Source organism: Halioglobus maricola (genome assembly GCF_009388985.1).
In the GTDB taxonomy this organism is placed as follows: domain Bacteria; phylum Pseudomonadota; class Gammaproteobacteria; order Pseudomonadales; family Halieaceae; genus Halioglobus; species Halioglobus maricola.
The window spans coordinates 517,927-877,500 of record NZ_CP036422.1; the positions used below are offsets into that span (position 1 = coordinate 517,927).

The 359,574-nt window shown below is 57.2% G+C and carries 317 protein-coding genes and 10 tRNA genes (2 of these 327 cut by a window edge); 221 read left to right on the forward strand and 106 right to left on the reverse strand.

What is annotated here, in order from left to right:
- From EY643_RS02285 to EY643_RS02410, 26 genes are all read left to right on the forward strand, one after another.
- Nucleotides 1-326, forward strand: the 3' end of a protein-coding gene (locus EY643_RS02285) for an NAD(P)H-hydrate dehydratase (RefSeq protein ID WP_152660683.1). The gene continues 1,156 nt to the left of window position 1, outside the view; the window shows 326 of its 1,482 coding nt (coding positions 1,157-1,482); the start codon falls outside the window, past its left edge; the stop codon is at nucleotides 324-326.
- 7 nt (nucleotides 327-333) lie between these two features.
- Nucleotides 334-807 (forward strand): tRNA (adenosine(37)-N6)-threonylcarbamoyltransferase complex ATPase subunit type 1 TsaE, encoded by a 474-nt coding sequence (tsaE, locus tag EY643_RS02290; protein WP_240732800.1) that lies wholly within the window; start codon nucleotides 334-336, stop codon nucleotides 805-807.
- Between the two features lie 50 nt (nucleotides 808-857).
- Nucleotides 858-2,162, forward strand: a complete 1,305-nt coding sequence (locus EY643_RS02295; RefSeq protein WP_152660685.1) for an N-acetylmuramoyl-L-alanine amidase — start codon at nucleotides 858-860, stop codon at nucleotides 2,160-2,162.
- A 75-nt stretch (nucleotides 2,163-2,237) separates the two neighbouring features.
- Nucleotides 2,238-4,094 carry a DNA mismatch repair endonuclease MutL gene (mutL, locus tag EY643_RS02300; RefSeq protein WP_152660686.1) on the forward strand — a complete coding sequence of 619 codons (1,857 nt, stop codon included), beginning with the start codon at nucleotides 2,238-2,240 and terminating at the stop codon, nucleotides 4,092-4,094.
- Complete coding sequence (gene miaA / locus EY643_RS02305) at nucleotides 4,091-5,086, forward strand: tRNA (adenosine(37)-N6)-dimethylallyltransferase MiaA (protein ID WP_152660687.1); 996 nt, start codon at nucleotides 4,091-4,093, stop codon at nucleotides 5,084-5,086. Before mutL ends, miaA begins: the two co-directional genes overlap by 4 nt.
- Before the next feature lie 152 nt (nucleotides 5,087-5,238).
- Nucleotides 5,239-5,487: an RNA chaperone Hfq gene (gene hfq / locus EY643_RS02310; RefSeq protein ID WP_066052834.1), complete on the forward strand. Its 249-nt coding sequence runs from the start codon at nucleotides 5,239-5,241 to the stop codon at nucleotides 5,485-5,487.
- A 71-nt stretch (nucleotides 5,488-5,558) separates the two neighbouring features.
- On the forward strand, nucleotides 5,559-6,830 hold the full coding sequence (hflX, locus tag EY643_RS02315) for a ribosome rescue GTPase HflX (protein WP_152660688.1): 1,272 nt from the start codon (nucleotides 5,559-5,561) through the stop codon (nucleotides 6,828-6,830).
- Nucleotides 6,831-6,873: 43 nt separating this feature from the next.
- Nucleotides 6,874-8,043, forward strand: a complete 1,170-nt coding sequence (gene hflK / locus EY643_RS02320; RefSeq protein WP_152660689.1) for an FtsH protease activity modulator HflK — start codon at nucleotides 6,874-6,876, stop codon at nucleotides 8,041-8,043.
- Nucleotides 8,044-8,045: 2 nt separating this feature from the next.
- Nucleotides 8,046-8,921: a protease modulator HflC gene (gene hflC, locus EY643_RS02325; RefSeq protein WP_152660690.1), complete on the forward strand. Its 876-nt coding sequence runs from the start codon at nucleotides 8,046-8,048 to the stop codon at nucleotides 8,919-8,921.
- Nucleotides 8,922-9,060: 139 nt separating this feature from the next.
- Nucleotides 9,061-9,252: a DUF2065 domain-containing protein gene (locus EY643_RS02330; protein WP_152660691.1), complete on the forward strand. Its 192-nt coding sequence runs from the start codon at nucleotides 9,061-9,063 to the stop codon at nucleotides 9,250-9,252.
- A gap of 21 nt (nucleotides 9,253-9,273) precedes the next feature.
- A complete protein-coding gene (locus tag EY643_RS02335) occupies nucleotides 9,274-10,461 on the forward strand; it encodes an ATP phosphoribosyltransferase regulatory subunit (RefSeq protein WP_152660692.1) in 1,188 nt (395 codons plus the stop codon).
- Nucleotides 10,458-11,750 carry an adenylosuccinate synthase gene (locus EY643_RS02340; RefSeq protein WP_152660693.1) on the forward strand — a complete coding sequence of 431 codons (1,293 nt, stop codon included), beginning with the start codon at nucleotides 10,458-10,460 and terminating at the stop codon, nucleotides 11,748-11,750. The genes EY643_RS02335 and EY643_RS02340 overlap by 4 nt, the downstream gene beginning before the upstream one ends.
- Before the next feature lie 199 nt (nucleotides 11,751-11,949).
- Nucleotides 11,950-14,064: an LruC domain-containing protein gene (locus EY643_RS02345; protein ID WP_152660694.1), complete on the forward strand. Its 2,115-nt coding sequence runs from the start codon at nucleotides 11,950-11,952 to the stop codon at nucleotides 14,062-14,064.
- 5 nt (nucleotides 14,065-14,069) lie between these two features.
- Complete coding sequence (locus EY643_RS02350) at nucleotides 14,070-15,014, forward strand: hypothetical protein (RefSeq protein WP_152660695.1); 945 nt, start codon at nucleotides 14,070-14,072, stop codon at nucleotides 15,012-15,014.
- A gap of 82 nt (nucleotides 15,015-15,096) precedes the next feature.
- Nucleotides 15,097-19,311: a vWA domain-containing protein gene (locus tag EY643_RS02355; protein ID WP_152660696.1), complete on the forward strand. Its 4,215-nt coding sequence runs from the start codon at nucleotides 15,097-15,099 to the stop codon at nucleotides 19,309-19,311.
- A gap of 125 nt (nucleotides 19,312-19,436) precedes the next feature.
- On the forward strand, nucleotides 19,437-19,859 hold the full coding sequence (locus EY643_RS02360; RefSeq protein WP_152660697.1) for a hypothetical protein: 423 nt from the start codon (nucleotides 19,437-19,439) through the stop codon (nucleotides 19,857-19,859).
- Between the two features lie 132 nt (nucleotides 19,860-19,991).
- Nucleotides 19,992-24,056, forward strand: coding sequence for a GEVED domain-containing protein (locus tag EY643_RS02365; protein ID WP_152660698.1), 4,065 nt, complete (start codon nucleotides 19,992-19,994; stop codon nucleotides 24,054-24,056).
- 119 nt (nucleotides 24,057-24,175) lie between these two features.
- Complete coding sequence (locus EY643_RS02370; RefSeq protein WP_152660699.1) at nucleotides 24,176-27,226, forward strand: DUF11 domain-containing protein; 3,051 nt, start codon at nucleotides 24,176-24,178, stop codon at nucleotides 27,224-27,226.
- A 61-nt stretch (nucleotides 27,227-27,287) separates the two neighbouring features.
- Nucleotides 27,288-29,711, forward strand: coding sequence for a C25 family cysteine peptidase (locus EY643_RS02375; RefSeq protein WP_152660700.1), 2,424 nt, complete (start codon nucleotides 27,288-27,290; stop codon nucleotides 29,709-29,711).
- Nucleotides 29,712-29,724: 13 nt separating this feature from the next.
- The gene (locus tag EY643_RS02380) at nucleotides 29,725-29,919 is read left to right on the forward strand and encodes a hypothetical protein (protein WP_152660701.1); all 195 of its coding nucleotides are present in this window, start codon (nucleotides 29,725-29,727) and stop codon (nucleotides 29,917-29,919) included.
- Nucleotides 29,920-29,987: 68 nt separating this feature from the next.
- A complete protein-coding gene (locus tag EY643_RS02385) occupies nucleotides 29,988-30,839 on the forward strand; it encodes a hypothetical protein (protein WP_170287251.1) in 852 nt (283 codons plus the stop codon).
- Nucleotides 30,832-31,098, forward strand: coding sequence for a PqqD family protein (locus tag EY643_RS02390; protein ID WP_152660703.1), 267 nt, complete (start codon nucleotides 30,832-30,834; stop codon nucleotides 31,096-31,098). Before EY643_RS02385 ends, EY643_RS02390 begins: the two co-directional genes overlap by 8 nt.
- Nucleotides 31,098-32,120 carry a radical SAM/SPASM domain-containing protein gene (locus EY643_RS02395; RefSeq protein ID WP_152660704.1) on the forward strand — a complete coding sequence of 341 codons (1,023 nt, stop codon included), beginning with the start codon at nucleotides 31,098-31,100 and terminating at the stop codon, nucleotides 32,118-32,120. Before EY643_RS02390 ends, EY643_RS02395 begins: the two co-directional genes overlap by 1 nt.
- 403 nt (nucleotides 32,121-32,523) lie before the next feature.
- Nucleotides 32,524-32,979: a lasso peptide biosynthesis B2 protein gene (locus EY643_RS02400; protein ID WP_152660705.1), complete on the forward strand. Its 456-nt coding sequence runs from the start codon at nucleotides 32,524-32,526 to the stop codon at nucleotides 32,977-32,979.
- Nucleotides 32,980-32,995: 16 nt separating this feature from the next.
- Nucleotides 32,996-34,918: an asparagine synthase-related protein gene (locus EY643_RS02405; RefSeq protein WP_152660706.1), complete on the forward strand. Its 1,923-nt coding sequence runs from the start codon at nucleotides 32,996-32,998 to the stop codon at nucleotides 34,916-34,918.
- The gene (locus tag EY643_RS02410) at nucleotides 34,911-35,078 is read left to right on the forward strand and encodes a lasso RiPP family leader peptide-containing protein (protein WP_152660707.1); all 168 of its coding nucleotides are present in this window, start codon (nucleotides 34,911-34,913) and stop codon (nucleotides 35,076-35,078) included. The genes EY643_RS02405 and EY643_RS02410 overlap by 8 nt, the downstream gene beginning before the upstream one ends.
- A gap of 2 nt (nucleotides 35,079-35,080) precedes the next feature.
- Here EY643_RS02410 and EY643_RS02415 read toward each other — a convergent pair whose 3' ends face one another.
- On the reverse strand, nucleotides 35,081-36,235 hold the full coding sequence (locus EY643_RS02415) for a 50S ribosomal protein L11 methyltransferase (RefSeq protein WP_170287252.1): 1,155 nt from the start codon (nucleotides 36,233-36,235) through the stop codon (nucleotides 35,081-35,083).
- Nucleotides 36,232-37,884, reverse strand: coding sequence for an ABC transporter ATP-binding protein (locus tag EY643_RS02420; RefSeq protein WP_152660709.1), 1,653 nt, complete (start codon nucleotides 37,882-37,884; stop codon nucleotides 36,232-36,234). Before EY643_RS02420 ends, EY643_RS02415 begins: the two co-directional genes overlap by 4 nt.
- Before the next feature lie 53 nt (nucleotides 37,885-37,937).
- Between EY643_RS02420 and EY643_RS02425 the strand changes: the two genes are divergently transcribed.
- From EY643_RS02425 to EY643_RS02440, 4 genes are read left to right on the forward strand one after another with little or no spacing between them, the layout of a single operon-like run.
- Nucleotides 37,938-38,915 (forward strand): phosphoenolpyruvate carboxykinase (ATP), encoded by a 978-nt coding sequence (locus tag EY643_RS02425; RefSeq protein ID WP_152660710.1) that lies wholly within the window; start codon nucleotides 37,938-37,940, stop codon nucleotides 38,913-38,915.
- The gene (locus EY643_RS02430; RefSeq protein WP_152660711.1) at nucleotides 38,912-40,618 is read left to right on the forward strand and encodes an asparagine synthase-related protein; all 1,707 of its coding nucleotides are present in this window, start codon (nucleotides 38,912-38,914) and stop codon (nucleotides 40,616-40,618) included. Before EY643_RS02425 ends, EY643_RS02430 begins: the two co-directional genes overlap by 4 nt.
- Entirely contained in the window at nucleotides 40,615-42,276 is a 1,662-nt protein-coding gene (locus EY643_RS02435) for an asparagine synthetase B family protein (protein ID WP_152660712.1), read from the forward strand. The genes EY643_RS02430 and EY643_RS02435 overlap by 4 nt, the downstream gene beginning before the upstream one ends.
- A gap of 50 nt (nucleotides 42,277-42,326) precedes the next feature.
- On the forward strand, nucleotides 42,327-42,533 hold the full coding sequence (locus EY643_RS02440) for a hypothetical protein (protein WP_152660713.1): 207 nt from the start codon (nucleotides 42,327-42,329) through the stop codon (nucleotides 42,531-42,533).
- Here the strand turns inward: EY643_RS02440 and EY643_RS02445 are convergent.
- Nucleotides 42,520-43,050 carry an SET domain-containing protein gene (locus EY643_RS02445; RefSeq protein ID WP_152660714.1) on the reverse strand — a complete coding sequence of 177 codons (531 nt, stop codon included), beginning with the start codon at nucleotides 43,048-43,050 and terminating at the stop codon, nucleotides 42,520-42,522. The two genes, EY643_RS02440 and EY643_RS02445, sit on opposite strands and share 14 nt — an antisense overlap.
- A gap of 13 nt (nucleotides 43,051-43,063) precedes the next feature.
- Here EY643_RS02445 and EY643_RS02450 point away from each other — a divergent pair, with 13 nt between their 5' ends.
- From EY643_RS02450 to EY643_RS02540, 19 genes are all read left to right on the forward strand, one after another.
- The gene (locus EY643_RS02450; protein WP_152660715.1) at nucleotides 43,064-43,795 is read left to right on the forward strand and encodes a methyltransferase domain-containing protein; all 732 of its coding nucleotides are present in this window, start codon (nucleotides 43,064-43,066) and stop codon (nucleotides 43,793-43,795) included.
- 96 nt (nucleotides 43,796-43,891) lie between these two features.
- Nucleotides 43,892-44,377 (forward strand): hypothetical protein, encoded by a 486-nt coding sequence (locus EY643_RS02455; RefSeq protein ID WP_152660716.1) that lies wholly within the window; start codon nucleotides 43,892-43,894, stop codon nucleotides 44,375-44,377.
- 41 nt (nucleotides 44,378-44,418) lie between these two features.
- Nucleotides 44,419-45,792 carry an O-antigen ligase family protein gene (locus EY643_RS02460; protein ID WP_152660717.1) on the forward strand — a complete coding sequence of 458 codons (1,374 nt, stop codon included), beginning with the start codon at nucleotides 44,419-44,421 and terminating at the stop codon, nucleotides 45,790-45,792.
- A gap of 126 nt (nucleotides 45,793-45,918) precedes the next feature.
- Nucleotides 45,919-47,148, forward strand: a complete 1,230-nt coding sequence (locus tag EY643_RS02465) for an outer membrane beta-barrel protein (RefSeq protein ID WP_170287253.1) — start codon at nucleotides 45,919-45,921, stop codon at nucleotides 47,146-47,148.
- Nucleotides 47,148-47,504, forward strand: coding sequence for a hypothetical protein (locus EY643_RS02470; protein WP_152660719.1), 357 nt, complete (start codon nucleotides 47,148-47,150; stop codon nucleotides 47,502-47,504). The genes EY643_RS02465 and EY643_RS02470 overlap by 1 nt, the downstream gene beginning before the upstream one ends.
- A gap of 44 nt (nucleotides 47,505-47,548) precedes the next feature.
- The gene (locus tag EY643_RS02475) at nucleotides 47,549-48,106 is read left to right on the forward strand and encodes a polysaccharide biosynthesis/export family protein (protein ID WP_205743128.1); all 558 of its coding nucleotides are present in this window, start codon (nucleotides 47,549-47,551) and stop codon (nucleotides 48,104-48,106) included.
- On the forward strand, nucleotides 48,107-50,308 hold the full coding sequence (locus tag EY643_RS02480; protein WP_152660720.1) for a GumC family protein: 2,202 nt from the start codon (nucleotides 48,107-48,109) through the stop codon (nucleotides 50,306-50,308).
- Nucleotides 50,309-50,762: 454 nt separating this feature from the next.
- On the forward strand, nucleotides 50,763-51,593 hold the full coding sequence (locus EY643_RS02485; protein ID WP_152660721.1) for a class I SAM-dependent methyltransferase: 831 nt from the start codon (nucleotides 50,763-50,765) through the stop codon (nucleotides 51,591-51,593).
- Between the two features lie 918 nt (nucleotides 51,594-52,511).
- Complete coding sequence (locus EY643_RS02490; protein ID WP_170287254.1) at nucleotides 52,512-53,969, forward strand: lipopolysaccharide biosynthesis protein; 1,458 nt, start codon at nucleotides 52,512-52,514, stop codon at nucleotides 53,967-53,969.
- Nucleotides 53,962-54,522, forward strand: a complete 561-nt coding sequence (locus tag EY643_RS02495; RefSeq protein WP_152660723.1) for an acyltransferase — start codon at nucleotides 53,962-53,964, stop codon at nucleotides 54,520-54,522. Before EY643_RS02490 ends, EY643_RS02495 begins: the two co-directional genes overlap by 8 nt.
- A gap of 226 nt (nucleotides 54,523-54,748) precedes the next feature.
- Complete coding sequence (locus tag EY643_RS02500) at nucleotides 54,749-55,957, forward strand: glycosyltransferase family 4 protein (protein WP_152660724.1); 1,209 nt, start codon at nucleotides 54,749-54,751, stop codon at nucleotides 55,955-55,957.
- Nucleotides 55,958-56,106: 149 nt separating this feature from the next.
- Entirely contained in the window at nucleotides 56,107-57,234 is a 1,128-nt protein-coding gene (locus tag EY643_RS02505; protein WP_152660725.1) for a glycosyltransferase family 4 protein, read from the forward strand.
- On the forward strand, nucleotides 57,231-58,388 hold the full coding sequence (locus EY643_RS02510) for a glycosyltransferase family 4 protein (protein ID WP_170287255.1): 1,158 nt from the start codon (nucleotides 57,231-57,233) through the stop codon (nucleotides 58,386-58,388). Before EY643_RS02505 ends, EY643_RS02510 begins: the two co-directional genes overlap by 4 nt.
- 232 nt (nucleotides 58,389-58,620) lie before the next feature.
- Nucleotides 58,621-59,811 (forward strand): Gfo/Idh/MocA family protein, encoded by a 1,191-nt coding sequence (locus EY643_RS02515; RefSeq protein WP_152660727.1) that lies wholly within the window; start codon nucleotides 58,621-58,623, stop codon nucleotides 59,809-59,811.
- Between the two features lie 979 nt (nucleotides 59,812-60,790).
- A complete protein-coding gene (locus tag EY643_RS02520; protein WP_170287481.1) occupies nucleotides 60,791-61,132 on the forward strand; it encodes an acyltransferase in 342 nt (113 codons plus the stop codon).
- A 5-nt stretch (nucleotides 61,133-61,137) separates the two neighbouring features.
- Nucleotides 61,138-62,397, forward strand: coding sequence for an O-antigen ligase family protein (locus EY643_RS02525; RefSeq protein WP_152660729.1), 1,260 nt, complete (start codon nucleotides 61,138-61,140; stop codon nucleotides 62,395-62,397).
- Nucleotides 62,398-63,376: 979 nt separating this feature from the next.
- Nucleotides 63,377-65,524 (forward strand): bi-domain-containing oxidoreductase, encoded by a 2,148-nt coding sequence (locus EY643_RS02530; RefSeq protein WP_152660730.1) that lies wholly within the window; start codon nucleotides 63,377-63,379, stop codon nucleotides 65,522-65,524.
- Nucleotides 65,505-66,698 carry a delta-aminolevulinic acid dehydratase gene (locus EY643_RS02535; protein WP_152660731.1) on the forward strand — a complete coding sequence of 398 codons (1,194 nt, stop codon included), beginning with the start codon at nucleotides 65,505-65,507 and terminating at the stop codon, nucleotides 66,696-66,698. The genes EY643_RS02530 and EY643_RS02535 overlap by 20 nt, the downstream gene beginning before the upstream one ends.
- On the forward strand, nucleotides 66,695-67,396 hold the full coding sequence (locus EY643_RS02540) for a WecB/TagA/CpsF family glycosyltransferase (protein ID WP_152660732.1): 702 nt from the start codon (nucleotides 66,695-66,697) through the stop codon (nucleotides 67,394-67,396). The genes EY643_RS02535 and EY643_RS02540 overlap by 4 nt, the downstream gene beginning before the upstream one ends.
- Nucleotides 67,397-67,492: 96 nt before the next feature.
- On the opposite strand, the gene EY643_RS02545 is transcribed toward EY643_RS02540, so the two are convergent.
- The 5 genes from EY643_RS02545 to EY643_RS02565 all read right to left on the reverse strand — a co-directional run bounded on the left by EY643_RS02545 (nucleotide 67,493) and on the right by EY643_RS02565 (nucleotide 73,721).
- Complete coding sequence (locus EY643_RS02545; protein ID WP_152660733.1) at nucleotides 67,493-68,641, reverse strand: nucleotidyltransferase domain-containing protein; 1,149 nt, start codon at nucleotides 68,639-68,641, stop codon at nucleotides 67,493-67,495.
- Nucleotides 68,642-68,962: 321 nt separating this feature from the next.
- Entirely contained in the window at nucleotides 68,963-70,213 is a 1,251-nt protein-coding gene (wecC, locus tag EY643_RS02550; RefSeq protein ID WP_152660734.1) for a UDP-N-acetyl-D-mannosamine dehydrogenase, read from the reverse strand.
- Nucleotides 70,206-71,342: a non-hydrolyzing UDP-N-acetylglucosamine 2-epimerase gene (gene wecB, locus EY643_RS02555; protein ID WP_338035559.1), complete on the reverse strand. Its 1,137-nt coding sequence runs from the start codon at nucleotides 71,340-71,342 to the stop codon at nucleotides 70,206-70,208. The genes wecC and wecB overlap by 8 nt, the downstream gene beginning before the upstream one ends.
- A 278-nt stretch (nucleotides 71,343-71,620) precedes the next feature.
- Nucleotides 71,621-72,889, reverse strand: coding sequence for a Vi polysaccharide biosynthesis UDP-N-acetylglucosamine C-6 dehydrogenase TviB (gene tviB / locus EY643_RS02560; protein WP_152660735.1), 1,269 nt, complete (start codon nucleotides 72,887-72,889; stop codon nucleotides 71,621-71,623).
- Nucleotides 72,890-73,247: 358 nt separating this feature from the next.
- Entirely contained in the window at nucleotides 73,248-73,721 is a 474-nt protein-coding gene (locus tag EY643_RS02565; RefSeq protein ID WP_152660736.1) for a FecR family protein, read from the reverse strand.
- Nucleotides 73,722-74,034: 313 nt separating this feature from the next.
- On the opposite strand from EY643_RS02565, the gene EY643_RS02570 reads away from it, so the two are divergent.
- The 5 genes from EY643_RS02570 to EY643_RS02590 are packed head-to-tail and all read left to right on the forward strand — an operon-like array spanning nucleotide 74,035 to nucleotide 81,321.
- Nucleotides 74,035-74,775: a polysaccharide biosynthesis/export family protein gene (locus EY643_RS02570; protein ID WP_152660737.1), complete on the forward strand. Its 741-nt coding sequence runs from the start codon at nucleotides 74,035-74,037 to the stop codon at nucleotides 74,773-74,775.
- Nucleotides 74,776-74,827: 52 nt separating this feature from the next.
- Nucleotides 74,828-77,104 (forward strand): GumC family protein, encoded by a 2,277-nt coding sequence (locus tag EY643_RS02575; protein WP_152660738.1) that lies wholly within the window; start codon nucleotides 74,828-74,830, stop codon nucleotides 77,102-77,104.
- Nucleotides 77,082-78,542, forward strand: a complete 1,461-nt coding sequence (locus tag EY643_RS02580) for a J domain-containing protein (protein ID WP_152660739.1) — start codon at nucleotides 77,082-77,084, stop codon at nucleotides 78,540-78,542. The genes EY643_RS02575 and EY643_RS02580 overlap by 23 nt, the downstream gene beginning before the upstream one ends.
- Nucleotides 78,542-79,837, forward strand: a complete 1,296-nt coding sequence (locus tag EY643_RS02585; RefSeq protein WP_152660740.1) for a hypothetical protein — start codon at nucleotides 78,542-78,544, stop codon at nucleotides 79,835-79,837. The genes EY643_RS02580 and EY643_RS02585 overlap by 1 nt, the downstream gene beginning before the upstream one ends.
- Complete coding sequence (locus EY643_RS02590; protein ID WP_152660741.1) at nucleotides 79,834-81,321, forward strand: O-antigen ligase family protein; 1,488 nt, start codon at nucleotides 79,834-79,836, stop codon at nucleotides 81,319-81,321. Before EY643_RS02585 ends, EY643_RS02590 begins: the two co-directional genes overlap by 4 nt.
- On the opposite strand, the gene EY643_RS02595 is transcribed toward EY643_RS02590, so the two are convergent.
- From EY643_RS02595 to EY643_RS02615, 5 genes are all read right to left on the reverse strand, one after another.
- Entirely contained in the window at nucleotides 81,308-82,327 is a 1,020-nt protein-coding gene (locus EY643_RS02595) for an MraY family glycosyltransferase (RefSeq protein WP_152660742.1), read from the reverse strand. The genes EY643_RS02590 and EY643_RS02595 overlap by 14 nt on opposite strands.
- Before the next feature lie 129 nt (nucleotides 82,328-82,456).
- Complete coding sequence (locus EY643_RS02600) at nucleotides 82,457-83,137, reverse strand: SPOR domain-containing protein (protein ID WP_170287256.1); 681 nt, start codon at nucleotides 83,135-83,137, stop codon at nucleotides 82,457-82,459.
- A gap of 25 nt (nucleotides 83,138-83,162) precedes the next feature.
- Nucleotides 83,163-83,333, reverse strand: a complete 171-nt coding sequence (locus tag EY643_RS02605; protein ID WP_153239444.1) for a hypothetical protein — start codon at nucleotides 83,331-83,333, stop codon at nucleotides 83,163-83,165.
- Nucleotides 83,333-85,522, reverse strand: a complete 2,190-nt coding sequence (locus EY643_RS02610) for a zinc metalloprotease (RefSeq protein ID WP_152660744.1) — start codon at nucleotides 85,520-85,522, stop codon at nucleotides 83,333-83,335. Before EY643_RS02610 ends, EY643_RS02605 begins: the two co-directional genes overlap by 1 nt.
- Nucleotides 85,519-86,007: a hypothetical protein gene (locus tag EY643_RS02615; RefSeq protein WP_152660745.1), complete on the reverse strand. Its 489-nt coding sequence runs from the start codon at nucleotides 86,005-86,007 to the stop codon at nucleotides 85,519-85,521. The genes EY643_RS02610 and EY643_RS02615 overlap by 4 nt, the downstream gene beginning before the upstream one ends.
- A gap of 285 nt (nucleotides 86,008-86,292) precedes the next feature.
- On the opposite strand from EY643_RS02615, the gene EY643_RS02620 reads away from it, so the two are divergent.
- Nucleotides 86,293-87,111, forward strand: coding sequence for a tyrosine-protein phosphatase (locus EY643_RS02620; RefSeq protein ID WP_152660746.1), 819 nt, complete (start codon nucleotides 86,293-86,295; stop codon nucleotides 87,109-87,111).
- A 48-nt stretch (nucleotides 87,112-87,159) separates the two neighbouring features.
- Here EY643_RS02620 and gmd read toward each other — a convergent pair whose 3' ends face one another.
- Genes gmd through EY643_RS02635 form a run of 3 tightly spaced genes read right to left on the reverse strand, consistent with a single transcriptional unit; the run spans nucleotide 87,160 to nucleotide 90,284 of the window.
- Complete coding sequence (gene gmd / locus EY643_RS02625; RefSeq protein ID WP_152660747.1) at nucleotides 87,160-88,293, reverse strand: GDP-mannose 4,6-dehydratase; 1,134 nt, start codon at nucleotides 88,291-88,293, stop codon at nucleotides 87,160-87,162.
- A gap of 10 nt (nucleotides 88,294-88,303) precedes the next feature.
- Nucleotides 88,304-89,287, reverse strand: coding sequence for a GDP-L-fucose synthase (gene fcl / locus EY643_RS02630; protein ID WP_152660748.1), 984 nt, complete (start codon nucleotides 89,285-89,287; stop codon nucleotides 88,304-88,306).
- Complete coding sequence (locus tag EY643_RS02635) at nucleotides 89,277-90,284, reverse strand: NAD-dependent epimerase (protein ID WP_152660749.1); 1,008 nt, start codon at nucleotides 90,282-90,284, stop codon at nucleotides 89,277-89,279. The genes fcl and EY643_RS02635 overlap by 11 nt, the downstream gene beginning before the upstream one ends.
- Nucleotides 90,285-90,389: 105 nt before the next feature.
- Between EY643_RS02635 and galE the strand changes: the two genes are divergently transcribed.
- On the forward strand, nucleotides 90,390-91,409 hold the full coding sequence (gene galE / locus EY643_RS02640) for a UDP-glucose 4-epimerase GalE (protein WP_152660750.1): 1,020 nt from the start codon (nucleotides 90,390-90,392) through the stop codon (nucleotides 91,407-91,409).
- A 9-nt stretch (nucleotides 91,410-91,418) separates the two neighbouring features.
- Here the strand turns inward: galE and EY643_RS02645 are convergent, their stop codons facing one another.
- Entirely contained in the window at nucleotides 91,419-91,799 is a 381-nt protein-coding gene (locus tag EY643_RS02645; protein WP_170287257.1) for an MAPEG family protein, read from the reverse strand.
- 98 nt (nucleotides 91,800-91,897) lie between these two features.
- Between EY643_RS02645 and EY643_RS02650 the strand changes: the two genes are divergently transcribed.
- Nucleotides 91,898-92,641 carry a YdcF family protein gene (locus EY643_RS02650; RefSeq protein ID WP_205743129.1) on the forward strand — a complete coding sequence of 248 codons (744 nt, stop codon included), beginning with the start codon at nucleotides 91,898-91,900 and terminating at the stop codon, nucleotides 92,639-92,641.
- A 134-nt stretch (nucleotides 92,642-92,775) separates the two neighbouring features.
- Complete coding sequence (locus EY643_RS02655; RefSeq protein ID WP_152660752.1) at nucleotides 92,776-94,605, forward strand: sensor domain-containing diguanylate cyclase; 1,830 nt, start codon at nucleotides 92,776-92,778, stop codon at nucleotides 94,603-94,605.
- Between the two features lie 10 nt (nucleotides 94,606-94,615).
- Here EY643_RS02655 and EY643_RS19745 read toward each other — a convergent pair whose 3' ends face one another.
- From EY643_RS19745 to EY643_RS02675, 4 genes are all read right to left on the reverse strand, one after another.
- Entirely contained in the window at nucleotides 94,616-95,086 is a 471-nt protein-coding gene (locus EY643_RS19745) for a helix-turn-helix domain-containing protein (protein WP_240732801.1), read from the reverse strand.
- A gap of 127 nt (nucleotides 95,087-95,213) precedes the next feature.
- Nucleotides 95,214-97,175 carry a M48 family metallopeptidase gene (locus tag EY643_RS02665; protein ID WP_152660753.1) on the reverse strand — a complete coding sequence of 654 codons (1,962 nt, stop codon included), beginning with the start codon at nucleotides 97,173-97,175 and terminating at the stop codon, nucleotides 95,214-95,216.
- 24 nt (nucleotides 97,176-97,199) lie between these two features.
- Nucleotides 97,200-97,790 (reverse strand): LemA family protein, encoded by a 591-nt coding sequence (locus EY643_RS02670; RefSeq protein WP_152660754.1) that lies wholly within the window; start codon nucleotides 97,788-97,790, stop codon nucleotides 97,200-97,202.
- An 86-nt stretch (nucleotides 97,791-97,876) separates the two neighbouring features.
- Nucleotides 97,877-98,152, reverse strand: coding sequence for a PqqD family protein (locus EY643_RS02675; RefSeq protein WP_152660755.1), 276 nt, complete (start codon nucleotides 98,150-98,152; stop codon nucleotides 97,877-97,879).
- Nucleotides 98,153-98,266: 114 nt separating this feature from the next.
- Between EY643_RS02675 and EY643_RS02680 the strand changes: the two genes are divergently transcribed.
- Nucleotides 98,267-98,923, forward strand: coding sequence for a M15 family metallopeptidase (locus tag EY643_RS02680; RefSeq protein WP_205743130.1), 657 nt, complete (start codon nucleotides 98,267-98,269; stop codon nucleotides 98,921-98,923).
- A gap of 90 nt (nucleotides 98,924-99,013) precedes the next feature.
- Nucleotides 99,014-100,747: a tetratricopeptide repeat protein gene (locus EY643_RS02685; RefSeq protein WP_152660756.1), complete on the forward strand. Its 1,734-nt coding sequence runs from the start codon at nucleotides 99,014-99,016 to the stop codon at nucleotides 100,745-100,747.
- Here EY643_RS02685 and EY643_RS02690 read toward each other — a convergent pair.
- The gene (locus EY643_RS02690; protein ID WP_152660757.1) at nucleotides 100,744-101,853 is read right to left on the reverse strand and encodes a D-2-hydroxyacid dehydrogenase; all 1,110 of its coding nucleotides are present in this window, start codon (nucleotides 101,851-101,853) and stop codon (nucleotides 100,744-100,746) included. The genes EY643_RS02685 and EY643_RS02690 overlap by 4 nt on opposite strands.
- A gap of 150 nt (nucleotides 101,854-102,003) precedes the next feature.
- On the opposite strand from EY643_RS02690, the gene EY643_RS02695 reads away from it, so the two are divergent.
- Together EY643_RS02695 and EY643_RS02700 are read left to right on the forward strand one after the other, a co-directional pair.
- Complete coding sequence (locus EY643_RS02695; protein ID WP_170287259.1) at nucleotides 102,004-102,885, forward strand: DMT family transporter; 882 nt, start codon at nucleotides 102,004-102,006, stop codon at nucleotides 102,883-102,885.
- Between the two features lie 122 nt (nucleotides 102,886-103,007).
- Entirely contained in the window at nucleotides 103,008-104,675 is a 1,668-nt protein-coding gene (locus tag EY643_RS02700) for a hypothetical protein (protein ID WP_152660759.1), read from the forward strand.
- Between the two features lie 141 nt (nucleotides 104,676-104,816).
- Here the strand turns inward: EY643_RS02700 and EY643_RS02705 are convergent.
- Nucleotides 104,817-104,903 (reverse strand) — tRNA-Leu (locus tag EY643_RS02705).
- A gap of 156 nt (nucleotides 104,904-105,059) precedes the next feature.
- Between EY643_RS02705 and gdhA the strand changes: the two genes are divergently transcribed.
- The 7 genes from gdhA to rplI all read left to right on the forward strand — a co-directional run bounded on the left by gdhA (nucleotide 105,060) and on the right by rplI (nucleotide 111,865).
- Nucleotides 105,060-106,370, forward strand: coding sequence for an NADP-specific glutamate dehydrogenase (gene gdhA, locus EY643_RS02710; RefSeq protein ID WP_338035560.1), 1,311 nt, complete (start codon nucleotides 105,060-105,062; stop codon nucleotides 106,368-106,370).
- Between the two features lie 84 nt (nucleotides 106,371-106,454).
- Nucleotides 106,455-108,809 (forward strand): ribonuclease R, encoded by a 2,355-nt coding sequence (rnr, locus tag EY643_RS02715; RefSeq protein WP_152660760.1) that lies wholly within the window; start codon nucleotides 106,455-106,457, stop codon nucleotides 108,807-108,809.
- Nucleotides 108,810-108,819: 10 nt separating this feature from the next.
- Nucleotides 108,820-109,584: a 23S rRNA (guanosine(2251)-2'-O)-methyltransferase RlmB gene (rlmB, locus tag EY643_RS02720; protein WP_152660761.1), complete on the forward strand. Its 765-nt coding sequence runs from the start codon at nucleotides 108,820-108,822 to the stop codon at nucleotides 109,582-109,584.
- 143 nt (nucleotides 109,585-109,727) lie between these two features.
- Nucleotides 109,728-110,189 (forward strand): 30S ribosomal protein S6, encoded by a 462-nt coding sequence (rpsF, locus tag EY643_RS02725; protein ID WP_152660762.1) that lies wholly within the window; start codon nucleotides 109,728-109,730, stop codon nucleotides 110,187-110,189.
- A gap of 18 nt (nucleotides 110,190-110,207) precedes the next feature.
- Nucleotides 110,208-110,435, forward strand: a complete 228-nt coding sequence (rpsR, locus tag EY643_RS02730) for a 30S ribosomal protein S18 (protein WP_152660763.1) — start codon at nucleotides 110,208-110,210, stop codon at nucleotides 110,433-110,435.
- Between the two features lie 33 nt (nucleotides 110,436-110,468).
- Entirely contained in the window at nucleotides 110,469-111,368 is a 900-nt protein-coding gene (locus EY643_RS02735) for a hypothetical protein (RefSeq protein WP_152660764.1), read from the forward strand.
- 47 nt (nucleotides 111,369-111,415) lie between these two features.
- On the forward strand, nucleotides 111,416-111,865 hold the full coding sequence (gene rplI / locus EY643_RS02740; protein ID WP_152660765.1) for a 50S ribosomal protein L9: 450 nt from the start codon (nucleotides 111,416-111,418) through the stop codon (nucleotides 111,863-111,865).
- A gap of 97 nt (nucleotides 111,866-111,962) precedes the next feature.
- Here rplI and EY643_RS02745 read toward each other — a convergent pair whose 3' ends face one another.
- Nucleotides 111,963-113,099 carry a hypothetical protein gene (locus EY643_RS02745; RefSeq protein ID WP_152660766.1) on the reverse strand — a complete coding sequence of 379 codons (1,137 nt, stop codon included), beginning with the start codon at nucleotides 113,097-113,099 and terminating at the stop codon, nucleotides 111,963-111,965.
- Nucleotides 113,100-113,271: 172 nt separating this feature from the next.
- Between EY643_RS02745 and dnaB the strand changes: the two genes are divergently transcribed.
- Together dnaB and EY643_RS02755 are read left to right on the forward strand one after the other, a co-directional pair.
- A complete protein-coding gene (gene dnaB, locus EY643_RS02750; protein WP_152660767.1) occupies nucleotides 113,272-114,687 on the forward strand; it encodes a replicative DNA helicase in 1,416 nt (471 codons plus the stop codon).
- Nucleotides 114,688-114,787: 100 nt separating this feature from the next.
- Nucleotides 114,788-115,081: a GIY-YIG nuclease family protein gene (locus tag EY643_RS02755; protein ID WP_152660768.1), complete on the forward strand. Its 294-nt coding sequence runs from the start codon at nucleotides 114,788-114,790 to the stop codon at nucleotides 115,079-115,081.
- A gap of 17 nt (nucleotides 115,082-115,098) precedes the next feature.
- On the opposite strand, the gene EY643_RS02760 is transcribed toward EY643_RS02755, so the two are convergent.
- Nucleotides 115,099-115,767, reverse strand: coding sequence for a replication protein P (locus EY643_RS02760; RefSeq protein WP_170287260.1), 669 nt, complete (start codon nucleotides 115,765-115,767; stop codon nucleotides 115,099-115,101).
- Complete coding sequence (locus EY643_RS02765; RefSeq protein ID WP_152660769.1) at nucleotides 115,679-116,848, reverse strand: DnaT-like ssDNA-binding domain-containing protein; 1,170 nt, start codon at nucleotides 116,846-116,848, stop codon at nucleotides 115,679-115,681. Before EY643_RS02765 ends, EY643_RS02760 begins: the two co-directional genes overlap by 89 nt.
- A gap of 62 nt (nucleotides 116,849-116,910) precedes the next feature.
- On the opposite strand from EY643_RS02765, the gene radA reads away from it, so the two are divergent.
- Nucleotides 116,911-118,293, forward strand: a complete 1,383-nt coding sequence (gene radA / locus EY643_RS02770) for a DNA repair protein RadA (RefSeq protein ID WP_152660770.1) — start codon at nucleotides 116,911-116,913, stop codon at nucleotides 118,291-118,293.
- Between the two features lie 22 nt (nucleotides 118,294-118,315).
- Here radA and EY643_RS02775 read toward each other — a convergent pair whose 3' ends face one another.
- Nucleotides 118,316-118,675, reverse strand: a complete 360-nt coding sequence (locus EY643_RS02775; RefSeq protein ID WP_152660771.1) for a PilZ domain-containing protein — start codon at nucleotides 118,673-118,675, stop codon at nucleotides 118,316-118,318.
- A gap of 139 nt (nucleotides 118,676-118,814) precedes the next feature.
- Between EY643_RS02775 and EY643_RS02780 the strand changes: the two genes are divergently transcribed.
- A complete protein-coding gene (locus EY643_RS02780) occupies nucleotides 118,815-119,843 on the forward strand; it encodes a beta-propeller fold lactonase family protein (RefSeq protein ID WP_152660772.1) in 1,029 nt (342 codons plus the stop codon).
- A 9-nt stretch (nucleotides 119,844-119,852) separates the two neighbouring features.
- Here EY643_RS02780 and ettA read toward each other — a convergent pair whose 3' ends face one another.
- The 6 genes from ettA to EY643_RS02810 form a co-directional block, all read right to left on the reverse strand.
- On the reverse strand, nucleotides 119,853-121,517 hold the full coding sequence (gene ettA / locus EY643_RS02785) for an energy-dependent translational throttle protein EttA (protein ID WP_152660773.1): 1,665 nt from the start codon (nucleotides 121,515-121,517) through the stop codon (nucleotides 119,853-119,855).
- Nucleotides 121,518-121,568: 51 nt separating this feature from the next.
- Complete coding sequence (locus EY643_RS02790) at nucleotides 121,569-122,456, reverse strand: transglutaminase family protein (RefSeq protein WP_152660774.1); 888 nt, start codon at nucleotides 122,454-122,456, stop codon at nucleotides 121,569-121,571.
- Nucleotides 122,456-125,038, reverse strand: coding sequence for a circularly permuted type 2 ATP-grasp protein (locus EY643_RS02795; RefSeq protein ID WP_152660775.1), 2,583 nt, complete (start codon nucleotides 125,036-125,038; stop codon nucleotides 122,456-122,458). The genes EY643_RS02790 and EY643_RS02795 overlap by 1 nt, the downstream gene beginning before the upstream one ends.
- Nucleotides 125,039-125,108: 70 nt before the next feature.
- Complete coding sequence (locus EY643_RS02800; protein ID WP_152660776.1) at nucleotides 125,109-128,462, reverse strand: transglutaminase family protein; 3,354 nt, start codon at nucleotides 128,460-128,462, stop codon at nucleotides 125,109-125,111.
- Between the two features lie 28 nt (nucleotides 128,463-128,490).
- The gene (locus EY643_RS02805; RefSeq protein WP_152660777.1) at nucleotides 128,491-129,429 is read right to left on the reverse strand and encodes an alpha-E domain-containing protein; all 939 of its coding nucleotides are present in this window, start codon (nucleotides 129,427-129,429) and stop codon (nucleotides 128,491-128,493) included.
- On the reverse strand, nucleotides 129,426-130,874 hold the full coding sequence (locus tag EY643_RS02810; RefSeq protein WP_152660778.1) for a circularly permuted type 2 ATP-grasp protein: 1,449 nt from the start codon (nucleotides 130,872-130,874) through the stop codon (nucleotides 129,426-129,428). The genes EY643_RS02805 and EY643_RS02810 overlap by 4 nt, the downstream gene beginning before the upstream one ends.
- Nucleotides 130,875-131,082: 208 nt before the next feature.
- Here EY643_RS02810 and glyA point away from each other — a divergent pair, with 208 nt between their 5' ends.
- The 11 genes from glyA (at nucleotide 131,083) to ribA (ending at nucleotide 139,513) form a co-directional block, all read left to right on the forward strand.
- On the forward strand, nucleotides 131,083-132,345 hold the full coding sequence (gene glyA / locus EY643_RS02815) for a serine hydroxymethyltransferase (protein ID WP_152660779.1): 1,263 nt from the start codon (nucleotides 131,083-131,085) through the stop codon (nucleotides 132,343-132,345).
- 84 nt (nucleotides 132,346-132,429) lie between these two features.
- Nucleotides 132,430-132,903 carry a transcriptional regulator NrdR gene (nrdR, locus tag EY643_RS02820; RefSeq protein WP_152660780.1) on the forward strand — a complete coding sequence of 158 codons (474 nt, stop codon included), beginning with the start codon at nucleotides 132,430-132,432 and terminating at the stop codon, nucleotides 132,901-132,903.
- Between the two features lie 19 nt (nucleotides 132,904-132,922).
- Nucleotides 132,923-134,035: a bifunctional diaminohydroxyphosphoribosylaminopyrimidine deaminase/5-amino-6-(5-phosphoribosylamino)uracil reductase RibD gene (gene ribD / locus EY643_RS02825; RefSeq protein ID WP_152660781.1), complete on the forward strand. Its 1,113-nt coding sequence runs from the start codon at nucleotides 132,923-132,925 to the stop codon at nucleotides 134,033-134,035.
- 38 nt (nucleotides 134,036-134,073) lie between these two features.
- A complete protein-coding gene (locus tag EY643_RS02830) occupies nucleotides 134,074-134,733 on the forward strand; it encodes a riboflavin synthase (protein WP_152660782.1) in 660 nt (219 codons plus the stop codon).
- Nucleotides 134,733-135,839 (forward strand): 3,4-dihydroxy-2-butanone-4-phosphate synthase, encoded by a 1,107-nt coding sequence (gene ribB, locus EY643_RS02835; RefSeq protein WP_152660783.1) that lies wholly within the window; start codon nucleotides 134,733-134,735, stop codon nucleotides 135,837-135,839. The genes EY643_RS02830 and ribB overlap by 1 nt, the downstream gene beginning before the upstream one ends.
- Nucleotides 135,840-135,872: 33 nt before the next feature.
- Nucleotides 135,873-136,346 carry a 6,7-dimethyl-8-ribityllumazine synthase gene (gene ribH, locus EY643_RS02840; RefSeq protein ID WP_152660784.1) on the forward strand — a complete coding sequence of 158 codons (474 nt, stop codon included), beginning with the start codon at nucleotides 135,873-135,875 and terminating at the stop codon, nucleotides 136,344-136,346.
- Nucleotides 136,347-136,805: a transcription antitermination factor NusB gene (nusB, locus tag EY643_RS02845; protein ID WP_152660785.1), complete on the forward strand. Its 459-nt coding sequence runs from the start codon at nucleotides 136,347-136,349 to the stop codon at nucleotides 136,803-136,805.
- 14 nt (nucleotides 136,806-136,819) lie between these two features.
- The gene (thiL, locus tag EY643_RS02850; RefSeq protein WP_152660786.1) at nucleotides 136,820-137,734 is read left to right on the forward strand and encodes a thiamine-phosphate kinase; all 915 of its coding nucleotides are present in this window, start codon (nucleotides 136,820-136,822) and stop codon (nucleotides 137,732-137,734) included.
- A 3-nt stretch (nucleotides 137,735-137,737) separates the two neighbouring features.
- Entirely contained in the window at nucleotides 137,738-138,205 is a 468-nt protein-coding gene (locus tag EY643_RS02855; RefSeq protein ID WP_152660787.1) for a phosphatidylglycerophosphatase A family protein, read from the forward strand.
- Entirely contained in the window at nucleotides 138,202-138,852 is a 651-nt protein-coding gene (locus tag EY643_RS02860) for a retropepsin-like aspartic protease family protein (RefSeq protein WP_152660788.1), read from the forward strand. The genes EY643_RS02855 and EY643_RS02860 overlap by 4 nt, the downstream gene beginning before the upstream one ends.
- Nucleotides 138,853-138,916: 64 nt before the next feature.
- Nucleotides 138,917-139,513, forward strand: a complete 597-nt coding sequence (gene ribA, locus EY643_RS02865; RefSeq protein ID WP_152660789.1) for a GTP cyclohydrolase II — start codon at nucleotides 138,917-138,919, stop codon at nucleotides 139,511-139,513.
- On the opposite strand, the gene EY643_RS02870 is transcribed toward ribA, so the two are convergent.
- Together EY643_RS02870 and xseB are read right to left on the reverse strand one after the other, a co-directional pair.
- A complete protein-coding gene (locus EY643_RS02870) occupies nucleotides 139,510-140,385 on the reverse strand; it encodes a polyprenyl synthetase family protein (protein ID WP_152660790.1) in 876 nt (291 codons plus the stop codon). The genes ribA and EY643_RS02870 overlap by 4 nt on opposite strands.
- A gap of 51 nt (nucleotides 140,386-140,436) precedes the next feature.
- Nucleotides 140,437-140,655: an exodeoxyribonuclease VII small subunit gene (xseB, locus tag EY643_RS02875; protein ID WP_152660791.1), complete on the reverse strand. Its 219-nt coding sequence runs from the start codon at nucleotides 140,653-140,655 to the stop codon at nucleotides 140,437-140,439.
- Nucleotides 140,656-140,809: 154 nt separating this feature from the next.
- Between xseB and EY643_RS02880 the strand changes: the two genes are divergently transcribed.
- The 4 genes from EY643_RS02880 (at nucleotide 140,810) to EY643_RS02895 (ending at nucleotide 145,196) form a co-directional block, all read left to right on the forward strand.
- The gene (locus EY643_RS02880; RefSeq protein WP_152660792.1) at nucleotides 140,810-141,571 is read left to right on the forward strand and encodes a class I SAM-dependent methyltransferase; all 762 of its coding nucleotides are present in this window, start codon (nucleotides 140,810-140,812) and stop codon (nucleotides 141,569-141,571) included.
- Between the two features lie 95 nt (nucleotides 141,572-141,666).
- The gene (locus EY643_RS02885) at nucleotides 141,667-142,554 is read left to right on the forward strand and encodes a sulfotransferase domain-containing protein (protein ID WP_152660793.1); all 888 of its coding nucleotides are present in this window, start codon (nucleotides 141,667-141,669) and stop codon (nucleotides 142,552-142,554) included.
- A gap of 256 nt (nucleotides 142,555-142,810) precedes the next feature.
- Entirely contained in the window at nucleotides 142,811-144,217 is a 1,407-nt protein-coding gene (locus EY643_RS02890; protein WP_170287262.1) for an MOP flippase family protein, read from the forward strand.
- A 160-nt stretch (nucleotides 144,218-144,377) separates the two neighbouring features.
- The gene (locus EY643_RS02895) at nucleotides 144,378-145,196 is read left to right on the forward strand and encodes a hypothetical protein (protein ID WP_240732802.1); all 819 of its coding nucleotides are present in this window, start codon (nucleotides 144,378-144,380) and stop codon (nucleotides 145,194-145,196) included.
- A gap of 12 nt (nucleotides 145,197-145,208) precedes the next feature.
- Here EY643_RS02895 and EY643_RS02900 read toward each other — a convergent pair whose 3' ends face one another.
- On the reverse strand, nucleotides 145,209-146,225 hold the full coding sequence (locus tag EY643_RS02900) for a glycosyltransferase family 2 protein (RefSeq protein ID WP_152660796.1): 1,017 nt from the start codon (nucleotides 146,223-146,225) through the stop codon (nucleotides 145,209-145,211).
- 552 nt (nucleotides 146,226-146,777) lie between these two features.
- Here EY643_RS02900 and EY643_RS19750 point away from each other — a divergent pair.
- The 7 genes from EY643_RS19750 to EY643_RS02930 all read left to right on the forward strand — a co-directional run bounded on the left by EY643_RS19750 (nucleotide 146,778) and on the right by EY643_RS02930 (nucleotide 154,556).
- Entirely contained in the window at nucleotides 146,778-147,167 is a 390-nt protein-coding gene (locus EY643_RS19750) for a sulfotransferase domain-containing protein (RefSeq protein ID WP_240732803.1), read from the forward strand.
- Nucleotides 147,168-147,185: 18 nt separating this feature from the next.
- Nucleotides 147,186-148,382 carry a hypothetical protein gene (locus EY643_RS02910; RefSeq protein WP_152660798.1) on the forward strand — a complete coding sequence of 399 codons (1,197 nt, stop codon included), beginning with the start codon at nucleotides 147,186-147,188 and terminating at the stop codon, nucleotides 148,380-148,382.
- Between the two features lie 12 nt (nucleotides 148,383-148,394).
- On the forward strand, nucleotides 148,395-150,446 hold the full coding sequence (locus tag EY643_RS02915) for a hypothetical protein (protein WP_152660799.1): 2,052 nt from the start codon (nucleotides 148,395-148,397) through the stop codon (nucleotides 150,444-150,446).
- A 284-nt stretch (nucleotides 150,447-150,730) separates the two neighbouring features.
- Nucleotides 150,731-151,114 carry a hypothetical protein gene (locus EY643_RS19640; RefSeq protein ID WP_205743132.1) on the forward strand — a complete coding sequence of 128 codons (384 nt, stop codon included), beginning with the start codon at nucleotides 150,731-150,733 and terminating at the stop codon, nucleotides 151,112-151,114.
- A gap of 211 nt (nucleotides 151,115-151,325) precedes the next feature.
- A complete protein-coding gene (locus EY643_RS02920) occupies nucleotides 151,326-152,267 on the forward strand; it encodes a glycosyltransferase (RefSeq protein ID WP_152660800.1) in 942 nt (313 codons plus the stop codon).
- Between the two features lie 181 nt (nucleotides 152,268-152,448).
- Nucleotides 152,449-153,426 (forward strand): hypothetical protein, encoded by a 978-nt coding sequence (locus tag EY643_RS02925; RefSeq protein ID WP_205743133.1) that lies wholly within the window; start codon nucleotides 152,449-152,451, stop codon nucleotides 153,424-153,426.
- A 71-nt stretch (nucleotides 153,427-153,497) separates the two neighbouring features.
- On the forward strand, nucleotides 153,498-154,556 hold the full coding sequence (locus tag EY643_RS02930; RefSeq protein ID WP_170287264.1) for a glycosyltransferase: 1,059 nt from the start codon (nucleotides 153,498-153,500) through the stop codon (nucleotides 154,554-154,556).
- Here the strand turns inward: EY643_RS02930 and EY643_RS02935 are convergent.
- The 4 genes from EY643_RS02935 to EY643_RS02950 are packed head-to-tail and all read right to left on the reverse strand — an operon-like array spanning nucleotide 154,539 to nucleotide 159,191.
- Entirely contained in the window at nucleotides 154,539-155,693 is a 1,155-nt protein-coding gene (locus EY643_RS02935) for a glycosyltransferase family 4 protein (RefSeq protein ID WP_152660803.1), read from the reverse strand. The two genes, EY643_RS02930 and EY643_RS02935, sit on opposite strands and share 18 nt — an antisense overlap.
- 4 nt (nucleotides 155,694-155,697) lie before the next feature.
- Nucleotides 155,698-156,459: a class I SAM-dependent methyltransferase gene (locus tag EY643_RS02940; RefSeq protein ID WP_152660804.1), complete on the reverse strand. Its 762-nt coding sequence runs from the start codon at nucleotides 156,457-156,459 to the stop codon at nucleotides 155,698-155,700.
- 15 nt (nucleotides 156,460-156,474) lie between these two features.
- Nucleotides 156,475-158,424 carry a 1-deoxy-D-xylulose-5-phosphate synthase gene (gene dxs, locus EY643_RS02945; RefSeq protein ID WP_152660805.1) on the reverse strand — a complete coding sequence of 650 codons (1,950 nt, stop codon included), beginning with the start codon at nucleotides 158,422-158,424 and terminating at the stop codon, nucleotides 156,475-156,477.
- A gap of 44 nt (nucleotides 158,425-158,468) precedes the next feature.
- Nucleotides 158,469-159,191 (reverse strand): SGNH/GDSL hydrolase family protein, encoded by a 723-nt coding sequence (locus EY643_RS02950; protein ID WP_152660806.1) that lies wholly within the window; start codon nucleotides 159,189-159,191, stop codon nucleotides 158,469-158,471.
- Nucleotides 159,192-159,342: 151 nt separating this feature from the next.
- Here EY643_RS02950 and EY643_RS02955 point away from each other — a divergent pair, with 151 nt between their 5' ends.
- A complete protein-coding gene (locus tag EY643_RS02955; protein ID WP_152660807.1) occupies nucleotides 159,343-160,575 on the forward strand; it encodes a GGDEF domain-containing protein in 1,233 nt (410 codons plus the stop codon).
- Here EY643_RS02955 and EY643_RS02960 read toward each other — a convergent pair.
- Together EY643_RS02960 and yrfG are read right to left on the reverse strand one after the other, a co-directional pair.
- Nucleotides 160,572-160,967, reverse strand: coding sequence for an RNA-binding S4 domain-containing protein (locus EY643_RS02960; protein WP_152660808.1), 396 nt, complete (start codon nucleotides 160,965-160,967; stop codon nucleotides 160,572-160,574). The genes EY643_RS02955 and EY643_RS02960 overlap by 4 nt on opposite strands.
- Nucleotides 160,968-160,997: 30 nt before the next feature.
- Nucleotides 160,998-161,660, reverse strand: a complete 663-nt coding sequence (gene yrfG, locus EY643_RS02965; protein WP_152660809.1) for a GMP/IMP nucleotidase — start codon at nucleotides 161,658-161,660, stop codon at nucleotides 160,998-161,000.
- A 69-nt stretch (nucleotides 161,661-161,729) separates the two neighbouring features.
- Between yrfG and cysQ the strand changes: the two genes are divergently transcribed.
- The 3 genes from cysQ (at nucleotide 161,730) to EY643_RS02980 (ending at nucleotide 163,828) form a co-directional block, all read left to right on the forward strand.
- Nucleotides 161,730-162,557 (forward strand): 3'(2'),5'-bisphosphate nucleotidase CysQ, encoded by an 828-nt coding sequence (gene cysQ, locus EY643_RS02970; RefSeq protein ID WP_152660810.1) that lies wholly within the window; start codon nucleotides 161,730-161,732, stop codon nucleotides 162,555-162,557.
- 92 nt (nucleotides 162,558-162,649) lie between these two features.
- A complete protein-coding gene (locus EY643_RS02975; RefSeq protein ID WP_152660811.1) occupies nucleotides 162,650-162,901 on the forward strand; it encodes a YdcH family protein in 252 nt (83 codons plus the stop codon).
- Nucleotides 162,902-162,925: 24 nt separating this feature from the next.
- Nucleotides 162,926-163,828, forward strand: a complete 903-nt coding sequence (locus tag EY643_RS02980) for an MBL fold metallo-hydrolase (RefSeq protein WP_152660812.1) — start codon at nucleotides 162,926-162,928, stop codon at nucleotides 163,826-163,828.
- Here the strand turns inward: EY643_RS02980 and EY643_RS02985 are convergent.
- Together EY643_RS02985 and EY643_RS02990 are read right to left on the reverse strand one after the other, a co-directional pair.
- On the reverse strand, nucleotides 163,820-164,305 hold the full coding sequence (locus tag EY643_RS02985) for a methylated-DNA--[protein]-cysteine S-methyltransferase (protein ID WP_152660813.1): 486 nt from the start codon (nucleotides 164,303-164,305) through the stop codon (nucleotides 163,820-163,822). The genes EY643_RS02980 and EY643_RS02985 overlap by 9 nt on opposite strands.
- A complete protein-coding gene (locus EY643_RS02990) occupies nucleotides 164,302-165,714 on the reverse strand; it encodes a DNA-3-methyladenine glycosylase 2 family protein (RefSeq protein WP_152660814.1) in 1,413 nt (470 codons plus the stop codon). The genes EY643_RS02985 and EY643_RS02990 overlap by 4 nt, the downstream gene beginning before the upstream one ends.
- A gap of 121 nt (nucleotides 165,715-165,835) precedes the next feature.
- On the opposite strand from EY643_RS02990, the gene EY643_RS02995 reads away from it, so the two are divergent.
- On the forward strand, nucleotides 165,836-167,065 hold the full coding sequence (locus EY643_RS02995) for a sterol desaturase family protein (RefSeq protein ID WP_152660815.1): 1,230 nt from the start codon (nucleotides 165,836-165,838) through the stop codon (nucleotides 167,063-167,065).
- A gap of 8 nt (nucleotides 167,066-167,073) precedes the next feature.
- On the opposite strand, the gene EY643_RS03000 is transcribed toward EY643_RS02995, so the two are convergent.
- From EY643_RS03000 to EY643_RS03035, 8 genes are all read right to left on the reverse strand, one after another.
- Entirely contained in the window at nucleotides 167,074-167,607 is a 534-nt protein-coding gene (locus EY643_RS03000) for a YaeQ family protein (RefSeq protein WP_152660816.1), read from the reverse strand.
- A gap of 7 nt (nucleotides 167,608-167,614) precedes the next feature.
- Nucleotides 167,615-169,174, reverse strand: a complete 1,560-nt coding sequence (locus EY643_RS03005; protein WP_152660817.1) for a cation:proton antiporter family protein — start codon at nucleotides 169,172-169,174, stop codon at nucleotides 167,615-167,617.
- A gap of 4 nt (nucleotides 169,175-169,178) precedes the next feature.
- Nucleotides 169,179-169,526 (reverse strand): hypothetical protein, encoded by a 348-nt coding sequence (locus tag EY643_RS03010; protein WP_152660818.1) that lies wholly within the window; start codon nucleotides 169,524-169,526, stop codon nucleotides 169,179-169,181.
- 15 nt (nucleotides 169,527-169,541) lie between these two features.
- Nucleotides 169,542-170,441 carry a hydroxymethylglutaryl-CoA lyase gene (locus EY643_RS03015; RefSeq protein ID WP_152660819.1) on the reverse strand — a complete coding sequence of 300 codons (900 nt, stop codon included), beginning with the start codon at nucleotides 170,439-170,441 and terminating at the stop codon, nucleotides 169,542-169,544.
- A 3-nt stretch (nucleotides 170,442-170,444) separates the two neighbouring features.
- Nucleotides 170,445-172,439: an acetyl/propionyl/methylcrotonyl-CoA carboxylase subunit alpha gene (locus EY643_RS03020; protein ID WP_152660820.1), complete on the reverse strand. Its 1,995-nt coding sequence runs from the start codon at nucleotides 172,437-172,439 to the stop codon at nucleotides 170,445-170,447.
- Between the two features lie 83 nt (nucleotides 172,440-172,522).
- Nucleotides 172,523-174,130, reverse strand: a complete 1,608-nt coding sequence (locus EY643_RS03025; RefSeq protein ID WP_152660821.1) for a carboxyl transferase domain-containing protein — start codon at nucleotides 174,128-174,130, stop codon at nucleotides 172,523-172,525.
- Between the two features lie 15 nt (nucleotides 174,131-174,145).
- A complete protein-coding gene (locus tag EY643_RS03030) occupies nucleotides 174,146-175,315 on the reverse strand; it encodes an isovaleryl-CoA dehydrogenase (RefSeq protein WP_152660822.1) in 1,170 nt (389 codons plus the stop codon).
- Between the two features lie 33 nt (nucleotides 175,316-175,348).
- On the reverse strand, nucleotides 175,349-175,735 hold the full coding sequence (locus EY643_RS03035) for a MerR family transcriptional regulator (RefSeq protein WP_152660823.1): 387 nt from the start codon (nucleotides 175,733-175,735) through the stop codon (nucleotides 175,349-175,351).
- Nucleotides 175,736-175,876: 141 nt separating this feature from the next.
- Between EY643_RS03035 and birA the strand changes: the two genes are divergently transcribed.
- Complete coding sequence (gene birA / locus EY643_RS03040; RefSeq protein WP_152660824.1) at nucleotides 175,877-176,857, forward strand: bifunctional biotin--[acetyl-CoA-carboxylase] ligase/biotin operon repressor BirA; 981 nt, start codon at nucleotides 175,877-175,879, stop codon at nucleotides 176,855-176,857.
- Nucleotides 176,854-177,591 carry a type III pantothenate kinase gene (locus tag EY643_RS03045; protein WP_205743134.1) on the forward strand — a complete coding sequence of 246 codons (738 nt, stop codon included), beginning with the start codon at nucleotides 176,854-176,856 and terminating at the stop codon, nucleotides 177,589-177,591. Before birA ends, EY643_RS03045 begins: the two co-directional genes overlap by 4 nt.
- Here the strand turns inward: EY643_RS03045 and EY643_RS03050 are convergent.
- Genes EY643_RS03050 through EY643_RS03060 form a run of 3 tightly spaced genes read right to left on the reverse strand, consistent with a single transcriptional unit; the run spans nucleotide 177,566 to nucleotide 181,280 of the window.
- Nucleotides 177,566-179,533, reverse strand: a complete 1,968-nt coding sequence (locus EY643_RS03050) for an acyltransferase family protein (protein ID WP_152660825.1) — start codon at nucleotides 179,531-179,533, stop codon at nucleotides 177,566-177,568. The two genes, EY643_RS03045 and EY643_RS03050, sit on opposite strands and share 26 nt — an antisense overlap.
- A 2-nt stretch (nucleotides 179,534-179,535) precedes the next feature.
- Nucleotides 179,536-180,468, reverse strand: coding sequence for a hypothetical protein (locus EY643_RS03055; RefSeq protein ID WP_152660826.1), 933 nt, complete (start codon nucleotides 180,466-180,468; stop codon nucleotides 179,536-179,538).
- A gap of 17 nt (nucleotides 180,469-180,485) precedes the next feature.
- Entirely contained in the window at nucleotides 180,486-181,280 is a 795-nt protein-coding gene (locus EY643_RS03060) for a sulfotransferase family 2 domain-containing protein (RefSeq protein ID WP_152660827.1), read from the reverse strand.
- 211 nt (nucleotides 181,281-181,491) lie between these two features.
- Between EY643_RS03060 and EY643_RS03065 the strand changes: the two genes are divergently transcribed.
- Complete coding sequence (locus EY643_RS03065; RefSeq protein ID WP_152660828.1) at nucleotides 181,492-181,935, forward strand: hypothetical protein; 444 nt, start codon at nucleotides 181,492-181,494, stop codon at nucleotides 181,933-181,935.
- A gap of 296 nt (nucleotides 181,936-182,231) precedes the next feature.
- Entirely contained in the window at nucleotides 182,232-182,927 is a 696-nt protein-coding gene (locus EY643_RS03070) for an FkbM family methyltransferase (protein WP_152660829.1), read from the forward strand.
- Between the two features lie 160 nt (nucleotides 182,928-183,087).
- Here EY643_RS03070 and EY643_RS03075 read toward each other — a convergent pair whose 3' ends face one another.
- Entirely contained in the window at nucleotides 183,088-184,290 is a 1,203-nt protein-coding gene (locus tag EY643_RS03075) for a hypothetical protein (protein ID WP_205743135.1), read from the reverse strand.
- Nucleotides 184,291-184,518: 228 nt separating this feature from the next.
- Here EY643_RS03075 and EY643_RS03080 point away from each other — a divergent pair.
- The 15 genes from EY643_RS03080 to EY643_RS03150 all read left to right on the forward strand — a co-directional run bounded on the left by EY643_RS03080 (nucleotide 184,519) and on the right by EY643_RS03150 (nucleotide 199,558).
- Nucleotides 184,519-184,594: transfer RNA gene (locus EY643_RS03080), tRNA-Thr, on the forward strand.
- Nucleotides 184,595-184,769: 175 nt separating this feature from the next.
- Nucleotides 184,770-184,853, forward strand: a tRNA-Tyr gene (locus tag EY643_RS03085).
- A 72-nt stretch (nucleotides 184,854-184,925) separates the two neighbouring features.
- Nucleotides 184,926-184,999: transfer RNA gene (locus EY643_RS03090), tRNA-Gly, on the forward strand.
- Between the two features lie 16 nt (nucleotides 185,000-185,015).
- Nucleotides 185,016-185,091: transfer RNA gene (locus EY643_RS03095), tRNA-Thr, on the forward strand.
- Between the two features lie 85 nt (nucleotides 185,092-185,176).
- On the forward strand, nucleotides 185,177-186,400 hold the full coding sequence (tuf, locus tag EY643_RS03100) for an elongation factor Tu (protein ID WP_152660830.1): 1,224 nt from the start codon (nucleotides 185,177-185,179) through the stop codon (nucleotides 186,398-186,400).
- A gap of 101 nt (nucleotides 186,401-186,501) precedes the next feature.
- Nucleotides 186,502-186,577: transfer RNA gene (locus EY643_RS03105), tRNA-Trp, on the forward strand.
- Between the two features lie 108 nt (nucleotides 186,578-186,685).
- Nucleotides 186,686-187,048, forward strand: a complete 363-nt coding sequence (gene secE, locus EY643_RS03110) for a preprotein translocase subunit SecE (protein ID WP_084200953.1) — start codon at nucleotides 186,686-186,688, stop codon at nucleotides 187,046-187,048.
- Nucleotides 187,049-187,069: 21 nt separating this feature from the next.
- Nucleotides 187,070-187,603: a transcription termination/antitermination protein NusG gene (nusG, locus tag EY643_RS03115; protein ID WP_152660831.1), complete on the forward strand. Its 534-nt coding sequence runs from the start codon at nucleotides 187,070-187,072 to the stop codon at nucleotides 187,601-187,603.
- 103 nt (nucleotides 187,604-187,706) lie between these two features.
- Complete coding sequence (rplK, locus tag EY643_RS03120) at nucleotides 187,707-188,141, forward strand: 50S ribosomal protein L11 (protein ID WP_152660832.1); 435 nt, start codon at nucleotides 187,707-187,709, stop codon at nucleotides 188,139-188,141.
- A gap of 1 nt (nucleotide 188,142) precedes the next feature.
- On the forward strand, nucleotides 188,143-188,838 hold the full coding sequence (rplA, locus tag EY643_RS03125; protein ID WP_152660833.1) for a 50S ribosomal protein L1: 696 nt from the start codon (nucleotides 188,143-188,145) through the stop codon (nucleotides 188,836-188,838).
- 323 nt (nucleotides 188,839-189,161) lie between these two features.
- Nucleotides 189,162-189,692, forward strand: a complete 531-nt coding sequence (gene rplJ / locus EY643_RS03130; protein ID WP_152660834.1) for a 50S ribosomal protein L10 — start codon at nucleotides 189,162-189,164, stop codon at nucleotides 189,690-189,692.
- A gap of 44 nt (nucleotides 189,693-189,736) precedes the next feature.
- Nucleotides 189,737-190,111, forward strand: coding sequence for a 50S ribosomal protein L7/L12 (gene rplL / locus EY643_RS03135; protein ID WP_152660835.1), 375 nt, complete (start codon nucleotides 189,737-189,739; stop codon nucleotides 190,109-190,111).
- Nucleotides 190,112-190,231: 120 nt separating this feature from the next.
- A complete protein-coding gene (rpoB, locus tag EY643_RS03140; protein ID WP_152660836.1) occupies nucleotides 190,232-194,305 on the forward strand; it encodes a DNA-directed RNA polymerase subunit beta in 4,074 nt (1,357 codons plus the stop codon).
- A 32-nt stretch (nucleotides 194,306-194,337) separates the two neighbouring features.
- A complete protein-coding gene (rpoC, locus tag EY643_RS03145) occupies nucleotides 194,338-198,555 on the forward strand; it encodes a DNA-directed RNA polymerase subunit beta' (RefSeq protein WP_152660837.1) in 4,218 nt (1,405 codons plus the stop codon).
- Between the two features lie 250 nt (nucleotides 198,556-198,805).
- Entirely contained in the window at nucleotides 198,806-199,558 is a 753-nt protein-coding gene (locus EY643_RS03150; protein ID WP_152660838.1) for a hypothetical protein, read from the forward strand.
- Between the two features lie 58 nt (nucleotides 199,559-199,616).
- On the opposite strand, the gene fusA (EY643_RS03155) is transcribed toward EY643_RS03150, so the two are convergent.
- A complete protein-coding gene (gene fusA / locus EY643_RS03155) occupies nucleotides 199,617-201,701 on the reverse strand; it encodes an elongation factor G (protein WP_152660839.1) in 2,085 nt (694 codons plus the stop codon).
- A gap of 216 nt (nucleotides 201,702-201,917) precedes the next feature.
- On the opposite strand from fusA (EY643_RS03155), the gene EY643_RS03160 reads away from it, so the two are divergent.
- The 6 genes from EY643_RS03160 to tuf (EY643_RS03185) all read left to right on the forward strand — a co-directional run bounded on the left by EY643_RS03160 (nucleotide 201,918) and on the right by tuf (EY643_RS03185) (nucleotide 209,578).
- Nucleotides 201,918-204,242, forward strand: a complete 2,325-nt coding sequence (locus EY643_RS03160; RefSeq protein ID WP_152660840.1) for a TonB-dependent receptor — start codon at nucleotides 201,918-201,920, stop codon at nucleotides 204,240-204,242.
- Between the two features lie 66 nt (nucleotides 204,243-204,308).
- Nucleotides 204,309-204,989 (forward strand): Fe2+-dependent dioxygenase, encoded by a 681-nt coding sequence (locus tag EY643_RS03165; protein WP_152660841.1) that lies wholly within the window; start codon nucleotides 204,309-204,311, stop codon nucleotides 204,987-204,989.
- A 177-nt stretch (nucleotides 204,990-205,166) separates the two neighbouring features.
- Nucleotides 205,167-205,538: a 30S ribosomal protein S12 gene (rpsL, locus tag EY643_RS03170; protein WP_152660842.1), complete on the forward strand. Its 372-nt coding sequence runs from the start codon at nucleotides 205,167-205,169 to the stop codon at nucleotides 205,536-205,538.
- A 112-nt stretch (nucleotides 205,539-205,650) separates the two neighbouring features.
- Nucleotides 205,651-206,121 carry a 30S ribosomal protein S7 gene (gene rpsG / locus EY643_RS03175; protein ID WP_066050971.1) on the forward strand — a complete coding sequence of 157 codons (471 nt, stop codon included), beginning with the start codon at nucleotides 205,651-205,653 and terminating at the stop codon, nucleotides 206,119-206,121.
- A gap of 27 nt (nucleotides 206,122-206,148) precedes the next feature.
- Complete coding sequence (gene fusA, locus EY643_RS03180; protein WP_152660843.1) at nucleotides 206,149-208,254, forward strand: elongation factor G; 2,106 nt, start codon at nucleotides 206,149-206,151, stop codon at nucleotides 208,252-208,254.
- Between the two features lie 100 nt (nucleotides 208,255-208,354).
- Nucleotides 208,355-209,578 carry an elongation factor Tu gene (tuf, locus tag EY643_RS03185; protein WP_152660830.1) on the forward strand — a complete coding sequence of 408 codons (1,224 nt, stop codon included), beginning with the start codon at nucleotides 208,355-208,357 and terminating at the stop codon, nucleotides 209,576-209,578.
- Nucleotides 209,579-209,645: 67 nt separating this feature from the next.
- Here tuf (EY643_RS03185) and EY643_RS03190 read toward each other — a convergent pair whose 3' ends face one another.
- The 3 genes from EY643_RS03190 to EY643_RS03200 are packed head-to-tail and all read right to left on the reverse strand — an operon-like array spanning nucleotide 209,646 to nucleotide 212,774.
- Nucleotides 209,646-211,703, reverse strand: a complete 2,058-nt coding sequence (locus EY643_RS03190; protein WP_152660844.1) for a CHASE2 domain-containing protein — start codon at nucleotides 211,701-211,703, stop codon at nucleotides 209,646-209,648.
- 15 nt (nucleotides 211,704-211,718) lie between these two features.
- Nucleotides 211,719-212,330: an OmpA family protein gene (locus tag EY643_RS03195; RefSeq protein ID WP_152660845.1), complete on the reverse strand. Its 612-nt coding sequence runs from the start codon at nucleotides 212,328-212,330 to the stop codon at nucleotides 211,719-211,721.
- Between the two features lie 3 nt (nucleotides 212,331-212,333).
- A complete protein-coding gene (locus EY643_RS03200) occupies nucleotides 212,334-212,774 on the reverse strand; it encodes a FecR family protein (protein ID WP_205743136.1) in 441 nt (146 codons plus the stop codon).
- Between the two features lie 136 nt (nucleotides 212,775-212,910).
- On the opposite strand from EY643_RS03200, the gene EY643_RS03205 reads away from it, so the two are divergent.
- On the forward strand, nucleotides 212,911-214,281 hold the full coding sequence (locus EY643_RS03205; RefSeq protein ID WP_152660846.1) for a hypothetical protein: 1,371 nt from the start codon (nucleotides 212,911-212,913) through the stop codon (nucleotides 214,279-214,281).
- A gap of 18 nt (nucleotides 214,282-214,299) precedes the next feature.
- On the opposite strand, the gene EY643_RS03210 is transcribed toward EY643_RS03205, so the two are convergent.
- On the reverse strand, nucleotides 214,300-214,779 hold the full coding sequence (locus EY643_RS03210) for a glutathione peroxidase (RefSeq protein ID WP_152660847.1): 480 nt from the start codon (nucleotides 214,777-214,779) through the stop codon (nucleotides 214,300-214,302).
- A gap of 144 nt (nucleotides 214,780-214,923) precedes the next feature.
- Nucleotides 214,924-216,108: a fatty acid desaturase gene (locus tag EY643_RS03215; RefSeq protein WP_152660848.1), complete on the reverse strand. Its 1,185-nt coding sequence runs from the start codon at nucleotides 216,106-216,108 to the stop codon at nucleotides 214,924-214,926.
- A gap of 155 nt (nucleotides 216,109-216,263) precedes the next feature.
- On the opposite strand from EY643_RS03215, the gene EY643_RS03220 reads away from it, so the two are divergent.
- Nucleotides 216,264-217,658, forward strand: coding sequence for an MATE family efflux transporter (locus tag EY643_RS03220; RefSeq protein WP_205743137.1), 1,395 nt, complete (start codon nucleotides 216,264-216,266; stop codon nucleotides 217,656-217,658).
- An 8-nt stretch (nucleotides 217,659-217,666) separates the two neighbouring features.
- Here the strand turns inward: EY643_RS03220 and EY643_RS03225 are convergent, their stop codons facing one another.
- From EY643_RS03225 to EY643_RS03240, 4 genes are all read right to left on the reverse strand, one after another.
- Nucleotides 217,667-218,023 (reverse strand): DUF5329 family protein, encoded by a 357-nt coding sequence (locus tag EY643_RS03225; protein ID WP_152660849.1) that lies wholly within the window; start codon nucleotides 218,021-218,023, stop codon nucleotides 217,667-217,669.
- Entirely contained in the window at nucleotides 218,020-218,817 is a 798-nt protein-coding gene (locus EY643_RS03230; protein ID WP_170287265.1) for an endonuclease/exonuclease/phosphatase family protein, read from the reverse strand. The genes EY643_RS03225 and EY643_RS03230 overlap by 4 nt, the downstream gene beginning before the upstream one ends.
- Before the next feature lie 156 nt (nucleotides 218,818-218,973).
- Nucleotides 218,974-220,323, reverse strand: a complete 1,350-nt coding sequence (locus EY643_RS03235; protein ID WP_152660851.1) for a glutamine synthetase family protein — start codon at nucleotides 220,321-220,323, stop codon at nucleotides 218,974-218,976.
- A 110-nt stretch (nucleotides 220,324-220,433) separates the two neighbouring features.
- A complete protein-coding gene (locus tag EY643_RS03240) occupies nucleotides 220,434-221,279 on the reverse strand; it encodes a helix-turn-helix transcriptional regulator (RefSeq protein ID WP_152660852.1) in 846 nt (281 codons plus the stop codon).
- A 205-nt stretch (nucleotides 221,280-221,484) separates the two neighbouring features.
- Here EY643_RS03240 and EY643_RS03245 point away from each other — a divergent pair, with 205 nt between their 5' ends.
- Entirely contained in the window at nucleotides 221,485-222,531 is a 1,047-nt protein-coding gene (locus EY643_RS03245) for an AraC family transcriptional regulator (RefSeq protein ID WP_152660853.1), read from the forward strand.
- Here EY643_RS03245 and EY643_RS03250 read toward each other — a convergent pair.
- On the reverse strand, nucleotides 222,528-223,112 hold the full coding sequence (locus EY643_RS03250; RefSeq protein ID WP_152660854.1) for a lytic transglycosylase domain-containing protein: 585 nt from the start codon (nucleotides 223,110-223,112) through the stop codon (nucleotides 222,528-222,530). The genes EY643_RS03245 and EY643_RS03250 overlap by 4 nt on opposite strands.
- A gap of 6 nt (nucleotides 223,113-223,118) precedes the next feature.
- Nucleotides 223,119-224,831 (reverse strand): proline--tRNA ligase, encoded by a 1,713-nt coding sequence (locus EY643_RS03255; protein ID WP_152660855.1) that lies wholly within the window; start codon nucleotides 224,829-224,831, stop codon nucleotides 223,119-223,121.
- Nucleotides 224,832-225,119: 288 nt separating this feature from the next.
- Between EY643_RS03255 and EY643_RS03260 the strand changes: the two genes are divergently transcribed.
- From EY643_RS03260 to EY643_RS03335, 16 genes are all read left to right on the forward strand, one after another.
- The gene (locus EY643_RS03260) at nucleotides 225,120-225,569 is read left to right on the forward strand and encodes an HU family DNA-binding protein (protein ID WP_152660856.1); all 450 of its coding nucleotides are present in this window, start codon (nucleotides 225,120-225,122) and stop codon (nucleotides 225,567-225,569) included.
- 200 nt (nucleotides 225,570-225,769) lie between these two features.
- Nucleotides 225,770-226,063 (forward strand): FmdB family zinc ribbon protein, encoded by a 294-nt coding sequence (locus EY643_RS03265; protein ID WP_152660857.1) that lies wholly within the window; start codon nucleotides 225,770-225,772, stop codon nucleotides 226,061-226,063.
- 47 nt (nucleotides 226,064-226,110) lie between these two features.
- Nucleotides 226,111-227,889, forward strand: coding sequence for an aspartate--tRNA ligase (gene aspS, locus EY643_RS03270; RefSeq protein ID WP_152660858.1), 1,779 nt, complete (start codon nucleotides 226,111-226,113; stop codon nucleotides 227,887-227,889).
- A gap of 65 nt (nucleotides 227,890-227,954) precedes the next feature.
- Nucleotides 227,955-228,473, forward strand: coding sequence for a crossover junction endodeoxyribonuclease RuvC (ruvC, locus tag EY643_RS03275; RefSeq protein ID WP_152660859.1), 519 nt, complete (start codon nucleotides 227,955-227,957; stop codon nucleotides 228,471-228,473).
- Nucleotides 228,474-229,082 (forward strand): Holliday junction branch migration protein RuvA, encoded by a 609-nt coding sequence (gene ruvA, locus EY643_RS03280; protein WP_152660860.1) that lies wholly within the window; start codon nucleotides 228,474-228,476, stop codon nucleotides 229,080-229,082. It abuts the gene before it with no gap.
- Nucleotides 229,079-230,137, forward strand: a complete 1,059-nt coding sequence (gene ruvB, locus EY643_RS03285) for a Holliday junction branch migration DNA helicase RuvB (protein ID WP_152660861.1) — start codon at nucleotides 229,079-229,081, stop codon at nucleotides 230,135-230,137. The genes ruvA and ruvB overlap by 4 nt, the downstream gene beginning before the upstream one ends.
- Nucleotides 230,134-230,544 carry a tol-pal system-associated acyl-CoA thioesterase gene (ybgC, locus tag EY643_RS03290; protein WP_152660862.1) on the forward strand — a complete coding sequence of 137 codons (411 nt, stop codon included), beginning with the start codon at nucleotides 230,134-230,136 and terminating at the stop codon, nucleotides 230,542-230,544. Before ruvB ends, ybgC begins: the two co-directional genes overlap by 4 nt.
- Before the next feature lie 23 nt (nucleotides 230,545-230,567).
- Entirely contained in the window at nucleotides 230,568-231,272 is a 705-nt protein-coding gene (tolQ, locus tag EY643_RS03295) for a protein TolQ (RefSeq protein WP_152660863.1), read from the forward strand.
- Between the two features lie 36 nt (nucleotides 231,273-231,308).
- A complete protein-coding gene (gene tolR, locus EY643_RS03300) occupies nucleotides 231,309-231,698 on the forward strand; it encodes a protein TolR (RefSeq protein ID WP_153240879.1) in 390 nt (129 codons plus the stop codon).
- Nucleotides 231,695-232,465, forward strand: coding sequence for a cell envelope integrity protein TolA (tolA, locus tag EY643_RS03305; RefSeq protein ID WP_240732804.1), 771 nt, complete (start codon nucleotides 231,695-231,697; stop codon nucleotides 232,463-232,465). Before tolR ends, tolA begins: the two co-directional genes overlap by 4 nt.
- Entirely contained in the window at nucleotides 232,465-233,763 is a 1,299-nt protein-coding gene (gene tolB / locus EY643_RS03310; protein ID WP_205743138.1) for a Tol-Pal system beta propeller repeat protein TolB, read from the forward strand. The genes tolA and tolB overlap by 1 nt, the downstream gene beginning before the upstream one ends.
- A gap of 60 nt (nucleotides 233,764-233,823) precedes the next feature.
- Nucleotides 233,824-234,345, forward strand: a complete 522-nt coding sequence (gene pal / locus EY643_RS03315) for a peptidoglycan-associated lipoprotein Pal (protein WP_152660864.1) — start codon at nucleotides 233,824-233,826, stop codon at nucleotides 234,343-234,345.
- Between the two features lie 16 nt (nucleotides 234,346-234,361).
- On the forward strand, nucleotides 234,362-235,306 hold the full coding sequence (ybgF, locus tag EY643_RS03320; protein ID WP_240732805.1) for a tol-pal system protein YbgF: 945 nt from the start codon (nucleotides 234,362-234,364) through the stop codon (nucleotides 235,304-235,306).
- A gap of 31 nt (nucleotides 235,307-235,337) precedes the next feature.
- Nucleotides 235,338-236,027, forward strand: a complete 690-nt coding sequence (gene queE / locus EY643_RS03325; protein ID WP_152660866.1) for a 7-carboxy-7-deazaguanine synthase QueE — start codon at nucleotides 235,338-235,340, stop codon at nucleotides 236,025-236,027.
- A 4-nt stretch (nucleotides 236,028-236,031) separates the two neighbouring features.
- Nucleotides 236,032-236,709 (forward strand): 7-cyano-7-deazaguanine synthase QueC, encoded by a 678-nt coding sequence (gene queC, locus EY643_RS03330; protein ID WP_152660867.1) that lies wholly within the window; start codon nucleotides 236,032-236,034, stop codon nucleotides 236,707-236,709.
- A 109-nt stretch (nucleotides 236,710-236,818) separates the two neighbouring features.
- A tRNA-Lys gene (locus EY643_RS03335) sits at nucleotides 236,819-236,894 on the forward strand.
- Between the two features lie 60 nt (nucleotides 236,895-236,954).
- On the opposite strand, the gene EY643_RS03340 is transcribed toward EY643_RS03335, so the two are convergent.
- Nucleotides 236,955-237,539 (reverse strand): hypothetical protein, encoded by a 585-nt coding sequence (locus EY643_RS03340; protein ID WP_152660868.1) that lies wholly within the window; start codon nucleotides 237,537-237,539, stop codon nucleotides 236,955-236,957.
- Entirely contained in the window at nucleotides 237,536-237,904 is a 369-nt protein-coding gene (locus tag EY643_RS03345; RefSeq protein WP_152660869.1) for a hypothetical protein, read from the reverse strand. Before EY643_RS03345 ends, EY643_RS03340 begins: the two co-directional genes overlap by 4 nt.
- A 149-nt stretch (nucleotides 237,905-238,053) precedes the next feature.
- Here EY643_RS03345 and EY643_RS03350 point away from each other — a divergent pair, with 149 nt between their 5' ends.
- The 5 genes from EY643_RS03350 (at nucleotide 238,054) to EY643_RS03370 (ending at nucleotide 243,702) form a co-directional block, all read left to right on the forward strand.
- On the forward strand, nucleotides 238,054-238,773 hold the full coding sequence (locus EY643_RS03350; RefSeq protein ID WP_152660870.1) for a sulfotransferase family protein: 720 nt from the start codon (nucleotides 238,054-238,056) through the stop codon (nucleotides 238,771-238,773).
- A 7-nt stretch (nucleotides 238,774-238,780) separates the two neighbouring features.
- Nucleotides 238,781-239,815, forward strand: a complete 1,035-nt coding sequence (locus EY643_RS03355; RefSeq protein WP_152660871.1) for a glycosyltransferase family 2 protein — start codon at nucleotides 238,781-238,783, stop codon at nucleotides 239,813-239,815.
- Nucleotides 239,816-239,836: 21 nt separating this feature from the next.
- On the forward strand, nucleotides 239,837-240,649 hold the full coding sequence (locus tag EY643_RS03360; RefSeq protein ID WP_152660872.1) for a class I SAM-dependent methyltransferase: 813 nt from the start codon (nucleotides 239,837-239,839) through the stop codon (nucleotides 240,647-240,649).
- A gap of 30 nt (nucleotides 240,650-240,679) precedes the next feature.
- Nucleotides 240,680-242,581, forward strand: a complete 1,902-nt coding sequence (locus EY643_RS03365) for a sulfatase-like hydrolase/transferase (protein ID WP_152660873.1) — start codon at nucleotides 240,680-240,682, stop codon at nucleotides 242,579-242,581.
- Between the two features lie 74 nt (nucleotides 242,582-242,655).
- Nucleotides 242,656-243,702, forward strand: a complete 1,047-nt coding sequence (locus tag EY643_RS03370) for a phytanoyl-CoA dioxygenase family protein (RefSeq protein WP_152660874.1) — start codon at nucleotides 242,656-242,658, stop codon at nucleotides 243,700-243,702.
- Here the strand turns inward: EY643_RS03370 and EY643_RS03375 are convergent.
- Nucleotides 243,699-244,598 carry a glycosyltransferase family 2 protein gene (locus EY643_RS03375; RefSeq protein WP_152660875.1) on the reverse strand — a complete coding sequence of 300 codons (900 nt, stop codon included), beginning with the start codon at nucleotides 244,596-244,598 and terminating at the stop codon, nucleotides 243,699-243,701. The two genes, EY643_RS03370 and EY643_RS03375, sit on opposite strands and share 4 nt — an antisense overlap.
- Nucleotides 244,595-245,425 (reverse strand): sulfotransferase family protein, encoded by an 831-nt coding sequence (locus EY643_RS03380; RefSeq protein ID WP_152660876.1) that lies wholly within the window; start codon nucleotides 245,423-245,425, stop codon nucleotides 244,595-244,597. The genes EY643_RS03375 and EY643_RS03380 overlap by 4 nt, the downstream gene beginning before the upstream one ends.
- Nucleotides 245,426-245,559: 134 nt before the next feature.
- Between EY643_RS03380 and EY643_RS03385 the strand changes: the two genes are divergently transcribed.
- The 5 genes from EY643_RS03385 (at nucleotide 245,560) to EY643_RS03405 (ending at nucleotide 249,586) form a co-directional block, all read left to right on the forward strand.
- On the forward strand, nucleotides 245,560-246,144 hold the full coding sequence (locus tag EY643_RS03385) for a class I SAM-dependent methyltransferase (protein ID WP_152660877.1): 585 nt from the start codon (nucleotides 245,560-245,562) through the stop codon (nucleotides 246,142-246,144).
- Between the two features lie 72 nt (nucleotides 246,145-246,216).
- Nucleotides 246,217-247,344 carry an acyltransferase family protein gene (locus EY643_RS03390; RefSeq protein WP_152660878.1) on the forward strand — a complete coding sequence of 376 codons (1,128 nt, stop codon included), beginning with the start codon at nucleotides 246,217-246,219 and terminating at the stop codon, nucleotides 247,342-247,344.
- 28 nt (nucleotides 247,345-247,372) lie between these two features.
- The gene (locus EY643_RS03395) at nucleotides 247,373-247,891 is read left to right on the forward strand and encodes a peroxiredoxin (RefSeq protein ID WP_153240882.1); all 519 of its coding nucleotides are present in this window, start codon (nucleotides 247,373-247,375) and stop codon (nucleotides 247,889-247,891) included.
- A 105-nt stretch (nucleotides 247,892-247,996) separates the two neighbouring features.
- Nucleotides 247,997-248,647, forward strand: coding sequence for a PaaI family thioesterase (locus EY643_RS03400; RefSeq protein WP_170287266.1), 651 nt, complete (start codon nucleotides 247,997-247,999; stop codon nucleotides 248,645-248,647).
- A 15-nt stretch (nucleotides 248,648-248,662) separates the two neighbouring features.
- Nucleotides 248,663-249,586, forward strand: a complete 924-nt coding sequence (locus EY643_RS03405) for a cation diffusion facilitator family transporter (protein WP_240732806.1) — start codon at nucleotides 248,663-248,665, stop codon at nucleotides 249,584-249,586.
- 6 nt (nucleotides 249,587-249,592) lie between these two features.
- Here EY643_RS03405 and EY643_RS03410 read toward each other — a convergent pair whose 3' ends face one another.
- A complete protein-coding gene (locus EY643_RS03410) occupies nucleotides 249,593-251,674 on the reverse strand; it encodes a TonB-dependent receptor (protein ID WP_152660880.1) in 2,082 nt (693 codons plus the stop codon).
- A 228-nt stretch (nucleotides 251,675-251,902) separates the two neighbouring features.
- Between EY643_RS03410 and EY643_RS03415 the strand changes: the two genes are divergently transcribed.
- The gene (locus EY643_RS03415) at nucleotides 251,903-254,203 is read left to right on the forward strand and encodes a TonB-dependent receptor (protein ID WP_170287267.1); all 2,301 of its coding nucleotides are present in this window, start codon (nucleotides 251,903-251,905) and stop codon (nucleotides 254,201-254,203) included.
- Nucleotides 254,204-254,242: 39 nt separating this feature from the next.
- Here EY643_RS03415 and EY643_RS03420 read toward each other — a convergent pair whose 3' ends face one another.
- A complete protein-coding gene (locus EY643_RS03420; RefSeq protein WP_170287268.1) occupies nucleotides 254,243-255,265 on the reverse strand; it encodes a radical SAM protein in 1,023 nt (340 codons plus the stop codon).
- Between the two features lie 85 nt (nucleotides 255,266-255,350).
- On the opposite strand from EY643_RS03420, the gene EY643_RS03425 reads away from it, so the two are divergent.
- Nucleotides 255,351-255,614: an SEL1-like repeat protein gene (locus tag EY643_RS03425; RefSeq protein WP_152660883.1), complete on the forward strand. Its 264-nt coding sequence runs from the start codon at nucleotides 255,351-255,353 to the stop codon at nucleotides 255,612-255,614.
- Nucleotides 255,611-256,285, forward strand: coding sequence for a phytanoyl-CoA dioxygenase family protein (locus tag EY643_RS03430; protein ID WP_152660884.1), 675 nt, complete (start codon nucleotides 255,611-255,613; stop codon nucleotides 256,283-256,285). Before EY643_RS03425 ends, EY643_RS03430 begins: the two co-directional genes overlap by 4 nt.
- Nucleotides 256,286-256,288: 3 nt before the next feature.
- Here EY643_RS03430 and EY643_RS03435 read toward each other — a convergent pair whose 3' ends face one another.
- Nucleotides 256,289-257,434 carry an aromatic ring-hydroxylating oxygenase subunit alpha gene (locus tag EY643_RS03435; protein WP_152660885.1) on the reverse strand — a complete coding sequence of 382 codons (1,146 nt, stop codon included), beginning with the start codon at nucleotides 257,432-257,434 and terminating at the stop codon, nucleotides 256,289-256,291.
- A 102-nt stretch (nucleotides 257,435-257,536) separates the two neighbouring features.
- Between EY643_RS03435 and EY643_RS03440 the strand changes: the two genes are divergently transcribed.
- Nucleotides 257,537-258,703: an iron-containing alcohol dehydrogenase gene (locus EY643_RS03440; RefSeq protein WP_152660886.1), complete on the forward strand. Its 1,167-nt coding sequence runs from the start codon at nucleotides 257,537-257,539 to the stop codon at nucleotides 258,701-258,703.
- Complete coding sequence (locus tag EY643_RS03445) at nucleotides 258,700-259,134, forward strand: acyl-CoA thioesterase (RefSeq protein WP_152660887.1); 435 nt, start codon at nucleotides 258,700-258,702, stop codon at nucleotides 259,132-259,134. Before EY643_RS03440 ends, EY643_RS03445 begins: the two co-directional genes overlap by 4 nt.
- On the opposite strand, the gene EY643_RS03450 is transcribed toward EY643_RS03445, so the two are convergent.
- Both EY643_RS03450 and EY643_RS03455 read right to left on the reverse strand, forming a co-directional pair.
- Nucleotides 259,131-261,641: a M1 family metallopeptidase gene (locus EY643_RS03450; protein WP_152660888.1), complete on the reverse strand. Its 2,511-nt coding sequence runs from the start codon at nucleotides 261,639-261,641 to the stop codon at nucleotides 259,131-259,133. The two genes, EY643_RS03445 and EY643_RS03450, sit on opposite strands and share 4 nt — an antisense overlap.
- Nucleotides 261,641-262,450 (reverse strand): SDR family NAD(P)-dependent oxidoreductase, encoded by an 810-nt coding sequence (locus tag EY643_RS03455; protein ID WP_152660889.1) that lies wholly within the window; start codon nucleotides 262,448-262,450, stop codon nucleotides 261,641-261,643. Before EY643_RS03455 ends, EY643_RS03450 begins: the two co-directional genes overlap by 1 nt.
- 70 nt (nucleotides 262,451-262,520) lie before the next feature.
- Between EY643_RS03455 and ggt the strand changes: the two genes are divergently transcribed.
- The 4 genes from ggt to greA all read left to right on the forward strand — a co-directional run bounded on the left by ggt (nucleotide 262,521) and on the right by greA (nucleotide 269,234).
- Nucleotides 262,521-264,194, forward strand: coding sequence for a gamma-glutamyltransferase (gene ggt / locus EY643_RS03460; RefSeq protein WP_240732807.1), 1,674 nt, complete (start codon nucleotides 262,521-262,523; stop codon nucleotides 264,192-264,194).
- A 200-nt stretch (nucleotides 264,195-264,394) separates the two neighbouring features.
- Nucleotides 264,395-265,534: a glutamine-hydrolyzing carbamoyl-phosphate synthase small subunit gene (carA, locus tag EY643_RS03465; RefSeq protein ID WP_152660890.1), complete on the forward strand. Its 1,140-nt coding sequence runs from the start codon at nucleotides 264,395-264,397 to the stop codon at nucleotides 265,532-265,534.
- Nucleotides 265,535-265,539: 5 nt separating this feature from the next.
- Entirely contained in the window at nucleotides 265,540-268,758 is a 3,219-nt protein-coding gene (gene carB / locus EY643_RS03470; protein ID WP_152660891.1) for a carbamoyl-phosphate synthase large subunit, read from the forward strand.
- On the forward strand, nucleotides 268,758-269,234 hold the full coding sequence (greA, locus tag EY643_RS03475) for a transcription elongation factor GreA (RefSeq protein WP_152660892.1): 477 nt from the start codon (nucleotides 268,758-268,760) through the stop codon (nucleotides 269,232-269,234). Before carB ends, greA begins: the two co-directional genes overlap by 1 nt.
- Before the next feature lie 44 nt (nucleotides 269,235-269,278).
- Here the strand turns inward: greA and EY643_RS03480 are convergent, their stop codons facing one another.
- Nucleotides 269,279-269,851 (reverse strand): YSC84-related protein, encoded by a 573-nt coding sequence (locus tag EY643_RS03480; RefSeq protein WP_152660893.1) that lies wholly within the window; start codon nucleotides 269,849-269,851, stop codon nucleotides 269,279-269,281.
- A 153-nt stretch (nucleotides 269,852-270,004) separates the two neighbouring features.
- Between EY643_RS03480 and EY643_RS03485 the strand changes: the two genes are divergently transcribed.
- The 5 genes from EY643_RS03485 to EY643_RS03505 all read left to right on the forward strand — a co-directional run bounded on the left by EY643_RS03485 (nucleotide 270,005) and on the right by EY643_RS03505 (nucleotide 274,095).
- The gene (locus EY643_RS03485; RefSeq protein WP_240732808.1) at nucleotides 270,005-270,253 is read left to right on the forward strand and encodes a FeoA family protein; all 249 of its coding nucleotides are present in this window, start codon (nucleotides 270,005-270,007) and stop codon (nucleotides 270,251-270,253) included.
- A complete protein-coding gene (gene feoB, locus EY643_RS03490; RefSeq protein ID WP_152660894.1) occupies nucleotides 270,246-272,078 on the forward strand; it encodes a ferrous iron transporter B in 1,833 nt (610 codons plus the stop codon). Before EY643_RS03485 ends, feoB begins: the two co-directional genes overlap by 8 nt.
- Nucleotides 272,079-272,164: 86 nt before the next feature.
- A complete protein-coding gene (locus EY643_RS03495; protein ID WP_152660895.1) occupies nucleotides 272,165-272,842 on the forward strand; it encodes a spondin domain-containing protein in 678 nt (225 codons plus the stop codon).
- Between the two features lie 12 nt (nucleotides 272,843-272,854).
- The gene (locus EY643_RS03500; protein ID WP_205743139.1) at nucleotides 272,855-273,448 is read left to right on the forward strand and encodes a sigma-70 family RNA polymerase sigma factor; all 594 of its coding nucleotides are present in this window, start codon (nucleotides 272,855-272,857) and stop codon (nucleotides 273,446-273,448) included.
- A complete protein-coding gene (locus tag EY643_RS03505) occupies nucleotides 273,445-274,095 on the forward strand; it encodes an NrsF family protein (protein WP_152660897.1) in 651 nt (216 codons plus the stop codon). Before EY643_RS03500 ends, EY643_RS03505 begins: the two co-directional genes overlap by 4 nt.
- On the opposite strand, the gene EY643_RS03510 is transcribed toward EY643_RS03505, so the two are convergent.
- Together EY643_RS03510 and yhbY are read right to left on the reverse strand one after the other, a co-directional pair.
- Nucleotides 274,082-274,423 (reverse strand): hypothetical protein, encoded by a 342-nt coding sequence (locus tag EY643_RS03510; RefSeq protein ID WP_152660898.1) that lies wholly within the window; start codon nucleotides 274,421-274,423, stop codon nucleotides 274,082-274,084. The genes EY643_RS03505 and EY643_RS03510 overlap by 14 nt on opposite strands.
- A gap of 99 nt (nucleotides 274,424-274,522) precedes the next feature.
- Complete coding sequence (gene yhbY, locus EY643_RS03515) at nucleotides 274,523-274,834, reverse strand: ribosome assembly RNA-binding protein YhbY (RefSeq protein WP_152660899.1); 312 nt, start codon at nucleotides 274,832-274,834, stop codon at nucleotides 274,523-274,525.
- Nucleotides 274,835-274,928: 94 nt separating this feature from the next.
- Between yhbY and rlmE the strand changes: the two genes are divergently transcribed.
- The 17 genes from rlmE to EY643_RS03600 all read left to right on the forward strand — a co-directional run bounded on the left by rlmE (nucleotide 274,929) and on the right by EY643_RS03600 (nucleotide 293,148).
- Complete coding sequence (rlmE, locus tag EY643_RS03520) at nucleotides 274,929-275,555, forward strand: 23S rRNA (uridine(2552)-2'-O)-methyltransferase RlmE (protein ID WP_152660900.1); 627 nt, start codon at nucleotides 274,929-274,931, stop codon at nucleotides 275,553-275,555.
- Nucleotides 275,556-275,647: 92 nt separating this feature from the next.
- A complete protein-coding gene (ftsH, locus tag EY643_RS03525; RefSeq protein WP_153240886.1) occupies nucleotides 275,648-277,582 on the forward strand; it encodes an ATP-dependent zinc metalloprotease FtsH in 1,935 nt (644 codons plus the stop codon).
- A 12-nt stretch (nucleotides 277,583-277,594) separates the two neighbouring features.
- Complete coding sequence (gene folP / locus EY643_RS03530) at nucleotides 277,595-278,473, forward strand: dihydropteroate synthase (RefSeq protein WP_476729742.1); 879 nt, start codon at nucleotides 277,595-277,597, stop codon at nucleotides 278,471-278,473.
- The gene (glmM, locus tag EY643_RS03535; RefSeq protein ID WP_152660901.1) at nucleotides 278,466-279,812 is read left to right on the forward strand and encodes a phosphoglucosamine mutase; all 1,347 of its coding nucleotides are present in this window, start codon (nucleotides 278,466-278,468) and stop codon (nucleotides 279,810-279,812) included. Before folP ends, glmM begins: the two co-directional genes overlap by 8 nt.
- Before the next feature lie 65 nt (nucleotides 279,813-279,877).
- Nucleotides 279,878-280,618: a triose-phosphate isomerase gene (gene tpiA / locus EY643_RS03540; protein ID WP_152660902.1), complete on the forward strand. Its 741-nt coding sequence runs from the start codon at nucleotides 279,878-279,880 to the stop codon at nucleotides 280,616-280,618.
- Between the two features lie 46 nt (nucleotides 280,619-280,664).
- Nucleotides 280,665-281,057 (forward strand): preprotein translocase subunit SecG, encoded by a 393-nt coding sequence (gene secG, locus EY643_RS03545; RefSeq protein ID WP_152660903.1) that lies wholly within the window; start codon nucleotides 280,665-280,667, stop codon nucleotides 281,055-281,057.
- Between the two features lie 10 nt (nucleotides 281,058-281,067).
- Nucleotides 281,068-281,153 (forward strand) — tRNA-Leu (locus EY643_RS03550).
- Between the two features lie 112 nt (nucleotides 281,154-281,265).
- Entirely contained in the window at nucleotides 281,266-282,261 is a 996-nt protein-coding gene (locus tag EY643_RS03555) for an MDR family oxidoreductase (protein ID WP_152660904.1), read from the forward strand.
- Nucleotides 282,262-282,463: 202 nt separating this feature from the next.
- Nucleotides 282,464-282,540, forward strand: a tRNA-Met gene (locus EY643_RS03560).
- A gap of 116 nt (nucleotides 282,541-282,656) precedes the next feature.
- On the forward strand, nucleotides 282,657-283,112 hold the full coding sequence (rimP, locus tag EY643_RS03565) for a ribosome maturation factor RimP (RefSeq protein WP_152660905.1): 456 nt from the start codon (nucleotides 282,657-282,659) through the stop codon (nucleotides 283,110-283,112).
- 27 nt (nucleotides 283,113-283,139) lie between these two features.
- Nucleotides 283,140-284,633 (forward strand): transcription termination factor NusA, encoded by a 1,494-nt coding sequence (gene nusA, locus EY643_RS03570; protein ID WP_152660906.1) that lies wholly within the window; start codon nucleotides 283,140-283,142, stop codon nucleotides 284,631-284,633.
- A 47-nt stretch (nucleotides 284,634-284,680) separates the two neighbouring features.
- Nucleotides 284,681-287,392, forward strand: coding sequence for a translation initiation factor IF-2 (infB, locus tag EY643_RS03575; protein WP_152660907.1), 2,712 nt, complete (start codon nucleotides 284,681-284,683; stop codon nucleotides 287,390-287,392).
- Between the two features lie 16 nt (nucleotides 287,393-287,408).
- Complete coding sequence (gene rbfA, locus EY643_RS03580; protein ID WP_152660908.1) at nucleotides 287,409-287,804, forward strand: 30S ribosome-binding factor RbfA; 396 nt, start codon at nucleotides 287,409-287,411, stop codon at nucleotides 287,802-287,804.
- Between the two features lie 3 nt (nucleotides 287,805-287,807).
- On the forward strand, nucleotides 287,808-288,734 hold the full coding sequence (gene truB, locus EY643_RS03585; protein ID WP_152660909.1) for a tRNA pseudouridine(55) synthase TruB: 927 nt from the start codon (nucleotides 287,808-287,810) through the stop codon (nucleotides 288,732-288,734).
- A 99-nt stretch (nucleotides 288,735-288,833) separates the two neighbouring features.
- Nucleotides 288,834-289,103, forward strand: a complete 270-nt coding sequence (gene rpsO / locus EY643_RS03590) for a 30S ribosomal protein S15 (protein WP_152660910.1) — start codon at nucleotides 288,834-288,836, stop codon at nucleotides 289,101-289,103.
- Between the two features lie 61 nt (nucleotides 289,104-289,164).
- The gene (pnp, locus tag EY643_RS03595) at nucleotides 289,165-291,291 is read left to right on the forward strand and encodes a polyribonucleotide nucleotidyltransferase (RefSeq protein ID WP_152660911.1); all 2,127 of its coding nucleotides are present in this window, start codon (nucleotides 289,165-289,167) and stop codon (nucleotides 291,289-291,291) included.
- A gap of 123 nt (nucleotides 291,292-291,414) precedes the next feature.
- A complete protein-coding gene (locus EY643_RS03600) occupies nucleotides 291,415-293,148 on the forward strand; it encodes an O-linked N-acetylglucosamine transferase family protein (RefSeq protein ID WP_152660912.1) in 1,734 nt (577 codons plus the stop codon).
- Here the strand turns inward: EY643_RS03600 and acs are convergent.
- The 9 genes from acs to EY643_RS03645 form a co-directional block, all read right to left on the reverse strand.
- Nucleotides 293,141-295,072: an acetate--CoA ligase gene (acs, locus tag EY643_RS03605; protein ID WP_152660913.1), complete on the reverse strand. Its 1,932-nt coding sequence runs from the start codon at nucleotides 295,070-295,072 to the stop codon at nucleotides 293,141-293,143. The genes EY643_RS03600 and acs overlap by 8 nt on opposite strands.
- Before the next feature lie 189 nt (nucleotides 295,073-295,261).
- The gene (ychF, locus tag EY643_RS03610) at nucleotides 295,262-296,356 is read right to left on the reverse strand and encodes a redox-regulated ATPase YchF (RefSeq protein WP_152660914.1); all 1,095 of its coding nucleotides are present in this window, start codon (nucleotides 296,354-296,356) and stop codon (nucleotides 295,262-295,264) included.
- 25 nt (nucleotides 296,357-296,381) lie between these two features.
- Nucleotides 296,382-296,969, reverse strand: a complete 588-nt coding sequence (gene pth / locus EY643_RS03615; protein WP_152660915.1) for an aminoacyl-tRNA hydrolase — start codon at nucleotides 296,967-296,969, stop codon at nucleotides 296,382-296,384.
- A gap of 23 nt (nucleotides 296,970-296,992) precedes the next feature.
- Nucleotides 296,993-297,649 carry a 50S ribosomal protein L25/general stress protein Ctc gene (locus EY643_RS03620; protein WP_152660916.1) on the reverse strand — a complete coding sequence of 219 codons (657 nt, stop codon included), beginning with the start codon at nucleotides 297,647-297,649 and terminating at the stop codon, nucleotides 296,993-296,995.
- Nucleotides 297,650-297,719: 70 nt separating this feature from the next.
- The gene (locus tag EY643_RS03625) at nucleotides 297,720-298,652 is read right to left on the reverse strand and encodes a ribose-phosphate pyrophosphokinase (protein WP_153240888.1); all 933 of its coding nucleotides are present in this window, start codon (nucleotides 298,650-298,652) and stop codon (nucleotides 297,720-297,722) included.
- Between the two features lie 99 nt (nucleotides 298,653-298,751).
- A tRNA-Gln gene (locus EY643_RS03630) sits at nucleotides 298,752-298,826 on the reverse strand.
- 7 nt (nucleotides 298,827-298,833) lie between these two features.
- Nucleotides 298,834-299,670: a 4-(cytidine 5'-diphospho)-2-C-methyl-D-erythritol kinase gene (gene ispE, locus EY643_RS03635; RefSeq protein ID WP_152660917.1), complete on the reverse strand. Its 837-nt coding sequence runs from the start codon at nucleotides 299,668-299,670 to the stop codon at nucleotides 298,834-298,836.
- Nucleotides 299,663-300,259 carry a lipoprotein insertase outer membrane protein LolB gene (gene lolB / locus EY643_RS03640; RefSeq protein WP_152660918.1) on the reverse strand — a complete coding sequence of 199 codons (597 nt, stop codon included), beginning with the start codon at nucleotides 300,257-300,259 and terminating at the stop codon, nucleotides 299,663-299,665. Before lolB ends, ispE begins: the two co-directional genes overlap by 8 nt.
- Complete coding sequence (locus EY643_RS03645) at nucleotides 300,256-302,025, reverse strand: tetratricopeptide repeat protein (RefSeq protein ID WP_152660919.1); 1,770 nt, start codon at nucleotides 302,023-302,025, stop codon at nucleotides 300,256-300,258. Before EY643_RS03645 ends, lolB begins: the two co-directional genes overlap by 4 nt.
- Before the next feature lie 193 nt (nucleotides 302,026-302,218).
- On the opposite strand from EY643_RS03645, the gene hemA reads away from it, so the two are divergent.
- The 4 genes from hemA to EY643_RS03665 are packed head-to-tail and all read left to right on the forward strand — an operon-like array spanning nucleotide 302,219 to nucleotide 306,231.
- Nucleotides 302,219-303,574 carry a glutamyl-tRNA reductase gene (gene hemA / locus EY643_RS03650; protein WP_152660920.1) on the forward strand — a complete coding sequence of 452 codons (1,356 nt, stop codon included), beginning with the start codon at nucleotides 302,219-302,221 and terminating at the stop codon, nucleotides 303,572-303,574.
- A complete protein-coding gene (gene prfA / locus EY643_RS03655; RefSeq protein ID WP_152660921.1) occupies nucleotides 303,571-304,656 on the forward strand; it encodes a peptide chain release factor 1 in 1,086 nt (361 codons plus the stop codon). The genes hemA and prfA overlap by 4 nt, the downstream gene beginning before the upstream one ends.
- The gene (prmC, locus tag EY643_RS03660) at nucleotides 304,656-305,489 is read left to right on the forward strand and encodes a peptide chain release factor N(5)-glutamine methyltransferase (protein ID WP_152660922.1); all 834 of its coding nucleotides are present in this window, start codon (nucleotides 304,656-304,658) and stop codon (nucleotides 305,487-305,489) included. Before prfA ends, prmC begins: the two co-directional genes overlap by 1 nt.
- Nucleotides 305,479-306,231, forward strand: a complete 753-nt coding sequence (locus EY643_RS03665; protein ID WP_152660923.1) for a HesA/MoeB/ThiF family protein — start codon at nucleotides 305,479-305,481, stop codon at nucleotides 306,229-306,231. The genes prmC and EY643_RS03665 overlap by 11 nt, the downstream gene beginning before the upstream one ends.
- On the opposite strand, the gene EY643_RS03670 is transcribed toward EY643_RS03665, so the two are convergent.
- Entirely contained in the window at nucleotides 306,182-307,585 is a 1,404-nt protein-coding gene (locus tag EY643_RS03670; protein WP_240732809.1) for an MATE family efflux transporter, read from the reverse strand. The two genes, EY643_RS03665 and EY643_RS03670, sit on opposite strands and share 50 nt — an antisense overlap.
- Nucleotides 307,586-307,680: 95 nt before the next feature.
- Here EY643_RS03670 and EY643_RS03675 point away from each other — a divergent pair, with 95 nt between their 5' ends.
- Nucleotides 307,681-308,268: an HvfX family Cu-binding RiPP maturation protein gene (locus EY643_RS03675; protein WP_152660924.1), complete on the forward strand. Its 588-nt coding sequence runs from the start codon at nucleotides 307,681-307,683 to the stop codon at nucleotides 308,266-308,268.
- 327 nt (nucleotides 308,269-308,595) lie between these two features.
- Complete coding sequence (gene rhlB, locus EY643_RS03680) at nucleotides 308,596-309,768, forward strand: ATP-dependent RNA helicase RhlB (RefSeq protein WP_420841650.1); 1,173 nt, start codon at nucleotides 308,596-308,598, stop codon at nucleotides 309,766-309,768.
- A gap of 52 nt (nucleotides 309,769-309,820) precedes the next feature.
- Here the strand turns inward: rhlB and cysZ are convergent, their stop codons facing one another.
- Nucleotides 309,821-310,552, reverse strand: a complete 732-nt coding sequence (cysZ, locus tag EY643_RS03685; protein WP_152660925.1) for a sulfate transporter CysZ — start codon at nucleotides 310,550-310,552, stop codon at nucleotides 309,821-309,823.
- Nucleotides 310,549-310,752, reverse strand: a complete 204-nt coding sequence (locus EY643_RS03690; protein ID WP_152660926.1) for a cysteine-rich CWC family protein — start codon at nucleotides 310,750-310,752, stop codon at nucleotides 310,549-310,551. The genes cysZ and EY643_RS03690 overlap by 4 nt, the downstream gene beginning before the upstream one ends.
- Nucleotides 310,753-310,814: 62 nt before the next feature.
- Here EY643_RS03690 and smrA point away from each other — a divergent pair, with 62 nt between their 5' ends.
- A complete protein-coding gene (gene smrA / locus EY643_RS03695; RefSeq protein WP_152660927.1) occupies nucleotides 310,815-311,423 on the forward strand; it encodes a DNA endonuclease SmrA in 609 nt (202 codons plus the stop codon).
- Nucleotides 311,424-311,435: 12 nt separating this feature from the next.
- On the opposite strand, the gene nth is transcribed toward smrA, so the two are convergent.
- Genes nth through map form a run of 4 tightly spaced genes read right to left on the reverse strand, consistent with a single transcriptional unit; the run spans nucleotide 311,436 to nucleotide 316,759 of the window.
- Nucleotides 311,436-312,089, reverse strand: coding sequence for an endonuclease III (gene nth, locus EY643_RS03700; RefSeq protein ID WP_153240891.1), 654 nt, complete (start codon nucleotides 312,087-312,089; stop codon nucleotides 311,436-311,438).
- Nucleotides 312,090-312,097: 8 nt separating this feature from the next.
- On the reverse strand, nucleotides 312,098-313,288 hold the full coding sequence (gene dapC, locus EY643_RS03705; RefSeq protein WP_152660928.1) for a succinyldiaminopimelate transaminase: 1,191 nt from the start codon (nucleotides 313,286-313,288) through the stop codon (nucleotides 312,098-312,100).
- Between the two features lie 25 nt (nucleotides 313,289-313,313).
- Nucleotides 313,314-315,980, reverse strand: coding sequence for a [protein-PII] uridylyltransferase (gene glnD / locus EY643_RS03710; RefSeq protein WP_240732811.1), 2,667 nt, complete (start codon nucleotides 315,978-315,980; stop codon nucleotides 313,314-313,316).
- A gap of 8 nt (nucleotides 315,981-315,988) precedes the next feature.
- Nucleotides 315,989-316,759 (reverse strand): type I methionyl aminopeptidase, encoded by a 771-nt coding sequence (gene map / locus EY643_RS03715; RefSeq protein WP_152660929.1) that lies wholly within the window; start codon nucleotides 316,757-316,759, stop codon nucleotides 315,989-315,991.
- A 320-nt stretch (nucleotides 316,760-317,079) separates the two neighbouring features.
- Here map and rpsB point away from each other — a divergent pair, with 320 nt between their 5' ends.
- From rpsB to EY643_RS03810, 19 genes are all read left to right on the forward strand, one after another.
- Nucleotides 317,080-317,892, forward strand: coding sequence for a 30S ribosomal protein S2 (gene rpsB, locus EY643_RS03720; RefSeq protein ID WP_152660930.1), 813 nt, complete (start codon nucleotides 317,080-317,082; stop codon nucleotides 317,890-317,892).
- 121 nt (nucleotides 317,893-318,013) lie between these two features.
- The gene (tsf, locus tag EY643_RS03725) at nucleotides 318,014-318,871 is read left to right on the forward strand and encodes a translation elongation factor Ts (RefSeq protein ID WP_152660931.1); all 858 of its coding nucleotides are present in this window, start codon (nucleotides 318,014-318,016) and stop codon (nucleotides 318,869-318,871) included.
- A 141-nt stretch (nucleotides 318,872-319,012) separates the two neighbouring features.
- A complete protein-coding gene (locus tag EY643_RS03730; protein ID WP_240732812.1) occupies nucleotides 319,013-319,813 on the forward strand; it encodes a hypothetical protein in 801 nt (266 codons plus the stop codon).
- A gap of 171 nt (nucleotides 319,814-319,984) precedes the next feature.
- Nucleotides 319,985-321,508, forward strand: a complete 1,524-nt coding sequence (locus EY643_RS03735) for a fumarate hydratase (protein WP_152660932.1) — start codon at nucleotides 319,985-319,987, stop codon at nucleotides 321,506-321,508.
- A 10-nt stretch (nucleotides 321,509-321,518) separates the two neighbouring features.
- Nucleotides 321,519-322,961: an exodeoxyribonuclease I gene (gene sbcB, locus EY643_RS03740; protein ID WP_152660933.1), complete on the forward strand. Its 1,443-nt coding sequence runs from the start codon at nucleotides 321,519-321,521 to the stop codon at nucleotides 322,959-322,961.
- Nucleotides 322,962-323,047: 86 nt separating this feature from the next.
- A complete protein-coding gene (locus EY643_RS03745) occupies nucleotides 323,048-324,061 on the forward strand; it encodes an aspartate carbamoyltransferase (protein ID WP_153240894.1) in 1,014 nt (337 codons plus the stop codon).
- Complete coding sequence (locus tag EY643_RS03750; protein WP_152660934.1) at nucleotides 324,061-324,678, forward strand: NUDIX domain-containing protein; 618 nt, start codon at nucleotides 324,061-324,063, stop codon at nucleotides 324,676-324,678. Before EY643_RS03745 ends, EY643_RS03750 begins: the two co-directional genes overlap by 1 nt.
- A 9-nt stretch (nucleotides 324,679-324,687) precedes the next feature.
- Nucleotides 324,688-326,286 carry a murein biosynthesis integral membrane protein MurJ gene (gene murJ, locus EY643_RS03755; RefSeq protein WP_276612698.1) on the forward strand — a complete coding sequence of 533 codons (1,599 nt, stop codon included), beginning with the start codon at nucleotides 324,688-324,690 and terminating at the stop codon, nucleotides 326,284-326,286.
- 82 nt (nucleotides 326,287-326,368) lie between these two features.
- Complete coding sequence (gene ribF, locus EY643_RS03760) at nucleotides 326,369-327,307, forward strand: bifunctional riboflavin kinase/FAD synthetase (protein ID WP_152660935.1); 939 nt, start codon at nucleotides 326,369-326,371, stop codon at nucleotides 327,305-327,307.
- Nucleotides 327,308-327,317: 10 nt separating this feature from the next.
- Nucleotides 327,318-330,122, forward strand: a complete 2,805-nt coding sequence (gene ileS, locus EY643_RS03765) for an isoleucine--tRNA ligase (protein WP_152660936.1) — start codon at nucleotides 327,318-327,320, stop codon at nucleotides 330,120-330,122.
- Entirely contained in the window at nucleotides 330,100-330,600 is a 501-nt protein-coding gene (gene lspA / locus EY643_RS03770; RefSeq protein WP_240732813.1) for a signal peptidase II, read from the forward strand. The genes ileS and lspA overlap by 23 nt, the downstream gene beginning before the upstream one ends.
- A 35-nt stretch (nucleotides 330,601-330,635) precedes the next feature.
- Nucleotides 330,636-331,091: an FKBP-type peptidyl-prolyl cis-trans isomerase gene (locus EY643_RS03775; RefSeq protein ID WP_152660938.1), complete on the forward strand. Its 456-nt coding sequence runs from the start codon at nucleotides 330,636-330,638 to the stop codon at nucleotides 331,089-331,091.
- Nucleotides 331,091-332,041: a 4-hydroxy-3-methylbut-2-enyl diphosphate reductase gene (ispH, locus tag EY643_RS03780; protein WP_152660939.1), complete on the forward strand. Its 951-nt coding sequence runs from the start codon at nucleotides 331,091-331,093 to the stop codon at nucleotides 332,039-332,041. The genes EY643_RS03775 and ispH overlap by 1 nt, the downstream gene beginning before the upstream one ends.
- A 93-nt stretch (nucleotides 332,042-332,134) precedes the next feature.
- Nucleotides 332,135-332,671 carry a GspH/FimT family pseudopilin gene (locus tag EY643_RS03785; protein WP_170287270.1) on the forward strand — a complete coding sequence of 179 codons (537 nt, stop codon included), beginning with the start codon at nucleotides 332,135-332,137 and terminating at the stop codon, nucleotides 332,669-332,671.
- Nucleotides 332,668-333,087, forward strand: a complete 420-nt coding sequence (locus EY643_RS03790; RefSeq protein WP_152660941.1) for a type IV pilus modification PilV family protein — start codon at nucleotides 332,668-332,670, stop codon at nucleotides 333,085-333,087. Before EY643_RS03785 ends, EY643_RS03790 begins: the two co-directional genes overlap by 4 nt.
- Nucleotides 333,087-333,986 carry a PilW family protein gene (locus EY643_RS03795; protein ID WP_152660942.1) on the forward strand — a complete coding sequence of 300 codons (900 nt, stop codon included), beginning with the start codon at nucleotides 333,087-333,089 and terminating at the stop codon, nucleotides 333,984-333,986. Before EY643_RS03790 ends, EY643_RS03795 begins: the two co-directional genes overlap by 1 nt.
- Nucleotides 333,970-334,461: a hypothetical protein gene (locus EY643_RS03800; RefSeq protein WP_170287271.1), complete on the forward strand. Its 492-nt coding sequence runs from the start codon at nucleotides 333,970-333,972 to the stop codon at nucleotides 334,459-334,461. The genes EY643_RS03795 and EY643_RS03800 overlap by 17 nt, the downstream gene beginning before the upstream one ends.
- Complete coding sequence (locus tag EY643_RS03805; RefSeq protein WP_152660944.1) at nucleotides 334,461-336,761, forward strand: pilus assembly protein; 2,301 nt, start codon at nucleotides 334,461-334,463, stop codon at nucleotides 336,759-336,761. Before EY643_RS03800 ends, EY643_RS03805 begins: the two co-directional genes overlap by 1 nt.
- A complete protein-coding gene (locus EY643_RS03810) occupies nucleotides 336,758-337,195 on the forward strand; it encodes a type IV pilin protein (RefSeq protein ID WP_153240896.1) in 438 nt (145 codons plus the stop codon). The genes EY643_RS03805 and EY643_RS03810 overlap by 4 nt, the downstream gene beginning before the upstream one ends.
- A 20-nt stretch (nucleotides 337,196-337,215) precedes the next feature.
- On the opposite strand, the gene EY643_RS19645 is transcribed toward EY643_RS03810, so the two are convergent.
- Together EY643_RS19645 and EY643_RS19650 are read right to left on the reverse strand one after the other, a co-directional pair.
- The gene (locus EY643_RS19645) at nucleotides 337,216-338,601 is read right to left on the reverse strand and encodes a sigma-54-dependent transcriptional regulator (protein WP_205743140.1); all 1,386 of its coding nucleotides are present in this window, start codon (nucleotides 338,599-338,601) and stop codon (nucleotides 337,216-337,218) included.
- Nucleotides 338,602-340,221 carry a sensor histidine kinase gene (locus EY643_RS19650; RefSeq protein WP_240732814.1) on the reverse strand — a complete coding sequence of 540 codons (1,620 nt, stop codon included), beginning with the start codon at nucleotides 340,219-340,221 and terminating at the stop codon, nucleotides 338,602-338,604. It lies immediately after the preceding gene.
- 135 nt (nucleotides 340,222-340,356) lie between these two features.
- On the opposite strand from EY643_RS19650, the gene EY643_RS03820 reads away from it, so the two are divergent.
- Nucleotides 340,357-341,988, forward strand: coding sequence for an NAD+ synthase (locus EY643_RS03820; RefSeq protein ID WP_152660945.1), 1,632 nt, complete (start codon nucleotides 340,357-340,359; stop codon nucleotides 341,986-341,988).
- Here EY643_RS03820 and EY643_RS03825 read toward each other — a convergent pair.
- Nucleotides 341,985-342,851, reverse strand: coding sequence for an outer membrane protein assembly factor BamD (locus tag EY643_RS03825; RefSeq protein WP_240732883.1), 867 nt, complete (start codon nucleotides 342,849-342,851; stop codon nucleotides 341,985-341,987). The genes EY643_RS03820 and EY643_RS03825 overlap by 4 nt on opposite strands.
- A 101-nt stretch (nucleotides 342,852-342,952) precedes the next feature.
- Here EY643_RS03825 and rluD point away from each other — a divergent pair, with 101 nt between their 5' ends.
- The 3 genes from rluD (at nucleotide 342,953) to clpB (ending at nucleotide 347,317) form a co-directional block, all read left to right on the forward strand.
- Nucleotides 342,953-343,933, forward strand: a complete 981-nt coding sequence (rluD, locus tag EY643_RS03830) for a 23S rRNA pseudouridine(1911/1915/1917) synthase RluD (RefSeq protein WP_205743141.1) — start codon at nucleotides 342,953-342,955, stop codon at nucleotides 343,931-343,933.
- Complete coding sequence (gene pgeF / locus EY643_RS03835) at nucleotides 343,914-344,651, forward strand: peptidoglycan editing factor PgeF (RefSeq protein WP_205743142.1); 738 nt, start codon at nucleotides 343,914-343,916, stop codon at nucleotides 344,649-344,651. Before rluD ends, pgeF begins: the two co-directional genes overlap by 20 nt.
- Before the next feature lie 95 nt (nucleotides 344,652-344,746).
- Complete coding sequence (gene clpB / locus EY643_RS03840) at nucleotides 344,747-347,317, forward strand: ATP-dependent chaperone ClpB (RefSeq protein WP_152660948.1); 2,571 nt, start codon at nucleotides 344,747-344,749, stop codon at nucleotides 347,315-347,317.
- Between the two features lie 40 nt (nucleotides 347,318-347,357).
- On the opposite strand, the gene EY643_RS03845 is transcribed toward clpB, so the two are convergent.
- Nucleotides 347,358-347,813, reverse strand: a complete 456-nt coding sequence (locus EY643_RS03845) for a DUF4124 domain-containing protein (protein ID WP_205743143.1) — start codon at nucleotides 347,811-347,813, stop codon at nucleotides 347,358-347,360.
- 508 nt (nucleotides 347,814-348,321) lie between these two features.
- Between EY643_RS03845 and EY643_RS03850 the strand changes: the two genes are divergently transcribed.
- Both EY643_RS03850 and ilvN read left to right on the forward strand, forming a co-directional pair.
- Nucleotides 348,322-350,067: an acetolactate synthase 3 large subunit gene (locus tag EY643_RS03850; protein ID WP_152660950.1), complete on the forward strand. Its 1,746-nt coding sequence runs from the start codon at nucleotides 348,322-348,324 to the stop codon at nucleotides 350,065-350,067.
- Nucleotides 350,068-350,069: 2 nt separating this feature from the next.
- Nucleotides 350,070-350,561 carry an acetolactate synthase small subunit gene (ilvN, locus tag EY643_RS03855; protein ID WP_152660951.1) on the forward strand — a complete coding sequence of 164 codons (492 nt, stop codon included), beginning with the start codon at nucleotides 350,070-350,072 and terminating at the stop codon, nucleotides 350,559-350,561.
- Here ilvN and EY643_RS03860 read toward each other — a convergent pair.
- Nucleotides 350,551-351,354, reverse strand: coding sequence for a sterol desaturase family protein (locus EY643_RS03860; RefSeq protein WP_170287272.1), 804 nt, complete (start codon nucleotides 351,352-351,354; stop codon nucleotides 350,551-350,553). The genes ilvN and EY643_RS03860 overlap by 11 nt on opposite strands.
- A gap of 61 nt (nucleotides 351,355-351,415) precedes the next feature.
- Nucleotides 351,416-352,888, reverse strand: a complete 1,473-nt coding sequence (ilvC, locus tag EY643_RS03865) for a ketol-acid reductoisomerase (RefSeq protein ID WP_152660953.1) — start codon at nucleotides 352,886-352,888, stop codon at nucleotides 351,416-351,418.
- 148 nt (nucleotides 352,889-353,036) lie between these two features.
- On the opposite strand from ilvC, the gene ilvY reads away from it, so the two are divergent.
- Both ilvY and pssA read left to right on the forward strand, forming a co-directional pair.
- Nucleotides 353,037-353,942, forward strand: a complete 906-nt coding sequence (gene ilvY / locus EY643_RS03870) for an HTH-type transcriptional activator IlvY (protein ID WP_152660954.1) — start codon at nucleotides 353,037-353,039, stop codon at nucleotides 353,940-353,942.
- A gap of 68 nt (nucleotides 353,943-354,010) precedes the next feature.
- Nucleotides 354,011-354,856, forward strand: a complete 846-nt coding sequence (gene pssA, locus EY643_RS03875) for a CDP-diacylglycerol--serine O-phosphatidyltransferase (protein WP_152660955.1) — start codon at nucleotides 354,011-354,013, stop codon at nucleotides 354,854-354,856.
- A 110-nt stretch (nucleotides 354,857-354,966) separates the two neighbouring features.
- Here the strand turns inward: pssA and EY643_RS03880 are convergent, their stop codons facing one another.
- Together EY643_RS03880 and EY643_RS03885 are read right to left on the reverse strand one after the other, a co-directional pair.
- On the reverse strand, nucleotides 354,967-355,575 hold the full coding sequence (locus EY643_RS03880; RefSeq protein ID WP_152660956.1) for a hypothetical protein: 609 nt from the start codon (nucleotides 355,573-355,575) through the stop codon (nucleotides 354,967-354,969).
- A gap of 87 nt (nucleotides 355,576-355,662) precedes the next feature.
- Complete coding sequence (locus tag EY643_RS03885; RefSeq protein ID WP_152660957.1) at nucleotides 355,663-356,247, reverse strand: midcut-by-XrtH protein; 585 nt, start codon at nucleotides 356,245-356,247, stop codon at nucleotides 355,663-355,665.
- A 200-nt stretch (nucleotides 356,248-356,447) separates the two neighbouring features.
- Here EY643_RS03885 and msrP point away from each other — a divergent pair, with 200 nt between their 5' ends.
- Nucleotides 356,448-357,431: a protein-methionine-sulfoxide reductase catalytic subunit MsrP gene (gene msrP / locus EY643_RS03890; protein ID WP_152660958.1), complete on the forward strand. Its 984-nt coding sequence runs from the start codon at nucleotides 356,448-356,450 to the stop codon at nucleotides 357,429-357,431.
- Between the two features lie 149 nt (nucleotides 357,432-357,580).
- Here the strand turns inward: msrP and EY643_RS03895 are convergent, their stop codons facing one another.
- Together EY643_RS03895 and EY643_RS03900 are read right to left on the reverse strand one after the other, a co-directional pair.
- Complete coding sequence (locus EY643_RS03895; protein WP_152660959.1) at nucleotides 357,581-358,216, reverse strand: hypothetical protein; 636 nt, start codon at nucleotides 358,214-358,216, stop codon at nucleotides 357,581-357,583.
- A gap of 60 nt (nucleotides 358,217-358,276) precedes the next feature.
- Nucleotides 358,277-358,867, reverse strand: a complete 591-nt coding sequence (locus EY643_RS03900) for a hypothetical protein (RefSeq protein WP_152660960.1) — start codon at nucleotides 358,865-358,867, stop codon at nucleotides 358,277-358,279.
- Between the two features lie 220 nt (nucleotides 358,868-359,087).
- Here EY643_RS03900 and EY643_RS03905 point away from each other — a divergent pair, with 220 nt between their 5' ends.
- On the forward strand, nucleotides 359,088-359,574 hold the 5' portion of the coding sequence (locus tag EY643_RS03905; RefSeq protein WP_240732815.1) for a protein-methionine-sulfoxide reductase heme-binding subunit MsrQ. The gene runs 110 nt beyond the window's last position; the window shows 487 of its 597 coding nt (coding positions 1-487); it begins with the start codon at nucleotides 359,088-359,090; its stop codon lies off the right edge, out of view.

Genomic DNA, 359,574 nt, shown 5'->3' on the forward strand with positions numbered 1-359,574 from the left:
TACAGAGCGACCGCTTCGCAGCGGCCAGCGCCTTGCAGCACCAGTATGGTGGGGTCGTTGTCCTGAAAGGCAACGGCACGCTCATTGCTGGAGGGGGCGCGCAGCTGCTGTCCGACTACGGCAACCCGGGCATGGCCACTGGGGGTATGGGCGATGTACTCAGCGGTGTGATTGGTGCTTTGCTGGCGCAGGGCCTGGCGCTGACCGAGGCAGCGGCTCTGGGGGTTTGCCTGCACGGCGCTGCCGGTGATCTTGCCGCCGAGGATGGCCAGCGCGGCCTGGTGGCCACTGATCTCATTCCCTGGTTGCGGGAGTTACTCGAGTGAAGCAAGCGTGAAACCAGAACAGATAAAGCTGACCGCCAAAGACGAGCAGGCCATGGTGCAGTGTGGCCACTTGCTGGCTCGGGCGATCGAGCCGGGTACCGTGGTGCACCTTGTCGGCGACCTGGGTATGGGCAAAACGACCCTCAGTCGGGGGATCGTCCAGGCCCATGGCCACAAGGGTGCGGTAAAGAGCCCCACCTATACCATTGTCGAACCCTACGAGTTTGCGGAACTAAACCTGTACCATTTTGATCTATACAGGCTGGGTGATCCGGAAGAGCTTGAATTCATGGGTATCCGCGATTACTTCACCGACGACAGCATCTGTCTGGTGGAATGGCCGGAACGTGGCGACGGTGTTTTGCCCCCGGCAGATTTAGTGATTAACATAGAGCGCAAGGGTGCTGGCAGGGAGCTGCAGTTGCAGTCCGGCACCGACCAGGGGAACAGGGTGTTGGAGCGTTTGCGCTTGGCTTTGTGAACGCACTGTAAGCCAGTAGAAATAAGAAGCGCCTCAGGCGCGGGAGTGACATGAAAAGGGCGTGGATCGGGGCGATCCTGGGTTATCTGCTAGCGGCCACTGCAAACGCAGCGGACGTGAAAGACGTGCGCTTGTGGCGCGCGCCCGACCACACGCGCGTGGTATTCGACCTCACTGGCCCCGCCGAACACAAACTCATGGTGCTTTCCAATCCGAGCCGCATTGTGCTGGATGTTGAAAACACCCGGCTGCGCACCAGTTTTTCCGACCTTACACTCGACGACACACCCATTCGCCAGATCCGCTCCGGTGTTCGCGCCGGCGATGACCTGCGCGTGGTGCTGGATATCAGCACCGCGGTTGATCCGCGCAGCTTTACTCTCAAGGCAAATGACCAGGCCAGTGATCGCCTGGTGCTGGACCTTTACGACAAGGGCGCGAAAAGTGCCCGGGCGCCGGTCAAGAAGACCGTGAGCAGTGACAGCAAGCGCGATATCGTTATCGCCATCGACGCCGGCCACGGCGGTGAGGACCCGGGCGCTCTCGGCCCCGGTAAGCGCCGCGAGAAAGACATTGTGTTGGCCATCGCCAAGGACCTGAATGCGCTGTTCAAGGCCGACCGGGGATTTGCCCCCACCCTGATCCGCACCGGCGATTACTATGTGAGCCTGAAGGGCCGCCGTGACCTTGCGCGCAAGCGTCAGGCCGATCTGTTTGTGTCCATTCACGCCGACGCATTCACCCGCAAGGAGGCCAACGGCGCCTCGGTGTATGCGCTCTCCACCAGAGGTGCCACCAGTACCGCTGCCCGTTACCTGGCCCAACGCGAGAACGCCGCCGACCTCGTGGGCGGTGTGAGCCTGTCAGACAAAGACGACATGTTGGCCGGCGTGCTCGCCGACCTGTCCATGACCTCCACCCTGGACGCCAGCCTGCAGGTAGGCACCGAGGTGTTGGGGCATATGGACAACATAGCCAGGTTGCATAAGAAGAACGTCGAGCAAGCGGGCTTCGCCGTGCTGAAGTCGCCGGACATTCCCTCCATCCTGGTTGAGACCGGCTTCATCTCCAACCCGGGGGAAGCGAAAAAACTCGCCACTCGCAGCTACCAGAAAAAGATGGCGCGGGCGATTCACGCCGGCATCAAGAACTACCTGGTGGCGCACCCGCCGTCAGGCACACTGGTGGCATGGAACAAGGCCCAGGGCGGCACTGAGTACACCATCGCTCGCGGCGACACACTCTCAGCCATCGCCCAGCGCTTCAACATCTCACTGGCCTCACTGAAGACCGCCAATGGCATCGACGGCTCAAAAATCATGGTCGGCCAGAAGCTAACCATTCCCGCCACCTGAATTCGGTTTATAAATTGGGGTCAGGCCTCAATTTTCTGAGAGAATGATGCCCTGACTCCCCAGGATCCCCCGCGCATGTCCAAGATTCACCGCCTTTCCACTCGACTCGCCAACCAGATCGCCGCTGGCGAGGTCGTCGAGCGCCCGGCTTCTGTGGCCAAAGAGGTGCTGGAGAACAGTCTCGACGCCGGCGCCACGCGGGTGGATGTGGATGTTGAGGGTGGCGGCGTCAAGCTGATCCGCATCCGCGACAACGGCAGTGGCATGGCGCCGGCAGATTTGCCGCTGGCGATGGCGCGTCACGCCACCAGCAAGATTCTGTCACTGGAAGATCTCGAAGCCGTGGGTAGCCTTGGCTTTCGCGGCGAGGCCTTGGCAAGTATCGGCTCTGTTTCGCGCCTGACCCTGACCAGTAATGCCGAGGAAGAGGGCAGTGGCGGCAATAGCGCCTCCTGTGAGGGGCGTGAAATGGAGGTTCTGGTAAAGCCTGCGCCACATCCGCAGGGCACTACGGTTGAAGTGCGTGATCTGTTCTTCAATACGCCGGCCCGGCGTAAATTCCTGCGCACCGAGAAAACCGAATTCAATCACCTTGAAGAGGTGGTGAAGCGCCTGGCCCTGTCGCGCTTTGACGTGGCTTTCAGCCTGAGGCACAACGGCCGCACTATCCACCAGCTCAAGGCCGGTACCAGCCAGGCGGAACAGCAGCGGCGAGTAGCGACCGTGTGCGGGCCGGCCTTTATGGAGCAGGCAATCTACCTGGAGAACGAGGCTTTGGGCCTGAAGCTCTGGGGCTGGGTGGGCCTGCCCACGTTCTCCCGCAGCCAGGCGGATCTGCAGTACTTTTTCGTCAACGGCCGTGTGATTCGCGACCGGCTCATTGCCCATGCGGTGAAGCAGGCTTATCGCGATGTGCTCTACCACGGGCGCCATCCGGCATTTGTGCTCTACCTTGAGCTCGACCCGGCGCTGGTGGATGTGAACGTGCACCCGACCAAGCACGAGGTGCGTTTTCGCGATGGCCGCAGCGTGCACAACTTTATTTTCTCCAGCCTGCACCGGGCTCTGGCGGATGTGCGCCCGGCGGACCAGCTCCCGGACAATACCGTGGCCACCGGTGACGGTATGGCGATCAACACCGAGACCGGCGAGATAGCGACCCAGTCGGCGCTGACCTGGGGCGCTGAACGGGGGGGTGGGTCCAATGCAGCAGGTACCGGTGAGCCTCGCCCCATGGGCGCCGGCTTCTTTGGCGGTAGCGGTGTGGCCCCGGGTGCGGGCCAGGCCCAGATGTCTGCCTACCAGCAGCTGCATCCGACGCTTCCGGAGCAAAGTCGCGAGGAAGATGTGCCTCCGCTGGGTTATGCCCTGGCGCAGCTCAAGGGTATTTACATTCTCGCCGAGAACGCCGCCGGCCTGGTGCTGGTGGACATGCATGCTGCCCATGAACGCATTACCTATGAGCGCCTGAAAACCTCCCGCGATGAGGAAGGCATTCGCAGCCAGCCGCTGCTGGTGCCACAGCCGATTGCTGTGAGCCAGCGCGAGGTGGCGGTTGCCGCTGACAGCGCGGCCCTGTTCCAGCGCCTGGGTATGGCGGTGGACGTGGCCGGGGAGGAATCGCTGGTGATCCGTGAAATCCCGGTTAGCCTGCGCGACTCCGATGTGGAGCAACTCTTGCGCGACGTGCTCGCCGACCTGATTGAATACGGCAGTTCCGAACGGATCGAGGCACACATGGACGAGATACTCTCCACCATGGCCTGCCACGGCTCCGTGCGCGCCAATCGCCGTCTCACGGTGCCCGAAATGAACGCGTTGCTGCGCGATATGGAAGAGACCGAGCGCTCCGGCCAGTGCAACCACGGCCGTCCCACCTGGACCCAGATGGGGCTGGATGAGCTGGACAAGTTGTTCCTGCGGGGCCGATGAGCACATCACCCGTCAAACCACCCCTGATTTGTCTGATGGGGCCTACCGCCTCGGGCAAGACCGACCTTGCCATCGCACTTGCGCAGCAACTCAACTGCGAATTAGTGAGTGTTGACTCCGCGCTGGTCTACCGCGGGCTGGATATTGGCAGCGCCAAGCCGGACTACCCGCACCAGCTGGTGGACATTCGCGACCCGGCCCAGCCCTATTCTGCAGCGGACTTCGCCGCCGATGCCAATCGCCTCGCGGACGAGATCACCGCGCGCGGCAATATCCCGCTGTTTGTGGGCGGCACCATGCTTTATTTCAAGGCTTTCCTCGAGCCGATGGCGGAGATGCCGTCGGCAGACCCGGCTATTCGCGCCGCGATCGAAGCGGAAGCCGAGGCCCGGGGCTGGCCGCATATCCACGCGCAGTTGGCCGAGGTGGACCCGACCGCCGCCGCGCGCATTCACCCCAATCACTCCCAGCGGCTGGCGCGGGCGTTGGAGGTTTACCGGGCCACCGGTATATCAATGACTGAGCATCACGCCCAGGGCGATGCCGCCGCCCATAACCCCTTCGACCGCTATGACATCCGCCAGCTGGCGATTTGCCCCACTGAAAGAGCGGTTTTGCACCAGCGCATTGCCCTGCGTTTCGAGCTTATGATGAAGGCGGGGTTTGTGGAGGAGGTGCAGGGCTTGTATCGACGTGGCGATCTGCACGTGGACCTGCCCGCCGTGCGCGCCGTGGGCTATCGTCAACTTTGGCAACACCTGGACGGTGAGTGCAGCCTGGAGGACGCGCTGGAAAAAGGCGTCGCCGCCACCCGCCAACTGGCCAAACGCCAGCTCACCTGGCTGCGCAAATGGCCCGATCTTGCATGGATCTACACCGATAAGGACGGCAATCTGGAAAAATTTGCCTCGCCTCAGGAACCTTCCCGGAAAAATTGGGGTCTGACCCCAGTGGAGGCGGCCTTGAACTATTTGCGGGTTGCCCCCATGTAGAAATCCACGGATGCACTATAATGTGTGCAGTGGTACCGAGGGCCCGTAACCCTCGCTGGACGCCAAGGGGTACGTAAGTACGGCGCCGGTGCAGGCAGAAGGCCAGTTATTTATTTTTTTCGGCTCGATTTGAGCCTATGAGGAGAGTTCCCATGTCAAAAGGGCATACCCTACAAGACCCTTACCTGAATATTTTGCGTAAGGAGCGAGTTCCCGTCTCCATCTACCTGGTAAACGGCATCAAGCTGCAGGGCCAGATTGAGTCATTCGACCAGTTCGTCGTGTTGCTGAAGAACACAGTCAGCCAGATGGTATACAAGCACGCGATCTCCACTGTTGTTCCCAGCCGCGTGGTGCGTCTGCCCATGCAGCATCCGCCGGAAGAGGGCGGTGATAGTTAAGGATACCGGCCGCGGCTGCCATTGCAGCCGCAAGCTGATCTTTCGCTGCGGGGAAAATTCCCGAGGTAATTTTGTTTTTTGATCGACCCGAGTCCGGGGAGCGAGCTGTGCTCGTTCACCTGAACCTTGACAGCGAATCCGAGCGGGAAGACCCCCGCGAATTTGAAGAACTCGTGCTCTCAGCAGGAGGGGATCCGGCTGCCTACGTTATGGGCTCGCGCACCGCGCCCCATCCCGGCACCTTTGTCGGCTCAGGCAAGCTCGATGAAATTCGCGACGAGGTCGCCCTGCATGAGGCAGAGGTGGTGATGTTCAATCACAGCCTCAGCCCCAGCCAGGAGCGCAACCTGGAAGCCGAGCTGGAATGCCGGGTGCTGGACCGCACCGGCCTGATTCTCGCGATTTTCGCCCAGCGCGCCCGCACCCACGAGGGCAAGCTGCAAGTTGAGCTGGCCCAGTTGCGCCATATGAGCACAAGGCTGGTGCGCGGCTGGACTCACCTGGAGCGGCAGAAAGGCGGTATCGGCCTGCGCGGCCCGGGTGAAACCCAGCTGGAAACGGACCGTCGCCTGTTGCGGGTGCGGATCAAGTCGATTACCGGGCGGCTGGAAAAGGTGCGCAAGCAGCGCGACCAGGGCCGCCGTTCGCGTCGTCGTCAGGAAATCCCCACTGTCTCGTTGGTCGGGTACACCAACGCGGGCAAATCGACCCTGTTTAATTACATTACCCAGTCTGGCGTGTACGCCGCCGACCAGTTGTTTGCCACCCTTGACCCGACCCTGCGCCGGCTCGAGCTGGAAAACGTGGGCCCGGTCGTGCTGGCGGACACCGTGGGTTTTATCGCCCATCTGCCGCACAAGCTGGTGGAAGCATTTAAGGCGACGCTGGAGGAAACCCTCAACGCCGATTTGCTGCTGCACGTGATCGACGCTGCCAGCGGCGAGCGCGAGGACAATATCTTCCAGGTGCACGATGTGCTGCAGGAGATTGGCGCGGAAGAGATCCCGCGGCTGGAAGTTTTCAACAAACTCGATCTGCTGGAGCAGCAGCCGCGTATAGATCGCGATGCCGATGGCAAACCCGAGCGGGTCTGGCTGAGTGCCGTGACCGGTGCCGGTGTCGACCTGCTGCTGCAGGCGGTGAGCGAACTGGTGGGCCAGGACATGGTCAACGAAGCGCTGGATCTTGCCCCGGACCAGGGGCAGCTGCGGGCGGCGTTTTACGCCCTGGGCGCTGTGGAATCGGAAGATTATGCCGATGATGGCACTGCGCAGCTGCAGGTGAGACTGCCGCGCGCTGATTGGAATCGACTAATGAAGAAAGGCCCTGAGCCTTTGTTCTAAAATTTGATAGACTCACACCACTTTTTAACCAAGGAGTTTCAACATGGCCTGGAATGAACCGGGTGGCGGTAACAACAAGGGGCCTAACGACCCCTGGGGCAATGGCGACCAAGGGCCGCCGGACCTCGATGAAGCGCTGAAGAAGTTGCAGGAAAAACTGGGTGGCCTGTTTGGCGGCGGCGGTTCTTCCGGTGGCAGCTCAAAAGGTAGCGCTGGTTTCCCTATTGGCGTAGTGGTGGTTGTGGCCGTTGTCGGCCTGTTGGTGTGGGGCCTGATGGGCTTCTACCAGATCGATCAGCAGGAGCGCGCCGTGGTGCTGCGCTTCGGCAAGTACTACGACACCGTGCAGCCGGGCCTCCAGTGGAACCCGCCGGGCATCGACGTGGTGACCAAGGTCAACACGACCAAGGTTCGCGCCGCGACCCTCAGCGAGTCCATGCTCACCCAGGACGAGAATATCGTCGAGGTGAAACTCTCTGTGCAGTACGTGATCGACGACCCCACCAGTTTTGTCCTCAAGGTACGCGACCCTGAGCGCTCATTGCAGCATGCTGCACAGAGTGCCCTGCGCCACGTTGTCGGTGGCACCAGCATGGACCTCGTACTAACCGAGGGCCGCGCCCAGATCGGTATCGATGTGAAGCAGCGCCTGCAGGAATACCTGAACATCTACGAGACCGGCATTCTGGTCTCCGCGGTGAACGTTGACGACTCCAGACCGCCCAGCCAGGTCGAGGCCGCGTTTAACGACGTGATCAAGGCTCGCGAGGACGAGGAGCGGGTCAAGAACGAAGCTCAGGCCTACGCCAATGCAGTGGTGCCAGAGGCCCGCGGTCAGGCTCAGCGCCAGGTCGAGGAAGCGAGCGCCTACCGCGAACAGGTGATCGCCAATGCCGAGGGTGAGGCCGAGCGCTTTATCCAGCTGCTCACCGAATACGAGAAAGCGCCGGAAGTCACCCGCGAACGTCTGTACCTCGATGCGGTGCAGGGCGTGTATGCCAACACCAGCAAAGTGATGGTGGATGTAGAGGGCGGCAACAATATGATGTACCTGCCACTGGACAAGCTCGCCGAGCAGAGCAAGGTCCGCAGCACTTCGGGCAGTACAACGTTTGATTCCGCCACCTTGCGTGAGCTCACCAACCAGGTCACTGAGCAGCTGCGTCGCGACGCCGCGGCCAGTGGCAGTTCCAGCCGCAGAGGAGGGCGCTAATCATGTCTAATCGCAATTTAACCGTCATGATCCTGATTGCGCTTGTGGTCTTTGTCGGCAGCCGCTCAATCTATGTCATCAAGGAAACCGAACGGGGCGTGTTGCTCAAGTTTGGTGAAGTGGTCAATCCGAATATCCAACCCGGCCTGCACTTCAAGGTTCCCTTTGTGAACAACGTGCGCAAGTTTGATGGCCGCGTGCTGACTGTGGACTCCCAGCCCGAGCCCTTCTTCACCCAGGAGAAGAAAGCGCTGATTGTGGATTCATACGCCAAGTTCAAGGTGTCGGACACGCAGAAGTTCTACACCGCCACTAACGGCGAGGAAGCGCGCGCCATGGGCCTGCTGGCCCAGCGTATTAACGACGGCCTGCGTAACGAGGTGGCCGTGCGCACGATCCAGGAAGTGGTTTCCGGTGAGCGCGATCAGCTCATGCTGAGGCTCGCTGACAGCCTGCGCGACGTGGTCAACGCCGAGCTGGGTGTGGAGCTGGTCGATGTGCGGGTGAAGCAGATCGACCTGCCGCGCGACGTCTCTGAGTCTGTGTACCAGCGGATGAACGCCGAGCGTGAGAAGGAAGCCCGTGAGCACCGCGCCCAGGGCCAGGAACTGGCTGAGGGTATTCGCGCCGCCGCCGACCGCGAGGTCACGGTGATTGCAGCGAACGCTTACCGCGATGCCCAGCTAGTGCGAGGTGAAGGTGACGCTATAGCCACCAACACCTATGCCGAGGCCTTCAACCGTGACCCTGAGTTCTACTCGTTCACGCGTAGCCTCAAGGCCTATCAGGAAGCGTTCCAGGGCCAGGGCGACGTGCTGTTGCTGCAGCCCGATAGCGAGTTCTTCCGCTACCTGAAAGACTCCAGCGGCGGCAAGTAACGGCCGCTGGATTCACGTCCAAAGGGTATGATGCTGCCCCTCTGATGTGGTAGCATCCCGCAACCGTGGGATTCGTCGTTTGTGCCACAAGCGATGAAGCCACGGTTTTTTGTGTCTGGCGGTTTTGAAAGGGGGAAATGTGGATTTCTGGCAGGTTCTCCCGGTAGCGCTGGCACTGGTAATGATTATTGAGGGCGCGATGCCCTTCATCAGCCCCAATCGCTGGCGCAATATGCTGGCGATGGTGGCCCAGATGGAAGACCGCGTGATTCGCAACATCGGCCTCGGTAGCATGCTGCTGGGCGTGGTTTTGTTGTACGTATTTAACTAGGGTTTCAAGTTAGGGTTCCCGATGACATCCGTTGATCGCTGGCAGTTGCCAGACGGCATTGAGGAAGTACTTCCCGCCCAGGCTGCCACTGTGGAAAGCCTGCGCCGTCGTTTACTCGACCTGTTCCGCGCCTGGGGCTATGAACTGGTTATTCCGCCGCTGGTGGAATTTACCGATTCCCTGCTGATTGGCCTGGGTCACGACCTCGACCTGCTCACGTTTAAACTGACCGACCAGCTCTCCGGCCGGTCCATGGGCGTGCGGGCCGACATCACTCCGCAGGTGGCGCGTATCGACGCCCACAGCCTGGCGCCCGAGGGCGTGTCCCGCCTGTGCTACGCCGGCTCTACCCTGCACACCCGGCCCAAGTCGCTGATGGCATCGCGCTCGCCGATCCAGCTCGGCGCCGAGCTCTACGGCGACGACAGCCTCGCGGCAGATGTCGAAGTAATTCGGCTGATGCTGGCAACGCTGGATGCCGCTGAACTGCAGAGCACAATCACCCTGGACCTCGGCCACGTGGGTATCTTCGAGGCAGTGCTGGACAGTGCCCAGCTGGATGCCGGCCTGGAAGCGACCATTTTCGACTGCCTGCAACGCAAATCTGTCCCCGACCTCACCGCCGCGCTCGCCCGCGCCGAGATCGACGCGACCACGGCCGAACTGATTGTCGGCCTGGTCGACCTGCATGGCGACGACAGTGTGCTTGCCGACGCCCGCGAATTTTTTGCCGAGCGCGCTCCTCAGGCCCTGGCCGCCGTGGAGGCCCTGGCGGACGTGGCTACCGATATCCGCCGCCAGCGCCCGGACATCAGGATCTACTTCGACCTGGCAGAGCTGCGCGGCTACCACTATCACACGGGTATCGTGTTCGCCGCCTATGTGCCCGGCCACGGCCAGGCGCTCGCCAACGGCGGCCGCTACAACGATGTCGGCGAAGTGTTCGGCCGGGCTCGCCCCGCGACTGGCTTCGCCACCGATTTGAAAGCCCTGATGGGCCTGGCGGCCGCCGCGAGCGAGCCCAAAGGCGCTATCAGCATGCCCGACAGCGACGATCCTGAGCTGCTGGCACAGGCCGAGGCGCTGCGCGCTGCCGGCGAGATTGTGATCAATACCCTGGGTGGCGCGGTGGATGTGCGCTGTGACAGGGAGCTGACAGACCAGGATGGATCCTGGGAATTGAAACCACTCGAAAGAGCAACACCATGAGCAAAAACGTAGTAGTTCTCGGCACCCAGTGGGGCGATGAGGGTAAAGGTAAGATCGTCGACCTCCTGACTGATCAGGCCAGTGCCGTCGTGCGCTTCCAGGGCGGACACAACGCTGGCCACACGCTGGTTATTGACGGTGTGAAGACCGTTCTTCACCTGATCCCCTCCGGCATCCTGCGTGAACACGTGCAGTGCCTGATCGGCAACGGTGTGGTGCTGGCACCGGATGCGCTGCTCAAGGAAATGGCTGGCCTCGAAGAAGCCGGCGTGCCGGTGCGTGAGCGCCTCAAGATTTCCCCGGCCTGTCCGCTGATCCTGCCCTACCACGTGGCCCTGGATCAGGCGCGCGAGGCCAAGCGCGGCAATGAGAAGATCGGCACCACCGGGCGCGGTATCGGCCCCGCTTATGAAGACAAAGTCGCCCGCCGCGGCCTGCGCCTGGGCGACCTGCAGGATAAGGACCGTTTCGCGCGCAAGCTCAAGGACGTGATGGAGTATCACAACTTCGCCCTTGAGCACTATTACCGCGCCGAGCCGCTGTCCTACGAGAAAGTGCTGGCCGACACCCTCGCCATGGGCGAGGAGATCAAGCCGATGATCGCTGACGTGACCGCGATCCTGCACCAGTGCCGTGAGACCAATGCCAAGATCATGTTCGAGGGTGCCCAGGGCTCCCTGCTGGACATCGACCACGGCACCTATCCCTACGTGACCAGCTCCAACACCACCGCTGGTGGCACCGCCACCGGTTCCGGCTTCGGCCCGCTGTACCTGGACTATGTGCTGGGTATCACCAAGGCTTACACCACCCGTGTTGGCTCCGGCCCATTCCCCACCGAGCTGTTTGACGAGACCGGCGCTCACCTGGCGGAGAAAGGCCATGAGTTTGGCGCTACCACCGGCCGCCCGCGCCGCTGTGGCTGGTTCGACGCCGTTGCCCTGCGCAACGCGGTGAACATCAACTCGGTGAGTGGCCTGTGCCTGACCAAGCTGGACGTCATGGACGGCCTCGAGTCTATCCAGATCTGTGTGGGCTACGCCTGCGCGGACGGTAAGCCCGTGCCCAACCCCGTTGATTCAGACGACTACGAAGGCCTGCACCCAGTATACGAGGAGGTTCCCGGCTGGAGCGAGTCCACCCTGGGAGCCCAGAGCCTTGAAGCGTTGCCGCAGGCCGCGCGCGATTACATCCGTAAAATTGAGGAAGTTGTGGGCGCTCCTATCGACATTATTTCCACCGGGCCTGACCGGGTGGAGACGATTGTTCTGCGCCATCCCTTTGGCTGATTAGCCGCCCCTCGCTGTTGGGGAATCCTGGCCCGCACGGGTCGGTTCCCCATTTCAGTTGCAAATCGCGAAGCATTGATGGAATTTCCCGCCGCGTTCCCTCGCGGATCTGCGCCTAGCCCGCTGTTTTAGCGGCTTTCGGGGAATTGGCAAGCTACTTGCTGTACGACCGATACAATATCGGAAGAGCAGCAACAGCATGAAGATCGAGAACCACTGCGCAGCCTTGCTACTGGCGGTAGCGACGATTGTACCTGCGGGTAATGTCGCAGCATCTCCTTTCACCTCCTGCCCCGCGCAGGCTTTTTTAGTTCAGGGCAAGACGGCCGTGCTCTATGGCGTGGACCTGTCCACAGGCTATGTAGAGAAACTCGCCAACAACATCGGTACCAGCGATAAGTTCAATGGCGTCGGTTTCAACCTTGAAGATCGATACATCTACGGTTGGAGTTACGAGCATAAGACTGTGGCCCGTTTGACCGCTGACTACACGCTTGAGCCACTGCCACTAACGACATCCATTAACGACAATTTTTACGTGGGCGATGTGTCCGTCAGTGGCAGCCAGTACTATTTCTACAAACGCGGCAGCGGCGGTAGTCACGGCTTGTGGCGGGTGGATCTGGACCCCGCTTCAGACAATTACCTGACCCCCAAGCGCATTGTCGACGGCCGCACCCTGTCGCTGCAGATCTTCGACATGGCGTTTCACCCGGACAATGGCAAGTTGTATTCCGTTACGTCTGCCGGGGACCTCGTCGTGATCAACCCCAACAGCGGCGCGGTTGAATTTTTGGCCCGGCTCTCGGAGCGGGGTACCTTTGGTGCCGTGTATTTCGACGTCGACGGCAATCTCTACGCCAGCCGCAATACCGACGGCCAGGTGTTTCGCATATCGGTGGATAGCAGTGCACCGACTCTTGAGCCCTACGCCCAGGGCCCGAATTCATCGCAAAACGACGGTGCGCGCTGTGCACTTGCACCCGTCACGCCGTTGCCCTCCACCAAACTCGACTTTGGCGACGCGCCTGACAGCTACGGCACGTCCTTCGCGAAAAACGGCCCACGCCATCAACTCGAGGAGGGGGGGGTGATACTCGGTACGCGAATCGATAGTGAAGTGCAGCCGCCGTCCGCGCCAGAGTCTGACGATAGTGTGGGATCGGATGACGAGGACGGCGTCAGCTTTATTACCGACCTTGCCGCCGGCGAGACCGCGCTGATCTCGATAAAGGCTACCGGGGCAGGTTATGTGAACGCCTGGATCGACTACAACGACAACGGCAGCTTCGACACGAGTGAGAAAATTCTGGATGGCCGCTACATCAACAATGGCTCCCAGATCATTTCTTTTGACGTGCCCGCCGACATCTCAACCGGTGATACCTGGGCGCGTTTTCGCATTTCCAGTTCGCCGAGCCTACCCGCAGTTGGCGGGGCAGCCGATGGCGAAGTTGAAGATTACGAGGTGTCGCTGTTCGGCCGCCGGGTGACGACCAGCTACTACCCGGCGGCGAACTCGTCCGTCACTCTCGCGTATGAAGACCTCTGGCCGCGTCAGGGCGATTACGACATGAACGATCTCGTGCTTAGCTATCGCACCGAGCTGAATGCGGTCTCGCTGGACAACGATCCGGGTAGTCGCAGCATCGATTCGATTGTCATTTCTGGTGAAGTAGAGGCGATCGGCGCCTCGATCAAAAGTGGCTTTGCCGTGGAGATTCCGGGGTTGCCGCGCGCGGCTGTCGATCAGGCCAATATGTCGCTCAAGGTGGGCGGCGAGTATCAGCCAGATTCATTTCTTGAAGTTGGCGCGGGCAGCGAAAACGCGGTCTTTATTATCTACGAGAATGTTTTCCGCCATGTCACCAAGGGAGAGGGCTGCAAGTTCTATCGCACCGAGGACTTCTGTGGCGGTACATCGGCAAGTCGTTTCAAGCTGACGATTCCAGTGACGGGCGAGGTGTCGGCGGATATCGCAGATGACCTGCTGTTCAATCCGTTCATCTTTGGCGTTAACGCGCGCCGTACAGAAGTGCACCTGATGGGCCGCCCGCCCACCATCAAAGCCGAAGCCAGTGCGCTCGGCAGCTACGACGACGCGTCTAACCCATCCGCGGGCAAGTATTACCAGACATCCTCCGGCCTGCCCTGGGCGATTGTGATCGGCGGCCCCTGGGCACACACCGAGGAGGGTCATGACATTGTTCAGACCTACCCCTCCTTCGAAGCCTATGTGTCTAACGGCGGAGGCCAAAGCAGCGACTGGTTCCGTGCTGAAAATGCTATCGCTGAAAAACTTTTTCAGGAGTAGTGCAAATGAATATTGTGGAACGTAAACCTATCGATCTCGCGATCATTCTGTTGCTGCTGTGCGCGATCGGCGGCTGCATTGGCAGCCCACTGCCGCCAGGGGCGGTGGCCGGCCTGTACCGCTGGGACGACCGACAGAGTGCGGTGGCGACCCGTACAGGCCAGGTGCTTGAAGAACACGACGGCTACTTCAGCGGCGACTTTGACTTCGGTGATGTACTGGACAGCTATCCCGAATTGGCTGAGACGCCCGACCAGCCTTTGTTGATCAAGGCCTGTGAAGAAGAACTCTGTTACGCCGTAATCGTGTTCGGTGACTTCTTCCAGCTGAATGAAGAAGGGCGCGTCACCGGGTACGCGTCGATGAACAGCCTCACTACAGCGATGGCGAACCAGGTGATGGCGCTGCCGGCAGAGGAAGTGCTGGGCGCCCTGAATATTCTGGCCGGCAGACTCACTGCTGGCGGGGATGCAGACTATCAGGCGTTTCTGCGCCTGGACCCGGAACGCAAGCCCCAGCATGAGGCGCTGTTGCTAAACGATCGGGTATTCGCTGCGGCGCAGCGCCTGGTCGTAGAGGCGCCAGGATTTACCGTGGATAAATTACTGGGGGAGTCCCGCATCGCCACCGAGGACCTGCAGGTTCCCGACGGCTTTGTCTTTGACGATACCTATGTGCTGAGCGTAGATATTGATGTGTCTGCGGTACTCGATGAAAAAGCGTACCTCTCTATTTGCAGCGAATACAGCCAGACGGGTAGTGACTACGAGATCAATTTTGATGCCTGTCAGTTGAGTACACCCCTGGTGGGTGGCCGTTATGTGGGGGAGCTCAATCTCACGGGTTCGACCACCGAACTGCTGGTTGTCATCCTGCCACTGCAGTCGCCGGAGGACGCCCTTTACTATCCCTGGTCGCGGCAACAATCGGGTGATCGGTTGCGTATCTAGCACCGCGCTCGCTTCGCTAAGCTATTGACTTGGAAGTAAATCAAGGAAAAGATGGTGAAAAGCACAAGAAAATGGATGTCCCTTGTATCCCAGCATAAGGAAATTTGCTGCCCGCGCCACGTCTGCCACCCTTGCCGGCATCGTGGCCTTTTCACTGTCTCTCGTGGCCAGCCACGAGGGGCACGCCGTGCTGCGCAATACCGAAGACCCGATCGACAACCCCGACCTTGAGCAGGCTTGCGGTCTGAATGTGCTGATGATTCTCGATGAGTCCGGGTCCATCGGTGACAACGACGATAACGTGCGTACAGCCTTTAAAGCGTTTACTGCGGCGATCAAAAATACCAGTTCCTCGATGGCCGTGGCGGAATTTTCCAAGGTAGCGCGGCTTCCAAAGATCGGCGTCTTTAATCGCGGTGACTACATCACGGTCACAGACGATACCAAGGTATTTCTCGACAATTACGTTGATAACGATTACGACCCGGGCGGCAATACCAACTGGGAAGACGGCCTGCGCATGGGCCGGTTAGGTTCAGCGTTTGCACCACGTCCTTCTTTTGATGTGCCGCATCTCACGGTGTTTATCACCGACGGTGACCCCACTCAGGTGATTCGCAATGACCGGGTGACCGACGATGAGTACAACAACAAGGTGCCCCTGAGCGATAACGAAACTACCGGGTCTGATAAAAACCCGGCGGCTGATCGCGCGGTAGCCAATGCCAACAATTTGAAATCACAGGATTCGCACATTCTCGTCGTAGCCGTGGGCAATGGTGTGTCGTCGAATGCGTCGCTCGCGCGCATTCAGAAAATTTCAGGGCCCGATGTCCATCCCGATGGCGACCCCTTCGATATCACCACAGACGACGTTTATCGCGAACCAAATTTTGATGAGCTTGAGGACGCCCTGCGCGAAGCTGCGTTTCAACTCTGCTCTCCATCGGTGACGGTTGAGAAAATCGTCGACCTCACGCCAGACCCGGATTCGCTGGACGATGCTATTCCCGGCCCGCTGTGGCAGATCACCGGTGAAGTTGCCGCACCGGGTAGTGGCGAGTTCGCCTGGATCCTGCCAGTGAAAGAAGATCCAGCCCTGACCGACGCCAAGACCACGCTCACTGATGCGTCCGGTTTTGCGACTTTCCAGTGGCGGCCAGCGGATGAGGTTGACTCCTCCGGCTTCGTCGCCACTGAGGTGGTCCAGAGTGGTTTTACCAACGACGAGAGCAAAACCATCTGTACCTTCCGCACCCCTGACAGCCCCGACGCAGACTTGCCCCTGGACGATTCCGGTGAGGGTACGTTCACGATTACGGTACCGGAGCAGTCGATTGTCACCTGTAAGTTCTTCAATCTGGCGGATCCAGCGCCAGGCATCACCCTGGAAAAACTGACGGACGGGGTGGATGCAGATACCCGGACCGGCCCGGTAGTGCCCCGCGGCGACGTGGTCAACTGGAGCTATCAGGTAGCGAACACTGGCAACACAATACTCAGTGGCATCAGCATTGAAGATCTGGTGACAGAGCCTGTTGTATTCGATGGCCAGGTCCAGCCGGTTGATTGCCCCAAAACCACCCTGATTCAGGGTGAGAGCATGACCTGCACCGCCAGCGGCATCTCCGGCATGACGCCTGAGGGCGATTCTTTTACCGGCCAGTTTCGCAATGATGCCACGGTGAGAGCGACCGACAGCTACGGCACGCCCGTGTCTGCGACTGACCCCTCGCACTACTTCGAGGTGGAGCCCGGCATTAGCGTGGAGAAAAGCACTAACGGGGAAGATGCTGACCAACAGCCCGGCCCACTGGTCAGGGTAGGGCGGACCATCAACTGGCTGTATGAGGTGCGCAATACCGGTTCCGAGCCGCTGGCCAATATCGCGATCAGCGATGACCAGGGTGTGACTCTGAATTACCAGGGCGGTGACCTGGACGGTGACAATCTGCTGGATGTGACCGAAGTTTGGCTCTATTCGGGGCTTGGCATGGCAGTGGCCGGCCAGTACGCCAACCGCGCGATTGTCAGCGGCGAGGGCAGCTCAGAGACTGTGACCGACGAGGACCCCTCGCACTATTTTGGCCTGGACATGCAGATCGATATAGAGAAATCGACCAATGGCGAGGATGCCGACGTGGCGCCAGGCCCGACACTCGAGCGGGGAGCGCCCGTCAATTGGACCTACGCTGTGAGAAATGTGGGTAACTTTGCGATCGATAACTGGACGGTGGTTGATGATCAGTTGGGCGCGATCAACTGCCCCAGTGTTGTGCTGGTGCCCGGTGGCCCTGCCGCTATTTGTTCCGCCGTGGGTACCGCTAGTGCAGGCCAATATCGCAATGTGGCGGTAGCGACGGCACCGAACCCGGCGGGTGGCGCGCCGGCCACAGACTCAGACCCGTCTCACTACTTTGGCGCCTTGCCCGCCCTGACATTGGAAAAAGCCACCAATGGCCAGGATGCCGATACGCCGACTGGCCCCTTCATTGAGGTTGGCGGTCCTGTCAACTGGACCTATGTTGCGACCAATGCAGGCAACGTCGCCCTGCGCTTGCTAGCCGTGGTGGACTCCAAACTGCCTTTGGGAAGCGTGGATTGCCCGGACGATATCCTCGATCCGGCCGAATCAGTTGTCTGTACAGCCAGCGGTATTTCTGCCCCGGGCCAGTATTCCAACCTGGGATTGGCGTTGGCCGTGCCGGTCGTAGACGACCCGAATGACCCCAGAAACAGGGTCGGTGACTTCGACTTATCCCACTATTTCGGTGCCAGCCCCGGTATTGGTATCGAGAAATTTACCAACGGCATTGACGCCGATACGCCGGAGACCGCGGCGCGTATCCCCATTGGTGATGTGGTCGAGTGGGGCTATGTGGTATTCAACACCGGCAATGAGCCGCTGAGAGATGTGGTGGTCACTGACAACCAGGGCGAGATCCCGGTGTATGTGGAAGGTGATACCAACAATAACAACCAACTGGACCTCGATGAGCGTTGGTTGTTCGAGGCGCAGGGTACTGCAGGGGCCAGTCTCTACTCGAATATCGGCACCGCGCGGGGTACAGACAGCCTCGGAGCGGTGGTGACTGAGACGGACCCCTCGCACTATTTCGGTTACGAGAACGCCATCACCGTGGAAAAATCGACCAACGGAGAAGATGCTGATACCGCACCGGGGCCAAACCTGGCGATTAATGCAGCGGTAACCTGGGAGTACGTGGTAACCAATACCGGTGCTGCGGCTACCCCGCTGGTGCAGGTGCGGCTGGTAGACGACCAGCTCGGCGTAATCGCCGGGCCCGACAGTGGCGATGACAATAACAACGATGTGCTCGACCCGAATGAGGTGTGGATCTACACGGCAGTGGGAGTTGCCCAGCAGGGGCAGTACGCGAACGTCGCTACGATTACCGGTATTGGCCCCGCGCCCGAGAATGAAGAGCTCGAAGACACCGATCCCTCCCATTACTTCGGCGGTGACAGCTCCCCCGCGCTGGTGCTTGAAAAATACACCGACGGCGTGGATGCCGACGTGGCGCCTGGGCCATTGCTGGAAGTCGGCAATTCCGTGCTGTTCGTTTATGTGGCCGAAAATACCGGTGATGTGCCGTTGGAGCAGGTAGAAGTCACCGACGACCAGGGTGTGACCGTGCTCTGTGCAGGCGGGAATCCCATTCCCGAAATACCCGTGGGTGGCACGGGTTATTGTGTGGGCGCTGGCACTGTGACTGGTGGCCAGTACGCCAATATCGGCACAGCCGAGGGCACCGGTTTGTTGGGAACGGATGTGATCGCGACAGACCCCAGCCATCACTTTGGTTATGCCTCTCTGGGAGGGCGTGAAGACCCAGAGATTGATATCGAAAAAGCCACCAATGGCGCTGACGCGGACAATCCCCCTGGGCCGCTCCTTCTCCAGGGGTCCGCCGTGGACTTCACTTATGTCGTCACCAATACCGGCAACGTGCCGCTGGCCACGATAGAGCTCACCGACGATCAAGGTGTGGTTGTGGATTGCCCCTCGGGTAACCCGATCCCGCTGATGCTGCCGGGTGAGTCGGAAACCTGCACCGGAGACGCGCTGGTGACGCGAGGCAATTACCGCAACGTGGGCACGGCGTCTGGCGTGGGTACCGGTGTGCTGCCGCCCGTGGTCGAAGATACCGACCCCAGCCATCACAAGGGCCTTAATCGCAACGAGTTGTTCGGGGTGCCTGTGATGCCGCTGTTCTACCTGATCATGTCGGCACTGGCCCTGACCGCGCTCGTGGGTCACGTCCGCCGTAAATAAGCACTAGCTCCGGAGCGCGGCGATTGCCGCGCTGACGGGGCCGCACTGTTCAAAAATCACTCAAATTCATAAATACCCGTCTATACTCCTCGAACACCGATAAAAACGTTCGCGGGAGGTACAGGATGTACCAAGGAATACTGCTTGCAGTATTGATTGTGCTGATGGGCCTGTTGGCCGTCAGAATAGTTACGGCCTGGCGGGACGCCAGTGCGAGTAAGCCAGCACCACTGAGTAAACGCAAAACCCAGCAAGCCGCTTCGGTCCAGCCGTGGCACTCCATCTCCTGCGTGGGTGATTGCCCCGCGCTCAAGACCTATAAGGGCAAGCGCTTCCTGGTTAAGAATGCCCCTCCATTGCCGGTGCCCGGCTGTACCTCGGGACACTGTGAATGCCGCTACGTCCATTACGAAGATCGCCGCGACGAGTTGGACGACCGGCGCGGCCTCAATGGCCTGCGGGCAGAGCTTTTCTCCCAGTCGGGTAAAGGCGACCGCCGCGAGAAGCACCGCGGGCGCCGCCAGGATGATGAGTTGACGCTGCACTGACGGCGGGCCCTGCGCCTTGTATTTTAGGCATAGTCTGTGAACCTGTTCACCTTGTACTAGAGCACCGGGTTACCCCCTCTGCCTGATTCTGATAGTGTCGGGCGGACACGCAGCAACGACAGATTAGCGCCCATGCTAGTGACATCAATCCACGCTGGAACCCGCCGACTCAGCGGCGTAGTGCTGGCCCTGGCGGCTGCACTATCGAGCAGTCTCCATCTTCATGCCGCCGTTGAGGTGCGAGGCAGTGACGCCGCCTCAGTGGTTAGTGCAAATAGCGTAACGATCGGCGCTGTCGATATTGTTGCGGGCTTGAATCGCATGGCGCTGGTGGGCATTTCCCTGAATGCGAATGCTGGCGAGACCCTCAGTTCTGTCACCTACTCTCCTGGCGATGACAGCGATGACAGCGCTGACCAGCTTTTCAGCTGCAACATCGACGCCTATAGCAGTGATTCCAAGCTGCACCTCTATATCTGTTACCTACCCAGTCCTACCGTTGCCAGCAATGGTGAAATTTCGGCGGTGTTCAGCGCCAGCCTGGATAAGGGCGCTGTTGCTGGATACGTGGACCTGGCAGGTGTGGATCTGACTGACCCTATTGCGCCGACACCTCCCACAAATCAATGGGCCACAGCGGGTGATTCCATCCTGGCCACCGTGAACGTGGACGCAGTCCAGGCTGGCGGATTGGCCTTCAACGTGGTCGCGACCGAAAAAGATACAACGCCGGATGAAGGCGTTGATCAGGTTCGAATATGGCGCCAGCTGGCGGCTGGGTCCGTCGAGATTTCGGGCGGCGCCGCCTACCGCCCGAATGCCGGCGGAGCAGAGGCTGACCTCGATGTGAGCTGGCAGCTCAGCCCCCAGAAAAAATGGGCGATTCTGGGGGTCGCGCTTAATCCCGCGGCTGAAGTATTCGTGCCAGGTACGGACTATGGCGATGCAGCTGGCTATGGCGACGCGGGGCACCAGCAACGTGGTCTTCTGGAAACGCTGCGGGTCCCGGCAGTTACCGATGATTGGGAGCCAGTGGCGCTGCGTGCCGTCTATGACAGCCCGGTTGTGGTGTGCGCGCGGAATCTTGTCAGCGATGCAGATACGGAGGCGGTCGTCAGGGTCGATAATGTGACCGGAACCAGCTTCGATGTGCGCTTGCAGGTGCCCAGTGATCAGCTCGGCGCTACCGCCTCCGACGTATATTGCCTGGTAGCTGAGGAGGGCGACTACGATCTCACGTCTGTTGGCGGGCCAAAATTTGAAGCTCATACGGTGCTGTCGATCGAGACCAATGGTGCGGAAAACTTCTTTGGCTGGGATAGCGCCGACACCGAAGATGTTACGAGTGACCTCGCGCATTCCTATACAGCGCCGGTGGTCCTCGGGCAGGTGATGAGCTTCAACGAGTCGCGGCATAGTCAGTTCTGGGCGCACGATTGCAGCGACTACGTCAATCCTCCCGTTGGTGCCGGCGTCTGTGTAGGCAAGCACGTGGGCAAGGATACCGACACGACCGACCGAGGGGACGAGACGCTGGGTTATATCGTTTTCGAGAGTGCAGGCGACGTGGTCAATGACCGCAACTGGGTAGCGGCCGTTGGGGGTGCACAGGTGGCGGGTGTTGATAACAATCCTCCTTATAGTTACGGCCTGTCCAATAGTTTTGCTTCCGGTACGGTGACGCAGACAGGTATGCAGGGCGAACAGGGGGGAATTGCCGTTCTCTATGGCGGTGCGCCGCTTGCTGGTGCTGGCCTTGATTTGGCCATCGACGAAGACACCATAGTGGGCGATCGTATCCATACTCAGGAAAGGGTTGCATATTTTTTGATGCAGACCTCTGCGGGTATTCTGCTGCAGGAGCCTTATATGGGCTTCAATCCTGGTGATCTGGAAGATCCGCAATCGGATGTTGACGCTTTGGCAGACGACAACAATGACAGCTCCTTGCGGGGTGTCGGTAGTGATGAAGATGGTGTCATTTTTGGCGTTGATTATGGTGTGAGCAACACGTTGAACGCTACTGTGCGGGTCCACAATCCGACAAGTGGCCCAGTCAACCTCTGTGGTTGGATGGATGACCCCGCGTTGCCAGGAGCTTTCGAGCCTGCGGAGGGGCGCTGTATTTCGGCGCCGATGGGCTCAAGCGACCAAGTACTTAGCTGGGCCGGCGTGCCGGAAAACGGCAGTACCTATCTGCGATTTCGGGTGACCTCCGGGGCTTTGGATGAGAGCAGTTTTGAGGGCCTCCTGGTCGATGGTGAAGCGGAAGATTACTTGTATACCTTCACGCCACCGCCGTTGGATTACGGCGACGCGCCTGAGAGTTATGGAGACGCCTCGCATATAGTCGCCCCGCTTCTGGAAACGCTGTTACTGTCAGGCACTGACGACAGTTGGATGAATGTCGAACTGCGCGGGCGGTACACCGCGCCCGTGGTAGTGTGCACGCCGCACTTCCTGGAGGGTGAGGCAGAGCGCGTCGCACGCGTTAGAGCTGTGACCGGCAGCAGTTTCGAAATGCGTATGCAGCAGCCCCAGATACCGCTGGGCCCCGTGTTTGATGCCGCCTGGGATGCTAGCTGCCTGATTATTGAAAGCGGTGATCATGTCCTGCCTGACGGCCGCCGGGTACTTGCCGATACTGTCCTGTCCGGTTCCACCAATGGCAAATTTCTCACTGAGTACTGGGATGGGAGTGCCGGTGAAGACGTTGCACCCACGACGCCATTCACCCGCCCGGTGGTGCTTGGCCAGGTGATGACTGCAGCCAACGAGGCCTGGAGTGTATTCTGGGCCAACAATTGCAGCAATGCGCGTGTGGAGCCCGTCAGTGGATCCATTTGTGTCGGCAAACATATTGGCGAGGACTCGGGTGGACGCCTGGGTGAGACCCTCGGTTACGTCATTGTCGAAGCTGGCAGCGATGGGGATGGCGACGACGATAGCGGAGTGGGTAGCGCGGATGACAATGGTCACGCTTATGAGATTTTTCTGAGTGCAGAAAGTGTTGTAGGGGTTAACGTTTCACCGCCCTATGCCCACAATCTCGGCTCGTCGGAGCCGATGGTTACCGCAGTAGCGAGCATTAACGGTATGCGTGGCGTAGATGGAGGATCGCCGGTGCTCTTCGGCCCCAACCCCGTGGCGGGCAGTGCCGTGGGCCTGGCGGCACAGGAAGACACGATCAATGATACAGAGCGCAACCATATTGCCGAGCGAGTCGCCGGATGGGCCTTTGACGCCAATGATGCTTACTTGCTAAATGCTCCGTTTCTGGGGGTGCTGCCTCCGGACACGGAAGATGTTTACCAATTTGGCGCGCAGGCCACTGACGACGATCTCAACGACGCGGATGACGAGGATGGGGTTGTGTTCCAGATGGTGGGTCCGAGCGGCACAGTTCTCTCTGCCACCGTGACCGTATCTAACTTTGCCGCCGTGCCGGCTTACGTCTGTGGCTGGCTGGATGTGCCCGGTGGCGGCGGGGTGCTGGATGGGGTGTTTGACAGTTCAGACCTCGGTGCGGTGGATTGCCACGAAGTTGCCCCGGGGACTTTTCAAGGTGTCGAGAGCTTTAGCTGGAGCGGGCTGCCCGCCGGTATCTCTCAGACCTATGCCCGCTTCCGTATTTCTACCGACAGCCTCACGGCGGCCTCAGCGGTTGTCCGTGCCGCAGATGGTGAGGTAGAAGACTACTATATTCGGTTCGACACTACTGCCGTGACACTGGGGCAGGTGGGCTTGGCCTATACATCCGTTGATACTTACCTGCAACGCTTGGCTATTGCCAGTGCTGCTCAGGCCGAGGCGATTCTGCAGCGCTGGGACGAAGCCGTGGCAGCGGATCTGGAGGGTGCTAGTCGCGAGACTCTCGAGCAAGCGCTGACAGAATTTCTGGACCCGGATGGTGACGGTGATGTTGCAGTTTTCGGCTGGGAGACCCTCAGCGAGCGGGACACTATCGGTTTCTATGTGGAGCGCCGACCCGCGGCGTCTTCTGAACCATGGTATCGGGTGAACACCAGGATGCTGCCCGGCTTGATTACCGCTCCCATGGGTGGTGAGTACCTGCTGGCAGATCCGGGCGCCAGGCCAGGGCATAGTTATGACTATCGCCTCATCGAGCAGGAAGCGATGGGTGGTGAGCGTCACTACGGGCCATTTCGTCTCAATGCTGACGCTCCAGGCCACTGATTCTGTGACCTTGGTCACTAACCATCAAATAGTGGATACGGTATAATTCTTGAGCAGTTCCGTCCTTGGAAGGGAGGGTGCTGCATGTTTATATTGAAAATTAAACCGTAGAGGTCCTCATGCTTTTCCGCTTGCCTATCGTCGCGTTCACGCTCGGGTTCATTGTCCTGGGGAGTGTTGGTGCTAGCGCTTTCGAGTTTGACTGGGAAGATGAGGGGGGCTGGACGACAAATAACCTCGGCCCGGTACAGTTTACCAACGTCAATAATTCAGGCGTGACTATAACGGTTGAAATCACCGATGAGGACAGCCGTCTGCTAAATGGCACACCTTCAATACTAACCGTTGACGGCAATGATGAACTGAGACTATTCCCTAACTTTGAGAACAAAACCCAGAGTGTGACCGCCAGGTTCACTTTCTCAGAGCCGGTGGCGGTGGAAAATTTCATTGTTAAAGACGTCGACGGCGAAACCAATGAATGGTGGGATGCGGTCACTATCACCGGTTTTACGGAAGTAGAGCAGCTTGATACTGCGCTCACGGAGCTGGTTGTTGGTTCCCGGGTAGCCGAGCTGGATACCCATAACTTTGAGTCTGGTGTCAGTGGTGGCATCGACTATGCAGATACTCGCGGTTGGGTCACGGGTAACTTCAGTCGTCGGCTCGTCACTGCCATTGAAGTGAATTTTTATGCCGGTACAAACGCGGCGACTGACCCCGACGCGGGCGCAATCACAATTTCGGACTTCGAGTTCTTCCTCGAGCAGCCGCTGGAAGTAACCAAAACGACAGACGAGACTGGGCCGGTCTCTGCTGGCGACACTATCGACTACACGATTACTGTGAAAAATAACAGTGACCAGGACATGACGGCCCCGATCGTCGATGACTACAAGTTAGCCAGAATGACGTATGTCACCAACTCAACTACCGTCATGGGATTCGAGCTGGTTGATAGTGGGGGTGTGGTAGCTGAGGATGACTTTGACAGCGGCGTCTTCGACGGCGGTAGTGGTTGGACAGATGAGTGGCAATACGACGATCCGGATGGTAACGATCCGGATTCGGAGCGCATTACCATCGATAATGGCCGATTGCGTTTTGAGGGTGTGTCAGGCACTGATCCCACACTTAGCCGGATTATTCAAGCTGACCTCTCCGAGGCGACATCCGTCACCCTGAAATACAGTATCGATACCAGCGGTAATCTGGACAACGATGGCGACAATGATGACTTGTGGGTTCAGGCATCTGACGATGGCGGAGCAAATTGGACCAATGTGGCTACATACAGGGACGATGTTAGTAGTAATGAGGAAATAGACATTACCGCCTACGCGTCGGCCAATACGGCGATTCGTATCTATGTGCGGCGCTGGGTGTTCAACAATGCCAGGACCCAGTTTTTCTATATTGACAATCTCAGCGTGGAGGCTGTGATCCCGTCTGCTAACCCAGTTACCAAGACGAATGCAGACCTCGACGCTGGCGGCAATAATGCGCCTGCTGATGGAAATTTATTGAATTTGGTCACGGTCAACGATGATCTTTTGATTCCCGCAGGCCAGGAGCTTACAGTCACCTACTCCATGACGGTCGACGACCCCGCACCACTGGGTGTAGTTAACGCAGCGGGTGCCAGCTCGGCTAAATACACCGATGCGAGATTTGACACAGCTCTGGTCCCCGTCGCGTCAAGCTGTGAAAATCCTGGCGGAGGATTGCATTACATTGCCGATGGTCATGACGATGGTTGGTGGGACACGAAAACTGAATTCAGCAAGAAGTTTATTGATCTGGGAGAGCCCGGATCTACAGACGCTTCCACCGCTGGCTTCCGTTTCTTGGCGGTCACGATTCCCGCTGGCGCCATCGTCACTTCCGCTCTGTTTGAGGTCCAAGCCCAAAATAGTGCGAACAATGTAGGTTCGCGGGTCACTATCCGTGCCCACGACGTGCCTAACGCGCCCAAGTTTAACAACACACCACCAGCGGACGCTGACAGGACGGATGCAGAGGTTGACTGGGAAGTGACTACTGCGTGGAGCAATGGCACCCGCTACTCTCAGGACGTTACGTCAATCATCCAGGAATTGGTGGATGATACTGGCGCCGCCGGGCTCGACCAGGCCGCTGTCGCATTGCTGCTGGAGGGTATCGGCAACACTGTCAGTAAGGTCGAGGCCTTTGAGAACAGCCCATTGAGCGCGGCGACTTTGGAAATTGAATTCACCTGTGATTTTGACGGCAGCGATGCGCCTAACGATGGTACTACTTACTTCTACGGAGAGGCGACACATGCCTCGATTGGGTTTCCTCGTGCTTGGCTAGGGAGTGTTGAACCTGATACAGAAGACCCTGTCCTGACCTCCTTAGATGCCCTTGGAGACGACACTGATGGTGTTGATGACGAAGACGGTGTCGAATTCAGTTCCCCCGATGATTCCGAAGCAACTATTCGTGCCGCTGTTACGATGACTGCCCCAGATCCTGGTAAAGTCTGTGGATGGCTTGACACTAATTTAAATGGTTATTTTGAGCAGTCAGAGGGTCAGTGCTACTACAACGGCTCTACTGGCTCACAGGTGCTAGATTTCGATTGGCCTAATCTACCCACCACCGGTACGCTTACCACCTATGCCCGCTTCAGGATAATCCCCACCTTTGACGGCGAGGGGATGGATGAGAACGACTGGGCCGGCCGGCTCCTCGGTGGCGAGGTCGAGGACTACCAGATCACGTTTAACTTCGACCCCGACACCACGGCGGTCTCGATAGGCAGGGTAGACCTTGTAGCCGCCCCGGCGGAAGCTTTCCTAGACAGCCTGGGGCTCCAGCAGAGGCCTGACGCTGAACTTCAGGCCATGCTGCGCAGCTGGGATGAAGCCGCTGCTGACGCGCTGGCCCCTACTGACCGTGAGGCTCTGGAGGCCGCACTGTCCGCTTACCTGGATCCAGATGGTGATGGCCTGGTGGCGCTATTCCGCTGGGAGACCCTCCAGGAGCGCGGTACGATCGGGTTCTATGTTGAGCGACGCGATGAAGGCGGCACTTGGTTGCGCTTGAATGCGCAAATGTTGCCGGGTCTGATTACCGCCCCCATGGGGGGCAATACCAGTTTATCGATCCGGATGCGAAGGCCGGAACAAGTTATGAGTACCGGCTGATAGAAGTCGAATCCATGGGCGGTGAGAACCAATACGGCCCATTTGTTCTAGAGGTAAGCCAATGAACAAGTCACGAACCACTCTGACAACATTGTTAGTCGCCAGTTTGGGAGCGACATCGCTTGTTGCAACTTCCGCCCAGTCGTCGCCGCAGGGTGAAAACTGGAGCGATTGGCGGGCGATGTCCAGCGGCTATGTGGCGCGCAAGCGTCAGCCCCGTACTTTGCCTGAGCCAGCGCTGCAGGGAACCGCCCGTGCCGAAGCTGTGTCCAGGGGTGAGGCAAGGTTGGCGATTGCGCCAGGGACTCAGTCCAAAACGTTGGCGCCAGTATCTGTGAATACCCTGGATGCCATGCCTGCAGTAGGTGCATGGGCCTATACCGACAGTGATGCTCTGTTTCGTGTGAGTGAAGACAATCTGGCGGCTACCCTGGGAGTGCCGGTTTCCGAGGTTCAGGGCAGCCTGGAGAAGGGGCTGGTCAGGATTACGGTGGGCAACAAAGAGACCTCGCAGAGGGCTAACAAGGCAGTGTCCTGGCATCACGACGCTGACGCCGGTGAGGTACTGTTTGCCGGGCGTGGGTATGAAACGTTTTGGGCGGACAGCAATGCCTATAACATCAAGCAGACCAATTCTGCCCAAAAGGCCCGGCCGATGGCAGTCTTTGAGGGCGAGGGTCCTGGCGTCGGCGACGATTCGCCTATCTACGCGACTGTGAAGTTCGAAGAAGAGCCGGGCACTAATTTCCTGCTTCGGGTTATCCCCGATGAGCCCGATGCCGATTTCTGGTTCTGGGACTATGTGTCGGGTGGATACAAGCCCTCTCAGACGTTCAATCTTGATGTCCCCAGCCCTGCGTTCAGCGGTCCTGCGGAGATTCGTATCGGCCTGCGCGGCTACACAGATGTAGTGGATGGCGATGACCATGTGATCACTGCCACACTGAACACGGGTTATGAGATCGGCCAGATCAGCTTCGATGGGGTGGCCGGTGCGGAGTTGGTGGCCGAGTTTGATACATCAATTCTGGCTGCCGATGGCAACAATACTCTGGATATCACCATTCACGCGGCCGATGGCACCTACCCCATCACCCTGATCGACGATATCACCGTGAGCTATACGCGGTTGCCCGAGGCTGACAATGATCAACTCTGGTTGCGGGACGTAGACGGTGGCGTGCAGCGAGTAAGCGGGTTCTCTACTGAAGATGTGATCATCATCGAAAAGCCTGAGGCGACTGCGATTTTGCGTCGTGACTATTCGGTGGAAGAGTTGGGGCCGGGGAATTTCGCCGTTAGCTTCGAGGCAAAATCAGGTGTCGATTACCTGGTAGCGGCCCGAACCAGCGCGGCTACTCCGGGATTGGCGGCAGAGTATAACGGCAATCTCAGGAAACGCAGTAATGGCGCCGACTACCTGATTATTGCCCCCCGCGAGTTCGCCCAAACCGCGCACGCGCTGGCCGATTATCGAGGGAGTCAGAACCAGGTAAAAATCGCCTGGCTGGACGACGTCTACAAGAATTTCAGTGCCGGCCGCGCTGAACCAGTAGCGCTTGCAAAGTTCATGCGGCGTGTTCAATCTCACTGGCAATTCGCGCCCACCGATGTAGTACTGATCGGCAAGGGCACAGTAGATGCACTGGGTCGGCTCAATCTTGCGGTGCCGGATCATTTCATGCCCATCCGTCTGGGCGCTAACCCCCACGGTGCAACGGCATCAGATACGCGCCTGCTGGGGTACGCCGAAAATGCGCCTTTTGCAGTGGGGCGGCTGCCGATTATTCATGATGCCGAGGGCGTGAGCTACGTCGAGAAATTGGAAGCGCATGAATTGGCCGCGGCCAATCGTGCTGCGGAAGATCTGCCGAAGGCGTTGCTGGCGGCTGATAACCCTGATGATGGTGGTGATTTCCACCTGGACGTTGCCCAACGCGAAGAGCAGCTGGTGTATGACCTGGGTTTTGCGGCTGCCGATGTGCGGACGGTTCTACACCAGGGTGACGGCAACGATCTGGATGCAGACAACGATGATGTGGGGTCTGTGATGAACGACTCTGACAACTGGAACCTGGATTACGTTTCCTACAGCGGACATGGCTCTATTACGAATGCGGGAACTGTGAGCGAAGGTTTTCTCGATACCGCCGGTGCTACAAGCCTGACGAACAGTCGCTACCCGGTTTTCTCTGCGCTCACCTGCGCGGTGGGTGATGATACCTATCCCGATTTTCGCTCGGTCGCCGCCGGGCTTGTGCTGAACAGCAATGGTGGCGCTATTGCCGCGCTCGCGGCTACCGGTTTGTCCGTGAATGCTGACGCGCAGCTGATAGGGTCGTCCTTTGCCAGCAACTTGTTGATGTTTCCTTCATCGGTAGGTGTTGCATTGCGCGACGCCAAGTTTGAAACCGATGGCCTGATAGCGGACTATATGCAGCGAATGTACAGCATTGTGGGAGACACCCAGGCGGGTACTCCCTGAGGAAATAATTTCGATGAGTGATAAAACGTCTGATCAAGAGCCGCGTAAGTCATCGCAGGAACGTCGGCCATACACGGCGCCACGGATGGTCAGTATTGAAAACCTGGAGGCTGCTGCCAATGCCTGTAACCCGCCTGCCGGGGGGAAATCGACTTCCGGCGGTTGCGGCAACCCTGGCGACCCCTTTACCAAACCGCTAGGGTCCTGAGTATCTCCCATAAGCAGGAAAGTGGCCCTCGCCCTTGGGGTGAGTGCGAGGCTGTCCTTTCTCTGCCCATGCTTTCACTGCGCCTGAAAGGCATTAGCTCGGCCCAACGTGATGCGGTGCAGGAGCAGTATGGAGGCTTTATGCAGCAGCCAGCTACCAGCGGCACTCCGGTCGAGGTGGAGGCGTATCGCCTGCCGCAACCACTGAGCGAGCCCGTGACCCATTTTTCCCGTGATGGGCAGTACGCGCCGCGCCACCACTGGCAGGGGGCTCGCCTTGACAGTACCGGGTTTAATTTTGTTGCCAGCATGGATTTTTCCGCCAAACCGGCGGCCGGCAGCATCGGTGTGGCGCAGGAACCAGAGCTTCCCGATGTTGCGGTTCTCGATAATTGCCTCAGGCTAATCACTGTCCATGCGGCGCTGGACAACGGCGGCGCTGTTTTACATAGTGCAGGCCTGGAGCGAAATGGCCGTGCCTATCTGTTTTGCGGACGATCCGGCGTGGGCAAGACAACGCTGTGTCACAAGGCCGCACCCATGGGTTGTCAGGTGCTCAGCGACGATCTTAACCTCGTACTTCCCTCTGCACAGGGATTTGCAGCGCATGCAGTGCCGTTTACCGGTGAGTATGGGCGTACGCTCAATCATCTGGGATCCGGTGACCATTACCCATTGGCGGCTCTGGTGTTGCTGGAGCAGGGGGAAGAACTCAGCCTGGAGTCGGTGCCCCCGGCAGTCGCCGTTTCGCGCCTGTATGTCACCAGCCCGTTCGCCAATGAGCAGGCGCATCAGGCTGAAGCCCTGATGGCCGTGCTGGATAACATGGTGGACAGGGTGCCCGTGGTGAAAATGACCAGTTCCAGAGAGGCTGCTGCCGAGGATATTTTCAACGTGTTGGAGAGCTACTTGAATGACTGATTTGTATGGCCTGAGTCCAGCCGTGCGCTTCCGTGAGGTGGCTGGCGAAGGTGTAATGGTGCAGCTGGACAGTGGCCAGGTGGCCGTGGTCAATGAGCTTGGGCTGCGCATTCTTCAATTGTTGGACGAACCACAATCTGTGACGCAACTGGGCAAGGCGCTGTCCGCTGAGTACGAAGTCAGTCTGGAGCAGGCGGAACAGGACGCCCGAACCTATCTCGATACACTGCTCGCACAGGAACTGGTGGTGAACTGCTGATGGGCTCTTATTACCATCAACATGTGCAGCGGCGGGTGCGGGAACAACGCATTCTGCACGATGTCTCCCTGGAGCTGACTTACGGCTGCAACTTGGATTGCTTCTTTTGTTACAACGACAGAGAGAAGGTCGGCACTCCCCTGAGCCTGGCCCAATACGAGGCGCTGCTGGAAGATCTTGCTGAGATGCAGACCCTCTACTTGATGCTCACCGGTGGCGAGCCGATGATACACCCCCACTTCTTCGCGATTGGCGCCAAGGCGATGGAACAGGGTTTCGCGACGCGTGTGCGGACGAACGGCCATAGCCTCAGCCTGCGTCAGGCCCTGCGACTGTACGATGAAGTACGCCCCGTCTCAGTGGAAATCAGTCTCCACGGTGCCACTGCCGACGTTCACGATAGGCAAACACGCGTGCCCGGCAGCTTTAACCGCTTGTTGCTCAATCTCGATGCAGCACGGCGTGCAGGGCTCCGATGCCGCTTGGTGAGCACGCCCACCAGTTGGAATGAACACCAGATTGCTGAGATGTTTGCGCTGGCGGATAGTTTGGGCCTGGAGCTTCGTTTTCAGGGCCCGGTAGCGCCGCGCGACAATGGTGACACTGAGCCCATGCAGATTCAGCCGCAGGCGCAAACCTGGCAGACGGTGCGCCGTGAGCTGCGAAAGCGCGTCTCGCCGGACCTGATCGCGGTGGATTTAGGCGTTGGAGAGGGCGATGAATGCGCGACGGAGGAAGACGCTACCTGCAGTGTGGGTGTCAGCGGCGTGGATATCGATCCCTACGGTAATGTTCAGGCCTGCATGCACTTGCAGGCATCAGCAGGCAACCTGCACGATCAGGATATTCGCTCCATCTGGGAGACCTCACCCCTGTTTCTCGAAGCACGGGGCAGGGCGGTACAGGCCGCTAGCCAATTTCCCGATGGCCGGCGCGAACAGCACGGCGCTCCGTTGTTCTGTCTTGCGGTTGAAGAAAACGCCAACAAGGGATGCGGCGATTGCGCGAGTGGCTGCTCGTGACGCCGGGTGTTCACTCTGCACTGAGCAGTATTGCCGCCGAGGAATTCGTATCGGTTACGATTACCGGAGACTGCATGTCCCCTCGCATCCGACGCGGAGATCGCGTGCAGGTAAGGGCTAGCCGATTTTACTGGCCGGGCCAGGTGCTTGTCCTCAGAAACGGACAAGGGCGATACCTGGCGCATCGTTTGTGGTTGGTGTTTCGTCGCGGAGGCGAGTGGCGCTATATTACAAGAGGTGACCGGGCAGGCAGGCGGGACGCTTCTGTCACTCGGGATGCGATACTGGGCCGGGTCTTTCAGTCGCAATAGAGCCTGATGACGATGGCCATATCGAACAACAAGGCTGCGGCGATGATCCGCGAAACGTTAAGCACCGTGTCCGCCTGGGGGAGGAAGTTTTCATGAATTTGCTCGGCAGATTTCTCGCCTTGTCCGGTACTGATCGACGCTTATTTATTTGTGCCTGGTGCCTGCTGGGCTATTACAAACTAGCCATCACCCTGCGCCCGGTAATGAACCTCATCGGCCACCTGGAGCGGGTTGCCGGCACTGAACCCGCCCCCGAAGCTGATGCTTTTGAGCAGGATGAAGCTGCCAGAATCGGCCGCATGGTCGCACGCGCAGCCGCTCACACTCCCTGGCCCAGTCTGTGCCTGGTGCAAGTACTCACGACCCAGCGCCTGATGGCCAGCCGCAAGTTGCCCGGCCAGTTTACTTTTGGGGCCATGCTCTGCGGCGACAGGAGCGCTCCGGATAGAAAACTCGCTGCACACGCGTGGTTGCGCTGCGGTGACCTCGTTGTCTCGGGCGCGGGCGGCCACGAGAATTACGCCCCTACCTGGGCCTTCCGCTGGTAACCCTCCGGGCCGAAACATGAGCGGGATATTTGGTCTCGTATCTTCCGAAAACCTTCCGGGCATCCCAGGCAAGCTGACGCTGATGGCCGCGCAGCTGACTCACCGCGGGCCGGATGGCATACGCCACTGGCACCGGGGACCGGTGGGGTTTGGCCATGCGATGCTCGCCGCTACCCCCGAGGCGGTCAATGAGCAGTTGCCATTCTGGGCTGCCGATGCCGCGCTCGCCATTACAGCCGATGCCAGGCTGGACAATCGGGAAGAGCTCTTGCGAACACTCGCGCTGCCCGACCACTCGTTGCCAGACAGCCAGATAATTCTCCACGCTTACCTCCGCTGGGGCGAGGAATGCCCCGCCCACCTTTTAGGTGACTTTGCATTCGCCATCTGGGATGAATCGCAACAGCTGCTGTTTTTTGCCCGCGACCATATGGGTTGCAAACCCTTTTACTATGCATTGATTAATGGCGGCATGGTGTTTGGCTCTTCGGCACTAGCGGTGGCGGCGGTGCCGGATGTGGGCGCGTGCCTGAACGATGCTCGTGTTGCCGATTTTCTGGTACAGCATCTGGAGGGTGTGGATAAGACATGCAGTTTCTTTAACGAAGTGTCGCGGCTTCCTCCGGCTCACTGTGGGACATGGCGGTGCGGCCAAATGGCAATGCGTCGGTATTGGCAACTGACAGTAAAGCCGGAGCTGCAACTGGCTAGCGATGAAGAGTATCTGGAGGCTTTCGAAGAGGTTTGCACGGAGGCTGTACGCTGCCGCATGCGCAGCGCGCAGAAGCCATTCTTCACATTGAGTGGCGGTTTGGACTCTTCCACGATAGCCGCCCTCGCCAGGAACGTCGCGGGCCAGGAGCAAAGCTTGTCCATTGCGGTTGTCGCGGGCATTCGCGCAGAAACTGCTGGCTGCCTTGAGAGCGAATGTATCGAAGCCGTGATCGCTCAGGGAGGCTGCGAGCCAAGGTTTTTTGAGCTCGGGGAGCTTGAGCAGTGGGGGCTTGCGAGTGAGCTGTTCTTCCAAAACATGGAGGATCCCTTCGATCAGTACATGTCCACCTCTACCGTATCTGCACTGATTGCCGCGCAGGCCGGTTCGCGGGTGCTCCTCGATGGGATCGACGGCGACCTGGTTGCCGGACTTCCTCACAGCTATCCCGATGACTTACTTGCCGCGGGGCGCGTTTTCGAGGCCTGGCGGGAGACACGTGCACTGTGTAGCAATGCGTACATGGGAACTGCGAGCGCTGGCGGGATGTTTCTCAGAAGTCTGCTCAGGCCGCTGCTCCCAGCGCGACTGGTTGCCGATCGACGCAGGCGATTGCAACGCAGTCATCTCCGAGCGAGCTGTACTGATGCTATGCTGAGTGGCGACTTTGCCGAGCGCGTGGGCCTTGCTGCCAGGTTCGACACCCTGCAGGCGGGCCTGAACAGTGGAGAAGACGCGCCGCTGAATGAGCGCCAGCTGGCTACCCTTGAAGCGGCCTATCTCACGGCAGCTATTGAGCGCTATGAGCGTGCGGCGAGTTACTTCGGTGTGGAGGCTCGGCATCCGCTGTTGGATATCCGCGTGCAGGAATTCTGCCTGCGCCTGCCAGCCCGGTTAAAAATGCGCAGTGGCTGGACCAAGTATGGCTTGCGCCTGCTGGCCCAGAAGTATCTTCCGCCGCAGGTGGCGTGGCGCAGGGGTATTGGTATCGAACTGGGCTGGCCGATCAACCTTGAGCTTATGCAACGTTACTTTGCAAAGCACGGTGCCGATGTTGCGGTGGTAGTGGAACGCGTCCGGCCCTTCCTCGACCCGGCCATCGCAGAGGAAGCATTGGCTTTGCGCCCGGGGACACACGCGCAGGACTCTGATCTACTCGACAGGTGGTGGCGGTGGTATTCTATGGGCCGATTTCTCTCCAAAGTGAATGATGTGAGCCATGAGTAGTCATAATTGCGACAAGGGCGCTGCAGTAGAGGTTCTGAAGAAGCGTTACCGTAAGCCGGAGCTGAACAGTTTCGGTAAAGTGCGCGAGTTGACTCAGGGCGGCACCGGCTCTGTGGTGGAAATGGGCCAAATGATGGTGATCATGAGACAGATGCCCTAGGCTCAGCTCAGGTCTTCACACTGTTTCCGCACAAAATTTTCGGCGTCCCTCAGACTCGGGAACTGCCCGGTAAAGTTCTCCTGTAACATCCTGGCCAACTGGCCTGCGTTCAACTCGCCAGTCATGTTGGCCAGCAGCCACTGCAGTGCCTCGCCCCTGTTGTTGAGTGTCGGTTGGTAATTTTGCGATCGCTTCTGGATATCTGCGGGAGAGAACGGCCGCGAGAGAAAGGTACTCTGGCGCTGCGAGGGCGTTGCACCCGGGAGATTACATCGGGTTGACCATGTCCACTCTCCGAGTTCCGGCCGTTTCAGCTCCAGGCTGATGTTGTCGCCGCGCTTTACTTCGATGGGTTGGGCCAGAGGCATAAACGCAAGGCTCCAGTGAGTGGCAGGGGCCTGAGGGCCTGTCGATAGCCAGTCCTCGCCCATTCTAGCATCGAACCAACCCAGCCAGCCGTGACAGACGCCACCCTCTGTAATGACTGCATCCACCCTGGCATCACAGGCGGCTTCGGTCGCAGTGTAGAGATCAAGTTCTTCGAGAATTCGTTCGTTTGCTAGTGGCTTGGCCGCAAATGCGTCGGCCGCGTTGTAGTAGACGGTGTTGCGGGCGAATGCGCCGATCGGGCCAAAGTCTACGGGCGGCAGTTGCTTCTCCGTAAAATAGGCGCTTGCCTCATCCCAGCGTTTCACCTGTTTGTTGTACTCGTCAGGCGCGCTCACTGGTACTACCACCATGCGTGCCCTGTCGGGTATCAGCTTGCCGCCCGGGGCGAGGAATTTATCGCGCGCTCGAAAGAGGGATGGCAACAGATCTTCGGTGAGCAGGAAATTTCCGGTGAATACCGACAAGATGACATCCACCTCAATGTCCGGGTTTAGAGCCTCGCCGGTGGCCTCGTGGCAGGTCACTTGCTCCAGGCCGTTGTGCCTGGCGAGTTCTGCGGTCAGGTTTTCAGGAATCGCCGGCTCCACCAGATGAACCTCAGCCGCGCCCAGTTTGGCAGCCATCAGTCCCAGAATCCCAAGGCCCGCACCCAGGTCCATCACCCGGCTCTCTGAGGTGATGATGTTCTCCATGGCCTTGGCGTAGGCAGCATTGCGCACCCTGTCAAACACCATGGAGTGATGACCGACGATATCGGAATAGCTCATAACTTCTCCAGCCGCACCACCCGGTCGGCCAGCACCAGAGTGCTTTCGCGATGGGTAATCAATATCACTGTTTTGCCTTGCAACACCTCGGTGCATTCGCGGATAAATTCTGATTCGCCTTCCGGGTCGTACATGGAGGTGGCTTCATCGAGGATCAGGATGGGGGGATCTGTCAGCAGAGTGCGCGCCAGTGCCAGGCGCTGACGCTGGCCACCGGATAGACGCACGCCCTGGTCGCCAATCACGGTGTCGTAACCCTGGGGCAGGGCGGTAATGAAGTTGTGGGCGTTGGCCTTTATGGCCGCTGCTTCAATGGCTTGTTGGGAAGCTACCGGGCTGCCGTAGCCAATGTTGTCGGCCACGGTCGCGTTTAATAGCAGGGTGTGCTGTGCCACCAGGCCAATCTGCGTTCGCAGGCTTTTCAGGGAGACGGTGGAAAGATCGACTCCGTCGATTGAGATGGCTCCCGAATCCGGGTCTGCCATACGCATCATCAGGTGGGCGACGGTGGACTTGCCCGCGCCGTTGGCACCGATCAGCGCCAGGGTTTCCCCCGCTTCAACATGCAAGTTGAAGCCTCGCAGCACTGGCTTGCCGCCGGGGTATTGGAAGCCTACATCGGTGAAGCGGATTTCACCGCGTACGGCTGGCAAGTCCTGGGCGCCGCTGTCGTCGGGTTCGGGCTGCTCACCCAGGAAATCGAGGATACGCTCGGCAGCGCCGCGGGTGCGCTGTACCTGGCCGTACACATCTGCCAATCCGCGTAGCGGCGTGGTGAGCAGCACAGCGTAGAGCAGCAGGCTGACCAGCTGCGCCGCTTCCAGCTCGCCCGCGTTCACCTGGCTGTAGCCAAGCCATAACAGCAGCAGCAGGCCCAGACCTGTCATCAGGCTGACGGCCGGCCCCAGCAGCGACTCGATCAGCAGCTGTTTTTTACTCAGCCTCAGCAGTTGGGCGTTTTCGGATTGGAAGCGGTCCAGTTCTGTGGGCTCACGGGTGAAGCTCTTGATGGCCGGCAGCATCGCCAGGTGTTCGTCGATATAGGTGAACAGGTTGGAGTAGGCGTCTATCCAGGCGCGCGAGATTGGCCTCAGCCGCCGGCCGACAATTTTCATTAGCAGGAAGTAGGGCGGCAGCAGGATGATGGCCAGGCTTGCCACCAGCGGGTCGAGCACCAGCATCATGAGACAGGCGCCGCCCAGGGTGAGAAGCATGGGCAGTAGTTGTACCAGGGTGTCGGTGACAAACCCGCTGATGTATTCCGCATCGTTGCTAAGGATGGCCAGCAGGTCGCCCCGGCGGCGCTGCTGGTGGTAGCTCAGCGGGAGTGCCTGCAGGTGCTGGAACAGGCGCGAGCGCAGTTGTGCGGTCATGTTCTCTCCGGCAGAGCCAATGTAATACTGGGTAGCAAACCCGAGACCATTGCGCAGTACCAGCAATACCAGCCACAGCATCATTAAGTGGCCAGCGCTCCAATTTGTGGCGTCAGGAGTGAGCATGATGGCGGTGAGCTGGCCGGCAAGCCATGGTTGGGCCAGCATCAGCAGGCTGCTCGCGAGCAGTAACACAACTGACCACAGTAGTACCCGCCAGGGCGGCGTAAGGTAGCGAGTGAGCGAGCGAAAATTGTTGGCAGGGCGGTGATTCATCCCGCCATTGTAGCACCGCCTATTCCCCGGGGAGTGGTGCTACAATCGCGCCCATGTCTGCGCCCTACCACTACCGATTCTTCGATGCTGAACTGAGCAGTGAGATCGAACTTCCCGCCCTCGGCACACCGGCGGAGATACCGCAGGCTTCCAGTGAGAGTAAAGCGGTCGCTGTTCGATTGGCAGCGCCTGGACTGCTGCCGGAACAGAGTGTGGAGTGGTACCCGCTGCCAACTTTGGAAGATACGCCTGCTTTCTTGCGTGTCGGCACAGTGGGTGACCACTACCTTTTGCGCTGTGACAAGTATGTCGATTTCAGGATTGGCCCATCGCTTTCAGAGGTGGTGGTGCACCCGGCACCTGACCTGCCCGAACACACCTTGAGTCATCTATTGCTCGACCAGGCGCTGCCGGCCTTGTTCGGCCAGCGCGGGCGTCTGGTATTGCATGCCAGCGCTGTGCGCTGGCAGGACAGGGCGCTGGTGTTTGTGGGCGAATCCACCTGGGGGAAGTCTACCCTCGCTGCAAGTTACGGTGACGCGGGCGGCTACCTCGCGGATGATGCCGTACTCCTGCAGCCCGGTGCCGATGGGCAGGTGCTCGCTACTGCCAGCTATCCCGGCGCACGCCTGTGGCCCGAGTCCTTCGACGCGCTGCTGGGGGAAGACGCCAGGCACGAACAGTTTGCCCACTACGCCAACAAGCGCCGCCACACGCCCAGGCACCTGGAGCGAGAAGCGCCGTTACCCCTGGCCGGTATCTTCTTGATCAACGACCCCTATGAAGCGCCAGCTGAGCAGATATCCACCGCACCGCTGCGAGGCCAGGAAATGCTTCTGTTAATGCTGCGCCGCGCCTTCGCCCTGCACGCCACTGACCCTGCCTTGATGCAGGCCCTGCTGCAGCAGGCCGGATCTGTGGCCCGCAGCGGTGCGCCCGTGAGGGCGCTGAGCTATCCACGCCGGCATGAGTTACTTCCTGAGGTGCGCGAAAAAATCGCCGCGGAGATTGCTCAGGGGCCAATGGAATGAGCGCATTGCTCGCACACATGGCTCCCGATATCGAGCCGACGTGCGGCCCCGCGCAAATCGAGATAGAAGCCGGGAGTGGCCTTAAAATCGCCGCCACCGCGCGCCTTGATGTTGGCGGCCAGGTACTCTCCGGCACAGCCGCTGCGATGCATATTCTGCAGGCCTATCGCGAGCGCGGCCCCGATGCCCCCAGACACCTGCTCGGCGAATTCAGTTTTGCTATCTGGGACAACGCCAGGGGCATTTTCTTCTGTGCTCGCGACCACCTTGGCGTAAAACCGTTTTACTACACCGCGGCCCCCCGCTCCTTTGCCTGCGCCACTGATCAAACCGCATTGCTCGCCTTGCCCTGGGTGCAGCAGGACCTGAACGAAGCCCGCGTGGCTGACTTTCTTCACGGCTGGCTTGAGCGGCTGGACCAAACCAGTACCTTCTATCGCAGTGTTGCCCGCCTGCCCCCCGGCAGTTGGCTGAAAGTGACAGCCGATGGAAAGCTGCTCCAGCAGCGCTACTGGCAACTCGAACCCGGCGAGCCACTCGCGCTCCCGGACCAGGGTGCCTACAACGAAGCCTTGCTGGAATATTTTACCCGGGCTGTGGAGCGCCGCCTGGCGAACGAAGGTGACACCGGCGTCGCCCTCAGCGGAGGAGTGGACTCGGGTGCCATCGTCGCTGTGGCCCGCAACCTTGAGCATTTCCAGCATACGCAAAAACTGCACACATTCTCGGGGGTGGCCGAAGATGATCAACACTGCCAGGAAACGATGCGTCTGCGTGGAGTCGTCGCCCAGGGTGGTGTGACACCGCACTACCTGGCTCCCTCCCAGGCGCCGACCCTGAACGAGAATTGGCCACTGCAGCGCAAGACCTGCGAGCCCTTCGACGCGCATATGAATTTTTATGCCTTGTGTTGTCAGGCGGCCGCCGGCGCCAACGTGAGCATTATGCTCGACGGCGTGGACGACGTGATCATGGACAATGTGGATAGTTATCCTGCGTACCTGATCCGCTCCGGGCGTTGGCTTTGTGCCTGGCATGAAATCAGCGCACGCAGTGTGCTGACTGGCGGCGCTCAAACAAAAAGCTATCTGCTCAAGCGGCACCTGCGCGAGCAGCCTGGCATGCGTCAATTGCTGGCCTGGCGCAACCAGCGGGCCAGTAGAGCAGTTGATCCGGTGACTGCGGCCGTGCGCGGCACACTCATTAACCCAGATCTTGCCCGCCGAGTGGACTTGCCCGGCCGGCTGCAGGCCCTGGAGGCAACCTGGCCTGCTGGTTTGTCAGCGACGATGGCCGAGGCGAACTGCGCCGACATCAACCACCCTTTTCTGACGGTGGCGCTGGAGCGCTACCACCGTGTGGCGAGCAATTTTGGCATCGAACCGCGCCATCCCTGGTTGGACCGGGAACTGGTGGAGTGGGCGATCCGGCTGCCCTGGCAGCAGCGAAACCAGCACGGTTGGACCAAGTACCTTGTGCGCCAGGCCATGCAGGGCAAACTACCGTCTGAATCACTCACCCAGGTCGATAACGCGCACGTGGGGTGGGCCATTACCGAGGCACGCTACAAAAGCATGGCGCCGTACCTTGATGGTTCGCTGGATGACGTGGCATGGGCGATTGATGTTCCTCGCCTGAACGCCAGCAATGACCCTGAGTTGCGGTGGCGCGCCCTTGCTCTAATCCAGTGGTTGCGCCAGTGAACAGTGCACTGCTGGAGTTTCCCAGACAGGCACCTTCGACGGACACTGATGAGGCGCCGCAAGTCTACATGCAGGGCCGAATCGACAACGGGGTGGATGTACTTCAGGCCTACCAGCGCTTCGGCTTGGAATTCCCGAAGCATTTGCTGGGGGACTTTGCGATCGTGATTCACGACAGCGCCCGGCAGCGCGTGATCGCCGTGCGCGACCAGTTGGGTGTACAGCCCTTTTACTATCACCTTGGTTCGCAGCGGTTACTCTGCGCCCAGAGTGAGGGCGAACTATTGGCCCATCCAGACGTGACCAGGGCGATCAACGAAGCCGTGGTGGCTGAAACCCTGGACAATACAACGACCACCCTGACAGAAACCCTGTACCGCGACATCCAGCGCCTGCCACCCGGGCAACTGCTCGTGGTCACCCCGGATAGCCACCAGTTTCACATCTACTGGGAACTCCCGCTCTATGAGCCCTGGTCGCGTGCTACGCCCGAGCAAAGTCAGGATGAGTTCAACGACCTGTTGCAGCAAGCGGTTGCTGCCCGCATCTCGGGAGTAGAGCACATCGGTGCCAATCTCAGTGGTGGCCTCGACTCCACTGTGGTCGCTGCAGCGGCGCAGCAATGGCTTGACCAGCACCGCCCCGGAACCAAACTGAAAACCTACTCGTTGCTGATTGACAGTGCGTGGACCGAGCCCGAAGCGCCGCGTATTCAGAGTATGCTCAATCACTACCCCTTTGACGCGACCCTCAAGCGGTTTACGCAAGCCCCCGAACTTGACTGGGCAGCTAATGCTAAACGTAATCACAGCCTTCCGGACCACCCCATATTCACTACCCACGATCTCTATCTCGACCCATTGCGGGAGCATAAAACGCAGGTGTTGCTCACTGGTGAAGGGGGCGATGACTGGTTTTCTGGAGATGACTATCTATTCGCGACACTGTGGTCGCGGCCCGCGCAGGCCGTGAATGAGCTCCGTTACCAGGCGTCTGATTCCTGGCTCGATGGAGTGAAACTGCTCGCAGGCTCGTTGGGCTGGCCGCTGCTGCCTGGCGCAATGCGCAGGCACCAATTCGAGAAGCGCGCGCGGCCTGGCTATTCACCCTTTCTCGGCCATGCACTCATGCGCCGGACGGGGCTGGAAGAACGCTACAAAGAAATTGGCGCTTGCGGCCAAAGTCGCTCATTAGCGCGCAGTACCCGGGCTTATCAGTTGCATCCGGCCTCCCTTGCCGAGCGTTTCGAAATGGCGCATATGCATGGGGCTAACCGCGGTTACGAGCTGCGCTTTCCCCTGTCCGACCGGCGCCTGGTGGAGTTTGCGCTGCGTACACCGCCGGGACAGCTGCGCAGGGGGCCCTGCAATAAACTGCTGCTTCGAGGCAGCGGCCTGTTGCCCGAAAATGTCGCCCGTAGCCCGGCCAAAGGGGACTTTAGTGCCGCTATTCAGAGTGCGCTTAATCAGCCTGTGGTTCGAGACACGCTCAATAATCTTCGGATTGCAGAATTGGGTTGGGCCGATCAACGGGCTGTAACCGAAGCACTGCAAAAGATGGACAGAGGCGCGCCACAAGCAGGCATTCTTCGCTTACTGCGATGCCTTTGGTTGGTGTTTGCCGTAGAGATTTGGTACACCTGTTATATCAGAGAATAAGGCAGTACAATTTTCGCAAGGTAGTACGAACGCACAGCGCGGAGAAGTCAATGGACCAGCACGCAGACAAGGCAGAAAAACTAGCGCTCAACAGGCAGCGTCTCCCCTATCGCACTCCGAAAATTAACGAGTTCGGCCCCATCGCTGCCACAACTCTGGCGGGTAATGGGTCTATTGCTGATGGGGGCAATGCGAGTGAAGGGGCTCATGCCGGCGAAACCGCCAGCGTCAGTGGCTTCGATTCTACTTTTCCCTGAGGCTCAGCCGCATCATCCGTTGCCACCGCCGAATCCGGTAGCGCAGCTTTTCCCCTGAGCTGGCTTTTAGCGCCAATTCGCTGGCGTAGCTGGTGGAAGTCCGCCTCAGCAATGGCAGCAAAAAATCCTGATTAGAAACAATACGCCGGCAATGCTCGGCCCCGCAATCGCATTCAAACCACCAGAGTAGGCTCACTTCGGTAACCCCATAGTCGTAACAAATCTCTTCGCCCGTAACGATAGGGCGGGTCGACCACAAAGCACGATCTGACATAACAGTGTTCGGCGCGCAGCTATGGTTCATGCACCATTCCAGCGGTGAGCAGGGGCAAAACAGATCGATGTCGACCTGGCTGTGCAGCCCGTCATCATCCATGTTTGCCATAAGCTGTGCGAGCGACATCAGCCCCTGGTGCGGCCCTCGCCAGACCACTTCACCCGCTTCAATGGGCTCGCGCGCGAACAGGCCTGTACCGTGGATAGGGCTCTGAGAGGGTGCCAGTGAAGGGTGAAGCAAGTATCCTCCGGGTATGACTAAAAAGCGTTTCGCTAATATTAGCCGCGTCGGTGGTACTTTGCGCGAAATGATCGCGCATGGCCGCGTTGCTCTGGTGAACCGCTACTATGACTTTCGCCATGGTACCGATACCGCAGCACATCTTTACCTGAACGACTTTCAGGTGCCGGAGGAAGCGCTGGAACACGCGATCTGGTATGCGCCCATAGGCGAGAGTAGTTTGCGCCAGGCGTTGAGCGCCCTGCCAATTGACAGTAGCGAATATCAATTTATCGATATTGGATGCGGCAAGGGCAGGGCGCTACTGACCGCCAGTGAGTTTCCTTTCTCCACCATCACGGGGGTGGAGTTCGAGCCCGGGCTTGCGGCCATTGCTCGCAGAAATATCGAAAACGCGCGGATCAGGCATCAGCAGTGTCATCAGCTACAGGTGCTAACCGAAGATGCCCGGGACTATGCGATTCCCCACGCGGCCTGTATTTTTTTCCTGTACACCCCATTCACCGGCGAGTTGCTGAAACAGGTATTGCGCAACATTCGCGAGGCAGCGCTCAGCAGTGCCCAACCCATGGTCATCATGTTTCTGGACGATGTGGTACCGGGCAGCCTGGCGCCGCCGGTGCGTGAGTACCTTGCCCAATGGCCAGGCTGGGAAGCACTGCCAGCCCCTGATACGCGTGACTTGGGTCACCTCTACGCCCTGGATTGGGTCATTTTCCGCACTCAACAAGAGCCCCGAAAATGAGAAGTACGTCACCCACAGCCAACTGGACGCCCCCCACTGCACCCACGTAAAATCGGGGGTCATATAGTTGGGTTAAGACCCTCTCTGGAGAAGAGTATGTACAAGCAAGCTGCCGCCCTGATCGGCGCTGCCGCCCTGATGGCTGCCGCACACACTGCGAGCGCCCAGGGAAATACGATCAGCGAAGCTGACGCTATCGCCCTGGTGAAGCAAATGCAGGAAGACAGCGAACCCGGTTTCGAAATGGTAGGCGACCTGGTCGAAGACGGCTGGCCCGTGGCAGACGCTACCGCGCTGGTCGTGAGCCAGGCTGACCCGGCTTACCGCCGTGGTGCCACCATTTTTGGCATGTGCCTGGCCGGGCGCAACGAGGAAGACGCCGGTAGCGTCGGTAAAGCCGTGGAGGAAGCCCTGGGCGGCACTGACGAAACCGTGCAGTACGCCGTGAGCACCTTCGATTTCGATGACTGCGAACACTACCACTCCCTGCTCAACGACTACGGGGAATCACCCACCCAGGCGGGGCCACCCCAGGGACCGGGCTTTGGTCCAGGCTTTCCACCCGTTAGCCCCTCAAGCTGACTTCAGACCGCACAGGGGTAATATTCGCAGCGTTTCTTGCGGTGCTCGTATGGGCGCCCATCCCCTTTGCCAGTGCCCGCGTGTGGGGCGCCATGCTGCTCACCTGCCTCATCGCCATACTGTGTGCTGCGTGGGCGATCGCATCGCTCACCCATCGTGCCCGGCTTCAACAAGACGTCTGGAACATCGCTCGCTGGCCTCTGCTGGGCCTCTGCCTGGTGCAGCTCTGGGTGGCTTTGCAACTGGTGCACCTGCCCCGGGGCCTGCTGGCCATTCTTAGCCCCCAGGCCGATGCCTGGCATATTCTCGAGGGTGCCGCGCCCATCAGCCTGGATGTGGAGGCCACGATGCTCCATTTTCTCGAAGGGCTGACGGTGACTGGCGCCTTCTTTTTGGCCATAGCGCTGGTGAACACGCCGGGCCGCCTCCGCCTGCTACTCGGTGCTCTGGTACTTTCCGGAACCGCCCAGGCCGCCTATGGCGCGCTGATGGTGCTCACCGGCATGGAATACGGCTTTCTGGTGGAGAAGTACGCGGGGAAGGGGGCCGCCACGGGCACTTTCGTGAACCGCAATCATTTCGCGGGTTACCTGGTGATGTGTCTCGCAGCCGGCATCGGCCTGCTGCTGAGCCAGCTCAATCAGCGCTCGCCAAGTAGCTGGAGAGAGCGCATCCGGGGCTATCTGGAACTCATGCTCAGTGCCAAAATGCGCCTGCGGGTATACCTCGCCGTGATGGTCGTGGCGCTGGTGCTGAGCCGTTCGCGCATGGGCAACGCTGCGTTCTTTACCAGCCTGGGGGTGGCCGGCTGCCTGCTATTGTTGACCCAGAAGCGTTTCAGCTGGCGTATTCCCGCCTTCCTGGGGAGCCTGTTGGCGGTGGACATGATGATCCTGGGGCAGTGGTTTGGTCTCGATAAGGTCGTGGAACGGCTGGAGCAGACGGCACCGGATACCGAGGCTCGGGTGGAATACTTCGGCCCGGGTTTGGATTATGTGGGCACCTTTGCGGCAACCGGATCGGGCGGTGGTTCTTTCTACGGCATCTTTCCCTACTTCCAACCCGAGAATGTGAAAGGCTTCCTCGATCATGCTCACAATGACTACATCGAATTCACGGCTGAGCTCGGTTTTCCGGCGGCCCTGCTGCTGCTCGCGATTTTCCTCGCCAGTGCCTGGCAGGCCTGGCGTGCGCTGGCCTGCCGCCACTCCCGGCTGTATCAGGGCGCGGCTTTCGCGGTGCTGATGACCAGTTGCTGGGTGCTGATGCACTCGGCGGTGGACTTCAATTTGCAGATTCCTGCCAACAGCGTCACTTTTGCCGTGATGCTGGCCCTGGCCTGGGTGGCTCGCGCATTGCCCGTAAATGGTTCCCAGAACCGTGAACTGCGTCAAAGTGCCAATCAGATTCGCTAGGTAAACTCAAGAAATTACTTTAATATCCACGACATAGCTGTGCTTTCCTAAGACAGCAACCTTTTGACACGCGTGGAAGACATAAACGGAATGCTTGCATGTACAAGCACCGGCAGGGACGTTCGGGTGAAAAATAACCACCAGGGTCGGTGGAAGCAACCAAATGGGCAGCTCGCAGGGCTGGCTCTGGCGTTGGCCTGTGTTCAAACGGCGCATGCTGTAGATGCGCAATACTTCGAATTGGGCCCCGTCAAAGTAGAGCCTGTGGTGTCGGTAGACGCCGCATGGGTAGACAACGTGTACCGCGACGCTGAAGACGAGCAGGAATCCTGGGTGATCAAAACGGTTCCGCGTATAGACGCAAGAATCGAAAACGGCCCCAGCCAATACGCGTTCCGCTACGAGCTACAGGATTGGTACTACACAGACTCGCCCGAGGGCGAAGATGACGATTTCACCGGTCACTTGTTTCGCGGCGACATCGATCACCGCTTCAACCTGAAGAACCGGGTTGAGTTGTTCGGCCAGCATCACAAGGCGCATGAAGAGCGCGGCACCGGCCTCACCGAGGGCGGCAGCCTGAGCCGCTTTACCGACACCCCCGTGGAATACGATGAAGACCGCTATGGCGGCACGTATTTCTATGGTTCTGGTGAGGGCAAAGGGCGGCTGGAACTGGGCGCCGAGTGGCAGGAAACCGACTACACCAATTACGAGATATATACCGACGGCTTCGACTACGAGCAGGTGCTGTACCAGGGCGTGTTCTACTGGGACGTGCGCCCCCGTACCGCCCTGGTGTTTGATGCCAGTTACCTGGATGTGACTTACCTGGAGGAGCGCGATAGACGGGCTTCACTGGATAGCGATGAGATCCGCCTGCTTATGGGTGTCAGCTGGGAAGCCAGTGGCAAGACCCGCGGCGAGGTTAAAATTGGTGGCTACGAGCGTGAGTTTGAGGACCCCCGCAGGGACAAAGCCGATGGCTTTGCGTGGGACATCAAGTTTAACTACCGCCCCAAAACCTACTCTTCTTTCGACTTGACCGCGCGGCAGCTCTCTCACGAGACCAATGGCTTCGGCGACTATATCGAAACACAGGAATACACCTTCAACTGGCTGCGACTGTTCCGCCGAAACTGGCAGAGTAAGCTGGGCGTGTTGTTTGCCAACGACGATTACAGCGGCATCGAACGCGAAGACCAGCGCCTGCATATCGAGTGGACCCTGCAAAAGCCCGTTAAACGCTGGCTGGACCTGGGTGTAGGTTGGCGCTTCGAAGACCGTGAATCAGACGACGATAACTTCACGTACAACCGCCAGTCCTTGTTTGTCACGATGAAAGCCAGCTTGTAATGCCTGGCAAGGCCCCCAGATTCTTCTCGGTGGCCTTGCTGCTTGCAGCTGCAGGTGTCATTGCAGCCACGGCTCCGAAAATCCCATCCGATTTTAAATACACCGCCCTTGGCACTGAACTGAGCTTCTGGACCCGAGAGGGTTACCGCCCCACGCCTGACACGCGCAGGGCAACGGTGGCGGCGTCCATCGAGTTGGCGGAAGCGCACCCGCACCGCGCAACCTATCAGGCCCTGGCGGCCATGGCGCTTGCAGGCCAAGCCAGGCTGAGCTTCGACCCACAGGTGAGTAAAGCCGCGACTGAAGAATCCACCCGGTTTAGCCACCGAGCAAAGCAATTGCGCCCGAAGGGCTAACGCGCGAAAATGACTGCCATAGTCTTTTGGCCAGCCTGAACACGATGTTGCTCATTTCAGCAAAAATGAAAATCGCGCTCACCACCTTATTCATGTTTGCCGTGTCTGTGCTGTCTGGTGGGCCAATGGCGCTGGCGCAGGACGCCTATAAACTCTCCTCCGGTGACACCATATCCATTCATGTCTACGGCGAGCCCGACCTGACCTTCGACTCGGTGTTGATCGGCCAGAATGGCAGAATCTCTTATCCCTTTCTGGGTGAGCTGAAGGTAGCGGGGCAATCGACCGCCGAACTTGAGCAGCGTATCGAGAGCAACCTGCAGCCGGACTACCTGATAGACCCACGGGTATCCGTTTCCATGGTCAAATACCGCCTGTTCTTCGTCAATGGTGAGGTGAAGAACCCCGGCGGTGTGGATTTCCAGCCCGGCCTCACGCTGAGAAAAGCCGTGTCCCTGGCCGGCGGCTTTACCGAGCGGGCCAACCGTAAGAAGGTGTTGCTTATTCAGGAGGCCGACCCGAATCGCGAAGAGCAGGAGGTGGGCCTGGATTACAAGATCCAGCCCGGCGACATCATCACTGTGCAGGACACTTTTTTCTAGATGAACGGCCAGCAACCACAACCCGTTATGCCTGCGCAGCAAGCCGACGACGACTTCATAGACCTGGCCAAACTCCTGCACGCACTGCTGCGCTACAAATGGGGCATCATCGGCCTGGCGCTACTCAGTGCGCTGCTTACGGGCCTATATGTGCAAACCCTTGAGCCCACATACCGCGCCAGCGCCTCCATTGTATTGGAGGCTCAAGAGACCCAGGTGGTTAATGTAGACAACTACAACAGCTACAATTATCGCAACTACGACTACTTTCAAACCCAATTTGAGTTGCTGAAAAGCCAGGACATTGCCGAGCGTGTGGTGCGCCGGCTGAAGCTGCAAGACCACCCGTTCTTCAACCCGAAAGAAGAGAAAGAGCCCAGCTTCAATGTGAGGGCCGCCATCACATCCTTGCTACCAGCCAGGGAGCAGGCTGCTCCGGTGCAGCTAAGCGAGGCGGAAAAGGAAGAGCTTAAGATCCAGGGAATCACCGCCTATGTGGCCGGCGGGCTCAGTGTTCAGCCGGTGGATTACAGCTACATTGCTTACCTCACTTTTGAATCCTCCGACCCAAAGCTCGCGGCCCAGATCGTGAACACGATGGCCGAGGAATTTATTCAGGCTAACCTGGAAGTGCGCCTTGAAGGCACCGTGCAGGCCACAGGCTGGCTCACAGAGCGCCTTGACGCCTTGCAGCAAAACCTGAGTGATAGCGAACAAGCCTTGCATGACTTCCGCGAGCGGGAAGGCCTGGTACAGGTTCAGGGCACCACCAACCTGGGCGGCAATGAGCTACAGGCACTTTCCCAGCGCTTGGAGGATGCGCGTAGGGTGCGCATTGAAGCTGAGAACATCAAGGACAATGTGCAAGGCCTGCCCAATGCGAGTACGGATGAACTGATGACTGTGCCTGCGGTGCTGCAGCACGAGTTGATACGTGAGCTGAAGCGCACCCAGAGCCAGGCTGAGCGCAAGGTGGCGGAGCTTGGCAAGCGCTACGGCGCTAAACATCCGAAGATGATCGCCGCCCGGAGCGACCTGGACGCGGCAAATGACGACCTGGCCCGAGAGGTCAGAAAAATTGTTTCCGGAATCAGCCGTGAGTACGAGCTGGCCTTGCGCAATGAACAGCAACTTCAGGCCAACTGGGAGGCCCGCAAGGAGGAAATGCAAGACTTCAACCGCGTGGAATTTGAGCTGACGAAGCTGGAACGTGTGGTAGAGACTAACCGGCAGCTTTACGACATCTTCTTCAGCCGGATAAGAAACATGAGCGAAACCGGCGGCTTCGAAAAGCCCCACGCCCGCCTGGTGGACAGGGCACTGCCGCCGTCTGCACCGTTCAAACCCAACAAGCGCCTGAGCGTGATGCTCGCCCTGGTCCTGGGCGGTATGCTCGGCTGTGGTATCGCGATCTTGCTTGACCTGCTCGATAACACCGTAAAGTCACCGGACGATGTCGCCGACAAGCTGCGTGTGCCTTTGCTAGGTACGCTGCCCAAAGTCGATGTCGCCGAAGGTGGTTATATCGAGCACATCTGGCAAAAACAGAACAGCCATTTTGCAGAATCTATACGCAGCCTGCGTACGAGCATCTTACTGGCCAATGTAGACAGCCCCGCCCAAGTGATCGTGGTTACCAGCACCTTGCCGGGTGAGGGGAAGTCGACGATTTCACTCAACCTCGGGGCCGCCATCGGCCAGATGGAACATGTCTTGGTAATCGGCGCCGACCTGCGCCGCCCCAGCCTGGCGGCAAAGTGTGGGCTGGAGCCCAACCACAAGGGCCTGAGCCACTTTGTATCCGGCACAGAAGAGCTTGATGATTGCATTGAGTACCTCGAAGACATTGGTATCCACGTTATGCCGGCTGGCGTGATACCCCCCAATCCGCTGGAAATGATCAGCTCGAAACGGTTCATCGACGCGCTGCAGACCCTGCGCACCCGATTCGATCGGATTGTTCTGGATTCCGCCCCCGTGCAGGCGGTGAGTGATGCCCTGGTGCTCACCAGCTACGCTGATTCTGCCATCTACGTGGTAAAGGCTGACGCTACGGCTGCCGCCCAGGCCCAGCGAGGGCTGGCCAGCATGGTAGGGAGTAATGAACCACTGGCTGGCGTGGTGCTCAACCAGTTCGAAGCCAAACGAGCGGGCCGCTACTTTAGTAAAGACCGCTACTACCAGTACGGCGAGTATTATTAGGTAAGCAAGGAGTAGCTTTGTGAGTTTGGGTCAAGGTTTAGAAATGCTCCGTGATTCACGTCTTCCTCGGCATAGGTGGCGACAACTTACCAGGCATTATCACGCCTCTGCTATAGTCGCTTGCTTTCTCGCCGGTATAGGTAATAAAGAAAAACGGGTTTTTGCTTGTAGCAGGAACAGTGAGATTTCTAGGTTGTACAGTATCTGTGCTCCTTTCGATACGGCAGTAAATCGGCTTGTAGTAAAAATACAGATGTTGATGAGCTCGGTTTTCTAGATTAGTCAGAGCTTTCTCTTCTCGCGCTCGATTTTTCTTTCTGGCTAGGATTTCAGAGAATAGAAAACAATGCTGATCAGCCATTAGAATAGGGATGAAGATAGTCCAGCAGAGATTTAATGTGGGAAACTGGCATTTTCTTGCTTCTCCCGAATTCTTTAGCGTAGGAACACGTTTATGAAAGCTAGCTTTGAACATGATTTTGACAAGTATTTGGCCGGCGAAGAGCTATATGGTGATGATTTTTCTATAGAGAAAATACAAGAATGGTATGAAGCTGAAGAAGAAGGATATGCAGACAAAATACGCGAAAAGGGTAAGCCCCTAGATTCATCACAATATCTTTACAACAAATTGCAGACTAAACATTGTTATAACTATTTACCTAAGGACACTGTTCTTGATCATGTCCTAGGGTTTGGTAGCGCGCATGGATACGAGTTTGAACCAATTGCAGGAATGATCAAGGAACTATCGATTATTGAACCTTCTGGACTCTTTCCGACTAAAACGATATTTGGCATACCAGCGAATTATGTAAAACCTGAAGTTGAAGGTGATTTGCCATTTGAATCAGGCTCATTCGATTTAGTCACATGCTTCGGTGTATTACACCATATTCCAAACGTATCAAAAGTTCTTGAAGAAATGTCACGCTGTCTGAAAACAGGAGGGCATTTGGTGATAAGGGAGCCAATATGTAGTCAAGGCGATTGGAGAAAACCCAGGAAAGCTCTCACGCTAAATGAGCGCGGGATTCCACTGAATATATTCCGAGATATTATTTTGAAGTTGAATCTCACCACAGTTAATGAGCAAGTGATTGTATTTAGGCCTGTCGTTAAACTATGGCAAATCTTAGGTCTGGGACATCCATATACGTCTAACTTTGGGGTAGAGGTCGATAGGATTCTTAGTGATCTTTTTCTATGGAACAATAGATATCATCCTAAATCCTTTACTGAAAGGTTCACGCCAACTGCGGTAATGTATGTTCTAAAAAAGTGAATTGATGAAACATAGGAAGCGGCGCCTTTGTACAATGAATCTTTCAAGCTCTTCAGCTAGGAGCTAACATGTGCGTGTAGCCTAATATGAGCAATATATCCTGCTCCTGAGTGCTATATTCCTGACCTTTTGCAGAAAAGTAGATCGCAGAAATGCCCCTAATGCTATTGTTACGTAGGTTACATTCCCTTAACTGAGTTGATCAGTCCTATTGTTTGAACCCCCCTCTACAAGGGTTGTCCAAGGCATGCAGGAAATTTCGATGCGACGGTCACATTTGGGATCCAAAAATCGCTTTGATCACTCCTGCCGCGAGCTTTAGATGAATGTGCTGAGCAACAATAGTTGAGTACACCAAAGAAATTCAGAGTCTTTGTCTGTGCTCTAAACAGGGAACCACTGCCGGTAAGTCGACCCTTCTGGCGATACACTGAGTCCTGGCCATCGGGTATCGTCGATAGCGCGCTTGATTTCGGAAATTGCGTGTGCTGGCAATCACGATTGATCTTGGATTGCTGGCATCACGAACGAATCGAGAGGATGAGCGTATAGAACTCCAGCCAGGTTGCCCCCAACAGCAGCGCTGCGACACTCGCCATGAACTAGCCTCGATTGCGCCGACTAGAAGGGCAGGGGAGGACTGTTTCCAGATGGTCCATTACAAGTCATACATAAAGAAGCAGAACTTATATGTGGAATAATTCAACTGTGCTTTTCGATAGAGAATGCTGAATTTCTTAGTCAGCACAGCGTTGGTCTAGATGCAATATCTGTATAGCTGCTGGATCAAAATGGCATACAAAAATGGATGTCATGGTTCCTCTGGAATCGTGTGTCCAAAGAAGTATATGGTGGCCAAGAATAAGGTCGAAACAAACGCTAGATCGTGTTGCATATCAGGGGATCATATCCGTACTTATGAATGAGAGCCCAAAGAGAGAGTTTTTCCATGGTGTTCTATGGAATCTCACGGAGCGGATTGGAAATCAACTAATTCGTTTTTTTCTGGGCGTTGTCCTAGCCAGGTTGTTGATGCCAGAAGATTATGGAGTGCTCGCGTTAGCTGCTGTAGTCCTCGTGTTATCGGAGATACTTATTGATGGCGGCATGATGATGACTTTGATTCAGAGGCAAAATAATTCGCAGGCGGAATATTCCACTGTGTTCTGGTCAAAAGTTGTCGCATCTTGTTTCCTGTACATTGTTGTATATAACCTTGCTTCTGGGATATCGAGCTTTTATGAAGTCCCAGCCCTTGAACGAGTTCTCCAGTGTATGGCTCTAATTCTTGTGATTAGTTCTTTGAGTGCAGTGCACAAAATACAGCTTACAAATAGGCTGGATTTCAGAGGCCAAGCGAAAATAATCTTGATATCGACTTTAATAGGCGGCGGGCTAGGAATAGCCTTAGCAATTGAAGGATTTGGAGTTTGGTCGCTAGTTGTACAGAGTATTGTAATTCAGGTAATCCAAACTCTACTATTTTGGTACTACAATAGATGGTCACCATCGTTGATATACTCAGTAGGATTCATAAAGAGTACATTCGGCACAACCTTCTTCTTTTTTATGAATAATGTATTGTTTGTGATTTACGACAATTTGTACGTATTCTTTCTTGGGAAAATGCATTCGCCGGCAGTTCTAGGCCTTTATTCAAGAGCTAAACAATTTGAGCAGCTTCCAGAAAACACTGCCAATTCTGTAATTGTTAAAGTCCTTTTCCCTGTTTTAACAAGGAGTAAAGATAAGCCAGACGAGTTAAGGAAAAGCACGGGTAGCATTCTCTCATGGCTAGTATTTATTGTTACACCAACCTTGCTGCTTGTGGCGATCAATTCCGAGCAAATTATACGTATCCTGTTGACAGAGAAATGGATTGGAGCAAAGGAATACTTGGTGATCTTGTCGGTTGCTGGAATTCTAGTCCCTGTTAATAATGCATTGATTAATGTTTTGAATGTATTGGGCAAGCCGAGTATTTCGACTGTTGTATACATTCTAAGAATAGCGTTTCTTTTGGGTGTGGCCGTGCTTGCCGCTGGGGTGCCACCCGTCTATCTAGTATCTCTACTAATTCCTGAAAATATGATTGTTTTCCTAATTCTCTGCAGTATTTGCAAGAGAAAAATTGGGTTAGGTTTGAGTGATGCAGTCGGCGCTGTTGGAACTGGGTATCTAACAAACTTACTGTGTCTTCTCTTAGTAATTACAATTCCAGTGAAGAACATTGCGGACTCAGACGTAGGCCATATACTCATCACTACCTGTCTTTACATGGCTTTATATTTCACTATGCACCTTCTAATTAGATCTCCTCAAATAGTCTTTATGAGCTCCTGGATAAGAAAAAAGAAGGAGAGCCGTGGTGATTAGCACCCTATTTACAATATTTAGAAACCGAGTATTCAGACTAAAGGGTATGATCCTAAAAGCAGTATTCATAATGCTAGGCTGTAAAGTCGGTCGAGGATTGAAATGCAAGGGCTTTCCTATATTCCGCACCTTCCCTAGAAGTAATTTCTACATTGGTGACAATGTCAATATTGGCTATCGGATAACATTTGACGTTGCAAGCAGTGGAGAGCTGATCTTGCATGATAACGTCAATTTGACGCAAGACATCATTATCAGTGCGATTGAAAGAGTGGATATTGGAGATAAGGCACTCGTGGCTGAGCATGTAAGTATTCGTGATGGTGATCATCAGTTTTCTGCAAATGAAGAGATAGTACGACAACCATTGAGCGGCCAGGCGGTATCTATCGGCAATGATGTTTGGATTGGAGCTGGCGTGAGGGTGCTTAAGGGAAGTCGCGTTTCTAGTGGATGCGTTGTTGCATCAAACTCAGTCATTACTAAGAATGTTCAGATGGATGAGGGAGGTATCTATGCGGGTATTCCTGCAACGAAGATTGGAGAAAGATAATGCATCATGGATTATTCTGGGGCGAATAATGCGTTTTTGGATTCACTCAATGGCACATGGTCTGATTAGGCAAGTCAATTGACTGCTTTCTCTTGCACATTCGAGCAATGGATGCTCCATGCTATCTTCTGGTTTTTGAGAGGTTTCGTTGACCATGGAAAAAATAGATCGTTTTTTACCGGAACGCAGAAGGTAGAAGGTCCACTTCTTCTATCAGTTTAATCGCATGAAAATAGGTATAGTAACAACATGGTATGAAAGGGGGGCCTCTTATGTCTCCCTCCAGTATGCGCAGCAACTTTTCGAAGAGGGGCATGAGGTTCTAATCTATGCTCGGGGAGGATACGATTCGTCGTTTCATCCTGAATTTAGTGTGGAAGTTGATGAGGATTCTAGTCTTATTGTCCGTTCGGCCCTGAACATAAAGCAATACAAAATATGGTTGGAAAAAAACCGTATCACGCATGTGCTATTCAATGAGCAATTCTGGTGGAAACCTATTCTGCTAAGTAAAAGCATGGGGGTTGTTTGCGCAGCTTATATCGATTATTACACTAAAAATTCGATAGGACTATTCGACGTTTATGACTTGATATTCTGCAATACCAAGAGGCACTTCAGTGTCTTTGAGCATTTGAGCAGCGCTGTCTATGTTCCGTGGGGAACTAATGTGGATCTGTTCCAGCCTCCAGAATGTGAGCGTGAGGCGAAGGATCAAGTCGTCTTTTTCCATTCTGCAGGGTGGTCGCCATATAGAAAGGGGACGGATCTGCTTCTAGATGCTTTCTACGAAATAGATTCAGAGTACAAGTTGATCATTCATGCGCAATGCGATCTGGAAAAAGAGTTGCGGGAAAAGTCATCAAAGATTCAAAAGATGAAAAATCTGGGACGCCTAGAAATCATTAGTAAAACAGTAGGTGGGCCTGGTTTGTACCACCTAGGTGATGTTTATGTTTATCCCACTCGTTTGGAGGGTATAGGCTTGTCGATTGCTGAAGCGATGGCTTGCGGACTTCCTGTTATTGTTCCTGAAAATGCGCCTATGAATGAGTTTGTCTCGACTGGGAGTTGTCGAACAGTAGATGTCGAGCGATTCTTTTATCGAGAAGACGACTATTATTGGCCTATTTGTGAAGTGAAAGGTGGTTCTCTTATTAAGCAAATTGAGTTCTATATTTCGAATAAGGACAAATTGGAGAGTTTTTCTCGTGATGTAAGAGAGCACTCAGAGATATATTTGAACTGGGCCGAGAATGCTAAGAACCTGGGAGAATACTTTGATGACGCGGCTGTTCAGGAGGACTGTAGTCCTCAGCTTATAATAGAACTTGAGAGAAGTGACATGAAGAGCATGAAGCTTGGCTGGTTGTTCAGCTTATCGCCGGTTGTCTATCGGATTTTTGTTCGGCTGTTTAGGTCCCTTTTCAGATGAGAAAGTGAGTGCGAAATGCCACTAGAAGCATGTTTTCCCTGAAGTTATTGGATTCGGATACTTGGCAAACTATTCGATTCAATTCTTTGTATTCGGTGAATTTTTTCTCGAAATCAAATTTTCTATTCAAAAATGGGTTTCACTAAGCAATGAAAGCTGTCCACAAATGCGATACAGAGAGTGGAAAAGGAAAGAAAATACTATGGCTATCCCCTAGCTTTAACCACTACAAGTCAAGATTTCTAGATCAGTTAGCTAGGGAGAAAGAGATCTGCCTCACTGTTCTATCAGGAGCAGGCAGAGAGGGTATGGGGGACCTCGAGTTAGATAGGGATTGGGCCTACGATTACCAAAAGATTGATGTTACAAAGAGTAATTTTGGCAATAGTGCAGTAGTCCGAAGCAAATTAAGGTCAATGTTTAAGAAGTTTGATTGGGTACTAATTCCTGCCGAGAAAAAAAACACTGCTTTACTTTTTTATGCAGTTTTTCTGAGGGTTTTTCACCCAAAAACCAAACTGTTTTCGTATTGCCATCCGACGACTATTTCTAGAAATGGACGTGTTACCTTTTTGGATAATCTTGTAACAAATACCTATTTCAAACTATTGGATCGCACAGTCTTTTATACTCAAGACAGTTGTGAATGGGCAGTTAACAACAAAAAAATCTCGAGAGTGAAAGCTTATTGGGCAAACAATACAATCGACACGAATGAAGTGGCGCAGAGCTATTCTTTTCATTTCCCCCCGGAGAATAGGCGAGGTATTGTCTTTATAGGCCGAATTATTCCCTCAAAACGAATAGATTTGCTCTTGATCTACTATCACGAACTTAGAAAGTCTTTTCCAGAGCTCACATTGGATGTTATTGGCGATGGACCTGAGTCCCATATTCTAGAAAAGGCTGCGAGGAAGTGCGACAAAATTAGATTACATGGCTCTATTATAGACGAAAAAAGAATAGCTCCACTTATGTCCAATGCAACAATGGTCTTTGTTCCAGGGTTATCTGGTCTTTCTGTCAATCATGCTTTTGCATATGGCCGAGCATACTTCACCTTGAACGTTGTGAAGCATGCTCCAGAAATAGGGTATTTAGAGAACGGAGTGGAGGGCTATCAACTAGCAGGAGATTTCGAAAGCAATATTGGAGTATTGAAAGATTTTCTTTCTGATCGAGAGAAAATTAGGTCGTTCTCCATGAACGCGTTTAAAAAGAGTGAGACTTTGTCTGTAGACGCTTGGGTAAAACAGATTAAGAGATGTTTTCAGTGACAGCTCGACCAACTATTCTTTTTGTTGCTCCATATCCCCCTCCGTATTCTGGTCCAGAATCATCAGCTAAGATGTTTCTTGAGTCAGATATCACGAACTACTTTGATATAGTTTTTTTCAATACTAACTTTAGAAAATCTAACACAGAAAAAGGTAAGGCCAACTTAGGTGCTGTATTCATATTTTTCAAGTTTACTCTCGGATTAATTTTGAGGCTCATCCAGAACAATCCGAAAATTGTATACCATTATGTTACCGCTACATCATTAGGCTGGCTCTTTAAGGACATCTGGTTGATCGCGATTTCAAAGCTTTTCGGCAAAAAGGTTGTGCTGCATATGAGAGCAGGTCATTTCAACTCAAACTTTGAAAGAGCGAATTTTCTCGAAAGATTTGTTATTGCTAGGTTTGCTAGGATTTGTGATTTGGGTTTGGCGCAATCAATATCGCTTGAGCCTCAGTTCAAGCACCTACTTCCGTCACATAAGGTCAGTCACGTTCATAATATGATTGATTGTAGAAAATATTCTCGAACGGAACCTCTATCCACTAACCAAGTGGTATTTTTTATGGGACATCTTACGCAGGCAAAGGGATACACAGATATCCTGAAGGCAATGCCTTCCGTCATAGAGAAGTTCCCAAAAGTGAAATTTGTATTTGCGGGTACTAAGCTCGAAAAAGAAAGAAATGTTTTCAATAATTATGTTAATGGAGCCCCTATCCTATTTGAAAATACCAGGGAAATTGAAAGTGAAATAGTGCGATCACACCCGAATAACTATTGCTATCTAGGAGTTGTTGATGAAAGAAAGAAAATTCAACAACTTTTAAGTAGTAGTATATTTGTGTTGCCATCCTACTCAGAAGGCTTTTCTATGTCTGTATTGGAAGCTATGGCGGTTGGGCTGCCGATAGTGACAACGCCTGTAGGCGCTCTACAAGACATTATCACTAACGAGGATAGTGGACTTCTTGTTTCCCCAGGGAATATAGAGCAGCTGACGAGATCTCTTATACGTTTGCTTTCTGATCGAGAGTTGCGAGAAGAAATCGGCGAAAGAAATATGGAAAGTGTTAAGAAATTCTATTCTATGGATAAAGTAGCTATAGAGTATAAGGCCATTTTCGAGAAAGTTCTAGATCATGAATAGTCTTGTCTCATTCAGATCTATAGAGAGATCTTTCGACGAGGTTGTTTCCGTTAAACAATTAGAAATCGAAAGCACCATACTTCCAGAGTTTTCGAACAAAATCCGAAAAATGATATTTTTTTTTCTTCGCGAAGGTGCCGTAGAAACTCTAAAAAAGTATCGGTCTCTAAAATGGTATAATAGGCATTTGGAAAAATACTTGACTCTTATAGTGGTGAGGAAGGGTCTTGACTTGTACTACAATCTGTCCATTCAGTCTGATTCAAATCTCCAGCACTTCTTGATCAGCAATACTTTCTTCCCAGAGAACGAGTGTTTTAATCTTTCTACGAACTTAGCCGAGCTGAATGCAGATAGAGAGATTTTGGAAAAATTCAATCAGTTTACTCCGAGCGCCGCAGAGGAAGATTCCGTTTCTGTGTCTAATTTGGATTTACACACGTCATTTGTTGAGTTTGAAGAACAGGACTCTGGGCTTATAATCTATGGTCTTGGTGGTTATGCTTTCACTCATGTACTGCCGGGCCTTCAGGATTTAAAAAGGTTGGCATGCGTAGACTACAAGTATATGCGAGCAAGAGAGTTTAAGGAGAATCATGGCTTTAAGTACTTTTTTCAGACTCCCGATGAGACCGAAAATTTACTGCGGCAGACTAGATCCCCAGTAGTAGTGATCGCGACTTATCACTCAGATCATGCTCGTCTTGCAAAATGGGTATTTGAGAAAAACTCGAACGCAATTATCTTCATTGAAAAACCTCCGTGTGTAACCCTAGATGACCTCGAAATGCTCGAATATATATATAGGGCTGGTGCAAAGATAGAAGTAGGCTTTAATAGAAGATACGCTCCGATATACAGAAAAATTAAGAAAGTGGTAAGCGGGAAAAAGTTGTTCATTACTTTTTCGATTAAGGAGGTGCTTATAAAGCAGAATCATTGGTACAACTGGCCAAATCAAGGTACTAGATTGACCGGAAACTTGGTTCACTGGATCGATCTTGCTAATTATTGGATTGACGCCGAGCCCATCGACTTGGTCATGAATTTCTCAAATACTAGTCTTGATGATTTCACCTTATCTGTTTCTTATGATGATGGCTCACTTGTGAATATTACCTGCTCTGACAAAGGCAATTCTTTACGGGGCGTGCAAGAACTAGCTGAAATCAGGTTTGATAGTCAAACGATTCTAGTAGATGACAATTTGGGATATAGGCATATAAAGACTGATGGAAGAAATTTCAATCGGCGCATGCAATTCAGAAACAAGGGGCACTCGATTATGTATGAAGAATTTAACAAAAACATAAAGAGCGAAATTTTTAACTATAAGTTGGATGACTTGGTGCGTACAAGTAAAGTAACCGTAGCTGCAACGGAAATGCTTTTGAAGGGTTTACATCACAAAAAGATCGTGTGAAGTCTGCTTTCACAAATCCCCAGTCACAGGCCTTTTGTGACGTAGTCGAGTCATCATGGGTTTCTACCGAATTTCTTACGCCGGACCTTTGGTTGAGCAGCGGATGCTAAAAAAAGTTCTACATAGAGAAGCTAAGAGCGAGGATAGGCTTAATACCCAATTTTTATAGCATTAAGCGGTGCGGTTTCTGCTTGCTAGCGATTATTTTGCTCCGTAGAGATTTTCCTAGTTAGCGTCAGAGTTCATAGCGGTGAACTGATTATGTGTATACCACCAGAAAATGCCTCCAAGTCAGGAAATTGATTTTCAATTTCTCCTGCGCCACTACGGCTTATACTGATCAGCCTATAGATATGATCGAGTTTCTGTTCTGAAGGCTAACAATCAGATATCAGTGGGTTTTTCTGGATTGGCGCGACAATTCTCTCGAACTTGTCATTCAGAAAAGTAACCATGATAGAGATAAAAAAGAACCCTGGCGCTATATATCGAGGCGAAAAACACATTATTATGCATCTGTTCAACTGGCGGAAAGCAGACTAATTGCTTGAAACTCTTGGGGTAAATACTATGTGGCCCGAGGGGAAAGAATACTGGTGGCATCAGTAGGTGTGAGGTTTGGGAGTGTGCCGTGGGATAAGAGGCGCGAAGAGAACTGGCTCTAATGTTAACGTTTTTCCTTCGTAAGCGTCATTCAAGCATAATGGAAGAAGGTGGAGCGAATGAGCTTCCGAGATTTGCGGATGTCAAACTTAGTTGCTTTTGAAGCGGGGATTGGTCGAAGTCCTAGTGAAGTACTCGGTTCTAGAGATCAAGTTTTGGCTTAGTATAGAAAAAGATTAACTGAGACTACCAATGAAACGAGCGTGAGATAATGAGAAGCATTGTAAGGCAGAGCATTCACCATATCGGAAACTTTTTGAGATGCATTCGGTTGAAGTTCTTGAGAGCCTCAGGCGTTGAGATCGGAAAAAATACTATGATTAGTTTGGGCGCCAAAATTGATCTGCGTCGGGGGGCCATCTCTATAGGCGATAATTGCCTAATTACCCACGGTTGTTACGTTCTGTCTCACGACGGGGCGGCGCATGTTCTTGATGAAGCTGATGACGGTACTGGTTATGTGAAAGTAGGCAGCAATGTATTTATTGGTGTGAACTCTGTTGTAATGCGAAATGTAACGATAGGTGATCATGCTGTTATTGGTGCGGGGTCTGTTGTCAATAGAGATATACCACCTGGTGTGGTGGCAGCGGGCAACCCAATAAGAATCCTAAGCGAGCTTCCTAAGCCTTATAGTATTTTGCCCAAAAAGCACTAACTATTATGATTCTTTTTGTAGTTAGTGTTTTCTGCTTATTACTTATCTTTGCTGTCAGATACTCTAGTCCTTTCTATGCGTTTTTGTTGATTGTTGCTACAAAATCCATTGTTGACGCAACATGGCAGACTAGAGTGGGGCCGTTCTCTTTAACAAGTGTTGAAGGAATAATTCTTGTCATTCTGTATGTCTCCGCATATAGGACTAATGCTGTTAGCAAAGAGTGGAGGAAATTGGGCTTTTTGTTGTTCTTTTTGCTCTCCTTTTCCCTTGTTTTCAGCTTTTTTACAGAGCCAATGTCAGTTTTGGAAAGTCTTGTGCTCAACCTAAATATTTTATTAGGCTTCTTTCTGGTTCCAATGCTTGTCAATTCAAGAGAAAAGTTCAGGAAATTCCTGATTGCTATTCTAGTTGCGGGAATCTTCCCGATCGCAGTTAGTATCTATCAAAAATATACAGGGTTTTCTTGGTCTGAGCGATCGACGGCGGGGCTGGCTAGAATGGTAGGTGTTTATCATGATGCATTCCCGGTTCGCTTCTATGGCGAATTTACGTTGCTTGCAGGCTTAATGTACCTGCGATTTTTTGCAGTAAGACGCATCTATCAGAAGTGGCTTATTTATATTTTGATGCTAGGCGCTATATTTTCAATCTATCACATTTTCAGTAAAGCAGCCGTGGCTATTCTAGTGTCATGGTCAATGATTCTAATCATATTCTCGAAAAATAGAATTAGATTTTCCCTCTTATTGTTGTCTTTTGCCGTAATAGCACCCTTTTTGTTGGGCGATAGTATAGAACAAAACATACTTCAGCTATTCAGCAGAGAAATTCAGGTTAGGGAAGGTGTTCTTGACTCGAGATATGCTCTAGCGGGCAGAGGAACTATATGGGAGGCCTATTGGGATTTCTGGCTTCATGATCAGCACGCGTTTTTCCAAATCTTTGGTGATGGCATTTCTCGCCCAGCGCATAACGAATACTTTCGTATCTTGCTGCTGAGTGGAGTGTTCGGTTTATGTTTGTATGTTGTTTTTCTATTTAGAGTAGTGTCTGTAGTGCTTTCTTCAAACAAGAATTTCAAGCCCTATGTATTGATGTTGCTCGCGATGTATCTTGTCGATGCTATTGGTCTAACACCAGGAGAATACTATTTTTACAATATCTTAACTTGGGGATTTGTTGGCCTAATGTACCGCAATGACTCTGCTTTTAGTCGTAGTATGTTTCAAACACCTTATGGTACTTCGACGAAAAGATATTGATTATGCCAGCCAAAAAGATATTGCAGTGCATTTTCATGGGCCTTCAGTTTCAGAATTTGACGTTTATGTTTGATAAGTTTGGTTGAGAAACTAGGTCCGGAAGTTTTAATTATACTCATTTGTGCTTTTCTCCAATTTATTGATCTCATAGTGACCGGGGCCTATTGCTGCTAGAAGCCAAGTTGCTCACTATTTCAAAGATAGAGGGCGAAAGTTGAGATCGATATATCATGGCTTCGCAGCAATGCTCACAGACGGTGAAACTATGGTTAGCACGAGAAGTTGTAGTATTCTTCAAAGACTTATTCTGATGTGGTGATCCATGCGAAGAAGGGTCGGCAGACGTATTCAGGTCTACATATGCTGTTTATCCTTCATTCGCTGAATATTAGCCCTGGCGGCAATTCAGTCGAGCAACCTTCTAGAGTTGCCGGCGTTAGCAAGCGTTAAGCATTCGTCACCTGGGAACCGAGACGTATTCTATTTCAATTTGGTGAGCTACTACTTGCTATATGTTTTAGGGCAATATGCCCCAGACGTGCCTCGGAAAGAACATCTCAGTTTGCTTAGGCGTTTTGAAATGCCGCCTCGTGCAGGACTTGCGTCGGCAGCATCTTATCAGGAGACCCAAAAAAGGTGTCCGCTGACGTCGTGTTTTGATCACTGTACTTGACCATTTGGAGAAATTTTTCGATGGCAGCGCGCTGTGCCAAGTTGCACATGGTGTCCGCCTTCCTAATGCTTATTTAGCAGGTACGCTCGTTGTTGGACCCTTATTGCCGTGCATCTCCTTGGACTGAAGGTGTTTCACGCTAAATCTCGTTGGTTGACTACCTTTAGGCGGGCGGGTTGTCTGGTTCTATAGAGATCGGAAACTTGGAAGAATAAACTAATAAAGCGTTGAATCATTGAATTTTTTTTGAGTGTCATACCGGGTACTATTAGACGGATACAAATTCCAGCGATTATGGATTGACTCATGCAGCAACTCACTCAGAAGCTTGGTTCTGGCGAAATGGCTATTCAGGAGTTGCCCTTTCCACAGGTGGGGAAAGGGCAGGTCTTGGTACGCAACCATTATTCAATTATTAGTGGTGGCACCGAAGGCTCGACAGTTTCAGCTGCGCGAAAAAGCTTAATCGGAAAAGCCAAAGAGCGCCCGCAACAGGTTAAGCAGGTTTTCGATACTTTAAGGGCTCAGGGGCCGGTACAAACCTATCGGGCTGTAGTGAAAAAGCTCGATGCCTATTCCTCTTTGGGTTATAGCTCGGCAGGTAAAGTCATCGCAATAGGTGAGGGCGTTACAGAGTTTAAAATAGGCGACAAGGTTGCCTGTGCCGGTGCCGGATATGCTAACCATGCTGAAGTTGTGTCTGTGCCGGTAAACCTGTGCGTGAAGCTATCTGAATCGGCAGACTTAAAGCATGCGGCATATAACACCTTGGGCTCTATCGCAATGCAGGGTGTGCGCCAGGCCGATTTGCGTGTTGGAGAGACTTGTGTGGTTATAGGTCTTGGCCTACTTGGCTACATCTCTTCTTTGTTGCTAAAAGCTTCGGGTGTCAATGTGATTGGAATTGATATTGCGTTAGGTTCTGTCGAATTGGCGCTTCAGCATAAAATTGTTGATGAAGCGTACGTTAGAGATACTCCCTGCATTGAAACGAAAATACAGCAGGCAACCTCTGGAATTGGCGCCGATGCAGTCATTATTGCCGCCGCCACAGATAGCCTAGATCCAATCAATGTCGCCGGTGCCGTTGCTCGGAAGAAGGGAACTGTGGTAGTTCTGGGTGCAGTACCAACTGGCTTTGAACGAGACCCCTATTGGTATAGAAAAGAACTTGAGCTTAAAATGGCGTGCTCTTATGGTCCGGGTCGTTACGATTTTGAATATGAGGAAAAGGGTGTTGACTACCCTGTGGCTTATGTTCGGTGGACCGAAAAACGTAATATGGAAGCCTTTCAACGTTTGATCGAGAAAGGCCTTGTTGATCTTGAATACCTTACAACCCATGAATTCGACTTTGATGACGCGCCACAGGCATTTGATTTGGTCGCTAGTAAATCAGAGCATTTTGTTGGTATCGCACTAAAGTATGATGTTCATAAAGTCATTAGCCGAGAACCCGTCGTGGTTAATGAGGGGCCAACGCTAGGTAAAGTGTCAATATCCTTCATCGGAGTCGGTAGTTATGCCCAGAGTAACCTGCTACCTAATATTCCAGCGAGCCCAGATGTCGCTCGAATCGGTGTATTGGCGAATACTGGCGCAACATCTAAACGAGTAGCGGAGCGCTTCAAGTTCTCTTTTTGTTCCGATAGCGAGGCAGATCTTCTCTCTGAAAGAACCAATACATTGTTTATCGCCACTAGACACGACTCTCATGCTGAGTTCGTTATTAAGGGGCTCAAAGCCGACAAACACATTTTTGTAGAAAAGCCGCTCTGCCTAACCGAAGAAGAGCTTGAACAGATTACTACACTATATCTAGCTGGCGGCAGATCGCTTATGGTCGGCTTTAATCGGCGTTTTTCGCCGCTCACCAGCGATCTGAAAGAGAAAGTGGGAAGCGCCCCGATGGCTATGATTTACCGGGTAAATGCCGGGAGTGTTCCCAAAGATACTTGGATTCAGGATGTGGAATTGGGCGGAGGGCGTATCATTGGTGAAGCTTGCCATTTTATCGATCTGCTAACATTTATTTGTGGGAGTTTGCCCTCGACGATTTCAGCTATAGCTGTGCCGGATGCTCATGGACTGAACGACACTGTCACACTCTCGATTCAGTTTAAGAACGGCTCAACGGGCGTGATCGCCTATTTTTCCAATGGTTCTAGAGACTTAACCAAGGAGTACATTGAAGTATATTCTGGAGGTGTTACAGCGATTATTCAGGACTTCAAAGAGCTAAAGGTTTATGGGAATGGAAAACCATACAAGAATAAGTTGGTGAGCCAGAATAAAGGCCAGTCAGAAATGGTTGGGGCCTTTGTTAGTTCGTTACTCAGTAGTAGTGAATGTCCAATTTCTTATCAAGACATATATGCTGCTACCAAGGCTTCCTTCATGTCGCTTAGGTCGTTACAGAATGGAAGTATCCCTTATGACGTCCTCGCTTTATAAATCTTTTTCCTCATTGAAGCTATATTGCGAATCCGAGGCCTATAGAGGGTGGGACCCGTATGACGGACTCAATTCAAAAATTTTTCAAGCTACGCCCTTAAAACACTGGGATGTTGCACGCTTGATTCTAATTCAGGCTTTCAAGCGGAGCCCTATCAACTTTCGCACTATTTTTCTTGTCCCGAAGGAATACAACGCTAAAGGAATTGGACTGTTTCTAAATGGTTACTGCAATTTATACCGATTAGCAGAGAAAGGAGACGAAAGATTCGGCACAACGGAAGAGATTCTGTTGAAGATTGATGAGTTGGCGCAGTTGTTGCTGTCGTTGAGAACTCAGGGATATTCTGGTAATTGCTGGGGTTACAATTTTGATTGGCAAGCCAGGCGCTTGTTCCTGTTCCCAGCGTATACGCCAACTGTAGTTGCTACATGTTTTTGCGCGACCGCGTTGTTTGAAGCCTATGACGTCACCGGGAATCAGCGCTACCTTGAAGAGGCGCTAACTTCAGGTAGTTTTATTCTTAACGATTTAGGCCGTAGTGAGTGTGAGGGCGGCCTTATTTTTGCCTATAGCCCTCTAGAAGGTAATGATACGGTTTACAACGCATCTTTACTCGGAGCTAAATTGCTGAGTTACTGCTACCACTATTCAGGTGACGAAGAGTTTAGGGTCTTCGCAAAGAAAGCCGTTAATGCGGCATGCAAAGGTCAAGCGAAAGATGGTTCTTGGGTATACGGCTTACTGCCGGTGCAAAGCTGGATTGACAGTTTTCATACGGGCTATAACCTTGATGCTATAAGTGTATATGCAGATTACTGTGGCGATGATTCATATGCTGGGAACTTAAAGAAGGGGTTGGATTTTTATCTAGAAAACTTTTTTGAGGATGATGGTACGCCCAAGTATTATCACGACAAAACTTACCCCATAGATATTCATTGCCCTGGGCAGCTTTGGGTGACATTGAGTAAGCTTGGTGTTTGGCAGGAAAACAAGCGTTTGTCTGAAAAGACTTTCTCCTGGACAAAGGCCAATATGCAAGATAGAGATGGCTTTTTCTACTATCAACTGAAAAAGGGGCTAAGTTCGAAAATATCCTATATGCGCTGGAGTAACGCATTCATGTTTAATGCGTTAACTTACTATCTGCTAGAGAATACCCAACGATGAATCGCAAAAAGATAAACGGAGTAGAGATTTACGCACCACATTCAAGAGAAGAGTTAATAGATTTTGCTTTTGAGAATAAGAGTCTACTTGTCGCAGTTAACGCCGAAAAAATTCTTCACGCTACAGAAAATTCTCGCGATATTATAAATCGTAATGTTGGCTATCCGGATGGACTGGGTGCTGTTATGGGGCTCAAGCAACAGGGTGAGCGTGCTATCAAAATTCCAGGCTGCGAATTATGGCTGGATATTATTAAGTACCGTTACCAAGATAGTAGTTATTATCTGGTCGGTAGTAAGCAACCCGTCATTGAAAAAGCTGTAGACAAGCTTCAGCAAGAGTACCCTGGTATCAGTATTCTTAACTACCGCAACGGCTATATTGGTACTGAAGAGGAAAAACAGTCTCTTATGGATGACATTACACGCAAAAAGCCGGATGTGGTGTTTGTTGCTATGGGGTCACCAAAGCAAGAACTATTGATGGAAGAAATGAGCCGGCATCATCCAGCGGTTTATCAGGGACTTGGTGGTAGCTTTGACGTTTATACAAATAGCGTGCAGCGTGCTCCGGCCTGGTGGGTTGAGCATCATCTGGAGTGGTTTTACCGATTGCTGAAGGAGCCCTCAAGACTAAGGCGGCAGATACATTTGCTGCGGTTTTTACTTCTTTTGAAGCTGAATAAGTTTTCTCAGTGAAAACTCTATAGAATTCCCAATATAATTGATACTCCGTCATGAGAAATATTTGTGTGGAGTGGGAATTGAGTTCTGCATTAGCCACTTGGCCAGCATTCAAAATAGATAGTCTTTAGCCAACCTTAGCGGCCTTAGCAACCAGTACAGAAAGAATAGTTGCTTGGGTAGGATGATCATTTCTCTTTCATTGATGCCGGGTTTGAAGACGTATTCGAGGATCATTTTGCTCTTGAAGTAAGGGTTGTCTCTCAATGTGATTAGCTTGCCTACTTTAGCAATGCTGTCTAGAGTTCCGGGGCATTCATTGTTCAGCACAGATTCAATTAATACTGATATCGAAGTGAAATTTTGATTTTTGCAGACCCTTTCAATTTCCTGAGGCAAGGGAGTATCGAAGTATTCATGTGAAAGTGCTATGCCGAGAATAAATAACCTTTGTGCGCCTAGCGTTCTCGCTTTGCGCAAAATTTCGTTCCAGTTAATATCAGGATTTGAGCGTATATAGCGGTCCAAATCGACGATCCAAAGAAGCTTTTCCCAAAGATGTTTTGATCCGTGGAGCGAGTGATACAGCAATTGATTTTCTGGAGATAGAATAGAGACGTTATGGCCCTTTATATTTACTAACTCTGTATTTTTCCAAGGCTCAAACACCCGAGTAGGGAGGGCAAGCTTACGGAAAAAGTCCCAGTGAACTTCAACGACAAAGTTTTTCTTACCATGATAGAAAGGACAGTCATTGTTCATCTTAAACAAAACGTTCTTTGATTTGTACTTGTCGATGGGATAAAGAGGCTTGTATCCCCTGCTCGAAAGGATGTCGGAAAATGACTTGAAATCCTGACGTTCTATCAGAATGTCAAGGTCTGAGAACTGCCTGCTGCCGACATCTTGGTACGCCTTTATGGCCATAGCGGGACCTTTGAAGGGCAAAATCCGGATACTTCGATCAGCGCATAGTTTATGGATTTGAATCAACTCACCAGTTATACCAATGTTACTTACTACGATGCTCAGGTTGTATTCTTCGAGTTCAACCATTATCGGCTGACTTAATAGTTCAGTTGCATGATTAATTATGCAACGATGAAATTGTGGAAAGACTTGTTGAGATAAAACGAAGTTTATAAGTTTTCTAATGCTTTCATCATCTCTTTCTTGGATATCGTTTTTTAGTATTGATACATCATCTTCCGAAAGCTGAGTTTTGCAACAGTAGATAGCGAACTGTAGGTTGCTAAGCATAATTTTGAAGGAAGCTCAGAGTCTTTATTAGATTGCGATGATTCAAGTGATACTTTCTCTGTACGATTACGAACGAAATAGTTGGGCGCAATTTGAGTCGAAAGCACGAGGAAAATTTCCTACTCACTTAGGATGTACATACAATTCTATGAGAGGCAATTCTCGATTCTTCAACTGCTTGCCTGCTGTACATTTGGGACATGCTCATCCCTTATCATAGCCAAACAAATACTAACAATGATATTTTTTTGACATTGCGACTCTCAGTAATACTGATTGAATTATGCGCTTGGCCGTTAAGTGGTTACTGAAATGATATCCTCACAGAGAGTGATCCCATTGCCCTCGAGTGTCGAGAACTTTAACACTTGATAAGTCAAACAGCCCCGGGATAGCTCGGAACTGCTGGTGATCAACCAGCAGTACCAGAATATCGGCGGCGCGGATTGCAGTCTCAAGTTGTGCGAGTTGGACATTCGCGAAGTCGTTGAAACTGTCTGGCAATTCGGCGATGTGCGGCTCTACGACTGAAATTGTCGAGCCCCCTATGCCTGCTATATCCTGGCAGATAACCACGGCCGGGCTCTCGCGTAGGTCGTCTACGTTGGCTTTGAAGGTCAATCCCAGACACGTAATGTGTGGGTTCTCAATTTTAGCCACTGCATTTTTTACTCGCTCGATAATAAACCGAGGTTTACTGTCATTCACTTCTCTCGCTTGTCGGATTAACTTGGCCCGCGAGGGGTCGGCGTCGACTAGAAACCATGGATCTACAGCGATACAGTGCCCACCCACCCCCGGTCCTGGTTTGAGTATGTCAACCCGGGGGTGATGATTGGCCAATCGGATTAACTCCCACACGTTCACTCCCTGCTTCTCTGCAAGCATCGAGAGCTCGTTGGCGAAGGCTATGTTTACGTCGCGAAAGGCGTTCTCTGCTAGCTTGGCCATCTCGGCGGTTGAAGCGTCGGTAGCTAGGCAATCTCCGCGCACGAACTGTTGGTAAAGTTCGATGGTCTTCTCGGTGCAAGCAGGTGTTATGCCGCCGATGATTCGGTCGTTCTCTACCAACTCGGTCATAATACGCCCTGGGAGCACTCGCTCCGGGCAGTGCGCGATGTTGATATCCGGCTTCGCTGCATCTTCATGGGGTAATTTCAGGTCGTAGCGTTCTTCCGCGATCCACTCGGACACTCTTCGGGTTGTCCCCACTGGAGATGTAGATTCCAATATTACTAAATTGCCGGGTGAGAGGTGTATCGCGATGTTTCGAGCGGCGGTTTCAACGTAGGACAGGTCAGGCGTATTGTCGTTTTTGAATGGTGTAGGTACCGCGATGATAAATACATCTGCCGGACCTAGTTTGGTGTCTACCTGTAATGTGCCGGACTTGACGGCCGCGGCTACAGAGACGTCTAGGCTAGGTTCGACAATGTGGATTTTGCCCTGCTTCAGAGTGTTCACGACGTTCTGTGACACGTCCACGCCCAGCACATCGAATCCCCGTAGGGCCAATACGGTGGCTGTGGGCAGTCCGATGTAGCCCAGCCCTATTACGACTATCCTAGTCAAACATGCTCTCCTTGATACGGTTTACTATACGCTCGGCTGACTTGCCGTCGCCGTATGGGTTGTGTGCGTGGGCCATAGCCTGGTAATCTCTTTCGGAACTCAGAAGACGATTTACTTCGCTCACAATCTTTTCTTTCTCGGTGCCTACTAGCCGCACCGTGCCTTCATCTACAGCCTCTGGGCGCTCGGTGGAATCACGCATAACCAAGACGGGTTTGCCTAGGCTTGGGGCTTCTTCCTGAATGCCCCCAGAGTCGGTCAGGATGATATGGGCTCTATCCATAAGGCGCACGAATGGCAGGTAGTCTAGAGGTTCAATGAGCTGGATATTTTCGAGGCCACCCAGTGCTTGGTAGACTGGGCCTATGACGTTAGGATTCAAATGCACGGGGTAGATGACCCGGATGTTTGGATTGTCTGCCAGTTCAGCTAGTGCAGAACAGATGTTTAGAAAGCCTTCGCCAAAATTCTCCCGGCGGTGACCAGTGACGAGTATGAGTTTCTTGCTCTGCGGAACAACCGGGAGTTTGCTATCCAGCTCCCGTTGCAACTCGGGGTTGCCACGGATCCGGTGTACTACTGAAAGTAGGGCGTCGATCACGGTGTTGCCGGTGACCGTGATTGAATCGACTGGAATGTTCTCATCCAGCAGGTTCTGTCGGGAGAGCCTTGTGGGTGCGAAGTTCAATGCTGCGATGCGGCTGGTTATTTGCCGGTTGATCTCTTCAGGCCAGGGGGAATAAGTATTGTGGGTGCGTAATCCTGACTCCACATGGCCCACGGGAATTTTTTGATAGAAGGCCGCGAGGCTAGCGGCCATAGTGGTTGTGGTATCGCCGTGTACTAGCACTAGGTCGGGTTTTACCTCAGATAATACATTCTGCAGGTGGGTGACCACCCGTGCGGTTAGGTCAGCCAGGCTCTGGTTGTTGGTCATCAGGTCTAGATCGTAATCGGGGGTGATCTCAAATAGGTTTAGTACTTGGTCCAGCATTTCTCGCTGCTGGGCGGTGACACAGACAAGGCCAGTGATGGAAAATTCTCGTTCTATGGCTTTGACCACTGGTGCCATTTTGATTGCTTCTGGGCGTGTGCCAAAGATGGTTAGGATGACCGGCATCGGTTTCATGTTTTGTCTCTATTTAGATTTGTACAGTCTATATAATAGCTTATCGCCTGTTCCAGTCCCTTTGCGATATCGAGTGTGGGTAAGTAGTGCAGGTGTTGTTTTGGCATTGGCTAATACCCGATTGCAAAATGGACCACGCCAATATTAAGCTGATTCAACATTAGTAAGGCTTTATTGAGATTGGAACCAATTAGTCCGGCTGCGCCTGTGATTAGCCGTTTTGCAAGTGCAGCTGTTATTAGAGGTAGTGATTTTTGTATGACTGTATTGCTGCTCTTTTATAGCCTTAAATCGCTGGCTTGGTTCGGTAATATATTCTTTATGTCATAGAGCACGTGTTTTTCTTTGCCGTACGCGCGAATGTGTTTTGCACTCATCTTAGCAAATTGCCGGTGCGCTACAGCAATAATGATACCGTCATAGATTGCGTTTCTAGGCTCATCTATCACATTAATACGGTATTCATCCGCAGCTATTTTCGCATCTACCCAGGGATCAAAAACATCCACCGTGACGTTGTAGTCACCAAGCTCTTGGATGACATCTATCACGCGAGTATTCCTAAGATCCGGGCAGTTCTCTTTGAAGGTCAGTCCCATTATGAGAATTCGGGCGCCGTTCACCTGGATTTTTTGTTGGAGCATAGCTTTAATGAGCTGTGATGCGATGTATCCACCCATAGAGTCGTTGATGCGTCGGCCAGCCGAAATTATTTCCGGGTGATAGCCAATTTCTTGGGCTTTGTGGGTCAGGTAGTAGGGGTCCACTCCTATGCAATGTCCGCCAACTAATCCTGGTTTGAAGGGCAGAAAATTCCACTTGGAGCCAGCTGCCTTAAGAACGTGATCTGTCTCGATATTAAGTCGGTCGAATATCATGGCAAGTTCGTTCATCAGGGCAATGTTTACATCGCGCTGGGTATTTTCGATCACTTTGGCGGCCTCGGCCACTTTGATACTTTCGGCTTTGTGTGTGCCAGCTTCGATGATGGAGTTGTAGAGCTGGTCTACGAGGCCGGCAGTTTCTTCATTGGAGCCGGAAGTGACCTTAATGATAGAGGAAAGTCTGTGTTCCTTGTCGCCGGGGTTGATGCGCTCCGGGCTGTAGCCGACGTGGAAGTCACGCTTGAATTCAAAGTTGGATTCCCGCTCGAGAATTGGGACACAATAATCCTCAGTCGCGCCCGGGTACACCGTGGACTCGTAGATGACAACGTCGCCGCTTTTGAGCACTTTGCCCACGGTTTCGCTAGCTTTACCCAAAGGAGCGAGATCAGGGCGATTGTGTCGATCGATCGGTGTGGGGACTGTGACGATAAAGACGTTGGCAGCGCCTAGATCATTGGAATTGCTCGTAAAAGACAACTCGGATGCGCTGTTTAGCTCAGTACTATTCACTTCTAACGTTTTGTCTTGCCCCCTGCGCAGATCTGCAATGCGGTTTTCATTAATGTCGAAACCTATAGTTGTGTACTTTTTGCCGAATTCGACAGCAAGCGGTAGACCAACATAGCCCAAGCCGATAATGGCGATCTTGGGAGACTGCATGGAAGGTAATCCTTGAGTTAAATCCATTGGAACTTGCAGTGCGTTCTGCAGTGATCTGATAATACTAGCTGGATGATGAAGATTGAAGCCTCTACAGTGGTTAAGGGTTTTATTCGGGTCATGGGCTAAATATCAGCTTTCTGGGGCGGGGGGAGTCCCCTTATCGAACTCCAGTTCACCAGGTTAATTGCATTGTCACGTTCTGCTCTCGAGGAATCGGTTCGCCGTTTTGCGGCCTGCCACATGTGCCAAGGTTTGCAGGTTGCTGCTCAGATATTTCAGATCATCGATGTGAGGGAGCTAGACACTAGAAGGCCCGGGTTAACCGGGCCTTCTAGTTGAGCCTTGTTATCTTACCTCAGGGTGAGGCAGGATTACGATCACTGTCGTCGTCATCGTCCAATATCTTGTAAACGATGTAGCCTCCGACACCGGCAATACCGGCTATGCCTGCCCATTCAACGCCTGTGGGGCTTCCGTTAGTGGGGCTGCCGCCAGTGGAAGTGCCACCGCTACCTACCTGATTGTAGGTTCCGGCACTTGTGGCGGTGTTACAAGCGGCTGAGGTGCCAACGGTGACAATTTCGTTGGCGCGAATATTTTGCACGCAGCCATTGGCAAATTGAATCTGGGCGTTGCCGCCACGCATCACCATCAGGCGATCGCCAGTGTTGAGAGGCATGCTGTCCTGTGCGTCCACGTAAGCTTCGCCCTGATTGACCATAACGGGGGCTTGAACGGAGGCCAGAACAACACCGGTGTCAGCGGCGAGGCTGGTAGAGCTGGCGATGGCTAAGGCGCCTGCGAGCAGGCCAATATTGAAAGTCTTCATGGTAACTTTCCTTGTCAGAGGTTCACCGGCCTGCGGAGGGCCAGAGAGCAGAATGGCTCAACTAGTTACGACAGATAATATTAGTAGCGTTTATGGGATTCTTCAAGAAAACAGGGGCCTTGGTATGTGCAATTTGGTAGAAAACTATCAAATTTACCGATTTTGGGTCGTGAAAGGGCTCTATCAGGCCCGGTTTACGCCTCTGCAATGGTGTCAGTGAGTCGCATCGAGTTACCAAATCCATCTGAATTAGGTATCCTCTAGCCCATAGTTTTGCGCTGGCGCGCCAGTTCACAGGGATTTCGTGAGTCATATGGGTTGTAGTCGTTTTATCCTCGCCTTTTTGCTGTTTTGCACACTGGCTGCATGCAGCTCTAGTGGCGTCAAATCCTCCGGTGTCGATGGTCCCGCTAAAGTCGTGGGAGACAACACCGTGGAGTCCATGCCGGATCTCCCCGATGCGCCCGATACTATGGGCGCAGTTAGTTATCAACCCGAAAACGAATATCGGCTGGGGCCCACCGATGAGGTGGCTATTGAAGTGTTCCTGGTGGAAGAGCTTTCGGGTATCTATGTGGTCGATACTCGCGGTGAAATCAGTATGCCGCTGCTGGCGAATGTAAAGGTGTCTGGCAAGACCATCCCTGAAGTAGAGGTATTGTTGGAAACGCTATACGGCCATAGTTATCTGCAGAACCCACAAGTGAGCGTGACTGTGGTCGAGTATGCCAGTCAGCAGGTCACCGTGCTGGGGTCCATCAAGCAGCCCGGTATCTATCCCTTGAAAAAGCGAACTACCTTGCTGCAAGTGATGGCAATGGCGGGCGGCGTTACCCGCATTGCTGACCAGGAGGAGATTGTGCTGTTCCGCCAGGACCAGGACGGGGCGGTTTATGGCTACCTGGTGCAACTTGAACAAATCAAGTCAGGCATAAAGAAAGACCCCATCGTGCTCGCCAATGACCGTATTGTTGTGCCTGAGTCGGGCACGGCTACCTTTATGAAGAGCTTCTCACTGGGCGTGCCAGGTTTTGGCGGCTACAGGCAGTACTAACGTTAGGCACAAGCTGATCGAGTGAAAACAATTCAACCTTAAGGGCGGGCCATTGGCAGCACAAGATTCAAGTGAAGAACCCGTAGCGCCAGGCCATGAGCTGGCACTGGCGGATATGCAGAAACAGCTGGCGCGCTACGAGGCGGCCCTGTCTACCATATCCGAAGCCCAGCCCGAGGCAGACGACGATTTTATCGACTTGCGCGAGTTGTGGAACATGCTGCTGCGCCGGCGCTGGACCATCATTATCACTGCAGGCGTTATCCTCGTGGCCACCATGATTGTGACCGCGATGATGACGCCCATCTACCGGGCCACCACCGTGGTGCAAATCGAACGTGACTCAGGCAAGGTGCTCGATTTTGAGGGTGTCACGGCTGAAGAGTCGGCGTACTCGAGGGACTTTTACCAGACACAGTACGAGTTGCTGCAAAGTCGCACCCTCGCCCGCAGGGTGATTGACCAGTTGGGCATGCAGGACTCCCCCACCGAGGCGGCCGAGCCCAGTGCCCTTGTGGGGCTACTCTCCGATGTGAAATCACTTTTTGCGAGTGGAGAGCCGGCCCTGGAAGAGGCACTCCCGGCTAACCTGGAAGGGCGTTTCCTGAAAAACCTCACGGTGCAGCCCGTGAGCAACAGCCGCCTGGTGCGCCTGCATTACGACAGCCCCAATCGGGAGCAGGCCGCGCTCATCGTCAATACGATCTCCCAGGCTTATGTTGATATGAACCTGGAGCGGCGCTTTGAGGCTTCTACCTACGCCAAGAGTTTCCTGGAGGACCGGATCAAGCATGTGCGTGCTGACCTCGAAGACTCGGAACGCGCCCTGGTGGAGTACACCCAGGCCCGTGGCATCATCAACCAGGAGGATAAGCAGGCCATCCTCATGGAAAAGCTGAAGGAGATGAACCGAGCCCAGGTAGAGGCAGAATCCGAGCGTATTGAAGCAGAATCGCAGTACCAGGAGATGCTCACCGCGAGTGCGGATGGCCTCGCTGAGGCCTTGAACAGCCAGGTTATTCAGAGTCTGAAGGCAAACCGTACCCAGCTCCAGTCGCAGTACCAGGAGCAGCTGAAAATCTACAAACCTGAATACCCCAAGATGCAGCAGCTGCAAAACCAGATAGACCAGATAGATGCTGAAATTCTTATGGAAATCAGCAATATACGCGACGGCATTAAAATCAAGTACCAGGCCAAGTTGCGCGAAGAAGCCAAGCTGGACGAGAGCATTGCCGCCTACCGCGAGGAGATTCTAGACCTCAATGCGCGCAGCACCGACTTCCAGACCCTCAAGCGTGAAGTGGACACCAATCGTGAGTTATACGATGGCCTGCTACAGCGGATGAAAGAGGTGGGTGTAGCCGCCGGCGTCACCAACAACAATATCTCGGTGGTCGACAAAGCCGAAATCCCCCGCGGCAAGCACAAGCCCAAGACGCTGCTGAATATGGCGCTTGCACTAGTTTTGGGCACGTTTGCGGGCGCAGCGCTGGCCTTCCTGTTCGAAATGCTCGACGACACAGTGAAGGGCGCCAGCGATCTGGAAAAGCTTGTGAAAAAGCCGGTTCTGGGCATTATCCCCAGGCTCACGGGCAAAGATGCACCCAAAGGCGAGCAGGTCGCGCTGCATGGGTACCTGGAGCCCACCTCTGCCCTTGCAGAGGCACACCGCTCCATGCGGACCGCGTTGATGTTTTCAACTGCCGATGGTGCACCCAAGGTGTTGCACTTTACCAGTGCCGGGCCTGGTGAGGGCAAAACGACTACGGCCGTGAATACCGCCATTACGCTCGCCCAGACCGGCTCCCAGGTGCTGTTGATCGACGGCGACATGCGCAACCCGTCGCTGCACAAGGTATTTTCGCGCCCCAATGACAATGGCCTCACCAATTACCTCACCAGCGACGCCAAGCCGGGCAGGGTCACCCAGAGCACCGGTATCGATAGTTTGTTTGTGATGACATCGGGCCCGGTGCCGCCCAACCCTGCAGAGTTGTTGCACGGTTCGCGCATGCTCGACCTGGTGGCTCTGGGCAACCAACGCTTTGACTATGTCGTGATAGACGGGCCGCCGTTGCTGGGGCTGGCCGATGCGCTATTGCTGGCCGATGTTGCCCACGCCACGTTGTTTGTAGCCGCCGCGGGGGCTGCGCGCACCGGCAGCGTAGAGGCGGGGCTGAAGCGATTGCAGCATTCTCGCGCCAATGTCGTCGGTGCGGTGCTCACCAAGTTTGACCTCAATAAGGCCAGCTACGGCTACGGTGGCGATTACGGCTATTCCTACAGCTATAGCTATGGTGTAGATGACGAACGCAAGAGCGCCTGAGCCGCTGGTGATCCCCGAGCTGCTCTACCTGGCGCTCGATTTCTACCGCGATCCACGCCGTTTTGAGCATTTGCGTCAGCTGGGCGCGCCGTTGCCCTTCGGCATCGGCGAGTTGCTCGCGGCCCCCTCGCAATGCCTGGCTGCTGAACATTTGGCTGCCACGGCGGTCGCCCTCCATGCGAGTGAGCAGGAGTGTGTGGCCTGTGTCCCGTTTTTTATCAAGCAGTTGATGTTCGAGGCCCCGGGTGACTACTACCGCCTGCTGGGTGTTGAGCGCGATGCGCCGCAGGCGCAGGTGAAACAGCACTATTTTTACCTCATGCGGCTGTTTCATCCCGACCGCGATGTGCACAACGAGGGTTGGGATGACCTCTACGCTCCGCGTATCAATGAGGCCTATAACACCCTGCGCAACCCCGCGCGGCGCGCTAAATATGACGCGAGCCTGGTGCCGCTGGATGGCTTCAACCCCGGGCAGTTGGCCCAGGGCGCGGCGGTGCCCGTGCAGCCCGTGCCTGCAGGTACTGGGGCGGCCGCAACGCGCACTGCAGCGCAGGGCGTACTGCGCAGCCCCTGGTTGTATGCGGTGCTGGCAGGGCTGCTGGTGCTGCTTCTGTTTGGTGTGCTATTGAGCTCGAATCAAACTTCCCGGCTGACGGTGACTGAGGACAACTTGGCGAGTGCCGAGGTTCCCACAGACGAGTCCGCAGCCTCGGGAAAAGCGATCGCCGAAGAGTCACCGCCAGTCGCTGATGCCCCAGAGCCCCTGCGCGGCCGGCCCGCAGCCAGTGATCAGGATATTGAAGCGCTGGTGCGCGCCCGGGTAGATCAGGCCACCGTGGCGGTACTGGGGCGACCCAGGCCGAAGGTGAAGGTGCAGTCCGAACCAGAGCCTGTAGCTGAGCCCCAAGCTGAGCTTCAGGCGGTGGCAGAACCTGAACCGAAGCCTGAGCCAAAGCTAGAACCGAAGCCAGAACCTGAGCTAGAACCTGAGCCCGAACCTGAGTTTCAGGCGGTAGCTGAAGCTGAACCCATTCCAGAGCTAGAGCCAGAGCCCGCCCCCGAAGCACCGACCCAGATCACCACTGCGGATGTGGAGTCACTGTTGGCGCAGTTAACCAGCGCTTATGAGGAGGGCAACGCCTCGCGCTTTGCCCGCCTGTTCTCTGTCGATGCGCGAACCACAGACGCAAATGGCCGCACTGCCATCGAGAGCCTATACGCCGGCTTCTTCTCGCAAACAGCGGTGGATGCATTCCGGATAGATACACTGAAATGCAAGGGTGGCGATGCGGAAGAGCGAGATTGCCGGGCTTCGGTGAGTATTACTACTCAGCCCATAAGCGGTGGCGAACGCAGCGTGGTTGAAACGGATATACGCTTCGATTTCACTCGCGACGCCACAGGCGCATTGCAAATCACAAGGATGCGGTATTGATGACAAGCGTAACAGGGAACCATGGAACTACATTATGGCGAGCGGCATTGGTCGCCGCCGGCTTGTTGCTGGCATGGCAGGTGACCAGCCTGCACATGGCGAATTACTTCGCCGGCAAGGCGGCAGATGGTGAGCCTGCCGCGGCCGATAGCGCGCTGTGGTGGGACGCCAGTGAGCCCCGTGCATCGGAATTGAAAGCGCGGTTTGTGGAGCGGAATGCAGGGGATGAACTATCTCCTGCGGCTCTGGAAGAGATAAGCGCTCTGTTGCGCGTGGCCATCGCCAATGATCCAGCGCGGGGCAGCGCGGTGTCTCATCTTGCGCTGACACAGCAGGACCGCGGCGTTGGCCAGGCAGCACAGCTGGCAGCGTTGGCGGACAGCCTCGCCCCGGTAGAGCCGCGCAACCAGCGCAACCTGGCGCGTTTTGCGTTTGAAGCGGACGACCTGCAGGGCGCGGTGGTGCACACGGCGCGGGCGATGGTGGGTGCACCTGAATCGGCGAGCCGATTCTTCCCCCTCCTGATGGACGTGGCGGCTGCCCCGCAGGCGCGTGAGGTACTGATGGCGATCGCGCGCGATCCCACGCCGTTCCCCTGGTGGAACGCCTTTTTCGCGCATGTCGCGGGCAACGCCGAAGATCTGGACGCCCTGCGTGCGTTGGTCCAACTGCGTGAACAATCCGTGGCCCTGCCGCTGCAGGAGTATGAGCGCAACCTGTATATTAACCGCTTGCGCAAAGAGGGCCTGGTGGCGGAAGCCTATATGCACTGGGTCAACGGCTTGAGCAAGGCCCAGCTGAGCACGTTGGGCTATCTCTACGATGGCAGTTTCGAACAGCCCTTTGCCAATGATTCCGGGTTTGGCTGGGTCGCACGCCCACCCCGCAACAGCGGTATTCGGATCACCCGGGGCGACACCTACGGCGCCTCAGGCGACCAGGCGCTGCGCGTCTCGTTTCGCGGTAAGCGCGTGCGTTTCTCGCACCTGTACCAGCAGGTGTTTCTCCCCGCGGGTGATTTTATCTTGTCGGGCCAGGTGCGCCCGGATCAGCTTGAGGCGCGCCGTGGCCTGCAATGGCGTTTGTACTGCAGTGCAGGCAGCAGTGGCCTGCTGGGCGAGAGTGAGCTGATTGTGGGCACTGGCGATTGGCGCGAGTTTGAGTTTAGCGCCGCAGTGCCGCCAGAGTGCAGTGGCCAAATACTGAAGCTTTACTCGGCCGGTAACCGCGATGTAGACCACGAGCTAAAGGGCACGGTCTGGTTCGATGACATGCAGATCAGGGTGAGCAAATGAGCGCTGGTAACCAATCTGTGGGCCCGCTATCGCGCGCCTGTTTTCATACCCTGCTGGCGCTGATGCTGCTGGCCCCACTGTTCCGCTCTGGCAAAGTGCCCCTGGCGGTCATGGCTCTGGAGCTGCTTGCACTGCTGGGTTTGGCACTGGTGCTGTGGCAGGGGCCGCGTGGTGTTCAGCTGCGCCGTGTTGAGTGGACCATGATAGCGGCCCTGTTGCTGGTGCCTCTGTTGCAACTGGTGCCGATCCCCGGCCTTAGCCGTTTGAGTTTGCCGGGGCAGGCAGATTACTACACCGCCCTGCAACTGGTAGGCGACAGCAGCTGGACGACGTTGTCGATTTTGCCCCGTGAGACCTGGCTGGGTTGGTTGGTGTTGTTACTGCCGGTGGCCGTGTTTCTGCTGGCGCGCAGCGCCACCCAGAAGCAGCTGCGCACGGGTATTGCCCTGGTGCTGGCCATGGCAGCGGCGCAGGCCCTGCTGGGTTTGCTGCAGTACGGTGTAGGGCCGGGTTCGCCGTTCATGATTGGTATGGATGAATCGGGTGGCCTGTCCAAAGGCACCTGGCGCGGGCGCAACAGCTATGCCAACTTCCTTGATATGGCATTGATGATTTCGCTGGCGTTGTTTATGGCAACGCTCGGCCAGCACAAACGCGATCATCGCGAGCAGACACTGCGTCAGCGCCTGGTGTACTGGTCCACCCTCCAAGGGCATCAGGCGTTTTTGTACGGCGCGCTATCGGTGTTGCTGTTACTCGGCGTGATTTTCAGCCGTTCGCGCACGGGCATTGGCCTTTCTATTGTCGGTATTCTGCTGGCGGCCACGGTGTTTTCCCGGCGCATTGGCGGAGAGAACGTGTACGGCCTTGCCGGTACGGTGGCTTCCATTGTGGTTGCCTGCGGTATTGCTATTGGCCTGGGCCCGGTGTGGGAGCGCTTTAGCCAGACCGACCCGATGTCAGAAGGCCGCTGGACGATTTTTGCACACGTGCGCGAGGGTATCGCCCAGTTTTTCCCGCTAGGGGCCGGCAGCGGTACCTTCGAGCAGGTGTTTCCCGCGTTTCATGCTTTGAGTATGTCCTCGGTTACGATGAATCAGGCACATAACAGCTACCTGGAGTGGTTGTTCAATGCGGGCATATTTGGCGCGCTGCTGATACTGGCCGGGTTGGCCCTGTTTGTCGTTCGTTGGGTGACGGTGTGGAAGAAAGGCGCCTGGGGTGAGTTTCGTTACATACAGGTGGGCGCTGGCCTGGGTATGGTGCTCACGCTCATGCACGAGATGGTCGACTTTAATCTGTTTGTGCCGGCGAATCTGGTTTACTTCGCATTTCTCGCCGGGGTGTTCTTCTACCCCTATGAGGAACCTGCTGCTGCGCCTCGCAAGAAGCGCGAGTCTTCAGTAGCAGATGTGCAGCGCAGCCGGCAACTGCTGCAACCGGTGGCATCGGAGCAGGCGCACAACCCGTTTATGGATGATTGATTTTGCGGTCTGACCTGATGATGAAAGCGCAGTGCATCGCGAACACCAGGAAGTAACAGGCCAGGCTCAGGTATTCGGGTATGGCTTCCAGTGCCAGCCCCAGCGCTGCGGCGAGGCAACCGTACACCAGCATCACCAGAAGTGCCTGTCGCGCGCTCAGGCCCAGATCCTGCAGGGTGTGGTGCAGGTGCCAGCGGTCTGCCTCCATCAGTTTTTTCCCGTTCTTCAGGCGCCGCAGCATGGTGGCGAGCATGTCCATCAGTGGCACGGTTACCAGCCACAATGCCGTCACTGGCAGTATCACTGCATCTCCACCTTGCGAGAAAAACACCAGGCTGGCGGTCACCAGAAAACCCAGGGTGATACTGCCGCCGTCGCCAAGGAACATCTTAGGTAATACGCGGTTATTCGGGCCCAGGTTGAATAGCAGGAATACCGCTATCGGCACCAGCATCAGCAGCAGGAAACTTGTATGGGGATGGCCGGCGTTCAGTGCCAGCAGGTAGAGCACAGCCAGCGGCAGGGCAATCATGCTTGCCGCCAACCCATCGATGCCATCAATCATGTTGTACGCATTGGCAAGGCCGGCCACGGCCAGGGCAGTGAGTGGCACCGTGAGCAGCGCAAGGTCGATGTCGCCCATGGCCAGTAAGTTGCCGACATTGTGAATAGCGATGCCGCCGAAGGTGGCCAGTAGTGCGCCACAGCCGAACTGAATCAACAGTCGCAGGGTGGCGTTGATATGGCGAGAGTCATCAATTACGCCCACCAGAAACACGGCGGTGGCGATCAGCAGCATCTCCGGCGTATAGGGCGCAGTGCCCAGTACCAGGGTGCCGAACGCAATCGTCAGGAAAATAGCAATACCACCCGTGAGGGGCACCGCACCGTTATGAAGCTTGCGTGCATCTGGGCGGTCCACCAACCCCAGGCGGAAGCCGCAGCTAATGCAGATGCGCGAAATAATCAGTGCGGCAGCAAAGATGGTGAAAAACTGCGCTAGCAATGGGGTCCCTCCCGGTGAAATTCTGTCAGCGTCCTTCCACGGCGTCTGTGTAGGTTAGTTGATAGAAAACGCGGATGTAAAGTAGCGCAATACGCGGCGGCAAGGATAAATGTCTTCATATGGTGAGCTTTACTGCAGTGACTTCGTGGTGCGTACCCAGGGCTTCAGAGCAGTGGCCTCTGCTGAGAGGGTGCTTGCCGCTGCAGTCGCTTCCTGCTGGCTGCTGTAGGGGCCGATGACAAGACGATAGAGGCGGCGCTCATCCGCCGGCGACTGCACTACCCGATAAGGATGGATATCGGGGTTAAGGTTCCGGGTGGCGAACTCTTGCACGCTCTTCTCGGCCGAGGCGGCGATAAGCTGGATAAGCCAGGTGTCGGCCGGCTGCGCTGCCAGCCAGTTGATGGGTTGTGGTGGAGGGGCCTTTGTTTCGACCGGGCTGGCCGTTTCAGTGGGGCCCATTTCCGTTGACGAATTTATACCCGCCGCGACCAGGTCAGCCTCGGTGGCGCGGCCGTGCTCGTGCATCAGCGCCAGCGTGTAGCGCGCGGTTTCTGACCCATTGCGCGCAGCCAGGGTGTACCAGGTGATCGCCTCGCTGTCGTCCTGGGGGATGCCTTTGCCCTGGCGGTACACCTGGCCCAGATTGAGTTGGGCGGTGGCGTTTCCGTCAGCCGCCAGCGTTTTCCAGATAGCCACGGCGGTTAGCGTGTCGCCGCGTTCGAAAGCGTCGAAGGCCTGGTCCATGGTGTTGGCGTGGGCGATGCCGGCAGCCAGGGTGAGTGCGGCAATGAGTGGAGCACATCGCACTAAGTTCTGCCGCTGGTTGCTCATGTTAGCCGGGGGTGGGTGGCGGTGAGCCAATGTCGGCGAGGCTCGGAGGCGTGAACGAGAGCAGAGTGAGTGCGGGGGCTACGTAGGCCAGTTTTTTCCCGGCGCCTAGAAACGTGCGCCGAGAGAGCTTGCTGTTGTCTTTGGTTTTTTCTACAAGGGTGTCTTTTTTCATTACTTTCTTACTTTGAGTACAAATTCATTGAAGCCCGGTTCGGGGGTAAATGTGTAGTTAGCGCCGCGTTTAGCGACAGAGCCTTTCTGCTCGGGTCGCTTCAGGCGAAGCTTGTCGAGTATTTCAGGTGGGCCTTCGAAGTGCAGGGTCATCTCGCCGATGTCCGCCGTGGTGTATACCGAGAAGTTCCACTTGCCTTTGGGGCTCTCTTTCAAACGGCGGTAGTCGGACACAAAGCCCCATTCATCGCCTCCCCACTCGGGGTGAGGGAAAATCACGGCGAAGCTGGAAGCGGAGAAGGGGGCAGGTTGTTCCAGGTCGCGGTCGTCCTTGCGATTGAGGCTGCCTTCCATGCGCCCGAGGATGCTGCCACGCGTGATTTTGCCATTGGCCTCTGCACGAATCCGTACGAACCAGGACCCGTCGTCACCCATCTGATCAACGGTAGGGCGGCCATCGTTAATCGCTGCCGCGGGGGCCTCTTCGAAACTGCTCTTGGCTACCCTTGCAGCAGAGGTTCTTGTAGCAATTACTTCCGCTGGTGCTGATTCCGGAGAGGCTGAGCTGACGATATCTGGTATACGCAGTTTCATTCCTGCCTTGTATACCTTCACCCAGAAGCCCTGGTTGGGTTTGAGGTCGAGGTCGGAGGGTGTGTCTGGCTCAAGGCCGGGGATAGCGTCGGAATAGGTAACGTAATTGCTCGGCTCACTCGGGTCATAGACCCAGAATTGTTGGGCCATCTCCGTACTGTGGTCGACGGTGTCGGTGTATTTAACATCGGTGCCGTCGATAACCTGAACATCACTCCAGCTCACATTGTGGCGCAGAGTATGGCCTATCATATTCCAGCGCCCCGCCGGAGCGGCGTACAGGTCTATGTCGGGGGAAGCGGGATATTCACCAACCACCGTGAAGGATTCGCCCGGGTTGACGGTTTTGACCCAGTAGCTCCGGCCGTTTTCCAGGACGTCGTCGAGGGTGCCGTCATCTCCGATATCGCCATCTTCCTCCATCCGGCGGTAGGCGTCATTGCTCGGGTCGGATTCGTCCATGTCGCGGGTAAATACAGCCCAGTCAGTGCCATAAGTCCCGGTCATGTAGGGGCTCATAATATCGGCGACAGTGCGGCCATGGGAGATGCCCGTGGTGCAGCCCATGGATATCATTTGCCATTCGTCTTGCTCAAGGCTGATATAGTCAGTGCATGGAGACGACTCGTTGAAGAACCAGTTGAAGCCGCTGTTGAAGTAGACGTTGGCGGAGGCCAGACGCGCGGTTGAGCTTGTTAGCCACGCGCTGGAAGCACAGACCGCGAAGCCTGTTTGGCTATTGTCGAACGAAACGTTGATGTCGCAGCCGTCGGCTGCCGTAGAGTATTCCAGTTGAAGCGAATAGTCGTCAGCGGTGCCAGTGGTGCGGTCGTAACCCGTCATCGCAAACATCAGGGTGGCAACATCATCAGAGGCCAGCGCGCGCTGGGCTTCTCCTGAAAACGTGCCTTGCTGCATGATGGTTTCCGTGTTTGGTGTGTCGTACAGAAAGCCGACATCTCGGTCAGCATTAGCCACGAAATTGTCGCCGGCCGGAAGGTTCGCCACGTCGCGGGTATAGGTAGTGGCATCGATGGGGCCTGACGGCAATATGAACGGGTTATTGCTCCCTGTCAGAAACCAGTTCATGTTGATGTCATCGCCGCGCACATCATCTGCGCTGCCAATGACCCCGTCGGGGCCAGGGGCATAGTCCAGTATGGTATTTGTGCCCACCTGTGCCTTGGTGTAGTTCTGGTTGTTGCCCGCGAGGCCAGATTCCGAGGCCGCATTCACGTGGGCGAGGCCGACGCAATGGCCAAGTTCGTGCAAGGCAACCGATTCGAAGTCAACCTCGCCCAGCTGTACGTTGGGACCGGGGCGTTGCGAGTTGCCTACTGTCGACTTGAGCTGATTGAACGTAGCAATAGTGTTTTTTAGTGAGTTTTCCCACAGGTTTGGTGCCACTGCGCTATCCGGGTCCTGACACACTTTTACAGTGAGCACCCCATTGGCGTCTACATCACCAGGGTAACCTGAAGGGTAAGTTACGATATCTACACCATAGGTCTCGGCAAAGGTGTAGCCACCAGCGAGCGCTGTGGTAGCAGTGTTTGCGGCGGCCAGGGCAATGAGGAGGCTAAGTTTGCGGTTCACGGTTGCACCACCTCGAGCTCGTCAGAACTTGTGATTTCCTTGATGGCGTTGCGTAACGCTTCCATGTCGGCCAGTCCCTGTACTTGCGGGTAGGCCGCGCTTGAGAATTCCTTGTGCTTCCAGGTAATCGTTTCTTCCATCGAAGTGGCTGCGACATTCGCGCCAGCTTTGAACTTCTCAATATTCAGGTCCAGCGTTTCGATCATGCTGTCGGATCGGTATTGGGCGAAGCCTGTCGCCTCAGCCTCGGTTTGCAGGGCCTCATCCAGCCGGGCGGAGGCGACCGCGCCATCATTTCCCACCAGCTTTGAGGCGAGAGTCAGCAGTTGCTCCAGCTCCGCCTCAGAAAGCCAGAGTTCGTACTGCCCTGCCTTTTTCATGTATACCGGGAAGTGCACCAGCACGCGGCCATTGCTGTAAACGCGAATTCTCGGGGTTGGGTCGGCGTTGCCGAGCATAGCGGGGGTTTCGCTGTATGCCAGCACGACCTCGTCCGGGTCTGAGGAAAGTGTGAAGCTGGATTGGGCTTGAGTTTGAGCGCTGGCCGCGACCAGCGAGACAAAGATCGCTAAGAGGAGGGAAATTCCCTTGGTCCTCGTGCGGGTATTTGGGAAGTGCATTATCAACCTGACGATCTAGTTATAGTGCTCGATAGCCTACCATCTGGCGCGTTGAGTGGCAGCGAAAAATGCTGAATTTGCGAATTAGTCGATGTTGCGGATGACAGGGTGGTTCTCGTGCTAAATTAGAGTCTCAACTCGAGGCTATTTATGATTGATCTTCACTGCCACATGCTCCCTGCCATAGATGATGGTGCCCGGGATCTCGACATTGCCCTGCAAATGGCGCAGATGGCGGTGGACGACGGCATTTCGATGACCCTGTGTACGCCGCACATATATGAGGGATTATTCCCTAACACGCATGACGGTATTCGCGCCGGGTTGGAAAGTTTCCGCGCGGAACTGGCTACCGCGGGTATACCGTTGGAAATTGGTTATGGGGCGGATATCCAGATCGTGCCCGATCTGACTGAATCGCTGGGCAGTGGGCGCCTGCCCTCGCTGCACGGCTCGCGCTATTTCCTGTTCGAGCCGCCGCATCATGTGGCGCTGCCGCGCATGCCGGACCTGGTGCACTCGGCGCTGGTGTCGGGCTATGTGCCGTTAATTACTCACCCGGAACGCCTCACTTATATCGAGAATGATTACGATAAGTTTGTGGCTTGTGCCCGTTCAGGTGCGTGGATTCAGATTACCGGTGGGGCATTGCTGGGTCGCTTCGGGCCCCGGGTGAAGGGGATCACCGAGCGCTTTTTACGCGACGGCGTGGTGCATGTGATCGCCTCCGACGGCCATAACCTGAAAAACCGTACACCGGTGCTAAGCGAGGCCCGCGAGGCCGCGGCGGAAATTGTCGGCGAGGAAGAAGCCTGGCGCCTGGTGCGCGATAGGCCTGCAGCGGTGGTGGGTGATGTTGCGCCCCACGATGTGCCGCTGCCACCGGGCCTGGACCCGGATGTCGAGTGGCCGCCGGAGCAGCCGCGTGGGGGGTGGTTGAGCCGGTTGAAGGGCGCTTTGGGCGGCTAAACGTGATGTTGGCATTGATAATGGAGGGCTTTGCACTGTCCTCCAAGGTTATTCTCTAGCCTGGTTCACCTCATAGCCACTATCCAGCAGCAGGCGGTTTTTCCGTGCGGTATTGAGGTCGTTTTCCACCATCTCGATGATCATTTCATCCAGCGTGGTTCGGGGTTCCCAGCCCAGTTTCTCTTTTGCCAGTGCCGGGTCGCCGAGCAGGGTTTCCACCTCGGCAGGGCGGTAGTAGCGGGTATCAATCGCCACGAGCGTGTCACCCACTTTTACCGCGATATTCTTGTCGGCCTTGTCGCTGTCGATAGCGTCTACTAGCCCTTTCTCATTCGTGCCCTCGCCCTCAAAACGCAGGGTGATGCCCAGTTCGGCGGCGGCCTTGAGAATGAATTCGCGCACTGAGATCTGCCTGCCGGTGGCGATGACGAAATCAAGTGGTGCATCTTGCTGCAGCATCAACCACTGCATTTCCACATAGTCGCGGGCGTGGCCCCAGTCGCGCAGGGCGTTGATGTTGCCCATGTACAGGCACTGCTCCAGGCCCTGGCTGATGTTTGCCAGGCCACGGGTGATCTTGCGGCTCACAAAGGTTTCGCCGCGGCGCGGGCTCTCGTGGTTGAACAGCACACCGTTGCAGGCATACATGCCGTATGACTCGCGGTAGTTCACCGTAATCCAGTAGGCGTAAAGCTTGGCCACGCCGTAGGGGCTGCGCGGGTAGAACGGGGTTTTCTCGGTTTGCGGGGTTTCCTGCACCAGGCCGTAGAGTTCAGAGGTGCTGGCCTGATAGATGCGGGTCTTCTCGCTCAGGCCCAGCAGGCGCACTGCCTCAAGGATACGGAGGGTGCCAATACCATCTACGTCTGCCGTGTATTCCGGCTCTTCGAAACTCACGGCCACGTGTGACTGGGCGGCGAGGTTGTAGATTTCATCGGGCTGCACCTGCTGGATGATGCGGGTGATGTTGCTGGAATCGGTGAGGTCGCCGTAGTGGAGAATGAACTGCTGGTTCTCCGTTTGCGGGTCCTGGTAGATGTGGTCGATGCGCTCGGTGTTGAAGGAGCTGGCGCGGCGTTTGATGCCGTGCACTTCGTAGCCTTTTTCCAGCAGAAATTCTGCGAGGTACGAGCCGTCCTGGCCAGTGACGCCGGTAATCAACGCTTTTTTATGGGCGGGCATGAAATCTTCCTTAAGAGCGTGCTTGTTCAATGTTGTTCAGGTACCAGGCGTAGGCGTTTTCAAGGCCTGCCTGTAAGTCGTATTCGGGGGCCCAGCCCATGCGCTTTAGCTTGGCGTTGTCCATCAGCTTGCGCGGGGCGCCGTCGGGCTTGCTGGCGTCGAATTCAATGGTGCCTTTAAAACCAGTCACGGCAGCGATGGTGCTGGCCAGCTCGGCAATGGAGCAGTCAACACCTGTGCCTACATTAATATGGCTGAGGCGGGGCTCAGTCACATCGTCATACTCTACCTTGGGCAGGGTCATCACGTGAATGCTGGCGCGCGCCATGTCGTCCACGTGGAGAAACTCGCGCAGGGGCGTGCCGGTGCCCCAGATGGTAATGGTGGGAGCGTTCGCCGCGGTGGCCTCGTGAAAGCGCCGCAGCAGGGCCGGGATCACGTGGCTGTTCTCCGGGTGGAAGTTGTCGCCCGGGCCGTACAGGTTAGTGGGCATGACGCTGCGGTAATCGGTGCCGTGCTGGCGGTTGTAGCTCTCGCAGAGTTTGATGCCGGCAATCTTTGCCAGTGCATACGGTTCGTTGGTGGGTTCCAGCGTGCCGGTGAGGAGGGCCTCTTCGCTCATGGGTTGCTCGGCCAGGCGGGGGTAGATGCAGGAACTGCCCAGGAACAGGAGCTTCTGGACGCCCGCGGTATAGGCCTGGTGGATCACGTTGGCTTCGAGCATGAGGTTGTCGTAGATGAAATCTGCGGGGTAGGTGTCGTTGGCATGGATGCCGCCGACCCTGGCCGCGCACAGGTAGACCTCGTCGATGTTCTCGGTGGCGAAGAAATGGGCAACCGCTTGCTGGTTGGTGAGGTCCAGCTCGCTGCGGGTCGCGGTGACGATGTCTGTATCAGGGGCACCGGCCAGTTGGCGGACGATGGCGGAGCCCACCATGCCGCGGTGGCCTGCCACGAAAATCCGTTTTGCCGCGGGGGGTGCGTTATGCGTCATAAAACTCACGATACCAGCGAATGAAGTTGTCGATACCCTCACTGACCGGCGTGCTGGGGCGGTAGCCCACAGCAGTCTCGAGTGCGTCGATGTTGGCGGCAGTGGCCGGGACATCACCTGGCTGCATGGGCAGGAGTTCCAGCTCGGCTTTCATGCCTAAGGCGTTTTCGATGGCGCCGATATAGTCGAGCAGCTGTACCGGGTTGTTGTTGCCGATATTGAAGATACGGTAGGGCGCGCTGGACGTGCCTGGGTCAGGGTTGGCGCTGTCCCAGTCGGGGTTGGGGGTGGCTGTGCTGTCGGTGACACGCACCACGCCTTCCACAATGTCGTCGATGTAGGTGAAGTCACGCTGCATCTTGCCCTCGTTGAACACCTTGAGGGGTTCGCCGGCGAGAATGGCCCGAGTGAACAGGAACAGGGCCATGTCGGGCCGGCCCCAGGGGCCGTACACGGTGAAGAACCTAAGCCCGGTGGTGGGTAGGCCGAACAGGTGAGAGTAGGTGTGCGCCATCAGTTCGTTGGCTTTCTTGCTCGCGGCGTAGAGTGAGATCGGATGGTCGACGTTGTCGTGCACCGAGAACGGCATGGTGCTGTTAATGCCGTATACCGAGCTGGAGCTGGCGTAGACCAGGTGGCCAACGTCGTTGTGCCGGGAGCACTCCAGAATATTGGTGAAGCCCACGATATTGCTGTCTATGTAGGCCTGGGGGTTTTCCAGGGAGTAGCGCACGCCCGCCTGGGCCGCCAGGTTAATCACGGCATCGAAGCGGTGTTGCGCGAATAGCGTGTCGAGAGCGGCGCGGTCTTCGAGATTGGCCCTTACAAAGGTGAAGCCAGCCTGTTGCTCCAGAATGGCCAGGCGCGCCTGTTTAAGGCTCACCTCGTAGTAGTCATTGAGATTGTCCAGGCCGACTACCGTGTCGCCCCGGGCGAGCAGTTTCTGGCTCGTGTGGAAACCGATAAAGCCGGCGGCGCCGGTTACAAGGATGTGCATTCTTGTCCTGCAAATGAAGGGGGTGGTGGGAGGATAAGTGATTTCTCCAGTGGCTGCTATGTTAGGATGCGCCTATTCTTTTTTGCCCTGATCTGAGAAATTTTCATGACACAAACAGTTCTGGTGACCGGTGGCGCTGGTTATATCGGCAGCCATGCATGTGTGTGCCTGATCGAGGCCGGGTATTCCGTGGTCGTGCTGGATAACCTCTGTAACAGCAGCCGCGAGGCGGTTGCCCGGGTGCAGGAAATCACCGGTGCCGAGCTGCCGCTGGTTGAGGGCGATATCCGCGATTCGGGTTGTCTGGATGCGCTGTTTGCCCAGCATCGCATCGACGCCGTGATGCACTTCGCCGGTCTCAAAGCGGTGGGCGAGTCGGTCGAGAAGCCATTGGAATACTACGACAACAACGTCAATGGCACGCTGGTGTTGCTCGCGGCAATGGAGCGGGCGGGTGTCACGCGGATCATCTTTTCTTCATCGGCTACGGTGTATGGCGACCCGGCCTCGGTGCCGATCCGCGAAGATTTCCCCACCCAGGCCACGAATCCTTACGGCCGCTCCAAGCTAATGGTCGAGGAAATCCTGGCGGACTGGTCGCAGGCGAAGCCCGCCGTGAGTGTCGGCAATCTGCGCTACTTCAATCCGGTCGGTGCGCATGTGAGCGGCCGGATCGGTGAAGACCCCAGCGGCATTCCCAATAACCTGATGCCCTTCGTTGCCCAGGTGGCGGTGGGTCGTCGTGACAAACTGGCGGTCTTTGGTGATGACTACGCCACACCGGATGGCACCGGCGTGCGCGATTACATTCACGTGGTCGATCTGGCCGAGGGCCATGTTGCGGCCCTGAACTACGTGCTGGCAAAACCCGGCTTACTCACCGTGAACCTGGGTACCGGCAACGGCTCCTCGGTGCTGGATATGGTGCGCGCATTTGAGGCCGCCAGCGGCAGGCCCATCGCCTATGAAATCGTTGCCCGCAGGGCGGGTGATATCGCCGAGTGCTGGGCGGATCCGGCGCTGGCAGAGGAGCTGCTGGGCTGGAAAGCCAGCCGCAGCCTGGAAGCGATGTGTGCCGACACCTGGCGCTGGCAGGAGGGCAACCCGGCCGGTTACGGCAACTGAAGCGGTTTTTTAGAGCTGCCCGATCGCGCCCCATAGCGAGAGTACGATCATGGCCATATTGGCCAGGAAGCCAATACCCATGCCCGGGCCGCGAGACGCCGGGTCTTTCATATAGGCCTGGCGATAGATCAGCCGGCCAAGCATAAACACCACGCCCAGCCCTGCCGCCCACAGCGGGCTGAAGAAGTAGGCACAGACCCACATCGCCGGCAGTGTCACGGCCATCTGTTCGAGGGTGTTCATCTGCACCCTGAATGCGCGCTCAAACTTCTCGTCGCCTGAGGTCGCGGGGGCCACCACGGTGTCCTTGCCGCGAGCGAAGCCGCACAGCAGGGTGTAGGCGGTGTATTGGATCAACATCAACATCGTGACAATCGCGACATATTGCATGCTTTTTGCCTCTTGTTCTCTGAAATTTGCGGCTTAGTATTATATGGAACCGGTTTGCGTGTACAGGAGTTCCAGCTATCTCATTCACCCTCACCAAGTTGCTGTCATTGTTCGTGTTCCCGCTGAGCCAGGCCATTGTGCTCGTCCTGGCGGGCCTGCTGTGTATCAAATTCGCGTGGCATCGCACTGGCAAGGCCAGCATATTGCTGGGCATCACCTGGCTGTATGTCTGCTCCACCGGGCTGTTCGCTGATTGGCTCATGGGCAACCTCGAGGATGACTACCGGCCCAAGATCATGTCGGTTGTCCCCCGGGCCGGCGCCATCGTGGTGCTCGGCGGCGGCACCCGCGGCGATACCCACTGGAGTAGTTACGGTGACCTCAACCAGGCGGCCGATCGCCTGTTGCACGCGGTTGATCTCTACAAGTCCGGCAAGGCGCCCCTGGTGATTGTCAGCGGCGGAGCAGCGCCCGGAGACCGCTCCGAGGCAGACATCATGGAACAGATTCTGGTGGTGATGGGTGTCCCGGCGCGGGCCATTCTCAAGGAGAGCAACAGCCGTGATACGCATGAAAATGCCGTGTTCTCGGCGGTGCTGCTCAACGGCAAGAATATCGACAAGATTCATCTGGTGACATCGGCGTGGCATATGCGCCGGGCGGAGCCGCTGTTTACCCGCCAGGGCTTTGAGGTGATCCCGGCACCCACCGATTACCAGCGGCTGGTGGGCGCTCCGGCTGTGCCACCCTTTCTGCCCACAGTGGACGATCTGGCCCGCACGACCTCTGCCCTCAAAGAGTATGTTGGCTATCTCGTATACCGATATCGCGGCTGGCTCTAGTGCTCTTTTGCTAAAAAGTGCACATCCGTACCCCGGATTTGTGACGTATATCTAGCTTTGGCGCCCGTTTGCGCCCTGTGAGGGTGTAAAACTCCTATACTGGTGCCTCGCAAACCACGGGATTTAACACCGTAATGCCCAAGGTCAGAGCCTTGCCATCGTATGCCAGCACCCTGTTGCTGCGCTGCCTCGCCATCCTGCTATTTGCAGGGCAGGGGGCTGTTGTCCACGCGAATGACTCCATCGCGGCGCTGGTTGATGAAAACATGCTCCGCGATGGCCTCTCGCTCAAGGGAGAGTGGCGGTTTCAGCCAGGCGATGACCTGGCCTGGGCCAACCCTGCGCTGGACGATTCGTCGTGGCAGATCCGGCGGGTGCCGGGTCGCTGGTCCCGCGAGGGCTATCCCGAGCACAGGCACATGGGCTGGTACCGCCTGACACTGCAGCTCCAGCCGCAAATCATTGACACTGAGCACGTTGCCGATCTGGCGGTTCGCCTGGGCAATATACTCAGTGCGTACGAGGTGTTCGCCGGTGGCGAGTTGGTCGGCAAGATTGGTCGGCTGCCGCCGCTCGAGGAAGTTCTGTATGACCGCCAGCGGGTGTTTTCCATCCCCCAGACAGCCATTGATGAGCAGGGCCGCCTGGTACTTGCGCTGCGTGTCTGGGGCGGCCCGAACGGCATGGTTAACGCCTGGGGGGCCGGCCCTGCCTCGGGTAACTTCGAGCTGGGTCACCACTCACCGCTGATCCTCGAGGGTGTGGTTGGCGAATTACCGGGGCTGATCTTCTGTGCCCTTATCTTTGCCTTCGGTTGCTACCATCTCTATATCTACACCCTGAACAGGGGGTTGAGAACCTACCTCTGGTTCGGTCTTACCTCCCTCAATATAGCGCTCTACGGGCTGATGCTTACCCAGTGGAAATTCTTCTGGGATGTGCCGTTTGTGACATTGAAGAAAATCGAATTTGGCGCGATCTATTTTTTCCCGGCGCTTGGAATCCAGCTCGTCTGGTCGATATTGAAGCTGCCTATTTCGCCGGCGTTGAGGGTGTTGCAAGGCGCTTTCATTTTGCTGTCGATGGCCGTGGTGTCGGTGCCCGGGCATGAAATTCACTACAAAACACTCACCTTTGAGCAGACGCTGGCTCTTGGGCTGATGGCTTATGCGGCCTATGTCATCCTGCGTGAGACGCGAGCGGGTAGCCCCCACGCGCGCGGCGTGGCGGCGGGCACCCTGATATTCCTGGCGACCTGCCTGAACGATATTGCGATTGACCTGTTCCAGCTTGATACGCTGCGGCTTGCCCCCCTTGGGTTCGTTGCCATCCTGCTGTCCATGGCCATATCCATGGCCCGCAACTACACCTCCATGCACTCGAAGCTGGAAGAGCAGGTGGCTCAACGTACCGCCCAGTTGAGAGAGGCCAACCAGAAGCTGATGAAGGCTGCGAGTATCGACCATCTCACCGGCCTCCTGAACCGCCGGGGATTTACAGAAGAGGTAGCACTGGAGATATCGCGCGCTGTGCGCACCGGCAAAAGCTTTTCCCTGGTGCTGGCAGATGTCGACCACTTCAAACAGTTCAACGACAAGCATGGCCACGCCTGTGGCGATCACGTGCTGCGTCGTGTCGGCGTGCTGCTGGGTGAGCGCACCCGCGATGTCGATCGCGTTGCGCGCTGGGGCGGTGAGGAATTTATGCTGATGCTGCCCGAGACGGACTCAGAAGGCGCCGCCGTGCTCGCTGAGAAGCTTCGCGAGACCATCGCCGAGAACGTCTTCGAATTTGGTGGCCAACGCCTCAGCCTGACCATGACCTTTGGCGTGGCGGAGCATCGCCAGGGCGAAACGCTCGAGACCTGCGTCGCCCGTGCCGATACCGCGCTGTACCACGGTAAGGAGCGAGGGCGGAACAAGGTGATGATCGGCAATATCAAAGGCCTGACGCTGGTCGGTTGAGCCGGCGCGATTAATTGCCGTAGCGTTCCTTGTACTCACTATACGTCAGCCCGGTCCAACGCTGGAACGCGCGGTAAAAGCTGTTCACCTCCAGGTAACCCAATTCGTCCGCCAGGCATTTGCCGGGTCGCCAGCGTTCCCGCAACGACCGTTCACAGCGATACTGCCGCACCCGGTCCAGCAGGAACTGGTAGTTGGTCTGGTCCTGCCGCAGTCGCCTGCGCAAGGTCGTACCGCTCATGCCCAGCGCTTCGGCGACAGAGTCGGCACGCACGCGGGCGAGATTGCATTCCAGCAACATTTTTAACACCCGGTCAGTTGTGCGCCAGCGGGGCGCCGGTTTGATCGTGTCCGATGGAAGAAAGCCATCGTCAGTCTCCTGGCGTGGCACAGGGGCCAGCAGGGGGTTGCCGATGAGATCTTTTATTTCGGGCAGGCGGCTGGAGCCAGCCCCCGCCCGAGCGCTCAGAGAGTGTTCCATAGCCAAAACGTCCGTGTTGTGGGTTAGAAACTGTTGTGTAAGCCGCCAGTTCCTGACGGTAGAGATCAGCCTAGCATAGGCCACGGGCTTGGCCAGAGATTGACCGATATTGGTGATTTCCTGGCGACTAACCCTGCAGGTAGCCAGGCAGTGGGCAGTCCATGACGGCAGCCATCGCCGCCACTATCTCACGTTCTTCAGCGCTCACCGCACCGTCCGCGCCGGCGGCGAGGGTCATGGCCTTGAGCACCCGGGGTTTTAACAGGGGGTAGCAGCTGGCCAGTTCGTGCACCGCTTTGCTGAATGCCGCCACACTCATCTGCTCGCGCTCGAGGATAGCCAGTTGTTTGAGGCCCAGCGCGTCGGCACCCAGGCGGAATGCGGTTTGCTGGTCTGCGCTGTTTTCGTGGCCGCCTTCGTAAGCCAGTGTAGAAAGCACCACTCGCAGGTGATAGCGCACTTTCTCGAGTTTGCGGTAGCGCGGCGAGCTAGGTTTTACCTGGATGTATTCCGGGTCCAGGTAGTGCCTGGCCAATTGAAACAGGCACCATTCGTGGAGCTCGGTGCGGGTGTCGGCCTTGATCATCTGCAGCAGGTTGTTTTTCAGAACCCGGTATTGGCCTAGCGACATGGCCTTCAGGGCGGGCAGGCAAAGTTCGAGCAACGGCAACCGCCGGGGTGCTCCCAGCGCCTGCACCGCGGGATGTACAGTGTGGGTCAGTTCGGCCAGGCCCTGTACCCCGGAATCGGTCAGTAACGTCAGCTGGGCCTGGTAAATGGGTTCGGCATTGCTCGCCAGCAGGGCGCACACCAGCGCCTGCGCGCCGAGTGGTTCATGGCTGTGCCGCACCAGCGCCACAGGAATGCCCTCGCGCGTGGCAGTGTCTGCTTCGAAGTCCTCGACCTCATCGAACCAGGCATCTTCGAGGGTCTCTTCCTGCTCAGCTGCCTCGGCTGTTATTGCTGCCGACGCCATTGCCGCTGCGACAATACCCGCTCGGGCCAGGCCGGCCTCGGCCGCCGATGTGCCGGGGTTGGGGTAGACCTTCGGTTTGCGCTGGATGTACTCGCCGTTCCACTGCGGGTCCACCCGCCTGATGCGATCCTGCAGGGGAGGGTGGGTGGCGAACAGTTGCCACAGGTGATGCTCTACCTGGCCGAAGAATATGTGTGACATTTCCACCGCGCGCGCCGCGTGAACCAGGGTGCCGGGCACGTAGCCACCGATCACTTTGAGCGCGTCGGCGATACTGCTGTTGTCACGGGTGAACTGTACCGCGCTGGCGTCGGCCAGATATTCTTTCTGTCGGCTGATCGCCGCTTTGATAAACCCTGCCGCCAGACCCCCCAGCCAGCCGAGCACCCACAGCACCAACCCGAGCAGCGGCAGTGCAGCCGCGCCCTTGTTGTTGCCACGCGCGCCGGTGCGCACGCGATGGCTGCTGCGCAGCAGCATGTGGCCTACATCGCCGACGAAGGTAATGCCTTTGAGTATCGCCGCCAGGCGGATGTTGAGGCGCATGTCGCCGTTGAGAATGTGACTGAATTCATGGGCGATCACGCCCTGTAGTTCGCTGCGGGTCAGGTGATCGATGCAACCCCGGGTGACCGCCACAACCGCGTCCGCCGGCACGATGCCTGCGGCAAAGGCGTTGATGCCCCGCTCGTGTGGAAGCAAATAGACAGCGGGCACCGGCATATTCGCGGCCAGTGCCATTTCCTCTACGACATTCAGGCAGCGGCGCTCGGCCTTGTCGTCGGTCTGGGGCAGGATGCGCACGCCGCCCATGCTTTCGGCGACCACCTTGCCGCCGGTAGAGAGCTGGATCCACTTGAATAGAATCACCAGCGCAATGGTGGCCGTGACCGCCATGCCAATTGCGCCGAAGCGCTGCCAGCTGAAAAACGAGAGGAAGCCCTGTACACCCCCCTGGCTGCCCGAGTAGATACTGTAGTCCTGGCCAAAATAGAGAAAGGCGGACACGACCAGGTTGGTCAGGAAGATGAGCGCGAACACCGCGAGCAGGAACAAGCCCACCAGCATGCGGGTGTTGCGTCTGGCGATATCCTGTTGCTGGAAAAAGTCCACGGGGCAGGTGCGAGTCGAGCGGCCTTAGAACTCCACTTTCGGCGCGGCTTGAATCTGCGCAGTGTCGTCAAATTCCAGCAGCTGGGCATCTTCAGGATGGCCGAACCGGGCGGCGAAGAATACCGGCGGGAAACTCTGGCGATAAGTGTTGTAGCTCATGACTGCGTCGTTGAAACCCTGGCGGGCAAATGCAATGCGGTTCTCGGTAGTGGTGAGTTCCTCGGTCAGCTGCATCATGTTGTCGCTAGCCTTGAGGTCCGGGTAGGCTTCCATGGTTACGTTGAGCTTCCCAAGGGCTCCCTGCAATGCATTTTCCGCGCTGGCCAGTTTGCTGAGATCAGCGCCGCCCAGGTTGCCACCCTCCAGCGCTTTGAGCACCGCGGCGGCGTCATTGCGCGCGGTCACCACGGCGTCCAGCGTTTCCCGCTCGTGAGCAAGATAGCCCTTGGCCGTTTCCACCAGGTTCGGAATCAGGTCATAGCGGCGCTTGAGCTGCACCTCGATCTGGGCGAAAGCATTCTTGAAGCGGTTCTTCAGGGTCACCAGCTGGTTGTAGATGCTGATGATATAGATGACTGCCGCGAGCAGTACCAGCCAGAAAATGATGCTTCCCATGTTTCAGTCCTCGTGAGATACCCAATCAGTCTGCATCGATACTAGCATCGGCAGGCAGTAAATGCCTGCGCGGAAGATGCCAGCGTTCAGTCGCTCAACTGCACCAGGCCCATGTCCACCAACTGCTTGAACAGCTTTTCCATATCCTCTTCGAGCTGGTCCTCATCTACCTCGTACTCGGCCAGCATGCGATCGTAGATGTCCTGCAGCGTATTGGTTGACTCCGCCAGCTGCCAGATACGCGTGCCGACCTCATCGAGGCCGAAGTAGTTTTCACTCTTAAGGTCGAGAATCACCGTTTCACCGGATACTTCCTGGGAGATGGCATCGGCGGAGATGGAGACTTGCTGGGCGAGGTTCATGGGTAAATGTCCACGGGGTAAATTCAGTGCTCTAAGCCTGATAAAGTCACGCCGTGATTGCAAGCCTGTTTGGGCTGTGCAACATTCAGCCATGGATACATCCCGGAGCTTACCTTGAATAGATTCGCACTTTTGCTGGCCTTCTTCGCGGCCAACACCATGGCTGCAGAACCCGCGCTGGTTGATATTAAAGGCGTTGCCCCGGTGGTCAAGGTGGACGCGCGTTACGCTGGCAGCGACAATTTTGTGGGCGCGGTGGTCGACGGCTACCACAGCAACAAGTGCCTTCTTACCGAGCAGGCAGCTGCGGCCCTCGCTGCGGCTCAGCAGGAGTTTGCCGACTTCGGGTTGCAGCTGGTGATCTACGATTGTTTCCGGCCCCAGCGGGCCGTCGATCACTTCTTGCGCTGGACCCGTGATGAGGCCGATACTAAAACGCGCGCGCAATACTACCCCGGTATTCCCAAGTCAGAACTGGTTCCGCTGGGCTATATCGCCGAGCAGTCGGGTCACTCTCGCGGCAGCACGGTCGATCTCTCCCTGCAAACGGAGGCAGGGGATTTGCTCGACATGGGTTCCCCCTGGGATTTCTTTGATCCGCTGTCCAACACCGAGAACCCGTCGATCCCGGCGCAGGCAAAAGCGAACCGTCTGTTGTTGCGTGCGGTGATGGCGCAACACGGCTTTGCCAACTACCCGGCCGAGTGGTGGCACTTCACCCTCGTTGATGAACCCAATACCGATGAGTACTGGGATCAGCCGGTGCGGTGAGCCCATGGGCTTTTGCCCAATGTGAACCGGTGGTCTAGGCTCTTTGCATGAAATGGATATGAGCATTAGCTCTCGTCAAGGAAGGTCACCATGTTCAAAGCGCTCTCTACCGTCGTTCTGGCGGCAGCCGTCGTTGCCTGCAGCCAGGACCAGGCTCCCGGTGCCGACAGCACTGCTACCGCTCCCCCTGAAGCCTCCGCGCAACCGGCAGCCTCGCCGCCATTGACCGATGCCCAATTGATTGCGCGCGCTCAGGCGCCGCTATTGGCCGGCATGGGTGATCATCATTTCCCCATCAGCAGCAAAGTGGCTGGCGTGCAGCGTTACTTCGATCAGGGCATGGCCATGGCCGCCGGATTCAACCACGCCGAGGCGGTGCGGGCCTTCAAGGCCTCACAGCGGCTGGACCCGAATTGCGCCATGTGTTTCTGGGGCGAGGCCCTGGCCACGGGGCCCAACATTAACGTCACCAGCAAAGGCAAGGCGATCATGTCGCCCGAGGCGCGTCGCTCTGCCTATGCAGCGATTCAGCAGGCCGTGGCACTCAGTGCCAATATCCCCCAGCGTGAGCGCGACTATATCGAGGCCCAGGCTACTCGCTACGACGGCAACCCTGAGACTGATCGAGACGCACTGGACCTTGCCTATGCCAAAGCCATGCGCGAACTGGCGGCCGGGTATCCGGAGGACGACGATGCCCAGGCCCTGTTTGCCGAGGCGCTGATGAACACCATGCCCTGGGATTACTGGCTGGATGGCGAGAACCCCCGGCCTGATACCAAGGAAGTGATCGCCGCGCTGGAAACCGTCATGGCCCGCAGCCCCAAGCATCCGCTGGCACTGCATCTGTACATTCACGCGGTGGAAGCCTCATCCAACCCCGGCCGCGCCGAGCAAGCGGCCGATGACCTGGCCGACCTGGTGCCGGGCTCCGGTCATCTGGTGCATATGCCCTCACACATCTACTGGCGTATTGGCCGTTACTACGATGCCTCCGAGGCTAATGTTAAGGCGGCAAAGGTGGATGAAGACTACATTGCCCAATGCAATGCCCAGGGTTTCTATCCAGCGATGTACTACCCGCACAATATTCATTTTCTGTGGGCCTCTGCCAGCATGGAAGGTCGCAGCGAGGTGGCCATCGAAGCCGGCCGCAAGGTCGCGCGCAATGTGCGTCTGGAACAGATCAGGGAATTTCCGACCGTGGAATTTTTCCAGACCGTGCCGCTGCTGACCCTGGTGCGCTTTGCTCGCTGGGACGAGATTCTTGCCGAGCCTGAGCCGCCCGGTGAGCTGCCTTTTTCCAGGGCAATCTGGCACTACGCCCGATCAGTCGCCTACGCGCGCGGGGGTGAGAGTGAAAAGGCGCAAGACGAAATCGATGCGCTGGCACCACTGATGAAAACGGAGTCGGTCTGGTCGCTGGATGGTAATGACTACCCGGCGAGCCAGGTGTTGGCGATCGCTCATGCGCTTGCATTGGGCGAACTCGCCCAGGCCGGGGGTGAGCTTGACGCGGCCATTGGTTACTATCAGGCGGCGGTAGCCGCACAGGACGAATTGCCTTACACCGAGCCGCCTTTCTGGTACTACCCCACGCGGCAATCGCTGGGTCATGCCTTGCTCGCAAAGCAGGACTACGCGGCGGCGGAACAAGTGTATCGCGCCGATCTCAAGCAGTATCCGCGCAACGGCTGGTCCATGTATGGCCTGGCGTTAAGCCTGACGGCGCAGGAGCGGCAGGACGAAGCGGACGCGATATTGGTCCGCTTCGAAGGGGTGTGGCAGCGCGCCGATGTGGCGCTGGCGTCTTCGGTGCTCTAGTAACCGGCCTGGGTGTTCACCACATTCAGCAGCGCATCGCCTGCGACGTAGCGGCGCAGGTTCTCGATGGTGACGATACTCACACGCTTGATCGTGCCGGCGCCTGACGCCGACAGGTGGGGCGTGATGATCACATTGTCCATTTTCCAGAGCGGGTGATCGGCGGGCAGCGGCTCGGGGTCGGTCACGTCCAGGCCCGCGCCATAAATCTGACCGGATTCCAGTGCCGCCATCAGGGCGTCGGTATCGGTACTCTTGCCGCGTCCGATGGACAGGAACATGGCGCCAGGTTTGGCGGCGTCAAAAAATGCCTTGTTGAACAGGCCGGTGGTCGCCGGGGTGAGTGGCAAGGCGTTGACGATCACGTCGGCTTCGCCTGCGAGTTTGTGCAGTTCATCGCCGAGGCCGACATACTTCACGAAGTCCGGGCCAGTGCGGCTGGAGTTGCGGGTCGCTGTTATCTGCATACCGAGGGCGTGGCCACGGCGGGCAATTTCAGTGCCGATGCCACCGAGCCCAACCACTAACATGGTCTTGCCTTCGAGTTCGCCAAACGGCATGTTGCGCGCGGCGCCGCCCAGCCACTGGCCATCCTGTTGTGCGGCCACCAGCAGGGGCAGGTTGCGTGACAGTGCCAGCAGCATGGCGATGGTGTGCTCAGCGATCGCTGGACCCATGAGTCGTTTGCTGTTGCTCAGCACACGGTTGTCAAAGGCCTCCATCGGGCAGCGGTCGACGCCGGCTGACCAGTTGTGTACCCACAGGAGAGAATCGCTGGCCGCTTCAATGAGCTGCGGCCTGCAGATGCCGATGAGTGCATCGGCATCTGCCAATTCAGCACTGACGCTTTCGCCGGTGACAAACGTCAGAGGCACATCGCCAGCGGCGGCCAGCAGGGCGTCCTTGTAGCCCGGCACTGCCTGGACCAATTGCGCTGGCATCGCGACGACAATCTTTTTGGGCGCCCAGTTGGGATGGCTGCGAACTGGCGTTGGCCCCTCCCGCAGCGAGAGCTGCTCGATGAGCGCCTGTGCCTCGGGCGAAGGGCTGCCCAGAGTGGGTACTGAAATGAGAGCTGTGAAAATCAGGAGTAGAATGTTGCGCATGATAATTCCCTGATGCTTGAATTATTGTTAGCTTGTCCGAAAGGTGTGAGCATACATCATCACCCGCCTTATAGGTCCATAGGTATTCCTCTGTCTCCCACAACAAAACCTGCAGCACAGCGCAGTAACACCTTCCGCGCAGTTGCCTGGATGATGCTGGCGCTATTCTGCTTCTGCATGCTCGCGGTCGCGAGCAGAGAGCTGACCCGTGACATGGGCACGGTACAGATCCTGTTCTGGCGCAGCTTGCTGGGTGTAACGATGATGAGTGTGTTGCTTTACTCGCGGGGGCACTTGAATCGCACTGGCCTCAGGCCGGAATTGGCGCCATGGCACCTGTTGCGCAATGGCGCCCACTTTGCCGGGCAGTGTGCCTGGTTGCTCGCTATTGCGGCTCTGCCTCTGGCAGAAGTGTTTGCGCTTGAATTCACCACGCCGTTCTGGGCAGCACTACTGGCGGCGATATTTATGGGTGAGGCGATGAACCGGGGGCGCTGGGCGTCTGTGGTGCTCGGCCTGGTGGGGGTGTTGGTGATTCTGCGCCCAGGCACTGCTGCCATCAATCCCGCAAGTCTCATTATGCTGGCCGGTGCGGTGGGTTTTGGCATCAGTGTGATCGTCACGCGCAAGCTGACCCTGTTGCTGTACGGTACCCGTCACGCGTTCATGTTGGTGCTCTGGTATATGACGGCGATGCAGTGCCTGTTTGCACTGGTATTGCTGTTGCCCTCGCCCGGGCTCCCACCGGCGGATGCCTGGCCCTGGATGGTGGCGGCGGCCGTCGCAGCGCTGGTAGCGCACTACTGCCTAACCCGCGCTTTGTCCTATGCCGATGCAGCGATCGTGATGCCTATCGATTACCTGCGCCTGCCGCTGATTATGGTCACCGCCTGGTTGCTTTACGATGAGGCGGTGACCGTTTGGTTGGTTGCCGGGTCGGCGTTGATAGTTTGTGGTAATGCGATGGGGCTTTATATGGAGACTGTGCGCAAAAGAAGTGCTTCGACCGCGCCTGGAGAGCGCTTACGTTGATAGCGTTAAAGGTTCCATCTAAACGCCTTTTCTCAATTCAAGAATTGTCAGTGATATGAATATCGAGTAGTTTCTTGGTTTACAAAAGGTTCATAACACAAATAACTTTCGGGGTACGATCAATGAAACTCTATTCGCGTGTTAGCGCCTCCGCGTTGTTTCTATCTGCCAGTCTATGTGCAGCTACTGGCGCCCAGGCTCAGGCGCAGGCGTCGGCTGCATCGCTAGACCTGGCGGCATACGGGGGCGCGCTAAATAGGCAGACTGCCTCGCCAGTTCCCATTTCTCCTCGTCAGTTCCTGGTCGCGGCCAGAGGGCTGGACGGCAGCGCGGGCACTGCGGATGACCTCACCTTGCTCATCACGGTGAACGGCACCGATTCATTCAGAGTGGATACTTTGGCGACTCCTTATCTCAGTACCGGGGGCTCCAATTTTTCAGTGCGAGTTTCCTCCACGCTAGCAGTGATACAGTCCCGGGGGGCCGACGGCAATTGGGAGTCGGCCGACGACGCCCTGCATATTTTGCGCGGGCTTGGAACCATGAACAGTGTGACTACGTTTCCTCTTCCCGGTCAAAGGTCCGGCAGGGCGGGGCGGCCGGTCCCTCTGGGCTCAGACAGCGTAATTCTGAGCACCATCGGTGCGGACGAGGACGACACCACGGCCGATGACGAGTTGATTGTTGTGCGCGCCCTGAGCGGTATACCGAGTAGTCAGTCGATAGCGACTCCCTATCTATTCGATGATGGCACATCCGCACCAGTGTTGATGTCCGCTGATAGTCTGGTTGTGACTAATGCTGGCGCGGACGAGTTGGAGGGGACTGCAGATGATGGTGTGCATTACGTCACTAATCTTTTCGGTACGCCCGCCGTGACTAACGTGTCCGTGCCCTATATCTATAGCCTTAATCCAGGGACACCGGTTCCGGTGACCACGACCTCCTTTCTCGTTTCTTCAGTGGGGCCCGACGAAAGTGAAGAGACGGATGACGACGAATTGGTTTTGGTCGAGGGCCTTGGGGGTGCAGTTAGCAACACTGAATTTAGTGTACCGAATATTTTGGACTACGGCGGCGGCCGCTCTGCTGTGCTTTCCCCCACCTTGGCGGTGGTGTCAACTCAAGGGGCAGACGGCTCTGAAAGAGACGCCGATGACAGTGTCTGGGTTTTGAGCGACATTGGGGGCGCCAACACCCTGCAGGAAGTGATCATTGGGGGGCTCGATGAAGACGCCCAGGCAAGGTGCCAGCGAATAGGCGCTACGCAGTGCGCGCTGACGACCGGTGGGGCCGATTTCACTGGTCCCAGCCTGGATGACGAGGTTGTCGTAATCTCCGATATTGGGGGGACGAATGCCCTTACTCGTATCGTTGTCCCGGGATTGGAAGAGCGGATTATCAGTCGCGTCACCGTGGTCAACGCGGATACTCTGATGGTCGCCAGTGGCGGTGCGGATGGGGATGCGGGCACGGGAGATGACGATGTCATCTCTGTTATTACCGGCGTCATGTCTGGCGCGCCCGAGGTTACCGAGATTCCCTCCATCGGTTCTTTCGACAGTAGCTCGACTGCCCGGGCCCATGTGCCCACGCTTTTTCCTGGCAGCAGCATCGTCGCCTTCATATCAGCAGGGCCCGACGGTTCGCTTGGAACTGCTGACGATCTCTTTCGTGTGATAAGTCTGCCGGACACACGGCCCGTGCCAGTCGGGGGTCTATGGACCAGTCTAATGCTCATCGCATCGCTGCTCACACTGGGCCTTGGTTTCTTGCGACGCAGGCGTTAAGAAAGAATTTAGTGGCTGCGATCGCGACAGCCGATGTCATGTCTTTGGCAGAGTTCGCAGCATTTGCTGCTCGTGTTTGAGGTGACCCTGAGTACACGGGCATAAAAAAGGCCGGTCAAGTGACCGGCCTTTTTAAAGATATGGTGCCCAGGAGAGGACTTGAACCTCCACGCCCTTGCGAGCACTAGCACCTGAAGCTAGCGTGTCTACCAATTTCACCACCTGGGCAACAACGGTATGAGCTTACTACGAACTGTAGCTCTATTACAGTTGAGGGCGCGCACTTTACTGGCCCAAAAAGCCTTTGTCAACTACCTTGTCTAGTGTCCCCTGCGAATGAGATTTTACCCGATGATGTATGCCGATTTGTCCCTTGAGCGGTTCATGGAAGGCCTTAAAAAGCGCAATCCGGGTGAGTCGGAATTTCACCAGGCCGTGTTCGAAGTGGCCGCCTCGGTGATCCCTTATATCCAGGATAATCCCCGCTATCGTGACGCCGCAATTTTGCAGCGTATGACCGAGCCAGATCGCACGATTGTGTTCCGGGTGGTGTGGGAAGACGACGACGGCAACATTCGGGTCAATCGTGGCTATCGGGTGCAATTCAATAACGCCATCGGTCCTTACAAGGGTGGCCTGCGTTTCCATCCTTCAGTGAACCTGTCGATCCTCAAGTTCCTGGGTTTTGAGCAAACCTTCAAAAATAGCCTGACCACGCTGCCGATGGGTGCGGGTAAGGGCGGTGCAGATTTTAACCCCAAGGGTAAGTCCGACCGTGAAGTGATGCGCTTCTGCCAGTCATTCATGACCGAGCTGTGGACCCATATCGGCGCGGACGTGGATATCCCCGCTGGCGATATCGGGGTAGGTGCCCGCGAGATCAGCTATATGTTCGGGCAGTACAAGCGGCTGGCCAAGGAGTTTACCGGGGTGCTCACCGGCAAGGCGCTGGAGTTCGGCGGTAGCCTGATCCGGACGGAAGCCACCGGCTACGGCAATGCCTTTTTTATGCAGGAGATGCTGGCCCATCGCGGCGAGGGCATGAAAGACAAAACCTGTGTCGTGTCGGGCTCGGGCAATGTCGCTATTTATTGCGCTGAAAAGATTCGTCAGTTGGGAGGCAAGGTTGTCACCCTGTCTGATTCGTCCGGCTTCATCCATGACCCCAACGGCATCGATGAATCCAAGCTGGAGTGGGTGAAAGACCTGAAGGTGAAGCGCCGCGGGCGAATTTCTGAATACGCTGAGATGTTTGGCTGCGAGTTCCACGAGGGCAAGCCCTGGGGCGTGCCCTGTGACCTGGCCTTCCCCTGCGCCACCCAGAATGAGTTGTGCACCGAGGGCGTCAGCCAGTTGATTGCCAATGGCTGCATGGCTGTGTCGGAGGGAGCGAACATGCCGACCACTGTTGAGGCCATCGATATGCTGGCGGAGGCAGGCGTGATGTACGGCCCGGGCAAGGCTGCCAATGCTGGCGGTGTGGCAGTGTCCGGCCTGGAAATGACCCAGAACAGCATCCGCCTGGCCTGGACGGCAGAGGAGCTCGAGTCACGGCTGGAGCAGATTATGGTGGGTATCCACCGCCAGTGTGTGCAGTACGGCCAGGAAGGTGACCACGTGAACTATGTGAAAGGCGCCAATATCGCCGGCTTTCTCAAGGTCGCCGATGCGATGCTGGCCTACGGTGTGATCTAAAGATTCCAGACTCTCGACCGGTTACTCGCGTATACTTAGCCTATGACTGTCCGACTTTCCGGACCCACGAAACAGGCCCCCTGAATGCCAAAGAAAGGCAAGATCACTGACCCTCACGCCAAGCGAGAGGCCGCCAAATACGAAAACCCTATCGCCAGTCGCGAGGTTATCCTCGATGTGCTGCGCGATGCGAACAAGCCCCTGAACCATAACCAGCTGGCCAAGAAATTACAGCTGGCGAGTCACGAGGATGCGGAAGCCCTGCGCAAACGCCTGCGCGCGATGGAGCGCGACGGCCAAGTGATGTCCGACCGCAAGGGCGCCTATGGCCTGGTCGACAAGATGAACCTCATTCACTGCAAGGTGCAGGGCCATCGCGACGGCTACGGCTTTGCCATGCCGCTGGGCGAGGGCGACGACGTCTATCTCAGCGCCCGGCAGATGCATTTTGTGTTCGATGGCGATGAGGTGCTGGTGCTGATCACTGGCGAGGACCGCCGCGGTCGCCTCGAGGGCCGGGTGGTGGAAGTGTTGCAGCGCGGCGTGACCACTGTCGTGGGCCGCTACCAGGAAGAGAGCGGAATTGGTTTCGTGATTCCCGACAACGGCCGCCTCACGCACCAGTTTCTGATTCCGCCGAAGGAAAAGAGCGGCGCCAAGAATGGCCAGATCGTCTCCGCACTGATCACCGATTATCCCACCCGTCAGTTGGGCGCGAAGGCTTCCATCACTGAGATCCTGGGCGACCATATGGACCCGGGTCTGGAGATCGATGTTGCCATTCGCTCCCACGAGATTCCCTGGGAGTGGCCGGAAGCGGTGCAGCGCGAGGCGGCCAGCCTGGAAGACGAGCCCGCTGAAGAAGACAAGCGCAACCGCAAGGATCTGCGCAAGCTGCCTTTTGTCACTATCGACGGTGAAGATGCCCGCGACTTCGACGACGCGGTGTATTGCGAAAAGCGGCGTGGTGGTTGGCGCCTTTATGTGGCGATCGCCGATGTCTCGCATTATGTCCGCCCGGGCATGGCGCTGGATGAAGAGGCGGCCAATCGCGGCAACTCGGTGTACTTCCCCGAGCGAGTGGTGCCCATGCTGCCGGAAGCGCTGTCCAACGGCCTGTGCTCACTCAAGCCACAGGTGGACCGTCTGGCGATGGTTTGTGAGATGGAACTCAACCGCACCGGCAAGATGCTGCGCTACGAGTTCTATGAGGCGGTGATTCACTCTCACGCCCGGCTGACTTATACACAGGTGGGCGAGGTGCTTAACGAGGGCTGGCATGCTGATGTCGCACCCGAGCGCGTGCCCGACCTGCTCCTTCTGCAAGAGCTTTACAAGGTGTTGCGCGCCCAGCGCGATACGCGCGGCGCCATCGATTTCGACACGGTGGAAACCCGCATTATTTTCGACGAGCAGAAGAAGATCGAATCGATCGTGCCGGTAGTGCGCAACGATGCCCACAAACTGATTGAAGAGGCGATGCTCTGCGCCAATGTGGCCGCAGCGCGCTTTTTCGAGGCCAACCAGCTGCCGATTCTGTATCGGGTCCACGAGGGTCCCAGCGAAGAGCGGCTTGAGGGCTTGCGCGGTTTCCTCGGTGAACTGGGGCTGGACCTGCCCGGCGGCGCCAAACCGACGCCACTGGATTACCAGCACCTGCTGGAGCAGGTGGCCGAGCGCGACGATGTGCACGTGATCCAGACTATGTTGCTGCGCTCTCTCAGCCAGGCCCAGTACCAGCCCGAGAACGGTGGTCATTTCGGCCTGCACTATGACGCCTACGCGCACTTCACTTCGCCGATCCGCCGCTATCCGGATCTGCTTGTGCATCGTGGTATCCGCAGCCTGGTCCGTTCAGACAAGCCCGCCGAGGGTGTGTTCCGGGTAGCGGGCGCTGAGCCTATTCCCACCCGCCGTATCTTCCCCTACGACGATGCGGCCATGGCGGTCCACGGTGAGCAGTGTTCCATGACCGAGCGCCGCGCCGACGACGCCACCCGCGAGGTGAATGCCTGGCTCAAGTGTGAGTACCTGCAGGAGCATGTCGGGGATGAGTTCGATGGGGTTATCGCCGCGGTGACGAGTTTTGGCCTCTTTGTCGAGTTGGAGGACCTCTATATCGAGGGGCTGGTGCACGTCACCTCCCTGCCGGGCGATTACTACAACTTCGATAAGAGCCGCCAGCGCCTGCTCGGCGAGCGCAGCGGCCGAATGTTCAAGCTCGGGGGCAAGGTGCGGGTGCAGGTGGCCCGGGTCAACCTGGACGATCGCAAGATCGATCTGGAAATGATCGATACCAAGCCGTCGAAGAAAGACAAGGCCCCCAAGCAGGGCCGGGACCAGAAGCCCAGGGGCAAGAAGAAATCCGGCAGTTCACAGGGTAAGTCACAGAAGAAGCCCAAGGGCAAAGGCAAAACCGGCCTGCGCCGCCGCTACTAGACAGAGCACTATGCAATACATATACGGAATTCACGCTGTCGACAGCCTGTTGCGCAGAGCACCCAAGTCGGTCCAGCGCCTCTGGGTACAATCGGGTCGCGAAGACAAGCGCATTAACGCCCTGCTTGAGCTCGCCCAGAACCAGGGCGTCCCGGTTGCCCGCGAGACACGCAAGGACCTCGATGCGATGGTCAATGGCCGCCATCAGGGCGCGGTTGCCGAGACCCTGGATGACCCTGTGCACGGCGATGTCCAGCAGGCCAACCTCTGGCAGGAGGCCGATTTGCTGCGGATGGTGGAGAACAAGGCCGAGCCGGTGCTGATCCTGGTGCTGGACGGCGTTACCGACCCTCACAATCTCGGCGCCTGCATGCGCTCGGCGGATGCCGCCGGCGCCGACGCGGTGGTGGTGCCCAAAGACAAGTCCGCTGATCTCACGCCCACTGCGCGCAAGGTCGCGTGCGGCGCCGCTGAAGTCGTCCCGTTTGTGCGGGTCACCAATATCGCCCGTACCCTGGAAGCCCTGCAGGAGCGTGGGGTGTGGGTTTACGGCACCGCGGGTGAGGCCCAAAAAACGATATATGACAATGACTTAAGCGGATCTGCGGCGCTCGTGATGGGCGCTGAGGGGGCGGGGATGCGCCGCCTGACCCGGGAGCATTGCGATTTCCTGATCAAATTGCCCATGGCCGGTTCTGTCAGTAGCCTCAACGTCTCAGTGGCCACGGGTATCTGCCTGTTTGAGATTGTGCGGCAGCGCGGCGGGGAGGGGTAAAAATACCCACTTGCCCGGGCTGCTCAAACTCTATACAATCCGCGCCTCAAAATTTGCCCGGTGGCTTGTGCCGCCGATCCTCCTTGCTGCACCGCATTCCCTCGGGATTAGTTGGGCAGCATTAACCCGTAAGGAGCTACTGTATGCGTCATTACGAAATCGTATTTATGGTCCATCCGGACCAGTCTGAGCAAGTGCCCGGCATGATCGAGCGCTACTCCAACACCATCTCCAAGGACGGCGGCAGCGTTCACCGTCTGGAAGACTGGGGTCGTCGCCAACTGGCCTATCCCATCAACAAAATCCACAAGGCACACTACGTGCTGATGAACGTGGAAGCTTCCAACGAAGCGATGGAAGAGCTCACCACCACTTTCCGTTACAACGACGCTGTGATCCGTAACCTGGTGATCCGCCGCGACGAAGCCGTGACTGATGAGTCCCTCATCATGAAGGCTGAGAAAGAGTCTCGCGAGCGCAAGAGCCGTTACGAAGAGCGCAAGGCGGCTGAAGCAACTGCAGAAGCAACACCAGAAGCAGCTGCTGAAGAAACGCCTGCCGAGAAAGCAGCAGAGCCGGCGCCTGACGCCGCCTCCGAAGAGTAATAGAGAGGAGTATTAAAGATGGCCCGTTTTTTCCGTCGCCGTAAGTTCTGCCGTTTCACCGCCGAAGGCGTTAAAGAGATCGATTACAAGGATCTCGAGACCCTGAAAGCATACGTAAGTGAAACCGGCAAGATTGTCCCTAGCCGTATCACTGGCACCAAGGCCAAGTACCAGCGTCAGCTGGCGACTGCTGTGAAGCGCGCGCGCTTCCTCGCCTTGCTGTCCTACACGGATTCCCATAGCTAAGAATCCTGACCCCCGCGCCGGCAACGAGGCCTCATGAAGGCGATCGCTGAATTTGCCATGCGAGGGCGCTTCCAGGCGCTGCTGTTAACAGTAGGCGGCGCAGGGAGCATTCTGTTTTGTTGGATCAGTGCAGCGGTACTCGCACTGGTCACCCTGCGCAGAGGCGCAGGAATGGGGGCCCAGCTTTGGTTCTGGGCCCTGCTGCCTTCCGGCCTGGTGTGGTACACCACCGGAGACAGCGGTCCGCTGGCACTGCTCACAGGGACGTTAGTCCTGGCGCTAGTGCTGCGTGCCACGGTAAGTCTGCCCCTGGCGGTGCTTGCCAGTATTGTCACCGGCGCCTTTGCGGGCTTGTCTGTGCTGATACTGGGAGAGCACTACCTGGACCAGATGGTGGCCGTGTTCGGCGAGTTCCTCGCCCAGCTCGAGCAAAATCTGTCCCAGGGCGGCGAAGCGGTCGTGTTGCCGCGGCCCACCAACCTGCAGATCGCAGGTATGTTGGGCGCGGGAACGGCGATGTCCTCGGTATTGTGCCTGTTACTGGCGCGCTACTGGCAGGCAGCGCTGTACAACCCCGGCGGCTTCGGCGATGAGTTCAGGGCGATGCGGTATGCCCCGGGCGTCGCGACAGCGATGGCGCTGGTGGCCGTGGCGGTATCTGCGCTGGGCGTGGAATACCGGACCTGGGCAGTGATTGGAATGTTGCCGCTGAACTTTGCAGGCCTTGCACTGGTTCATGCGCGCGTCCGCTCTCGCGGACAGGGCTCGGGATGGCTGTTCGGCTTTTATGCCGCATGGATCATCTTCGACCCACTGAAACTGATGGTAGTTTTTGCCGCCATCGCTGACAGCTGGTTTGATTTTCGCCAGCGTTGGCCTGGGCTGAAGTCAGCCAAGCCAGGGCAAGACCTGGATCGCGGCGAAGACGATTAGAATTTTGATGTAGTGGGAGCACGCTCCCCAATAACGAGGAAAGTAAGATGGAAGTCATTTTGCTGGAAAAAATCGGCAACCTGGGTGGCCTTGGCGACAAGGTTGACGTTAAAGCAGGCTTTGGCCGTAACTACCTGATCCCCCAGGGCAAAGCTGTACCTGCCACTGAAGGTGCTGTAGCCCAGTTCGAAGCGCGTCGCGCGGAACTGGAAGCTGCCGCTGCTGAGACGCTGGCTGCCGCTGAGAAGCGCGCTGAAGCGATCAACGGCCTTGAGCTGGTGACTATCGCCGCTAACGCTGGTGAAGAAGGCAAGCTGTTCGGTTCTATCGGTACTCGCGACATCGCCGAGGCGGTTGCCGCTGCCGGCGTTGAAGTGGACAAGTCCGAAGTTCGCTTGCCAGAAGGCGCGCTGCGTGAACTGGGCGAGTTTGAAGTCGCTGTCCAGGTACACGGCGACGTTACTGCGATGGTTAACATCGCAGTCGTACCCGAGTAAGGATTGCACTGCTCCGCTGCGGCGGAGCACAGATCTTGAAATGCACCGGCTGCCCTGCGGTCGGTGCATTTTTTGTGCCTGGGATTTCTCCCCGGCGCTAGAATTTAGCCCTGATGCAGGCGATCTGCGCAGCGGCCACCTCTTCGATTTCCCAGGCGCGCATCAGCGTGGGCAGGTCAAAGCCCAGCTCCTCCTTGAGGATGGCCTGGGCATAATCTGCAAACAGCACAGAACCGTCTTCCAGCACCTGGTCAACGCCGTCGCGGCTCGTGGCGAGCGCCATTTTCTCTACGGCATCGCCGCGCTTCCAGTCGGGGGGTAAGTCCAACTCGAGTGCACCCTGGCGCGCGCGCACGGGATAGCCGCCAGGCAAGCCGAGCGGGGCGGGAACATGGAGTTTATGGACAGTGGGGCTGGGGTCCAGCAGCGCCAGCGCGTTGCGCGCCGCCAGAATGCCCGTGGTGGAGGAGAATGCGGCACCGGGCTCATAGCAATCATTGATCGCCCGGTTGAGCAGGGCGCGGCTGTCGCCGAACTGCGAGGTCACGTCCTCCCCTTCGTGGCTCACCCGGAGCAGAAAGGGCGCGTCGTTGGCATATCCCGGTTCCCGCGGTGCAACCCAGTGCACGTGGTGGGCGACGAGCTTCACGTTCAGTTGGGCCGGGGCGGCCATCAATTCGCGCGCTGCCAGACGATGTACCGCTGCGGCCATCAAGCCGACATTGCCGGCGCCGCAGGCGGGCCTGACCAGCGCTTCACTCTGGGCGCAGCCATTGATCACCGGGATAGTGATGTCGGGCAGGTTGCCGACCATCAGTTTTGCCTGCGGGCAGCGCGTGGCCATGGCCCGCGCGATGACCAATGGTGCCGCGACCTGGATCGGGGTGAAGGCGCCAAGGCCCGCCGCCGACAGTCGCGCGTAGTTGGGTAGGCGTTTGGTTGCATCCCAGGTGATAGGGATCGCGTAGTTGATCACCAGCTCGGGTTGTTCCTGTGCCAGCACAGCGCTTACCCGGTCGATGTCCAGTACGTTCACGCCGCCGTGATGGCTGAGCCTCGCGCGGCAATCAGGCACCGCCAGGCAGCTGTCGTTGAGTATGCGAGCGGCGATCTGGCCAAGCTGTTTGCCGTCGATCAGGTCGACAATGGCAATATCCAGGCCCGCCCGGGTCAGCTCCGCTGCCAGTTGCTGGCCGACGCGGCCTGCTCCGCCAAAGATGACTACTTTTGCCATTGCGTGGTTCCGGGCTGTGGGCTGATTCGCCCAGGGGTTGATAGGCAACACTATGGATCGGCTAATGGGTTCGCGCAAGCGATCAGCCGAGCAGTTTTACTTTCCGCGTGCAGCGAGTTCCTTTATTCTGTGCAGTCCACCGAGAAAAACCGAACAGGAATACATATTCGCGATGTCCGAACCGGACTTCCCAGACAACGTCTCCGAACTGCCCTACTCGCAAGACGGCGAGCTCGCGCGGATCAAGATGCAGCCCCACTCACTGGAGGCAGAGCAGTCTGTCATCGGCGGCCTGCTGCTGTCAGCAGACGGTTGGGACCTGGTAGCCGAAGAAGTAGCCGCCAGCGATTTTTATAAACCGGCGCACCGCGATATCTTCCGCGAGATCGCTGTGCTGGCCGACGCTGCCGAGCCGATCGATGTCATCACGGTAGCGGACAAACTCGAAGCCCGCGGACAGCTTGAAGGCGCCGGTGGCCTGCCCTATCTGGCGGAACTCGCCCAGAACACACCCAGCGCTTCCAATATTCGCGCCTATGCCCAGGTGGTGCGCGAACGCGCCAGCCTGCGCAAGCTCATTGAAGCCGCCCAGGAAATTGCTGATTCGGGCTTTAATCCCGACGGCCGCAATTCCCTTGAGCTGCTCGATGAAGCCGAGCGCATGATCATGCAGATCTCCGAGCAGGGCCCCAAATCCGGTGGCCCGCAGGACGTGAACCCACTGCTGCAGAAAGCGCTGGGGCGGATTGAGGAACTGTTCAATTCCGGCGGCGATATCACCGGCCTTACCTCGGGCTTCACCGATCTCGACGGCATGACCTCCGGTATGCAGCCCTCCGACCTGGTAATCGTTGCCGGCCGCCCGTCCATGGGTAAGACCAGTTTTGCGATGAACCTGGTAGAGAACGCGCTATTGGCCACGAAAAAGCCGATCCTGGTGTTCTCGATGGAGATGCCCGCCGACCAGCTGGTGATTCGTATGCTCTCGTCCATCGGCAAGATCAACCAGACCCGTATCCGCAACGGCAAGCTGGAGCAGGAGGATTGGCCCAAGCTCACCACCGCGGTGAACAAGCTCAAGGACATGCCCCTGTTTATCGATGACACGCCGGCGTTAACGCCCACCGAGGTGCGCAGCCGTGTGCGCAAGGTGGTGCGCGAGAACAACGGCGAGATCGGCATGATCATGATCGACTACCTGCAGCTGATGCAGGTGGCCGGTTCCTCCGAGGGCCGCACCGCGGAGATCTCGGAAATTTCCCGCAGCCTCAAGGCGATCGCCAAGGAATTCGAAGTACCCATGGTGGCGCTGTCCCAGCTCAACCGCTCGCTGGAGCAGCGGCCCAACAAGCGGCCGGTTAACTCCGACCTGCGTGAATCCGGCGCCATCGAGCAGGACGCGGACGTGATCATGTTTATTTATCGCGACGAGGTCTATAACGAGGATTCTCCGGATAAAGGTGTCGCCGAAATTATTATCGGCAAGCAGCGTAATGGCCCCATCGGTACCTGCCGGCTGGCATTTATCGGTGAGTTCACTCGCTTCGAGAATCTCGCCCACGGCTTTGGCGGTGGCGACGACTATTAACCTCTAAACCGCTCGCGTCACACCCAATTCGTTCCCCGGCCGCTGCCGGCCCCGGTCTTCCACTACTATCCCTTGCAGTTCCAGCCAGGGAGGGCAAGGGATGGCCAACAAAGCTGCGGTATACATTCTGGCGAGCCGCCACAACGGCAGCCTCTACATCGGGGTGACCCGCAATTTGATGAAACGTATCTGGCACCATCGCAATGTTGCGGCGGAGGGCTTCTCGACGCCCTGCACCCGGCATCGTCTGGTGTATTTTGAGTTCTTGCCCGATATGGGCGAGGCACTGCGCCGTGAGGCGCGGCTGAAAACCTGGCGGCGGCCGTGGACCGAGCGAATCATTCGCGAGCAAAACCCGGACTGGATGGACCTGTGGGATCAGGTCATTCAGTAGGGGCTATCTGCCCGGCTCTAGAGGCCGCTGCTTTCGCGCAGCTTGCGCAGCGCGTCTTTTTGCTCGTCGCGCGAGAGCGGTTCACCGGGATCTTGTTCCAGTGCTGCCGGCGCCGGGATTTCCAGCGACTCGCCGCGTAACACCGCGGAGCAGTAGCGCTGGTAGCGAGCTCTGAATACGGGCCAGGTCATGCGCTCCTCGTTGTTGGCGAGGAAGAACCAATCGCTGTCGCGGCCGGCGAGGTATACCGCCGGGTGGCTCCAGGCCTGGGCCGATTTGGGGGAGGGTGCCTGACAGGCTTCGATGTAAGCGTCGCGTGGGGCGGGCAGGCCGAATTCAACCAGGCCCGCCTGGCAGCACTCGATCATTTTATTCAGGGTGGGCAGGTACTCGCTATTCTCGATGGCGTGCTTGGCGCCCTTGAGAATCTGCTCCACCGGAAAATCCGCCAGCGATTCCAGCCACAATTTTTTCACCTGATTGAGCTGGCTGGCTTCTGCATAGGCGGCGAAATACTGGTTGTGGTAGTTCAGCCGGAACAGGGCGAAGACCTGGTTGATGGCCTCAACATGGCCCTCGTCCGGTAGCCTTTTGTGGTCAGCTTGCCCAGCTGGTGTCGGTGAGGTCGTCTTCGAGGCTTCGATCCCTCGTGCGACCTGTTGGATTAGATCCCTGCTGTCCGCCATGGCTTTGGTCCGTTTGCTGTAATTGGTGCTGCTTGGCCCAGTGATGTTTTACGTGCTGTAAAAATTTGCTGTTCCAGGAGGTGTGGGCCTGATTGGAGTCTTTCCAATATACGATAAATTCCGGCAGCAGTGTTTTCGCGAACTCCAGGTCGATATGAGACATACGCAAGATATCGAATACGTCCTCGCTGGGTTGCCAGTGATTGACGATGCGTTTGGGCTCCGTCGAGTGTTCCATGCCGGAGCTGTAGCGAGCCCACTGGATGCGAATATGCTGGATGAACTTGGAGTTCAGTTCTTTGGGCGCCGCCCCGCGCTCGCGCCAGTACAGGATAAATTCGGGGACCGCCTGATCGATAAAGTCGCGGTCGATACCCGAGCGGGCCATGATCTCGAGCGCGTCTTCGCTGGGTCGCCAGTCGCGGTCGAGGGCCTTGGGGGCTCGGACGTCAAACTCTGAGCTGTTGGCGTGGGGCTTCGACGGCGGCTGAGTGTGAGGATTGCTCTGCTGCTGGTGCCGCCAGTTGCTCAATACGTGCTGACGGAACTTGTTTTCCCAGGCGTGGCTGGTCTCGCCGCGCTCGCGCCAGTAAAAGATGAAATCTTCCAGTTGGTCCAGCGCAAACTGGCGGGGTATGTTGTGGTTCAGGCCGAGTATTTGCAGCAGGTCCTCGCTGGGAGACCAGTGCACGGGCAATAAGCCCGCACTGCGCCGTGTGGGCGGTGTTGGCTGCTGGACGGGCGCCGGCTGATGCGGGGCCGGGGCGTGCACTGGCTCATTGAGTGCAAACAGCAAGTGATCGGCGCTGTGCAGCGGCGGTGATTCGACCAGAATGACGCCCTTGTCGACCAGCGAACGGGTGATCCGGTGTAAATCTGTCGGGTTCCAGAAGGGCAGGCTGGCCTGCAACTGGTCTCGCGGAATATTCAGCCAGGCGTAGTTGTTACGCAGCTGGGATTCCCGATGCTCGAGCAGTAATTGCAGCTGCTGCAGCATAATGGCCTCTTCCAACCCGATCGTCGCCGCCAGGCCGGGCGAAAAGACCAGCTGGCGTTCGGGTACGAGGGAAGAATCGGACATCGTTTTTTCGGTTCGGCTAAATGGTTTGTTAGGATACCGCAGAACCTGAACCTGAGGCACCAATGGCCAAACAAAAAACAGCCTTCGTCTGCAACGAATGTGGCTCTGATTACGCCAAGTGGCAAGGCCAATGCGCCGATTGCGGCGAGTGGAACTCGATCACCGAGATCAAACTGGGGCCCGCCAAGGGGTCGGGCCGCGCTGGTGCGGGTCGCACCGCGAGCCGGGCGGGCTTCGCCGGCGCCCTGGCCAGCGCCCAGGTCCTTAAAGATATCGACCTCAACGACCTGCCCCGATTCAGCTCCGGCGCCGAGGAGTTCGACCGGGTGCTGGGCGGTGGCCTGGTGCCAGGCTCGGCGGTGCTGGTGGGTGGCCATCCGGGCGCGGGCAAGAGCACGCTCCTGCTGCAGACCATGTGCCACCTGGCGCAGAGCATGGAGGCGCTCTACATCACGGGCGAGGAATCTCTGCAGCAGGTGGCCATGCGGGCCAAGCGGCTTGGCCTGCCCACCGACAAGCTGCGGCTGATGTCCGAGACCAATGTCGAGACGCTGGTGGCCGCCGCCGAGGAATTCAAGCCGAAGGTGCTGGTGATTGACTCCATCCAGGTGGTGCACACCGCAGAGATCGCCTCGGCCCCGGGGAGTGTGTCGCAGGTACGTGAGTGCGCAGCCTACCTCACTCGTTTTGCCAAGCAGACCGGCACCGTGTTGTTTCTGGTGGGCCACGTCACCAAGGACGGCTCGCTGGCGGGCCCCAAGGTGCTTGAGCACATGATCGACTGCTCCATCCTGCTGGAGGGCACCCACGATTCCCGCTTCCGCACACTGCGGGGGCAGAAGAACCGCTTCGGCGCAGTGAATGAACTGGGCGTATTCGCCATGACCGAGCAGGGGATGCGCGAGGTCAAAAACCCGTCCGCTATTTTTCTCGACCGCGATAGTGAGCCATCCTCTGGCAGTGCGGTAATCGTTGTGTGGGAGGGCACGCGGCCGCTACTGGTGGAGATCCAGGCGCTGGTCGACGACAGCCAGCTGGGCCATCCGCGGCGCGTAGCGGTGGGCCTGGAGCAGAACCGTCTGGCCATGTTGTTGGCGGTGCTGCATCGCCACGGCGGCCTGCAGGTGGGTGATCAGGACGTCTTTGCCAACGTTGTCGGCGGGGTGAAAGTGCTGGAAACCAGTGCAGACCTGGCCTTGCTACTGGCGATCGTATCCAGCTACCGCGACCGACAGCTGCCGCGGGATATGGTGATCTTTGGTGAGGTGGGGCTGTCCGGGGAAATCCGCCCCGTGCCATCCGGCCAGGAGCGTCTGTCAGAGGCGGCCAAGCACGGCTTCAAGCGGGCGATTGTGCCAAAGGCAAACGCGCCCAAGGGTGAGATTCCCGGGATGCAGGTTGTTGCCGTCAGCAAGCTGTCTGAGGCGTTGGACGCCGTAGACTAGCGGTAAGACAAGCGCCTGAATACTAGTCCAGCCGGGTCAACTCTTCCTGCAGTGTGGTGATGTCCATGTGCTGTTCCAGCAGCGCTCGCAAGGGTTCTATGTTCTCGCGATCGACGTGCTGCATGGAGAAGCCCAGTCGTTCAGACTCAACGTGTTGCAGGTAGGCGTGAAGCTCAAGATCGGTACCGTCAGCCAGCTTGATCACCAGGGTGAAGGGCTCGTTGTACTGAGCGTCCCAGAGGTCGGGTTGGTCCGTGGAAACTCCGCTGAGGGAAATGTCGATGGTGCGCTGGGGCCACATGCTGCCCCCCTGATGTACTTCTACCGGTAGGTCGATCGCAACGCGGGTGAAAGTGCGTCGCTCGGTGCGAATGTCGCTCATGCTGTAACTCTTGTTATGCGGTTCGTAAGCGCACTATAGCGCCCTCCGGCGATGTGGCAAAGCCCCGTGCCTATCGCTGGACCTCGGCGGGGGTTTTAGGGTCGAATAGGGCGAGTCTACAACAATCCTGGAGTTGCCAATGCCCTTCTTGCCACGCCTGATTCTGCCGCTCGCGCTCGCGGCCACGCTCGTTGCTGGCCCCAGCTTGGCGCAGACCCTGTTGGTGGCCAACAAGAGCGAGGCCAGCGTCACGCTGTTTGAACTGCCGCAAGCGGAGGTAGTGGCCACGCTCGCCACTGGCGCCGGCCCGCACGAGGTTGGTGTGTCACCGGATGGCCGCCGGGCGATTGTCACCGACTATGGCACGGGCGCGGGTCCGGGCGACACCCTGACCATCATTGATATCCCCGAACGCAAGGTGTTGGGCACGCTACCGCTGCCGGCAGGCAGCATGCCCCACGGGGTGGAATGGCTCGACAACAGCCGGGCCGTTGTCACCGCTGAAGGCATAGCGAGTGTGCTGGTGGTGAACGTGGATGCCATGGCGCTTGAGAGCACGGTCGCGGTGGATCAGGACGTGGCCCATATGCTCGCCCTGGATGCCAGTGGCCAGCGGGTCTACACCGCCAATATCGGTTCGGGCACAGCCACCGCGGTCGATCTGGAACAGGGCAAGAAGCTTACCGACCTGGCTTCTGGCGCGGGCAGTGAAGGCATCGCCCTGGCCCGTGGCGGCGCGGAACTCTGGGTGACCAATCGAGCGGCGGACACGGTGTCGGTGTTTGCTACGGATAAGCTGACGCTGCTGGCGACTCTCCCGTTGCCCGGGTTCCCGATTCGTGCGGAGGCAGATGAAGCTCGGGGGCTGGTGTATGTCACAGTGCCTGCGGTCGATGCGCTGGTGGCTCTCGATGTGGCCAGCCGCAAGGAAGTGTGGCGCATCGATTTTGATATTCCGCCTGATCTCACCCGCAAGACCCTGTTTGGTGATCGTCTCCCGGGGAGCTCCATCCCGATTGGTGTGCAGCTTTCCGGGGACGGCGAGCGCCTGTTCGTGGCGCACACAAACTCCCATGTTGTCAGCGTCTGGGACGCTGCAACACAGGAGCGGGTGGGTCTGGTCAAGACCGGGCTGGAGCCCGATGGGATGGGGTGGTCACCCCTGTAGGGGTAGCGCTTACTTCAGCGCCCGGTACTTGATGCGATGGGGTTGATCCGCTGCGGCGCCCAGGCGCTTCTTGCGGTCTTCCTCGTAGTCGGTGAAGTTGCCCTCGTGGAACACCACGCCGCCATCGTCCTCGTAGGCGAGGATGTGGGTGGCGATCCGGTCCAGGAACCAGCGGTCGTGCGAGATCACCATGGCGGAACCGGGGAAGGCCAGCAGGGCCTCCTCGAGGGCGCGCAGGGTTTCTACGTCAAGGTCGTTGGTGGGCTCATCCAGCAATAGCACGTTGGCGCCCTGTTTGAGCAGCTTGGCCAGGTGCAGGCGGTTGCGCTCACCACCAGACAGGTCCTTCACAAATTTCTGTTGGTCTGAACCCTTGAAGTTAAAGCGCCCGCAATACGAGCGGGACTGCACTTCGTAGGTGCCGATACGGATGATGTCATTGCCGTCGGACAGTTCTTCCCACACGGTTTTGTTGCCCTGCAGGTCGTCCCGCGACTGCTCTACATAGCCGAGTTTGACGGTCTCACCCAGTTTCACTTCACCCGAATCCGGGGTTTCGTGGCCGGCCATGATATTGAACAGGGTCGATTTACCCATGCCGTTGGCGCCGATGATGCCGACGATGGAGCCGGGGGGAACCACAAAGCTGACGTCATCGAACAGCAGGCGGTCGCCGAAGCCTTTCTTGAGGTTGGTCACCTCGATCACGTTATCGCCCAGGCGTGGGCCGGGGGGGATGTAGATCTCGTTGGTTTCGTTGCGGGTCTGGAATTCCTGCGATTGCAATTCGTCAAAGCGGGCCAGGCGCGCCTTGCTTTTGGCCTGGCGGCCCTTGGGATTCTGGCGCACCCATTCCAGTTCGGCCTTAATCGCTTTCTGGTGGGACGCTTCCTGGCGAGCTTCCTGTTCCAGGCGCTGTTCTTTTGCCGCCAGCCAGTCGGAGTAGTTGCCTTCATAGGGGATGCCGCGGCCGCGGTCCAGTTCCAGAATCCAGCCGGCGGCGTTGTCGAGGAAGTAGCGGTCGTGGGTGATCGCCACCACGGTGCCGGGGAAGCTTTCAAGGAAGCGCTCCAGCCAGGCCACACTCTCTGCGTCCAGGTGGTTGGTGGGTTCGTCCAGCAGAATCATGTCGGGGTTCGACAGGAGCAGGCGGCACAGCGCTACCCTGCGGCGTTCGCCACCGGAGAGGTTGGTCACATCCGCGTCCCACGGCGGCAGGCGCAGGGCGTCGGCGGCCACTTCCAGGCGGTGGTCGAGGTTGTGCGCGTCAGTCGCCTGAATGATGTCTTCGAAGCGCGCCTGCGCCTTGGCAAGCGCATCGAAATCGGCGTCGGGCTCGGCGTAGTCGGCGTAGACTTTCTCCAGCCCGGCCAGTGCGTCGATGGCTTCCTGCACACCTTCCTCGACATTGCCGCGCACGTTCTTGGACGGGTCCAGCTGCGGCTCCTGCGGCAGGTAGCCGATCTTGAGGTCGGGCTGGGGGCGGGCCTCACCGATAATGTCGGTGTCGATGCCGGCCATAATTTTCAGCAGGGTGGATTTACCCGCGCCGTTCAATCCGAGGACACCAATTTTGGCGCCGGGGAAGAAGGACAGGGAGATATCCTTGAGGATTTCTTTCTTGGGCGGCACGATCTTGCCGACACGGTTCATGGTGTAAACGTATTGGGCCATGGGTGGGTAAATCTCTGGGAGGTTTTGAGACGGGGAATTCTAGCAGATTTTTTAGTCTTCGCTGACCCGGCTTACATCTACCGAAACGTCCAGCGCCGGCGCGCTGCCACCACCGAAAATCACGCCCTTCACCGGCGTGACATCGAGGAAGTCGCGGCCGTAGGCGGTGACGATGTGTTGAGTCTGGGCGGCGGTGTCATTGGTGGGGTCGAACTCCACCCAACCCTCGTCCGGGCAGAAGTAGGCAACCCAGGCGTGGGTGGCATCTGCGCCCACCAATTTCTCCTCACCCGGTGCCGGTAGCGTCTCGATGTAACCAGACACGTACTTGGCGGGAATACCCACGGCGCGCAGGCAGCCGACCTGCAGGTGGGCGAAGTCCTGGCAGACGCCGCGTTTGTGTTCCAGTACCTCGCTCAGGGGCGTGGCGATGGTGGAGAACTCCGGGTCGTAGGTAAAGTCGCTGAATATGCGGGTGGTCAGTTCAGCCACACAGGATTTCAGGGAACGGTCCGGTATGAAAGAGGGCTGGGCGTAATTCGTCAGTTCTTCAGTCGCGGCGATCATCGGCGAGTTCAGCAGGTACTCGCGCGCTTCCAACGCATGGTGCGAGCGGTTATTGCGCATGTAATGCAGCGCCTGGGCATAGGAGATGCCGAAGTCCAGATTGAGATCTGGCTGCGCCTCTGAAATCTGGATTTCACTTTCAGCGGTAATCACCAGTTCCTGGTGGGCCTTCTGGATCTCAAACTGGTAAGCGTGGTTGCCGAAGTAGTCGGTGCGGGAGCGGCTGACGGCCGGCGTGGGCGACACGGTCACCTTGCTGCTCAGGCAGCGCTGGCGGCGAGTATCTCGCGGCAGCACATTGGCCAGGTTGTAACAGGATGTCACCCGGGCCGGATAGCTGTAGCGCGTGGTGTGGCGAACCTTGTAACGCATCAGCTGTCACTCCGGGTGTTGGTAAACAGTTGCTGCGGCCCAGTGCGATGGTCGAAATGTTTGTCGCTGATAAAGCGGCTGAACTCTCGCAGCAGCCCGGCCAGCTGGGTCATCAGTGTCTCCACTTCCGGGCGGCGGGTACCGGATGTCTTTAACAAATGCGGCACCCGGGTTAGTTGCAGTACGGTCTTTGCTTCCAACAGGCAGCGGTTTTCCTCGTCCAGTTCGCCGCCGCTCTGGTCGGCATTTGGCAAATCTGTGAGGTGCTCCTGTAATCGCTCCATTTGGAACAGCAGTGAGCGCGGGTTGGTGCGGTCCAGCAGTACCAGCTCGGCTCCCAGTTCCAGTCCGCGATGTTGGCGTCCGCGCCGGCGGTAAGTAATCAGTACTTCCATGGAGGTGAGCATGGCGGTGAGCAGGGTCGCCTGCTCCATTTCACCACTCACTTCGCTCAGCAGGCCCTTGATGGTGGCGATGGTTTGCAGGGCGCGTTCGATGCGTTTGCCCATTTCCATAAAGCGCCAGCCCACGCCGCGGATCATGGATTCCTGGGTCAGGCCTGAAAGGCCGGCCAGCGACGTTACCAGCGGGTCCAGCGCCTCTTCGGGTGCCGAGGCCAGGCCACCGGCGAGGTCGGCGTCGAGGTTGTCCAGGGCGTCGCGCAGATCGTTGATGACCCGCAAGGTGTCGGTTGAAAGCAGCTCCTTGGATTCATCTGCTGCCAGCAACATGGAGTTGATGGTGGAACGCACACTGCCGACGCGGTTGCCGTCGCGGACAATGGCCAGCAGTTCCTCTTCCGGGTTGGCAAGCAGTTCGGGCGTGGCCTCGGTAAAGCCGGGGAGGGTGTACGTAATCTGGGACACCGTCTCGAGCAGAATGCGCTTGGCATCGCCACTGATGGGCTCTTCGCCGTTGAGCATGACGAATACGGTTCGCAACAGTCGCATCGAGGCTTCTGCGCGCTCGGCGTAGCGGCCCATCCAGTACAGGTTTTCAACTACCCGGCTGGGCAGGCTATCGACGGGCGTTTCCTGAGCCATGCGCAGGCTGTCAATGCTGGCCTGAGCGGCTGCATCGCGTTCGGGTTCAGAGGCAATCACCCAGGTGTCTTTGGAGGGGCTGCCCTCCTGCATGGAGATGAACTGGCCGTCGGTGGAAGTGCCGATGCGGGTCAGGCCGCCGGGCAGGACGGTGTAGGAGCTGTCTGTTGCGACGGCAAAGGTGCGCAGTATCGTGGGTCGCGGTTCCAGGTTGTAGCCGCTGAAGGCCGGGATAAATGACTTGTCGAGTTTCTCCTGGGCCACATAGTCGAACGGGCTGTGGTGGATGCGCGCCAGCAAGGCGGAGCGCTGCTCGTCGCTCAGGTCACCACCGAAAGCGCTGTTCTCGCCACTGCCGCGCCAGGCGTGTTTGATAATCAACTTATCGATGTTGCGGGTGATATGGGCGAGATCGGCTTCATCGCCGGCCCAATAGGTTTTCACCGTATCCAGGCGCAAGTCGCGGCCCAGCAGGAGCGTGGCAATACCCGGCAGGTATTTCAGCAAAATCGCATTTTCAAGTGCGCCACTGCCGAGCGGATTGCAGACCACGACCCGGCCGCTGCGGACGATTTCCAGCAGCCCAGGCACACCTAGTTGCGAATCCGGGCGCAGTTCCACTGGGTCGCAGTAGACATCGTCGACCCGGCGCAGCAGCACGTCGACTCGTTTTAAGCCGTCCAGGGATTTCATCCACAGGAAACCGTTGCGCACGACCAGGTCGCCGCTTTGCACCAGCGGGAAACCGAGATAGTTGGCGAGGTAGGCGTGCTCGAAATAGGTTTCGTTCTGCGCGCCGGGTGTCAGCAGCGCCACCCGCGGCAGATCGCCAGAGGGCGAGAGTGAGGTTAGTTTGTGGCGCAGCCGCTGGTAGAAGCTGGCGATGCGGTGCACATGGCTGTCGCGGTACAGGCTGGGGAAAACCCGCGACATCACTGTGCGGTTTTCCAGCACATAGCCCGAGCCTGAGGGCGCCTGGGTGCGGTCGGACAAGATACACATCGAGCCATCCGGCCGGCGCACCATGTCCACTGCGTGCATGATCAGCTCGTGATCACCGGGCAGCTGGATACCCTGGCAGGCGCGCAGGAAGCCACCATGGTTGAACAGTGCCTCCGGAGGGAGAGCGCCGTGGCGGATCAGGGTGCGTGGCCCATAGAGATCGCGCAGGATCAGGTTGAATAGCTCTGAGCGTTCCTGCAGGCCCGCTTCGATCTGGGACCAGTCGTCGCTGCTGATGACATAGGGAACCGGGTCCAGCTCCCAGCTGCCACTGGCACTGCCGGGTTTGCCGTATATGTTGTAGGTGGCGCCGTCGTCGCGGAGGATGCGGCGAGCCTTTTCCTCGCGATTGCGCATGACCTCGGGCCCGAGGTCGCGCACCGCACCCAGCAGGTAATCCCAGCCGGGCTTTAACGCGCCATCGGCGTCGCGGGTCTCATCCAGCAGACCGCCGGGCGCCGGGTAGTCCAGGGCCGAATGCAGGGTTTGTACCTGCGATTGGCCAGACTGGGGGCTGGGCGGTTGCTTGGAATTCATTGCGTGGCTTGTCCTGTTCGCCGGGGGCGAAAAATCGGCCGGTTAATATACGCAATCCCGCTGTCCGGGGCTAGCGCGGTGCGGGGCTGCGCATATCGAGAATATAGGGGTATTCGCCGGCGGGTTCCTCCGGTGGCGGCTCCATTGGGCGCGGCACCGAGTCGTTGGGGAAGAACTCGCGCAGCGCTGAAACCTCGGGCTGGGGAATGAACGGCCCCTGGGTGTGGCTGACGGTGTCGAAGCGATTGATGCGCCGCGACTCGGCCTCGAAGGCGTTGATCGGGAAGGAATCGTAGCTGCGCCCACCGGGGTGGGAGACATGGTAGCTGCAGCCCCCGAGGGAGCGGCCGTTCCAGGTGTCGATCAGATCGAACGTCAGTGGTACATGCACACCGATCATGGGGTGCAGTGCCGAGGGCGGCTGCCAGGCCCGGTAGCGCACACCGCCGACGTATTCGCCGTGTACACCTGTTGCGCGCATGGGTACCCGCCGGCCGTTACAGGCCACCACGTAGCGGCCATCGGTCATGCCGGTACAGCGGATCTGCAAGCGCTCCACGGACGAATCTACATAGCGTGAGGTGCCAAAGCTGGTGGTTTCCTCTCCCAGTACATGCCAGGGCTCCACTGCCCAGCGCAGTTCCAGTTCCACACCGTCGAGCATGACCCGGCCGTAGTGGGGGAAGCGGAATTCCTCGAACGGCAACAGCCAGTCGAGGTCGAAAGCGAAACCGTGTTCACGCAGGTCGTTGACCACGAACTTCATGTCTTCCCACAGATAATGGGGCAGCATGAAGCGGTCGTGCAGCTCCGTCCCCCAGCGCACCAGGCGGCCCTGGTAGGGCTTGTCCCAGAAACGCGCGACCAGGCAGCGCAATAGTAGTGCCTGCACCAGCGCCATGCGTGGATGAGGTGGCATTTCGAAACCGCGGAATTCAAGGATGCCCAGGCGCCCCGCGGGGCCCGCGGGCGAGTAGAGCTTGTCGATGCAGAACTCCGCCCGGTGGGTGTTGCCGGTCACGTCGATCAGCAGGTTGCGCAGCAGGCGATCCACCAGCCAGGGTTGGGGCACTTCCCCCTCGGTCATCTGGGCGAAAGCCACTTCCAGTTCATAGAGCATCTCATCGCGGCCTTCGTCGACACGCGGTGCCTGGGACGTGGGGCCGATGAACATGCCGGAAAACAGATAGCTGAGGCTGGGGTGGTGCTGCCAGAACGTGATCAGGCTGCGCAGCAGGTCCGGGCGGCGCAGCATTGGGCTGTCTGCAGGCGTGGCCCCGCCCAGGGTGATGTGATTGCCCCCGCCGGTGCCGGTGTGGCGCCCATCCAGCATGAACTTCTCGGTCGACAGGCGCGACTGGCGGGCCTCTTCGTAAAGTGAAGTCGTGGTGGCTACGAGCTCGTCCCAGTTGTTGGATGGATGAACATTGACCTCAATCACGCCCGGGTCGGGGGTGACCAGCAGTTTCTGCATGCGCGGGTCTTTCGGCGGCTCGTAGCCCTCGATCAATACCGGCATTTTCAGGGCACTGGCGGTTTCCTCCACCGCGGCTATCAGTTCGACGTAGTCTTCCAGGTATTCCAGTGGCGGCATGAATACGCACAGCCGGCCGTCGCGGGCCTCGATGCACATGGCGGTGCGCACCACCTGTTCGTACTCCGGTTCCTCCAGCGGCTCGTCGGCGTTTTCGCCAGCGCTCTCCTGGAAGGTCATGTCCTTGCGTGGGGTCAGCTCATCGCGTTTCTCGAACGGATCCCGCGGGTGCTGGTAGCTGTCGATTTTCTCCGCCAGCTCCGGCAGGTCGGCCAGCGGCAGCCGCAGGCCCATGGGCGAATCGCCCGGAATCAGGGTAATGCGCTCCCGTTTCATCGGCCACAGGCTGGAGTGCCAGGTTTTCTCGGCGATGGGCCAGCCAGTGTTGCGTTCCAGCGGCAGCACCAGGCCCGTTGGCACACTGAAACCGCGTTCGATCAGGCGCGCGAGGCGCCGGCGGTCCAGGTCGTTCTCGACCTTGTGTGACAGCACGTCGATGTTTTTGGGCAGGTTCTGCTCCTGCATCAGGTAGTAGAGCCCGTCCTCGTAGGCGGGCTGACTGCAGCCACGGGGCAGCCCGAGCAAGTCGCATAGCTTGCGGCCAAATTTGATCGCGTCCTTCGCGTCGCGCTGGTAATCCTTGTCGACCCGGGCCAGCAGGCTGTTGTCCTGCCACAGTGGCTCGCCGTCTTTGCGCCAGAAAACCCCGAGGGCCCAGCGCGGCACTTCTTCGCCCGGGTACCACTTGCCCTGGCCGTAGTGCAGCAGCCCCTGCGGTGCGAACTGGTCGCGCAGGCGCAGCAGCAGGGTTTTCGCCAGGCTCAGTTTGTCTGCGCCTAGCGCATCGGTGTTCCACTGTTCGGACTCCATGTCGTCGATCGACACGAAGGTGGGTTCACCGCCCATGGTCAGACGGACATCGTTGTTGTCGAACAGGACATCCACGGATTTGCCCAGGGCGAGAATGTGTTGCCACTGGTCCTCGGTATAGGGTTTGGTGACGCGAGGGTCTTCGAGCACCCGGGTGACCGTGTTGCTGAAATCAAACTCCACCTCGCACTCATCGGTTGCCCCGACAATAGGCGCGGCGGAAACCGGGTGTGGTGTGCAGGCGAGAGGAATATGCCCCTCGCTCGCGAACAGGCCCGAGGTTGGGTCCATGCCGACCCAGCCGGCGCCGGGCAGGAAGACCTCACACCAGGCGTGCAGGTCGGTGAAATCCTCTTCTGCACCGGAGGGGCCGTCCAGTGATTTTTCGTCCGGCTCGAGCTGCACCAGGTAGCCTGAAGCGAAGCGCGTGGCCAGGCCGAGGTGGCGCAGCAACTGGGCCAGAAGCCAGGCAGAATCGCGACAGGAGCCCTTGGCGAGTTTCAGGGTTTCTTCCGGAGTTTGTACCCCGGGCTCGAGGCGCACCAGATATTCGATCTTTTGTTCCAGGTCCTGATTCACCGCCACCAGAAAGTCGTTGATCGCGGTCTCTGATCGGTCGACCCCGGCTACCAGCTCATCGAACAGCGGGCCAAAGTCCTCTATTTCCAGGTAGGGTTGCAGCTCTTTTTTCAGCTGCTCTGGATACTCGAAGGGATAGTTCTCGGCATATTCTTCAACAAAGAAATCAAAGGGGTTGATCACCGTCATGTCGGCGATCACTTCCACATCCACTTCGAACTCGGTGCACTTCTCGGGGAATACCAGCCTGGCCAGGTAGTTGCCAAAGGCGTCCTGTTGCCAGTTGATGAAGTGCTCTTCCGGCTTGATGTTCAGGCTGTAGCTGTGGATCGGCGTGCGCGAGTGCGGCGCCGGGCGCAGGCGCACGGTGTGCGGCGACATGTTCACCGCCCGGTCAAATTTGTAGGACGTACGGTGGTTAATGGCTACACGGATAGTCATTGTTTAGTTACCGCTCCGGCGGTGAGTTTCAATCGGTTTCGCTGTGGAACCAGGTGCTGCTGATCTCGGCACCGAGCTCCAGCAGGTTTCCCTGGAATTTGTCGATGAATCTGTGCGTGTCGTGTCGGCCTGCCGAGTGCGGATCAAACCGTGCCAGGCTGCGCCTTGAACGGTCGATAATCTTGAGTGCCTGGCGGCTGTTCTGCAGTGGCGCCAGGTCCTCGCGAATACCGCCGAGGCAGAATTTAAGCGAGCGGGGTAGGCTGCCGTCGCGAAAGATGAAGTCTACCACTTCTGGCCGCTCCACCAGTGGGCCGATCGTGCGCCGGTAGGTTTCGTGGGCTGAAAGGGAGTCCAGCACGCTAGCCCATATAAGCGGATCCGCGGTGCTGGGGTTGCGCTCTTCGTTCATCAGTGACCCCACGCCGGCATCGAGCACGCGCGTGGTCATATCGGCCCGCTCCAGCAGGTTGCCGATACGGATAAACCGATAGCTGTGGTCACGGCATAGCGTGGTCATCATCAGGCCATTGATCATCTGGCAGCGGCCGATCACCTGCTCCAGGAAGCCGTGGCGGTTGCGTCGGCCGACACACTTGTCGGCGTTCTCCCGGGTGTAGAGATAGAGTTCGTTGACGTGTTCCCAGACTTCGGCGGGCAACACGTCGCGGGTGGTGCGCACGTTCTCCCGCGCAGCCTGCACAGCGCTGGCGATGCTGCCTGAGTTGTCCGGCTCGGCCATCAGGAAACGCAGCACATTGGTTTCGTTGGCCACCCGGTAGCGCTCGGCAAAAGCTGTGTCGGCGTTAAAGGTTTTCAGCAACACTTCCCAGCCCGGCTCCGAGCCCTCTGGAATGTCCATGATCATGTGGGTGTGGGAGCGCAGCAGCCGGGAAGTGTCTTCCGCCCGCTCCAGATAACGAGCCATCCAGTACAGGCGCTCCGCGACGCGAGAGAGTAATCTCATTTCGAGCCCTCCACGATCCAGGTGTCTTTGCTGCCGCCACCCTGGGAGGAGTTGACCACCAGCGAACCTTTCACCATGGCTACCCGGGTGAGGCCGCCGGGGGTAACCCAGGTGTCCTTGCCGGAAAGAATGAAGGGGCGCAGGTCCAGATGGCGCGGCTCTACGGTATTGCCGCAATAAGTGGGAGCGGTAGAGAGCGACAGGGTCGGCTGGGCGATATAGTTACGTGGGTTCTCCTCGATCAGCCTGGCGAACGTCTTGCGCTGTTTGGCGGTGGAGTGAGGGCCCACCATCAGGCCGTAGCCGCCGGATTCGTTGGCGGGCTTGACCACCAGTTTGTCGAGGTTGGCCAGCACGTAGTCGCGCTCTTTCTCGATCATGCAAAGGTAGGTTTTCACCGAGGCAATACTGGGCTCTTCCTTCAGGTAGTAGCGAATCATGTCGGGCACGAAAGCGTACACCACCTTGTCGTCGGCGACACCGGCGCCCGGGGCGTTGGCGATGGCTACGTTGCCTTTCTTCCAGGCGCGCATGATGCCCGGCACCCCCAGGATGGAGTTGGCGTCAAAGGCCTCCGGGTCGAGAAAGTCGTCGTCGATTCGGCGATAGACCACATCCACACGTTCGGGGCCGTCCACCGTGCGCATGTACAGCACGTCATTGTCGTCGACGAACAGGTCGGAGCCCTCGACGAGTTCCGCGCCCATGCCCCGTGCGAGGAAGGAGTGCTCGAAGTAGGCCGAGTTGTAGATGCCGGGAGTGAGCACCACGATGCAGGGGCGTTTGCGCTCCCTCGGGCTCAGTGAGGCCAGAGTGCGATACAGCTGGGCGGGGTAGTCATCCACCGGCTGGATGCTGTAGTTCTCAAACAGTTCGGGGAGTACGCGCTTGGTGATCTCCCGGTTCTCCAGCATGTAGGAGACTCCGGACGGTACCCGCAGGTTGTCCTCCAGCACGTAGAACTTGCCATCCTTGTCACGTACCAGATCGGTGCCGCAGACATGGGCCCATGCACCAAAACGGGGCGAGATGCCTGCGCATTGGGGCTTGTAATTGCCGGAGTCCAGAACGATTTCGGCTGGGACAATGCCGTCCTTGAGGATGCGTTGCTTGTTGTAAATGTCGTCAATAAAAGCGTTGAGGGCTCTGGTGCGCTGGGCAAGGCCCTGGCTCACTCTGCTCCAGTCACGGCCGCCAATCACCCGCGGGATGATGTCGAATGGCCAGGCTCGGTCGATGTTCTGGCCTTCGGAGTAGATAGTGAATGAGATACCCATGTCGCGGATCGCCAGTTCAGCGGCGTTGCGGCGCGCTTCCATCTCGTCGCGGCTGAGTTTCTGCAGGAGATTGACGGCCCTGCGGGCTGCCACTCGCGGTTTGCCAGCGTCAGTGATCAATTCGTCAAAAAATGGGCCGGTGTTGTAGGATTTCCAGCTCTTGTTCATGTGTCCCCGCAGTTATTGGTCTAGCCGAGGCATGCAAACGCCGCGCCACTCCTAAGGATATAGACGAAAGCTTTGCAAGGCGCAATTGGACCTTCATCTAAGCAGACCAATTTTTGGTCATACCTCCTTCTGTAACTGCGCCTTTTTCGTTAAAATGCGCGCCTTTCCAATCGGGGCCACCCCACCATATTTTTTGCGGGAGACACGCATGTTTGACAGCAACATGACCATTGAGGGTTTTGACGACGAGATCTTTGCCGCCATTGGTGAAGAGGAGCGCCGCCAGGAAGAGCACATCGAGCTGATTGCTTCTGAAAACTACACCAGCCCCCGGGTCATCGCGGCGCAGGGTACTGTGCTGACGAACAAGTACGCTGAAGGCTACCCAGGTAAGCGCTATTACGGTGGCTGTGAGTATGTCGACAAAGCTGAAGATCTCGCCATCGAGCGGGTCAAGGCCCTGTTTGGCGCCGACTACGCCAATGTGCAGCCGCACTCGGGTTCGCAAGCTAACTCCGCGGTATTCCTGGCCCTGGTTCAGCCCGGCGACACCATCCTCGGCATGAGTCTGGCCGACGGCGGACACCTGACACACGGTGCCAAGCCTAACTTCTCCGGTAAAAACTACAACGCCATTCAGTATGGACTGAATGCGGACACCGGTGAGGTGGATTACGACCAGGTAGAAGCCCTGGCGTTGGAGCATAAGCCAAAAATGATCATTGCCGGCTTCTCTGCCTACTCCCAGGTTATGGACTGGGCGCGGTTCCGCGAGATCGCGGATAAAGTCGGCGCCTACCTGATGGTCGATATGGCTCATGTGGCTGGCCTGATCGCCGCCGGCGTCTATCCCAACCCGGTGCCCTACGCCGACGTAGTCACATCTACCACGCACAAGACCCTGCGCGGCCCTCGCGGCGGCATCATCCTCGCCAAGGCCAACGAGGAGCTGGAAAAGAAATTCAACTCCGCTGTATTCCCCGGTGGCCAGGGCGGACCGCTGATGCACGTGATCGCGGCCAAGGCCGTATCCTTCAAGGAAGCCGCCAGCCCGGAGTTTGTGGAGTACCAGAAGCAGGTCGTGGTGAACGCCAAAGCCATGGCAGCAACCTTTATCGAGCGCGGCATTAATATTGTTTCCGGTGGCACCGAGAACCACCTGATGCTGGTGGATCTGATCGGCAAGGAGTACACCGGCAAGGACGCGGATGCCGCTCTGGGCGCAGCCAATATCACCGTGAACAAGAATGCGGTGCCCAACGACCCCCGTTCGCCCTTCATTACCTCCGGCCTGCGCGTGGGAACGCCTGCCATCACCACTCGCGGTTTTGGCGAGGAAGAAACCGTGCAGCTGACCCACTGGATGTGCGATGTACTGGAGTCGCTGGAAAACGGCAACTCCGAGCAGGTGATTGAGGACGTAAAAGGCAAGGTGCTGGAGATTTGTAGCCGGTTCCCGGTCTACAAGTAAGCGCTTTACCAGGGTGTGAAAAAGGCCGCTGAAGCGGCCTTTTTTATGTTAAAGTTCAGCCACTTAGCCACCGGGGGTTAACCCATGCACTGCCCATTTTGCGCCGCTGAAGACACCAAGGTTATCGACTCACGCCTCGTTGCCGAGGGGGACCAGGTGCGTCGCCGCCGCGAGTGCCTGAGCTGCGCTGAACGTTTCACCACCTATGAGGTGGCCGAGTTGGTGATGCCCCGGGTGATCAAGCAGGACGGCAGCCGCGAGCCGTTTAATGAAGACAAGCTGCGGGCAGGCTTTACCCGGGCTCTGGAAAAACGCCCGGTATCGGTGGAAGATATCGAGGCCGTGATCAACAAGATCAAGAATGCGCTGCGCGCCACTGGCGAACGCGAAGTGAAGTCGCTGGTGCTGGGCGAGTTGGTGATGGACAACCTGAAGAAGCTCGACAAAGTTGCCTATGTCCGCTTCGCGTCCGTCTACCGCAGTTTCGAAGACCTGTCAGAGTTCAAGGATGCCATCGAAGACCTGCAGGCAGAGCCCGGCGACGACAGCGCGGGCTGAATAAGCCCCTCTCTCTACTATGACCACTGAATTTGATACCCGCATGATGTCCCGCGCGCTGCGATTGGCGCGCAAGGGCCGTTACAGCGCCATGCCCAACCCCCATGTGGGTTGTGTGCTGGTGCGCGATGGGGAGATCGTCGGGGAAGGTTTTACCCAACCTGCCGGCGGCAACCATGCCGAGATCCAGGCGCTGGAGGCGGCGGGAAATGCGCAGGGCACCACAGCCTATGTCACCCTCGAGCCCTGTTCTCATCAGGGTAAAACCGGCCCCTGCGCAGATGCGCTGATCGCCGCAGGCGTCAGCCGGGTGGTCGTTGCCATGCAGGACCCGAACCCGATCGTCGGCGGCAATGGGCTGGAGAAATTGCTGGCTGCCGGGGTCGAGGTAGAGTGCGGCTTGTTGCAGGCCGAGGCGGAGGCGATGATCCCGGGTTTTATTGCCCGGATGCGCACTGGTCGCGGGCGTGTGCGGGCCAAGCTTGCCATGTCTGTGGACGGCCGCACAGCGATGGCGTCCGGCGAGAGTCAGTGGATCACCGGCCCAGAGGCGCGTGCTGATGTGCAGCGCCTGCGGGCTATGAGCTGCGCTATTGTGACCGGGGTAGGAACGGTGCTCGGCGACGACTGCTCCCTCACTGTGCGCGAGCAGGCGCTCAATTTACCGCCGGCCGAAGCCGCGCTGGCGGCGCGTCGCCAGCCTTTGCGTGTCGTGCTCGATTCGCAGCTGCGCACTCCGCCTGGGGCCAAAGTTCTCGACGGCAGTGCGCCGACATTGCTGTGCCATGACACGCAGGTTGAGCCCACCGCCGAACTGATTGCCGCGGGGGTGGACCGCCTGCCGCTGGATCGTGCCGGGAGTGGCCTGGACCTGCTTGCCATGCTCGACTTTTTGACCGCGCGGCAATCGAACGAAATTCTGGTAGAATCTGGCCCCCATTTGGCCGGGGCCATGCTCCAGCTGGGGCTGCTGGATGAATTGATCATCTATATGGCGCCCACCCTGATGGGCAGTAGCGCCATGCCACTCCTGCAATTACCGCTGGACCGAATGGCCCAGAAAGTGCCGCTGCTGATAGAAGACATTCGCGCGGTTGGCCGCGACTGGCGAATTACAGCCGTACCGGGCTGAACTCGCGGCCGCGCTCGTTACCAAACACAGGACACACCATGTTTACAGGCATTATCCAGGCCGTTGGCGAAGTCGCCGCCATGCAACCCTCCGGGGGGGATCTGCGCCTGCGCATCGATACCGGCAAACTGGACCTTGGCGATGTGCAGCTTGGCGACAGCATATGCACCAACGGCGCATGCCTCACTGTGATCGAGCTTCCCGGCGACGGTTATTGGGCTGACGTGTCGGTAGAGAGCCTCAATTTCACCACGCTGGGTGACTTGAAGCCCGGCTCCAAAGTGAACCTGGAGAAGGCCCTGACCCCGGCCAGCCGCCTCGGTGGCCATATTGTGAGTGGCCATGTGGACGGCGTGGGCGAAGTGGTGAGCCTGCATGAAGATGCGCGCTCGATCCGCTTTGTGCTGCGGGCCCCTGACGATCTGGCAAAGTACATTGCGCACAAGGGCAGTATCACTGTGGATGGCACCAGCCTGACGGTGAATGCCGTCAATGGCGCAGAATTTGACCTGAACATTATCCCCCAGACAATGGCGGAGACAGTGTTTGTTGATTACCAGCCTGGCACCCGGGTGAACCTGGAAGTGGATGTCATTGCCCGCTATCTGGAACGCCTGATGCAAGGGGAGGCCGCCGCCAAGCCTGGCGCTGGCACCCTGTCGATGTCGACCCTGGCTGAAAATGGATTCCTGAAATAATGCAAGTAAACACCGTAGACGAACTGATCTCAGACCTTCGCCAGGGCCGCATGATTGTGCTGCTCGACGACGATGCCGACAGCCATAACGAAGGCGTGGTGATGGTCGCTGCCGAGCACGTGGATGCAGATCAAGTGAACTTCATGGCGCGCAAGGCTCGTGGTCTTGTCTGCCTGACTCTCACCGAGGAACGCTGCCGTCAGCTGGACTTGCCGCCCATGGTAGACGACGCCATGGGTGAGAAGTCGAACTTCACCCTGTCGATCGAAGCGACAGTGGGCATCGATACCGGTATTTCTGCCGGCGACCGCGCGCGCACCGTACATGCTGCAGTAGCGCCTCATGCGGTGCCCTCGGACATTGTCCAGCCGGGCCACATCTTTCCCCTGGAAGCGGTGGCTGGCGGTGTCCTGACCCGCGCCGGACACACTGAGGCAGGATGTGATTACGCGCGCCTGGCCGGGCTATTACCCGCAGCGGTGATCGCCGATATTCTCACCGATGAAGGGACTCTGGCTGACGGCCCGGCGCTGGCGCAGTTTGCAGAACAGCACGGCCTGAAAATCGGCACCGTAGCCGACCTGATCCATTTTCGGATGGTCAACGAGCGCACTATTCGCAAGGTGCGCGAAGGCAAGGTGAATACCGCACACGGTGAATTCAATCTCGCCGCCTATCGCGACCAGACCACCAGTGACGTACACCTGGCGCTGTTCAAGGGAGATATTTCGGCTGCCGAACCCACCCTGGTGCGGGTCCATGTGCAGTCGGCCCTGCGCGATCTCGTGGGCAGTGAAATAGAAGGCCAGCCGAGCTGGAGCATGGGCCGCTGTATGCAGGCCGTTGCCGCTGCAGGCAAGGGCGTTATCGTCCTGCTCTCCAAGGACGAGGGCCCTGAGCAACTGCTGGATAGTGTCGACCTGGTGTTGGGCGGCGAGCGAAGCGCCCAGAACAGCGACGCAATTTACACAACGGTCGGCCTTGGCAGCCAGATCCTGCGCGATCTGGGTGTGGGAAAAATCCATTTGATGGGCGCGCCAATCAAGTACAATGCGCTCTCGGGTTTCGACCTTGAAGTGCTGGATTTTGTCAGCCCCGAAGGCTAATCGAAAGCTAATTGAAGGAACAGGGAAACCAAGATGAACGATATTAAAACCATAGAAGGCGATTTCACTGGCGGTAAAGGCGACTACACGATCGTGGTCGGGCGCTGGAACAGCTTCGTGGTAGAGCACCTGCTGGAAGGCGCGCTGGATTGCCTGCGCCGCCACGGTGTCAGCAAAAACCAGATCACCATTGTGCGCGCACCCGGCGCATTTGAAATTCCGCTAGTGTGCAAGCAGATCGCTGCCAAGGGCAAGACCGATGCCATCATCGCTCTCGGCGCGGTCATCCGCGGCGGTACGCCTCACTTCGAATATGTGGCGGGCGAATGCACCAAGGGCCTGGCCATGGTGAGCATGGAACATGCCGTGCCGGTCTCCTTCGGTGTTCTCACCGTGGACACCATCGAGCAGGCCGTTGAGCGTGCTGGCACCAAGGCTGGCAACAAGGGTGAAGAAGCCGCGATGTCTGCGATTGAGATGGTGAGCCTGATGGGTAAGCTCGACTAAATGAGCGCCAATACCTCAAAAGGGTCCCACAACACGCTGGCGGCCGAGCGCCGCAAGGCCCGTCACTATGCGATGCAGGGGCTGTACCAGTGGTACATGGCCAGTGCTCCGCTCAACGCGATCGAGGCAGAGTTTCGCGCCGACTACGATTTCTCCCATGTCGATCTGGAGTATTTCCAGGCGGTGCTGCACGGCGTGCCTACCTGCGTCGATGAGCTGGAAGAAATTTTCCAACCCCTGTTGGACCGCGGTATCGATGACCTCGACCCCATTGAGCGTACACTGCTGCGGATGGGCGTCTGGGAGCTGAAAGAGCGGATTGATGTGCCCTACAAGGTAGCGATCAACGAAGCCGTGGCCCTGGCCAAGAAGTTCGGCGCCAGCGAGAGCCACAAGTACATCAACGGCGTGCTGGATAAAGCCGCGCGCGAACTGCGCCAGGCCGAAACCAGCGCCTGAGCCCCCGGGCTTACATGCCTTCTACCGAATTTGACCTGATCTATCGCCACTTCGCCTCGCTGGGCGCGGGCCCGGCGGTTGATCTGTCGGTCGGCGACGACTGCGCCATTCTGAAACTCGAACCCGGCGAACGCCTGGTCACCTCGGTGGACACGATGGTGGAAGGGGTTCATTTCCTGCCGGACATGTTCCCGGAGATCATCGGTTTTCGTGCCGTCTCTACTGCAGCCTCTGACCTCGCGGCCATGGGCGCGCGACCCATAGGCATGACGATCGCCCTCACGCTACCTCAGGCCGACGACTTCTGGGTGCACAGCTTCAGCGAAGGTGTGGCCGAGACAGTGTCCCTCTATGGCTTGCCCCTTGTGGGCGGCGATACCACCCGTGGCCCTCTCACCATCAGCGTGAACGTGCTGGGTGCCTTGCCTGCGGGCGAGGCGTTGTTGCGCGACGGTGCCCAGGTGGGCGACGGCGTCTATGTGTCCGGTCAGCTCGGCGATGCGGCAGCCGGCCTGGCGATTCTGCAGGACGAGTGGCGCCCCGAGCCTGATGCCGCCGCCTATCTGGTGGAACGCTATGAGCGCCCCCGGGCGAGACTTGAGTTGGGGCAGCAGCTGTTGGGCCGGGCCACAGCCGCTATTGATATTTCGGATGGATTGCTCGCCGATGCCGGGCACATTGCCGCTGCTGGCGGTGTCGGTATCACGCTCACTGCCGGCGCAATACCGCTCTCTGCCGCGCTGGGCGGCGCTGGTGATCGTGCTCTGCGGTGGGCGCTTACCGGTGGCGATGATTACGAGCTGTGTTTCACATTGCCAGCAGGCGAATCTGCGCCGGAGGGATGCACCCGAATTGGCGAGGTCGTGTCAGGGCAGGGTGTGCAATTGGATGTTGATGTTGACACCGACGCCGGTTACCAGCACTTTTAGCCTATGTCCGAGCCAATTCGATTAAGTAATCCCATCCAGTTCCTGGCCTTTGGCTTCGGCTCCGGCCTGGCGCCAAAGGCGCCTGGCACCTTTGGCACCGTGGCGGCGGTGCCCCTGTATTGGCTCATCTCGCATCTCGGCCTCGGGCTGTATTCCGCCGTGGTGGTAGTCACGTTCATCGTCGGGATCTGGATTTGTGACAAAGCCAGCAAACAGCTCGGAGTGCACGACCACCCGGGTATTGTCTGGGACGAGTTCGTCGGTTACTGGGTCACCATGTGGGCGCTCCCCGCAGACTGGGTCTGGATGCTGGCCGGCTTTGTGGCTTTCCGTGTTTTCGATATCGCCAAACCCTGGCCGATCGGTTGGTTGGATAAGCGCGTGGACGGTGGTTTAGGCATCATGATCGACGATATCGTTGCCGGGGTGATGGCCTGCGGTGTGCTGCATTTGGTACTGTGGCTGCTATGAGCCTGCGCCCTTCCAGCTTTATCCTGAGTTTCCTCATACTGCTGGCATCAGTCGTCGCAGCGGCCGCGCCCCAGATTGAAGTCGAAGGCCTGATGCCGCCCAACGCTGCTGTTGTCACCATCGACGGTGAGCGCAAGATGCTCAAGGTGGGCCAGACCTTCAAAGGTGTCACGCTGATCTCTGTGTATTCCCGAACTGCAGCGCTTGAAGTGGATGGAAACGAGACAGTCGTAGGGCTCTCTCGAAAAGTGGGCGCTAACTATCAGGCCCCCGTTGAGCAGATCGTTACTATCCCGATCAACCCTGCGCTGCAATATCGCACTGCGGCGATGATTAACGGCCGCCAGGCCGAGGTGCTGGTGGACACCGGTGCCAATGTGATCGCCATGAACCTCGGCGAAGCCCGTCGTCTCGGCGTGCGTGCCGAGGACGGCACGCCAACCCAGGTCGAAACCGCGAGCGGCAATGTGCGCGCTTATCTGGTGAAACTCAATGCTGTCACCGTGGGCAACATCAAGGTGAATAACGTCGAGGCCGCGGTCCTGGAGGGTGATAAGCCGTCTACTGTGCTGCTAGGGATGACCTGGTTGCGGCACGTGAAAATCGAGGAAAAACAGGGAGTTATGACTCTCACCAAAGGTCCCTGAGCCCCCCTCGCGCGGCCCGCCCCAAACCTGTTAGAATACGCGCCCTTTTGCACGGATACGTCCCTTGACCGCACGCTACGTAGAATCCTCCCGCCTCCCCACTGATTGGGGCGAGTTCGATATGCACGGCTTTGAAGACGCGGAAACCAACAAGGAGCACGTGGTCCTGACCATGGGCAATGTGGGCGATGGCGAGCCTGTACTGGCCCGGGTCCACTCAGAATGCCTCACCGGTGACGCCCTGTTCAGCATGCGCTGCGATTGCGGCAGCCAGTTGCAGGCAGCCCTGAAGGCCATATCTGAAGAGGGCAGGGGAGCGTTGTTCTACCTGCGCCAGGAAGGCCGAGGCATTGGTCTGCTCAACAAGATCAAGGCCTACAAGTTGCAGGACGCCGGTGCAGACACGGTGGAAGCGAACGAACAGCTGGGTTTTGGCGCGGATATGCGCGATTACAGTATCTTGCGGCCCATGCTCGAGCATCTGCAGATCAAGGCTGTGCGGCTGATGACCAACAACCCGCGCAAAGTTGCCGCTCTGGAAGAGCAGGGTGTGGAAGTGGTGGAGCGAATTGCGCTGCACACGGGTGCTAACCCGCACAATGAAAAATATCTCAATACCAAGGCCGGGAAGCTCGGCCATATGATGGAAGGGCGGGGCTAGCGGTCTCGCTCAACAATATACCGGGCCAATTCACGCAGTTGGTCTGCTGACTCTCCAAACATGTCCAGCGCGTCGATAGCCGCTTGTAACAGCCGCGCTGCCTCCGTCTTGGCGCCATCCAGTCCCAGCAACTTCACATAGGTAGGCTTGTTAGCCTCGGCGTCTTTGCCCGCGGTCTTGCCCAGGGCCTCAGGGTCGCCCTCAACATCCAGAATGTCATCTACTACCTGGAATGCCAGGCCGATATTGCGGCCGTAGATGTCTAGCGCCTCTAGCTGTTCGTCACTGGCGCCTGCCGCAATGCCGCCCAGCGCGAGCGAGGCCTGAATGAGGGCCCCAGTCTTCATTTCGTGCATGGCCTGCAGTTCGTCCAGGGTCATGTCCGAGTCTACGGCCTGAATGTCGATATACTGGCCACCGACCATACCTTCCATGCCGGCCGCCTGTGCTAACACCTTGATCATGCAGACCTTTTGTTCGGCCGAGAGGTCCGGTGCGTCGGCGATCAATTCGAAGGCTCGGGCCTGTAGGCCGTCGCCCACTAGGATGGCGGTGGCCTCATCAAAAGCTTTGTGCAGGGACGGTTTGCCACGGCGCATGTCGTCGTCGTCCATGGCGGGCAGATCGTCGTGGATCAGGGAGTAGGTGTGGATGAGTTCGAGGGTGACTGCAACAACTGTTGTCGAATCTTTGCATTGGCTCGATGTAATTGTCTTAGCAGCCCCAATACAAAGCGCCGGTCTGATACGTTTACCACCCGCCCCCAGTGAGTATTGAGCGGCAGCAGCGACGTCTGGGTGGACCTCCATGGGAGACGCGGCTTGCTCGAAGTAGCTATCCAGCTCGAAGGCCAGCTTGCTATCCAGAAACATTATCTATTCTCTTATTTCAGCACTAGAGGGGCATCAATTCTGATCAGCCTTCTATGGTTCATCGTGTGCGTCTTCGTCGACTTCGACTAGCGATTTTACTCTTTGTTCTGCTTTGGTAAGTAGACTTTGCGCAGCTCTAGACACCTTGATGCCCTCTTCGAAAGCGTCTAATGCACTTTCCACATTGGTATCGCTATCTTCCAATACGGTGATGAGTTCAGAGAGGCGGGAAAGCAGAGCTGCGTGATCTTGAGTGTTCTTGTTCGACATTTATAGTTGCCAATTGCGGCTAAATAGAGAGTATATCATCTATAGCTCCCTCAACCATTTATGTGAGAATTCGGGGTTAGAGATTCTCGCGCGGTTTTAAATTTCAGATGGCAGCCGAATTAGGTGCGCACTGAACTAATACAAGGACCATTTCTTGATTAAAAGCATTGTCAGAAAACTGGAGGCAGGTGGTCCAGGAATGTTGGGGAGAATGGTAGTAGCTATACTGAATACTCTATCCTCATTCGTGAATCGCTTGATTGATTTTGGTGCGCGCGTAGTCCTGAACCCATTAAACAATTATCGAAATCGAAATCGACACGATCGCCGTCTCGAAATAGGGCCTGGGTTTGAGCGAATTCCTGGATATGAGACAGTCAATATTCGGTGGAATCAGCAGGTGGATTACGTGGCCGATGCCTCCAAGCGTTTGCCTTTTGCTACAGGTACTTTCGAGAAATTGTATGCAAGCCATGTTTTCGAGCATATAGCCTGGTATCGACTGGCTCCAGTACTCTCGGATTGGGTGCGAGTCTTGAAGGATGGCGGCGAGATAGATATCTGGGTGCCCGACGGACTGAAGATCGCTAGAAATTTTGTGTTGGCTGAAGATGACGAGGCCAACGAAATATCATTAGATGGCTGGTATCGCTTCAATGATTCGCAAGATCCCTGCCTGTGGATGAATGGCAGAACATTTTCCTACGGTGATGGGCGAGGCACTGCTGGAGACCCGAATTGGCATCTAACCCTGTTTTCACCGCGTTACGTTCGAAAAATTATGCGAGAGGCTGGCCTTGTCGATATTACCCGATTACGGCCTGAAGAGGTTCGAGGATACGATCACGGTTGGATCAATATGGGGTATCGCGGAACAAAACCACTGGCTGGTCACATCGCACAAGAAAATGGTTGAAGTCTTCTTTTCGGCATCAATCTGGATTGGAATAGCGACGGTTGATCCACGGTTAGCTGGAGGAACATATTGCACATAGTAGGGTTACACAATTGATGACAGGCAATTTAAAGTCGCAGCCCAAAGTGGGGCTCTTCCTGATCGGGGCATCTAAGTGTGCCTCTACATACTTGCATGGCCTGCTAGACTTGCATCCGAATATCTGTATGTCTTCGATTAAAGAGCCTCGTATTTTTCAACGCCCAGATTATTCTGAGGCTTTGGATATTTATATGCGTTGTTTCGGCGACTATGATGGAGAGAGGTATCTCGGAGAGTCGAGCCCTTCTTACTCCGAAACAATAGCGTTCCCCTCTGTATCTTCGAGAATCCACGAATATAATCGAAGTGCGAGAATTGTTTATGTAGTTCGAAATCCAGTCGATCGGTTGTATTCTGTCTGGGCGCAGGCTCAAAGTTCTGGCCATGACATTGTGGACAAGGGATACGGGCTAACGATGCCCATGAACTTTCTCGAAGCAGTGCACAGTTACCCCCCATTCATGGATGGCTGTCGCTATTGGACTCATATCGAGTCCTATAGGAAATACTTTTCAGACGACTCGATCAAAGTTGTCTTATTTGAAACTCTGGTAAGAGAGCCAGCGCAGGTTCTTGAAGATATATGGAAGTTCCTGGAGTTGGATGTTCCGAGAGGCCTCGACATTCCGAGAGAGAAGGTAAATTCCAAAGAATCGAAGATGGCCTTTAATCCATGGCCGGCAAGAGTTCGAAAAAATCTACCCGACAATTTTGTAAACTTTTTCCCGGAGCAAATTCGTTACCAATTCGAGAGTAAGTTGAGACGCTTTACACGTAGAAAGGTGCTGCCAGCTACTCTGGCCAGTAGAGATTTGGAAGTGGTTCGGGATGCATTGAGATCGGAGGTTCAAGAAATCTATGCATATATGGAAGTAGCGGACGATCCATGGGGCTTTTTATGATTTTCGGCAGCGTGGCATGTCTATTTAGATTCTATTTTTTAGATTTTCAGGTTCGAGTTGTAGAGGAAAAACTCAATGCTGGAGCTCCAGTTGGATGGCATCAAGAAACAGTGGAATAGAGAAATTTTGAGAGAAGGGGTCGTATCTACAAATCGCTATATAAGCACGAAGAGCGAAGCAGGGCAGTTTTGTTGAAAATTTACCCTGTAGTATGAGCTTTTTAGGGGAAGCATCCCGAGCAGTTAGATGGACAGGCATGGCAACATCCGTCACGACGGTGGTTGGCTTTGTCCAGATAGCGGTTCTTGCGAGAATTTTGGAGCCGGATGTGTTCGGGGCGTTCGCCTTTCTGACCATTATGGTCGCACTGTGCGAGATCTTCACCAGAGTGGGCTTTTCGGACGTGGTCATTGTCGAACAAGACTTGTCACCAGATCAGTTGTCTACACTTTACTGGATCAATGTTTTTGTAGGGCTTCTGATCTATGCTTCGCTTTATTTTTGCGCAGGTTTACTCAGCCTGGCGTTCGATTATCCAGGAATTTCTGATTTAGCTCGATTGATTGGAGTGACCTTGGTTTTTGGAACCTTTGGTATCCAGTTTCAAGCCCTGATGCGAAAGTCGCTAGCTTTTCGCCCTCTCTCAATTCTCAATATTTGCCAAGCTCTACTTGGTGCTATCGTCGCCATTTCTTTAGCGTACCGTGGCTTTGGCATACTTTCACTTGTGTATTCAGTGCTGTCGGTCCAGGCCCTTCGTATGGTGGTGCTTCTGGGTTTTGCGAAGCATTACGGTTGGATTCCAGGCTTGGTATTTCGACCGGGAGGAGTACAAGAACAGCTCAAATTTGGTGCTTTTAGAGTCGGGGCCGCCATAATCAATGGCTTCAATTCCAGGGCAGATCAAATTGCTGTAGGAGCGATACTGGGGCCGACGGCTCTAGGCTACTACAATATGGCGTTCAGCATCGCGATAAAGCCATTTTCAAAAATAAACCCGGTACTGACTGCGGTTGCAACACCCATTTTCTCCAGAATTCAGTCGGACCCTGATGCTATGAAGCGCGGCTACAGGAAGGGCCTCCGTATACTAATGTTTATTAACGCTCCGTTGCTCCTTGGCTATATCGCTGTGGCTCCCGAGTTTGTTGATCTGGTCCTTGGAGAAGGATGGGAGCCGGTGGTGAGAGTGTCGCAGTTCCTGGTGCTCTATGTACTGTTTCGATCTGCCAATAATTTGAACCTTGGTCTTATGTTGGCGAACGGTAAGTATCGATGGCCTCTATATTGGAACAGTGCGATTCTATTGGTGCTTCCCCTGAGTATCGCACTAGTAGCGCTTGTCACTGAGAGTCTTGAGGCAGTCGCTTTCGTGATGGTGTTGGGTTACTTGAGTTTTTTGGTTGCGGGCTACTTTCTAACTATTCGAGTTTTACTGGGAAAATGTGGAGTGCAGTATCTTGGCGATCTTACGTTGCCAATTGTAGTAGCTGCGCTCATGTGTTTTGGTGTGGTGACCCTGTCGTCGCTTGTTAATGAGGTCGCAGTACTGCCTCGATTAATAAGTCTGGTTGGCTTTGGCATGCTGCTTTACTTTCTATTATCTCTCGCGCTTCAGCGAGATCGCTGTCGCGAATTGTTGCATCTGATTGCTCGGAACTGACAGTATCTGTTGTTGAAACTGAACGAGCAGCCAGAAAAAATGGGGATTGTAAGTGAATTTTCGTTCAATAAGTGACCTGTCGCTGTGTGTAAGAGAGAATCTGAGCTCTATACCCAGAGACGTCGATCTCATCGTGGGAGTACCACGAAGCGGAACGCTAGTGGCGAGCATGGTCGCGCTCAATCTGAATTTGAGGATTACCGATCTAGATAGCTACTTGCAGGATAGAAAGCTGGCTGAAAAGAACACCAGAGACTTCCAATCTCAGAGCCCATCCAGTCCTTCGGACGCTAGGCACGTCCTGATTATTGACGATACGGTTCAGAGTGGCTCTACTCTTGAAGAGGTAAAGAAGTCCGTTTTTGAGCTAGGCCGTGACCAACGAGTCTCTTATGGTTGCGCCTATATCTCGCCCGCTGCGGTGGATACGGTTGATCTGTATTTTGAAGAACTAGCGAGCCCTCGCTGCTTTGAATGGAATTTCATGCACAGGCCATTTCTCAAAAACTGCTGTATGGATATCGATGGCGTGCTTTGCGTGGACCCAACAGAAGAACAGAACGACGATGGGGAAAAGTATCTGCGTTTTCTGCGGGATGCGGCCCCGCTCGTGTTGCCTACCTATGAGGTCGGCCATTTGGTGACTAGCCGTCTCGAAAAATATCGATTGGAGACAGAAGACTGGTTGAAGAAAAGCGGTGTTACGTACGGAGAGCTGCATATGCTGGATCTACCCGATGCTGCTACTCGCAGAGCGTTGGGGTGCCATGCTTCCTTCAAGGCCAGCGTTTACCAAAAGTATGATCTAAGCAGACTGTTTATCGAGAGCGAACCGAAGCAATCGCGTGAGATCGCCAGGCTTTCAGGTAAGCCTGTGATTTGCACCAAGAATCAGGAGATATACCTGCCATCGTTCTCTCCGGCCCTTATACAAACCAAGACAAAGCGATTTCTGCGAAAATGGCGCAGATGGCTTTGATTGGCAGGATTCTTATTGCGTGAAGATTTTTTTGAGTGCGCGAAATACCGCAGGTTTTCTGGTGAAATCGAAGTAATGGATAGCCTTCGTCGCAGCTATAATTGGCTTTCCACTTCCTATAGTATCGCCGGCTTCAGCGATCTGAAGCAGCAGGGACTGGCAGGTACTGGCGTCAATTTTTCCTGAGATTTTATGGTGCAGGACTCTTTTTGCTAAATCTATCTTGGTGCCATTGAGGTGCTTGACCTTGCCGGGCCCCCGCTCCTCGGTTTCAAGTAGTGTTCGTTCCATTTCTCGGATGTATTTACTGCCAGCTTGGACAGTTAGCGTGATGAATTCCTTGTGATTTATTGAGCGACGATCGTCTGCTGTCCGATGAAAGCAGTCTGGCGGCGCATCGCGTACCACCGAGTATTTGACCCCCGGAGTGAGGAGCGCTCTGGTGTGCAGTTCTACATCCTGAAACCTTGGATATGAGGTATCGAAGTACTGTAGTTTAGCCAGAAACTTTTTTTGCCAAATCGGTTGCATGACACACCAGGGTAGTTCGTGCTGCAGCAACAGTGTAAGAGGGTCACCCACTGGTACCACGAACGTGTTGGATTGCTCTTGCACTGAGGTCAGAAAATCTACCATGTTAAATACAGCGAAATCCAAGCCCGGATTCTGCATCACATACTCGACTCGCTGAGCTAGCGAGTTCTCCCCGAGAAGGTCGTCGGAATCCAAAAAAATCACGTAGCTACCCAGAGAATTGGCCAGGGCTATATTTCTGCAGGCTGAGCCACCTTTAGGAAGAGTTTCGCGTTGAAACAATTTGATTCTGGGATCTCGGTTGCAGAAGTCCCGAATGATCGGGATCGATTTATCTGTCGATCCGTCATCGACTATCAAGAGCTCCCAGTTTTGGTAGTTTTGGGCGAGCAGCGAGCCGATTGACTCACCTACGTATCTTGCCTTGTTGAAATTTGGCATGATCACGGAAATAAGTGGGCCATTTTTAGCAGACTTGAAGGCCTCGGAAGGCATGACTGTGTTTTCCCCGGTGGCTATTCAGTAATGTAGTGTGATCAATCTATTCAATTTTAAGAGGTGCCGGTCGCTTGCTCTTTTGCAGTCTCTGAGACGTAATGTGCGCGGTTTCAATTTTAGTGTACATGAAATGTTGTGTGATCCTCCGAATCAGGCGATATTGCGCTTATGAATACATCCATTCGACGAATTATTGGGCCCAAGAGGATTCTTGCCAGACTTGAGCACGAAGTTTTCAATGTTATCGGACACCAGGATTATACTCCTTTTATCGTGCTCACCAGATCTAGAACTGGTTCCAATATGCTTATTTCCATGCTCGACTCTCACTCCCAGGTGGCGGCCGATGGTGAAGTCTTTCGAACACTGGAGGGACGAGATGTCAGGCGCGTATTGCGGCGATCCTGGGGTGGTCAGAGGCGTAACATCAAGGCGAAGGGCTTCAAAATATTCTACTACCACCCTCTGGATTGTCCCGATTCCGAGATTTGGTCGGTTTTAGCTGGAATGGAAGATCTGAAAGTTATTCACTTATCCCGTAGAAATGTATTGCGTACAATCGTTTCGCGGAAGCTGGCAGGTGAGATTGGTGCCTGGACCAGCAAACAGTACGCTGAGATTGGGTCACCCGACAAGGCCAGCGTGATTCTCGAGGTGGGTGAAGTTCGCGAAGCTCTGGAACAAACCGCGATGTGGGAGCGTGAGGTCAGTGAGCGTTTCAGCAAGCAGGATATTCTGCACCTGACATACGAAGACATTGTTAGTTCTCCCGAGGATTCGAGCCGTGAAATTTCCGAATTTCTGGGAGTTGAATATGAAGCGCTCTCCACCAAGCTGAAAAAGCAGAACCCTGAAAGACTTGAAGTGTTGATAGAGAATTTTGATCAACTAAAGGATGCGTTCGCCGATACAGAGTCGGCAATTTTTTTCGACGAATAATTTGGCTAGAGACGGAATATGCATCTACTGGTAATTGGTTGTAAGGAGCACGAAGGCGGAATGCTCGGCGAGCTGGCCGAGTATATTTCTGATCTCACTATTATCTATCACGATCATCTGGGCGAGGATGTTGATCTTAGTGAGATTAGTGCAGTTCTTGTTTCGCAGGAATGGAAAGAATCCACCCGGATGAGTATCAAGTGCGCCCAGGACAGTGGACTTCCTGTTGTCTACCTGATGGATGGCGTTATTGAGTGGGACTATGTGTGGAATAACCAGTCCTTTGTTCGACCTGAGCGCGCCACAGTACTGCAACCACTCCTGTCCGATTTTCTCTGCGTTATTGGGCAGCACCCTGCCAGGATACTCGCGGGGCTGGGGCTAACGGAAAAAATTAGGCTAGTAGGCATTCCTCGGTTGGACGCCTCACCTCGCACATCTCAGAGCATCGCTAGCAACAAACCCTCAGTTTTGGTCACCACCGCCAAAACAGCTTCGCACAACGTGGCTCAGGATATCGCCGTTGTTGAGGCGCTGCAGGATCTGCAAGACTACTTCAGTAATCAGGCCGAGGTTGATGTGGTCTGGAGGGTAGACGCAGGCCTGGCCCAGCGTTTGGGGATTCCCGCCAGCGCAAGTTCAATGGAGGAAGACCTGCACGTTGCTTCCGGAGTCATCAGCTTTACATCCACCTGCCTATTGGAATCGATGTTGATGCAGATCCCTACAGCACAAGTTGATTACCGAAGTTGTCCTGGGTATGTAACCACTGCGTGGAATATCCACAGTAAGAAAGATATTGCCAGTGTCGTACAGGAACTCCTCTATCCACCAGAAAACATGATGGCTTATCAATCTTTATGCCTGGAAGATGAGTTGACCAATGCGGGGGCGGCGACGGAGGCGTTGGCCGCCGTACTGCGTGAAGCCTGCGCGGGACAACTTAAAGAGCAATCCCGGTATGTTGTCGCACCCGAATTTCCTGGCGCAGCAATGGATTTTCGACGAGCACATCCCCAGATTAGCTCTTTTTCAGTAGCTGATGGCGCCAAAGTCCAGTATCTGTTGGATGCTGCGTACCGCTTGCAGCAAAAGCAGCGGGCTTTGCTAACCACTCCACCCTTTAAAATACTCCGTATTCTTGTAGGACTATTTGGATGGCTGCCTGGTTTTCGCAAGGCTGCCAAGTTGCAGCAGGATCTGGACAAGATGTAGGGAGTTTGGTCAGTGCTTCAGAGAATCGTTTTTGCCATCGAGCGTTATCTGGCGAGGGATGATACGCCAGAAGGTAAGGCGATATATTCCTATGATGTTTTTGACACCTGCGTCTGTCGCCCCTATCTGGAACCGCAGGACCTTTTCTATGATCTTGCACGAAACTATGCGGCCGAGAGTGCTTCGGAGTGGCATGCGGGTGATATAAACCGCTTGGCGCAGCTTAGGATTGAAGCGGAAAAGCAAGTGCGAAGAGCGAATATCCACGGCAGGGATATCACCCTGGGAGATATCTACGTTCAGTTGGGTTCTTTGTCATCAGCGGAGATAGACTGTGAAAGTCTCCGCGAGCTCGAGATCGAGTTAGAAATCGCCAGCGCCTACCCAATCTGCCGCGCGTCTCGCCAATTGAGCGCAGCTCGCAACGGAGCGAAAGTAATATTCGCGTCCGACATGTACCTCCCCGAGGCGTCGATACGGGCCATACTGCTCAAGTGCCATCTGATTGAGGATGGCCAAGCCCTATACGTATCGAACCGTTTCGACAAAAATAAGGTCACGACAGCGCTGTATCACGAGATCGCATCAAGAGAGGGTGTAGAGACAGGGGATATTATTCACTGTGGGGACAATTTCTTTTCCGATGTGCATAGAGCGAGGCGAGCAGGGCTTTCTGCACGTTGGGTGCGTTGGATACAACCCAATCGCTATGAGATCGCCGCGGCGCGCGGTGCCGAGAGATCTCAACGGAATGCCGTTGGGCTAAACCGTTGTGTTAGATTGCAGTTGGCCTCCTCCGAGGCGGACGCGGTTCTGTGTCCCCAGCAGTTCATCTATTCGGTCGCAGCTCCCTTCCTCACAGCATTTGTAGCATGGGTAATGCGTCGCGCTCGCCTGGACAGGACACGGCGTTTGTATTTTGTATCGAGAGACGGGCAGATTTTGTACAAAATTGCATGCTCGCTCAGCCAGCTCTTCCCCGATATCGAAGTGGAATATTTGTACGGATCCAGGCAGGCCTGGTTTGCTTCGTCGATCTTGGCCTGTGACGAATCGGACACGTACTGGGCATATTTGGAAGGCATGCACCTTTGTCCTGAGGCCATCCTGGAAAGGTTGGGGCTGACCTGGCAAGAGGCAGAAGTGCATCTCCCGCACGAGTTGGCGAGTCGCAGGGGCGAACAACTTTCCCAATGCGAATTGAGCGAGTTGAAGGAATGTATTCATGCTGGTGGGCTGCGTCCGATTGTGTTGTGGCGTGCGGGCGAACTCAGGTCTCAGGTAGTGAAATACTTGCGGCAGCAAGGCCTTTTCGACGGCGCGAGATGGGCGCTTGTAGATGTGGGTTGGGAATTGAACACGCAGGCTGCGCTGCGGCGAATCTGTTTTGGGGAGGGCTTTGCTGGCGAAGTACGTGGTTACTATCTTGGCTTATTTGCGAGTCACGTGCGCTCACAGCATGCTGGAAAGTTCTCAGCTTATTTTGCTGAGGATGGTTCGGAAGCGGACGGCGTCCACAGCGGCAGTTGGTTGTTTGACAGCCAATCCCGTGTCGTTCTGGAGCACCTATTGACCCTCGCTGACCATGGGAGTGTTTCAGGGTATTGCTATCTGGAACATTGGGAGGCAGTGACGGGGTTACCGCCTGACAGGAAATATCTAGACTATGTTAGTGCTTATCATGAAGGAGTTGTTCGCTATGTGGAGACCCTGAAAAGTACTAGTGGGCACTGGCAGGATGATGACGCGTTCATGGAGGTAGCGAATCGAGCCTTTGAGAAATTCATGGCCGATCCTGATCCGGTAGATGCAAGGATAGTTGCCTGGCTGTCAGTCAATATTGAGCAAAGCCACGATAGCCGATACGCGAAACCTCTTGCCCATCCGTTGGGTCTGGGAGATCTAGGTGCCATGGTGGCAAGTGACCTGATGCCAGGGAGAAGTTCATATAAGGGGCAGACCCATTGCTGGTTAGCAGGCTCGGCGGCGATATCCAGTTCACCGATTCGCCTGCTGTTCAAATTGCTGCGACACACTAGACGCCGTCTGCATTGTTCAAACTGAGCTGGGCACTATGGTTATGGGGGATGATGACCAGAGCATGGGTCCCCTTTTTTTGGGTTACTCAATAAGGTCTATATGCTCTGACATTCGGCTGTATCTGTATCTTGTCCATCCTTGCCAAATTCCTTTGCAACTTGCCACGAACTGCCCCAGTTTGTCTTCCTCGCTCATGAGCGAAAATAGCATTCGTGTTAGTAGACTCAGTGTCGTAAAGCAAGCCCATATGGTTCCCCGGTCAAGGCGCGAGCTCCATAGCCGATTCCGGAAGTCCAGAGATCGCCGCCATGGCGGCGGTCATTGGTTGTCATGATGATGGTTGGCTGTTCGACAGTCAGTCGCGGGTTGTATTTGAGCATTTGATTACGCTGGCGGACCGCGGTACGGTCACGGGTTATAGACTTCACTCGGAGTGGGGGCCGGTGACAGCGCCGTCGCCTGAGGATGACTATCTCAGCTACGTGCAGGCGTACCATTCGTCGGTTCTCGATTATGCTGACACATTGGTAAGAATGGGCTCTCCTCTCGAAATGCTCAACTGTTATATGGAGGGTGCAAACGCAGCTTTGCAAGAGTATCTCTGTGATCCCAAGCCCAGGGAAGTATATGTTGTCGCCCAGTTTCCACCAATATTGAGCAGAGCCACGAGGATATGTATATCAAGCCAATAGCGAGGCCGTTGCGAATACGTGACGTCGCTATCATGGTAGGGGCGGATCTATTGTCCTCAGCAAATAGTAGCCATCACAAAGACTATTACTGGTTGGCAGGCTCGGCTGCGATATCTAGCCTGTGGGTGAGAATTTTGTATCGTATACTGAAGTTGGCCCGGAGGTTGGCCGTAGCGTTCATTGACAAGTAAACTAGCGCGTGAATGGATAGTTGGCCACGCAGCAGGAAATCATGAAGCCCAGAGTCGCCATAGTTGTGGTCACATATAATCGTCTCAATCTTCTCATGGATTGCCTGAGTGCTCTGCTCAACCAGGATGAGTCTTTTGAAAGGCTGATAGTTGTGGATAACTGTTCCACAGACGGCACACGTGATTGGTTGGCTAGCTGGTCGGATGAGCAGGGCGAACTGGTTCAGCACTTTTTGCTGGAGGAGAATTCGGGAGGCGCTGGGGGCTTCTCGTCAGGTCTGGATATAGCTACCAAGAACGGGGCGGATTGGGTCTGGATGATGGACGATGACGCGGTACCTGAACCCGACGCACTTGGGCAACTACTGAAGGTCGCGGATGACCCTCAGAACATTTATGGATCATTAGCAGTTTCCGGAGAGCAAACCGCATGGCTCACCACTCTAGTGGATGAACAATGCCGTGTTGCAACGTCGGCCGGCGATGTGCCTGCGAAGGCCCGAGTCCAATCGCTACCATTCCTAGGTTTTCTAATTCATCGCAAACTGGTTCAATCAATCGGCCTACCCGACCCTGGATTCTTTATTGCTGCCGATGATGTCGAGTACTGTGTCAGGGCGGTGAATCACGGTGCAGATATTTTCATTGCGGGACATAGCCGTATAGAGCACCCGGCCTCAGTACCCTACCCATTTAAGTTTTTTTCGATTCGCCTTACCTGTCTGCGACTTCCTCCATGGAAGCGCTACTACGATACTCGCAACCGATTGCTGATTGCGAAAAAGCACTTTGGAGCAAGGCTTATCATAGAGACCATACCTGGAAGCTTTCTTCGCCTCGTGGCTGCGCTAATCCACGAGCCTGATAAGCTCAAGCAAACATGGGCGTTTCTGGCGGGATTCTGGGATGGATTGTGGGGTACCAAGGGCCGCCGCCACGAGAAATGGGGTATTCTGCCCTGATGAAGCATACATTTTGATTCGGCGTAAGCTGGTAATATTTATTGGTCATCATAAGGTGGGTTCCACTGCGCTGCAGGCCTACCTTTCGCTTAATGCTAGACGGTTGATTGATCAGGGCGTGCTTTACCCCAGTGTGCTAGCAAACACTCCATGGACACTTTTGCGTAGAGTGGTACGTCGCTTGAAGGCGCGAATGGCTCACGAGCCAGAGTATCGTCAGCTGCAACTATTTGACCGGGAGCCCCACAATGCGCTCGCCCTAAAAATGCTAGCGGAATTCAAAGGCAACTCTGGACCGGTTTCTTACTACGGTGAGCTGCCGTCAAGTGAGGAAATGCTAGAAAATATAGGGCATCAGTTACATTCCCATAGACCGCACACTGTCGTATTGTGCGCTGAAGCATTTGCGAATTTTGGTGATATCAGCGATACATTGATAGAGCGGCTTAGGGATACCTTTTCTGACTTCGATATCACGCTTTATTGCACGTTAAGGCGCGTGGATCACTATTTGCCGTCATGGTATGCGCAGTGCATCAATTTTGGTCGTAGATTGGCTCCTCTTAGGGGGGGCGGCTTTGATAGTTTTGTGGATACCATCCATATCGATTATTGCAGGTTACTGAATCCATGGCTAAGGCTGATTCCTGACGCAAATCTCATCTTACGTGACTACGATGAAGTTTTGGAGGCAGGAGGTTCTATCCCAGATTTTCTGGCCAGTATCCAACTTGAATCGCATTCTATGGTGGTTGTTCCCTGCATGCTCAATAGTGGGATTCCTCATCGGTTCATCGAAATTTGCCGGGTCGCCAACTGGGAGCTTGATGCGAAAGATTCAGCCCGACTCCGACAAGGCATCGTTAGCTTGGCAAACGAAGCCGTTGTTGATGCTAAGCCTCGGCCTGACCTACTGGGCAAGAACCGCGATAAACTAGCTGTGTTATTTGATCCCGTTGATCGTTCTCTCGGGCAGCTCATTGGGCGAGAGCGATTCTTCTCGCCAGCGACAGCTCAGCCCCCTCTATATGAAGAGGGCAAAGTATTCACGAGCGCCGTTGAAGAGCTTGCCGAAGCACTGGTATCGGTTCGCGTAACAGACAGAACGCGACGATACGTCAGCAGCCTGGATCTGGCTTCTATGGGGCGTTATAACTGATGGATAACGGCCAGTCGCGAATGCCCAAACGAGAAAGGCTTTCTACTCTCTGGCTCTGCAAAGCCCGCTATATGAACCACGATGTAGCTGCAGATCGATATGCCAGATTGTTCGAGTTGCCGCATCGGATGTCTGAGGACTTTTCATTGCAGGCTATTTGTCTGGACTACCGAGTCTCGGGTTCCGAACCAGTACCGCAGGGCCTTTCCGCCACGTGGCGCCAACTGAACCTGCCCCGTACGCTGATGCTGGGCTGGCTGCTACAGCTTTACACGCTAGCGCGGAAGGTGTCCCCACGTGTGGTCATTGCTAGTTCGGATTGCCTCTGCGTCATCATCGGCTACTGGCTGGCCCGACTTACAGGTGCACGCTTCTACGCCGATTTGTACGACGACTACTCCACCTTTGGTCTGGCCAGGCTCCCAGGGGTAAAGCCGCTCTATCGCCGGGCCTTGTCTAAGGCTGACGGTCTTTCGGCTGTCAGCAGAACTCTAGTTGCTGATCTCGAGAGAGAATTTCCCGGCAAGCCCATGCTTTTGCTTGAAAGTACGGTTGATCCAAGGGTATTCCATCCCCGAGAACAGAGGTTGTGCCGGCAGGAGCTTGGTTTGGGCCAGCTTTCCGACAAGAAGTTTGTAGGCGTCTGCGGTGGCCTGAATAATCACCACGGTGCAGGGACTATCTTTGAGGCGATTCCTGAGTTTGAGCAATCTGATCCAGATGTCGTTTTCGTGATAGCCGGCAAGGTTTATGAGGAGTGCCCTCTGCCTCGGGGGCCCAATGTAGTTTATCTGGGCATGCTGCCGCACCATTCCATGCCCAAATTCTACAGCGCAATGGATGTCGTCGTAGTGCCGCTGTCAAACACTCGCTTTGGCTACTACGCCTTCCCGCAAAAAGCCTATGAAGTAATAGCGTGTGATGTTCCTGCGGTGGTGGCAGATGTTGGGGCGCTGGCGCAACTGTTCGAGGCCCTGCCGCAAGCGCGATATAGCCCGGATTCGGTGTCAGGGTTGGCCGCTTGCATCCGTTATCAGCTTGAACATGCTGAACGGCCCGACGTGCCTGTTCCCACCTGGGCGGAGCAAGCGGAAAAGTTGTTGGTATTTACCTCAGCGGGTGAACGCTGAAACGCAGCCTTGCAGCGCTGTGGCCAGTTTCTGGTGAAAATGTGGCCAGGCATACTTCTCAGCGTGTGAGCGGCAGCTATCCGGGGTCGGCGAACTACCCTTAAGCAGTTCTATTACGATCGTGCTGAATTTTTCGTAGTCGTCAGCGGTCACCAGCGTCCCGTTGTCCGTGGTAATCGCATCGGATACGCCGCCGCAGTCGAATGCCACCGTCGGTGTCCCACAGGCAGCCGCCTCGATAGCCACCATGCCGAAGCCTTCCACGTCACCTGTTACTTCGACCAATGGAAATATCTGCACATCAGCGGCGGTATAGCCCGCCAGCAACTCACTGTCCTCAACTGCACCGAGGAATCTGACCTTTTGCTCCAGCCCGGCTTTATCAACGGCTGCGAGAACGTCGTCCTGTTCTCCCAGTTTATTCAGGCTGTTGACGGGGTCGTCGCCAATAACGACCAGTCCCGCGCCCGGAACTGCGTCAAGGATTGCCGGGAGTGACTTTTCGATGAACTGGCTGAGGCCTTTGCGCCGGGTCATCCGGCCGACGAACAGGATGATCTGGTCGAATTCCACACCGTGATGTTCACGAAAATTTGCTGGTGTCTCAAGTTCGGTTAACAGTGGCAGCTCGGTACCGGGGTTGATAACGGTAATGTGCTCCGGTGCAACACCCCGCTCAATGGCGAGTCGCCGTGTGTTCGCGCTGTTGGCAATGACCAGATCCGCAGACCTCACAGCTGGTAGGAACAAGCGCTGGTATGCCCAGTTGTTAACCACAATATCCAGCCCGTGTACGAAGATGGCACCGTGGGCTCCGCATAAGTAGCGTGCGAGCCAGAGCGCAGGCGCGGCGAGGCCGCTGCCGCCCAGAATCAGCTGGAATCGCCCGCGGCGACATGTCATCAGTACATGCCAGAAGGAGAGGAGCATAAAGCCTGCCAGAGAGTGAGGCGCCTCACGCACTTCGCATCCAGGGGGCGCGTATGCTGAGCAGCCGTTGGGCCCAATAATGCTCAACTCAGCCCAATCGTCCAGGCCCTCGGCGGCCTGGTGCAACAGCCGCTCCATGCCGCCGGTTAGAGGGGGGAAGTTTCGGGTTATGAGCAGGATACTGGGCCTGGAGGGCAATGAGGCCACTGTATTAAGCCTCGCTGCCGGGTTTGCGTAGCAACCAGATATGGGGGGTCGCCCACTTGGCGTGCCGGGCGACAAGCCTTGCCAATCGCCATTTCATACTGCCGGGTTTGAGCATGTACTCCACGGCGTACTCAGTGGGCGATTCGATGATTCGCGCGGAATAGTCTTCCAGCTCAAAATCGGCCATCAGTGTCTTCAGGTCGCGATAGCTGAGATGCTTCTCGTGATAGTACCGCCCCTTGCCTGCCATACGCATATAGAGGTGTGCCAGCGGCCGTGGCAATAGCGACAGGAACGGTAGCCGGTAGTGTGGCTCCATAAGCATCACGCGATTGTTGCCGGAGAAGTAGCAGAATCCGCCGGGTTTCAGCACTCTGCAGATCTCGCTGAACATCTGCGCTGCATCGGGCACGTGCTCGTACACATGGGAGCACACAACCACATCTACGCTGTTGTCATTCTGCGCCAGTTTCATTGCGTCGCCCACCGCGAAGTGCAGGTTGGGTTTGTCGAATCTCTCGCGGGCGAATTTCATCGCAGGCTCGTCGATATCGATGCCGTGTACCTCGCCGAAGAAATCGGCCAGATAGTTGTCAATGATGCCGCTGGAACTCCCCACGTCAAGCAGGGTCAGGTCGGACAATGATTCAGTCCCCAGAAAGTCCTGGCAAACTCTCACGATAGTGTTTGCTTTGCGGTTGCGACCCTCGGTATCGAAGACAGAAGGGCGAATCTCTGAGTAATTGTACTGGTAGTCGCGTTCCATGCGAGGGATGGCGCTCTATATAGCTGGCTTTGCCACGGGGGGACTTGGCGAAACCGTCGCTGTCTCCCCTGTGGAATCTGAGCGGGTCATGCGCCGTTTGATGCTGCTTGTTATACCTGCCCCATCCAGAGAGATCGCGGCTAGCTGTGCTTTGTGATCCCCATGCTCAATATATTCATCAGGAATCCCGCAGTGGAGTACGGGTGTCTCCACTCCGTGAGCTGCGAGTAGTTCGCTAACGCCTGCGCCGGCGCCGCCGGCAACTGCGTTCTCTTCTACTGTCACCAGCAGTTCGTAGTTGGCTGCCAGTTCGAGCACGCGCGTCTCATCCATGGGTTTAACCCAGCGCATATCTACCAAGGTTGCGCCGAGTGCCTCTGCCGCCTCGCGAGCGGCGGGCAGCAAGGTGCCGAAGTTGAGGATGGCCACACGGGAACCCTTGAGAAGGGTGACCGATTTACCAATTTCGAGTGACGCCATCTTCGAGGAGATCTCCGCGCCAAGCCCGGTACCACGTGGATAGCGAACCGCTGCAGGCCCCGGATGCTGGAACGCGGTGTACAGAATTTGCCGGCACTCGTTCTCGTCGGACGGTGCGCCGATCACCATATTGGGGATGCAGCGCAGGTAGCTCAGGTCGAACGTGCCATGGTGGGTAGGCCCGTCCTGGCCTACCAGACCGGCGCGGTCTATACCAAAGGTCACATCGAGGTTCTGCAGCGCCACATCATGAATCAGCTGATCGTAGCCACGCTGGAGGAAGGTCGAGTAGATGGCGACCACGGGTTTGACACCGTCGCAGGCCATGCCGGCAGCGAGCGTCACTGCGTGCTGTTCGGCGATCGCGACGTCGTAGTAGCGCTTGGGGAAGCGTGCGGCAAAATCAACCATGCCCGACCCTTCACACATGGCCGGTGTGATGCCGACCAGACGGTTGTCCTGTTCTGCCATATCACACAGCCACTGGCCAAAGACGTCCTGGTATTTGGGCTTCTTCGGCGTGGAAGGTGCGGCGGGCTGCGGCCCTTTGGGCTTGGCCTCGACCTTGTTCAGGGCGTGGTAGCCCACAGGGTCTTCCTCGGCGGGCGTGAAGCCTTTGCCTTTGACGGTGCGGATGTGGAGGAACTGTGGCCCCTCCAGGTCTTTCATATTCTCAAGAGCTTTGACCAGGCCGGGCAGGTCGTGGCCATCCAAAGGGCCTATATAGTGGAAGCCGAGCTCCTCAAACAGAGTGGACGGTGCCACCATGCCCTTCATGTGTTCCTCGGTTCGCTTGGCCCAGTCCCACAGGAAGCTGAATCGCTCCAGGAAGCGCTTGGATCGCTCGCGCATGCCGAGATAGGTCTTGGTGGCCCAGATCTTGGCGAAATAGTTCGCCAGCCCGCCGGTGTTGTGGCCAATGGACATCTGGTTGTCGTTGAGAATGACCAGCATGTTGGGGCGCTCGTGGCCGGCGTGCGCCAGAGCCTCAAACGCCATGCCTCCGGTGATGGCGCCGTCGCCAATGACGGCAATTACTTTGCGATTGGTCCCTTGCTGGCGCGCGGCCAGTGCCATGCCCATTGCGGCGGAGATACTGGTGGACGAATGACCCACGCCGAAGGTGTCGTAGTCGCTCTCGCTGCGCTTGGGGAAGCCCGACAGTCCACCGGCGTGGCGCATGCTGTTCATTTGCTGCATGCGGCCGGTGAGAATTTTGTGCGGATAGGTCTGGTGGCCTACATCCCAAACAATGCGGTCTTCGGGGGTGTTGAATACGTGGTGCAGGGCGATGGTCAGCTCTACGACACCCAGGCCCGCGCCGAAGTGTCCGCCGGACTGGCCCACGCTGTACAACAGGTAGGCGCGCAACTCCATGGCGAGTTGTTCGAGTTCGTCGCTATTGAGCTCACTGGCCGGCCGGCCGCCATCAATGGCAGTCAGCAAGGGGGTCGTGGGCCGAGTGAGGGGGATTTCGGAAAACATCCGTCAATTCTACCCCAATTCGCGTGCTGCAGTCAGGATCGTGATCAGGGTTGCAGGGTTGTGGTGGCGATCTCGTTTTGGATAAGCGTCGAAAGCCTGAGGTAGCCGTGCTCGTTGAGATTCGAGCCGTCAGAGCGAAAATAAGCGGCTTCAGGGTTGCCTCTGGCATCCTGCAGCAGTCGGTTGGCATCGAGGAGGGTGACATGCGGATGTCTTTGGACCCACTCGCCCAGTAGCTCCATGGTTTCGTTGATTTTCTCGTGATCACTTGGGTGGAGCAGCGTCTTGATGGGGCTGATGATGTAAAAGTGTTGGGTAATGTGCACAAGTTCGTCGGCTGTCACCAGCTCCGCAATGCCCTCAGCGAGGTCTTCCGCAGATTTGTTGTCGCGAATATGAAATTCGGTAACGCTGGGCAGAAAGATGACGGTTTCCGGTTGGTAGTAACCGATCAGGTCGTCGTAGTTGTAGACGATATCCTCAACGATCGCGTCGCCAATCCCGCGCATGAGTACCGGCTTGGGTGAGAGAAGGGCGGGTAGGCCCTCCCATAGTTTGGCGCGCATGCCGCCCACCACAACGATCGGCTTTTCGGGTAGTTTGCCCGCCATGTCCTGCTGGCGGTAGTCCTCGATCTCATCCGCCCATACCGTCGGCTCGTTGTTCAGCGTAGCGGCAACGTCGGATGACATGAGTACCACCAGATGAACGAGCGGTATTGCCAGCAAGATCATGCAGGTGATACGTATGGCCTGCCAGGAGAACATGGGTTACTTTATGACCAAATTCAGTAAGTTAGGCTCAAGTTTCGCGTAATTCACGTCATTGAGCAATAATTGACCCGTTTGGGTTGTGACCTGGTTCGCAGCTTTCCCTGGCCGGAGTATGATAAATCGCTGCAGAGTGTAGGATTTGCCCATGATCTACCAACGCCACATTCCGCGGGAAGAGCTTTTTTCTGCCCAACTGGAGATGCTCATGCAAAATGGGCAGCTCGGGACTGTGGTTGCCAATACGGTGGGAATGGTGGCGAGCATGGCCATTTTCTGGCCCTTCGTGGATTTCACCAGCATCATGCTCTGGGGCGCGGCGTTTCTTATCTTGCTGTTGCTGCGCTCTTTGCAAATGAGCAACGCGCTGGTTAACCACTCCTATCGCACCCACCCAAAATCGGTTTACTGGAAGCTGATTCTCGGCTCTGCCGCTACCGGCCTGGTGTGGGCCTCTGCGTATATCTTCGCGGCGACGCGTGTGCCCATCACCATGCAGTACACCTTTCTGCTGTTGATCGTCATGATCACGGCGATATCGGTAGGCTTCTCGGTCATTATTCGCGAGTACTTTATTGCCTTCCTGATCGGCGCTTTATGGCCTATTGCGTGGTGGAGCCTGGTGCATTATTGGCAACAGCCCTACAACCTGCTGATCGGCCTGGTGTTGCTGGCCTTTACCGCCGTATTGGTAGTCATCTGCGACAGGGTGCATCGTACGTTCCGCAATATGCTGGCGCTGAACTGGGAGCGCGAGACCATGGCGCGGGAGCTGGGGGATATGGCCGGGTCGTTGCGAGATCGTAACCGGCAGCTGCGCGATGCGCGGCGCCAGCTGACAGATCTTGCCAATATCGACGAGCTTACCGGGCTGGGTAATCGCCGCATGGTGAATACGGCCCTCAAAGCTGAAATCAATCGTGCCCGGCGCACAGCGACACCGCTTTCAGTGATTCTTCTCGATGTGGATTATTTCAAAGCTTATAACGACACCTATGGTCACCCCGCGGGCGACGAGGTGCTGCAGCGCCTGGCAGACATCATGCAGAACGCCACGAGCCGGGCGGGCGAAGTGGTCGGCCGTTATGGGGGTGAGGAGTTCATCCTGGTGCTGCCGGGGTCTTCGTCTCCGTCTGCGATGCGCATTGCCGAGCGGTTGAAGGATTTCATCGCTGAAGCGGCGATACCTCACGGCGAGTCGGACGTCTCTCCCTCGATAACCGTGAGCCAGGGCATTGCCACGGTGGAACCGGACACGGAGCTCATGCCGGCGGACCTGATTAAAATGGCAGACAAGGCGCTGTATAAGGCCAAGGCTTCTGGCCGCAACGCGATCGTAGTAGAAGAGAGCCTCAGCGCGCCGCTCGCGGCCGAAGCTTAATTCGATTCTTTGAACCGATGAATCTGCCGGCGTTGCTTCTTGGTGGGGCGGCTGGCCGGGCGATCGATCATGCCACCTGCCGCTTTTCTGGCAGCGGCGGCATCTTCTCTGCGTTTCACGCTTCCTGGCGTCTCACTATATAGTTGCTGAGCCTCGGATGCGCCTCTGCGCTGGCTTGATAAAGCCTGCACTACCACGACCTTCTCGTCCCATCCCTGGCGGATCTGCAATTCATCGCCAACCTGTATCTCACGCGAGACTTTTACTCGCTGGCCTCCGAAATGTACTTTGCCACCCTCGATGGCGGCTTTGGCCAGGCTGCGGGTTTTGAAGAATCGCGCTGCCCAGAGCCATTTGTCCAGGCGTAGTTTTTCGCTGACGAAGTCGCTCATGGCATTCTCCGGCTCATGGCTGTTTCTCGCTCATGGCTGCACCTCGGGCATGATCTCGTCGAAATGGTGGATGCCGGGGAAGCGGGTGTCGATGCGTTTCTGGCGCTTGCTGTCGGGTTGCAGCAGGGTGAGCAAGTGGGCGATACCGTAGTTGTGCGCGGACTCCAGCACACGTTCTGTGTCATCGATAAACAGTGTGCGCTCCGGGTCAAAGGGGTGCAGCGCCTGGAGCCGGTGCCAAAATGCCTGTTCTTCCTTGGGTGCGTCCAACTCGTGGGAAACGACGATCCGGTCGAACCAGCCCGTGATATCCACGTGGTCCATCTTGATATCGAGCGTTTTGCGGTGGGCATTGGTCACCATGACCACGTCCCGGTGAGATTCATGCAGCCGGGTAAGGAATTCTTCCACATAGGGCCTCATCGCCACCATATGCTGGATCTCTCGCTTGAGCGCAGCGATATCCAGTTGCAGCTTCTCCGACCAGTAGTCTATTGAGTACCAATCGAGCGAGCTCTGGTTCTGCTGGAACTGGGCATGCAGGCGCTCGCTGGACTCTTGTTCACTGAGCTGGTGTTCCCGCGCATAGGCCTGAGGTACGTATTGCATCCAGAAATAATTGTCGAAATGCAGGTCCAGCAAGGTGCCGTCCATGTCCAGCAGGACGGTGTCTATTTCGTGCCAGTTAATCATGGGGTGATTATCACGGCAGGGCCGGCGCGTCACAAGAGCTCAATGCACGGTAGTGGTACAATCGTCTGCATGCTGAATCTAGCGGCCTTCGTGCCTTCCTTGCTTGAGCTCTGCCGCGAGGCAGGGCAACTGATCACTGACTACTACCACGCCCCGGGTGCCGACGAATACGAGGCCAAGGGCGACGACTCCCCCCTGACACGCGCGGACATCGCCTCCCACCACTGTATTGAGGCGGGCTTGGAGAGGCTCACACCGAACATCCCGATACTGTCTGAGGAATCGCCCACTGATGCGGTGGCCCGACGTCGGGAGTGGGGTGAGCTCTGGCTGGTAGATCCGCTCGACGGTACCAAGGAGTTTCTCGGCCGGACCGGCGAGTTCACGATCAACATCGCCCTGATTCGGGCGGGCAAGCCCGTGCTGGGCGTTGTCTACTTGCCGCTGGAAGATCAGTGCTACGTGGGCATTCCCGGTGAAATGGCACGGCGTTATGGCCCGGGTGACGCCGTTGCAGACATAGCCACGCGAGCGCTGGCGAGCGGTGAGCCCATGCGCGTTCTTGCCAGCCGCCGGCACAAAGGCCCGCGGCTCGCCACCTGTCTGGAATGGCTTGAGCAGAACTGGGGCGAGTTGGAGCGGGACAACAGCGGCAGCGCCCTGAAGTTCTGTCACCTCGCCGAGGGCCGGGGCGATTTCTACCCGCGCTACGCGCCCTGCAGCGAGTGGGATACCGCTGCAGGTCACGCCCTGCTTGAGGCTGCGGGTGGATCGGTACTGGGTCTGGATGGCAAACCGCTGCGGTACAACGCCCGGGACACATTGCTCAGCGAGCCCTTCCTGGCGATAGCGGAAAGCGGCCATCCCCTGTGGCAACAGCTGCTGCGGGAGACCTGAAAGTGAATCTGAAGCGAACAATACTTGTACAGTCATTCCCTGTGGGTATAGTCTTGCACTCTGATCGAGGATAGTCGCGGTACTGTGTATTCATGAGTGACCCCACCCATATCGGCCCGAATGGCGCTGACAACCCGGAAGCAGCAAACGAGGTGATGACACCCGCGATGCGCTTGATGGAATTGCAGGGCAAGCACCGGGCCTTGGATAACCGCATCCACGAAATGTATGCTTACCCCTACCAAAACCAGGTCCTGTTGCAGCGTCTCAAAAAAGAAAAGCTGCGTCTCAAGGACCAGATTGAACACCTCAAGGACGAGATGATCCCCGATCTCAATGCCTGAGGCATCACAACCCTGGAGTTCCGAATGAAACCTTTACTGCACGCCCTGGCCGGCCTGTCTCTGGCTGCATTGGCATCCACCCATTCGCTGGCGCAGGAAGCTGCCCCTGAAGTCGAAGTTAAAGTGACGCCGATTGCCGGCCCGCTTTATCTGTTACAGGGTCGCGGCGGAAATATCGTCGCCTCGGTGGGTGAAGACGGTGCACTGATTGTCGACTCTGACTATGCCAACTATGCGCCCGCTCACCAGGCCGCGGTGGCAGAGCTGACCGGGTCTGACGCTGCGCCGAAGTTTCTTCTGAATACTCACTGGCACTTCGATCACACCGGGGGCAACAATTTCTTTGGCGAGCGCGGTAGCGTAATCATTGCCCACCAGAATATTCGTTCTCGCATGAGTACCCGTCAGGATATGAAAGCCCTGGGCCGGGTGATAGAGCCGAGCCCCAAGCCTGCTCTGCCGGTGGTCACGTACGGCGATTCCATCGCCCTGCACTTTAACGGCGACGATATCCAGGTTGAGCACTTTCCCACCGGCCATACCGACGGCGACAGCATCCTTTTTTTCGCCGCTGAAAACGTCGTGCATATGGGCGACACGTTTTTCTTCGATCGGTTTCCGTTCGTCGACATTGGCTCAGGCGGCAATGCGTTTGGCCTGATCGCCAATATTGAAGCTGTGTTGATACGTATCGACGATGACACAATTGTTGTCCCGGGCCACGGCACCCTGACCGACAAGGCAGGGTTGGAGCGCTACCACAATATGCTGGTGACCACCTCCAGTCTGGTGGTGGCCAAGCTGGAAGAGGGCATGCCTATTGAACGAATCACCGAGGAGGGGCTGGGTGACGAGTGGGACAGCTGGGGCACCGGCTTTATCGACGAGGCCAAGTTCATCAGTTTTATTGCCGGCAGCCTAGATTAGCGCCTGATGACCGCTAAGAGCGCCCTCCAGCTCCAGCAGGGTTCTCTTGGCTTCCAGCCCACCGGCGAATCCGGTGAGAGAACCATCACTGCCGATCACCCGGTGGCATGGCACCACGATAGGAATCGGATTGCGGCCATTGGCCGCGCCCACCGCGCGCATGGCTGTGGGTTTCCCCAGCGCTTCTGCGATATCCCGATAGCTGCGTAATTCACCGAACGGTATGCGGGCCAATGCGCCCCAGACTGCGTTCTGGAAGTCGGTGCCGCCCGGGGCCAACGGCAGGTCGAATTCGCGCCGCTCGCCGCGGAAATACTCTTGCAACTGCTGCTTACACTGCGCCAGCGCGGGGTCGGTCTGCGCCTGCTGACAGGTGCTATCACCGTGGTGGCCGGGCCATTCGATCGCCGTGATGTGGCTGCCGTTGGAAACGAGCCGCATTTGTCCGATTGGGGTTTCCATATACTGGTAGTTCATTGGCTGAGGCTCCTCCACAGCAGGTTGGCAGCGTAGGAGCGCCATGGGCTCCACTGCTCGCAATCTGTTTTTAGCGCATTTTTCTCCCCGCCCAGTGCCTCCCAGGCTTTTACCAGACCGAGATCACCGAGCGGGAATACATCCGGTTCGCCGGCGCCGCGGATCGCTGCCATGGCAACGGTCCACGGGCCTACTCCTTTAAAACTCGCGAGATCAGTGAGCGTGAGCTGATCTTCCCTGCCGCTGAACGCCGTGCACAGGGCTTGCAATGTCTCCCGGCGCCGCCCGGGCATGGGGAATTCGCTGTCTTCAAGCGCGGCCAGTCCGGCCGCGGTGGGGAATGTGGGTTGCTCGCCGGTGCTGCATGCAGAGGCGAATCGGCTGCAGATACTGCGTGCAGCGACGGTGCTGACCTGCTGGCCGACGATTGCACGCACCGAGGCTTCAAAAAGCGACCAGTGGCCGGGTGAGCGACTGCCGGGGCTTTGCGCGAGCAGCGGCTGCAATTCAGTGCTCGTGCCGAGGCTCTGCTGGATGATATCCGGGTTGGCATCGAGGTCGAACATACGCCGCACGCGCTGGACCAGGGAGCGCAACTCTCGATGGTCGGGCAGGTCCACAGTCAATGCCAATGCGGGCCGGTTCTTTACCGGCCGAACTTCCAGCCAGGCGGGTTTACCACATGAGAGAAAATGCCGGCGAAAGGAATTGGCACTTACGTGCTCGATGGCAGTGATTTCGTGGTGAGCGAAGAAGTCGATCACCCCGTGCCAGTCGTAGGGCGGGCGGTACTGCAGCTGCAAGGTAATTGTCCCGTCGGCACTGCCGCGTTTGCCTCTGCCGCGCAGTTGGGTGGGGGTGAGCCGGAAATGCTCCTGCAAGGCGCTATTGAAGCGCCGCACACTGCCAAAGCCTGAGGCGAATGCGATCTCGGTGATCGCCATATCAGTTTCAGCGAGGAGTTTCTTGGCGAACAGCAGGCGCTGATTGAAGGCCACCGCCTGAGGTGATACTCCCAGCTCCTGCTCAAACAGTTTGCGTAGATAGCGCTCCCCAATACCCAGGCGGCCTGCCAGGTCCGCCAGGCTACCGTGGTCCAGCGCGCCCTCGCGAATCAGGTTTAAAGCCCGATCAACGGTAGTTGTGGTGCCCTCCCAGGCGGGGCTGCCGGGAGCCGACTCGGGCCGGCAGCGCAGGCAGGGGCGGTAGCCCGCATCGGCGGCCTGGCTCGCAAGGCGGTAGTAGCTGACGTTTTTTTCTGCGGGCGGTCTCGCCGGGCAAATGGGGCGGCAGTATATTCCAGTGGTGCGAACCGCGAGAAAAAACTCGCCGTCGAAGCGCGGATCCCGGGCGAGCCGGGCACGGCGGCAGGTTTGCTGATCCAGCGAGTTGGCGCTCAGTAGTTCCATGACCCTGAATATAGCGCCGGAAGCGGATCGACACTAGCCAGAATCGGCCCTCTATTAGGTGCTGCATCCAGGGCCTTGGCGTATTAGACTCAGCGCTCAGTTAATTTGAGTGAGGTGTCGAGTGGGGTTGATTGAAGCTGCAATTCCCTTTTTTGTTCTGGCCATGTTGTTGGAGCTGGGTTGGGGACTGCTCAAGGGGCGCAATACCTATCGCCTGAATGACAGCGTAAGCAGCCTGTTTCTGGGTGTGCTCAGCCAGGCGCGCGCATTTGTAACCCTTGGCATTGGTGGCTATGTCTATCACCTCACGACCGAGTATGCGTCATTGCCGCTGATGGATGCCAACAGTGCCTGGACGTGGGTACTGGCGCTCGTGCTCTACGATTTCTGCTACTACTGGCTTCATCGCATGGGCCATGAACGCACTATTCTCTGGGCAGCGCACGTGGCCCACCACCAGAGCGAGGAATACAATCTGACCACCGCGCTGCGCCAGACCAGCACCGGTTTCCTGTTGGGCTGGTTGTTCTACATCCCGATGTTTGCGCTGGGTATACCCGCGGAGGTTGTTGTTACCGTTGGGGCGATTAATCTGCTTTACCAATTCTGGGTACATACTGAGCACGTTGGCAAACTCGGCTGGTATGAATACATTTTTGTCACCCCATCCAATCACCGGGTGCACCATGCCCAGAACGATGTTTATCTCGATCGCAACTACGCCGGGATCTTTATTTTGTGGGACCGTATGTTCGGTACGTTTCAAGAAGAACTGGATGAGGAGCCGGTGATTTTTGGCATCCGCGGGCCGCTGCGCAGTTTCAATCCCTTGCATGCGCTGACGCATATCTATATCGATATGGCCAAGGACAGCTGGCGCGCGCAGAGCTGGCGCGACAAGCTGCACGTTTGGGTCGCGCGGACCGGTTGGCAGCCCGCCGATGTGGCTGAGCGCTATCCTCGCAATAAGAACGATCTGTCGACGTTCGAAAAGTACGACCCTGAAGTGCCCGCTCTCTTCAGCTGGTATGGGTTTTTCCAATTGTTGGCTATGGTCGCGCTACTCGGCTACATGCTGGCGGGCGAGCTCAGCTATTGGCAGGGTGTTGCTGGCTGGGCATTTCTGTTGGCGACTACCACGACAACCACGTTTTGGCTTGAAGCACGCGCGCAGGAAAAGGTGCTTAAGTGGGAGTGGCTGCGCCTGGTAGCACTCGCGCTGGCGATGGTATGGCTTGGCGCCTCGGCCGAGTTTGTTGTTGCTGCGGGCCTGTATGGTGCAGTCAATTTTGCGCTGCTGTGGCTTATGAGCCGGCGCGCGCCTGACGTCGCGGGCCACCCGGTGGCCTAGTCCAGATTTTAGTGCAGTTGTTTTGGCTCCACGCTGATGGAGCCCGCGCCATTGTCGATATACACCACCCCACCCACAACGCTTACATTCAACTGCATTGTTCTATCCATCAGGCCCGCGAGGGCCTGGGCCTCTTCCCAGCCGATCTGCCACACGCTGGTTCGGGGCAGGGCGGCGATACTTTCGCCATGGAGATTCCACCAGGTGTCAGCACTTTTGCCGAAAGCTATCACGTGGACAGCGCCCGCACGGCCACAAGCCTTGCGCAGCCGTGGCTCCTCAGGCTGGCCTACTTCTATCCATTGTTCCAGCTCGCCACCGTCGGAATGTCGCCACAGATCGGGTTCGTCGGCAGTGGATAGCCCCTTGGTGAACTCCAGCCCGCGCTCAGCGTTGAGGCAATAGGCCAACAGCCTTACGGCCATGCGTTCCAATGTTTCTGAGGGATGTTGCGCCAGTGTCAGGTTGAGGCTGTCGAAGCAGTTCCGGTCGCTATCGGCCAGCTCTATCTGGGCTTTGTATATCGTAGGTTTTAGCGCCATCTTCGTCTCAGTTGGATGAATCGAGTTGTGCCACGGCGTGCTCGGCAAAACCGGCGCCGGCCTGGGCGTATAGGTTGTAGGCTGAAATACCGTGCTGCTCGAGCTCCTCTCCCTCTTCCTTGAAGCGAACGACCGCAGCGACCTGCCCCCCATAGCCTAGGTCACTGAGCAGGTCGGCCACCAGCATATTCTCTGGATGGTTGGTCAGCGCGAGCAATACCAGCGTGACCTCGTCCAGGTTGACCTCGTGCCAGAAGTCCGGATCGGAAGCGTCTGCCGTGACAACTCTTCGATGCTTGCGGGCATGCTCGGCCAATTTTTCGTCGTTGAGATCCACCCCTAGCACGGATTCGCCGTGTTGTTCGGCGATGTTGTCATACGCGCCGGTGCCGATGTTGCCCATGCCCAGTACGATCACGCGGGTGCCGCCGGTCGCTGGCCTGATACTGCGCAGACGAACGGATTCAAATTTGCGCCAGTGATGATGGTATTTGCGATAGAGCTCGTGGGCGCGGCGATTGAGCGGTGAGGAGAGAATGAAGCTGATGGCAATGGCCAGGGAAATGACACTGGCCCACTGCGCGTCTAGCCAGCCTGCCTTGGCGGCCACGGCCACGACGACCAGGCCGAACTCACTGAAGTTGCCCATGGCGCAGGCGGCGAGCAGGGAAGTGCGTGGCGCCGTATGCAACCAGGCCATCAAGTGGAAATAGAGCGGTACTTTGACCATGGCCAGGACGCCGAGGATAACTGCCAGCCACAGGGTTTCCTGTTGTGGCCAGCCTCCCAGCCCGATGGTCAGGAAAAAGCCAACCAGGAACAGGTCCTTCAGGTTCATCAGGTTGCGGCCCAGCTCTTTGCCTTTCTGTGAGCCTGACAGCAGTACGCCAATCACAAGTGCGCCCAGGTCACCTTTCAGGCCCACAGCTTCAAACAGGGCAGCGCCCCCCAGCGCCAGTCCCATGCCCGCCAGAGTGAAGAGCTCGCCGTGGCCAGCGTGTGTAAGCATGCGCAGTACGGGTGCGCGCAGCAACCAGAGTCCCGGGAGCAACAGAGCCAGTGGTTCGGGCCAGGTGCCTTTGGTTGCGGAGAGAAACAGCACCGCGGCCAGATCCTGGATCAACAGAATACCGATAGCCTGGTTGGCGTGACGCGAGGCCATTTCGCCCTTTTCCTGCATCACCTGGATGACAAATACGGTACTGGAAAAAGTCAGTCCAAAAGCGATAACCAGAATCTCGGTAAAGCTCATGCTGAGGCCGGGTACCAGCGTGTCGTAGATCCATAGCACGGCCATGAAGAACAACTGTGTCAGTTGCATATGGATCAGAGTTGTACCCCACACGCGGGTCTGTAGCAGTTCTTTCGGTGACAGTTTGAGGCCGATCGTGAACAGTAGCAGTGTCACTCCCAGATCAGCGAGTTGTTGCAGCAGTTCTCCGGCTATGATGTCTGTCTCATGCAGGAAGAAACCGGCGGCCAGGTAGCCGATCAGCGCCGGAAGGCCAGCGATACGTGCCAGCAAGCCACAACACAGTGCGATGAGAATGATCAGGGGGTCGAGCATGAGGTCAGCCTGGGGTTTGTTTCCAACGCAGGATTAGCACGGCAATGCAGCATAGCATTGCCGTGGCGTCTGCCGCGACAGCGACTTCGGTGATAGTTGTCAGTGGCGCGGGTAGCGGCCGCAAGGCGATGGCGGTGCTGGCAGCACAGAGTGCGGTCGCTACAAACAGGGTAAAACGGGACTGGCCGAACAAGCCTATGCCTACGATAAGGTAAGTCGCACCGATAAAAATCGACGCTACTGCTTCCTCAGTCAGTGGCCGGAACCATAGCGAGGCGAGGTGGGCAACGCCACTGGTACACACGAGTGTGGCGGCAATTGCCCGGAGTTTGGAGGCGCGGTGAGAGGACATGGGCGCAATGTACCATCATCCTGCCTGTAGAGCGCGTGCTGTGCGTGAACCTGTGGCTCGACCGAGTGCCGCAGAGATCCGATTGCCTGCCGTCATCAAGCGCTCCAGGTCTATCCCGGTGGCGATGCCCATACCGTTGAGCATATAGACCACATCCTCGGTGGCGACATTGCCGGAGGCGCCACGCGCGTAGGGGCATCCACCGAGGCCTGCCACGGAGGCGTCGACGGTGGCGATACCGTGTTGCAGCGCGATCAGGATATTGGCAAGCGCCTGGCCATAGGTGTCGTGGCAGTGCACAGCAAGTTGCTCAGCGCGGAATTTTTGCAGCAAGGTTTCCAGCAAGCGCGCTGTGCTGCCGGCGGTGCCAGTGCCGATGGTGTCACCGAGTGAAACTTCATAGCAGCCCATGTCCAGCAGGGTGGCGGTGACTTCGGCGACGGCTTCGGGGGTTATATCGCCCTCATAGGGACAGCCGAGAACGCAGGAGACGTACCCGCGTACAGGGATGTTATGGCGGCGAGCTTCGGCCATGACGTCTTCGAATTTGCCCAGGCTCTCGGCAATGCTGCAATTGATGTTCTTCTGGGAGAAGGATTCAGACGCAGCACCAAACACCGCAACTTCATCGGCGCCCGCCTCCAGTGCGCGTTCGAAGCCCTTGATATTGGGGGTGAGCGCGGTATAGCGCACGCCCTCGCGCCGCTGCAGTTGGGCGAACACCTGTTCACTGTCCGCCATTTGCGGCACCCATTTCGGGTTGACGAAACTGCCGGCTTCAAGGGTTTTCAGGCCTGCCTCTGCGAGGTCATCCAGCAGTGCCAGCTTGGTGTCCAGAGAAATACTCCCCGACTCGTTTTGCAGGCCGTCCCTGGGGCCTACCTCGACAATTCTGACACGCGCTGGAACGTCCATCCGCTATTCCTCCTGTGCTGTGAATGCGAGCAGCTCGGCGCCGCCATCGACAAGGTCACCTGGCTGGTAGTAGAAGCTGTCTACCACCCCGTCGGCAGGTGCCCGTATGGTGTGCTCCATTTTCATGGCTTCCATTACCAGCAGGGCTTCATCGGCTTTCACGGTTGCACCGGGCGCTGCCAGTAGCTCGACGATGGTGCCGTTCATCGGGGCGTTGAGGCCGCCACCGCTGCCGCCGCTATCGTCCTCACCGGTATCGGGCAGCACCTCCTGGAAGTGACATGCGCCGTCATTCATGTATAGCGTGAAGCCGTCGTGGGTGCGGGCGAAGGTGCCGCGCAGGCGGTGGCCCTCGCGATCGATTAGCAACTGTTCGCCATTCAGGGTGCCCTGCAGGCGGGTTTGTGTGCCCGCTGCGCTTACAAGATAGAGCTCGCCGCGCTGTTCTATTTCAACGGCGTGTTCCGCCTGGTGGCAGTGTAGCGTCAGGCGGTGGACATGAGGTTCGTTCATGCGCCAGCCGCTGCTGTCATTCCAGGGCGAAGAGGGGTCGCCCGCTGCGGGGGCTGCGGCTCGGTTCTGCTTGTCCAGCAGCAACGCCAGAGCGGCGAGTGGCAATTCTTGCGCCAGGTCCTGATGGCGCTCATGAAAGATAAGGTCGTTGTGGCGCTCGATGAAACTCGTGTCCAGCTCGGCATCTACAAAGGGTTTAGACGTGCTGAGATTGTAAAGAAAGTCCAGGTTGGTTACTGTGCCGCCGATGCGATATTCGGCCAGCGCGGTGGCGAGCCGCTGCAGGGCTCGCTCGCGGTTTTCATCCCATACAATCAGCTTGGCGATCATCGGGTCGTAGTAGACGCTGATGTCATCGCCCTGGCGCACGCCGGTATCCACACGCACGTGGCGCGATTCCTCAGGTGGCTGCAGAAAGCCGAGGGTGCCGGTGGCCGGGAGGAAATCGTTGTCCGGATCCTCAGCGTATACGCGGGCTTCGAAGGCGTGGCCATTGATGCGGACTTCGCCCTGGCTCAGCGGTAGGGGCGAGCCACTGGCGACGAGCAACTGCCAGCGCACCAGATCCTGGCCTGTGATCATTTCGGTGACGGGGTGCTCAACCTGCAGACGCGTATTCATCTCCATAAAATAGAAGCTGCCGTCTTCGTCCAGCAGGAATTCAACCGTGCCCGCGCCGCGATAGTCGATGGCGCGAGCCGCTGTGACTGCGGCGTCTCCCATTTGCTGGCGCAGGGCTTCGGCCATGCCGGGAGCCGGCGCCTCCTCAATCACCTTCTGGTGGCGCCGCTGCACCGAACAGTCGCGCTCGGCCAGATAAACGCCGTTGCCGTGGTTGTCGCAGAACACCTGCAGCTCCACGTGGCGTGGTTTGGTGAGGTATTTCTCCACCAGCATATTGTCGTCGCCGAAACCTGCCATGGACTCGCGCTTTGCCGCGGCCAGCGCCTCGTCGAATTCTTCGGGGGCCCAGACCTGACGCATACCTTTGCCGCCACCGCCAGCGGTAGCTTTCAGCAGCACCGGGTAGCCCATGTCATCGGCTGACTGCTTGAGGACCGCAGGGTCCTGGTCGTCACCGTGGTAGCCCGGCACCAGTGGTACGCCGGCATCTCCCATGATGCGCTTGGCCGCTGATTTGGATCCCATGGCTTCAATAGCACCGGGAGGTGGGCCAATGAACACCACGCCGGCATCGGAGCAGGCCTGGGCAAAGGCAGCGTTTTCCGACAAAAAGCCATAACCGGGGTGAATGGCATCTGCGTGGGTGGTGACGGCTGCCTCGAGGATGCGCTCGGCCAGTAAATAGGATTCGCGGGCAGGGGGTGGGCCAATGTGAATGGCCTCGTCAGCCATGGCGACATGCAGCGCATCTCGGTCGGCATCGGAGTACACGGCCACTGTGGCAATACCCATCTCCCGGGCTGTCTTGATGACCCTGCACGCAATCTCGCCTCGATTGGCAATGAGAATTTTATTGAACATGGCTTACTCTCCGGCAATCCAGCTGGTGCGTGGCAATACTGAGCCCGTCGGTGTTTGTAGTTACGGTTTCCATGGGTCTTTCCTTACATCCGGAACACGCCGAATTGTGATTCTTCCACCGGGGCATTGAGCGCCGCTGAGATCGACAGGCCGAGCACCATGCGAGTGTCGGCAGGGTCGATCACGCCGTCGTCCCAGAGCCGGGCCGAGGCGTAGTAGGGGTGGCCCTGTTGTTCGTAGAGCTCGAGTGTGGGCCGTTTGAATTCAGCTTCCTCTTCCGGCGTCATCGACTTGCCGTCGCGCGCCAGTTGCTCCTGCTTTACAGTGGCAAGTACGCCAGCGGCCTGTTCGCCGCCCATCACCGATATGCGGGCATTGGGCCACATATACATGAAGCGCGGTTCATAGGCGCGGCCGCACATCGCGTAGTTCCCTGCGCCAAAAGAGCCGCCAATGATGACAGTGAATTTGGGTACATTGGCACAGGCAACGGCGTGAACCATCTTGGCTCCATGGCGAGCGATGCCGCCGTGCTCATACTGCTTGCCCACCATAAAGCCGGTGATGTTTTGCAGGAACACGAGGGGAATTTTTCGCTGGGCGCACAGCTCGACGAAGTGCGCGCCTTTCACCGCCGACTCAGCGAACAGGATGCCGTTGTTGGCGATGATGCCAACTGGGTAGCCGTGAATACGGGCGAAGCCGCACACCAGCGTTTCGCCAAACAGCGCTTTGAATTCGTCAAACTCTGAACCGTCGACGGTTCGCGCAATCACCTCGCGCACATCGAAGGGTTGCTTCGCGTCGGCTGGAATAACACCGTAAATGTCTTCTACCGGATAGGCGGGCTCGACACTTTCGCGCACGTCGACGTTGACCGACTTCACCCGATTCAGGCGGCCCATGCTGCGGCGCACGAGCTCCAGGGCGTGGTGGTCGTTGTTGGCGTAGTGGTCGGTAACACCGGAAGTGCGGCAGTGCACATCGGCGCCACCAAGCTCTTCTGCAGTCACGATTTCGCCCGTGGCGGCTTTTACGAGGGGTGGGCCACCAAGGAAAATCGTGCCCTGTTCCTTGACGATGATTGATTCGTCAGCCATGGCGGGCAGGTAAGCACCGCCGGCAGTGCAGGAACCCAGTACTGCGGCGATCTGGGGTATGCCCCGGGCAGACATACGGGCCTGGTTATAGAACGCGTGGCCGAAGTGATCCTTGTCTGGAAAGACCTCGTCTTGCAGCGGCAGGAATGCGCCGCCTGAATCCACCAGGTAGATACAGGGCAGGTTGTTCTCTGCCGCGATGGTTTGGGCACGGCCCTGCTTCTTCACGGTGAGCGGGTAATAGGTGCCGCCTTTTACCGTGGCGTCGTTGACGAAGATCATACATTCCTGGCCCGCCACCCGGCCGATGCCGGTGATGATGCCCGCGGCGGGTACCTCGTGTTCGTACACCCCGTGGGCGGCCAATTGAGAAAGCTCGAGGAAGGGCGAACCTGGATCGAGGAGGGCGTGGAGACGATCGCGAGGCAGCAGCTTGCCGCGCGATATATGGCGCTCCTGCGATTTGGCGCCGCCGCCCTGGCGAATTTTGTCCACCAGCTGGCGCAGGTCGTCCACCTGGGCCTGCATGGCGTCACGGTTGGCGGCGAAGGCCGCGTCGCGGGTATTGATGCGTGATTGCAGCACGTTCATGGGGTGCTCCGTTCGTTACTTGGTAGCGTTAAAGAGTTCGCGGCCGATCAGCATGCGCCGGATTTCGGAGGTGCCCGCGCCAATCTCATAGAGCTTGGCATCGCGTAACAGGCGGCCTGCGGGGGCGTCATTGGTATAGCCGATGCCGCCTAGCGCCTGGATGCATTGCAGAGCCATCTGGGTTGCTTTTTCGGCGGTGTACAGGATGACGGCGGCGCAGTCCTGACGAGTTTCCTCGCCGCGATCACAGGCGGCGGCCACGGCATAGAGATAGGAGCGACAGGCGTTCATATCCGCGTACATGTCCGCAAGCTTGCCCTGCATGAGCTGGAATTCACCGATGCTCTGGCCGAACTGCTTGCGGTCATGCAGGTAGGGCAGAGTGACGTCGATGCAAGCTTGCATGATGCCCACGGGGCCCCCGGACAGTACGGTGCGTTCGTAGTCGAGGCCGGACATCAGGATTTTTACACCGTCGCCTTCATTGCGCAGCACATTCTCGGCGGGAACCTCGCAGTCCTCGAATACCAGCTCGCAGGTGTTGGACCCGCGCATGCCCAGCTTGTCCAGTTTTGGCGAGCGGGAGAAACCCGGTAGATCGCGCTCTACGATGAAGGCGGTGATGCCTCTCGAACCGCCTTCCGGATCCGTCTTGGCGTAGATGATATAAGTGTTGGCGTCGGGGCCATTGGTGATCCACATCTTGGCGCCATTGAGGATGTACTTGTCGCCTTCTTTGCGAGCGTGGAGGCGCATGCTGACCACGTCGGACCCTGCGTCGGGCTCAGACATTGCCAGCGCCCCCACGTGCTCCCCGGAGCACAGCTTGGGCAGGTACTTCTCCTTCTGCTCAGCAGTGCCGTGTTTGCTCAGCTGGTTCAGACACAGGTTGGACATGGCGCCGTAAGACAGGCCGACGGAGGCGGAGGCGCGGCTAATTTCTTCCATGATGATCGAATGCGCAAGATAGCCCATGGCAGAGCCGCCGTACTCTTCCTCCACGGTCACGCCGAGCAGGCCCATGTCGCCGAATTTGCGCCACAGGTCCATTGGGAATTCGTTGTTCTTGTCGATGGCCTCCGCGCGAGGCGCGATTTCTTTTTGACTCATCTGGTAGACAGCGTCCCGCAGCATGTCGATTTCTTCGCCGAGGCCGAAGTTGAGGGTTGGGTAGCTTGTGTTCATGTGTGTGTCCTGGAATTTGGGGCGTTGTGGGGATTAGTTTTCAGCGGCCTGGAGTGCTTGTTCGCAGAGGCTCTCTACCTCGTTCAGACTGCTGAGAATGTCGTCGATATCGCGCTTTTGCTGTTCAAAGCGTGCGCGCCTGTCTCTCACAGTGGTGATAAGAGATTGTAGTTGCTCGGTGTTGTTGTGCCCGGGGTCGTACATGTCGATCACCTCGACGGATTCGTCGAGGGTCATGCCTATGCGCTTGCCGCGGAGGATAAGTTTGATGCGCACCCTGTCGGCCGGTGAGTAAAGGCGTTTCTGGCCTTCCCGGGCGGGCGTCACCAGGCCCTTCTCTTCGTAGAAGCGAATGGTTCGGGGGGTGACTCCGAACTCTTTTGCCAGCTCGGAGATTGTGTAGCTTGTGTGTTCAGTCACGCAGCTCGCCCGCAGGAATGGGAGTGTGGAGGTGAAATGTAGCACAGGTTTACGTTAACGTAAACGTAATATCAGTCTTGTGAGTGTGTGGCAGCGAACGTGGCTCTGCTATCATCCCCGCTTTATCCAGAGACCCTTGCGATGCCCAATACCGATTTGCTCCCCCTTCTCGCCAGTGGCGAGATTGTGTCCGGCCAGGAAATTGCCGACGCTCTCGGGGTCAGCCGCACGGCGGTGTGGAAGCAGCTCAACAAGCTGGCTGAGTTTGGTCTGGATGTGGAGTCGGTGAAAGGCAAGGGCTACAGGCTAGAGGGTGGCCTCGACCTGTTGGATGCCGCAGTGATCAAGGGAGCGATGCTCCCCGCCGCGTCTTCGCTCATGTCTGCGCTGGATATACACCAGAGTATTGGCTCGACCAATGCGGAAGCGATGGCACAGGTCGATGCCGGCGTGCGCTCGGGTTACGTCTGCACCGCTGAGCAGCAATCTGCCGGCCGCGGTCGGCGCGGGCGTTTGTGGGTGAGCCCTTATGCGCGCAATCTCTATGTATCCGCTGTCTGGGAATTCCAGGGTGGCGCGGCCGCGCTGGAAGGAATGAGCCTCGCGGTAGGCGTTGCGGTGGCCCGGGCATTGGAGGCCTGCGGGGTGCCGTCAGTGCAGCTGAAGTGGCCCAATGATGTGCTCCATGAGGGGGCGAAGCTGGGCGGGATATTGTTGGAGATGACCGGCGATGCTGCCGGAACCTGCCAGGTTGTTGTCGGTATTGGCCTGAATGTCGATATGCCTGCGCAATACGCCGGCGGGATTGATCAGGCCTGGACCGATGTAAAACAAGTCAGCGGTGGAGAGCGTGTTGCGCGCAGTGAATTGCTTGCCGCATTGCTCAATGAACTCCTGCCCTTGCTGGCCGGCTTCGAGCAGGAAGGTTTCGCCCATTGGCGCCATGCCTGGGAGGCCCTGGACGCATTCGCCGACACTGAGGTCGTGCTCAGCAGCGGCGAACAAAAGATGGCGGGCACTGCGCGTGGTGTCGATGACCGAGGGGCATTGCAACTGGAAACCAGTGCGGCGGGTATCCAGGCCGTGTTTGGCGGAGAAATTTCCCTGAGGCCAAAAGCGTGAGCGTCTGTCTCCAGTTTGATGTGGGCAACAGCAGTGCGAAGTGGCGTCTGCTGAGTGAGGGTGCCGTGATAACCCGCGGCAGTTATCTGCAAGGGGATGTCGAATCACGCGACGCGCTCCTTGGCTGTGCCGAAAGCGTGGACCAGGTTTGGGTTTCCAGTGTTGCCGCAACCGGCGGCGAGAATCATCTCACGGCTTTGGTGGAGCAGCGTTGGGGGCTTTCGCCCTGGTACGCGCGCACCTCTGCCCGCAGTGGCGAGCTGGTGAACAGTTACACCGACCCCTCTCGCATGGGCGTAGATCGCTGGCTTGCCATGCTCGGGGCAAGAGCGCGTAGCACCGATCGACTGTGTGTTGTGGATGCTGGCTCGGCCCTGACTATCGACCTGGTGAGCCCGGATGGTGCGCATGAAGGCGGCTACATTATCCCGGGTGTTGCGCTGATGGAGCGTGCGCTGCTGCTGGACACTGATAGGGTGCGCTTTGATGAGGATGTGGATTACGCCTTGTCTCCGGGGCGGTCTACCGCGGAAGCTGTTCGCCACGGTGTGGCCCTGGCCCAAGTGGGGTCGGTGGCGACGGTTCTGGATAGCAGCGGAACCCGGACGCCTCAACTGTTCTTTACCGGAGGTGCCGGTGACACCTTGCGTAAAATGCTGGGTAGAGGTGGAGAGCTTGTTCCGGACCTCGTATTTGAAGGCTTGGAAGTTATGGCTCGCCAAGCCGGGCTTTGAAGGCCGCCGCTGGTTTCAACTGTAACTGTTCACCCAGGTACTCCGACCCTCCCATTGAGAGATGGGAGCGGTCGCGATAGAGCACCAGATTGCCGCGCATTGCGGTACATGTCCTGTCATTACAGAAGGCTTGATGTGTGTCCCAGACCTCGACATTCCCTTCTCCCACTTCGGCCAGTGCCTGAGCCAACACCTGTCGATAGACTTTGCTGCGCTGTCGATGCCTTGCCAGCGGGATGGTGCATGCTGACGGGGCAAATGCGGTCAGCCTCAGAGGGCGTGTATCCACACAGTTGCGCGGATCAAAGTTCAGTGACGGCCAGTCGACCACAACGACGACGTGTTTACCGCTGGCGAGAAGTCGCCGAATGCTCTCGGCGAGACCCCGGGCAAATACGTCGCGATTGCGCTTCAGCGTCGGCGCCTGCAGCGAACTGAGTGCGAATCGCGTCTGGCCCGGGTTTACATACATTGCCCCCAGTGACGAGAGATAGACCGTCTCGACACTTTCGGTTTTCGCAACCCAGTGGATAAAGGCGTTGTTTATCGCCAGGCAGATGTCGGCATTGTGGTTGTCCTGAATAGCGGTGTCGTGCAGCGGGGGGCAACCGCCTTCACCCAGCCGCATTACGCCAGTGGTTGAATCGCGATAGCGGTGGGCGAGGGCGAAAAACGTATTCGAGCTGTGGCTATCGCCGATCACAGCAATGGTGGGTGGCTTGCCGTCGCTGAGACAGCGCCCGGGTGTGCCGAATTTGCGCGAACAGTCGTCCCGTTCATGCAGATCGTGTTCTTTCCAGTAGAAATTCTCTGCCACTGGATTGAGTTCTGTTGTCCGTTCGGGCAGCCCCTTGGCGATGGCGATCGCCAGCCCGAGTGCGCCGACGGCGAGCAGCGTGCCGGCGATCGCCCAGGGTGTGAGCCGACCGGTGCGGTAGCGCAGCGGTGTCTCCAGCCAGCGATAGCTGGCCCAGGCAAGCAGCAGTGCCAGCGTAACCGCAGCGCTACGAATCAATGCAGAGGGCTCGCCGCCTTCCATGATGCGGGCGAAACTCAGCAGCGGCCAGTGCCACAGGTAGAGCGCAAAACTGATTTTACCGAGGAATACGAGTGGCGCAGCCCCGAGAGCGCGATTGACGCTGTTGCTCGCGCCGGCAGCTATGACCAGGGCGGCTCCACTCGTGGGGAGCAGTGCCCACCAACCGGGAAAGACGCTGTTTTTATCGATCAGGGTGACCGCCAGCACGAGGAGGAGTATCCCGGGGATGGCGGCGGCAGCGCCCAGTGGCTCGAGCTTACCTCGTGTTTGCAACCAGGCCAGCAGTGCACCCAGCAGGAGTTCCCAGGCGCGAAAATGCGGCAGAAAGAACGTGGCGGCCCTGTCGTCAGTGAGAAGAACTCCTAGAGAAAAAGACACCGGTAGCAGTGCCAGTATCAGCATGCCTGCTTTGATTCCCACCCGGCCCATAAGCAGCAGCGTCAATGGCCAGACCAGGTAGAACTGTTCTTCAACTCCGAGCGACCAGAGGTGGAGTAATGGTTTGAGCTTACTGTCGTTGTCGAAATAGCCCGCTTCAGTCCAGAACAGCAGGTTGGGAACAAACGTGGACGCAGCGGCGGTATGTTCGCCCAGTTGCGCGTACTCAGCGGGCAGCAGGGCGAAGTAGCCAAAGCCGAGGCAGAACAGCAGGACGGGAATGAGTGGCGGCAAAATGCGCTGGACCCTGCGGCGATAGAAACCCGCCAGTGAGAATTCGCCTCGCTCGAAACTCTCGAGAATGATGCGGGTGATCAGGTAGCCGGAGATAACAAAAAATATATCCACGCCGACAAAACCGCCGGGCAACAGGCTGGGGAAGGCATGGTAGACAAGCACCGCGAGAATTGAGAATGCGCGCAGGCCATCTATGTCAGGCCGGTATGAGAGGTGTTGTTGGCTCATGACTATGTGCGGTAGCGAAGATCGATGCTGTAGCGATCTTCCATCCAGGCTATGTCGGAGGCCGCCAGCTCAGCGACACGCTGACTCGCTTCCGCGGAGGCGCAAAACGTTTCACCGGGTATTGCTGCCAGGCGGCGTACTTCTTGCGCGCAGCGCGCTGGGTTGGCTCTGCCTTCGATGAACGCAGGGAGCTGTTCGTTGTACGCGCTGAGTTGGCGTGCGGCCTCGGCGCTCATGCTGGTATTGGATGCTCGCTCCCTTTCGAACAGGCTGTCTTGCTCGATTGCCAGCTCAGCCAGCAGTGCGGCTGCAAGCCCTGACGGATGCTCCGTGGCGCGGTGGAAACTGTAGGCGAGGACCGAGCTGCGTCCGAAAATGTTCTCCAGCTGGGTAAATTTCTCGCGCAAGCGATGGTGGGGTGGATGGGTATTCAGGTTTTCCAGTTTTGCGCCGATGCGCAGCCGTTGCTGCATTTCACTGGCAAGTGCGTGCACCGGGTGGCGGATGCAGGCGATGACGGTGATATTCTCTGCCAGTTCCTGGCACCAGAGTTTGAGGCTCTCCAGGTCTTCTTGCTGAAAATGGGTCACGACCTCGGCGGAGAGCAGTAGGCGGGTTGCGGACGTTGCAGTGAATCCGGCGTGCAGCGCCTTTAGAGTCGTGCGATTGTAGTGCGCAATTTCCTCTTCTGAGGTCAGGCCTCTCGCTGCGAGCCTGCGCCGGGCGCGCGGAAACTCGCAAAACAGGGCTCTCAGGTAGGGGGAGTGATTGCCGTCGAAATGCACCCGGTCCGGAAATATGTGCGGAAAGTGCAGGTCGCAGTTGGATTCCAGTAGCGCCGCTTCCCGGGCAAAAGCCCGCTGCACCGAGGTGGTGCCAGTTTTATCCAGTCCTATGTGCAGGTAGCAGTGTTTGAAGCGTGGCAGTGAGCTCATCTTGCAGGGGCAGGACTCTAGCGGTCAGGCGAGTAATCATAGGCCTTCAGCTCCTGCGCATAAATAGCGGATATCAATGATTTTGACTCGTCGGTCATGAAATTCTCATACGTGAAGCGTAATCCCTGCTGCATCAGCGAGTTCAGCCCGGCGAAATTCATTCCCGCCAGGCTCTCTCCGGCGTAGATTGGCTGCAACTGCTCGCCAAAGCTTCGGTTGAGCTTGTTGTTTGCCGTTTCGCGTATACGGCGTTCGAGATCGAGTTGATCGAAGCTTTCTTCAAAGATGGTTCGATAGATGGCGAGAAGATCCTCGATGGGATCCTCGATCCGGTAATAGGCATCGAGTGCAAATTTTGCATTCCACTGCGGCTCGAAGTGTATGTCTAGCGGCCGCCGCTGTCTTAATGCCTGTTCCAGGTAGCGCAGAAACTCGATGAAACTAAAGCCTTGGTCGAAGTTGGGCGCGCGGCCCAGAAAACCGAATACAGGTTTGAAGATCCACTGCATATGGTCCTGTTTGCGGAAGCGCTGTTCCACCGGGGCGTTTATCTCGACGCACTTATCCAGGTACGCGCTGACCATTCTGGGAAATGGGTGGCGCACAATGGTGTAGCTGAACGAGTTACAGCTGCGCCCAATCGCCATGGGGTGGAAGTGCTGGAACGCGTTGTGAATATCCACCGCGCCGTTCACCTCGCCGGGCAGTTCGCCCCGATGAAGTTCGACGAAAAGGCTTCGGTAAGTGCTGCTGGCACTCTTGGGATTGAAGTAATAGGTATAGCGGTATTCTGCGCTCGCCAGAGGAATCATCCGTGTCCCCGAAATGGTCTTTTTTTGAGAAAATAGACAATTTCGACGGCGTTGGCAATATCGAAGGGGGGTAATGTTAGCGCCCCGGTGATGGTGCGCAGGGCGGTTCTGCTGTCTACTGGAATACGTTAGTATCTTTTCGTTTTTAATCGTTATCTATGGGGGAGTCTGCAAGCAGGCAAGGGTCGTTTTTTCATTTTTCCTGATCTTGGTGATTTGGTCAGGTCAAGCCTCTGCGGCGGCCTATCGCACGGTCGTAGATTGGGTGCCGGACACCACCATCATTCTAGGCTACTCCGGCGAGACCGCTGATGGTACCCAGTACATCGACTTCGAATTCGACCTTGATGCCTTCGCCGGTGATCCGGCGACGGGTTTTGACGACCTTGATAACGACGTGGATGGGTTGCTTGACGCCCCCCGCGCCAGTGGCACTGCATACGGTACCTTCGTCAACGGTACTAGTGGCAGGATCAGCTTGACCCGGAATGAGTCGGGAACTCGCATACTGGCCCAGAGTGTACTTTCCGACAGCTTTACCCAGTCGACTGAGGAGTTACCGCCCGCCGCTGTGCCGGTGATGCCCCCCCCCTGGGGGGTTGGCTTACTGCTGCTGGGCCTGCTGGTTCTAGTCAGGCGGACTCAATTGGCGTAGCGCCCGGCCGTTGAGAGATGTGCATATTTTGAAGGGTCTTCCTTCTATATACACCTGGCTCACAGGTAAAGCATCTTTGCCGGCTGTCGCTGCCCATTGGAGCTCGCCAAGCAGGAGGGGACGCATTATTCTATGTCCATGAAAAGCCCATTAAAGAAAATGGTTGCGCACCTGTTGGGGCGCAACTCGTTCCGAGTCGAGGGCAAGAAGGTCCGGTTGCGGGCGCTGCCCCGGGAGCAGTACGAGAGCCTGTCAGCACTCAAGTGTTGTATCTGGTACAACCAGCACGGGGGCTATTGCCTCCCCGAGTCCTCGCTGCACCGCACCGCACCGCACCGCGCAAGGTGCTGCGCGGTGAAGTCTATGAGCCTGCGACGCTGGAGTTCATGATGGAGCGCTGCGGGGACGGCGACATCGTCCACGCTGGTACTTATTTCGGTGACTTTTTGCCGGCCCTCGGGGGCAGTTGCGGTCCTGCCGCCAAGATTTGGGCCTATGAGCCGAATCCCGAAAACTTCCGCTGCGCCAGGGTGACCCTCTTGATCAACGATCTCGATAACGTGGTCCTGCGCAATGCCGGACTGGGCGCCGCGGAGGATTCCCTGGTGATGCGTGTGCGCGACAGTGAGGGCACGGCACTCGGTGGCAAGAGCCACGTGGTTACTACTGGCAGCTTCGATGCCACCACTGATGTGACGGTGGATATCGTGACGGTGGATGCCACAGTCCCGGAGGATCGACATGTATCAATTTTGCAGCTCGATGTGGAAGACCAGGAGCAGCCTGCACTGGCGGGCGCAATTCGGACTATTCGCCGGTGTCGCCCGATCGTGATCCTTGAGATTCGCGAGGGCAATGACCTGCTGCAAAGCACCTGGTTCGCCGAGTCGATACTTGCCCTGGGCTACCGGGAGTCTGGGAGGCTGCACGGTAACACCGTGTTTGAATGTCCCGTCCCGCCAGTTCAGGATCCGGATTCAACCTCGATTTAACAGGCTTCTCCGATTGCATCCCCCCAAACCTATTGCATCCCCCCGCCCCTTCCCCTGGAGGCGCCCGTATGTGAGTCAGGAGGTTCAATCCATATTGCCCAATGATCAGGTACAAAAAAAACCTGCATAGTGGCGGGGGTTCCTTGGTTGCTAAGAGGCGTTATTTCCTGCGGCGGGAGTACATGCCCAAGAGGCCGATTAGCGTTGCAAGGATTCCGATTCCCCACCCCGTCATTACCGGCACAGCTTTTGTCGGTTCCGTTGCTTCGCCTTGAGGTGCAGCCGATGGGATGACGAGAGCGCGAATTGTTACCAAGCCGTGGCTCCTGGCCCCCGCCAACTCGTTTACCTGGTCAGTGCCGCCATTGTAGGATCCGCCGCCCCCGCCGGGATTGTTCTCGATGGAGCCGTTAGTGCAGTCATCACCATCTGCGCCGCCGCCGCCGGAGAAGCCGCCGCCACCGCCGCCTCCCATATTGTCGGATCCGCCGCCGCCCCCGCCGCCGAAGCCTCCATCGCCACCTTCGTCGTTGTCATCGTATCCGCGTAATCCTCCCTCGCCGCCATTTCTGGGGGAGCGTCCGCCATCACCTACGGCTGTTGTATCGTACTCATTTGCTGGGTCGCCGCGATAGTCGTAGTCCGTTGGGTTATGGCCGCCAGTTCCGTCGGTGAGCCAGCCAGCTCCCGCTCCCGCCCAGTAGCTGCTGCCGCCTTCAAATGGATAATTACCCAAACCCCCGTTGCCGCCAGCACCACCGTTGTCCACGGTGTCTCCGTTGACTCCCGAGGCTTTGTTGCCGCCGGTCGTCAGGCTGGCATTCTGCAGGCTTGTATCTACGACTTCACAGTTGGAGCCCGAACCGCCGCCACCGGCAGCCAGTAGTGGGAGTGGGTCGGCCGAGTTGCGGTAGACGAAGGTACCGCCACCGCCCCCGGGTGCGGCATTTTCCCAGTCGTCGTCAGTTTCGACATCCTGTTGCGTGTCGCCGCCCATCTGGCCTACCAGCACATGTAATGTCTCGCCAGCTGTCAGTTCAAATGTACCCTGTAGGCTGGCGCCGAAGCCGCCGGGAGAGGGTGTACCGCTGCCTTCTTCTCCCGAGTACTGCTGGGTGCCGCCGGCCGCGCCGTCAGCTTCAATAAGGTAGGTGCCCGTTTCAGGAACAACCCAGGCCTGGATGCCGCCACTAACGGTGACAGTGCTCTCCAGCGTGGTGCCAGCGTATTCTGTGTTGCAATCACTCTGGCCTGGACCCAGCCGGCCTTCGGCATCGCAGTTAGTAAACTGGTAGGACTGGGCGTTTGCGTGTTGGGCGAATGCCATGCCCAGGGCGATGGCGCTTAACGGGAAAATTTTCATGGGAGTGTGCATTACTATTATCCTCGGCGGTGGGACGTCGTGAGCACTATATAAGCTAGACCAGCCGAGGCCCGGGAGCAAGGGCATAAAACGGCAACTTTCTACCCGGTAGCTCCCAAAACTATTGCATCCCCACATCCCTTCACATAGAATTGCCCGCCGTTGAGAGAGGTGCATATTTTGAAGGCTCTTCCTTCTATATATACCTATCTCACAGGTTTGGATTTGGCTGGCGTAGCTCAGTAGGTAGAGCAGCTGATTTGTAATCAGCCGGTCGGGGGTTCGATTCCTCTCGCCAGCTCCATTCCAGCTCCGTTTTTCTCTCTCGACTTTGCTCTATCTTGCGGGCCCATGGCTGCGGTAGAAGAGCGCCTGAAGCGGTATTTCAGGGCGGCTCAGAAAGTGTGTGTAAGTCGATATTTTTATTGGGATAAGCGGTTGACATCAGGGGTGGTCATCCGGACAATATGCCGCCTTCTGGAGGGGTTCCCGAGTGGCCAAAGGGATCAGACTGTAAATCTGACGCGAAAGCTTCGGTGGTTCAAATCCACCCCCCTCCACCATATTTTGACGAGCCAGGGATCTGGTTCGGAAATAAGACCCGAAAGGGCATAAAAGTTAGATTTTGCGGTGCCGCGGGTATAGTTCAATGGTAGAACCTCAGCCTTCCAAGCTGATGATGCGGGTTCGATCCCCGCTACCCGCTCCAGAGTTGGAAGCTTGAGGCTCATATAGCTCAGTCGGTAGAGCACTTCCTTGGTAAGGAAGAGGTCACCGGTTCAAATCCGGTTATGAGCTCCATTTCTGCTTTTAGTGTTTGTTTTTGTTAGGTTTTTAACTAAGTGGTTGACACGGCTACGGCCGGCGTAAACAGGAGATTGTCGTAATGGCAAAAGAAACTTTTGAACGTACTAAGCCCCACGTAAACGTGGGCACCATCGGTCACGTTGACCACGGTAAAACTACCCTGACAGCGGCCCTGACTCGCGTCTGTGCTGAAGTATGGGGCGGTGAGATGGTTGCCTTTGATGGCATCGATAACGCACCGGAAGAGCGTGAGCGTGGTATCACCATCGCGACTTCCCACGTTGAATACGACTCTCCGGATCGTCACTACGCACACGTTGACTGTCCTGGACACGCCGACTACGTGAAGAACATGATCACCGGTGCTGCTCAGATGGACGGCGCGATCCTGGTTTGTGGCGCCACTGATGGCCCCATGCCCCAGACTCGCGAGCACATCCTGCTGTCTCGCCAGGTAGGCGTACCTTACATCGTTGTATTCATGAACAAGGCTGACCTGCTGGCTGAAGATTGCGGCGGCGCGGACACTGAAGAATACGAAGAGATGAAAGAGCTGGTAGAAATGGAGCTGCGTGAGCTGCTTGACCAGTACGAATTCCCCGGTGACGACACTCCCATCATCTGTGGTTCCGCCCTGATGGCGCTGAACGGCGAAGATGACAACGAGCTGGGCACCACTGCTGTGAAGAAGCTGGTTGAGACTCTGGATTCTTACATCCCTGAGCCCGAGCGTGCTATTGACCAGTCATTCCTGATGCCTGTTGAAGATGTGTTCTCTATCTCCGGTCGCGGTACTGTTGTAACCGGTCGCGTAGAGCGTGGCATCATCAAGGTTGGTGAAGAGATTGAAATCATCGGCATCAAGGACACTCAGACCACTACTTGTACTGGTGTTGAGATGTTCCGCAAGCTGCTCGACGAAGGTCGTGCTGGTGAGAACGTCGGTATTCTGCTGCGTGGCACCAAGCGTGAAGAAGTTGAGCGTGGCCAGGTTCTGGCGCACCCCGGTACTGTAAACCCTCACACCAAGTTTGAAGCTGAGGTTTACATTCTGTCCAAGGAAGAAGGTGGTCGTCATACACCTTTCTTCAAGGGCTACCGTCCGCAGTTCTACTTCCGTACCACTGACGTTACCGGCGCATGCGAACTGCCCGAGGGCGTTGAGATGGTAATGCCTGGTGACAACGTACAGATGGTTGCCACTTTGATCGCGCCTATTGCGATGGAAGAAGGCCTGCGCTTCGCGATCCGCGAAGGTGGCCGTACAGTTGGCGCTGGTGTTGTAGCTAAAATCATCGAGTAATCGTTGATCTTCGCGGCGGGAACTTCGGTTGCCGCCACGAGTCAGACCAAGCCGAACCGCTTGAAAGAGCAGTTCGGCTTCGTCGTCTAAATGAAAGAATTAGGCCAGTAGCTCAATTGGCAGAGCAGCGGTCTCCAAAACCGCAGGTTGGGGGTTCGATTCCCTCCTGGCCTGCCATTTTATGGCAGGGGCGCCGATCGGGCGCTTTGCATTGGAAATAACTGTAGGCGCTCCTTCGGTGCGTTATGCGCGGCTAAAGCCGGGCCTGCAGAAAAGGATATATGAATGAGTGCTGAAACTAGCGCGAGCCGTTTCGATGGGCTGAAGTGGCTTGTTGTCTTCGCCCTGATAGGCGTAGCGGTTGTCGGCAACAGTATGTACGCAGACCAGTCACTGCTTTACCGCGTGCTGGGTATTGTTGCGCTCGGAATTGTTGCTGCTCTGGTAGCCTTGCAAACCGCCAAAGGTGCGGCTTTCTGGGCACTGGTGAAAGGTTCGCGTACCGAGATTCGCAAGGTTGTCTGGCCTACGCGTCAGGAAACTGTGCAAACCACGATGATCGTGGTGGTATTTGTGTTGTTGGTGGCGCTGCTGCTCTGGGGCTTGGATAGCTTCCTGGGTTGGCTGGTGTCGCTGGCAATTGGGTAAAGACAGGTAGAAGGGTTAGCGATGTCAATGCGTTGGTATGTAGTTCACGCCTATTCCGGTTATGAGAAGAAAGTCGCGACTGCCCTGAAAGAGCGCATCGAACTGCACAACATGCAGGACCGTTTTGGCGAAGTCCTGGTTCCCACTGAAGAAGTGGTTGAGATGCGTGGCGGTCAGAAGCGTCGCAGCGAGCGCAAGTTCTTCCCCGGCTACGTGCTGGTGCAGATGGAACTTGCTGACGAGACCTGGCACCTGGTCAAGGAAACCCCTCGCGTGATGGGTTTCATCGGCGGCAAGGCTGATGCCCCGGCCCCGATTACCGAGGCAGAGGCTGAAGCTATTCTGCAGCGCGTGGAAGACGGTGTGGAAGCGCCGCGTCCCAAGACATTGTTCGAGCCCGGCGAGATGGTGCGGGTTATCGATGGTCCCTTCAACGACTTCAACGGAGTCGTGGAAGAGGTCAATTACGAGAAGAGTCGCCTGAATGTGGCGGTCCTCATTTTCGGACGATCCACTCCGGTGGAGCTGGAATTTGGTCAGGTCGAGAAGGCCTGATTTGTTAGTGTCTGCCCCGCGCAAGCGGGATGGACGAAAGTAACTTAATGGGGAGTCATAGTAGGCGCCAGCCGAAAAGACGTTTGAACCCGGGAGTAAACTAATGGCTAAGAAAGTCGAAGCTTATATCAAGCTGCAAGTGCCTGCTGGTCAGGCCAACCCAAGCCCCCCCGTGGGTCCGGCTCTGGGTCAGCACGGTGTGAACATCATGGAATTCTGTAAGGCGTTCAACGCCGAGACCCAGGGCACTGAGCCCGGTCTGCCGATTCCTGTTGTCATTACTGTGTATGGCGACCGTTCATTTACCTTTATCAAGAAGACGCCTCCGGCTTCTGTTCTGCTGCGCAAAGTCGCCAAGATCAAGAAGGGCTCCGGCACCCCCAACACCACCAAGGTTGGCAAGGTGAACCGTGAGCAACTGGAAGAAGTCGCTAACATGAAGTGGCCTGACCTGACGGCTGCTGACATGGACGCTGCTGTGCGCACTATCGCCGGATCTGCCCGCAGTGCCGGTATCGATACTGAAGGGGTGAACTAAGATGGCCAAGCTGAGCAAGCGCCAGAAGGCGTTCAAGGAAAAAGTTAACCCTGAGAAGGCTTACCCGCTGGAAGAAGCAGTAAGCATGCTCAAGGAACTGGCGACTGCCAAGTTCAACGAGACTGTTGAAGTCGCGGTGAATCTGGGTATCGACGCGCGTAAATCTGACCAGGCTGTTCGCGGCGCAACCACGCTGCCTCACGGCACCGGTTCCGACGTTCGCGTAGCGGTTTTCACCCAGGGTGATGCTGCTGAGAAGGCCAAGGCTGCCGGCGCTGACCTGGTAGGCATGGAAGACCTGGCGGAACAAATCAAGGGCGGCATGATGGACTTCGATGTTGTCATAGCCTCTCCCGACGCCATGCGCGTTGTTGGCCAGCTGGGCCAGGTACTGGGTCCCCGCGGCCTGATGCCTAACCCCAAGACTGGCACCGTGACTCCCGATGTTGAGACTGCGGTTAATAACGCCAAGGCCGGCCAGGTGCGTTACCGCACCGACAAGAATGGCATCGTTCACGGCGGAATCGGCAAGATCGATTTCGAACTGGACGCCATTCGCGGCAACCTGGAAGCAGTACTGGCTGACCTGAGAAAGGGCAAGCCCGCTGCAGCCAAGGGTATCTACATGAAGAAAATCTCCCTGAGCACCACTATGGGCCCAGGTGTAGTTATCGACCAGGCGTCGTTGGAAGGATAATTGTTGAGCCGCCCCCAAAAAGGGCGGTTTCTCAAGGCTTTTCCACGGAAGGAGAAGCGGTAGATCGGAGCGAACCCACAGGTTTCAACCGGTCCACTTTGAGGTCTTTGGACAAGGCAGGGCGCGAGCCCACTAGCTGAGAACTAAAGACCATCAAAGACCGTAGGTGCCAAAGCTGATGCGGTTTATCAGTGGCGGTTTAATCGCGGTGAGCTCTTCGGAGCAGAGCCAAAGCCTACGCAGATGGTGAAAGTGTTCACCACGCGAGCAGTACTTGCATAGATTTGTAAGTACACATGTAAAGCAACCCAGGAGTATATCCAGTGGCAATAGGACTCGAAGACAAGAAAGCGATCGTAGCTGAAGTTAACGAGACAGCCACCAGTGCACTGTCCCTCGTTATCGCGGATGCCCGCGGTGTTGAGGTAGACGGCATGACTGCTCTGCGCAAAGAAGCGCGTGAAAACCAGGTGACCCTGCGTGTAGTACGCAACACCCTGGCCAAGCGAGCTTTGGAAGGAACTGATTACGAGTGTGTTAATGACACTCTGGCCGGTCCCTCCCTGTTCGGTTTTTCTATGGAAGACCCGGGCGCAGCAGCACGAATCTTTAAAGACTTCGCGAAAGACAACGAAGAATTTGAAGTTAAAGCATTGGCGGTAAGTGGCCAGATGCTGGGTGCTGAGCAATTGGATGTTCTGGCTAAGCTGCCTACGCGCGATCAGGCACTCTCTATGTTGATGAGTGTTATGCAAGCGCCGGCAACCAAGCTGGTACAGACCATGAACGAAGTACCTGGAAAACTGGTTCGCACACTCGCAGCAGTACGCGATCAGAAGGAAGCGGCGGCGTAAGCCCCCTCCCGAATATTTTATCAGCTAGATAGGAGACGAAAGTCATGTCTAAAGAAGACATTTTGAATGCAATTGCAGAAATGAGCGTAATGGAAGTTGTTGAGCTCATCGAAGCAATGGAAGAGAAGTTTGGTGTTACCGCTGCTGCAGCTGTTGCTGCTGCACCGGCTGCTGCTGGCGGCGACGCTGGTGCTGCTGCAGAAGAACAGACCGAGTTTGACGTGGTTCTGACTTCTGCTGGTGACAAGAAAGTTAACGTCATCAAAGTAGTACGTGCAGTAACTGGTCTTGGCCTGAAAGAAGCCAAGGGCCTGGTCGACGGCGCACCTTCCCCCATCAAGGAAGGCGCAAGCAAAGACGAAGCCGAAGACATCAAGAAGCAGCTGGAAGAAGCCGGCGGCGCTGCAGAACTCAAGTAAGTTCTGCAATCGTCCGAGCCACCACGGGTGGCCGGACAAGGACAAGGCTGGTGGAGCGGAAGCCCACCGGCCTTTTCCCGCTTCATGCGGGCAAGATTTTAAACAAGCTGGGGAGTACTGATGGCATACTCGTACACTGAGAAAAAGCGCATTCGCAAAGATTTCGGCATGCTGCCGAAGGTAATGGACGTTCCTTACCTGCTAGCGATTCAACTCGATTCATACCGTAAATTTACCCAGCAGGGTGTTCCACTTGATAAGCGCGGCGCCTATGGCCTGCACGCGGCTTTCAAATCCGTATTCCCCATTGTCAGCTACTCCGGTAACGCTGCGCTGGAATACGTAGATTACGCACTGGGCACTCCTGTATTTGACGTCAACGAATGTCAGCTGCGCGGTGTGACTTACTCCTGCTCCCTGCGAGTGAAAGTGCGCCTGATCATTTACGATAAGGACTCGTCCAACAAGACCATCAAGGACATCAAGGAACAGGAAGTCTACATGGGGGAGATACCCCTGATGACTGACAACGGTACCTTCGTCATCAATGGTACCGAGCGTGTCATCGTGTCCCAGTTGCACCGTTCGCCCGGTGTATTCTTCGACCACGACAAGGGCAAGACTCACTCATCTGGCAAGCTGCTGTACAGCGCCCGGGTGATTCCCTACCGTGGTTCCTGGCTGGACTTTGAGTTCGATCCCAAAGACATGGTTTACGTGCGTATCGATCGCCGCCGCAAGTTGCCGGCGACGGTATTGTTGCGCGCCCTGGGTTACCAGGCCGAGGAAATCCTCGACATGTTCTACGACGCGAACACCTTCCACCCCGATGGGGAAGGTAACTTCACCATGACCTTGATTCCCGAGCGCTTGCGCGGGGACGTCGCCGCCTTTGATATCAAGGCCGGTAAGAAGGTCGTGGTAGAACAAGGTCGTCGTATTACTGCACGCCACATCCGTGAGTTGGAAAAAGCCAACATCACCGAGCTGGAAGTACCTGCGGAATACCTCAACGGTCGCTCCCTGGCCAAGAATGTCGTCGACGAGAAAACCGGCGAGATTCTGGTTGAGTGCAACACCGAGCTGTCTGAAGAAGTACTGGCCCAATTGGACGAAGCTGGCGTCAAGGAAATCAAGACCTTGTACACCAATGAGCTGGACTGTGGTCCGTTCATCTCCGACACACTGCGCCTGGACACAACACGCAATGAACTGGAAGCGCTGGTAGAAATCTACCGTATGATGCGCCCCGGTGAGCCGCCCACCAAGGAGTCGGCTGAAAACCTGTTCCAGAATCTGTTTTTCTCCTCCGACCGTTATGACCTGTCTGCGGTTGGCCGGATGAAGTTCAACCGTCGTCTGGGTCGTGATGAAGTGACCGGCGAAGGCATCCTGGATAAAGAAGACATCGTTGCAGTACTGTCTACCCTCGTGTCTATCCGGAACGGTAAAGGCATTGTCGATGATATCGACCACCTGGGTAATCGCCGCGTGCGCTCTGTGGGTGAAATGGCCGAAAACCAGTTCCGCGTTGGCCTTGTGCGCGTCGAGCGTGCCGTCAAGGAACGCCTGTCGATGGCAGAGAGCGAAGGCCTCATGCCGCAAGACTTGATCAACGCCAAGCCGGTTTCTGCGGCAGTCAAGGAGTTCTTCGGCTCCAGCCAGCTGTCCCAGTTTATGGACCAGAACAACCCGCTGTCTGAGGTAACTCACAAGCGTCGCGTATCGGCTCTCGGCCCAGGTGGCCTGACTCGTGAACGCGCTGGCTTTGAGGTTCGCGACGTACACCCGACCCACTATGGTCGCGTCTGTCCGATTGAAACCCCTGAAGGCCCGAACATCGGATTGATCAACTCACTGGCGACCTACGCTCGTACCAACGAGTACGGTTTCCTTGAAAGCCCCTACCGCAAGGTGGTGGACGGTGTTGTGACCGACGATATCGAATTCCTGTCTGCGATTAACGAAGCTGAGCACGTGATTGCCCAGGCTTCTGCGCCGCTGGACAAGAAAAACAACTTTGTTGAAGACCTGATCAACGTACGTCACCTCAACGAGAACACGCTGAAGACTGCGGAAGACGTCGATTACATGGACGTCTCCCCCAAGCAGGTAGTGTCCGTGGCGGCAGCACTGATCCCGTTCCTCGAGCACGATGACGCGAACCGCGCCCTGATGGGCTCGAACATGCAGCGCCAGGCTGTACCCACACTGGTGAGTGATAAGCCATTGGTAGGTACCGGTATGGAGCGCCATGTTGCCGCTGACTCCGGTGTCTGCGTGGTGGCCAAGCGTGCCGGTGTCATCGACTCCGTCGACGCCAGCCGCATTGTGGTACGTGTTAACGACAAGGACGTGGGTGTCGACGAGGCGCCGGTTGATATTTACAACCTGACCAAATACACCCGTTCTAACCAGAACACCTGCATCAACCAGCGCCCGATCGTAAAGACCGGTGATGCTGTTGGTCGCGGCGACATTCTGGCAGACGGCCCGTCCATCGATATGGGCGAGCTCGCTCTTGGCCAGAACATGCGTATCGCATTCATGCCCTGGAACGGTTACAACTTTGAGGATTCCATCCTCGTCTCCGAGCGGGTGGTGAAAGAAGATCGCTTCACCACTATTCACATCCAGGAGCTGACCTGTATTGCGCGTGACACCAAGCTTGGGCCCGAGGAAATTTCCTCAGACATCCCCAATGTTGGTGAGAGCGCACTGGCCAAGCTGGACGAATCCGGCATCGTTTACATCGGTGCCGAGGTAGAGGCTGGCGACATTCTGGTAGGCAAGGTAACCCCCAAAGGGGAAACCCAGCTGACGCCGGAAGAGAAACTGCTGCGTGCCATCTTCGGCGAGAAGGCCTCGGACGTTAAAGATACCTCCCAGCGTGTGCCTTCCAGCACCAAGGGTACGGTAATCGACGTTCAGGTGTTCACCCGCGATGGTCTCGAGAAGGACGCCCGCGCCCTGCAGATCGAGAAGCACCAGCTGGACGAATACCGCAAGGACCTGAAAGAAGAGTTCCGTATCTTCGAAGAAGCGACCTTCGCGCGTCTGGCTAACCTGATCAAGAACAAGGCCACCGTCTCTGGCGCCGGCCTGACCAAGGGCACCAAGCTTACCGAGAAAGTTCTGAGCGAACTGGATCGCGAGCAGTGGTTCAAGCTGAAGCTGTCTGAAAGCGAACTGAACGACGCCCTGGCCTCTGCCCAGCGTCAGCTTGTTGAGCAGGAAAAACTGCTGGAAGAGCGGTTCGAAGACAAGAAAGGCAAACTGCAATCCGGCGATGACCTGGCGCCTGGCGTACTCAAGATCGTCAAGGTTTACCTGGCAATCAAACGTCGCATTCAGCCCGGTGACAAGATGGCTGGACGTCACGGTAACAAGGGTGTGATCTCCGTGATCATGCCGGTCGAGGACATGCCCTACGACGAGAACGGCGAGCCGGTAGATATCGTGCTCAACCCACTGGGTGTACCGTCGCGTATGAACGTGGGTCAGATCCTTGAAACGCACCTGGGTATGGCAGCGAAAGGTCTTGGCGACAAGATCAACGTCATGATCGAAGAGCAGAAGAAAGTCGCCGAGGTACGCAAGTTCCTCGAGGCAATCTACAACAACGGAGCTGGTCGCGTAGAAGACATCAAGTCTTTCAGCGACGAGGAAGTCTTTGAACTGGCCCGCAACCTGTCTGGTGGTGTGCCCATGGCAACCCCTGTATTTGACGGTGCAGCGGAATCCCAGATCAAGGACCTGTTGAAACTTGCCGACCTGCCTGACAGTGGTCAGTTCACTTTGTACGACGGCCGTACCGGCGATTCTTTCGATCGTCCTGTAACGGTTGGTTATATGTACATGCTGAAGCTGAACCACCTGGTGGATGACAAGATGCACGCCCGTTCCACTGGTTCTTACAGCCTCGTTACTCAGCAGCCGCTGGGTGGTAAGGCACAGTTCGGTGGCCAGCGCTTCGGTGAGATGGAAGTGTGGGCCCTGGAGGCCTACGGTGCAGCGTACACCCTGCAGGAGATGTTGACCGTTAAGTCGGATGACGTCGCCGGCCGGACCAAGATGTACAAGAACATTGTTGATGGTGACCATCGGATGGAGCCGGGCATGCCCGAGTCCTTCAATGTGTTGGTTAAGGAAATTCGTTCCCTCGGGATCGATATCGAGCTCGAAAGCGAGTAACTGGCCAACAACGAATACGTGGAGGAATAGCCTTGAAAGACCTACTAAATCTGCTTAAAGCCCAGGGCCAGACAGATGAGTTCGATGCCATACGCATCGGCCTAGCTTCCCCGGAGATGATCCGCTCCTGGTCCTTTGGTGAAGTGAAAAAGCCCGAAACCATTAACTACCGGACATTCAAGCCGGAACGTGATGGCCTGTTCTGTGCCAAGATCTTTGGCCCGGTGAAGGACTACGAGTGTCTGTGCGGCAAGTACAAGCGCCTGAAGCACCGTGGTGTGATTTGTGAGAAGTGTGGCGTTGAAGTTGCGCTGGCGAAAGTTCGCCGTGAGCGCATGGGCCACATCGAGCTGGCGAGCCCCGTTGCTCACATCTGGTTCCTGAAGTCACTGCCATCCCGCATCGGCCTGCTGCTGGACATGACCCTGCGCGACATCGAGCGTGTACTCTACTTCGAAAGCTACGTGGTAACTGACCCGGGTATGACTACCCTGGAGCAGGGCCAGTTGCTGTCCGATGAGCAGTACTACGAAGCGATGGAAGAATTCGGTGACGAATTCGCTGCCAAGATGGGTGCCGAAGCTGTCCAGGACCTGATGATTCAGCTGGACCTGAATCACGAGATCGCCACCTTGCGTGAAGAGATCCCGGCCACTAATTCCGAGACCAAGATCAAGAAGCTGTCCAAGCGCCTGAAGCTGATGGAAGCTTTCGCCAACTCCGGCAACAAGCCCGAGTGGATGGTCTTGAACGAGCTGCCCGTGCTGCCGCCGGATCTGCGTCCGCTGGTACCGTTGGACGGTGGTCGTTTTGCGACTTCCGACCTCAACGATCTGTATCGCCGGGTGATCAACCGTAACAACCGTCTGAAGCGTCTGCTGGACCTCAACGCGCCCGATATCATCGTGCGCAACGAGAAGCGCATGCTGCAGGAATCTGTAGACGCGCTGTTGGACAACGGCCGTCGCGGACGTGCCATCACAGGCTCTAACAAGCGCCCCCTCAAGTCACTGGCTGACATGATCAAGGGTAAGCAGGGTCGTTTCCGTCAGAACCTGCTCGGTAAGCGCGTGGACTACTCCGGTCGTTCCGTGATCGTGGTTGGTCCCACCCTGCGTCTGCATCAGTGTGGCCTGCCCAAGAAGATGGCGCTTGAACTGTTCAAGCCGTTCATTTTCGGCAAGCTTGAGGCTCGTGGCCTGGCAACTACCATTAAAGCCGCCAAGAAAATGGTCGAGCGCGAACCGCCGGAAGTGTGGGATATCCTCGCCGAGGTTATCCGTGAGCACCCCGTGCTGCTGAACCGTGCACCGACGCTTCACCGTCTCGGTATCCAGGCCTTTGAGCCGGTACTGATTGAAGGTAAGGCGATCCAGCTGCACCCGCTGGTTTGTGCCGCCTACAACGCTGACTTCGACGGCGACCAGATGGCGGTACACGTACCGCTGACCCTGGAAGCCCAGCTGGAAGCGCGCGCCTTGATGATGTCTACCAACAACATCCTGTCGCCCGCCAACGGTGAGCCCATCATCGTACCTTCCCAGGACGTGGTACTGGGTCTGTACTACATGACCCGCGAGCGCATTAATGCCAAGGGCGAGGGCACACTGTTTGCCGACGTTTCCGAAGTGCATCGCGCCTACGTGGCTGGTCACGTGCACCTGCAGGCTCGCGTCCGCGTTCGTGTAACCGAGACAGTGGTTCAGGATGAGGGCGACCCCATCACCCGCACCTTTGTCGCAGAGACGACTGTCGGCCGTGCACTGTTGTGGGAGATTGTTCCCGCCGGTATCGCCTTTGACATGGTGAACCAGGACATGGCCAAAAAGCCTATCTCCCGGATCATCAACCAGTGCTACCGTGCGGTAGGCCTGAAGGCGACGGTTATCTTCGCTGACCGGCTGATGTACACCGGCTACGAGTACTCCACTCGCTCCGGTGCGTCTATCGGCGTAAACGACTTCGAAATTCCCGAGGAAAAGGCAGTGCTGATCGAGCACGCCGAAGCCGAAGTGAAGGAAATCGAACAGCAGTACGCAGCCGGCCTGGTAACCCAGGGCGAGAAGTACAACAAGGTGATCGATATCTGGTCCCGCGCCAACGACCTGATCTCCAAGTCGATGATGGAAGGCCTGTCCAAAGAGACAGTGATTAACCGCGATGGCGAGGAAGAAGAGCAGGCGTCGTTTAACTCCGTCTACATCTACGCTGATTCTGGCGCACGTGGTTCGCCCGCCCAGATCCGTCAGCTCGCCGGTATGCGCGGCCTGATGGCGAAGCCGGATGGCTCTATCATTGAAACGCCCATTGTGGCGAACTTCCGTGAAGGCCTGAACGTGTCGCAGTACTTTATCTCTACTCACGGTGCTCGTAAGGGTCTGGCGGATACCGCTCTGAAGACCGCGAACTCCGGTTACCTGACCCGTCGTCTGGTAGACGTCGCCCAGGATCTGGTAGTGACTGAAGACGATTGCGGCACAGACGCCGGCCTGCTGATGACTCCGGTTATCGACGGTGGTGACATCATTGAATCCCTGGGTGACCGGGTGCTGGGCCGTATTGTGGCTCGCGATGTGATGAAGCCTGGTTCCGAAGACGAGATCGCTATCACTGCAGGCACCATGCTGGACGAGTTGTGGATCAAGCGTCTGGAAGAGATGAGCATCGACGAGATCGAGGTTCGCTCCCCGATTACTTGTGAAACCCGTCACGGTATCTGTAGCGCCTGTTACGGTCGCGACCTGGCACGCGGTCATCGCGTGAACATGGGCGAGGCAATCGGTGTTGTGGCAGCCCAGTCTATCGGTGAACCCGGTACCCAGCTGACCATGCGTACCTTCCACATTGGTGGTGCGGCATCCCGGGCAACTGCCCAGGACAACATCCAGGTAATGAACGACGGTACCGTTCGTATTCACAACCTCAAGACGGTAGAGAACACTGACGGTAACCTGGTGGCAGTGAGCCGCTCCGGTGAGCTGTCGCTGCTCGATACCCGCGGCCGGGAGCGTGAGCGTTACAAGCTGCCCTACGGTGCCGTACTCAAGGTCAAGGACAACGAGGAAGTGGCCGCTGGCGCCATCGTTGCCAACTGGGATCCCCATACACACCCGATCATCACCGAGGTGGCTGGTACTGTGAAGTTCAGCGGTATGGAAGAGGGTATTACCATCAGGCGTCAGACTGACGAATTGACTGGTCTGTCCTCTATCTCTGTGACCGATCCGGCAGAGCGTCCCGCTGCAGGCAAGGATATCCGTCCCGCCGTGACTCTGGTTGACGATAAGGGCGAGGAATTGTGTCTGGCAGGTACCAACGTACCGGCCCACTACTTCCTGCCTGCGCTTGCAATGGTGAGCATGGAAGACGGTGCCAAGATCGGCGCGGGTGACGTTATCGCCCGCATCCCGCAGGAAGGTTCCAAGACCCGTGATATCACCGGTGGTCTGCCCCGTGTTGCCGATCTGTTCGAAGCGCGTAAGCCGAAAGAACCTGCCATCCTGGCAGAGATCTCCGGCACCGTTTCTTTCGGCAAGGAAACCAAGGGCAAGCGTCGTCTGGTGATTACACCGACCGATGGCAAGCCGATGGCCGATGGCAGCGATCACTACGAAGTGCTGATTCCCAAGTGGCGCATCATGAGTGTCTTCGAGGGTGAGTTTGTGGATAAGGGTGAAGTGGTCTCTGAAGGCCCACCCAGCCCCCACGATATTCTGCGCCTCAAAGGTATCGAAGAACTGGCCAAGTACATCGTCAATGAGATCCAGGAGGTTTACCGCCTGCAGGGTGTGAAGATCAACGATAAGCACATCGAGGTGATTGTTCGCCAGATGCTGCGTAAGGTGATCATTACTTCCAGCGGCGACTCCACCCTGATCAAGGGCGAGCAGGTCGAGTACACGACTCTGTTGGAAGAGAACGAGCGCCTGTTGGCCGAGAGCCTTGTGCCTGCCGCTGGCGAGCGCGAGCTTCTGGGTATCACCAAGGCCTCGCTGGCTACCGAGAGCTTCATCTCCGCGGCCTCCTTCCAGGAGACTACTCGCGTGCTGACCGAAGCTGCAGTAACCGGTAAGCGCGATTACCTGCGCGGCCTGAAGGAAAACGTGGTCGTTGGCCGCCTGATTCCTGCCGGTACTGGTCTTGCTTACCACGAAGAGCGTAAGCGCAACCGCGAAGCGGATTCCGATATGGCAGTTTCTGCTCAGGAAATCGAAGCGGCACTCACCGAGGCGCTGCAAGCGGACAGCTAAGTCACGCTGTACTCCCTATCGAAGGGGCGATGAGGAAACTCATCGCCCCTTTTTTCTGCGCGTTGCTATAGGGATGTCGACACTTGAACAATTCCCTGCTTGGACTAGCCTGATAAAGGCGTATTCGGGGCAGGGACGTCCACCCGGGGTTTAAAACCTGGATGGAGACCTGCGTCTTGAAAGCGCTGCGTTACTTCTTTTTTCCTCTCCGTCCGATAAATCGCATACCCATGCAAAAGAGGAAAGCTCTATGAAAATCAGAACAATAGCAGTAGCGGTAACATTCGCGGCGGGACTTTCTCCACTCGGGGCTATGGCTCAGGACAAGGCGCCGGCAGTTGTGCCGGTAGAATTGTTCGCTTGCACCTTCAAGGAAGACAAGGGCTGGAAGGACCTCGATAGCGTTAATAAGAGATTTGCAAAGTGGTCGAAGAAGAATGATGGCAGTTATAGCGCCTGGACAATTTCACCCCAATTCCGGCAGAACGACGGCGAATTCGATGTAGGCTGGATTGGCTCCTGGGCAACTGGCGCAGAAATGGGCAAGGGCATGGATAACTGGATGAGCGGAAATGACGGCATCGGCGAAGATTTTGGAGACGTCATCGACTGCAGTCATTCACTGGTGTCCTCCGTGCCTGTGCATGCACCTAAAGGGCCACCCAAGAGCGATGGTATTGTCTGGTTCTCCAGCTGCACGTTGGAAGAGGGCAGTGACTCACGCAAGGCCTTCGAAGCGCACAAGAAGTTTTCCTCGATGATGGCCGACATGGGAGGCAAGGGTCAGGCCTGGCTGATGTATCCCGTGTTCGGGTTTAGTGACATCAAATTCGACTATTACTCAGTGGTGAGTTTCGATAATTACGGGGAACTGGGAGAAGCCTGGCACAACTATACCAACGGTGGAGGCTACGCGAAGCATCAGCAAACAATGGCTGGTGTCGCGAGCTGCGACAGCCCCAGGGTGTATGACGCCAAGGTGGTTGTACTGGGCAGCGACTGATTTCGTGCAGGCAAAAAAAAAGCCGGCGTAAGCCGGCTTTTTTCATGAGGAGTAACGCTTAGCCCTTGGCTTTGCGCTCCTTAACTTCAGCGACTACCTCTTCCGCTACGTTAGCGGGGCAAGGCATGTAGTGGCTGAACTCCATGGAGAACTGACCACGACCTGAAGTGATGGTACGCAGGTGGCCAATGTAGCCGAACATCTCGGACAGAGGCACGTCAGCCTTGATGCGAACGCCAGTGGCGCCTGCGTCCTGGTCCTTGATCATGCCGCGACGACGGTTCAAGTCACCGATAACGTCACCAACGTGATCGTCTGGAGTGAACACGTCTACCTTCATGATGGGCTCGATCAGCTGTGCACCGGCCTTGGGCATGGACTGGCGGAAAGCGCCTCTGGCTGCCAGTTCGAAGGCGATGGCCGAGGAGTCAACGGCGTGGAAACCACCGTCGTACAGCTCAATCTCAACGTCCAGAACGGGGAAGCCGGCGACGGTACCTTCGCCCATCATGCCCTTGAAGCCTTTCTCAATAGCGGGGAAGAATTCCTTGGGTACGTTACCGCCCACAACGCTGGAGGAGAACGCAAAGCCGGAACCGGGTTCGCCTGGCTTGATCTTGTAGTCGATCTTACCGAATTGGCCTGAACCACCAGACTGCTTCTTGTGGGTGTAGGAATCGTCCACTTCCGTGGTGATGGTTTCGCGGTAGGCAACCTGTGGCTTACCAACTTCCAGCTCAACGCCGTAGGTACGCTTGAGGATGTCGACCTTCACGTCCAGGTGCAGTTCGCCCATGCCGCGCAGAATGGTCTCACCGGAATCTTCATCGGTCTCAACGCGGAACGAGGGATCTTCGGCAACCATCTTGCCGATAGCGATACCCATTTTTTCGGCGCCACCCTTGTCTTTAGGTGCGACGGCGATGGAGATCACCGGCTCAGGGAAGACCATGGCTTCCAGGGTGCAGGGGTTCTTCTGATCACACAGGGTGTGGCCAGTCTGTACGTTCTTCATACCGACGATCGCGAGGATGTCGCCTGCTTGAGCCGCGTCAAGTTCGTTGCGGTCGTTGGCGTGCATCTCAACCATTCGGCCGATACGTTCTGTTTTGCCGGTGGCTGAGTTGAGGATGGTGTCACCCTTGTTCAGTGTGCCGGAGTAGATACGTACGAAGGTCAGGGCGCCGAAACGGTCATCCATGATTTTGAACGCCAGGGCGCGTAGGGGCTCTTCGGCACTAACCGTAGCAACTTCGCCAGTGGGCTCACCGGTTTCGTCGGTCAGCGGCTGGGCGTCAACTTCGGTGGGGCTGGGCAGGTAGTCGACAACGGCGTCGAGTACCAACTGAACACCTTTGTTTTTGAATGCGGAACCACAGTAAGTGGGGAAGAAGTCCAGCTTGCGTGTACCTTCGCGGATGCAGCGCTGGATGTCTTCCATGGCAGGCTCGTTGCCTTCCAGATACTGTTCCATGATCTCATCGTCCTGCTCGACGGCAGTTTCGATCAGCTTCTCGCGCCACTCTTCAACATCGTCAACCATGTCAGCGGGGACATCGGTGATTTCGAAGTTTTCGGGGTTGTCGTTGTCGGCCCAGACGTGTGCCTTGCGAGTCAGCAGATCGACGACGCCAATAAAGTCGTCTTCGCGGCCGATGGGCAGCACCATCACCAGCGGATTGGCACCCAGTACGTCTTCTACCTGCTTAACCACGCGGTAGAAGTCGGCACCGATACGGTCCAGCTTGTTGACGAAAATGAGTCGTGAAACTTCTGATTCGTTAGCGTAGCGCCAGTTGGTCTCGGACTGGGGCTCTACACCGCCGGAGCCACAGAAAACGCCAACGCCGCCATCGAGTACTTTCAGGGAACGGTAAACTTCAACGGTGAAGTCAACGTGTCCTGGAGTGTCGATGATGTTCAGGCGGTGGTCTTTCCAGAAACAGGTGGTAGCCGCAGACTGAATAGTAATGCCGCGCTCCTGTTCCTGCTCCATGAAGTCGGTGGTGGCAGCGCCATCGTGTACTTCACCGGTTTTATGGATCTTACCGGTGAGCTTCAGGATACGCTCTGTGGTGGTGGTTTTGCCCGCATCAACGTGGGCGAAAATACCAATATTCCTGTACAGGGATAAGTCAGACATTGGGTCTCTCAATCGTTCAAAGTTTGGTCAGAAAAATTTTGCCGGATGGTACAGGAAAACCCCCCGATTTGGGAGCGCTAATCACTGTAAATTCCTACCATCTCTAAAGCTGGGCGTTGCGATTGCTAATGCAAACGATAATGATTATCATTTGATGCTTATTCAGGGTCTTTCATCCGGAGGGGCCCGCCAAAAATGACGATGAAAAGGTGAGAGATGTCCCGATCTACAAAATATCCAGGTGTGCTTGGTTCAAGAGCACTTTGTCTGGCGCTGTCTGCAGCGCCGCTGGCGGTTACCGCGGCCGCCGATAGCAGCTGCAGTGAGGCTGTCGAGGGTGGGGAGGGCACGTGTGAGCAACAGGCCGCCTCAAAGCAGATCGAGATCGTTGAAGTCTACGGCATTTCCACCTCGCCCTATCGGGCGGAGCGTTCCGGTGACGTGAGGCGCTTGATGTCTCTCAGTGACACGCCGCAGACACTGAGTATTCTGACCCAGCAACAGATTAAGGATTCCGGCAAAACCGACCTCAAGCAGATCGTATCCGCGCAGGCCGGCATTACCCTGGGTACGGGCGAAAATGGGAACGCCTTTGGAGATCGCTATATTATCCGCGGCCACGAAGCGCGCAGCGATGTGTTCGTTGATGGCCTGCGAGACCCGGGTATGACGACTCGAGAGAGCTTTGCCTCTGAGCAGGTTGAGATCACCAAGGGGCCCAGCGCTACCTTTGCGGGTCGTGGCTCATCTGGCGGGGCGGTGAACAGTATCACTAAGCAAGCCACGCCAGACGAAAGCTTCAACAACGTCGATGCGGGTGTGGGCACTGACGATTACTACCGGGTCGTGCTCGACAGCAATATGGCTATTACTGAAGACAGCGCAGTGCGGCTGAACCTGCTCAAGGCTGACGAGACTGTGCCTGATCGTGACGGTATTGAGCGTTCACGGGACGGCTTGCTGCTGTCTGGTTACGTGGGTGCCACCGACAAACTCTCGTTTATTGGCGATGCCTATTACCTGAATGCTGAAGATGTCCCCGATCTGGGAAGTTATTTCGATTCGGATGCCCGCGAGCCGGTGGAAGACATCCCGGTATATGCGCAACGGGAGGATTTCCTGGACACCGAGGTGAAGGCGTTCACCCTGCGCACCAACTACGAGTTTAATGAAGACCTGAGCCTCCACAATGCCACGCGCTTTGGCTCGACCGACAATGGCTATGTCACTACCGGTGCCCGGGGGACTGTGCGCGACGAGTCAGATCCCGTGGCGCCAGGCGCCGATACTGTCTATCTCAGTACGCATCAGGGTTGGCAGGAAGTCGAGTATGGGGCCACCCAGTTCAACCTGAATTGGGATCAGCCCGTGTTTGGTCTGGATAGCAAATGGATCCTCGGCCTGGAGTATTCCGACGAGAAGGTCGATAACGGCGTCTACGACATCAGTTATAACGGCGATCCCAACTGTATTGTTGCCGGGCGTCGTGGTGCTACGGAAGGCTATTGTATGGTCGATGGCGGCGGTCAGTTGGTGTCCGACGTGAACAGCCTGATGCAGCGCCAATACACGGAAGGGGATACCGATGCGCAGTCGGAGATTGAAACAGTTTCGCTCTATGCGATGAACGTCCTCTCCCTGACCGAGGATCTGGATCTGTTTCTGGGGCTGCGTCAGGACAGCTTTGATTACCAGAACGACGTGGTGTCCCGCGGAGAGGCTAGCGCCTACGATTATTCAGATGACCTGACCAATGGTCATTTGGGGATGCGCTATGACCTGTCGGACATTGGCAACATCTATTTCAATTACGCGACGGCGACTAACATCAACGGTGGCGAGTCAGATGTCGGCGGCAGCTGCGGCTATGGCGGATTGTGCGGCGACCCCGAGCAGGTGGGGGCTTCCAAACCCGAGCGAGTTGAGAATGTCGAGATCGGCACCAAGTGGGAGCTGTTTGATAGCAGGCTGCTCGCCACCGCGGCGCTCTTCCAGATCACTAAATCTGATGTCATGGAAAATGTAGGTAGCGACTATGAAACGCTGGGCACCCTTAATACCGGCAAAAACAGGGTAGAGGGCGTCGAATTCTCACTGACCGGTGCGATTACCGATCAGCTCAGTATCCAGATGAGCGCCACCATTATGGATTCAGAGGTGCTCAAGTCTATCGATGAGGAAAATGAAGGCCGCACTCTGAGCAACTTTGCTGATGAGAGCCTGTATGTTCAGCTTCGTTACCAGCCCAGTGATGCATTCGCCTTTGGCGCTTCTGCGACTTACCAGAGCGAAATGTATGGTGGTCAGCCCGACTCCGCTGCAGGTTATGACGATGAGCTGGGCGACTACTCTGTCGTCGTGCCCAGCTACACCGTCTACGACCTGTTTGCAGACTACTACTACTCGGAAGACCTGAATTTCCGGCTGAACGTTGGCAATGCACTGGATGAAGAGTACTGGACGGCCGCATACCGTTCAGGTGCATTTATGTACCTGGGGGACGCCCGCAGCGTGAAGGCGAGCGTCACCTGGCAGTTCTGATGCTGGCGGCCTGGGCGTCGTGTAAACGGCGCCCCTGGCTGTCATTCGAATAGGAGAATAGCTCTTATGGTGATTATTGAGCAGTTACTGACCAAAGCCGAGGTGGCCGATTACCGGCGCCAACTGGATCTCGTGTCCTTCGTCGATGGTGGCGAGACCGCCGAGGGGATGGCGGCTGATGTGAAACGCAATGGTCAGGCGGATGCGACTGACCCGGCAGTGGTGCAACTCGCCAACGAATTGCTCGGCAGGATGGGCAGCACGCCTCAGTTGGTTTCTGCAGCGTTGCCCCACCGTATATTCCCGCCCTGCTTTAACCGCTATGTGGAAGGTGAAACCTATGGGTATCACGTCGATGCGTCGATTATGCGGGTACCCGCCACTCGGGATGTGTTGCGCAGCGATGTCTCAATGACCCTGTTCCTGAGTGAAATGGATGAATACGAGGGTGGAGAGCTGCATATCGCCACTGATTTTGGTCATCAGTCAGTGAAGCTTGAGGCGGGTGCCGCCGTGGTTTATCCATCGAGCAGCTTACACAGGGTGACACCGGTCAGCGCCGGTGTGCGTATGGCGGCCATCTGCTGGATGCAGAGCCTGGTGGCGGACGAGGGGCTACTGCGAACGCTGTATCAGCTGGACCGAACTATCCAGTCGCTGTCTGCAGACGCCAAGGTGTCCCGGGAGCAACTGGATAGCCTGCACAATGTCTATCATAACCTGGTGCGTAAACACGCCCAGGTATAGGGCTGCGGCGCAGTGAATAGGCTTGACTCCCTGTTGGGGCGTCTATAGAATGCCGCCTCCTCATTTTTGGGGTGGTCTCCCGTGGCCTTTTGATAAGGATTTGCGGGAAACTCGCCCTCGAGACAGGAAAGTGGCCATAAGGCCATGAAATACAACATTTTTTGGAGTTCTATCTGAATGGCAACGATCAACCAATTGGTTCGTAAGCCCAGGAAGCGCAAGTTAGAAAAGAGCGACGTACCTGCCCTGCAAAGCTGTCCGCAGCGCCGCGGTGTTTGTACTCGCGTCTACACTACGACGCCTAAGAAGCCGAACTCTGCACTGCGTAAAGTATGTCGTGTACGCCTGACCAACGGCTACGAGGTTTCCTCGTACATCGGTGGTGAGGGTCACAACCTGCAGGAGCACAGTGTAGTTTTGATTCGTGGCGGTCGTGTGAAGGACCTTCCCGGTGTGCGTTATCACACCGTGCGTGGCAGCCTGGACACCTCCGGCGTAGCCGACCGTCGCAACGGTCGCTCGAAGTACGGTGCCAAGCGTCCGAAGTAAGTCCCTAAGCGTAAGCTGGCTTATATATTGAAGTAAGTAAGGCCGAACCTCTGCCTCCCCCGCATTTGTGGCAGGTCGGTGTTCGGGTAACCCTGAAGAGAGAGAGGCTAATATGCCCAGAAGAAGAGTAGTCGCCAAGCGCGAAGTACTGCCAGATCCCAAATTTGGCAATGTGACTTTGGCGAAATTCATGAACCACGTAATGATCAGTGGTAAGAAATCCGTCGCAGAGACCATCGTTTACGGTGCTCTGGACATTGTTCAGGAAAAACTGAACAAGGATCCCCTCGAAGCATTCGACGAAGCGCTGGAAAACATCGCGCCCATGGTAGAGGTTAAGTCTCGCCGCGTGGGTGGTGCTACTTACCAGGTGCCCGTTGAAGTACGTCCGGCTCGTCGTGTGGCTCTGTCCATGCGCTGGTTGGTTGAGTACGCTCGCGGCCGTGGCGAGAAGTCCATGCGCCAGCGTCTTGCCGGCGAGATCATCGACGCATCCCAGGGCAAAGGTAATGCCGTGAAGAAGCGTGAAGATGTTCACCGCATGGCTGAAGCGAACAAGGCGTTCTCGCACTACCGCTTCTAATCACCACCTTTTTCCGAGGAAAGCAGCGTGGCACGTCAAACGCCTATCAACAGATACCGCAATATCGGTATCTGTGCTCATGTGGACGCGGGTAAGACCACGACCACAGAGCGTGTCCTTTTCTATACAGGCCTGTCCCACAAGATTGGTGAGGTGCACGATGGTGCGGCCACCATGGATTGGATGGAACAGGAGCAGGAGCGTGGTATTACTATCACCTCAGCTGCGACAACCTGTTTTTGGAAGGGCATGGATGCGCAGTTCGACCAGCACCGCATCAATATCATCGACACCCCAGGACACGTGGACTTCACCATTGAGGTGGAGCGTTCCCTGCGTGTTCTGGACGGTGCGGTGGTAGTGCTGTGTGGGTCTTCTGGCGTGCAGCCCCAGACTGAGACAGTCTGGCGCCAGGCGAACAAGTACGAAGTGCCGCGCATGGTGTTCGTCAACAAGATGGACCGTGCCGGCGCCGATTTCATGAGCGTGGTGGAACAGTTGAAAGAGCGCCTTGGCGCCAACGCTGTTCCCCTGCAGATGACTATCGGTGCTGAGGACGAGTTCAAAGGTGTAGTTGACCTGATTGAGAATAAAGCCATTTTGTGGAGTGAGGCGGATCAAGGCATGTCCTTTGAGTACGCCGAAGTTCCCGCCGACCTGATTGATCAGGTCGAAGAGATGCGCGAATTCATGGTCGAGGCTGCAGCTGAGGCGAATGACGAGCTCATGGAAAAGTACCTCGAAGAGGGCGAGCTTTCCAAGGAAGAAATCAAGCAGGGCATCCGCGCCCGTACCCTGGCTAACGAGATCGTCCCGGTTCTGGGTGGATCTGCGTTCAAGAACAAGGGTGTGCAGGCGGTACTGGATGCCGTGATCGAATTTATGCCTTCTCCCACGGAGGTGAAGGCGATTGAAGGGCATCTGCTGGACAAGGATGAAACCCCGGCGACGCGTGGGGCGGACGATACCGCTCCCTTCTCCGCGCTGGCGTTCAAAATTGCTACCGATCCCTTTGTAGGCACGCTGACTTTCTTCCGCGTTTACTCCGGCAAACTGGAGTCTGGCACGGCTGTTTTCAACTCAGTAAAAGAGAAAAAAGAGCGTGTGGGCCGTATGGTGCAGATGCACTCCAACAGCCGTGAAGAAATCAAGGAAGTACTGGCGGGCGACATCGCCGCGGCCGTAGGGCTCAAGGATGTCACCACAGGCGACACCCTGTGCGATATCAATGAGCCGATTGTGCTGGAGCGCATGGAGTTTCCCGAGCCGGTTATCTCGGTGGCGGTAGAACCTCGTTCCCAGCCTGACCAGGAAAAGATGGGCGTGGCACTGGGCAAACTGGCTCAGGAAGACCCCTCATTCCGGGTCAAAACAGATGAAGAAACCGGCCAGACCATCATTTCGGGTATGGGCGAACTGCACCTGGATATCCTGGTGGATCGGATGAAGCGCGAGTTTAGCGTTGAAGCCAACATCGGTAAGCCCCAGGTGGCGTACCGAGAAGCCATTCGTAATACCTCGGAGATCGAAGGTAAATTTGTGCGCCAGTCTGGCGGTCGCGGCCAATATGGTCACGTCTGGGTCAGGTTTGAACCCGCCGAAGACGAAACGGCCGAGGGTCTGGAGTTCGTCAACGAAATTGTCGGTGGTATTGTGCCCAGGGAATACATTCCCGCAGTACAAAAGGGTATTGAAGAGCAGATGCAGAATGGTGTGCTGGCGGGCTACCCCCTGCTGGGCCTGAAGGCGACGCTCTATGACGGCTCATTCCACGATGTGGACTCCAACGAGATGGCGTTCAAAATCGCTGGGAGCCTGGCCACCAAGAAACTGTCGCAGGAGGGTGGCGCGGTACTGCTGGAACCCATCATGGCAGTAGAGGTCGTTACCCCTGAAGAAAATATGGGCGATGTTGTGGGCGACCTCAACCGCCGTCGTGGCCTGATTGGCGGAATGGACGAAAACCCATCCGGCAAGGTGATCAATGCTGATGTACCGCTGGCAGAGATGTTCGGTTATGCGACCGATCTGCGCAGTGCGACCCAGGGCCGCGCGACCTATACCATGGAATTTGCGAAGTATGCAGAAGCGCCGGCCAGTGTTGCCGAAGCGATTATTTCCCGGTATTCGTAATAGATTCGTAACCGTGGGCAGTTTCAATACGGCCCGCATTTTGGTTTTTAAAGACCTGGGTGGAGTGATCCTTTGCCCATTGATATAGAGGAGCCTGGTAATGGCAAAAGAAACGTTTGAACGTACTAAGCCCCACGTAAACGTGGGCACCATCGGTCACGTTGACCACGGTAAAACTACCCTGACAGCGGCCCTGACTCGCGTCTGTGCTGAAGTATGGGGCGGTGAGATGGTTGCCTTTGATGGCATCGATAACGCACCGGAAGAGCGTGAGCGTGGTATCACCATCGCGACTTCCCACGTTGAATACGACTCTCCGGATCGTCACTACGCACACGTTGACTGTCCTGGACACGCCGACTACGTGAAGAACATGATCACCGGTGCTGCTCAGATGGACGGCGCGATCCTGGTTTGTGGCGCCACTGATGGCCCCATGCCCCAGACTCGCGAGCACATCCTGCTGTCTCGCCAGGTAGGCGTACCTTACATCGTTGTATTCATGAACAAGGCTGACCTGCTGGCTGAAGATTGCGGCGGCGCGGACACTGAAGAATACGAAGAGATGAAAGAGCTGGTAGAAATGGAGCTGCGTGAGCTGCTTGACCAGTACGAATTCCCCGGTGACGACACTCCCATCATCTGTGGTTCCGCCCTGATGGCGCTGAACGGCGAAGATGACAACGAGCTGGGCACCACTGCTGTGAAGAAGCTGGTTGAGACTCTGGATTCTTACATCCCTGAGCCCGAGCGTGCTATTGACCAGTCATTCCTGATGCCTGTTGAAGATGTGTTCTCTATCTCCGGTCGCGGTACTGTTGTAACCGGTCGCGTAGAGCGTGGCATCATCAAGGTTGGTGAAGAGATTGAAATCATCGGCATCAAGGACACTCAGACCACTACTTGTACTGGTGTTGAGATGTTCCGCAAGCTGCTCGACGAAGGTCGTGCTGGTGAGAACGTCGGTATTCTGCTGCGTGGCACCAAGCGTGAAGAAGTTGAGCGTGGCCAGGTTCTGGCGCACCCCGGTACTGTAAACCCTCACACCAAGTTTGAAGCTGAGGTTTACATTCTGTCCAAGGAAGAAGGTGGTCGTCATACACCTTTCTTCAAGGGCTACCGTCCGCAGTTCTACTTCCGTACCACTGACGTTACCGGCGCATGCGAACTGCCCGAGGGCGTTGAGATGGTAATGCCTGGTGACAACGTACAGATGGTTGCCACTTTGATCGCGCCTATTGCGATGGAAGAAGGCCTGCGCTTCGCGATCCGCGAAGGTGGCCGTACAGTTGGCGCTGGTGTTGTAGCCAAGATCATCGAATAATTATTCGACCGATCTAGCCACAAAAAAGCCCGGCCATTGTGCCGGGCTTTTTTGTGGGCGCTGACTTTTATTTTTGCGCCAGCACTTTGCAAAAACAATTGACGAGCTCGGGGTCGAACCTGCTTCCTGACTCCGATCGGATGACTTCCAGCGCCGCCTCCCGGGTCAGGCGCACACGCCACGGTCGGTCGCTGCTCAGACTCTCCCAGGTGTCGACGATGGCGACGATGCGTGCGGTCAGCGGAATATTCTCTCCTACTAACTGGTTGGGGTATCCGCTGCCGTCCCAATTCTCGTGATGCGACCGTGCGACTTCTTCCAGGGTCGTGAGAAAAGCCAACGACGGGTCGTTGTCTCCGCCTCCGCGATTTTCGATGCCTTCGCGCACCGCTTTTGCAGCCAGTGCTCCGAGTTCTGCGTGGGTCGCAATTTCTTCTCTTTGTTCGGTGTTTAGCGAGCCACTGCTATTCAGGGTGGCTGGTGAAACCTGCGCTAACCCCAGGTCGCAGTACTCGGCGGCGCGGGCCAGTTCATCTATATCTATCGATGCCATCTCCTGTTGGTAGCCCGATTGGCGAGCAACTTCACTCGCCAGTGCGTGAGTGAGCTGACGCATGGTGTTTCGGTTGTGCATGTAGCTGCCGTGGATCGGCGTGTCGAGAGCCAACGCGAATTCCCCGGCGATCAGGCTGGCTGCTTCTCGCACACGCTGTTGCTCGGCTGCGCGTTGCTCTTCCTCGCGACCGATTTCAATCAGGGCGCTAGCGATCAGGCTGCCGATAACACTCGACAGGATGATAAAGAAGGAGGATGCGTCAAACAGTATTCCCTGATAGCGAAACAGCAGGTAGCCACAGGCGATGAGCAGCAGGTTGATACTCAGGGTTATCCAGGCAGAAGCGCGGGGAACGGCTCTCAAAAAACGCGCCAGAGGCGACTCACTGCGGGGTATATACCAGATGAGCAGTAAGCCTAGAAAAAGAATGAGACTGGTTTCCAGCCATTTCATCCACCAGGGGCGAAGAATCATGCGGCCGTCGAACAGACTTTCCAGCACTTGCGCCTGTATCTCTATGCCAGGCACCAGCTCGCCGAGGGCTGTAGTGCGCATATCGTGTAGTCCCGAACCGGTGAGCCCGAGCATCACCAGCTTGCCTTGCAGCATGCTGGGGTCGATGGTGCCGTCGAGCACCTCTGCAGCGGAGACGTAGCGGGAGACAGTGTCTTCGATGCGGGAAAAGTGCAGCCAGATATCGCCTGCAGGCTGGGTGGGAACCACGAGGTCGGCGATTGCCACACTGTTGATACCCTGCTTGCCCACATCAAGCCTGATGGCTTTTTCACCGGTAGCCACGCGCAGCATTTCCATGGGGAGCCCGGGAACCACGGTGTCGCCGATGGCCGCGACCAGAGGGATACGCCTGACAACCCCGAACTCCAGGTCAACACTTAGAATGGCCTGGCCCCAGGCCGCGGCCTGTAATTCGGGCAGGCTGGCGAGAACGGCCTCGAACTTGCGGACATGTGGCAGCGGAGACGCGCCTGTTACGAGAAGTGGTTTGGTGCGCATGCCGGCACTGGTTGTGTAGGACGTGTGATCGAATCCCGCTGCGCCGAGCACCGAGGGCAGCAGGTAGAGTGATTCTGCGAGTACCGCGTCGTGATCTGGAAGTTGACGCAGCGCCTCACCTATTGCCGGATCTGTATCAGCAGGTAGTCCTTGCGCCAGTTGCTGCGGCGAGGTCTGGTCTGCTTCGGGCATGTACATATCCAGGCCCACTGCTGCCGGCTGGTAATTGCCGATGGCATCCAGCAGCGCGGCGAGTTTGGTTCTGGGCCAGGGCCACTGGCCGACTTTTGACAGGCTTAGCTCGTCGATGGCGACGATGGTGACCGGCTGTGAGAGAGGCTTTCGTGGGTAGTTTTTCTGGTAGCTGTCGAACAGGAACTGGCGGGCCTTGGTGAAGGCGCCGGTGACGTTACCCGCGAGCTCGGCCGTGCCCTGTTCCAGGGGTAGCTCGGAGATCACGCTGACCGACATGGTCCAGGTCAGGATGACCAGCGCGATGGGCCGGCCACGACCGTATTGGAAGATTTGCCTGAACAGGTCCAGTAGCGAACGCATGGTCCTGTTCAGTAATCAGCGGACACGAATTTCTACCCGCCGGTTACGCGCCTCGGCGCGGCCGTCGGCGGTGGCTACAACCGGTTCTCGTTCGCCGCGCCCACTGCTGTCTATGCGCACGGCAGTCACACCGGCGTCTGAAATAAATTGCTTCACGGTATCAGCCCTGGCCCGCGACAGGCGGTCGTTGTCTTCGACGGAACCGACCCGGTCAGTGTGACCGATGACCTGGATCTCCGGCGCTGGCAGGGTTAGCAAGTAGCGTTTTATCTCATCCACCTCGGCCTGGGATTCGGCGGAGAGGGTGTCGGCTGAGCCTGATTTGAAGGTGACTACAAAGGATCTTGGCGCCGCTGGCGTCGCGGCCAGCATCGCACCAAATTCATTTTCTACAGCGGCGGCGCTGGTTGTTCCTGCGGACAGGCCACCGGCGCTGTCCGCCTGGGCCGTTGCATACGCGGAGTTGAGCGTGGTCTGGCCTGTACTACCACTAACGACGAGCGTACCCACGCTACCGTCTTCGTCTGGCAGCAGAATAATGGTGTCGGTGGGCTGCGGTGGCGGCTCTGGCTGGGTCAGGAATGCGCCGACTATCATAGCCGCGGGAATTAGAAGAAAGCCCCACATAGATCAGTTCTCCTCTTGACCGGCTTTGATAATAAAGCGGGTTCCGCGTACACCGAGAGTGACCGAAGGCGAACTGAAACTGACAGCTTCCGGGCTGGCCTTGGCTATCTTGCCTGAGATGACAGAGAGAGAGCCTCGCTGGACTGACGCGTCCAGGCTGCCCTGATGCGTGGTGGAGTCAAAGACAAACCGACGCAGCTCGAGGGTGCTGTCCGGGCCCGCGGTGAGTCTGGTGTCGTCGTTCAGGGTGATACCTACCGTTCCATCGCTACCGGTCAGGATGCTGTCGCTGACCTCCACGTGCTGGCCGGGCGTGGCGGGTAATTGTTGGCCCCCGCGCACGATATGTGCATCGCCTCGGCTAATTTTGATGGTGCCGGCAGCCTCACCGGCGAGTGTTAGCGGTGCAAGGGAAAGCATCAGAAGTGCGACAGCAGGGCGCATCTGTTTGAACTCCGTTTTCAATGATTCTGTGAAATATAGATCACTATTCCGATCTGGGCGAGTTTGTTGTGGCTGGCGCTCTCACTGCGTGCGCCTACACTTGGTGTTCAATATCCAATGCTTGTCGGGGCGAGCTATGTTGCCAACTAAACTGGCTGGTGCTGTTCTAGTCATCTTTCTTCTGGCGCTGCCGCGAGGCGTCGCTGCCTCGAGTGATGTCGCTCATCTGCGCGATCGTGTATCGAGTCTGGAGCGGGAACTGGAAGAGGCGAGGGCAGAGCTGGCGGATGCTCAGGCAGCCTTGGAGAGCGCTGAAGCTAGTCGGGAAGAGGCTGGAGCCGGTGTGGTCATTGGCCCGCTTTCTATTGGCGGTGCGATGCGAGTGAACTACGTTTACGGCGACTACACCAACGGCGATGACGGGCCCAGTCGAGGTGGCAATGGCGGGAACGTGGAGCTGGATACATTCAGGATTAATGCCAGTCTTGATGCCGGCCCTTGGATAGGCAAGTTTGAGTATCGCTGGTATCCGGTCGGTAGCGGGAAGAACTACAACTTCCTGCATACACTCTGGCTCGGCTATCAGTTCGATGAAGCCTCTCACATCGAAGTTGGCCAGAACCGGGTGCCTTTTGGCGCCGGCCCCTATGGTGTTTCCCAGAGCTGGTTTTTCGATCAGCACTACTATGTTGGCCTCGCGGATGATCCGGATCTGGGCATTAAGTATTCCAAAGCTGGGCCGGACTGGAGTTGGGATGTTGCCTACTACTGGCGCAGCGAGCCGAATTTTTCAGGCAGAAGCGAAGACAGTAGCCGTTATGGCTATGACGCGGTTCGATGGCGTGAGGCCGTCAGTGCTGAAGGTGATGTCAGCTACAATGTGGGGCGCAGCGGCTACCGCGAAAAGCACCAGGGAAATCTTCGCCTGATACGCCACTGGAGCGGGGATCAGTGGCAGCTCGATCTGGGGGGCTCCCTTCAGTATGGAGAACTAGAGGGAAGCGCAGTCGAAGATGGCGATCACTGGGCGGCCTCCGTGCACGCCGTAAGTCGCATTGCGAATTGGACCCTGGGTTTGCAGGCCTCGCACTACAGTATCAATATTGACGCGGACAACCCGTGGAACACCGACGACCTGCTGCCGTTTGGTGCCTATGATTTCGCCTGGCCTGTGGCCACTGACGCCTGGCTACCTGCAATTTCGCTGGCCTATCGCATGGATCTGGACGGCGTGTCCTGGCTGGACTATGTCATGCCCTACCTCGAGTACAGTGCCATCGTTAAATCTGCTAGCGGATACAGCGATAGCGAAATGGCGGTTGCGGGCGCGGCATGGTCAAGCGGTGGCTGGTACATCTACAGCGACCTGGCCTACTCTAACGGCAACTATTTTGTTGGCGACGAGGGGGATGACTACAGCCGCGTAGATGGCGTTGGCGATTTTGGTGTCGCGGGTAACGACGAGTGGAACTATCGCCTCAATCTGAACTTTGGTTACTATTTTTAGAACCGCAGCCGCAAAGCTTCAGGCCAGCAGCGCCTGAATGTCCTTCTCAATGTCTTTCGGCTTCACCGTTGGGGCGTAGCGTTTTACCACCTCGCCCGCGGGGTTTACCAGGAACTTGGTGAAGTTCCATTTGATGTTTTTGGTGAGCAGGCCGGGTGCTTCGTCTTTCAGGTGCTTGAACAGCGGGTCAGCGCCGGAGCCATTGACCTCAATTTTACCCATCATGGGGAATGAGACGCCGTAATTGAGCTGGCAGAATTCCTGGATCTCATCATTGCTTCCAGGGTCCTGCTTGCCGAATTGGTTGCAAGGAAACCCTACAATGGAGACGCCTTTGTCCTTGTATTGTTCGTACAGCTCTTCAAGGCCCTCGAACTGCGGGGTGAAGCCGCATTTGGAGGCAGTGTTTACGATCAGCAGTACCTGTCCCTTGAACTCATCGAGAGGGCGATCGGCGCCGGCGGCGTTCTGGACAGTAAAATCGAATACGGTGGTCACGGGAGAAATCCTTGCGTCGTAGTTTGGAAGTTGTACTTAAGGTAGCACAGAGCCTTTGTTACGCATGATAGAGCCGGACAGATCATGGGCAGCGGGCACAAAAAAGGGGCCTTGAGGCCCCTTAGTGAATATCTCATCAGGTGCTCAGGCGGGTTGTGCCTGGGCGTGCAGCTGGATTTCCTTCATCAGCAGTTCCATGCGCTTGCGCTGCATTTTCAGGGAGTACTCCACTTCCTTGAACTTGGTGCGCAGTGTGGCGGTTTCCCACTTCTCCTGCAGGCGGGCGCGTTTTTCACCCAGAGCGCCACCTAGCTCTGCTTTTTTGGCTTCGTAACGTTGGGCCTGCAGAGCGGTCCACTCATTGACGGATTCCGTAAACTGCTGGTATTCCCGCTCGAACTTGGCGCGCAGCGTGTCTGAACTGTGGGCTTCGTCCATCTGCGCACGAGCGCGCTTGAACTGGGTGTCGAGAATGGCGCGTTGTATCTTGATCTCGGGTACGCGGACCAACTTGCTGGCCAGGCCCACACGGGAGCAGCCGCTAATCAGCCACTTGGTGGGATCCCACTGCCACCAGCGGATGCCATTGCGGTAGTCAGTTTGGAAGATGTGGTGGTAATTGTGGTAGCCCTCGCCATAGGTCAGAAAGGCCAGGAAGCCATTGTCTCGCGCGCTGTTGGTTTCTGTGTATGGGCGGGTGCCCCAGAAGTGGGCAAGAGAATTGATGAAGAAGGTGACGTGGTGATTCACGATCAGACGGAGCAGGCCGACCAGCAGTAGGGTGCCGATAACATCGCCGAGGTAGAAGCCGAGCAGCAACGGCAGGCCGACGTTCATGAGAACGGTGAGGGCCACGTAGTGGTTGTGCTGGAACATGACGATCGGGTCGCGCTGCAGGTCTTTGGCGTTGCTGAAGTCCTGCTCGTTGGTGCGGTACTCACGCAGCATCCAGCCCATGTGGCTGAACCACAAGCCGCGGCCTGCGGAGTAGGGGTCCTGCTCGTTGTCATCGACGAAGCGGTGATGGCGACGGTGATCAGAGGCCCAGATCAAAATGCTGTTTTGCAGTGCGCCGGCGCCCCAGAGAGCGTAGAACCACTTGAGTGCGGGGTGCGCTTCGTAGGCCTTGTGCGACCACAGGCGGTGATAACCACCGGTAATGGACAATCCGTTGAGGTACAGGAAGACGAGCGCCCATAGCCACTGGGCGAGGCTAAAACCGTGGTAGATGCCCCACGCAGGGACAGCGACCAGTGCGATCATGGGCAGCCCGACAAAAACGGCGACGTTGATCTTTTCCAATGGGGGCTTGGTTGGGGAATTGCTCATGGCGTTGGCCTTGGCCTCTCTCTCAAAAAGGTGGTCTATATTAACTTCTTTGCCGTGGAATGTCCTTATGGCATGCGCCGGCAAAATGCGGTGCAAACCAGGCGGCTGACACAGTATCATGCGCTACCCTTAAGCCAGCCTGAAACCGGGAGTCCATGAGCAGCCAGCAGGCAGTATTTACGAACGGTTCGACCATGCGCCATGTGCTGGTCATGACCGCTGCCAGTGCCACCGGCTTGCTCGCCATGTTCGGCGTGGACATGGTCGATATGTATTTCCTGACCCTTTTGGGTGAACAGGAGCTGGCGGCTGCCGTGGGCTACGCTGGCACACTCATATTTTTCCTGGTGGCGGTGAGTATCGGCCTGCAAATTGCCCTCGGTGCCCTGGTGGCCCGTTCCGAGGGTGCGATGCGGCGGGATCTCGCCAGCCGATACTGTAGCAGTGGGCTTGTGTTCAGCGTGATCGCGGCCGTGATTATCAGCCTGTTGGGTTGGATCTGGCTGCGCGAGCTGTTGGCGATGCTCGGTGCTCGCGGGCAAACGCTGGAGTATGCCCTGAGCTATGCGGGCATTTTGCTGCCAAATATGCCGGTGCTGGTGCTCGGTATGAGTGCCGCTGCCGGCGTACGGGCGGTGGGTGATGCGCGACGCTCCATGTGGGCCACCGTGGCCGGGTCGTTGGTGAATGCGGTACTCGATCCCATCTTCATTTTCACCTTCGGTTGGGGCCTGGAAGGGGCCGCGTGGGCATCGGTCGTGTCGAGATTGGTGGTGTTCGCCGTTGCCTGGCATGCCATTTACTACGTGCATCGCTTGCCCCGGCGCATCAGCTGGCAGGAATTCGTAGAAGACCTTGGGCCACTGATGAAAATTGCTACCCCGGCAGTGCTCACCAATCTGGCGACCCCGATCGGCGGCAGTTTTGTGTTGCGCACGATGTCGCAGTTTGGCGACAGCGCGGTGGCAGGCGCGGCCATTATGGGGCGGATCTCGCCGGTGGCGTTCTGCGCGATCTTTGCGCTGTCGAGCGCAGTCGGTCCTATCATTGGTCAGAATGCAGGCGCTGGTCTCTACGGTCGGGTGCGCGCCACCTTGCGCGACGCCATGATTTTCAATGTGGTGTATGTGCTGGTCGTGTGGCTGCTGATGTCGCTGTTGGCGGAGACGATTGTGCGGACGTTTTCGGCCTCGGGCGAGGCGGCCGACCTGATTCTATTCTATTGCAACTTCCTCACCGGAGCCTTTGTGTTTAACGGCGCGCTGTTTGTGGCCAATGCGAGCTTCAATAATCTGCGTCATCCGCACTGGGCAACCGGCTTCAACTTTGGCCGTGCGTTATTGGGCACGATACCTGCGGTCTATTTTGGTGCCCAGTGGTACGGCGCTCGCGGTGTGCTGGCTGGGGAGGTGCTGGGTGCCCTGGCCTTTGGTTTGCTGGCTGTGGTGGCAGCGTTTCGCCTCACTCGGCGGCTGGAGCGCGAGCACGCTCCGCTGCCGGACGTCGCGCGCCCCGAGGGGCTCGATACTGAGCGGCAGCCACCGCTGTAAGCGTCTGTTTAAGGTGTCTCTCGCTGGCGATAATCGTCCAGCGCCTGGTGCAGCCACTCGCCTGACAATTGCTGTGTGCCGTCACAGGTGACGGTGTACTTTTTGCCGGTCCAGGAGCTCTCCGAGGCCAGTCGATCGATAAACTGGTCGGCGTTGCTGGCATATTTACCGCCGCGCCGATACTTGAGGCGCAGGTGGTCTGCGGCATCCGCTGAGTCGTGCACCGTGCCGTTGCGCTCGAAGTCGCATCCACTGTTTTCGACAAACTCCAGCAGGTAGAGAATCTCAGCGTCGGCTTCGGCGGCGAAGGCCACTGGGTGGGCGAAGGTGATCAGCAAGGCTGCGACCAGAGCAGGAATCTTCATTCGATGACTAACCTCGCGCGCAGCGCATTATGATCGGAACTGTGAACCGGGATTACCTCGGTGTGCTCCACACTGAGGCCGCGAACATAAATGTGGTCCAGTGGTCGGCCAAAGGCGCGGGTGCGCTGGTCGTCACTGAACTCAATGGGATTCAGGCCGTGGCTGGCGAGAACCCGGTCGACCAGGTCCTGGCGCGCCTCGCTCCAGGTGTTGAAATCGCCCGCAAGTATGGCGGGGCCTGGGTGTTGTGCGAGCAAGCCCGCCAAAGGCTTTAACTGTTTCTCCAAATCGGCAATACCGAAAGTAAAGTTCACGGCGTGGAGATTGATGGACAGCAGGCGCTCGTCCCGGTCCTCCAGTGTATGTTCAGTGACGGTTGCAGTTTTGGGCGTCCCTAGCCACGGCTCGAGGCTGCGGAAGTTGCAAAGCATGCTCGGAGTATGGGAACTCAGTGTCATCACTCCAGTGTTGATGCTTGCAGTACTGTATCCCTGGGTGAATGACCGATATATGTCGCGACCCTGCAAGGTGGAGGGGATGTCTGCCTGTACGGAAGCCTCCTGCAGAAAGGCCAGGTGGACATCTCCGGCCATGGCGGCCAGATCTTCGGCCCAGCCCTCATTGCTCGCCTTCTGGATATTCCAGCTGAGAATGTCCAGGTGGCTGGATAAGGACTGGCCTGCCTGTTCCTGTTCCTGCCCCAGGCGTTCGCCGCAGAGGTTTACCTCGCGCGCCATGGAGCGGGAATTGGCCAGGCCGAGCCCCACCATCAACAGCACGAACAGCAACGACATTCGCGGCAGCCACGTGATCAGTTTTTTAAATTGAGCGGAATTGTTCATGGTTCCCAGTATTGCAGCCCGGAGTAACTTCGTACATGACCGTCGGCGCCAGATTCGATGCCGGATTGGCGCAGTTGGTCACGACCATGCTGTCGGCGAGTGGCCCGGCTAGAGGCGTTCCAGATAGGAGAGATATTCAAGTTCGGTGATGCGGCGGCGGAATTCGTTGATCTCCTGGGTTTTGGTGAGGGTGTAGATCCGCTGCAGTTCGTCGCCCAGCGAGTTGCGAATGAAGTCGGATTCACTGAACAGGCGCACTGCATCCTGCATATAGACTGGCAGGATGGCTTCTTCCTGGGTGTAGCCGTCGCCGCTGATCGGGTCGCCTGGAGACAGGTTTTCGCGGATGCCCTCCAGCATGCCCGACAGAATCGCGGCGAACAGCAGGTAGGGGTTGGCGTCTGCTCCAGCGACCCTGTGCTCAAGGCGCCTCGCGGCAGGGCTGCCCGCGGGCACACGCACCGCCACGGTGCGGTTTTCGTAACCCCAGCAGGGGTAGGTCGGGGCGTGAGTGCCTTTCTGGAAGCGGCGATAGGCATTGTAGGTAGGGGCAAAAACAGCGACTGATTCGGCCATATAGGTCAGGCAGCCGGCAATAGCGTTGAGCAACAGCGGGGTGCCTTTCTCTCCGCCGTCATCGAATATGTTGCGGTTGTCCTTGTCGAGCACGCTGCAGTGCACATGCATACCGTTGCCGGCCTCATCCTCGAAGGGCTTGGCCATAAAGCTCGCGATCAGCCCGTGCTTGGCGGCGACTCCCTTGATCAGGCGCTTCATCATGATGATCTGGCGTGCAGCCAGCACGGGGTCATCGACGTGCTGCATGTTGACTTCGTACTGGGACGGTGCCGATTCCTTGACGACGCCATCGAAAGGCAGGTCCTGGGCATCGCAGGCAGTTCGTAGATCCTCCATCATGTCTCGTTGTTCGTTGAGCACGTCGAGGCCGTAAGTATTACCGCCGACGGGGTTGCCGCCTGCCGGCTTCGGACAGGTGTGAGAGGGGAGGGGCTGATCGCGATCTACAGTGACCAGGCTGAATTCCAGTTCGGCGGCGACCACAGGGCGCCAACCGGATTCGGCGAAGCGCTCCACTACCTGGGCCAGTACGTGGCTCGGGTCGCCCATATAGGGTGTGCCGTCGAGATCATACATGGCGAGCATGACCTGGCCGCGCTCGCCACCGGGCGACCAGGGTGTGGGTAACAGAGTGCTCTCGATGGGCTTGCACAGACCGTCGGCGTCGCCAGTGCTAAAGACGAGTTCTTCTACGTCACGGCCCCATATGTCCAGGCTGAGCGCGGTTTTCGGTAGTTTGAGCTCGCCGCCGTAAATCTTGCTGAATTTGGGGCGCGGCAACCACTTGCCGCGCATGACCCCGTTGCAGTCAGGTAGCAGCGCTTCGACAGTGGTGATTTCCGGGTGTGCCCGGAGAAACCAGTCTAATTCGACTGACATCGATTATGATCCGCGTGAAGTTAGCGGTCACTATCCGCCCGGAGCAGAGTGATCTCAATGCCCTGCATGGGGCAGAGCATTGGGTAAAGTTTGTACTAGCGGGGAGGCTGCTAGCGCGGCGCCATATAAACGCTGAGTGGGTCATCGCCCGCTGCTTCACCCATGCAGGACATGGCGTTGAGGAATAGCGAGAACAGGTCAGTCTGGGAGTTCACGTCCAGTTTACGGTAGATACTTTTGCGATGGCGGCGCACCGTCTCCACAGCAATTTCCAGACGGGCGGCCGAAGTGTCGGTGCCGTAGCCCCGCAACATTAATTCCAGTACGTCCTTTTCTCGTGGTGACAATAGCGAGGCACCGAATGTGCGAAAGGCGAGGTTGATCTGGTGATCGATCCCGGGTTGGATAAGGTGTTCAACGGCAAAGTCGCGGTGCTGACTCTGGGTTTTGAGCAACTCGGATACGGGTTCCGCCAGTAGATAAAGTGCCTCGTACTCCGCTTCTGTAAACGGGCCTTGCTGGGGCAGTCGCATCAGACAGAGGTTGATCACATTGCCGCTGCCGAGGTTGGCCAGATAGACGACCTCATCGACGGTACCGGTATCGGCGTAGTAATCCTTGTAGTAGTTGGTCTGCTCCAGTTTGCCCAGGGCAACCCGTGAGAGACGATAAATCTTGGCGCGTGGCTGCTGCATGGAAGTCTGGTAAAAAGGGTCTTCCTGGTAGGGGCCGTCGAGATAGTCATCAACCTGGCTCGCCAGCGCGGACCGGGGGATTTCGTGGTAAAGCACGTGGGGTGGCAGGTCTCGATGGTAGAGCCAGACCTGTGGGTAATCGATTCTTACCTGATGGTTGATCGCATCAATCAGGGACGGGAAAAACTGCTGTGTACCCAGTGCGGCTATGGCTCTGGAGATGTCGCGATTCCAGCGACTGATCTGCTCGATATTGGTCATGGCCTGACTTATATTCTGGTTACCACACGGATGTAACCCATATTGGTCAATGGGCTCTAGGCGTGTCAATGCAGGAGTGCGGGAATATGAAGAAAGTGCGGTGGGTATGAAAAGTATCTATGGGGCCAGAATTTCGCGCGGGGACTCTTTCGCCAGCTGTGTGGTCTCAGGATATAATCTTGGGACATTTACGCTGGAGTAGGTTTTGGTAAAGCTGCGGGTCGATTCCGACTTCTATAATGAAGCTGTGCCGATAGAGTTCACCCGGGCCTTGTTGTCCCAGGCAAAAGCGCTGGGGGCAGACGTGACAGCTCTGCTGGAGGCAGCCCGGTTTCCTTTTGATCCCCTGTCTCAGCACGCCCAGACAGTCTTTGTTTCTCGGGAGCAGTACAGCCGCCTGTGCCTGCAATTGATCAAGGTGTTGGGGGATGAGTCCGGCGGCGTCATGCCGGACGTACGCACCCCGGTAGGGACAACCCGTCTGATCCTCCTCAGCATGCTCAACAGCTCAAATTTGTCGGCAGCACTGCGCCGCAGTATCGAGTTCAATGCCACCTGCCGGGTTCGTCAGGGCGCAAAGGTGGTCAACAGCCTGACGGTGGACGCAGAGGGTCGCGATGCCACATTGACCTATATGTGTGAAGACGACCCGGCAGATCAGCAGCACAATGTGCTGTGCAATGTCGCCCTGTGGCTGCGCTTCTGTGGCTGGCTCATCGGTCAGCATATCGATATTGTCAGCGCTGGTTGTGGTGGGCCCGAGCCGGAATTCAATGCTGGCCTGCGCCATTTTTTCCCTTGCCCGGTGGTGTTTGATCAGCCGGTGAACTCGGTTAGTTTCAGTGCGCGACACCTGGAGGCAGAGCTAGTACGTAACGAAGCGGATTTGCACCAGTTTCTCAAGCTAGCACCCTATTACATCATTATTGAGCCCGAACCGAGTGAGGTCAGTGTGACCCAGCAGATCAGAGTGATTCTGGGGACTGATTTTCGGGCGGAAATGCCCAGTTTTGAGGATCTCACCGGCCTGCTGAATATGTCGGCCCGCACCCTGCGCAGGCGGCTGGAGAAAGAGGGTACGTCCTACCAGCGGATCAAGGACAACGCCCGCCGTGACGCGGCTATCTCGCTGTTGAGCCGAGAGGGGTTAACGGTATCAGAGGTTGCTGAGCGTGTGGGCTTTTCCGACCCTTCTGCGTTCCACCGGTCCTTCAAGAAATGGACGGGGCAGTCACCCGGATCTTACCGTTAGTCAGCCCAGTCGAGGGGGCCGTTGCGCCAGTGTTTATCCCAGGCGCGATAGACCTTGTTGGAATAGGTGCGACGACCTACGCTGCCGTTATAGCGGGCCAGCGCCTTGTGTAAATCACCGTCCTCGCGCTGCAAGTAGAATTGCAATATCCGGCAGCCGTAGGAAAAATTCGTGAGATTGTAGGTAAGGTTGTCGTCCGGGCGACCTATCTCATCTTTCCAGAACGGCATCACCTGCATCATCCCCTGGGCGCCCACTCTCGATACCGCGAAGCGGTCGAAATGGCTCTCCACTTCTATGACCGACAGTACCAGTTCGGGAGGCAGGTCGGCCTTCAGCGAGGCTGCGTGAATTTGCCTTAGGATCTCCAATCGGTACGCCGGGTCCTTAACATACCGGGCGAGGCGCGCGGACATATCAACCAGCCAGACTTCGGCATCGTACTTGTCATCGAAGGACTCGGCGGAGTTGATGGTGGCGTCAAGGAAATCACGCAGTTCTGCGCGTTCCTGCTGGTCCGCCGGTTGCGCCAGGCACAGCGGCACCCACAGCAGGGCAACACTGAAGAATAGGGCGCGCACCCGGGCTCAACCTGCCAGGTGTTGGTTCAGGAATTCGATCACGTCATCCTGAGGCACAAGCTGAGAGTCCTCATCGCGGCGGCCCTTGTACTCGACATTACCTTCTTTCAGGGCGCGGTCGCCGATCACGATGCGATGGGGGATGCCGATCAGTTCCATGTCGGCAAATTTGACCCCTGGGCGCTCGTTGCGATCGTCCATGAGGACGTCGATGCCTTGCTCTTTCAGCGCGGTGTATAGCGCCTCGGCGCAGGCCGCGACCTCTTCTGATTTGTGCATGTTGAGGGGGACGATGGCAAGTTGGAACGGAGCCATAGCGGTGGGCCAGATAATGCCCTTGTCGTCGTGATTCTGTTCGATGGCGGATGCCACAACACGGCTGACCCCGATGCCATAGCAGCCCATGGTCATGGTGACGTTGCGTCCGGTCTCGTCCAACACCTGCGCTTTCATGGCTTCGCTGTACTTGGTGCCCAGCTGGAAGATATGGCCGACCTCAATACCCCGTTTGATCTGCAGGGTGCCCTGGCCATCGGGGCTGGGGTCGCCCTCTACCACGTCGCGCAGGTCTTCAACCCGGGGCAGTGGGCAATCGCGTTCCCAGTTGGCGCCGGTGAAATGAAAGCCGTCCTTGTTGGCGCCGCAGCTGAAATCAGCCAGTACCGCAGCACTGCGGTCGACCACGACATTCATAGTGAGGCCCACAGGACCCAGGGAGCCGAATCCAGCGCCGCAGGCCTTGCGCACGATTTCCTCGTCGGCCATTACCAGCGGAGATGCTATGCCTTCAAGTTTTTCCGCCTTGATGGTATTAAGTTGATGGTCGCCCCGCAGTATCAAGGCCACCAATTGCCCCTCTTCTTCGCCGTTAACGACCAGGGTTTTTACTGAAGTGTCAGGGCTGATACTCAGGAAAGCGGCCAGGTCATCGATGGTTTTGACGCCTGGCGTCGCAACTTCAGCGAGTTCAGCGCTCGCAGCGGGTCGTGTCGCTGTGGGCGCAACCGCCTCGGCCATCTCGACGTTGGCAGCGTAGTCACTGCTGTCGGAGAAGGCGATATCGTCTTCTCCGGAATTGGCCAGTACGTGGAATTCGTGCGAGGCACTGCCGCCGATTGAGCCGGTGTCGGCGAGAACCGGACGAAAATCCAGGTCCAGGCGGGAAAAAATGTTGCTATAGGTCTGGTGCATCACCTGATAGGTCTGTTCCAGAGAGGCCTGGTTGACGTGGAAAGAGTAGCCGTCCTTCATCAGAAACTCGCGCGAGCGCATGATGCCGAAGCGTGGCCGTATCTCGTCGCGCACTTTGGTCTGGATCTGGTACATATTGATGGGCAGCTGTTTATAGCTTTTGATCTCATTGCGCATCAGGTCTGTAATCACTTCCTCATGGGTGGGGCCGAGGCAGAATTCACGATCGTGGCGATCATGGATGCGCAGCAGCTCGGGGCCGTACTGTTCCCATCGCCCCGATTCTTTCCATAATTCGGCGGGCTGAACGACCGGCATGCTCACTTCCTGTGCGCCGGAGGCGTCCATTTCTTCACGCACGACATTTTCTACTTTACGCAGTACACGCAGACCCAGCGGCAACCAGGTGTAGAGGCCCGAGGCAAGTTTGCGAATCAGGCCGGCCCGCAACATCAGCTGGTGGCTGATGACCTCGGCGTCGGCTGGGGTTTCTTTCTGGGTGGCGATCAGGAAATTGCTGGTGCGCATGTCGGTTCCAATGGGGTGTATCAATCAGGGCGCCTAGTTTAATGGCCTTCAGGGTGTCGGTAAACGGTGTTGCTTGTGCACGATTTCGGGGTATTGATGCGGTCTGAGAGCGTCCGAGACTAAAAAATAAGGGTTTTTTTGCTGTCGATGTTCGAAAACGCTTGTATTGCAGTGTTTTCTGCATTATACATTTGTACGTGGCTTGTTGTTGCCGCCCAGCTGTAGGGGAAGCGGAACGGCCAGGCACAAACCTGAAACAACTCACTATTAGGGAAGGTCGAAAATAACATGGCGACTAAAAAAGCAGCGAAGAAGAAGGCTCCGGCCAAGAAGAAGGTAGCGGCCAAGAAGGCCCCAGCCAAGAAAAAGGTAGCGGCTAAGAAGGCTCCGGCCAAGAAAGCAGCTCCCGCACGCAAGGCTACGGCCCTCAAGGACAAAATGACCAAGAGTCAGATTGTCACCAGCCTCGCGGAAAGCACCGATCTGAGTAAGAAGCAGGTCAATGCGGTTCTGGATGAGCTGAATGTCCTGATTGAGCGTTCAATCAAGAAGCGTTCCGTGGGTGAATTCACCATTCCGGGCGTTATGAAAATCACCACCGTGAAGAAGCCCGCTCGCAAAGCGCGCAAGGGTATCAACCCCTTCACTGGTGAAGAAACTACCTTCAAGGCGAAACCTGCCAGCATTGCTGTGAAGATTCGTCCGCTGAAGAAGCTGAAGGAATACGCTGCTTCCTAAGTAGCTTTTCCTGAATTAATGGGCCCGTTGCGCTAACGGGCCTGTTGATTTGCCCCAAAAAAACGCAGCACCCGACAGGGTGAGGGGCCCTTTGCCCTCTGCGAACCTCCTCCCCCGAGCTTGGCCTTCCAAGTTCCTTGGGTTAAAATCCGCGCCTCAAAATTTCTCTCGTAGCGAATATTGTTGGTGGATTGAGACCAATGCCGATATATGAATACCAATGCCAGAAATGTGGCAACGAACTCGAGGCGCTGCAAAAGATCAGCGATGCACCTCTGGTGGACTGCCCTGCATGCCAGGCGCCTGAGCTCAAGAAAATGGTGAGCGCGGCGGCTTTTCGCCTGAAAGGCGGTGGTTGGTACGAAACCGATTTCAAAACCGGCAGCAAAAAGAATCTCCACGGGAGTTCTGACAGCGCCTCGCCCAGCGACAAGGCGGCCGGCGCGAGTAAAAAGGCTTCAAGTTCCGGTAACGAGAGCAAGAAGTCAGCCTGATAGCCCGGCCCCACGTGGCCGCTTAGCCAAATATACGGAAACGAATTATGCGCAGTCATTATTGTGGCGTCCTGTCCACGGCCAACATCGACGAGACCGTCACCATTTGTGGCTGGGTAGACCGCCGCCGCGACCACGGTGGGGTAATATTCCTTGATATGCGTGACCGGGATGGCATCGTCCAGGTCGTGTTCGACCCCGACACCGAGGAGCACTTCCAGCGCGCAGACAAGGTCCGTAGTGAATATGTGCTGAAGATCACTGGCCGGGTTCGTGCCCGCGGTGAGGGCACGGTGAACCCCGCCATGGCCACAGGTGAAATTGAGATCCTTGGTAAGGAGCTCGAAATCCTTAATACGGCGGCCACGCCCCCTTTCCAGCTAGACGAACATACCGCCGTGGGCGAAGAAGTGCGTTTACGCTATCGCTATATGGACCTGCGTCGTCAGGAGATGCAGGACAAGCTGATCATGCGTTCCCGGATCACATCTGCGATCCGCAGCTTCCTGGACAGCGAAGGCTTCCTTGATATCGAGACACCGATACTGACTCGCGCCACGCCTGAAGGTGCGCGCGACTACCTGGTGCCCAGTCGCACCCATCCCGGGCAATTCTTTGCCTTGCCGCAGTCGCCCCAACTGTTCAAGCAGCTGCTGATGGTGTCTGGATTTGACCGTTACTACCAGGTGGCCAAGTGCTTCCGCGACGAAGACTTGCGCGCCGATCGCCAGCCCGAATTTACTCAGATCGATATCGAGACCTCGTTCCTCGGCGAAGACGAGATTATGGCGATTACTGAGCGCATGACTCGCGAACTGTTCAAAGCCACGTTGAATGTCGATCTGCCGGAATTTCCGCACATGCCTTACGCTGAGGCCATGGAACGCTATGGTTCGGATAAGCCAGACCTGCGTATCGACATGGAGCTGGTATCGGTCGACGATCTGATGCAACAGGTTGATTTCAAAGTGTTTCGTGGTCCAGCGGACGATGCGGCCGGCCGCGTGGCAGCGCTGAAAGTGACCGGCGGTGCCAAGATTAGCCGCAAGGAAATCGACGAGTACACCAAGTATGTATCGATCTTTGGTGCCAAGGGTCTGGCCTGGATCAAGGTTAACGACCTGGCCGCCGGTGTCGAAGGCCTGCAGGCTCCTATTCTGAAGTTCATGCCTGACGAAGTGGTCATGCAGATGATGGACCGCCTGGGCGCAGCCGACGGCGACATCATCTTCTTCGGTGCTGATAAGGCCAATATTGTGAACGAGGCCATTGGCGCGCTGCGGATCAAAGTGGCGGAAGATCTCGGCCTGATACGAGAAGGCTGGGCGCCACTTTGGGTGGTCGATTTCCCCATGTTCGAAGACAATGGGAGCGGCGGCCTGACGCCGTTGCACCACCCCTTCACTGCGCCTTCCTGCAGTGTTGAAGAACTGCAGGCTAACCCTGCCACTGCTCTGTCCCGTGCCTACGACATGGTATTGAACGGCTGTGAATTGGGTGGCGGCAGTATCCGTATTCACGAGCGCGATATGCAGGAGGCTGTGTTCCGTATCCTCGAAATCAGTGACGAAGAGGCCAATGAGAAGTTCGGCTTCCTGTTGCAGGCGCTGCAGTACGGTGCCCCCCCTCATGGTGGCCTGGCATTTGGCCTGGACCGCATGGTGATGCTGATGACCGATTCCGCGTCCATCCGTGATGTGATCGCCTTCCCCAAAACCCAAACAGCAGCTTGTGTCATGACCGACGCCCCCGGCGACGTCAATGCTCAGCAGTTGCGCGAACTCAATATCCGCCTGCGCCAGCAGAAAGAGCCTGCCGAAGGATGACGCCAGAAAACTAACCCTGTATATTTGTACAGAATAACAAGGGGTTTGGCAGCGCGGGTGGGCTGATGGCGCTTATCATGGGTATCGATCCGGGGTCTCGAAAAACAGGCTTCGGGATCATCAATTATGTCTCCAGCAAGGCCGAGTATGTGACCTCTGGTGTGATCAAGTTGCCGGAGGGTGACATCGCGCCCCGGCTCAAGATCATCTACGACAGCGTAACCGAACTCGTCGATTTGCACGGCCCCGCCACGCTCGCTATTGAGCAGGTGTTCATGGGCAAGAGTGCGGGTTCTGCACTCAAGCTTGGCCAGGCCCGTGGCGCAGCCATTGTGGCCTGCGCAGCGCAGGATATGGATGTGTTCGAGTACTCGGCCAGGCAGATCAAGCAGTCTGTGGTAGGTACCGGAGCAGCCGACAAGGAGCAGGTGCAGCACATGGTAAAGGTGTTGCTTAAACTTCCGGCTGTCCCCGCAGAGGATGCGGCCGATGCTTTGGCCGCCGCCCTGTGTCACGCACATACACAACAAAGTATGATCAACATGGCCGGCGCCACCTCAGTGCGCCGACGGCGGATACGGTGAATGATAGGTAGAATTCGGGGCATACTCGCGGCGAAGCAGCCACCGGATATCCTTGTGGATATCGGGGGTGTTGGTTACGAGCTGCAAGTGCCCATGACCACCCTGTTCCAGTTGCCCGAACTGGGCGCTGAAGTGACTCTCCTGACTCATTTTGTTGTGCGCGAGGATGCCCAGTTATTGTATGGCTTCATCGATGCGCGCGATCGCGAGTTGTTCCGCCAACTCATCAAGGTTAACCGGGTGGGGCCCAAGCTGGCTCTCACTATCCTTTCAGGAATGGACGCCAAGAGCTTTATTGCCTGTGTTCAGCGCGACGACATCTCCGGTTTGTCGGCCCTGCCGGGCGTGGGTAAGAAAACCGCCGAACGCCTGCTGATCGAGATGCGCGATAAACTGAAGGACTGGCTCGGTGAACTGGATGCGGGTACGCCCACAGGTAGCGCGATCGAGCCAGAGGCCGATAGAGTGGCGGATGCCGAGAGCGCCCTGATCGCGCTTGGCTACAAGCCCGTGGAGGCGGCCAAGGTTGTCGCCGCGGTGAACGACGATTCGATCACCGACTCTGAAGAGTTAATCCGCCGCGCGCTCAAATCGATGGTGAGCGGATGATCGAAACAGATCGCCTTATCGCCCCGGAGCCCGAGAACCCCCGGGAAGATGCACTCGATCGGGCGATACGCCCGAAAACGCTGGACGAATATGTCGGCCAGAAGGTTGTTCGCGAGCAGATGAGTATCTTTCTGCAGGCCGCGAAGGGGCGGGGAGAGCCGCTCGACCACACCCTGATTTTCGGCCCGCCAGGTCTGGGGAAGACGACCCTGGCGAGTATCATCGCCAATGAAATGGGCGTGGCCCTCAAGACCACTTCGGGGCCCGTGTTGGAAAAGGCCGGCGATATTGCCGCCCTGATGACGAATCTTGAGCCCGGTGATGTCCTTTTTATTGACGAGATTCACCGCCTTAGCCCCTTTGTGGAAGAGGTGTTGTATCCGGCGATGGAAGATTATCAGCTCGATATCATGATTGGCGAGGGGCCGGCCGCCCGGTCGATCAAGCTGGATCTGCCGCCTTTTACCCTGGTAGGCGCCACGACGCGAGCAGGGTTGCTGACGTCGCCTCTGCGTGACCGCTTTGGCATCGTCCAGCGGCTGGAGTTCTACGAGGTGGCGGATCTCGCCCATATTGTTGAGCGTTCCGCAAATATCCTTGGCATGGGGATCGACAAGCAGGGCGCTCATGAAATCGCCCGGCGCTCCCGGGGTACCCCGAGGATTGCGAATCGTCTGTTGCGACGGGTGCGCGACTACGCGGAGGTTAAGGCCGATGGTCATATCGGCGCCGATGTGGCGGATCGAGCGCTGGACATGTTAAGTGTTGATCAGCACGGTTTCGATCATCAGGACAGGCGCCTGCTGCTGGCGATGATCGAGAAATTTGACGGTGGCCCAGTGGGCGTGGACAGCCTCGCCGCAGCCATTTCCGAGGAGCGGGGTACGATCGAGGATGTGCTCGAGCCCTACTTGATCCAACAGGGTTATGTGGTGCGCACTCCCCGCGGCCGTATGGTCACCCGCAATGCCTATCTGCACTTTGGCCTGCCCCAGCCCGGTCGCAGTGATACCGCGAATATGTCTCTGGATTTGGATAGCGGAGAGGCTGAGTGAAGCAGGGAGAGGAATTTTCTTTCCCCCTGCGTGTCTATATCGAAGACACTGACGCAGGCGGTATTGTCTACTACGTGAATTACCTGAAGTTTATGGAACGCGCCCGCACCGAATACATGCGCGTGCTGGGTTATGGTAAAGATTACATTTTCAACAATGATCTGATGTTCGTCGTGCGTCATGTGGCGGTAGAATATCAGGCACCTGCACAGCTGGATGATGAGTTGCGGGCCACTGCGCAGATCAGCGATCTGCGCGGTGCTTCGATGACGTTTAGCCAGCAGGTTTGTCGCGGTGACGAGGTGCTCGCCCGCGGTGATGTGAGAATCGCCTGTGTTGATCGCAACACGGTGAAACCGCGCCGAATGCCCCGGGACATGGTTGCACGCCTGTCCGGTGGCGAATAACAGAATTCATAAGGGGAGCCCTCTTGGAAGAGCAACTTAGCCTGATAGACCTGATACTCCACGCCAGTTTGACCGTACAGGCGGTGATGGCGCTGTTGGTAATGGCCTCCATGCTGTCCTGGTATATGATCATCCAGCGCTTCATCTATTTCCGCAACGCGCGCGAGGAGATGTATAGCTTCGAGGAACGGTTCTGGTCGGGAATCGACCTGTCCCAGCTCTATCGCGAGGGCAATGAGAAGGCCTCCGACGGTCATGCCATCCTCGGAATGGAGAGCATTTTCCGGGCGGGCTTCAAGGAGTTTTCGCGCCTCGCCCAGCAGTCGGAAATGGATTCCGAGGCCGTGCTCGAGGGCTCGCGACGCGCGATGCGTGTGGCGATGATGCGCGAAGAAGAGCGGCTGGAACGCCATCTGGCTTTTCTGGCATCGGTAGGTTCCACCAGTCCCTATATCGGCTTGTTCGGTACTGTATGGGGGATTATGCACTCCTTCCGCGGCCTCGCGAATGCAACCCAGGCCACCCTCGCCACTGTGGCGCCAGGTATTTCCGAGGCGCTTATTGCAACAGCGATGGGCCTGTTTGCAGCCATTCCCGCCGTGCTTGCCTACAACCGCTTTGCCGCCAAGGTCGAAGTGTTTAGCAATCGCTACGATACCTTTGTCGACGAGTTCTCCAGCATTCTCTATCGCCAGGCCTATGCCCTGCGCGCGCGCAAGGGAGGCTGATTCACGGTGAGCAGGAGCCGCGGCAAGCGCAAACCCATGGCAGAGATCAATGTAGTGCCTTACATCGACGTGATGCTGGTGCTGCTGATTATCTTCATGGTGACAGCGCCCATGTTGATGCAGGGGGTGAAAGTCGATTTGCCTGAAGCGTCCGCTGATCCGGTAGAAAACCAGGACAGTGAGCCGCTGATTGTGTCGGTTGACGCCAGTGGGCAGCTGTTTCTGAACCTGGGGCAGGAAAAGCAGGTGTTGGCTCTCGCGACTATCAAGGACCGCGTCTCCAAGGTAATGAAGCGCAATCCGGAAAAGCCCGTGCTTATCTGGGGCGATGAAGCGGTAGCCTACGGCGACGTGGTCACCGTGATGGTGGCACTGCAACAGGCGGGTGCGCCCAGTGTCGGCCTGGTGACCGAGAACCCCGAGTGAGTTCCGAGTCCGTCTATGCCAAACCCGTGGCGCCGCGCATCATTGTGCGGCCCGCGATCGCGAGCATGGCACTGCACGGCCTGATTTTGCTATTTATGCTGTGGAACTGGACGAGCCCACTGGAAACCAAGACGATCGAGGCCAAAGTTGTACCGAAAGTGATTAATGCGCGGCTGGTCGATGCGAGTGAACTGGTGGCGAAGCCCAAGCCTAAGCCCAAGCCCAAGCCAAAACCGGCAGCGAAGCCTCGACCCAAGCCCAAGCCCAAGCCCAAGCCTGCGGTTAAAGCCACGCCGAAGCCAAAGCCCGCGCCGGCCAAGCCCAAGCCCGCTCCTCCCAAGGCTGAGCCCAAGCCAGAGCCGCGTATCACCGAGGAAGAACTCGCCGCCATTGCCCGCGCCGAATTGGCCCAGGCCATGGCCGAAGAGGACGAGGTGCTGGCCGCAGAGGCAGCGGTAACCGCTGAGGAAATGGCGATTAGTTATGCTGCGCTTATCCGTCAAACTGTCGTAAATTACTGGAGCAGGCCGCCCAGTGCGCGAAACGGCATGGAGGCTGAGTTAGAGGTTCGATTGATCCCGACAGGCGAAGTTGTGGGGGTCAGGGTAAGCCGCAGTAGCGGCAATTCGGCTTTTGATCGGTCGGCGCTCAACGCGGTGGAAAAGGCGGGCAGCTTCCCCGAATTGAAGAACCTGCCACCGAGAGAATTTGAGAAAAACTTCAGGGTATTTACCCTGCTATTCAGACCCGAGGATTTAAGATACTGATGAAACGGCTGGTATTGGCGCTGGTGCCTGTGCTCCTGACTTTGTTCGCAATGCACGCGCGGGCTCAACTCACGATTGAAATTACCCAGGGCATCGACGACCCCACGTCTATCGCTGTGGTGCCTTTTGCCTGGGCAGGCCCCGGGCCAGCTCCGGAAGACGTCTCCTGGATTGTCGACAGCGACCTGGCGCGCAGCGGCCAGTTTGCGCCGGTGGGACGTGCGGAGATGCTCGGCCGTCCCAGTACGGAGCAGGAGATCTTCTATCGCGACTGGCGCGCACTGGACACCGAGTACATTTTGATTGGGCGCACCTCGGCCTCCGGCCAGGAACTGCGTATCGAATATGAGGTGTACGATGTAACTCGCCAGACCCGGGTTTATCAGGCAGTGGAAACCGGGCCGATCAACGAGGCTCGCATGATCGCTCATCGGGTCTCCGATGGTGTGTACGAGAAGCTCACTGGTATTCGAGGCGCCTTCGCAACCCGGCTTTTGTATGTTTCAGTGACCCGGGTGCAGGGCGGCAAGGACTATTATCGCCTGACCCTGGCCGATTCCGACGGTGCTCGCCCGATCGTTCTGTTGGAATCCCGTGAGCCGATCATGGCGCCGGGCTGGTCACCCGATGGCAGCGAAATTTCCTATGTGTCCTTCGAGACGGGCCGCCCTGCGATTTATCGCCAGAACCTGGCTAGCGGCGCGCGCGAACAGCTCACCAATTTCAAGGGTTTGAATGGTGCGCCTGCATGGTCACCTGACGGTCGCAGCATGGCGATGGTCTTGTCAAAAGACGGCAGCCCCGACATTTACCTGCTCGACCTGGCAAGCAAGCAACTTACGCGGCTGACTCGTCACTATGCCATCGATACTGAGCCGACCTGGACGCCGGACGGTCGGACCCTGCTGTTTACCTCTGACCGTGGTGGCAGGCCGCAGATATATAAGTACGATATGCGCACTGCCAGCACCGAACGCCTGACCTACGAAGGGGGCTACAATGCCCGCGCCAGAGTGGCCCAGGACGGTCGTAATGTGGTGATGGTCCACCAGGTAAACGGGCGTTTTCACATTGCAATTCATGACCTTGTAACAAACCGCCTGCAAGTTCTGACTTCCACTGAATTGGATGAATCTCCCAGTATCGCGCCCAATGGCTCTATGGTATTGTACGCTACGAAACATGCGGGTCGTGGCATTCTCGCTGCGGTATCTGTCGATGGGGGAGTTAAGTTCCGCCTGCCTTCTCGAGAAGGCGATGTGCGGGAGCCAGCATGGTCACCTTATATGGAGCGCTAGCTTGTAGCGCTCTTTAAAAGCTAAGATCAGATAAATCACGGACTTTTAAGGAAGAGTACTATGAAACATCTACCTGTTGCCGGTAAGGCTATTACTCTGCTGTTCGCAGCAGCATTCCTGGCAGCTTGTTCCGGCAATTCGAAGGAACAGGAAGAAGCGGCTGCCGCCGCTGCAGCCGCCGCCGAAGCAGCGCGCGTTGCCGAGCAGCAAGCGATTGCCGCCCAGCAAGCAGAACAGCAACGTTTCCGCGATGCCGCTATCGCTGCCGGTAGTGTTTTCTTCTTCGACTACGACAGTTACACCCTCAAGCCCGAGGCTCTCGCAGCTCTGGATGCGCACATCTCCTACCTGGCTAGCAATAACGATACTGTTCGCCTGGAAGGTCACACCGATGAGCGCGGCACGCGTGAGTACAACATGGCCCTCGGTGAGCGTCGTGCCAATGCCGTGCGCGACTACATGGTCGTAAATGGCGTATCGGGTACTCGCATCGAAACTGTCAGCTACGGTGAAGAACGCCCCAACGCTTATGGTTCCGGTGAAGCAAACTGGTCCCAGAACCGGCGCGTAGAACTGAAGTAATCTCGCGATGACAGGCATGAGCAAATGGCTTGTTGCAGGCGGGCTGGTTATTGTGACCAGCCCGTTCTGCTATGTGGCGCAGGCACAGGACTATGTGGACGTTGAAGCCGAGCGACAGGGGCGCGAAAGCGCGCCGCAGACGGCTCCGACGGTGACTCCTGCCGCGGCCGACCCTTACGCCAGCCCGGCAAGCAGTGATCCTTATAGCGTGCAGCCAGCGCAATCTTACCCTGCCACCAGCTACGGTATGAGCAGTGCTCCGGCGGGTGCAGCGGTAGCCGCTCCGACTGCCCAGCCAGCTGCGGCGAGTGCCGGGCAGGGCAATGTCGGCAATCTTTTCCTGCAGGTTCAGCAGTTGCAGCAGGAAGTCATGCGCCTCAATGGCATGGTCGAGGAGCAGGCAAACGAACTGCGAATCCTCAAGGCTCAGAGTCTTGAGCGCTATGTTGATCTCGACAAGCGGCTCAACGCTGGTGGGGCCAGCGGCGGATCTTCTACCGGTACCGGCGGCTCTCAGGTAGTGCCCGCTCCTGGCGCTGGTGGTTCGATTGGTAGCAGCAGCTCCACAGAGATTCCCGGTGAAGCGGACGCCTACAAATCGGCTTACGCCCAGGTTCGGAGCCAGCAGTTTGATTCTGCGGTGACGGCTTTCAATGATTTCTTGCGCAAGTATCCTGACGGTAAGTATGCACCCAACGCCCACTACTGGCTGGGCGAGCTCTATCTGGTTGTGCAGCCGCGTGACCTGGAAGGGTCGCGCCAGGCGTTTACCTTGCTGCTCGATCAGTACCCGAGTAACGGCAAGGCGCCGGACGCCATGTACAAGTTGGGCAAGGTCTACTTCGAGAAGGGTAATCGCGAGCGCGCCCGGGAGTATATGGACCAGGTGATCAGCCAATACGGCAACACCAGCAGTTCCGCGGTCAAGCTGGCCCGGGACTTTATCTCCCAGAACTACTGAGATTCAGCGCGCCTGTGGGCGCGCCATTCCTATGTCCGACCTATCTTTCCAATCTGCTGACGCGACTCTCAACGACGGGAAGACGCTGCGTATTACCGAAATGTTCTACTCGCTGCAGGGCGAGACGCGCACTGTGGGCTTACCGACGGTCTTTGTGCGCCTGACCGGATGTCCGTTGCGTTGCGTCTATTGCGATACTGAATACGCTTTTAGTGGCGGTGAGATATTTTCGCTGGACCAGGTGGTCGATCAGGTGGCTGGCTGGAAGCCGTCCTATGTCACCGTCACGGGTGGTGAGCCTCTGGCCCAGCCCAATTGCCTGCCGCTGTTGAGCCGGTTGTGCGACGCCGGTTATGAGGTGTCGCTGGAAACCGGCGGTGCAATGAGCCTTGAAGGGGTGGACGAGCGTGTGGTCACAATACTCGATCTGAAGACGCCTGACTCGGGAGAGGTGGCTCGCAACGACTACGCCAATATTCCGCTGCTCAAGCCGCAGGATCAGGTGAAGTTTGTGATATGCGGTCGGGCTGACTACGAGTGGATGCGTTTCAAGCTCGAGGAGTACCAGTTGGTGGGGCGGGTCGATGAAATCCTGCTGTCACCGAGTCACGGCCAGTTGTCGGGTCGGGAGTTGGCCCAGTGGATACTCGACGACCATTTGCCGGTGCGTCTGCAGCTTCAACTGCACAAGATTTTGTGGGACGACGAACCGGGGCATTGATGTAATGAGCACTGAAAAGCGCGCAGTGATTCTTGTTAGCGGCGGCCTGGATTCCACCACGGTGCTGGCCATGGCTCGGGCCCAGGGCTATGCCTGTTATACGCTGAGCTTCGATTACGGCCAGCGCCACAGGGCTGAACTACTTGCAGCTGAGCGAGTGTCCGCTGTTCTGGGCGATGTCGAGCATAAGGTCGTCAAGCTGAACCTCGATTCCATCGGTGGTTCAGCCCTCACGGACACAGATCTCGCTGTGCCCGAGGAGGAGACAGAGGGCATTCCGATTACCTATGTTCCTGCCCGCAACACGGTCTTTATGTCGATTGCCCTGGGTTGGGCTGAGGTTCTCGGTGCCCAGGATATCTTCATTGGCGTCAATGCGGTGGATTACTCCGGCTATCCTGATTGCCGGCCTGAATATATTGCCGCTTTTGAGACAATGGCCAATCTTGCCACCAGGGCCGGTGTCGAGGGCCAGAAACTGAGCATTCATACACCGCTGATGGATATGGGCAAGGGCGACATCATCGCCGCCGGCGTGGCGCTGGGGGTGGATTACGAGCTCACAGTGTCGTGCTATCAGGCTGATGAAGACGGCCGGGCCTGTGGTAAATGCGACAGCTGTCGTCTGCGCCGCCAGGGCTTTGAAGATGCTGAGGTGAGGGACCCTACACGCTATTTTTGATAGGCCAGCCAGAGGGAAAATTTTTTCTGCAAACGCTTGTCTTTTGTCTCTAAATCATTACTATACGCACCTCTCTGAAGGCGCTACCCAGTTTGGCACCTGCAGATTAGGGCCGTTAGCTCAGTTGGTAGAGCAGTTGGCTTTTAACCAATTGGTCGCTGGTTCGAGCCCAGCACGGCCCACCAATTAAGAAAGAAGCTCACCCTCGCGGGTGGGCTTTTTTTTTGTCTGGGCGTGGTTAGGGCTTAATCGTCATACTCCAGTGAGCGCTGCCCAGCCCCCTTTGGTGTCCCCCGCTGTTCCAGGCCATCCTGGCCGGAATCGGGCGAGGCCGTATTCAGTGACTCGGGAAGTCGCTTCAGGCCCAGTGCGCCCCAACGATGTACCGCCATCTCGCCCGTAAGGTCGCTGACGTCGACGACTTCCACGAGGCCAAACGATGGCTGTAGCGCTGCGCCCTGGCCCGCGTTCTTGTCCCACTCCGAGAAACTGGAGCCAATCAGCCGACGTTCACGGTCGAAATTTAGCAGCAGGAACTCGCCGCTGACTCTGGCGCTGCCCAGGTCTATGGCAAGAAGATCGACGCCTAGAGGGCCCAGACTGATACCCAGAGAATCTTCTACTATGACCCAGTGCTCCCAGGCCATGACATAGCCACTGCCAGTGGCCGAGACCCGGACTGGCGGTCCCAGTTGGGCCAGTGTGGCCGCTAGGCTGGTGCCCTGGGCGGGCACTGCGCTGCGACTAAGGGGTTCGCCGAGGTCATAACTCCAGCGAGTGCAGCTCGCGAGCAGGAATACCAGCGCGCAAAGGCCCAAGACCCGTGTCACGGGGTGTCCCCGGTGGCGAGGTGTGTAGCGTAATCGCTGAGTTTGTCGTCTGGCCCGAAGAAAAAGATCGCGCGATCGTACTGCGTGTCCAGCTTGAAGCGGTTGTAGACCACGAGCACGAGACCATTGCCCTTGCTTTGTTCGTAAAGGTAGTAGAGCGCGGTTTCATCCCCCAGTGCCACGACTTGAGAGGGCGGGCCCAGGGCAGTCAGCACCTGTTGGCGGGTAGTTTCCCCACGTGCAAAGCTGGCGGCTTCGACGGCTTCCCAGTTGTCCAGCACACCCCGGCGATTGTCATATTGGGCACAGGCGCCCAGCAGGGTGATTGCCAGCCCGAGGGCGCAGAAGCGTATCGTGTTTGTCATGTAGTCCTCTCCTGAGAGGTTGTTGTGAGGTGTCCCGCTCCCATTCTACCCGGTGTGGCCACGCAAGTGCCTAATCTATATACTGTTTCGGTTTTCTTAAAGAATTATGACCTGGCCCCAACGAGGGCCGGGCCGGGTTTCCGCAAATAATGAGTAGCACACAAATCGCCGTGCCCTACAGCGAGTCTCCGCAGAAAATCGTCTGTGTCCTGGGTATGCATCGTTCCGGCACAAGCTGCCTTACCGGCTCCATGCAGGTGGCGGGCCTTGAGTTGGGCGATCACTCCACCTGGAACCCTCATAATCTCAAGGGCAACCGCGAGAACCAACACATCGTCGATATCAATGATGCGGTGCTCGAAGCCAATGGCGCGGCGTGGGACTCTCCTGCTGAATCGGTAATTTGGCCTGAGGCCCAATTGGACGCAGCCAGGGCGCTCTTCAGAGAATACGCACAGTTCGACAAGTTTGGATTCAAGGACCCTCGGACTTTGTTAACAATTGGCGGTTGGCAGTCACTGTTTCCACAGATGCAGTACATCGGTATATTTCGTCATCCTATGGTGGTGGCGCAATCTCTGCACAACCGCAGTGAACTGCCGCTGGAGACGGGGCTCTCGCTCTGGCTGCAATACAATCGACGCCTGCTGCGGGAATACCGCAAGCAGCCGTTCCCTATCCTGTGTTTTGATGAACCCCAGGACATATTTCAAGAGAAGTTGCGCAAGGCGTTGAATGCGCTTGGCCTCACGGCAGGTGAAGATACATTTTACGAGCAGCAACTCAAATCCGCACAGGGGGGTGAAGGCACACCGTTACCCTGGAACATCCGCAGGCTGTACCGCAAACTACAGCGCTTGGCAGAGTGAGGTCCCGATGCTTGGGCACTTAAAAAAAATAATTAATGGAGATATACCCACCGCACCACGTGACGAGGCAAGGCCGCTGGTCAGCTTTATCGTTATTGTGTACGACATGCCGGAGCAGGCGGAACGCACGCTGCAATCCCTGACCCCGCAGTATCAGGAGGGGGTGAGTGAACTCGACTATGAAGTAATCGTCGTGGAGAACAAATCCGACAGCACCCTCAATCCGGATTTCCTGCGCACCCTTCCCGATAATTTTACCTATCACCTGCGCCATGAACGTGAACCCACCCCGGTGAACGCGATCAACCACGGCGCCGGCATCAGTCGCGGCCAGTATGTGTGTGTGATGATCGACGGTGCCCGGATGGTGACGCCGGGGGTTGTGCGCAATGTGTTGCGCGGCCACCGCCTGCACGACAAGGCCGTGGTTACGGTTCCCGGCTACCATATCGGCAGTGAGTTGCAGCAGGACGCGGTAGAACACGGCTATGATATCGAACAGGATCGGCAACTGATCCGCTCGATCGGTTGGCCGCTGGAGGGTTATCGCTTATTCGATATCTCGTGCTTCAGCGGTTCCTGTGCCCCCGGATTCTTCAGACCCAATAGTGAGAGTAACTGCATCAGTATTCCCCGGGACATCTGGGCGGCATTGGGCGGTATGGATATTCGATTTAATATTCGCGGTGGTGGCCTGGTTAATCTGGATCTGTATAAACGAGCCTGTGAGTTTCCCGGTGTGGAGCATGTTGTGTTGTTGGGTGAGGGTACTTTTCACCAGTTCCACGGGGGTGTTACCACCGGTGGCGAGGCGCGTTCGAAGCGCGAGGAGCTTATGACGGAAATCAAGGATCAGTACGAGGACATCCGTGGCGAAGCATACGCCAGCCCGGTTTCCACGCCCGTTTTCCTCGGTGAGCTTCCTGACCAGGCGTTGCGTTTTGTGCAGGCCTCAACAGAGCCTGTGCTGGCGCAAAGGTCTTTGCTCAACGAGCCCGAGCTAAATCTTTCAGTTATCAAAACAGGCTCAGCCAGAGCCTGATCAAGTTAAGCGGTTGTAACTATGTCCACGAATATCTATTTCCCACCCTCGCTGCAGCGTTTTGAACCCAAGCGTATGGTGTTCAGTACCTGGGTAGATCACCTGCCTTTTGCCTACGATCTGATTGAGGCAATTCGCCCAAAGATGACGGTCGAACTTGGTGTTTACAATGGGCTGTCCTTCTTTACCTTCTGCCAATCCTTGATTGAAAATGACATCGAAGGTGTTTGCTACGGTGTTGATTGCTGGGAGGGGGACGTGCATACCGATGCCTATGACGATTCCATTTATCAGGACGTCGCCACACACGCCAGGGATCACTACCGAGGCATCACCTACCTGTTGAAGATGTATTTCAACGAGGCGCTGAACCATTTCGAGGACGAGACGGTCGATCTTCTCCATATTGATGGCTTGCACACCTACGAGGCGGTGCAGGAAGATTTCACCAACTGGTATCCGAAAGTCCGCCCTGGGGGCATCGTCCTGTTTCATGATGTGATGGCCAGGATCAAGGATTTCGGCGCCTGGAGGTATTTCGATGAGTTGCAGCAGTCTCAACCCGAGACGTTCCGCTTTGACCATGGTTTCGGCCTCGGTGTGCTGCGTAAACCCGGCGGTGATCGCACGGCACCCGAACACCCGCTGTTGCAACTGTTGTTCTCGGAAGATGAGGATGAGCGTCGTAAACTCAAGCAACTTTATGTGCACGCTTCCCATTTCCTCGAGGCGAGGCGTCAGGCGAATCGCTTCAAAGCTATGGCCGGCAAAGGCAACAAGAAAGGCGGCCAGGGTAAAACGGAAACCTCAGACCCAGCAGCACAGCAGGCCTGAGTTCCCTGAATTCTTTTTAACCTGATTCCCGTGATCCGCGCTGGATCGACATACGTCCTGCTTGTACTTGCGCTCTTTCTGAGTGCCTGTGACAAGCAGGGCACTGAAGCCCCAACCGCTCCCGATAAGCCCAACATACTTTTCATTCTTGTGGATGATATGGGCTATGGGGATCTGGGGATCAACGGCTCCTCTGCCAGTTTAACGCCAGCGTTAGACCAGTTTGCCCGTCAGGGTATCCGCTATACGCGCAACTACGTCGACAGTACCTGCGCCGCCAGCCGTGCGGGAATACTCACGGGCAGGCCGCCGCTTCAGCTCGGATTTCGCCCGCAGGGGTTTGGTATCAATCCCGGTCTGGAGACACTGCCTGAGCTACTGCGCAGCGCTGGATACTCCACTCATCATTTTGGCAAGTGGCACCTGGGCCATATAGCCGAAGCCAGTTGGCCGTTGGCACAGGGTTTCGACAGTTTTTTCGGTTTTCTTACCCAGTTTCTACTGCGCGGTCCCCATACGGCGCCGGAGTTCTCGATTGGTCGACCGACATATCACAACCCCTGGCTACAGCGAAATGATGAGTTTCCTGAGCCCTATAAAGGTCACCTGTCGAATATTGTTTTGGCCCGGGTACTTGAATTCATTGAGTCAGCCGATGCCCGGACCAGCCCCTGGTTCCTCAACTATTGGACATATCTACCGCATCATCCGTTGCAACCAGGCGCCCGTTTTGCGCAGCGTTTCGAAGATACACCAGCGGGCCGTTACAAGGCGATGTTGGCGCAGATGGATGACAATATTTCGCAAGTGTTGGCGGCTCTCGAGTTGGCGGGCCTGAGTGAGCGGACCCTGGTTATGGTGGTCAGTGACAACGGTGGCACGGCCCGGCATATCGACAGCAACGCCCCGTTTTCGGGCACCAAAATGAGTTTTCAGGAAGGAGGTGTGCGCACCCCGATGCTGGTCCGCTGGCCCGATGGTATTGGGAGCGGCACGGTGGACAGTACGGTTGTCTCTTACCTGGACTACCTTCCCACTCTGGTGACTGCAGCGGGCGGGCAACTGCCTGCAGGATTGCGCGGACGCGACTTGAGGGCACTCGCTGAGGGCAGTGCGCTGGAGCCGCGAGCACTGTATTGGGATGCGGGCACATTCGAGCACTCAGCCTGGTCGATACTCTCTTCAGATGGCCGTTGGCGTGTGCATCGGAACTTTCTCGGTGACCCCGTCTTGAATGATTTCTCCGCCGACCCCTCCGGCACTAAGGATCTCGCCCTCGAAAGGCCCGATGTGCTGGCTGCACAGGTTGAAGCTTTTCAACGCTGGCGCCGCAGTGCCCGGGAACTGCGGCTGGCGTTTGAGATCAATGGTGACAATGGCAGGGGTATTCTGACGGGCGAAGATTTTCAGCGAGCTCCCGGGGCGACGGGCTTTAGTTTCGGCTTAGGGCTGGTGCCCGCCAATGCAGCATCGGATGCGAAACAGGTGATTGTGAGCCAGCCTGGGAAGTGGGAGTTGTGGCAGGAAGATGGACAGATTTTTGTGCGGGCCGCAGGGCTGGAGATCGCCGCTCCAGCCTTGCCTCCCGGCCGATGTTCGTCGATTGTGGTGAGCAGTGAAATTAATTTTAGTTATATAGCGCCGCAGAAGAGCTATGCGATACTCGACCTGTATATAGACGGACAGCTCGCGGGCAGCGCCCGCAAGTCGAAGCCCGTGCCGCCAGAAGGCGGTTTTTCCATCCCTACCTACATAGGCATGAGCGAAGACGGCCAATTACCGTTCCATGGCCGCCTGGGTCGCCCTGTCATCCTCAATGAAAAGCTGGTGTCTGACGAGGTCGCGGACCCGTGGATTCAGAATGGAGTGTCCGGTCTGGCGGCTCGGTTGTGCGACTCGGTGGCGACGGAAGTTATTGAGCCAGGTCAGTGAACGTGCGGGCCAGAAAACGCTAGCATTGGCTCCTGCAACGATATTCCGGGCTGTGTGCCCGCGGTGAGAGAACTATGAGCGAGATTGATACACGAGTACAGCAAGTACTTCAGCAGGCGGCTGAGTTGGCAGTCAGGAATGATTATCGCAGTGCGATGGACTACCTTGCCGAGGCTAACCGCGCCGGTGGCGAAGCAGAGTTGGAGCGCCAGCTATTGAATTACGCGATTGATGGCTTCGCTATGGCCGACCACGGGCAGGTCGCCTGGAATACGCAGCACGACGACAGGTTTGCCGGCGGTCAGGGGCTTCCGGTAATTGAAGCCGCCGATTTGGATGCTGACATGTTGCGCGCCGGAATACTCGGCAGGGGGGGGCTGATAGTCCGTGGTTTGATGGACGAGGCGCAGATTACCGCGACAAGAGCGTGCATTGACCAGGCGTTCGAGGCTCGGAAGGCGATCGCTGAGGGCGAGGGAACCGCAGAACATCAGCGTTCGTTTGCGCGACCTGAGAGTGTGTCTGGTGGCCCCGTCCAGTTTGGCTCACTAGGCAATAATCAATACACCAATTCCGGCTCTGTTTGGGCAGTAGATTCACCACAGGCCGCGTTTTCCATGTTGGAATTCTATCGACGTATCGGCCTGCCGGAGATCCTTCAGGCATACTTTGGTGAGCCTGCCTCATTGTCGGTGAGAAAGTGGGTGCTGCGCTGTGTGCCGCCAAACAATGGTGCCGAATCAGGCTGGCACCAGGACGGGCAGTTCATGGGCGAGGGAATTCGCACGGTCAACCTTTGGGTTGCGCTCACCGACTGTGGTGAGGGAGCAGAGGCACCGGGGATAGATATTGTTGCCGACAATAATCGTGAAATCTATCCGACAGGTACGCACGGCGCGCCTTTTGACTGGACTGTCGGTCAGGGATTTGTCGACGAACTCGGCCAACGCTGCCCTGTGCAGCGGCCACACTTTAAGCCAGGGGATGCTGTGTTTTTTGATCACTACAATCTGCATCGCACCGGCTTCGGCACGGCTGACAAAAACCATCGCTACGCTGTCGAATCCTGGTTTTTTGCTAATTCTGTGGCGCCGGCGAAGCAACAACCACTGCTTTTCTAGCCTCCGCCATCGTTTTTCAGGTGAATCTTGGACGCCTGGGTGGGCAGGTGCCCTAGAAAATGGACGTTCTTGTCGGTCATCAGGGCATCTGTATTGCGAATTTCCAGGTACTGCTGGCGGTACTTGTCGGTCTGCGCTTTGCGCTGATCCATAGAGACGTTTGTTGTAGTGCCTCCATGTAGCTGGTGGAAGCTACCCTCGCCGACGAGTTGAACGGGGGTGGTTCCGGCAGCGTCTGCCGCTCGCTTGTAGAGATCCAGGTTCAGGAAGCCCCCACCGGGCAGGTCAAATTTTTCGTCACAACCCCCCAATTTATCGAACAGCGCGCGGCTGAGAAAGATGCAGTTCGATTCAAACATCTTGTTAAACCAGGTTATGTTCTTCGCGCCGGCGCGAAATGGCGTGCCCACTTCGAAGAGCCGATAGCCGTCTTCAGGCCATTTGATATCTTTCAGCAGAGTGTCTTCGGTGGCTTTGTCATAGCCGCGTGCGATCGAACGATTCTGCTCGTCAGGGCCCATGAAAAAGTAGCGGGTCGCGACCACAGCTTCATCGAATGCGCGGTCGGCAGCCATCGCCAGTTGGAAGACACCCGGCGTCAGCATATGGGCCCCGTCTATCATCAGGCAGATGACGTCGCCGCGTGCTCGCTGTGCGGCGTTGTTGATTGCCGACGCGGGAGAGGGGCTGGCATTTTCAACATATTCGAGGATCACATCAGCGCCGATATCGGGAAATGTCGCAGGGTCGAGCGGTGTGGGTGAGCCGTTGTCGACAACCAGTACTTCATAGTCGAGATCCTGCGAGCCTAGTTGGAAGTTTCTGGCGAGACTTTGCAGTGAGCGCGGTATTTCTCGCGCCATGTCGTAGGCGACCAGAATGACGGACAGTTTCATGCGTTGTGCTTTCCTGGTAGATAACCCAGCGCTTCAACGCGGGCTAATTGTTGTTTGCTGAACGTGCTTTGCCAGTCATTGCTCAGATAGCGGTCAATGGTCGCTGGGCGCCGGATTCCGCTGGACAAGCGGTGAGTCTCTTCAATCGTAGCATCCATCTGCAGGAAGCTGAGCATGCTGGCCACTGTTGCCTGTGGGGCGGTGCAGAGTTCTTCGAAGCGAATGATATGCAATCGGTCTCCCAGGGTCGCTCTGCCAAATTCAAGCACTTTCTCATTCGCGCGTAGCCAGTACTCAAGCGCATCTTCTGGAGACGCCTTCTCGTCGAGGCTTGAAGAGGCTTCGACACCGTAGAGGCTCCCCCACAGTTTGAGCTGTTGCTGGTTGTCGGAATAGGCCATATCCAGCCCGTTGCGCATGATGTGGATATATTGCATTTGAGGGAAAAAGGCGGCCAGCTGCTCCAGCCAGATATGGGTGCCAGGCACTTTCCATCCTGCCCGACCGTCGGAATTACCTTCCTGGTGACGTTTCAGGTGAAGCAACTTTTCCAGGCCATTGAAGGCCTGTCGGTAGCGCAAAGTCAGCGGTATCCCTGCCAGTTCCGGGTTGTTCATAAGCGCGCGCATCGGAGGCCACTCCAATGCGTCATTGGATTGGTTTTTGGGCGTGCTCATGGTGATGCCAGTGTCTGCCAGAATCTGGGCGATCACGCGAGTGCCGCTTCCGCCCACGGCACCAACGGCGATAGGGTCTGGAAGATATTCGGCGATTTCTCCCTGATAGCCGGGTTTGCCGTCGAGAAGGTCCTGGTAGGGTTGAAACATGCTTAGTCGAAATTCTGGAGGAAGGGCAGTCTATCACCGCGGGCCGGTATTCTATAGAGTTAGCGCCTGAGATGGGCGTCGTGAAGTGTAGATTTCGATTCGCCCTGGGCCAATCGCTATGAGAACCAAACTATATGCGACCACCTGTTCGACAATTCGTAGAGCTATGTGAGCAAACTCTCCCTCTGGAAGGCACCATTTATGAATTTGGTGCCTATCAGGTCACCGGTGATCAGGGCGAGGATTTGCGGACGCTGTTTCCCGGGTGTGAATACTATGGCGCCGACATGAGGGAGGGCCCTGGTGTTGATGTGGTGTTGAACCTGCATGACATTGACTTGCCGGACGCATCGGCAAAGACCGTAGTGTGTATGGATACCCTGGAGCATGTTGAATATCCGCGCAAGGCAATGGATGAGATCCACAGAATACTGGCGCCGGGTGGCGTAGCGATTATCAGCTCGGTCTTCGATTTTCCTATCCACGGCTACCCGAATGACTACTGGCGATTCACCCCCGAGGGCTTCCGCTCATTGTTGAAGGCTTTCTCCCATCCGCTGGTCTACAGCTTCGGCAAAAGTGAAGAGTCGCCACAGACGATTACCGGGGTGGGTTTCAAGGATTTCGCCCCTGACACCCAGGCGTTTGAGCAAAAAGCCGAGCAGTGGGAAAAGTGGTGCTCGTCGATAGCCAGGCAGATGCACAGCGATAGCGTCTAGCGGCGCCTACCTCTGTTATGGGCATTGCGGTAGAGTGATCGGCGAATTGAACGAAGATGTTGTGGAGCTGAAGTGAAACAGGGCCTTGAACTCAATGCGGGCATGCGCGGTGGGGCGGGCTACCTGTTGGAACTCGAATGCGTCCGCGGCCTGGCTATTCTACTGGTATTTCTGTTTCACGCCTTGGGTGTAAGCGTAGGGCAGATCGATGCTCCGGTTCCATTTTGGCTCTCCTATATCGCAGCGGGGAGCTCAGGCGTAACGTTGTTTTTTGTGCTCAGTGGCTTTTTGTTGAGTCTTCCCTGGTTGCGCTATGCGTCAGGGGAAGGGCATCTCCCCGGAGTCCGCAACTACTATGTCGCGCGCGTGTTGCGCATCGTGCCGCTCTATCTTGTGGCGGTGTTGTTCGCCTCTGTCGTCACCGGTAACTGGGCGGTTGGGTTGCGGGCGGCCCTGTTTCAATTTGTCGGATTTGATATTTTTCCCTACTCGGTGGTGTGGTGGACGCTCACAACCGAGGTGCAGTTTTACCTGGTGTTACCGCTGCTGGCCCTCGCATTGCTGCGCCCGGGTTGGACTCGCTGGGTTTGCGTTTTCGCCGGGGTGGCCTGGCTGGGAGCCTACAGCTATACCTTTGTCTATCCCGGCGGGGACCAGCCGATTCGATCCTACTGGTTGACCAAGTCGCTTTTTGGCCGCCTGCCTGCTTTCCTGATTGGTGTGTTGGCAGCATGGTGTTACTTGCGCTGCCGCGGGCTCGGATGGGAAAGGCAACGCTTGGCAGCGACGCTGATCATTATCGGCGCGTGGCTGTGCCTCGGGTGGGTATTGCAGTTGTCACTCGAGCTGGGCAAGCGTTCCGAGTGGTCCTGGCACTTGCATCACAGCTATGAAGCGCTGCTGTGGGCGATCATTGTGCTGGCGCTCTTATTGGGCGCACCCTTCGCTAGGCGGGTACTGGTCAATAGGTCGTTGGCAATTCTCGGCAAACTTTCCTACTCACTGTATTTGGTGCACGTGCCGATTCTGTTTTACCTGATCTATCCCGTGAAACAAACCGCGGGGGATGCCTATGCAGGCTCGGTCGTATCGTATCTTTTGCCGTTGGCGGCCCTGATATTAAGCCTCGGCTTATCTTTTATCACTTATCGCTTGATTGAATTGCCCTTTTTGAACCTCAAGCACCGTATACCTCTGTAACCGTATACCACTGTTAATGGAGATAATGATGAAACTAGTACCCTACCTGATCGTCTCATTGCTGCTGACCCCCTCTTTTGCGATGGCTGAGCTGGCTGTGGGAGAGATGGCACCGGATTTCACCCTCGCAGCGTCCGATGGCGAGACCTACACGCTATCTGACTTCCGTGGTAAGCAGGCAGTGGTGATCGCCTGGTTCCCCAAAGCCTATACCTCTGGTTGTACGGTGGAGTGCAAATCCCTTGCCCAGAATGGCCACCTCATTCGCGAGTACGATGTGAGCTACTTTATGGCCAGTGTGGATCCGCTGGCAGATAACGTGGGTTTCGCCAAGGAGACAGGGGCAGATTTTCCTCTGCTGAGTGATCCGGAAAAAGCCGCCGCCAAAGCGTTTGGGGTGCTCCACCCTATGGGGTTCGCCAGCCGTCACACATTCTATGTCGGGGTCGATGGCAAAGTGCTAAAAGTGGATAAGGATGTGACTCCGGCCACGTCTGCCGAGGACATGGCGCAAACACTGGGGGAACTGGGTGTCGCGAAGCGCTAGCCTGCAAAATTGGACTAGCTGCGGCGAATTCCGGCTCTGACTTGCGAAGTGGCAGGGTGTCGGGGCACTCTGTCGATGACGATTTTTCGAGAGTATTCAAAAGCTATGTCCACCCCGAAAAAAGACGAGAGCGACAAACCCGAGACGCTGGTAGAGGCGGTGAACCGCGAAGCCGGTGAGCTGATTCATCTGCTGCGTTGTTCTGACGCTCCGGACGAGGCACTGGCTGAAGCGACAGCCCATATGCAGGCTGCAATGGAGGTGCTCGCTCCCCACCTGCAACAGGGTGAAGGCTGGTCTACCGTATCGATCGCCAGTGACACACCCGGGCTGGGGTGGCGAGAAGACGACCTGACCGCCTGTATGCCCTACAGCCCTATTTCCGGGAAACGCAACCCGATCTCGCCGCCGATTCGTATGTGGCGTGATGGCGACGAGGTCCGCGGCGAGGCGTTGTTCTCGCCGACCTATGCCGGTCCTCCTAATAGTGTCCACGGTGGTATCATAGCGGCGGTGTTCGATGAACTGTTGTCGATGGCTAATGTAATCACGGGCGCTGCAGGTTTTACCGGAACCCTGAGTATTCGCTATCACAAGCACACGCCGCTGGATCGTCCGATTGAGCTGTGGGCTGTGTGCGACAATAACGATGGGCGCAAACAGTTTACACGCGGAGAGATGCGCGTTGACGGTGAAGTTACTGCGAGTGCCGAGGGATTGTTCATCCGCCCCCGATCGAAATCGGATGAGAGTTGACCAGGATTCAAGCGTTTGACGAGCAACTCAGCACAGCGAGCAAAACCTGCCCAGGCAGCGCGGCTGATGCGCTGGGCTACGTATGCGTCGGTGAGTGTGGCCACCTGCCTGATTGGTGCCAAATTGCTCGCCTGGAGCCTCTCCGGGTCGGTTAGCCTGCTGGCGACCCTCGTTGACTCAGGCTTGGATGCGCTGGCATCTCTTATTAACCTCTTCGCTGTTCACCACGCATTGTCTCCCGCTGACGAGGAGCATCGTTTTGGCCACGGCAAGGCAGAAGCGCTGGCTGGCCTTGGCCAGGCTTCGCTGATACTCGCCTCCGGTTGTTTCCTCTTATACGAGGCCGTGGGCCGACTACTTGCGCCGGAACCTATCGCCGCTGTTGCTGCGGGCATGTGGGTGATGGTGCTTTCAATCGGTTTAACCCTCGCTCTTTTAAGGTTTCAGCGGCACGTGATAGCGCGCACTGGCTCCACTGCGATACAGGCGGATGCCCTGCACTACCGTACTGATTTGTTGGTCAACGGCAGTGTATTACTGGCGCTTGTCCTGGCGACCTGGGGTTGGGTGGGCTTCGATGCACTGTTCGCCCTGGCGATCGGAGCCTACATTCTTTACAGCGCCTGGGACATTTTGCGGCGGGCTGCTGATCACCTGATGGATCGGGAGTTGCCAGACGAGGACAGGGCGAAAATCGAAGCTCTGGTAGCGCAGCACCCAGCCATACATGGCTTCCACGATCTGCGCACTCGCAGCTCAGGTACGGCAAGCTTCATTCAGCTACACATCGAGCTTGAAGACGAGTTGAGCCTGCTGCAGGCGCACCAGATCTCTGTGGAAATTGAGCAGATTATTGAGCAAGCGTTTCCCGGCGCGGAAGTGCTTATCCATCTCGACCCCCTGTCAGTGGTCGATGTGGAACGGCGCCAGACCTTTTAGCGCCGTCTAAAAGCTATAGCTGACGCGAGCAAAGATGTTGGTGCCGTAGCCTGGAAGGCGTTCGCGCATAGCGATATCAGGGTTTGCAGCCCTATTGTAGCCTGCCAGATGATCCGCATATCCCTTGTCGAAAACAGTGTCTACGCCCGCTGCGAATTGCAGTGACTGGCTTACCTGCCAATTTGCACTTAGATTGAGCAGTCCATAGCCCGCCGTCTCCTGCTCGCGGTTTGTCTCGCTGACCTGGTTTTGCGCGCTGTAGAACACGCCTTCAGCGCCCAGGTTCCAGTCGCCAGCAGCGTATCCCAGGCGAACGCTCGCGTTCGCCGGGGCGATACGATAGAGCTCGTCCTCTATGTCATCTCGCTCGCCGCGTACATAGTTGACGATGCCCGAGACCGACCACTGATCAGATACCTGCCATGCCCAGTCCATGTCGAACCCGTAAATCACTGCATCGACGTTGTTGAACTGTAGCGGGTCCGGATTGCTGGTGCCGTTCATCATATTCATCATGCGTACGAACATTACCGCAGGAGCAAGCTCACTATCCGTGCCCTGGATGTAGTCATCTATCTGGCTGTAGAAAATCCTGGGTGCAAGGGTGAGACGGGTATTGCTGAAATCCATGCCGAACTCGACCTGGTGAGAGACTTCCGGGTCCAGTTCGATATTGCCGGTATAGGTATTGCCATCCGCCAGGCCCGCAGTCGCCTCCAGTGGCAGCCACAAGTAGCGCTCCTGATAGCTCGGTGATCGTGTCTTCTGGGCCAGGCCGGCGTACCAACTAGTCGTGCTGGAAGCCCTGTACCAGGCCTTCGCCACGAGATCGACATTGCGGTCGGTCTGATCGCGATCCGCGTTATTGAATGCATCACGCAGAGCGGCCGCCGGCGGCATCATATTTGCGGGCGTTCCATCGACTTCGTCGGCATTCATGCCCACCTGGTTGTAGCGCAGGCCAAATTCGGCGCGCCAGGTATCGCTGAAATCGTGCTGGCGCTCCAGGAATGCGCCCAGTACTTCACGCTCCGCATCGTTGAAGTTCACTACGAAAAACATGTCTGCGTTGGGGTTTTCGATGTTGGAGTTGTGTGTCGAATCGAAGCCGTCCAGGCCAAAGATCCAATTGCCGTTTGTATCGGTCATGGTGGTCAGCAATTTGAAGCCCAGGTTGTCGCTGTCGGCGACATTGCGGCGCCACCGCATGCCGCTGGTCGGGGCCTGGCGAAGATGGTAGTTGGTCATGCCGTGTTCGAGGTCACTCGCAAAAACGGCCGCCGTAACATCGAGGGCACCGGGTAGTGCAAATCGATAGGTCAGGTCAACCAGGTCGCCTTCTATGTATTCGATATCCATGGGTAGCGCAGGTGTGCCCGAGTCACCGGTATCGTTGTAGCCGTAGTCGAGCTGCACGCTGTGGTTGCCCATCTTCAGGCCATAGCCGATGTCATAGCGTTCGCGCTCGTATTCCGTCGGTGTAATCTCGCCGTCGGCGAACTCAGCGTCGTCGCCAGACTCCAACATCGCTGCCAGGTTTAACTTGTGAGTGTTGTTGGCCGCAAACAGGGCGCCAGTCAGTTGCTGGCCACTGTTCACCGATTGCGCGCTGCCCATCAGCTGACCGTCTACCTGAAACTCGGAACCGGTGTTGAAATCGCCGCGCTGGGTCTTGGCGTCGATGGCGCCGCCGATCGATTCCTGCGCCACGCTCACCGGTGCGATGCCGCGATAGACCTCCAGTGATTCGAGCAGGCCGTTGCGGGCATAGGAGAGTGGAGGGTCCATCCAGTTTGGGCCAGACGGTGCCAACTGCGCACCATCCAGGGATGTGGCAATACGGCCGCCGTACATGCCTCGATATTGGGGTATTCCAGTGAGAGGCCCATTCGCGTTCACGTTTGCGCCAGGAGCCTTCTTCAATAGCTGCGCGACATCTGGCGAGATCACCAGTTCATCGCTGATATCGATGGTACGGCTGTCGTGATTTGCGGTGACCACCAGCTCTTCGATGTGGTCGGCGAGGGCGGTGGCACTGAGAGCGCTCAGGGCCAGAACAATAGCGGTGCGTTGCAAGGGAATGTCCATGGTTTGGCGATTTTGGCGCGCAGTATAGCCAGTGTTATCACGCCTCGCGTGTGGCACGTTGTCGCACCCATGCCGTGTGCAAGGTTCAACTATTTGACCCTGTGCTGACTGGGGGATTGTTCTCGTGAATTTTTCACACGCCTCAGGCCGAGGGCGGGCCTATATTGAGTACAACGACGCATCCAGGAAGGGTGCGCATTATAACGATAGTTAGCAATGGAGCCGCACATGCCCGTCATACATAACCGCAAAACCCTCGCCACCGCCGTTCTGCTCGCCAGCAGCATCAGCGCCGGTACAAGCTATGCGCAACAACTGGAAGAGGTGATAGTCACTGCCCAGAAGCGCACAGAGTCGCTGCAGGATATACCCATCGCAATCTCTGCCTATGATGCGGACAATATTGAGTCCATGGGCTTGTTCAATGCGCAGGATCTGGGTGCCGCATCACCGAGCCTGCAAATGCCGATCTACCCCACGGGCGGCAACAATCTGGCCTTGTTTATCCGCGGTATCGGCAACGCCGACTCCGTGGTGCTCACCAAAGACCCAACCGTGGGGGTCTACTACGACGGCGTTTACGCTGCTCGATCCACCGGCCTTCTGGCCGATTTGTCTGACCTCGAGCGTATCGAGGTTTTACGTGGCCCCCAGGGCACGCTGTATGGCCGTAATACCACGGCGGGTGCGATAAATTTCATTAACTCCAAGCCCACAGGAGAATTGGGCTTCAAGCAGTTGCTAGGCGTGGGTGATTACGGCAGCTGGCGTTCCGTCAGCCACCTGAATCTCGATGACATGGGCGGATTCAAGGCCAAGTTTACCGCGGCGTTCTCAGAGCGAGATGGCTGGGTAGACAACGACGGTGCGAATGCGATGCCTGGCTTGGACTACACGGACTTTTATCTGCGCGAGACCGAGGGCTATCGTATTGCCCTGCGCTATGACGGTATCGAAAGCCTGGTCGTCGATTACAGCTATGACTACTCCGACATGAATACTGCGCCAGGTTATCATCAGTACGGCGGCCCAACGGGCGGCCTCGACGCAGCGTTTAATCCGATTACCGACAGTTTCCGCAGCCGTCTGGAGGAAACCCGCAGCCCGACGGGCGGCCAGCCAACGGCCTATTACCTGCCGGAGACTGAGACCGAGGTAGAGGGCCATAACCTGACCGTCGAGTGGGCGTTGAGCGACAGCATGACGCTGAAGTCCATTACTGGCTATCGCGAGTTTGACGACGACGCTTCGCAGAACTTTACCCAGTCCTTCGGCAGCGCCGGCTCCCTGGAAGTCTGGAATGTTACCGAGCACGAGCAATTCTCTCAGGAGCTTCAACTGCTGGGCAGCTATGACAATATTCAATATGTCGCAGGTCTCTACTACTTCGAAGAAGAGGGTACCCAGACTGAACAGCAATACCTGGACCGCGCTACCGTCGACCAGTTTGGGATCATTGCTCTGGACCTGACCAACTTCCCGCCCACGCCCTGTAGTGATGGCAGCGGAATTGGTCCTGCAGTACCGATCTGTTCCGACTTCACATTCTTCTATCCGCTATACCTTGGCGAATATGCTGTGGACATCGAAAACGAATCCTGGGCGGCATTTGGCCAGGCCACCTGGAATGCGACCGAGCGGCTGGACCTGACGCTTGGCCTTCGCTACACCGATGACCAGCGCGATGCAGAGCGCACTAACGACGGCTTATTGTGGAATTCATTTGGCCCCGGCGTCTCCGATTCTGATCTCGATGAGACGGACTACAGTGTTATCGCGGACTACCGTTGGACCGACGACATATCGACTTACGCGAAAGTGACTACCGGTTTTCGTTCCGGCGGTTCCAGCCGTAACGGGCTGGATTTCAATCAGGCCTTCGACAAGGAAACGGTGACGTCGTATGAGCTCGGCTGGAAGAGTGAGCTGTTTGACCAGAGCCTGCGCCTGAACGGTGCGATTTTCTATATGGAGATCGATGACATTATTCTCGACTACCTGCCTGATCCAGTAAACAACCCCCAGTTTGTGGAGGTGTTCAATTCAGGCGAGGCTGAAATTTCAGGCCTTGAGCTCGATATTACCTGGGCTCTAGGTGATAACGTCATGCTTGGCGCTGGCTATGCCTACCTGGATTCGGATATCAACGATGCGATCTTCCCCGACGGCTCCGATCGCTCCGACACCACTGAACTGGTCTGGGCGCCTGAGCACGCCTACACCCTGATGGCAGATTGGGATATACCTACCAGCTACGGTAACTATCGCCTGCATGCTGACTACGCCTGGCAGGACGACCAGTTGGCCCTGGCCAATACCAACTTTGGTGAAGTCGTCGTTGAAGGTTACGGCTTGCTGAATGTCCGCGTGAGCCTGTCTGAAGTGCAGATGCTGGGCGGTGATTTCCAGTTCGCCCTTTGGGCCAAGAATGCCACCGACACCGATGACGAGAGCTACGCTATTGGCGCGACGTCCTTCACCTATCTTGCGCCGCGAATGTACGGCGCCGAGGTGATTTTCGAGTACTGATGACGGGAACAGGGAAATCTGGACCCAGTGTATTCGGGTTCAGCCCTCGCGAGCGATAATGCCCGAGGGCAGGCTCTCTTCCCAGGCAAGGGGGTCCAGCTCCTTGGGCAGGCGAGGTTGGTAGAACATCCGCTGTTGCTTTAGAAAACGGTTGAGGTCAGCAGTTTCGGCCTCGCCATTTTCAATTTCGAACAGCTTTTCACGCACCCCGTTAACCGGATCGACGTTGCACTCTGCACAGGCCTGAGGCCTGCGTGCAAAGGCTTCCAATTTGATCTGATCCATGGCATCGATACTGTAATCGAACACGGAGCCCAGAGGGTCTGTCTTGCGGTAGTCGCTGCAGCAGATATAGTACTGGCCACTCCAACCAATAAAAACAAAGTAGAAGGGAGCGGAGCACAGGCTTGTCACTTTGCGTTTGGCGAGAATGTCTTTCGCCTGCTGAACGTAGCGGTCACTCTCGGTAAAGTAGTGGCCGTTGTCGCAGGCGCCACCGCGATTGTTTTGCTCAAATCTGAATATCTCGCCTATCCCGGCTGCACGCCAAAACTCGCTATATTGCTCGACTTTGTGTTCGTTGAGATCATGGACAACGATGCTCACCGCCGATTCAACCTCGCGCTCGGGGTATTCCCGGGCCAGTTCCAGAAAGGAAAATATGTTGGTTCGTGTGGTTTCGAAATCGAGGTTGTAAACTAATTCGTAGTCTTCTTCTGTGTCGGAAATACTGAAGCAGATCCCTTTCAATCCAGCTTCCAGAAGGGTGCGCGACAATGCAGGCGTGAGCAGGTTAGCGTTGGTCGTCATCAGGACCTCGACACCCTGATCTGTCGCATAGCGAATAAACGCTTCAACCTGAGGGTGGAGCAGAGACTCTCCTTGTCCTGTAAGCGAAATACGTGGGAAAATCTCCAGTTCCTTGACCCGGGCAACCACCTGCGTGAAAGTGTCAAAAGGCATGAAGCCCTGATCCGGTGTTTCGTCTCGAGGACAGAAACTGCAAAGGGCGTTACAGCGGTTAGTTAGTTCAACGTCAATAAGACGTTCGGGGACATTCACCTGAGTATTTTCCTTGGTCGATCGATTCGGCGACCTGGGTTTTGGAAAAAGTATATCGAACGGGCGCTGCGCCCGCTATTGAATTATGAAGATAACGACAGAGCTCTCCCAGGGTATTCGGGCGTTCAACAAAAGACACTATGAAGAAGCCTTTCGCTTGCTGGAACCGCTAGCGGAAGCGGGGGAACTGCGTGCCCAGCTGATTCTGGCCAGGCTCTATTACGCCGGAAACGGTGTGGAGAAGAGCGATTCGCGGTATCACTACTGGTTGCAGAAGTCGGCCGATAGTGGCGACAAGTCGTCTCGCGCCCGGGTCAAGAAGTTACACAGGCAGGGGAAGCTCTCTTGATTCTGTCACCGCAACAGTGTCGTTTCTTTGAGATCTTCGGATTTCTAACGCTGCCCGGACTGTTCCGCGATGAGCAGGAACAGATGTCTCGAGCCTTCGATGCGCTCTTTGAGGAGCGCCAGGAAGAGGTTGTGGAGTGGGTGCACGAGACCCACGATAACCGGATGAGACGTATCGTCACTGATGCGACCGACAAGAGCGACTATTTCCGAGGGTTATTGAACGACCCGCGAATCTGTGGCGTTGCATCCGGCTTGCTCGGGGAAGGCTACGTGTATCGCGGTAGTGACTGCAGTATCTACGACTGTGGCACGCGATACCATCGCGATGCCTACGGCGCAAACCTCTCCTTCGATAACATCAAGATGGCTCTGTATCTCGAGCCCTTGAGTGAGCAGACTGGCGCGGTTCGGGTGATTCCGGGGAGTCATCACCAGGGTGGAAAGTTTACGCAGAACCTCAACAAGCATCTGGAAACAGGTTTTCAGGATCTTGGTCTGAGCACGGAAGAGGTACCGGCTACTGTCTTGGCTTGTGAGCCGGGTGATCTTCTGCTGTGGAATTATCGCTTGATGCATGCCACCAGTTACGGTGGGAATGCCCGCCGCATGCTGGCGCTGGAATTCTCCGAGCGTTATGAGCGCGATGATATAGTGGAACTTGACGCCTAGCCCCTAGTTGCGGGCCAGTTGCTCATCGATCAGCTGGTGGAATTGTGCGGCTGCTTCCTCCAGACCACCGAAGAGCAGAGTCTCATTTGCCCCGCAGTTGAATCCTTGCTGGGCACCCACTGCCACAAAAATATCCTCTGCCGCGAAGACCCCCTCGTCTATGAGCCGGAAAGAGCGCTCGAAATGTTCACGTTGTTCGTCTGAGCTCGGTGGCTCAGGCACCAGCATCGAATGAACAAAAAGAGTGCGGTCCGGCGCCTGTGGGAACAGGCAAATGACGCTGATGTAATCAGGTTGCATGACCAGCACCGCGTTGGGGAAAGTTGTGTAGGAGAAGGTGGCATGCCGGCGTATGTCTTCCAGTTCCCGCGCAGGTGTGCCGACGGCTTCCTCTATTTCATTGCGCGCAACCGCATTGCGCAAGTGTAAACCTGTAAGACTTGTCTCCGCGAGTGCGTCGGGGAAGAAGGGCCCCACCGTATTTTTGTGCAGTCGGGTAACGTGGTAGCCGTCGAGGAACGCGTCCTGAATCAGTTTCCAGCTCGCGGGAACATCGCGCACACTCTGCTGGCAAAAATGAAACTGGCCCAACTGAAAGAAATCAAACTCCGGCCCCAGTTCTGCGAGGTGCGCATCGATGTCCATTTCGCCTCGCACTTGTATCCAGATGAGACCGTTGCGTACCTCGGTAGCCACAGGTACCAGGCCGTTATCTTCCTTTGCGATATCAACAAAACTCTCGCAGCGTGGGATATTGCGGAGCTCGCCATCCAAACCGTAAGTCCACTGATGGTATGGGCATACCAGAGAGCGCAAGTTGGTCTGGCCCTCGTCCTGGACCAGACGCATGCCGCGATGACGGCACACGTTAAAAAATGTGGCGATGCCGCCGTTCTTGTCGCGGATTGTTATCAGCGGTACGCCCAGCCAGTCCTGCACAAGACTGTCGCCAGGCTCGGGAATCTGGCTCTCGTGGGCTAGCAGGATGGGCATTTTCTGAAACAACTGCAGCCGCTCGCGTTCGAACCTCGAGGGATCTGTATAGTTGGTCACAGGAATACGCAAACTACAGGGTGCTGGTCCGTTGGCCTTGCCATCGAAACGCGCTGACAGGGTGTCCACCGTGGAGTAGATGTCGGAAACACTCATTGCATTTTTTCTTATTGAATGCTGATGAGTCCAATCATAGCACTTGCACCTTGGCGGGGCATGTTTTAGCGTTCAGGCCATCGGTTTCAGCCAGAGAATAAGATGCAGGCATTTGAATTCAATACAGTGGGACGCATTGTTAGCGGCGGTGGGACGGCGTTAGCGCTGGCTGCCGAGTGCGAACGGCTGGGCGTCTCTCGCGTTTTGCTGGTGACGGATCCTGGTCTGGTGGCGCTTGGTTTGCCTGACGCGCCGGTTCAAGCGCTTCGACATGCGGGCGTTGCTGTCGAGGTATTCGATCAGGTGCGAGAGGACCCCCCCGAGGAGACCGTCCTCGAGGCTGCTGCATTGGCGCGCAGGGTTGGAGTGGACGGCGTGCTTGGTTTTGGTGGAGGCAGTTCTCTGGATGTCGCCAAGCTGGTGGCAGTGCTCGCCGGTGGTGAGCAGAACCTGGCTGACCTTTACGGTGTGGGCATGGTCACCGGCGCACGGCTGCCTTTGATTTTGGTGCCCACTACCGCAGGCACAGGTTCGGAGGCGACCCCGGTTGCGGTGGTGACGACAGGCGAGACCACCAAAGCAGGGGTATCTTCGCCCTTACTGCTGCCTGACGTGGCACTGCTGGATGCCAATCTCACCCTGGGGTTGCCCCCCGCTGTTACTGCCATGACCGGCATTGATGCGATGGTCCACGCTATCGAGGCATATACGTCTCGCAATCTCAAAAACCCGTTGTCTGATAATCTGGCACGACAGGCGTTGGCTCTGTTAGCGCGAAATATTCGTACGGCCGTCAGCGAGGGCAGTAATCAGTCTGCACGCGAAGCGATGTTGCTGGGGGCGTGTCTTGCCGGTCAGGCGTTTGCCAACGCTCCTGTGGCAGCAGTGCACGCTCTGGCCTATCCATTGGGTGGGCACTTCCACATTCCCCATGGTTTGAGCAATTCACTGGTCCTGCCCGCGGTGCTTGAATTCAACGCGCCGTCGGCTAGCGCGCTCTACGCTGAGCTGGCAGAGATCGTCATCGGCGAGCCTGTTGCGGGGAGTGATACCGCCAGGACCTCCGCGCTGATTGACTACCTGCGTCAGCTGATCGACGAGGTCGGATTGCCTGCCACCCTGGCCGATGCCGGTGTCGGGGTAGATGCACTGGAACTGTTGGCACAAGATGCCATGTTGCAGCAGCGTCTGCTCGTCAATAATCCACGCGATGTCAGCTACGATGACGCTCTGGCTATTTATCGTGCTGCCCATGGAGAGACTTCATGAGCAGGGACGCTATTCCCCAGCGCAGTGACTACAAAGTGTTTTATCCAATCGGTACGCGCTGGGCAGACAACGACATCTATGGCCATGTCAACAATGTTACCTATTATGCGTACTTTGATACCGCGGCGAACCGCTACCTGATTGAAGAGGGCGGCCTGGATATAACCGCCGGCGATATTGTTGGCTATGTGGTTAATTCGGGGTGTCAGTATCACGCACCGGTTGCCTACCCGGATGAATTGGAAGCCGGGATTCGCGTGGACAAGCTCGGCAATAGCTCGGTGCGCTACGGAATCGCCATCTTCAGAAAAGATGAGTCGACGGCAGTGGCCAACGGCCATTTCGTACACGTTTTTGTAGACCGCGCAGCCGATAGCTCGGTGCCGATCCCGTCGCAGTTGCGTCGGGCCCTCGAGCGCATAGTCGTCTAGGGCGCGCACTCTCCAAGCGAGCGGCAGGCGCGTCGAGCTGGATCTACCGATTGCAAAATCTTCATTTTGAGCTGGGCATTGTAGTCTGGCCTGGCTGCCAGGAAACTGTCGGCAGCGTCCACGGCGGCTTTTGAATTGTGGCTGGCGAAGGAGGTGCGCAGCCAGCCGGAGGGGAAGAATATATCGCCGGTTTGCTGGATTTCTTCTAGCAGTTCCAGGGTTGACGGTAAATATTTCTGCGCGTGCTCTCGACGGCTGGGATGGTGCAGGTTTGCCAGTCCCTGCAGTACCCACTGTTCGGTGCGTCGGTTCGCTTCATCGGCAAGCGATTTGAAAAACGCGTCTCGCACTTGGGCACTGGCCGAAACCGTGGGCGCGAGGAATTGCAGCTGCTCGCGATTGTCGGGATTATCCGTCTGTTTCAACTGTGCCGCGATGAGTTCATGTGCCCGTGCGGGGACCCGAATTGCCAGGGTCTGCACCAGCGAGAGTCGATCCCGTTCGGATAGTGAGAGCCCCGTGATACTCAGTTCGCCGCTCCACAGCTTTTCCAGCCGCGTAAGTGCTTCCGCCGAGCCGGCAATTCTTGCGTAACTTCTGTACCACTGGCGCCGGTTACTGGGCTGCGCCTCTAGTGAACGCCACAGAGTTGCCTCGATGCGAGGCAGCAGTATCGCCTGCTGTTCCGGGGAGAGAAAGTTGGCGTAGAGGTGATTCAGTTGTGGGAGCAGCAAATCCAGCAATAGCGCCGAGTCTTCCTCTGCTGCGATAACCAACAGGGCTTCAATGTAGGCCTGTCCCGCGATATGCCCTTCCAGTACCGCCTCATATAAATTGACCAGGGTCGAGCCCCGCTCGAGCTCCGTCAGTGCTGCCCAATGTTCCAGCAAGCCTGGCTCAACCGGGAACAGGCCGTAACCATAACCGTTGGCATTGAACACTGTTTCGGAGCTGAGCAGTTCTGCGGCGATAGACGTATCACTGCTCGAGTTGATCCTCCTGGCTGTGCCATCGACGGTGCGCGCGGTGAATTGCTGTGGCCAACTGCGACCCTGTCCAGCGGGATCCACCTGTTTGAGAGTTGCCTCCTGTTGTTCAGCTTGGGCATAAAACTGGGGGCGTCCGGGTGTGTCCACCCAGACCTCGCTCCAACTGGCCAGATCCTGTGTGCTTAGTTTGTCCAGAATGGCGATCAGCTCGGGCCAGCTTGCGTTGCCGTAGGCATAGCGCTTCAGGTAGGTCTGCATACCCTGGCGCAATCCTTCTTCACCGGTAATTAGTTCCAGCTGGCGCATCATGATGGGCGCTTTCTGGTAGATAATCGGGCCGTACATCTGGCCGGCCAGGTTGAGATTGTCCAGGCGCTGCCGAATGGGGTTGGCGCCGGCGGTGCGGTCCACGCTGTACGCGCCCGGATAGTGCCTCACCAGAAAGTTGAGATCGTGGTCCAGCTCTGGAAAGGCCGGATTGACGATCTTAGCCGCCATGAAATTGGCGAACACTTCCTTGGTCCATACATCGTTGAACCAGCGCATGGTGACCAGGTTGCCAAACCACATATGCGCGACTTCGTGGGCGATCAGGCTCGCGCGGCGCAGCTCATCCGCCTGGGTGGGGTCGGCCTCCAGAAAAAGTGTGGAAGCGCGGTACTGGATGGCACCTGTATGCTCCATGCCCCCGTACTGGAAGGCGGGGATCAGAGCGAAGTCCAGCTTCTCAAATGGCAGGGGAATTCCCGTGTATTGCTCCATCCAGTCCAGGCTCTGACTGTGCAGTGCAAAGACTTGCTCGACATTGCGCGCGACCTTTTCGCTGTCTGTTTCGCGGTGCAGCATAGTCATTTCCCGGCCATTTACCGTGCGGGTGATGGTCTCGAAACGGCCCGCGACGAAGGAGAGCAGGTAGGTGGGAACAGGTTCAGTCTGGGCAAACTGCCAGTGGGCGCGTTGGCCTCGGATTTCCTTGCTGATGAGCTTCGCGTTGAACAGGGCTGTCCAGTCGCTCGGCGTGTCCAGGTGAAGGCTCGCTTTCGCCTTGAGATCCGGTTGATCGAACAAGGGAAAAGCAGTGCGCGCACGGTCTGGCACGAAGAGCGTGTAGAGAAACTCTTGTCGGCGATTGAGAGAGCTATCACCGGCGGTGAATTCGACAGTGATGGCATTTGGGCCGCTGGTCAGAGCCGCGGCCGGAATCAGCAGGTGCTCCTGTTCAAACACAATGGGCAGCTTGCGGCTGTTTACGGTTAGCTGGTGTAGTTTTTCTGCCGATTCGCGAAAGTCGAGCTGAAGTGGCTGCCCGCTCGGCGTGTAGTTAAAGCGAATAGCTATTTGCCCTGAAATTGCCTCGTCGATGTCGGCCGATAGTTTGAGCGCGATATCGTATTCGACATCGGCAACTGTCGCTTTACGGGACGTGGCAAGCTCGTGCGAAACACCAGGCGCGACAGCGACGGCCGCCGTTGCGCCACAAGACACAGCCAATAGCGCTGCCAGCATCAGCCGGAGCATCAAACGCCTTCCATCAACTTGTTCAGCTTAAGTACTTGCGCGTAGCGTGTGGGAAAAAGTCGAGCAATTAGAGAAACAACTTTCGCGTCGTTCCCTATTAGCAGACGGACCTTCTTCTTTTCCATAGCCGAGATGATTTGTGCGGCGGCACCTTCCGCGGTAGTGCGAGTGTGTTGCTTGAATTGCGCGTCGCGCTCTTCTGCGGTGCTATCGCCACCGCGGGAGTCCCGGGCAATATTCGTTTCTATGCCACCTGGGTGTACACAGCACACATGGATGTTGCTGTCCTTAAGCTCATGGCGCAGGGCTTCGGTAAACCCTCGCACCGCGAATTTGGCAGAATTGTAGGCAGATTGGGTGGGTACGGCGATGATGCCGAAGATCGACGAGATGTTGACCAGGTGTCCCTGCTCCGATTTGCGCAGCAGTGGCAGAAAGGCCTTGGTGCCATGCACTACACCCCAGAAATTGATCCCCATCATCCAATCCAGATTCTCATAGCTCATGTCCTCGACGGTTTCTCCCAGGCCCACCCCGGCGTTGTTGATAACGATATCAACGCTGTTTCGCTCGGTGGCTATTCGATCGGCCCAACCGTGGAACGCTGCGCGGTCGGAGACGTCCAGTTTCTGGGTGTCGCAGGAGAGGTCTTGCCGTTCCAGCATGCCGGCAGTTTCTGCCAGCGTCTCTTCGTTAATATCACTAAGATATAGCGCGCAGCCTTCGCGATTGAGTTGCAGGGCCAGGGCTCGGCCGATGCCGGAGCCGGCGCCGGTGACGACGGCGCACTTGCCATTTGAATATGCCATGTTATTTCCTTTTGTTGGCGCGGGCGGGCACACTAAGCCCGGAATCACGAAGGTTTTTAGAGGTCTGGCGATGATGCTACTGCGAACATGCCTTGTTTTCACGATATTTGTTGCAGCTACCGGTGTTCGCGCGGGGACGGGTGCTGTGGCCATGCCGGATGGGTTTTCCGCCGATGCGGCCGAGCAGGTGCTCCTGGATGGTGGGAACGCTGTCGACGCGGCGATCGCAGCTACCTTTGTCCTGGCGGTGACGTATCCAGAGGCAGGCAACATCGGTGGCGGTGGCTTTATGACCAGCTTTGTCGACGGTGAGGCTGCGTTCCTTGATTTTCGCGAGCGGGCGCCGATCAGGGCCCACCGCGATATGTATCTGGATGAGGGCGGCAATTTCCAGCAGCGGCTGTCCCTCGTTGGAGCCAAGGCATCTGGTGTTCCGGGAACAGTGAAGGGCATGCAGGAGGCGCATGCCCGTTACGGCAGCTTGCCCTGGGAGCGCCTTCTGGAGCCCGCGATTACCCTGGCCGATGAGGGCTTTGTAGTGCCCGAAGTATTGGCGCAGATGGCAGCTTATAAGGTCGCGGATGATGAGGGTGCTACCAACTTCGCAGCTTACTTCGGCAAGATGCGAGCAGGTCAGGTATTCCAGCAGCCGGAACTGGCGGCAACCCTGAGAATTCTTGCAGCGGATCCCCAGGATTTCTACACAGGGCAGCCGGCGCAGCAGTTGGTCGCGCAGATGGCTGCCAGCGGCGGCCTGATTTCAATGAAAGACCTCGCTCAATACGAAGCGCAATGGCGTGAGCCGATCCGGGCGACCTGGCGCGAGTATGAAATAGTCTCGGCTCCGCCGCCCAGCTCAGGCGGTTTGGCGCTGGTGCAGTTACTCAAGATGCGGGATTTTGCCGGCGAGCATTTCAGTAAGCGCTGGCACAACGACGCTGGCTATGTGCACTTGCTGGCAGAAATCGAGAAACGGGTCTTTGCCGACCGAGCTGAATACCTTGGTGACCCTGACTTCGTCGATGTGCCTCTGGCCAGTCTGTTAAATGACGACTATCTTCGGGCGCGCGCAGCCGGTATTAATCCTCAGGCGATCTCTCCGATCACTGCAGTCCCCGCTGGCCTGGAATCCAGTGACACCACCCATTTCTCGATCCGGGACGGGGAGGGCAATGCTGTAGCGCTCACCTACACCTTGAATTGGGAGTTTGGCTCAGGTGTGGTTGTTGTTGGTGCCGGCTATCTCCTCAACAACGAGATGGATGATTTCAGTGCCAAGGTTGGGGTGAAGAACGGCTTTGGTGTGATTGGGAATGGCCGCAATGCTATTGAGCCGGGCAAACGCATGCTCTCGTCGATGACACCCACGATTCTATTGCGCGACGGAGAGCCGGCTCTGGTTGTCGGAACACCGGGTGGAAGTACGATTTTCACCTCCGTGTTTCAGGTGGTACTCAATCTGGTGGCGTTTGATATGCCTCTCCAGCAAGCAGTGGATAGCCTGCGCTTCCACCACCAGTTGCCTGATGCCGGCCTGATCCGCCACGACCAGTGGGACATTCCGGCAAGTACAAAGGAAGGGCTGGAGGCACTTGGCTATCAGGTCGAGCCCAATAGCTGGGGCAACCTTGGAGATATTCAGGCGATTGCGGTGAGTGATGGTAAGGTCAGCGCCGCGGCGGACGCCCGAGGCCGGGGAGTCGCCCGCTTGGTGCTTGTCCCTGATCGGGTGCAAACTGACTAGACAGGACAGCCCGCTTAACCTAAAATCACCCGCCAGATTTTACACACCCGCATTGCGTCGCGGGCAACGTGTATCCGGTGAAAAAATCAGAGCTGAATGACTATGAAAAGGCGAGATGCGGTTACCCATCTCGCTTTTTTTGCGAGCGCGCAACATACGCTTGAAAAGCCAGCTACAACTTGTGATTGACGGAGGTTTGCTTGACCAGTCCCGCCATTTTGGTCCTTGAAGATGGTAGTGTTTTCAAAGGCTTAGCAATAGGTGCCAGTGGCACGTCCGTTGGCGAAGTGGTGTTCAACACCGCGATGAGCGGTTATCAGGAGATTCTTACAGATCCCTCCTACGCTCGTCAGATCGTCACCCTGACATACCCGCATATCGGCAATACTGGAACCAATCCCGAGGACGAGGAGTCCACCGCGATCTGGGCCGCCGGCCTGGTGATACGCGATTTGCCACTGATGGCGAGCAATTACCGCAATGAACAGGGCCTCTCGGAGTATCTCCAGCAGCGCAATATCGTGGGTATCGCCGATATCGACACGCGCCGCCTGACCCGCATCCTGCGCGAGAAAGGCGCCCAGAATGGTTGCCTGATGGCGGGGGCTGATATCGATGAGGCCAAAGCTCTGCAACTGGCTAAAGAATTTGCCGGCCTCAAGGGTATGGACCTCGCCAAGGAAGTGACCTCCAGCGAAACCTACAGCTGGACTGAGGGCAGCTGGGCGCTGGGTAGTGGCCACGCCACCCCGGCGGAAGCTGACCTGCCCTGGCATGTAGTCGCCTATGACTACGGTGTGAAGCGCAATATCCTGCGCATGCTGGTCGACCGCGGCTGCCGCCTCACGGTGGTGCCCGCCCAGACACCCGCATCCGAGGTTCTGGCCATGAATCCAGACGGTATCTTCCTTTCCAATGGTCCGGGCGACCCCGAGCCATGCACCTATGCCATTGAGGCGATCAAGGAGATTCTCCAGACCGAGATTCCGGTATTCGGTATCTGCCTCGGCCACCAACTGCTGGCCCTGGCTTCTGGTGCCCAGACCGTGAAGATGAAATTCGGCCATCACGGCGCCAACCATCCGGTTCAGGATGTCGAAAACGGTACGGTGTTGATCACCAGCCAGAACCACGGTTTTGCCGCTGATGAAGCCAGCCTGCCGGAATCGCTCCGGGTGACCCATAAGTCACTGTTTGACGGTAGCCTGCAGGGCATTCACCGCACCGACAAGCCAGCATTCAGCTTTCAGGGCCACCCTGAAGCGAGCCCCGGGCCCCACGATGCGGCGCCGTTGTTTGACCACTTTATCGAGCTGATCGAAGCCAAGGCAGGGAAGTAAGTAGCATGCCAAAGAGAACTGATATCCAGAGCATCCTGATCCTCGGAGCAGGTCCGATTGTTATCGGCCAGGCCTGCGAATTCGATTACTCCGGCGCGCAGGCCTGCAAGGCGCTGCGCGAAGAGGGTTACCGCGTCATCCTGGTGAACTCCAATCCGGCCACCATCATGACCGACCCGAGCATGGCCGACGCCACCTATATCGAGCCCATCGAGTGGCAGACGGTAGCGCGTATCATCGCCGACGAGAAACCGGATGCCCTGCTGCCCACGATGGGCGGCCAGACAGCGCTCAACTGCGCGCTCGACCTCGACAAGCACGGCGTACTCGCCGAGCACGGCGTGGATATGATCGGTGCGACCAAAGAAGCGATCGATATGGCGGAAGACCGCCAGTTGTTCGACAAGGCCATGAAGCGCATCGGTCTCGAGACGCCTCGCGCATCCACCGCGCACAGTCTGGAAGAGGCCTTCCAGGTACTCGACAGCATCGGCTTTCCCTGCATCATCCGTCCCTCCTTCACTATGGGCGGCTCCGGTGGCGGTATTGCTTACAACCGCGACGAGTTCGAAGAAATCTGCATGCGCGGTCTCGACCTCTCGCCCACCAACGAGTTGTTGATCGATGAATCGCTGATCGGCTGGAAGGAATACGAGATGGAGGTCGTTCGGGACAAGAACGACAACTGCATCATTGTCTGCGCCATCGAGAACTTTGACGCCATGGGTGTGCACACAGGCGACTCGATCACTGTCGCGCCTGCTCAGACGCTCACCGACAAGGAATACCAGATCATGCGCAACGCCTCGCTGGCGGTGCTGCGTGAAATCGGTGTTGAAACCGGTGGCTCCAATGTCCAGTTTGGCCAGTGTCCGGATACCGGTCGCCTGGTGGTGATCGAGATGAATCCGCGGGTATCCCGCTCCTCTGCGCTCGCGTCCAAAGCGACCGGCTTTCCTATCGCCAAAGTGGCCGCCAAACTCGCCATCGGTTACACCCTCGACGAGTTGCAAAACGATATTACTGGCGGGGTGACTCCGGCCTCTTTCGAGCCGGCGATCGACTATGTGGTCACCAAGATTCCGCGCTTCGCCTTTGAGAAATTCAATGGTGCCGACGCCCGCCTGACCACCCAGATGAAGTCTGTGGGTGAAGTGATGGCGATTGGGCGCACCTTTCAGGAATCACTGCAGAAAGCCCTGCGTGGCCTGGAAGTGGGATCTTCCGGTTTTGAACACATGATCGATGTGGACAACCCGGACCTGCGCGATGAACTGGTCTCGGAATTGACCAATCCGGGTGCCGAGCGCATCTGGTACATTGGCGACGCTTTCCGCGCCGGTATGTCCATCGACGAGGTGTACAAGTACTCCGGTGTGGATCCCTGGTTCCTGGTGCAGATCGAAGATCTCATCAAGACCGAAGACAATCTCAAACGAGTAGAGCTGGCCGAGATCGACGCTGAGCAGATGTTCCAGCTCAAGCGCAAAGGTTTTTCCGATGAGCGCCTGGGAGTGCTGCTGAATTCCTCCCAAAGAAGAGTGCGTCATCACCGACAGGGCCTGGGCATTCGTCCCGTCTACAAACGTGTAGATACCTGTGCCGCCGAGTTCGCCTCTGCAACCGCCTATATGTATTCCACCTATGAGGAGGAGTGCGAGGCCGCGCCATCAGATCGAGACAAGATTCTGGTGCTGGGCGGCGGCCCCAACCGTATTGGCCAGGGCATTGAGTTCGACTACTGCTGTGTGCACGCGGTGCTTGCAGCGCGCGAAGACGGTTACGAAACCATCATGGTCAACTGTAACCCCGAGACAGTCTCAACCGACTACGATACCTCTGATCGCCTCTACTTCGAGCCGGTCACGCTGGAAGATGTACTGGAAATTGTCGCGCTGGAGAAGCCCAAGGGTGTGATCGTCCAGTTCGGTGGCCAGACGCCGCTGAAACTGGCCCAGCGCCTGGAAGAGGAGGGCGTGCCTATTATCGGTACCACTCCTGACGCAATCGATCGCGCCGAGGATCGCGAGCGTTTCCAGCAGATGATCGACAAGCTGGGCCTGAAGCAGCCCGCCAACACAACAGTCCGCAGCACAGAGGAAGCGGTTGAAGCCGCCGCGAAGATTGGCTACCCACTGGTGGTGCGCCCCTCCTATGTCCTCGGTGGCCGCGCGATGGAAATTGTGTACCGCGAGGAAGATCTGTTGCGCTACATGACGCAGGCCGTTCAGGCCTCGGAAGATAGCCCTGTTCTGTTGGATAGTTTCCTCTCCTCCGCTATCGAAATCGATATTGACGCGGTTTCCGACGGTGAAGAAGTGGTTATCGGCGCGATCATGCAGCATATCGAGATGGCTGGCGTTCACTCCGGAGACTCCGCTTGCTCCCTGCCGCCCTACAGTCTGGATCCGGCTGTTCAGGACGAGATGCGCGAGCAGGTGAAACAGATGGCACTGGAGCTGGGCGTGAAGGGCCTGATGAACGTGCAGCTGGCCTGGCAGGACAACGAAATTTACGTGATTGAGGTAAATCCGCGTGCGTCGCGCACCGTGCCCTTTGTATCCAAGTGCATCGGTCGCTCCCTGGCCCAGGTGGCAGCCCGTTGTATGGCTGGGCAATCCCTCGCGTCGCAGGGTTTTACCGAGGAAATCGTGCCGCCGTACTATAGCGTCAAGGAAGCGGTGCTTCCCTTTAATAAATTCCCCGGCGTTGACCCGATTCTCGGCCCGGAGATGCGCTCCACCGGTGAGGTGATGGGTGTCGGCGATAATTTTGCCACGGCCTTCGCGAAGGCCCAGCTGGGTGGGGGCGATGCGCCTCCCAAGTCTGGCACTGTGCTGATGAGTGTGCGCGACGTGGACAAGCCAGGTGCTGTCGACGTGGCCAAGGACCTCGTTGGCATGGGCTTCAAGCTGGCTGCGACCGGCGGAACCGCCGATGCGCTGGAGCAAGCTGGCCTGGAAGTGCGCCGCGTCAACAAGGTACTGGAAGGTCGCCCCCATATCGTCGATATGATCAAGAATGACGAGGCGGACTTCATTATCAACACTACCGAGGGCCGGCGAGCGATCGAAGATTCCGCGCCGATCCGTTCCAGTGCTGAGGCCCACCGCGTGTTTTACACCACCACTCTTGCTGCGGCAGAGGCCATTACGATGTCCCTCCAGGAAGAGGGCGACAAGAAAGTGCGCAGGCTACAGGACCTGCACGGGAGTATCAGTTAATGAATAATGTACCGATGACTGTGGCAGGGGAAGCGGCCCTGCGCGCCGAGCTGGAGCACCTCAAGAAGGTGGAGCGGCCACGTATCTCCGACGCGATTGCCGATGCCCGCGAGCATGGCGACCTGAAGGAGAATGCCGAGTATCACGCGGCTCGCGAACAGCAGAGCTTTGCCGAGGGTCGTATCATGGAAATTGAGGGCAAGCTGGCCGGCGCCCAGGTTATCGATGTGACTCAGATTGCCAAGACTGGCAAGGTTATTTTTGGTACGACAGTAAGCCTTCTCAACGTCGAAACTGACGATGAAGTGACGTACAAAATCGTTGGCGAAGACGAGGCGGATGTAAAGAACAACCTGATTTCCATCGGCTCACCAATCGCCCGTGCGCTGATCGGCAAGGAAGAAGGTGATGTCGTGGTTGTGCGTGCTCCCGGCGGCGAAATCGAGTACGAAATAGACGACGTTCAGCACATTTGATGAGAGTGAGTGGACGCTGCTGAGGCAGCGCCCACGCGCGGATTTTATTTCGGGTCGTAGCTGTACTTCTGGCCGGCAATCGCCGCCTCATACATCAGGCCACCCTTGGCAATAGTGAACACAGCCATACCTTTGCGATAACCGAGTGACGCGGTCGATGCGTCGTTTTTGCCGCCCGCTACGCTTGTCTGGGTGCCACCTCCCGTATTGGCCTGCGCGCCTGCAGATGCAGTGATCGCTACAGCCGTCGCTTGCGCGCCGAACTCGAAATTGCCCGAGGTGAAGTCCTCAAACGCGCGTTTGTCCTCGAAGAAGATCACCTGGCTATAAGCTTGTCCGCCGAGCTGCCAACCGATAGAGAGCTGACTCATTTTAGTATCGCCGACTTGCGCACCACCTGCGTAGACACGGCCCTTGCCGTGTGCCCCGCCAATGCCCATTCCACCCTTGCCGATAGTGGGAAACAGGGCGTAGCCGTAGCAGTTATCGAAGTATGCAGCGCTTTCGCCGGCATTGATGAAGGTCTTTTTGGCGTCATCAAATTCGTCGGCGTGGGCCGTCTGCAGAGTGAGTAGCACCATCGCAGTGGCGAACAGGGATTGGAGTGTTCTAGTCATAGGGATTGGGTCCTTGGAGATTGATGGGAAAGCAGCCTATAACATCGTACATGACGCGTGATTTGTCCACCGATAAGCGCGCGCACCGACTGTTGAATGCTAATCGTTCTCATTGGTGCTATGATCGCCGCATTCAAATTTTGGAGAGGAAGCGTGCGCACATCCCTATGGTCACTCAAGGCGGGAGACCGTTGCACAATTGTGGGTTACGACGACGCGTTGGCCGATAAATACCGTATTCGGCTGATGGAGTTTGGTTTTCACGCGGGCGAGAGTGTGGCCTGCTTGCAGTCGCCGGCTTTTGGTGCACCCAAGGTCTATCAGGTCAGTAATACCGTCTACTCCCTCGACGATGAAGTCGCCACCCACGTGCGGGTTCAGCGAGACGATAACAATGAGTAGTGTGATCCTCATCGGTAGCCCGAATTCGGGCAAGAGCTTGCTGTTCAATCGTCTCACCGGCTTGTCCCAGAAGGTCGCCAATTTTCCGGGTATTACGGTGGATGTCGGCACCGGCCCGCTGCAAGCGCTCCCGGATAAAACCCTGATCGATTTTCCTGGCACGTATTCGCTGCAGGCGATTTCGGCCGAGGAGGAGGTCGCTGTAGAGCGGTTTGAGCAGTCTCTTGACGATCCGGATGTGGAGCGCGTGCTGTGCATCATCGATGCGACCCGTCTTGAGAAAAGCCTGCTGTTCACCCTGCAGGTGATTCGCGACTGCGAGCGGCGGGGCAAGGAAGTTTTTGTTCTGGCGAACATGATCGACGTCCTCGACAGTCACGGCCTCGAGCTCGATGTGGCGGGCCTGTCAGCGGCGCTGCATACGCCTGTGATGCCGATTTCGGCACGCTCTGGTAAAGGAGTCGATGAGGTCGTGGCAGCCCTGTCGCGAGCTGTGGCGCCCGGCGCCCGGCGTGAGCACCTGATGCATACCCCGGATGAAATCCTGCGCGGCGAGGCGCACAGCCTCGCGCGTCGTTATGGTCCCCAGGGTGACATTCTGGTCAGAGAGCAGAATCGCCTGGATAGTTTCTTTCTCCACTCCCTGACCGGAGGCGTCTCCTTCTTCGTCATTATGTATTTGCTGTTTCAGTCGATTTTTACCTGGTCGGCACCCGCGATGGACGCAGTAGAGATGAGTCTTGGCTGGATGGCCGATGCCATCGTCCCCAATATTGGCAACCCCTTGCTGGCCGACTTTACCGCTGATGCGCTGTTTGGCGGTATTGGGGCGTTCCTGGTGTTCGTACCACAGATCTTTGTTCTCACCTTTGTTATCGGACTGCTCGAAGACTCGGGCTACATGGCGCGGGCGGCACTGATCTGCCACAAGCCACTGCGTCTCTTTGGCTTGACTGGTAAGAGTTTCATTCCTCTGCTATCGGGGACAGCCTGTGCGATCCCCGCCATCTATGCTGCCCGGGCTATCGATTCGCCAAGAAAGCGCCTGTTGACCTATATGGCTATCCCTTTGATGCCCTGCAGCGCTCGCCTGCCTGTATACACACTGCTGATTGCTGCGTTTATTCCATCGAGTACCGCGCTCGGGGGGCTGCTCGGTTGGCAGGGCCTGGCCATGTTTGGGATCTATTTTTTCGGTATGCTTTGTGGTCTGCTGGTCACTGCTTTTGTTTCCCGCACCAGCGACGACCACTACAACGACCTTCCGTTTGTGCTTGAACTCCCTCCCTATCGTCTCCCGGGCCTTGTGCCGATCGTCCGCAACGCCTGGAACCGCTCCAAGCACTTTGTGACCAAGGCAGGCAAAATCATCTTCACTCTGGCCCTGGTCATCTGGGTATTGGGTTACTTCCCTAACTATGGCGCCGACCTCAGTGAGTCCTGGCTTGGCCAGATTGGCCAAGTGGTGGAACCGATATTCCAGCCTATGGGCCTTGACTGGCGCTACGGCGTAGCGATCTTCGCGTCCTTTGCCGCTCGCGAGGTGTTTGTGGGTACGCTGGGTACTATTTTCGGTATCGAGGGCGCAGATGAAAATATGGTGCCACTGGTAGATCATATTCAGGGCAGCGGGCTGCCGTTGGGCTCCGGGCTCGCATTGTTGGTGTTTTTCGCGATCTCACTACAGTGCATTTCCACCCTCGCTATTCTGGCCAAGGAGAGCGCCTCTCGCTCCCTGACCCTGAAAATGTTCTTCGGTTATTTCGTGCTGGCCTATGTCGCCGCAGTGGCTGTTTTTCAGGTGACCAGTCTCGTCACCAGCTGACCAAAAGTTTTTTTTTGCGGCGGATGTAACTTTTGTGCTGCTGCCTGCGAATACGGGTTAAACCCCCAACAGCAGGAAGCAGCATCATGATCAAAACACGTATAGCAGCACTTTCACTCGCCCTTGCGGCTAGCCAGGTTCAGGCCCAGTCGCTCGACAACATATTCGCCGGTTTTGCCGGAACGCCTTATGAGGTGACGATCACCAATTTGACACTGGGGCAGAGCTTTACGCCGCAGCTGGTGGCCACCCACCGCGGTTCCGAGATGATGTTTAGCCTGGGACAGCCGGCTAGCGCAGGCCTGGAGCGCCTGGCAGAGGGCGGTGATACCTCCGGTGTGCTTGAAGAACTTGGCAATCGTGTGGCCTACGCCACCACGATCGATGGCCTCCTGGGGCCTGGCCAGTCAGTGACGACTACCGTAATGGCAACAGGGCAGGAGAAGTTTTTCTCTGTCGCCGCAATGTTGCTGCCGACCAATGACACATTTATGGCGGCCAATGGTGTGAAGTTGCCTACCCAGGGCAAGGTAACCTATATGGTGCCGGCTTATGACGCGGGTACCGAGGCAAACGATCAGGATTGCATGAACATTCCCGGTCCAACATGCGGCGGCGCGCCCTTCAGCGACCCAGCAGAAGACGATGAAGGCTTCGTGCATATCAGCAACGGCTTCCACGACCTGGGTGGCGACACCTTGAGCCCCGCCGCTTACGACTGGCGCAATCCTGTCGCCCGCGTGGTGGTAAAACGGCTAAACTAAGGCCTTGGAATGATGTCCGCGATCCCCGCGGGCCATCAGCGGGGGCCAATGGCAGAAGCGAAGACAACTAAATACGGTGCAGACGAAGCGCGTTGGGCCGGTCTGATGACCAGTGCCCAGCGCGGAGAGGAGGCGGACTATCGCCGCTTGCTTACTGAGCTTGCCGTTGTTATCGATCGCTATCTGCGCTCTCGTCTGGGCGCTTATGACCTGGTGGAAGATTGTGTGCAGGACAGTCTGCTCGCGATCCACCAGGCTCGGCACACCTATGACCCGCGTAGGCCTTTTCGGCCCTGGCTGTTTGCTATTGTCAGGCACAAGGCGGTGGATGCGTTGCGTCGCGGGGAGTCGAAGCAGCGCCTGCACCTGGTCGGTGAAGAAATACCTGAACAGGCCGTCGCTGGGCCCGAGAGCGAGCTACAGCGCGGGCAACTACTGGACCAGTTGCCGCAGACATTGCGGGAGGCTCTGGTTCTTACCAAGATCCTTGGCCTTAGCACCGGTGAGGCAGCTGCCCGTATTGGAATAAGCCAGGCGGCACTGAAGGTGCGTGTTCACCGCGCCATGCGCAAAGTAAAAAATTTATTGGAGTCTGACTTGGTATGAGGAAAAGTGAACAATTAATCGTCAGGCTTGCGGCGGACATGGCGCCCGTGCAGCAGATCCCGGACCCGGGGCGCTGGGCCGGGGTGTGGTTGTTGTGCAGTGTTGTCGCATTGGTCATTGCCATCCATCTTACCGGGCCGGTTCGGGCCACGGCGGGGGAGCAGCTGTTCAGCGAGTGGCGTTTCGCCCTGGAAATGTTAGTGGGCGCGACCGCGGCAGTTGCTCTGGCGACGGCTGCGTTTCAGGCTGCGAGTCCGGGGCGCTTGAGCAGCGGCTTCTTGAAGTTTGCTGTCGGCGTCGGCGTTATGTGGGTCGCAGGTTTTGCCTTTGGCCTGGTAAGCCCGGCACTGGAGCCAAGCATGGAAGGCAAGCGCGCGCACTGTGTATTCGAAAGCTTTTTTCTCGGGCTCTTGCCACTTGTGGCCGCGTTGACCCTGCAGCGCAAGATGTATGCGCTCAACCCTGTCATGGCTGCGCTGCTAGCCGGCCTGGCAGCAGGAATCCTGCCTGCGCTGTATATGCAGGTCGCCTGCATGTACGAGCCGATGCATGTGCTCAAATTTCACGTCGCACCGGGCCTGCTGCTGGCAGTCTGCGCTCCACTGTTGCTTATGGCTATGGAGCGCCTGAGGCCTAGCGCCGGCTGAGTTCGAACAGCTGAACCTTGGTCAGCACCAACTGAGCGACGAGTTCCACAATTAGCCCGTGGTTTTCACTGCGGATGGTTTCCAGTCCGGCATTGATTTCCAACTGCAGAGCATCGCGATCGCGTTCGTCGAGATCAGGCGGAAGCCGGATCCCTATGCTGTACTGTTCGTTTTCGCTGATACGGCTGTAAATACGGGTGAGTTCGGTGGCTGCGAAGTCAATGAGATCATCGTCTGCACCTTTGGCGAGAAGAAGTTGGCGAATTTGCCGGTCGAGAAAAGCAAGCCCCTGAGCCTGCTGAGAAGGAAACTCTAGAATAGTCCCCATTTCGTGGCGCCCCTCCGCGATGGGTTTCATCTATAGTAGCGAAATCAGGGCCTGTGGCAATAGCTTCCTGCGCGGAGAGTCAGGGTGTTATCCAGCGGGTCAGATCACCCGTAACAGGTTCGACAGGCGGGGATCGGGTTGAGCCGTGCGTCGCAGTACCAGAATGACATTGCCGATACTCTGGACAACTTCTGCGCCGGTGCGGTCGCAAAGCTCTTCGGTGACGGCAGTCTTGGCCTCTTTGCCGCCTACTGCCAGCTTGATTTTGATCAGCTCGTGTTGCTCCAGGGCACGTTCTACCTCGGAGACCACGTTGTCAGTCAGGCCGTTGCCCGCCACTGTGACGACGGGCTTTAATTTGTGGCCAATGGCGCGAAATTGTCTGATGTCTTGATTGCTTTTCTTGCTCATGGTCATTCCGCTGTACAATAGATGCCTGGTTCGAGGGGGCGCGCATTGTACACAAGGCGCCCTCGGCCCGAAACACCCACTATAGACCTTATTTATGGCCAAGAAAAAATCCTCCAGCAAAGCCTGGCTCAAAGAGCACCGGGACGACCCTTATGTGCAGCAGGCCCAGCGCGAGGGCTACCGCAGCCGAGCCTGCTACAAATTGTTGGAACTGCAGGAGAAAGATCGCCTGATTCGCCCCGGTATGACCGTGGTGGATCTGGGCAGCGCCCCAGGCGGTTGGTCTCAGGTTGCCGCAGAGTTGGTGGGCCATAATGGACGAATTGTCGCTTCAGATATTCTGCACATGGATAATCTGGCGGACGTGGAGTTTATCCAGGGTGATTTCACTGAGGATGAGGTGTTCGAGCAGATTATCGCCGTGATTGGCGACAAGCCGGTGGACCTTGTGGTGTCTGATATGGCCCCGAATCTGAGTGGGGTGACGGCCGTCGATCAGCCGAAATCGATGTACTTAGTGGAATTGGCGGTGGATATGGCAAGGAAAGTGCTGGCACCGGGAGGGTCGTTTGTGGCCAAAGTGTTCCAGGGAGAGGGCTTTGACGAGCTTTTTCGCGACACCCGCCAGAGTTTCGACAAGGTATTGACCCGCAAGCCAAAGGCATCTCGCCCTCGTTCCCGCGAGGTTTACCTTGTGGCGCGGGGGTTCAAGGGGGCTTGAAACATGGGCAGTTCGCCCCAACTGTAGTACATTGGCGGTGATACAATTCCCACCCCTGTGCGTACTTACACCAGGAAACATCATTGAGCGATATGGTTAAGAATTTACTTTTGTGGCTGGTTATAGCCGCGGTGTTGTTGTCAGTGTTCAACAACTTCAACATGCAGCCCACTTCAGAGGAGGTGGGTTATTCGGAGTTTATTGCCGAAATTCAGCGCGACCAGATCCAGAAGGTGACGGTGGACGGCCTGACGATTTCCGGCGAGCGCTTCGATGGCACCCGTTTTGAGACGATCCGACCCATGGTGGAAGATCCCAAGCTGATCGATGATCTGCTTGAGCACAACGTGGTAGTGGAAGGCAAGAAACCCGAGCAGCAGAGCGTGTGGACTCAGCTGCTGGTCGCTTCTTTCCCGATCCTCATCATTATCGCGGTATTCATGTTTTTCATGCGCCAGATGCAAGGCGGTGGCGGTGGCCGCGGTGGCCCCATGAGCTTCGGCAAGAGCAAGGCGCGGTTGCTGGGAGAAGACCAGATCACTACCACTTTCGCCGACGTGGCGGGTGTGGACGAAGCCAAGGAAGATGTTCAGGAGCTGGTGGAATTCCTGCGTGATCCGGGCCGATTCCAGAAGCTGGGCGGCCGTATCCCGTGCGGTGTGCTGATGGTGGGCCAACCAGGTACGGGTAAGACCCTGCTGGCCAAGGCCATAGCCGGGGAAGCCAAAGTTCCGTTTTTCTCTATCTCTGGTTCCGACTTCGTGGAAATGTTCGTCGGTGTCGGCGCGTCTCGTGTGCGCGACATGTTCGAGCAGGCCAAGAAACAGTCTCCCTGCATTATCTTTATCGATGAGATCGATGCTGTGGGTCGTCACCGTGGAGCCGGCCTTGGCGGTGGTCACGACGAGCGCGAACAGACTCTCAACCAGTTACTGGTGGAGATGGACGGTTTTGAGATGAATGACGGCGTGATCGTGATCGCTGCCACCAACCGCCCCGATGTGCTCGATCCCGCACTGCTGCGCCCCGGCCGCTTTGACCGGCAGGTGGTCGTCGGCTTGCCTGATATTCGAGGTCGCGAGCAGATTCTCAAGGTGCACATGCGTAAGGTGCCCCTGTCCGAAAACGTAGAGCCTGCCAAAATTGCTCGCGGTACCCCTGGGTTCTCCGGTGCCGATCTGGCCAACCTGGTGAACGAGGCGGCCCTGTTTGCAGCCCGTGGCAATGTGCGCACTGTCGGCATGCAGCAGTTTGAGCTGGCAAAGGACAAGATCATGATGGGCGCTGAGCGCAAATCCATGGTTATGTCTGAGGATGAGAAACGCAATACCGCTTATCACGAGGCTGGCCACGCAATTGTTGGTCGTCTGGTGCCGGAGCACGATCCTGTATACAAGGTGAGTATTATTCCCCGTGGTCGCGCTTTGGGTGTCACCATGTTCCTGCCCGAGGAGGATCGCTACAGCCACAGCCGCCGGCATATCATCAGCCAGATCTGCAGCTTGTTTGGTGGCCGAATCGCCGAAGAGATGACCCTCGGTAAAGATGGCGTCACCACAGGCGCGTCCAACGATATAGAACGTGCCACCCAGATAGCCCGCCAGATGGTGACGAAGTGGGGCCTGTCCGAGAAAATGGGGCCACTGATGTACGACGAGGGTGGCGAAGAGGTCTTTCTGGGTCGCAGTGCTGGCCAGCAGCATCAGGCGCTCTCCGACGAAACTGCCAAGCAGATCGACGCGGAAGTTCGCAGTATCATCGACGAGTGCTACGAAACTTCCGAGCGCATTCTCGAAGAGAACTTCGACAAGCTGCATGTGATGGCTGAGGCACTGATGACGTACGAAACCATCGATGCCGAACAGATCGACGACATTATGGCGGGGCGCACACCCCGTGAACCCGCTGATTGGGACGGCAAGTCTGGTGGAGATACGCCGCCATCTGCCGATGCGGCATCCGAGAGTGATGACGCCGGTAGCGCAGACGCCGGCCCAACCATCGGTGGGCCCGCCGGCGAACACTGAGCCGGCCCACTTTTGACTGGCTCCCCTGATAGCCGCCCGGTGCTCAAATGCGCTGGGCGCACGCTTGATCTATCCCGCCCCCAGGTCATGGGGGTGATCAACACAACGCCTGATTCTTTTTCCGATGGCGGCACTCTTTTTCGCAATGAACACCTCGACCCTGAGCTCGCGATTTCGCGCGCCCGAGACATGGTGACGGCCGGGGCTTCACTGCTCGATATCGGGGGTGAGTCTACCCGTCCGGGTGCAGCGCCAGTCAGTTCCCAGCAAGAACTGGATCGGGTTCTGCCGCTGGTGGAGCGCATAGCTGCCGAGCTTGATGTTGTCATCTCTGTGGATACCAGTAGTCCATTGTTAATGACCGAGGCGGCGAGTCTGGGCGCAGGCATGATCAACGACGTTCGGGCACTGCAACGCGAGGGAGCATTGCAGGCCGCGCGCGATACTGGCCTGCCGGTGTGCCTGATGCACATGCAGGGTGATCCGGGAAATATGCAGGCCAATCCCGAATACAGTGATGTAGTCGCTGACGTAGGTGTTTTTTTGGAACAGCGCGTGAATGCTTGTGAGGCAGCGGGGATCAGTCGGGATCGACTGCTGTTGGACCCTGGCTTCGGCTTCGGCAAAACTGTCCAGCATAATCTGGCCCTGTTGCGGGGGCTCCCAGGGCTGGCGCACCATGGCATGCCTTTGTTGGTGGGTCTGTCGCGAAAATCCCTGATTGGGAAGTTGATTGGTCGTGATGTTGACCAGCGTCTCGCGGCGAGCCTCGCTCTTGGCGTGCTGGCAGTGGAGCGAGGCGCCTCGATCGTGCGAACCCACGATGTCGCTGAAACCTGGGATGCACTGGCCATGTGCACTGCATTGAGGAGTTTACAGAACAATGAGTAGAAAATATTTCGGCACGGACGGTATTCGTGGTGCGGTAGGCGCTGGCGCTATCACGCCGGATTTCATGCTCAAGCTGGGCTGGGCAAGTGGCCGTGTCTTTGCTCGTGAAGCGACCTCGGGGCGCTGTACCGTGATAATCGGCAAGGATACTCGTGTGTCTGGCTACATGTTCGAGTCCGCGCTGGAGGCAGGCCTGGTGGCTGCAGGCGTGGACGTCAAGCTTCTGGGCCCGATGCCTACGCCGGCGGTAGCACTGATGACTCGCACCCAGGCTGCGGATGCTGGAATTGTGATCAGTGCATCCCACAATCCTTTCTTCGACAATGGCATTAAATTCTTTTCCGCAGCGGGCTCCAAACTGCCGGATGAGATGGAAGCTGCTATCGAAGAGGAACTCGAAAAGACCCTGGAAACCGTCGACTCGAGAGATATAGGCAAGGTCTTGCGTGTGGTTGACGCCGCTGGGCGGTATGTCGAATTCTGCAAGTCCACAGTGCCCGAAGGCTTTAACTTGCGGGGCATGAAAATCGCCGTCGATTGCGCTCATGGCGCAACCTACCATATTGCCCCCAGCGTTTTCAGTGAACTGGGGGCTGAAGTCATTACCCTTGGCGTGCAGCCAGACGGGTTCAATATCAACGAAGGTGTGGGTTCTACTGATATGGCGGCGCTGGCTTCGCTGGTCGCCGAGCAGGACGCCGATCTGGGCATTGCTTTTGATGGCGATGGCGACCGGGTGCTCTTCGTCGACGCCAATGGAGAATTCGTGGACGGCGATGAGCTGATCTACGTCATCGCCTGTCATCGCCTTGCCAGAGGGGAAGCTGACGCCGGTGTCGTCGGTACCTTGATGTCTAATCTGGGTATGGAGGTCGCCCTGCGTGAGCAGGGCCTGCAATTCGTGCGCGCCCAGGTGGGTGACCGTTACGTCAAGGCTGTGATGGAGCAGGAAGGTTGGCACCTCGGTGGTGAGTCTTCCGGCCATATCATTTGTAGCGATGTCACGACCACCGGTGATGGCATCGTTGCTGCGCTGCAGGTGCTGCACGCGGTTAAATCCTCCGGCGAGCCATTGGCGACCCTGCGTGCGGGCATGACGAAATATCCTCAGACCATGATCAACGTGCGCATGGTCGAGAAGGTCGATGTGGCTGAGCACAGTGGAATCGCCGCGGCAGTGGCACAGGTTGAGGCCCAATTGGGTGAGCGTGGCAGGGTGCTCCTGCGCCCGTCCGGTACCGAGCCAGTCGTTCGGGTTATGGTCGAAGGCGAGGATGCGCAACAGGTAGCGACCCTCTGTCGTCAGCTCGCTGATCAGGTCGAGGTGGCATTGCGCTGAATCGCCTTGCCACGGCAGGGCATCTTGGGTAAGATTGCGGCCGCTTTTTTGACCGGGAGGTGAGCATGCGCAGACCGCTTATTGCAGGAAACTGGAAGATGCACGGCTCCCGGGACAGCATCGGAATATTGCTGGGTGGATTGTTGGCCCAAAAGCTTCCCGAATCTGTCGATGTCGCGGTATGTCCTGTCTATGTGCATCTCGACCAGGTTGTTGCTGCCTGCAGCGACAGCGATTTGAGAGTTGGCGCCCAGGATTGCAGCCATGTTGATCAGGGAGCCTATACCGGTGATGTGGCTGCAAGCATGTTGCGAGAGCTTGGATGCCATTGGGTGATTCTCGGGCATTCGGAGCGCCGCAGTTATCACGCTGAATCTGATGCGCTGATAGCGGCCAAGCTCGCTGCGGCTCTGGCGGCAGGCCTGGCGCCCATTGTTTGTGTGGGCGAAACCCGTGAGCAGCGTGAAGCGGGCGAAGCCGAGGCAGTCGTTGCACGGCAGTTGCGCGGCAGCCTTGAAGGTGCGAGCAGTGCCGCGGGGCTGGTGATAGCTTATGAGCCCGTTTGGGCCATCGGAACCGGCCTTACCGCGACGCCGGAACAAGCCCAGCAGATGCATGCGTTTATCCGCGAGCAAATGACAGGATTAGGCGCGAATGCGGACGAAACCCGCATCCTCTACGGGGGGAGCGTCAAGCCCGACAATGCCGGTGAGTTATTCGCGCAGGCAGATATTGATGGCGCCCTTGTGGGCGGTGCGGCCTTGAAGGCCGAGGATTTTTCCGCGATTATCGCGGCCGCTGGTTAAGAACCGGGCGGAACGATAGGAGATGCCCGCAGGGGCATGAGAGAACATGGAACAGATTATTTTGGTAGTACATCTGCTGGTAGCGCTGGCCATCATCGGCCTGATTATGCTGCAGCAGGGTAAGGGTGCGGACATGGGTGCCTCCTTCGGCGCCGGTGCATCCCAGACACTGTTCGGAAGCGATGGTAGCGGCAATGTATTGACTCGCGGCACCGCGTGGTTGACCGCCCTGTTTTTTGCTACCAGTTTTGGTCTGGCGCTGCTCGCCACCAATGCGGTTGCACCGAGCAACGATTTGGGTATTGAAATTCCAGCTTCAAGCATGCAGGCTGGGCAGCCCGCTGCCGCCGAGGAACTTCCGGTAGTAGACGACGAAATCCCCGCCGCCATTGCGCCGGCGGCAGAAGCCGGTGAAGAGGATCTCCCAGACCTGAACTAAACAGAACAAAGCCGAAGTGGTGGAATTGGTAGACACGCTATCTTGAGGGGGTAGTGAGCTATGCTCGTGCGGGTTCAAGTCCCGCCTTCGGCACCATCTTTAAAAAAGGGCTCCAATCGGAGCCCTTTTTTTATGCTCTTGTTTTCAGTGCTCGCACCCGAGGCATCCATCACCTATTCTTCTCGCTTCAACTTGAAGGAGTACTCCCATGACCGAATCTTTCAGTGCCATTGTTGCCGAGGACGTGGACGGCAAGCCTGTCGCTACACTCAAGCAAATCTCCAACGCAGACCTGCCCGATCTTCCGGTTCTGGTCGAGGTGGCCTATTCCACTATGAACTACAAGGATGGGCTGGCACTAAGTGGAGCGGCGCCTATCTGCCGCAAGCTGCCGCTGATTTGCGGCATTGATCTGGCGGGTACTGTGCTCGAGTCGGCAGACCCCGCATTCAGCCCAGGCGACCAGATTCTGGTCAACGGCTTTGGTCTGTCAGAGGTGCACAATGGAGGCTATACCCAGCGGCAGCGTCTGGATCCGGGCTGGATCGTGCGTGTGCCCGAAAGTATGAGCCTAAGCGAAACCATGGCCCTGGGTACCGCGGGATATACTTCAATGCTGTGTGTGCAGGGCTTGCAGGATCAGGGCGTGACACCCGAAGATGGTCCGATCCTGGTAACGGGGGCCGCCGGTGGGGTGGGCTCTGTGGCGGTATCGCTCCTGGCGGGGCTGGGCTACGAGGTCCACGCCAGTACCGGGCGGATTGATGAGCAGGGAGAGTTTCTGCGTGGTCTGGGTGCCAGTGCCCTGGTGCCACGAGAGGATCTTGCGCGCGACTGTAAGCCTCTCGAGCGAGAGTTGTGGGCCGGCGTCGTTGATACTGTGGGTGACAAGGTTCTGGCAACAGCTATTGCTCAGACCAAGTATGAGGGAGTGGTTGCTGCTTGCGGTCTTGCCGGTGGAGCGGGGCTGTCCAGCAGTGTGATGCCCTTCATATTGCGCGGTGTGACCCTGCGGGGTGTCGACTCGGTGATGGCCTCGCAGGCGCGCAGACAGCGGGCCTGGGATGCGCTTGCGGCTACGATGAATCGTGAACATCTCGCCTCGCTTTCCGAAACCGTCCCCATGTCGGAGCTGATGGAAATGGCGCCAAAAATACTCGCTGGGCAAATTGCCGGGCGGCTGATAGTGGATGTTAATGCGTAGTTTGGTCCTCGCCCGAAGCCGCGCCTTGAGGGCGGTTTGGGGTCGAAGAAAAAAGCGCTAAAAATACCCGGAAAAAGAGTCTCTAATTCGGTTGACCCGGGTAGGGGCGATACCTATAATGCACAGCCTCGAATTTGGGGCGGGATGACGAGCCCGACCTGATCGTGATTGCCGAGGGGCTTTCACAGCGAGAAAGTTTTGATGCGGGGTGGAGCAGCCTGGTAGCTCGTCGGGCTCATAACCCGAAGGTCGTCGGTTCAAATCCGGCCCCCGCTACCAACACACAGTGCCAGCTCCAAAATTTGGTACTGTGACGAAAAAGCCCCTTTTTAGGGGCTTTTTCGTTTTCGGAGAAAAGTCCCACTGGGGCTTTTCCTTATTTGGAGATTTGCCTGATGGCAACGAAAGAGCAACAGATCCAGGAACTGCTGGACCCAACCGTAGCCGCGATGGGCTTCGATCTCTGGGGCCTAGAGTACCTGTCTCAGGGCAGGCACACCCTGTTGCGCGTGTACATCGAGCATGAAGATGGTATTACCGTCGACAATTGCGCTGCGGTAAGTGATCAGGTCAGCAGCGTGCTGGATGTAGAGGATCCAATCACCGGGGAATATACCCTGGAGGTTTCATCCCCCGGCATGGACAGGTTGTTGTTCAAGCTGGAGCAGTACCCGGTGTACGTCGGGGAAATGATAGAAATTCGCTTGCGTACGGCTTTTGATGGCCGGCGCAAATTCAAAGGCATTTTAAAAGGTATTGAGGGCGAGGACGTTGTCGTGCATGTAGACGACCACGAGTACCTGCTGCCCCACAGCGCGATAGAAAAGGCGCGTGTACAACCCCGCGTATAACGCGGCACTGAACTGGCGAGGCTAGAGATGACAAAGGAAATTCTGCTGGTAGCGGAGGCTGTCTCCAACGAGAAGGGCGTGTCTGAGGACATTATCTTTGAGGCGATTGAGCTGGCATTGGCGACTGCTACCAAGAAGCGCTACGACGAAGAATCGGACATCGAGGTCACGATTGACCGCGAGACCGGTGACTACGTCACCAAGCGCCGTTGGCTGGTTGTACCAGACGATGAGCTGGCGCTGCTGGGTACCCAGTTCTACACAGAGGAAGCGATAGAGAAAGATGCCTCTCTACTTCCCGGCGATATCTTTGAGGAAGTGGTAGAGAACGTCGGCTTTGGCCGAATTGCTGCCCAGACTGCCAAGCAGGTGATTGTGCAGCGCGTCCGTGACGCAGAGCGCGCCCAGGTCGTGGAACTGTACATGGATCGCGTTGGTGAACTCGTTGCCGGGACCGTCAAGAAAGTGACCCGTGACAACGTCATCGTCGATCTGGGTAACAATGCTGAAGGCCTGCTGCCCCGCGATCAACTGGTTGGCCGCGAGACATTCCGTGTGAATGACCGTGTTCGCGCCATCCTGAATGAGATCAGCACAGAATCTCGTGGCCCTCAGCTGATTCTCAGCCGTGCGTGCCCTGAGATGTTGATCGAACTGTTCAAAATCGAAGTGCCTGAAATTTCCGAAGAAGTGATCCAGATTCGTGCCGCGGCCCGTGATCCGGGCTCCCGCGCCAAGATCGCTGTGAAAACGAACGACCAGCGTATCGACCCGGTCGGTGCCTGCGTCGGTATGCGTGGCTCTCGAGTTCAGGCAGTGTCCAATGAACTCGACAACGAGCGCGTTGACATTGTGTTGTGGGACGACAACCCCGCGCAGTTGGTGATCAACGCCATGGCGCCTGCAGAAGTTGAGTCCATTGTTGTGGATGAAGATTCCGGCACCATGGATGTTGCTGTTTCCGAAGACAATCTGGCCCAGGCGATCGGTCGTTCTGGCCAGAACGTGCGTCTGGCTAGCGAGCTGACTCAGTGGACCATCAACGTCATGAGCCTGGAAGAAGCCGCCGACAAACACGAGGCCGAAGCTGGCCAGGTGATCGGTGTGTTCTGCCAGCAGCTGGATGTCGATGAGGATGTAGCAGAGATCCTGGTGGAAGAAGGCTTCACCACACTGGAGGAAGTTGCCTACGTGCCGCTGGAAGAAATGACAGCTATCGAAGGCTTCGACGAAGATATCGCCGAGGAACTGCGCGCCCGGGCCAAGGACGCGCTGCTGACTCAGGCAATTGCATCTGAAGAGCAGCTCGGAGCGGTAGAGCCCGCCGAAGACCTGCTAACCATGGACGGTATGGATCGCCATCTGGCCTTTATTCTGGCCAGTCGCGGCATCGTGACCATGGAAGACCTCGCCGAACAGGGCGTGGAAGACATCGTAGATATTGAAGATATGACAGAAGAGCGTGCAGGTGAGTTGATCATGACTGCACGCGCACCCTGGTTTGCGGAGGCCGGTGAGTAACCCGGCAACGCAGGACTAATTAAACAGGGTATCGAGGAGATTATTGCATGGCGGAAGTGACAGTACAGCAACTCGCAGAAGTCGTGGGTGCATCCACCGAGCGTCTGCTTACGCAGATGAAGGAAGCAGGATTGCCCCACACGGAAGCTGCCGAGGCTGTGTCAGACGAGGATAAGCAAACACTGCTTACCTATTTGAAGCGCAGTCACGGCGAATCCACGGATGCGCCCAAGCGCATCACGCTGAAGCGCAAGACGATTAGTACCCTGAAGACCTCCGGGTCGCAGGGCAAGAAGACAGTAGCAGTGGAAGTGCGTAAGAAGCGCACCTATGTGAAACGCGATCCGGCAGAGATCGAAGCCGAGGCCGCGGCTGAAGCCGCTGCAGCTGCGGAAGAAACTGCTGCCGCACAGCAGGCTGCTGACGAAGCTGCCGCTGCAGAAACAGCCGCTGCTGAGGCCGCTGAGGCTGCAGAGCAAGCCGCTGTGGAAGCCGCCGCTGCCGAGGCTGAGGCAGCCCAGGCCGAAGCTGAAGTCGCTGCTGCAGAGACTGCCGCCGCGGAGGAAGAGCCCGAAGAAGATCTGGCCAACGTTGACCCTGAGATTCTGCGTCAGCGCGCCGCCGCTCGCCGCAAGAAACAAGAAGCCGAGCAGGCGGCAGCCCGTAAGGCCGCACTTGAGGCCAAGAAGGCAGAAGAAGAGCGTAAGAAAACAGAAGCTGCTGTCAAAGCCAAGGAAGCCGCTGCCAAGGATGTGTCCAAACGTCCCAAGCGTCTGCATGATGCACCTGCTGCCGCGGCTGCAGATCAGCGCAAGAAGAAGCCAGGTGCTCGTCTGGACAAGAATGCCCCGCAAGGTCGGGGTAAGCAGCGCGGTCATAACTTGTCACTGTCCGATCTGGATCGTGCTGAGTCTGGTATGGGCCGTCGCCGTGGTCGCAAGAGACTGAAAGCGACTCACGAAGAGCATTCCAAGCATGGTTTCGAACTGCCCACCGCCAAGAAGTTGGCAGAGGTAGAGGTCGGTGAAATGACATCAGTGGGCGACCTCGCTCAGCAGATGTCCGTCAAGGCCGGCGAAGTGATCAAACAATTGATGGGCCTGGGCGTAATGGCCACCATCAACCAGATGATCGATCAGGACACTGCCACGCTGGTGGTAGAAGAAATGGGGCATACGGTTAAGGCTGTTAGCTCCGACGCACTGGAAGAAAGCCTGGAAGAAGCACTGGCACAGCACGAAGGTACCGAGGAGGCTCGCGCTCCGGTTGTTACCGTGATGGGCCATGTTGACCACGGTAAGACTTCCCTGCTGGACTACATTCGCAAGAGCCATGTCGCCTCTGGCGAGGCCGGTGGTATTACCCAGCATATCGGTGCCTACCATGTAGAAACCGACCACGGCATGATCTCCTTCCTGGATACTCCCGGACACGCGGCATTTACTGCCATGCGTGCCCGCGGTGCCAAGAGCACAGATATCGTGATTCTGGTGGTAGCGGCCGATGACGGCGTGATGCCTCAGACCGAAGAAGCGGTTAATCATGCTCGCGCAGCCGAAGTGCCGCTGATCGTAGCCATCAACAAGATGGACAAGGAAGGCGCTGATCCCGATCGCGTCAAAAATGAGCTTTCCGCGAAAGACGTTATACCTGAAGACTGGGGTGGCGACGTTCAGTTTATTCCTGTGTCTGCCCTGACCGGTGACGGTGTCAGTGAATTGCTTGATGCAGTCTTGCTGCAGTCCGAAATGCTCGAACTGACAGCGCCTCGCGATGTGCCCGCACAGGGTATCGTGATCGAGTCACGTCTGGATAAAGGTCGCGGATCGGTAGCGTCATTGTTGGTTCAAAGCGGCACGTTGCGTCAGGGCGATATTGTCCTCGCCGGGCTGCAGTACGGTCGTGTTCGCGCCATGCTCGACGAGAACGGTCAGCCTATTAAAGAAGCTGGCCCCAGTATTCCGGTAGAAATTCTCGGCCTCGACGGCACGCCCGATGCGGGTGACCAGTTCGCCGCTGTAGAGAATGAACGTCAGGCGCGTGAGTTGGCAGACTTCCGTCAGGAAAAGACGCGCGATACCAAACTGGCTCGCCAGCAGGCGGCCAAGCTCGACAATATGTTCGAAGCCATGGGCGCAGGCGACAAGAAGACCCTCAACATTGTGGTCAAGGCCGACGTGCGCGGTTCACTGGAAGCTCTTCAGGCATCGCTGTTGGATCTCGGCAACGAGGAAGTGCAGGTGAATATTGTTTCCGGCGGTGTAGGTGGTATCACCGAGACCGACGTAAGCCTGGCGATAACCTCGGGCGCCGTGATGTTCGGTTTCAATGTTCGCGCTGACGCCTCTGCTCGACGAGTGGTGGAGAACGAAGGTGTAGACCTGCGTTACTACAACGTGATCTACGATCTGCTGGACGATGTAAAGTCGGCCCTGTCAGGGATGTTGGCGCCGGAACTGCGCGAGGAGATCGTAGGGATCGCCGAAGTGCGCGACGTGTTCCGCTCGCCCAAATTCGGCCAGATTGCGGGTTGTATGGTCACCGAGGGTACGGTGTACCGCTCCAAGCCCATTCGCGTGCTGCGTGACAGCGTCGTTATCTATGAGGGAGAGCTCGAATCCCTGCGTCGTTTCAAGGACGACGCCAACGAAGTTCGCAACGGCATGGAGTGTGGTATCGGCGTGAAGAACTACACAGACGTGAAGGTCGGCGACCAGATCGAAGTGTTCGAAGTCAAGGAGATCGCGCGCTCGCTGTAAGCGAGCGTCACGCCTCATGGCCAAGGAATACGCCAGAACGCAGCGAGTTGCAGATTACCTGCAGCGGGAACTGGCGGCGCTTATCCAGCATGAGGTACGCGACCCCCGTGTGGGAATCGTTAGCATCACCGGAGTAGACGTAAGCAGGGATCTCGGTCACGCGCGGGTCTACTATACTGCGATGGACTCCAACTCCTCGGAAGAGGCTGAAGAGACGACTGAGGCGCTGAATCGCGCCGCCGGTTTCTTGCGCAGTCAGCTGTCCAAAGACAGCAGTATGCGCCGCCTGCCGGCACTCAGGTTCTATTTTGATACCAGTGTGGGCCGCGGCCGACATCTGGAAGACCTTATCCAGCGGGCTACCAAGGCAGATGAAGAGCTTGGGCTGCGCGACGAGGACGAGGAGAGTTAGGCTGTGGCGAGGCGTCGTCGCGGCAGACCGATAGACGGCATCCTGGTTCTGGATAAACCCCTGGGGGTGAGTTCCAACCGGGCGCTGCAGACCGCGAAGCGGCTGTATTTTGCCGCCAAGGCAGGCCATACCGGCAGCCTCGATCCGCTGGCGACCGGCGTGTTGCCGCTGTGTTTCGGTGAGGCCACCAAGTTCTCCCAGTATTTGCTGGATGCGGACAAGGCCTATACGAGCACGTTTGTGCTTGGCACAGTCACCGCCAGTGGCGACGCTGATGGCGAGGTGCTGGAAACAAATGCTGCCGATCACATCACGGAAACGGATGTGACGGTTGCGCTGGAGAATTTCCGCGGTGAGATCGAGCAGATCCCGTCGATGTTCTCAGCATTGAAGAAGGACGGCCAGCCACTGTACAAGCTGGCACGTCAGGGAATTGAAGTAGAGCGCAAGGCCCGCCGGGTGGTGGTCAAGCAGTTGGAACTGCGAGATTTTCGCGCCGGAACAGCACCTGAGGTTGATATATACCTCGAGTGCAGCAAGGGCACGTATGTGCGTTCTATTGCCGAGGATCTCGGCAAGGCACTGGGCTGCGGAGCCTATGTAAGTGCGTTGCGTCGCACCAAGGCAGGCCCGTTTACGCTGGAAGACAGCATTGGCTTGCCCGCGTTGGAAGCTCTCAAGGAGAGTGAAGAGGTGCAGCAAATGGACGCGCTGTTACAGCCCGCGGACGCCGCATTGGAAGGCATGCCGCTGGTGAAGCTCAGCGAGTCCAGTGGTTTCTACATACGCCAGGGCCAAGCTGTCATGGTGCCAAACGCGCCCTGTGATGGTATGGTGCGCGTCGCCCTGGAGACCGGAGAGTTTCTGGGGGTTGGAGAAATATTGGATGACGGGCGCGTAGCGCCGCGTCGTCTGGTAGTCACTCAGTAAGAGTGACGCGAACCTGTCTGTTAATCTGCACGGACAGGCTCTTTTGATAAAGGAAGGGTGGCATGCCACCTGAGGCAGATTATTCAAGAGGAATAGAAAATGGCTTTAAACGCTGAACAGAAAGCAGCAATCGTAACTGAGTACCAGGTAGGCGAAGGCGACACTGGTTCCCCGGAAGTACAAGTAGCACTGCTGACTGCAAATATTGAGCAGTTGCAGGGACACTTCCAGTCGCACAAGCATGACCACCACTCCCGCCGCGGCCTGATCCGCATGGTAAACCAGCGTCGCAAGTTGCTGGACTACCTCAAGCGCAAAGACGCTGCGCGCTACACCGGTCTGATCAAACGACTCGGTCTGCGTCGCTAAGCTGTACCAACTACCGGGGCCAAGGGGCCCCGGTTGTCATATATAGAAGTGGAGAAATAGAGTGAATCCAGTAACAAAAACATTCCAGTACGGTGGCCAGACAGTCACTCTGGAAACTGGCCGTATCGCCCGTCAGGCGACCGGATCAGTTCTGGTAACCGTCGAAAACACCTCGGTGTTGTGTACAGTAGTAGCGGAGAAGACCCAGCGCGAAGGGCGCGACTTCTTTCCGCTGGCTGTGCACTATGTCGAGAAAACTTACTCTGTCGGTAAAATCCCCGGCGGCTTTTTCAAGCGCGAAGCGCGTCCCAGTGAAAAAGAAACCCTCACCAGCCGTCTGATCGATCGTCCGATCCGCCCGCTGTTCCCTGATGGCTTCATGAACGAAGTACAGGTTGTCTGTACTGTTATGTCTGCGGACAAGAGCATCGATCCCGATATCCCCGCGATGATTGGTACGTCTGCTGCTCTGGCTATCTCCGGTGCTCCCTTCAACGGCCCCATCGGTGGCGCCCGCGTTGGTTTCAACGACGAGAATGGCTACATGCTTAACCCCACCTATGAAGAGCTGGCCCAGAGCAAGCTGGACATGGTTGTGGCTGGCACCACCGACGCCGTGCTGATGGTTGAATCCGAAGCGAAAGAGCTGACCGAAGACCAGATGCTGGGTGCGGTACTGTACGCCCACCAGGAAATGCAGACTGTCATCCAGGCGATTAACGAGCTGGTTGCCGAAGCCGGTAAGCCCAAGTGGGATTGGCAAGCTGACGCTGTCAACGAAGAGCTGCTGGCCGCTGTTGAAGGCCAGGTGAAAGCTGACCTTGGTGAAGCTTACCGCATCACCGAAAAGGCTGAGCGTTACGCTCGTGTTGGCGAGATTCGTGACGCAGCTGTTGCTGCCCTGGTCACCGAAGGAGGCCCTTCCGCCGATGAGGTGAAGGACCTGTTCAAGAAAATCGAGAAGAACCTGGTGCGCAAGCGCATCCTGGCGGGCGAGCCCCGTATCGACGGTCGCGACACGCGCACTGTTCGTGCGATTGCCTGCGAAGTTGACGTTCTGTCTAAAGTACACGGTTCTGCACTGTTCACCCGTGGTGAAACCCAGGCGATTGGCGCTGTAACACTTGGCTCTACCCGTGACGCACAGATCATCGATGCGCTGGAAGGCGAGCGTCGTGATCCGTTCATGCTGCACTACAACTTCCCTCCCTACTCTGTAGGCGAGGCAGGTCGTGTTGGCTTCACCAGCCGTCGTGAAATCGGTCACGGTCGTCTGGCCCGTCGCGGTCTGGCAGCGGTACTTCCCAGCGATGAGGAATTCCCCTACACCGTGCGTGTGGTTTCCGAGATCACAGAGTCCAACGGTTCCAGCTCCATGGCTTCCGTCTGTGTTGGCTCCATGTCCCTGATGGCTGCTGGCGTGCCGCTGAAAGCACCTGTTGCCGGTATCGCTATGGGCCTGGTAAAGGATGGCAACCAGTTTGCCGTGCTGACCGACATCCTGGGTGATGAAGATCACCTCGGTGACATGGACTTTAAAGTGGCCGGTACCTCCGAAGGTGTTACTGCGCTGCAGATGGACATCAAGATCGAAGGCATCACCTCCCAGATCATGGAGACTGCTCTGGAGCAGGCTCAGCAGGCACGCCTGCATATCCTGGGCCAGATGAACGAGGTGATCTCCGAAGGTCGTCAGGTGACTTCTCCGAACGCACCTTCCATGGTGACTCTGAAGATCGATTCCGACAAAATCCGCGACGTGATCGGTAAAGGTGGCGCGACAATCCGCTCCATCACCGAAAACTCCGGCGCTACCGTCGACATCGACGACGATGGCACTGTGAAGATCTTTGGTCAGAACCAGGAAGCCCGCGACAAGGCTGTCGCTATGGTTGAGGAAATCACCGCTGAAGCTGAAGTGGGTGCCGTGTACACCGGTACTGTTGCCCGCATCGTCGACTTCGGTGCGTTCGTAACCATTCTGCCCGGCAAAGATGGCCTGGTGCACATTTCCCAGATCGCCAACGAGCGTGTGGAGAATGTCTCCGACCACCTGAGCGAAGGTCAGGAAGTCCAGGTTAAAGTACTGGATGTAGACCAGCGTGGCCGCATCAAGCTCTCCATCAAGGAGTTGCTGGAAGATGAAGCTGCCGATGAGCCTGCTGCAGAGGAATCTGCCGCGGACTAAGCGCTTGCAAGCTTGAAGAAAGGGCGTGCTGAGCACGCCCTTTTTTTTGCCTGTTAGTTGGGCTATAAAAAGAACCGCAAATGATTTAGAAACGGCTGTGTTGTAAAGGAATACGGATATCGAATGGCTCCATCAAGAAATGCGCCCTGTCCCTGTGGCAGCGGTAAGAAGTACAAACGCTGCTGCCTTGCCAGTGGTGAGTATGAAAATGGCTCGGGCGGCCAACCGGCCGGCAACGACGTCGTTGAAATGGCCAAGACCGCTCTCAATCTGGGCGACACCGCGCGCGCAGCCAGGGCGCTCGAGCCTCTACTAGACAAAACTAAAGCCTCACCTGAAGTGCTGGTATTAGGTGCCTCAGTGGCAATGCGGACGAATGAGTACAGTCGAGCCTGTGAATTGATGGAGCGGGCTGTGGCTGCGCGGCCAAATGATGCGAACTATCTCTACAATTATGGCACTGCTCTAAGTATCGGTGGGCGCAAGACCGAAGCCGTGGATGCATTTAAGCGCGCACTCAAATTTAATCCGGATATGGTGATCGTGTATCCCAATATGGGCCACTCTCTTCGAGATCTGGGGCGCTCGGAAGAAGCCATGGCCTGTTATACGAAGGTTTTCGGCATGCGCAATATTGATCTAGCGACGATGAGCCAGATTCTCGTCAGTATGCACCTGTTTTCACGCACTGAGCATGCGCGTTTGTTCGATATGCATACACAGTTGGCGCAGGCGATAGCCAAGGCCAATCCACCGATGAACGTGACACGGGTTCCAGGGCAAGAGAAAAAAATACGTATCGCTTACCTGTCGCCGCGTTTCTCGCGCGAAATTGTCGGATACTTTTTCAAGCCGCTGTTCGATCATCACAATCGCGACCGTTTCGAGATCTATCTCTACAATATTACACCGCGGACAGACGATCTTACCGAGTACCTGAAGGAACGCGCAGACAATTGGCAGGAGGTGGGTAAGCTCTCGGACCGACAAGTGGCAGAGCATATCGCTGCAGACGGTATCGATGTGCTGGTCGACCTGGCGGGCCATGCGCCGGAGAACCGTATTGGTGTAATGGCTCGCAAACCCGCGCCAGTCCAGATATCGATGCTGGATTACTTCGATACTACCGGCCTGGCAACTATGGACTATTATGTGACCGACGGCTTTTCCTCGCCCGAAGACAGTCCGCAACAATTCACTGAGAAGTTACTGTATCTCGATCAACCGAGGCTGGTTTACGAGGCGCCTGAGTACGCACCGGAACCTTGTTTTAACACTAGCCCGGACAACCCGATTGTTTTTGGGTCCTTCAATCGTCACCACAAGCTGGTTCCACATGTGATAGAAACCTGGTCTGCGCTGCTCAATGCAGTGGCAGACTCGCGCCTTGTGCTCAAGGGGAAGGCATTTGGTGAGGAGGATTCCCAAGCGGTATTCCTGAAGCGTTTTGCGACGCACGGTATTGGACCCGAGCGTATTGAATTTCGCGGCGTCTCTCCGCACGCTGAAATGTTCTCTGAATACGGCGACATCGATTTAGCACTGGATACTTTTCCCTATAATGGCGGTCTTACGACATGCGAGGCGCTGTGGATGGGAACGCCGGTGCTGACCTTATTGGGGGAAAGAATTATCAGTCGCCAGACCGCGGGAATGTTGGCGAGTTTGGGCCTGGAGGGGTTCACCGCGAAAGACGAGGCGGACTTTGTCCGCCTTGGCCAGCACTGGTCTACGCACCGTGCTGAATTGCTGGAGCTTCGTCAGGGGCTCAGAGCCAGAATGGCTGCAAGCCCGCTTACCGATGCTGCCAGCTATACCGCGGCCTTTGAGCGCGAATTGGAGCGGATAATCAGCTAGGTCGGTTCTCGACCAGGCTGTCTACCACCGAGGGGTCCGCCAGGGTGCTGGTATCGCCCAGACTGTCCAGTTCGTTCTCGGCGATCTTGCGCAAGATACGGCGCATGATCTTGCCCGAGCGGGTTTTAGGTAACCCTGGGGCCCATTGGATAATGTCCGGTTTGGCGATAGGGCCGATTTCCTTCACACACAACTGAATCAATTCCTGGCGCAGTTCTTCGCTGGGCTCTACGCCCTGCATCGGCGTGACGTAGGCATAGATGCCCTGGCCTTTGATGTCGTGGGGGAAGCCTACCACCGCGGCTTCGGCAATCTGGTCGTGTAGCACCAGTGCGCTCTCTACTTCGGCGGTACCCATGCGGTGACCAGAGACGTTCAATACATCGTCCACACGTCCTGTGATCCAGTAGTAACCATCCTCGTCGCGGCTGGCGCCGTCGCCGGTGAAATAGTAACCGGGATAATTGCTGAAGTAGGTGTCGATCATGCGTTGGTGGTCGCCGAATACGCTGCGAATCTGACTGGGCCAGGAGCGTTTGACCACAAGGTAGCCAGAGCCGGCACCTTCAATCTCTGAACCGTCTTCATTGAGCAATGCCAGTTCAACACCAAAGAAGGGGAAGGTGGCCGAGCCGGGTTTCAATGGCACTGCGCCGGGCAGTGGCGTGATCATGTGTGCGCCGGTCTCGGTCTGCCACCAGGTATCAATGATTGGACAGCGACTGTCGCCTACCACACGGTGGTACCACTCCCACGCCTCAGGGTTTATCGGTTCACCTACCGTGCCGAGCAGTCGCAGGCTGGAGCGGGATGAACGGGTTACTGGCTCATCGCCGACCGCCTGGAGCGCGCGAATAGCCGTTGGGGCAGTGTAGAACGTATTCACCTGGTGCTTGTCGACAACCTCCCAACAGCGCCCGGCGTCCGGGTAAGTGGGCACGCCCTCAAACATCAGCGAAATCGCACCGTTGGCAAGTGGTCCGTAAACGATATAGGTGTGCCCTGTAACCCAGCCCACGTCGGCGGTACACCAGTAGATCTCGCCTTCGCGGTAGTCAAACACATACTTGAACGTCATGGCCGCCTGCAGCAGATAGCCGCCGGTGGTGTGCAGCACACCCTTGGGTTTGCCGGTGGAACCCGAGGTGTAGAGGATGAACAGTGGGTCCTCCGAGTCCATGGGCTCGGGGGTGCAGTCAGTGCTCTGGCCGTCCACGAGTTCGTGATACCAGACGTCGCGATTTTCGTTCCAGGCGACGTCACCGCCGGTACGCTGGACAACGAGGCAGGTGTGTACATCGGGACAGGCTTCCAGTGCTTTGTCGGCGTTGACCTTCAATGGCACTTTGCGGCCACCGCGCAGACCTTCATCGGCGGTGATCACGGTCTGGCAGTCAGAGTCGAGAATCCGATCTTTGAGAGCTTCCGGAGAGAAGCCGCCAAAGACGATGGAGTGCACAGCGCCTATGCGGGTGCAGGCCAGCATGGCGTAGGCAGCTTCCGGAATCATCGGCATATAGATGCATACCCGGTCGCCTTTCTGCACGCCACGCTCTTTCAGCGCGTTGGCCAGTTTGCAAACATGATCTTTGAGCTCGCCGTAGGTGATGTGCTTACTATCGGCCGGGTCGTCCCCCTCCCAAATGAGAGCTGTCTGGTCGGCGCGTTCGGGCAGGTGGCGGTCGATACAGTTGTAGCTGACATTCAGCTTGCCGCCGGAGAACCAGGCAGCTTCGCCTTTGACGAAGTCGTATTCCATGACTTTGTCCCAGGTTTGATCCCAGTCCAGGAATTGATGGGCCATTTCGCTGAAAAACCCGTCGGGGTCGTCGATAGAGCGCTGGTACATCGCCTTGTAGGTGTCGGCGTCGATGTGTGCGTCTTTGAAATTGGCGGGTACTGGGTGGGTCGGGAACTCAGACATGGTTGCCACTCCGTGATTACTTTTACATGAACACAGGATTCTACTTCGGTTGGCTGTGACTGCAAGCCGACCAAGGTCTAAGGGAGCATTGGCTATGGTTTTTTTGCCTAGCGGCCTATTTGCAGCGCGGTCTGGTCTCGGAAGGGCTTACGCCTCTCCCGGACCGTGGGGCTCGCGAGATGACAGGCGCTAGACGTTAAATCGGAAGTGGATAATGTCGCCGTCCTGGACGACGTAGTCTTTGCCTTCCAGGCGCCAGCGTCCCGCGTCTTTGGCGCCTTGCTCTCCACCGTGCTCGATGAAGTCGGCGTAGGAAACAATCTCAGCTCGAATGAAGCCTTTCTGGAAATCAGTGTGAATGACGCCCGCAGCTTCCGGCGCTGATGCGCCAACCCGAACCGTCCAGGCGCGAACTTCTCTTACGCCGGCGGTGAAGTAGGTGTGCAGGTTGAGGAGTTCGTAGCCCGCGCGGATCACCCGGTTGAGGCCCGGCTCTTCCATACCCAGGTCGGCGAGGAATTCGGCGCGCTCATCGTCGTCGAGTTCGACGATTTCCGACTCCAGCTTGTTGCAGATAACGACTACAACAGCTTTCTCTTCTGCGGCGATGGCGCGTACCACGTCCAGATGAGGGTTGTCTTCGAAGCCGTCCTCGTCGACGTTGGCGATGTACATGGTCGGCTTCACGGTGAGCAGGAACAGCTGGTCGACCAGGGCCTGCTCGTTCTCGTCGAGTTCAAGCGCGCGAACGGGTTTTGCCTCGTTCAGCTGCGGCAACAGTTTGTTTTCCAGTAGCGCCTTCATGGCGATGGATTCCTTGTCGCCTCCCTTGGCTGTGCGGGTGACTTTCAGTAGCTGCTTGTCGCAGCTTTCCAGGTCAGCCAGGGCCAGCTCTGTGTTGATGACTTCAATGTCGGCGGCGGGGTCAATCTGGTTGGCCACGTGGATCACGTTTTCATCTTCGAAGCAGCGCACCACGTGGGCGATTGCGTCAGTTTCGCGGATATTGGCGAGGAATTGATTGCCCAGGCCTTCGCCTTTGGACGCTCCCGCGACGAGGCCGGCGATGTCCACGAACTCCATAGTAGTGGCGATTTCTTTCTCGGGTTTCACGATAGCCGAGATATTGTCCTGTCGTGGATCTGGAATGGGAACCACGCCAGCATTGGGTTCAATCGTACAGAACGGGAAGTTCTCGGCGTCGATACCCGCGCGTGTGAGGGCGTTGAACAGTGTAGATTTGCCTACGTTAGGAAGGCCGACAATGCCGCATTTGAAACCCATGTAAGTGTCCTTTGTGGTTCGGCAGCTAGGCTGCGCTAAAACTGTGTAGTCGTGTCATCGCTTTGGTGGCATCGCCATCCAGCAGCAGGGGCAGGGCCCTCAGGGCCTCATCTATACAGACGTCAATCCGCTCGCGGTCCACTTGTGAGGGGCGGCTCAGCACGTAACCTGACACCTTCGAGGCGTGTCCGGGGTGGTCTATGCCAATACGCAGGCGATGAAAATTCTTGTTGTTACCCAGTGCGGGCACAATATCGCGGAGACCGTTGTGGCCGCCGTGCCCTCCACCTTGTTTGAATCTGGCCGTGCCGGCGGGGATATCCAGCTCATCGTGAGCAATCAGAATTTCGTCCGGAGCAATCTTGAAAAAACTGGCCATCGCTGCAACGGCTTTACCGGAGCGATTCATAAACGTTGTGGGGATAAGTAAGCGAAGGTCGTGGCCGGCGTAGGTTACCCTGCCGGCCAGACCGGAGAACTTTGATTCCGGTAAGAGCGTGGTGCCGCACTGGCGCGCGAGCTCCTCCACGAAATCGGCGCCCGCGTTGTGACGGGTGCCCTGGTATTCGCTACCAGGGTTACCCAGTCCGGCGATCAGCTTGATGGCTGTCAACGCGGGAGCCAGGAGGCGAGGAATTACTCCTCGCTTTCTCCTTCTTCAGCATCTGCTTCTTCTTCAGCAGCTGCAGGCGCGTCTTCGTCCACGTTGCCTTTCGGCGCGATGACGGAGGCGATCGCCAGGTCGTGGTCTTCGCCCAGAGCAAGAGCAACTGATGTCACGCCTTCAGGCAGAGCGACTTCAGACAAGTGAACGATCTGGCCGGTTACGACTTCAATCATATCGACTTCGATGAACTCGGGGATGTCGCCTGGCAGACAGGACACTTCGATATCGGTGGCCTGGTGCTGGATCATGCCGCCTTCCATCTTGACGCCCACACAGGATTCTTCGTTCAGGAAGTGGATGGGTACGTGTACCTTGATCGCTACTTTGTCGTCAACGCGCAGGAAGTCGGCGTGCATAACGAGGTTTTTTGCGGGGTGACGCTGAAGGTCCTTGAGGATCGCTTTCTGTACATCGCCGCCTACGTTAACTTGCAGGACATGAGAGTAAAAAGCTTCGTTCTCCAGAGACTTTTCCAGGTCTTTGCGAACGATGGTCAGGGACTGCGGCTCTTTACCACCACCGTAGATGATGGCTGGGAGCTTGTCGGCGAGACGACGCAGGCGGCGGCTCGCACCTTTCCCCATGTCTTCACGCAGTTCGGCTTGTACTTCAAATTGGTCAGACATTGTCAGACTCCTTTGATATTCACTGCAACACCTGCGACCAGTGCGGCAGTGAGTTCATATAATGCTGTTCTTAAGTGAACAGCGCGCTGATAGATTCCCCATTGGCCACTCGCCGCATGGACTCTGCCAGCAGGTCGGAAGTGGTCAGTACACGGATCTTCTCGATACCGCGAGCCTCATCAGAGAGGGGAATCGTATCGGTGACTACCAGCTGGTCGAGCTGGGAGTTCCGAATATTGTTCAGTGCCTTGCCTGACAGTACCCCGTGGGTACAGTAGGCATAGACACCTGTTGCTCCGCGCTCTTTCAGCGCGTTGGCCGCCTGGCATAGCGTGCCTGCAGTATCGACCATGTCATCTACCAGCAGGCAGGTGCGGCCTTCGACGTCGCCTATCAGGTTCATTACCTGTGCCTCATTGGCCTTGGGGCGACGCTTGTCGATGATAGCCAGGTCCGCTTCATCCAGTTGCTTGGCAACGGCGCGGGCCCTGACAACACCACCGATGTCGGGTGATACCACGATCTGGTTGTCGTACTTCTGCGCTACGATATCGTCGATCAGGATCGGCGAGCCGTAGACGTTGTCTACCGGGCATTCGAAAAAGCCCTGGATCTGTTCGGCGTGCAAGTCCATGGTCAGCACGCGATCTACACCCACGCTTACCATCATGTCTGCTACCACTTTGGCAGTGATCGGTACCCTCGCTGAGCGTACCCGACGATCTTGTCTTGCGTACCCGAAATACGGCACGACCGCGGTGATACTGTCGGCAGACGCCCGGCGCAGTGCGTCGATCATCACCAACAACTCCATCAGGTTGTCGTTGGTGGGGTTGCAGGTGGACTGCACCACGAAAACGTCCTTGCCGCGGACGTTCTCATTCAGTTCAACTGCGATCTCACCGTCGGAAAACTTGCCGACATCTGCGTTCCCCAGGTTCAGGTACAGGCGGCTGGCAATTTTCTGGGCGAGTTCCGGGTTGGCGTTACCCGTGAAAACCATCATCTTCGAGGACACTGGACGTTACCTTTCAATGTGTTTCGGCAAATTCTGCACATAAAAATAATGCCATACACCACTCGATGCATGGCATTTTGAATATGGCTGGGGTGGCAGGATTCGAACCTGCGAATGCTGGGATCAAAACCCAGTGCCTTGCCGCTTGGCGACACCCCAATAAACTCTAGTTGTTGACCAGGCCTTCAAATGTGGGCGACCTGTTGACGCCTGTTGCCATGAAGGCATTCAGTCCCGTCGGTAGTCGGCCCAGGGCCTCTCTGGCCTCGGCTTCTTCGGCGAAGCGTGCGAATACGCACGCTCCTGTTCCGGTCAATCTGGCGCTCCCAATTTTCTCCAGAATTTTCAATGCGTTATCAACCTCCGGGTAGAGATTTCTAACAAGATCCTGACAGTCGTTGCGGGAGTGCCCCTCGAAAAAGGCGGCTATTGTGATGGGAGAGGTGTCCCGTGTCAATTGCTGGTGTGAAAATATTTCAGCAGTGGAAACGTGGCAATCTGGGGCGACTACCACGTACCAGCTTTGGGGGAGTTGCACGGCTTCGAGAATGTCGCCGACGCCCTCTGCCCAGGCGGTGTGGCCCGCCACGAATACCGGGACATCGGCACCAAGACTTGCACCCAATTGCTGCAGTTGTTCAATGCTCTGCTCTCTTGCCCATAGTTGGTTGAGGGCTAACAGGGTGGTCGCGGCGTTGGAACTGCCACCGCCCAGACCTCCACCTTGCGGGATGCGTTTGCTCACGTGTACATCCACTCCCAGGTCGCCCTCTTGCAGCAGCGCAGCTGAGCGGTGGATCAGGTTGTTTTCCGGGGCGATGTCGAATGTTGAGCCCGAGAGCGTGATCTCGCCGCTGTGGTTGGGTGTGAAGGTGAGAGTGTCGCCCCAGTCGAGAATTTGAAAGAGCGTCTGCAGATTGTGATAACCGTCGGGGCGTCGTCCTGTGATATGCAGAAACAGGTTCAGCTTGGCAGGCGCGAGCAGGGAGAGCGAATCAGTCATTGGCGGCGAGGTTCTGCCAGCGGCGCAGGATGATTCGGGCCCAGGTGTCGGCGCGTGATACTTCCAGCCGGGTCGGCAGGGTGTAGCCATCGAACTCGCCGAAGCTGCTGTACTGGATGCTCCAGCCCTGCTGCGAAAAACTCATGGGCAGCTCGCTTTCCGCAGTGAATCTCAATTCCTCGGGAGCTGTTGCGGGGTCAGGAATGCCTCGCAGCCAGTAGGGCAGGGATGCCAATGGTAGATCCCATGAGGCGCTCTGCGGCGCGGTATCAGCTGTCCAGCGTTGATAGTCGTCGCCGCGGCGCACTTCTATGACGTCGCCGTCACTGTCTACAGTGGTCGCGGCTATGCCCATTGGCCCTTGCAGGCGCAGGTGTGTCGCCTTGCCCATTTGTTGCCAGAGGAGATTCGCCGACTCTGCCTGCTCTGCCGTACGCAAGGCGATTTTGCCACTCGCGCTGAAATGATCGAGGGCCTGTAGTTGGGCCCGATGTGACTGCCAGTCAGCCGGTGGGGCGGGCGCCATGCCGGCACAAGCGGCAAGCAGGAGGAGTTGCCCCAGCAGGCTTATTCGCAGAAAAGTGTTCACTGTTGCGGCGCGACTTCAGTGCCCGGTAGTGTTCGCAGGGTGGTAGACACCCCGAGGCGCTCGAGCGTGGCCAGTAGCACCGGGTGATTTGGATCCTTTAACAGCGCTCCCTGCCAGACCCGAGTTGCAGATTCTTTGTCTCCATTCGCCCACAGTACCTCGCCGAGGTGGGCGGCAACTTCCGGGTCGGGAAACGCAGCGTAGGCCCTGGTGAGATAGCTCAGCGACTCTTCTACTCGCCCTTTGCGAAACAGCACCCAGCCCATGCTGTCGAGAATAGCAGGTTCCTCTGGATCGAGCTCGAGAGCGCGGCTGATCAGGGTCAGGGCCTCGTCGTGGCGGTTGGTGCGGTTGGTGAGGGTATAGCCGAGGGCGTTGAGCGCGGTGGCGTTATTGGGGTCGTGGGCCAAAATGGCTCGCAGGTCAGCCTCCATCTGGACGAGATCATTCTGTTGCTCGCCGACCATTGAGCGGGCGTAGCGCAGTGCGGTCGAGTCAGGGAACGCCGCGATTCCGCGGTTGAGAACCTCGCGGCTGGCGCCGAGGTAGCCGGCGCTGCTGAGGAGGTCGGCTTCAATGTTGTACAACTGCTCGCTGCGGTCGGGAACTGCGGTGCGCTGGCCGTTGAACCAGTCCATGACCTGGCTGAACTGGCCGCTTTCGATAAGAATCTGGCCCAAGCGCTGGTTGGCTGCGAGGTACTGCCGACCATCGCTAACCTGTTGGTAGTGTCTGACCGCGTCGCTCTGTTCGTCGCGATCTTCTGCTATGCGGCCGAGGTAGTAGTGGGCCTCGTCACTGCGAGCATCCAGTGCGAGCATCTGATTCAGGTAGGCGCGGGCCACCAGGTCGTCACCGTTTTCGCGGTTGATGAGTGCAAGCGACAGCAACAGGTCAGCATCTTCCGGCGATTGTGCCGACAGAATCTCGAACTGCTGGCGCGCAGCTGCCATATCGGTGTTGGTCAGTAGCTTGGCGTACTCCAGCCGCAGGCGCGTGTCTTCCGGGTTGTCTTGCAACACTGCTTCGATGTGTCGGAAAGGTTTTTTCTCTTGCTGATTGAGACGAATTCTTGCCTCGAGCAATAGCGCCTGGTGCTGCAGGGGATCAACCGTGAACAGTGTATCGAGTTTGGCCTGGGACTCCGGGAACTGCTGGAACTCGGCGTGAATCAGGGCCTGCGTCATGAGCAGAGCGGGGTCCAGCGGAAATTCCTGCACCAGTTCGTTCAGCCCTGCGACGAGCTGCGCCTGCTGGGGCGGAGGTATTTGGTTAAAGCCCTGCAGTAACAGCGGAAAATTGGCCTGGACATCGCTGCGCGCGACCACTGCCATGTGAGGTAGGGCTTCCAGGGGGCGCTGTTGCCCCGCGAGCAGGGTGGCGGCAGTATTGTTTGCCTCAACGTTGTCTGGCTCGAGCTCAAGCCAGATTTGCACTGCTTCCAAGGACTGTGCGGGCCTGCGCAGGTACTGCGCCAGATGGGTGGCGTGACTCGCTACGCCGGCGTCGTTCAGCACGCGAGCCTGCTCCAGGTAGGCATCAAGAGCCGTGTTGTAATCGCCACGCCGCATGGCGAATTCTGCCAGTATTAGCGGGTAGACACTGCTTTCCGGGATTGGGCGTTCCGGTAGGGGGGTAGGTTCAGGCGGAGCGCTTCCGGGCGTGTCAACCGCGATGGCGGGCGCCGCGATTTCCTCGTCGTGGCTGGTGCTGGCGCACGCAGTCAGCAGTGCGAGGCAGCAGACGGTGGCGAGGGTGCGGTACATCGGGTCTAGGTCCGGGAGTGATCAGGGACACTATGATGACATAGACCGGCGCTGAAACCCACAGCGCAGCGGCGTCTTGTGGCAGCTGTGACGCTTCGCCTAACTTGTTAAAATCACAGAAATTTTTGTCCAGATGTGCTATCGTGCGCCGCCTTTAGAACAGGTTTGTTAACAGGAACCAGAACTGCCAGCCATGAACTTGATCGCCCTGGGAATCAACCATAACTCCGCCGCTGTAGAGGTGCGGGAGCGGGTTGCGTTTGCCCCCGAGCAGGTTGCCGAGGCGCTTGCGGATGCCTGTGCCACTGGCGCGGTGGACGAAGTGGTGATTCTTTCGACCTGCAACCGAACTGAACTCTACGGCATTGCGCCTGCTGGCAAGAGTCTGGCAGACCGGGCCGCTGACCTGATCGACTGGATCGCGAACTACCATCACCTTGCGGCGGAAGAATTGCGCAGTGCGGCCTATCACTATGAGGCTGAAGATGCCCTGGCACATATCGTACAGGTGGCGAGCGGCCTGGACTCAATGGTCCTAGGCGAGCCACAGATTTTCGGCCAGCTGAAGTCGGCGTATGCGGTAGGTGCGGAAGCAGGCACGGTAGGCCGCGAGCTGGGGCGCCTGTTCCCTCGCGTATTTTCCATCGCGAAAAAAGTGCGTACTGACACCGCTATTGGAGAGAACCCGGTCTCCGTCGCGTATGCGGCAGTTGATCTGGCGGGCCATATTTTTTCCGACCTCAGCAAGTGTAATGCACTGTTGGTGGGCGCGGGAGAAACCATTGAGCTGGTCACCCGCCACCTAATCGATGCGGGCGTTAAAGACATTGTCATTGCCAACCGGACGCTCGGTCGCGCGCGCGAGCTCGCCCAGCAGTTTGGTGCCGAAGCGGTGTTGTTGGCAGAAATTCCCGAACAGCTCCCCAAGGCCGATATTGTTATCACTTCGACCGCCAGTCAGTTGCCGATCCTTGGCAAGGGTGCGGTAGAGCAGGCGATAAAAGTACGCAAGCACCGACCGATGTTGATGGTAGATATCGCAGTGCCGCGAGATATTGAAGCCCAGGTGGGCGACTTGCGAGACATCTATCTTTACAGCGTTGATGACCTGCGTGAGATCGTCGATGAGAACATGCGCAGCCGCCAGCACGAGGCGAGTAAGGCAGATGTTCTTATCGCCGAGGGCGTGCACGCTTTCATGCATGAGACGCGCCGCCTCGGTGCGGTGGATGTCATCAAGGAGTATCGAGGCGCGGCCGACCAGACCCGTGAGCAGGAACTGGAGCGCGCACTGCGTTCTCTGGCGCGCGGTGAAGATCCGGCAAAGCTCCTGACCCAGTTGTCGCGGACCTTGATGAACAAACTGATTCACGCCCCCACTGCGGGTTTGAAGGAAGTTTCCGCCAGCGGACGCGAGCAGGCGCTGGATGATGCGCGCCGCCTGCTCGGAATCGAAGCGCCCAGCCCTCCCGCCGAAACGTCGGCAGAAACCGAAAGTGTGGACATTCACGTCCAAGACACAGATCACTCGAGACACACACTGCAATGAAAGCCTCCCTGCTGAGCAAGCTGGAAACCCTCACTGACCGGCACGAGGAGGTATCTGCACTACTTGGTGACAGTGAAACCATCTCTGACCAGAATCGGTTTCGCGACCTTTCCCGCGAATATTCTGAGCTGGAAGAGGTCGTGCGCTGTTATGCCGATTACAGCCAGGTAAAGAGTGATCTCGAAGAGGCCGAGCTGATGCTCGAGGACGATGATCCCGATCTGCGGGACATGGCCAAGGAAGAGATCGAATCCGCCAGCGGGCAACTGGAGGAGCTGGAATCGCGCCTGCAAACGCTGTTGCTGCCGCGAGACCCCAACGACTCCCACAACGTATTTCTGGAGATCCGCGCCGGTACCGGTGGCGACGAGGCTGCCATCTTTTCCGGGGATCTGTTCCGTATGTATTCTCGCTATGCGGAAGGCATGGGTTGGAAAGTGGAAGTGTTATCTGAGCGCTCTGGTGAGCACGGCGGCTACAAGGAGATTATCACTCGCGTTGAAGGGCGTGATGTCTTCGCTCATCTCAAGTTTGAATCCGGTGCGCACCGGGTGCAACGGGTGCCGGAAACTGAATCTCAGGGCCGTATTCACACCTCAGCCTGTACCGTGGCGGTGATGCCTGAAGCTGAGGAAGTGGATGCCATCGAGATCAATAAAGCCGACCTGCGTGTAGATACTTATCGTGCTTCCGGCGCGGGTGGCCAGCACGTGAACAAAACCGATTCCGCGGTGCGTCTCACACACCTGCCATCAGGCATTGTTGTGGAGTGTCAGGACGAGCGCTCCCAGCACAAGAATCGCGCCCGCGCCATGTCACTGTTGCAGGCTAAACTGCTCACCAGTGCCCAGGACAAGGCGGCAGAGGAGCAGGCAAGCATGCGTCGGGACCTCGTGGGTACCGGCGATCGTTCGGACCGCATTCGCACCTATAATTTTCCCCAGGGGCGGCTCACAGATCACCGTATCAACCTGACCCTGTACAAGCTGGCCGAGGTTATGGAGGGTGAGTTGAATGCCGTTGTTGGCCCGCTGCGCCAGGAATACCAGGCGGATCAGCTGGCGGCACTCGCGGGCAACTAATGGCCACGGTGGCCCAGTTGCTGCGAGCGACAGACGGCCTGCCGGGTGACAGTCCCCAGCGCGATCTCGAAATTTTGCTCGGACATTGCCTGGAGCGCTCTCGTACCTGGCTCTTCACCTGGCCAGAGGCAGAAGTAGAGGAAGCGCGGCTCGAACAATTCAATCGTATGGTCGCGCGTCGTCGCAGTGGTGAGCCGGTCGCCTATATCATTGGTCACCGTGAATTCTGGTCTCTTGAGTTAGAAGTCGATTCGTCCACTCTCATTCCCCGCCCCGATACTGAAACTCTTGTCGAATGGGCGCTGGATCTGCCCTTGTCCGACAGAGCGCGTGCTGTTGATCTTGGTACCGGTACCGGTGCCATTGCTCTCGCGCTTGCCAGCGAGCGCCCCGGGTGGGCGGTAGCAGGAACAGATGCCAGTGCCGAGGCAGTCGCCCTGGCGCAGCGCAATAGCCAACATTGTGGTCTGGCTAGCGTGCAGATGCTGCAGTCTGATTGGTTCGCGGCACTCAAGGGCCAGCGTTTTGACCTCATTGTGAGTAATCCCCCCTATATAGAAGCGCAGGACCCCCACCTCGAACAGGGCGATGTGCGCTTTGAACCGCACGCTGCGCTAGTCGCTGCCGATGACGGTCTGGCCGACCTTGCACACTTGAGCAGTGAGGCACCCGGCTATCTGGCCCAAGGGGGGTGGTTACTGTTGGAACACGGCTTTAACCAGGCCGCTGCGGTACGCCAGTTGTTGTTGGAACGGGGGTTTTCCAAGGTACAATCCCGGCGCGACATGGGCGGTCACGAACGAATAAGCGGAGGCCAGTATCTTGTTGAGTGACGAGCAGTTGCTGCGCTATAACCGCCAGATTTTGCTGCATGATTTCGATATTCAGGGCCAGGAGAAACTGCAGCGAGCAGGGGTGTTGATTGTTGGCCTGGGTGGGCTTGGTTGTCCCGCTGCCCTGTATCTTGCCGCCGCAGGCGTTGGGCGGCTGGTGTTAGCCGATGGTGACGATGTTGAGCTCAGTAACCTGCAACGGCAGCTGGCCCACGCTCAGGCTGATATCGGCGTGAACAAGGCTCAGTCTGCGGCCGCGACTATTTCCGACATTAATCCCAGCGTTGAAACGCAGGTGATCGCCCACCGCCTCACCGGTGACGCGCTTGCGGCGGCGGTGAACGATGTAGACCTCGTTGTCGATTGCAGTGACAACTACCCAACGCGCTTCGAGCTGAATCGCGCGTGCATCACAGCTCGCGTTCCGTTGGTATCTGCTGCCGCCGTGCGCAGCGAAGGGCAGTTGACCGTGTTTGACCCAGCCAGCGGCGGCCCTTGTTATCGTTGCCTGTATCCTACCGAAGGTGCTGACACTGCATTGAGCTGTAGCGAGAGTGGCGTGTTGGCGCCGGTGGTTGGAGTGTTCGGCGCCCTGCAGGCAATGGAGGCGCTCAAACTACTTGCCGGCTATGGCGAACCCCTGCTCGGCCAGCTGCTGCTGATGGACCTGCGTAGTGGTCACCAACAGCAACTCAAACTTCCGGTGCGTCCTGATTGCCCGGACTGTTCGTCCCTGCGCTAACTGGCAGGGCTTTGAGTCTGCCGTAGAGGCGCCATCCGATCAGCAGGGTGGAGAGGCAGATGCCCGCGATCAGTGCGGCCCATATCCCGGCTGTGCCATCCGCTGGATTGGTCGCGACTTTCATTCCCAGCCACCAGGCCAGCGGCAGCGACAAGCCCCAGTATGCGAGGCACATCACCAGAAACGGGAAGCGGGTATCCTTGAACGCGCGCAGCACATAGGAGCCAGAGACCTGCACTGAATCGATGACGATGAACACCGCCACCAACTGCACCAGCCGCATGGTGATGTCAGTAATTTCCGGCTCTGCCGTATAGGCGCTGATAATCAATGCCGGCGCGGCCAGCAACAGCACGGTCGAGAGTATACCTACCAACATGGTGATGCCGGTGCCAGTTACCACTGCGAGTTTGATTTGTGCGTGGCGGCCGCTGCCGATGGCATGCCCCACCCGGGTGGCGGTGGCCGAGCCCACGCTGATCAGTGGCATATAGACCACGTCCCAGACATTGTAAGCAATCTGGTGGGCCGCCATGGCATGGGTGCCCAGAGTAGCGATCATCAGGCTGACCGCGGTGAATACGCCGATTTCCAGAAAGAAGGTGAAGCCGATCGGCAGACCAAGGCGCAGGATGTGGCCTATGGTGGTCCAGTCGGGGGCTACCAGGAAACTGCGCGGTAGATAGGGGCGAATTCTCTTGCTCAGGAATATATAGGCTCCGATGAGGGCCGGACTCAACCACATTGAGATTGCGGTGGCCCAACCGCAGCCCGCGGCTCCCAGTTCGGGGGCGCCCCACTTGCCGTAGATCAGCATATAGTTGAGTGGGATATTGGCCAGGAACCCCAGCACGCTGGCTACCGCGAAAGGGCGCATTATCCCAAGTCCCTGGGTGTGGCAACGCAGGGCCTGGAAGATCACGACAGCGGGGAGCCCGAAGGCTACCGCCTGCATATAGGCCAGGCTTTTGTCGGCGGTGGCCTGCTCAAGTTCAAGCACGCTGAGCAGCGGGCCCATCTGGTAGCACAGAGGGCCTATGATTGCTCCCAGGATCAGGGCCAGCCACAGGGCCTGGGGCAGGATGTCGCGAATTGCCCGGATGCGACGGGCGCCAAAATCCTGGGCTACGATAACTGATACGGCGAGCATGATGCCCAGCGTGAGCAGGAACAGCGGCAGCCATATGTTGTAGCCGATGGCTATCGCAGCGAGGTCCACCGCGCTGTATCGTCCGGCCATGATGGTATCCACCACGCCAGTCCCCATCTGCGCCAGTTGCGCGATGACTGTGGGCCAGGCGATCGCTCCAACTGCCGCGGCTTCCTTGCGGTAGTCATGCCAGGTCGCCGTCACGGTGTGGCAGCGCCGGGGAGCAAAGTCGCGGGTGAATGAAACCTTTTCAGGGTTTTGGGTGTCACAGAAAGAATAATCCGGTAGGGAACAACTTAATGAATGCTATTGCGCAGTGGTATTACACCATACACAGGGCTATTTTTCCCCGATTGCAGCACCTGGACGGACTGGCGCCACTGGCCCTGCGTCTGTATCTGGTGCCGGTTTTCTGGATGGCAGGCACGCAGAAAATCAAGGGCATAGACAACACGATTGAATGGTTCGGTAACCCCGAGTGGGGTCTGGGCTTGCCCGCGCCCGAGTTACTCGCTTACCTCGCAGCGTATACGGAAGCCATTGGTGCTCTGCTGTTGTTACTTGGGCTGGCGACGCGCTGGATATCCATCCCTCTCATGGTCACCATGCTGGTGGCTATTTTTGCAGTGCATTGGGGGCAAGGCTGGGCGGCGATCGCCGACTCAAGCTCTCAGGAAGTGGCAGTGCGCCTTGGGGCGGCCAAGGATATTCTGCGCGAGCATGGCAACTACGCCTGGCTCACGGAAAAGGGCGGATTCGTTGTGCTCAATAACGGGATCGAGTTTGGCGTGACCTACCTGGTGATGCTGTTCACCCTGCTGTTTACCGGGGGTGGCCGTTACACCAGTGTGGATTTCTATCTCTCGAGACTCTTTCCCGCGCGTTAATGCGCGGGCCTGTGACTCCCGGCTGATCCTGTCCGGCTATATCGGCTGTTGGGCCCGATATGATAGACTAGCGCGTTTTTTGAGCAGTCACAGGATTACAGTCAATTGATAAAGAGTTTTGTAGGACGCATCACCGGCCAGAATAGTGGTGGCGGTGAATCAGTCCAGGCCCCTGCAGGTCAGAACAAATCGCCGCGTAAAGAACAAGCACAGCGCGACCAGACCGAGCACCATGGCTCGGTGCAGCAGGCCAGCGGCGCCAAGAAGGGGCGTCGTAACCGCAAGCCCAAAGCAGCTCCGACCCCGTGGAGCATCGAAGATTTCGCGGTGGAGCCAGAGGAAGGCAAAGTGCGCTTCCACGATCTCGGCCTGCGCGATGAACTCATGCAAGGTATTGCCGAGTTGGGCTTTCAGTATTGTTCCCCCATTCAAGGCCAGGTCTTGCCGCATACCCTTAAGGGTAATGACGCTATCGGTAAGGCCCAGACAGGCACCGGGAAAACCGCTGCATTCCTGATTACCATTTTCAATGACCTGCTGATTAACCCCATAGAGGGCGAGCGGTTTATTGGTGAGCCGCGTGCGCTGGTTATCGCGCCCACGCGAGAGCTGGTGATGCAGATTGCAGCGGACGCCGCTGATCTCAGCAAGCACACCGGACTTCAGGTAGTCACTCTGATTGGTGGCATGGACTACCAAAAGCAGCTCAACCGCCTGCAGAATAATGTTGTCGACCTGGTGGTCGCCACTCCCGGTCGCCTCATTGATTTCATGACCCGTCGCGATTTGTACCTCGACCACATCGAGGTATTGGTGCTGGATGAGGCGGATCGTATGCTGGATATGGGCTTCATTCCCCAGGTAAAGCGGATTGTGCGAGCCACCCCACGCAAAGAAGACCGCCAGACACTGTTGTTCTCTGCAACCTTTACCCAGGACATCATTAACCTCTCCCAGCAGTGGACTTATCACCCTGTGACAGTGGAGATCGAACCGGAGTCCGTGGCCACGGATACGGTGGATCAGAAGATCTATCTGGTCAGTAGTCAGGAGCGCTACAAGGTGCTCAACAATGTCATCAAGAGCGACGATTGCAGCAGCGTCATCGTGTTTGCGAACCGTCGCGACCAGGTGCGTCGCTTGCATGAGCGCCTGCGCAAATCAGGCGTCAAGGCGGGCATTCTGTCTGGAGAGATTCCCCAGGGCAAACGCACTCGTACGCTGGAACAGTTCAAGACAGGTGAGATCAAGGTGCTGGTCGCGACTGATGTCGCGGGCCGCGGGATTCATGTGGATGGCATCAGCCATGTTGTGAACTATAACCTGCCTGAGGACCCCGAAGACTACGTGCACCGTATTGGCCGTACTGGCCGCGCCGGCGCCAGTGGAACCTCTATCAGCTTCGCCAGTGAAGACGATGCGTTTCTGCTTCCCGATCTGGAGACCCTGTTGGGTACCAAGCTCGAGTGTACATACCCGCCGAAAGACCTGTTGGTGTAACGCCGCCGTGGGCGCTGCTTAGGCAGCGCTCCCGCGCCCCGGGTCACCGCTTTTAGCGATCGAGTTCCTTACACCAGAGCAGAGTAGCGCCCACCACCGCCGCCGGGACCACGAAGAAATTCACAATCGGAATGCCGGTACACAAAGCCACGGCGCCGCCAAAGCCCATACTGCTCAGGCGCCGGCTGCGCACTGCTTCCTTCACATCCCCGAAGCTCAGTTGATGGTTGTCCATTGGGTAATCCACGAACTGGATGGACATCATCCAGGCACCCAGCAGAAACCACAGTAGCGGGGCGACGGTGTTCAATACCGGGATGAAAGTGACCAGGAGCACGAAGGCGGCCATGGGCAAGTAATACATTAGTTTTGCCAGTTCCCGCACGATCCCTCGCGGCACCATCAGCAGTGCGGCCCCCAGTCCTTCCAGTGCTGGGACTTCCTTGCCTGTCACCAGTTCTTCCGCTTTCTCCGCCAGCAACCCATTGAAAGGAGAAGCGATAATCAGCGCAACGGCAGTAAACAGGTAGCCTGTCATCAGGCTCAGGGTGAGTCCCACCAGCGGCCACAGAATCCACTCAATAAAACTCAGCCAGTCAGGTACCCAGGCAAGGGCCTGATCCATCCAGTCCGTGAGGTAGCTCAGGCCGATACTGATGAGGCTCGCGAATATAACGATGTTGATAGTCAGCGGGATAAATACGAACAGCCGCAGTGAGGGATGGCTGAGCAACTTTGCGCCATCGATCAAGTAGCCTACGCCACCCACTACATTACCTTTCACTTTTGCTCTCCTTCTGACACGGATCCACAGGCCGGGCAGATGCAGCGAACACCGCGATCTTCCGGTGCCAGTTGAGCCAGTGCTGCCGGCGCGATTTCAGCCTTCATGCACCAGCAGGACTCCGCCGGCTCGCCCGCGGCAATTGCGCAGTGATTGGGTTTACTGCACAGGGGGCACTTGTCTGCACCGTTGCTGTCCATATTCGGGTATCTGCCTGACGTTACAGGGCGATATAATACCGCAGCACGGAGATAGATTACCCATGTCCAGCGACGAAGAGAGTTTGTTTTCCGACGAAATGTCGGATGTTGTCCCGCTCAAGCGGGAGGAGAGGGTGCGCCTGGACAAAACGGGCAGCAGGGATTCATCTCTGGATCAGCGCCGTGAGGCCGCGGTGGTCGACAAGCGCGACGACGGCAATATCCTCACGGAGGAGGGCCTCGCCATCGCACCGCTGGATCCCTGGTACGTTCTCGAGTACAAGCGCCCTGGCGTTCAGAACGGGGTGTTTCGCAAGCTCAAGCAAGGCCGCTACGAAGCCGATGCCCGTCTCGATCTGCACCGTATGACCGCGAAAATCGCCCGCAAGGAACTGTTTGATTTTATTCAGGAATCGATACGCCTCGGTATCCGCAGCGTGATGGTAATCCACGGCAAGGGCGAGAGTAAGGCTGAGCGTGAGCGCTCTTCAATCCTCAAGGGTTGTACCGATCACTGGCTTCGTGAGCTCGACCAGGTACAGGCCTTTCACAGTGCCCAGCCGCGACATGGAGGTACCGGCGCGGTCTATGTATTGCTGCGTAAATCTGAAGAACAAAAGCGCGAAAATCGAGAGAAATATATGAAAGGCCGGGTTCCCTACGACGGTTGATAGAAAGAGACGCTAGGCTTTTTGGGTTTTCTTTGGATGCTTCCGGTCAGGGTAACAGGTAGTGCATATTTCACAGACCCGGCCATCGCAACCGCGGGCGGTGCAATACTCTCGCCCGTAGAAGATGATCTGTAAATGCAGCCGGTTCCAGTACTCTTCCGGGAAAAGGCGCTTCAGGTCGCGCTCCGTCTGTACAACGTTCTTACCCGATGTCAGGCCCCAGCGCTGTGCCAGGCGGTGTATGTGCGTGTCCACCGGGAAAGCCGGGACACCAAATGCCTGAGACATAACCACTGACGCGGTTTTGTGGCCCACGCCAGGCAGTTCTTCCAGTGCATCCATGTCCTCAGGCACCACGCCGTTGTATCTCTCAACCAGGATTTCCGAGAGCCGTTTGATCGCTTTGGACTTTTGCGGGGACAGGCCGCAGGGGCGAATAATGTCCCTAATTTCGTCGACATCCTGAGGTGCCATGTCGTGGGCGTTATCCGCCAGGGCGAATAGCTCGGGCGTGATCTGGTTGACTCTTTCGTCGGTGCACTGGGCGCTCAGGAGAACAGCTACCAGCAAGGTGTAGGGGTCTTTGTGGTCAAGCGGTACCGGGGTTTCCGGGTAGAGCACTTGCAGGCGTTCAAGGATATAGGCGACCCGATCTTGCTTGAGCATGTTGGCCATCAGAGAGTGTCCATGCAGTGAGCGATGCGCTGTGCCGCCTCCACGCACTGCTCAAGTTCGGCGACCAGTGCCATGCGCACCCGGTTGGCGCCGGGGTTTACGCCCTGGACTTCACGTGCCAGAAAACTGCCGGGAAGCACGGTGACATGTTGCTGCGCAAACAGTGCCCGGGCGAACTCTGTCTCTGCCACGGGGGTTTCCGGCCACAGATAAAAACCGGCCTCCGGGCGATCAACATCTAGCTTGTTACCCAGAATCTCAAGTACCGCATCGAACTTGGCCTTGTAGCGGGCGCGGTTTTCGATCACGTGTTGTTCATCACTCCAGGCGGCGATGCTGGCCAGTTGATGATGGCCTGGCATGGCGCAGCCGTGATATGTGCGGTACTGCAGAAACCTTGCGATGAGGTCGGCATCACCGGCGACGAAGCCGGAGCGGAGCCCCGGCAGGTTGGAGCGTTTGGACAAGCTGTGAAAGATCATGCATTGCTTGTAACTGTCGTCGCCCATTGCGGCACAGGCCTGGAGGAGGCCGGGAGGGGGTGAGTCTTCATCGCCATAGATTTCCGAGTAGCACTCATCGGAGGCGATGACGAAATCGTGTTCGTGCGCAAGGCGGATCAGGGCCTGCAGTTGGTCCTGTGGCATGACTGCCCCGGTTGGGTTGCCCGGGGTGCAAATGTAGAGTAGCTGGCAGCGCTGCCATTGGTCGGCAGTAACGTCATCGAAGTTGGGAAGATAGCCGTTGTCGGCGCTGCAATTCAGGAAGTGCGGGCTCGCACCTGCAAGCAGCGCTGCACCTTCATAAATCTGGTAGAACGGGTTGGGGCTAATTACCGTCGCGTCACCGCGGCGGTCGACTATTGTCTGGGCAAAAGCGAACAACGCTTCCCGCGTGCCGTTCACCGGCAGTACCTGACGGTCTGCATCTACTCCGGCTAGTTGAAAGCGAAGGGTTAGCCAGGCCGCGATTGACTGACGCAACTCGTCAGTGCCCCTGGTTAGCGGGTAGTTTGCGAGTTTATCCAAATTCTCAGCTGCCGCCTGCAAGACGAAGGCCGGCGAAGGGTGCTTGGGCTCACCAATAGAAAGAGCGATTGCTGAGCGATCTACCGGAGGCTGCAGGTCGGCAAAGAGGCTGCGCAGTTTCTCGAAAGGGTAGGGTTGCAGGCGTTGCAGGTCAGGGTTCATCGGGTACCGTCTGGGATATTCTGTTTCAGGCTGATTCGTTCAGCTCATCGCGGATAGCCTGTTGTAAGGCCTCGCAGCGCTCGGGGTCCGTAATGGGTTGTTGCTCGGCGTCGGTGATAAAAAACACGTCCTCCACCCGTTCGCCCAGAGTCTGAATCTTGGCTGCCTGTAGCTCGATGCCGAATTCCACAAAGATTTTGCCGATACGGGCTAGCAGCCCTGGCCGGTCAGGCGTAGCCACTTCCAGCACCGAGTAGTTTTTGACCTCGTCCACAGACATAACCGTCTCGGTGGGAATCGAGAAAGATTTTTTCGCCCGGGGGGTGCGTCTGTTTACATCCTGTGCGCTCGCGTCCTGGCTCAGCGCGTTAGTAAGCGCCTCTCGAATATCAGTGATGCGGCCAGCGTCTTCAGCTATCGCCTGGCCATCCGAGCCAAGGACAAAAAACGTATCCAGGGTCATGCCGTTATTGGCGTTGTAGATGCGGGCATCGTGAATGGACAGATCCAGCTGCTCGAGCTGCGCGCAGATGCGTGAGAACAGTGCCGCGGATGAACGCGCGTGGATAAATATCTGGGTGGTGTTTGCCACGTTGGAATCGACGCTGCTGCGTGCCAGAACCAATGGTGTGCTCATGTCGTGATGCCCGGCGATAGCCTCGGTGTGCCAGGCAATGTCTTCGGCCTTCTCACGCAGGAAGTAGTCTTCGCCCCGTTCTTGCCATAGGTCTTCGATCTCCTCTACCGTGAATCCGCGGTATTCGAGGGTATCGATCGCGGCATTGCGGGTCTCGTCGATCCAGTCCTGTTTGTCGACCGGATTTTCCAGACCGCGCCGCAAGGCGCGCTTGGTCTCAGTGAACAGCTGGCGTAGGAGGCTGCCGCGCCATGCGTTCCAGAGGGTTGGGTTTGTGCCGTTAATGTCTGCCACGGTCAGAGCGAACAGGTAGTTGAGACGATCCTGGTCACCGACGTGCTGGGCAAATTGCTGAATAACGTCCGGGTCGGAAATGTCGCGACGCTGGGAAATGGCGGACATGGTGAGGTGGTTTTGCACCAGCCAGACCACCAGGTTGGTGTCGCGTTTGCTCAGCTTGTGTTGTTCGCAGAATGTCCGCGCATCTACAGCGCCCAGCTCCGAGTGGTCGCCACCGCGGCCCTTGCCGATATCGTGAAACAAGCCGGCGAGGTAGAGCAGCTCGATCTTGGGCAGGCGCGCGGTCACCCTGCTGGTCACCGGGAAACGGTCCGCGAACTCGGGAATCTGGAACCGGCGCATGTTCTCAATCACTTCCAGGGTGTGTGCGTCGACGGTGTAGGTGTGGAAGAGGTCGTGCTGCATCTGCCCGATGATAGTGCCAAACTCTGGGATGTAGCGCCCCAAGACACCATAGCGGACCATGCGTTTGAGCTGCCGGGTGAGCTTGTAGGGCGAGCGCAGCAGGTCCATAAACATCTTGTGGTTGATGTCGCTGGCGCGGAAGTTGTCGTCAATCAGGTCCAGGGAGCGGCGCAGCAGTCGAATTGTAGGCGCGGCGATACCATTGATAGCATCATTGCGGGCACTCAGCAGAAATACTTCCAGAATTGCGGACGGGTCTACGGAGAACACGTTGTCGTTGCGCGCTTCAATGTAGCCATTGCGCATCTGGAAGCGGCCATTGAGCTCGAGAATGTCGTGATCGCCCTCGGCGGTGAGGATGTCCTGGTCGAAGTTCTGGACCAATACTTCATTGAGCATACCCAGAGCTTGCGCCCAGCGATAATAGACCTGCATAAACTGTTCGACGGCGAGTTTCTCACCGTCTTCAAAACCCCACATTTCGGCCAGCGCGCGCTGGTGATCGAATAGCAGGCGATCTTCTTCGCGCCCGGTGAACATATGCAGTGCGTAGCGCACCTTCCACATGAATTCTCGCCCCTCCTTGAGGATCTGGATCTCCTCAGGTTCGAGAAACTGTTGCGTACTGAGGCGTTCCAGGGACTCAATCCCGAAGTGACGCTCGGCGATCCAGCCGATGATCTGTAAATCACGCAGGCCGCCGGGGGAAGACTTTACATTGGGCTCGAGGTTGTACTCCGTGTCCGCGAATTTGGTGTGGCGATTGCGCTGTTCCTGGAGTTTTGCTCGGAAAAACTCCGGACTGGGCCACATCTGGTCGACCGCAGTGCCGGCCTGAACTTCCTCCATCAGGCGGGAGGCGCCGCGCAGTACACGGGCTTCCATCAGATTGGTGAGAATGGTGATGTCACCGCGCGCGTTCTCGACGCATTCTTTTACTGTGCGCACGCTGTGGCCGATATCCAGTCCTATGTCCCACAACAGGGTCAGGAAACCTTCCAGCTGTGTTTCAGCACCCTTGGCGTCGGGGCCCAGCAGAATCAGGATGTCGACATCGGAGCAGGGGTGCAGTTCGCCGCGCCCATAGCCGCCAACAGCGACCAGGGCGAGATTGTCGTCGGCGTCAATTTTCAGGTCCCAGAGCTGGCCGAGGAGAGCGTCAACGAATGCGGCGCGTTGCCGGATCAGGGACTCCACCGGGGCGTTTTCCCGAAAACGCTGGTGCAGGTATTCGGTGGCCTGGGCGATTGTTGCCTTGCAGGCGGCGATCGCGTCGTCGTCCTCGAGGCGCGCGCCCAGGGCGGCGGGGTCAAAAAGTTCTGCGGGTAGCGGGGCCAGGGATTTGGGCACTGTGATCCTTAGAGGTTTTCATTGCTGCGGCGGGTGAAAATCTCGCAACCGTCGGCGGTGACGCCAAGGGTGTGCTCCCACTGGGCCGAGAGACGACCGTCTTTTGTGGTGACGGTCCAGCCATCTTTCTGGTTAAGGCGGGTTTGGCGCTTGCCGGCATTGATCATCGGTTCGATGGTGAAGGTCATGCCCTCTTCGAGGGTTAGACCTGCGCCTTTGCGGCCATAATGCAGCACCTGAGGGTCTTCGTGAAAGACTTTGCCGATGCCGTGGCCGCAGTATTCGCGCACAACAGAGTAGTAGTTCTTCTCAGCATGGGCCTGGATAACAGCGCCGATATCGCCAAGGGTGGTGCCGGGGCGCACGATGTCTAGCGCCTTGTACAGGCACTCCTGGGTGACCTGGATAAGGCGGCTCGCGTGCTGTGCAACATCACCCACTTCTACCATGATGCTGGTGTCGCCGTGGTATTCATCCTTGATGACGGTGACGTCGATATTGACGATATCGCCATTCTTCAGCTTCTTGGAGTCAGACGGGATGCCATGGCAAACCACATCGTTGACCGAAGTGCAGATAGATTTCGGGAAGCCGTGGTAATTGAGCGGCGCTGGGATCGCGCCCGCGGCCAGAATATAGTCGTGGCAGATGCGATCCAGCTCACCGGTGGTGATGCCTACCTGTACATGCGGCTGGATCATTTCCAGCACTTCGGCCGCCAGAGCGCCGGCGGCGCGCATTTTTTCCAGCTCGGCCGCAGTCTTGATGCTTACGGTCATTTCCAACCCATTGAAATATATGAAAAATATTGTTCCGGCGAACGCATTGCGATTGCCGGAGGAGGCACATTCTACATGAATCGACCCCGCAAAAGGTAACACCCAATGAATTTGGGGGTATTTAGCGCTTTATCCGCCCACCCCGCTGTGGTATAAAGCGCGCCTCATTTCTCCGGTGCGACCAGATTTTGGCCGTGCCTGGAGTGGTGAGAACACAATGACACACACATATCGGCACCTGTTCCAGGGTGCTCCCGGCGCGAGCGGGGAGTTTGGAACCGGGATATGTGGAGGCCTAACCCAATACAAAGGTATTTATTATGTCGCAAGTAAGCATGCGCGACCTGCTGCAGGCAGGCGCTCACTTTGGTCACCAGACCCGTTACTGGAATCCTAAGATGGACCAGTACATCTTTGGTGCCCGCAACAAGATTCACATCATTAACCTCGAGCACACCGTTCCGGCTTTTAACGAAGCCCTGACTCTGGTGAAAAACCTCGCTGGGAACAAAAACAAGATCCTGTTCGTTGGCACCAAGCGCGCTGCCGGCAAGATCATGAAAGAGCAGGCGTCACGCGCCGGAATGCCCTACGTCAGCCACCGCTGGCTGGGTGGGATGCTCACCAACTACAAAACAATCCGTGCTTCCATCAAGCGCCTGCGTGACCTCGAAGCCCAGCAGGGCGACGGCACGTTCGACCGCCTGACCAAGAAAGAAGCCCTGATGCGCACCCGCGATATGGAGAAGCTTGAGCGCTCCATCGGTGGTATCAAAGACATGGGCGGCCTGCCCGACGCACTGTTTGTTATCGACGTTGATCACGAGCGTATCGCGATCACTGAAGCCAACAAACTGGGCATCCCCGTTATCGGCATTGTGGACACTAACTCCAATCCCGATGGCGTTGACTACGTGATCCCCGGCAACGACGATGCGATCCGCGCGATCAAGTTGTACGTCACTGCTGTAGCGGACGCGTGTCTGCTGGGCAAGGCAGAGTCTGGCGAAGCGATTCCCAATAAGGATGAGTTCGTCGAAGAAGCTGCCGCTGCTGTAGAAGCGCCAGCAGCTGCCGAAGCTCCCGCAGCCGCGGAAGCGCCTGCCGAAGTGGCAGAAACTGCCGCTGAGTAAGTGATAAAACCCGGCGCTACAGTAACTGTAACGCCGGGAACCTAGAATTGCCCCCGGCGCATCGCTGCCGGGGTTTTTATTTTCAGATCCGATCACCCGGGATTGCATAGGAGGACAACTAATGTCAGCAAAACTGGTTAAAGAACTGCGTGAACGCACTGGCCTGGGCCTGCTGGAGTGCAAAAAAGCGCTCGCGGCTGCCGACGGTGACGTCGACAAGGCAATTGAAGAAATGCGTAAGTCCAGCGGCATGAAAGCAGCCAAGAAAGCTGGCCGTACCGCTGCAGACGGTGTTGTAGTCACTCGTCTGGCTGAAGACGGTAGCTACGGCCTGCTGCTTGAAGTGAACTCCGAAACCGACTTTGTCGCTCGTGATGACAACTTCCTTGGTTTCGTAAACAGCGTTGCTGACGCAGCATTTGCTGCCAAGCAGACAGACGTCGCTGCCCTGATGGCGGGCGATCTGGAAAGCGCTCGTGAAGCACTGGTCCAGAAAATCGGTGAGAATATCGGTGTTCGTCGCATAGAGCTGGTAACCGCTGACGCTGGCGTTATCGGCTCCTATGTTCACGGCAACAGCCGCATCGCGGTTCTGGTTGAGCTGAAAGGCGGTGACCAGGACCTGGCCAAAGACGTGGCCATGCATGTCGCTGCAGTTAACCCCCAGGTTGTATCCCCATCGGATATGCCCGAAGAGTTGGTTGCCAAAGAGAAAGAAATCTACACCGCCCAGGCTGCGGAATCTGGCAAGCCGCCCGAAATCATCGAGAAGATGATCGGTGGACGTGTGAAGAAGTTCCTGGCCGAAAACTCGCTGGTGGAACAGGCTTTTGTTAAGGACCCAGACGTAACAGTAGGCAAGCTGGTCTCGGCTGCTGGCGCTGAGGTTGCTTCCTTTGTCCGCTTTGAAGTGGGCGAAGGCATCGAAGTCGAGAAAATTGACTTCGCTGACGAGGTTGCCGCCCAGCTTAACGGCTAAGCGAATAACCACCGCGTGGTTGGAAAAGGGAGCTTCGGCTCCCTTTTCTTTTTTCTGGACCTGCCAAATCTTGCGGAATTTGTTTCGCCGCTCCGGGTCATATGTATAATCTGCAAAAATATACGACGTGTTAGTGCCCTGATGTCCAGAGACGATATAGACCATATTCCCTCCATTGTTCCTTCACGCGACAGCGATCAGACCGTGGTGCGTCCGACACCCGGTGTAACTCGCGGTGGTTCTTCTGGCGGTGGCAGCAGGGGAGGCGGTAGCAAAGGTGGTGGCAAGAAGGGCGGCAAGGCGCCTGCCCAATCTGGCGGTGGCGGTCTTCTTGGCAAACTGGTGGCTTTAGTGGCGCTGGTAGTCGCGGCGGTCGCTTGCGCCTGGGCCTGGCAGTTGCAAGAGCAGTTGCGTCAGGCGGAATACGCCGTGGCGGGCCACGAAACCCGGATATCCGACCTTGAAGCCAGACTGTCCGATACCGACGAGGGCATGAGCCAGAATGCCGCAGCACAGGCGGTCAAGCTGCGCGAGCTCGATACCGAGGTGCGCAAGCTCTGGGACAACGTCTGGAAGAAATCCAAAGAGCGTCTGGGTAAGCTGGAAGCCACGACCAAGCAGCAGACCAGCAAAATTGCCGCTAATGAAAAGGCGATCTCCTCAACATCGTCCAAGGTCAATAGTGCGACGGCTGATCTGGCCAAGCTGAAGACCGTTTCGGGCGATTTGAGTCGCCTGATGAGCAGTGCCAAGTCGAACCAGGCAGACGTGGAGCGAGTGGCCGACACTCTCAACCGTATCAATTTGGACATGGCCAAGCTGAACCGTCAGGTGGCTGCCAACGAGGAGGCTGTGCGAGCGACAGATGCCTTCCGCCGTCAGGTGAATGCCTCCATCGCCGAGCTTGAAAGCTCCATTCGGATTCTTCAAGCCGCACCTTAGGGGGCGGCTTCGCTCGGCTTGTCCACTCCCCGGTTGGGATAAGGATTGCTGAACGGACGCAAGTTCCTTTCGGCTAGCCCCATGTGACTACAAAGGGAGGGCTTCATAGGCCCTTCGATCGGTGTACAATGACGCCGCCCGAAACAACCTCCATACCGAAGGACTCCCGCCATGACCGTGATTCGTCAGGACGATTTCATCGACAGCGTTGCCGATGCGCTCCAGTTTATTTCCTACTACCACCCCAAGGACTTCATCGACGCAGTGCATGAGGCGTGGCAGAAGGAGCAGAATCCGGCCGCCAAGGACGCCATGGCGCAGATTCTGATCAACTCCCGTATGTGCGCCGAGGGCAAACGTCCGATCTGTCAGGACACTGGCATCGTGACCGTGTTTCTGAAGATCGGTATGAATGTGCAGTGGGATGCCGAAATGTCTGTGGCCGATATGGTCAATGAAGGGGTTCGCCGGGCTTACCTGCATCCGGACAACGTGCTGCGCGCGTCTATTCTCGAAGACCCTGCTGGCGCTCGCAAGAACACCAAGGACAACACTCCTGCCGTGATTCACATGGAAGTCATCGAAGGTGACACGGTGGATGTTCAGGTAGCTGCCAAGGGCGGCGGTTCCGAGAATAAATCCAAGATGGCCATGCTCAATCCCTCTGACTCCATCGTCGACTGGGTAGTGAAGACTGTACCTACCATGGGCGCGGGATGGTGTCCGCCCGGGATGCTGGGTATCGGCATTGGCGGTACCGCTGAGAAAGCGGCCGTGATGGCCAAGGAGTCCCTCATGGAGTCCATCGATATTCACGAATTGCGCGAGCGGGGTCCCTCCAACCGGGCCGAGGAGCTGCGCCTCGAAATCATGGAGAAGGTGAACAAGCTGGGCATTGGTGCCCAGGGTCTTGGCGGTCTTACCACCGTCATGGATGTGAAGATCAAGGACTACCCGACCCATGCGGCGTCCCTGCCCGTATGTATGATTCCCAATTGTGCCGCCACTCGCCACGCCCACTTCGAACTGGATGGATCGGGACCTGCGCTGCAGGCCGCCCCCAACCTGGATGACTGGCCGGTCGTGGCCCAGGAAACGGGCGATAACGTGCACAAGATAAATCTCGATACTGTCACTCGTGAAGAGGCCAGCAAGTGGCAGCCGGGCGACGTGCTGTTGCTGTCCGGCAAAATGTTCACCGGCCGGGATGCTGCGCACAAGAAGATGAGGGAGCTAATCGAATCAGGCGAGGGTTTGCCCCCCGAGGTGGACCTCAAAGGTCGCTTCATCTACTACGTGGGGCCGGTCGATCCGGTCCGGGACGAAGTGGTTGGCCCCGCAGGCCCCACCACATCGACACGCATGGACAAGTTTACTGACTACGTCCTCGAGCACACGGGTCTGCTGGGCATGATCGGCAAAGCCGAGCGCGGTCCCACTGGCGTTGAGGCGATCAAGAAGCACAAAGCGGTGTACCTCATGGCTGTAGGCGGTGCCGCTTACCTCGTGTCCAAGGCGATCACATCGGCCAAGGTCGTGGCCTTCCCTGAGCTGGGAATGGAAGCGATTTACGAATTCGAAGTAAAGGATATGCCGGTGAGTGTGGCTGTTGATATGGAAGGGACATCGGTGCATGAAGTAGGCCCGAAGATCTGGCAGGCAAAGATCGAGGAAGAAGCGATCGAAGTGATTTAGGCGCCTCTCTGTGACGACCTTCTACTGGCACGATTACGAGACTTTCGGGGCGGATCCTTCGCGCGACCGCGCGGTGCAGTTTGCCGGTCTGCGCACCGACGCAGAGCTCAACCCGATTGGCGAGCCGCTGGTGATTTTCAGCCGCCCCGCCGATGATTTTTTGCCTCAACCCCAGGCCTGTCTGGTAACTGGTATTACGCCCCAGCAAGCCAAAGCTGAAGGGATGCCAGAGGCGGAGTTTATTCAGCGTATTCACGCTGAGCTGGCCGAGCCGGGTACCTGCGGTGTTGGCTACAACAGTATTCGATTCGATGATGAAGTTTCGCGCTACACGCTGTATCGCAATTTCTACGACCCATATGCCCGCGAATGGCAGAATGGGAATTCTCGTTGGGACATTATCGATATGGTGCGGGCCTGCTACGCCCTGCGTCCGGAGGGCATCAACTGGCCAGAGCGGGAAGACGGCTTGCCCAGTTTTCGCCTGGAAGATCTCACTGCTGCCAACGGGATTTCCCACGAGGACGCACACGATGCGCTCTCCGACGTGCATGCCACCATTGCCGTTGCGCGCCTCATCAGGGACAAGCAGCCGCGGCTGTTCGATTACGTGATGCAAAACCGCGACAAGCGCTCAGCGGGGGCCATGCTTGATATCGAGGCGATGAAGCCGGTGTTACATGTGTCAGGTATGTTTGGTGCCGCGCGGCACAACATTGCCCTGATCGTGCCGCTGGCGATGCACCCCAGTAATAAAAATGAAGTGATTTGCTTCGACCTCATGGCCGATCCGGCTGCACTGGATCACACGCCCGCAGAGATTGCCTCGCTGCTGTTTGCGCGCAAAGACGATTTGCCTGAGGGTGTTGAACGCCCCGGCCTCAAGTCGGTACACCTCAATAAGTGTCCAATTCTGGTTACCGCGAAAATGGCCGATACAGCGACTGCAGAGCGGGTCGGAATCAGCGGTGATACCTGCAGGGCACACCTGTCTGCCCTGCGTGAGATGCGAGCCGGGAGTGGCTCGGAATTTACCGCGAAACTGCAGGCTATCTACGCCGGGCGTAAATTCGACGAGATCACAGACCCGGATCGCATGCTCTACAGCGGCGGCTTCTTCTCTGAGCCCGATAAACGGCTGATGGACCAGATTCGCAGCGCCACGCCCGAGGAACTGGCGGACACGAGTTTCTCGTTCGTGGACGGCCGCCTGGCAGAAATGCTGTTTCGTTACCGCGCGCGCAATTATCCGGAGAGCCTTTCCACAGAAGAGCGCGCTCACTGGGAAGAATATCGCTTCGCCCGGCTGACTGAGCCAGATGCGGGGGCCAGCATCTGTATGGAGGAGTACCAGGAAACCATCGCTGCGCTGGTGGAGTCCGGTGAACTCACCCTGCCACAATGTGAGTTGATGGAGCAGCTGCTCGAGTACAGCGACAGCCTGTTAGCCTGAACTCAATCCTGTGAAAAGTAGCGCGACTTGAGTCGTGCCCACAATTTATACTCCCTGTGATTCAGATTTGCCCGAGGAGAGGGATGGTGGATTTCGCGGGAAGTAGCATATTGTCGATTCAGCAGTTCACGCGGGCTGACGTAGAGCGTGTGTTCTCGGTAGCCGACATGATGGAACCCTACGCTCACCGGCGCAAACGCACCAAGGTTCTCGACGGCGCTATCCTGGGGAATATGTTTTTTGAGCCCAGTACGCGAACCCGGGTCAGTTTTGGCAGCGCCTTTAACCTGCTGGGTGGCGAGGTGCGGGAGACTACCGGCTTTGAGTCCTCGGCGCTGGCCAAGGGCGAATCCCTGTACGACACCGCCCGGGTTCTCAGTGGCTATTCCGACGTGATTGTGATGCGCCACCCAGAGGAGGGCTCGGTTGCAGAATTCGCAGGTGCCAGTCGGGTGCCGGTGCTCAATGGCGGCGACGGTTCCAATGAACATCCCAGCCAGGCGCTGCTCGACCTCTACACCATTCAGAGTGAAATGGCAGGCCGCGGTCGCGGGATTGATAAGCTGCGCATCGCCATGGTCGGCGATCTCCGATATGGGCGCACGGTGCATTCCCTGTGCAAGTTACTGCGGCTCTTCGACAACGTCCACGTTACCCTGGTGTCGCCCTCTGAGTTGGGCATGCCGGGAGAAATCGTCGAGCAGATGCGCAGTGCCGGTGTGGATGTGCTGGAGTCCGAACAACTGGAGAGCGGCATTGCCGCGGTAGATATCGTCTACTCGACCCGCATCCAGGAAGAGCGTTTCAGCACCCAGGAGGAGGCCGATATGTACCGCGGCCGCTTCCGTCTCAACCAGAGTGTGTATACCGCCAACTGCGAACCCAATACTGTGATCATGCATCCCCTGCCGCGCGACTCCCGTGAGATGGCACGTGAATTGGATGATGACCTGAACGACAACCCAAATCTGGCCATCTTCCGCCAGACCGATAATGGCGTGCTGGTGCGCATGGCCTTGTTCGCGCTGGTGCTCGACGTGGTCGATCAGGTGGATGCCCACGCCAGTGATGTGGCCTGGTATACCGCGGGCCGTTTCTGATGCCTCTAAAGCTGACCTATGGCGCAGACGATGTGCGGGTATTGGCACAGGAGACAGCTTTTCAGGGCTATTTCCAGGTTCGCCGTGTCACCTTGCAGTACAGGGCGTTTGGCGGTGGCTGGGTGGAGCCGCAGGTGCGCGAGATATTCGAGCGCGGCGATGCGGTGGGCGTGTTGCCCTACGACCCCATCAACGATTCAGTAGTGCTGATCGAGCAGTTTCGCCCCGGTGCTATCCGCGGTGACAACAGCCCGTGGATGCTGGAGTTGATAGCGGGCATTGTCGAGCCTGGCGAAGAAGATACCGATGTTGTCCATCGCGAGGCGATGGAAGAAGCAGGCTGCGAATTGAGCAGGCTCGAGCCGATTGCCACTGTGCTGCCCAGTGCCGGCGCCTGCACCGAGCAGGTGCGCCTGTTCTGTGGCCGGGTAACAACAGCTGCCGTCGGCGGCGTGCGTGGTTTGCCGGAGGAGGGCGAGAATATCCTCGTTCATTCGGTGCCGGTGGCAGAAGCTTTCGATCTCCTCGAGCGCGATGCAATGCCCAATGGGCACACGCTCATATCCCTGCTGTGGTTGCGCAATAATATCGATTCCCTGCGAGAGCGCTGGGGCTGATGGTCTCTCGTGACTGATTCTTCCGTGACTGACAAGTCTGAGCAAAAGCGTCCCGGCCTGCTCCGGTCCTCGGCGCTCGTCGGCGCGATGACCATGCTGTCACGCATACTGGGGCTGGTACGCGATGTTGTTATCGCTGCGTTTGTTGGTGCCAGCGCCAACGCTGACGCCTTCTTCGTCGCGTTCAAAATACCCAATTTCCTGCGCCGCCTGTTCGCCGAGGGCGCGTTCTCGCAGGCGTTTGTTCCTGTTTTGGCCGACTATAAAGAGCAGGGCGCGCAACGGGCGGTGCAAGACCTGATCAACCGGGTAGCGGGTGCCCTCGGCGGCGCTCTGCTGCTGGTGACTGCGATTGCTGTGCTGGCGGCGCCTGTAGTGGCGGCGCTCTTCGCTCCAGGTTTTGTGAGCCAGCCCTACAAGTACCAGCTCACCAGCGACATGATCAGGATTACCTTCCCCTATCTGCTGCTGATTTCCATGACGGGGTTCTGCGGTGCCATTCTCAATAGCTATGGCCGATTCGCCGTGCCAGCGTTTACGCCGGTCTTTCTTAATCTGTCGCTGATTTTTGCCGCAACGGTAGCTTCGCCCTGGTTTGCGGAACCTGTCTTCGCCCTGGCCTGGGCGGTGTTCTTTGCAGGCATTATCCAGCTGCTGTTCCAGTTGCCCTCCCTGTACCGTCTCGACCTGGTGCCGCGGCCGGTTTTCGATCTCAAACACGAGGGCGTGAGGCGGATTATGAAACTCATGGTGCCCGCCTTGTTCGGAGTGTCGGTGAGCCAGATAAACCTGCTGTTAGACACTGTGTTGGCGTCCTTTCTGCCGACAGGCAGTGTCTCTTGGCTCTACTATTCCGATCGCCTGGCGGAACTGCCTCTCGGTGTGTTCGGTATCGCCATCGCCACCGTTATTTTGCCCAACCTCTCAGCGCACCGGGCGGCCGACCGTGAACAGGAGTTCGCCACCACCCTGGACTGGGCAACGCGCTGGATACTTCTTATTGGCGTGCCCGCGGCTATCGCCCTGATCCTGCTGGCGAAGCCCATCCTGATTACTTTGTTCCAGTACGGGGAGCTCACGCCCTCGGATATCGACATGGCCTCCCTGTCGCTGCGAGCCTACAGCCTGGGCCTGGTAGCCTTCATGTTGATCAAGGTGTTGGCCCCGGGCTTCTATGCGCGCAAGGACACTGCCACCCCGGTGAAAATCGGCATCATTGCCATGGCGGCCAATATGGTCCTGAATCTGGCGTTCGTGCTCCCGCTGCTCTGGTATTTCAACGTTGGCCATGTGGGTCTGGCCCTCGCTACCAGTGCTTCCGCTTGGTTGAATGCCGGGCTGTTGTTGCGCGGGCTGCGCCGCGACGGGGTCTTTGTTTTCCAGCCGGGCTGGGCTGCCTACTCCCGGCGCTTGGTCGTCGCGACGCTGGCGATGGCAGTAGCAGTTTCCTGGCTTGTCGGCCCTGCCGAGCAATGGCTCGCCTGGGGCTGGCAGGCCCGATCGCTGCAGATCGCCATCGTCTGTGGCGCTGGTATTGCTGCCTACATAGCGACGCATTTGCTACTTGGGACCCGCCTGCGCCATCTCAGAGCCCCCGGAGCCGTGTGAACGCGGGCAAATTGCACGTTTCGGCGGCAGGGTCGTTTCGCTATAATTGCGCGTTGGATTTCACCGGGTATACCAGTTTCCCATGGAGTTGATACGCGGCCTGCACAATCTGCGGCCCAGACACCGCGGTTGTGTGGCGACTATTGGCGCTTTCGACGGCGTGCATCTGGGGCATCAGGCTGTGCTTAGCCATTTGCAGAGCAAGGCAACGGAGCTGGGCTTACCCTCCACTGTCATCGTGTTTGAACCGTTGCCGCGGGAATACTTTTCCCCCATTCAGGCACCGGCCAGACTCATGAGTTTTCGGGAGAAATCCCAGGCCATGGAACGGCTGGGAGTGGATCGCCTGTTGCGGATACGGTTCAACGATCAATTGCGAGCGATGAGCGCCCAGCAATTTGTCGAGCAGGTGTTTGTGGCCGGGCTGGCGGTGAAATATGTGGTGCTGGGGGATGATTTCCGCTTTGGCAACGACCGCCAGGGCGATGTGCAGTACATCCAGCAACAAGGCGAGATTCATGGCTATGACGCCGGCCCCACGCCCACCAGGGAGTGGGACGGCAGCCGGGTGAGCAGTACCCGCATCCGCGAGGCACTGGAGAACGCCGATTTTGAGCGCGCCGAAGATATGTTGGGCCGGCCCTATTCAATTGCCGGCAAGGTGATCTACGGTCGCCAGTTGGGTGCCACTATCGGAACGCCGACGGCGAACCTGGAGCTGCGTCGTCTGCGTGCGCCGCTGGCCGGTGTGTATGCAGTCGAGGTCAGTGGAGCCGGCCTTGAGGCCGCCCGGGGTGTGGCCAATGTAGGTGTGCGTCCCACTGTGGATGACAGCATCAAGGCGAACCTTGAAGTTCACCTGCTTGACCGCCAGATACATCTCTATGGCCAGCACATAGAAGTAACGTTCCGGCACAAACTGCGGGACGAAAAAAAGTTCGGCTCTCTCGAAGAGCTCAAAGCAAACATCGCCAGAGATATAGCGAGTACCAGGGTCTGGTTCGATAATCGTCCGGCCTGAGAAAGAAAATATGACTGACTACAAAGCAACCTTGAACCTGCCAAAAACGGCATTTCCGATGAAAGCCAGCCTGGCTCAGCGCGAACCTGCGAGGCTGAAGCAATGGGCCGAGCAAGACATCTACGGCAAGATTCGCGAGGCCGCAGCGGGCCGGCCAAAGTTTGTGCTTCACGATGGGCCTCCCTATGCCAACGGTGACCTGCACCTGGGGCACTCGGTCAACAAGATTCTCAAGGACATCATCGTCAAGTCGCGCAGTCTGGACGGCTTCGACGCACCTTACGTGCCCGGCTGGGACTGCCACGGGCTTCCCATCGAACTCAATGTCGAAAAGAAAGTGGGCAAGCCCGGCGTCAAGGTGAGCCCGGCTGAGTTCCGGCAAAAGTGTCGCGACTATGCCGCTCGCCAGGTCGATGGCCAGCGCGAGACCTTCATCCGCATGGGGGTATTCGGTGATTGGGCTGACCCCTACCTCACCATGAATTTTCAAACAGAGGCCGATATTGTGCGCGCTCTGGGGCGTATCGTTGACAACGGCCACCTGCTCAAGGGCTTCAAGCCGGTGCACTGGTGTACCGACTGTGGTTCTGCCCTGGCAGAAGCGGAGGTGGAGTACGCTGACAAGCACTCGCCGGCTATCGATGTAGCCTATTCAGCGGTGGATCCTGCGGCATTCAATGCGGCTTTTGGCAGTGACTACAGTGGCGATATCGCCGTCGTGATCTGGACTACCACGCCCTGGACCTTGCCGGCTAGCATGGCAGTGAGCCTGCATCCAGAGCTGGACTATGTGCTGGTGCAGGCCGAGGGGCGTGCATTGGTGCTGGCCGAGGAGCTCGTCGCTAGCTGTGCTGAGCGCTATGGCCTGGAAAGTGTTGAGATTCTTGGCCGTTGCAAGGGTGCCGCACTCGATCGTCAATTGCTGCAACACCCCTACCTGGATCGCCAGTTGCCGGTCATTCTCGGTGAACATGTGACCACCGAAGCCGGTACCGGCGCGGTTCACACTGCGCCTGCCCACGGTGCCGACGACTTTGTGGTTGGCAAACGCTACGACCTGGAAGTTTACAATCCCGTTGGCGGCAATGGTGTCTATCTTGAGGGCACAGAACTTTTCGCCGGCCAGCATGTGATGAAAGCCAACCCGGCGATTGTCGACTTGTTGAAAGAGCGCGGTGCGCTGATCCACTTCGAGCAGTATGAGCACTCCTATCCGCACTGCTGGAGGCACAAGACTCCCATCATCTTCCGCGCGACACCGCAGTGGTTTGTGAGCATGAGTCAGGCGGGCCTGCGCGACAAGGCGTTGGCCGAGATAGGCAAAGTGACCTGGCTCCCGGAGTGGGGTGAGGCGCGAATCAACGGAATGGTATCCGGTGCGCCCGACTGGTGTATTTCCCGGCAGCGTACCTGGGGTGTGCCCATTACCCTGTTTATCAACAAGCAGACAGGCGACTTACACCCGCGCACTGCCGAGTTGATCGAGCAAGTGGCGCTGAAGATGGAAGAGCAGGGTATTGATGCCTGGTTTGAATCAGACGCGGCAGACTTCCTTGGTGACGAAGCCGATGACTACGACAAAGTGACCGATACGCTGGACGTATGGTTCGATTCCGGTGTGACGCATATCAGCGTGCTGGATCGTCGTCCCGAGTTACACAAGCCGGCCGATCTCTACCTCGAGGGTTCGGATCAGCACCGCGGTTGGTTCCAGTCCTCGCTGGTGACCGGTACCGCGATCGACGGTGCCGCTCCCTATAAAAGTGTCCTCACACACGGCTTCACGGTGGATCCCGAAGGCCGCAAGATGTCGAAGTCGCTGGGAAATATTATTGCACCGAAAACGGTGATGAACGACCTTGGGGCGGATGTTCTGCGCCTGTGGGTGGCTGCGACTGATTACCGCGGCGAGCTCACTGTGAGCGATGAAATCTTCAAACGCACTGCGGACGCCTACCGACGTATTCGCAATACCGCGCGTTTCCTGCTCTCCAATCTGAATGGCTTTGAGCCGGCTACAGATTCCGTACCCTTCGACGAGATGCTGTCGTTGGACCGCTGGGCAATAGACCGCACCGCGAGCCTGCAAGCTGAGCTGGCTGAAGATTTTGCGGGCTATCATTTCCACCAGATCTACCAGAAGCTGCACAATTTCTGCGCTGGAGACCTGGGTGGCTTCTACCTCGATGTTATCAAGGACCGTCAGTACACGACCCGCGCCGACAGTTTGGCACGTCGCTCAGCACAGACTGCCATGTACCACATCGGTGAGGCCTTGGTGCGCTGGATCGCGCCAATATTGAGCTTCACCGCCGAGGAGATCTGGGAGAACCTGCCCGGCGAGCGCGGCGATTCGGTATTTTTCGAAACCTGGTACGAAGGGCTTTCGGTGCTGGCGGATGACCAGCCCATGGGGCGTGAGTACTGGCGCCAGATGGTTGCTGTTCGGGCCGCAGTGAACAAGGAGATGGAGGCGCGCCGTGCCGACGGCGAATTGCGCGGTTCCCTTGACGCCAACGTCACACTGTACGCGGATGAAACGCTCTCCGCGCAACTGGCTGAGCTTGGTGATGAATTGCGTTTCGTGCTTATCTCATCAGGCGCAGCCATTGAACCTCTGGCTAACGCGCCGGAGGGGGCAGCCTTTGCAGAGCTTGAAGGTCTGCGTATTCTTGTTGAGGTATCAACGGCCGAGAAGTGCGAGCGTTGCTGGCACCGCCGCGAAGATGTTGGCAGCATTGAAGCGCATCCGACGCTCTGCGGCCGTTGTGTGGAAAATGTGGATGGTGAAGGTGAGCAGCGCAGCTTTGCGTAACGGCGTAGGGGCCTGGCCCTGGTATGTGCTGGCGCTTGTTGTTGTGGCCCTGGATCAATACACCAAGGGTCTTGCTAGCAGCCAGCTGCAGTATGGTCGGCCGGTTGAGGTGTTCTCCTGGTTTAACCTGACTTTGCAGCACAACACGGGCGCTGCGTTCAGTTTTCTCAGTGAAGCCGGCGGCTGGCAGCGCTGGTTCTTCACTGTTCTCGCACTGGTTATCAGTAGCATTCTGGCAGCCTGGTTGTTTGTCGCCGAGCGCGGGCAGTGGTTGCTGGCTTTGAGCCTGGCCCTGATTCTCGGTGGTGCTATCGGCAACGTCTGGGACCGCATTGTGCTGGGTTATGTGGTGGACTTTGTTTCGGTCCATTACGGTGGCTGGTATTTTCCGGCCTTTAATATTGCTGACGCCGGCATTTCAGTGGGTGCTGTCTGCATGTTGCTGGACAGTTTTTTAGCCAGTAAAAAACCATCGTAGGCGCGGCTGTGGTCGCGGTTGAGTAGAATATCGATATGAGTGAGATCAACGTTCCGGTCAGTGAGAGTACCCGCGTGTACCTCAATTTTTCGGTGAGCCTGGAAGACGGCTCTGAGGTCGATACCAACTTTGGCGGCGACCCCGTGGAATTTGCTGTGGGTGACGGTAGCCTGCTGGCAGGCTTTGAACGCCGTCTATTTGGCATGACAGCTGGCGAACGCAAAATGTTCACAGTGCCACCGGAAGATGCGTTTGGCCAACCCAATGAAAATAATGTTCAGCGCATGAAGCGCGAGCAGTTTGAAGACGATATAGATCTCGAAATTGGTCTCGTATTTTCGTTTGCTGACGCTGGTGGTAGCGAACTGCCCGGTATGGTTATCGCATTCGATGATGCAGAAGTTACCGTGGACTTTAATCACCCTCTGGCAGGTCGGACTATACTGTTTGATGTACACATTCACCGGGTGGAACCGGCGGAGCTACACTGATGGAAATCCAGCTGGCCAACCCGCGCGGATTTTGCGCGGGGGTCGATCGGGCGATTGATATCGTTAATCGCGCTCTGGAAGTTTTTGGCGCGCCAATCTATGTTCGCCACGAGGTGGTTCATAACAAATTTGTCGTAGACGACCTGCGTGATCGCGGTGCTGTTTTTGTCGACGAACTCGATGAAGTGCCTGATGACAGCATAGTAATATTCAGTGCCCATGGCGTTTCCCAGGCCGTGCGTACCGAGGCAGATCGCCGCAAGCTCCAGGTCTTCGACGCCACTTGCCCCCTGGTGACCAAGGTGCATATGGAGGTGGCGCGCTTTAGTCGTGAGGGGCGTGAATGCGTACTCATAGGTCACGAAGGGCATCCCGAAGTCGTGGGTACTATGGGGCAGTACGACCATACGGCTGGCGGCGAGATCTACCTGGTAGAAGATGAGGCGCAGGCAGCAGAGCTGCAAGTCCGTGTGGCCGCCCGGCTTTCCTATGTCACCCAGACCACCTTGTCGATGGACGATACCGCAAGGGTGATCGATGCCCTGCGCGAGCGCTTTCCTGAGATCGAGGGGCCGCGTAAAAACGATATCTGTTACGCCACCCAGAACCGGCAGGACGCGGTAAAGGATCTTGGCGCAGGTTGTGACCTGATGCTGGTAGTCGGGTCGCCAAATTCTTCCAATTCCAACCGTTTGCGCGAGCTCGCGGAACGCATGGGGGCCGAGGCCCATCTACTGGACCGCGCGGTGGATATCGATCCGGCATGGTTGGACGGAAAAACCCGCATCGGCGTGACCGCTGGCGCCTCAGCGCCAGAGATCCTGGTGCAGGAAGTCATCGAGCGTCTCAAGGTGCTGGGTGCCGACGCACCGATAGAAGTGCAGGGTATTCCCGAAAACATCACTTTCTCCCTTCCCAAAGAACTGCGAATCGACGCGGTAAATATCTAGCAAAAGCGATAGCGGTCATTATCGGCCGGATCCAGCCAAACCCTCGAATTCCCTTCTCACTTGGTCCATCTTGGTGCCAACGGGAGGTGCGATGTGAAAAGGAATTCACAGCGAGGCCAATGTGGCTTCACTCTGATAGAGCTGTTGGTCAGCCTTGTGTTGGCAGCGATCGTGTTAGCGGTCGCTGTGCCTTCGATGGGTATGGTAACCGCGCGTTACCAGATGCGCAGCGCAGCGCTCCAATTGCATTCCGCTTTGGAAACTGCGCGAACCGAAGCTGTTATTAGGGGCGAGCCAGTGGAGCTTTGCCCGCGTGCCCCTGAGCCGGGAAAGTGCGGGGTGGATTACCGCCAGGGCTGGATAGTCCGCACCATCATCGATGAATTGCCAGAGCTACTGCGAGATTCAGGCCCACTGCCGCCGGGCTTTTCAGTGAGCAATCGGCTGTCTACCTATGCTCTGACGAATCCTGTCTTCTACCGAGCGGATGGTAGCACCGAGCGAAATCTTACGTTTCAACTTTGTGCGCAAGATGCAGTGGGCGCAGATGCCTTCGCCGTCGTTCTAACGATTGCTGGTCGCAGCCGTGTGGCCCGGGGCGAAGGGTTCTGCCCGGGAGAGCGCGCGTGAAAAGAGAGTGGATCGAAGTTCCTCTAAAGGATCAGGTGGCAGGCCTGGAAAAACAGCATGGCGCGGGCTTGCTGGAGGTGACGGTCGCCCTGTTGCTGGTGTCAATCGCCAGCCTTGGCCTCTCCCGGGGACAATTGTTAGCGCGGGAAATGGGCCACGCGGCTCAGCGACATGAGCAGGCGATACAGGTGTTGCAGAGCCTGTTGGAAGTGAAGCGCGCGAATTCTGGTGCACTCAATGCAGACTTACTGCCTGGTGCTTTGAACTGTGTCGATAGCGCCGCCGGTGAAATCAGAATCCGTATTGCGTGGCCGCCAGTGAGCAGCCTGTCAGAGACGAGCTTAGCTTGTGCTGATCCACTGCCAGACGGTTGGTCGCAGTTGCAACTGCAGACGCGAGTGGGGGAGGGTTGGTAGTGGGGCTTGCCGGACGAGCGTGCAGCGGTATTGGGCTCATCGAACTGATGATCAGTCTTGCTCTTGGGGCACTGTTGTCGCTTGGGGTGGCGGGCTTGATCGTAAAGGCCCAGCGCCATTATTGGCACGACGAGCAGCTCGCCCAGCTGCGGGACAATGGACGCTACGCGCTGAATTTGCTGCGGCGAGAGCTCAGCATGGCGGGTTTCTTTGGTTATAGCTTGCCACAGGAACTAGAGGTGGATGTTGAGGCGAGCGATGCGTGTTACGCCCATCTCTTAGGCCCTTTGCCTTCAATTGAACACTATGATGATCTGGATCAGGACGGTGTCAGCGGAGCGCTGGCAGGTGTACCTGAGCCCTGCCGTAGGCAGAACTATTATCAACCTGGCAGCGACGCCCTGCTAATACGCCGGGTACTGGATTCGCCTCTGCGATTGCGCGGAGAAACGCTGAAAACGGCGATGGACACCGCGGTCTATTTGCAGGGTGAAGGAGGCGATGCTCGGCTTGCTGTTGGGCCAGGCTCTGCAGCTATCCTCTGGCGCTACTCCCCTTATCTCTGGTTCGTTCGCAATTACTCGGTTGTCAACGGTGATGGTATTCCAGGCCTGTGTCGATTGCGTCTATCCCCCAATGGCGCTCGTCTTGCACCGGTGGAGTGCCTGGCGGAAGGGGTAGAGATGCTGCAGTTGGAGTTCGCATTGGACACCAACGGAGATATGAAGGCCGATCAATGGACATCACGACCGACGGCTTCGCAGTTGCCACAGGCGCTGCTGGTGCGTATTCGCCTATCGATGCGCAGTGTGCTGCCGCTGTCGTTCTCCGGCGGATACCTCCGGCACAACATGGCAGCCATCGTACTTTTGCGAAATAGCGATGTGTTGCGCAGTTGATTTAGCGCCGGGGCGCGAAACTGGCGCGGTTCTGGTGTTCGCGCTGGTTTTTCTGGGACTACTGGCGCTACTGACTGCGGCGATCAGTGAGAGCAACCTTTTGCAGCTGCGGCTCGCGCATTATCTGGAAGCTCGTATGGTGGCGCGCCAGGCCGCGCTAGGCCGTGTTGAAAGGGTGCTGGAGCAGCACGGGAGACTACCGCCTTCTGGTGTCCCGGGTTCTAGGCATTGTGCTGCCAACAGTTTGCTAGCGGACTGCGCGACCAACACACTCGGCCCGGATGGAGAGGCGCAGGCCTATATTGAGGTATTGGCCCGGGAGAACGACGTTCCACCTCGACTGCGCCAACACATCGCCAGTAGTGCTATTGCCTATGAGTCTGTGCAATATGAAGTGGTCGCAGATGCCCGAGTTAATGCAGCGACCATCCGCGTGCATCAGGGCGTATTGCTGCTCCACCCAAGGGGGCAGTGATGGTTAGAAACATATTTTTGCTGTCGGCGATGCTCCTGTCAGCGACCACCCATTCAGACGATATTGATATTTATCTTCGCGCGCTGCAGCGCAGCGTGACGGCGGAGGTTGTGCTCTATGTGGATTGGCGCAGCGCTGGTGCGGCTGGCTTGGCACAGGATCTTCCAGCGCAGCTGTCGGAGGCGATACGCACGGCTGCAAAACCCGATCACTGGCCGTGGGGGCCGCCGGCAGTCGCAATCACACTGCTGGCGCCCCGGGTTACGCCCTGCTTCGATCCCAATTGTGACGATCCGGATTGGGCGCTATATCCGGTGCCGGACGCGAACGAGGAGGGCGCGCTGGCGGCTCTTGAAGCTGCTATGGGGTCACTGGCTGAGGCAACTGAAATGAGAAGTCTCCAGAGCTACTCCAGAAACGACGTGTCCACTGTAATCGATCGGCTGTATGGAGACAGGACCTCGGACGCAAGCTGTGCCCCGCCTGAACTACTGTATCTCGGTTTTGATGAGACTAGCGAGACAAGGGAGCCTGCTGCGCTAGCTGCGGCAATTGCCACGCATTGGAATGCGGCAGTAGTTGATAGCGCGGGCCTGGGTTTTGTGTCTCTGGCTGGCGTTGGGGCGGGTTTCAGTGAGCGCCTTGGCAAAGCCTATCTACCCTTGTTTGAGCCGGCACCGGCCATGCCCTGGCGAGGCGGCCTGCAACAACTGTCTTCCACTGGAGAGCCTGTCGGGACGCCGCTCAACGCAGCGAACTCTGCTGCTCTGGGAGCGGTGATGCACTCGACTCCAGTGTTTGTAGATTATGGGTTACGTGCCGGATATACCGAAACGGAACCTGACGTACGCCTGTTGTTCGGGGGCAATGATGGTTACCTGCACATGTGGCATATGACGGCCCCAGTCGATGGCAGCATCATGAGCGGTCACGAAGCCTGGGCTGTGATGCCCTCGGCAATAGAGCCTGAGCAGCGCAAGATCTCTGGGCTCGATGCAGTCGCGCGTTTTCCTTACGGACTCGATGGGTCGCCGGTTGTGCATCGATATGATAGCGATCGCGATGGCACGGTCGATCCGGCAGCTGGCGACCGTGTCCTGGTGTTTTTCGGCTTGCGCCGTGGCGGCGCGGAGCTCTATGGTTGGGATATTAGCGAGCCGGATGAGCCGGTGGAGTTATGGCAGTTGTCCCGCTCCTCGCCCGCATTCGAACAGCTTGGGCTGACTTTTTCGACGCCGCAAGTGGTGCAACTGGACCTTGGAGAACCCTCTCTTCGTACTGCACTTTTGTTGGGTGCTGGATATAGCCCCAACAAGGATTTGAGGGCAACGGCCGATATTGTGGGTAATGCCATTTATCTCCTTGATGCAGAGTCAGGTCGTCTACTGTGGCGTGCGAGTGGTCCTGGCAGCAGTGCTCCGTTCGACAGCAGCCTCGCGGCCGAGGAGATGACCCACAGTTTCGCAGCGCCTCCCGCTGTGCTGGACAGCGATGGCGATGGCGCAAGCGATAAAGCATATCTGGCCGATACTGGTGGGCAGATTTGGCGAGTCGACTTACCCCAGGCAGGTCGGGGGTGGACGGGAGACCAGACAGAGCTCATGGCTGCTGCAAGCGCCAGGGTCATCGCGCGACTTGGGGGTAGCGCCGACGCGGACCGACGCTTTTTTCACCGGGTGGATGTGACGCGGGCGAGAGACGATTTCGGCGACTATGACGGCGTGGTTCTGGTATCCGGTAATCGCGCGAACCCACTGGAGACTGTAGTCGCTAACTACGCCTACCTGATTAAGGACCGTGGCTTTCCCGGCATCGTCACGCATTCCCAGTTATCGGACGTCACCGAAATCTGTCGGCGACCCCAAGACGATGGCTGCACTCGTGAAACTTTGGAAAAGGGTTGGGCGCTGTCACTTCAGGGTCTTGGTGAGAAGGGGCTGGCCTCTCCGCTGGTGCGCAGCGGCAAAGTCTATTTCAGTACCTATCTCCCGACTGCCGAGCATCTTGGTCATTGTGACGCTGGTCTGGGCGAGGGCCGGGTCTATATCGTTGATCTCTTGCACGGTGCGCCGGCAGTGCGTGAAACCTATCCCGCGAGGAACTGGGACGATGAAGATGATAAGTTGCTGGAAACACAACGCTACTTTGCTGTCGGCGATGGTATTCCCAGTGCTGTTGTGCCTTATCGCGAAGGACTGATGCTGCCAGGCCCGGGGCCAGATGGTCGGCTCGTACTAGATCCAGGTGGCACCATGCGCTGGCGCGTTCACTGGCGCGAAAGCGGCGTGGATCCGCAATGATGCGTGAATCTGGTTTTTCACTGTTGGAAATGCTGGTGACGCTGGCGTTGGTCGCTATTCTTCTTGCATTGGCCCTGCCCGGGTATCGCGAAGTTCTCATGCGTTCGCACCGTGCGATCGGTAAAGCGGTCTTGCATGAAGTGGCCGCGCGGCAGGAGCGCTTTCTACTGGAGCGCAGGCGCTATGGGCTGACGCTGGCAGAGCTCGGGTTGGCTGATGAGTACTTCGTCGACGGGGGAGCGAACGCGGTAGACGCGGGGAGAGCTGTGTACAAGATCGAGCTTGCCGTAGAGGATGATGAGTATCTGGGGGTCACCGCCTGGCCCTACAATCTGCAAACGCAGGATAGTGACTGTGGTGCGTTTACGCTTGGCCGACGCGGGGAGCGTGGGGTGAGTGGTGCATGGGCGAGTCGGCCACAGCTCTGCTGGTAGTCCAACTGCTGCTGGCTTGTCTAGTCGTCGAGGCCAAGTTTTTTCAAGCGATAGCGTAAAGAGCGGAAGCTAATGCCTAGTTGCTTCGCCGCTGCGGTCCTGTTCCAGCGGTTTTGCTCCAGGGTCGAGGTGAGCACCTTGCGCTCAATGTCTTCGAGGAATCCTTCCAGATCGCCGTCGGCGTCACGCAGGTTCCACACTTCGCTGCCAGGAGCATCTGTTTTCCGGGTACGTGTGGTGGGGTTACGTGGTGATGGGGAATTACTTGGGAACTGCAGGTCTTCATCAGTGATCTGCGAGCCGTCGGAGAGAGCGAACGCGCGCTCCAGCACATTTTCCAGCTCGCGCACGTTACCCGGGAAATCATAGCCAGACAGCGCGTCCAGCGCACTTGCATCGAGCGTGGCCCTGGTGGAACCCTCCTCATTGGAAATGCGGCTGAGGATGTTTTCAGCCAGCGCAGGTAGGTCCTCTCTGCGTTCACGCAGGCTAGGTACCTGCACATCGATCACATTGATGCGGTAGTAGAGATCGTTGCGAAAACGACCGGCTTCCACTTCGGCCGCCAGATCTTTATGGGTGGCGCTGAGTAGGCGGACATCCGTGGCTTGCTCCGCGCTGGCACCGACCGGGCGTACGGATTTCTCCTGGATGGCGCGCAAAAGTTTTACCTGCATGCCCAGCGGCAGGTCAGCCACCTCATCGAGGAACAGCGTCCCCCCGGCTGCGGCCTGGAACAGGCCGGGCTTGTCAGCGTTGGCGCCAGTGAAACTACCTTTGATATGACCGAATAGCTCGCTCTCCATCAGGTCCGGCGGGATGGCACCGCAGTTGACGGCGACAAAGTTGCCCGCAGCGCGGGGGCCATTGTTGTGGATCAGGCGTGCGACCACTTCCTTACCACTGCCAGACTCACCGCGAATATGCACTGGGGCCTGGCTGCGGGCCAGCTTGATGATCTGTTGGCGGAGAGTCTCTACCGCAGGGGCAGAGCCAATCAAGTCGTGATCTACCGCGGTGTCGACGTCGGTGGTGTCGCCCGGTAGTTGTAATGCGCTGTGTACCAGCTTGCGCAGGGTGTCGAGTTCGATAGGTTTTGAAATGAAATCGAAGGCCCCGGCCTTGAGGGCTGAGATAGCCGTTTCTACGCTGCCATGTGCCGTGATCATCGCCACCGGTACCTGGGGAAAATCTTGCTGGATATATTCCACCAGGCTGATGCCGTTACCATCGGGCAGCTTCATGTCAGTGAGGCAGAGGTCGGGTTCGATTTCCTTGAAGCGTGCCCGGGCCTCCCCCAGCGTGGCTGCACTGTAGGTTTCCAACCCCATCCTGCTGAGGGTAATGTCGAGCAACTCCCGGATATCCGGCTCGTCGTCGACGATAAGAACGCTTTGCGCTGCCATTTATCGTGCTCGCTGACTGAGAGAAATGCGAAAACAGCTCTCACCCTTTGGTGTGGGGCGATAGTTAAGGTTCGCATTATTGATTTCACACAATTCTTTGCACAGGTACAAGCCCATGCCACTGCCTTCTGTCACCGTCGTAAAGAAGGGTTCGAAGAGTTTTGCCTGATCAGCAGCGGGCACGCCCGCGCCGCTGTCAATAATTTTGATGATGCACAGGTGGTTGATGAAATCTACTTCGACTTCCACTCGGGCAGATTCCTTACCTGTGGCGAGTTTGCTATGACGCAAGGCATTGTCGAGCAGGTTGCCAAGCACCCGGCGAAGATTTTCCGGGTCAAACTCGATGAGCATGTCCTTGTACTGGCAGTCGACCGTGATGTCTGCCGGCCGGTTAAGGATCTTCAAGTACTCACGCACAAACTCGGTAATCCATTCCTCTAGAGCGAGATATTCCGGTTTGGGTGGCGCTCGCCGGGAGATCTGCATCACGCTCTCCACGATCTCGTTCACACGCTCGCAATGGTGCTGCACGATGTCCGCCAACCGCTGGTCGGCAGAGGACAGGTCGGGTGATTCCTGCATCAGCTGTGCTGCGTGGCTGATGGCCCCCAACGGGTTGCGAATCTCGTGAGCGATACTTGCAGTCAGTCGGCCCAGGGAGGTCAATTTGAGTGACTGGGCGTACTGTGTGACGGGCGAATAATCTTCCACAAACACGAGCGCTTCACCGTGGTTGCTGGATTGCAGGTCGCGGAAATGGGCGATAACGGGAGAGGACTCGCGAGAGGGGTTGAATGGTTGGGCGCGATGCAGACCGGTATTGCGCCAGCGTTCGAACTGGATCGCCAGTTCATCGCAGTAATCAGCCAACTGCCTGCCCTGTTCCAGCACCATGGGCCGCTCGGGCACGAGCAGGCTGGAGGCCGACTTGTTCATCACTCTTACGATTCCGCGCTCATCTACCAGCAATATCCCGGTTTCCATATGCTGCACGATTTGCTCGTTCAGCCGCTGCAGGTCGTAGAGATCGCTGGCCCGGTTGCGCGCCAGTTCTTCCGCTCGGCCAAGGCGTTGGGCCACCGCCTGTACCATCAACGATACGAAGAAGATCAGTGCCCCGATAATACCGGCGGGGAACATCGCGTTTATGTCGAGTTCGCCCTTGAAGGTGAGCCAGGCCGTGTCGATTAGCAGGGCCAACACACTGAGCGCCGCGATCAGGGTTGCCAGCGTGCGATTGCTGATCAGGACTGCGCTGGCAGCGACGGTAATGACCAACAAGACGGGCAGGCCACTGGCAATGCCGCCGGAGAAGTCCGCCAGCAGCGTAATAGCAATGATATCGAGTATGAAAACGGCCAGCATGACGCGCTGATTCAGGCGGCGAGAGAAGAAGCCAGCGAGGGGAATACTGGTGGAAAGGTGAATCAGGGCCACGATGGCGTAGAGCGCCGGGTTCAGTGAGCCGACCAGTTGGCGGGTATTGGGGCTGATCAGCATGATCAGCAGCAGCACAGAGAGCAGTGACCGATAGCCAATGTAAATCCGGAACAGGGCCAGGTTCTGCTGCGAGGGTGCGCCGGTTGCGGGTTTGGTGAGAATAGCGGGCTGGTTCACGCTGAGGCCGGGGCGTCCGTTGACTGGATTGCCATAGTGTATCAGGCATTCTTGATCTTGGGGCTGGCTTAAGGCGCCAGTTTCTCGGAAAATAGCGCCCCGTTTGTAGCGACAGTGCAGCGAGACAGCTCTCTCATGACAACTCTGAACATCTTGATGGCCCAGATGAACACCCTCGTTGGTGATTTTGACGGTAATACAGACCGTGTGATCGATACCGTGAAGCGGGCAGAGCAAGATCACGCCGCGCCGGTGGTCGTTTTCCCGGAATTGACTCTTAGCGGCTATCCCCCTGAGGACCTGCTCCTGCGTCCCAGTGTCGAGTTGCGGGTCAACCAGTCGCTGGACAAGATCTGCGCCGCACTCACCTCAGATGCTTATGCCGTGATTGGCTACCCACGCAGAGAGGACGGAACGCTGTACAACGCTGCCGGTGTTATCCACCGGGGTGAGATCATTGCCGAGTATCGCAAGCAGTGCCTGCCCAACTACCAGGTCTTTGATGAGAAGCGCTACTTTGAGGCCGGCGACGAGCCTTGTGTGGTGGATATTCAGGGTGTGCCTGTCGGCATTACTATCTGCGAGGATATCTGGGAGGAGGCACCCACACTGGATGCAGCTGAGGCGGGTGCCGCACTGCTGCTGAACCTGAATTCATCACCCTATCACCGCGGCAAGCGCTCTGAACGCTGGGATTTAGTCGCTGAGCGTGCGCGCGCCGCTGGCTTCCCCATCGTCTATGTCAATCAGGTGGGTGGCCAGGACGAATTGGTGTTCGACGGCGGGTCCTTCGCAGTCGATGCCGAGGGTGAGCTGGTCGCAGCCGCGCCCAACTTCGAGGAGGGGGAATACTGGCTGCACTACGACGCGGAAAGCAAGTCAGCGCCCTTCAGCGGTCTCAAGGTATTTGATCCACTGGATGAAATGGACGCCACCTGGCGCGCGCTGGTGCTGGGCGTGCGCGACTATGTGAACAAGAACGGTTTCAAGGGCGTAGTGTTGGGCCTCTCCGGGGGTATCGACTCCGCACTCACCCTGGCCGTGGCTGTGGAGGCGCTGGGACCAGAACGGGTCGAAGCAGTGATGATGCCATTTCGCTATACCTCCCAGATGAGCGTGGAGGATGCCGCTGAGCAATCACGCCTGCTGGGCGTAAGCCACAAGGTGATTTCCATCGAGCCCATTTATGAATCGTTTATGGCGGCGCTGAAGGAAGAATTTGCGGGTACCGAGGTGGATACTACCGAGGAAAATCTTCAGGCCCGTTGTCGCGGTGTTTTACTGATGTCTATTTCCAACAAGAAGGGTTATCTCGTGCTTACCACTGGCAACAAGAGCGAGATGGCGGTGGGTTATTCCACCCTGTATGGCGACATGGCCGGCGGCTTTGATGCGCTCAAGGATGTACCCAAGACGCTCGTATTTGATTTGTGTCGCTATCGCAATACCCTGGGCCCCTGTATTCCCCAGCGGGTGATTGACCGGCCGCCCTCAGCAGAACTGGCCCCGGACCAGAAGGATGAGGATTCCCTGCCTCCCTACGACGTGCTGGACCAGATTCTTGAAATGTATGTGGAACAGGATATGTCGGCAGAAGCGATCATCGCTGCTGGCATGGACCGCGATCAGGTTCAGCGCGTACTGCGCCTGGTAGATGTCAATGAATACAAGCGCCGTCAGGCGCCAATTGGCGTGCGGATCACCCGCCGCGGATTTGGCCGCGACCGGCGCTACCCGATCACGTCTGGCTGGAGAATCGGGGACTAGCCGTCGCGAGAATCAAACTGCGGTGGTGTGGGCGGGAAGAACAGGCCGAAGGTCGCCTTGTTGATCCAGTTGCGCTGTAGCCCATCGAGCGTGTAGACGCTCTTGAATTCACCCTGGTCGTCGATGTTGGGGTGCTCGGGGTAGTTCATGGCCAGCACTTCGATAGTGTCACGGGCCAGGTCGTCCATACCCATCAGAATATAGCCTTGCGCCATCACTGCCAGGCCGTCGGCGACGGCCGGCGTGCGCTGGAAGTTCTCGACTACATAGCGGCCGCGATTGGCCGCTGCCAGATATGCGCCGCGGCGGAAGTAGTAGTTTGCAACAATAATTTCATGCCGCGCCAGCAGGTTGCGCAGGTGCACCATGCGGGCCTTGGCATCCGCGGAATATGGGCTGTCGGGGTAGCGTGAGACCAATTGCGCGAATTCTGCAAAGGCCTCTTTCGCCGAGGTCATGTCCCGCTCTGCCTCATCGGTGGGCAGGAACCGGGCCAGCAGGTCGTCGTTGGACGAATAGGCGGCCAGGCCTTTCATGTAATAGGCATAGTCTACGTTGGGATGCTGCGGGTGCAGGCGGATAAAGCGATCAGCTGCCTCTACCGCGGCTTCGTGCTCAAACCCTTGATAGTGGGCGTAGATTATCTCCAGCTGTGCCTGCTCTGCGTAACGGCCGAAAGGGTAGCGAGACTCCAGGGTCTGCAGGCCTCGCACAGCCAGATCCCAGTTGCTGGCGCGCAGGTAGCGCTGGGCCTGGTCGTAGATTTGCTGTTCGCCGGTATCGGCGGCGATTTCGGGTGTTTCGTCGTTGCCTGCACAGCCTATGATCGCGAGGCTGAGCAGCAGGACCAGAGCGTATTTCAAAGATGTCACCGGTGCTAATTTCCTTCGGCGTGCTACCATGCACGCCTTTGTCGAGGCGGCTATTTAAACACAGCCCGATAGACGCATAAACAGGAAAAATGATGAGCGAGAGGATTCAGATTTCGGCGCAGGTGCCGGCGGAGATGGACGGCGACAGGCTGGACCAGGTTGCCGCGCGTCTGTTCCCGGATTATTCCCGCTCACGCCTGCAGGGCTGGATCAAAAAAGGCGAGCTATTGGTCGATGGCGGCCAGTTGCGGCCGCGGGACAAGGTAGAGGAGGGCATGGAGCTCGCCATCGATACCGAACCCGAGGAAGTGGTGGGCTGGAAAGCGCAGGACATAGCGCTGGATATCCTGCATGAGGACGAGCACATTATTGTCCTCAACAAGCCGGCCGGCCTCGTTGTGCACCCCGGCGCCGGGCATGCGGAGGGGACTCTGGTGAATGCATTACTGGCTCACGCCCCGGAAATGGCACAACTGCCGCGAGGGGGAATCGTCCACCGTCTGGACATGGAGACCTCGGGCATTATGGTGGCGGCCAAGAGCATTCTTGCCCACGGCGACCTGGTAGCCCAGTTGCAGGAGCGCACCGTAAAACGGGAGTACAGCGCAGTGTGCATCGGTGTGATGACAGGAGGTGGCACGGTAAATGAGCCTATCGGTCGTCACCCCAAGCAGCGTAAAAAGATGGCCGTGCTTGCAGCGGGCGGCAAGCCCGCGATCACCCACTACCGGGTGGCGAAGCGCTTCGGCCACCACACGTCTATCGCGGTGAACCTCGAAACTGGCCGCACCCACCAGATCCGGGTCCATATGGCGCACCGCCATTATCCACTGGTGGGCGATCCCACCTACGGTGGCCGGCCTCGCATTCCCAAAGGTGCTTCTGAAGAATTGGTACAGGCCCTGCGGGGCTTTCCGCGACAGGCGTTGCATGCCCGGGCGCTGGGCCTGTTCCATCCGGAAACCGGTGAAGAAGTGAATTTTGACTGCCCGCTGCCAGAAGACATGAAAGGCCTTCTCGCCACGCTGGAGCGTGAAGACCCGGTGGTTGCCGGTGACGACACCTTATATTGAACCCGCCTGGCCCGCTCCGGCGACGGTACGGGCTGTCTCAACGCTCCGCACTGGCGGCGCCAGTGTTGCCCCCTATGCCAGTTTCAATCTGGGCGATCACGTTGGCGACGACCCAGCGGTGGTTGCCACCAATCGAGCCGCCCTGGCTGCCGAGAGTGGCGCTGGTGCAATTCAGTGGCTGCAACAGGTCCACGGGACTGAGGTATTGGCAGCCACAGGCGACATGACGCCGGAAGCCGACGCCAGCTGGACCGCACAGCCGGACCTCGCCTGTTCGGTGATGACGGCAGATTGCCTGCCTGTACTTTTCTGTGATCGCGCCGGCACGACTGTCGCTGCGGCCCACGCGGGTTGGCGCGGGCTGTGCTCCGGGGTGCTGGAAGCCACTGTCGCAGCAATGGGGCGAGATCCTGCGGAACTGTTGGCCTGGCTGGGGCCAGCGATTGGTCCGGAAACCTTTGAAGTCGGGCCTGAGGTCCGTGCGGCTTTTCTGGAGAGGGACCGGGAGGCTGAACCCTGTTTCAAGCCGAGTCGTGGCCGCTCGGGAGCCTATTTGGCGGACCTGTATGCACTAGCTCGCCGTCGCCTGAATCATGCGGGGGTCACCGGCATATACGGCGGTGATTTTTGTACGTATACGGAGGGCGATCGCTTTTTTTCCTACCGCCGAGACGGCCAGACGGGCCGTATGGCCAGCCTGATTTGGCTCAATCCCTGAATATCCCCCCTTGAAGTCGGGCTATTTGGCCCAATATAACCCCCCAAGAGACACGTTTATCCTGGGGAGGCCCTCAGGGAAGGAGATTGCATACAATGCGCATGGACAAATTGACAAACCAGCTGCAATCCGCTCTGGCGGATGCGCAGTCGCTGGCCCTGGGAAAGGACCATAACTTTATCGAACCCGTTCACCTGCTGAGCGCTCTGCTGGAGCAGAGCGGTGGTTCGGCGCGGCCGTTGCTGCAAAAAGCGGGGGCGAATCTGGTGACACTGCGGGCCGAGGTACACGCCGCGGTTGACGCATTGCCGACCGTCAGTGGTGCTGGTGGCGAGGTGCATGTGTCTCAGGATCTGGGCCGCATTCTCAATGTGACAGACAAGCTCGCACAACAGGGCGGCGACGCCTATATCTCCAGCGAGCTGGTACTGCTGGCCCTGCTGGAAGGTAAAAATCAGGCTGGAGTGCTACTGAAGCAGGCGGGGGTGACCCCCGCATCCCTGAAAGCCGCCATTGATGAAGTGCGCGGCGGTGAGGCAGTGAGCAACCCTGAAGCAGAGGAGGCCCGCCAGGCTCTCGACAAGTTTACGATCGACCTCACCGAGCGTGCCGAATTGGGCAAGCTGGATCCGGTGATTGGCCGGGACGACGAGATTCGTCGCACCATTCAGGTGTTGCAGCGCCGCACCAAGAATAACCCAGTGCTGATCGGTGAGCCCGGCGTGGGTAAAACAGCGATCATCGAGGGTCTCGCCCAGCGCGTCATCAATGGAGAGGTGCCCGAGGGGCTTAAGGACAAGCGCATTCTGTCGCTGGATCTGGGCGCGCTCCTTGCCGGTGCCAAGTTCCGCGGGGAGTTCGAGGAGCGCCTGAAAGCTGTGCTGAATGAGCTCTCGAAGCAGGAGGGCCGCATCATTCTGTTTGTGGATGAGTTGCACACCATGGTCGGCGCCGGCAAGGCAGAGGGCTCCATGGACGCGGGCAATATGCTCAAGCCAGCACTGGCCCGGGGTGAATTGCACTGCGTGGGCGCCACGACGCTGGACGAATACCGCCAGTATGTGGAGAAAGATGCCGCGCTGGAGCGCCGTTTCCAGAAGGTGCTGGTCGACGAGCCCAGCGAGGAAGACACCATCGCCATTCTGCGAGGCCTGAAAGAGCGCTATGAGGTGCACCACGGTGTGGACATCACAGACAGTGCAATCATCGCAGCTGCGAAGCTTTCTCAGCGCTATATCACTGATCGCCAATTGCCGGACAAGGCCATCGACCTCGTGGATGAGGCTGCCAGCCGCATCCGTATGGAGATCGACTCCAAACCTGAGTCGATGGACCGCCTGGAGCGCCGCCTGATTCAGCTCAAGATCGAGCGGGAAGCAGTGGCCAAAGATGAATCCGCCACGGCTCAGGTTGAGCATCTCGATGAACAGATCGAGTTGGTGGCGCGCGAGTTTTCCGATCTGGAAGAAGTCTGGAAAGCTGAGAAGGCCTCCCTGCAGGGCAGCGCCCAGATCAAATCTGATCTCGAACAGGTGAAGCTTGAGTTGGAAGCGGCCCGCCGCGCCGGTGATCTCACCCGTATGTCGGAGCTGCAGTATGGCCAGTTGCCCGAGCTGGAAAAGCAGCTTGAGCAAGCCAATCAAGCGGAGACAGTGGAGCGCACCCTGCTGCGTAACAAGGTCACCGAGGAAGAGGTTGCTGAAGTGGTTTCCCGCTGGACCGGGATTCCCATCTCCAAGATGTTGGAGGGCGATCGCGAGAAGTTGTTGCGTATGGAGGCTTCGCTGCACGATCGTGTTGTGGGTCAGGATGAGGCCGTCGTGGCGGTGTCCAACGCCGTGCGCCGTTCACGTGCCGGGCTTTCGGACCCCAACCGGCCGAATGGTTCGTTCTTGTTCCTCGGCCCAACCGGCGTGGGCAAGACCGAATTGTGCAAGGCGTTGGCGGAATTCCTGTTCGACTCTGAGCAGGCGATGGTCCGCATCGATATGTCCGAGTTTATGGAGAAGCACTCGGTGGCCCGCCTGATTGGTGCGCCCCCGGGCTACGTGGGATACGAGGAAGGCGGTTACCTGACCGAAGCAGTGCGCCGCCGGCCGTATTCCCTGTTGCTGCTGGATGAAGTGGAGAAGGCTCACCCGGACGTTTTCAATATCCTGTTGCAGGTGTTGGAAGATGGCCGCCTGACCGATGGTCAGGGACGTACCGTGGACTTCCGCAATACGGTCATCGTGATGACGTCCAACCTGGGATCTGAATTTATCCAGGAGATGGCGGGTGATGAAAACTACGATGCGATCAAGGCAGCGGTAATGGGAGCTGTGGGCAACCACTTCCGCCCGGAGTTTATCAACCGCGTCGATGAATCGGTGGTCTTCCATCCCTTGCAGCAAAGCCAGATTCGCGGCATTGCTGATATCCAGTTGCGCGGCCTTAAAGCGCGCCTGGCGGAAAGGGAGCTGTCACTGGAGCTATCCGAGGCGTTCATGGAGCATCTGGTAGTGGCTGGTTTTGACCCGGTTTACGGCGCGCGTCCGCTCAAACGGGCGATCCAGCAGGAGCTGGAGAATCCGCTGGCGCAGAAGATACTCGCGGCGGAATTTGCACCCGGTCAGACCATCAGTGTTGACCTCGACGACGAGCAGGCGGTATTTACCGCGGCATAAAAAAAGGCCCCGAAAGGGGCCTTTTTTTCAGAACCGAAAGTTACTCGCAGTTCTGTTCGATCACGGCCTTGGCGCGGGCTATCTGGTCCGCCTTTTCTTCTTCGCTCAGGTAGTGGAATTCACCTTTGTCATTGCGCAGGCGTATCCGGCCGCCGTCCTGCAGCGTAGAGAGGTTTTGCTGCGCTCTGGCGCACAGCTCAGGGCTCTTGTTCGGTTTGACTTCCTCTTTGGGGAAAGTCTCGAACTCGTTGCCGGGCTCGGGGCTGGTGTCCAGCGGTACCGCACCTTCGTCGCCTTCTACCCGGCGAATGTCGTAGGACTTGGTGGATACCACCTCGTATTCAGTGCCTTTGGGTGGCGGCCGGTCGCTGTGATAGGAGTTGCCCTCATCATCTTTCCAGCGATAGTAGGTCTGACCCGCGGACACGGCGAGGCTGCCCGCGAGCAGGCCGATGGCGGTGGCGAAAATAACGGCTTTTTGAGTGGCTGACTTCACGGGGCCTCCCTGGCACCTGATTACATATAAGCAACATAGCCAAAATCCTCGGTGTCGGCAATCCCGCATTATTCACAGAACAAATACCATCCATCGCTGCGTGCGGTTGACTTTGCGCCGTGTTCTGCCAAGATTGCCCCGTCTTATGAATGGCAACGGCTAACGGCGAGTACCCTCGTCCACTGGTCCACTGGCGTGATCCGATTATTCACCCCAGCTGTTTGTGAGTCCCGTATTCAGGCCCGGCACTACTTGCCGGAACTGAGGGCCAGACACTGCGCTACCCCGCAGGGCGACCGATACACGGGCTTCGTGATCGATAATCCCTGGAGGAGTGCCTCTTCTTGGGGTGGTTTGAAGGGTTGCGAAGTGTATCGAGCTGTTAAAGGGGGTGGCGTGGAAAGCCGAATACCGGTCCCAGGTATTCGATCTGCAAACACCACACAAACTAAAGCAATGCATCGGCGAGGGTTACGCGTCGGGCATAGTTTATTTTTGGAGATTTGCTGTGGAACTCTTATCCGGCGGTGAAATGATTGTCCGCGCACTGGAAGACGAAAACGTTGAGTACGTTTTCGGTTATCCGGGTGGCGCGGTGCTGCACATCTACGATGCCATGTTCAAAGAGAACAAGGTGCCTCATGTATTGGTTCGGCACGAACAGGCGGCCACCCACGCGGCGGATGCCTACGCCCGCGCTACCGGCAAGCCCGGTGTGGTGCTGGTGACGTCCGGCCCGGGCGCGACCAACGCGATTACCGGTATCGCTACTGCCTACATGGATTCCATTCCCCTGGTCGTACTGTCCGGTCAGGTGCAGAGCCACCTGATCGGTGAAGACGCGTTCCAGGAAACTGACATGGTCGGTATCTCGCGCCCGATCGTGAAGCACAGCTTCATGGTCAAGAAGGCGGAAGACATCCCCGGCATGATCAAGAAAGCTTTCCACATCGCTGCGACCGGCCGGCCGGGCCCGGTTGTGATCGACATCCCCAAGGATGTGACGCGGCCGGACGAGAAGTTCGAGTATCACTATCCGGAAGACGTGAAGATGCGCTCCTATGCGCCGGCCCAGCGTGGCCACACTGGCCAGATCAAGAAGGCCGTTCGCCTGCTGCTCGGTGCAAAACGCCCCGTCATCTATGCTGGCGGTGGCGTCGTGCAGGGAGAGGGCAGTGATTTGCTCACGACCCTGGCACAGAAGCTCAACTATCCGGTCACCAATACCCTGATGGGGCTTGGAGCCTACCCAGGCTCCGATCGACAGTTCCTTGGCATGTTGGGCATGCACGGACTCTACGAAGCGAATATGGCGATGCATCACTCAGATGTGATTCTCGCTGTCGGCGCACGCTTTGACGATCGCGTGACCAATACCGTGTCTAAATTTTGCCCCGGCGCGAAAATAATTCACATCGATGTCGACCCCACGTCGATCTCCAAAACAGTGCAGGCGGATATCCCGATAGTGGGTCCGGTCCAGTCGGTGCTCACCGAGATTCTTACCCAGATCGATCAGGCCCAGGAAAAAGATTCTGACCTGCCAGACACCGACGCCCTGGCGCGCTGGTGGCAACAGATCGACGAGTGGCGCGCCTCACATGGCCTGCTGACCGGGCGGCGCTATCGCGAGAGCGATATGATCATGCCTCAACAGGTTATTGAGAGCCTGTATCACGCGACCGATGGCGATGCCTACGTCACCTCTGATGTGGGTCAGCACCAGATGTTCGCCGCCCAGTACTATCGCTTTGACAAACCGCGCCGCTGGATCAACTCCGGCGGACTGGGCACCATGGGTTTCGGTCTGCCTGCGGCGATCGGTGTGAAGCTGGCGTTCCCTGATGCTGACGTGGCCTGCGTGACCGGGGAGGGCAGTATCCAGATGAATATCCAGGAGCTGTCGACGGCCACTCACTACAACACACCGGTGAAGATCATCAATTTGCGGAACAACTACCTCGGGATGGTGAAGCAGTGGCAGGACATGCAGTACGAGAGCCGCTACTCGGAGGTCACCTACGCCGATTCACTGCCGGACTTCGTCAAACTGATGGAGTCCTATGGCCATGTTGGTATCCAGGTGAACAAGCTGGACGATCTGGACGACGCGATGAAGGAGACTTTCGCGCTGAAGGATCGTACCGTATTCCTCGATGTGCTCATCGATCGGATGGAGCATGTGTACCCGATGCACATCGCGCCTGAGGGATCAATGAAGGACATGTGGCTTTCCAAGAACGAGAGGACCTGATCATGCGACGCATCTTATCTATGCTCATGGAAAACGAGCCCGGTGCACTGTCCCGTGTGGTCGGCCTGTTCTCCCAACGCGGTTACAACATCGAAACGCTGAATGTAGCGCCCACGCACGACGTGACTCTATCGCGTCTTACCCTGACGACTCTGGGCGATGACCTGCACATTGAACAGGTGACCAAGCAACTCAATAAGCTGGTCGATGTGGTGAAGGTTGTGGACCTGACGGAAGGTGCTCACGTGGAGCGTGACCTTATGTTGATCAAGGTGCGAGCTATCGGCGCCGCCCGCGACGAGGTCAAGCGAACCACGGACATCTTCCGTGGCCAGATCGTCGACGTGGGCCCGAATGTGTATACCATTCAGCTGGTGGGTACGTCTGACAAGCTGGATTCATTCGTTGCCGCAATGATCGACGTGGACATTCTCGAAGTGGTGCGTTCTGGCGTTGCAGGTATTGCCCGCGGCGAGAAAGTGCTCAGTCTGTAGAAATATGCAGCGGCGCCAGTAGCATTTTGTCCAGGCGCGCATCTCGGGCCTCACGCATATACTCGAGGCCCAATTTCATTTCCTCTTGCTCTTCGGCCGGCCGGAACCTGGCGGTGCCGAAGAGGTAATCAAACCAGGGCACGACTGTGCCGAAATTGCTGTTGGTGTACTTCATCTCAGAGCAGTGGTGTACCCTGTGAAAATCCGGCGTGAGAATCACACGACGCAGTATTTTTTCCGCGGCTGCCGGAAGGCGCGCGTTGCTATGGCTGAACACCTGGGCAGTAATGCTGAGAAGGTGAACTGGTAGCGCAACCTCTATGGGGGCGCCGAGTACCAGAGAGAGCGGCGCCAGAACAGGCAGGAATACCAATGGCTCTAGTGGATGATGGCGGAAGCTGGTCGTGACGTCGAAGTCGGTGTCCGTGTGGTGTATGGCGTGCAGCCGCCAGAGCGGTTTCACATGGTGAAATGCGCGGTGAATCCAGTAGTTCAAGAATTCCAGGGCCGTTAACAGGATCAGGCCACTGAGGAGCGGTCCTACATTCAATTTCGCAAGCAGGCCCACATTGTGCAGGTGGCTCCAGCCGGCAAGCCAGGTCACGAACAGTGTCGACAGCATCAGATTGATGTACCAGGTGAGCCCGCTCAGGCCAAGGTTGTTGACCCAGCGCCAGCCCGTATTGCTGACCGGGGTCCGACGCGGAGCGAATGTCTCCCACAGAATGCACAGGGTGAAGACGGCAGCAGTGGCAATGTAGGCGATCTGGCTGTTGGGGTCAGTGGGTATCATGTGTCTATGGTACATAAAAAAAGGGGCCTCTCGGCCCCTTTTTCAATAAAGCTCGAGGTGCTTAGACAATGCGTTTCATAGCCGTCATGTAACCGCGCAGCTCGCCGCCGATAACTTCAACGGGGTGCGAGCGAATCGCACTGTTCACCGCGATCAACTCGGCGTTGTCTACGCCATTCTCGCCAGCCATGCCTTTCCCGATCACATCGGTGTCGATCTTGGTCATGAAGTCTGCCAGCAGCGGACGGCAGGCGTGGTCAAACAGGTAGCATCCATATTCCGCCGTATCGGAGATTACAACATTCATCTCGTACAGTTTCTTGCGCGCAATGGTGTTGGCGATCAGCGGTGTCTCGTGCAGGGACTCGTAGTAGGCCGATTCCGCCTTGATGCCCGCCTGGACCATGACCTCGTAGGCCAGCTCAACGCCCGCTTTACACATGGCGATGAGCAGGATGCCGTGGTCGTAGTATTCCTGCTCGGGAATGTCCTGGCTGGTGTTTTCCTGCTTTTCGAAGGCGGTGTCCTGAGTCGCGGCGCGCCAGCCCAGCAGGTTGACATCGTCGTTGGCCCAGTCGGTCATCATGGTGCTGGAGAATTCGCCGGACATGATGTCGTCCTGGTGCTTCTCATACAGTGGCCGCATGATGTCTTTCAGTTCTTCTGCCAGGTGGAAGCAGCGGATCTTCGCTGGGTTGGACAGGCGGTCCATCATATTGGTGATGCCGCCATGCTTGAGGCCTTCAGTTACTGTTTCCCAGCCGTACTGGATCAGCTTGGACGCGTAGCCAGGGTCGATACCCTTTTCAACCATCTTGTCGAAGGACAGGATTGCACCCGTCTGCAGCATGCCGCAGAGAATGGTCTGTTCGCCCATCAGGTCAGATTTAACTTCTGCAATTGGAGAAGACTCCAGTACCCCGGCGCGGTCGCCGCCGGTGCCGGAAGCCAGCGCCTTGGCGATGTCCATGCCTTCACCTTTGGGGTCGTTTTCACGATGTACGGCGATCAGGGTGGGAACACCAAACCCGCGCTTGTACTCTTCACGCACTTCGGTGCCGGGGCACTTGGGGCACATCATGACAACGGTCAGGTCCTTGCGGATCTGCATGCCTTCCTCAACAAGGTTGAAACCGTGGGCGTAGTCGAGGCAGGCGCCTTCTTTCATCAAAGGCATGACTGCGGTTACGACGGCAGTGTGCTGCTTGTCCGGGGTGAGGTTCATCACCACGTCGGCTGTGGGAATCAATTCCTCGTAGGTGCCAACGGTAAAGCCGTTCTCGGTAGCGTTCTTCCAGGATTGGCGTTGTTCCACGATGGCGCTTTCACGCAGTGTGTAGGAAACGTCAAGGCCGGAGTCTCTCAGGTTGAGGCCCTGGTTGAGGCCCTGGGCGCCACAACCGACGATGACGATTTTCTTGCCTTTGAGGTAGTCGCAGCCATTGGCGAATTCGCTGCGGTCCATAAAGCGGCATTTACCCAGTTCTTCCAGTTGCAGGCGCAGTGGCAGGGTGTTGAAATAGTTTTGTCCCATGGGGGATTCCTCTCTAAAGGTGGGCGCGGCCGGAGCCGCGTTGATCTCGACTAAATGTGATGGCAAGCATACGCGTGACAATTACTTGCGTAAAACGCTATATAGGTAATACTCTGTTGCGTTAAACGCAATACAAGAGAAATGGACGATGGATACGCGTGCCCTTGCGGTTTTCCTCGCCGTGGCAGAGACCCTGAATTTTAGTCGCACTGCGGAAAAGCTCCATATGAGTGTTTCGGCAGTCAGTCGCGCAATCACGCGCCTGGAAGAGGAGGTGGGTCAGCCTCTGCTCGAGAGAGACCGCCGGAGTGTGCAACTGACGCCAGCGGGCCGCGAGTTCAGGGACTTTGCGCGACGCTCGCTGTTAGATTGGCAACAGCTAAGGCGCAAATTGGGTAGTGAGGGTGAGTTGGCAGGTGAAGTGAGTCTCTATTGCTCCGTTACCGCCAGCCACACTTTGCTCGCGCCCATACTGGCCGCGTTTCGCCGTCAGTTTTCCGCTGTGGACATCATGATGCATACGGGCGATCAGGCCGATGGCGTTAGTCGCGTGCTCTCTGGCCAGGACGATGTGGCAGTGACGATCCGGCCCCTCCAGCTGCCCAACCGGCTTGAGTTCCTTCCATTGCTGGAGTCGCCACTGCAATTCTTTATGCCCGCCGCGCCCTGCCAGGTTCGCGATCGTGTACTGCAGGAGCACGCCGCTGACCGTTTCGACTGGGAGACTATCCCGCTCATTGTGCCTGAGCGCGGTACGACCAAGGAGCTGTTGGATGACTGGTTCCGGGAGCAAGGCATTCGTCCCAGAATCTACGCCCAGGTGGCTGGCCACGAGGCAATTGTTGCCATGGTGAGCCTCGGTCTGGGGGTGGGTATAGCGCCACAACTCGTCATCGAATCCAGCGGCTTGCGCAGTGATGTGGAGACTGTGCCAGTGGCGGCGGGGTTGCCTGGGCTATCTATCGGTCTGGCCGCGTTGCGCCAGCGCCTGGCGAGCCCGCTGGTGAGCGCGTTGTGGGATGTGGCCGGGCAGACCTACCCTGCCTCTGGGTGATATAATTTCTGACTAGCCCGAAGGGTACGGCCTGAGCCGTGTCCAACCCACGCACCCGGAACGAACCCATGAGCGAACACCAAGAGCAGCCCGAATCAAAGCCGGAACAGGAGGGTTCTTCGCCCGTCACTGCGGCGCTTGATAGCCTCGTTGACGAGCACGAGGAAGAGGTCTCCGAGAACGGCCAGCCGGTGCGGCGCCAGGGTATTTACCTGCTGCCCAACCTGTTTACCACCGGCGCCCTGTTCGCGGGGTTCTATGCGGTGATTGCTGCCATGCGTGGCGATTTCGACAGTGCCCCCATCGCCATCCTGGCCGCGCTGGTGCTGGATGGGTTGGATGGGCGAATCGCACGGATGACGAACACCCAGAGTAAGTTTGGCGCAGAGTACGACAGCTTGTCAGACATGGTGTCGTTTGGGGTGGCCCCGGCTCTCGTTATGTTTAGTTTTGCCCTGGGGGACTTGGGCAAGCTCGGCTGGAGTGCAGCGTTTATCTATGTAGCTTGCGCCGCACTGCGTCTCGCTCGCTTCAATACCCAGGTAGACACCGCTGACAAAAACTTCTTTACCGGCCTGGCCAGCCCTTCAGCCGCATGTATTGTGGTGAGTGCAGTGTGGGTCTGCAATGACCTTGGTTTGAGTGGTACGGCGCTGACTCTGGAGATCGGAGTGGTATTGGCGCTACTAACCGCCGTGACCGGTCTGCTGATGATGGCGAATTTCCCCTACTATAGTTTCAAGGGCGTCGATGTTCAGGGGCGGGTGCCTTTTGTTGTGATGATCGCGGTCGTTCTGGTGTTCGGACTTGTGACGCTCGATCCGCCGCTTATTCTTCTACTGGGATTTGTGACGTACGCGGCTTCTGGCCCTGTGATGGCGGTGATGAATCGGGGTAAGAACAAAAAGCGCTGACGAGTCAGTCCGGCGGCTGATTGTTGGTTTAGCCCTCGACTGAGGGCTAAACCAACCGGGTTTGGGGACGGCCGTCCATTGTTCAAGTAAATCGACCGTATGAGGCGGTGTCAGGTTGGGGGGCAGAGAGCAGATGAAAATTCCTCGGTATAGAGGTCGGTGGTGCAGCTCTCGCCAGCTCCCAGAGTGGCGCCTGCTTCGCACGTTCCTTCATTACCGCCAAGAACGATCACTTCGAGGCATTCACTTCCAGCCTCAGTTTCTGTCTCGATCGAAATAATGTCCTGTGGGTCATCGCAATCGTTCACGATCTGGCCCGGTAGCAGCGCATCCACGCTGAGATCTGCGCCGCTGCAATCCGGTGCAAGCGGATAGTCGATGGTAACTGCGGCAATGGTGCGGTCTGCACCTATTCCGGTGATTACGAGTCCAGCGCCGAGCACGCAGATGCTCATGAGTTTCTGGGCGTTTTTGTTACTGCGCAGGAACCGCACGGCTATAGCCACCATCAGTAACCCGGCGACAACCAACAGTAAGCTGTCCATCACCGGGACGGGTACGGCGGGTGCCATCGCTCCGGCATCGGGAGCGGCTGGGGGCGCAGGAGTAGGAGCCATAGTCACGGTCATAATGGCACTACCTGGAACCGATCCATGACTGATGGCAGAGATTAGTGAGAGGGGGAGTGCCGACCATGCCGCCAGACGCTGAGTATTCATCTTGATTCCTTTCTTTGTTGTAATGCTGTCAATGCAGAAGAAATGACGTACCGGGGCGCGTTGCCCCGGTAGTCAGCAGGAGATTGGCTAGGCTTCGCAGCGATCATTTGGTTCGATGTAATCCGGAGTGCACATTTCACCGGTTTCGAGCGTAGTGCCGATCGTGCAGTCACCCTCGACGAGTATGTCGCACTCTCCCACGAATACGTCATCTTTGTCAGTCACTTCGTAGGTTTCGTCGCAGGAGTTCTTGACGGGCGGCATCTCCCGGTTCCCCGGGTCGTAGCCGATTATCGCAGTCGAACCACAGTCTGGGTCCTCAATCAGCAACTCAGCGATTATGGCCTCTGCGTTCCGCGCGCCAAAGGTACCCAGAGCCAGGCCACCGCAGAGCAGTGCTACACCGAGTATTTTCTCTCCCGCCTCTGATTTCCGCAGAATGCGTACGGCGATAGCTGCCAGAAACAGACCCAGTACGACCATCATCAGGTCGTTGAGCAGGGGTACCGGCACCGCGGGTGATATTGCGTCAGCATCCGGCGCCGCTGGGGGCGGCAGGACAACAGGTGCAAATGTGATGGAGGTGGTTGCTGTTCCTGCCTGAGCGGCGCTGGTCAGCAGCAAAAACAGGCTGGCCATCGCCAGTCTGAATTGAAGGGCATATTTTTTCACGGGTGACTCCTTTCATCGTCCGTTGGTTATTCTTTGATCAGGCTAGCTCTGCCTGGTGCTCATTTCAAATTTTTTCTGGTCGAAATTTGGGCAATATTGCCATCGGGGTGTGCCGCTACGCGTATACCGAACAGGAGCTTGGGAACCATTCTGCCACTGTAGGCTCTTATTTAGTAACCGTTCATGGAGTTGTCCTCGAGATGAAAAGATTTAACGCGCCGCACATCCCCTCTTCGGAGATCACGCCCGAGTCGATCTATGTGCGTCGCCGGCAATTTATGAAAGCCGCCGGTTTACTCGGTGGAGCGGCGGCCACCAGCCTTGCTTTTGACGCGAGTGCAGCAGTCAAGACGGGGGGTAAGCCGCTGCAGTTTACGCCCGCGAGCCCGGGCGCGAATGGCTTCCACACCAGCGAGGACCAGACGCCATTCTCGGATGCCAGCCAGTATTGCAACTTCTATGAGTTTGGCACCGGTAAGAGCGATCCAGCTGACTATGCCCATGAAATGCGCACAGAGCCATGGACCATCGAGATAGCTGGCGAAGTTGCCAGACCGGGAAAATTGAACCTGGAAGACGTGCTCGCGAAGTTCCCGCTTGAAGAGAGAATTTACAGATTGCGTTGTGTTGAAGCTTGGTCGATGGTGATCCCTTGGCTGGGTTTTCCTCTTGCAGCCCTGTTGCAGCATGTCGAGCCGACGTCAAAAGCTAAGTATGTCGCGTTCGAAACCTTGCATCGCCCCAAGGAAATGCGCGGAACCCGATCATTTGGCAGTACGATCGATTGGCCCTATCGCGAAGGCTTGCGTCTTGACGAGGCGATGAACCCACTGACGCTGATGGCGGTGGGCATGTACGGCAAGACACTGCCCAACCAGAATGGCGCGCCAATTCGCCTGGTGGTGCCCTGGAAGTACGGCTTCAAAAGCATTAAATCGGTGGTACGTATCCGCTTGACCGAGGAGCAGCCTCCGACATCATGGCAGGCCCAGAACCCCCGGGAATATGGCTTCTACTCTAATGTGAACCCTGAGGTGGACCACCCCAGATGGAGCCAGAAGCATGAGCGTCGCCTCCCATCCAGCATATTCAGCCCCAACCGAATCCCCACGGCCAAATTCAATGGCTATGGAGAGCAGGTGGCTCAGCTCTATCAGGGCATGGATCTGGCGAAGTATTACTAGGTGAGGCAGTAGAACTCACAGGCGAAGCTGGCAGTGATGAAAGGCTCTCCCTGGCGTTTGCTCACGTGTCGTCGTTACTCATTAACGAGACACAGTGGGCGGGCCCCCACATCCAAGTTCATGCACGTGGGGGTCGAGTGGTAGATGTGCTAATAGGGCACTTCGCCACAGTCTAATCCTGGTACAGACGTCGCCTCCTCGGTGTAGAGGTCCGCAGTACAGCTTGCGCCGGGCTCAAGCGTCAAGCCGCTCATGCAGGTGCCCTCGTTCTCGGGCGCGAGGACGACGACGTAACAGAGATCCCCACCTGGAGTGATGTCTGTTGCGATCGTGTCGATGTCTTGCGCCGTGTCACAGTCGTTGACTACCTGGCTCGGTTCGAGACCGTTGAGGACGATGTCCACCCCTTCGCAGTTGGGAGCGATGGGGAAGTCAGCGTACAGCGCAGCGACGGTGCGTTCTGCGCCCGCGCCGCCCAATACCAGGCCAGCGCCGAGTAGGGCAATGCTCATGATTTTCTGTGAGGCTTTGCTATGCCGCAGAAACCGTATCGCGACTACCATCAACAACAGGCCCACAGCCAGGAGCATTACACTGTCCATGACGGGCACCGGTACGGCAGGTGCCATCGCCCCCGCATCTGGTGCGGCAGGTGGTGCGGGAAGTGGCGTGGGAGCCAGAGTGATGGTGCTTACCACGGACGGAGGAAGCACCCCTGCATGACTTATAGAGGCGATGACTTGCAGTGGCAGTGCTGTGAGTAGGGCCAGGCGTTGAATGGTCATGTCGATTCTCTTGTTGGTTTTATTGAGTAAACAAAGCGTGCACGGACTATGTCAGAATTGTCAGCCGCATACGCCGGAATCTACCTCGTTGTAGGTGTCAGCCGTGCAGGTTTCGCTGGGCTCAAGTGTTAAGCCTTCAACACAGGTACCCTCAGCTACGACTTCGATAACCCTGCACTCGTCGTCGCTTTCAGTGATTACGGCGTTGATGGTTTCGATGTCTTGCGCCGTGTCACAGTCGTTGACTACCTGACTTGGTTCGAAACCATCAAGGACGATGTCCGCCCCTTCACAGTTGGGTGCGATAGGGACGTCGGTGTACAGCGCGGCGACGGTGCGGTCTGCGCCAACGCCGCCCAATAGCAGTCCGGTGCCGAGTAGGGCAATGCTCATGATTTTCTGTGTGGCCTTGCTGTTCCGCAGAAACCGTATCGCGACTACCATCAGCAACAGGCCGACAGCTACAAGCAATACACTGTCCATGACAGGCACTGGTACGGCAGGTGCCATCGCTCCAGCATCTGGTGCGGAGGGTGGCGTGGGGGTCGCGGTGATTGTGGTGGTCACTGCTCCAGCGAAACCGGCGTGACTGATTGTGGCCATGAGCTGTAGCGGCAAAACACTGAAGATAGCGAAGTGTCGAATATGCATTTTGATTCCCCTGTAATGCTTTTTAGTGCGGTGGAGTGTGCATCAGTAGCGTGGATAACGCCAGAGTCGTCTATCTATGCCAACTCATATTCTCTCAAGTTGATCCATGTTGGGATTCACCGCGGTCGGGTTTGGAACAGTCGTGCCCGCGCCAAGCAGGGAACCAAAGAGCGAAGTTTTGCTCATAACTGTATGGAAGCTATTAGTAAGGATTTACCCATTGAATAGAGCAATGTTGCCGGGAAGCTTGAAGCTATGTGTATTTGTTGCCTGTTTGTCACCTCTGCTATGGCTGGTCTACGCAGCTGTGCAGGGCGACCTGGGGCCGGACCCGGCTGAGGTCATTATTGCGGTTTCTGGTGAGTGGACTTTGCGCCTGCTGGGTCTGACCTTGCTGATGAGTCCGTTGCGTCAATGGTTGGGGCGGCCATGGCCGATTCGGATCCGCAGGATGCTCGGTCTTTTCACTTTCTTTTATGCCTGCCTGCATTTACTGACCTTCGCGCACTTCTTTCTCGGTTGGTCGCCAGCCATTCTCTGGGAGGAACTCATTGAGCGGCCGTATATCACGGTTGGCTTTGTCGGCTGGTTGCTAATGTTGCCCCTGGCAATCACTTCTACCCGCGGCTGGCAAAGAAGGCTGGGGCGCTCATGGCGGAGGCTGCATCAATTGGTGTATCCCGCCGCGGTGCTGGGTTGTATTCACT

Coding starts and splice junctions, on each gene's coding strand:
- ychF (WP_152660914.1), bottom strand. CDS start 296,356: ATGGGTTTCAAATGCGGCATTGTCGGCCTTCCTAACGTAGGCAAATCT.
- EY643_RS02580 (WP_152660739.1), top strand. CDS start 77,082: ATGACGAACGCAAGAGCGCCTGAGCCGCTGGTGATCCCCGAGCTGCTC.
- EY643_RS03810 (WP_153240896.1), top strand. CDS start 336,758: ATGATGCGTGAATCTGGTTTTTCACTGTTGGAAATGCTGGTGACGCTG.
- rpsR (WP_152660763.1), top strand. CDS start 110,208: ATGGCCCGTTTTTTCCGTCGCCGTAAGTTCTGCCGTTTCACCGCCGAA.
- EY643_RS02930 (WP_170287264.1), top strand. CDS start 153,498: ATGAACCACGATGTAGCTGCAGATCGATATGCCAGATTGTTCGAGTTG.
- yrfG (WP_152660809.1), bottom strand. CDS start 161,660: ATGATTAACTGGCACGAAATAGACACCGTCCTGCTGGACATGGACGGC.
- dapC (WP_152660928.1), bottom strand. CDS start 313,288: ATGAACCCTGACCTGCAACGCCTGCAACCCTACCCTTTCGAGAAACTG.
- EY643_RS03240 (WP_152660852.1), bottom strand. CDS start 221,279: ATGACCAATATCGAGCAGATCAGTCGCTGGAATCGCGACATCTCCAGA.
- yhbY (WP_152660899.1), bottom strand. CDS start 274,834: ATGAGCAAGAAAAGCAATCAAGACATCAGACAATTTCGCGCCATTGGC.
- EY643_RS02485 (WP_152660721.1), top strand. CDS start 50,763: ATGAAAGCTAGCTTTGAACATGATTTTGACAAGTATTTGGCCGGCGAA.
- EY643_RS03620 (WP_152660916.1), bottom strand. CDS start 297,649: ATGTCTGACCAATTTGAAGTACAAGCCGAACTGCGTGAAGACATGGGG.
- mutL (WP_152660686.1), top strand. CDS start 2,238: ATGTCCAAGATTCACCGCCTTTCCACTCGACTCGCCAACCAGATCGCC.
- EY643_RS03735 (WP_152660932.1), top strand. CDS start 319,985: ATGACCGTGATTCGTCAGGACGATTTCATCGACAGCGTTGCCGATGCG.
- hflK (WP_152660689.1), top strand. CDS start 6,874: ATGGCCTGGAATGAACCGGGTGGCGGTAACAACAAGGGGCCTAACGAC.
- EY643_RS02475 (WP_205743128.1), top strand. CDS start 47,549: ATGTTGCTCATTTCAGCAAAAATGAAAATCGCGCTCACCACCTTATTC.
- EY643_RS02400 (WP_152660705.1), top strand. CDS start 32,524: ATGAATTTGCTCGGCAGATTTCTCGCCTTGTCCGGTACTGATCGACGC.
- EY643_RS02380 (WP_152660701.1), top strand. CDS start 29,725: ATGAGTGATAAAACGTCTGATCAAGAGCCGCGTAAGTCATCGCAGGAA.
- EY643_RS02440 (WP_152660713.1), top strand. CDS start 42,327: ATGGACCAGCACGCAGACAAGGCAGAAAAACTAGCGCTCAACAGGCAG.
- EY643_RS02980 (WP_152660812.1), top strand. CDS start 162,926: ATGAAACCTTTACTGCACGCCCTGGCCGGCCTGTCTCTGGCTGCATTG.
- rplL (WP_152660835.1), top strand. CDS start 189,737: ATGTCTAAAGAAGACATTTTGAATGCAATTGCAGAAATGAGCGTAATG.
- ilvC (WP_152660953.1), bottom strand. CDS start 352,888: ATGGGACAAAACTATTTCAACACCCTGCCACTGCGCCTGCAACTGGAA.
- EY643_RS02540 (WP_152660732.1), top strand. CDS start 66,695: ATGAATCGCAAAAAGATAAACGGAGTAGAGATTTACGCACCACATTCA.
- ribD (WP_152660781.1), top strand. CDS start 132,923: ATGACCACTGAATTTGATACCCGCATGATGTCCCGCGCGCTGCGATTG.
- tuf (WP_152660830.1), top strand. CDS start 185,177: ATGGCAAAAGAAACTTTTGAACGTACTAAGCCCCACGTAAACGTGGGC.
- nrdR (WP_152660780.1), top strand. CDS start 132,430: ATGCACTGCCCATTTTGCGCCGCTGAAGACACCAAGGTTATCGACTCA.
- nusB (WP_152660785.1), top strand. CDS start 136,347: ATGAGCGCCAATACCTCAAAAGGGTCCCACAACACGCTGGCGGCCGAG.
- EY643_RS03165 (WP_152660841.1), top strand. CDS start 204,309: ATGGTGATTATTGAGCAGTTACTGACCAAAGCCGAGGTGGCCGATTAC.
- EY643_RS03055 (WP_152660826.1), bottom strand. CDS start 180,468: ATGAGCTCACTGCCACGCTTCAAACACTGCTACCTGCACATAGGACTG.
- EY643_RS02910 (WP_152660798.1), top strand. CDS start 147,186: ATGCATCTACTGGTAATTGGTTGTAAGGAGCACGAAGGCGGAATGCTC.
- prmC (WP_152660922.1), top strand. CDS start 304,656: ATGGCCACGGTGGCCCAGTTGCTGCGAGCGACAGACGGCCTGCCGGGT.
- smrA (WP_152660927.1), top strand. CDS start 310,815: ATGTCCAGCGACGAAGAGAGTTTGTTTTCCGACGAAATGTCGGATGTT.
- EY643_RS02405 (WP_152660706.1), top strand. CDS start 32,996: ATGAGCGGGATATTTGGTCTCGTATCTTCCGAAAACCTTCCGGGCATC.
- carB (WP_152660891.1), top strand. CDS start 265,540: ATGCCAAAGAGAACTGATATCCAGAGCATCCTGATCCTCGGAGCAGGT.
- EY643_RS02765 (WP_152660769.1), bottom strand. CDS start 116,848: ATGTCCGATTCTTCCCTCGTACCCGAACGCCAGCTGGTCTTTTCGCCC.
- EY643_RS02365 (WP_152660698.1), top strand. CDS start 19,992: ATGCTAGTGACATCAATCCACGCTGGAACCCGCCGACTCAGCGGCGTA.
- pssA (WP_152660955.1), top strand. CDS start 354,011: ATGAGCGAACACCAAGAGCAGCCCGAATCAAAGCCGGAACAGGAGGGT.
- rnr (WP_152660760.1), top strand. CDS start 106,455: ATGCCAAAGAAAGGCAAGATCACTGACCCTCACGCCAAGCGAGAGGCC.
- ybgF (WP_240732805.1), top strand. CDS start 234,362: ATGAGCAAATGGCTTGTTGCAGGCGGGCTGGTTATTGTGACCAGCCCG.
- EY643_RS02735 (WP_152660764.1), top strand. CDS start 110,469: ATGAAGGCGATCGCTGAATTTGCCATGCGAGGGCGCTTCCAGGCGCTG.
- EY643_RS02295 (WP_152660685.1), top strand. CDS start 858: ATGAAAAGGGCGTGGATCGGGGCGATCCTGGGTTATCTGCTAGCGGCC.
- secE (WP_084200953.1), top strand. CDS start 186,686: ATGAGTGCTGAAACTAGCGCGAGCCGTTTCGATGGGCTGAAGTGGCTT.
- EY643_RS02375 (WP_152660700.1), top strand. CDS start 27,288: ATGAACAAGTCACGAACCACTCTGACAACATTGTTAGTCGCCAGTTTG.
- pal (WP_152660864.1), top strand. CDS start 233,824: ATGAAACATCTACCTGTTGCCGGTAAGGCTATTACTCTGCTGTTCGCA.
- EY643_RS19645 (WP_205743140.1), bottom strand. CDS start 338,601: ATGGCAGCGCAAAGCGTTCTTATCGTCGACGACGAGCCGGATATCCGG.
- birA (WP_152660824.1), top strand. CDS start 175,877: ATGCCCAATACCGATTTGCTCCCCCTTCTCGCCAGTGGCGAGATTGTG.
- hfq (WP_066052834.1), top strand. CDS start 5,239: ATGTCAAAAGGGCATACCCTACAAGACCCTTACCTGAATATTTTGCGT.
- EY643_RS02760 (WP_170287260.1), bottom strand. CDS start 115,767: ATGGCGGACAGCAGGGATCTAATCCAACAGGTCGCACGAGGGATCGAA.
- EY643_RS03255 (WP_152660855.1), bottom strand. CDS start 224,831: ATGCGCACCAGCAATTTCCTGATCGCCACCCAGAAAGAAACCCCAGCC.
- msrP (WP_152660958.1), top strand. CDS start 356,448: ATGAAAAGATTTAACGCGCCGCACATCCCCTCTTCGGAGATCACGCCC.
- EY643_RS03510 (WP_152660898.1), bottom strand. CDS start 274,423: ATGGGGACTATTCTAGAGTTTCCTTCTCAGCAGGCTCAGGGGCTTGCT.
- ggt (WP_240732807.1), top strand. CDS start 262,521: ATGATGCTACTGCGAACATGCCTTGTTTTCACGATATTTGTTGCAGCT.
- EY643_RS03400 (WP_170287266.1), top strand. CDS start 247,997: ATGTCCACCCCGAAAAAAGACGAGAGCGACAAACCCGAGACGCTGGTA.
- EY643_RS02505 (WP_152660725.1), top strand. CDS start 56,107: ATGAAAGCTGTCCACAAATGCGATACAGAGAGTGGAAAAGGAAAGAAA.
- EY643_RS02415 (WP_170287252.1), bottom strand. CDS start 36,235: ATGAGCTATTCCGATATCGTCGGTCATCACTCCATGGTGTTTGACAGG.
- rlmE (WP_152660900.1), top strand. CDS start 274,929: ATGGCCAAGAAAAAATCCTCCAGCAAAGCCTGGCTCAAAGAGCACCGG.
- EY643_RS02390 (WP_152660703.1), top strand. CDS start 30,832: ATGACTGATTTGTATGGCCTGAGTCCAGCCGTGCGCTTCCGTGAGGTG.
- EY643_RS02635 (WP_152660749.1), bottom strand. CDS start 90,284: ATGCACATCCTTGTAACCGGCGCCGCCGGCTTTATCGGTTTCCACACG.
- EY643_RS02855 (WP_152660787.1), top strand. CDS start 137,738: ATGTCCGAGCCAATTCGATTAAGTAATCCCATCCAGTTCCTGGCCTTT.
- EY643_RS02975 (WP_152660811.1), top strand. CDS start 162,650: ATGAGTGACCCCACCCATATCGGCCCGAATGGCGCTGACAACCCGGAA.
- tsf (WP_152660931.1), top strand. CDS start 318,014: ATGTCAGCAAAACTGGTTAAAGAACTGCGTGAACGCACTGGCCTGGGC.
- EY643_RS03225 (WP_152660849.1), bottom strand. CDS start 218,023: ATGAAGATTCCTGCTCTGGTCGCAGCCTTGCTGATCACCTTCGCCCAC.
- dnaB (WP_152660767.1), top strand. CDS start 113,272: ATGTCCGAACCGGACTTCCCAGACAACGTCTCCGAACTGCCCTACTCG.
- EY643_RS02490 (WP_170287254.1), top strand. CDS start 52,512: ATGAATGAGAGCCCAAAGAGAGAGTTTTTCCATGGTGTTCTATGGAAT.
- ruvA (WP_152660860.1), top strand. CDS start 228,474: ATGATAGGTAGAATTCGGGGCATACTCGCGGCGAAGCAGCCACCGGAT.
- EY643_RS03355 (WP_152660871.1), top strand. CDS start 238,781: ATGCTTGGGCACTTAAAAAAAATAATTAATGGAGATATACCCACCGCA.
- EY643_RS19640 (WP_205743132.1), top strand. CDS start 150,731: ATGGCGGCGGTCATTGGTTGTCATGATGATGGTTGGCTGTTCGACAGT.
- EY643_RS03060 (WP_152660827.1), bottom strand. CDS start 181,280: ATGATTCCTCTGGCGAGCGCAGAATACCGCTATACCTATTACTTCAAT.
- rluD (WP_205743141.1), top strand. CDS start 342,953: ATGAGCGAGAGGATTCAGATTTCGGCGCAGGTGCCGGCGGAGATGGAC.
- EY643_RS03800 (WP_170287271.1), top strand. CDS start 333,970: ATGTGTTGCGCAGTTGATTTAGCGCCGGGGCGCGAAACTGGCGCGGTT.
- EY643_RS02360 (WP_152660697.1), top strand. CDS start 19,437: ATGTACCAAGGAATACTGCTTGCAGTATTGATTGTGCTGATGGGCCTG.
- EY643_RS03410 (WP_152660880.1), bottom strand. CDS start 251,674: ATGGACATTCCCTTGCAACGCACCGCTATTGTTCTGGCCCTGAGCGCT.
- clpB (WP_152660948.1), top strand. CDS start 344,747: ATGCGCATGGACAAATTGACAAACCAGCTGCAATCCGCTCTGGCGGAT.
- EY643_RS02480 (WP_152660720.1), top strand. CDS start 48,107: ATGAACGGCCAGCAACCACAACCCGTTATGCCTGCGCAGCAAGCCGAC.
- feoB (WP_152660894.1), top strand. CDS start 270,246: ATGAGTAGTGTGATCCTCATCGGTAGCCCGAATTCGGGCAAGAGCTTG.
- EY643_RS02425 (WP_152660710.1), top strand. CDS start 37,938: ATGTCTGCGCCCTACCACTACCGATTCTTCGATGCTGAACTGAGCAGT.
- EY643_RS03075 (WP_205743135.1), bottom strand. CDS start 184,290: ATGAAAATTTTCCCGTTAAGCGCCATCGCCCTGGGCATGGCATTCGCC.
- EY643_RS03345 (WP_152660869.1), bottom strand. CDS start 237,904: ATGACAAACACGATACGCTTCTGCGCCCTCGGGCTGGCAATCACCCTG.
- rpoB (WP_152660836.1), top strand. CDS start 190,232: ATGGCATACTCGTACACTGAGAAAAAGCGCATTCGCAAAGATTTCGGC.
- EY643_RS03205 (WP_152660846.1), top strand. CDS start 212,911: ATGTTGCCAACTAAACTGGCTGGTGCTGTTCTAGTCATCTTTCTTCTG.
- EY643_RS02585 (WP_152660740.1), top strand. CDS start 78,542: ATGACAAGCGTAACAGGGAACCATGGAACTACATTATGGCGAGCGGCA.
- glyA (WP_152660779.1), top strand. CDS start 131,083: ATGTTTGACAGCAACATGACCATTGAGGGTTTTGACGACGAGATCTTT.
- map (WP_152660929.1), bottom strand. CDS start 316,759: ATGACCGTAAGCATCAAGACTGCGGCCGAGCTGGAAAAAATGCGCGCC.
- EY643_RS02950 (WP_152660806.1), bottom strand. CDS start 159,191: ATGTTCTCCTGGCAGGCCATACGTATCACCTGCATGATCTTGCTGGCA.
- ispE (WP_152660917.1), bottom strand. CDS start 299,670: ATGACTGATTCGCTCTCCCTGCTCGCGCCTGCCAAGCTGAACCTGTTT.
- nusA (WP_152660906.1), top strand. CDS start 283,140: ATGACAAAGGAAATTCTGCTGGTAGCGGAGGCTGTCTCCAACGAGAAG.
- EY643_RS02385 (WP_170287251.1), top strand. CDS start 29,988: ATGCTTTCACTGCGCCTGAAAGGCATTAGCTCGGCCCAACGTGATGCG.
- ilvY (WP_152660954.1), top strand. CDS start 353,037: ATGGATACGCGTGCCCTTGCGGTTTTCCTCGCCGTGGCAGAGACCCTG.
- EY643_RS03200 (WP_205743136.1), bottom strand. CDS start 212,774: ATGCGCCCTGCTGTCGCACTTCTGATGCTTTCCCTTGCACCGCTAACA.
- EY643_RS02670 (WP_152660754.1), bottom strand. CDS start 97,790: ATGGGAAGCATCATTTTCTGGCTGGTACTGCTCGCGGCAGTCATCTAT.
- EY643_RS02885 (WP_152660793.1), top strand. CDS start 141,667: ATGACAGGCAATTTAAAGTCGCAGCCCAAAGTGGGGCTCTTCCTGATC.
- radA (WP_152660770.1), top strand. CDS start 116,911: ATGGCCAAACAAAAAACAGCCTTCGTCTGCAACGAATGTGGCTCTGAT.
- EY643_RS03235 (WP_152660851.1), bottom strand. CDS start 220,323: ATGTCAGTCGAATTAGACTGGTTTCTCCGGGCACACCCGGAAATCACC.
- EY643_RS03750 (WP_152660934.1), top strand. CDS start 324,061: ATGCCTCTAAAGCTGACCTATGGCGCAGACGATGTGCGGGTATTGGCA.
- EY643_RS02775 (WP_152660771.1), bottom strand. CDS start 118,675: ATGAGCGACATTCGCACCGAGCGACGCACTTTCACCCGCGTTGCGATC.
- EY643_RS02900 (WP_152660796.1), bottom strand. CDS start 146,225: ATGCCTTCCGAGGCCTTCAAGTCTGCTAAAAATGGCCCACTTATTTCC.
- greA (WP_152660892.1), top strand. CDS start 268,758: ATGAATAATGTACCGATGACTGTGGCAGGGGAAGCGGCCCTGCGCGCC.
- EY643_RS02990 (WP_152660814.1), bottom strand. CDS start 165,714: ATGGAACTACTGAGCGCCAACTCGCTGGATCAGCAAACCTGCCGCCGT.
- EY643_RS02790 (WP_152660774.1), bottom strand. CDS start 122,456: ATGCGTTACAAGGTTCGCCACACCACGCGCTACAGCTATCCGGCCCGG.
- EY643_RS03440 (WP_152660886.1), top strand. CDS start 257,537: ATGCAGGCATTTGAATTCAATACAGTGGGACGCATTGTTAGCGGCGGT.
- ftsH (WP_153240886.1), top strand. CDS start 275,648: ATGGTTAAGAATTTACTTTTGTGGCTGGTTATAGCCGCGGTGTTGTTG.
- nusG (WP_152660831.1), top strand. CDS start 187,070: ATGTCAATGCGTTGGTATGTAGTTCACGCCTATTCCGGTTATGAGAAG.
- tviB (WP_152660735.1), bottom strand. CDS start 72,889: ATGCAGTCTCCCAAGATCGCCATTATCGGCTTGGGCTATGTTGGTCTA.
- EY643_RS03215 (WP_152660848.1), bottom strand. CDS start 216,108: ATGAGCAATTCCCCAACCAAGCCCCCATTGGAAAAGATCAACGTCGCC.
- EY643_RS02370 (WP_152660699.1), top strand. CDS start 24,176: ATGCTTTTCCGCTTGCCTATCGTCGCGTTCACGCTCGGGTTCATTGTC.
- EY643_RS03195 (WP_152660845.1), bottom strand. CDS start 212,330: ATGTGGGGCTTTCTTCTAATTCCCGCGGCTATGATAGTCGGCGCATTC.
- EY643_RS03375 (WP_152660875.1), bottom strand. CDS start 244,598: ATGAAACTGTCCGTCATTCTGGTCGCCTACGACATGGCGCGAGAAATA.
- EY643_RS02800 (WP_152660776.1), bottom strand. CDS start 128,462: ATGACTATCCGTGTAGCCATTAACCACCGTACGTCCTACAAATTTGAC.
- EY643_RS02685 (WP_152660756.1), top strand. CDS start 99,014: ATGTTCAAAGCGCTCTCTACCGTCGTTCTGGCGGCAGCCGTCGTTGCC.
- rbfA (WP_152660908.1), top strand. CDS start 287,409: ATGGCCAAGGAATACGCCAGAACGCAGCGAGTTGCAGATTACCTGCAG.
- rpsO (WP_152660910.1), top strand. CDS start 288,834: ATGGCTTTAAACGCTGAACAGAAAGCAGCAATCGTAACTGAGTACCAG.
- EY643_RS02745 (WP_152660766.1), bottom strand. CDS start 113,099: ATGGCAAAAGTAGTCATCTTTGGCGGAGCAGGCCGCGTCGGCCAGCAA.
- EY643_RS02410 (WP_152660707.1), top strand. CDS start 34,911: ATGAGTAGTCATAATTGCGACAAGGGCGCTGCAGTAGAGGTTCTGAAG.
- EY643_RS02605 (WP_153239444.1), bottom strand. CDS start 83,333: ATGAAAAAAGACACCCTTGTAGAAAAAACCAAAGACAACAGCAAGCTC.
- EY643_RS02430 (WP_152660711.1), top strand. CDS start 38,912: ATGAGCGCATTGCTCGCACACATGGCTCCCGATATCGAGCCGACGTGC.
- EY643_RS03230 (WP_170287265.1), bottom strand. CDS start 218,817: ATGTCGTTGCTGTTCGTGCTGTTGATGGTGGGGCTCGGCCTGGCCAAT.
- EY643_RS02675 (WP_152660755.1), bottom strand. CDS start 98,152: ATGAACCTCGCCCAGCAAGTCTCCATCTCCGCCGATGCCATCTCCCAG.
- EY643_RS02455 (WP_152660716.1), top strand. CDS start 43,892: ATGTACAAGCAAGCTGCCGCCCTGATCGGCGCTGCCGCCCTGATGGCT.
- EY643_RS03455 (WP_152660889.1), bottom strand. CDS start 262,450: ATGGCATATTCAAATGGCAAGTGCGCCGTCGTCACCGGCGCCGGCTCC.
- EY643_RS03000 (WP_152660816.1), bottom strand. CDS start 167,607: ATGGCGCTAAAACCTACGATATACAAAGCCCAGATAGAGCTGGCCGAT.
- EY643_RS03690 (WP_152660926.1), bottom strand. CDS start 310,752: ATGGACAGCAACGGTGCAGACAAGTGCCCCCTGTGCAGTAAACCCAAT.
- EY643_RS03385 (WP_152660877.1), top strand. CDS start 245,560: ATGCGACCACCTGTTCGACAATTCGTAGAGCTATGTGAGCAAACTCTC.
- infB (WP_152660907.1), top strand. CDS start 284,681: ATGGCGGAAGTGACAGTACAGCAACTCGCAGAAGTCGTGGGTGCATCC.
- EY643_RS03675 (WP_152660924.1), top strand. CDS start 307,681: ATGAATGCTATTGCGCAGTGGTATTACACCATACACAGGGCTATTTTT.
- dxs (WP_152660805.1), bottom strand. CDS start 158,424: ATGTTTTCCGAAATCCCCCTCACTCGGCCCACGACCCCCTTGCTGACT.
- EY643_RS02645 (WP_170287257.1), bottom strand. CDS start 91,799: ATGCAATATGTCGCGATTGTCACGATGTTGATGTTGATCCAATACACC.
- EY643_RS02590 (WP_152660741.1), top strand. CDS start 79,834: ATGAGCGCTGGTAACCAATCTGTGGGCCCGCTATCGCGCGCCTGTTTT.
- EY643_RS03005 (WP_152660817.1), bottom strand. CDS start 169,174: ATGCTCGACCCCCTGATCATTCTCATCGCACTGTGTTGTGGCTTGCTG.
- ettA (WP_152660773.1), bottom strand. CDS start 121,517: ATGGCCCAATACGTTTACACCATGAACCGTGTCGGCAAGATCGTGCCG.
- thiL (WP_152660786.1), top strand. CDS start 136,820: ATGCCTTCTACCGAATTTGACCTGATCTATCGCCACTTCGCCTCGCTG.
- EY643_RS03860 (WP_170287272.1), bottom strand. CDS start 351,354: ATGATACCCACTGACCCCAACAGCCAGATCGCCTACATTGCCACTGCT.
- EY643_RS03645 (WP_152660919.1), bottom strand. CDS start 302,025: ATGTACCGCACCCTCGCCACCGTCTGCTGCCTCGCACTGCTGACTGCG.
- EY643_RS02525 (WP_152660729.1), top strand. CDS start 61,138: ATGATTCTTTTTGTAGTTAGTGTTTTCTGCTTATTACTTATCTTTGCT.
- queC (WP_152660867.1), top strand. CDS start 236,032: ATGAGCACTGAAAAGCGCGCAGTGATTCTTGTTAGCGGCGGCCTGGAT.
- glmM (WP_152660901.1), top strand. CDS start 278,466: ATGAGTAGAAAATATTTCGGCACGGACGGTATTCGTGGTGCGGTAGGC.
- EY643_RS03015 (WP_152660819.1), bottom strand. CDS start 170,441: ATGGACGTTCCAGCGCGTGTCAGAATTGTCGAGGTAGGCCCCAGGGAC.
- rlmB (WP_152660761.1), top strand. CDS start 108,820: ATGCAATACATATACGGAATTCACGCTGTCGACAGCCTGTTGCGCAGA.
- EY643_RS02890 (WP_170287262.1), top strand. CDS start 142,811: ATGGCAACATCCGTCACGACGGTGGTTGGCTTTGTCCAGATAGCGGTT.
- gmd (WP_152660747.1), bottom strand. CDS start 88,293: ATGCCCGCCCATAAAAAAGCGTTGATTACCGGCGTCACTGGCCAGGAC.
- EY643_RS02470 (WP_152660719.1), top strand. CDS start 47,148: ATGCCTGGCAAGGCCCCCAGATTCTTCTCGGTGGCCTTGCTGCTTGCA.
- EY643_RS03260 (WP_152660856.1), top strand. CDS start 225,120: ATGGCGACTAAAAAAGCAGCGAAGAAGAAGGCTCCGGCCAAGAAGAAG.
- EY643_RS02500 (WP_152660724.1), top strand. CDS start 54,749: ATGAAAATAGGTATAGTAACAACATGGTATGAAAGGGGGGCCTCTTAT.
- EY643_RS03880 (WP_152660956.1), bottom strand. CDS start 355,575: ATGAATACTCAGCGTCTGGCGGCATGGTCGGCACTCCCCCTCTCACTA.
- rplI (WP_152660765.1), top strand. CDS start 111,416: ATGGAAGTCATTTTGCTGGAAAAAATCGGCAACCTGGGTGGCCTTGGC.
- ruvB (WP_152660861.1), top strand. CDS start 229,079: ATGATCGAAACAGATCGCCTTATCGCCCCGGAGCCCGAGAACCCCCGG.
- EY643_RS02345 (WP_152660694.1), top strand. CDS start 11,950: ATGAAGATCGAGAACCACTGCGCAGCCTTGCTACTGGCGGTAGCGACG.
- EY643_RS02830 (WP_152660782.1), top strand. CDS start 134,074: ATGTTTACAGGCATTATCCAGGCCGTTGGCGAAGTCGCCGCCATGCAA.
- EY643_RS03350 (WP_152660870.1), top strand. CDS start 238,054: ATGAGTAGCACACAAATCGCCGTGCCCTACAGCGAGTCTCCGCAGAAA.
- wecB (WP_338035559.1), bottom strand. CDS start 71,342: ATGAAACCGATGCCGGTCATCCTAACCATCTTTGGCACACGCCCAGAA.
- rplK (WP_152660832.1), top strand. CDS start 187,707: ATGGCTAAGAAAGTCGAAGCTTATATCAAGCTGCAAGTGCCTGCTGGT.
- EY643_RS03030 (WP_152660822.1), bottom strand. CDS start 175,315: ATGAACACAAGCTACCCAACCCTCAACTTCGGCCTCGGCGAAGAAATC.
- EY643_RS02985 (WP_152660813.1), bottom strand. CDS start 164,305: ATGAACTACCAGTATATGGAAACCCCAATCGGACAAATGCGGCTCGTT.
- tolB (WP_205743138.1), top strand. CDS start 232,465: ATGAAACGGCTGGTATTGGCGCTGGTGCCTGTGCTCCTGACTTTGTTC.
- ribF (WP_152660935.1), top strand. CDS start 326,369: ATGGAGTTGATACGCGGCCTGCACAATCTGCGGCCCAGACACCGCGGT.
- ileS (WP_152660936.1), top strand. CDS start 327,318: ATGACTGACTACAAAGCAACCTTGAACCTGCCAAAAACGGCATTTCCG.
- EY643_RS02805 (WP_152660777.1), bottom strand. CDS start 129,429: ATGAGATTACTCTCTCGCGTCGCGGAGCGCCTGTACTGGATGGCTCGT.
- EY643_RS03360 (WP_152660872.1), top strand. CDS start 239,837: ATGTCCACGAATATCTATTTCCCACCCTCGCTGCAGCGTTTTGAACCC.
- fusA (WP_152660839.1), bottom strand. CDS start 201,701: ATGTCTGACTTATCCCTGTACAGGAATATTGGTATTTTCGCCCACGTT.
- EY643_RS02955 (WP_152660807.1), top strand. CDS start 159,343: ATGATCTACCAACGCCACATTCCGCGGGAAGAGCTTTTTTCTGCCCAA.
- EY643_RS03480 (WP_152660893.1), bottom strand. CDS start 269,851: ATGACTAGAACACTCCAATCCCTGTTCGCCACTGCGATGGTGCTACTC.
- EY643_RS03150 (WP_152660838.1), top strand. CDS start 198,806: ATGAAAATCAGAACAATAGCAGTAGCGGTAACATTCGCGGCGGGACTT.
- rpsL (WP_152660842.1), top strand. CDS start 205,167: ATGGCAACGATCAACCAATTGGTTCGTAAGCCCAGGAAGCGCAAGTTA.
- EY643_RS03020 (WP_152660820.1), bottom strand. CDS start 172,439: ATGTTCAATAAAATTCTCATTGCCAATCGAGGCGAGATTGCGTGCAGG.
- EY643_RS02450 (WP_152660715.1), top strand. CDS start 43,064: ATGACTAAAAAGCGTTTCGCTAATATTAGCCGCGTCGGTGGTACTTTG.
- EY643_RS03500 (WP_205743139.1), top strand. CDS start 272,855: ATGTCCGCGATCCCCGCGGGCCATCAGCGGGGGCCAATGGCAGAAGCG.
- hemA (WP_152660920.1), top strand. CDS start 302,219: ATGAACTTGATCGCCCTGGGAATCAACCATAACTCCGCCGCTGTAGAG.
- cysQ (WP_152660810.1), top strand. CDS start 161,730: ATGCTGAATCTAGCGGCCTTCGTGCCTTCCTTGCTTGAGCTCTGCCGC.
- hflC (WP_152660690.1), top strand. CDS start 8,046: ATGTCTAATCGCAATTTAACCGTCATGATCCTGATTGCGCTTGTGGTC.
- EY643_RS02655 (WP_152660752.1), top strand. CDS start 92,776: ATGCCCAAGGTCAGAGCCTTGCCATCGTATGCCAGCACCCTGTTGCTG.
- EY643_RS02940 (WP_152660804.1), bottom strand. CDS start 156,459: ATGGAACGCGACTACCAGTACAATTACTCAGAGATTCGCCCTTCTGTC.
- EY643_RS02535 (WP_152660731.1), top strand. CDS start 65,505: ATGACGTCCTCGCTTTATAAATCTTTTTCCTCATTGAAGCTATATTGC.
- EY643_RS03425 (WP_152660883.1), top strand. CDS start 255,351: ATGAAGATAACGACAGAGCTCTCCCAGGGTATTCGGGCGTTCAACAAA.
- EY643_RS02690 (WP_152660757.1), bottom strand. CDS start 101,853: ATGCGCAACATTCTACTCCTGATTTTCACAGCTCTCATTTCAGTACCC.
- rplA (WP_152660833.1), top strand. CDS start 188,143: ATGGCCAAGCTGAGCAAGCGCCAGAAGGCGTTCAAGGAAAAAGTTAAC.
- EY643_RS03450 (WP_152660888.1), bottom strand. CDS start 261,641: ATGCTCCGGCTGATGCTGGCAGCGCTATTGGCTGTGTCTTGTGGCGCA.
- EY643_RS02620 (WP_152660746.1), top strand. CDS start 86,293: ATGATTGATCTTCACTGCCACATGCTCCCTGCCATAGATGATGGTGCC.
- prfA (WP_152660921.1), top strand. CDS start 303,571: ATGAAAGCCTCCCTGCTGAGCAAGCTGGAAACCCTCACTGACCGGCAC.
- rpsB (WP_152660930.1), top strand. CDS start 317,080: ATGTCGCAAGTAAGCATGCGCGACCTGCTGCAGGCAGGCGCTCACTTT.
- queE (WP_152660866.1), top strand. CDS start 235,338: ATGTCCGACCTATCTTTCCAATCTGCTGACGCGACTCTCAACGACGGG.
- ribB (WP_152660783.1), top strand. CDS start 134,733: ATGCAAGTAAACACCGTAGACGAACTGATCTCAGACCTTCGCCAGGGC.
- tolR (WP_153240879.1), top strand. CDS start 231,309: ATGGCAGAGATCAATGTAGTGCCTTACATCGACGTGATGCTGGTGCTG.
- EY643_RS02960 (WP_152660808.1), bottom strand. CDS start 160,967: ATGAGCGACTTCGTCAGCGAAAAACTACGCCTGGACAAATGGCTCTGG.
- EY643_RS03730 (WP_240732812.1), top strand. CDS start 319,013: ATGTCCAGAGACGATATAGACCATATTCCCTCCATTGTTCCTTCACGC.
- EY643_RS03025 (WP_152660821.1), bottom strand. CDS start 174,130: ATGAACGTGCTGCAATCACGCATCAATACCCGCGACGCGGCCTTCGCC.
- gdhA (WP_338035560.1), top strand. CDS start 105,060: ATGGAAGGCCTTAAAAAGCGCAATCCGGGTGAGTCGGAATTTCACCAG.
- EY643_RS03220 (WP_205743137.1), top strand. CDS start 216,264: ATGAGCAGCCAGCAGGCAGTATTTACGAACGGTTCGACCATGCGCCAT.
- EY643_RS03380 (WP_152660876.1), bottom strand. CDS start 245,425: ATGTTTCAACCCTACCAGGACCTTCTCGACGGCAAACCCGGCTATCAG.
- ispH (WP_152660939.1), top strand. CDS start 331,091: ATGGAAATCCAGCTGGCCAACCCGCGCGGATTTTGCGCGGGGGTCGAT.
- EY643_RS03050 (WP_152660825.1), bottom strand. CDS start 179,533: ATGAGCCAACAACACCTCTCATACCGGCCTGACATAGATGGCCTGCGC.
- ruvC (WP_152660859.1), top strand. CDS start 227,955: ATGGCGCTTATCATGGGTATCGATCCGGGGTCTCGAAAAACAGGCTTC.
- EY643_RS03600 (WP_152660912.1), top strand. CDS start 291,415: ATGGCTCCATCAAGAAATGCGCCCTGTCCCTGTGGCAGCGGTAAGAAG.
- EY643_RS03445 (WP_152660887.1), top strand. CDS start 258,700: ATGAGCAGGGACGCTATTCCCCAGCGCAGTGACTACAAAGTGTTTTAT.
- fcl (WP_152660748.1), bottom strand. CDS start 89,287: ATGACGCATAACGCACCCCCCGCGGCAAAACGGATTTTCGTGGCAGGC.
- EY643_RS02335 (WP_152660692.1), top strand. CDS start 9,274: ATGACATCCGTTGATCGCTGGCAGTTGCCAGACGGCATTGAGGAAGTA.
- ilvN (WP_152660951.1), top strand. CDS start 350,070: ATGCGACGCATCTTATCTATGCTCATGGAAAACGAGCCCGGTGCACTG.
- EY643_RS02870 (WP_152660790.1), bottom strand. CDS start 140,385: ATGTTTCTGGATAGCAAGCTGGCCTTCGAGCTGGATAGCTACTTCGAG.
- galE (WP_152660750.1), top strand. CDS start 90,390: ATGACACAAACAGTTCTGGTGACCGGTGGCGCTGGTTATATCGGCAGC.
- tpiA (WP_152660902.1), top strand. CDS start 279,878: ATGCGCAGACCGCTTATTGCAGGAAACTGGAAGATGCACGGCTCCCGG.
- EY643_RS02695 (WP_170287259.1), top strand. CDS start 102,004: ATGATGCTGGCGCTATTCTGCTTCTGCATGCTCGCGGTCGCGAGCAGA.
- EY643_RS03775 (WP_152660938.1), top strand. CDS start 330,636: ATGAGTGAGATCAACGTTCCGGTCAGTGAGAGTACCCGCGTGTACCTC.
- EY643_RS03395 (WP_153240882.1), top strand. CDS start 247,373: ATGAAACTAGTACCCTACCTGATCGTCTCATTGCTGCTGACCCCCTCT.
- EY643_RS02795 (WP_152660775.1), bottom strand. CDS start 125,038: ATGAATTCCAAGCAACCGCCCAGCCCCCAGTCTGGCCAATCGCAGGTA.
- EY643_RS02520 (WP_170287481.1), top strand. CDS start 60,791: ATGATTAGTTTGGGCGCCAAAATTGATCTGCGTCGGGGGGCCATCTCT.
- rpsF (WP_152660762.1), top strand. CDS start 109,728: ATGCGTCATTACGAAATCGTATTTATGGTCCATCCGGACCAGTCTGAG.
- EY643_RS02545 (WP_152660733.1), bottom strand. CDS start 68,641: ATGCTTAGCAACCTACAGTTCGCTATCTACTGTTGCAAAACTCAGCTT.
- miaA (WP_152660687.1), top strand. CDS start 4,091: ATGAGCACATCACCCGTCAAACCACCCCTGATTTGTCTGATGGGGCCT.
- ribH (WP_152660784.1), top strand. CDS start 135,873: ATGAACGATATTAAAACCATAGAAGGCGATTTCACTGGCGGTAAAGGC.
- EY643_RS02810 (WP_152660778.1), bottom strand. CDS start 130,874: ATGAACAAGAGCTGGAAATCCTACAACACCGGCCCATTTTTTGACGAA.
- acs (WP_152660913.1), bottom strand. CDS start 295,072: ATGTCTGAGTTCCCGACCCACCCAGTACCCGCCAATTTCAAAGACGCA.
- EY643_RS02395 (WP_152660704.1), top strand. CDS start 31,098: ATGGGCTCTTATTACCATCAACATGTGCAGCGGCGGGTGCGGGAACAA.
- EY643_RS02565 (WP_152660736.1), bottom strand. CDS start 73,721: ATGAAGACTTTCAATATTGGCCTGCTCGCAGGCGCCTTAGCCATCGCC.
- secG (WP_152660903.1), top strand. CDS start 280,665: ATGGAACAGATTATTTTGGTAGTACATCTGCTGGTAGCGCTGGCCATC.
- aspS (WP_152660858.1), top strand. CDS start 226,111: ATGCGCAGTCATTATTGTGGCGTCCTGTCCACGGCCAACATCGACGAG.
- EY643_RS03555 (WP_152660904.1), top strand. CDS start 281,266: ATGACCGAATCTTTCAGTGCCATTGTTGCCGAGGACGTGGACGGCAAG.
- EY643_RS03370 (WP_152660874.1), top strand. CDS start 242,656: ATGAGCGAGATTGATACACGAGTACAGCAAGTACTTCAGCAGGCGGCT.
- EY643_RS02530 (WP_152660730.1), top strand. CDS start 63,377: ATGCAGCAACTCACTCAGAAGCTTGGTTCTGGCGAAATGGCTATTCAG.
- EY643_RS02755 (WP_152660768.1), top strand. CDS start 114,788: ATGGCCAACAAAGCTGCGGTATACATTCTGGCGAGCCGCCACAACGGC.
- EY643_RS03190 (WP_152660844.1), bottom strand. CDS start 211,703: ATGCGTTCGCTACTGGACCTGTTCAGGCAAATCTTCCAATACGGTCGT.
- EY643_RS03805 (WP_152660944.1), top strand. CDS start 334,461: ATGGTTAGAAACATATTTTTGCTGTCGGCGATGCTCCTGTCAGCGACC.
- EY643_RS19745 (WP_240732801.1), bottom strand. CDS start 95,086: ATGGAACACTCTCTGAGCGCTCGGGCGGGGGCTGGCTCCAGCCGCCTG.
- EY643_RS03415 (WP_170287267.1), top strand. CDS start 251,903: ATGCCCGTCATACATAACCGCAAAACCCTCGCCACCGCCGTTCTGCTC.
- EY643_RS03820 (WP_152660945.1), top strand. CDS start 340,357: ATGACAACTCTGAACATCTTGATGGCCCAGATGAACACCCTCGTTGGT.
- EY643_RS03160 (WP_152660840.1), top strand. CDS start 201,918: ATGTCCCGATCTACAAAATATCCAGGTGTGCTTGGTTCAAGAGCACTT.
- EY643_RS02340 (WP_152660693.1), top strand. CDS start 10,458: ATGAGCAAAAACGTAGTAGTTCTCGGCACCCAGTGGGGCGATGAGGGT.
- EY643_RS02420 (WP_152660709.1), bottom strand. CDS start 37,884: ATGAATCACCGCCCTGCCAACAATTTTCGCTCGCTCACTCGCTACCTT.
- xseB (WP_152660791.1), bottom strand. CDS start 140,655: ATGTCGAACAAGAACACTCAAGATCACGCAGCTCTGCTTTCCCGCCTC.
- EY643_RS02860 (WP_152660788.1), top strand. CDS start 138,202: ATGAGCCTGCGCCCTTCCAGCTTTATCCTGAGTTTCCTCATACTGCTG.
- EY643_RS02570 (WP_152660737.1), top strand. CDS start 74,035: ATGGGTTGTAGTCGTTTTATCCTCGCCTTTTTGCTGTTTTGCACACTG.
- EY643_RS03625 (WP_153240888.1), bottom strand. CDS start 298,652: ATGGTTTTCACGGGTAACGCCAACCCGGAACTCGCCCAGAAAATTGCC.
- EY643_RS03895 (WP_152660959.1), bottom strand. CDS start 358,216: ATGACCATTCAACGCCTGGCCCTACTCACAGCACTGCCACTGCAAGTC.
- rpsG (WP_066050971.1), top strand. CDS start 205,651: ATGCCCAGAAGAAGAGTAGTCGCCAAGCGCGAAGTACTGCCAGATCCC.
- EY643_RS02700 (WP_152660759.1), top strand. CDS start 103,008: ATGAAACTCTATTCGCGTGTTAGCGCCTCCGCGTTGTTTCTATCTGCC.
- tuf (WP_152660830.1), top strand. CDS start 208,355: ATGGCAAAAGAAACGTTTGAACGTACTAAGCCCCACGTAAACGTGGGC.
- EY643_RS03265 (WP_152660857.1), top strand. CDS start 225,770: ATGCCGATATATGAATACCAATGCCAGAAATGTGGCAACGAACTCGAG.
- EY643_RS03505 (WP_152660897.1), top strand. CDS start 273,445: ATGAGGAAAAGTGAACAATTAATCGTCAGGCTTGCGGCGGACATGGCG.
- rimP (WP_152660905.1), top strand. CDS start 282,657: ATGGCAACGAAAGAGCAACAGATCCAGGAACTGCTGGACCCAACCGTA.
- EY643_RS03900 (WP_152660960.1), bottom strand. CDS start 358,867: ATGCATATTCGACACTTCGCTATCTTCAGTGTTTTGCCGCTACAGCTC.
- EY643_RS02350 (WP_152660695.1), top strand. CDS start 14,070: ATGAATATTGTGGAACGTAAACCTATCGATCTCGCGATCATTCTGTTG.
- EY643_RS03010 (WP_152660818.1), bottom strand. CDS start 169,526: ATGTCCTCTCACCGCGCCTCCAAACTCCGGGCAATTGCCGCCACACTC.
- EY643_RS03435 (WP_152660885.1), bottom strand. CDS start 257,434: ATGAGTGTTTCCGACATCTACTCCACGGTGGACACCCTGTCAGCGCGT.
- EY643_RS03495 (WP_152660895.1), top strand. CDS start 272,165: ATGATCAAAACACGTATAGCAGCACTTTCACTCGCCCTTGCGGCTAGC.
- nth (WP_153240891.1), bottom strand. CDS start 312,089: ATGCTCAAGCAAGATCGGGTCGCCTATATCCTTGAACGCCTGCAAGTG.
- EY643_RS02780 (WP_152660772.1), top strand. CDS start 118,815: ATGCCCTTCTTGCCACGCCTGATTCTGCCGCTCGCGCTCGCGGCCACG.